The sequence below is a fragment of the Rheinheimera sp. MM224 genome, from assembly GCF_947090785.1.
Classification (GTDB): domain Bacteria; phylum Pseudomonadota; class Gammaproteobacteria; order Enterobacterales; family Alteromonadaceae; genus Pararheinheimera.
The window spans coordinates 115,343-576,715 of sequence record NZ_OX352320.1; the positions used below are offsets into that span (position 1 = coordinate 115,343).

Consider the following 461,373-nt stretch of genomic DNA (forward strand, 5'->3'; position numbering starts at 1 on the left):
ATGTGGCACTGAATGCATTAAAGCAAAAGCCGGAGTACAAGAGCGCAATGTATCGCTGGTTTTCAGAGCAGGAACAGCAACTGCTGGAGCCACACTATAGCGGATTTCAGCAAACCCGGCTTTTTGTACCAGAGCAGGCTGAAACCCGTTTTAGTGAGCTGTAGTGCGGTTGCACTGCTGTTTTAGTGCAGTTTTAACCGTGGTCTGATGATTTTGTTGATTTTACCTATCACTGAAATCACTACAGTGCGGAACCAACCATGTAACGCCACCTGGTGCATGCGATACAGCGATATATAAGCCAGGCGTGCGATACGGCCTTCAATCATCATAGCGCCACCGACCAGATTGCCCATCAGATTGCCTACAGTGCCAAAACGGCTCAACGAAATCAGCGAACCGTGATCTTTGTACTTGTAAGGCACCTGAGCTTTACCTGACAAAGCAGCAGTCAGGTTTTTTGCAACATGGCTGGCCATCTGATGGGCTGATTGAGCCCGTGGTGGCACCCATTTATTGTCAGGCAGCGGACAACCTGCACAATCACCTATCACATAGATCTGACTGTCTACACTGCTTTGCAAAGTGGGTAATACCATCAACTGGTTAATACGGTTGGTTTCTAAACCATCTAAGTCTTTTAAGAAATCCGGAGCTTTAATACCAGCAGCCCAGACCATCAATTCTGCCTGTAAATGTTCGTCACCCAGCTGCAGGCCATGTTCATCCGCTGCTGTGACTTTGGTACTGACCCGAACATCTACACCCAGTTTAAGCAATTCCTTGTGCGCTGCTGCGGCAATACGTTCCGGCAGGGCTGGCAGAATACGGGGGCCGGCTTCAATCACAGAGATTTTTAAGCGGTCACGTTTCATATCGTTAAAACCGTACAAATTCAGCTCTGCTGCTGCATGGTGCAGTTCTGCTGCCAGTTCAACACCAGTTGCTCCAGCTCCTACTATGGCGATATTCAGGTTTTCTTTCGGATGCAAAGGTGAGTTCAGCTTTAAATAAGCTTCAAGTAAACGGCGATGAAAGCGGTTGGCCTGTGAAGGGCTGTCGAGGAAAATACAGTGTTCCTGCACACCCGGCGTATTAAAGTGATTTGACACACTGCCAATGGCAAGCACCAGATAATCGTAGTGAATACGACGCTCTTCCAGCACCACTTCACCACTTTCATCCAGTACAGCAGCCAAGGTTACCTGACGTTCTGCTCTGTTCAGGCCGGTAAAGGTACCGAGTTGAAAGTCAAAGCCGTGAGCTCTGGCATGAGCACGATAGGTGACCTGATCAATATCCACATCCAGCGTGCCTGTTGCTACCTCATGCAGCAAAGGTTTCCAGATATGAGTGGAGTTTCTGTCTATCAGGGTAATAGCCGCTTTGCCCTTACGGCCAAATTTATTACCAAGGCTGGTTGCCAGTTCCAGTCCACCGGCACCACCACCAATGACTACGATCTGCGGGGTTGTCATCTGCTTTTTCTCACATAAAAAAAACCGGCAACAAGGCCGGTTTGAGGGTTAACTATTTTTTTGCCGTTTCATCGACTCAAAAAACTCGTCGTTGGTTTTAGTCATCGACAGTTTATCGATCAGGAATTCCATGCAGTCTGTTTCATCCATTGGGTGCAGAATTTTGCGCAGGATCCACATTTTTTGCAGCTCTTCCGGCGATGCCAGCAGCTCTTCGCGGCGGGTACCAGAGCGATTAAATTCAATAGCAGGGAAAATACGACGTTCAGCAATTTTACGAGACAGGTGTAATTCCATATTACCTGTACCTTTAAATTCTTCGTAAATTACTTCGTCCATTTTCGAGCCGGTATCGACCAAAGCTGTAGCAATAATGGTTAAGCTACCGCCTTCTTCCACGTTACGGGCTGCACCAAAAAAGCGTTTTGGTTTGTGTAAAGCGTTGGCGTCCACACCACCTGTTAATACCTTGCCTGAGCTTGGGATCACAGTGTTGTAAGCACGTGCTAAACGGGTGATAGAGTCGAGTAAAATGATCACGTCTTTTTTGTGTTCAACTAAACGCTTGGCCTTTTCGATCACCATTTCAGCAACCTGAACGTGACGGCTGGCAGGTTCGTCGAAGGTAGAAGCTACTACTTCGCCTTTAACCAGACGTTGCATCTCGGTCACTTCTTCCGGACGTTCGTCAATCAGCAATACCATCAACACACATTCAGGGTGGTTAGCCGCAATAGACTGGGCAATGTTTTGCAGCAGTATAGTTTTACCGGCTTTTGGCGGTGCAACAATCAAACCACGCTGACCACGACCAATAGGAGAGGCCAAATCCAATACACGGGCTGTGATGTCTTCTTTACTGCCGTTACCACGTTCCATCCGTAAACGGGAGTTAGCGTGCAGCGGCGTTAAGTTTTCAAACAGAATTTTGTTACGTGCTTGCTCAGGACGACCGAAGTTGACTTCGTTCACTTTCAGCAATGCAAAATAACGTTCGCCTTCTTTTGGCGGGCGAATTAAGCCAGAAATGGTGTCACCAGTACGCAGGTTAAAGCGTCTGATTTGGCTTGGTGAGACGTAGATGTCGTCCGGGCCAGCCAAATAGGAGCTGTCAGAAGAACGTAGGAAACCGAAGCCATCGGTTAGGATTTCAACAACGCCGTCACCAAAAATCTCTTCGCCGTTTTTGGCGTGGGATTTTAAGATAGCGAAAATAATGTCTTGCTTACGTAAGCGGGCCATGTTTTCCAGGCCCATAGACTCGGCTAAATCAACCAGCTCGTTAATCGGCTTCAGTTTTAGTTCGGTTAAATGCATATGATGGGTTCTTGTTGGTCAAACAGAATTAAATTGCTTGCCGCTGATTAAAAGGAAGTAGGCTTAGGTTTAGTCAACGGAAAAGCGTGGTTACAGGGATTTGTTGCTGCGTTACACATTAGCAGGATAATTTTCAGTCGTCCAGCCGTAAAAAACAAAAAGGCGTATAAAAATACGCCTATTTGTGATTGACTTAGATGTTGCTGTCTAAAAACTCTTTTAACTGAGTTTTAGATAAAGCGCCAACTTTCGTCGCTGCAACCTGACCGTTTTTGAATAACAGTAAAGTTGGGATACCACGAATACCAAATTTTGGTGGTGTGCCAGGGTTGTGGTCAATGTTGACCTTAGCCACTGTTACTTTACCTGCGTATTCTTGCGCGACTTCGTTGAGGATAGGTGCAATCATTTTGCATGGACCACACCACTCAGCCCAAAAATCGACCAGGACAGGGGCAGCAGCTTTTAACACGTCGGCTTCGAAGCTGTCATCTGACACCTGCAGAATATGTTCACTCATTTCATTCTCCAATTGCTTTGGGCATAACTATAAAAAAGTATTGTCAATTTTATCCGGACTGTTTCTTATTGCAAGCGTAACGGTTATGCTTAGCGCGTATGAATAAAACACACTTAACTCAGCATAAATTTGCCGATTTCGCATTGGCTCCACAGGTTCTTGCCGCTTTGGCCGCGCAAGGTTATGACCATTGTACTCCAATCCAGGCTCAATGTTTGCCTCTTGCGTTAGCTGGCAAAGACATTGCGGGCCAGGCACAAACAGGTACTGGTAAAACTCTCGCCTTTCTGACGGCAACTTTCCATCATTTGTTAACCCATGAGCCAAAGGCTAAAGGGCAACCTCGTGCCATCATTATGGCTCCTACGCGTGAGCTGGCTGTTCAGATCCATCATGACGCTCAAGCCTTAGCTAAAACTTCAGGTTTAAAGCTTGCTTTGATTTATGGGGGCGAGGGTTACGATTCTCAACGCCAATTGTTGGAACAAGGCGCAGATATTTTAATTGGCACCACAGGTCGTTTAATTGATTACCTGAAACAAGGCCTGTACGACCTGTCACAAATTCAGGTGGTGGTACTGGATGAAGCCGATCGCATGTTCGATTTAGGCTTTATTAAAGATATCCGTTTTATGTTCCGTCGTATGCCGCCAGTGACTGAACGTTTGAGCTTATTGTTCTCTGCTACTTTGTCTTACAAGGTGCAGGAACTGGCGTTTGAGCAGATGAACCAGCCCGTGCATATTCATGTGGCGCCTGAACAAATGACCGGCTCACGTATTTCTGAAGAATTATTTTATCCGTCAGACGAACACAAAATGAAATTGTTGCTGACGCTGATGGAAGAAGAGTGGCCGGATAAAGCCATTGTTTTTGCTAATACCAAACACAGCTGTGAAGACATTCACGCCTGGCTCGAAGCCGATGGTCATCGTGTTGGTTTACTGACAGGTGATGTGATCCAGAAAAAACGTTTACGTATTCTGGAGGATTTCACCAGCGGTAAACTGGATATTCTGGTCGCGACAGACGTTGCCGCCCGCGGTTTGCATATTCCTATGGTTAGTCATGTATTTAACTACGACTTGCCAGACGATTGTGAAGACTATGTACACCGTATTGGCCGTACTGGCCGTGCCGGTGAAAGTGGCAAAGCCATCAGTTTTGCCTGTGAGCGTTATGCACTGAACCTGACGGCTATTGAAGACTATATTCGTCATGCTGTTCCAGTCACTCAATACGATACTTCTGCGTTGCTGGAAGATTTGACCGTGCCAAAACCACGGGTCAGACGTCGTCCGGGTCAAGCTCGCAGTGGTGGACGACCTAATCAGAATGGGCCAAGAAACCCACGTAGCCGCCCGCGCTAAGTCTATGGACGGCGCAGGAAAGCCGACACAGCATAATGATATTTATGCTGTGATCGATCTCGGCTCCAATAGCTTTCATATGTTGATGGTGAAAGTGGTTGGCGGTAGCGTCCAGGTGATAGGCCGGGTCAAACGTAAAGTGCGTTTGGCCGCAGGTTTAAACGACAGTTTAGTCTTAAGCAAACAAGCCATGACCCGGGGTTGGGAATGCCTGGCTTTGTTTGCTGAACGTCTGCAAGATATACCTTCTGCAAATATCCGTATTGTTGGTACAGCCACACTTCGATTAGCCCGTAACGTCAAAACCTTTCTGGTTGAAGCTGAAGCTATTTTAGGCCAGCCTATTCAGGTGATTTCCGGCGAAGAAGAGGCCCGTATTATTTATCTGGGGGTAGCTCATACCTCCAATTGTGATTCGAACCGTCTGGTGATCGACATAGGCGGCGCTTCAACTGAAATAGTGGTAGGTCAGGGCTTTCAGCCTATTTTATTGTCCAGTCTGAATATGGGCTGTGTCACTTTTCTTGAGCGTTATTTTGAAAATAACGAATTAAGTGAAGCCAACTTTAATGCTGCTATTGCCGCTGCAGAGCGGGAAATTCGCACTATCAGTGCTCAGTACCTGCAGCAGGGCTGGCAAAATGCTGTAGGCGCTTCAGGCACTGTGCAGGCGATGCAGGAAATCTTAGTAGGTCAGGGCAAAGATGAAGTCATCACCTTGCCACGACTGGAGGCCATTATGCAGCAAGCTTTGGCTTGTGGTCATATGGACCAGTTGAATTTACCCGGCTTAGCTCAGGAACGTAAACAGGTATTCCCTTCTGGTTTAGCTATTTTAATAGCTCTGTTTCGGGTGCTGAATATCAGTGGCATGACCTTATCCGGCGGTGCTTTACGCGAGGGCGTGTTGTACAGCATGTTACCGCAGTTGCAGCATCAGGATGTTCGTGCCCGCACTATGCAAAGCATGATGGTGCGTTATTACATTGACCAGCAACATGCAGAGCGTGTGGCTGATATGGCCGCTACTTTGGCCGACCAACTGCATCAGCAATGGAATCTAGCCAGTTTCGAAGGTTTAGCTATGTTGCGCTCAGGTGCTTTATTGCATGAGCTGGGCCTGTTGATTGAATACAAAAACCATCACCACCATGGCGCTTACATTATTAGCCATGCCGAACTGCCAGGTTTCACCCGAGCTCAGCAGCAGTTGCTGATGGCTTTGGTGTACAACCACAGAGCCGATATTCATAAAGAAATTCTGTCGAAACAAACCATGACCTCAGTGTTGCTCGCTGTGCGGTTAACCCGTTTATTGCGGCTGTCGGTGATTTTATCGATGCGTCGTCGTCACGAAGTCTTGCCTGAAGTGCAAATCACAGCACAAGCTGAAGCTTTGACTTTAACTTTGCCTGCAGGCTGGTTGGATCATCATCCACTGATGCGTGCCGAGCTGGAACAGGAAATGCTGTATCAGCAACAGGCAGGCTGGCAGTTGGCTATAGAATAAAAAAGGCCAGAGTTTTAGCTCTGGCCTCTGAATCACTAAACTTAGTTTAACGTTTTAATCTTCTGCTTACCGGCACTAACAACAGCATCAGACTGAACCAGCCTAAACTACCACTGCTTTTCTTTTGTGGTGCTTTCAGCGCTATGTTGACGGTTGCTGTGGCTGTGCTTTCATCTTCTGCACTGATGGCTTTTAATTGCAGAACTACAGTGCTGTCTTGTTGCACTTCTGGCGCCTTCAGACTCACAGTGCCTGTTTTATCTCCGCTCAAGGTGACTGTTGGGCCTGAAGTTTGAGTCCACTGGTAGCTAACCGCTTCAGTTCTGCTGCTAACTGCTGCAACAGTGACTGTATCACCGGCTTTTGCAGTCAGACTGGCATTGCTCTGACCGTTAATGCTGAGCTTCAGTTCAGCCAATACCTTCACTGTAGGTGCTTGGATAACAGCTGACATATCGTTTTGCTGATACTGCAGCGACCAGCTAATGTCGCCCAGTCGTGTTGCATTGTCAGGGGTTAAGGTCAGATCAATAGTCTGAGCTGCGGCACCTGCGGCTTGCGTCAGTTCGATGCTGTTGTCATTCACTGTTGCGCCTGACAAGGTCCAGCCTGCTGGCAATTGAGCCTCTAACTGCAGCGTCCTGGCCTGTCCTGAGCTATTGGCCGCAATCTGCAATTGATAGCTTAACGCTTTGCCCGCCAGTTCAGTGGTTTTGCTGCCGCTCAGTTTTACTAAGCTCTGTTGTTGTTGCAGGTTGATTTGCAATACAGAGGCCAAGTCACCTTGCGGATTGGTCAGTACTGTATCCGCTATCCACAATTCATCTGTGTCACTTTCCGGTAACTGCCAGTCCAGCTTAACGCTGTATTCAGTAGCAGAAGACGCCACAACAGTAGCTTGCAGATTGTCAGGCTGTTCTGCACTGTCGGATTGCGCAACACTGATTTCTATCTGGTCAGTGGCGCCCGGCGCACTACCCTGGAAGTTATGTATAGCAAGCCAGTAGCTGCCTGGTTCAGGTAAGGTCAGATTACAAAGTTCATTGTTATCTGGTTCTGCACTGGTACAAATCAGTCCATAGAATTCTTCGGCGTCAGGGCGACCATTCAGATTTAAATCCCGGCCTATATAAAAATCCAGATCCTGAGTGGTGGTTTTACGTACAGCCACATGCAGCCTTTGTGTATCTGACGTCACTTGCAACGGAATTGCATGGGTGAAATCAGGGATTCTGGCCCAGTCATTGCCCGTTGGTTCCGTCATTGGAGCTTTCAGTTCAAAGCTGTATTTTTGCGCTTTGACCAAGCCAATATTTTGCACTTGCAGTTCTGCAGGTGACGTAGCTGAGACAAAACCTGACACCAGGGCGGAGCCAGAGCCCTGTTGTGCTGTCAGTATGCTTTGCTCCGGGCCTACACCCGCTTTAAATTTAACAGACACAGGCATTTTCAGCTTCTGCTGGCCTTCAGTCAGTACCAATGAAGCAAATTGCCAGCCGGTTTTACTTTGAGCATTAAAACTTGCCGTAATCACCAGTTGCTGTGATTCACCTGCAGCTAAGCTGAAGCTTGCCGGGCTGACACTGATATCCATAGCGCCCTGAATCATTTCCGCACTGCTCTGCCAGCTACCTAATTTGGTGGCTGTGACTGTACGGGTCCAACTGCAACTTAATAAACAGTCTGCTTGCACTAAGCTTGGAATGTTTAATTGAGTTGGATCGCCACCCAGCTTTGGATCTTCAGCCAGATACTCATCTTTGCTGACATCTAACAACAAGCCTGCTTTAGCGGCTTCATGCACCTGCACCATGCCAGCACCCATTTCAAAAGGCGTGGCTTGTTCTGTGGTGCCATCCAGATTATCGTCCTGACGTACAGCAGTATTGGCGGTCAACATTAAAGCGGATTGGGCCTGAGCTGGGGTCCAGTCCGGATGCAGGGCTTTTAATAAAGCCAAAGCACCGGCCACATGAGGGCTGGCCATAGAAGTACCATCCAGCATGCCGTAGTCGGCTTCGGCTTTGGTATTGTTAAAAGGCTGGTATCTGGCGAAGGCGGCATAAATACCCACACCTGGTGCTGATAAAGCTGGTGTCAGGTAGCTGTCATAAGGCAATGCCGGACCACGTGAAGAAAAACCACCTAAAATGCTGCCTTTGCTGGCATCCTGGGTCATTTCAGATGCGCCTATATTGACCTGAATACCTGCTGTCGTAAGTTCGGCTAACAGCACCGCACCATCAGCTATGCTCAAGTGAATGGCAGGTAGGGAATGCAGGTCGGCATCTACTGTATTTGCACCGCCTTCAACGTTAATCAGCACCATACCCAAAGCACCACCTGCTTTGACATTACGGCCTTTTTCGACCCGTGCTATTTCGCCACGGCGACAGACTACAATTTTGCCGTCAAAGGTGCCTGCAGCAAAAGGCTGCATACAATTACCATCACCAGCTGTACTGGCATCCACTAACAAACCGCTGACAGCGGAAGTGGCACCTTTGCCTGTCAGAGTGGCTCCACTGGGTAGGCTGATAGTCTTATCGGTAAAAGCACGATCATGAGTGGCAGCAGCCACAGAGGTCAACCAAGGTGCGTTGCCTGGGCTGCGCACAGTGCTGGCGTCCGGGCCTGAGTTACCTGCCGATGTTGCTACATGCAAACCAAAAGCTCTGGCATTTAAAAAAGCCAAAGCTTGAGTTGAGTTCCATGGATCTTCTACAGGTCCACCGACCGAGTAGTTGATCACTTGTACGCCATTCATAATGGCATGTTCAAGTGCCTGAATAGCCAAGTCTGGAAAACAGCCGACTAACCCATCGTCGGCCTGACCTGGGAAACAAACCTGGTAGGAAACGATATTGGCATGAGGAGCAACACCGCTGACCATAGGGAAGCGGAACTCCGCCTCATCTCCGACTGGGTTAATAGCTGGCACCTGACGCAACTCATTACCTGCCACAGTAGAGGCAACATGGCTGCCGTGACCGTTAAAGTCATAACCTATCTGAGTACGCTCAGCCAGGTCAGCGTATTTAGGGTCCAACAAAACAGGGTACTGATTAATAATGGCCGGGAAACTAACCACCCCAATCAATTTATCATTGCAGTATTGGGCATACAGCTGGCAGTCGCCCAGATAGTTACCTTCACCTAACGGGTTTTGGTGGTCGTATCCATCAGCGCCAATATCGGCAAAACTCGGGTGATCGGTGTTAATACCAGTATCCAGAATACCCACTATAACGTTTTCACCCTTAGTGGCGGTAACTCCTTGCTCACCTGCCCATACTTTGGCGGCACCAATGTAGTTGGGGCCAGAGTCTGTCATCAGATAATGCATTTGGCGTTTTTCTACTCCAGCTATGCCTGGTTGCTTAGCGAGTAGTTTTGCGGTGTCTGCATCCATCTTCACCACTGCAGCGTTGACGCTGTACTGGTAAGTGGTCACTGTCTGCAGTGGACGTTTTAGCGCTTTGCTGGCCTGCTGCAACTGAGAGTGTTGTTGACGCTTTAATTGTTGCACATAATTTTTGCTGCCGGCGGATTTGGCGTTGAGCGTACCTTGAGTGGCTAAGGCTGAATTGGCCAGAGCCGGCGCAGTAAAACGGACAAAATAGACATCATCGGATGCAGCAGACAAGGCTTTCTCTGTCGCTGCTGTCACTTTGTTAAGTTTATTGGGCAGCGCATCATCACTGACGGTCTGCGCTGCTAATAACGGGCTTATGGCCGCTATTGCTAAATAAAAACTTTTGTATTTCATAAACTAACCTTTGTTGTTTGTGGCTCCCACTGGGAGCCTTTGTCGGATTCAGTTAAGCGGATCGGCGTTGACCTAAGCGCATAGCACCAGCTATTGCCATCAGTACTAACCACAAATAATTGATACTGCCGCCAGAGCTTTTCGCCGGAGCTTCAGGTACTGTCAGTTTCAGTTCGGCCGTGGTTTTATGGTCGCCATCTGCAGCTGTGATAGTAATAGTGCTGCTTTGTGAGACTGTGCCATGTAATAACTTTTGTTCTGCGTTGTACTTTAAGCCTGCGGGTAAAGCGCTCAGGCTCAACGTCACACTGTCGTTATCTGCATCACTGAACCAGTTTTGCAAAGATACAGACAGCTCCTGATCGGCCGTGAACTGGTAGCTGGTTTGCGCTGTGCTGGATAACTGCGGGGCGTTGTCGTTGAGGTTTTGTAATTTGATGGTCACTGGTACTGCAGATGAGTTGATATCATCCCCCAAACGAGCCTGTACTTTAAAGGTCAACTCAGATTGAGTTTCAAAGTCCAAAGTGTCGGCATTGGCCACCAACAATTCGCCTTCAGGAGTTAGTCTGATTGGACTGCCTGGTAACACATCCACCATCGCCAGCAAGTGCTTACGATCAGATGCCAGCTCTCCACCCTGAGCAAAATAGCCAAAGCTATCCAACTGAATAAAACCCAGACTGGTGCCTGTTGCGGTATGTTCTGTCGTCAGGAACTGTTGGCCTGCTCTTGGGGTTGCAATAGAGCTTTTTGCATCACCCAGTTTGATATCAGCCACTAGACTAAAGTTGGAATCCAAAGCCATCAGCATAAAGCCTTTGCCACAGGTATAGCCAAAGCCGCAGTAACCTTCATTGATGCCAGTAATGGTGGCGGATTCGCCCGGAGCTAAACTCAGGCGTTCAGTGTAAACACGTTCAGGTTCAGCTACAGGCGCTGGGCTTAACAGTACCCGGTTGGACTGATTATCGGTTTTTTCAATCAGATTACCAAACCAGTCATATTCATAAGTAATATGAATTGCACCCATGTTGACAGGGTTAAACTGCATGATGGGTTCATAAGCTTCCGGCATGGCGTCACGGTCTGTGCTGACGATATAACCTAAGTTATGATTTAGATCCTCTGGAGTAATACCCCAAGGCTCCAGCTCTTCCAGGCAATATTCAACCACTACATTGCTGCTATCGCTGGTAAAACGGACAGGCAATTTAGTAGGTTTATAACGACCGTTTGGATTATTAAAATCGTATTCCATGCTCAGGTCAGTGTAGTAACCCAAAGGTTGACCTGTGGTGAAATCGATACTGACAAAACCACGTAACACTACGTCTGCATCCGTTCTGTTGGTTAATGCCTGATTGGCCGGCAGAGTGGCATTATTGGCTGTAAAGTCGTGTTTTAAAATTTCCCATGCCACTAAATCGCCACCACGCTCGACATAACTGCCGATTGCCAGCTCTTTAGGTTGGAAAAAGCTGGTGGCTATAGAGAACTTCTGACCACTGCTGCAACTGGCTTCGGGAAACACGCCGTTACCTACAGCTTTAATTACAGCCCCCTCAGATTCCTGCAGATGCACAGGCATAGCTGTTCGTTGTCTTAAGGTCGGGTAAACCGCATATTCGACAGTTTTATCCGAGGTATTTTTAAAGTCCTGAGCTAATGCTTTATAAGTGTCAAAGTACTTAGCAGCTATAGTGGAGCGATGCCCATCTAACGACAGATATTCTGTAAAACTTGTATAGTTTTTTTGAATGTCGGCTTTAGTTCTGGCTCGAACCTGCCACGCCAATTGACTGGTCGGCTGGCCTTCACTAGTCAATTGAATATAACCATCCAGTTCAGTTTCACGCCATTTTTCAGCACTGTAATCTTCGCTCGTCAGCATAGGCCAGTTGGCCAGTAAAGCAGAGTTGATCGTTAAGCTGACAGGAACTAAGGTGGAGCGGCCTGCTTCTATAGTGATAGTGGCAGCATGTTGCCAGCTTAAAGCTTTATGGCGTTCCGGCTGGTTGGCATTGATTGCAATTTTGTAGGTCAAAGCCTTGTCGGTTAAATTACGCAGATAAATATGCCGTGTCAAAGTGGTGCTTTGATGAGCTGGCACTTCCTGTAAACCAAAATTAATACCGGTTTGGCTGGTGTCAGCATCCCAGGCTAATAAAGGGCTTTGTTGTGCTGCTGCTACATCTACCACACCATGGCCAATCCAGCTGACTTCAGCCTGAGCCGCGCCGTCTGGTGTCATCACTGTTGAGTTTGCTGTGGTGCTGATCAGCGATTTCAGCTCCACACTGCTTAACTTAGGGTGCTTGCCTTTTAGTATGGCTCCGGTCGCAGCCGCATGAGCCGCAGCATAAATAGAACCTTGATCTGTTGCAGTGGCCTCACCTGCACCTACGGCTGCGCCTGTAATATCTTTGGCTGTTGCTATGACGTCAGGTTTGAGTAGTTCCAACTCGCCACGCACAGGGCCGTGTGGTGAGTTGATATCAATTTTTATTATGTCGCCATCGTTATAAGAAGAGCCTACAGCTAAAGCTGCCGGTGCTGTTGCCTGATAAGGAGTGGCAAAGCGATTCGATGATTCAAATTCACCCTGAGCGACGACCACTAAAGAGCCGGTGCTGGCGGCACGCTGAATAGCCGCGGGGTAGAGAGAAAGCTGGTCGCCGCTAAAGTCTTTCTGACTATATACGCCATGGCCATAAAACTGAAAATCCAGCAAAATTACATCGGCTTTATCAGATAAATCGCCATCACCATTTGGATCTAAAGCCCATTCTAGTGCCCGTGTGAGGATCGCATGGTTAGGCCCTGCCAGATAAGCAATCTCGCCATCTTCTGCCATAATGTTGTACATTTTTCCTGCACGAATTTCTGCGGCAGGCGCTAGCTGGTGGATATAGGAGGCGAGCAAAGTGCCACGGCCTGTCGGATAACGGCCTTGCCCCGGAACTTCATACACCAGATCCGATTCGATAGGGTTATCGTCATAACCAAAGCTGAAATCCGGATGGTCAGAAATAAAGTCCCGGCCTGAGGTCACCACTGCGGTTGGGAAGCCTTTGTATGGAGCCCCCGCATTTTTAATGGCTTGCTGATAAGCTTCGGCTGTGCCGGCGCCCCCTAATAACTTGTGAGTGTAATCCACGCCTGTGGATAACACGGCGATGGTGACCCCTTTGCCACCATCCTCGCCTGCTAACGCGGCCGGCAGTTCTGCGGATGCAGCAAATTTATGCAGCTGTTGTGGAACAGGTTGCGTGCTAAGCAACTGAGCATTCAACGCTGGGTCAAGTTTGCTGACTTTTTTTACAGCGGCAAAATCAGCAAGCTGCGCTGCCTGCTGTTCAGACAACTCAACAGAGACCTGATTACCAAACAGCACACTTTGTGCCAGCACTTTGACTTGGCCAAACTGGTTTTTCATCTGGTCGATAAATTGTGTCTGTTGTTTTTTGATGGCCTGATGTTGAGCTTTATCTACCTGGCCTTGCTGTAAAGCGCTGTCGAGTTTCAGTTCAATGGTATAAACAGCGATAGCATCTGTGGCTGTAGTCGTGGTTGCAAAAGGCTTATGTTCTGACTGAGCCGGCAGATGAGCCGTCGCCGCCAAAGCAGGAGTTGACGACAGCGCCGCCAGTATAGCCCCCGCCAGACTGTGAATAGTTCTTGGCATGGAATCCTCTCTGAATTGTTACACCTGGAATTAGGGTTTTTTAGTTATTTTTATGTCTTTTATGGGCAACCTGATGTGACCGGAAAATGACAGTTTGACGCTAACAAAACTGCAGTTCATGGCTCAATAGAGGTATTCTCAGTTTTCTGTCGAATATATATCTTTTAATTATCTATTCTTTATTTATCAATTGGTTAGTTATTCCATTTTGTGGCTATGCCAACACTTATTAACGGCATAAAACATTGGGTTACAGACATTAACAATATGGCGGGTTGGGCGGATTGACACTATGTCCGGCGCTGTTATACAAGTGCAGAAACCTATTAAAAAATAGTATTAAGTTTGCGCCTTTATGACAGGATTTTATGTTGCTCGATTTACCTGATGTAGTGCTTGGAACTTGTCTAATCCAACACGATAACCACAAAATTTCCGGACCACTTACCGAAGTGCAACTGCCCGCCCGGGTGTTTGAAGTATTGCAGTATTTAATTCAGCATCAGGACAGGGCTGTTAGTCGGCAAGAGCTTATTCAGCAGATATGGTCAGGCAATGATGCTGTAGGGCAGAAAGGCCTGACCAATGCGATATGGCAGTTACGTAAAGCTTTTGAGCAGGCTGGGGCAGAGCAGGAGTTGATACTGACCATTGCCAAAACCGGTTATGAGTTGGCACTAAAGCCACAGTATGCCAGCCCTGAGTACCTTATAAGCCAGATTAAAAGTGTAGCCTCTCCCAGGCGATGGATTTGGTGGCTGCTCGGTTTAAGTATGGTAGTGGTTATAGTGATCTTGTGGTTCAACCGACAGCAACCAGCTCAGATTGAGACTGCACTAAAACCTGATATCCGGCCACGCCAGCTCACCTCTATGCTGGGAGTGGAGGAGATGCCAAGTTTTAGTCGTGATGGCCGTTATATGGCCTTTATGGCGGATATTTCTGGCCAGGCTCCTGGCATCTTTCGGCTGGATTTACAACAGATGAACAAAGCAGCTGAACCTTTAACACCAGAAAATCAGTATGCAACAGCGCCATCTTGGTCGCCTGATCAACAGCAATTGGCTTATCTTGCTGTAGAGGGCAACGACTGTCAGGTGCAGCTGCTGGATTTAAACTCGAAGCAAACAGAAACCTTAGCCAATTGTTTTCATCAGAATTTGCAAAACACCTTGTCCTGGTCTGCCAGCAGCAACATGTTGGCCTTTGCTGCGGTCAATGAACTGGGGGGCGTCAGTATTCAGGGACGGGATATGAGTACTGGTCGCATGGAGCGATTATCATCCCCCCGTGCTGATACACAAGATTATCCACTGGCTTTCGCCAATCACAGTGCACAGCTTGCTTATGTTCGTCAGACCAAACATCTGGGCATGATTTATCTTCGCCAAAGCGATGGTAGCAGTAGAGCCTTAACTAAAGATCCTTTGTATATCTATTCTCTGGCCTGGAGTCCGGATGACAGATTTTTGTATTTCAATAGTGTCTGGCAAGGTGAATTGTCGATTTTACAAATCTCAGTACAAACAGGGCAAATAACACCGCTGTCTTATGTCAAAGCGCCTGGGCGTATTGCCGTAAGGCTAGGGCCACAACCTGAGCTGGTGTATACCCAATACAATAGTGAAGAGCAGCTTTACCGGATTAGGGTTGGGCAAGAACCTGTATTAATGCCCAAAACTTTAGGGCGTGAACTCTACCCTGAATACACAGCCGCTTCAGACCAGCTGTTGTTTATGTCCAGCCGTAGCGGTCGTTTTGATTTATGGCATTCTGATCTGGCACAAACCAAAGTGCAGCGGGTACATACCACTGAAGAAGGACTAGTGGATATTGCCAGTCTGGCTCCGGATGGAGAGCATTTTGTAGTGCCTGCGCGTCGCAGTGAAAAAGAAGTCCTCCAACTTTACCTCGGCACCTTGTCAGGTTCAGACTTTAAGCCAGCCAGCGAAAAGCCTTTTGAAAGCCAGCATGCCAGTTGGAGCAGAGACAGTCGTAGTTTATATTTCAGCTCAAATATCAGTGGTGATTGGCAGATTTGGCGTCTGGATTTGCAATCAGGCATTTCGCAGCAACATACAGTTAAAGGTGGCATTTTTGCCCGTGAAGCACCGGATGGCCGATTGTTGTATGTGAAGGCTTTAACGGGCGGTATTTGGCTTCAGGATCAAAAAGGTGGCGAACAACTGCTGGTGCCACAGTTGGCTGAAGTGGATTGGGGTAATTGGTTGGTGGATGAAAAAGGTATTTATTATCTGCAACGTTTGCCTGAAGCGGACTTGTGGATGTTTAAAGCCTGGGGGCAAAGTACCAGCGTAGAGTTATTCCGAGTCCCTGGGCGCAGTATTAAAACCAGCCGCTCGGTAACAGCTGTAAGTGAGAGGGAATTTGTAGTGTCTATGTATGGCCGCAGAGAAGCAAACTTGATGGCTGTGCCATTGATTGCTCAGTAAATGAATCGGGTCAGAATGAACTGACCCGATTTTATTTTAATTACTTCTGTTGTAGCCAAATGGCCGCTTTTTTCGCGAAGTAAGTCAGGATGCCATCGGCACCAGCTCGCTTAAAGGCCAGCAAGGATTCCATTACAACAGCCTCTTCGGCCAGCCAGCCGTTTTGAATCGCGGCCATATGCATAGCGTATTCGCCGCTGACCTGATAGGCAAAAGTCGGCACTCCAAATTCGTCTTTCACACGGCGCACTATATCCAGATATGGCATACCTGGTTTTACCATCACCATGTCAGCGCCTTCTTCCAGATCCAATGCTACTTCACGCAAGGCTTCATTGCTGTTGGCCGGGTCCATCTGATAAGACTTTTTATTGCCGCCTTTTAAGTTGCCGGCAGAACCTACTGCGTCACGGAAAGGGCCATAATAAGCCGAAGCATATTTGGCCGAGTAGGCCATAATTTTGGTATTCACAAAACCTTCGGCTTCCAGCGCTGAACGGATAGCGCCAATACGACCATCCATCATATCTGATGGCGCAACTATATCCGCTCCTGCTTCGGCGTGAGACAACGCCTGCTTTACCAGAATATCGCTAGTGATGTCGTTGAGCACATAACCTTCATCATCAATAATGCCGTCCTGACCATGAGTGGTAAAAGGGTCTAACGCAACATCAGTGATCACACCAAGTTCAGGCACATGTTGTTTTAACATTCGTACTGCACGCTGTGCCAATGCTTCCGGGTTATAAGCTTCTTCCGCCAAAAGTGATTTTTTCTCAGCGGCTGTGACAGGGAATATCGCAATAGCAGGAATGCCTAAAGCGACCAGCTCTTTAGCTTCTTCGAGCAATAAATCCAGCGATAAACGTTCAATACCAGGCATTGACGGAATCACCTGACGCTGATTTTCGCCTTCAACAATGAACATCGGATAAATCAAGTCATCTACGGTCAGATGATTTTCAGCCATTAAACGACGGCTAAAATCAGACTGACGCATACGGCGTAAGCGACTGGCAGGGAAGTATTCGTTAAACTGACTCATCTGGAGTCTCCTGATTCTGTGATCACTGAATGAGACAAGGTTGAACATACCACCTTGTTTCGACCTTCATTTTTCGCCTGATACAGAGCTGTGTCTGCGGCCTGAATATAATCGGCACTGACGCTGCTGATTTCAGCTACTGCTGCGTAACAGCCGATACTGACACTGATAGACAGCTCCAGCTCTTCATGTTTAATGCGATGGTTAGCCAGACAAAGTCGTACTTGTTCAGCCAATACCATGGCACCTTCTTTATCTGTGTTTGGCAAAATGATGGCAAATTCTTCACCACCGTAACGGCACAGATGATCGGTGCTGCGTTTTAGCTCTTGCTGCAGGCAGTTGGCTACTTCTTTAATCACCAAATCACCCACTAGATGGCCATGGTTGTCATTGAAGGCTTTAAAGTGATCAATATCGATCATCAATAAACCTAAAGTGCTGCGCTCACGGCGGCTACGCTTAATTTCAGCACTGAGCTTCTGATCAAAAAAGGCTCTGTTGCGCACCCCGGTTAGCGCGTCACGGGTGCTTTGTTGTTCCAGCAGTTTGTTTTTATCCGCCAGCTCAGTCAGGGTAATTTGTAGTTCAAGGGTGCGTTGCTGAATACTGTCTTCAAGCTGATCAGCGACATTCAGCTGCCATTTTTTTTGCTGCAGATAAAACAGCAACCAGGCTAATGAAGCAGTCAATACAGCGCCGATGCCGAAGCCTATTAATAACTGCTGCCAATGCAGCTGTAGCCATTGCATCATAAATAGTGCTCATCTGCTGTGATCTGAAACAGGGTCAGGCTGTTTCTCCTGCTATGTAAAGCGATGTTATCAAGGCTATGGCCTGTGATATGAGCAAACTGCGCCGCAACTGCCGGCAAATAGGCTGGTTCGTTCCGGCTTGATTTAGGTTTAGGGGCAATAGTTTTAGGCAATAAAAAAGGCGCGTCAGTTTCAAGTATCAATCTGTCTAATGGCAAATAACGGACAGCGTCCATTAAACTCTGCCCGCGTTTTGTGTCACATAACCAGCCGGTTATACCAATATAAAGGCCTAAATCCAGATAGGTTTTTAATTGGGAGCTGTCACCCGTAAAGCAGTGCGCTATGCCACTTAAGCCCGGGTGATTTTTTAACAAACTGATTTGGATTGGAAAGGCATCACGTTCGTGCAGATAAACAGCTTTGTTGAGTCGTGTTGCTACAGCTAATTGAGCCTCAAAAACTTCGATTTGTTGTTCTGGAGTTGAAAAGTTTCTGTTGAAATCCAGACCACATTCACCTACAGCGACAACGTGCGGGTCCTGCAACAGGCTTTCCAGGTCGGCTACCCATCCGGCGGATACTCCGGCAGCCTGATGAGGGTGCACACCTGCAGTGCAATACAGGGATGGAACATTCGAACAATACTGGATATTCAACTGACTTTCGGCCAGATCGCTGCTAATTAGCAGCATTTCCTTGATATGGACATCTCTGGCTTGCCGCACAACATCGTCGCGATCGCTGTTAAAGCGATCGCTGAATAAATTGATGCCAGCATCAAACCATAGCGGCATATTACTTTTCACGTAATACTCTGGTCTTGCGGTTTGTGCCTTCTTTATTCATAAAGAAAGAGCCTAACAAACCACGCTCGATGATATAAGTGCTGCCTGGTGTGGCGGTGAAGATATCTTTTGAAGTCTGGCGCCAAACCTGGCCATTATCAAAAGTGAAAATCATCATGCCCTGGCGGTTGGTTTCAACACTTTGTAACACCAACTCCAGGTTTTTAATCTCAACTTCTTCTTTAGCCGCTTCAGCTTTACGTTCCAGACCAAATTCTTCTTTAGTTGGCGCGACAGGGGCAACATTCACAGTCTGAACAGTGTTTTCGCTGCCGGAAGTGCTTTTCACATAAGCGCTAGCTGCTGCTGTGTTCATTTTGTCATAGCAAACTAACCTTTGCAGGTCATTGCCTATGCTACGGCACTGCTCCAGCTGTTGGGATAAATCTGCCGCATACAAAGCGGGAGCAAACAAAGCCAACATCACAAGCGCTTTTTTCATTCTATTTTTCCTCATTAGACACTTCGTCTGGATCTGATTCAACTGGCACATAAAAACGGCTAAGCCATACACCCAATTCGTACAATAAACACATCGGGACCGCCAGTAGTGTCTGGGATAATACATCAGGCGGTGTCAGCAACATACCGATAATAAAAGCAAAGACAACAAAGTAAGGGCGCTTTTCAACAAGTTGCTGACGAGTGACTGCACCTGTCCATACTAATAACAATACAGCGACCGGAATTTCAAAAGATAAACCAAAAGCGAAAAAAAGTTTTAAAACAAAATCCAGATAGCTGCTGATATCAGTCGCTATAGTCACACCTTCAGGCGCTACGCTGGTGAAAAAACCGAACACGATAGGAAATACAATGTAGTACGCAAAAGCGATACCACAGTAAAACAACAAGGTGCTGGAGATAATTAGCGGTGCGACCAGATGCTTTTCTTTTTGATACAAAGCTGGTGCGACAAACAACCAGATTTGCCACAGCATATAAGGCACGGTCAGGCAAAGCGCGACAATAAAAGTCAGCTTGAAAGGCGCAAAAAATGGTGCAGCAACATCTGTTGCTATCATAGAGGCGCCAGTAGGCAATACAGCCATTAAGGGCGAAGCCATCAGGTGATAAATATCTGCGGCAAAATAAGCCAGAGAGATAAATACTAACAGCACCGCTACTACTGTGTTTAACAGGCGACGTCGCAGTTCAATCAAGTGCCCTAACAGGCTGTTAGGATTTGTGGTTTTTGTCATCTGTTACTACTGGATCCGATGCAATCGAAGGAAGGGGAGCTACAGGTTCTGCTGGCAGTACTTGTGGTTGTGCTGTTGTACTGGCTGCCGGATAAGGATTGGTCACATCAGCTGCAGCCTGGCGTAGCTCTGCCATGGCTTGCATTTCTTCGGTGGTCAAATTTAACAAGCCTTTTTCTTCGGCTTGTTTCAGCTTATCGTGCAGTTCCTGAACCCGTAACTCGTCATTTAATTCAGCCTGCATTTGCTGGCCAAATTGCTTAACGCTGCGGACAAAACCACTGACACTGCGAATAGCTCCAGGTAATCGCTCCGGGCCTAAGACCAGCAGAGCAACTACAGCTATGACTATTAATTCCCAAAAGCTCATTTAGCGTTGTTCAGGCGTTTTTGGCTGATCAGCGCTGACTGGGGTTGAGTCTTTTACTTCAGCTTTAATTTGTGGCTGCTGCGGCTGAACAGCTGGGGCTGCTGGTTCTACAGTTTCTTCCGGATCTTTCACCGAATTGCGGAAACCTTTAATTGCTGAACCCAAATCTGTACCTATACTGCGCAGACGCTTTGTGCCAAACAGCAGGACAATAATCACCAGGATGATCAATAACTGCCAAATACTAATGCCACCAAAACCCATGTTATTCTCCTTCGGTTTTCAAACTGCTTCAACGAACCTCTTGGTCCGTCAGTTAATTTTTAAGGCAAAACCCACTGCGACCAGTGCAAGTCCCGCCGCTGTTATAGACCAGCCAGATGTCAGTAATAAGACAGCTGCTAATAAACTACAACCTGCCAGCACAGCGTGAGCCAGTTTTTTAGTCTGGTTATGTTGTTGCGCCTGTACTTGCTGCAATTGAGCTAACAAGTGAGCTTGTTGTTTTGGACCATGCTGCAAGTAGTGATGCAACAAACCCGGCATTTCCGGCATTTTTTCCGCCCAAAATGGTAAATTGGCTTTGATTTCGCGCCATAAGGCCGCGGGTCCCATCTGCTGTTTGACCCAGTTTTCCAGAAATGGTTTGGCGGTTTGCCATAAATCCAATTGTGGGTATAACTGGCGGCCCAGACCTTCAATATACAACAGAGTTTTTTGCAACAATACCAGTTGTGGCTGAACCTGCATATTAAAACGACGGGCTGTATTAAACAGATTAAACAGCACCTGACCAAAAGAGATGTCCTGCAGTGGTTTTTGGAAAATAGGTTCACACACAGTACGGATGGCACTTTCAAATTCCTCAACGCTGGTATCAGCCGGCACCCAGCCTGAATCTACATGCAACTGAGCAACTTTTAAGTAGTCGCGATTAAAGAAGGCAACGAAGTTTTCTGCCAGATATCGTTTATCTTCTTTGTTTAAGGTACCGACTATGCCGCAGTCTATACCAATGTATTTCGGATTGTCTGGTGTTTCAAAGGACACAAAAATATTACCCGGATGCATATCGGCATGGAAAAAGCTGTCACGGAATACCTGAGTGAAAAAGACTTCGACCCCACGTTTGGCCAGCAATTCCAGATTGGTGCCTTGAGCGCGCAGTGCTGGTAAATCCGACACCGGAATACCATAAATCCGTTCCATCACCATCACGCCCAGTCTGCTGTGGTCGGCGTAAACATAAGGGATATAGAGTGAGTCTGAGCCTTCAAAATTACGTTTGAGCTGAATGGCATTAGCTGCTTCACGTTGCAAATCCAGCTCATCCAGAATGGTCTTACGATACTCTGCCACAACTTCTTTCGGACGTAATCTTTTGCCATCCGGCAGGTAACGAGCCACTAAATCAGCCAAAGCATCCATCAATTCTAAATCGGCCAGAATTTGAGGTCGGATATCAGGCCGAATCACTTTAATCACTACGTCAGCCAAAGTACCGTCGGCTTGTTTTAGCTGAGCGCTATGTACCTGTGCAATAGAAGCTGAAGCCAGTGGTGTTTCATCAAACTGTTCAAATAAGTCGTCAATTTGTTGTAAACCTAATTGCTGAATAATCAGCTGCCTGGCCTGATCGCCCGGAAAGGCTTCCACTTTGTCCTGTAACTTGGCCAGCTCATCAACCCATTGCTCAGGAAATAAATCACGGCGGGTAGATAACATCTGGCCAAACTTGACCCAAACCGGTCCCAGTTGCTGTAAAGCCAAACGTAAACGAGCCCCTTCGGTTTTATCCGGGTGTTGGTTTTTTAACCAGAAGGCAGAACTGCGTGCAGCGCGGAAATACCAGGGTTGCCACTGCTGCGGGATCAGCTGCTCCAGTCCGTAGTGCAGTAAGGTTTTTAAAATGTGGTAAAAACGGCGCAGACCCAAAATTACTCCTGCCTGAAGGCGTGATGGCGACTTAACTGTTCCAGCCGCGCTTGCAACTGACTGACGTCACGGCTGAACTGGTTCATTTCGGCTTGTGTGGGGCTTAATGCAAGTTCATCCTGAGCCAACTCAAGGCTGGCTTGTTCCAGTTGTTGTAATTGCGCCTGAATGTAGAGCTGAAGTTGTTTTATCGCAGTCGCGACTTTATGCGCGAGTGCATCACCTAACCAACCGGATAGCTGCTGCTCCCAGTCAGGGTTCAACTGTTGTAACAGAGTACTGAATTGCTGAGCGACCTGGAGATCACCTTCAATCTGCAGCTTATCCTGCTTAATTAAGCGGGTGAGCAGACTAGGATCGTTGAGCTTTTGTAAAGTGGCGAGGTCCGTCACTATGACGCAATCAACTTTTTCATTGTGCTGGTTCAATAATAAAGTGTCTGCTGTAGCCGACAAGACAAAACGCCAGGGCAATTCCTGTAACTGCAAAGCCAGTTGTTTGCCTTGTACTTTTTGCAATAAAGCAGGGGATGCAGGATCCATAGCCACTACTTTGTGCAGCACTTTTTCTAAAGTAGCGCAGATCAGTTGTGGCACTAAACTCAACATCAGAATTTATAGCCTTTATGCAGGGCCACTATGCCGCCGGTCAGGTTGTGGTAGCTGACATGCTCAAAACCAGCAGTTTCCATCATCTGTTTCAGCGTATCCTGATCCGGATGCATACGGATAGATTCCGCCAGATACTGGTAACTTTCTTTGTCGTTCGCCACCAAACCGCCTATTGCTGGCAACAACTTAAAGGAATACAGGTCGTAGACTTTACTTAGCCACTCGTATTCAGGTTTGGAGAATTCCAGTACCAATAAACGACCACCAGGTTTGAGTACTCTGAACATAGAACGCAAAGCGGCATCTTTGTCTGTGACATTGCGCAGCCCAAAACCTATGCTGATGATATCAAAGCTATTATCAGCAAAAGGCAAAGCTTCGGCATTGGCTTGTACATAGTCGATATTATTGACTAAACCTAAGTCGCGCAGCTTGTCGCGTCCTACATTAAGCATGGATTCGTTGATATCGGCCAGAATGACTTTGCCAGTGGGGCCTACTCTTTTAGAAAACAGTGCGGTGATATCACCAGTACCACCTGCTAAATCTAATACCTGATGGCCAGGACGCACGCCACTGCAGTCGATGGTAAATCTTTTCCACAACCGGTGAATGCCTAAAGACATCACATCATTCATCAGGTCGTATTTGGCAGCAACAGAATGAAATACATTAGCGACTAGAGAAACTTTTTCTGTTTGCTTTACGGTTTTAAAACCAAAATGAGTGCTATCAGGTTGCTGGTCAGTCATAAAAAGCCTTTGGCTGTTCTTAGTAAACTAAAGTGGCGCTAGTGTAAAAGATTCGGCGGCTCACGCCAACTTATCCTGCAGTTTTATGCTGTGTAGACTGTTTCAGATCAACTTACGGCAAAGTCAAAAAAGCTTTCAGCATAACAATGGCCATTGAGCATAATTTGTAAGTGGTGCTGGCCCGGATAATGTTTGCGAGTGGTTAAGTCGATAAAGGACTGGCGCCGTTCAAACTTTATGCTCTGGCCTGTCCATACTTTATTGCTTAGCTGAAACACTTTGTAATTCAGCTGGCCTGATTTTTTCCGGTAACCAATTTTGTATTCCAGTCGCAATCTTGCCTGAAGGTCCGCCGGACCGGACAGCTCAATCATAAAATGCAGCGGTTGTTGTGCAGAGACCTGAGCATTGATCATCTCTAAGCTCAGTTGCAACGGTAGTTGCTGTAAACCATATAAAGCCAAAGCTCGTGGATGCGCCTGTTTCAGTAAACCCCGTAACGCATGTCTGATAATCCAGTCTGTGACCCTATGCTGACCAAACCAGCTCTGTGCTATATCCAGCACTAACTCCGGATGATCTTTACTGATGTCATTTAAATGATTCGCTACGCTGCGCTGTACATAAGGTTCAGCATCTGTTTTAAGCTGATGCAGGATGGGTAACAAGGGCGCCGGATCTTTTTTATAGGCTTTTAATGCCATGCCCCATGGCAAACGAGGCCTGGAGCCTTCACTGGCCAAACGGCGCAAATGCAAATTGTCGGAACTGGCCCACAGGGTCATCTGCGCTAAAGTGAGTTCAGGATAACGTTGGAAAAAAGGCCGGATAGCGAACTCAGCTGTAGAAAAGCAAGTGAAATGAGCTAAGGCGTGAAATGAGGTTTGTGGGTCGTCCAGGCCATAAATTTCTACATAGTCAGCAAAAACAAAACCCTGCAGACCGGAAAAATGGCCGCTGACCGGGAGCAACACTTGGATGGCGTCGGGATAAGCTAAATTCAGGCTGCTATGTAAGGCGTGGCTCACCCGACGAACTCTGGCTTTGAGCTCTGACTGATCCCAATCGGAACCTTGAGTTTGCTGCAGAAAGTGGTTTATATCAAAAGTAGCGGAGTAGCGCTGACATAATGCAGCAAGTTGCCGCAAAAATGCCGGACTAAACAGGTCTTTTAGCTGGCTGGCCATATCAGGTGGCCAGCATAAGCTCGGTAGCAACCTGATTACGGCCTCGTACTTTGGCCTCCTGCAGCACTTTACTGCTACGGGATAAAAATTGATGCCAGTTTTCTGCTGTGTTGTAGATGCTGACCCCTAAAGAAATCGTTACTTTAGGTAAAGTTTTTTTGCTTTTTGCAGAGACAAACCGCAGTTTTTCTACACCTTTACGTACTTGTTCAGCTATTTCGCCTGCGGTGCGTAAATCGACATCAGGTAATAAAATAAGGAATTCTTCGCCACCTGAGCGCACAGGTAAACCACTTTCCTGCACATAACTGGCAATTTTTCGTGCGACTTTACTTAAGATCACATCGCCCACACCAAAACCGTAATCCTGATTAAACTGAGCAAAATGATCTAAATTCACTGCGATAGCGGCAATACGTCTACCTGGGTTTTCCGTCAGCCAAAGATCCAAATGTTCCTGCATCGCCAATCTGTTATACAAACCTGTGAGTGGGTCCAGTTGGCGCTCTTTTTTCAGATGATCCAGTTCCGAGCGTAGTGCATGGCATTGTTCATTCGAGAAATCGAGCTGGTCTTTGAGTTTTTGCTGGCTGGCCTTAATAGCGTAAGTGGCGCTGATCACTTTATTCACACTGTCACGGCTACGGTTTGCATTATTCGGGTCTAAACCCAGCAAAGCCTGGTCCAACACATCTATATAATGTTGTACTGCTTCACTGGCGATGTCGGTCGTGCCGGATAACTTTGCCAGCATAGTGGTGACTTGCTGAGTTAATTCTTCCTGACGTTGGTGCTGCGGCGTTAACCATTGGCTATAGAGTTCTGCTAATACAAAGTCGTCGAAGCTGCTTTGAACGGCCAGTTTTTGTTCTATGGCCAGGCATAATCCGTCATTTTGACCGTTGATATACTCATAGATCACTGTGTAATTGACCGGATGGGCTGCTAAACGATGCCGCTGCAAAAAAGCTACGGTCAGCGCCGCCTTTTCACTTGCTTGCTCGATTGAGTCCTGATATTTCATGCCAAACACAACTCCACTAAATACTACTGCTAATTTAGCCTGCAAAACGTAATGTTACGCGAAACTTACGTAGAGGCAAACAGACTGATGTTGTTAAGCTGACATATCTATTAGAAAAAGTCTTCATCTCCTGCTTTATTAATGACTTATTTTTTAAGTTTTTTTTCTTAGTGGCTAAAAAAGCACAGATTGTCGGTTAAAAAACGGCATTTTTACCACTTCTGAGCAAACTATTGCGGCCAGTCTCCAAAAAGCACAGCTCGCTGCACTGGCTGTCAAAGTTGAACAGAGTAGAATCAAGAAAAACATCGGGGAGAGAAAGAATGCGTCAGAACATTATGTGTTTCTGTATGGCCTTAATGCTGACTGGATCGCTGACAGCCTGCAGTAGCCAATCGACTAAACCAACTGATTTTGATCAGTTTGCAAATCAGCTGTGGCAGGCAGAAAAAGACTTAAACAACCGCAGTAAAACCAGCTTACCAGATATGTCGGCAGCGACCTTGGCGGCTCAGGCAAAACAAAGACAACAATGGCTGGATAAGTTGCAACAAGTTGATGTTGCAACTTTGACCGAACAACAACAAATCAACCACACAATTCTGGTGTATAGCCTCAAGGACGCTATAGCAGAGTATCAGTATGGTGCTCATCTGATGCCTTTAACTTCGGAGTCAGGTTTCCACAGTGATTTGGCTTTTATGGTTTCAGGAACGGAATTTAACACTAAACAAGACTACTTGGATTATCTTAGTAAGCTAAAAACTATCCCTGCGTATATGCAGCAGCAAACAGACTGGATGAAGCAGGGCTTAGCAACAGGCATGACGCAACCCAAAGCTGTGCTGGTTGGATTTGATCAAAGTATCCTGGCTTTTATCAGTAAGACACCAGAGCAGAATGTGTTTTACCGGCCTTTTAACCAAAAGCCTGAGTTTGTTGACGCAGACAGCTGGGTTGTCATGCAGCAGCAAGCGAAACAGGTTGTTGATCAGCAACTGAATCCTGCTTACCAGCAGTTTTATCAGTTTATGCTGCAGCAGTATTTGCCGGGCGCGCGCGATAGTATTGCTGCCAGTGACTGGCCTAAAGGTCGTGAGTACTATCAGAATCGGCTGGAGCATTACACTACGTTAAAACTGACACCAGAACAGGTGCATAAAACTGGCCTGGAGGAAGTTGCGCGTATTCGTGCAGAAATGCAAAACATCATCACCCGGGTTGGATTTAAAGGCAGCTTTGCTGAGTTCATCCAATTTTTGCGCACAGACCCACAGTTTTATGTCAAAACCCCTAATGATTTATTAAAAGAAGCCTCTTTTATCGCAAAAAAGATTGATGCTGAATTACCTAAATTTTTCAAGACTTTACCCCGTACACCTTATGGAGTTGCGCCTGTACCTGCAGAAATCGCCCCTAAATACACCACAGGTCGTTACGCTGGTACTAACAGAGATGACAGAGCAGGTTTTTATTGGGTCAATACTTATGCACTGGATCGTCGTCCTTTGTATGAGATGGAAGCTCTGACGCTACACGAAGCCGTACCTGGCCATCATTTACAAATCTCCCTGGCGCGTGAACAGGCATCCTTACCAGAATATCGCCGCAATTTTTACACCTCAGCTTTTGGCGAGGGTTGGGGCTTGTATTCTGAATATCTGGGGATTGAAATGGGTTTTTATCAGGACCCTTACAGCGATTTTGGCCGTTTAACCTATGAAATGTGGCGTGCCGCGCGCCTGGTGGTGGATACAGGTATGCATACGATGGGCTGGAGTCGTCAGCAGGCTATAGATTTCCTGGCCAGCAATACCGCTTTATCTATGCATAATGTGACGACAGAAATTGACCGCTACATCAGTTGGCCTGCTCAGGCTTTGTCTTATAAGTTGGGTGAACTGACCATCAAAAAATTACGTAAAGAGGCTGAGCAGCAGTTGGGCAACGACTTTGATGTACGCGAATTCCATGATGTAGTACTGCGTAACGGCAGTGTGCCTTTATCTATTTTAGAGCAGCAAGTGGCCAGCTATATTCAGCAGAAAAAGCAGTCATAAAAGGTTCCGATCCGGGTGCAGTTTTTCGTTGTGATTCTGTCATAGGATTCTGCCCCCGGCTCTGTTAAAGTGCCGCTGTTTTTAGCTGTACTTTTGCAGTAAAGGGAGATAAGTTTCGATGTGGATGTTGTTATTACTGCTGGCAGTGGCGCCTATTGTCTTTTTAGCTTTAAAGCTGGATCAATTGGGCAAAATGCAAAATAGATTAAAAGTGCAACTGCATTTCGCTGAACAGCAGTCTGTGCAATTGGAGCATCTGGCTTTTTGGCTCGCTGAAGAACAAAGCCAGCAGTTGTTGGCGAAGGTACATCAGGCGGGGCGCAGTCACACCAAGCCACCAGTCTGGTATCTGCACACAGAACTTTTGTGTAAAGCTATTCCTGTGTTATGTAAAGAACAGGCCAATCACAGCACTTTGCCGCGCCAGGCTGTTGCCAAATTCCTGAAGCAACAAAATCAGCTTAGTTTTAACGAGATGGAAAACTTTATCCGTCATCATCCGGCGCTGACTGAGTTATGGCAAAGCAATACCCTGACATCCTACCTGAAGTTATGTCAGCGTACTGTTGAAATGTTGCAGGACTATCAGCCTGTGCATACAGACCGCATGGCTGGCTAATAATGATGTTTGGAAATAAAGCTTAATCGCGCAGAAACACCTTGGGTGCAGTATTGATTTGACCATCTTCATCAATGCTAGCCATTTTTGGACCAGCTTTTAATACTGCAACCCGTTGTTGCTCTTGTTGCCGTACAAAAGATAATTCATAGCCAAAACGTTGTAATTCAGACACGGAAAATTTCTGTGCCATGCTGAGCATCTCCCAGAAATAGTTCAGATCCCGAGCCTCACGCCGTCTTTCCTGCTTCATCTATATTCCCCTTGCCTTGACTCATTCTTATTATGTGTTGCCATTCTGCTGAACTGACAGGCATCACAGATAATCTGTTGCCTTTTTTCACCAGTGGTAATTGCTCTAGCTTAGTTGACTGTTTGAGTTTGTCGAGCGGCAAAAGCGCGGTGAATTTTTCGACAAATTGAAGATCTACTGAAACCCATGGGGCTTTGGTTCCGCTTGATTTCGCGTCGAAATAAGGGCTTAGTGAATTAAACTGGCTAGGGTCCGGATAGCTGCTGCGTACCACTTCTGCTATACCTGCGATGCCAATATCTTTGCAGCTGGAATGGTAAATAAACACCAGATCACCCGTTTTCACCTGATCCCGTAAGAAGTTGCGTGCCTGGTAGTTACGCACACCTTCCCAGACGATGGCTTTATCCGGCGCTTTAGCAAAGTCATCAATACTGCATTCTTCGGGTTCGGTTTTAAAAAGCCAATACCTCATAATTACACCTGCATCACATTCATTTACATTTGAGAACAAAAAAACATCTGTTTGCTATGGTTTTTTTTCTTGATCCGATTTAGCTTGCTAGATATTCTACTTTTCGAGACATAACAAAAGGATATTATATGTACACTAAACTATTGATTGCCGGCATGTTAAGCGTGACTCTGGCTGCATGCAGCAGTACAACACCTGAACAACAAACTAAGGCTCCTGTAGCTGAAACTAACCAACCGGCTCAAGTGGCTGCAGTTAATGATAAAGATACAATTATTTGCCAACGAGTAAAAGTGACAGGTTCTAACTTAAAAGAACGTCGTTGTCGCACCAAAGGCCAGCTTGCGGAAGAACGTGAAGTGGCCAGAAAAGCAATGGACAATATTAACTCTACCAGCGCTCGTGGTGTTGGCTCAGACTGGCGTTAAGTAGTCGCTTTGCAGAGGCAGGGAAGTTCCGGCACAATAGACTGAATTCTGGTGATGAGGAGTTCAGCATGAGTCAGGTATTGGCCGACTTACTGTCATTGTTAAAGCTTGAAACCATAGAACAAGGTTTATACCGCGGTCAGAGTCAGGATCTCGGTTTTAAAGCTGTGTTTGGTGGTCAGGTTATGGGGCAGGCGCTATCAGCCTGCAAAGAAACAGTGGAAGCCGACCGTAAGGTGCATTCGTTCCACTCCTACTTTTTACGTCCTGGTGATGCTAGTAAACCTATAGTGTACGAAGTCGAAAATATTCGTGATGGTAAAAGCTTCAGTACCAGACGTGTCAGCGCTATTCAGTTCGGTAAACCTATCTTTTATATGACGGCTTCTTTTCAGGCTGAAGAGCAAGGTTTTGAGCATCAGGAACTGATGCCCCGTGTGCCAGCACCAGAGGATTTAGTTTCTGATCTGGAGTTTTATCGCGAACATGCCCATTTAATTCCTGAATCTTTGCGTAGCAAATTTATTTGTGAAAAACCAATAGAAATGCGGCCCGTAGCTTTTCATAACCCCTTTAACCCACAGATCAGCCAGGCTAAACGTTATGTCTGGTTTAAAGCCAATGGCGTAATGCCAGATGATTTGCGGGTGCATAAATATTTGCTTGCTTATGCGTCGGATTTTAATTTCCTGCCAACGGCTTTGCAGCCCCACGGTAAGTCTTTTATGGCGCCTAATATGCAGGTTGCCACTATAGATCACGCCATGTGGTTCCATCATGATTTCCGTTTTGACGACTGGCTGCTTTATGCGGTAGACAGCCCAAGCGCGTCCGGTGCCCGCGGCCTGGTGCGTGGTCAGTTCTTTAATCGGGATGGTGTATTGGTTGCGTCTACCATGCAGGAAGGCGTGATCCGTAGTTACGACAAAGCCCGCTGATTTTTCGGCACATGAATAAAAAAACCACCTGAAGGTGGTTTTTTTATTGTATGAAAGCGCTAATTTCTGTTCAGACTTTCTTTTTCACTATGCTAAGCACTGTCTGCAGCACATCGGCTCTTAATAAACCGTTCACTGTTTGTTGCAGTGGCAACAGAATAGCAGTGGCTTCCAGCTCATTTTGTTCATTACTGTGGCAATAACCAGCTTCGCGAAGCGCATTGATTAGGGTCGAAAACAGCTGTTTATCATGGTATTCAGGGGAACTGATACCATGCAAAGTGCTTAAACGCTGTGCCAGTTCATGGCTTTGTTGCTCAAGGTCGGCACGGGTCAAAGGGCTATGGAGCTGCAGTAAGTTCAGCACCACAGCATAACGTTGTAATACATCCTGCGCGTTGTGTGCCAGCAGCTCCAGCATAAAATGACCTGCCTGTTGCACTGGTGCTGCTTGTAAATACTGGCCTTGAGCTTCGATTAACTGGTGCTTTTGCAACTGCTCCAGCACCTGGCTTATGTAGTCGTTAAAATGCTCCAGCTGTAAAAACAATTCATGTTGTAACAGAGGTTGCAGTAGCTGACAAATATTCACCAACTGCACTTTAGTTAAACCTGGATGCTGTAATAAAGCCGTCGCCAAAATAGCTGGCAACATAAACAAATGGCAGACGTTATTACGGTAGTAACTTAATAAAATCGCATTTTCAGGCGTTAGCTGAATAATTTGTCCGAAGCTGTCTTGTGACACCTCGACTTTCTTCAGGTTGATGGCATGGTCAATCCACTGACTGACAGAACCTTCAGGTAAAGTGACTCCACTATGATAAGGCGCATAGTGTTGTAAGTTACGGTAAAACTCCAGCTGGGTCGTAAGCTCTTGTCGTGTCAGCGAATGCTGGCGTGTTGCCAGTAAACAGGTGGCGATTAGATTGATGCTGTTCAGCGCCGCAGCCTGGTTAATCCGCTGCATAATTGTTGTAGCCAGTGAGGCTACAGCAGGGTTTAGCCAGACTGGTTTTTGTGCATCTGCTGTTTCAATTGATGCGCGCCAGTCAGGAGCCTGCTGGTTTAAAAAAGCATTCAGCGAAATAGGCTGGCCAAAATTGACATACCCATAGCCATAATCCCGCAGTTTACGGGCTGCGCTGAAAACGCCCCCTATAGATTCTTTTTTCTTACTGGACCCTTTGAGTTCTGTCAGATAGGTATTGACCTCCATCACGTGCTCATAGCCCAGATACACAGGCACTAAGCTGATAGGTCTGTCTATACCACGCAGTACAGCTTGCACTGTCATCGCCAACATACCGGTTTTAGGCTGCAATAAACGGCCTGTGCGGCTGCGGCCACCTTCGGAGTAATACTTTACCGGATAACCTTTACTGAATAGCTGGCTTAAGTATTCACGAAATACGGCTGAGTACAGCTTTTCACCGCTGAAACTACGGCGGATAAAAAAGGCGCCACCACGGCGGAATAAAGTGCCGACAGGCCAGAAATTCAGGTTAATACCAGCGGCTATATGAGGCGGAGCTAAACCCTGATGGTAAATGACGTAACTTAACAGCAGATAATCCATGTGGCTGCGATGGCAAGGCACATAAACGATTTCGTGGCCTTTTTGCACTAAATCAGTCAGCACCTGACCATTAGTAATTTTTAAGCCTGAATACAGCTTTTTCCATAACCAGCCGAGGAAACGATCGCCTACCCTTAAAGTGGACTCGCGGTAATCTGCTGCTATTTCTTCAAGCAGTTTTAAGGCTTCAGCCCGTGCTTCTCTGATACTGATTTTTTTAGACTGGGCTTCTTCTTCAATGGCTTTTTTTAATGCATCTGAAGCCAGTAAAGAGTTAAATAATGCAGCTCTGTCCGGTAATTTTGGACCAGTTGCAGCCAGACGCTGGCGATAAAAATGGAAACGAGCCACACGCAACAACTTATGGGCCGTGTCTTCATTCACTGTGGCATTTTCAATAATCTGACGCACAGATACAGCTTTACTGAAGCGCACTAGGGTATGACGACCAGAAATTAACACAATAAAGAGTTTAGCCAGCCAGCTTGGGGATTCAGATTCGCCCAGCATAGACTTCACGCTGTCTTCTTTACCCGGCGCACGGCCCCACAACACTGACACAGGGATCAATTGTGCTGAAAAATTTGGGTCCCGCTGATGTGCCTGCAATAAAGCCAGGCCTTGTTGTAAGGCGTCGGTAGAAGCACGACTACCCCAGAGCACACGAGGTTGTTCGAGGAAAATAGTACGGGACAAGGTCGTGTTACCCAACTGCACCGGTGCCATAGGATCAGGTAATCCCAGCTTATGGCAGACTCGGGCTAAAGTGGCCAAATCGCTGGAAGAGGCGGTTCTGCTGATATAGAACACAGGTTGTTTGGGGTCCAGCGCCAGGTTTTCCGCTACAGGTTCGGGCACTATTTTGCATTTGACCAAAGGTTTGAGTGGCCAATACAGCAACTTTGCTAACCATGTCATTGGTTTTAACATATCAAATCCGTACTTATAAACAGCCGTTAGGATAGCATGGAAGGTCTTACCAGCAAAATTGTGCTGATGGCTTGGCAGACTGCAAAAGGCTGTATATACTCACAGTATCCACTGTATAGGTATTCAGCATTATGCGTCCATTAACACCAAGACAAGCCGAAATTTTGCAACTGCTTAAAGATTATCAGGCCGCTTCAGGTATGCCGCCGACCCGTGCTGAAATCGCTACTCAGCTGGGATTTAAGTCAGCCAACGCTGCAGAAGAGCATTTAAAAGCGCTGGCGAAAAAAGGTTTTATCGAAATGATGCCTGGCACCTCTCGTGGCATCCGTTTGGTTGAAGATGATGCTGCCAATGATGTCGAAGAAGAAGAGCCGGGTTTGCCGCTAATTGGTAAAGTCGCTGCTGGTCAGCCGATTCTGGCAGCAGAGAATATTCAGCAGCGTTATCAGCTCGATGCCAGTTTATTTAAACCTAATGCCGACTTTTTATTAAAAGTGCAGGGCATGAGCATGAAAGATATTGGCATTATGGATGGTGACTTACTGGCCGTGCATAAAACCACTGAAGCCCGTCAGGGGCAGATTGTGGTGGCCAGGGTTGAAGATGAGGTGACAGTAAAGCGTTTTCGTCGTGAAGGTCAGATGGTTTACCTGCATCCGGAAAACGGCGATTTTGACGTGATTAAGGTGGACTTAAGCCAACAGCATTTTGCCATTGAAGGCCTTGCCGTTGGTGTGATCCGCACTGGTAGCTGGTAAAAAAATCTACCTGACTCAATAGTTTGTAATATATGAAGCACTGGTACGACCATTTGGTTTTATCGGTGCTTTTTCATTTTTCGGGTTTACTTCTGTCTGTTCCTTGACTAATTGTTAGATGCAACTGATAACAAAATATACAAATCAGTGCACCGATTTTTGCAAGTTAAATCGGGACAATAATAATAATGGCGGTTGCGGACCAAAGACGAAGTAGGGTGTGTGTCTTTAAATCTGCAATTTGCTTTGTGCAAAGACAGAGGAGAAGTCACGTGGCGAGAACCAGTTATCTGTGTTGGTCGCTGCTAACCTTTTTGCTTGCGTTTTCGACGCAGTCTGCAGAAATGCCTTTGAACATGACTCAAGGGGTTACAGAAATCAGTCAGCAGGTTTACGACCTGCATATGAAGATTTTTTACATTTGCTGTGCAATAGGGGTAGCGGTTTTTGGGGTGATGTTTTGGTCCATCATCCATCATCGTAAGTCGAAGGGCGTCGCGCCAGCCCAATTTCATGAGAGCACCAAAGTAGAACTGCTTTGGACTGCTTTACCTGTTGTTATTCTTATTTTAATGGCGATACCCGCCACCCAAACCCTGATAGCGATGGAAGACACCTCCGAAGCTGATGTGACAGTTCTGGTCACAGGCTCACAATGGAAGTGGCACTACAAATATATGGACCACAAAGTAGAGTATTACTCTTTGTTGGCCACACCCCGTAAACAAATCGAAAATAAACTTAAAAAGGGCGAAAACTACCTGTTAGAAGTGGATAGACCTTTGGTGATCCCTACAGGTAAAAAAGTGCGCTTTTTAGTCACTTCGGATGACGTGATCCACTCCTGGTGGGTACCGGCTTTTGCGGTGAAAAAAGATGCAAACCCTGGCTTTATCAATGAAGCCTGGACCAAAGTCGATCATCCCGGTATTTACCGCGGTCAGTGTGCCGAGTTGTGTGGTAAAGACCATGGCTTTATGCCTGTGGTGGTGATCGCCAAAGATCAGGCTGATTTTGATCAATGGATAGCACAGGAAGCTGCTACTCAGGCTGCTGTCAAAGCTGAAGAGCTCAAGTTGTTGTCGATGAATATGAGCAAAGAAGAGTTAATGGCCCTGGGTGAAAAAACCTATATGGGTTATTGCGCCGCTTGCCATCAACCCACAGGCATGGGTATTCCGGGTGTTTTCCCTGCTCTTAAAGGCAGCAAAATGGCGCTGGAAGATTTACCTGCTCATATCGATATAGTGCTGAACGGTAAAACCGGCACAGCCATGCAGGCTTTTGGTAAACAGCTGAGTTTAAGTGAAATTGCGGCTGTTGTGACCTATGAGCGCAATGCCTGGGATAACAATACAGGGGATGTGGTGCAAGCTGCCGACATCGCCCAAGCACAAAAACCTTAGGGGGCGCAGATGAGTACTGTTACTACAGATCCGCATGCTCATGCTGAGCACGAGCATCATGGGCCAGCCAAAGGACTAAAACGCTGGCTTTATACTACTAACCACAAAGACATAGGTACTTTATACCTGCTGTTTGCACTGACGATGTTTTTTATCGGTGGTGCTATGGCGATGGTGATCCGGGCTGAGTTGTTCCAGCCTGGTTTACAGATAGTACAACCTGACTTTTTTAACCAGATGACTACAGTGCATGGCCTGATTATGGTGTTTGGTGCTGTAATGCCTGCCTTTACCGGTCTGGCAAACTGGCTGGTGCCTATGATGATAGGTGCGCCGGATATGGCCTTACCGCGGATGAACAACTGGAGCTTCTGGATCTTACCTTTTGCCTTCAGCATCCTGCTGGCGTCTTTGTTTATGGAAGGTGGTGGCCCAGGTTTTGGCTGGACTTTCTATGCGCCACTTTCAACCACCTACAGCAGTGACAGCACAGCACTTTTTGTGTTCTCAGTTCATATCATGGGTATTTCATCCATCATGGGCGCTATCAATGTGATAGTGACCATTATGAACCTGCGTGCTCCAGGCATGACCTATATGAAAATGCCATTGTTTGTCTGGACCTGGTTTATTACGGCTTATCTGCTGATTGCTGTGATGCCTGTACTGGCGGGAGCTGTCACTATGGTGCTGACCGATAAGTACTTTGGTACCAGCTTTTTCGATGCAGCTGGTGGTGGCGACCCTGTGTTATTCCAGCATATTTTCTGGTTTTTTGGTCACCCCGAAGTCTATATCATGATTTTACCGGCCTTTGGTATTGTCTCGAGCATAGTACCGACCTTTGCCCGTAAACCCTTGTTTGGTTATGCCTCTATGGTGTACGCCACCTCCAGTATTGCGCTGCTGTCCTTTTTAGTCTGGGCGCATCATATGTTCACTACGGGGATGCCGGTGTTTGCAGAACTGTTCTTTATGTACTGCACCATGCTGATTGCGGTGCCGACCGGAGTGAAAGTATTTAACTGGGTAGCCACTATGTGGCGAGGGGCTATGACCTTTGAAGTGCCTATGATGTTTGCCTTGGCCTTTATCGTGCTTTTCACCATAGGGGGCTTTTCTGGTTTGATGCTGGCTATTACGCCAGCTGACTTCCAGTACCACGATACCTACTTTGTGGTCGCACATTTCCACTATGTGTTAGTCACAGGAGCCATCTTCTCCATTATGGCAGCTGCGTATTACTGGCTGCCGAAGTGGACAGGCCATATGTACGACGAAACTTTAGGTCAGTGGCATTTCTGGTGTTCGTTGATTTCCGTCAACGTACTGTTTTTCCCAATGCATTTTGTTGGCCTGGCCGGTATGCCACGGCGGATCCCGGATTACGCTCTGCAATTTGCTGACTTTAATGCGCTGATCAGCATTGGTGGTTTTGCCTTTGGTTTATCTCAGTTGCTGTTTGTCTGGCTGGTGGTGAAATGTATCAAAGGCGGTGAAAAAGCTACAGATCAGGTATGGGAAGGAGCTGAAGGCCTTGAATGGACCATCCCTTCGCCTGCGCCTTATCACAGCTTTACTACACCACCTGAAATCAAGTAGGGGGCGTTATGGCACTAAAGCATCAACCTATAGTTGTGAAATTATGTCTGCTGACCGCAGCCATGTTTGGTTTTGGGTATGCCTTAGTGCCTTTGTACGACGTGTTTTGTGATTTAACCGGCCTGAACGGTAAAACCTCCAGCATGGCGGCGACAGCTGAAGCTGCTATACCGGATAAAAAACGCGAAGTGCTGGTAGAGTTTATCGCCCGTCCGAATAACAACATGCCTTGGGTGTTTGAGCCTGTGGTGCATAAACTTCGGGTGCATCCGGGCGAAATCCACCGTATTGATTATCTGGCGCACAATGTCACAGGCCGGGCTATGACAGCCCAGGCTGTACCTTCGGTGTCGCCGGGTCAGGCCGCTTTGTATTTTAATAAAATGGAATGTTTCTGTTTTACCCAACAACATCTGACGGCAGGTCAGCAGTTATTAATGCCGTTGCAATTTTATGTCGATCCCGCACTACCGGAACAGTTCAGCACTATCACTTTGTCCTACACCTTGTACGAAGTAGACGCTGCCACCCCGGTCACTGCACAGACAGCAACAGGGGATAACAATGAGTGAAAAATACGAACATTATTACGTACCGGACCAAAGCCCATGGCCGATAGTGGGCGCTGTGGCGCTGTTTATGATGGCTTTTGGTGCCGGTCATTTTGTCAATGACGTCACCAAAGATCAGTCGGGTTATGGCGGTTATTTATTGCTGGCTGGTGTCGCCACTTTAATTTTTATGCTGGTAGGCTGGTTCAGAAATGTGATTGATGAATCCATGCATGGTTTGTACAGCAAACAATTGGACAGATCCTACCGTCAGGGTATGAGCTGGTTTATTTTCTCCGAAGTAATGTTTTTTGGTGCCTTTTTTGGCGCCTTATTTTACGCCCGGATGATCGCTATTCCATGGCTGGATGGCGCCAGCAATAACGCCAGTACAGCTGCTGTATTGTGGCCAGCCTTTGAAGCGGCCTGGCCTTTACTGAAAACCCCGGGTGGCACTGAAACTCAGGCTATGCCATGGCAAGGATTACCCCTTTATAACACACTGATTTTATTAGCGTCCTCTGTCACTTTGCAGTTTGCACACATAGGTTTGGAACAAAATAAAAGAGGTCAGCTCAAGCTGATGTTAGGACTCACTATCCTGCTCGGTGCCTGTTTCCTTGCTTTGCAGGGGGTCGAGTATGTACATGCTTATCAGGATCTGGGTTTAAAACTGGACTCCGGCATTTATGGCAATACCTTCTTTTTACTGACGGGGTTCCATGGATTGCACGTGACTTTGGGAGCCATATTTCTACTGGTGATGTTTTTACGTATCGTACTGAAAAATCACTTTACCGCTCATAAGCATTTTGCCTTTCAGGCTGCTGCCTGGTATTGGCATTTTGTCGATGTGGTCTGGTTGTGTTTGTTTGTTTTTGTCTACGTGCTGTAGGGGAATGCGGGCTTTTTGAGCCCGCTTATAACTCTAATAAGGGCGATCGTGCGGAGTGATCAAACCAAACTGCAGGGCAAGGATCACAAACAATAAAACAATGGCCGACCACCAAACGCGTCGGCCTAAAAACTTCGACATGCTGGGCTGATCATCATCGTTTTTCAGCATCAGAAATAAGGCACGAAACAAATTAAAAACAATAAAGAGCAGTAGTGCAATGAGTAAAAGTTTAATCCACATAAAACCTCGCAAAGGCTGGTTGTAAGATGCAAGCTCAGCCTTTTGCCCATTTATCCCGACACTGGCTGTTGGCTGTATTCACTCTGGTCGCTTTTGCGCTTTTGATCAAGTTGAGTTACTGGCAATGGCAACGTGCCGAGCAAAAGCAAACTCAATTGGATCAGTTGCATAGTGCCGAGCAACAAGGGCCAGTGCAGTGGAGAGATTTAGCTTCAATACCAGCAGAGCAGCAAGATGGCCTGATGTTGCAAGGCAAAGCAGTCTGGCTAAAACCTGCGGTGTGGTTACTGGACAATCAGCTAATACAAGGTAAAGCAGGCTACGACGTAGTGATCCCTGTACTGGTATCGAATCAGGGCCCTGCAGTGTTAGTCAATTTAGGATGGGTGCAAGCGCCGCCCAGCCGTGATCAATTGCCTGAACTTAGTATTCCTGAATCATTTGAATTAATGGCTTTACTACGCACTGAACTCAAAGGTTTTCGCCTTGGCCAGAATTTAGAAAACACAGGCCTGTGGCCACAACGTATGCAACAGGTGGAACCTGCAGAGCTTTCGCAAGTACTGGGGCAGGAATTGGCTCCGGTTTTACTCTACCAACAACAATCCCCTTATCTGTACCACTATAAAGCTGTGGTGATGCCGCCGGAAAAACACCGGGCTTATGCGCTGCAATGGTTATTACTGGCTGTTGCTGCGGTCGTCATCGGCTGGTTTATGTCAAAGAAGGAGCTTTAAATGGCGAAGAAGAAGTTTTTGTTGCTGTTTTTGTTGTGTTCTTTATTACCTTTAGCCTTTGCTCAGGCATTTTTATCTTTGGGCTGGTTTGGCGGTGCCACCACCAACAAAGGCCAGTGGCTCAATGAAGAAATTTTGTTATTACCCAAAGCTGCTGGTGATGTGCACTGGCGATTGGTCTATGTCAGCGACAAAGCAGATTGTGACGCTCTTTGTCAAAATGCTCATTATGGTATGCAGCAAGTGTATACAGCCCTGGGTCGTAAACAGCAGCATTTAGAGTTATGGCAATCCGGTGGTAATCAACCGCAAAAACTGCTGTGGCAGGCTAACCCTGTTGGTGTTGAAACGTTACAACAAAAGCTGGTGCTGGTGGATTTAAATGGTTTGGCGCTGATGACCTATCCGGTCAGCGAAGACAAAACTCAGATAGTGCAAACTGGTAAAGCCATTCTGACCGATTTAAATAAGCTGCTGAAATACGACAGGGGGTTGTAATGATGACCCTGAAACGCTTGGTCGGCAGCTCTATTGTATTAGCTATGCTGGTGATTTTATTAGGCGCTTATACCCGTCTGACCGATGCCGGTTTAGGTTGCCCTGACTGGCCTGGCTGTTACGGCTTTTTAAAGGTACCAGAGCAGGCGCATCATATTGAGCAAGCACAAGCCCTGTATCCAGAGCGGCCTGTCGAAAGCCATAAAGCCTGGAATGAGATGATCCATAGGTATTTTGCCGGCACTTTAGGTTTACTCATTCTGGCGATTTTCTTATTTAGCCTGAAACAAAAGCGCCTGCTGTTACCCTCCTTGTTATTAGCGCTGGTGATTTTTCAGGCAGCTTTGGGCATGTGGACTGTGACTTTAGCTTTGCATCCAGTGGTGGTGATGGGGCACTTGTTGGGTGGTTTTTGTTTGCTGTCGTTATTGGCTGTGTATTGGTGGCAATTACAACCAGCGCCTTTGATTGCAGTAAAACAAAGCCTGAAGTTGCTGTTTTGGCCGGTGTTGCTAGTGCTGGCAGCTCAAATTGCTTTAGGCGGCTGGACTGCAGCCAACTATGCCGCTTTAGCCTGCATTCAGTTGCCAGTCTGTGAAGCAGGCTGGACCAGCCAGCTTAATTTTGACGAGGCGTTTTCTTTGCATCTGGGCTACGACAATTACGAATACGGTGTGATGAGTCAAAGCGCCCGGGCTACTGTGCATGTGATGCATCGCGTTGGGGCTGTAATTACTTTGTTGGTTGTTGCTGCTTATGCCATCGCCTTATGGCGCAATAGTTCGGGTCTGATTAAAAACCTGGCTGTCGCTGTGCTGGTGCTGTTATTACTGCAATTTAGTTTGGGGCTTGCCAACGTGGTGCTGCATTTGCCTTTGGCCAATGCGGTGGCGCATAACTTTGTGGCAGCCAATTTAGTCATGTGTCTGGTGGTGATTGGTTATCAGCTGCACAGAAACAAGGAGTCTGCTTATGCTTAAAGTTCTGGCGTTACCCCACCACTATTCTCAACAGTGGCGCGACTATTACCAACTGACCAAACCTAAAGTTGTGGCGCTGTTGGTGCTGACGGCCTGGGTCGGCATGATGTTGGCGCAACCTGGTTTACCTAAATTTGGCCTGATGGTAGCCGCCACTTTAGGTATAGGCTTATTGTCCGCCGCTGCTGCTGCGATGAACCATATAGTGGATCAGCGTATCGATGCGCAAATGGCCCGTACTTATAACAGGCCTGTGGCCCGTGGCCGTTTAACTACACAGCAGGCGGTGAAGTTTTCACTGCTGTTGGCAGGTTCTGGTTTTCTGCTGTTATTTATTGCCGTCAATCCACTGACCGCCTGGCTGACTTTAGCTAGTTTGTTTGGTTATGCCGTGGTGTACACCATGTTCTTAAAACGTGCGACGCCGCAGAATATTGTGATAGGGGGTTTAGCTGGCGCTATGCCACCGCTGCTCGGCTGGACTGCTATGACGGCCGAAGTGCATGCGCATGCGCTGTTGTTAGTGATGATTATCTTCACCTGGACACCACCGCATTTCTGGGCGCTGGCGATTCATCGCCGCGATGATTATGCCAAAGTGAATATGCCGATGTTGCCTGTGACTCATGGCATAGAGTTTACTAAAAGCGCCATCTTCCTTTATACCTTGGTGCTGTTTTTAGTGTGCTTGTTGCCTTATCTGGTAGGTATGACGGGCGCTGTTTATTTGCTCGGCAGCACAGTACTGAACTTAGGTTTTATCTGGTATGCCTGGCAGTTAAAGTTTAATGCTAAACCTGAAACCGCCATGGCAACTTTTAAGTTTTCGATTTGGCATCTGATGGTATTATTCCTGGTGTTGTTGCTGGACCATTATTGGTTTATATCAGCGCTTTCATAAAACATCAGGGGACCTTATGCAGAAGTGGTTATGGGTGGTAGTTGCGGTAGTGGCTTTGGCTGCGGGTTTATGGCTGTCGGCCAGTTTTAAATCCGCTCCCGCCGAGCCTGTGGCCGCTTTGGTCTACCCAACTCCAAGAGCTTTGACTGAATTTAATTTGCTGGATGAACAAAAACAGCCAGTGGGATTAAAGGACTTGCAGGGACACTGGACCCTGGTCTTTGTCGGTTATACCCATTGCCCTGATATTTGCCCTATGACAATGGCGAAATTAGCTGGTATGTATCAGGACTTAGTCAAACTGACCCCAGAGCCACTAGAGATTTGGTTTGTCTCTGTTGACCCAAAACGCGATACTCCAGAACAATTAGCCCAGTACATCACCTATTTTAAACAAGCCCCCATCAAAGCCAGAACAGCTGATCATAAAGACTTATTCCCTTTTATCCGCCAACTGGGCCTGATGTATGCCATTAATGATGGTACCGAAACCAATAGCGATCGTTACACTGTCGATCATAGCGCCAGCATAGCGCTGCTGAACCCTCAAGGCGCTGTAGTAGCTATGTTTAAACCTGAAATGAAACCAGGTGCTGTGCCGCTGATTAATAACCAGCAGTTCTTGGCGGATTATCCTTTGGTGATAGCGGCGACAACCCGATAATCTGCTGCTGGCTGTAAAACAAACAGAATTACAGGCTTTACAAGCTCTTGCCAAAGGCCCTATGGTGGAGCTGTATGCATAACAAGCAGTTATGAGACAGACTCCATCACAGAAGCAGAGCCTTATGAAAAAATTTCTATCCAGCGCCTTAGTCCCACTGCTGATTTTAGCCGCGGTATTTAGCCTTCATGTCAGTGCCGAAGATTTTAGTCAGTATGGTCCAAAAGAATTTACCACCCCCAATAAATGGACGGCGATAGTAGCCGCCTATGAGCCGGAAATTAAGGCTATTGACGAGGCTTTTGCAGGGCTTAAAGACGCAAAAATAGAAAAAACACTGACCATCCGCGGCGTAAAGTATCAACTAGGCCACTATAAAGGTGAACCCATCGTCATTTTTACCACTGGTGTCAGTGTGCCAAACGCCGCCATGACGATGCAAATGGCGCTGGATTATTTCCCTATTGAGCGGGTCGTGATGATGGGGATTGCTGGTGCTGTGAATCCACAATTCCAGCCGGGCGACATCGCCATCCCGGAACGCTGGTACTTTCACGACGAATCCGTTTATGTGAACCCTGATCCGGCCAAAGCCGGCAAATTTATTCTGCCCGATTATTATGAGCAGGCGCTGGCCAGTTACCAGCTGCGTAAAAAGCAGGATCCGCATTCACCAGCTTATGAAAACTTTGGTTATATCCATCCTGAAGAAATGGCCGTAATTAAACAAGGCTGGGACAGCCCGCAGCAAATGCCTTATTTCACCGCAACGCCACAACTTATTGAGCTGACTAAAAAAGCTGTCGCCACTATAGATCCAATCAAAATGCCTTCTGGTCACTCAATCCACATCAAAGTGGGAGGTAATGGTGTCACTGGCTCAGTATTTTTAGACAATGCCCAGTACCGTCAATGGCTGCAAAAAGTATTTCAGGCAGAGGTAACAGAAATGGAGTCGGCCGCTGTAGCTCAGGTCTGTTTTGTTAACGAAGTCGACTGGATTGTGATCCGCTCCGTCAGTGATTTAGCTGGCGGCCAACAGGGCAAAAATGCCGAAAACGTATTTGACGCCATAGCCTCAGGCACAGGTACCAAATTGCTGTTGGGGTTATTAGATCAAATTGTGTTGGCGAAGCCCTGATTGGTGATATCGATGTTTAACAACAGCAAAACCTTTTTTATAGTCATGTTTGTTGGGGCTTCAATCTGGTGTTTTTACTTAGGCCACATAACAATAGAGGGCTTAAAGGCTAGTGGCTGGCCCAGCGTTGACGGTGTCATCACGTCTGCCAGTGCAAAGCGTGTCGAGAATAGCAAAGAGCGGTATGTCATTGAAGTTGAGTATAAGTATGCAGTAGGACATAAAAACTTCACAGGTAATAGATTATCGAACTTAAATACCTTGCTGGACAGCTCAGAAAAAGACATCACTTTAAAGCGATACACTGCAGATAGTAGCGTGAAGATTTATTACGATCCCAATAACCATCAAAACGCTTATTTAGTCACAGGCGCAGACTTACTTGTTTGTGTTTTATGGTTAGCTTCGTTAGGCATGGCTATATTTTCAGTCCTCAGTTTGAGAAAACTCCTGAAAACTTAAGGCATGTGCTTTTAAGTACATCTGTCGTTTTTCTTTAAACTCACTGAAATTAAATCAATAAATTGTTTTCGGGCACAGGGCAAGACTTGACGCCTAGCGCAAACAATGTGGAGGTAACTGGATATACTGCTGGATATCATCTCAATAAAAGCCATGCACAAAGCTATGAGGATAACTTGAATGAAAAAAATTATCAGAGAGTTTGGTTTTATAAAAATTTTAAAGCTGTTGATTAGTTTTGTGTATTTAATATCAAGTTTAGTTGTTGGCGAGGAAATGGCTGATGGGCTCGAACTGAATATATTGAAATTAGATGAGTCAGTCTATGTTACAGTAAAAAATAATGGAATCGATGTGAAAACCCTCGATTCCAACCTTTGTGTGAATAGTATAGGTGATCTTTCGTTTAATATGCGAAACGATAATGGTGTTGTCTATAAAGTGGCGGTCAATTTTAATGAGCGCTGTGTATTAAATCGCACGGCTTCTCTTGGTTCTAAAGAGTTTATAGGCAAAGAATTTAATTTGTATTTTTTAAAAGTCAACTATAAATTGCCAAATGAGCGCATTTATATGAAAGCGATTTTGTGTAAGAAGAAGTCTAATTGTATTGAGTCGAATGAAGTTGAGTTATTTTTTTAACCACTACTAAGGCACTTAAAAACCAACAATGTCAGATCTCATATGATAATACCTAGCCCTGCTAGTTTGGCACCAATGGTGTAATTGAAGGATGTTCAAGTATGGGGGGAGTGATTTATTACCTGTATGGTAGTGTCATTTTTGTGTTCTTAGTAGCAACTTGGTACGACTTAAGTCTTGAGGATGAATTTCTCAGGAACAAAGCACTAAGCGAAAATGATAAAGTTCTTATAGACGGTTTAATAACAAAGCGAGCTAAGCCAAGGTTTTATCTTCGAAAGGCAATGTTTTTGAAACAAAGCTGGAGAATAAACAAGCGGGTGAGGAAGTGTCTTTTTATATACTTTTCCTCTTTGGTGCACCTTCATGTGTTAGCAATACTATATTTTGCGCTGCTTGATTAATCACCAACACAGAGCATCTAGTGAAAAGTCCTGATATACATTGGGTTATAAGCTCGTCGGCGCGTAATTTCACCGTTCAAACTTCAGGTATTATGATGAATAACGGAGGAAACTAGTGATGAGTTCAGATGTAAATAACCTACCTCTTATCACTAGAGTGAAGTATGTTGCTGTGTTTTTTCTAATAGCCCCTATGGTCTTTTCTCTATTTGCATTTAACAGTTACACAGATGAAGCAATGGCAGCTTTTTTATGGGGGGACGAAAAATCTTGCGTGCCAATGCAAGAGCGAAAACCAATCATTTATCAGAAGCTTCGTCGTGTTGATAAATCCCCTCTGTATTTGTATCAGCAAAGAAATGAACTACTAATCTTCTCGAATGAAGAGTTATTGATGGGTATGACATATAAATGTCTAGTCCGAAAAAATAATGCATTTGTTTACAAGGATGAGAGTGCTGTTGTTTTCATTACAAGTTATGACAGAACATATTCTGCTGAAATTATACTGTGGGTATTTTTAGCACTTTTCATGGGGATAGTGTTTTTCTGTTGGTATCTCGTTCTCTTTTTTGGTCGTAAAAGGGATCAAAGACTAGGGCGGAAATAACAGAGATTTCTCCATGCCTGGTGTTGCAATAAATATTCTTCTCAAGCATCGGAGAGTTAGCTAAGAATAGGTGAATTGTGGGTCCGCATAACTTGGCTGGAGTTTATTATGCTTTTAACAAGGTGTTTGGGGGCCAGGGCAAAAGCTGTTTCCAGAGGCTGGTTTACTAGTTAAAATTTGCTCAGGCATGGGAGCGCAAAAAGATGGACGTCAATAGTGTATTAAATTTAGGGCTTGTATTGTTCAAATATTTAATGTTGGCATTCATTACAATTTTAGTAGGTTTTGGCGTTTTTCTTTGGGTAAGCTCAATTGATGAGGAAGTTACTATTGGTGAGTATCATTGCTTTATAATTGGTTCTACTAAAAAAGAAGCTTATGAAGTTTTCCTTGCTTCATCGTGCTCAGTTAAGCTTGAAAATCAAGTTGTTTTATTCAGTGATGAATTAGAGAAGAATAAAACCCCAGTTGTTATACACTCTAATTTTAATAACGAAGAGTATTATTTATTTGAAGATAAAAATGAATGGAATTTATTTTTAGATAGCGCATATTTCTTCGATAACATCAGGTTGAGCTTTTGTGATGAAAGATTGTGTAAAATTTGGAGGCGAAGGTCTTATTTAGAGCTACCTTAGTTGGAATAGAAGAAAGCCAGCGGGGTCGGGTTTATTGGGAAAATTGTGTTGGTGGAGCCATAGCTTGCTTCGTTGAGCGCGTTACAGTCCTGAAATTATTGGATTTTTCGATTGTGCTGGGTGTAGTGTTTAAGAGCTAGTGTCCTAGGTTTTTTTAATTTTTAGGTGTCGGATAAGTGAATTTTGGATTTTTATTTGTCATCGTATCTGTGGTTTCTGTTGTTTTTGCCATTAAGTTCTATTTGAATTTTTTTGGGAAAATTTTCTACGAAAAAAAAGTAGATGGGAGAGCATTTGTATTATTCGTTATGTGTTTATCGCTCTCAGCCGTGTCTATGTGTGTGCTATTTCTATACTCAGATGAGTTGGGCTACGAATCTGTTGATTCGAGAGCAATCAAAAAATAGGGGCAACCAAAGACGTCAATAACCAACGGCGTCAAGTCCTGAGGGAGCCTCACGAATTTAAGCATGTAAATCACCCCCATAGGAAGCGATGACTGATAAATCTCTATGCTCAGTGTTGTAATAAATATTCTTCTCAAGCGTCATATAGTTAGCTAAGAATAGGGCGATTGTGGGTCTGCTGAACTTGGCTGGAGTTTATTGTGCTTTTAACAAGGAGCTTGGGGCACAGGGCAAGACCTGTCACTTAGTGCTTGGGGAAGGGGGAACGTAACAATGCCAAAACTTTTTGTATCGGTTAGATCTGCGGAAAGTAAATATGGCTCTGTAGCTGATGGTGTAATACATCCAAAGCGCTTTGTTGAAAATATGAGAAAAGAATCAGAAGTAATGGGAGTTGTTCACTAATGTTTTTTCCCAAGGAGAAAAAATTATTAAATTTGTCATCAATGATTGCTTTTTCAATTGTTGGCTGGTACGCAAGTTTATTGTTTGGGTGTGAAGCATATTACCCTCTATTACTTTTGTTTTCTCTTATTTATTACTATGGGTGTAGCGCAGATCAGGAACATTATATAGATGAAAAAACAGGAGATATGTACGATGCTTCATATGTTGAAACTAGCTTTACTTTTTTTGTTTCAATATTTTGGGTTGTTGTTGGCTATAGAGGCAGCGGGTTAATTACTATTGATATAGCTCTTTTCTTCTTTCTATCTTTATATTTAGCCGTTGCATGGTTCATGATTTGTTTTATTCCAAAAGACGGTTTTTCTGAGTTTAGTGACCACTATATAAAGAGTTTTTTAATGCTGGTTTGTATGTTTTTATTAGCTTTCTACGTCGTTTGGTTTTTTTATAGCTTCAAAGGGTGGGGGGTATTCAGTCACATTTTGTCGACCCCATACTACTTTATATTCAAATAATCCTTAGACGGATGAAGCTGGCCTATTCATATGAATGGCCTCGAGCGACGACCTGTTTAACCTCTTCAATTCTGAATTCTTCGGGGTAACGTTTACTGCTCATAGGTACCTCTCTTTGGGTTAGTTTATCTAACTGAAAGGTGTCTAGGAAATTAGTGGCGATTCACACTACTCCATCACCCAAGGCTGGGAATACCAGTAGAAATATCCCTTTTTACTTAACGAAGGGGCTGTGCAGTTGTAGCGTTTATGGCTGGTTTTTAGCTTTTGAGCGGCTTTAGCGCTAAAGGTATCGGGTTTTAGCCAGGTCACTTTAATTGGCTCGCCATTGCTAAAGCAGTTTAGCTGGCTGGTTTTAAAATCTGAGTTGTCGATTTGCAAGGTTAAGGTCGGTGGGTTTGGCCCTTTGACTGGATCGGCAGCCAGATAGGTGGTCACAGGTAGCGCCAGAGTTTTCAGTTTAGGTGTAAAGTGTTTTAATGCCGCATACTGGCTGGATGAAGGGTAACGTGGCAGGCGGGTCATCAGGCTGTTCAGGCCGACGGCACCGGATTGTTGGCCTATGCCAATAAACCCCATTTCTTTCACCATCTGTTCCAGCTCAACACTAAATTCGCCATAAGGATAAGCCAGCCATTTGTGCTTGATGCCTAATTGCTGCTCCAGCTGAGTTTGTGCCAGCAAAATATCTGTTTTCACTCTTTTCAGCCACTGCGCTTTGCTTTCGCCTTTATTCGGCGCTGCCAGATGATCATGGTAGGAGCTGTGGTTGGCAATAATAACGCCGTCTTTTTGAAGCTGTTTGATTTGCTGCCAGCTCATCACCGGGCCTTCTTTACGGTCTATTAAAGCCGGGCTTAAAAACACCGTATAAGGAAAACCAAACTCCTGCAAAATCGGGTGGGCCTGCAGATAGATATTGTCAAAACCATCGTCAAAAGTGATGACCACTGCATTATCGTCTGGTTCTTTGCCTTGTTGCAGCTGTGCTAACAAAGTATCTAAACCTATCACCTGATAGTGATGATCTTTTAAATACTGCAAATGAACACGAAACTCTTCCGGCGTGACACTAGTAGAACGAGGCGTTTGAGTGCTGACATGATGGTACTGCAGAATAATAGCGGCTTGGCTTTGAAAGCTGATTTGAAAGCTGATTTGAAAGCTCAGCAAAGCAAATAAACATATCAGCAGTTTCATCCCGGAATTCCTTTTGACATCAATATAATAAAGGCCACATAAAGTGGCCTCCGTATCTCATACCTAACGTAAATCAATAATAAGAATGCTCACCACGTTGGTGATCCGTCACATCACGTACTGCAGTCAATTCACCGGCAAAACGTTGCAACAGTTCTTTCTCGATACCTTCTTTTAAGGTTAAATCGACTTGTGAACAACCGTTACAGCCACCACCAAATTGCAATACAGCAATGCCATCATCCGTCAGTTCTACTACTGAAACACGGCCGCCGTGGTTGGCTAATTGCGGGTTAATTTCCGCATCTATAACGTATTGCACTTTTTCCTTCAGCGAAGCGTCGTCGTTCACCTTACGCACTTTGGCGTTTGGCGCTTTTAACGTCAGCTGAGAACCCATCTGATCGGTGACAAAATCGATTTCGGCGTCGACTAAAAATGGTTTGCTTTCCGCATCCACTATCGCCATAAAGCCTTCAAATGGCAGTTCTAAATCTGTGCTTTCTACCGCGTCGGCAGGGCAGTAGGACACGCCACATTCCGCAGAAACAGTGCCCGGGTTGACCACGAAGACACGGATATGAGTGCCGGCGGCCTGTTTTTCCAGCAGCTTACGAAAATGGCTCTGCGCCTGTTCAGAAATGGTGATCATCGGTAGTACCTGACTAAATTACTAGGTTAATGGCTATGATACTCTGACTTCCTGTGCCTTGCCAGCCCCGCTTGTCGGGCCGGACTTTTTATTGCTAAGGTAGCGGCCAGAAAGGGAGAATAACAATGTACAAAATAACAACTATCATCAGTGCCTTAGTATTGGGGTTCAGTAGCCAGTTCTCAATGGCAGCGCCACAAAGCCCGGAACAATTTTTTGGTTACCCTGTCGGCGAGTGGCATTTACGCCATGATCAAATTCAAATGTATTTCCAGCAACTGGCCGCAGGCTCAGATAAAGCTCAGCTGGAGATTATTGGTCATAGCCATGAACAAAAACCTTTATTGCAGCTGATCATCTCATCTCCGGACAACTTAAAAAAGCTGGAACAAATTCGCTTACAGCACCTGACCCAGCTGTCGACAGGCACTGAACTGGCGGATGATTTACCGCTGATCGTCTGGTTAGGTTATGGCGTGCATGGTAATGAATCCAGTGGCCCTAATGCTTCGGTGCAGGTAGCTCATCATTTACTGACCAGCACCGATGCTGAAGTACAAAACTGGCTAAAAAACACCATTATCCTGATCCAGCCGAGTTTGAACCCTGATGGTTTAGAGCGTTTTGCCACCTGGGCCAATATGCACAAAGGCCAATCACCAGTTGCCGACCCACAAAGCCGCGAACATATTGAACCCTGGCCTAATGGTCGTCCTAACCATTATTGGTTTGACTTAAACCGTGATTGGCTGCCGTTAGAGCATCCGGAAAGTCGTGCCCGTATCGCTCAGTTTTATAAATGGCGTCCTGCTGTGTTGGGCGATTTTCATGAAATGGGCCCAAACAGTACCTTCTTTTTTCAGCCCGGTATTCCAACCCGTACTTACCCTTTAACACCAACCGCCAATCAACAATTGACGGCTAAAATTGCCGATTACCATGCCGCAGCGTTGGATAAAAAAGGCCGCTTGTATTACACCGAAGAAAGTTTTGACGATTTTTATGTAGGTAAAGGCTCAACTTACCCAGACGTAAACGCCAGCGTGGGGATTTTGTTTGAGCAAGCCAGCAGCCGTGGTCATCTGCAGGACAGCATTAATGGGCCTTTGCCTTTTAGCAAAACTGTGGAAAATCAGTATATTGCTTCGTTATCGACCCTTCGTGGTTCAGTAGCGCAGAAAAATGCGCTGCAAAGTTATCAGAAAGCTTTTGTGCTGGAATCAGAGCGGCTGGCCGCCGATGATGCCACTCAGGGTTATGTGGTTGCTGAGGCTGCGGATAAAACCCGCTTAGAAGCACTGCTGGCGTTATTAAAACAACATCAGATCAAAGCTTACCCCATCAATGAAAGGTGGCAGCATAAAGGCCAGACTTACCAAAAAGGTCAGGCTTATTATATTCCACTGCAACAGCCACAGTATCTGCTGTTAAAAGCCGCATTCAGCACTCAGACCAACTTTCAGGACAATACCTTTTACGACGTATCGGCCTGGACCTTACCTTATGCCTTTAATATTGAATTTAGCACTGTAGGCCGTAAACCTTCTGGAGTTGCTGAAGAGCAATGGTCGCCGCAGCCTGAATCTGTGTTGATGCCATCGGCCGGTGCTTATGCTTATGCCTTTGATTGGGCCGATCAAAAGGCGCCTTTGCTCACTCAGGCGCTGTTAGAGCAAGGTGTAGTATTACGAGCTGCCAGTAAGCCTTTTTTTGCCAAAACTGCTGACGGAGAACAAGCTTTTAGTGCCGGAGCTATCGTCATTGCCGCAGGTTTACAGCAACACAACAATTGGTTTGAACGTTTAGGTAAAGCTCAGCAACAAGCAGGTTTAGCTATCACAGCCCTTACTTCGGGTTTGACCGCCAAGGGCCAGGATTTAGGCAGCAATGGTTTTGTGCCTGTGACCAAGCCGAATGTGTTGCTGGTGGCAGGCCCTGATGTCAATTCCACTGAGGCCGGCGAAGTTTGGTTTAATCTGGAAAAACTGGCGGGGGTATCACCAAGTTTGATCGAACCTCAGCGTTTAGGTCGGGTCGATTTGTCCCGCTACACTCACATTATTTTGCCGGATGGCAGTTACAACAGCTTGCAACAAAAAGAGCAGCAACAGCTGAATGACTGGGTGAAAAAAGGCGGTGTGTTGTGGGGCCATAAAGGTGGTGCAGCATTTTTGGTGCGCTCCGGTTTGCTGAAAGCCAAAGCCTGGAACTCTGCAGACATGAGCATGCTGATTGCCGATCAAGGTTTAAGTTACGCCGATAAAGAAAGTCTGGCAGGTCAGCGCCGTATTGCCGGAGCTATTTATCAGACTCAACTGGATTTAAGTCATCCTTTAACTTTTGGTCTGTCGACTAAAAATCTGCCAGTTTTTAAAAATGGCACCTTCTTATTGGCGCCTAGTGAAGAGCCTTTTATCAACGTGGCTTTGTACACAGATAAACCTCAACTGGCGGGTTATACAGCTCCTGAATACGTCAGTCGTATCGCTGAAGGCGCGGCCTTAGTGGCACATAATCATGGCGAAGGCCGTGTGATTGGCATGACAGATAACCCTGTGTTCCGCGGCTATTTTGTTGGCTCCAGCCGCTTACTGATCAATGCGCTGTATTTTGGCAAAATGTTTAGCGCCGAATCCTCTGATGGCGAAGGCGAAGAAGCCAACGAAGACGAAGCACACTAAAATGCCCTGGTGATGGCCAGAGTCCAGACGCTAACGGTCTGGACTCCTTTGGCTTTCAGCAAAGAGCTTAGATAATCCAGAGTGGCCCCTGTGGTGATCACGTCGTCCACCAAAGTCACATGAGCAGGTAGGGGGCGTTCCTGTAGTTGAATTTTTCCTTTCAAATTCGCCAGCCGTTCTTTGCGGTTCAGTCCAACCTGATGGGGCACTAAATCCGGGCTTTGAAACAAACTGACACAAGGTTTTTGCCAGGCTTTGGCTAGCTGAAGTGCCAGTAGCTTTGCCTGATTAAAGCCTCTTTCCTGCAACCTTTTGTTGGATACAGGTGTATAGCTGATGCAGTCCGGCAATGGCCCGCCTTGTTGTTGATAAAGCGCAGCGCGCTGATACAGCAGCTGGCATAACAATTCTCCTGCAGCGTGATGGTGCTGGAATTTCCACTGGCTGATCCAATGCCGGTAAGGTTGTCTGTACCAACTTAAACTGTAAAGACTGTCAAATTTGGTGCGGGTTAAGCCTTGAGCTACTTGTGGCAACAGCAACGCATTGTGTTCAACCCAGCTTAAATCCAGGCTGGGTAAATGCGCCTGGCAAAAATCACAAAGCTGGGCCTGCGGCTGCTGCACCTGCATCTGACACCAGAGGCAGCAGTTCGGCGCCAGTTTATGCACCAGTTGCTGCAACAAAGTCGCTTGCATCTGCATCCCTGCTTTGATAAAAGGCCAGACATAACAACAAGTATGGTCGAGCGGATGAGCGAACAAATAAAATTTAGCCAAAACCCAGTGGTGTTATTGCATGGCTGGGGTTTAAACCATCAGGTCTGGTCACAGCTGGTGCAGGCATTGCCGGCAGAGTTAGCTATTCATACGCCTGATTTGCCTGGCTTTGGTTTATCTCCTTGTCCGGTTTCTTATGATATAGATAACGTTTTGGCCCAACTGGCTGAACAAATTCCGGATCAAAGCACAGTGATAGGTTGGTCTTTAGGGGGTTTATTAGCCATAGCCTTAGCCAGCCGTTATCCCGATAAAGTGAAAAAACTGGGTTTAATTGCCAGTTCACCCTGTTTTATGGCCAAAGAGAACTGGCCTGGTATGGAAAGCAGAGTAATGCAGCAATTCGCTGGGCAATTGCAGCAGGATTTGGCTTTAACAGTGGAGCGTTTTCTGGCGATTCAGGCGATGGGCAGCAGCACAGCGCGGCAGGATATTAAACTATTAAAACAAGCAGTTTTGAGTTTAGCTTTGCCTTCAGCCACTGCTTTACAAGGTGGACTAGAGTTATTGGCGACATTGGATTTGCGGCAAGAATTTGCCTCATTGCGGCAGCCGGTATTTGCCATCCTGGGGCGTTTAGACTCATTGGTTCCTGTTGCTATAGCACCTTTATTACAAAAATTACGCCCAAATCTGCACGTCGAGATACTGCAAAAAGCCTCGCATGCCCCTTTTATCTCGCATCAGCACGAGTTCATTTCCCTGTTACTGCCACACATATCCGCTTAAATCTTAACTAAATTAGCAAAATCTGCATTTTGACGGCAAATAGTTGCCGTCAGGCTTTCGTTTTGCCGCGAAATGGCTAATAATTATCCAGTTAAATTACTCTGTTCAATTAGTCAACGAGGTCATGATGGAAATCAGTTCAGCCTTTACGAGCGGTTTTCAGGGCTTTCAGCGTGCATCTGACGCTGTGACTGAAGCGACCGTAAATATAAATCAGCAAACTGCTCAAAGCAGTAATCAGCGTGCACTGGAAACTCCGGTTGAGCCAAGTACTGGCTCATCAATAGAGCAAAGTCTGGTCACATTAGCGAATGAACAAATTAACGCTGAAGCCAATATGAAGACGGTAAAAACTGCCGACGAAATGCTGGGTTCTATTATTGATTTAAGGGTGTAAACAGGCTTTATGTTACTGACTTCGAATTACCCAAATGTGCCATTGCACACTGGTAATCCGGCCATGGATATGGCCCGGCGCGATAACCTGCGCCGTGAAGTTATTGAACCTGTTGCAGCCATGGAACGCTCCGCTGCTGAAAAAGGCCTGATGGCCGACGAAAAAAGCCGCAACGGCAACAGTTCTACTCCAACCACTTATGAAGATGTGAAAACTAAAGGTCTGGAATACCGTCAGGCTGTAGTTGAGAAAGACCCGCAATCTGGTTCTGAGCAAGAAAAACAAAGTTCTTCAGAGCCGGAAAAAGACGACCCGCAGCAACAAAAAGAAGAACAAGCTGAAAAACAACGTATTGCCGAATTAAAAGCCCGTGATCAGGAAGTCAAAGTTCACGAGCAGGCTCATGCAGCCATAGGTGGGCAGTATGCCGGTGCTCCAAGCTACGAATACGAAACAGGTCCTGACGGTCAGCAATACGCGACTGGTGGTGAAGTTCGTATCGATGTGTCTGAAGTGCCAAATGACCCACGGGCTACTATTCAAAAAATGCAGCAAGTCAAAGCAGCTGCTTTGGCGCCAGCTGAACCTTCAAGCGCAGATCGCTCAGTAGCAGCTCAGGCAAGTCGTACTTTAATGGAAGCCCAGGCCGATTTGGCAGCTGAAATTGCGCAGATGGCGACAGCAAGTCCGCAGAAAACAACTCAAACTGCTTCTTCTGACGCTGCTGAATGGGAGCCCTACGAAGCGCCTGTGAATAACGAGGCCAATGATTTTGCTCCAGCTGATTTTAAATCTTTGCAACGCGACCCTTTGATGTCTTTGCGCTCTGATGTGATTTCAGGTTTTTACGCCAAAGCAACCCAACCTGCAGATCGGCCTTTATTGCAAATGGCTTAATCAAAATTCAAAAAAATAAAGGCTGGGAATTCCCAGCCTTTATTTTTATCAGAGCCAAGTTACTTTTTAAACTTAGCAAAGGCCTGAGCAAAAGCGTCGCCCATGGCTGCATTTGGAGTTTCAGGAGTTTTTGCTGGTTTCGCTGGTCTGCTCTGATTTGCTCCAGAACCTGAAGAGCGTTGCGTATCTTTTCCTGCACCACCAGCACCTTTCACTGCAGGTTGCTCATCCATGCGCATCGTCAGGGCAATACGTTTACGGTCCAGTTCTACTTCCAGTACCTTCACTTTAACGATATCGCCTGCTTTGACCACTTGATGTGGGTCGGACACAAACTTGTCGGTTAAAGATGAAATATGCACTAAGCCGTCCTGATGCACACCAATATCAACAAAAGCACCAAAGTTGGTGACGTTGGTGACTACACCTTCCAGTAACATACCTGGCTTTAAGTCGGCCATGGTTTCTACGCCGTCTTTAAACACCGCCGTTTTAAACTCAGGGCGTGGGTCACGGCCCGGTTTATCCAGCTCTTTAATCACGTCTTCTACTGTAGGCAAACCAAAATGCTCGTCCACAAAGTCAGCAGGGTACAGACTTTTTAAGAAAGCGCTATTGCCAAGCAATTGCTCTATCGGCTGACCAAATTTCGCCAGAATTTTTTCCACTAAAGGATAAGCTTCAGGGTGAACTGAAGAGGAGTCCAGTGGATCTGAACCTTTATTGATACGCAGGAAACCAGCCGCCTGTTCATAAGCTTTAGGACCTAAACGCGCTACTTTGAGTAAGTCTTTACGTTGCTGGAACCGGCCATGAGTATCACGGTACACCACAATGTTTTGCGCCAGAGTTTTGTTTAAACCCGCGACACGAGACAATAAAGGCACTGAGGCCATATTTAAATCCACACCTACGGCGTTTACACAGTCTTCGACTACAGCGTCCAGAGACTTCGCCAGCAGGCTTTGGTTAACGTCATGCTGATACTGACCCACACCTATAGCTTTAGGCTCAACTTTCACCAGTTCAGCCAGCGGGTCTTGCAAACGGCGGCCTATAGACACAGCGCCACGTAAGGACACATCCAGATCCGGGAATTCCTGTGAAGCCAGTTCTGAAGCCGAGTACACTGAAGCACCTGCTTCTGACACCATGATTTTGCTGATGTTTTGTTCTGGCAGCAGTTTGATTACATCGGCCGCTAACTTGTCGGTTTCGCGCGAAGCCGTACCGTTACCAATAGCGATTAACTCAATTTTATGTTGTTTAGCCAAAGCGGCTAAAGTGCGGACTGACTTATCCCAGTGATTTTGTGGCGCATGCGGGAATATAGTGGTTTGATCCACCAGCTTGCCCGTTTCATCGATAGCCGTCACTTTTACACCAGTACGTAAACCAGGGTCCAGCGCCAGGGTGGCACGCATACCTGCAGGAGCCGCCATCAATAAGTCTTTTAAGTTACGGGCAAACACCTTAATGGCTTCTTCTTCAGCCTGTTCGCGTAGTTCGCCTAATAAATCGTTTTCTAAATGCAGGTGTAACTTCACTTTCCAGGTCCACTGCACAGCGGTACGCAGGAAATCATCGGCAGCGCGGCCTTGCTGGCGCACATCAAAATGATTGGCGATCATTTGCTCACATACAGCATGAGCTGAAGCATCGTCGGCGTCAGGTTGCAATTGCAGATTTAAAATGCCTTCGTTACGGCCACGGAACATAGCCAAAGCTCGGTGTGACGGCACAGTTTTAAAGGATTCTTTGTGTTCAAAATAATCGCGGAACTTAGCGCCTTCCTGCTCTTTGCCTGCCACCATACTGCTTTTGAGCACAGCGTTCTGGCTTAAATGACGACGTAATTTCGCCAGCAAAGCTGCATCTTCAGCAAAACGTTCCATCAGAATGTATTTCACGCCATCCAGCACAGCTTTTGTGTCAGCAAAACCCGCTTCCGCATTGAAGTAGCTGGCAGCTTGTTGTTCAGGCACTAAAGTAGGGTCGTTAAATAAAGCGTCGGCTAAAGGCTCTAAACCTGCTTCAATCGCAATCTGACCTTTGGTGCGGCGTTTGGCTTTGTAAGGTAAATACAAATCTTCTAAACGGGTTTTATTGTCAGCGGCCAATAATTCCTGCTTCAGTTCCGGCGTCAGTTTCCCTTGTTCATCTATGGTTTTGATAATGACCTGACGTCTGTCTTCCAGCTCACGTAAATAAGTTAAGCGTACATCCAGGTTACGCAGCTGGGTATCATCCAGGCCACCTGTCACTTCTTTACGATACCGGGCGATAAAAGGCACAGTAGCGCCTTCATCCATCAGCTGAATAGCTGCAGCAACCTGCTCTGGGCGTGCTGAAATTTCCAGAGCAATTTGTTTAATGATCATAGACATAACTTAAAGCTTCCTTAGCATCTGGCGACCTTACATCAAGTAAAAGCCAGACTGGTTCTTATCAACTGCGGCAATTGTCCACTGTTAAGGCTAAAAAATCCAATAGCAAAACGCTGAAGCGTCCGTACTCTGCACCGAATGGCTAGCTCAACCAGCCCAGCACTTTACGTTTCCACTCTGCATAAGGGGCAAACCGTACAGGTGGTTCAGGCCAGAGCGGACGTTTTAGTACAGACTTCAAATGACTGAACTGCTCAAAACCGGCTTTGCCTGAATACTGGCCCATGCCACTCGGACCCACGCCACCAAAAGGAAGTTCAGACACAGCCATAAACATCAGTACATCGTTAATGCACTGACTGCCACTGCTGATTTGTTCGACCCATTGTTGTTGCTGGGTACTGTTATTACTGAACAAGTACGCAGACAGCGGCTTATCGCGCTTCTGCACAAAACGTACAGCTGCGTCAAAACCACTGATAGAAAGCAGAGGCAGTACAGGTCCAAAAATTTCCTCTGTCATCAGACGGCTATCGAGCGGTGGGTCTAACACCAGAGTAGGGCTAAAATACAGCTGTTCTAAATCCGTTACTCCACCACAAAATACGGCCAAGCCATCAAGATACCCCTGCACCCGTTGTAAATGACGTTGGTTGATCATACGACCATAATCCGGGCTGAGCTTAGGATCGCTGCCATATATCTGGTGTAACTGTGCCTTAATTTCTTCAGCCAGAGCCTGGGCTATATCTTTATGCGCCAGGATATAATCAGGTGCTATACAGGTTTGTCCGGCGTTCAGCCATTTGCCCCAGGCAATACGCTGAGCTGTCAGTTTTAAATCTGCACTGCTGTCGACATAAACCGGGCTTTTGCCGCCCAGCTCTAGGGTGACAGGCGTTAAATGTTCAGCAGCGGCGCGCAATACAATTTTGCCGACCTGGCCATTGCCTGTGTACATAATATGATCAAAAGGCAGCTTCAACAGCTCTGTGGTTTCAGGCACACCGCCTTCTATGACAACCACAGCCTCTTTATCTAAATACAAAGGCAGCAGACGAGCCATAATGGCTGATGTAGCAGGCGCCAATTCAGAGGGTTTCACCACAGCGCAGTTACCTGCTGATAACACAGCAACTAAAGGCGCTAAGGCCAGCTGCAGTGGGTAATTCCAGGCGCTGATAATAAGCACAGACCCATAAGGTTCTGGCTGAATAAAAGCCATAGAAGGAAAAGTGCGAAGTCCGGTGCCAACCCTGCGAGGTCTGGCCCAACTCTTTAGCTTTTTCAGACAGTGTTTAATGTCGGTATGCAGGTAATTAATTTCACTCAACAGTGCTTCAAAGGCTGGTTTTCCCAAGTCTTGTTGTAAGGCTTGTAACAGCTCATTTTCATGCGTACTCAATAACAACTGAAGCTGTTTCAGTTGCTGTTTACGCCAGTTCAGATCTTTGGTCACGCCGCTGGCAAAATACTGCTGTTGTTGGTCCAATATTTGCTGATACATAACACACCTTAGCTTTTGGCTTGTGGATACCATATTTTGTTAATCCACCATTCTTTCATTCCGGTGGGGGTGGGTACTTGCACTTCATCATCTACTTGTTTTTTGATCAAAGCACGGGCCATAGGTGCATCTATCGAAATGTAATCATTGCGGCCATAAATTTCATCAGGCCCAACAATACGAAAAGTCAGCTGTTCACCTTCGCTGTTTTCAATGGCTACCCAAGCGCCAAAAAACACCTGACCATCCTGTTGGGGAGCATAATCTACGACTTTAATTACTTCGAGACGCTTTCTTAAGTATCTGATCCGTCTATCAATTTCACGTAAAAGCTGTTTGTTGTACTTGTAGTCCGCATTCTCTGATCTATCGCCGAGGCTGGCCGCCCAAGCCACTTTAGCTGTGGTATCAGGACGTTTTTCCCGCCATAAATGGTTTAATTCCTGTTGCAAGGCTTCATAACCTTCGCGGGTGACTAACTCTGTTTTACTCATGGTATCCGGTGATTGATTTGAAAAAGAAAGAACACTGTTCTGGTCTGACTTTATAACCATTTCACAGCGAAGTGGAAAGAGAAGGCTATGATTTTCAACAGATAACTCATATGCTTAAAAAATCCCATTTTCTTTTGTGACGAAATAAAAGATTAAAAACGTATATTAATTATGCATTTACGATTGATTTGAAAAATAATTCAAAATATTTATTCACTGTCATTTAGATGTAACAAAAATATGTTAGGCGAATTTGGTTGGGCCAACTATAGTGAAAATGTGCTTAACAAAGGAGGCCAACAATGAAAGCAAAATTAACAGGTCTGATAGTCCTTGCTACGGCTCTTGTGATGACAGGGTGCAGCTCAGCGCCGGATTACGCTTATGTGATTGATCAGAAGACCTTAGAGAAACAGGAAAACTCTACACGACTGAGTGCTCATACCGGTCATGTGGTTTGGATGAATCCGCCGCTGCGTAAAGTAGAGAAGGTGCAACCTGAATAAGTTGACTGAACAGAACCAGACAAACTTTGTAACAACTGAACCCGGCGCATGCCCTCCATGCTCCGGGTTTTTCGTTTATAGTGCTATTCACTTTGCGGAGGGATTTGTATGCTCGGACAAGAAACAACAAAAATTTTAGTAGTAGACGATGACATGAGATTACGTTCTTTATTAGAACGTTATCTGGTGGAACAAGGTTATATTGTCCGTACCTCCGCCAACTTTGAACAGATGCAGCGTTTAATGGAACGCGAAAATTTCCATCTGGTGGTGCTGGATCTGATGCTGCCTGGCGAAGATGGTTTATCCATTTGCCGTAAACTGCGCCAACAGGAAAATGAAATTCCTATCATTATGTTGACCGCCAAAGGCGACGAAGTGGACCGTATTATTGGTCTGGAAATGGGCGCTGACGATTACCTGCCTAAACCTTTTAACCCTCGTGAATTGTTAGCCCGTATTCGCGCTGTATTACGTCGTAAATCAAAAGAATTACCTGGTGCGCCTGCAGTGGAAGAAAGTCAGGTGAAGTTTGGTCCTTTTGTTTTTAATCTGGCAACCCGCGAAATGCGTAAAGGCGAAGAACTGATGCCTTTAACCAGCGGTGAATTTGCGGTACTGAAAGTGCTGGTGACTCATGCCCGTGAACCTTTGTCGCGTGACAAGTTAATGAATATGGCGAGAGGCCGTGATTATTCAGCGATGGAGCGTAGCATAGATGTTCAGGTGTCCCGTTTGCGCCGTATGCTGGAAGACGACCCGACTAACCCGCGTTATATTCAAACCGTTTGGGGTTTGGGTTATGTCTTTGTGCCTGATGGTGCAGTCAGCTAAATGCGTTTGTTTCCGCGCAGCGCTTTTGGTCAGACCGTCTTTCTGATTGGTATTTTATTGCTAATTAATCAGCTGGTATCGTATTTGTCTGTGGTTTATTACGTGATTAAACCCAGCTATCAGCAAATTAACCATCTGATCGCCAAGCAAATTAAAGTTGTTTTTATCGACGTGGAGCACAGTGATGTGCTGCTGTCAGAAGAGCTGACCAAAAGATTCCAGCAAGCTACTGGCATTGAGGTGTATACCGATGCCACAGCGCCTTTAAATGGCTTAAACGATGCCAGTTATTACCCCTATTTTTCCGAGGAGATGTCGCAGGAGCTGGGCGGGCCTGCTGAAGTCCGTATTGCGCAAAATAATAGCTATGCGTTCTGGATCAAACCACCACAAGCGCCGCAGTATTGGGTAAAAGTGCCATTAACCGGCCTGGATGAAACCGACTTTTCGCCGCTGAAGATTTATGTCTTTGTTATAGGTTTTTTAAGTGTGGCCGGTGGTTGGTTATTTGCGCGCCAGCTCAACAGACCTTTGCAAGGTTTACAGCAGGCCGCACTGAAAGTAGGGCGTGGCGAAATGCCAGACCCTTTACCTGAACATGGTTCCACAGAAATAGTTGCTGTGACTCAGGCTTTTAACCGTATGGCTAAAGGCATCAGTCAACTGGAGAAAGACCGGGCTTTGTTAATGGCAGGTGTGTCGCATGATTTGCGTACCCCTTTAACCCGTATCCGGCTAGCCAGTGAAATGGTCAGTGAGCAGGACAGTTGGATTAAAGATGGTATTGTCAGTGACATCGAAGATATGAATGCCATTATCGACCAGTTTATTGACTACATTCGTCATCACAAAGAAGAGGCGCTGGATGAAGAAGATTTAAACCTGTTGGTGCAGGAGCAAATCAGCGCGGACAGGCTACAAAAACGCGAAATTAATGCCAGCCTTTGCGAGCCGTTACCGCTGGTGCCGCTGCGTCGTATTGCGATTAAACGGGTGCTGAATAACCTGATCGAAAATGCACTGAAGTATTCAGATGGGGTTATTGAAGTCAGCACTGGTGTGGAGCGCGCCAGCCGTAAAGTCTATGTGCAGGTGCGGGATCATGGCCCTGGAATTCCTGAGCATGAAATGCAGCGTATGTTTGAGCCTTTTGCTCAGGGCGATACAGCCCGTGGCAGTGGTGGTTCAGGTTTAGGTTTGGCTATCATTAAAAAGATTGTTGATATGCACCATGGTCAAATCAGTATGCATAACCATGCTTATGGCGGATTAGTGGTGACTGTGTATTTGCCTTTGACCAAAACGGCATAAAAAAAGGCTCCCAATGCGGAGCCTTTTCAATTAAATCAATATCAAAAAAACATTAAGCTACTTTTGGACCTGCGTTGCGAATCGCATCAGATACATCGTATTTCTTAAAGTTATTAGCAAACTCAGCGGCCAGTTTGCTGGCGTACTGATCGTAAGCGGCTTTGTCAGTCCAGGTATCTCTTGGGTTCAGCAAGTTGCTGTCCACACCAGTTACCTTTAACGGCACATTCAGATTTAATTCTGCTAAATGTACAGTTTCAGCAGTCGCCAATTCACCAGAGACTATAGCGTCGATAATGCCGCGGGTGGTTGGGATATCAAAACGCTTACCCACACCATGTGGACCGCCGGTCCAGCCTGTGTTGACTAAATACACTTTGCTGCCAAATTCACGTACACGTTTGATCAAAAGCTCAGCGTACACACCAGCTGGGCGTGGGAAAAACGGTGCACCAAAACAAGTGGAGAAGGTTGATTCAATAGCGGAAGTTGAACCAATCTCCGTTGAACCTACTTTGGCTGTGTAACCACTTAAGAAGTGATAAGCAGCGGCTTCTTCTGACAGGATAGAAACTGGTGGTAATACACCACTGACATCACAGGTCAGGAAAACGACGGCTTTAGGTTCACCGGCACGGTTTTCCAGTACACGTTTTTCCACATGAGCTAATGGATAAGCGGCGCGGCTGTTTTGGGTCAGGCTGGCGTCTTTGTAATCCGGCGTGCGGTTAGCATCTAACACCACGTTTTCCAGAATGGTGCCGAAGCGGATCGCATCCCAAATCACAGGTTCGTTTTTCTTCGACAGGTCGATACATTTAGCGTAGCAACCGCCTTCAATGTTAAACACTGAGTTAGGTGCCCAGCCGTGTTCGTCATCACCAATCAGGAAACGTTTAGGGTCGGCAGACAAAGTTGTTTTGCCTGTGCCTGATAAACCGAAGAATAAGGTGGTGTCGCCTGCTTCACCTACGTTGGCCGAACAGTGCATAGGTAATACACCTTTGGCTGGCAACAGGAAGTTTTGTACTGAGAACATGGCTTTTTTCATTTCGCCGGCATAACGCATGCCCGCTAATAACACTTTGCGCTCGGCAAAGTTAATCATCACAGTACCATCACTGTTGGTGCCGTCACGCTCTGGGTCACATTCAAACGAAGGCACGTTCAGAATTTGCCAGGTCTCTTTGCCCGCTTTGTTCCAGTGTGCTGAAGTGATAAACAGGTTTTTGGCAAAAATATGTTGCCATGCGGTTTCTGTGGTCACCGTCATCGGAATGTAGTGTTCCGGGTCTGCACCTACTTCAAGGTGAGAGACAAAATGTTCTTTGGTCGCAATAAAGTCGTTGACACGAGCCCAAAGCGCAGAAAATTTCACCGGATCAAAGGGACGGTTGACATTGCCCCATTGGATATCCTGCTCTGTGCTGGCTTCTTTGACAATAAAGCGATCTGTAGGTGAGCGACCAGTTCTATGACCGGTTTTAACCACCAAAGCGCCGTTGTCCGCTAATACACCTTCATTACGACGAATAGCGTGTTCAACTAAATCGGCCACTGTTAAATCGACATGGCGAGTGATTGTAGAGGTCATTGTAGGGTGACTCCTTGAGGTACGTAAGTCGGTAAATTTATGGTTTTTAATAGGGTTCGGGCCGATTGTACTTCATTTGGATGGCCAAAACATCCAGAGATAGTGGGTTTTGTCGGAAATTTAGTGGAAAAATGAAAACTTACAGGGTGGGTTACATGATTGTTTGGCCGCTTGAGAGAGCAATATCAGCTCGCTCTCTCAAGGGAGTAATGCTTAAAACTTATTCAATAATAAGGATAATTCAGCACTGTCGAATTGATAAGTGCTATTGCAGTAGTCACAACTGATCTCCAGTTTGCCTTCGGCTATATGCTCTTCAATGATCGATTTACCTAAACTGATAATGGCTGATTCACATTTTTCCCGCGAGCAACCACAAACAAAACGTATAGGCTGTGGTGCAAACAGCTCCACTTCTTCGTCGTGATACAAGCGATGTAGCATTTGCTCTGTTGGCAAATTCAGCAATTCTTCAGAGGTGATGGTGTCTGTCACTATCACTAAATCACTGAAATCCTGTTTGGCTTTTTCAGGGTCAACCGGCAACACCTGTAACAACAAACCTGCAGCCCGGCTTTTACCTTCGGTCAGATCAGTAAATAAATACAAACGGGTCGGCAGTTGCTCCGACTGAGCAAAATACGCTTCTAAAGTGTCAGTCAGGCTATTGCCTGTTAGTGGAATAATGCCCTGATAACGCTCACCTTGTTTTGGTGTAATAGTCACCAGCATATAACCTTCACCAATCAGATCACGAAAACCTGTGGCACCAATTTCGGCTTGCAGACGGGCTACACCCCGAAACTCTTGTTCTGCTGTGCCATTGACTGCGGCAAAACGCACCGGACCATCGCCCTGCAATTGCACAGCAATATCTCCGTCCAGCTTTAAGGTGGCCGTCAGCAAACTGGTGGCTACCACCAATTCAGCCAGTAATTGTTTCACCGGATAAGGGTAATCATGGTTTTGCAGCATTTGCTGCAAACTGTCGGAGGCGTAAGCGATTTCGCCACGCACATCACGTTCATTAAACAAAAAACGTACTAACACATCTTGATTCATAACAGTACCTTAGGATTGCTGCGCTTTAATCAGCAGCAACTGACGACGCATTTTTTTGTCAGGTTTGGTTTCCGGGTGAGGCGCAAACAGCAAATTCATTTTGCGCAATTCAGCTCTTTCCAGTTTGAGCTTCATGCTCTCTTCTGTTTCCTGATACAGAGCCTGAGCCAATGGTGCAGCCAGTCTTTTGTCAGACAATGCCTGCACTATCACAGTTCGTTCGTCCGTGCCTTGAGTCAGTTTTATCGTCGCTCCGACTTCAACCGCTCTGCTGGCTTTGCAACGTTGGCCATTATAATGAACTTTTCCGCCTTCGATCATGTCTTTTGCCAGCGCTCTGGTTTTATAAAAGCGACAAGCCCACAGCCATTTATCTAAACGCAATATAACTGTGGTAGGCTGGTTTACCGATTTATCCATGCCTGTTCTCCGCTGCAAGTGAACATAAAGTATAGTCCCGGGCTCTGTCTAAAGTCAGAGGCTTAGGAATTCTGATATGTAGGCTTGTTGAGGACAAAACAACTGGGTAAGATGCAATGAGTGTTGTAACAGAATTATTAAGAATGAATTGGCTCGCTTCCACCAGACCCGCCATTGAATGGCTGACCCGTTTGCCGCAACAACGCCTGAATTTCTGGCTGACCGGAATTTTTGTGCTGCTGTTTTGTTGGTTATTGGCAAAACTAAGTTGGCAACTGTTACCAACACTGCAAGTAGAACCTATTAGTGCTGCGGTGACAGCTTCTGGTCCTGGTGCGCCGGATCTGAAGTCTTTATTGGCCGCCAGCTTATTCGGCAAAGCCTCAGAAACTGTGGACGCAGCTCCTGTTGCTGTGCCTTCTTCAGCACCCAAAACTACTTTGAATGTCAAATTGACAGGTGTGGTATCTATTGCTGGCAAACCTGAACAAGGCTCGGCGGTCATAGAAAGTCAGGGAACTGAACAAACTTATGGTGTAGAGGATAAAATTGAAGGCACCAGCGCCAGTTTAAGTCAGGTGTTTGAGGACAGAGTGTTGCTGAAAGTGTCCTCCCGCTTTGAGACCCTGATGCTGGATGGTATCGAATATCAGCAAATGGCTGCTGAAAATGGTGGTTTGCAGGAAGTGGATTACCAGCCTCAGTCTGAGCCTATGATGGAAGGGCCTCAGCCTGCACTTGAAGAATTAGCGGATGTACGCAAAGAAATGATGTCGGAACCTATGAAGTTTTTCGACTATATTCGTGCTTCGCCGCAATACCGTAACGGTCAGCTTTATGGTTACCGTGTGACGCCTGGTAAAGATCCTGAATTATTTGAACGCATGGGTTTAAAAGCTAACGATGTAGCCGTTGAAATTAACGGTACTGCGTTAAATGATATGCAGCAGGCCATGATGGTTATGAATGAATTACGTGAAGCAACTCAGGCTTCTATTAAGGTTGAACGTGATGGCCAGACCAGAGACATAGTCTTTAGTCTGTCACAATAATAATTAATTAAGATGGTTAAACTCTAATGAAGTCAGTGACATCTTCTCGTGTGCAAATTTCCCGTTGGTTTGGTTTGGGCGCTATCGCGCTGCTGAGTTTTTTTGCAACTGCAACTGAATATCAGCCGAACTTTAAAGGCACAGATATCAACGAATTTATTAATATTGTTGGTAAAAATCTGAATAAAACCATCATTGTTGATCCGCAGGTGCGTGGCCGTATTAATGTGCGTAGCTACGAAATGCTGAACGAAAAACAGTATTACCAGTTTTTCTTAAACGTACTGGAAGTCTATGACTTTTCAGTCGTTGAAATGAAAAGTGGTGTGCTGAAAGTGGTGCGGCAAAAAGATGCTAAAACTTCTAACATCCCTGTGGTCAGTGACAATGCCGGTGCTTTGGGTGACGAAATGGTTACCCGTGTGGTACAGGTGAAAAACGTCTCAGTCCGTGAATTAGCTCCGTTATTGCGCCAGTTTGTCGATCAAAGCGGTGGCGGCAGTGTGGTGAACTACGACCCGTCCAACGTCATTATGATGACAGGCCAGGCCGAGACAGTGAACCGTTTGGTTGACATTATTTCCCGTGTCGATAAAGCCGGTGACCAGGATCTGGAAGTTATCAAGTTAAGTTACGCTTCGTCCGCCGAAGTGGTACGTATTCTGGAAAATATCTATAAAAATCAGGGTAAATCTGAACAGCCTGAATTTTTGATTCCAAAAATTGTGGCGGATGAGCGTACCAACAGTGTGATTGTCAGTGGTGAACGTCAGGCGCGTGAGCGTGTTGTGGCTTTGGTGCAGCGTTTGGATGCTGAACTGGAAAGCCAGGGCAATACCCGGGTTTACTACCTGAAATACGCCAAAGCCGAAGATTTAGTTAAAGTATTACAGGGCGTCAGCGCCACTATAGCTGCAGAAACTCAGGGCGCAGCGACTCAGGCTCAAGGTGCCCGAACTGCTGGTAAAGGCCGTGATGTCAGTATTGAAGCTCATGCCGAAAGTAACTCTTTGGTGATTACCGCTCAGCCGGACGTATTACGTTCACTGGAAGATGTGATTCGGCAGGTGGATATCCGTCGTGCTCAGGTGCTGGTGGAAGCCATTATTGTTGAAGTAGCTGATAACTCAGGTGCCAACTTAGGGGTGCAATGGATTAGTGCTCAAGGTGGGTTAACTCAGTTTAATAACGGCGTCGTACCTATCAGCCAGATTGCCGCTGGTGCTGCAGCGGCTAGACCAACCCCAGGCTCCACTGTTGATACAGAGACAGGAACAACCGTAAATCCGGAAATGCCAGGTGACTACACTGCCTTGGGTGAAGCCATTGGTGGCGTCACAGGTATGATGCTGGGCGTAGTGAAAAACGATTGGGGCGCTATTTTACAGGCTGTGACCAGTGACAGTAATTCGAATATTCTGGCCACACCGTCCCTGACTACGCTGGATAATCAGGAATCCTCTTTTATTGTCGGTGAAGAAGTACCTATTAAAACCACCACCAGCCCAGGTTCAGGTGGCACCAATCCTTTTACCACTTTAGATCGGATAGAAGTGGGTATTAAGCTGAAAGTAACACCTCAGATTAACGAAGGTAATGCGGTTAAACTCACCATAGAGCAAGAAGTATCGGGCCGTAACGGTGATATTGAAGGCAACCCTATCATAGCTAAAAGGGAAATTAAAACCACTGTCCTTGCTGACAATGGCGCTACCGTAGTGCTGGGTGGTTTAATTGATGAAGATGTGCAACAAAGCGAATCTAAAGTTCCAATACTAGGTGATATACCGGTATTAGGGGCCTTGTTCCGTTCTACCTCTTCAACTAAACGTAAACGTAACCTGATGATTTTTATCAAGCCTACCATTATGCGTGACGATGGTTTGCTAAGTGAAGTCAGCCAGCGTAAATACAACTATGTACGAGCGGAGCAGCTGGCTCAGGGCGAAAAAGGTATTCATCTGATGCCTGGCGCTGAAACACCGGCTATGCCTGAATTTGATGAAACCTTAATTATTCCGCCAACTTTTGATGAATATTTGCAGAAAAAAGAAGCTCAGGACAAAGGGGCTATTACACCGGCAGCAAAACCTGCAGAGCAGGGGAATAACTAATGTCTGCTGTTGATCTGAATGACATGCAGCCAGTAGCAGCCAAAGTGCGGTTACCTTTTGGTTTTGCTAAACGTTTTGGTGTCTTGTTGCAGGCTCAGGCAGATGGCTGGCTGTTGTATGTGAATCCACAAACTCCACCAGCTGCGTTGCTGGAAGTGCGGCGTTTATTATCAGCGCCTTTTAAAGTGCAGAAACTGCAACAAACTGAATTTGATGCGTTATTGGAAGCCTCTTATCAGCGGGATTCGTCCGAAGCCCAGCAAATCATGCAGGACATTGGTAACGAAGTCGATTTAGCCTCTTTGGCTGATGAAATTCCTGAAACCGAAGATTTATTAGAAAACGAAGACGATGCGCCGATCATTAAACTGATCAATGCCATGCTTGGCGAAGCGATCAAGTTGGGTGCTTCAGATATTCACGTCGAAACCTTTGAAAAAAATCTGGTGGTGCGTTTTCGCGTCGATGGCGTGTTAAGGGAAGTATTAAAACCTAACCGTAAGTTATCCAGTTTATTGGTATCCCGTATCAAAGTAATGGCCAAGCTGGACATAGCCGAAAAACGAGTGCCACAAGATGGCCGTATCAGTTTACGTATTGCCGGCCGTGCTGTGGATGTTCGGGTGTCAACCATGCCATCCAGCCATGGCGAACGGGTTGTTATGCGTTTACTCGACAAAAATAACTCGCATCTGGATTTAAATAAGCTGGGTATGACACCGGCTATACAACAAAACTTTTCTCAGCAAATTTTAAAACCTCACGGCATTATTCTGGTCACAGGCCCTACAGGTTCGGGTAAAAGTACCACCTTGTATGCTGGTCTGACAGAGATCAATACCAAAGACCGTAATATTCTGACGGTAGAAGATCCTGTTGAATACGAGCTGGAAGGTATAGGCCAGACGCAGGTCAATACCAAGGTGAATATGACATTCGCCCGTGGCTTGCGCGCCATTTTACGTCAGGATCCTGATGTGGTGATGGTGGGTGAAATCCGTGATTTAGAAACGGCACAAATTGCAGTGCAGGCCAGTTTAACCGGCCACTTAGTCTTAAGTACTCTGCACACTAATACCGCCTCTGGTGCTATTACCCGTCTGGAAGATATGGGGGTTGAACCCTTTTTATTATCGTCCAGTTTATTGGGGGTATTGGCGCAGCGTCTGGTGCGAACTTTATGTGTGCACTGTAAACAAGCCCATGAACCAGACAAAGAAGAACGGGCTTTACTTGGCGTTACAAAAAAAGACGGAACACTGATTTATCGTGCTGTAGGCTGTGAGCATTGTAATCAGACGGGGTACCGTGGCCGAACCGGTATTCATGAATTGCTGGTGGTTGACGAGCATACCCGTGAACTGATCCATAACGGCAAAGGCGAGCAGTCGATTGAAAAATACATTCGTACTCAAAGCCCGAGCATCCGCCAGGACGGTTTCAGCAAAGTATTAACGGGTGAAACCACGCTGGAAGAAGTATTGCGTGTGACCCGAGAGGATCTGTAGTGCCAGCTTTTGAATACCAGGCCATGGACGCCAAAGGGCGTCGTAGTAAAGGTGTACTGGAAGCCGATAATGCCCGTCAGGCCCGCCAGCTATTGCGTGAGCAAAAACTGACGCCTCTGAGTTTAGAGCTGGCTTCGCGTCAGGAAAAACTGCTGGCGTCCGGTAAAAAGTGGTTCCAATCCGGTATCAGTGCCAGTGAATTAGCGCTGATCACTCGCCAGATGTCGACCTTGATTGAAGCAGGTTTGCCGATAGAAAGTGCTTTGCTTGCTGTATCAGAACAATGTGACAAAGCCCGTTTGCAAAGCATGATGATGTCAGTGCGCTCCAAAGTGGTGGAAGGTTATAGCCTGGCTGAAGGTTTAGCCGAGTTTCCTTATGTGTTTGATCACTTGTTTACGTCTATGGTGGCTGCAGGTGAAAAGTCAGGCCATTTGGACGCGGTATTAAACCGGTTAGCGGATTACACTGAACAACGCCAGCATATGCGTAGCCAGATTATGCAGGCACTGCTTTACCCTGCCATTCTGACCTTTTTTGCTATAGCAGTGATTAGTATTTTGCTGGCTGCTGTAGTGCCACAAATCGTTGGTCAGTTTGAACATATGGGGCAAAGCTTGCCTGGTTCTACTTTGTTTTTGATCGCGGCCAGTGATTTCTTACGTTCCTACGGCCTGCTTGTGGTGCTGGCCATTTTTCTGGCTATTGCTGCCTTTAAAAGGGCGCTGAAAAAGCCGGCCTTTAAATTGAAAATAGACACCCGACAATTAAAGCTGGGCTTGATTGGTAAAGTCAGCCGTGGTCTAAACACAGCCCGTTTTGCCCGTACTTTAAGTATTCTGAACGCCAGTGCTGTGCCTTTGCTGGAAGCTATGCGTATCAGTGCTGATGTGCTGGATAACAGTTACATGCGTCAGTCTATTGCCGAGGCCACTTTGAAGGTTCGTGAGGGTTCTTCACTGAAAAACGCCCTGGAGCAAACTAAATTATTCCCGCCAATGATGCTGCATATGATTGCCTCTGGCGAAAAAAGTGGTCAGTTGGATGGCATGTTAGAGCGTGCCGCCAATACGCAGGACAGGGAATTTGAAACCCTGGTCACTGTCTCACTGAAAGTATTTGAACCTGTTTTAGTTGCCGTGATGGCTGGCATAGTTTTATTTATTGTAATGGCGATTCTGCAGCCTATTTTGGCATTAAACAATTTAGTCGGAGGTTAAAAAATGCAACAACAAAAAGGTTTTACCTTGTTAGAAGTGATGGTTGTTATTGTTATTTTGGGTGTTATCGCCAGTATGGTAGTGCCTAACTTAATGGGCAATCAGGAAAAAGCGGCCAAACAAAAAGTGGTGGTGGATATTCAGCAGCTGGAAAATGCGCTGGATTTATACAAGCTGGACAACGGCTTTTATCCAACCACAGAACAAGGCTTACAAGCTTTAGTTACCCAGCCAACGTCAGAGCCTATGCCACGTTCTTTCCCTGAAGGTGGTTTTATCAAGCGCCTGCAAAAAGACCCATGGGACAACGATTATTTGTTAGTTAGTCCAGGTGAGATGGGCCGCATTGACGTGTATTCAATGGGACCAGACCGTGTAGCTGGCACGGATGATGACATAGGCAACTGGAATCTGGATGCGCCGGAAGCGCAGCAAAACTAAGGTATGAAACACCACCGCGGTTTTACATTGCTGGAAATCATGTTAGTGATGCTATTGCTTGGCTTGATGGCATCCTACGTGGTGGTGAACTTTGTCAGTGAATCCAGAACAGCCCGTATTCAGAAAGAAACCGATCGGTTGCAGCAACTGGTGCAGGTGATCTCTGAGACTGCCATTTTAAAGCAGCAGGATTTTGGCTTAGTCCTGAACGACAAGGGCTATCAGTTTTTGGTGCATGATGGTCAGAAATGGCTGGAAGTGGGTGAACCTAAGTTTATGCAATTCCATCCCTGGCCAGAATCTGTGCAGGCAGAGCTTGAGCTGGAAGGCTTAAGCTGGGCAGAAGACAGCATTTTAGGTCAGGAAGAATTCCGTAAACTGCAGGAAGAATTGCTGGAACAGCAGGAAGAAGCGGCCGAAGAAGAAGAGAAAAAAGCAGACAAAGACGGAAAACCTAAAGGACCGGCAAAAAGTCGGGAAAAACCTTTGTTGCCCAACATCTATATTTTATCGTCCGGCGACATCAGCCCGTTTCAACTGGTGTTGGCGGATGAAACTGAGCAGCCTTTTTGGTATCAGGTGCTCAAAGGTGAATACAGTATTCCACTGACTAAATCTGAAGTGGAAAACGACAGACCATGAAAAGCAAAGGTTTTACCCTGATTGAGTTGCTGATTGCTATGGCCGTGTTTGCCACTGCTGGTGCTGCAGTGATGAAAACAGCGTCTGAGCATATGAACTCTATTTCTCATCTGGAAAACATGACCTTTGCTTCATATATCGCGGAAAATCAGCTGAATGCGGTTTTTCTGGAGAAAACCTGGCCATTAAAAAGCGAACAAAAGACTGTTGAATTTGCTAACCGCAGCTGGTTATGGCAACAGGAAATCCAAAAAACTGCAGATGCGAATTTCAGTGCTGTAGTGGTGAAAGTCAGTCTGGCAGATAACCCGGAAAAAGTGGTGTATCAGTTACAAACCTTTGTAGGTAAACCTGATGCTGAACGTTAAAGCTGGCCGTGGTTTTACTTTTATTGAAATGTTGCTGGCGATGGCGATTTTTGCTTTAGTTGGGCTAGCTTCAGCCAGCGTGTTATCCAGTGTGACAGAGTCTGATGCTGCATCCCAAAAAGCGGCAGAACGTCTGGCACAAATACAACGATTTTTCCTGATTTTAGAGCGGGATCTGGCGCAAATAAGTGCACGTCAAATTCGGGTAGAAGGTGAAGACCCGGTCAAATCCCCTTTGCTTGGCGATAAGCTGATGCTGGAAAGCGAAGAGGGAGGTTTTGCTTTTGTCCACAGTGGCTGGCGTAACCCGGGTATGGTATTACCGCGTAGCGAAATCCAGGCTGTTGGCTATCGTTTTCGTGAAGGTAAAATTGAGCGACTCTTTAGTTTGTTCCCGGATGCTGTGACCGGCAGTGAGCCTAAAGTGCAGCCTTTGCTGGACAAGGTCACTGGTTTTAAAGTGGAATTTTTAAAAGACGAAGAGTGGCTGGAAACCTGGAATGACGAGAAGTTACCCAAAGCTATCCGTTTAACCATAGTGCATGAACAGTTAGGTGAAATGCAGCGTTTTTACACCTTAATGAACGGATTAACCTGATGCGTCGTCAGTCTGGTGTGGCATTAGTAGTCGTCATGATGATTGTCGCTTTGGTGGTGGTCATCGCTGTCGGCATGAGCGGCCGTTTGCAGTTGCAGTTGCAACGACAGTTGAATTTACAGCAACAACAACAAGCTTACTGGTACGGCATAGCAGCAGAACAAGCTAGTATTCAGTTGCTGAAAAGCACAGTAGCGGGTAAAGAGACGGTGAATTTGTCACAGGACTGGGCGCAGTTGGGTGCTACTTTTCCGGTCGATAATGGCAGTATTACCGGCAAGCTGATTGATTTACAAAGCTGCTTTAACTTAAATAATTTACAGCGACCTGCGGATCAGCAGCAGGTGGGGGCTGGTCAGACGGCCAGCCAAAAAGCCTTTCAGCGTCTGCTGGAATTAAAGGCGACAGATTTGTCGATGCCAGCTGAGTACTTAACAGCCCGGGTCAGCGACTGGCTGGATGCGGATAGTTTGTTGCAAACTGCCGGGGGGGCTGAACAGGACGACTATGCAGGGTTGCAGATGCCGTTTTATACGGCCAATAGTTTGATGGGTTCAACCTCCGAATTACGGGTGATGCTGGATTTAACTCCTGCGGATTACGAGTTGGTTAGACCCTGGGTTTGTGTGATCCCTAAAGTCAGTACCAGTAAACTGAATATTAATACGATCCCAGCGGAAAACGCGGCCTTATTATCGGCTTATATTCCTGAATTAGATGAAGGCGCAGCCTCAGATTTAATAGGCAGCAGACCAGAAGAAGGTTTTGCCACTCTGGATGAAGTCTGGGCCAGCCCACAATTGGCAAGTATCAGCGTCACGGACGAGGTCAAAGCCATGATGGCAATAAATTCGAATTATTTTTTGCTCGAAACCACAGTCACTTATATGGACACAGTTTTTAATCTGGCGTCTGTGCTGGTGATTGACGAGCAACAAAAAGTAAAAGTGATAGCGCGGCGGTTTGGAGGCCAGTGGTGAACGAACAATTAATAATAAGACTGGGCAGTCAGCCACAGCAGCCAATCAGTTGGTTGGTTTGGTCCGCCGTCAATCAAGAGATTATAGCTTCAGGTCAACTGGCCTCTGCCGATGACTTGTCTGCTTTGTCTAAGCGTTTAGGTCGTCGTCCTGTGGTGGCTTTAGTGCCAGCAGCTGATGTGGTGTTAAGTGAAGTATTATTGCCATCTAAACCAAACCGGCAAATTATTCAGGCCTTGCCTTATATGCTTGAAGAAGAGCATGCCGAAGATATAGAACAGCTATATCTGGCTTTAGGCCAATGCCAGCAGCGTGGTAAAGAATATTGGCAGCAAGTGGCTTTATGTAAAAAGCTTCAGTTGGAACAATGGGTAGGGTCATTAGTAGTTGCAGGTTTCCAGCCAACACAGCTGTTGCCTGATGCTTTGTTATTGCCTTTACATCAGGATGGTGCTTCGGCCATAGAGCTGGCTGGGCAATGGTTATTACGTCAGGGTCAATGGCAGGCGTCCAGTATTGAACCTGGTTGGTGGGCGGACTTTTTAAGTCTGGCGAATATTGAATTGATCCATAGCTACAGTCCGTGGCCAACAGAAATACTGCAAAACGTGCAAGCTGCTGAGCCTGAACTACCTCTGGCGTTGTTGGCGCAGCAACTGCCGGAACAACGTTTTAGTTTATTACAGGGCCAATACGCACCCAAAAAGGCGCGTAACAAAGTCTGGTCTGTATGGCAAAGCTCGATAGCTTTGGGTGCGGCTTGCCTGGCTTTATATCTGATCTCTTTAGCCTTTGGGGTATGGCAACAAGGACAATTGTTGCAGCAACAAAGGGCAGAACTGGTGGCTTTGTATAAAAGCCGGTTCCCGGCTGAATCTACCCGCGATATTTCGCGTCAATTGGCCCGTAAGTTACAAGGCTCGGGCACTGGTCAGGATGCCAGTTTGTTTAGCTTGTTGAATGATTTACAACAGGAGCTGGCAGCGACGACTAACGTGCGTTTAGATAATTTGAAGTATGACCAGAAAACCAGTGAGCTGAGGTTTCAGGCTGAAGCCGACAGCTTCCAGCGCTTTGATAACTTAAAAACAAGGCTGGAGCAAAAAGGCTTTGAAGTGAAACAAGGGGCATTAAGTAACGAAGGTGGCAAAGTGCAAGGCACTGTCGCGATGAAGGTGAAAGCATGAACCATGGGCAGGACAGACAATTTGCACAGCTGAAGGCTGCCAGTCAGGATGCGGTACATGGAGGTAGCTTATGAGCCAAATGAAACAACTACAAAGCTGGTGGCAGTCGCTACAAAAACGTGAACAACAGTTGGTGTTGGGCGCAGCCGTCACTTTAGCCGTAGCTGCTTTTTATTGGTTGTTATGGGCTCCTTTGCATTTGAGTTATCAAACTCAGCAACAGCAGCTGCAACAGGTGAGTCAGCAGCTGGTGCAAGTGCGCAGCTATCCTGTGGTCTCGACTCAGACCAAAGTTCAGGGTAGTCTGACGGATCTGATTAGCTCCAGCGCCCGCACCCATAAAATTCAGGTCAGCCGGATGCAGCCACAAAATGATCAGATGCAGGTGATGCTCAATGATATTAGTTTTGATCAATTGCTGGCCTGGCTGCATGAATTACAGTATCAGCATAATGTCAGCATAGTGCAGTTGGATTTAGCTGTAGCCGATGCGCCTGGTATGGTGCGTGTTCGTCGTTTATTGGTTGAGTCGTAAATGAATTATAAAAAAATAATCCCTGCCGCTATTGGCCTGTATTTGCTGTTTTTACTGCTGTTAGCACCTGCGGCCTGGTGGTTAAAGCTGGTGATTTTACCACCACAGGTTCAGTTAGGTCCTGTCAGCGGCACGTTATGGCAAGGCCAGATCCAGGCGGTATCACTCAATGGCTATGTGCTACAACAGGTCAATTGGCAATTAAAGCCATGGGCTTTATTCGCAGGAAAACTGGCATTATCGCTCGATATTGGCCAAATTCGCCAAACCGCTTTGCCTTACGCCAAAGCTCAACTGGCTTATGGTTTCTCCGGATTAGAGCTGGAAACCAGCCAGTTACGTTTACCGGTAGAACCTATAATCCCTTTACTGAAATTACGTTTGCCGTTTCAGGTCGCTGCCAGTGGCACTATGCTGCTGAATATTCAGAATTTTAGTATGGGGCAACCCTGGTGTGAACAATTAGCAGGTAAAGCCAGCTGGTTAGACGCCAAGTTTCAAGCGCCTTCAGGCTGGATAGATTTAAAAGCTATTGATGCCAACTTAAGTTGTGAACAGGGTCAGCTGCAACTGGTGACAGAACCTGGCAATCCGCTGGCGCTGAATGTGACTGCACTGATAGGTGAACAAGGTAAGTATCAGCTCAATGGCACTATGAAACCAGACGCCAGCTTGCCAAAAGAAGTGCATCAGGCGATGCAGTTTGTTGGCCAGCCGGACGCTGAAGGGCGTTTTACTCTGAAATTACAGAGCCGTTAGTTTCCCCGTCTTACTTGAAGGTGCAAATTTGTTGACTGTGTTCTCTCGCCCCAATCACATAGTCGCCTATGTTCATGGGGACTCATTCACTGGTCGCCTCGTTGCAACTTCAATTAATTAGGGGATGTCGCCTGAATATCTGCCAGTAACACCGAATAATCTTCTATAGCCGGGAACTCAGTGATAGCTCTGCTGGGTTTTTGGCTGTCAGGATTGGCCACTGCCAATAAATGCCCGATGCCAAAACGTTGCGCCGATTGTAAAATCGGCAGACTGTCGTCGACAAACAAAGTGCGCTTCGGATCGAAGCCAAAACGTTGCTGCAACTGTTGCCACAACTCCTGTTGCTCTTTGGTCACACCAAATTCATGAGTCGACACCAGGGTATCAATATAACTGGCAAGAGTAGTGCGCTCGATTTTTAACGATAACGAATCCGGGTGGGCATTGGTCACCAGTATCACTTTACGGCCAGAGTTTTTTAATGCCGTTAAAAAGGCTGGGGTATCAGCGCGCATCTGAATTTTATCCATCACTTCACGTTTCAGCTCTGTGATAGGCAAAGACAGTCGTTTGGTCCAGTAATCCAGGCAATACCACTCAATTTTGCCATTGAGTTCATGGTATTCAGCTTCCAGTTGCTGTTTCGCTTCGGTCACACTGATGCCACTAAGCTCTGCCCAGCGTCTTGGTAAATGTTCCAGCCAGAAATAGTTGTCAAAGTGTAAATCCAGCAGAGTACCGTCCATATCTAGCAAAACGGTATCAATTTGTCTCCAGTCCAGCATAGGTTTTTCCAGCTAATCCATTTATAGTAAGGCGATGGCCCATTGTAGCAGAGGCAGTTTTATGGCGCAGCGCGACAGCGACAAAGAAAAACCGCAAATTTTAGATCAAAAACTGGTCGCTGAAAGTCGGCTGTTTAAAATTGAACAGCTGGATCTGCAATTCAGCAACGGTGAAAAACGCACCTACGAGCGAATGAAAGGCGGTAGCCGTGGTGCAGTGATGGTAGTGGCTTGTCCTGAACCTGGCAGTTTTTACTTAATACGGGAATACTGTGCTGGTACTCATGATTATCAGCTGGGTTTCCCTAAAGGTCTGATCGATCCAGGTGAAACTGTAGCTGAAGCCGCTAACCGCGAACTGCAGGAAGAAATAGGTTTTAAAGCCGGGCGTTTAATTCCTTTAAAAACCGTGGCCTTAGCTCCGGGATACTTTAGTGCTACAATGCATATTGTATTAGCTTTGGATTTAACAGCCTCCAGTTTGCCAGGTGACGAACCCGAACCTTTGGAACTGGTGCCATGGCAGTGGCAACAGCAGTTTGAGTTGTTAGATCAGAGCGACTTCACTGAGGCTCGCAGTGTAGCGGCCTTGTTCTTAGCCCGAGATTATCTGGACAAGCATCAGGATGTTTTTAAGTAGGTTATTAGAACCTGTCAAAGACGCAGCTCGTGCCGCTGGTGATACCTTATGGTCTATTTACCAGAGTGGCGACTATGAAGCCAAACATAAAGCGGATGAAAGCCCTGTCACCAGTGCTGATTTGGCTGCCAATGCGCTGATCCTGCATGCTTTAACTGAGCTTACTCCTGATATACCTGTTGTTTCTGAAGAGATGCACTTATTGCCGCTACGTCAACGTCAGGACTGGCCTCGCTACTGGCTGATTGACCCTATGGACGGCACCCAGGAATTTATTGCCCGCAGTGGTGATTTCGCCGTCAGCATAGCGCTGGTGGAACATGGCTGGCCTGTTTTAGGGGTCATCTATTGGCCCAAAGAACAAATCTGGTATTACGCTACCCGCGGCAATGGTGCTTTTAAACAGCAACAGCATTTGATCAATCGCATTCGGGTTAATCAGCATCAATCCGGTGATGTTCTCAAAATTGCGGTCAGTCGTCGCCAGCCGATAGAGCATATTCATCAGCTGTTAAATACGCCTGCCAACTCAGAATTTATAGCGCTGGGCAGTTGCTCATTAAAAAGCTGTTTAGTAGCTGAAGGTGGCGCAGATTGTTACCTGCGTTTAGGCCCTACCGGAGAATGGGATACAGCGGCTGTGCATGTAATAGTCGAAGAAGCTGGTGGTAAAATTCTCGATAGTCAGTTTGCACCTTTAAGCTATAACCAGCGTGAAACTCTGTCGAACCCGGATTTTATGGTGATAGGCCGCTCTGAAGTGCCATGGACTGAGCTGATCCGTGCCCACAGCGCGACCAGAACTTTAGACTAACTTCAGAGCTGATCGCTCTCAATCTCTCCCTGCTTTACCAGTTGTCGCCACTGTTGTTTAGTGATGATGTCAACACTCTCATGTAACTCTGAATACAAAATAACCAGCTGATCCGCTTGCAACTGGCTTTTCACCTGAGCCACTTTGTCGCTCAGGCTAATGTCCTGCTCACCATATTCAGTTCCTTCACGTAATACAAAAGCTTCGATCAGGCCTTCCAGTGTGTCTGCGGATAATTCTTGGTATGGGATCAATAACATCAGTATTTTCCTAAAAATTGTGCAAGGTAAGGGGGAAGCTGCTGCTCCAGATAATACTCCGCTTTAAAAGGCATGTTGCCTGTAACAAAACCAACATGACCGCCATGGCGGGATAATAACAGCTGCACATAAGGGGGGACCTCATCAGCTTTAGGTAAGACTGCTGGTGATAAAAATGGATCATCTTTAGCATGCACCAATAACAGCGGCACACGCACTTGCTTTAAATAAGCTTTGCCGCTGGATTTTTGGTAATAGTCGTCGGCATTCTGAAAACCATGCAGCGGCGCTGTTAGTAAGTCGTCAAAGTCGCGAATGGTTTTTAATGCCAGAATTTGTGCTTTGCTGACGGGCAAAGGAAAATCCCGGTGTCGGTCCAGTTTACGCATCATAGTGGCTTTGAGCCGTCCCAAAAGGTACTGCTGATACACTTTGCTGCCGCCCTGATTAATACGCTCTGCGCTGGGAGCTAAAGCCAGCGGTGCAGATACGGCTACAGCAGCTTTTAGAACGCATTGTAATCCCTGTTCACCACAATACTTCACCAACACATTGCCGCCCAGTGAAAAGCCAACAGCAGCCAGCTCACGGCCTGGATAACGCAGCTGAATCTGAGCTATCAAATAGGCCAGATCGGCGGTATCACCGGAATGGTAAGCTCGGGGCAGCCTGTTGGCGACACCGTTGCAACCGCGAAAATGCATCAGCACTGCAATAAAGCCCTGTTGTTGCAAAGCGCGCAACATACCAGCTGCATAATGGCTCTGGATATTACCTTCCAGACCATGCAACACCACCACTATAGGTTTAGCTGCAGCCTGCTCCGGGTTTTCTGTCCAGTTCAGCTGGATATGATCGCCATCGGGTAATGCCAGCATTTCTGTTTCTGTCGCCAAAGCGCGACGTGGAGCCAGATACTTAGCCACTATGGTTTGCAGATGGCAGTTACGCAGCCACCATGCTGGTTTAAATACCGGGGGAAGTTTTACAATTTCAGGGGCTTGCAAAATCAACAATCCTACTTAACAATCAAAGTCACTTTCTTCTGGCCGGACCACAATAAGAATGAACAGACGCCAGTTTATTTTCCGCTCGCTTGCTCTTACCCTGGCAGCCAGCACAGGCTACGCAGTATATCAGTATCAAAGTCTGCAAGGCAGTGACAATGCGGCTGTTCTGGTGCTGGATGCGTTATTGCCAGCGGTATTGATGGGAGCTTTGCCAGCAGAGGCCACGGCACAACAGTTATCACTGCAACAAAGCCGTGACGCTGTGCTGGAGTTTCTGGCCTATTTGCCTCAAAGCCAGCAGCAACAGTTAAACCAATTGTTTCAGTTACTGCAGCAGGATTTAGCCCGACTGGCATTAACAGGTCAGTGGTTGCAGCTGGCCGATTTGCCGCTATCGCAGCGTCTGGATTTGTTATTAAGCTGGCGTGACAGTTATTTTTCTTTATTGCAACAAGCCTTTAGCGGGTTGCGCGAACTGATCTACGGTGCTTTTTATGGTCAGCCACAGCATTGGCAAGCATTGGGTTACAGCGCGCCGGAGTTTAATCCATGAAAAACCTGATTGCCGATGGCGTATCTTCAGGCTGGTCTTATCTTGATGCTTCCACTTTAACTGCTGACAAACAGTTTGAAGCAGATGTGGTGATAGTGGGTTCTGGCGCCGGTGGTGCTATGGCTGCTGAACAGCTTAGTCTTGCTGGATTCAAAGTGATTTTGCTGGAAATGGGCGCTTTGTATGAAGGCAAAGACTTTAAACAGCAGGAGCGCTGGGCGTATCCGCATTTGTATCAGGACGGTGCTGGCCGTAAAACTTTGGATCAAAGTATAGGTATATTGCAGGGCCGTGCTGTAGGGGGCTCTACTACGGTCAACTGGACGACTTCTATTCGCACACCTGAAAAAACACTGGACTACTGGCGCGCTGAATTTGGTACAGACTTTACTCCAGACAACTTAGCTCCTTATTTTCAGCAAGCCGAGCAAAGGTTGAATATTCACCCTTGGCCTGTACCGCCAAATGCCAATAACGATAAGCTCCGTCAGGGCTGTGAAGCTCTGGGCTGGCAATACACAGTGATCAACCGCAATGTCAGCGGCTGCGCTAACCTGGGCTACTGTGGCATGGGGTGCCCCATCAATGCCAAGCAGTCGATGCTGGTCAGCACTATTCCATCGGCGATGCAAGCAGGCGCTATGCTGATTAGCCGGGTATCGGCGCGTGAGCTGGCATGGCAAGGCGGGCAAGTGCAATCCTTGGTGGCTGTGCCTGTCGATCCGCATTTTCAGCCTGATTTCAACATAAAACTTAGTTTTAAAGCTAAACATTACATAGTGGCTGCCGGCGCTATAGGTTCACCTGCGTTGTTGCTGCGCTCCAAAGTGCCTAATCCGTCTGGCCGTTTAGGCAAGCATACTTACCTGCATCCCAGCGCGATTTCCGGTGCTTTGTTTGAAGACACTATAGCTGGTCATAGTGGGGCCCCGCAGTCGATTTATTCTGATCACTTTGTCTGGCCTTCAAACGGACAGATAGGCTTTAAATTAGAGGTTCCGCCATTACACCCTGTGTTAATGGCCACTAAACTGACGGGCGTTGCTCAGTCGCATGCCGCCTTAATGCAGCAGTTTAATCAGTTGCAGGTGGTGATTGCATTATTGCGGGATGGTTTTCATCCAGACAGTCAGGGCGGTACCGTATTGCTCTCCGATCATGGAGAGCCAGTAGTGGATTACCCTATTTCTGATTATTTATGGCAAGGCATACAGGATGCTTATCTGGCGATGGCCGAACTGCAGTTTGCCGCTGGAGCTAAGTCGGTATTACCTATTCATCAGGATGCTCAGCTTTATTCCAGCTGGGGACAAGCCCACGAGGCTATTAAAGCTTTACCACTACAAAAATACCGGGCCACTCTGGCATCAGCCCATGTGATGGGAGGTTGTAATATGAGTGCTGACCCTGCGAAAGGGGTGGTGAACCAGCAAGGCCGCCATCATCAATTGGAAAACCTGTCTGTATTTGATGGTTCGGTATTGCCCTCAAGCTTAGGCGCAAATCCTCAGTTGACGATTTATGCTTTGGTATCCGCTTTTACCGAAAAGCTAAGTGCTGAATTGTCTGCTTAGCCCACAAGTAGTGGGCAGCATCTTGTCTGTCCACAAATCTGTACTTTTTCTTCTTTTTTTGTTTTAGCGTCCCTCCGAAAAGAGCAGGATAAGTTCCATTTTTAATCTAAATTAAATTAATTGTAACTTAAATGTAAATTTAGGCTTTTTCTGTAACTCTTAATTGTGCAGATAAAGGCCTTTATTGCTGAACGACATGGTGTTAAGTGTCTGGCTGTATCAGCTGGTAGCAATCTGGAGACAGATTGCTAAACTTAGTGAGTCTCAAGGAGAGATACTATGCGTGAATTAACATTTGAGCAGGTAGAAGATGTCAGTGGTGGTCATATAGGTGAAGTAACTGCCGGTGCTGCCGTAACAGGAGGTCTTGCTGGCGGCGCAGCTGGATGGAATGTTGCAAGAGCTGCAGGTCACGGTGCGATGAGAGGCGCTGTATTTGGATTTGCAGGTATATTGGGTGGCGCTATGCTGTTTGGTGGTATCGCTTACGTTTCTTATTATCTTGCTAGTTAATCCCTAGTGGGCGTGAGGGCGTTTGAAGTCGCCCTCGCGTTAAGGTAAAGCAAATGAATAAACTTACTGTAGGTTTCTTTGCTGTAATTTGGGGCATAGTTTTGTTTAATGATGACCCTCTTGAAAGTTTAATTCTTATAAAACTTGTGGGCGGCTGTGCTTTTAGCGCTTTGTTTACCGCTTGGGCAAAAGATGTTTTGGCGGTTGAAAAGTTATTCTTTAGTCTAAATCAGAGTCAATCTCTGCTTGTGTCTTATATTGGCGCGGTTGCACTTGGTTTCCCTGTCGCTTTCATTGTGACTGAGATAGCTTTGAATCTATCTCAGTAATATCGAATAGCGCGAGGTGCTATGGATAAAGAGCACTGTGATATGTTTGTGCTATTTTGCTTACTTCTATATATCTATTGGAACACACAAGTGTGTGAAGAAGTAGATAGTAAACATTTAGCTATGAGACGTTCCCGTAAGGAGGCTGAGCCAGACATAATTGCTGAAGAAGACAAAATTCTTCGGGAAAAGGCATTACGGCGTAAGTACAAGACGATTGCTGAATACAGAGCTAAGTACCATGTTAGTGTTAGCTGTGCTCAGGATATAATCGACGGTATTTTAAACGATGATAAAAAAGCGCAGTCTCAGTGACTGCGCTTTTTTTCATCAAAAATCACTCTGCATGCGAAGTTTTATATAAGAAGTAGCCAGCGTAAAACAGGCATAAGCCAATCACTAAACCCAGACCGGTAAAAGAGAAAAAGATGACCGGATCTTTCAGAAACTCTTGCCATATATTCATGATCATATCCTCGCTATTTGCTGATGCTTGTAGTTTAGAAGCATCAGCTCATGCAAAGTCTGATATAGATCAAAGTTAGATTTTAGAAGCCTTCTAACTGCTGGCTTTGTTGATACAGATCAAGAATTTCAGCATCCAGCTGTTCAACCGGCGCGTTAATCAGTAACAAATAATGGTCCAGCAACTGACTGTGGGGTAAAACATCGGAGCTTAAGCTTAACTGATTAAACTGCTGCACCAATAACTGCTGTTCCAGTTTCTCAGCTGCCAGTTCAGTGCTCAGCAATTGCTGACGCAAAGGCTGCTGCATATCAGACTCCAGCCATGGGGATGGCAAAGTGCGACGTAAAGCCCGGATAGACTGAGTGACTTCAGTACTGAAGTGTTTGAGTAAGTCTTCCAGTTGCTGCAGTTGTGTTTCGTTTAAACTTTGCTGCTGTTTATCCAGATACAGCAAAAACAACAGCAAGTTGATATTAACGCCAAAGTTGTCTTGCCATTGCAGACACAAGTCTTTAATGGCTGGATACAAGCTCAGGCTGTACAACCAGAACTGTTCAGAATTAAGAGTTTTTTTGCCAGAATTCTGCACTTTGTTGCTCCCATGCTTCCTGAGCTTCGAACCATTGTTCTTCCACTTCAGCTAGTTCCTTTTGGACTTTTTGTTGCTCAGCCAATGTCTTGGTCAGCTCCGCTTTGCGAATAGCATCGTATATACCAGCATCGGCTAAAGCTGTTTCAATCTGCTGCTGTTGCTGGTGCAGTTTTTCTTGTTGCTGCTCCAGCTTTTCAATTTTTTGCTTTAACGGTCGTTGTAATGTACGCAGTTCTGCTTCCAGCCGTTTTTGATCTTTACGATTTTGTGCACTGTTTGCAGTGACTGTTTCTTCAGAAGTCGATGCGGCATTGCTGGCACGCTGATCTTGCTGCAACCACTGGTAATAATCTGATAAGTCGCCGGCAAATGGCGCTACTTTGCCATGGGCCACCAGATAAAACTCATCTGTGGTACTGCTAAGTAAATGCCGGTCGTGTGATACCACCACTATAGCGCCTTCGAAACTTTGTAAAGCCATCACTATGGCTTCACGCATATCCAGATCTAAGTGGTTGGTTGGTTCATCCAATAACAGCAGGTTAGGGCGCTGATACACCAACAAAGCCAATACCAGACGTGCTTTTTCACCGCCGGAAAAAGGCGCACAAGCAGCCAGAGCTTTGTCGCCATGAAAACCAAAACCACCAATATAGTCGCGCAGTTGCTGCTCTGTAGCATCAGGGGCTAAACGCACCAAATGCTGTAACGGCGAATCCTGTGGCCTTAAAGTTTCCAGCTGGTGCTGAGCAAAATAACCAATACTGACGCCATTGGCATACCAAATCTCACCGGCTTGTGGTGTTAAAGAGCCGGATAACATTTTGATCAGTGTCGATTTACCAGCGCCGTTACGGCCTAACAAACCTATACGGCTGCCAGGCAGCAATTGAAAGTTAATCTGCTGCAAAATAGGGGTATCGCCATAACCTGCTTTAACGTTTTCCATCTTCAAAAGCGGGTTCGGCAAAGACCGTGGGTCTAAAAACTCGAACTGAAAAGGCGAATCGGCATGAGCAGGTGCCAATAACGTCATACGTTCCAATGCTTTGATCCGGCTTTGCGCTTGTTTAGCTTTAGTGGCCTGAGCGCGGAACCGGTCAATATACTTTTGCAGATGCGCGACCTGACGTTGTTGTTTTTCAAACATCGACTGGTGTTGGGACAAGTGTTCAGCGCGCTGACGTTCAAACTGGCTATAGTTGCCTTTGTATAAAGTTAAGGTCTGATTGTCGATATGCACCGTATTATCAATCACAGCATCCAGAAAGTCGCGGTCATGGCTGATCAATAACAAAGTACCGGTAAAAGATGCCAGATATTTTTCCAGCCAAAGCACAGCGTCTAAATCTAAGTGGTTGGTGGGTTCATCCAATAACAACAATTCGGCAGGTTGCATCAGGGCTTTCGCCAGATTTAAGCGCATACGCCAGCCACCGGAAAACGACTTCACACTGTGTTGTTGTGCTGCACCACTAAATCCCAGGCCATCTAATAAAATACCGGCTTTAGCTTCGGCTCTGTAGCCGTCTAAAGCGTCAATCTGGTGATGCACTGCTGCTAAGTCGACACTGCCGTCGGTAATTTTTAACTGCTGTAACAATGGATAAAGTTTTTCGTCGCCCTGCAGCACATAATCCATGGCTGACATATCCAGCGCCGGAGTTTCCTGCGCCACTGTGGAGATAGTCCAACTGGATGGAATAGCGACAGAACCTGCGTCAGGTTGCAGCTTTTGTTGCAGCAAAGCAAAAAGACTGGATTTGCCGCACCCGTTGGCGCCAATTATTCCGACCTTTTGCCCCGGAAATACGGTAAGATCGGCCTGTTGCAGTAAGCAATTGATACCGCGTCGCAGTTCGACGTTTTGCAGTTGGATCATGGTGTTTTAGCCCGGACGAAAATTGGTTGCTACTCTAATCGCAAAGTGATGACAAACCAAGAGCGCAAGCGGTATTAGATGCGATAAAACAAAGTGAAGAGAGTAAAAATATGACAGACAGAAAGAAAAAACGCTTTATTGCCGGTGCAACCTGTCCGCAGTGCAAAGCCATGGACACCTTGATGTTGTTTGTTGAGAACAATGTTGAAAAAGTAGAATGTGTGGAGTGCGGCCATCATATGGCTCAACCCGAACAGCAGGTGGCAAAAGCTTCGCGTGCTACTGAACAGGTTATCGGTGTTTTCAAACCTGAATAATCAGGGAAATTAATAATGCGGCGGTGGTGGCTCTTCGTCTACACGTAATATGCCACTGTCGTTGCCCTTGCTGATCTTCTCCGCCAACAGCATCACCTGGCGTTGCAGTTTTTCGATACTTTTCTGGTGTTCGTGCAACTCGTCATTCAGGGTTTGCACTACATCTTCCTGAAAAGCAAGTTTGCTCTCCAAATCAATAAGTTGCTGCTGTAGCTCTACCACTTGTTCTGTCATTGTTTAATCTCCCATACTTCGGCTACGCCACTGGAACTCTCACTGATAATCTGGCTGTCATTCAAAAATGCCACCGCATGGATCACTGCACTGGCAGGCCTGCTATTAAGAATAGCTCTGACTTGCCACTGCTGTAATTTTTTCCCTGTCGCCACATCCCATAAAATTAAGGCTCTGGATGGAGAACCTGTGACCAGCCACTTACCGTTTGGGCTAAAGCGGGCGGCAGTAATAATTTGTGCTCTGGATAATTCCAACTGACTGATTTGTTTGCCTGTTTTTAGATCCCAGATAAAACCTTGCAGCTCACTGCCTGCACTAAAAGCGTAACGACCTTGTTGATCAAGCGCTACCTTAGTGACACGGTTTGGATGTGGAAAACTATAAATAATCTGCGCCGTTTCTGTATCCCAAAGATAGGCATAATGATCATTGGACCCTGTTAAAGCAAATCGGCCATTGGCGGATAGATCGACTGAGTTGACGTTTTCGGTGTGGCCCAAAAACTCAATACGACGACCTGAACTTAAGGTGATATGTTGCACTTTGCCGTCGCTTTGGCCTACCAGCATATGACGGCCAAAATCAGATACGGCTAAATCGCGGATCGTAGCGTCTTTAACCGACCAGAAACCAATATTCCGGCCATCGTTCATTTGCCACAACGCAAAGTCTTTGCTGTCACCTGTTAATAGGTGACTGCCATCAGGGCTTAATGACAAAGATAAAATCTGATTATCACTTTTTTCCTGATGACCGAGTGAGTACAAAGCTGTATCTTTTTGCAGGTCCCAGACGGTAACGCCTTCATCCAAAGCAGACACTGCAACCAGGGTTGAGTTGTCATTAATAGCCGCACCATAAGAGGGCGTTTCACTGTGCTGCACTTGTCGCACAGATTTTGGTTGAACTTCTGAGCAGGCAAAGAGACAAAATGCCAGAAAAATCGTCAGATATTTACCGCTATGGGTTAACGTCATTAGCACAAACCGTTAGTATAGGGACGTTGCATAAAACCTTTAAACTTATTAAAACACAATTTTGCAGCCAAACCTGCTTATTTATTGGAGAAATACATGCGTTTATTAACTAAGGTGTCGCTGATTGCGGCTACCGTTTTAACTTTGTCTGCTTGTAACAAAGAAGCTGAGCAGCCAAAACCTCTGGTTTTAGATACAGATACTGCAAAACAATCTTATAGCTTAGGTGTATCTGCTGGTCGTTTTATCGACACTACCATTAAAGAGCACGAGAAGTTAGGTTTACCTTTGGCTTCAGAAACTATAGTACGTGGTATTCAGGACCAGTTGGCTGGCAAAGCTCAGCTGAATGAGGAAGAAGTACAGAAAGTGATGATGGCGCTGGAACAAACAGCCCGTGAAAAACAAGTTGAAGTAGCGAAAGCTCAGGCTGAACAAAACGTTGCTGCTGGTAAAGCCTATTTAGAAACTAACGCGAAGAAAGCAGGCGTGAAAGTGACTGAATCAGGTTTACAGTATGAAGTAGTTCAAGCTGCTGAGGGTCCAAAACCGGCTGCAACTGATGTAGTTCGTGTGCACTACACTGGTACCCTGGTTGACGGTACTGAATTTGACAGTTCAAAAGAACGTGGTCCTGCTCAGTTCCCGTTAAACCAAGTGATCAAAGGCTGGACTGAAGGCGTTCAGTTGATGAGCGTTGGTTCTAAGTTCAAATTCACTATCCCTAGCGATTTAGCTTACGGCGAACGTGATATGGGTACTATCCCTGCAAACAGCGTTTTAGTATTTGACGTTGAATTGTTGGGCATTGGCGAAGAAGCTCCTGCTGCAGAAGCTCCGGCTGAGAAGAAGTAATTCTTCACCCGATAAAAAAGCGACCTTAAGGTCGCTTTTTTGCTTTTGTGATGACTATGGCAAATAAACTAACTCAGGCAGTTACAGCCTTGGAATACTTGTTGTGCAACGTCTGGATCAATTCATCTTCAAAATCAAAACGTTCAACTAACGCCTGGCCTAAAATGGACAGGTCGCGATCGAAGTTTTTCGATAAGGTTTTACCGTCAGCTTCAGCGTATTTGTCGTTAAATTCCAACGCCATATCAGTGGAATGCGCTATTTTCGGATATAGAGAGTCAGCCAGTTGGCGACTATCCTGACCATTGACGGCACATTGCGATACGATTTGTTCATAAACTTCAAAATGACCTGCTGATAAATAATCCATCAGCAGTTGGCAAAAGTGCTGGATATCTGCCAAATCAGGCAAAGAGTTCCCACTTTTTTTGTCAAAAGGAGGCAATGCAGCCAGCTCACAATAACGAACAATAAGGCGCTGCCTTTCATCCAGCCAGTTATCAATAGCTGTCAGGCTGCCACCCCATTTCTGTTGTGCTGACTCTAAACGGGTGTACATATACTTCCCCTTACTTAAATGACTTACTGCTCTGAACCTCTAATTAAAAGAATTCTCGGATAAAGATCAACTACTTTTTTATTGGTCAGCTCAGTCTTTGGCTCTATCATACGCTTGTTTTCACGAATAAGTGGTGGAGTAGAACAAAAATGATTAAGCACAATGTGCCCGCAGCAGCCGACTTGTATGGCCACTGGTTTATTGTCAGTCAGGGCAAAATCTGGCTGCATTCGGTTGATGCTGCTCCACCTCTGTGTCGTTATGACCAATTACCAGAGTTCTTAGATGGTTCAGAACCTTTGTGTCTGGTGGGCGCCATTGATGGTGTGGATTGTTATCTGTTGAATTACACCGACAGACCAGAAGCAGAAGAGCAGTGGCATTCGGCCCGGGTTTTGTTGCAGCAGTCAGCAGCCATTTTTGAACATGCAGCCAGAGCTTGTCAGGTGGCTTTATTTTTGCAAACCCACCGATACTGCGGCCAGTGTGGCAGTTCTATGCATTTGGTGAACTGGGAGCTGGCAGCGCTTTGTCACAAGTGTGGTCACCGCTGTTACCCACGTATTAACCCTTGTGTGCTGATTGCTGTGGTCAATGACAAAAACCAACTCTTACTGGCGCGCTCTGCGCGACATAAAACGGGTTTCTTTTCTATTCTGGCTGGTTTCGTTGAATCTGCAGAAACGCTGGAACAAGCCGCAGTGCGGGAAGTAAAAGAGGAGGTGGGTATTGATATCACCAATTTACGTTACATGGGCAGCCAACCCTGGCCTTTCCCCCATTCACTGATGACTGCTTTTATCGCCGACTATAAGTCAGGCGAGCTGGTATGTCAGCCTGACGAAATTGAGGAAGCCCATTGGTATGATCTGGATCAGTTACCGGAAGTACCAATGACGGCAACCTTATCAGGCCAGGTGATTCAGTATATTGCTAAGGGCGGCAGATAATGAGATGGCCCGATAGGGTTTGCGCAAGGGATGGCAGCAAATAAAAAATCTTCTGGAAAGATTTTTAACAATGCGGAGCATTGGCCCAGGAGGGTGGACCCCATGGATGGGGAAATAAAAAATTATCAGGAATAATTTTTAACAGCTTTAGCTGGCCCGAAAGGGTTTGCGCCATGGATGGCGGCAAATAAAAAAGCCACTAACGTGGCTTAAGGGAGGTGTAACTTACGTTACCAGGACTCGTTAAAACGAGTTTCTTTATTCTTGTTCTTTACTAGCGCAGGTAGTTTATAACAGATGTATTTTTGCAGGGCAACAGCTTTTTTCAGCGCAGAAAAAATAGCCTTTGGTAAAAAATAGTGACTGATCAAACATCAGTGATAAACTAGTGATAAATCAAAAGATGGCAGATGATAGATGCAACTAAAAAATGATCGTTACTTAAGGGCTTTGATGAAACAACCTGTTGATCGCACTCCAATCTGGATGATGCGTCAGGCTGGACGTTATCTTCCTGAATATAGAGCGACGCGGGCTATTGCTGGCGATTTCATGTCATTGTGCAAAAACCCTGAGCTGGCTTGCGAAGTCACTCTGCAGCCGTTAAAACGTTATCCTTTAGATGCTGCCATCTTATTCAGTGACATTTTAACTATCCCTGATGCTATGGGCATGGGATTGTACTTTGGCGAAGGTGAAGGCCCACGTTTTACCAAACAATTGACAGATTTTATGGATGTGATGCAGTTGCCTGTGCCAGATCCGGAAGTTGAGCTGCGTTATGTGATGGACGCTGTGCGTACTATCCGCCGAGAACTGAACGGTGAAGTGCCGTTAATTGGCTTCTCCGGTAGTCCATGGACTCTTGCCACCTATATGTTTGAAGGCGGCAGCAGCAAAACGTTTTCGAAAATCAAAAAGCTGATGTACACAGAGCCAGAAGTGGTGCATATCCTGCTGGATAAATTGACGCAAAGTGTCATTTTGTATCTGAATGCGCAAATTGCGGCTGGTGCTCAGTCTGTGATGATTTTTGATACCTGGGGTGGTGTGTTAACTCCACACGATTACCGTGAGTTTTCATTAAGCTACATGCAGCAAATTGTATCTGGTTTAACCCGTTTTGCAGATGGTCGTCCTGTTCCTGTTACGCTGTTTACCAAAAACGGTGGTTTATGGCTGGAAGAAATCGCAGCAACTGGATGTGATGGCGTAGGCTTAGATTGGACCATCGATATTCGTCATGCCCGTGCTCGTATTGGCGATAAAGTGGCGTTGCAGGGTAATATGGACCCTTCCATCCTGTTAGGTACCCCAGAGCGCATCCGTCAGGAAGTGCAGGCTATTCTGGACGGTTATGGTATGGGTTCAGGCCATGTGTTTAACCTCGGCCACGGTATTACTCCAGATGTCGATCCGGAAAAAGCAGGTGTATTTATTGATGCAGTGCATTCATTCAGCCGCACTTATCATATGAATACCGAGATTGCTGACGACGACGAGTAAATTCTCGCCGTGTTCAAAAACACAAACGCCAGCTTCAATGCTGGCGTTTTTGTTTCAACATGGTTTAAAACAAACGGTTTAAACCATTCATAGCAGCGACCCGATAAGCTTCAGCCATAGTTGGATAGTTAAAAGTGGTGTGAACAAAATACTCTATGGTATTGCCGCCATTTTTTTGCATCATAATGGCCTGGCCTATATGCACTATTTCTGCAGCCCTTTCGCCAAAACAATGAATGCCCAAAATTTCTTTGGTATCACGGTGAAACAGCAATTTGAGACTGCCTACACTGGTATTGGCAATCTGAGCCCGAGCCAGATGTTTAAATTGGGCGCGACCTACTTCATAAGGAACGCGGGCTGCCGTTAACTCCTGTTCGTTTTTACCCACAGAACTCATCTCAGGTATGGTGTAAATACCGACCGGAATATCATCAATCAAATAAGTGCTGCAGTTGCCATGAATAATAGAATTGGCGGCAATACGGCCCTGATCATAAGCTGCGCTGGCAAGGCTTGGGTAACCAATCACATCACCCACGGCGTATACGCTTGGAATTTCAGTCTGGTAGTTGTCATTGACCTTCAACTGGCCGCGGCTATCTGCTTTTAAGCCAATAGCATTGAGGTTTAACTTGTCGGTGTTGCCGGTGCGGCCATTGGCAAACAAGATACAGTCGGCTTTCATTTTTTTGCCGGATTGCAGATGCAAAATCACACCATCAGCACAGCCTTCAATCCGATCAAATTCCTCGCCATGGCGAATAGTCACACCAGAGTTCCAGAAGTGATAACTCAAGGCGTCAGAAATTTCAGCGTCCATAAAAGACAACAGCCGGTCTCTGGTATTGACCAAGTCCACCCGTACACCTAAACCACGGAAAATCGACGCGTACTCACAACCAATCACGCCTGCACCAAAAATAATGATATGTCGCACATCATCTGTTAACGACAATATAGTGTCGCTGTCAAAAATACGGCTATGAGTAAAGTCGACATTTTGCGGGCGATAAGGGCGCGAGCCTGTGGCCAGAATAATATGTTCTGCAGAGATAGTCTGGTCCGGCGAGCCGTCCTGCTCTATCCGGATCTGGTGAGCATCAACAAAAGAGGCATTACCCTGAAATACTTTCACTCTGTTGCGCTCATAAAAACTGCTGCGCAGCTGCACTTGTTTGCGAATCACACCTGCAGCGTGTTTTAAAATATGCGGGAAGGTCAGGTTGGACGATTGGTCATCCATCTGAAACAGCGGGTTTTCTTTGTATTCAATATAACGGCTGACAGAATGACGTAGTGCTTTGGAAGGAATAGTGCCCCAATGTGTGCAGCCGCCGCCGACTTGCTGATGGCGTTCAATTACAGCCACAGTTTTGCCACTTTTCGCCAGATTCATAGCTGCACCTTCGCCGCCTGGACCTGTGCCTATAATAATTGCATCAAAATCATATGTTTTGCTTTGAGTTGCTTTGACCACGGGTTTTTCCTTCGCTGACTGCACTCTTTATATTTAATCAGAAATCCTGAATTAAAGGCGATAAAAAAGGCGGCCAATGCCACCTTTCGTAAGTTTTTATCAAATGCCTAGGCAAATTGAGCTGTTAGCTGCTGCCAGCGTTTTTGCTGCAGTTGCAGATTGCGCCGAACTTCCAGCATTTGCTGCTTTAAATCAAATTCATTGTACTGTTGCATCAATTGTTGTTTTTTCTGTTGCAGCAGTACTTTTTTCACATCGTAATAAGCATGCATTTTTTCCATCAGCAGCTCGTACTCATGCTCAAGGCGTTGCATCACCAGCTCAGCGTCTGGCAAGTGCGACACTTTGGCCTGTGCACGTTTTAATTGCATCTGTACTTTGGCTTTTTCGATGCGGTCCGGTGGGCAGACCCGTAAATTGCGGGTTAAACCTAACCAGGAACAGCTTTTAATCAGCCATTTAGTCGGGTCAAATTGCCACCATTTAATGCCGTTGCGGTAATCGTATTCAAAAATATGGTGGAAGTTATGATAACCCTCACCATAAGTTAAAAAGGCCAGTATGCCGTTATCCCGTGCACTGTTCTGATCGGTGTAAGGCTGGTTGCCCCAGATATGAGCTAAAGAGTTAATAAAAAACGTAAAATGGTGGCTCAGCACTAAACGTAAAACCCCCACGCTTAATAACATGCCGATATAGCTATCGGTTAACCAGCCTAAAAACAGTGGGATACCAAAGTTGGTTGCCACAGTCAGTACCAGATAGTTTTTGTGCTGCCACATCACTATTTTATTGTTCTGTAAGTCGCGGGCGTTGCTGTAATCAGCATAAGTATTGCTTTGATACTCGCGTAACATCCAACCAATATGGCTGAACCAAAACCCACGCTGTGCTGAGTAGGGATCTTTATCGTTTTGATCAACAAATTTATGGTGGACACGGTGATCGGAAGACCAATGCAGAGCGCTGTTTTGCAGAGCAAAAGCACCACCTATGGCATAAAACCATTGTAAAGCAGGATGTGCATCATAAGTTTTGTGCGCCCAGAGTCTGTGGTAACCGGCGGTGATCGACATACCGCAATAACCCAAACATACAATAGTGGCAATAATCTCTGTCCAGGTAAAACCAACAGCTATGGCATACCAAGGCACCAGAATGGCGGCAACAAGAAAAGTGGACGCAAACAGAATTACGTTGGTCCAGATAATTGGGGGTTTATTCATTTTGGGAACTTTAGGCTTACAACTGTAAGCTAATTTAGCCGTGCAAAGTTGCAGGGTCAAGCGTTAAAATGAGGAAGAAGCAAAAAGGAGTGAGCCGTGACCCGCGCCCAACAAAAAGAAAAAACCAGACGCGCTATTATAGATGCAGCTTTTCAGCAGCTTAGCGCTGATAAGGGCTACTCAAGTTTAAGTTTACGTGAAGTAGCGCGCGAAGCAGGTATTGCTCCAACCTCCTTTTATCGCCATTTTACGGATATGGATGAATTAGGCCTAACTCTGGTCGATGAAGCCGGTCTGATGCTTCGTCAGTTATTGCGCCAAGCCCGGCATCGCATTGAAGCCAATGGCAGCGTGATCCGCACCTCTATTGAAACCTTTATGGAATTCGTCACCGGCCACAGCAATGTGTTTCGTTTACTGCTGCGTGAACGTTCAGGCACATCAGCGGCTTTTCGTAGTGCTGTAGCCCGGGAGATTTATCATTTTGGTGCTGAGCTGGCGGATTATCTGCGTAAAGAAACAGATTGTCCGGCTGAACGTGCCCAGATGCAGGCGGAAGCTATGGTGATCTTAGTCTTTCATGCCGGAGCTGATGCGCTGGATGCAACGGCAGAGCAGCGCAAACAAATCACCCAGCGCACTATTATGCAGTTGCGCTGGATGGCTCATGGTGCTGCCAGTTATGGTCGCAAAAGTCAGTTATCGCAAAGCTAAGCAGTAAGCTTGCGTAACCAGACACCAGATTCAATATGGTGGGTGTAAGGGAACTGATCAAACAAAGCAAAAGCTTTGATTTCATGGGTTTTACTTAGCTGCTGTAAGTTCTGTTCTAAAGTGACAGGATTACAGGAGATATAAATAATATCGTTAAACTGGCTGACAAAAGCTTCAGTGGCTGGATCTAAACCAGCCCGTGGTGGGTCAACCAGAATAGTATCCAGCTGTAACTCTGATAAATCCAAGGTCTTTAACTTTTTGCCTGTGGCCATGGCCGCACTGACATCCTCAGCTGACATTTGCAACACCTGCAAATTCGTCACCTGGTTCATTTCAATATTCAGCTGTGCAGATTTAATCGAACTGCGGGCAATCTCTGTGGCAACAACCTGACGGAAATAAGGCGTCAGGGCCAGCGAGAAGTTGCCGTTACCGCAATAGAGTTCTAGTAAGTCGCCTTTGAGCTGGCTTGATATATCACAAGCCCACTCCAGCATCTGTTGATTTACTTTGGCATTTGGCTGGGTAAAGCTGTTTTCAATTTGTTGGTAACTTAAAGTGCGGTCTTTGACTGTCAGCTTTTCAATAATATGGTCGCGATGCACCAACACTTTTTGTTTGCGCGAACGGCCAATAAAGTCCAGCGGCCATTGCTCTGCTAAATCAGCTTTTAACAAAGCGGCTTGTTCGGCCCAATCGTCACTTAATGGCTTCTTATAAATAAGAGAAACCAACAGCTCGCCACTTAAGCCGCTCAGGTAATCAATCTGGTACAACTTGTTTCGCAGTGCCGGACGCTTTTTCAGCTCTTCCAATAGCACTGGCATAAAATCGGCTATTTGTTTGCAGGCGACAGGGAAGTAATCAATGCGCTGTTTTTGTTTGGTTTCTGAGTCAAACATAATGTGGAACAAATCGTCCCCTTCATGCCAGACCCGAAATTCAGCACGTTGACGATAATGGCTGGGTTCGGAGCGGAACAACTCTAACTCTGGCAACGCATAGGATGCAAACAGCTGCTCTATACCAGCTTGCTTTTCTGCCAGTTGAGTTTCATATAAATCCGGAAATACTTGCCCTAAAGCCATTGCCTGTCACCTGTTGTCGAAAAAGCGGCCTATTCTAAGGGCTTTTGCCTGAATGTCTATCAGCAAAAGCAAGCTGCAGATAAAAGTAGCAGAGCAACTGCCTTAGCGGGCGAATGTCTGGCAAAATAGCGCCAGAGCTTTTCGATAGATTTTTTCAGAAGATATGGCATGCGCATAGGTTTTATCGACAGTGGAGTGGGTGGTCTTTCTATATTAGAAGCGGTGCGTGCTTTAGTGCCTGCGGATTACTTCTATATGATGGATAACAGATACTTGCCTTATGGCACTAAATCGGAGTTATTTATCCGCCAGCGCTTAAAACAACTGACCGAACATCTGCTGACTCATCAGGTTGATCTGATTGTTATCGCCTGCAACACTGCTACTACTCAGGCAGTTGATTGGTTACGTCAGCAGTTTGATTTGCCTTTTGTTGGCGTAGTACCCGCCATTAAACCTGCTGCTTTATATTGTGCTGGCGAAAAAATGGCATTGCTGGCCACTCCGGCCACAGTCAAAGGCCACTATATACAGAAGCTGGTAGCCGATTATGCTGGTCAGAGTCAGGTGCAATTGGTCGGTAGCAGCGAACTAGTGATGCTGGCGGAGCAAAAAGTCTGGGCAGATGCTGATGTAAAAGTAGAAGTGGCTCTGGTTATCAAAGACAGTGGCTTAAATGAATTCGCGCCTAAAGCTATTATCTTGGGCTGCACCCATTTTCCTTTTTTAGCTCAAGAGATCCGTTCTGCTTTTACAGAAGCTCCAAAGCTGTTTGATACAGCCGATGCAATAGCCAGAAGAGTGCAACATTTAGCGGTCGGAATTACTTCTCTATATAAAGAGAATAATCAGGATTGTTTTATTGCAACACAAGAACTGACAGAGCAGCAAAAAGGAAGAGTCAAACAGATGGGATTTGGCCAGCAGAGTTGCTGGCCAGATTTATATCAGGACTAATACAGTTTATTCGTCGTTATCGTCACCGTCCTGACGTTCTTTGGCTTCACGCACTTTTAACGTACGCTCCTGGAACGCAAAGTCGTTTAACTTCTGGATCATCTTGTTGGCATCTTTCGCTGCCACTTCAACAAAACCAAAACCACGGCGACGACCTGTCTGGCGATCTTTCATCAAACGTACGTTGACGACTACACCAAACTTTTGGAACAACTCACGTACAGCATCTTCATTGGCACGGTAAGGTAAGTTACCTACATATAAAGTAGCAGTTTCACCGTCGTAGTTTGTTTTAGCTGCTGCAGGAGAACCTGTGCTTGCAATAGAGGCACCTTTGACTTCAACCAGAACAGGTACCAATACACCACCCAGCACTACACCTATGGTCACTAATACAGAAGCACTTAAAGCAAGATCAGGGATTAATAGTAAAACCAGATAAACGATGATGGCTAACGCCAGAGTAAAAGGTAAGGATCGTTGTAAATTAGCTAACATAAAGATTTCCTAAGTAATAAAGATGAAAGAGTCAGAGTAAATACATATAAATACTTAAAGCTCTTTCATATTAGCGACTAGTTCTTAAGCAGCCAACTACTAAATGCATGGTTACTGATATTGTTTTTGGAGCTATTTTGCCCATATTGACGGTTTAACCAGCAAACGATCGCCAAAGCCTCAAAAAACTAATATTTAGTATTGCACGCTGCCAAAAACTCCCTATAATGCGCGCCATGCCAACGGGGTGATGCGAAAGCAGCTCTGGGGTGGTTTTGAAATGAAGTGAAAAATGATGCAAAACATCGCTTGACACGAGATTGAAAATCACTAAAATGGCCGCCTCGCAACGCGGTGGAGTCGAAAGGCTCAAAAGTGAAGCGAAGTGAGTTAAGTAGGTGGGTTTGATAAATAAATTCAAATCGCTGGCTTGACACAAATTCTGGGAAGTGTAAGATACGCCTCCCGCTGAACAAGGTCTTAACCGGTTCAGCACTGCTCTTTAACAATAAGCAATCAATCATCTGTGTGGGCACTCACGGAATAGATTCTGCAGCGAGCAATCGCAAAAAGAATATATATCAGTGAAGTGACTAACAGATACTCTGTCCGAAAGGATGGATGTTTTAAGTCAGTGATACTGAGCAGCTACTTCGGTGGCAAATTAAACTTTAATTGAAGAGTTTGATCATGGCTCAGATTGAACGCTGGCGGCAGGCCTAACACATGCAAGTCGAGCGGGGTTTTCGGACCTAGCGGCGGACGGGTGAGTAATGCGTAGGAAGCTGCCCGATAGAGGGGGATACCAGTTGGAAACGACTGTTAATACCGCATAATGTCTACGGACCAAAGTGTGGGACCTTCGGGCCACATGCTATCGGATGCGCCTACGTGGGATTAGCTAGTTGGTGAGGTAATGGCTCACCAAGGCGACGATCTCTAGCTGGTTTGAGAGGATGATCAGCCACACTGGAACTGAGACACGGTCCAGACTCCTACGGGAGGCAGCAGTGGGGAATATTGGACAATGGGCGCAAGCCTGATCCAGCCATGCCGCGTGTGTGAAGAAGGCCTTCGGGTTGTAAAGCACTTTCAGCGAGGAGGAAGGGATGTATGTTAATAGCATGCATTTTTGACGTTACTCGCAGAAGAAGCACCGGCTAACTCTGTGCCAGCAGCCGCGGTAATACAGAGGGTGCAAGCGTTAATCGGAATTACTGGGCGTAAAGCGCACGTAGGCGGTTGGTTAAGTTGGATGTGAAAGCCCCGGGCTCAACCTGGGAATTGCATTCAAAACTGGCCAACTAGAATACGGGAGAGGGGGGTAGAATTCCAAGTGTAGCGGTGAAATGCGTAGAGATTTGGAGGAATACCAGTGGCGAAGGCGGCCCCCTGGCCCGATATTGACGCTGAGGTGCGAAAGCGTGGGGAGCAAACAGGATTAGATACCCTGGTAGTCCACGCCGTAAACGATGTCTACTAGCTGTTCGTGGTCTTGTACTGTGAGTAGCGCAGCTAACGCACTAAGTAGACCGCCTGGGGAGTACGGTCGCAAGATTAAAACTCAAATGAATTGACGGGGGCCCGCACAAGCGGTGGAGCATGTGGTTTAATTCGACGCAACGCGAAGAACCTTACCTACTCTTGACATCTACGGAAGACTGCAGAGATGCGGTTGTGCCTTCGGGAACCGTAAGACAGGTGCTGCATGGCTGTCGTCAGCTCGTGTTGTGAAATGTTGGGTTAAGTCCCGCAACGAGCGCAACCCCTATCCTTAGTTGCCAGCGAGTTAAGTCGGGAACTCTAGGGAGACTGCCGGTGATAAACCGGAGGAAGGTGGGGACGACGTCAAGTCATCATGGCCCTTACGAGTAGGGCTACACACGTGCTACAATGGTACGTACAGAGGGAGGCAAGCTGGCGACAGTGAGCGGATCTCTTAAAGCGTATCGTAGTCCGGATCGCAGTCTGCAACTCGACTGCGTGAAGTCGGAATCGCTAGTAATCGCAAATCAGAATGTTGCGGTGAATACGTTCCCGGGCCTTGTACACACCGCCCGTCACACCATGGGAGTGGGTTGCAAAAGAAGTAGGTAGCTTAACCTTCGGGAGGGCGCTTACCACTTTGTGATTCATGACTGGGGTGAAGTCGTAACAAGGTAACCCTAGGGGAACCTGGGGTTGGATCACCTCCTTACCTAAAGCAGATTTAGTTCGTGTAGTGTCCACACAGATGATTGATTGATACGTAGAGCAAACAGTAAGAACCATTGCGGTTACGGCTGGTCTGTAGCTCAGGTGGTTAGAGCGCACCCCTGATAAGGGTGAGGTCGGTAGTTCGAGTCTACTCAGACCAACCAATTCGCTTTATGCTTCGTTACGGCGAATGTAAAACGAATGACCGAATATCCCAAATGGGGTTATAGCTCAGCTGGGAGAGCGCCTGCCTTGCACGCAGGAGGTCAGCGGTTCGATCCCGCTTAACTCCACCATTACTTAAGAATATTCTGAAAGTAAAATTACTGTTTGAAAACTCAAAGACAAGTTCTTCGGTATGAAGTATTTCTCTTTGAGCTTTATGCTCGAAGTGCTCTTTAACAAATTGGCAAGCTGATAGAAAGAAAACAAGGTAACAATATTTATTTGTGAACCTTATCACACCTTCAATTCCAGACATTTTGGGGTTGTATGGTTAAGTGACTAAGCGTACACGGTGGATGCCTTGGCAGTCAGAGGCGATGAAGGACGTGCTAACCTGCGAAAAGCTGTGAGAAGTCGGTAAGAGACGTTAGACTCACAGATGTCCGAATGGGGAAACCCACCTGATTTATCAGGTATCGTATGATGAATACATAGTCATACGAGGCGAACCGGGAGAACTGAAACATCTAAGTACCCCGAGGAAAAGAAATCAACCGAGATCCCCTTAGTAGCGGCGAGCGAACGGGGGCTAGCCCTTAAGTTGATAAAGAGTTAGTGGAACGCTCTGGAAAGTGCGGCGATACAGGGTGATAGCCCCGTACACGAAAAGGCTTTATCAATGAAAACGAGTAGGACGGGACACGTGGTATCCTGTTTGAACATGGGGGGACCATCCTCCAAGGCTAAATACTCCTGACTGACCGATAGTGAACCAGTACCGTGAGGGAAAGGCGAAAAGAACCCCTGTTAGGGGAGTGAAATAGAACCTGAAACCGTGTACGTACAAGCAGTGGGAGCCCCTTCGTGGGGTGACTGCGTACCTTTTGTATAATGGGTCAGCGACTTACATTCTGTAGCGAGGTTAACCGAATAGGGGAGCCGTAGGGAAACCGAGTCTTAACTGGGCGAATAGTTGCAGGGTGTAGACCCGAAACCGGGCGATCTATCCATGAGCAGGTTGAAGGTTGGGTAACACTAACTGGAGGACCGAACCCACAAATGTTGAAAAATTTGGGGATGACTTGTGGATCGGAGTGAAAGGCTAATCAAGCTCGGAGATATCTGGTTCTCCTCGAAAGCTATTTAGGTAGCGCCTCGAGCGAATACCATTGGGGGTAGAGCACTGTTAAGGCTAGGGGGTCATCCCGACTTACCAACCCTTTGCAAACTCCGAATACCAATGAGTACTACTCGGGAGACACACGACGGGTGCTAACGTCCGCCGTGAAAAGGGAAACAACCCAGACCACCAGCTAAGGTCCCAAAGTCATGGTTAAGTGGAAAACGATGTGGAAAGGCATAGACAGCTAGGAGGTTGGCTTAGAAGCAGCCACCCTTTAAAGAAAGCGTAATAGCTCACTAGTCGAGTCGGTCTGCGCGGAAGATGTAACGGGGCTAAACCATGCACCGAAGCTGTGGACTTGCACTATGTGCAAGTGGTAGAGGAGCGTTCTGTAAGCCGTTGAAGGTATCTCGTGAGGGGTGCTGGAGGTATCAGAAGTGCGAATGCTGACATAAGTAACGATAAGGGGAGTGAAAAACTTCCCCGCCGGAAGACCAAGGGTTCCTATCCCATGCTAATCAGGGTAGGGTAAGTCGGCCCCTAAGGCGAGGCAGAAATGCGTAGTCGATGGGAAACGGGTTAATATTCCCGTACCGACAATACTGCGATGGGGGGACGGAGAAAGCTAGGCAGGCATGGCGTTGGTAGTCCATGTGAAAGTGCGTAGGAAGGGGGATTAGGCAAATCCGGTTCCCTATATTCTGAGACACGAGACGAGCCACTACGGTGGTGAAGCTGTTGACGCTACGCTTCCAGGAAAAGCCTCTAAGCTTCAGGTATTGTCGACCGTACTCGAAACCGACACAGGTGGTCAGGTAGAGCATACCAAGGCGCTTGAGAGAACTCTGGTGAAGGAACTAGGCAAAATAGTACCGTAACTTCGGGAGAAGGTACGCTCTTGTGTGTGAAGGACTTGCTCCGTAAGCACGTGAGAGTCGCAGTGACCAGCTGGCTGCAACTGTTTATTAAAAACACAGCACTCTGCAAACTCGTAAGAGGACGTATAGGGTGTGACACCTGCCCGGTGCCGGAAGGTTAATTGATGGGGTTAGCGCAAGCGAAGCTCTTGATCGAAGCCCCGGTAAACGGCGGCCGTAACTATAACGGTCCTAAGGTAGCGAAATTCCTTGTCGGGTAAGTTCCGACCTGCACGAATGGTGTAATGATGGCCAGGCTGTCTCCACCAGAGACTCAGTGAAATTGAAATTGCGGTGAAGATGCCGTATACCCGCGGCTAGACGGAAAGACCCCGTGAACCTTTACTATAGCTTGGCACTGAACATTGACCCTACATGTGTAGGATAGGTGGGAGACATTGAAGTTGCGACGCCAGTCGTGATGGAGTCGTCCTTGAAATACCACCCTTGTATGTTTGATGTTCTAACGTAGGCCCCTAATCGGGGTTGCGGACAGTGTCTGGTGGGTAGTTTGACTGGGGCGGTCTCCTCCTAAAGAGTAACGGAGGAGCACGAAGGTTGGCTAAGTACGGTCGGACATCGTACGGTTAGTGCAAAGGCAGAAGCCAGCTTAACTGCGAGACAGACACGTCGAGCAGGTACGAAAGTAGGTCTTAGTGATCCGGTGGTTCTGTATGGAAGGGCCATCGCTCAACGGATAAAAGGTACTCCGGGGATAACAGGCTGATACCGCCCAAGAGTTCATATCGACGGCGGTGTTTGGCACCTCGATGTCGGCTCATCACATCCTGGGGCTGAAGTCGGTCCCAAGGGTATGGCTGTTCGCCATTTAAAGTGGTACGCGAGCTGGGTTTAGAACGTCGTGAGACAGTTCGGTCCCTATCTGCCGTGGGCGTTGGATGATTGATTGGAGTTGTTCCTAGTACGAGAGGACCGGAATGAACGAACCGCTGGTGTTCGGGTTGTCATGCCAATGGCACTGCCCGGTAGCTACGTTCGGAACGGATAACCGCTGAAAGCATCTAAGCGGGAAGCCGGCCAAGAGATGAGTCATCCCTTGTACCTTGAGTACACATAAGGGTCGTTGGAGACCACAACGTTGATAGGTGAGGTGTGGAAGCGTGGTGACACGTTAAGCTAACTCATACTAATTGCCCGAGAGGCTTAACCATACAACGCCCAAGGTGTTTGTGTGTGGTGTGAAAAGAATTCTATCTAGCTTGCTTGTTAAAGACCTAAAAACAGTTTTTGCCTGGTGGCAATAGCGCTGTGGAACCACCTGACTCCATTCCGAACTCAGAAGTGAAACGCAGCCGCGACGATGGTAGTGTGGCAGATGCCATGCGAGAGTAGTTCACCGCCAGGCTCCCAATTAAGCCAGAAGGCCCAGTCGAAAGACTGGGCCTTTTTGCTTTATGCGAATTTAGTGGTGGACCATTCGAGCACGGCATTCCCCATGCGACAAATTGGCCGGGAGCCAATTTGGACCGCCAACGGCGGGTCGCGAAGCGACGAACCCCACGGATGGGGTGAGCAATGTAGTTCACCGCACCCAAATCCTGAGCAAATCCGCTCAAACTAACAACAAAACCAGCTTAATTAGCGTCCCGATCTAAACCTATCTAACATCCTCCACCCCGCGATCTGTCGCTTTTACTCTGAATACTTGCTGTGAAGCCTGCTGTTTATTCGGATCAAACAACAACGGAAAATCAAAAACTGAACTTTGCTCACGTAATTTCTGCAGCAAACATAAGCGCTTAACAGGTAAAGGACATAGTTTTAGCGCCTGGCCTAATAAAGTTCCTGCTGCAAAACCTTCAAGCCCCACATCTGACAACGGATCTGTTGATTGCTGAATCATCAATCTCTGATACTCCCGCACTAAAAGCCACTTTGTATCTGTAGGTTTTGGTACCACCATGGTAGCCATCACTTTGTCTTCTTTATCCAGCAAAGCACTTAACTGCTGCAAACCAGCAAAAGATACGGTGGCATATTGAGGTCTGTAACCTTTGCTACGACCAAAATTGATGGCTTCGGCGAGAGGTTTGTAGGTGCCGACCATAAACACCAACTCAACACCAGCTTTTATCAACTCCGACACTCCGGTTTCTATTTCCGTACTATTGCGTTGAAAACGCGCAGTGACTACAGGTGATATGCCTTTTAACTGCAGCGCTTTTAAGTAACCTTGTTCAACAGAGGCGCCAAATTCGTCTGCTTGCAGTAATAAGCCTACTTTGGTGTCCGGTTTTTGTAGCAGGTAATCCACCTGACTTTGAGTTTCTTCGTCATAACCTGCCCGCAAATGATAGATGAAATTGAGTTCTGGCTGACGCAATAAAGAGGCACCGGTGAAGGGGGCTATATAAGGAACTTGGTAATGCTGCAGCAAAGGCAAAATGGCAGCGGAGGTTGGTGTACCCACATAAGAGAATAAGGCTAATACTTTGTTTTCTATTATAAATTGTCTGGTATTCAGGACAGTTAGTTCGGGTTCGTACTGATCATCTTTAACAAGTAACTGCACTTTGGTACCCTGAATGCCTCCCTCTTTGTTCAACTGGTTAATCGCCAGTTCTACACCGTTTTTATAGCTTTGACCTATACCGCTGGCATTTCCAGTTAGCGGTACCGACATTCCTAATTGGATAGTTTCTGCTTGTGCGGATGCAGCAGAAGCGCAGACTAACAACAGCATTGATCGTATAGATGACATGCTTAGTCGTGGCATAGATTGGTACTCTTACAGCTTTAATAGCTAAGAGCTTAGTTGAAAATGTCGGAGGAAACCTTGTTCTGGCTCACAAATGAAGCAGCTTACACAGCTCTGGGAGTTTTTGTTTAGCCGCAGGTTCTGAAATCTGCTGCCATTCATGTTTTTGCCACAGCCGTTGTACTAACAACAGTGCTGTTTGATAGTCCACTTTGGCATAAAACAAATTAAACCAGCACTGCAAATGGGTTTCTATTAGTTCGTATGGGCGCAATCCTGTCTGGAATAACTGCAGTTCGGTGTTTTGCTGTGCTGTGAGTTCTATAGAAGGAGGTTGTGCCCACAATAAAGCTAAAGCTGGATCCAGAGAGCGTTGTTTATCAGCAAGCTGCCAATACAGCTGCCTGGAAAATTGCTGCTGTAAAGCTCTGAATTGCTCGCCGTATAGCATTAACACTGAGGCTTCATTACTGGCTTGTTCATTTTGGTGGCTGAGCTTTACCGGGCTAAAACCTGCTTTTTGCCAGAACTTTACTAAAGCCAAAGTTGCACCAAAACTGGTGCCAATCAGATACTGCTGTCCCAATAAATCCTGCAACACAAAGCTCAATAATTGACTGCCAAGCCCCTGCGTTTGCACAGATGGATGCACCACAATTCGCTGAATTCTGGCCATTTTTTGCTCTGCCAATTGTGGCTGCAGGCAATGAAAAGCTAAGCTTTGGGCCAATAAATGCCCTTGGACTCTGCGTTTGCCATGTGATACCTCAACAGTAAGTTCTGCATCCAGCTCACCTTCAAAACTGATTAAAGCACAGGCGATTACCTGCTGATCTTGCTCAAGTGTATACAGCTTCAGTGCCGGGTTATCCAATAAAGCCCAGAGATCCATCACATCGGTTTGATAATGTGCCAGGCTGAGTAAACTAAAGATTTGTTGTAGCTTTTGAGGTTGTAGCAGCAGGTCTTTGATCGTATAGCTGAAGGCTTTTGGTTGCAGCGGTGCTGTAATTACAGAGTGTGTTTGCTCCAGTAAAAAACCTTTAAAAACCAGCTGCTCCAGCGGGTCATTTGCCTGATAGCGTATCGGTTGATGCAGATGTAGTTTCTGAAAACCAGGGCAATGCTGCTGTAAATAACTTTGAAAGCGTAACTGAAAACCACGGCCTGTGCCTTCGTAACCATGTTCTGTAGTGGCGAAGACTAAGCGGCTATAAAGATCAGTCAGTTGCTGCAATTGAGGAGTGGGAATAGCAGCGGCTTCATCCACCAAAATCACAGTGTTCTGCTGCTTTTCTGCCAGTAAAACATCGACAGGCACAAAACGAATGGTACCGTTTAGCAGCTGATTTTGGCCTGGCTGATACGACTGACTTAAAAGATCTGCAGCGATAAAAAATGCGGTTTGCACAGCAACAGGCGAAGGGCCCGTCAGTAGAATATCGGTTTTACCTTGCTGTGCTAATTGAGCCGCAGCTAACCCCAAAGCACTGGATTTGCCACGACCACGGTGAGCCGTCAGTACTAAAGGGCGGCGTCTGTGACCTGTGACTACCTTATGAATCGCTGTCACTGCTTGTTGTTGTTCAGCCGTGCGATAAGGCAGTTCAGCTTGTACTTGAGCAATAGCTTCCGGTAAGAGAGGCATTACAGCAGAGTTGTTTTCGATAAGCTTCACCCAGCGCTGTTCTGATAAGTGCTCTAACCAAAACTGTTTAAATAAGCCTGTATAAGCTGTCGCATCAAGCGGATAGGGTAATACTCTTTTGGCGGCTGGGTTAGGCAGCTGTCGCCACAAATCCGGCTCGTTGGTGACAAATAACCAAAGCCCACCTGCTTTTAGGCAACCGCTGCTGGCTGCTACTAAATCCCAGTCGCCAGCATGGTGTGCATCCACCACCAGCAGATCACATTCTGTACCCAGCCATTGCTGCTTTTGTTTGGCTGACAATAGCGTAAAACCAGCAGGGGCTTGTTGGCCTAACCAATAACTTATGCCTTCTGGCTTTAAAGCTGAAAGTTGCTGCTGTGTATAAGCTTCAGAACCTGCTAACCAGATCGGTAAACGCCAGCCACGCTCTTGATAAGCGCTTTGTTGCTGGCGGATGATCTGCGGCAGGTCGCTCATGGTTTAAACAGGCTCTAACCTTGCATAAGCCGTCACCAGCCATTTACTGCCCAGTTCGTCAAAGTTCACCTGAATACGGGACTGTGGCCCTGTGCCTTCATAATTCAGCACTGTACCTTCACCAAACTTATCGTGTAATACCCGTTGGCCCAGCTTAAACCCAGTATTCTCAAAGGCACTATGGCTGGCGGCGCTACCAAAACGGTTCATTTGGGTAGGCTTGCTGACATTAGTGGTCAGGCGAATTTCTTCTAAACAGTCGGCCGGAATTTCACGGATAAAACGTGATGGTCTGTTGTATTGCTCCTGACCATATAAACGGCGGCTTTCGGCATGAGTTAAATACAACTTCTGCATAGCCCGGGTCATACCGACATAACATAACCGACGTTCTTCTTCCAAACGTTCGCTGTCATCACCACTTTGCTGGCTTGGGAACATGCCTTCTTCCAGACCACAGATAAACACCAGCGGGAATTCTAAACCTTTGGCGCTGTGTAACGTCATCAGCTGCACTGCATCTGAATGTTCTTCGGCCTGATATTCACCGGCCTCCAAAGCGGCCTGAGATAAAAAGGCAGACAGTGGTGTCATCTCTTCCGTATTAACATAAGTGGCGTTGGCGCAAGCGTTGACCAGTTCATTTAAATTTTCTACTCTGGTCTGGGCTTTTTCGCCTTTTTCGGCCAGGTACATCGCCATCAGACCAGATAGTTGAATCACATGATCCGCTTGCTCATCCAGACTTAAATCTTTGCTGTCGGCTTCGAGCTGATCAATCATCTGCACAAAGGTGCTGATGGCATTGGCTGCACGGCCAGTCAGTTGTTTATTGGCCAGCATTTGCTGCAGGCTTTGCCACAAGGTTACTTGCAGAGAACGGGCATTTTCCCGCACTTTGTCCATAGTGGTATCGCCAATACCTCGTACCGGAGTATTGATAATACGTTCCAGCGCGGCATCATCTTGTCTGTTATTAATCAGACGCAGATAAGCCAGCGCATCTTTAATTTCCTGGCGTTCGTAAAAACGTAAGCCGCCATAGATACGGTAGTTAATACCGTCCTGAATTAAGGCTTCTTCCAGCACCCGTGACTGGGCGTTATTGCGATACAGTACTGCGGCTTCAATCAGCTTGCCGCCTTCACGTTTCCACTCACGAATACGGCCGACGATAAAACGTGCTTCATCCAGCTCGTTAAAAGCGGTGTAGAGCGAAATGGCTTCGCCTTGTTCGCCGTCCGTCCACAGGTCTTTACCCAAACGGTCGCTGTTATGCGCAATCACACAGTTGGCGGCTTTTAAAATAGTGCCGGTGGAGCGATAGTTTTGTTCGAGGCGGATAGTGACAGGTTCAGGATAGTCCTTTAAAAACTGCTGAATGTTTTCCACTTTAGCGCCACGCCAGCCGTAGATGGACTGGTCATCGTCGCCTACTATCATCACTTTACTTTCAGTGCCAGCCAGTAAACGTAACCATTCATACTGAATCGAGTTGGTATCCTGGAACTCGTCGACCAAAATATGGCGGAAACGCTGCTGATAATGAGCCCGGATTTGTGGTTGCTGTTTAATCAGCTCGAAACTGCGCAGTAAAATTTCAGCAAAGTCGACCAAACCTGAGCGGTCACACATCTCCTGATAGGCAGCGTAAATTTTGATCATGGTTTGCAGGCTGAAATCGCCATGCGCATCCATAGTGCCAGGGCGCTGACCCTCGTCTTTACGGGCGTTGATAAACCATTGAATTTGTTTAGGTGGCCAGTGTTTTTCGTCTAAATTCAGCGCTTTTAATACCCGACGCACTAAACGGTATTGATCGTCTGAGTCGATGATCTGAAAACCCTGAGGTAAACCCGCTTCCAGATAATGTGCGCGCAACATGCGGTGCGACAAGCCGTGGAAAGTGCCCATCCACAGATTATTTAAACTGACGCCTATGGTCTGTTCGATACGGTTACGCATTTCCTGTGAGGCTTTATTGGTAAAAGTCACAGCCAATAAACTATAAGGCGCAACCCGTTCCACCTGCATTAGCCAGGCTAAGCGATGCACCAGTACCCGGGTTTTGCCCGAGCCGGCACCGGCTAATACCAGCATATGTTGAGGAGGAGCGGCTACCGCATCACGTTGTTTATCGTTTAAGCCATCCAGTAAAGAAGAGACATCCATTAGCAGTAAGTACCTGTCGCTGACGCAAAATTTGCCGACATTATATACCCATCTTGCTTGTCACCCCAGCTTTGATGCCCAAGCTATTGATAATTGCATTGAGGACTAAAGCAAAGCTCGTAGCTGCTCCAACGAATCAATTTGCAGATGAGGCAATACAGAGGTTTGAAAATGGGCTTCATGCTTCAGCCACACCGCCTGACAACCGGCATTCAGCGCACCCCGTACATCGGCTTTGCTGTTATCACCTATATGCAGCAGCTGATGGGGCGCAATAGCCAGCTGCTGGCAGGCTTTATGAAACATATCAGGGTAGGGCTTCATTTTGCCGCTTGGGCCTGCATGATAAGCCTGTTTAAAGTACTGACTGATACGCAGCAGTGTTAAATCGGCATTGCCATTGGTAATAGCCACCAGTGGGTAACGCTCCGCTAAGGCTTTGAGTAGCTGATGGTTGGAGTCCGGCACTATTAAGTTGCTACGGGCGGTATAAAAAGCACTAAAAGCCAGTTCGGCAATTTCACCGGCTTCACAGCGACCAATACCTAGCTCTGTTAAGCCTTGTTCTACCGATAGTAAGCGCCAGCGGCTGACATCGTGGCGAACTTCCGGGTCAAGTTGTGCCAGCTCTTTGCGTTTTTGCCACCAGAATTCAGGATCAATCAGCCCAAGTTTGGGAGCTAGTTGTAGCAGCTTTTGTTGCATAGCCAGTTCAGCCTGTTCAATCACAGGGCCGTTGTTATATAGCGTATCGTCCAAATCAAAAGAGATAGCTTTAAAAGGCAAAAGGGCTTTGTAAACACGCATAGTTGAGTTCGTTTTGTTCGCTATAAGCTGCAGTGTACTGCTTTTACGCTTGGGAGTAGCAAAAAGGATCTGTTGTTTGACCTCAAAGAATGCCGTTGAGAAGATCTTTAAAAGCCGGGCCAATTTTAATCTGCATCTGATTACTTAAGCGGATTGATGTGCTGTCGAGGCCAACCACATGTTGTTTATTCACCAGAAAAGACTTCTGCACCTGAATAAAATCAGCCGTGGCCACCTGCTGATAAATTTGTTTTAAAGTGGCGTTTACTAACACCATCTGCTGGCCTTGCCAGACTTTGACATAATTGCCATAGGCCTCAAAACAGCACACTTCTGAAAGACCAAACTTGCGCAGCTCACGCTCCACTTTCAGTAGGATTGACGCAGGTTTTTCCGACTCCAAAACCAGCCGGCGTCTGACTTTCTGTAGTGCTGTAGCAAAACGTTCTGCACTGATAGGTTTGAGCAGGTAATCGGCAACGTCCAGCTCAAAGCCATCCAGCGCATACTGGGGGTAGGCACTGCTGATAATCACTTGTGGTTTGTTTTGCATCACTTTCAGCATATCGAGACCCGTTAATACCGGCATCTGGATATCTAAAATCAGCAGATCCACTTGTTGCTTAGCCAATACCGCCAATGCTTCTGCTGCACTATAACAAGAGCCGATAATGGTGATATCTGTATAGGCTTTGCAGTGATAAGTGATGACCTGATGGGCCAGCGGCTCGTCATCTACGATCAGCAGTTTCAGCATGGAGGACGCTCCAATTCCAGCCTCAGCTCAGCACGCCAGCCAAAGGCTGTGGCGGCACTGCTTAAAGTGTAATTTTCGCCATAACATAGCTGTAGACGGCGGCGCAGATTTTCCAGCCCTATACCTGCAAGTGCAGCGCTCTGCTGCGCGGGCACTGTATTTTCACAGATAAAGATCAGTCTGTTGCCTTGGAGTTGCAGTTGGATGTTCACTTTGCTGGGTTCTGCTGTGCTTTCCACGCCATGTTTATAGGCGTTTTCCACCAGCATAATCAACAGCAAAGGAGGCAGCAGATGCTGGTCTGCATGCTCTGGCAGGCTGAGCCTAAGTTCTGTTTTATTACTGACACGCAATTGTTGTAAGGCCAGATAATCCTGCAAATAATTAATCTCCTGCTGCAACGTGACCAATGGCTGGCTGCCCTGATATACCACGTATCTTAATAAATCGGCTAGCCGCAGTATCAGCGTAGGAGCTTGTTCAGACTGCACCAGGCAAAGCGCATACAGGTTGTTTAAGGTATTAAATAAAAAGTGCGGATTAATCTGTTGTTGCAACAATAAGAGTTCAGTCTGAACTTGTCTGTGCTGAATTTGCGCCAGATTTTTTTCCTGCTGTTGCCGGTCAAAAGCCAGGATCAGCGGAGTGCTGACCAGCCAAATGCCCAGCACAAATTTAAAGTTATACCAATCAAAAGCATTGTGGTTACCGGACGCCAGTACTGTGACTTCATAGCTGTTGATGGGCAAGCATAACAACAGGCTGGCCAGCAGTGGATAACTTAGCATCAGTACACAGAGGCTGGTGAGCACAAAGGGCAACAAGCCATGTTTTGCCAGCAAGCGGCGGATCAGCAGATAACGGTTCAGCCAGTAGTAGCCATACATCAGACTGGCAATCAGACCAAACTGCAGCAGGTAGCCAATAAATTCAAAGGGGTAATGCAGCAGTCTGTCGATATGGACTTGCAGTGGTATAGGCTGGTTTGCCAGAGGCTCCTGGTGTGAACCAAGTAATAAAGCCATAAACAGCACCCAGCCTGTCAGCAGCAGGATCACTGCTGTGTCCAGCGACCAGAGTTTTTGCAACCAGCTGTTATTACTGCCTGGCGAGAGTTTCAACTGATAAAACTGCTCCATCCAATACAATAAGCTGCCGCAGAAGGCAATCAACCAGCAGCTTAGATCCAGCAACAGCACTGAGTTTTCTAGCCTGAGATTTATACTGAGCAGTGGATACAGCAGCATAGCAACGAGCCACAACAACCAATACAGAGCCCGCACTGGTTGCTGCAATTTATACAACAACAGCTGCGCCAGTAATAGCGGGGATAACTCCAGCAGCAACTGACCAAATAAATAGCTGGTGCGACTCCAGTTTGCTATCTGTTCATCCTGCAGCAAACTCCAGACCGACCAGCATAATGCAAGCAACACTGGCAGCAGCGGAAATAAGTCTTTGAGTTTGAGCGCCAGCTTCATAGTTGTTCCGGAATTTTAATCTGGCTCCTATGTTGCCTAGGCTGGTTGCCGTTGTCACCCGTCTGCTGACAAAACCTTAGTTTTGACTGATGAAAGCCATTTTCCCCGTTCAAAACAGCTGAATTTTGCCTTCTCCACAGCTTGGTCATCTGTTTTGACTAGCTTGTCATTTCATAGTTGAGCACTGGTTGCTGCAACCGCTAGTCTGCGCTGAATGAAAATACAAAAGGACTCTGTGCTGATGTTACAAATCAAAGCGTTATGCAAAACCTATCCGGATAGCACAGCAGCCTTACAGCAACTGAATTTGACTGCTGAACGTGGCATGTTTGGTTTGTTGGGCCCGAATGGAGCTGGTAAATCATCTTTGTTACGAACTATAGCAACCTTGCAGCAGCCCGATAGCGGTGAGCTTCGGTTTGATGGCATTGATCTGCGACAACAACCTACAGAACTCAGGCGGCAGCTAGGCTATTTGCCACAACAATTTGGTGTTTATCCGCATATGTCCTGCCGTGCTTTGCTGGAGCATATGGCCATTCTGAAGGGAGTTGTGCATAAAGCATCCCGCCAGCAGCAAATAAACCAGTTGCTTGAGTTGACCAACTTAACTGCCTTTGCTGACAAAGCCGTGGCAAACTTTTCCGGTGGTATGCGCCAACGTTTTGGTATTGCTCAGGCCTTGTTAGGCGATCCGGCCCTTATCGTTTTGGATGAACCCACAGCGGGTTTAGATCCTGAAGAGCGTCAGCGTTTGCATAATTTGCTGGTCGGCGTCAGTAAAAACCGTCTGGTGCTGTTGTCGACCCATATAGTCGAAGACATAGAGCAGCTCTGTTCACAAGTGGCCATTTTGCAGGCCGGACGCATTCTGGTGCAGGGCGATACCGAAGCCTTGATCCAACCGTTACAGGGCAAGGTATGGCTGGCCTATGGCGAAGACAGTGCTTTGCCTGCTTCGGCCACCCTATTGAGCAGCACTTATCAGCGTGGTGTGTTACTGCAGCGTTTTTATCATGAAGAGTCGCAACAGCCACTTTTCCAACATGCTGTAGCCAGTTTGCAGGACAGATACTTTTTGGAGTTGCAGCAGCAACGGGAGGCGAAGCAGTGATCTGGCCTCTTATTGTCAATGAGTTGAAGTTTTATCAACGTCAGCCCCTGTGCTGGCTTGCTATGGCGCTGAGTTGCGCTTTTGTTTTTCTGCTCACTAGTGGCTCCAGCGGCGAACAAAACCCGTTAAAACAACTGTTGTTTGCTTGTTCTGCTTTAGCCATGCTGGTGCTGCCACTGCTCACAGGGGCTTTAGCTCCTTTGGCTTTTTTACGTGAACAGCAAAGTGGTATGACGGAATTAATAAGGGCCACCCCTGTCAATCATTTGAACTGGTGTTTAAGCCGAACTGTGGGTCTTCTGTTGCTGTGTATAGCTATGACTCTGCTGTTATCTGGCGTCTTGCTGCTTGGACTCTGGCGTGTCGATGCTGTGCCTTTTGACCAGCGGTTGATCGGGACTTTTCTGGCTATTTTTCTGTTGCAGTATTTGCCTGGGTTGTTGCTGCTTTGTGTGTTGCAGTTGTGGCTCAGCTTAAAATTTGGCTCTGTTATTTTGCTTTATGTGGCGGCCATACTGCTGTGGGCAGGTTATATGGCACTGGCTGCAGCTACAGGGTCACCTTTAATGGCGAATAGCCAAATTGTTGCGCCCTGGTTATGGCAACTAATGCTGTATAGCGATTTCTATGCAATTACTCCGCTGCTGCAACAATTTATGACGGGGCAACAAAGCCTGCAACTGGATCTTAGTTTCATAGTGAACAGGCTGGTATTACTCAGCGCTTCGGCTTTGCTGTTGTGGTCAGCACTCCAAATGAAAACCTTGGATGCAGCTGCGGCCACAAGTGTTCTGAAGCCAGCGATTTTAGCCAAAGACAGTACAGCTTCAAACCACAGATCTTTTCAGGCAGTGTCAGTGCAAAACTCAGGGTTTGATGCTGTATCGCCCCTGCGGCTGTTATGGCAACTGAGTCTGGTGAATAGTCGGCAGTTAATACTGCATCCTGGCAGTTGGCTGAGCTTGCTTGGGCTGGCAGCACTGGCCTTTAGCGAAGTGGTTTCAGGTGTGGATTATGCCGAAGTGATGTCGGTACTTAGTCCTACTAGCCGCGACGCCTTAAATCAGGTGATGTGGGATCTGGTGCCGCGTTTTGGTGCTTTGCTGGTGGTCTTCTGGAGTACCAAGCTATGCTGGTTGAATAAAAGCTGTCAGATGCATGAGCTGATTGCCAGTACGGCGGTGTCAGGGCGGATGTTGCTGCTCAGTCAGTTCATCTGCCTGACGGTGCTGTTGCTGGTTTTTATGGCTCTGATGCTGAGCGCTGTGATGGTGGCGCAGCTGTTCGTTACATCAGCGCCGCTGCAATGGTCTGAGTATTTGCTGCAGGCAGGTTATCAGTGGGTTCCGCTCTGGTTGCTGATGCTGTTATGTGTATCCTTACATAGCCTGTGTCGCAATGCGTTGCTGGCTCTGGTACTGATTGCTTTGGTGTTGGCACTGAACATGTCTCCTTTGCCCGCTATGGCAGGGCTGCAACACCCGCTGTGGTTGCTGTTCACTACACCTTTGCATGCTGCGGATGAGCTCTGGGGTTATCAAAGCAGCAGTGCTGGCTTCTGGCCTTTTACTGTGTTCTGGTTTTTGCTGGCGCTGATTGTATTGGTTCTTGCCCTGGCTTTTTATCATAGAGGCACAGGCTTTAGTGGCCCGGTTTTGCGCGCCGGATCCACGCCAAAACTCATCTTTGTCGTGCTGCTATTACTGATAGGGGGGAGTTGGCAGGGCTGGCAGTTGGATCAGCAGCTCAGCGCAGAGCAGCCGTTGATGCATTCCTCCGAGAGGTTGCAATGGCGTGCCGACTACGAAACAGAGTATCAACACTGGCAATATAAACCACAGCCTGTGGTGACGGCTGTGTATTCTGAAGTGGACTTTGAGCCTAAAGCACAGAGTGCAAAGTTAAAGCTGGTATTTACTTTAAGCAACACCACGGCAAAGCCTATTCAGCAGGTGTTAGTGGGGCAACATTGGGCTTATCCGCTGCAACAGATTGAAATGACTGGCGCTGAACTCAGTGGCGAAAACAGGCCGCTTGGGCAGCGGGAGTTCACTTTCACTAGCCCGCTGTTACCTGGGCAACACCGCAGTTTAACTGTGCAGCTGCAACTGAAACAAAAAGGGCTTTGGCCTGCGGCTATGCACCAGCTGATCCGGCCCGACTTTAGTTATTTACGTTCTGTGCCTTTGTTTCCTGCGGTAGGTTTTGTGCCTGAATACAGGATCAGAGACAACGGCACCAGAGCACAATATGGCCTGCCTGAACTAACAGAGTCGAAGCCTTCTGAAGCTTCTACGGCACATGCCGCTTATCAATGGGTCAACATGGAGTCGGTGATTTCAGTACCTGTTGGCCAACAAGCCATAGCGCAGGGCGCATTGGTGAAACAATGGCAGCAGGATGGCCGCAGTTTTTTCCACTACAAAACCAGTCAACCTCTTCGTGCTATCAGTGCTTTTGTGGTGGTGCCATGGCCAGCAATACAGGTTCAGCATGGCAAAGTACTGCTGGAGATGTACGTGCCAGAGCAGAATCAGTCGACCGAGCTGACCATGCTGGCGATGCAGCAGACATTAAGCTGGTTTGAACAACAGATCAGCCCCTATAGTGGTGAAGTATTGCGGTTGGTCAGCATGCCGGAACTGGATTCCGGCGGCACTGGTTATGCTTTGCCACAGCTGGTGTTGATTAATCACAAAGTAGGAGTGCGGGCAAGACAAGCCGCTGATGCTGGTTTTAGTCAGGTGTATCGCCGGGCTGTGCATGAAGTGGCCCACCAGTGGTTTGGCCATGATGTGGGCAATGGAGTACCCGGTGATGGTACTTTTTTGGTGGAGTCTTTGGCTAAGTATGTTGAGCTGGTGCTGATTGAACAACACTTTGGCCGAGATGTTATGCAAGCATTGGTGGACTATGAAAAAGAGCGATTTGCCTGGGCCCAGGCCCGCAGTAAGTCACAGCCGTCATCTTTAATCGACTCGGATGAATCTTTTGATCAGTATTCCCGCGCTACCTTAGTTTTTGCCAGACTCAGAGCAGAACTGGGTGATAAGCGCATCACGGCTGCGTTGCGTCAGCTCTGGTTGAAACATGGTTATCCGAACACTCCGGCCAGCTCGATGGATTTTGTCCGTCAGTTAAAAGCGCTGAGCCCTGCCGAACAGCACACACTGATAGACCAGTTACTGCTGAGCGAAAAGGTCGAAGGGCTGTTGTAATCACCAAGCCTGAAGGTGTGGGCGTTAAAGAGCAGAGTTCAGTTGCTTTCGTAGCTGAACCAGCTCTTGCTTGAGCGCCTGCATTTCAGTGTCTGCCATACCGGACTTTAAACTGATATGGCGGTTTACCTGCACTTTTTCGGCCGCTGTGGCACGCATAGCCCAGCCAGACTGAGTTAAACGTATTTCCAGTGCACGCTCGTTCTTAGGATTACGGCTGCGCTGCAATAAGCCCATTTTTTCCATACGTTTCAGCACCGGAGTGAGAGCTCCGGATGCTATCTGCAGTTGTTCGCCAATTTGCTGCAATTCCAGCGCATCGTTTTGCCACAAAATCAGCATTACTAAATACTGAGGGTAAGTCAGGCCCAACTTTTCCAGCAACGGCTTATAGACTTTGGTCATCGCCAATGAGGTGGAATAAAGGGCAAAACAAAGTTGCTGATCCAGATGCAATAAAGCCTCTTCGGGGGGTAGCTCTTTGTTGTTGGTTAAAAAAGTCATAAAACACTCCGCATGAAAGTCTGTTCGGTTTAAAAGAAAACTACCTGTACTTCCTTGTGGAACCGGGTTTTGCCGTGATAAAAAAAGCCTCCCACAGGAGGCTTTGGGTTCAGTAACTTTTAGTTCAGGTGCTTTTTCAGCGCCTGACCTGCCTGGTCCATCGCGGCTTGTGTACCTGGTACATCGGCCAGCACGTTCAGCAAACCGAAGTCGTGGATCATGCCGTTGTAGCGCACTGAAGTCACAGTTACACCAGCAGCATCCAGTTTGTTGGCATAAGCTTCACCTTCGTCACGCAGTACATCTAAAGCTGCGGTTTGTACCAGCGCTGGTGGTAAACCTTTTAACTGGTCTATGCTGGCACGCAGTGGTGAGGCATAAATCTCATTACGCTCTGCAGGGTTAGTGGTGTAGTTATCCCAGAACCACTGCATCATGTTTTTGGTCAGGAAGTAGCCGTCTGCAAACTGGTTGTACGACGTATTCTCAAAGTTCGCATCAGTCACAGGCCATAACAGCAACTGGAATTTCAGTGCTGGTGTGCCCGCTTCTTTGGCTTTTAACGCGACGACTGCCGCCATATTGCCACCGACACTGTTACCTGCGACCGCTAAACGTGAGCTGTCGATATTCAGTTCTTTACCATGTTCAGCCACCCATTTGGTTGCAGCATAAGCCTGATTAATAGCCGTTGGGTATTTGGCTTCTGGTGATGGCGTGTAATCCACATACACAGCAGCTGCACCAGAGCGGCTGACTAAATCACGGATTAAACGCTCGTGGGTTGGGAAATCACCTAACACCCAGCCACCACCGTGGAAGAACATAAAGGCAGGTAATACGCCTTTGCTGCCAGCAGGACGAACCACCACCAGCTTTAATGGTTTGCCATCAATCGTGATGGTTTTTTCACTGACATCAGCAGCGGGTAATTTGGCACCGGCCTGAGCGCCAGTTAATACAGCGCGGGCATCTTTAGGCGACAGTTGCTCTAAAGGTTTGCCACCGCCCTGAGCCAGAGCATTTAAAAAGCCCTGAGTTTGTTGTTCGACACCTGGACCACCAGCGGCGAATGCACTGTTGATACCTAAAGCAATGACTGTTAAACCTACAATTTTACGAAATGTGTTCATGTTAATCTCCTCGCCGCAGCGGTTATTGGGTGGCGATAACAGGATGCTTATCCATCTAACTGTTATCGCGATATGTTGATAATTAAAAAAATTTAGTTTCTTTGGTTGAGTGTTGTGCTGTTAGCTAACAATCACTAAACGCACATCAATATTGCCGCGTGTTGCGTTTGAATAAGGACACACCTGGTGAGCTTTAGTCACTAAGTCCTGTGCTACTTCGTTGCTAACACCTGGCAGGCTGATTTGCAGTTCGATATCCAGACCAAAACCACCAGGGATTTGACCAATACCTACTTCAGCTGTAATTTTTGCATCGTTACCAATCAGCACTTTCTGTTGTGAAGCGACATATTTAATGGCACCTAAGAAACACGCTGAGTAACCGGCAGCAAATAACTGCTCAGGGTTAGTGGCTGCACCACCAGCGCCACCTAATTCTTTAGGAGTGCTTAATTTCACATCCAATACGCCGTCTGAAGACACTGAACGACCGTCACGACCTGAAGTTGAAGTTGCTACTGCTTTATAAAGTACTTGCATGATGTATTCCTCTGTTAAGTTTATTTGCGATATGTATTATCGCGATAACTGTATGGTTTAAAAAAATGGGTGAACTCACCCGGTTTTACTTCGTTTACTGCCAGTCCTTAGGACCTAATCTGTACTCTTGAAAAACTTTTCTACACTCTTTTCTACATTCTTTACTAGGTTCTGTATCCGGTCGTTTTACTGCTGTTGAATCAGCTGTTCGACCCGACTTGTGATTATATTATTGCGATAACTATTATTTCGCAAGTTTAATTTTCAATTATTTTTAATGAATTGATTAACCTTTTGATTTAATACATTTTTTATTTTTAATCTGGCGTGTAAAAGAGATGAACCTCAGTGGGGAAAGCGAAGGCTGAATTGAACATAGGCTGTAGAAGGGGGCGCTGAAGCCGCTTTTTTATGCGTGTGCCGTCTTCTCCATAAAGTTTGTCTATGATTTAGATACACCTACTACATCAAGGAGTGAGCCCCATGTCGACAGCAACTGAATTAATACTCTTTGTTCCCGGCCTCAGCGGTGCAGAAGCTGAAGCTTATCTGGATAAGTTTGTCACAGGTTTTGCCGAGCATGCCAAAGGCTCGGCGATGAATGTGGATCAAACTGAAAGTAGTGACGAAGGTCAAAGTCGCAACAGTATCCAGATTGAAACTGCCGACGGCATACACCGAATGATAGATATAGAAGTGGTGCCATGGGCTGATCTGGCGATGAAACTTAGTGCAGAAACCCCGGCAAGGAAAATAATGCGCGGCATGTCTTTATTAGGCTTTTGGGTGTTTAACCACAAAGTCTGGTCAGTGGTTTCTGGTCACAAGTACATGTTACTCGGCACAGTATTTGCCGTGCTGGTGACTATGATGTGGTATGTGGGGGTGCTGAGTATCTTTGTTTCCAGCATAGCGGCCGCACCAGAGCCCATTACCACAGAGCACAGTGATGCAGTGCAATGGCTGTTTGATTGGGGAGCTGCCTGGTTAACTCAGTTGGCTGACTGGCTAAACAGCGCCTCGTTATTTGTGCTGTCAGGTATAGCTGTCACTTTGCTGCCTGTAACCGCTATTGTTGATATAGCTTACGCCACCCAAAATTATGTACTCAACCGTAACAGCTTTTTTAATAAAGCCAGATTGCGTATGACCACAGCGTTAAACCGGGCTGCACGCGATACTAAGTATCAAAGTATCACTATTGTGGCTTACAGCTTTGGCACTGTAGTGGCAGTTGAAGCTTTACACGCCTACAAAAGCAACAAAGCCGTCAGATTAATCACGTTAGGCAGCCCACTGCTGCTGGTCTGTGCCATATCACCGCGGGTAAAAACCGCCGTGACTGGTTTAACTGAGAAAAGCCAGTTATTACAATGGGTCGACTTTTATTCAGAACAAGACTGGTTATGCAGTCGTTCACCGCTTGAAGAAGGGGATAAATTCAGCAGTTTCGAGCTCACTGCCACAGTGGCTTTTGACGAGAAAGTAAAAGGACTCAGCCATGAGCTGTATTTCACCGAGTCAGATGTAATGGATAAGGTTTTGGCGGGGTAGGGCATACAGGCAAAAATGCTCTACAGCTCATTAAACCATGTGTTTTTATCACCCCTTTTTCTTAGCCCTGGGATGCGCATTGTCATACACTTTGGCGAGTTGCTGGAAATCCAGGTGGGTGTAAACCTGAGTGGTATTTAGGTTGGCGTGGCCAAGTAGTTCCTGCACGGCGCGCAGGTCTGAGCTGGATTCGAGCATATGAGTGGCGAAGGAGTGACGTAGCATATGCGGGTGCAAATGCTGGGCTAAACCCTGACGCTCCGACCAGAGTTTGACGCGTTGTTGCACTTGTCTGTTGCTGATACGGTTTTTTTGTTTGCTTAAAAACAACGCCTCTGGATCTGCGCCGACGTAAGCATTTCGTACTTTCAGCCAGTCTTTAATAGCCGCCACAGCCATACGGCCTATAGGTAGAACCCGTTGTTTATTGCCTTTACCGCGCACCCGTATTAAGGCTTCGGACCAATCAATGTCCTGCAGGTTGGCGCTGACCAGTTCGTCCAGTCGTAAACCCGATGAGTAAAATAACTCCAGAATAGCTTTGTCACGGCAGGCGAGGGCATCTTCACTGGTGTCAAAATCAAGCAGATGATTCACTTGATCGACATCGAGGTTTTTTGGCAAAGGTTTGTCAAATTTGGGCACTTGTAAATACGACGCCGGGTTTTCTTTTAGTTTGCCTTGTTGCACCAGATAACGGTAAAAGCTGCGCAAAGACGCCACTCTTAGCGCTAAGCTGCGGGCTTTTAAGCTTTTGCGGCACGAAGATATATGCAATTGCAGCTGGGTTTCCGTTAGATCGACCCAATGGCTGGCCTGTTCTGCCTCCTGGCTGGCAACAGCAGAAAGCTGCAATTGATAGCTGCTTAGCGTTTTGTCGCTGTAACCCCGTTCATGCTTTAAATAAGCCAGGAAAGCCGACAAGTCGGCTTGCCAATGATCTAGTTCAGCAGGCAGTTTCACGGTTCAGATAGCAGTGGGTAAAACGGCCAACACCAGCTTCGCCAGATGGTCCAAAAATAAGGTATCCATGCCTGGCTGGAAATGCTCGTCTGAGTCGCTGCCAAAGGCCAGCAGGAACTGTTGGTCTTCCGATAGCTTTAACAGCTGCAAGGAGACAGAATGAATATGAGGTTCAAACAGTGCTGACATTTCGTCGCGGTTCATCCGGCCAAAATAGTAAGTTTTACCACTTAAACGGCGCTGCAATATCAGCTGTAACTGTGCGACCTGATCGGTTTTTTGCTGCAAATCGACTAACACACAACTTTGTACATGCGGCATTTGGGCGGTAAAAGCCTGAAGGGCTTCTAACAATGCAGTTTGATCAGCGGCTTTTAATAACTGTAAGTGCAGATCGTTCAGTGCATAAAAAATCTGTTCGTTCTGGCGGGCTATGCCCATCAGGCGAGTGATGTCGTCTTCTAAGGAGCGGATTTTTTCGCGCTGTAATTCCAACTGACGTTCCACTAAAGACACCACACCTCGTTGCTGGTGCGGTAAACGTAAACGGCTTACCAGCTCCGGATGTTCAAGAAAAAATTCAGGATGATCATAGAGATAGTCAACAATCAGGCTGGCTTCGGCCAGTTCAGGGTTCACCAGTGCTGTATCGAGAGGAAGGTCGCTCATAAGAATAATTGTCCATCAAAAACATGTTCGGCTGGCCCTGTCATTTTGACGGGTTGGCCAGGCCCTTGCCAGCGGATCTGCAAAGAGCCGCCTGGTAAATCTACCCTTACCTGGGTTTGTAATTTTTTCTGCATCTGACCAATAACTGCAGCAGCGCAAGCGCCTGTACCACAAGCCAGAGTCTCACCTGCGCCACGTTCCCATACCCTTAATTTGACATGAGAAGGCGACAGCACCTGCATAAAACCTATATTGGCGCGCTCAGGGAAGCGTTCGTGATTTTCAAAAACCGGCCCCCACTGATGCACCGGGGCCGTCTGAATATCATCGACCAGTATCACCGCATGCGGATTGCCCATCGACACCACACCACATAAAGTCGTTGCGTCTTCACTATGCAAAATATAGTTCAGCTCTTGCTTCTGTGCTTTAAAAGGCACTTTGGCCGGATCAAACTGCGGCACGCCCATATTGACCGTAACCTGACCATCCTGCTCTATATACAAAGTGATTTTGCCGGACTTGGTGCTGACCGCAATTTTGTATTTATTAGTCAGGCCTTTATGCCGGACAAACTTAGCAAAACAGCGTGCACCATTGCCGCATTGTTCAACTTCAGAACCATCGGCATTAAAGATACGGTAATGAAAATCCAGATCCGGATCGTAAGGTGGTTCCACCATCAGCAACTGGTCAAAACCTACACCAAAGTTGCGGTCGGCCAGCTTTTTGATTTGTTCTTTGGTTAAGAACACATTTTGGCTGACGGCGTCTATCACCATAAAGTCATTGCCCAAACCGTGCATTTTTGAGAAATGCACTAAGGTTTGGTTGTTACGATCTTTAAATTTATTGTCTGGGATCATTCAGGGTACCAACTGTTCACCGCGCCACAGGTCCTGCCATTGCTCACGCTGGCGGACTAAATAGCTGCGGTCACCGTCCACCAGCACTTCTGCGGCTCTGGGTCTGCTGTTGTAGTTGGAACTCATGGTAAAACCATAAGCGCCTGCTGAGCGCACCACCAGTAAATCACCTGGCTCCAGCGCTAAAGCGCGGTCTTTACCAAGGAAATCACCTGTTTCACAGACCGGACCTACCACATCGTAAGTCACAGCAGGAATTTCAGGTTTTTGCCGCACAGCAATAATAGATTGCCATGCACTGTAAAGTGCCGGGCGAATTAAGTCGTTCATAGCAGCATCAACAATAGCAAAATGCTTTTCCTGACCCGGCTTTAGATATTCCACTTTGGTCAGTAGTACACCGGCGTTGGCCATAATGGCGCGGCCCGGTTCAAAAATCAGTGACAGTTGTGGATAAGCCGCCAGTTTTTCTACCACTTTGGCTGCGTATTCAGCAGGATGTGGCGGAGTTTCGCCATCATAAGGCACACCTAAACCGCCACCTATATCGATATGGCTTAAATGGATACCCACTGCAGCTAATTTATCGATCAGCGCCAGTAACTTATCTAAGGCATCTAAAAATGGCTGGGTTTCGGTCAGTTGTGAACCGATATGACAATCCACACCACAAACGTTTAAATGCGAAGCGGCATCGGCTTGCTGGTACATGGCGAGCGCGTCGTTAATGTCGATACCAAACTTATTGGCTTTTAAGCCGGTAGAAATGTAAGGATGGGTTTTGGCGTCGATATCAGGGTTCACCCGAATAGAAATAGGCGCAATGATATTCAGGCGGCTGGCCACTTGCTGAATACGTTCCAGCTCGGGAATAGATTCGACGTTAAAACACTTGATGCCGGTTTGCAGCGCAAACTCAATTTCGGTGACAGACTTACCTACACCAGAGAACACCACTTTTTTTGCATCGCCACCGGCTTGCAATACACGGCGTAATTCACCTTCAGAAACTATATCAAAACCACTGCCAAGGCGAGCCAAAAGGTTTAATAGGGCTATATTGCTGTTGGCTTTAACGGCGTAACAAACTAATAAGTCACGGCTGGGTGCAGCTTCAGCAAAAGCTTTGTAATGGCGCTCAATGGTCGCGCGGGAATAGACATAAGTTGGCGTGCCAAATTCTGCGGCAATATCGGCTAACGCAACGCCTTCGGCAAATAAGTTCTGATCCTGATAATTAAAGTAATCCACTACTGTTCCTTTGAAACTACTGGCTGATCGGCTGGCGCTGGTTGTTCTGCCGGCGCTTTATTGGGTTGTGGGGTTTGAGGCAATGTTAAAGGACCTTTTTGGCCACAGGCCAGTAACCATTGGCTGAGCAACAGGATGCACACCAGTCTTTGTCGCTTTGTATTCATGGTTTTTATTTCATTAATTATTTTGCGCTCTATAATCGCATCCTTAACAGCAAAAGCAAACAGGTGAAACCGATGAATGACGTAGAATATGACGAACTGACCGATCAGGTGCTGCTTGCGGTGGAAGATGCGATAGAAGCATTGGACCTGGATCTGGATTATGAGTCGAACGGTGGCTTGTTAAGCATCAGCTTTGTCGATGGCAGTAAGGTGATTATTAATAAGCAACCTCCACTGCATCAGCTGTGGGTCGCGACTAAATTTAATGGCCACCATTTTGAATTAAAAGACGGTGTCTGGATTGATAACAGAACAGGTGCTGAGTTCTGGGCACTCATTTCCGATGCCTTTAGTAAACAGTCTGGTCAAAACGTAGTACTTGCCGATAACTCATGAGTGATGCGGTCAGTAAACAAAATAAATAGAGAAATACAATGGCGTTACTTCCTTTTGTCGATGTAAAACCCGCAGGTCAGGCTGATGCCGCTGTAGTCTGGTTACATGGTTTAGGCGATTCGGGTGATGGTTTTGCACCTATAGTGCCGGAATTACGTTTGCCAAAAAGCTCTGGCATCCGGTTTTTATTCCCTCATGCACCTGTGCGTCCTATCACTATCAACGGTGGTATGCAGATGCGCGGTTGGTACGATATTAAAACCTGGGATTTAAACGACAGAGCAGACGAAACCGGGGTGCGTGAATCGGCCACTGCAGTCACAGCCTTACTGGACAAACTGATTGAGCAGGGCATCCCGGCCAATCGTATTCTGTTGGCGGGTTTTAGTCAGGGTGGTGTGATTGCCTTACACTTACTGCCTCGTTTGCCTTATAAACTGGCTGGTGTGATGGCGCTTTCTACTTATATGGCTGTGCCGGGCAAATTAAAAGAAGAAATGACAGGCGCTAACAAAAGCACAGCTGTGTTGGTGAATCATGGCACTCACGATGAAGTGGTGCCTTATAGTGCAGGTCAGGCTGCTTTTAATGCACTGAAATTTGCCGGTTTTACGGTGAATTGGGCCGAGTACCGTATGGGCCATAGTGTGTGCCCACAGCAAATTGCCGATATCAGTCGTTTTATTCAGCAGCAATTACCAGCACTTTAAAAATGGAACAGTCAAAGTGACAACAGCACAGGAAAAATTGGTCGTTCGGGTAAGTCTGGGTGCTGCAGCATCAGCTCCTGGCGATTTGCCTGAACCAACAACAGAGCAACACTGGCATTGGCGGCGTATTGCCGGTGCAGTATTGACGCTTTGTGCTGCTGCTCTGCTGTTGTATGGCTGGCTAAATGTTGAGTCACCTGATGCCGTCATTAGTTCTGTGGCTGAAACGGCCCCAGTTGTGATCACTGCTGAATCTATTGAAGCCGCCACACCTGAACTGGTGCTGGAAGCTGTGCAGCAAAACCCTGAACCAGAGCCTGTACCCATTAAAGCGGTAAACACTGAAACTGCTGCGCCAGAAGTCAAACCAGCAGACATTCCAGCGTTATCCGATGCTACTGTGACACCACAGCCCGCTGTTGCTGAAACAGCTTTAGTTGCAGAAACTCCGGCAGAAGCAGGTGCACCATTATTTAGTGCAGACACTGGAGTATTAAGACTGGCCTTGTTGACCAACGAAACGCCTTCAGCCAAAGCCCGCAGCCTGGGTGAACAGATTGACGCAGCTACAGTTCCACAGCTGGCGTTGTATTCTGAAGTCAAAGGTTTAAATGGTCAGAACATAGAACATCTTTGGTATTACGAAGGCAAACTGATGACCCGCATTAAACTGCCGGTCAAACTGGATTACTGGCGTACCTACAGCAGAAAAGAATTCGACGCGGGCCAAAAAGGCGAATGGCGGGTCGAAATCCTTGATCCACAACAAAATCTGCTGTTTAGCCATCACTTTCATTACCATTAAAGACTATACTAAGCGGCATTTTCAGGCAGACCAGCCTTTATCATCATTTCGCTGCTGCTGTTTCCGCTGTGTTAAGGAGTACCTATGAACCTTGTCCGCATTGCCACCCGTAAAAGTGCTTTAGCTTTATGGCAAGCCAATTTTGTCAAAGCTGAACTCGAAGCTGCCCACCCAGGTTTACAGGTTGAGCTAGTGCCTATGTCGACTCAGGGCGATAAAATTCTGGACACTCCTTTAGCCAAAATTGGTGGTAAAGGCTTGTTTGTCAAAGAGCTGGAAACCGCCATGCTGGAAGGCCGTGCTGATATAGCAGTCCACAGCATGAAAGATGTACCGGTCGATTTTCCTGAAGGTTTGATGCTGCATACCATTTGCCAGCGTGAAGACCCACGTGATGCTTTTGTCTCCAACACCTTTCAACAGCTTGCTGATTTACCCCAAGGGGCTGTAGTCGGAACTTCCAGTTTACGTCGCCAGTGCCAAATCAAAGCCATGCGACCAGATTTACAGATCAAAGACTTACGTGGCAACGTCAACACCCGTCTGGCAAAACTGGACGCGGGTGAGTTTGACGCCATTATTCTGGCTTCTGCTGGTTTAATACGTTTAGGTTTTGAAGCCCGTATTGCCAGCTTTCTGGAGGTTGGCACCAGTTTGCCGGCCAATGGTCAGGGCGCTGTAGGTATTGAATGCCGTAGCGATGATTTTGTGGTTCAACAGCTATTAGCGCCGCTGGAACATCAGGAAACCCGTATTTGTGTGTTGGCCGAACGGGCGATGAACCGCAAGCTGCAGGGCGGTTGTCAGGTGCCTATTGGTGCTTTTGCTGTGCTTCAGCACAATGAACTTTGGCTGCGTGGTTTGGTCGGACAGTTGGATGGTTCTGAAATTTTACGTTCAGAAATCAAAGGGGACGCTACTCAAGCAGAGCAGTTGGGGACTCAACTGGCTGAACAATTACTGGCGTTAGGCGCAGATCGCATTTTAGATGCGGTCTACCGTCAGGCCTGATTGGCGTGACGACTCCACTGCTGGATCCTTTGTGCCCGGTACTGATAACCAGACCTGCGGGCAAGGCGGATCAGTTGCTGGCCAGTTTAGATGAACTGGCTATTCCCTATTTATACCAACCTTTGATCACCACCCAGTTAGTGCCGTTAAAAGCCAAGGCTGGCACTATGCTGGAACAGGCTGATCAGGTGATTTTTGTCAGCGTCAGCGCGGTCAGCTGCTTGCAGCAACAATACGATTGCAGGAAGATCACTGCGCCTTTAGTGGCTGTCGGAACTACGACAGCCACAGTGCTGGAGAAATGCAGTGGCCGCGAAGTACTGGTGCCGCAGGATCAGCGTAGTGAGGGGTTATTGGCTTTACCTCAGCTACAGGATGTAGCTGACAAACATATTGTGATAGTGCGGGGAAACGCAGGCCGCGAGCTGATTAAAAAAGGCTTACAACAGCGCGGTGCTCATATTCATTATGTGCAAAGTTATCGCAGAGTGCCTTTACCCTTAGATGGACAAAGCTTGTCAGACCAGTGGCATCAGCAACATATTCAATGTATTGTGGTCACCAGTAACGAAATTTTACAGCTTATTTTTGAGTTATTGCCAAAAGAGCAACATAGCTGGTTACAGCAACAGTTATGGATAATGGTCAGCCCGCGGATGAAAGAAGCCGCTATAGAACTTGGGATCGACGGATCCCGTATTTATTTGTCAGCCAGTGCCAATGATCAGGCGTTACTGGAGGCTATTTGCCAGTTAAGAGGAACTTGTCATGACTGATACGCCGGTGGCTGTTACCGCCTCTGAATCTCCACTCTCCCAAGGTTCGGCTAAACCTGATCCGGTTAAAAAAGACCCGATTAAAAATACTCCGTTACCATCAGCTAAAACAGGCCGTGCTGTTGCATGGTTTTCTTTAATATTGAATCTGATTTTGGTCGCTGCTATTGCCGCAGCGATTTGGTGGCTATGGCCGCAGTGGACTGCGTTGCAGCAGCAACAGCAAGTATTGCAACAACAGCAACTGCAACAAACTGAACAAGGTAAACAGCAGCATCAGCAACTGACTGATCAATTACAACAGCAACTGGCATTAGTTGTTGACCAGCAAAAACAACAAGGCACTTTGGATCAACAGCAACAACAGGCCTTGCTGCAATTGCAACTGGAAAGTAAAAAACAGCTGAGTAATGGCCGTACCTGGCAGTTATGGCAAATTCAGCAGCTATTACAACTGGCCGGACAAAAAATCTGGTTAGAGCAGGACATGCCAGCGGCATTACGTTTATTGCAAGGCGCTGAACAGCAGCTGGCCTTATTGCAGGACAGCAGCATGCAGCCGTTACGTCAGGCAATTCAGACTGATTTAGCTGAACTGCAAAAAAACACCTTGCCTGATGTCGCCAAAATTCAACTGGGTTTAACTAGTTTGCGTAAAGCTGTGTTTGATTTGCCGCTACGTCAAAGTGAGCGTGAACTTGACGACGCAGAGCCCGTAGCTGCTACCAGTTCTGATTGGCAAACTACTTTACTACAGCACTGGAATTCATTCTGGAGTTCGTTAGTGCATGTGCGTCCAACTCAGCCGGAAGATTTGTCTGTGTTATCTGCAGGTGAGCAACTGAGTTTGCGTAACACCTTACAGCAACAGCTGTTGCTGGCTGAACTGGCGGCAATGAAGTATCAGAGCGAGTTGTATCAGGCTGCATTACAGCAGGCGATGGATACCTTACAGCGTTATTTTGCTGCTGTTGATCCAAAAGTCAAAGCTGCATCAGAGCAATTAGTCCAACTGGCTGCTTTGCCTGTGGCTTTCCCTGCACCTGCGGCTTTGCAATCCAGCGCCGTGCTTGATCAGGTCATGCGTCAAAGCATGGTGGAGATCAACCCATGATCCGTTTGCTGATAGTGGTTTTGCTGCTGGCTGCGGCCATGTGGCTGGGGCCATGGCTGACGCAGAATCCGGGTTATCTGATGCTGGTGCTGGGTCCATGGACAATCGAAATGACGCTGGTGGGTTTTGCCATCATTCTGTTGTTAAGCCTGAGTTTGTTATGGCTGACGTTACGAATTTTACGGCCGTTTTTGGGCTTCCGTAACTGGACTCTCAATCCGTTTCGTGGCCGTCAGCAGCGCAAAGCCCGTTTGGCTTTTGAACAAGCGGCTTTGGCCTTGGCTGCAGGTCGTTTTCAGGATGCCGAACAGTATTTTGACCGCTCTGACGCTATGCCAGAATTTACTATACTACGTCAGAGTATGGCCTGCTACGCCGCTTTGCAGGCCGGACATGCGACTAAAGCTATGCAACTGGCCGAACAGCTGGATGCAACACAAGCTCAGAGTTGTTATGTCAAAGCTGATTTATTGCTGCGCCAGAATCAGGCCAAAGCTGCGCTGGAGTTATTACAGCTTGCTATGTTGATACCAGCAGATGCGCCTTTATTAGCTCCTCTGTATTTTCAGGCCCTATTAGCTGCTGGTCATAATATTGAAGTCTTTCATACTGTACTTAAAGCCATAGAGCAAAAGTGGTTTACCAAAGCGCAGTGGCAAGCGCAGCGTTATCAGATTTATCCGCAGGCTATCCGTAATCTGGCTGCCCAGGGTGTATTTGACGAAACCAGTGAGTATTGGCTGGCGTTGCCGTCGAAAGAACGTAAGTCGATGGCTGCTGTATTAGGTCGGGTTTGGGCGAAAGTCAAAGCGGGTCAGGTAGAGCAGGCTGAAAAGCTGCTGGTTGATAACTTAGCTTACAGCGACTTGCCTTTGGCGTGGTCCGTTTTGAAACAAATTCCGTTAAAGCGGCATGTGGTATTGCTGCGTAAACAGCTGCAGCACTGGTTGCGGGATCACAAAGAAGATGCAGTGCTTTATGCGACTCTTGCTTATTGTGCTGAGCAAGACGGCGAACCTATGCAGGCCGAAATGGCCTGGCAAAAAGCTTTGCAGTATCAGCCGGGCTTAAAAACTTAATTTATGTCGTCTGAGTTATTAACAGGACTGGCACCTATTTTAGGTGTCAGGCCTCGTCTCCTGTTGCTTGGCAGTATGCCTGGTGCCGCTTCTCTTCTTGAGCAACGTTATTACGCCCATCCACGCAATTTATTCTGGCCTTTTATGCAGCAGCTGTTTGGTATTCCGGTTGAGCTTAATTATCAGCAGCGTTGTCAGTTACTGACTGAACAGGGCATAGCGCTGTGGGATGTGATAGCACACTGTGAGCGGCCGGGTAGTCTGGATAGCGCCATTAAAAAAAGCACTGTGATTTGCAATGCGATACCCCAATTGCTGGAAGCACAACCACAAATTCTAAAGGTGTGTTTTAACGGCGCCAAAGCAGCAGAAGAGTTTAAACGTCATCTGCTACCGCTGATTAAACACCGCACTGACATCGAGTATTTTCAACTGCCTTCCAGTAGCCCAGCTCATGCCAGCCAAAGCAAAGAGCAGAAGCTGGAGTTATGGGCCAAGGCTTTATTGGAATAACACTTCTAGTTCTGGCGTGGCTTCAAAACCCGCTGCTATTGCTTGATTAAAAATGGTTTTTGCTTCGTCAGTTTTCTGTTTGGTTAGCAACTCAATGGCTTGCCAGCCTAAAGCCATCGGATCTTTCTGTTGTTGCAGATAGCTAGCCCAACCTTTATCAAATTGAGCCCGCGCACGTTGAGCTTCAAGCAGGCCATTGCGGGCAGCCTGATCCAGCCAGTATTCGTCGGTCCATTCTTTAGGTCGCTGATGGAGCTGCTTAAGATACATCTTATCTTTGGCGTAAAGCGGTGCTTTGCCTGTGTTGTAGTTCAGATCCCAAGGGGCAATTTTGTAATCACCAGCCTTATTGATAAAACTCAGGGTGTCGCCTTCTGCAAAAGGAACTTCGCCGGAAAGTATGGTCAGTTGTTTAAGCTTTTTATTTGGATCTACTGTGAGCATAGCGCTGCCGTTAAAGGCTGGCATCTTAACTGCTTTGGCTTTTTCTGATTTGAAATCTGAAAGCTTCGGGAATTCTTCTGTGCTCTGCGTCAGGTCTACGGGGCCAATAGCAGCCTGATCCAAATAATTAAGCAAAATAGCATTGCTGTATTGGGAATAGGCTACTCCGGCTTGTGCTGCAGGCCATGAATCCTTAGTCAGCGAGAGCAGCAGTTTTTTCCTCCATTGATCTTGCCCATCGACATCCAAACTAAAATTCAGAGTGACAGTACGGATCGATTTAACTGAGGATGGCTGATAACGCCATTGGCGCAACGCTTGCTCTGCTGCTGCGTCAAAAACTCCGGCAGGAAAACTATGCTGGGTTTTGGCGTAAATAACCTCGCCTTGTTCATCAACAAGAAAGCGTACTACTGCAAAACCCTGAGTGCCTTTGCGGGCGGCAGTGATTGGGTATTTGGGTTCAACCCTTTCAATCACTTCAGGTAGCGTGGTGTGATCAAAAGAGGCTTTACGTTGCGCCAGCATAGTGGCATAAGAGGGCACCCGCTGGTCTTTTTGCAACAGCAGTTGTTGTTGCGCCTGCTGTTTTTGTGCTGTAGTCAGGTGCGCATTCAGAGTCTGCAAGCCAGTGCCTGCATCCGGATGGCCCAGTTCAGCGGCTATTAGAAAATAGAGGTAGGCCAACACCAGATCCTGCTCCATGCCCTGACCTTTCATCGCCATCACAGCCAGATTAAAAGCGGCCAGTTCATTGCCTAGAGGCAGCAGCCGTTCAAACTCTGCTTTAGCTTGCTGATAGTGTTGTAGCTGATACTGCTGGGCTGCCTGGTAAGTATCGGCTTGGACTAAAAATGACATCAGCAAAGCTGAACTGACTAAAAGTTGTTTTAACATCCGTTGTTCCTTTTTCTACGGCTGTATTTTTTGGTTGCGCTGCTTTTCCTCATTACTAAAGGTGGGCAGTACCGGGTATTAATCAAACAGTTCATCTAAGTTTGAACTGCTCCTGAAGCCGGCCTTTTTTGCTTTGTCAAAAGCTGCTTTCGCTTCAGGCACCTTGTTTTGGCTGAGTAGTTCAATAGCAAACCACCCTAAAGCTTCTGGATCATGTTGTTGTTGCAAGTAGTGAGCCCAGTAAGGCTGATTAACTGCTCTGGCACGTTGAGCTGTTAAATCTCCATTACGAGCTGCCTGATCCAGCCAATAATTACTGGTCCACTCCATGGGGGCCGTGAGCATGGACTCTATATGCATCTGCTCTGTGGCATAGACGACAGGCGCACTTTTACCGTAATTCAGATCCTGGGGTGTTATTTTGTACACCCCTTGAGCTAATCCTGCCATCGATTCTCCTGCACGTAACGGAACTGTACCTGTAATAGGCTGAACGCTTTGCAGTTGTTGTGTTGCATTGACAACGAGAAACGCTTCCCCCATAAAAGCGGGCATTGTATGAGATTTCCCTTCGTCGATTGCATGACTGAGATCCGCTAAAGTGGGCGGTGTTGAAATAGGCTGATTCATTAAAGCGTAGGTACGACTCTGGTTTTGCAGGTAGTCAAGCAGGCCAGCAAGAAACAGTTGTTGTCTGGCAGAACCTGCTAAAGCTCCAGGCCAGGCTTGTTGATGCAGAAGCTGGATCTGGGTGTTGCGTAACTTTTGTCGCTCAGCGGATTGGGGGTTCACCGGATCCAAAGAAAATTCCATTCGTACTGTATGAATGCTTATTACCGGTGAAGGACTGTACTTCCAGCGACGCAAGGCTATTTCGGTGGCTTTGGCGAAGGTTAGATCGGGCAAGCCATACTGTGTGTTTACATAAACAACATTGCCTTGTTGATCAACGACCAGTTTGGCTAAGGCAAAACCTGATATCCCATTTTTTGCCGCTTCCACAGGGTATTTTGGATGGTCTCTGCGCAGCGTTGTTCTGAACACCTCCTGATGGGCTGGAGCTGGTTCGTTGGCGCTGTATACCGGAATAGAATGTTGCAGCAATTGAACAGACATCCGTTGTGCCTGTTGTTGCTGTGACTCAGTGACAGTCGTACTTAGTTGTTGTAAAACATCCGCTGCTTTGACGTGCCGGAGCTGATGCGCAAATAAAAAATACGCATAGGCACGCACTGGATCTTTGGTTTCTCCTTCACCATACAATGCCATTACACCCAGGTTAAAAGCTGCTCCTGCATTACCTAGTGAGGCCAGGTGGGCAAACTCAGCTCTGGCCTGGCTATAGTTTTTTTCCTGATAGAACTTTACACTTTGTGATAAATCGGCCTGAGCTGTGATCGATACCGCCAGTACAGTCGCCATGACTAATTGTTTAAACATCCTTTGTTCCTGATTAAGCGATAATGAAGCTGTTTGATGTTACCTATTGATTTGCTTCAGGTAAATATTTTGTTACGCCAATTTGCTGCCATTAGGCACTTTTTGTTCAGGTATCGCCAATACTACAGCGCCGTCGGGTCGGTAAAACCCAGTGATCAGACATTCAGAGCGAAAAGGTCCTATTTGTTTAGTCGGGAAGTTGACTACGCCAATGACCTGCTTCCCTAGCAACTGCTCTTTGCTGTAAAGGGCCGTGATTTGAGCACTGGATTGCCTGATACCAATGTCCGCACCAAAATCTACTTTCAGCTTATAGGCCGCTTTGCGGGCTTCCGGAAAATCCGCGACTTCAATGACAGTACCCACTCTGAGTTCAACTGCACCAAAGTCTTCCCAGCTAATTAATTCCATACCAGCCACTATTTTTGTTTAACAAGTAGTTAGCTTTACATATCAGCAGTTTTGTTGTCATGAGTTTTGCGGTTAAGCGGCCGAAAGCTAATAGCAATTTGGCAGTAGTTCACTATTTCGCCTTGACAGAAAAAGCAAAAGCATAAATATTAAATTACATCGCTTATTTAGTTTTGACACTTTATGACTTCAATTCACGCTTGCTCAGTAACATTTGCCCGGACAGCAGCTCCGGCAAATCTGCATGCGTGCTCCACTGATTACCACTTATCCGAGTGGTTCGACGAATAAATATCCGCAACTAATCTGACCGAATTTTATATGCAGCTTTTCGGCTGCCTGTAAAACCATGGCCTTTTGGCCGTTTTAAATCATAAAAAGAAGCAGGAAAATAAAAATGAAAGCACCTCTCTTAGGCGTGTTGGCGCTGCTATTTAGCAGCCACAGCTTCGCTTGTTTGCAACAAGAAAGTGAAAGTAATAATACCGAAGGCACGGCTGATGGCGCCTTATGCAGTGGCACAACAGTAGCGGCCAGCATAGGCAGTAGTTCAGACCAGGATTGGTATTATTTTGATACCACAGCAACAGGAGATATCAGTGTCAGTTTAAGCCATGGCTCAGGCAAAGACTTTGACTGGTATCTGTATCGCAGCTCCGGCAGCTATATTATGTCGGGACAAAGCAGTGCCAACCCGGACAGTGGCACTTATACCGCATCACCTGCAGGGCGCCATTACATTAAAGTCACACGATACAGCGGTACTGGTACTTATCAGTTGAACGCAAACTTTGTCGGTAATACTGGGGGCGGCGGTGGCGAAAATCCACCTCCAACAGCAGGCTGTAACTATGGGGCACGACCGTCAAAACCCAGTAATTTAACCAGCTATATCACAGGCTCTGGCACCGATACTTGTGTCACCTTATCCACCCCTGCCTTGTTGTTAATGGGTGGCGGTACTGATGTGGATAATGCCTTTAGCTTAAGAGTTGGGCCACATATTCAGGGGGGCAACATTGTCGTACTGCGAACTTCGGGTACCAATGCCTACAACACTTATTTGCAAGGCTTAACCAATGCCGCTTCTGTCGAAACCATCATTGTCGACACTGTGACCAAAGCCAATACGGATTATGTCGATTGGGCTATCCGCTCTGCTGAGTTTGTCTGGTTGGCTGGTGGTGATCAGTCGGCTTATCTGAATGCCTGGAAAGGTACTAAGGTGCAAGTTGCTATTCAGCATGTGTATGACAAAGGTGGTGTAGTAGGGGGGACTTCGGCTGGTGATCACGTGTTGAGCCAGCATATTTATGATCCGGATGGTGTAGCTGGTGCTATCAGCGCTGAAGCTGTGACAGATTTCTGCCATGCAACTATTAATATCAGTACGGGCTTCCTGAACTTCCCTGCGCTACAAGGAGTGATCAACGATACTCACTTCCGTCAGCGAGATCGGATGGGACGCTCTATGGTGTTCCAGGCGAAGGTTGGAGCTGCCAGCCGAGTAGTGGCGATTTCAGAAGCGACCTCCTTGTTTGTGAACAGTGTCGGTCAAGGCATAGTAGATGGTACTAATGAGGTCTATATCCTGAAATCTGATGCTCAGACTCAGTATGTCCAAACCAGCTGTGGTCAGCCAGTGAAGGTGAATAACCTGTTGCGTTACAAACTGGTCAGTGGCGATCAGTACAATCTGATCAATAACAGTACTTCTATAGTGCCAAGCCGTATTGGTCTGGATGGTAGTAAAGCGTCTTTCTATACTCCAACCAGCCCCTATTAGTCTGGATAGCAGTAAAGCGAGTTTCTATACGCTTATCAGTCCGTATTAGACTGGATAGCAGGAAAACATGTTTCTATACATACAGCAGCCCGTACTAAAGGGTTACTTGATATAAAAAAAGCCAAGGGACTGGCTTTTTTTTCGGATTCAGATGATGGCTCTTTATTAAATAGCGATCTGGTTTGTCAGACGTGGCTCAAGACGATTTTTTAAATCCCCTTCAATCACCACAGCACGACCTGTGTTTTTATCCAGACAGACAAAAGTGATATTGGCGTCAGCCACTAAAGTGTCCGTGCCTTCCAGCCATATTTTCTGATGAATAATGGAGCTTTTGGTATTGATAGCGCTGAATTCAGTATCAATACGCAGTTGCTGGCCCATAGTGGCCTGAGCTCTGTAGTTGATATTGATATTGACGATCACCCAGGCCAAACCCAGCTGTTCGAAATGCTCTATATCGCCATGTTGTTCCAGATAACCCCAGCGGGCTTCTTCCAGAAACTCCAAATAGCGGGCGTTATTGACGTGCTGGTAACCATCCAGGTGGTAACCCCGGACTTTGATAAAAGTGTGATGTAACATAAAGCTCTCTGGTTGGACCTGTCTGGCGCCATCATGCCATAGTTTTTGTCTGGGGTTAATGAGGTTTTTGTCAGTCAAGACTGAGATTTTTTTGGCCTGTCGCTGTGGAACCAGTAGAATAAGCGCACTTTGGTTCTTTGGTGCTTTTATGCGTCTGTTACAGCAGCTCTCTGCTAAATCGTATTCCACTTTTGCCTTAGATACACAGCTTGCCGAATTGGTTGAGTTGGAGTCTTTGGTTGAATTATTGGCCTATCAGCCTGATGTCACACCTTTGCTGTTAGGTGAGGGCAGCAACAGCATTTTCCTGACCGATCAAAGTCAGACTGTTTTACGTTATTTAGCTAAAAGCCGGACTGTGCTGTCAGAAGACGACCAGAATGTACAACTGCATATAGAAGCAGGGGATAACTGGCATCAACTGGTCAGTTGGACTGTAGCTCAGGGCTGGTGGGGATTAGAGAACCTGTCTTTAATACCAGGTAGCGTAGGTGCAGCTCCGGTACAAAACATAGGTGCTTATGGTGCTGAGCTGGCCGATTGCTGTGATTATGTCGATTTTTTTCATTGGCAAAGCCGCGAAGTTCAGCGTTTAAGCAAAAGTGATTGTGGTTTTGCCTACCGTGACAGTATTTTCAAAACGGTTCTTGCCGGTCAGGGCGTCATTGTTGCTGTGGGGCTGACGCTAAAAAAACAAAGTCAGCCGAAATTAGGTTACAAAGGGCTGGAGCATTTAAACCCACAAAGTTCTGTTACTGAAGTAGCGCAAGCTGTTATTGCTGTGCGTCAGTCCAAATTGCCTGATCCAGCAATATTGCCTAACTGCGGCAGCTTTTTTAAAAACCCTGTGATCAACCACACTGTCTTTGACGCTATTCAACATTCTTATCCTGCAATGCCGTTTTATCCACAGGCTGATGGTCTGGTCAAACTGGCGGCAGGCTGGCTGATAGAACAAGTGGGTTTAAAAGGTCAGCGTATCGGTGATGTCGGCTGTTATGAAAAACAAGCGTTGGTGTTGGTGAATTTTGGTCAGGGCACAGCAACAGAGTTGCTGCAAATGATTGCGCTGATACAGCAAAAAGTTGCTGCAGAGTTTGCTGTTCAGCTCGAACCTGAGGTGCGCTTACTTGGCCAATGAACAACGTAAAACCTTGCCCCATAGCCTTATTGTACAGCGGCAACTGGTGCATTATCTCGCTGATGGCGATTTGTGTTCTGGCCAGTGGCTGGGGGAACAGTTAGGGATAAGCCGCACTGCTGTTGCCAAACATTTAGAACAATTGCAGCAGTACGGTTTGGATTTATACAAAATTAAAGGCAAAGGCTATCGCCTTGCTCAGCCTGTGCAGTTGCTGGATGCGGCATTGATTAAACAACAGCAAAAACAACTGGCACCAGTCTGGGTGCAATCTGTCACTGATTCCACCAATAGCCAGCTGATGCAAAAACTCAAAGATGGGGTAGCGCCGGAAAAAGGTGCTGTGTTGGTGGCTGAAGCTCAGACCGCAGGCCGTGGTCGGCGGGGTAAGCAGTGGTTTTCGCCTTTTGGCTGCAATTTATATTTTTCAATGTACTGGCAACTGGAGCAAGGAATTCAGGCCGCTATGGGTTTAAGTTTGGTTGTTGGTCTGGCCGTAGCAAAAGTGCTGCAACAACAATGGCAATTGCCAGTGCGGCTGAAGTGGCCAAATGACTTGTATATAGAGTATAAAAAACTCGGTGGTATTTTAGTTGAGCTGGCCGGGCAAACTCATGCCCAGTGTGATGTCGTCATAGGTTTAGGCTTAAATATCCGTATGCCGGATCACACAGATAAAGCTGTAGACCAGCCTTGGGCTGATTTAACTTCGGCTTTGGGTCAGCCCATAGATCGTAATTTGCTAGTCGCTTTGTTGCAGCATCAACTGGTGCTGGAATTACAGCATTTTAGTCAACAGGGCTTTGCGGCCTATGTGCAGGACTTTAATCTGCTGGATCAATTTGCCGGTGAGCAAGTGACGTTATCAAGTGGCAGTCAAACCATCACTGGTCTTTGTGCTGGTGTGGATGCTCAGGGTGGGCTGGTGCTGGATATCAATGGCCAGAAGCAAAGCTTTTATGGCGGTGAACTTAGCTTAAGAAAGGCGCTGTGATGGAATTATTACTGGATATAGGCAATAGCCGCAGCAAAGCCCGTTTAGCTGCTGGCGGACAACTGAGCGAAATACAGCTGGAAAACATCAGTGCAGAGCAGTGGTCGTCAATAACGGCTGTGTATTGCGCCAGTGTGGCGGCAGACAGCCGGGTGTTGGCAATACGTGAGCAAATTCCATCTGCCATTCCTTTTATCCAAATCCGCAGTGAAGCTCAGGCCTTTGGCGTTACTAATAGTTATCAGCAGCCGCATTTATTAGGTGTGGATCGCTGGCTGGCTTTAGTGGCAGCAGCAGAGTTGTACCCCAATACAGAGCTGTTAATAGCAGACGCTGGTACAGCTTTAACTATTGATTGGTTAAGTGGTGCTGGTGTGCATCAGGGTGGCTGGATTTTGGCCGGGCAAAAACTGCAGCAAGAAGCTGTGTTAAGCAAAACCGCCAAAGTATTTTCGGCGGAGTTGGAAACAGAGCAATTATGTCCGGCAACCGATACAGCCACAGCTTTGTATCAGGGCGCTATAGCTGCGTTAGTTGGGGCTATTCGTCAGGCCCATGCAATTAAACCAACACAACGGATTATCTTAACGGGTGGCGACGCGTTGCTTCTGCAAAAATACCTGACCGATCTGCCTATTCAGCTTGAACCTCAATTGATCTTTCAGGGTTTAGCCCGTTATATTCAGCCGAATTGACCATTTTGTGTACTTATTGAGCATTCAGGCCGTAATTTATAAGTTTTTTTTATTTCCTGTTGCGTGGGGTGGGTCATTCCACTAGAATTCGCACCCACTGACGTAGTGCCGCTTTAGCTCAGTTGGTAGAGCAACTGACTTGTAATCAGTAGGTCATCCGTTCGACTCGGATAAGCGGCACCATTAGTATAGTGGAGGGGTTCCCGAGTGGCCAAAGGGATCAGACTGTAAATCTGCCGGCACTGCCTTCGAAGGTTCGAATCCTTCCCCCTCCACCATTTTCAGTACAATAGCTACGAGTAGGCCGCGGGCATCGTATAATGGCTATTACCTCAGCCTTCCAAGCTGATGATGCGGGTTCGATTCCCGCTGCCCGCTCCAAACAGATCACGTTGCTGATATAGCTCAGGCGGTAGAGCGCATCCTTGGTAAGGATGAGGTCCCCAGTTCGATTCTGGGTATCAGCACCATCTTAAAAGCCTCTCTTGCTTTACAATCAAAAAACACTTATTTCATACAACCACCGTTTGTTAAAAAGGGTCTATTTATGGCTAAGGCTAAATTCGAACGTAATAAACCGCACGTTAACGTAGGCACCATCGGTCACGTTGACCACGGTAAAACTACTTTAACTGCTGCTATCACTAACGTACTGGCCAAGCACTACGGTGGTCAGGCATTCGCTTTCGATCAAATCGACAAAGCGCCAGAAGAGAAAGCTCGTGGTATCACGATCAACACTTCTCACGTTGAATACGATACACCATCACGTCACTACGCCCACGTAGACTGCCCAGGCCACGCTGACTATGTGAAGAACATGATCACTGGTGCTGCTCAGATGGACGGCGCAATCCTGGTAGTTGCAGCGACTGACGGCCCAATGCCACAGACTCGTGAGCACATCCTGTTATCTCGTCAGGTAGGTGTACCTTTCATCGTTGTATTCATGAACAAATGTGACATGGTAGACGACGAAGAGCTGTTAGAGCTGGTGGAGATGGAAGTTCGTGAGCTTCTGTCAGACTACGATTTCCCAGGTGATGACCTGCCGGTAATCCGTGGTTCAGCGTTAAAAGGTCTGGAAGGCGATGCAGCATGGGAACCAAAAATCCTTGAGCTGGCAGCAGCTTTAGATTCTTACATTCCAGAGCCAGTACGTGCGATTGATAAGCCATTCATCATGCCAATCGAAGACGTATTCTCAATTGCTGGTCGTGGTACTGTAGTAACAGGCCGTGTAGAGCAAGGTATCGTAAAAGTAGGCGAGTCAGTAGAAATCGTTGGTCTGAAAGACACAGTGACCACTACTTGTACTGGTGTTGAAATGTTCCGTAAACTGTTAGACGAAGGTCGTGCAGGCGAGAACATCGGCGCGCTGTTACGTGGTACTAAACGTGAAGACGTAGAACGTGGTCAGGTATTAGCAAAACCAGGTTCAATCAAGCCACACACCAAGTTCGAAGGTGAAGTGTACGTGTTATCTAAAGAAGAAGGTGGTCGTCATACACCATTCTTCAAAGGTTACCGTCCACAGTTCTACTTCCGTACTACAGACGTCACTGGTTCAGTAGAACTGCCAGAAGGCGTAGAGATGGTAATGCCAGGCGACAACCTGAAGTTTGTTGTAGAGCTTATCAACCCAATCGCGATGGACGAAGGTTTACGCTTCGCCATTCGTGAAGGTGGCCGCACAGTAGGTGCTGGTGTAGTATCTAAAGTACTGGTGTAATAACCAATACTTGAAAAGGGCTCCACAGGAGCCCTTTTTTATATAGCTTTGTTCGCTTAAGCCGGAAAATTCAGAACAACAGGCTTGAGTTCTGCACAGCTAATCCTGATTAAATAGTTTCAAGTCGGATCCTTATCTTGTTTTAGTCGTCTAAGGCAGTATAATGAGCGGCTATTTTTGTGGCGCTGCTTTGGCAGTTGGCACAATTTTCTGTAGGGGCGTAGTTCCAATTGGTAGAACAGCGGTCTCCAAAACCGATGGTTGGGGGTTCGAATCCCTCCGCCCCTGCCACTTATTTAGGCGCTAAGGTGTTTTGCACGTTAGTCGAAGTAGTAGCTTGTAACAACAAGCCATGGGAAAGTGAGTTAAAGCATGAATGCAACGAGTGAAACCCCAAAAGGCGGCTTAGATTTAGTCAAGTGGCTGAGCATCTTAGTTCTGCTGACCCTGATGGTCGCAGCGAACTATATATATGAGTTTTCTGCAGTTGAAAAAGCTGCAAGCATAGTGGTTTTAGTCGGCCTGGCAGCTTTTATTGCAGCCAAGACCAGCAAAGGCGCTGCATTTATAGAGTTTGCTAAAGAAGCCAGAACTGAAGTTCGCAAAGTCGTATGGCCAACCCGTCAGGAAACGATGCAAACCACTATAATTGTAATGGTTGCGACCTTGATTGTTGCATTAGCACTTTGGGGCTTAGATTCAGTATTATTAAGCCTTGTATCATTTATCACAGGTCTGGGGATCTAAGTTATGTCAGGAAAAATGCGTTGGTATGTAGTTCAGGCTTTTTCGGGTTTTGAACAGCGCGTAGCGACTTCATTGCGTGAGCATATCAAGATCCAGCAAATGGAAGACAAGTTTGGCGAAGTGCTGGTTCCAACTGAAGAAGTTGTTGAAATGCGCGCTGGCCAGAAACGTAAGTCTGAACGCAAATTTTTCCCTGGCTACGTATTAGTGCAGATGGAAATGTGTGAAGAAGCGTGGCACTTAGTGAAAAGCGTGCCACGTGTATTAGGTTTCATCGGTGGTACGTCAGACCGTCCGGCACCTATCAGCCAGAAAGAAGCTGATACTATTCTTAACCGCCTGCAGGATAACGCTGATAAGCCGAAACCTAAGACTCTGTTCGAAGCGGGTGAAGTGGTTCGTGTATCTGAAGGTCCATTTGCTGACTTCAATGGCGTGGTCGAAGAAGTAGATTACGAGAAAAGCCGCGTGAAGGTATCCGTGTTAATTTTCGGTCGTTCTACTCCTGTTGAACTGGAATTTGGCCAGGTCGAAAAAGCTTAAGTAGAAATAGTTTGTATCGGGCCGCTGATTAAAATATAATCGCGGCCTTTTTTAACGTCAGGGGAGCCGTTTGAGTAAGTGTCCTCGCACTTACGAGGCTGAGACCCTAAATTGAGGTGAAACATGGCAAAGAAAGTCACGGCACTTGTAAAATTACAAGTTAAAGCTGGTATGGCAAACCCGTCGCCACCAGTTGGTCCAGCATTGGGTCAACACGGTGTGAACATCATGGAATTCTGTAAAGGCTTCAACGCCCGTACAGAGTCACTGGAAAAAGGCATGCCTATTCCAGTAGTGATCACTGTATACAGCGACCGCTCATTTACATTTGAAACCCGCACCCCACCTGCTTCTTTCTTATTATTGAAAGCTGCTGGTTTAAAAGGTGGTTCAGGCCGTCCTAATACCCAGAAAGTGGGTAAAGTGACTGTTGCTCAGCTGGAAGAGATCGTTAAGATCAAACGTGCTGATTTAACAGCAGGTAGCGACGAAGCAGCACTGAGCACTATTGCTGGTACTGCCCGTTCAATGGGCTTAGTGGTGGAGGGTTAATCAATGGCTAAATTATCAAAGCGTGCTAAATTAATCCGTTCAAAAGTAGATTCTACTCGTGAATACGCGATCAATGACGCAGTTGCGTTATTAAAAGAATTAACAGCTGGCAAGTTCGTTGAATCAGTTGATGTTGCCATCAACCTGGGTATCGACGCTCGTAAGTCAGATCAAAACGTTCGTGGCGCTACTGTGTTACCACACGGTACCGGCCGCACTGTACGTGTTGCTGTGTTCACTCAGGGTGCTAACGCTGAAGCTGCTAAAGCTGCAGGCGCTGACATCGTGGGTATGGAAGACTTAGCTGAATTAGTTAAGAAAGGCGAGATGAACTTTGATGTTGTTATCGCTTCTCCAGACGCAATGCGTGTTGTTGGTATGTTAGGTCAGATCTTAGGCCCACGTGGTTTAATGCCTAACCCTAAAACTGGCACAGTGACTCCAAACGTTGCTGAAGCAGTGAAAAACGCTAAAGCTGGTCAGGTTCGTTACCGTAACGACAAGAATGGTATCATCCATTCTACAGTCGGTAAGGTTAACTTCGACACTGACAAACTGAAAGAGAACATCGAGTCTCTGTTAGTTGCATTAAAGCGTGCTAAGCCATCTGTAGCAAAAGGCGTTTTCATCAAGAAAGTGACCATTTCTACTACTCACGGCGCAGGTATCGTTTTAGACCAGGCTTCTTTGGACGCCAAAGTCTAATTCAGTCTACTGAAATAGCTGCTTTACAGGAGCGCGTGGTTATTTTATAATCTCGCGCTCAAAAATTCGGGTAGAAGCCGGACTTTGTTTACAAAGTTTTCGGCTTCCGTCCAAGACCGTAGGTGCCGCAAATTTTTTTAAAAGGCGTGGCTTAAAAGCACAACCTACGCAGACGGTGTTAGCCCCAGAAAGATTCCTATCAATCTGGCTCTCACCGTAAATCGCGCGTTAAGCAGTAAGTTTTTTACTGATTAACGTTGTGTAGGCAACCAGACAATACCGTCTGGAAGAACCAGGAGTTAAGAGCCAATGGCTATTAAGCTTGATGACAAAAAAGCGATCGTTGCTGAAGTTCAGGAAGCTGCCATAGGTGCTTTATCTGCGGTAGTTGCAGACGCTCGCGGTGTCACTGTAGGCAAAATCACTGAACTGCGTAAGCAGGCTCGTGAAGCTGGCGTGTGGATGAAAGTTGTCCGTAACACGTTAGTACGCCGTGCAGTAACTGGCACTGAGTTCGAGTGTTTAAGCAACGCGTTCGTTGGCCCAACACTGATTGCATTCTCTAAAGAGCACCCAGGTGCTGCAGCGCGTATCTTCAAAGATTTCGCGAAAGAAAATGCTAAGTTTGAGCTGAAAGGCGCAGCCTTCAATGGCGCCACAGTAAGCATTGACGTTTTAGCATCGTTGCCAACATACAACGAAGCTATTGCACGTTTAATGAGCACTATGAAAGAAGCAGCAGCCGGCAAATTGGTACGTACCATCGCCGCAGTTCGCGACCAAAAACAAGCCTAAGCAACGTAATTTTACGTTTTGTTTAGAATTAAAGTTTAATACGGGATACGTCCCCTTAATTTAGGAATCTGAGCAATGTCAGTTACTAAAGATCAAATCTTAGATGCTATCGCTGCAATGTCTGTAATGGAAGTTGTAGAATTAGTTAGCGCTATGGAAGAAAAATTCGGCGTTTCTGCTGCTGCTGCTGTTGCAGTTGCTGCTGGTCCAGCTGCTGTTGTTGAAGAACAAACAGAATTCAACGTAATTCTGGCAGCTGTTGGCGCTAACAAAGTATCAGTAATCAAAGCTGTTCGCGGCGCTACTGGTTTAGGCCTGAAAGAAGCTAAAGATTTAGTTGAAGCTGCTCCAGCTGCAATTAAAGAAGCAGTTTCTAAAGCCGAAGCTGAAGCTCTGAAGAAAGAGTTAGAAGAAGCTGGTGCTACTGTTGAAGTTAAATAATCTAGATTTTTCTAGATTATACGCCTGATTTCAGGCTAGGCTGGTGGTGAAATAACCACCGGCCTTTTTGCGCTGTGGGACATTGATTTTCCCCACCCTAATGTTGCCATGTCGGTAACATTCAAGCCGCCCCTAGAGGGTAGGTAGGGTAAAAAATCAGCTAGCTGAGGAACCCCATGACTTACTCTTATTCTGAAAAGAAACGTATCCGTAAGGACTTCGGCAAACGTCCACAAGTGCTGGATGTGCCATATCTGTTGTCGATTCAAATTGAATCGTTCAGCAAATTTATCGAACCTGATCCAGAAGGTGGATACGGCTTAGAAGCTGCATTCCGTTCTGTATTCCCAATTAAAAGCTACTCAGGTAGTGCCGAGCTGCAATATGTCAGCTACCGCATTGGCGAGCCGGTTTTTGACGTCAAAGAGTGCCAAATTCGTGGTGTGACTTACTCAGCTCCGCTGCGTGTCAAACTGCGCATGGTTTTATTTGATAAAGAAGTGCCAGGTACAATCAAAGATATCCGTGAACAAGAAGTCTACATGGGCGAAATCCCGTTGATGACTGAAAACGGTACTTTTGTAATCAATGGTACTGAACGTGTTATCGTTTCTCAGCTGCACCGTAGCCCGGGCGTATTCTTTGACCACGACCGTGGCAAGACTCACTCCTCAGGCAAGGTTTTATACAATGCTCGCGTGATCCCTTACCGTGGTTCATGGTTAGACTTTGAGTTCGATGCCAAAGATAACCTGTTCGTGCGTATCGATCGTCGCCGCAAATTGCCAGCCACTATTTTATTACGTGCGCTGAGCTTAAGTACTGAAGAAATTTTAAGTACTTTCTTCGAAAGCACCCGTTTTGAAATTAAAGACGGCAAACTGTTGATGGAAGTGGTCGCAAACCGCTTACGTGGTGAAACAGCTGCTTTTGATATCAAAGACAACGATGGCGAAGTGATCGTAGAAGCTGGTCGTCGTATTACTGCCCGTCATGTGCGTCAGTTAGAAAAAACTGGCATGACACTGATGGAAGTTCCACATGAATATGTAGTAGGCCGCGTTTTATCAAAAAATTACGCTGACCGTTCAACCGGAGAGATTATTGCCGAGGCGAACGCAGAGCTCACACTGGAGCTGTTAGCAAAACTAGCAAAAGCGGGCTACGAAACTTTCGAAACTCTTTACATTAACGATTTGGACCAAGGTTCTTATATTTCTGAAACCATCCGAATCGATCCAAGCAGCAACCGCATGGAAGCATTGGTAGAAATCTACCGTATGATGCGTCCAGGCGAGCCACCAACGCGTGAAGCTGCTGAAACTTTATTTGAAAACCTGTTCTTCTCTGAAGATCGTTATGACCTGTCTACTGTAGGTCGTATGAAGTTCAACCGTCGTGTTGACTTCGAAGAAGGTAAAGGCGTAGGCGTTTTATCCAAAGACGATATCCTGGCTGTAATGAAAGTCTTAATCGACATTCGTAACGGTAAAGGCGAAGTGGACGATATCGACCACTTAGGTAACAGACGTATCCGTTCTGTTGGTGAAATGGCTGAAAACCAATTCCGTGTTGGTTTAGTTCGTGTGGAACGTGCAGTAAAAGAGCGCTTGTCTTTAGGTGATCTGGACGCTGTGATGCCACAAGATCTGATCAACGCTAAGCCTATTTCTGCTGCGGTGAAAGAGTTCTTTGGTTCAAGCCAGCTGTCTCAGTTTATGGACCAGAACAACCCACTGTCAGAAGTAACGCACAAACGTCGTATTTCTGCGTTAGGCCCGGGCGGTTTGACCCGTGAGCGCGCAGGCTTCGAAGTACGTGACGTTCACCCAACACACTACGGTCGTGTTTGTCCAATCGAGACGCCAGAAGGTCCAAACATCGGTTTGATCAACTCGCTGTCTATGTTTGCTCAGACCAACGAATACGGTTTCCTCGAAACACCTTACCGTCGTATTGAAGATGGTATTGTGACTGACGAAGTCGATTTCTTATCTGCGATTGAAGAAGGTAACTTTGTTATCGCTCAGGCGAACGCCGAGTTAAGCGCAGAAAACCGTCTGGTTGAAGATTTAGTACCGTGCCGTTACAAAAACGAATTCACCTTAATGCCGGCCGACAAGGTTCAGTATATGGACGTTGCACCACAGCAGATCGTATCTGTTGCTGCTGCTCTGATCCCGTTCCTGGAACACGATGACGCCAACCGTGCATTAATGGGTTCAAACATGCAACGTCAGGCCGTTCCTACATTACGTGCTGATAAGCCGTTAGTAGGTACTGGTGTAGAACGTGTTGTTGCCAAAGACTCTGGTGTAACTGTAGTGGCGAAACGTGGTGGTACTGTTGACTATGTCGACGCCAGCCGTATCGTAATTAAAGTACACGAAGAAGAAATGGTTGCCGGTGAAGCCGGTATCGACATCTACAACCTGACTAAATACACCCGTTCTAACCAGAACACCTGTATCAACCAGCGTCCATGTGTAAACCATGGTGAGCCGATTGAACGTGGTGATGTACTGGCCGATGGTCCGTCTACGGACTTAGGTGAACTGGCTTTAGGTCAAAACTTACGCGTGGCATTCATGCCGTGGAACGGTTACAACTTCGAAGATTCGATCTTGTTATCCGAGCGTTTAGTACAGGAAGATCGCTTAACCACTATTCACATTCAGGAACTGAGCTGTATCGCTCGTGATACCAAGTTAGGGCCTGAAGAAATCACTGCTGATATTCCAAACGTAGGTGAGTCTGCTTTATCTAAGCTGGACGAAGCCGGTATTGTTTACATCGGTGCTGAAGTGAAAGGCGGCGACATTCTGGTGGGTAAGGTGACACCTAAAGGTGAAAGCCAGCTGACTCCGGAAGAAAAACTGTTACGCGCTATCTTCGGTGAAAAAGCTTCTGACGTTAAAGACAGCTCATTACGTGTGCCTAACTCTGTAACTGGTACAGTTATCGACGTTCAGGTCTTCACCCGTGATGGCGTTGAAAAAGACAAACGTGCTCGTGAAATCGAAGAAATGGAAGTCAAACAGGCTAAGAAAGACCTGAATGAAGAATTCCGTATCCTTGAAGAAGGTATCTTCTCACGTGCCCGCAACCTGGTTGAAAGCACAGGCGTTGACCGTACTAAGCTGAACGGCTTACGTGGTGATGCTCTGTTAGGCTACAGCCTGGCTGATGAAGATAAGCAAAACGATCTGGAACAATTAGCGGCTCAGTACGAAGAAATCCGTATTGAATACGATAAGAAATTCGAAGCCAAACGTCGCAAGATTGTTCAGGGTGACGATTTAGCTCCAGGCGTTCTGAAGATTGTTAAAGTGTACTTAGCTGTGAAACGTCGTATCCAGCCTGGTGACAAGATGGCCGGTCGTCACGGTAACAAGGGTGTGGTTTCTACCATTGTTCCAGTTGAAGACATGCCATATGACGAAAAAGGTCAGCCGGTTGATATCGTACTGAACCCGCTGGGTGTACCGTCTCGTATGAACATCGGTCAGATCCTTGAAACTCACTTAGGCTTAGCGGCCCGTGGTATCGGTGACAAGATTGACGGCATGATCAAAGACCAGAAAGAAGTTGCGGAAATCCGTGCCTTCCTGAAAAAGGTCTACGAGCTGGGTGAGTCACGTCAAAACGTTGATATCGCCAGCTTCACAGATGACGAAGTGCGTCGTTTAGCAGAAAACCTGCGTAAGGGTTTACCTGTAGCTACTCCAGTATTTGATGGCGCCAAAGAAAGCGAAATCAAAGAACTGTTGACTCTGGGTGACTTACCGACCAGCGGTCAGATCACATTGTACGATGGTCGTACCGGCAATACCTTCGAACGTAAGGTTACTGTTGGCTACATGTACATGCTGAAACTGAACCACTTGGTTGACGACAAGATGCACGCCCGTTCTACTGGTTCGTACAGTCTGGTTACTCAACAACCATTGGGCGGTAAAGCTCAGTTTGGTGGTCAGCGTTTCGGTGAGATGGAAGTGTGGGCTCTGGAAGCATACGGCGCAGCATACACGCTGCAAGAGATGTTAACAGTCAAGTCTGATGACGTGAATGGCCGTACCAAGATGTATAAAAACATCGTGGATGGCGACCACCGCATGGAACCAGGCATGCCAGAATCTTTCAACGTATTGATGAAAGAGATCCGTTCACTCGGTATCAACATCGAATTGGAAGAGGAATAACCCCGGTTAGGAAAACTAATCGAATTGTCCGGGGCGGTACGCCGCCCCTTGCTGGTTAACCTCTTACAGGAGAGCAAAGGTGAAAGACTTATTAAAGTTTCTGAAACAACAAACTAAAACTGAAGAGTTCGATGTGATTCGTATCGGCCTTTCTTCACCAGACATGATCCGTTCATGGTCTTTTGGTGAAGTGAAAAAGCCTGAGACAATCAACTACCGTACCTTCAAGCCAGAGCGCGATGGTTTGTTTTGTGCACGGATTTTCGGACCGGTAAAAGACTATGAGTGTCTGTGTGGTAAATACAAACGCTTAAAGCACCGTGGTGTGATCTGTGAAAAATGTGGTGTTGAAGTCACTCTGACTAAAGTACGTCGTGAGCGTATGGGTCACATTGAACTGGCTAGCCCAACAGCCCACATTTGGTTCCTGAAATCACTGCCAAGCCGTATCGGTTTGCTGTTAGATATGACGTTACGTGATATCGAACGTGTACTGTATTTTGAATCTTATGTTGTGACTGAACCAGGCATGACTTCTTTAGAGCGTCGTCAGATGCTGACTGAAGAAGAATATCTGGACGTGCTGGAAGAGCACGGCGACGAGTTCGAAGCCAAAATGGGTGCAGAAGCAATTCTGGACATTTTACGTGGCATTGAACTGGCAACAGAGATCAAACAAATGCGTGAAGAGTTGCCAACAATCAACTCAGAGACAAAGCGCAAGAAAATCAGCAAACGTCTGAAACTGATGGAAGCATTCCACACTTCTGGTAACAAACCAGAGTGGATGATCATGACAGTACTGCCAGTACTGCCACCAGATCTGCGTCCTTTAGTTCCATTGGACGGTGGCCGTTTTGCTACCTCTGATCTGAACGATTTATACCGCCGTGTGATCAACCGTAACAACCGTCTGAAGCGTCTTTTAGACCTGTCAGCTCCTGATATCATTGTACGTAACGAAAAGCGTATGTTGCAGGAAGCTGTAGATGCGTTGTTAGACAACGGTCGTCGCGGTCGCGCTATCACGGGTTCGAACAAGCGTCCTCTGAAATCTTTGGCCGATATGATCAAAGGTAAACAAGGTCGTTTCCGTCAGAACTTGTTAGGTAAGCGTGTTGACTACTCAGGCCGTTCTGTAATTACAGTAGGTCCTACTTTACGTCTGCATCAGTGCGGTTTACCAAAGAAAATGGCTTTAGAGTTATTCAAGCCTTTCATCTACGGTAAGTTAGAAGCCCGCGGTTTAGCCACGACTATTAAAGCGGCTAAAAAGATGGTTGAACGTGAAGAAGGCGCTGTATGGGACGTTCTGGACGAAGTAATCCGTGAACATCCGGTGCTGTTAAACCGTGCTCCTACACTTCACCGTTTAGGTATTCAGGCATTCGAACCTGTACTGATCGAAGGTAAGGCTATCCAGTTACACCCATTGGTGTGTGCTGCATACAACGCCGACTTCGACGGTGACCAGATGGCCGTTCACGTGCCTCTGACCATTGAAGCTCAGTTAGAAGCCCGTGCGCTGATGATGTCGACGAACAACGTTCTGTCGCCAGCGAACGGTGAACCAATCATCGTTCCTTCACAGGACGTTGTATTGGGTCTGTATTACATGACGCGTGATGCGGTAAACGCCAAAGGCGAAGGCATGATCTTTAAACATGCCAAGGAAGCTGAAAAAGCATTCCGTGCCGGTGTTGCCAGCTTACACGCCCGTGTCAAAGTACGTATCACTGAAGTGACTATTGCCGAAGACGGCACCCGTTCTTCTGTGACTGCAGTACGTGACACTACAGTAGGCCGTGCCATTCTGTACTCCATCATGCCGGAAGGCTTAGCCTTTGATTCAATCAACCAGGCTATGGGTAAGAAACAGATTTCACGTTTACTGAACGGCTCTTACCGTCGTATTGGTCTGAAAAATACCGTTATTTTAGCGGATCAGATCATGTACACAGGTTTCCATTACGCCATGTTGTCTGGTGTGTCTGTTGGTATTGACGATATGGTCATCCCGGCAGCCAAGGTTGATATCATTTCTGCTGCAGAAGCTGAAGTGGCTGAGATCCAGGACCAGTTCCAACAAGGTTTAGTAACGGCCGGTGAAAAGTACAACAAAGTAATCGACATTTGGTCAACCGCCAACGAAGCCTTATCTAAGGCGATGATGGACAACTTATCGAAAGAGTCAGTTGTGGATCGCGATGGCAACACAGTCACTCAACCGTCATTTAACTCTGTTTATATGATGGCCGACTCTGGCGCACGGGGCTCTCCAGCTCAGATCCGTCAGTTAGCCGGTATGCGTGGTCTGATGGCTAAACCAGATGGTTCAATCATCGAAACGCCAATTACAGCGAACTTCCGTGAAGGTCTGAGCGTACTTCAGTACTTCATCTCTACTCACGGTGCTCGTAAAGGATTGGCGGATACAGCGTTAAAAACAGCAAACTCCGGTTACCTGACTCGTCGTCTGGTTGACGTTGCACAGGATTTAGTCGTGACTGAATCTGACTGTGGCTCAACAGAAGGCATTATGATGAAGCCACTGATTGAAGGTGGTGACGTTGTAGAAGGTCTGCGTGAGCGCGTATTAGGTCGTGTTGTGATCGGCGACGTGGTAGTTCCTGCAACTGGCGAAGTGCTGGTTGAAGACGGCACCATGTTAGACGAGAAGCTGTGTGATGCGATTGAAAAACACTCGATTGACGAAGTCTATGTTCGTTCTGTAATTACCTGTCAGACCAACTTTGGTGTATGTGCCAAGTGTTACGGTCGTGATTTGGCCCGTGGCCACATCATCAACGCTGGTGAAGCTGTAGGCGTTATCGCTGCTCAGTCCATCGGTGAGCCAGGTACACAGTTAACGATGCGTACATTCCACATCGGTGGTGCTGCATCACGGTCATCAGCTGAGAACAGCGTACAAGTGAAGAACTCAGGTATCCTGAAGTTACACAATGCGAAGTTCGTACGTAACAGTGACAACAAAATTGTTATCACTTCACGTTCAGCCGAAGTCACAGTGTTCGACGACATGGGTCGTGAGAAAGAGCGTTACAAGCTGCCATACGGTTCTATTTTAGCCACTGACGACAATGCAAAAATCGTTTCTGGCCAAATCGTTGCAAGCTGGGATCCGCACTCTCACCCAATTATCGTAGAACGTGGTGCCAAGGTATCGCACAGCGATATCGATGATACCAACACTGAAGTTCAGCAGGACGACCTGACTGGTTTAACCCGTACTGTGGTGAAAGACCTATCCAAGGCCAATGCGAAAGAACCTAAGTTAATTTTAGAAATGGACGACGGTGCATTACAGGAAATCCGCTTACCGAGCTTCACCACTATTGAAGTGACTGATGGTTCGAACGTAAAAGCCGGTGCTGTATTAGCTCGTATTCCACAAGAAAGCTCGAAAACACGCGACATCACGGGTGGTCTGCCACGCGTTGCCGACTTGTTCGAAGCCCGTAAGCCAAAAGATCCTGCCATCCTGGCGGAAATCTCAGGTGTTATTAGCTTCGGTAAAGAAACCAAAGGCAAACGTCGTCTGATCATCACTCCAGAGCAAGGTGATTCTCATGAAGAGATGATCCCGAAATGGCGTCAGGTGAACGTGTTCGAAGGTGAACGTATCGAGAAAGGTGAAGTGATCTCCGAAGGTCCAGAGTCACCACACGATATCCTGCGCTTACGTGGTATCCACCATGTAGCCAGTTACATCGTGAACGAAGTACAGGACGTATACCGTCTGCAAGGCGTTAAAATTAACGACAAGCACATCGAAACTATTATTCGTCAAATGCTACGTAAATGTTTAATCATTCACCCAGGCAGCAGCGAGTTCTTAGAAGGTGAAATGGCGGAAGTGTCACGCGTTAATATTGCAAACGCTGAACTGGAAGCAGCAGGTAAGATCCCTGCGAAGTACGAACGGTCGTTGTTAGGTATTACCAAAGCATCACTGTCAACGGACTCTTTCATTTCTGCGGCGTCGTTCCAGGAAACAACGCGCGTATTAACAGAAGCTGCAGTCGGCGGAAAATTCGACGAGCTGCGTGGCCTGAAAGAAAACGTAATTGTCGGCCGTTTGATCCCGGCAGGTACTGGTTTTGCGTATCACCAAAACCGTATCCGTCAGCGTCAACGTGTCGCCAATGGCGAAGTCGCTGAACCGGCGATGAGTGCAGAAAGTGCTGAACAAGCTCTGACTGATGCTCTGAATATGGACTTGTCAGGCAACGACGAATAAGTCGAAGCCGCAGATTGGGATGGTCGCCAGCAAATGACCATCCCTTTTTGTTCCTTGACAGGTCAAAGGTTGACCAGTAGAATTCCGCAGCCCCAAATTTGGGTGCGGAATTTTCACGTTTATAGGTAGTTATTTAACCAGGAGTATTTAATGGCAACAATCAACCAGCTAGTGCGTAAGCCGCGCAGCCAGGTGGTCTCTAAGAGCACCGTGCCGGCGCTCGAAGCTTGCCCACAGAAGCGTGGTGTTTGTACCCGCGTATACACCACCACACCTAAGAAGCCTAACTCTGCATTACGTAAAGTATGCCGTGTTCGTTTAACTAACGGATTCGAAGTTACTTCTTACATCGGCGGTGAAGGCCACAACTTACAGGAACACAGTGTTGTTCTGATCCGTGGCGGCCGGGTAAAAGACCTTCCAGGTGTGCGTTATCACACCGTACGCGGCACTTTAGACTGTGCAGGCGTTAAAGATCGTAAGCAAGGCCGTTCTAAATACGGCGCTAAACGGCCGAAGAACAAATAACTTAACTCCGTTAAGTAAGGCCAAACTAAGTAACTTTTTTCATTAAAAGTTTTGGAATCCCCTGAAGCAATCGGAGTTTCGAATGCCAAGAAGACGCGTCATAGGTCAACGTAAAATCCTTCCAGATCCTAAGTTCGGAAGTGAATTACTTGCCAAGTTCGTAAACGTCGTAATGATCGACGGTAAAAAATCTACAGCTGAATCAATTGTGTACGGCGCATTAGACATCGCTGCGACAAAATCTAAAAAACCAGAGCTGGATCTGTTCGAAGTTGCATTAGACAACATTCGTCCTACTGTTGAAGTTAAATCACGCCGTGTGGGTGGTTCTACTTACCAGGTTCCATGTGAAGTTCGTCAGGTTCGTCGTAACGCTTTAGCTATGCGTTGGTTGGTTGAAGCTGCCCGTAAACGTGGCGAGAAATCAATGGCCCAGCGTTTAGCTGGTGAAATGCTGGATGCCGTTGAGAATAAAGGTTCTGCTGTTAAGAAACGTGAAGACGTTCACCGTATGGCTGAAGCGAACAAAGCTTTCGCGCATTTCCGCTGGTAAGACAGACCTTTTTAAGAGGATTCGATTGTGGCACGTACAACTCCTATTGAGCTTTACCGGAACATTGGTATTTGTGCTCACGTTGACGCGGGTAAAACCACGACAACTGAACGAGTTTTGTTCTATACCGGCTTGTCTCACAAGATCGGTGAAGTTCATGACGGCGCCGCCACGATGGATTGGATGGAACAGGAGCAGGAACGTGGTATCACTATCACGTCCGCTGCTACTACGACCTTTTGGCGTGGTATGCAGGGCCAGTTCCCTCAACATCGTGTAAACATCATCGATACACCGGGGCACGTTGACTTCACTATTGAAGTAGAACGTTCCCTGCGTGTTCTGGATGGTGCTGTTGTCGTACTGTGTGGTTCTTCAGGCGTACAGCCTCAGACCGAAACAGTATGGCGTCAGGCAAATAAATACGAAGTTCCACGTTTGATCTTTGTTAACAAGATGGACCGCACTGGCGCTAACTTCCTGCGTGTTGTGAAGCAAGCCCGTGACCGTCTGAATCACACCATAGTGCCTATTCAGTTACCTATTGGTTCTGAAGAGAACTTCCGTGGCGTGGTTGACTTGTTAAAAATGAAAGCAATCAACTGGAACGAAGCTGACCAGGGTATGACCTTCACGTACGAAGAGATCCCTGCGGAAATGCTGGCTGAGTGTGAAGAGTGGCGTGCAAACATGGTAGAAGCAGCAGCTGAAGCCAATGAAGAGCTGATGGAACGTTATTTGGAAGGCGGTGAGCTTACTGAAGACGAAATCCGTTTGGCCTTGCGTCAACGTACTCTTTCTAACGAAGTGGTTCTTGTGCTTTGTGGTTCTGCATTCAAAAACAAAGGCGTTCAGGCGATGCTTGATGCTGTGATTGAATACTTACCATCACCGACTGAGGTCAAAGCTATTAAGGGTATTAACGAAGATGAGTCAGAAGGCTTACGCCATGCTGACGACGATGCGCCATTTGCGGCACTTGCGTTCAAAATCGCAACTGACCCATTTGTTGGCACATTGACTTTCTTCCGTTGCTACTCTGGCGTGATTAACTCTGGTGACAGCGTTTATAACCCGGTAAAACACAAGAAAGAGCGTATTGGCCGTATCGTTCAGATGCATGCCAATGACCGCCAGGAAATCAAAGAAGTTCGTGCTGGTGATATTGCTGCCGGTATAGGTTTTAAAGATGTGACTACAGGTGACACTTTATGTGACCCTGACCACATTATTACGCTGGAACGTATGGAATTCCCGGAGCCGGTAATTTCTGTTGCAGTGGAACCAAAAACCAAAGCTGACCAGGAACGTATGGGTGTCGCTCTGAGCAAACTTGCTGCAGAAGATCCGTCATTCCGTGTTCACACCGACGAAGAAACCAGCCAGACTATTATTTCTGGTATGGGTGAGCTGCACTTAGAAATCATCGTGGATCGTATGAAACGCGAATTCAAAGTGGAAGCAAACGTTGGTAAACCTCAGGTCGCTTATCGCGAAACTATTCGCGCCAGCACTGAAGTTGAAGGTAAATTTGTTCGTCAATCTGGTGGTCGCGGTCAATTTGGTCATTGCTGGCTGAAAATCGAACCTCAGGAAGAAGGCAAAGGCTATGAGTTCGTTAACGCTGTCGTGGGTGGTGTGATTCCAAAAGAATACATTCCTGCTATCGACAAAGGCATTATCGAACAGATGAAAAACGGTATCCTTGCTGGTTACCCGGTCATTGACGTGAAAGTTACCGTATTCGATGGTTCATACCACGATGTGGACTCAAACGAAATGGCGTTCAAAGTTGCCGCCTCTATGGGCTTCAGAAAAGGCGCACTGCAAGCTAAGCCAGTGATCCTTGAACCCGTCATGAAAGTTGAAGTGGTAACACCGGAAGACTTCATGGGTGACATCGTCGGTGACTTAAACCGTCGTCGCGGTATCATCAACGGTATGGAAGATGCTCCTGGTGGTATCAAGATCGTTGACGCTCAGGTTCCGTTGTCCGAAATGTTTGGTTATGCAACCAGCATGCGTTCATTGACCCAGGGCCGTGCTTCTTATTCAATGGAACCATTGAAGTATATGGAAGCACCAAACAACGTGACTGAAGCAATTATTGCAGCTCGTAGTAGTACTGGTAGTAACGATTAATCACTTAATTTGGTCCACTTTAAGTTGGATCTATTTAACAGAAGGTAATTAAAATGGCTAAGGCTAAATTTGAACGTAATAAACCGCACGTTAACGTAGGCACCATCGGTCACGTTGACCACGGTAAAACTACTTTAACTGCTGCTATCACTAACGTACTGGCCAAGCACTACGGTGGTCAGGCATTCGCTTTCGATCAAATCGACAAAGCGCCAGAAGAGAAAGCTCGTGGTATCACGATCAACACTTCTCACGTTGAATACGATACACCATCACGTCACTACGCCCACGTAGACTGCCCAGGCCACGCTGACTATGTGAAGAACATGATCACTGGTGCTGCTCAGATGGACGGCGCAATCCTGGTAGTTGCAGCGACTGACGGCCCAATGCCACAGACTCGTGAGCACATCCTGTTATCTCGTCAGGTAGGTGTACCTTTCATCGTTGTATTCATGAACAAATGTGACATGGTTGATGACGAAGAGCTGTTAGAGCTGGTGGAGATGGAAGTTCGTGAACTTCTGTCAGACTACGATTTCCCAGGTGATGACCTGCCGGTAATCCGTGGTTCAGCTTTAAAAGGTCTGGAAGGCGATGCAGCATGGGAACCAAAAATCCTTGAGCTGGCAGCAGCTTTAGATTCTTACATTCCAGAGCCAGTACGTGCGATTGATAAGCCATTCATCATGCCAATCGAAGACGTATTCTCAATTGCTGGTCGTGGTACTGTAGTAACAGGCCGTGTAGAGCAAGGTATCGTAAAAGTAGGCGAGTCAGTAGAAATCGTTGGTCTGAAAGACACAGTGACCACTACTTGTACTGGTGTTGAAATGTTCCGTAAACTGTTAGACGAAGGTCGTGCAGGCGAGAACATCGGCGCGCTGTTACGTGGTACTAAACGTGAAGACGTAGAACGTGGTCAGGTATTAGCAAAACCAGGTTCAATCAAGCCACACACCAAGTTCGAAGGTGAAGTGTACGTATTATCGAAAGAAGAAGGTGGTCGTCATACTCCATTCTTCAAAGGTTACCGTCCACAGTTCTACTTCCGTACTACAGACGTAACTGGTTCAGTAGAACTGCCAGAAGGCGTAGAGATGGTAATGCCAGGCGACAACCTGAAGTTTGTTGTTGAACTGATCAACCCAATCGCGATGGACGAAGGTTTACGCTTCGCCATCCGTGAAGGTGGCCGCACAGTAGGTGCTGGTGTAGTATCTAAAGTACTGGTGTAATAACCAATACTTGAATAAGGGCCCTTAGGGGCCCTTTTTTATTGATTCCAATCCATGGAATCAACCCTGCCGGGCCATCGTCGCTGCGCTCCGATGTTAAAAAAACAGCAGGACAGCTGTTTTTCACAGCTTTAGCTGCCGTAGGCGAATATCATGGACGATATGAGTGAAAATTGTTTCAGGCAATTTTTTTATTTCCCCCACTGTAGTAAATGAAATGCTGTCGTCACGCCACGTATACAAACCAAATCAGGATCTCTGCCGGTAATTCAAACGTTTGTTTGAATTTGCTTGATGAACATGCTAGAACTAACTCATCCGACCATTAGGGTTTTTCAAGGAGAGTTATTGTGAGTCAGTATCAGGCGCCGCTGGGCGATATGTCCTTTCAACTATTTGATGTCTGGCAAGTTCAACAGTTTTGGCAGCAGCAAACTGAGTTAGCTGAACTGATTGATGCCGATACTGCCGCTGCCATTCTGGAGGAGGCTGCAAAAATCACCGCCGAAAAAATCGCACCTTTGGCCGCCGCTGCGGACGAGCAAGGCGTATCTTGTGTTTCTGGTGAAGTAACGACTCCATCTCATTATAAAGAATGTTATCAGTTGTTGTGTGAAGGCGGCTGGACTGGTTTGTCTGGCGATCCAGAGTACGGTGGCATGGGCATGCCTAAAAGTCTGTCTGGTTTGTATGACGAGATGATGTGTAGCGCTGATATCGCTTTTTCTTTATACCCAGGCCTGACATCAGGGGCTTGTGTAGCTCTGTTACAACATGCCGATGAAGCCACTAAAGCTTTGTATCTGCCGAAGTTATATAGCGGTGAATGGTCCGGTACTATGTGTTTGACTGAATCTCATGCCGGCTCTGACTTAGGTATGATGCGCAGCAAAGCCGAACCTACGGGTGATGGCAGCTATCGTATCAGCGGCGAAAAAATCTTTATTACAGCAGGTGAGCACGACCTGACAGAAAACATTATTCATTTAGTGCTGGCTAAGTTGCCGGATGCGCCAGCTGGCAGCCGCGGAATTTCTTTATTCTTGGTGCCTAAGTTTAAAGTGGATGCCAATGGCAACTTAGGTGAGCGAAATAGCCTGATTTGTAGTTCAGTTGAACATAAGATGGGTATTCACGGTTCGGCCACTTGTGTAATGAACTTTGAAGGTGCCGAAGGCTATCTGATTGGTGAGCCGCATAAAGGACTGGCTTGTATGTTCACCATGATGAACTATGAACGTCTGGCCATGGGTAGTCAGGGTTTAGGTGCAGCGGAGCGCGCTTACCAGAATGCACTGGCCTACGCCAATGACCGTTTACAAGGTAGAACAGTAACTAAAGATGGCAATAAAGCCGATCCTATTATTGGTCATGCGGATGTGAAACGTATGTTGCTGAATATCAGCAGTATCAATGAAGCGGGCAGGGCCTTTAGTGTTTATGTCGGGCATTTATTGGATCAAGCCAAGTTTGCTGATGATGCCAAGGCACAGGCGCGAGCTAATTTACTGACACCTGTGACTAAAGCCTTTATGACGGATAGAGGACTGGATGCCTGTGTTACAGCTCAGCAGGTATTTGGTGGTCATGGTTATATCCGTGAGTGGGGTATGGAGCAACTGGTCAGGGACGTCCGTATCGCTCAAATCTACGAAGGTACTAACGGCATTCAGGCGGCTGACTTTATGTTACGTAAAGTGGCATCGGATCAAGGCGCTGTATTGTTAGACCTGATGCGTGAGTTAAAGGCAGGCTTGGCTGGTTCAGCGAGCAAACAAATCAATTTAGCTGCAGAGCGTTTTGAATCAGCAACACTATCTTTGTTAGAGCGAGCTAAGGCTCAACCAGAACTCCTATCCTGGGTAGCGAATGACTATCTGGATTTAACCGGCTATCTGCTCTACGCCTTTATGTGGCATAAGATGGAAGCTGCGCTAGATAACGCAAAACACCGTGAAGACTTTATCCAGTCCAAACAACTTAAAGCGAAGTTTTACTACAGCCGAGTCTTACCCCGTACTGAAAGCCTGTTCAGCCTGATTGAGCAGTTTCCTGCAGAGTTGTCATCCGCAGAACCAAAGCTGTTCTGATCGCCTTCTGATCATAAAGTACGCCCCTGCTGTTTAATTATTCAGCAGGGGTTGTCTTTCTCAATCAGTTGAGTATAATGCGCGGCCAGCCATAATTTTGGCAGGCGGTTAACCAGCAATTGAATTGGTTAACGACAACAGTGCTCCCGATTGGGGAGCAAACGTTACATTGGTGCAGGGGCATTCTTCCATCTATTGGTGGGTCAGAAAGCTTCTGTTTTATTTTGCTCTTTTTGCTCTTTGAGGCTTTGGTTTATGAGTAATCAAAGGATTCGCATCCGTCTGAAAGCGTTCGATCACCGTTTGATCGATCAGTCAACTATGGAAATCGTTGACACAGCTAAGCGTACGGGCGCGCAGGTTCGTGGTCCTATCCCACTTCCGACTCGCCAGGAACGTTTCACTGTATTGATTTCTCCTCACGTGAATAAAGATGCACGTGACCAGTACGAAATCCGTACCCACAAGCGTTTAATCGACATCGTTGAACCAACAGAAAAGACTGTTGATGCTCTGATGCGTTTAGATCTGCCTGCTGGCGTTGACGTTCAAATCAGCCTGGGCTAATCAGACAGGTTTTTAGAGAGGTTTAGGATATGGCTATCGGTCTAATCGGTCGTAAAGTGGGCATGACTCGCATCTTCACTGAAGATGGCGTATCAATCCCAGTAACCGTAATCGAAGCAACACCAAACCGCGTTACTGCCATTAAAACGCAAGACGTTCATGGCTATAGCGCATTGCAAGTGACTGCTGGCACAGTGAAGGCTTCTCGCCTGAACAAACCAGACGCTGGTCAGTTTGCAAAAGCTGGTGTTGAAGCTGGTCGTGGTCTGTGGGAATTCCGCCTGCAAGATAACGAAGGTGCTGACATCACTGTTGGTAGCGAGATTACTGTTGAAGTTTTCGCAGAGACGAAAAAAGTTGATGTCGTCGGTACATCAAAAGGTAAAGGTTTTGCCGGTACTGTAAAGCGCTGGAATTTCCGTACTCAGGATATGACTCACGGTAACTCTTTATCTCACCGTGCACCAGGTTCGATTGGTCAAAACCAATCACCAGGTAAAGTATTCAAAGGTAAAAAAATGGCCGGACACATGGGTGCCGAGCGTGTAACAGTCCAGTCTCTGGAAGTTGTACGTGTAGACGCAGCACGCAACATCCTGTTAGTGAAGGGCGCTGTCCCTGGTGCTATCGGTGGTGATGTGATTGTTAAACCTGCTGTCAAAGGCTAACGTCTGGAGGAGATGAGTGATGGAATTAGCATTAAGAGACGCTAAAGGCGTTCTTGAAGTTTCCGAAGCTACCTTTGGACGTGAGTTCAACGAAGCATTGGTACACCAGGTAGTAGTTGCTTATGCAGCTGGTGCCCGTCAAGGTACACGTGCTCAACTGACACGTTCAGAAGTACGCGGTGGCGGTAAGAAGCCATGGCGCCAGAAGGGTACAGGTCGTGCCCGTGCTGGTACAATCCGTAGCCCAATATGGCGTGGCGGTGGTGTGACGTTTGCGGCTAAGCCACAAGATCACAGCCAAAAAGTAAACAGAAAGATGTATCGTGGCGCGATCATGAGCATTTTGTCTGAATTAGTTCGTCAAGAACGTTTAATCGTAGTTGAAAACTTTGTTGTTGAAACTCCGAAAACGAAAGAACTAACAGCTAAGTTAAAAGCGATGGAACTGAAAGACGTTTTAATCGTGACTGACGAAGTTGACGAAAACCTGTTCTTATCTGCACGCAACCTGTACAAGGTTGACGTACGTGATGTTCACGGTATCGACCCAGTCAGCTTAATCGCCTTCGACAAAGTTGTAATGACTGCTGCTGCAGTTAAACAAATCGAGGAGATGCTAGCATGATCCGTGAAGAACGTTTACTGAAAGTGATTCTGGCTCCGCACGTGTCTGAAAAGAGCACCATTGCGGCAGAAACCAACAACACTATCGTGTTCAAAGTAGCTACTACTGCTACTAAAGCTGACATCAAAGCTGCTGTTCAAAAATTATTTGAAGTAGAAGTTGTTGGTGTTCGCACTGTTAACGTTAAGGGTAAGACTAAGCGCACTGGTATGCGTACTGGTCAACGTAGCGATTGGAAAAAAGCTTACGTTACTCTTAAAGAAGGCAGCGAACTTGATTTTGTTGGCGGCGCTGAGTAATTAGAGGAGTTAGGAAATGGCACTTGTAAAGTGTAAACCTACGTCACCTGGTCGTCGTCACGTCTTAAAAGTCGTGAACCCTGACCTGCACAAAGGCAAGCCTTATGCTCCTTTGTTAGAGAAGAATACTAAAACTGGTGGTCGTAACAACCACGGTCGTATTACTACTCGCCATATCGGTGGTGGTCATAAGCAACACTACCGTCTGGTTGATTTTAAACGTAATAAAGATGGTATCCCTGCTAAAGTTGAGCGTCTGGAATACGATCCAAACCGTACTGCTAACATCGCTCTGGTGTTGTATGCAGACGGCGAGCGTCGTTACATCCTGGCACCAAAAGGCTTAAAAGCGGGTGATACAGTACAGTCAGGCTTAGATTCACCAATTAAATCTGGTAATACTATGCCACTGCGCAACATCCCAGTGGGCCAAATCGTCCACAACGTCGAATTGAAGCCTGGTAAAGGCGGCCAATTAATGCGTTCAGCTGGTGCATTCGCCCAGATCCTGGCGCGTGACGGCGCGTACGTTACTCTGCGTTTACGCAGTGGTGAAATGCGCAAAGTTCTGGCTGACTGCCGTGCAACTATCGGCGAGATCGGCAACGCCGAACACATGCTGCGTCAATACGGTAAAGCCGGTGCGATGCGTTGGCGCGGTATCCGCCCAACAGTGCGTGGTGTGGTAATGAACCCGGTTGACCACCCTCACGGTGGTGGTGAAGGTAAAACTTCAGGTGGACGTCACCCTGTTACTCCATGGGGCGTTCCGACCAAAGGTTACAAAACCCGTTCGAACAAGCGTACTGACAAGTTCATTGTCCGTCGTCGTGACAAATAATTTAATGTGAGGAATTGCCATGCCACGTTCTCTCAAGAAAGGTCCATTTATCGACCTTCACTTGTTGAAGAAGGTAGAGAAAGCGTTGGAAAGCGGTGACAAGAAGCCAATTAAGACTTGGAGCCGTCGTTCAATGATCATTCCACAAATGATCGGTTTGACCATCGCTGTCCATAATGGTCGTCAGCATGTACCAGTACTTGTCTCAGAAGAGATGGTCGGTCACAAGTTAGGTGAGTTCTCACCTACTCGTACTTACCGTGGTCACGCAGCCGACAAAAAGGCCAAGAAGCGCTAAGGGGTAAATAATGGAAGCATTAGCTAAACACAAATTTGCCCGTTCTTCTGCACAGAAAGCCCGTTTGGTCGCTGACCAAATCCGCGGTCTGTCAGTTGATAAGGCGTTGAATGTTTTAACTTACAGCCCTAAAAAAGCGGCTGAGTTAGTTAAAAAGGTTCTTTTATCAGCCATTGCGAACGCAGAACACAACGAAGGTGCCGATATCGACACTTTAAAAGTGAAAACTGTGTTTGTTGACGAAGGTCCGTCAATGAAGCGGATTAAGCCACGTGCTAAAGGCCGTGCTGACCGTATCGTCAAGCGTACCAGCCACATTACTGTGGTTGTAGCTGATAACTAGGAGTGAGAAATGGGACAGAAAGTACATCCTACTGGTATTCGCCTAGGTATCACTAAGCCTTGGAGCTCAACCTGGTACGCGAATACAAAAGACTTCCCGGACTTCCTGGTTGGTGACTTTAAAGTTCGTCAGTATCTGACAAAAGAACTGAAAGCCGCTTCAGTAAGCCGGATCGATATTGAACGTCCTGCGAAAAGCATCCGTGTGACTATTCACACTGCTCGTCCAGGCGTGATCATCGGTAAAAAAGGTGAAGACGTTGAGAAACTGCGCAAAGCCGTAGCGACTATCGCTGGTGTGCCTGCTCAGATCAATATTTCTGAAATCCGTAAGCCGGAATTAGATGCCAAATTAGTTGCTGACTCAATCAGCAGCCAGCTGGAACGCCGTGTAATGTTCCGTCGCGCTATGAAGCGTGCGGTACAGAACGCTATGCGTTTAGGCGCTAAAGGTATCAAAGTTCAGGTCAGCGGCCGTTTAGGCGGTGCTGAGATTGCTCGTGATGAATGGTATCGTGAAGGCCGTGTGCCACTGCACACTCTGCGTGCTGATATCGATTACTCAACATCAGAAGCTTTAACTACTTACGGTATCATTGGTGTGAAAGTTTGGATTTTCAAAGGCGAGATCTTAGGAGCTATGCCATTGAACAACAACGCGAACGCCAACAACGACAAACAGCCTAAGGCGCCGAAAAAACCGGCTCCTCGCAAGGCTAAGTAGGAGTATTGAGCGATGTTGCAACCAAAACGTACTAAATTTCGTAAAGTGCACAAAGGACGTAACCGTGGCTTAGCGCTGGTAGGCGATAAAGTCAGCTTCGGTACTTATGCACTTAAAGCAGTTGAACGTGGTCAAATGACTTCACGTCAAATCGAATCTGCACGTCGTGCCATGACTCGTGCCGTTAAACGTGTTGGTAAAATCTGGATCCGCGTGTTCCCGGACAAACCAATGACGGAAAAACCACTCGAAGTTCGTATGGGTAGTGGTAAAGGTAGCGTGGAATATTGGGTTTGCCAGATTAAACCTGGCAAAGTCCTGTATGAAATGGACGGTGTGTCGGAAGAACTGGCTCGTCATGCGTTTGCATTGGCTTCAGCCAAACTTCCATTTAAGACAACCTTTGTAACGCGGACGGTATTGTAATGAAAGCAAGCGAACTGAAAGTAAAAAGCGTTGAAGAGTTAAACGCTGAATTACTGGGCTTATTACGTGAGCAGTTCAATCTGCGCATGCAAGCAGCTACAGGTCAGCTGGCTCAGACTCATTTGTTAAAGCAAGTGCGTCGCGATATCGCGCGTGTTAAGACTATCTTAACCGAGAAGGCAGGTGCCTAATGAGCGAAATAAACACCCGTACCCTGCAAGGTAAAGTGATCAGCAACAAAATGGACAAGTCTATTACTGTTGCTATCGAACGTCACGTGAAGCACCCAATCTATGGGAAATTCATCACACGTACTACCAAACTGCACGTACATGACGAAGCAAACCAGTGTAAAGAAGGTGACATAGTGACTATTCGCGAATGTCGTCCTCTGTCCAAGACTAAGTCATGGACTCTGGTTTCCGTTGTCGAATCTGCATCTTAATGATTAAGATGTAAGCGAAAACGGCCCTTCGGGGCCGTTTTTTTCTCGTTCGACTAAAGGCTACCATTTGTACAAAAGTGCTGTTATAATCACGCGCCCTTTTGTTGGGGGTAGTTTATAGTCGAAAGCAGCGTAACCCGAGAGGGTTATAGTAGTGGAATAGCGGAGCACTAAGATGATCCAGATGCAATCTATGCTGGAAGTCGCAGACAACAGCGGCGCGCGCAGCGTAATGTGTATTAAGGTCTTAGGTGGTTCGCATCGCCGTTATGCAGCAATTGGTGACGTTATCAAGATCACCGTTAAGGAAGCAATTCCTCGCGGTAAGGTCAAAAAAGGTGACGTTCTGAATGCTGTGGTGGTGCGTACACGCAAAGGCGTACGCCGTCAGGACGGGTCAGTAATCCGTTTTGATCGCAATGCAGCAGTGTTGTTAAACAACAAGCTGGAACCGATCGGTACACGTATTTTTGGACCGGTAACGCGCGAACTTCGTGGCGATAAGTTCATGAAGATCGTTTCCCTGGCCCCAGAAGTACTGTAAGGAGTCACAATGGCTAATAAAATCCGTCGTGATGATGAGGTTGTTGTTCTTACTGGTAAGGACAAAGGCAAAACTGGCAAGGTTCTGAAAGTGTTAGTTGCTGAAGACCGTGTGTATGTTTCTGGCATTAACTTTGTCAAGAAACACCAGAAGCCAATCCCAGCGTTGAACACCCCAGGTGGCATCGTTGAGAAAGAAGCCTCAATTCACGTTTCAAATGTAGCGATCTTCAATCCAAAAACTGGAAAGGCTGATCGTGTAGGTTTCCGTTTTGAAGATGGCAAGAAAGTTCGCTTCTTCAAATCGAATAACGAAGTAATTTAATTGCTATTGGAGTAATACGATGGCGAAACTGCATGAAATTTATAAAGACACCGTAGTTCCAGAACTGTTTAAACAGTTCGGCTACACGAGCGTCATGCAAGTCCCTCGGATTGTTAAAATCACACTGAACATGGGTGTGGGTGAAGCAGTAGCTGATAAGAAGATCCTTGATAACGCAGTAGCAGATTTAACTGCTATCTCTGGCCAAAAGCCATTGGTTACTAAGGCTCGTAAATCAGTAGCTGGTTTCAAAATCCGTGAAGGCTACCCTATTGGTGCAAAAGTTACACTGCGTGGCGAACGTATGTGGGATTTCTTAGAGCGTTTAGTATCTATTGCTATTCCTCGTATCCGCGATTTCCGCGGTGTGAATCCTAAGTCGTTTGACGGCCGTGGTAACTACAGCATGGGCGTTCGTGAGCAAATCATATTCCCTGAAATCGATTACGACAAAGTAGATGCGGTACGTGGTTTAGATATCACTATCACTACTACGGCTCGTACTGATGATGAAGGGCGTGCATTACTTGCCGCGTTTAACTTCCCATTCAAGAAATAAGGTGTAGGGTCATGGCAAAACAATCAATGAAAGCGCGCGAAGCAAAGCGTGCAGTACTGGTAGCCAAATACGCTGAGCAACGTCATGCACTGAGAGATCTGATTGCAAATCCGACGACTTCTGACGAAGACCGTTGGGCAGCAGTTCTGAAGTTGCAGTCGTTACCGCGTGATTCAAGCCCTTCGCGTCAACGTAATCGTTGTCGTGTAACAGGTCGTCCTCACGGTTATCTTCGTAAATTCGGCATGAGCCGGATCAAGGTACGTGAAGCAGCGATGCGCGGTGAAATTCCTGGCCTTCGTAAGGCTAGCTGGTAAGAATCACGGGAGTAACAGCTATGAGCATGCAAGATCCAGTAGCGGATATGTTTACTCGCATCCGCAACGGCCAAGCTGCCAAAAAGTTTGCGGTTAAGATGCCATCTTCAAAAATGAAGGTTGCCATCGCGAAAGTATTAAAAGACGAAGGTTACATCGAAGATTTCGTTGTATCTGCTGATGTTAAGGCAGAGCTGGAAGTTACATTAAAGTATTTCCAGGGCAAATCAGTAATTGAAACTATCGATCGTGTTAGCCGTCCAGGTCTGCGTATCTATAAGAAACGTGGCGAGTTACCAAAAGTAATGGGTGGTTTAGGTGTAGCTATTATTTCTACATCTAAAGGGCTAATGACTGACCGTGCCGCGCGCAAGGTTGGTATCGGTGGTGAAATCATCGGCTATGTAGCGTAACGGAGGGTAACTATGTCTCGTGTTGCTAAGGCCCCCGTCACGGTTCCTGCAGGTGTAACAATTACACTGAATGGCCAAAACCTGACAGTAAAGGGTAAAAATGGCGAGTTAACGTTGAACGTTAACCCTGCAGTCGAAGTTGTTATTGAAGGTAACGTACTGCGTACGAATCCTCGTGACGGCATCGCAAACGCTGACGCACAAGCGGGTACCGCTCGCGCGTTGATCAACAATTTAGTGACTGGCGTAACCGAAGGTTACACTCAGAAGCTGGAATTGGTTGGTGTTGGTTACCGTGCAAAAGCAGAAGGCAAGGTTTTAAACCTGAGCTTAGGCTTTTCTCACCCGGTTGCTTTCGAGATCCCAGCTGGTATCACGATCGAAACCCCTTCTCAAACAGAAGTGTTGGTGAAAGGTTCTGACAAGCAATTAGTTGGTCAAGTTGCTGCAAACATCCGCGCGTACCGTAAACCAGAGCCTTACAAAGGCAAAGGTGTTCGCTACGCTAACGAAAACGTGCGTCGTAAAGAAGCGAAGAAAAAGTAGGGTAGGACGATGGATAAGAAACTTGCTCGTCTGCGCCGCGCTAAACGCGTTCGCAGAACAATTATCGAACAAGGTGCGAACCGCCTGGTTGTACATCGTACACCACGTCACATTTACGCCCAGCTTATCGCACCAAATGCTGAAGTGATTGTTGCTGCTTCCACTGTTGAAGCTTCAATCCGTGAATCATTGAAGTACACCGGTAATATCGACGCTGCTAAAGCTGTAGGTAAAGCGATTGCTGAACGTGCAGTGGCTAAAGGCATCAGTAAATGTGCTTTTGACCGTAGCGGTTTCCAGTATCACGGTCGTGTACAGGCATTAGCTGATGCGGCGCGTGAAGCCGGTCTTCAATTCTAGGAGTAGATCATGGCTAACGTAGAAGCTAAACAACAATCTGATTTACAAGAGAAGCTGGTTGCTGTTAACCGTGTTTCCAAAGTTGTTAAAGGTGGCCGGATTTTCTCCTTCACCGCTTTAACAGTAGTTGGTGACGGTAATGGTCGTATCGGTTTCGGTTACGGTAAAGCGCGTGAAGTACCAGCTGCTATTCAAAAAGCAATGGAAAAAGCTCGTCGTAACATGACTCAAGTTGAGTTAAACGGTAACACTCTTCATCACCCGGTAAAAGGTGTGCACGCTGGTTCCAACGTGTATATGCAACCGGCGTCTGAAGGTACTGGTATCATAGCCGGTGGTGCAATGCGCGCAGTGTTAGAAGTAGCAGGTGTACAGAACGTTCTGTCTAAATGCTACGGCTCAACCAACCCAATCAACGTAGTTCGCGCTACTATCAACGCCCTGGAAGCGATCAAATCGCCTGCTCAGGTTGCTGCGAAGCGTGGCTTACGCGTTGACGACATTCTGGGGTAATTCGCCATGTCTAAAAAGACTGTAACAGTAACCCAAATTAAGTCAGGCATCGGTCGTTTACCGAAGCATAAAGCGACTTTAGTTGGTTTAGGCTTACGCCGTATCGGTCACACTGTAACACTGGAAGATACACCTTCAGTGCGCGGTATGATCAACACTGTGTATTACATGGTTAAAGTGGAGGAGTAATAAATGTTTTTAAATACGTTATCTCCTGCACCAGGTGCTAAAAAAGAGAAACGCCGTTTAGGTCGTGGTATCGGTTCTGGCTTAGGCAAGACTGGTGGCCGTGGTCACAAAGGTTTGAAATCTCGCTCAGGCGGTAAAGTACGTCCAGGTTTCGAAGGCGGTCAAATGCCTCTGAAACAACGTCTGCCTAAGTTCGGTTTTACATCACGTAAAGGCTTAGTATCTGCTGAAGTTCGTTTACACGAGCTGACAGCCGTAGCTGGTGATGTAGCTGATTTAGCAAGCCTGATGGAAGCTAATATCATCTCTCGTATCGTTAAGTTCGCTAAAGTTGTGTTATCAGGTGAGATTACTCGTCCAATAACAGTTAAAGGCTTAAGCGTGACTAAAGGTGCGCGTGCTGCGATTGAAGCCGCTGGCGGCAAAGTCGAAGAATAATAAGGATAGTACGCGATGGCAAAACCAGGTTCGGATACAAAAAGTGCAAAAGGCGGCTTCAGCGAGCTGAAAGCCCGTCTGTTGTTCGTACTTTTGGCCATAATCGTTTTTCGATTAGGTTCATTTGTGCCAATTCCTGGAATTGACGCCGCCGTGCTGGCTCAATTATTCGAGCAACAAAAAGGCACCATCGTTGAAATGTTTAACATGTTCAGCGGTGGCGCCCTTGAGCGTGCATCTGTATTTGCACTTGGCATTATGCCTTATATTTCTGCTTCTATTATTGTTCAGCTGTTAACCGTGGTTCACCCCACGCTGGCTGAATTGAAGAAGGAAGGCGAGGCAGGCAAGCGTAAAATCAATCAGTATACACGTTACGGTACCTTAGGATTGGCAATAGTCCAGGCGATCGGTATTTCTACCGGTTTGCCAAACCTGATGCCGGGTTTAGTAGTAAACCCAGGTTTAGGTTTTACAATCACTGCTGTGATCAGTTTGGTCACCGGTACCATGTTTTTAATGTGGTTAGGTGAGCAAATTACTGAACGTGGTATTGGTAATGGTATTTCGTTGCTGATTTTCACCGGTATTGTTGCTGGCTTCCCGTCTGCCATTGGCCAGACGATTGAGCAGGCACGTCAAGGCGATTTGCACTTTTTGCTTTTATTAGCGATTGGAGCCATTGTTGTTGCGGTTACCTGGTTCGTAGTTTTCTTCGAACGTGGTCAACGTCGCATTGTGGTTAATTACGCCAAACGCCAACAAGGCCGTCAGGTATTTGCTGCTCAAAGCAGTCACTTACCTCTGAAGGTCAACATGGCTGGTGTAATACCACCAATCTTTGCTTCAAGCATAATCCTGTTCCCTGGTACAATTGCCAGTTGGTTTGGGTCAGGCGAAGGTATGGTTGCTAACTTCCTGCAGGAAGTGGCGTTAACCTTATCTCCGGGTCAGCCGCTGTATATGGTTTTATATGCTGCTGCGATCATCTTTTTCTGTTTCTTCTATACCGCGTTGGTATTTAACCCACGTGATACAGCTGACAACCTGAAAAAGTCTGGTGCCTTCATCCCTGGTATTCGTCCTGGTGAGCAGACATCTAAATACATTGATAAAGTAATGACACGTTTAACCTTAGCTGGCGCGGCGTATATCACCTTTATCTGTTTGGTTCCTGAGTTCATGATGGTTGCATGGAATGTGCAATTCTACTTCGGCGGTACATCTTTACTGATTATCGTAGTGGTTATTATGGACTTTATGGCACAGGTACAAACCCATCTGATGTCTCATCAGTATGAGTCGGTACTTAAAAAGGCAAATCTTAAGGGCTACGGCCGTTAAGGTAATTTTGCGGAGTTAAGTCATGAAAGTACGAGCTTCCGTTAAGAAGATCTGCCGTAACTGCAAAGTTATCAAGCGCAACAATGTTGTGCGTGTAATTTGTGTAGAGCCTAAGCACAAGCAACGTCAAGGCTAACAGCAGAAAAAAATTATAGGTCAGGGCTAGACTTTTTTGTCTAGCCCCGACTTATTGTTGCAATATGGCCGCCGTTTGAGTATCCTTACGGGCTTTTCAAATCGGCACCCTTTTAATCTTTTATAGGAGAACGTTAGTGGCCCGTATCGCTGGCATTAACATCCCCGATAATAAACATGCTGTCATCTCTTTGACGTATGTTTTTGGTATCGGTAAAACCCGCTCTAAAGCTATTTTAGCTGCAGTGGGAATTGAAGAAACTCGCAAAATCTCTTCTTTGTCTGACGCAGAGCTTGACTCTCTTCGTGACGAAGTAGGTAAGTACACTGTTGAAGGTGACTTACGTCGTGAGATTACATTAAACATTAAACGTTTAATGGACCTGGGTTGTTACCGTGGTTTACGCCACCGTCGTAGTCTGCCTGTTCGTGGTCAGCGCACTAAAACTAATGCGCGTACCCGCAAGGGCCCACGCAAAGCTATTAAGAAATAGGACGGGGTAAAACATGGCTAAAGCACCAGTTCGTACTCGTAAAAGAGTAAAAAAGCAAGTTTCTGACGGTATGGCTCATATCCATGCCTCTTTCAACAACACCATCGTCACGATCACTGATCGCCAGGGTAACGCTCTTTGCTGGGCAACTGCTGGTGGTTCTGGTTTCCGTGGTTCGCGTAAGTCTACGCCGTTTGCTGCACAGGTTGCTGCTGAACGTGCTGGTACTGCCGCGTTAGAATATGGTCTGAAGAACCTTGAAGTGTTTGTAAATGGTCCAGGCCCAGGCCGCGAATCAGCGATTCGTGCTCTGAACGCAGCTGGCTACCGCATTACAAATATCACCGACGTGACGCCAATTCCACACAATGGTTGCCGTCCACCGAAAAAACGTCGCGTGTAACAAGCGCTTCTAGGATTATTGGAGAAAGAAGATGGCAAGATATTTGGGTCCTAAGCTCAAGTTAAGTCGTCGCGAAGGGACAGATTTGTTCCTGAAAAGCGGCGTTAGAGCAATTGATTCAAAGTGTAATTTAACTACTGCTCCTGGTCAGCACGGCGCTCGTCGCGGTCGTTTATCAGACTACGGTTTACAATTACGCGAAAAACAAAAAGTACGTCGTATTTATGGCGTATTAGAGAAGCAGTTCCGTAACTATTACAAAGAAGCTGCTCGTTTGAAAGGTAACACTGGCGAAAACTTACTTCAGTTACTTGAAGGCCGTTTAGACAACGTGGTTTATCGCATGGGTTTAGCTAGCACGCGTGCAGAAGCACGTCAGTTAGTTAGCCACAAAGCTATTATGATTAATGGCGCTGTGGTAAACATCCCATCTTACGCTGTGTCACCTGATCAAGTCATCGCTGTTCGTGAGAAAGCGAAGAAGCAAGCGCGTATCGTTGCTGCTTTAGAGATTTCTGAACAACGCGAAAAACCAACTTGGATCGAAATCGATTCCAAGAAAATGGAAGGCGTTTTCAAACGTGTTCCAGAGCGTTCAGACTTGTCTGCAGACATCAACGAACAGTTAATCGTCGAGCTTTACTCTAAGTAGTAGGGCGTTTTCTTAAGAGAGGATAAAATGCAGGGTTCTGTCACCGAATTCCTTAAGCCGAGATTAGTTGGTATCGAAAAAATCAACCCAACTCGTGCCAAAGTTACTTTGGAACCACTTGAGCGCGGTTTCGGGCATACCTTGGGCAACGCGTTGCGTCGTATTTTACTTTCGTCTATGCCAGGTTGTGCAGTGACTGAAGTAGAGATCGACGGCGTTCTTCATGAGTACAGCGCCAAAGAAGGTGTTCAGGAAGATATCATTGATATTTTACTGAACCTGAAAGGTTTAGCCGTCCGCTTGGAAGACAAAGACGAAGTCACTCTGACTTTAACTAAGAAAGGTGCTGGCCCTGTAACTGCTGGTGATATCCAGCGTGGTGACGGTGTAGTGATCGTTAACCCAGAGCACGTAATATGCAACCTGACTGGCGAAACTGAATTCAGTATGCGCCTGAAAGTTGAACGTGGTCGTGGTTATGTTCCTGCTTCGGCCCGCGTATCCTCAGAGGATGACGAACGTCCAATTGGTCGTCTGTTACTGGACGCATCTTTCAGCCCGGTAGAGCGTATAGCCTACTCAGTTGAAGCTGCTCGTGTAGAACAGCGTACTGACCTGGACAAACTAGTTATCGACATGGAAACCAATGGCACAGTAGAGCCAGAGGAAGCAATTCGTCGTGCTGCGACTATTTTAGCTGAACAGCTGGAATTCTTCGTAGAATTACGCGACAAGAGCGAGCCAGAAAAACGTGAAGAGAAGCCGGAGTTTGATCCGATTCTGTTACGTCCAGTCGATGATTTAGAATTAACAGTTCGTTCTGCTAACTGCTTAAAAGCAGAGCAGATACAGTACATCGGTGATCTGGTACAACGTACTGAGGTTGAGTTGCTGAAAACGCCAAACCTTGGTAAAAAGTCGCTTACCGAAATCAAAGACGTGTTGGCTTCACGCGGTTTATCCTTAGGCATGCGCCTGGAAAACTGGCCTCCAGCAAGTTTGGTAAATAAAGACTAACCAGATTCCAGTTCCTGGTTTAGTAAGAAGGAATAGATCATGCGCCATCGCAAGAGTGGTCGTCAGTTAAACCGGAACAGCAGTCACCGTACTGCTATGTTCCGCAACATGGCTAGCTCGTTGGTGAAGCACGAAATCATCAAAACGACTCTGCCAAAAGCAAAAGAGTTACGTCGCGTAATCGAACCTCTGATTACACTGGCGAAAAATGATAGCGTTGCAAACCGCCGTTTAGCTTTTGCTCGTACACGTGATAAAGAAGTAGTTGGTTTGTTATTTAACGTGTTAGGTCCACGTTATAACGCCCGTCCAGGTGGTTACACTCGTATTCTGAAGTGTGGCTTCCGTGCTGGCGACAACGCACCAATGGCTTACATCGAGTTAGTAGACCGTCCAGAAGTGGCCGGCGCTGCATTACCAGCTGAAGAAACAGCAGCTGAGTAAGTAATACTCCAAATAAAAAGGCCAGCGCAAGCTGGCCTTTTTTTATGCTACTGACCCGTCCAGAAATTAGCCTGCTTTTTTCTGCCGTATTTACACCATGCGCAGGTTTAAAGTACTTTCGCCCTTTACAACTGTTGCCACCAGCTCGTTTTTGAGTGTTCCTCCGAAACTTTCCATCTTTACGCCTTTAGCTGCTGATAGCTCCTTTTCAAAGCCATATTTGCTTAATCCATGTTGAGATTCCGTCTGTAGTATCAGAGCTCTAAAGAAGCGAAAGTAGTTTATCTCTATTGCTGAGCTCAGGTCTTCAACCGTAATTCTGTGCTAACTTGGAAATCAGACCTTCCCCGGCAGAGCTCTTGGTAGTCAGTGCTAGTCCGGTGGTGGTTTAACAAATGCGACGAGCCTGCGCTACTGGCGTAAGATCGGATCATTCTGGTGCTACGAACCTCATGCCTTTATTGTTGCAAGCTATATAAGGAGCTTAGTCCTTCATTACCTGAACTAATATTCAGAGGATCTATTCTCTTAGCTGCGCTTGTATTCATTCGCATACCTACAAAGGTATTTTCCGTCCTTCAATCTTCTAGCTCAGATCTTTCTTAGATAAGGTCGTCCAGGCCTCACTTTAACCTTATACCTGATCAGCTGGATCCGCAGGCTTAGAATGTGGGCTCGTACTATGGTTTCGGGTTTTCCATTGTCTTCTATATAAAGAGCAAGCCGATCCTTTCATCGGATGTACGACAGCATGGAGAAAGTAGTGGCAAAATAGAGATCAGCGCAAATGAGTAGATCCGCCAGTGGATAAACTTCAGGTATCGATCGTCAGGATCCAGTGAAGGATCCGTTTTTTGAGCAGGTTTTGTACGTGAAATAAGCATAAAAACCGGATCCGGTTAAAAACTAAGCGGTCGAACAGCTTTTATCAAAAAAGATCTTGCGGCTTACTCTCAGATCTCTATAATGCGCTCCATCGACAGCGAAGACGGTTTCCAAAGTGAAATAGTCAGCTGCTAAAGATTCTGAAAGTTGTTGATTATAAACAACTTTCGCTTCAGTAAAATGAAGCACTGCTCTTTAACAATAAGCAATCAATCATCTGTGTGGGCACTCACGGTTTAGATTCTGCAGCGAGCAATCGCACAAAGAATATATATCAGTGAAGTGACTAACAGATACTCTGTCCGAAAGGATAGATGTTTTAAGTCAGTGATACTGAGCAGCTACTTCGGTGGCAAATTAAACTTTAATTGAAGAGTTTGATCATGGCTCAGATTGAACGCTGGCGGCAGGCTTAACACATGCAAGTCGAGCGGGGTTTTCGGACCTAGCGGCGGACGGGTGAGTAATGCGTAGGAAGCTGCCCGATAGAGGGGGATACCAGTTGGAAACGACTGTTAATACCGCATAATGTCTACGGACCAAAGTGTGGGACCTTCGGGCCACATGCTATCGGATGCGCCTACGTGGGATTAGCTAGTTGGTGAGGTAATGGCTCACCAAGGCGACGATCTCTAGCTGGTTTGAGAGGATGATCAGCCACACTGGAACTGAGACACGGTCCAGACTCCTACGGGAGGCAGCAGTGGGGAATATTGGACAATGGGCGCAAGCCTGATCCAGCCATGCCGCGTGTGTGAAGAAGGCCTTCGGGTTGTAAAGCACTTTCAGCGAGGAGGAAGGGATTGTAGTTAATAGCTGCAATTTTTGACGTTACTCGCAGAAGAAGCACCGGCTAACTCTGTGCCAGCAGCCGCGGTAATACAGAGGGTGCAAGCGTTAATCGGAATTACTGGGCGTAAAGCGCACGTAGGCGGTTAGTTAAGTTGGATGTGAAAGCCCCGGGCTCAACCTGGGAATTGCATTCAAAACTGGCTAACTAGAGTATGTGAGAGGGGGGTAGAATTCCAAGTGTAGCGGTGAAATGCGTAGAGATTTGGAGGAATACCAGTGGCGAAGGCGGCCCCCTGGCACAATACTGACGCTGAGGTGCGAAAGCGTGGGGAGCAAACAGGATTAGATACCCTGGTAGTCCACGCCGTAAACGATGTCTACTAGCTGTTCGTGGTCTTGTACTGTGAGTAGCGCAGCTAACGCACTAAGTAGACCGCCTGGGGAGTACGGTCGCAAGATTAAAACTCAAATGAATTGACGGGGGCCCGCACAAGCGGTGGAGCATGTGGTTTAATTCGACGCAACGCGAAGAACCTTACCTACTCTTGACATCTACGGAAGACTGCAGAGATGCGGTTGTGCCTTCGGGAACCGTAAGACAGGTGCTGCATGGCTGTCGTCAGCTCGTGTTGTGAAATGTTGGGTTAAGTCCCGCAACGAGCGCAACCCCTATCCTTAGTTGCCAGCGAGTTAAGTCGGGAACTCTAGGGAGACTGCCGGTGATAAACCGGAGGAAGGTGGGGACGACGTCAAGTCATCATGGCCCTTACGAGTAGGGCTACACACGTGCTACAATGGTACGTACAGAGGGAGGCAAGCTGGCGACAGTGAGCGGATCTCTTAAAGCGTATCGTAGTCCGGATCGCAGTCTGCAACTCGACTGCGTGAAGTCGGAATCGCTAGTAATCGCAAATCAGAATGTTGCGGTGAATACGTTCCCGGGCCTTGTACACACCGCCCGTCACACCATGGGAGTGGGTTGCAAAAGAAGTAGGTAGCTTAACCTTCGGGAGGGCGCTTACCACTTTGTGATTCATGACTGGGGTGAAGTCGTAACAAGGTAACCCTAGGGGAACCTGGGGTTGGATCACCTCCTTACCTAAAGCAGATTTAGTTCGTGTAGTGTCCACACAGATGATTGATTGATACGTAGAGCAAACAGTAAGAACCATTGCGGTTACGGCTGGTCTGTAGCTCAGGTGGTTAGAGCGCACCCCTGATAAGGGTGAGGTCGGTAGTTCGAGTCTACTCAGACCAACCAATTCGCTTTATGCTTCGTTACGGCGAATGTAAAACGAATGACCGAATATCCCAAATGGGGTTATAGCTCAGCTGGGAGAGCGCCTGCCTTGCACGCAGGAGGTCAGCGGTTCGATCCCGCTTAACTCCACCATTACTTAAGAATATTCTGAAAGTAAAATTACTGTTTGAAAACTCAAAGACAAGTTCTTCGGTATGAAGTATTTCTCTTTGAGCTTTATGCTCGAAGTGCTCTTTAACAAATTGGCAAGCTGATAGAAAGAAAACAAGGTAACAATATTTATTTGTGAACCTTATCACACCTTCAATTCCAGACATTTTGGGGTTGTATGGTTAAGTGACTAAGCGTACACGGTGGATGCCTTGGCAGTCAGAGGCGATGAAGGACGTGCTAACCTGCGAAAAGCTGTGAGAAGTCGGTAAGAGACGTTAGACTCACAGATGTCCGAATGGGGAAACCCACCTGATTTATCAGGTATCGTATGATGAATACATAGTCATACGAGGCGAACCGGGAGAACTGAAACATCTAAGTACCCCGAGGAAAAGAAATCAACCGAGATCCCCTTAGTAGCGGCGAGCGAACGGGGGCTAGCCCTTAAGTTGATAAAGAGTTAGTGGAACGCTCTGGAAAGTGCGGCGATACAGGGTGATAGCCCCGTACACGAAAAGGCTTTATCAATGAAAACGAGTAGGACGGGACACGTGGTATCCTGTTTGAACATGGGGGGACCATCCTCCAAGGCTAAATACTCCTGACTGACCGATAGTGAACCAGTACCGTGAGGGAAAGGCGAAAAGAACCCCTGTTAGGGGAGTGAAATAGAACCTGAAACCGTGTACGTACAAGCAGTGGGAGCCCCTTCGTGGGGTGACTGCGTACCTTTTGTATAATGGGTCAGCGACTTACATTCTGTAGCGAGGTTAACCGAATAGGGGAGCCGTAGGGAAACCGAGTCTTAACTGGGCGAATAGTTGCAGGGTGTAGACCCGAAACCGGGCGATCTATCCATGAGCAGGTTGAAGGTTGGGTAACACTAACTGGAGGACCGAACCCACAAATGTTGAAAAATTTGGGGATGACTTGTGGATCGGAGTGAAAGGCTAATCAAGCTCGGAGATATCTGGTTCTCCTCGAAAGCTATTTAGGTAGCGCCTCGAGCGAATACCATTGGGGGTAGAGCACTGTTAAGGCTAGGGGGTCATCCCGACTTACCAACCCTTTGCAAACTCCGAATACCAATGAGTACTACTCGGGAGACACACGACGGGTGCTAACGTCCGCCGTGAAAAGGGAAACAACCCAGACCACCAGCTAAGGTCCCAAAGTCATGGTTAAGTGGAAAACGATGTGGAAAGGCATAGACAGCTAGGAGGTTGGCTTAGAAGCAGCCACCCTTTAAAGAAAGCGTAATAGCTCACTAGTCGAGTCGGTCTGCGCGGAAGATGTAACGGGGCTAAACCATGCACCGAAGCTGTGGACTTGCACTATGTGCAAGTGGTAGAGGAGCGTTCTGTAAGCCGTTGAAGGTATCTCGTGAGGGGTGCTGGAGGTATCAGAAGTGCGAATGCTGACATAAGTAACGATAAGGGGAGTGAAAAACTTCCCCGCCGGAAGACCAAGGGTTCCTATCCCATGCTAATCAGGGTAGGGTAAGTCGGCCCCTAAGGCGAGGCAGAAATGCGTAGTCGATGGGAAACGGGTTAATATTCCCGTACCGACAATACTGCGATGGGGGGACGGAGAAAGCTAGGCAGGCATGGCGTTGGTAGTCCATGTGAAAGTGCGTAGGAAGGGGGATTAGGCAAATCCGGTTCCCTATATTCTGAGACACGAGACGAGCCACTACGGTGGTGAAGCTGTTGACGCTACGCTTCCAGGAAAAGCCTCTAAGCTTCAGGTATTGTCGACCGTACTCGAAACCGACACAGGTGGTCAGGTAGAGCATACCAAGGCGCTTGAGAGAACTCTGGTGAAGGAACTAGGCAAAATAGTACCGTAACTTCGGGAGAAGGTACGCTCTTGTGTGTGAAGGACTTGCTCCGTAAGCACGTGAGAGTCGCAGTGACCAGCTGGCTGCAACTGTTTATTAAAAACACAGCACTCTGCAAACTCGTAAGAGGACGTATAGGGTGTGACACCTGCCCGGTGCCGGAAGGTTAATTGATGGGGTTAGCGCAAGCGAAGCTCTTGATCGAAGCCCCGGTAAACGGCGGCCGTAACTATAACGGTCCTAAGGTAGCGAAATTCCTTGTCGGGTAAGTTCCGACCTGCACGAATGGTGTAATGATGGCCAGGCTGTCTCCACCAGAGACTCAGTGAAATTGAAATTGCGGTGAAGATGCCGTATACCCGCGGCTAGACGGAAAGACCCCGTGAACCTTTACTATAGCTTGGCACTGAACATTGACCCTACATGTGTAGGATAGGTGGGAGACATTGAAGTTGCGACGCCAGTCGTGATGGAGTCGTCCTTGAAATACCACCCTTGTATGTTTGATGTTCTAACGTAGGCCCCTAATCGGGGTTGCGGACAGTGTCTGGTGGGTAGTTTGACTGGGGCGGTCTCCTCCTAAAGAGTAACGGAGGAGCACGAAGGTTGGCTAAGTACGGTCGGACATCGTACGGTTAGTGCAAAGGCAGAAGCCAGCTTAACTGCGAGACAGACACGTCGAGCAGGTACGAAAGTAGGTCTTAGTGATCCGGTGGTTCTGTATGGAAGGGCCATCGCTCAACGGATAAAAGGTACTCCGGGGATAACAGGCTGATACCGCCCAAGAGTTCATATCGACGGCGGTGTTTGGCACCTCGATGTCGGCTCATCACATCCTGGGGCTGAAGTCGGTCCCAAGGGTATGGCTGTTCGCCATTTAAAGTGGTACGCGAGCTGGGTTTAGAACGTCGTGAGACAGTTCGGTCCCTATCTGCCGTGGGCGTTGGATGATTGATTGGAGTTGTTCCTAGTACGAGAGGACCGGAATGAACGAACCGCTGGTGTTCGGGTTGTCATGCCAATGGCACTGCCCGGTAGCTACGTTCGGAACGGATAACCGCTGAAAGCATCTAAGCGGGAAGCCGGCCAAGAGATGAGTCATCCCTTGTACCTTGAGTACACATAAGGGTCGTTGGAGACCACAACGTTGATAGGTGAGGTGTGGAAGCGTGGTGACACGTTAAGCTAACTCATACTAATTGCCCGAGAGGCTTAACCATACAACGCCCAAGGTGTTTGTGTGTGGTGTGAAAAGAATTCTATCTAGCTTGCTTGTTAAAGACCTAAAAACAGTTTTTGCCTGGTGGCAATAGCGCTGTGGAACCACCTGACTCCATTCCGAACTCAGAAGTGAAACGCAGCCGCGACGATGGTAGTGTGGCAGATGCCATGCGAGAGTAGTTCACCGCCAGGCTCCCAATTAAGCCAGAAGGCCCAGTCGAAAGACTGGGCCTTTTTGCTTTATGCGAATTTAGTGGTGGACCATTCGAGCACGGCATTCCCCATGCGACAAATTGGCCGGGAGCCAATTTGGACCGCCAACGGCGGGTCCCGCAGGGACGAACCCCACGGATGGGGTGAGCAAAGTAGTTCACCGCAAGGCGGACAAGACGCCCTGCTGTCGCCTCACCGCCCGCAATAATGTAGTTCGCCGCACCAGAATTCAGAACCAATCCGCTTTTAAACTAACCAACAATTACCTCAGTTCAACAACACCCACGCCAATTCCACCTACCTTTTACCCCCCTATTTGGCTATAATGCAGCCCGTTTTTACAGCAGTTTTGGGTGTGGTTTGATTTTAGTTCGCGCGTTACAGTACCTTTGGTTCAGAATGATCCGGCTTGGCTGGCGTTCATGGTTGAAATTAACACCATTGATGTTGTTAACCTTGGTCCTGGTCTCCACTTTTGTCACACCTATTCCTGATCAGCAGTACCATTTCCCGGATGAAAATACTGCAAACAGCAATTTCCATGTCGTTGAATTTAACGACGAAGGTCAACCTCATGACTTAAAGCAACAGCAGGCTTTGTTTGATCGTATTAAAAAGCCAGATTCTGCCACTGCAGAGTTGGTGATTTTTGTGCATGGCTGGCATCAGAATGCCGCACCCACAGATTCAAACTTCGTTGCTTTTCAAACCTATATCAAAGAATTACAGCAAGTAGCACCACAGAGAAACCTGATCGGTCTGTATTTAGGCTGGCGTGGGGATAAATACGATCCACTCTGGCTAGACGAATCTTATAAAGCAGAAGGCTGGATGGAACCTCTGGATTTTCCTACCATTTTTCAACGCAAAAGAGTGTCACGTCTGGTTGGTGAACAAGGGGTCAGTCAGTTACTGGATAAACTGGATGCTGTAGTCGAACAAGGCCAGCTAAAGCGATACATCTTTATTGGTCATAGTTTAGGTGGTTCAGTAGCTTTGCATTCCAGTAAGGTTCGAGTGAAAAAAGCCATAGACCTTGGTAAAGACAACCCGAATCTGTATTTACTGCTAAACCCGGCTGTAACCGCCAAAGAGTATAAGCCACTCGACACTTTATTAAGCGTCGACAGGCAAAAGCCCAGCATGGTGGTATTGCAGTCCAAAGGCGACTTTGCGGTAAAAGAAGCCTTTAACTTCTTAAAAGATGGTGAACAGGCGGTAGGGAATTCCTGGGCTATCACTCACGATATCGATAAGTGTGCCGGAGGCAACTGTGAGACACCTATCCACCTGCATAGTAGTCTGGCCCAGCATGACGCTATACCAGGTTGCATGATGCAGCTTAACCGCTCAGGCTGGCGCATTCGCGCCCGGGTGCAGGCACGTCGTACTATTCAGAGTTGTGATGATGCTAATATGCAAGCGGTCTGGGTACTTGCTGTGTCAGACGATATTATCTTTGGTCACAACGGCATTTTAACGCCAAATCATGCCGGCGCTTTGGCTGAAATTTTAAGCCTGATTGATTATCACAGAAACCAGATCCCGGAAGCTATTTGATAAGCCTAGTGCCACAAAATCAGCACTGTGCCAGCTACTGTCAGGCTGGCACCTAGCCAGGCTCCTAAAGCAGGGCGTCTTTTATAAACCAGCCACAATAAAGGCACGACCAGTACAGGGCTAACCGAAGACAACATACCTATTAAACCAGCGTCACCTGTTTTTAGCGCCTGTAAAATCAGCGTCATACCAATCACCATCGACAGTCCCGCATTCACAAACACCATGGCGAATACTTTTTTCGTCATAGGTAAATAAACCCGAGCCACTTTAAATCCTGCCCAGAACAGCAATAGATGAGCAAATAAGGCGACTGTCATTCGTACTGCAGAAGCACTGACCGCATCGATGTCAGTTTCCATCAAGGGCTTTAACATTAAGGTCGAAGCGGCCTGACATAAAGCTGAAGTTAAACCTAAGGCTATACCAGAGCGAAGTTGGGATTGATTCGATTCCCAATGATGTTGTTCTTCGGCTCTGCGGCCGAGCACTATGGCTGTCATTACCCCTGAACTTAACAAACCGCAGCCGACCAAGGTCCAACCCCAAATAGATTCGCCTAAAAACAGATAGGCCAGCAACACCGAAAACATCGCATGAGTGGCAAATAACACACCGGCACGGCGTGGCCCTAACCTGTTCATTGAGGCAAATAAGGAAGTATCACCAATTAAAATACCAATAAGCGCCGAGATGGCCAAAAGTGGTAATTGAGGTAAAGCCAAAGTTGTAAAGCCACCGCTGAAAAAAGCCCAGAGCCATAACATGCTGGCTGCGCAAGCCAGGCGCCAACGGGTAAAAGCAAAAGCACCTAAATGACTGGAGGCTGTGGCAGATAACAAACTGCCGACAGCCCAACACACAGCAGCCAATAAAGCTAAGTATTCAAAAGGCACTAATAAATTCCTGAAGATAAATAACGATCACCGCGGTCGCAGATAATGGCCACTATCACGGCGTTATCCAACTGTTCAGCTAGGCGTAATGCCGCATAAACAGAACCACCTGAGCTGACACCACAAAAGATACCTTCCTGCTGCGCCAGTTGACGCATAGTGACTAAGGCTTGGTCGGCAGTAATATCAATGATCTGATCAACCCGCTGCTTTTCATAAAAACCGGGTAAATAAGCTTCTGGCCAACGGCGTATACCCGGAATGCTGCTGCCTTCGGCTGGTTGCAACCCTATGATTTGAATATCAGGGTTGTGCTGCTTCAGATAACGCGACACCCCCATAATGGTTCCAGTAGTGCCCATGCTGGAGACGAAATGAGTTACTTTACCCTGACTTTGTTGCCAGATCTCAGGTCCGGTAGATGCGAAATGCGCCGCCGGATTGTCGGTGTTATTAAACTGATCCAGCACTAAACCCGCACCTTCAGCCTGCATTTGTTTGGCTAAATCACGGGCATATTCCATGCCTTGTTCTTTACTGACCAGTATCAGCTCGGCGCCATAAGCCCGCATTGATGCCTTACGCTCATCCGTCATATTGTCCGGCATAATCAGCTTCATTTTGTAGCCTTTTATGGCAGCGGCCATCGCTAAAGCTATGCCGGTATTGCCACTGGTGGCTTCAATCAGGCAGTCGCCCGGTTTGATGTCCCCCCGGGCTTCTGCCTGCTGCAACATAAAAAGAGCAGGTCTGTCTTTGACTGAGCCGGCTGGGTTATTGCCTTCGAGCTTTAACAGCACAGTGCTTTGAGTGTGATTGGCCATTCGTTGAAGCCGCACCAAAGGGGTCTGACCAACGTGATCTTCGAGGGTAGGGAACATAAAACCTCAGCGGGCAGAAGAAATTGCGCTTAGTGTAGCGGATCCGGCTTCATGCTTACAGACGGATCCGCTATAACTCAGACTCACTAAGATGCAGAAAGACGTTTAAAGTTGTCGCATAAAATAGCAGTGGCGATGCCCACATTCAGTGACTCGGTATCGCTGAAGCTTGGGATGGTCACAGGGTGACTGATCACTGGTTTCAGTGCAGGGCTAATGCCATTGGCTTCGTTACCCATCACCAGATAACCACCAGCCTTACTGAGCTTTAATTGATGCACCGATTCACCTTCGAGATAAGCACCATAAACCGGCATTTTGCTTTGCTCTAATAACGGTAATAACTCCTGATAAAACATCTGCACCCGCAAAAATGAGCCTTTAGCGGCGGCGATCACTTTGGGGTTGTATAAATCCACTGTGTCAGCAGAGCAGAGGATGTGGCGGATACCATACCAATCGGCGACCCGGATGATGGTGCCTAAGTTGCCCGGGTCATTGATTTGATCCAGCACCAGTACCCAATCGCCTTGCTGCTCTTTAAATGATTGAGCTACTGGTATTTCAGCCACGGCCAAAGCGGCGTTATTACTGTTAAAAGTACCGACCTGCACTAACTCATGTTCAGTGCATTGCTGTACCAAATCGGCTTTAGAGCAAAGAGCATGGTGTTGCTGCAAAAACTGTTCAGTGCCAAAGACTGCCCGCACTTTCCAGGAGCTATGCAGCAATTCCAAGACAGATTTTTCGCCTTCGACAAAAAACAGCTGTTCGGCTTTACGGTATTTTTTTTGCTGCAGGGACCGAATAAGCTTCGACCATTTCTGACTAATCATAAACCCTTCTTACTTGAAGCCGCAGCCGCGTTGACTGCTCTTTTTCTTCCGAACATAAATTTTCCGGCGAGACGGGCGGGGATAAGCCCAGCCCCTACAATTTTTTAACCTACATCGAAGCCTGGTATTTTTGTTGTCCTGCTACCCAGCTTTGTTGCACTTTGGTTTGCCATAAAGTTTCTGGGGCTACTTTGAAAATATCGCGGTCGACCAAAATAAAGTCAGCCCACATACCCGGTACTAACGAGCCCATGCTTTGATCCTGAAAGGCGCCATAAGCCGCGTCTACAGTAAAAGACTTTAACGCCTGAGTTAAGCTCAGGCGCTGTTCTGGCAACCAGCCACCTACAGGTTGATTTTGCTGATCCTGACGGGTCACTGCGGCATGAATACCATAAAAAGGATTTGCCAGTTCCACCGGATAATCTGAGCCTGCCACTATGCGGCTGCCCTGATCAACAAAAGTCTTCCAGGCGTAAGCGCCACGTAAACGGGCTATGCCTAAGCGATCGGCTGCCATATTTTTATCTGAGGTGGCGTGAGTCGGTTGCATAGCGGGCAAAATATGCAGCTGGGCAAAACGTGGAATATCTTTAGGTGAAACAATCTGCGCATGCTCAATGCGGTGACGGCCTTGTTCCAACTGCTCTTTGCTTGCCAGTTGTTCGAACCTGTCCAGCACCAGGCGGTTAGTTAAATCACCTATAGCATGTACGTTGGTTTGAAAACCAGCGTCCAGTGTCAGCTTCATTACGGCTGTTAACTTGTCTGGCTGGGTAACAAACAGACCTTTTTGGCCAGGCTGGTCAGAATACGGTTCTATTAAAGCTGCCCCGCGACTGCCCAAAGCGCCATCGCCATAAATTTTCACTGAGCGGGCGACAAAAATATCGTCTTTGTCCAGGATAGGACCTGCTTTTAACCAGTCGGCCAAATGCGGATCTGTAGCCGATAACATGGCGTAAATACGCAGAGGTAGTTTGTTGTCTTTACGCAGCTGCTTATAACTTTGCAGGTTAGCTTGATCGACACCAGCGTCATGAGTCGAGGTAATACCTAAAGCCAATAAGTGCTCAAAAGCAGCATCTAATGCAGCTAAACGTTCAGCTTCAGATTGCTGTGGAATTTGTTTTTCCAGCAATAACATAGCGTTGTCTATCAATACACCTGTTGGATTGCCTTCTGCATCACGGATTATTTCACCGCCTGGTGGATCTATAGTTTCTTTGCTGATGCCTGCCAGTTGCAGCGCTTTGCTGTTGGCCCAGCCGGAATGACCGTCTACACGGGTTAACCAGACTGGCTTATCTTTAATACTTTCATCCAGCAGGGTTTTGCCTGGAAATTGCTGGGTTGGCCATAGCACCTGATTCCAGCCACGGCCTAAAATCCATTGCGATTGTGGGTGAGCTTTAGCAAAAGCAGCCACTTGTGCCACAGCCTGAGCTTCGCTGCTGCTGGTGCGCAAATCGACCTGATTCAAATTTTGGCCTAAACCCAGCACATGACCATGGCCGTCAATCAGGCCAGGTAATAAAGTCTGACCTTTACCGTCAATTTGTTCTGCTTTGCTGTAGGCCTCAACTGCGGTTTTATCGCCACGAGCCAATACTTTTCCAGTCTGATTATCAAACACAAAATGGCTGAATTCGGCGATTTGGCCTTTGTCATCAAAGCCATAACCCTGAATATTGTGCAGCACTACAGGAGCGGCTGATAACGAGCCGCTGGCAATGAATAACAGACTGAAGATTGAAGAAGTAAAAAAACGCATAGCAACAATTCCCTGGTTGGTCCGTCGCCGGACCTGCCGGGCTAACGGTATTTTTTCTTAGCTTTTTGCTGACGGACTTTTTCCCGCTCGGCTTTTTCAGCAGCTCTGACGGCTTCCTCTAACTTAGCATTGTGCAATTCCTCTGTCACCATGTCTGGCGTTTCCAGACTGACAGGGCCAAACAGACCGGCTCGAAGTTCAGTAATTAAAATTGATCCGGCTTTTTGTAAATCAACCACACCGCCTTTACGCATACAACCACGGCGTTCGCCCAAGGCATCCAGCAAGGCGACGTCATTTTCTGGCTGCTCTTTTAGCTGATAACGCGCCATTACTTGTTGTGGGTAGGCTTTGAGTAAATAATCTGCGGCAAAAATAGCGATATCAGCGTAATCAAAGGCTGTGTCTTTAATGGCACCTGTCACGGCTAAACGATAACCACAGCTGGCTGGGCTCAGCTTTGGCCATAAAAAGCCCGGCGTGTCGGTTAAAATCACATTATTGTCTAAACGAATACGTTGCTGAATTTTGGTCACGCCTGCTTCGTTGCCGGTTTTGGCGATAGTGCGGCCAGCTAATGTATTGATGATGGTTGATTTTCCTACGTTAGGAATACCCATAATCATGGCGCGGGCGCCCCGTATATCTAAATTCCGATCTGGCAGCATCTGGTTGCAAAGCTGTAACAAAGCCTTGATTTGTTCAGGGTTTTGCTGACTAATAGGAATGGCTTTAATGCCTTTTTCCTGTTCAAAGCGTTCAACCCATAAAGCGGTAACCGCAGGGTCTGCTAAGTCAGCTTTGTTCAGTACTTTAATTACCGGAGTGTCACCGCGTAGCTCTGGCACCAAAGGGTTTTCACTGGAAAAAGGAATGCGGGCGTCCAGCATTTCGATAATGATATCGACCTGTGGCATTACCTCGGCAATTTCTTTACGGGCCTTGTGCATATGGCCTGGGAACCAGTTTATCGACATAAAAACTCTCTTGGGTTAGCCGCATCGCGGTTGGAACAGGAAACAATTCAATATTTTACGCTGTTATCAGGAGGTGCAGGAACTTTTTTCCGGCTTAAACCTCCGATTAGCAGCTTTTAACGCAGAAGAATCTCGTATTGCACAAATTGGAGTCACAGGGAATGATGAAGTTGAAGTATCTCGTTGCTTTAGTTGCCACAGTAGTTTGGAGCGCTGAACCATTAATGGCTTCGGAGTTTAAGCAAGTTCAGGTGCAGCTGGAACATCCGGCTAATGGCGATAGCTTATTTATTCCCGACGCCAAAGCTTTGTTGCAATCTGGTCATTCTTCCGACAGTCGCTGGCTCAGTTGGGTCGACTTAACCACAAACAGCGCAAAACAGGTTCCCATTCCAACACAGGCGCAGTTTTTTAATAAAGCTCAGGTGAAAGGCCTGCCGAATGAGCAACTGGTGGTATTGGGGACTGAAGGCATCAGTGTCTTTAACTCACAAGACAGCAGCTGGCGGCGTTTGCTGAATACTGAATCTTTGTATCGCACTGTGGATGGCAAACGATTGCTGAAACTGGACTTTGTTTATGATTTTAATAACGATGGTTTATCCGACTTTATAGTGCCGGACTTTAATGCTCATCATGTCTATCTGCAGCAACAGGATGGTAGTTTTAGTAAATTCTCTTTGGCGGTAGATGCTCAAGCCCGTATTTTTAATAAAGACCCGGATTATACCGGGCGGGAAGCCCGTTTTCTGGATTGGAATGCGGATGGCCGCACTGACATCGCTTTTGCAATAGACGATAGCCTGCTGTTGTATCTGCAAACTGAAACTGGCTTTTCTACAGAGGCTCAGACTGTAGAGCTGGGGCTTGGCTTAACACCTGACGCTTTAGCTGAAGTGCGGGGTGGTGATGGCCGCAGCTTTAAAGGTTTATCTATCAACAGATTGTATGATGTGAAAGATTTAAATAACGATACTATCGCCGACCTGATAGTGCGCCAGGAGCAATTTGCCGATGCAGTGGAGCAAAGCTATAGCTACCGTATCCATTATGGTAAAACTACAGAAGGCCGTCTGCAGTTTAATGTCAAGCCCGATGCGCTGATCAACACCAAAGGTATTCAATCCGAACCTGTATTTACCGACTTAAACAACGATAAAAGGCTGGATTTCTTCACGCCTGCTGCTGAATTTGGTATTGGTACTTTAGTGCGGGCTTTGTTAGCAGGCACTGCCAACATGGAGCTGCAATTTTTCCCGCAACTACAAAGTGGCAAATTCCCGGATAAACCTGTGTATCGGCAAGATGCCACAGCTCAGGTCAGTATTGGCAATGCACAGGTCAATTTACCTGTACTAAAGGCTCTGGTATCAGAGCAGGCTCCGGCTTTGCTGTTGATAGGGGATGAAGACCATCTGAAGCTGTATCAAAGCGCCAAAGAAAAATTATTCAGCAGTAAAAGTATCAGATTAAAACAGGCGATACCTCTGAACGGAATGCTGGCGTCCACAGCCGATTTGGATCAGAACGGCAAAATGGATTTAATTTTGCCTTTTACCCATTTAGATCCGGAAGCGGTGCGCAACCAGCTGCATTTTATTTTGCAGCAATAAGCAGAGCTGGTTCCAAATTAAGATCCTGAGGTGAAGCCATTAGCAATGTTCCTTTTTTATGCTAGGCTGATTTCTTTATAGAATAAAAAGAATAACTTAGCTATGAGCCTTTGCCTGTTTTCTTTGATCTCCAAAGTGGAACATTTGCCGCAGATGCAGCAGGAATTGCAACTGCTGGCGCAGCAACACTGGTGTTCCCATGTCAATAAAACTGACTATCAGGGGGGTGGGATGTGTTGGCGTTACGCTGTGCGGCCAAACATCAGCATTCCCACGCCATTTTGCAAAGTTTTGCTATTGAAGATAGCGAAGAGTGGCAGGACTTACCTTTGCTGGATCAGGCGCCCAGCCTGAAAAACCTCCTGCAGCAATTGCCTCTGTCGATCAAATCTGTGCGCTTAATGCGCTTAGACTCTGGTGCTTTGATTAAACCTCACCGCGATCATGGTTTGTGTCTGGAACGTGGCGAAGCCCGTCTGCATCTGCCGCTACAAACTAATCCTGAATTGAGGTTTTATGTCGCAGACCAGCTGGTACCTATGCAAGAAGGTGAGCTGTGGTATATCAATGCCGACCAACCGCATTGGGTCGAAAATAAAGGCGCTCTGGCCAGAATTAATCTGGTGATTGACTGTGAAGCCAACGATTGGTTAAAGGAGCAGGTGTATGCCCGATCAGCTGGGTAATCCGACAAAATTTGGCCGCACAGAACTGGCGCTTTATGCCGGAGCTTTGCTGCAGTGCAGTTCAACAGGCCAGGCTAAGCAGCTCATTGATCCTGTTTTGCATGCGCTATGTCAGCAGATTGAACTCGACTTACATCCTGCTATTTTTATTGATTCCGGCGCTACTGTCACGGCTTATGGCAAAGCTGTATCCCCGACTACTGCAGCACAATGCGCTGAAGACCCGGACAGGGGCCGTGTTTTTATTCAGGGCTTGCATCAGGCCATTCTGGACCAGTTACAGCAGATACCAGACCAACCAGTGCAGCTGCTGTATGCGGGCACAGGCCCATTGGGTTGGCTGGTTTTGCCTTTATTAGCTGTATTTGATGCCAGTCAGTTGCAAGTCACGGCTTTGGATATTCATCCGCAGTCTTTACAGAGTTTTAAAGCACTGACAGAGCACTTTGGCCTGTCAGACAGAATCACGGATTGGGTTTGTGTAGACGCTACCTTATGGCAACCCGAACCTAAACCAGCCTTTGATCTGATTGTATCTGAGACCATGAAACATTTGCTGCAGCAGGAACCTCAAGTGCAGATTTTCAGCCATTTACAGCAATTTCTTACTGCTAAAGGTCAGTTGATCCCGCAACAAATTAAACTGGATGCCTGGGTGGAATGGCGGGAGCAGGGGCGGCAACAACAGCATTACTTAGGGCCTTTATTTACGCTGGACAAGCAACTTTCCACTGCACTGGCTGCAGGAGATCTATCCGCATTTTCCGGTCAGTGGTCGTTACCAGAGTTTGAACCTGGTCCTGTGGATCTTAAACTCACCACTGATATTCAGGTGTATGAAACATACTGGCTGCGGGAACATCAGTCGCAACTGACAATGCCACGCTATAAATCCGGGCTGATGTTGGCTTCGGGCTCTGTTGTGCAGTTTCAGTATCAGCAGGGTATTTATCCGGATTTTGAGTTTCAGTACCAACAGCAGTGGCCTGAACTGGTCAGCAGTGAGGATATAAGCTGTGCTGGTGTATTTCACGCTAAACGACTCTGGCAAAAAACACAGCTGAAAAAGCGCAGACAAGCTGATGCGGAGTTCCCGGACGAGTGGTTACTGGATAAGGCGGTGCTTGATCTCTGTGGTGTAGGGCTGGAGCCAGGTATTCAGGCTTTGCATAGCTGTAGCAGGCTGAGCGACTTTGTTGCTTTCTTGCAGCCTTATGTGTCGGATTTGTCGGTAAGAACCAGGATAAACCAGCAACTCAAATCCTTAAGTCAAAGCAACACTCAGACGGAATTACCGCAAGTGTTAACCGAAGCTCAGCTGGAGTTCTGGCAGACTCAGGGGTATCTGGTGATCCCTGCTGTATTGAGCAAAGAGCAATGCCAACTAAGTTGTGATGTCATTTGGCAGTATCTGCAGGCCGACCCGGCACAACCGGACAGCTGGTATCAAAGCACAGATAAAATGCAAAAAATCATGCTGCAGCTGTTCCGTCACCCTGTGCTCGATGCCAACAGGCAACAGCCATTGATACGCAAGGTGTATGAACAATTATGGCAACGTACGGATTTAGTGATGACCACAGACAGGGTCAGTTTTAATCCACCTGAAACTAAAAGCTGGCGTTTCCCAGGGCCTGATTTGCACTGGGATGTTGAACTGATAGCCCCTGTGCCTTTTGCGACTCAGGGGCTGGTGTATTTAACAGACACCACAGAGCAACAAGGTGCTTTTTGTTGTGTGCCGGGTTTTCATCTGAAGATTGATCACTGGATTAACAGCCAAAACAAAGACCCGATTGAACTGCAGCAGCAAAACTGGGCAGACTGGCCTGTCAAAGCCATAGCGGCCAAAGCGGGTGATTTAATTATCTGGCATCAGGCCCTGCCTCATGGAGCCAGCCGCAATACTGCTGAATGGCCTCGGATGGTGCACTACATCAATATGTATCCTTTGGTGGATTGATGCAAAAAGTCAGTTTGTATCACTCCTTATTGCATGATGCCAGCAGGCTGAAGGCTTTATGGCAACTGGAAGGGCTGGATGAGTTTGTCGCCTTGATGCGGCAGTATTTAGACTGGCCTGAACTTAACTTTGAGCAATTACAGCGTTTTTTAGCAGAGCAGAACCAGCAGCCATTTTGTCCTGAACTGGCGTCTTTTAGCTTATGCTGGCAACCTTATGGGTATCAGGCTCAGCGTAAAATTGTGCGTTGGGCTCCGGCTTTCCTGAAACCTTCTTTGCCTTTTTTTGAAGAAGATATAGCTTTGAGTCGTCAGAGTTTGCTGGCGCAGCTGATCCAACCTTTTAGTGAGCTTGAACAGTTAATACCCCAACGCCTGACAGTACCTGCAGTGCGGCCTGCCATGCTGATTTTTCACTGGTCCAGATGTGGCTCCACTTTGGTTTCCGGCAGTTTTGCCTTACAGCAAAAGGTTAAAGTGCTATCCGAGTCTATGTTGGCGAGCGATCTGTTGAATGACCCCTATTGGGCCGGGCAACAGCCAGAGTTGCTGGATTTGGTGTTACGTTTGCAAGGGCGTTTACGCCACCATGAGCAGCAGTTGGTGATTAAATGCAATGCCTGGGATCTGCAACATTGGCCTGTCTGGTTAAACTTGTATCCGAAAGCCGGGGTGTTGTGTTTAATCCGCCAACCCGAAGCTGTGCTGGCGTCTCACCATCATCTGGCGGGCCGTCATATGGTCAGACAACAACCTGCACTCTGGCAAGAGTCTGATCAATCAGCCTCTTTGCTGGACTATAGAATTCAGGTGATACAGCGCATGGCTATTCTGATGAATGCATTGCGGCAACAACGTGACTGTACAGTGCTGAGTTATGAGCAGTTAAAAGACAGCACACCACGGCAATTAGCCCGGATTGCCGGATTGGAGCTAACGGATGCAGAGCAAAAGCTGTGGCAGGATTTCCGGCACTTTGATGCAAAACAGCAGGGCGTACCTTTTCAATCCACTAAAAAATCAGCAGAAGAGCTTTTTAGTCCGGCAGAGTTAGAGCTGATCCGTTCAGAGCTACAACCTTTGTATCAGCTGTTATTGGCAAAAGGCGATTGATAACCCAACTGTGTTGCCAACGCAGAAATTTCCTGCAGTTGACTTAAATGAGGATACCCAGCAGAGGTTTGCACTAAACCCAGACCAAACTGATCCACTTTATCCAAAACTGGCCAGAACTCAGGGGCTGAACAGCACAAAAACGCTGCCAGTTGTTGCTTACTTTGCTCTGAAAACAGCTGACTAAAACTCAGACTAAGCCAGTCCTGCTTAGGCCATTGCTGCTGATAGTTCAGTGCCTGCCATTGCACTTCCGCCCAATACCAGAGATTTTTTTCCGCAGGGTTCAGCAGGGGCCATAACTCTTTGTATTTATGCAGCAGAGCTTGTTCAGCCCCCGGCAAATAAAGATTCTTGATGGGTAAATGTGGCAAAAATGGCGGCACAAAGGCATTCAGTTTTAGTAACGAAGCCACAGTATCCAGCGGGCCTCTGTGAATATGGATCACTCTGACAGGACAATCGAGTTGTTGTCTAAACCAGTTCAGATGCCGCCAGCACGGAAAACCTGTTTCGATATAGCTTTTGCCACCCTCCAGTTGCTGTCTGATAAAGGTCAGATGCTTTTCCAGTATCTCAGTATTAGCCAGCAGGGGGTTTTGCACTGTATTCAGATCAGGCCGGTAGCCAAAATGCAGAGGTTCATGCTGCACCACAAAATCTTCACCCCAGTGCTGTAAAGTTTCGGTCAGCCATTGGGTGCCACAACGTCCGGTGGACAATACAAAATAAGCGGTCACAGACATTTCCTTTTGATTGATGCATTAGACTGGTGCTGCGCCAGTGTCCGAAAGCAATACATTGGGTTCTGGTAAACAGGAACATGCTTGGGTATGCTGAAGTAAAATATAAGATAAAACAAGGCACTTCTATTATGCAAAAACTTAACCTGCCTGATGGGTTGTCGGTCCGGCCAGCGTCGGGCAACGACAAGCTATTTTTAGAATCACTGTATCAGTCGACCCGCGAAGACTTGCTGGTGCTGGATGCCTCTGAAGATCAAAAAGCTGAACTCATTGAAATGCAATTCAGAGCTCAAACTCAGGGCTACGGCAATGCCTATCCTAATGCCATGTATTTCGTCATTGAAAAGCATCAGGAATCTATTGGTAAAGCCACCATAGATTTTGGTCATAATGAAGTACATCTGATTGATTTAGCATTAATCCCTGCAGCCAGAGGCAAAGGCTTGGGGGCGGCTGTGATCCAGGCTTTCCAGCAAGCCGCTGCTATGATTGCAGCCCCTATGACCTTGTCGGTGTTGCAGAACAATGTACAGGCCAGGGTCTTGTATCAGAAACTGGGGTTTGTCACCGACGAAATTCAGCTGCCTTATGAACGGATGATCTGGTATCCGCCGGCATTACGCGCTATCCATGTTTGAGTTTTTACTCCATTTTACAAGGGAACAAAAAATTCAACTTATTAAAAAATATAGATTTTTACTGGCTTTTATTCATTTGCTTTTCTAAGCTGTTTCGGTGCTGCATTAGGGTCATAGTATTTGGGAACTTTGATGGAAAAATTTAACTTCGAAACTTTAGTGAATTTGGTTGAACAGTCTATTCAGTTAAAAGATGGCAGTAATAACGTTGTTGAGCTGAAGGTAGAAAAAGTTTCATTACCCAAGGTGCCGGATCCGGATTACGACGCTTTTTCAGTTGATCTGATCAGTGACAAAGCGGTGCATTGCCCTAGCGGCAGTTATTTATTTAGTCATGAAACTTTTGGTGAAGTGCAGCTTTTTATGTCGCCTTATGCGGCAGACAAATACCAGATAGTGGTCGCACGCAAAAAATGATACTGCGCTCAGGTGAGCCGGGCTTTGCACCTGATTTGATAGTGTCTCCAACAAAAAAAGGAGAGCAATAGTTATGTCACAACCCTATATAGGTGAAGTCAGAATGTTCGCCATAACCTATGCCCCACGGCATTGGGCGGACTGTGCAGGCCAAATTATGGCCATCAATCAGAATCAGGCATTGTTTTCGTTACTTGGAACAACTTTTGGTGGCAATGGCTCTACCACCTTTGCATTACCAGACTATCGCGGTCGTACTCCTGTTGGCACAGGCAATGGTTATGTTTCGGGTCAGGTCGCAGGTGTTGAAAACGTCACTTTATTGCCGACACAAATCCCCCAGCATAATCACATGTTCAGTGCGCAAAATACTACAGGCACTGCAAGCAATCCTAGTCCTCCGGCTGGGCCGAATATCTGTGCTGTGCCTGATTTAGGTTATTATTATGTGGCACCGGATGCAAATCTGGCTTTGTTAGCTGCAGATGCTATTGCACCGGCGGGCTCTACAACTCCGCATTCCAACCTTCAACCCAGCCTGGTATTGCGTTTTGCAATAGCTTTGCAGGGCATATTCCCATCCCGTAACTAAGGAGATCTCAACATGTCTGCAGCTTATATGGGTGAAATTCGGGTGTTTGCCGGAACTTTTGCACCACAAAACTGGGCTTTGTGTAACGGACAAAGTTTAGCTATTTCACAAAATGACGCGCTTTATGCATTACTTGGTACCACTTATGGCGGGGATGGAGTAAATACCTTTAATTTACCGGACGCCCGGGGCAGAGTGCCTGTAGGTCAGGGCAATGGCCCTGGGTTAACCTCTCGTGTTCTGGGACAGGTTTATGGCACTGAAACTGTTACTTTAACATCGGCAACTATGCCTGCGCACAGTCATGCAGTGCAGGTTTCTAATACGACGGCTACTTTAACTACACCCTCAGGCCAAATGATAGGTATGGCTCCCCATTATATTGCGCCGGGCACCATAGCCAACCGCACCGACTCTTTATTGGCTTCTGCGGTCAGTAGTGTGGGAGGAGGCCAGCCACACGACAATATGATGCCGTTTTTATGCCTGAATTTTATTTTATGCCTGCAAGGCATTTTCCCTTCACGTAACTAAGGAGAATTTTTATGTCTGATGCTTATGTGGGGGAAATACGACAGTTCCCTTATTCATTTGCTCCTTATCAGTATGCTTACTGTGCAGGACAACTGATCCCTATTCAGCAAAACACCGCTTTGTTTTCTATATTGGGCGTGAATTATGGTGGCAATGGTACTACGAACTTCGGATTACCCAATTTACAGGGTAATGCGTTGATGCAACAAGGTTCTGGACCAGGCTTAACACCCAGAGATTTAGGTGAAACAGGTGGCAGTGCCAGCGTCACTTTATTAATCACTGAACTACCGAATCACAACCACCTGATGACAGTAAAAATGGCTGGAGTACCTGGTGTTACTGATGCGGCTGCTGGTGGTTATCTGAGTATTTCCAAACAAGCGAGTGGCGCTCTGCAACAGGCATACAGCAGTGTAGCCAATACTTTAGTTACTTTAGCTCCAACTATGCTGGGAGTGACAGGTGGCGGCTTACCTCATGAAAACCGTCAGCCTTTTCTTGCTATCCCATTTTGTATTGCTTTGTATGGTGTTTTTCCACCGCGCAACTAAAACGGTGTTACGCTAAACAAGGGCCTGATATTCAGGTCCTTTTTTTGAGTTAACACTTAAACCCTAAAAAACTTCATACTGGAGAAAAGATAAATGTGCATCAGGGGTTTATCGTGATCAATAAGCTATGCGCTGTGGTATGGATGTTCTGCAGTGCAACAGTATCAGCTGGTTTGTCTGTGCCTTTAGCCGAGCCGGAACAGAAACTGATTTTGCAGTTTGAACAGAAGATTGAGACGGGTCAAAGCGAAACTCTGGCTTTGTTATTGCCGATACAGCAGCAAGTGAAAGTGGCGAGCCGGTTGATTCTGCTGACGAAGAGAAAACTTGCACTAACAGATTTGCCTGGCGGTTATAAAACGGCCATTACTGCACTGGATTTACTGCATCAGTATCAGGGAAAATTTATCTATCAACTGAGCTTAACGAATTTAGCCAGTACGTTGCAGCTTTATAAAGAGTTACAGCAGCACCCGGCATTATTTTATTTGCAGCCAGATTTATTGCCACTCAGGCCTCAACAAACGAAACCCCAATCTTTGCACAATACCTTGTATATCAACGCTGATACTTTTTCGGTCGCAGACTACTTAGCTCTGGATAAGTTATGGTTGCACACTAAAGGTGGCGGTACAAAAGTGGCTGTGATTGATACCGGAGTTTCGTTAAATTTGCCGGCCTTACAGCAGGTGAAACTGAAACACAGTTGGGATATTGATCTGAATATTCCTGGTGCTGTGCCAGAGCCCAGGCAAAAACATGGTAATAAAGTAGCTGGTCTGATATGGCCGCGGCCCGATTTACTGCACAATGTGTCGAAATTTTCGACAGGGCATGCTTGGGGTATAGCTCCTGATGCTGAATTAATAGCACTGAAGCTACAAAGACCCTGGACTTCAAACCTGTTAAAGGCACTGGTTACATCAGAGTTGCAGCAAGCCGATCTGATCAATATAAGTTGGTTATTGCCTTGGGTAGCGACACCTGTACGTGATTATTTACGTTATTTAGTGAGTGCTTCTAATAGTGGTAAAGGCATTATGGTAGTGGTAGCCGCAGATCCACAGTTTCGGCCTAATCAGGGGCTTGCCGCTATGCCTGAACTACTGGTTGTCAGTGCCACCGACCATCGTGGAACTTTGGCTGACAGCAGCTGGGATGCCACTGTGGATATAGCAGCCGCCAGTTATATGCTGACCATTAGCCAATTGCCTGGTCGCAAGTACGAGATGTTTGCTAAGACATCCTCTTCTGCGGCTTTGGTTTCAGGATGGCTGGCTTTGATACGATCTTTAAGGCCGGATTTGACTGTAGCCGAATTGCAGCTATTGTTAGCTGAAACCGGAACTAGGGTTAAACAACAACTGCCACAGGGGCAGAGTTTTTATTATAAGGTGCTTAATGCACCCAAAGTTGTTTCTGAACTAACAAAAAATTGATGTAAGTTGTTGATGTAAAGAGGATATGGAGTGTCAGTATTACAAACTGCAGTAGGGCGTGAAGTAGATGCCCCTAATGAATTACCTACAGAGAACTATGATTTTTCATCCTCTGCCACACCGTCATTTTTGCAATTCCTGCAACTTTTTCACATTTCTATTGCAGTTACTTCATATGATTGCCAGAGATTAATTGTATTACGGCAAAAAAATGATAATATCGATACTTTGTTGGTGCCGGCTGCCAGACCCAGAGGCTTAGCTATTAAAGACAATAAGCTAACGATAGCGGCCTATACCGAAATTATTAATTATTACCGATATGACCAACTATCCGCGGAAATGGCAAATAAAATTGATTTGCAGTCGGATGCTTTGTTTGTGCCTCGTAACAGTCATATCACCGGGGAAATTAATGCCCATGATATTGCCTGGGGTGACGGTGGTTTATGGCTGGTCAACAGCAGATTCAGTTGTATTTGTACTTTACAGCCAGATTTAAGTTTTAAACCTCGCTGGTGGCCGATGTTTTTAAATGGGCCAACAGGAGATGGTGCTGCTCATTTAAATTGCATGGCGATGTTGGACGGTAAACCTGCTTATGCCACCTGTTTTGGGCCTTTTGCTGAAGGGCGAAACTGGCGTGATGAAACGAGTCTGGATACCGGCTTACTGATTGACGTGCAAAACAATCAGGTTGTGATGGAAGGCTTGTGTATGCCGCATTCACCTAAGGTGTATGAAGGCAAAGTTTATGTATGTAATTCAGGTTATGGCACAGTGATGTGTTATGACCCTGTAACAAAAACCGCTGAAACTTTGCTGGAAGTGCAAGGTTTTACGCGGGCTTTAACTTTTTACCAGCATTATATGATTGTGTGCTGCTCTAAATTTCGAGTCAGTGAGAGAGCTGCTCCTTTACCTGTGGCACTGAAGTATCAGGATTCGCATGCTGGAATTTATATAGTGGATATGACGGACTTATCTATTGTGGCTTATTGCCGTTTTGACGGAGATGTCAGTCAGTTATACGACGTAGCTGTGATTGAACAATCGGTACAGCCTGAGATTTTGGGGTTACAGGACCCCAGAACAACAGAGTTGTTTATATATTAAAAGCGAAGGTTTGCGCGGACAGGGTGCAAAGGAGTTAGGCGATGAAAAAACACTATCAATGGATAAAAAATGGTTTGCCGCTAATTATAGCGCTGGCACCCGGAATGGCGTCGGCTTCGTCGCGTAACGTATCTTCGGTGCTTAAAAGTAAAAATCCTATAGTACTGACTTCTGCTCAGGTGGCTGAACAGCCTGATACACCACAGGATAGTTTTTCTGCCTTTAGTTCAGAATCAACGGAAACATTTCCGCTTCATACAGCCACTATTGCAAAAAAAGCTGAACCTGCACTGAAGCTGCAGCCGTTACAGCAGCAGTATCTAACTCAGATGCTGAATAAAAACAGCAGTTCAGGCCAGGCTGGTTCACGTTTTGATGGTGTAAAAGCAGTGGGGGGAGTGAATGAGCTGATAAGAACTGTGGGGAACTGTATCACCAGTATCACCAGTAGTCCCGGTTTATGCCAGGATGACCCAAGTGTCACTTGTTCAGTAGATGCAGATTGTGATCTGAGTCTCTCTGTGGCCGATGCTTTTATGGCCGAAGGGAACAGTGGCAGCACCAATATGGCGCATACCGTGAGCTTGAACAGGACAACTTTGGACCCCGTCACTGTAACCTACACCACGTCGCCGGTGAGCGCGACAGCGGGCAGTGATTATACTCATGTCACAAATATAGCAACCATTGCGGCTGGTCAAACTACAACTATTGTTAATGTACCTATCCTGGGCGATGGGCTGATTGAAACTGACGAAACCTATACCCTGACATTGTCTGATCCATCTATTGGTGCATCTATCTCTGACGCAACAGCTACTGGCACTATCACCAACGATGATGTGGCGCCAGCTGTGACTTCAGTCACTAGCTCCAGTGCTAACGGCACCTATAATACCGGTGACATTGTATCTGTGACTGTTAATTTCTCAAAAAACGTCACAGTAACTGGTACGCCACAGCTGACTCTGGAAACCGGCACTACAGATACTGTGCTGAACTATTCTTCAGGTTCTACGACCTCCGCACTTGAATTTAATTACACTGTGGCAGCAGGCCATAGCAGTCCCGATCTGGATTATACGTCCACTTCTGCTTTGGCTTTGAACAGTGGCACCATCCGCGATGCCGCAACCAATAATGCTATTTTGACTTTAGCCAGCCCTGGTGCGGCAAATTCATTAGGTGCTAATAAAAACCTGATTATAGATGGTGTTGATCCTACGGTCAGTAGCGTCTCTGTTCCAGCGAATGCTACATATTCTTCAGGGCAAAACCTTGATTTTACTGTCAATACCAGTGAAAACGTTACTGTAAACACTGGTGGCGGTACCCCTCGGATCGCCTTAACCATAGGTGCCACCACAAGATACGCTACTTATGTCAGTGGCACTGGTACCAGTGCTTTGCTGTTCCGTTATACAGTCGATATCACAGACGTAGATACGGACGGTATAGCTGTAGGGGCAGCTATTGATGCTAATGGTGGCACTTTAAGAGATGCGGCGACCAACTCCCTGACTTTAACTCTGAACTCGGTGGGAGCGACTACTGGTGTGCTGGTTGTTTCAACACCAGCAGTGACAGATGGCAATATCAGTATTTCAGGTGCCAGTGGCACAGGTGGTGCTTATAAAATTGGCGATACCGTCACAGCAAGCTGGAACAATACAGCTGGTGGGGACAATAACTCAGGCATCACTGGGGTGACGGTTGATTTCTCAGCTTTTGGCGGTGGCGCTGCAGTGGCTGCAACTGAAAGTAGCGGCACCTGGACTGCAAGCTACACCATCACAGCTGGTGCTGTAGATGCAGCTAACCGCAATGTCAGTGTGACCGCAAGTAATGCGCAAGGTGGAACTACAAGAGCAGATACCACCAATGCTACGGTCGACAGTGTGGCACCGACAGTCAGCAATGCCAACATTAGCATCTCAGGTGCAACAGGTACTGGTGGTGCTTATAAAATTGGTGATACGCTCACTGCTACTTGGAACAATACAGCGGGTGGTGATAACAACAGCGATACCATCAGTGGCGCAACAGTAGATTTCTCCTCTTTTGGTGGGGGAGCTGCAGTAGCTGCGACTAATAGTGCAGGTACCTGGACAGCTACCTATACCCTCACAGCTGGTGTGATTGACGCCGCCAACCGTAATGTCTCTTTCAGCGCAGTGGATAACGCCGGCAACACCACGACCACCGCAGATACGACTAACGCGACGGTCGATACTGTTGCACCTATTGTGTCCGATGTTTATATCGGTATTTCAGGCGGGACTGGAACTGCGGGTGCTTACATTATCGGTGACACTGTCACTGCCAGTTGGGACAATAGCGCTATTGGTGACGATAACAGCGATACCATCAGTGCAACCACAGTTGATTTTTCAGCCTTTGGTGGTGGTGCTGCTGTAGCTGCAACCAATAGCAGCGGTACATGGACGGCTACTTATACTCTGACTTCGGGCGCCATTGAAGCGACAAATCTTAATGTGTCTGTCACAGCAATGGATAATGCTGGCAATACAAGAACCCAGGCCGACAGCAGTAATGCCGCTGTGGATAATGTGGCGCCTGCCGTGGCAAGTGTCAGTGTTCCGGCTAATGCAACTTACAAAGCGGGCGATCACCTTGATTTTGTTGTCAGCATAGCTTCTGCAAGCGATGTAGTGGTTGACAGCACTGGCGGCACTCCGCGTTTAGCTTTAACCATTGGTTCTTCAACTGTTTATGCCAGTTATATCTCTGGCTCTGCTTCGCCTAATTTAACTTTCCGTTATACAGTTCAGGCAGCTGATTTGGATGCCGATGGTATTGCAGTTGCTGCAGCTATTGATCTGAATGGTGGTACTTTAAAAGACGGTTCAGGCAATAATCTGGCCTTAACTCTGAATTCTGTAGGCAGCACAGCTGCGGTATTGGTGGATGCTGCGCCTCCAGCAGCACCTTCAACTCCTGATTTAGCGGCAGGCTCAGATACAGGGGCGAGTTCGACAGATAATATTACCAACGACACCACTCCAACACTCACTGGTACTGCAGAAGCGGACAGCACAGTCACTTTGTATGATACAGACGGAACCACTGCGCTTGGAACTATACCTGCCGATGGCAGTGGTAACTGGAGTATTACCAGTTCAGCTCTGATTGACGGTGCTCATACTCTGACGGTAAAAGCCACAGATGCAGCGGGTAATGAGTCAGTCGCTTCAACCGGATTATCTGTGACTATTGATACCACAGCACCCACAGTCACAGATGCTAATATCAGCATTGCCGGAGGCTCAGGCACCAGTGGTGCTTATATAGTCGGCGATACTGTCACTGCCAGTTGGAACAATGGTGCAGGTGGCGACAACAATACGGATGTAGCCAGCACTGTTACTATTGATTTCTCTGCATTTGGTGGTGGTGCGGCTGTCGCTGCGACCAATAGCGGTGGTACCTGGAGTGCTACCTATAGCATAGTGGCTGGTGTGATTGATGGTACTAACCTGAATGTTTCGGTCAGTGCAACTGATACCGCTGGTAATTTGACCACCACTGCGGACAGCAGCAATGCCACAGTCGACACTATTGTGGCGACTATCAGCAGTGTTGGCGTGCCAGCTAATGCGACTTATGAAGTAGGGCAAAACCTCGATTTCACAGTGAACGCGAATCAAAATATTACAGTGAACATTGCTGGCGGAACGCCACGTATTGCTCTGACGCTTGGCGCTTCCACTGTGTACGCCACTTATGTTTCCGGTTCAAGTACCGGTGTGCTGACATTCCGTTACACAGTGCAAGTGGGTGATGCGGACAGTGATGGTATTGCTGTTTCCTCAGCCGTGGATCTGAATGGCGGTACTTTAAAAGATGCCGGTGGCAATAACCTGACTTTAACTCTGAATTCTGTAGGCAGCACAGCTGCGGTGTTAGTAGATGCGGTAGCTCCGACAGCACCTGCAACTCCTGATTTAGCGGCAGGCTCAGATACAGGGGAGAGTTCAACAGATAATATTACCAACGACACCACACCAACAATCACTGGTACTGCGGAAGCAAACAGCTCTGTTACTTTATATGATACAGACGGAACCACCGCGCTTGGAACTGTAGCTGCCGATGGTAGTGGTAATTGGAGTATGACCAGTTCAGCGCTGAGTGAAGGCAGTCATACTCTGACAGCCAAAGCGACGGACGCTGCTAATAATGAATCACTGGTTTCTGCTGGATTGTCAGTGACTATTGATACCACTGCACCATCAGTCACGGGTTCAACTCCGGATGGTGCCGCTTTAGCTAATGCCGCCAGTGTGATTTTTACTGTGGCCTTTAATGATACGGTTTATGGTTTAGCGGCGGGCGATTTTACTGTAACAGCAACAGGTAGTGCCTCAGGTACTGCTGCCAGTGTTTCGGCAGCTTCGGGTACCAGTGTCAATGTTACAGTGAGTACTATTTCAGGTACTGGCACTTTACGATTAGATACTAACGCGTCCGGTATAACCGATCTGGCGGGTAATCAGGCCCCGGCCTTTACCAGCGGCGGTACTCATACAGTCGATCATGATGCACCTGTTATTACAGGTGTGGCTTTTGATCAGACTTCTATTGATAGCTTGAACCAAACTGCAGTTAGCTTTACTTTGGCTGGTGCTGAGGTAGGCACGACAGCTGAATACACCATCACCAGCAGCAATGGCGGCACTCCTGTTACTGCGTCTGGTATCGCAGTAGGTTCTATTACGCAGCAAATCAGCGGAGTCAACGTTACAGGTTTAATTGATGGCACTTTAACTATCAGCCTGACCTTAACGGATGATGCGGATAACGTCAGTTCAGCCGTCACAGATACTGTGATCAAAGACGCCAATGTACCTGCTGTCACTGCTGTGGCTGTTACTGATGGTAACTATAAAGCCGGAGATACCATCAGCTTTACTGTGACATTAAATGACTCAGTGACAGTGTCTGGTGTTAACTCTACTTTAGGTATAGATATTGATGGGTCGACCCAGCAGGCTGCTTTTGTAAGTTCAGCAGGTACTGTACTGACTTATAGCTATACGGTACTGCCAGGACAAAATACCGACAGCTCAGGTGTTTCTATTGTTGCAAGCAGCATCGTGCTGAATGGCGATACCATCCGTGATTCGGGCAATAATGATGCTGTCCTGACTTTTGCAGGTACCAACAACCCTGACGCTCAGGTCGATACTACAGCTCCTGTTGCTACTGTAGTCACAGACCCGGCTGAAGCTGTATTTGTAAACGCTGCTGATTATGAAATTAAAGGTACTCATAGTGAAATAGGCGTGGCTGTTAGTTTATATGTTGATACCGATAACAACGGTGTTGAAGATAGTCCGGGTCATGACATAGGTCAGGCAATAGTTGATGCTGATGGTAACTGGAGTATACCAAACGTAGCTTTAACCGCAGATACAGAGCACAACTATGTAGTGATCGCTGAAGATGCCGCAGGTAATGAGTCGATAGCAGTAGATGTGCCTACTATTACTGAAGACTCTATTGCTCCTGTTGCAGCTGCGGTTACAGCTCCGGTCACAGCTGTTTCTGTCAATACTTCTACGCAACTGATCGAAGGTACTCATAGTGAAGATGGAGTGACTATCGAACTCTTTGCCGACTCTGATAATGATGGGGTCGCAGATAACAGCACTGTGCTGGCCAGCGCGGAAGTGGGGACTGTTACCACGAGTATCTGGTCATTCAATGCGCCTTTGACAACAAATACAGAGAACAACTTTGTCGTGATCGCAAAAGACAAAGCTGGCAACGTTTCAGCGGCAGTGGATGTGGTGACTATCACTCAGGATTCTGTTGCTCCTGTTGTCACAGTCACTGCATTGACTACCGCAGACTCTACGCCAGGGCTTACAGGCACGGTGGATGATGTGACTGCCAGCTTAAGCCTGACAGTAGATGGGCAAACTCTTACTCCAACCAATAATGGTAATGGTAGCTGGACTTTAGCTGATAACCTGATCGCTGCTTTGGATCATGGTATTTATGACGTGGCTATAAGTGCTACAGATGCTCAAGGCAATATAGGTACTGATGCATCCAGCAACGAGCTGACGATCGACTTATTACCACCGTCAGGTTATAGCGCTGCTATTGTGCAGGATATTATCAACGCAGCTAACCAGACAGCCATGAGTTTTGTCTTTGCTGGTGCAGAAGTTGGCACTGTGTATAACTACAGCGTGTCAGACGGTACAAACTCTGTAACTGGTTCAGGCACTGTTAGCAGTGCAACTCAGCAAGTGGGGTCTATTAATGTCACGGCTCTGGCTGAAACCACATTGCAATTAAGCGTCATTCTAACCGATGTCGTAGGCAATGCTGGTTCAGTAGTGACTGACACTGTACTGAAGCGCTACAACACAACACCTTTGATTTCAGGGACTGCTTCCACCTCAGTGAATGAAGACAGTCTGTACAGCTTTACGCCTACTGCAACTGATGCAGACTCAGGTACTACCCTGACATTCAGCATCAGTAATAAACCGGCCTGGGCAACCTTCAGTGCGTCAACAGGTACACTGACCGGAACTCCAACAAACGCCAATGTGGGTGCAACCAGCGGTATAGTCATTAGTGTCAGTGATGGTACAGCCAGTGCCAGCTTGCCTGCTTTTGCAATTACTGTAGTCAACACCAACGACGCACCTCTAGTCAGCTCAACAGCGGTTACAGTGGCGACTCAGGGTTCTGCTTACAGCTATAGCTTTGCGGGCACAGATGTGGATGTGGGAGATACCTTAACCCGCTCAGTGGTCACCAAACCGGCCTGGCTGAACTTTAATGCCAGCACAGGTCTGTTGTCCGGTACACCAGGCAACAGCGACGTAGGTGTACATTCAGTTACGTTACGGATCACTGATGCGGCGGGTTTATTTGCCAACCAAAGCTTCAACATTACAGTGACAAATATCAACGATGCACCAACCATCACAGGTTCGCCTGCTGTCACAGTAGCTCAGGGAGCAGCCTATAGCTTTGTGCCAACAGCTGCGGATGTAGACACTGGTACAACGCTGACCTTCCGCATTGCGAATAAACCAACATGGGCCACGTTTAATACAGCGACGGGTGCTTTAAGTGGAACACCGGCTAATGCGAATGTAGGTGCAACAGCAGGTATTGTGATTAGTGTATCTGATGGCACTTTAAGTGCGTCCCTGCCAGCCTTTACGCTGACAGTGACAAATATCAACGATGCACCAACCATCACAGGTTCGCCTGCTGTGACAGTAGCTCAGGGAGCAGCCTATAGCTTTGTGCCAACAGCTGCGGATGTAGACACTGGTACAACGCTGACCTTCCGCATTGCGAATAAACCAACATGGGCCACGTTTAATACAGCGACGGGTGCTTTAAGTGGAACACCGGCTAATGCGAATGTAGGTGCAACAGCAGGTATTGTGATTAGTGTATCTGATGGCACTTTAAGTGCGTCCCTGCCAGCCTTTACGCTGACAGTGACAAATATCAACGATGCACCAACCATCACAGGTTCGCCTGCTGTGACAGTAGCTCAGGGAGCAGCCTATAGCTTTGTGCCAACAGCTGCGGATGTAGACACTGGTACAACGCTGACCTTCCGCATTGCGAATAAACCGACATGGGCCACGTTTAATACAGCGACGGGTGCTTTAAGTGGAACACCGGCTAATGCGAATGTAGGTGCAACAGCAGGTATTGTGATTAGTGTATCTGATGGCACTTTAAGTGCGTCCCTGCCAGCCTTTACGCTGACAGTGACAAACACTAACGACGCACCAGTAGCAGCAAACAGCTCTGCAACTACAGCTGAAGACACACCTCTGAGCCTGACGCTGACAGCGCAAGATCCAGATCAGGATGAATTGAGCTTTGAAATTGTTACTCAGCCTGAACACGGTACTGCGACAGTGCAGGGCAGCTTGCTGGTCTATACACCAGAGCAGGACTTTAATGGCACAGACAGTATTGGTTTCGTCGCTAATGATGAGGAGTCCAGCTCTGCTGTCGCCACTATCAGCCTGACTGTCACAGCTGTGAATGATAATCCGCAAGTTGAAGATGATAGCTACAGCCTGCAACGGGTTGAGAGTAACCAATATCAACTGGCGGTATTAGCTAATGACAGCGATGTCGATGAAGACACTCTGACCATTGATGGTGCCTCTACTTCAGTGGGTACTGTGACCTTTAATGCTCAGGGCTTAACTCTGACCACGCCAGCCCTTTATGTAGGCCCTGTCAGTCTGCGTTACACAGTAACTGACGGTAAAGGCGGACGTGATAGTGCTGATGTAAACCTGATTATCGAGGGTGGTGCAGCGTCAAACCTGCCGGTGATTACAGTGCCTGCTGATATCGAAGTGAATGCAACAGCGCTGTTTACCCGCGTGCAGTTGGGTACTGCAACAGCAGTGGATCGTAACGGTCGTCGTCTGAGAGTATCGCTGATCAACGGTAGTCTGTTTTTTGCGCCAGGCGAGCATATTGTCTACTGGCAAGCCACGGATGCTGATGGCAATACCGCCACTAAAGCCCAGCGGGTTCGGGTGAATCCATTGGTGTCCTTAAGCAAAGATCAACTGGTGACCGAAGGCAGCGAAGTTGAGGTTCAGGTGATATTGAATGGTCCGGCCCCTGTCTATCCGGTGTCTGTACCTTATGTTGTCAGCGGCAGTGCAAATGGCAACGACCATACACTGGTGTCCGGTGTAGCTGAGATCAGCTCAGGCCTGAGCACGACCATCCGCTTTAATGTGTTGGAAGATGGTCAGGCTGATTCACCTGAAGATGTCATTATTACGCTGGATAGTAGCGTGAATCGTGGCAGCCAGCGCGTCAGTCGGATTGTGATCAGTGAAGCCAATATAGCTCCTGTTGTGTCTTTAACTGTGAATCAGAATAACGAAAATCGTCTGACCATCAGTGAAGGGGACGGTTTGGTGACTGTGACTGCCACTGTGACTGATGCCAATCCACAGGATCAAATTACTGGAGTCTGGAACCTTGGTCGTCTGAATAATGTAACCTCAGATCAAACTCAATTAAGTTTTGATCCGACAGAGCAAGGGCCTGGTTTATATCTGGTTAGCTATACGGCTACAGATAATGGAACTCCTAGTTTGTCTGCAACGTCCAGAGTCTTTATTGTGATCCGGCCAAACTTACCGACGCTAGGCTCTGCTGATACGGATGGCGATTTAGTGCCAGATGATCAGGAAGGTTTTGCAGATTCAGACGGTGATGGTATTCCGGATTATCAGGATGCGATTAACGAATGTAACGTGATGCCAACAGAGTTATTGGGACAAACTCAGTTTGTGGCTGAAGGTGAGCCAGGTGTCTGTTTACGTTTGGGTACTGTAGCCGCAGAAACTGATGCCGGTGGTTTGCAGATTGCAACAGATGCCATTGAAACAGACGATGTGGCAGTTAATATAGGCGGTATCTTCGACTTTATCGCTTATGGTTTGCCTGAACAGGGTAAGAGTTACAGCCTGGTGATACCACAACGTTTACCAATACCGGCGAATGCCGTGTATCGTAAATTTAATGATGTCACAGGTTGGGTTGATTTTGTCAGCAATGAGCGTAACTCGGTCTCCAGTGCGGCCGGTGAGCGTGGTTTCTGTCCTCCTCCGGGTGATGCAGTCTGGACTGAAGGTTTAACTGAAGGTCACTGGTGTGTGCAGGTGACTGTGGAAGATGGTGGTCCTAACGATGCAGACGGTATTGCCAACAGTGCGATTGTTGACCCAGGCGGTGTAGCCGTTGAGCTTAATGGTAACAATCTGCCTGTTGCAGTAGCGGATGAAGCTTCGGTTCTGGTGGACAGCAGTGTGGATGTGAATGTACTGGCGAATGACACGGATGTTGACGGAGATGCTTTGACGGTCAATCAGGCAATCAGTAGCTTCGGTACTGTGACTATTCTGGCTGATCAACAGTTAAGCTACACACCAAACCCTGACTTTGTTGGTACTGATACAGTGATATACAGTATTACCGATGGCAAAGGTGGCACTGCAAGCAGTGAATTGGTGGTGGACGTGTTTAGCAATACTGCACCAGTGGCGGTAAATGACACTGCATCCACTGATGACAGAACAGCGATACTGATAGCTGTACTGACCAATGACACCGATGCCGAGGGTGATGTATTGACCGTTAGTGCAGCCAGTGCGTTGGAAGGAACTGTCAGTATTGAAGCTGATCAACGCCTGCGTTACACACCAAAAGCAGGTTTTGATGGGGTAGATACCATCAGTTATACAGTGACAGACAGCTCTGGCGACTCCGCAACGGGTTCAGTCAGTGTCACAGTCCGCGCTTATCAGGATGTAGTAGTAGATAACAAATCAAGTGGGGGCAGTATGACCTGGTGGATGGGGATGGTATTAGCAGGAGCTGTGATGTTGCGTCGCCGTTCAGTCTTTGGTGTTGCCGCTGTCGCATTGCTTTCTTTCAGTCCTTTTAGTCAGGGCGAAAATTGGTACCTGCAAGGTGCGGTAGGACAGAGTAAGGCCGATCAGAAACAAAACCGCCTGGTAGAAGAATTACCCAGCGGCACCATCACGGCCTTTGATGACAGCGATAGCTTGTATGGCATCACTTTAGGTTACAAGCTGCACCCTTATTTCTCGCTGGAGATAGGGTATCAGGACTCAGGTGAAGCCAGCAGTCAAATCAGCGGTGATAGTCTGACTCCAGAGCAATACCATGAATTGGTCAAAGCAGTGAGCCCTGTGCTGGTGGATGGCTGGACTATAGCTGGCCGTTTTACCTTATGGCAAAACGAGCAGTGGGACCTGGAAGTGCCATTGGGAGTTTTGAATTGGGATAGTGAAGTCGAAAGTACGATGGGCGATACCACGTTATATTCAACAGATGACGGCAAAAATTGGTTCTTGGGTGTACAACTGAATTACAAAGTGTCGGATGACTGGAAAGTCGGCTTGGGTTATCAACAACTGCAATTGGAAGCGAATGATGTTAGTAGCTGGTTGTTGAGTTTACGCTACGATTTTTAATTGCATTTTTTCTCAAAAGGGCGGTGTTTACCGCCCTTTTGTATTTCTACTACACAGGATAGTTTTACCTTGTTATGTTTTGTGACAAATAAAGGCTGCGGGTTTTCAGATCGCTTTGTTATGTTAAGCTGAGTGCAAAAGTAAATCGGAGTAAAAGTAAATGTCAGGACAAGGCTCAGGTGGTAACGTATTAGCCGCATTATGTAGTTTGTTTATCCCAGGTTTAGGGCAATTGTTACAAGGCCGTTTGATAGCAGCTATTCTGTTTTTCGCAATCACAGTGGTGGGTTATGCACTGTGGTGGTTAATCATCCCGCTTATTATTGGTGGCATCGCACACTTGTTTGCGATACTGGATGCTGCCCGTTTTAAGTCTTACCGTTGAACCTGCACAGTTAACTGACGTAATGCGGCTTCCAACTGTGGAACTAAAGCCGCATGACGTTCATGCACATAATGAAAAATTTCGGTTTTGGCCAAATCAGGTGCAATAGTGTAAATACCTTGATAAGCCTGTTGTTTTAACAGCCATTCGGTTTCATCCCCCAAGAGCACTGCAATATCAGCCCTGCCTGATAACAGCCTCCGTATAGCCTGCGGAATAGTGTTTACTTCGGTGTATTGTTGGCCCTGCATATTGATTTTGGCCAGATAAATTCCCCGTAAAACATCCACCCGCCAAATGCCTAAGCTTTGCCAGTTTCTAATCTGGATGGCGGGATCACGACTAAAAGCCGTAATACGGATATGCCCTATAGGTACTTTGACCCGGACCATATTAGGTAACATGGTAGCCGCTTCAGCTGTTCGGCTAAGCTCGGCATCAAGCATCAGTCCTTTATTGCTTTCATAAGCACTGCGTTCCAGTGGCATAACCACCAGCTTCATCTGATAGCCTAATTGTTGATAGGCTTTTTCCATTAATAAGATACTGGGGTGATCAAGAGGTAAATTATTGGATGCGCCGACATCAATCTGTCGTGCTGTGGCTAGGCAAGTGCTGCACTGAACGCAAAACAGGCAGAGTAATAAAAAGCGCATAGATGACTCCCCGACAGATCTGCTTTGACTATAGCAAGCAGATTCAGTCAGGGAACATTATTTGTAGTATTTATAAAGGCGGCTGTACAACTGAACCCTGAATAAAAGGCGCAACTTTCAACCAGACGTCTTTGGGAGGCAAGCGAGTTTTACTGCCCACCACACAAAACAGCCCGGGGTTAGCCAAATCAAAGCTGCCCGCTATATTCCAGGATTCATAAGGATGTGAATCATGGATCAGTAACAAAGCCGGAGTTTGAGCTGCGCCCGCAATAACATGGAACTGCTCCAGCAAACCCAGTTTCATCGCGCACAGGTAATAAAGCGAATATTCAGTCCATTTCAGTTTTAAGAAACGACCTATCCACCAATTTTTTGGATTCGCCGGATCATGCAGTGAACACAAAGCATCCACCCAGTTTTCAGCTGCTTTGTTGGGCGATAATTCCTGCATCAGCTTTTGGCTTAAGGTTCTGGACATCAGCGCCGGAGTCACTGTCATGCCTAATTCTTTTGGACCTACATCCGGACTCATATTCAGAATGCGGGCAGAGGATTTCCACCATTTAGGGTGCTGTGCTCTTTGTTCGTATTGCAGTAAAGCTTTGCCATCGATAATAAGTTTGCTTTCATCCAAAGGTTTCAGGCAAATAACATCGGCATCAAGGGTCAGATAAAACTCATTTTCGACTAAATTGGCGATGGCAATTTTCAATAACTGTTGTTTGCGCCAGCCCCGCATCTTTGGATACTTTTTAAATTGTGGTAATAAATCATCTTCGGCCATCACTTTAATGTTCAATGATTGCCAGCAAGCGTATTCCTGTTGCACCAGCTCGACTTCAGCGGCCGGAACCAGCACAAAAATCTCGGAGATGGTTCCTTCGGCAACAAAGGTTTGCAATGAGGTAAATAAGATATGAGCCCGCTTTAAATCGTTGACGTCGTAGCTACCACTTGCTTTTAATGGCAGAACTGCACTAATCGCCATGCTAAACTCCTGTTATATAATCAGGTTTTTACTAAACCCATTGGAAAAATGCTGATCACAGTATGGCAACTTGCAGAAAACTGATATTCAGGCTGAAAATCAGAATCACAACTGATGTAACTGTCGTTAGTTCGCGTTACGCAGGGGTGCTAAAAGCCACTGAACAGTACATTAAGTTTGTGTAATATACGGGATCCGATTTTATACGTAACCCCGAATGGGTATCAAACAAAAATGTTGCGCTATTGTGATTTTTTGCTGTATTTAGCCCAGTTTGGATAGATAAAACGCAGAAAAGTTTCTGTGAGCTACCGTAGTATCTGTAGTTACACTGTATTTATCAGCAGATAAAACAAGCGGTCACCCTATTAGACAAGGATTAATAATGATTTTACCTGTGATTATGGCGGGCGGTTCTGGTAGCAGATTATGGCCCTTGTCCCGCGATTTGATGCCAAAACAGTTTTTAAAGCTCGATGGTGACCTGACCATGTTACAAGCTACTGTGATGAGGTTGCAGGGGTTGAATGCTGAAGCTGCGCTGGTGATTTGTAACGAAGACCACCGATTTGTCGCTGCCGAACAGCTAAGGCAAATAAAACAGTTAAATCATAATATTATATTGGAACCCGCAGGCCGAAATACAGCGCCAGCTATTGCGCTCGCTGCCTTAACTGCGATTAAAAAAGGTCAGGACCCGTTGTTGCTGGTGCTGGCTGCGGATCATGTAATTGCTGATGTTGATGCTTTTCAGCAGGCCGTTGTTGCGGCAACTGAATTTGCCAATGCGGATCAATTAGTCACTTTTGGTATTGTGCCTACGGCTGCTGAAACTGGCTACGGCTATATCAAAAGGGGATCGTGCAAAAAGTTAAATGGTACTGAAGCTTATCAGGTGGCGCAGTTTGTTGAAAAACCAAAGCTGGAATCCGCTTTGGAGTACTTAAGCAGCGGCGATTATTACTGGAATAGCGGCATGTTTTTGTTTAAAGCCAGCCGCTATCTGACAGAGCTGAAACAACACAGACCCGATATTTATGCGGCTTGCGAGCAAGCCATGGCAGAAGTGGACCCTGATCTGGATTTTATCCGTGTCAATCAGCAGGCCTTTTTAGCTTGTCCGTCTGAGTCTATTGACTACGCTGTGATGGAAAAAACCGCTGCTGCTGTAGTAGTGCCGTTAGACGCAAACTGGAGCGATGTCGGCAGCTGGTCTTCCCTGTGGGATATTTCTGAAAAAAACAGTCAGGGTAATGTACATAAAGGCGATGTGCTGAGTTGTGACAGCAGTGACAACTATGTGTTTGCTGAAACAGGTTTAGTAGCCACTGTGGGGCTGCAGAATATCGTCGTGGTGCAAACCAAAGATGCAGTACTGGTGGCGGCCAAAGACAGAGTACAGGACGTAAAATCCATAGTGCAGCAACTGAAAGATTTGGGTCGCAGCGAGCATAAAATTCACCGTGAAGTGTACAGACCCTGGGGTAAATATGACTCCATTGATCAGGGCCAACGTTATCAGGTCAAGCATATTACCGTCCATCCTGGCCAAAAACTGTCGGTACAAATGCATCACCACAGAGCAGAACACTGGATAGTGGTCGCTGGTACGGCTTTAGTCAGCATAGATGGCGTGGATACCATGCTGTCAGAAAACCAGTCTGTGTATATTCCACTCGGAGCTGTACATGCACTGGAGAATCCGGGGAAAATCCCGCTGGAGCTGATTGAAGTGCAATCCGGTACTTATTTAGGGGAAGACGACATAGTCCGGTTTTCAGACCGATATGGCAGGGTAGAAGCTAAATAGTTCAGGCAACAGAGGCAATTCAGGTCAGAGCATTCCCTGACCTGAATAAATAGCCTTAAATTTGACTTAATAAACGCGTTAAAGTGGCCAGATCCTGTTCGTTTGCTGCAGTTAAAGGCTTGCGGGGCTGGCCCACTTCAAAACCTTTTAATGCTAAACCAGCTTTGACTGTTTTAGGCAGTCCACCGGACACAATAAAGCTTAACAGCGGCAACTGGCGATAAAAGTTGTCTTTAGCAGCCTGAAGATCACCTGCCTGAACCTGACTAAACAACTCTTTTGGCAACATACCCAATAAATTAGGCGCTGCGGTACACCAACCGCTGGCTCCGGCACATAACGCCTCTAAAGCCAATGGATTGCTGCCATTGTAAAAAGGCAGTTCGCCAGAGGAAAGCTGGTAGATTTTGTGCATCCGCTGAATATCACCTGTGCTTTCTTTCACCATAGTGATTTGAGGTATGCCTCTGAACATTTTTACAATCAGCTCAGGTGACATATCCACGCCACTGGTGGCCGGATTGTTATAAATCATCACCGGTAAAGAGACTTCAGCGGCAATAGCCTTGTAGTAGCCAAAAATCTCATCATCTGTCAGTTTCCAGTAGGAAACCGGGATCACCATAATGGCATCGGCACCAATTTCTGCGGCAAAGCGGGCTTTGTTTATCGCCTGCTCTGTTGTCAGCTCAGAAATACCTATGATCACAGGAACACGCTTCGCGACAACCTGCACTGAGTGCTGTGCCACCTTCTGCCACTCGGCAAAACTCAGATAAGCACTTTCGCCTGTACTGCCTAACGGAGCTATGGCATCGCAACCGTTTTGTAGCAATAACTCGATACTTTGCGCCAATTTATTCAGATCCGGCTGGCTGCCGTCTGCAGTAAAAGGGGTGATGGGGTAAGCAATAATGCCGGTTAATTTCATCTTAAACTCCTCAGATGGATTCAGGGTAGGATTTCAGTGCCTTTCTGACGTAATAGGCAAAATTGACTTTGCTGCGACGATCCGTCGACAACCAGTCATGAGCTTCCTGTGCCAAAGCTGCAGGCAACGGCTGCACCTGACCAGCGGCCATGGCCAGCAGTTGTAAACGGGCGGCGCGTTCAATCATCAGTGCAAGGTTGCAGGCTTCTTCAATGGTTTTCCCGACGACCAACTGACCGTGATGGGCCAGCAAAATGGCTCTTTTGTTGCCCAGCGCATTGGAAATAATGATGCCTTCTTCATTCCCTACAGGAACGCCAGGCCACTCACCTAAAAAGGCGCAGTCATCAAATAAACTGCAGGTATCCATTTGTGCCACCATCAGCGGAACTCTGAGCATAGAAAGTGCCGCTACATGAGTGGGGTGAGTGTGAATAATGCAATTCACTTCAGGGTGTTGCTGATAAATCCAGGTATGGAATCTATTGGCAGGATTTGGCATTGCCTGTTGGTCGACAGGTTCCAGATCCTGATTGACTTCTATCAGGTTGTCCGCGGTAATTTCATCAAAACCCAGGCCAAATCGCTGGGTGATAAAGGTATTGCCAGCTGCAGTGCGGGCTGTGATTTGCCCCGCCAAACCTGCATCATGGCCGTGGTCATATAAAATTCTGCAGGTTAAAGCGAGTTTTTGCCTGTCGTTAAACTGGCTTTGATTTAGTAACTGATCCATTTGCTGTTGTGCAGTGGACATCAACTGCTGTTTATCTAACTGTGCTGTTTTCATCATGGTCTGCCTCCGGGTCTGGGCTTCGATTCACTGCCGCCAAGATTAAATAGATTCTGGACCAGTAAGAACATCCAGTTTTATAATCAGTGATGGTCCAGATTGGTGGTCCTGATGAGAGTGGAGAGTGAGGATGTTACGCCCCTGGCAAACGCAGTTATGGCTGGAGCACAGCTCTGGTGACACTATTCACGCCCGGCTGGTGAATAAGCTGATTGAAGACATCTTAACGGGCCGACTGGAAGCCGGAGCTTTGTTACCAGGTTCCCGCTCTTTAGCCACAGTGTTGGGGCTGAACCGCAAAACAGTGCAAATAGCCTATGACGAATTGATTGCGCAGGGCTGGCTGGTTACCCAGGCAAAACGCGGAACTTTTGTGTCAGATCGCCTACCCGAGCAGCGTATGTCTGAGCAATACCAGCAATTGCTTGCGGGGGCAGTCAAATCAGACTTCGACCATACGGAGCTTGCGCCCCTTCAAGGCAAAGAAAGGCAATCCGGCAATGACGGTATTCCGGATGCGCGTCTTATTCCTTATGAGCTATTGGCGCGGGCGTACCGAAGGGCACTCATTGCTGCCAGCCGAAAGCAGTATCTGGGTTATGGCGACCCGCAGGGCACTATCGAATTACGTCATGCCTTACAACGCATGCTGATACAGGAACGTTATCTGCACCTGAGCTCAGCGCAGATTTGCACTGTGCGTGGCAGTCAGATGGCTATTTATCTGGCTTCCAGGGTGCTTAAACCGTCCGATGGTGTGATGGTGTTTGAAGAGCTGACTTATGCACCGGCATTGGCCGCTTTTGAGGAGGCAGGATTTACCATACTGCGCTGCAAAACGGATCAACAGGGGCTGGATGTCAAACATTTACAACAACTGATCGCAGGCCGGAAAGTAGCGGCTATTTACACTACGCCTCATCATCATTATCCAACCACTGTCACTATGGTGATGGAGCGGCGTTTGCTGTTGCTGCAACTGTCGGCCCAGCATGATTTTTATATAGTGGAAGACGATTATGATCACGAGTTTCACTTTGACAGCAGACCTATACCGCCACTTGCCAGCTTGCCGGGGGCAGAGCGGGTGTTGCATATAGGTTCTTTATCCAAGGTTTTTGCGCCAGGTTTGCGGATCGGTTATCTGGTCGCCAACGCTGCATTTATCGAAAAAGCAGTGCAACATATTTTAATGATCGACCGTCAGGGTAATACCTTAACTGAGTTGGCTTTAGCTGAATTACTCGAGTCGGGGGAAGTGAAACGTCATATTCGCAAATGCAAAAAGCTCTACAAAATCCGCAGGGATCACTGTGTAAGTGAGCTTAAACGCCTGTTTGGTGACAGAGTACGTTTTCATGTTCCACCAGGTGGGTTGGCATTCTGGCTGGAGTTTGGTACCCAGCAGCAGTCTAATCTGGCAGAGTTAGCGACAGAGCCGCACTTTTTTGTTGATAAACAAAGCTGTTCTGTCCGGTTTGGTTTTGGGGCCTTCACAGAGCAGGAAACTACAGCAGCGCTGACCAGGCTGCTGTCTCTTGTGAGTTGACCCCAGTGGTTTTATCTCATGGTGACGAATTCCTCAGAGGAAGTCGGATGTATAGCCACACAGTTATCAAAGTCGGCTTTGGTGGCGCCCATTTTGATGGCCACACCAAAACCCTGTAGCATTTCGTCTGCGCCAAAACCTATTACATGCAAACCTACTACTTTTTCAGTAGGGCCAGCGCACACCAGTTTCATCCGGGTCAGCTGACGATGCTGGGTTAAAGCCGTGTACATAGCAGCAAATTCGCTGCGATAGACTTTAACTTCGCCATCACCAAATTGCTGACGGGCTTCGTCTTCGGTTAAACCTATAGTGCCAATAGGAGGGTGCGAAAACACTACAGTTGGCACAGTGCTGTAATCCAGTTTGCTGTCTGGTTTGTTATTAAATAACCGCTCTGACAAACGTCGTCCGGCTGCCACTGCGACCGGCGTTAAAGCTAAGCGACCGGTGTTATCACCTACCGCATAAATGCCTGGCACATTGGTATTCTGATACTCGTCTGTAGGAATAAAACCTTCGGCATCTAGCTTCACGCCAGCTTTTTCCAGCTGCAGCTTGTCATTGGCTGGCTCGCGGCCTATAGCCCAAATCAGACAATCCACAGTGAGGCTGCTGCCGGTAGATAACTGCACAGTTAAAGAGCCGTCGGCGTTTTTACTGACAGAGCTCACTTCGGTATGGGTGTGTAGTTTCGGGCCATCTTTGGCCATCAGTTCGACTAAGGTGTCGGATAAAATAGGGTCGAAGCTGCGCAGTGGTTTGTCTTTACGCACCAATAAATGGGTGTCACTGCCAAGAGCCTGCATCACGCCGGCGATTTCTACAGCTATATATCCAGCACCTACCACAACAACCCGTTTGGGCTGACTTTGTAAGGCAAAAAAGCCATCGCTGTCTATACCAAGTTCTGCTCCCGGTAAATCAGGGCGCACAGGACGACCACCAGTGGCTATCGTAATATGGTCAGCGCTATACAGCTTACCATCCACTTCCACAGTGTTTTTATCGACAAAGCGGGCAAAACCACGAATTAAAGTGATGCGGTTTTTCTCCAGCACTCTGTCGTAAGATCCATGAATACGGGAGATATAAGCTTCGCGGCTTTCTACTAATTTGGCCCAATTTAACGCAGGCATTTCAACATCTAAACCATAATCCGGTGCGTACTTAAATGCATCGGCAATTTGACCGGCAAACCACATGGCTTTTTTCGGCACACAACCTACGTTGACACAGGTGCCACCTAAAAATTTAGCTTCGATAATGGCGCATTTCTGGCCATGACTGGCAGCTCTGTTGGCGCTGGCAATACCGCCGCTGCCGCCACCTATGGCGATATAGTCAAAATGTTCAGTCATGTTGCTCAGCCTTGCTGTTGTTTTATTGAGTTTTAATATGAGGCTATTGTGGTCGAACTCAAGGCGTTTTACAAAAACCGAGCATAAATCTGCCCCAGGGCTGCTGTAAATTGCTTGAGAATGCTATAAAAGCCCCAATACTGCTGTTATACCCAGCGTTAAATCAAACGCCACTTTTTTAAAGGCCAGACAGAGATAAACCATGACCCAAGCCTTACCTGTATTTAGTCAAATAGAGCCAAGCCAAATCAAAGCTCGTGTAGAGCAGTTAATTGAACTTTGTACCGCTGATATTGAAGCTGTGGTGAAAGAGCCGAACCCAAGCTGGCAGTCGTTGATTGTAGCGCTGGAAGAAAACAGCGATGAGCTCGGTAAGTTCTGGTCGCCTGTGTCGCATTTAAATTCAGTGAAAAACAGCCCTGAACTACGTGAAGCTTATGAAAGCTGCCTGCCGTTATTATCTGATTTCAGCACTTATGTCGGCCAGCACGAAGGTTTGTATCAGGCTTATTTAAAGCTGTCGCAAAGTGCTGAATACGCCAGCTTAACTACAGCGCAGCAAAAAGTAATTCAAAACGCTTTGCGCGATTTTAAATTGTCCGGTATTGGTTTGTCGGACGAGAAAAAGCAGCGCTACGGTGAAATTCAAAGCCGTTCATCCGACTTAGCCTCGAGTTTTTCTAACAATACTTTGGATGCCACTCAAGCCTGGTTTAAACATATTGAAGATGAAAGCCTGCTGTCTGGTTTACCTGAAGATGCCAAATTAGCAGCGGCAGAAGCGGCGGCGCAAAAAGAATTATCTGGCTGGGTCTTTACGCTGGAATTCCCAAGCTACATCGCCATTTTAACTTATGCCGATAACCGCGATTTACGCGCTGAGTTGTATCAAGCCTATTGCACCCGAGCCTCTGATCAAGGCCCAACGGCGGGTCAGTTTGATAACAGCGCCATTATTGAAGAAACCTTAGCGCTGCGTCACGAGCTGGCTCAACTGCTGGATTTTGATAACGCTGCAGAAGAATCATTGGCAACCAAAATGGCCGAAAGCCCGGCTCAGGTGCTGGAGTTTTTAGCTGATTTAGCCCGTCGTGCCAAGCCACAGGCGTTGCAGGATCTGGCTGAACTCAAAGCTTTTGTCAAAGCTGAATTTGGTGTGGAGGAATTAAACTCCTGGGATGTGACTTATTACTCAGAAAAGTTAAAACAGGCGAAATACTCCATTTCTGACGAAGCTTTGCGGCCTTATTTCCCTGAAAGCAAAGTAGTGCCGGGTTTATTCAGCGTGTTGGGTAAATTGTTTGGCATCAGCGTACAAAAACGTGAAGGCGTAGATGTCTGGCATCCGGATGTGAGCTTTTACGATATTTTCGACGCCAAAGGTGAGCTGCGTGGCAGTTTTTATCTGGATTTATACGCTCGTGCGAAAAAGCGCGGTGGTGCCTGGATGGACGATTGCCAGGGCCGACGCTGGAAAGCCGATGGTAGTCTGCAACACCCTGTGGCCTATTTAACCTGTAACTTTAATAAACCTGTAGGCGGCAAACCTGCGTTATTTACTCATGATGAAGTAGTCACTTTGTTCCATGAATTTGGCCATGGTTTACACCATATGCTGACGCAAGTGGATGCTTCCGCTGTGGCTGGCATTAGTGGTGTGGCATGGGATGCAGTGGAATTACCGAGTCAGTTTTTAGAAAACTGGTGCTGGCAGCCAGAAGCGTTGGCGTTAATTTCAGGTCATTACCAGACAGGTGAAGCTTTACCACAAGATATGCTGGATAAAATGCTGGCAGCGAAAAACTTCCAGTCGGCGTTGTTTTTAGTGCGTCAGCTGGAATTTGCCTTGTTTGACTTCCGTTTACATGCCGAATACGACCCGGCTTTGGGTGGTCGTGTGCAGCAAATTCTGGATGACGTACGCCAGCAAGTCTCTGTCATAGTGCCACCTCGTTTTAACCGCTTCCAGCATGGGTTTAGTCATATCTTCGCTGGGGGTTATGGCGCCGGTTATTACAGTTACTTATGGGCTGAAGTATTGTCGGCCGATGCCTTTGGCCGCTTTGAAGAAGAAGGTATTTTTAATGCTGTTGTGGGCCAGGATTTCCTGCACTGCATTTTAGAAAAAGGTGGCAGTGCAGAACCTATGGAGCTGTTTAAAGCCTTCCGGGGTCGTGAGCCATCCAATGCCGCCTTATTACGTCATATGGGCATAGCTGCTTAATTTTTCTTTTGCAGTTGTTGTTTTAGGTAAAAAGGCTAAAGTTACTCTGTCTTTAATGAGCGCAGAGTAACTTTATGAATATCAGACAGTTTTTAAGAGATGTGACAGCAAATCCCTGGGTCAATATGCTGGTGGCCACAGCTATGTTGGTCGCTGCTGGCAATGAAATCTGGCAGAGTATTCAAAGCTTTGAATTGGGTGCTCATCATGGTGTATTTTTGTACGCTTTATTGCAATGCCTGAAAACTTTGCCTGATTTGATGGAGCCACTGAACAAGTTGAAAGGGGTTGATGCAGAGTAATTTGCTGGAGCAACAGACTGATGATGAACAACAATAGGTTAATTCTGATCACAGCTTTACTTTTTGGCACTGCTTCGGCTTGTGCTGAGCCTGTCACTGTGGTGCAGCAGAAATCAGCGCTTGTTGCTCCTGCTGCTGGACCAACAACTGCGGTACAGTGGCGGCAATTATTGCAGCAGGAAAAAGCTAAAATTATCAAGCTGGTGGGTGAGGCGAAAGCTGAAACCGCAAAACAATGTCGGTTACTGGCGTTGGGGCAAAAAGCCTGTGGAGGACCAGAATCTTATCTGGCTTATTCCATCAGTGAAACGGATGAAAAGCTGTTGAAACAGCACGCATTTATGTACAAACAACTTCAGCAGCAGATGCAAGCACAAAGCGGTCTTCTCTCCAACTGCGCTGTAGTACCAGAGGCCAGGCTAGAGTGGTCAGGCGGACGCTGCAGACTCAGCGGCGCTAACAGTTTTTAACAGGGCAACAGATTTTATGCTTTATCCGGAAAAGTTTTCCATCATTTATCAACGCGCTGCCGAACGTAAAGGTGGCAAAGCGGCATTAGAGTCATTGTTAAATAAACCTCGCACTGCAGCGCAGTTACAGCAGCTGACCGATGCTGAGTGTTTAAGTGAATTAAGCAAAAAAATCTTCCAGTCTGGTTTTGTCTGGTCTGTGGTGGAGAAGAAGTGGCCGGGTTTTGAAGATATTTTTTTTGGTTTTGAACCGGAAAAAATGCTGTTGATGAGTGATGAAATGCTGGCCGCCAAAGCAACAGACCCTCGTATTATCCGCAACGCTACTAAAGTATTTGCGATACGCGATAACGCCTTGATGATCCAGCAAGTAGCTGACAAATATGGCAGTTTTGGCGCCTTCTTAGCCCAGTGGTCTGGTGAAGATATCATTGGCTTGTGGGGTTATCTGAAAAAACACGGCAGTAGGTTAGGCGGTAACACAGGTGCTTATGCTTTACGTGTGCTGGGTAAAGATACCTTTATTATCAGTCAGGATTTAGAGGCTTATCTGCGTAACTTTGGTGTAGTCGAAGGTGGCTTAACCAGTCAGAAAAACCAGAAAGCCATTCAGCAACAATTTAACCTGTGGCAACAGGAATCTGGTTTAAGTCTGCAGGAAATAAGCAAAGTAGTGGCCTTTAGTTGTGGTGACAACTACGTGGGGCTTCGGACTTAGGCTTAGCGGTCAGAGCCAAGGCTCTGACCCTTTAATAACTTGTTACAACTTCACGTCACCTGTAACTCATTGATTAGTTACTACTCAACAAGCTCCATGTTAGTTTAATGTATTCATTACCATAACAAGGAGATCCCTATGCTGGAAATTAAAGGCCTGACCAAAACTTACGACAATGGCGTCAAAGCGTTGAATAACGTCAATTTATCCATCAGCAAAGGTATGTTTGGCCTATTAGGTCCTAATGGTGCCGGTAAATCTTCGTTAATGCGCACTATCGCCACCTTGCAACAGCCTGACAGCGGCAGCATTGTGTTTAATGGCATTGATGTATTAAAAGACCCACAGGCGCTTCGCAAAACTCTGGGTTATCTGCCACAGGATTTCAGTGTTTATCCACGTATCAGTGCTTTTGATTTATTGGATCATCTGGCTGTGCTTAAAGGTTTTACACAGAAAAAAGAGCGCAAAGAACTGGTCGAAGGTTTATTGGCCCATACCAACTTATTTCAGCATAAAGACAAAGCCGTTAGTGGTTTCTCCGGCGGTATGCGCCAGCGTTTTGGTATAGCTCAGGCTCTGTTGGGTAACCCGGATTTATTGATTGTCGACGAACCTACTGCAGGTTTGGATCCGGAAGAGCGCAACAGATTTCATAACTTGCTGGTTAGTCTGGGTGAAGAAAAAGTCATTATATTATCCACTCACATAGTCGATGACGTGGCAGAGCTGTGCCCTGCGATGGCGGTATTGGCGGGGGGACAGATTTTATTACAGGGTAATCCACTGGATTTGATTCAGCAGGTTGGTGGTCAAATCTGGACTAAAACTGTGTCACAACAAGAAGCGGCTGAACTGGAGAAAGTCTTGCCTGTGATCTCCAAACGCCTGTTTGCTGGCCGCACTGTGTTGAATGTGTTTGCAGATCAAGCACCTGAAGGTTTTGTAGCAACAGCAGCCGGACTGGAAGATGTGTACTTCTCCTGTTTATCCAATCATCGCTCAGCACAAGCTGCGGCTTAGGAGTGGTTATGTTTGGTTTAATGACCCGCTTTGAGCTGCGCTATTATCTGCGTCAGCCGTCTTTTTATGTCGTTAGTTTGTTACTGTTTTTAATCAGCTTTTTATCTGTTGCCTCTGACAATGTCACAATTGGCGGTGGTGGAGAGGTGTTTAAAAATGGCCCTTATGCCATAGGTCAAACTCTGATCACCTTAAGCTTATTTGCGATGTTTCTGGTGGTGAACTTTGTCGGCAGCAGTGCAGTACGTAATCAGCAGCATCAGATGGAAGAGCTGATTTACAGCAAGCCGTTATCAGCTTTTGCTTACCAGTTTGGCCGCTTTTTTGGCAGTTATCTGGTGGTGTTATTGGTCTATATCGCTGTACCTTTGGGTATGTTGTTGGCGAGTTTTATGCCATGGGTTGATGCCAGCCGTTTTGGTCCCACCGACCTCTGGGTTTATGTCTATAACTATCTGGTGTTGTCTGTTCCGAGCTTCTTTATCATTTCCGCATTGTTTTATGCTATCGCTGCACGTTTCCGCTCCATGATGGCTTTGTATCTGATTGCTGTGGTGCTGCTGGTACTTTATATAGTCTCAGGTTCTGTAGCGCGTTTACCTGAATACCGGGTTTGGGCGGCCTTGTTAGATCCTTTTGGTTTACGCACCTTTTTTGACGTCACCCGCTACTGGACTATTCAGGAAAAAAACACTCTGCTGATTGGTTTTGAAGGCGTGTTATTGCAAAACCGCTTGTTATGGCTAGGTGTTGCTATCGTCTTACTGGCGTTTTCCGGTTTATTTAAATTGCCTTCGCTGGACCGAAAAGACAGCAAAAAATCCAAAAAAACTGAACTGCAACAGCCAGAACTGTCGCTGGACACTTTGCAGAAAAAAGCATCTTCCACTGCGCTTTCGCCTGCTTTTTGGCTTAGGTTGAAGTTTGAAGTAAAACAAGTTTTATTGACTGCACCTTTTATTATTTTGGGGTTAATTACAGTCGCTCAACTGATAGGCCCGCTTTTTGCGGACTTTGGCTGGTACGGCACTTCGAACTGGCCTCTGACTCAGACTATGGTAGGGCATATCATTGGCTCAGTCAGTTTGCTGATGATTATTGTCATTGTGTATTACAGCGCTGAAGTGGTGTGGCGTGAACGCAATTCAGGCATGGGCGATATTATCGATACCATGCCAGTACCAAACTTAACCTTCTGGACTACTAAGTTACTGGCCATGGCGCTGGTGATGGCTACTTTGATTGTGCTTGGTATCTTAACCACGATGGGTTACCAGTTGATCAAGGGGATTGAAGACTTTGAGCTGGTGCAATACATGATCCGCTTAGGCTTTTTCTTCCTGCTGCCTTTTATGATGAGTGCTGTATTGGCGTTTTTCCTGCAGGTGTTAAGCCCGAATAAATTTGTTGGTATGGGGCTATTTGTCGGTTACTTCTTAAGTACTTTAGTGATGGCGTCCTGGGGTTTAGGCCATAGCTTATATAACTTCAGTAATTCACCTTCTATAGGTTTTTCTGATTTAAATCAGTACGCTAACAGCTTAAGCACTCACTCGGTGTATATGTTGTATTGGGGCGCAATCAGCACAGTATTATTTGTGCTGGGGTATGGTTTGTACCACAGAGGTCCGCTGCAAAGTCTGAAAGTACGCTGGAGTAAACTGGGTTATCACTTAGGTAAAACCGGCAAAGCCGTAATTGCTGTGTCTGCTTTAGTGGCTGTAGGAACTGGTGCTTTTATTTACCAGCAGACCATAGTGCTGAATAACTACATAACCACTGAAGAAACCACAGATTTACAGGCTGAGTATGAGAAAGAATATATTCAGTACGCCGCCATGCCTTTGTTAGTGACCACTGCAGTGAAGGCTCAGATTGACCTGTTCCCTTCACAGCAGAAAGTTGTGGCCCGTATGCAGATCCAGTGGCAAAACAAATCGCAGTTGCCTGTTGAAAAACTACTGGTGAACTGGCCTGAGAATACCCAGCAAATGTTAGTGACTATTGATGGTGCAAGCCTGGGTGAGCGGGACGCTAAATTCCGTACTTCATGGTTAACCTTTAGCACTCCGGTAGCACCGGGTGGCACTATATCAGGTGTGATAGAACTGACCCGTGAATCCAAAGGGCTGCGTGAAACAGGTTTTGACTCGTCAGTGGTTGAAAACGGTACCTTTATCAATAACTGGGAGTTGTTGCCAAGTTTTGGTTATCAGGAGCGTTATGAGCTGCAGGACAGACACGAGCGCATAAAACGTGATTTAGAACCAAATGAGCGCGCCAATAAGCTGGAAGACTCTAAGTTTTATACGCAGAACTTCTTTGGCCCTGATGGCGACTTTATTCAGTTTGAAGCCACTATATCCACTGAAGCCGATCAGGTGGCGTTAACGCCTGGTTATCTGCAAAAACAATGGCAACAGGATGGCCGTAATTACTTCAGCTACAAAATGGATCAGCCTATGGTGAATTTCTATTCCATCAGTTCAGGCCGTTATGAAGTGAAAAAAGCTGAACACAATGGTGTGGCTATTGAAGTCTATTACCATAAAGGCCATCCATGGAACGTCGAGCGTATGGTGGAATCGGTGAAAGACTCCATTGACTACTTCACCGCTGCATTTGGTCCTTACCAGCATAAACAGCTGCGTATTATCGAGTTCCCTGGCTATCGCAGTTTTGCCCAGAGTTTCGCTAATACAGTGCCTTATTCTGAACAAATCGGTTTTATTACCGACCTGCGTGATCCGGAAAATATTGATCCTGTGTATTACGTCACAGCTCACGAAGTAGCACACCAATGGTGGGGTCATCAGGTGGGCGCAGCTAATGTGCAGGGCAGTGCGGTGATTTCAGAAAGTTTGTCACAGTATTCAGCTTTGATGGTGATGGAGAAAAAATACGGCGCTGACAAAATCCGTAAATTCCTGAAGTATGAGTTAGACCGATACCTGCAAGGTCGTTCTAGCGAACGATTAGGCGAACAGCCTTTACTGCGCTCAGAAGGCCAGGGTTACATCCATTACCAAAAAGGTTCTGTGGTGATGATGGCGATTAAAGACCGTTTAGGTGAAGATCGCTTAAATGCCAATTTAAAAGCCTTTAACGAACGCTATCGTTACCGTAATGACCCTTTCCCAACCACTTTGGATTTGGTCAGTTACTTAAGCCAGAACACAGCAGCGGAAGAAAAGGCCTTTATTGACGATTTATTTAACAACATCACTTTGTACGATTTGCGGGTGAAGGACGCCAAAGTCACTGAACTGGCCGATGGTAAGTTTCAGCTGAATGTGATTCTGCATGCCGACAAGTTAGTGGCTGATGAAAAAGGCACTGAAACCACCCAAGCTTTGGCTGAGCAAATCGACATAGGTGTATTTAGTGTCGACCCGGACCAAACCAGTGGTGAAAGTGGCGTGATTTATCTGAAGAAGCATCAGTTGGTGACAGGTGAAAACAGCATTGAGCTGGTGCTGGATAAGAAGCCACTTTATGTTGGTGTGGATCCTTTTGTCCGCCTGATAGACCGCGACGGCGCAGATAACATCCGCAAGTTGTAAAATAGAGCAGATCTTTAATTCGGGTCAGAGTAAAATTAAATTCTGAATTTAATTGAAACTGACCCGAATTAAGAGCTTATGCCAGGCACCTGTTTTTTTGCATCTCCTGATTTCCCGCCCGATCTTGCAGTTAGCCTGCAACAGAACTATGGCTTATCGGCCACAGAATCTCCTGAAGGCTGGTATTTATGCTGGACAGGGGAGGCTTTGGTGTTACGCAACACAGAGTTAAATAAACAAGGCGATATACTGGTCGACTTCGCCAGCGGCGCCGCCACTTACAGACGTAAATTTGGTGGTGGTAAAAGTGAAGCCATAGCCAAAGCTGTGGGTTTAACTAAAAAGCCGGGTTTAACAGTAGTGGACGCAACTGCAGGTTTAGGTCGGGATGCCTTAGTGCTGGCAAGCCTTGGTGCCAAAGTGACCTTAGTGGAGCGCCAGCCAGCAGTCGCTGCTTTGTTGGCTGATGGTTTACGTCGGGCCACACTTGATCCAGAATTAGCTCATTGGCTGCCTGAACGTATGCAACTGGTGTTTGCACCATCGCAGCAGGCGTTAACTCAATTGCCTTCACCGGACGTAGTCTATTTAGATCCAATGTTTCCGGCTCGTGAGAAGTCGGCTTTGGTGAAAAAAGAAATGCAGGCTTTTCATCAGGTGGTAGGCACGGATGAGGATGCCGATGCGTTGTTTCCGCTGGCCTGGCAACTGGCCAGCAAAAGAGTGGTAGTGAAACGGCCTGGTTATGCAGAGTTTTTAGCGGGACAAAAACCCAGTATGCAAATCGAAGGCAAAAACAACAGATTTGATGTTTATGTCAAAGCAGCTCTCTAATAACTGAATTAGCTGGATTAAAAGGGATAAATTTATGATCAAAATTGGCGATACCTTACCCGAAGTAACCTTTGCACGTTTAACTGACAATGGTCCTGTCAACCTGACCACGGCTGAAGTATTTAAAGGCGAAAAAGTGGTGTTATTTGCAGTGCCAGGCGCTTTTACTCCAACCTGCAGCGCGGCCCATTTACCAGGTTTTATTGAACTGGCCCAACAGTTTTTTGATAAAGGCGTCGATCGTATTATTTGCACATCGGTTAATGATGCTTATGTGATGGACGCCTGGGGAAAAGCCCATAACGCCACTGATATCGTATTTTTAGCAGATGGTGCTGGCAAGTTTGCCAAAGCTATTGGCCTGGATGCAGATACCGGTGATTTTGGTGGTGTGCGTTCCAAACGCTACGCTATGGTGGTCGATGATTGTGTAGTAACAGCGCTGAATGTCGAAGAACCTAAACAGTTTGAAGTCAGTAAAGCTGAAGTGATGTTAGAGCTGGTTTAAGCCAGCTCTAATGCAGCTTTAATCGACGGCCAGACTTCATCGGCGCTGGCTTGGTCTTCAGCTGTTAATGTCTGGCCTGATAACACCAACACTTTACGGGCTACACCTGCAGCTTTTGCTGCCTGCATATCGGCTTTTTTATCACCCAACATCAGGCTTTGGTTTGGGTCAATCTGATACTTGTTTATGGCCTGCAATAACATACCAGGGGCCGGTTTACGGCAATCGCAGTCGATTTGATAAGGCGGATTGGCAGTAACCGGATGATGTGGGCAAAAAAATACATCGGTCAGAGTAACGCCGTGCGACTCAAACTGAGCTTTCATCCAGTCAGTTAATACATGAAATTGCTGCTCGTTATAATAACCGCGGCCTATACCGGATTGGTTAGTGACCACTATCAGTAAATAACCCTGTTGCTGCAAATGACGACAAGCGTCAAAGACACCGTCGATAAACTCGAATTGGTGGGGGCTGCTGACATAACCGTGATCGACGTTAATCACACCATCTCTGTCCAGAAACGCGGCTTTTTGCATCTTTTTCATAGTTGCTGTTCTGCCACTACTTTATCGAACATAGCGGTTACAGCCTCTACAGCAATTTTTTGCATAATATCGCTGCCTTTGACGCGGGTGCCCCATTTTAATTCAGCAGCCGTTTTGCCTTGTTGCGCCAATAAAGATTGGTGATAGACCTCGACCACATACTGACGGAATAAATAAGGGCCTGTGCGATCCGGATTACTGTGGCCATACAAACCAATAACCGGAGTGCCAACAGCTATCGCCATATGAGTGGGGCCTGTATCTGGCGCTAAGACTAGACTTGCGTGTTTTAACAACGCCAGCAGCTGTTTTAAATTGGTTTTGCCGGTCAGGTCTGTGATGGGATGCTGTGCCGATGCCAAAATAGCCTGGCTTAAATTCCGTTCCAGCTCTGTCGGGCCACCACATAAGATCACTGCAAAGCCCTTGGTATGGGCATAATCGGCCAAAGCCGCATAACGCTCCGGTAACCAGTTGCGTTCAGCTTTAGAAGCGGCTGGGCTGATGATAAGAACACGAGTATTGCCAATAGCTGCAAGTTGTTCTTTAGCCCATAACTCATCGGCTTCAGGAATAGGCAGTTGCCAGGAAGGCGTCTGACCCAGTTCTTGCTCTGATACACCAATAGCTTTGGCAAACTGGCGAAACCCATCCAGCACATGGCTGCGTGGTGCAGGCTCGATACGGTGACGCATAAAAAGCGCATGTAACTCTTTGGCGGTATGCCAGTCGAAACCAATCTTTTTGCGGGCCTTGATACAAAGTGAAGCGACATTAGCGCGAAAGGCCACCTGCATATGCAGCAGCACATCAAAATAGTCGTTTTTTAGATCCTGATTTAGCTGGCTATAGGCGGCTTTACCCAGCTTTTTATCAAAAACCACAAAACGTACACCAGGCAAACCTTCCAGCAAACGGGCTTCGATTTTGCCGATGATCCAGGTGATTTGCGCTTGTGGATGCTGACGCTGAATAGATTGCACCACAGACACTGCGTTGCAGACATCACCAATAGCGGATAAACGCAGAATACAAATGGACTTTAACTGTGGCACTGACAAATTAGTTATTTCCCTGCAAGTCCTGAATTTTCCGTATTACTTTGCTGGTGGAGCGGCCATCAACAAAAGTCAGCACCTGCACTTCACCACCATGGGCTATCACTACGTCAGCACCCACTATGGTTGCAATGCTGTAGTCGCCGCCTTTGACTAATACGTCAGGCAATATGGTGCTGATTAATTTTAACGGCGTATCGTTTTCGGCTGTGTCATCGCCAAAAGGCACCACCCAGTCCACACTGGCCAAACTTGCCAGCACTGTGGCACGGTCTTCCAAAGTATTGATAGGGCGCTGTTCGCCTTTTAAGCGGCGCACTGAAGCATCTGAATTCAGGCCCACTACTAAACGGTCACCCAAAGCTTTGGCCTGAGCTAAATAACGCACATGACCTGCATGTAAAATATCAAAGCAGCCATTGGTAAAAACAATACGCTCACCGTTTTGACGGGCAAACTGAATATGCTGCAGTACTTTGTCAAAAGGCGTCTGGTAAAAATCGCCCTGACGGAATAAATCTTTATTCAGCTTAGCGGCCAACTCTTCAGGAGAAACTGTCGCAGCTCCTACTTTGCCTACCACTATGCCAGCCGCTAAGTTAGCCAGCTGAGTGGCATCATGCAGTGACATTCCAGCACTTAACATCACAGCTAAAGTGGCGATTACTGTATCACCAGCACCAGTCACATCACTGACTTCCAACACCTGAGCCGGGAAGTGGAAATGTTCAGTGGCGGTAATAAGGCTCATGCCTTGTTCGCTGCGGGTTAATAAAATCGAAGCTAAACCGGCTTTTTGCATCAGCTCACGGGCTGAACTGAGCATTTCTTCCACTGAAGCTGTTTTGCCGCCTGCGGTTTTAAATTCACCTAAATTCGGCGTAATCACATCAGCACCGGCATACACCGACAAATCGGCTTGTTTTGGGTCGACCAATACAGTTTTGCCAGCCGCTTTGGCCAGTTTGATCATTTTGGAAATCTGCTGCAACGAGCCTTTGTTGTAATCACTGAACAGGATCACATCGTAGTTCTGGTACACAGCAGCAAAACGTTCTGCCAACAGTTCGGCATCTTCGCTGCTGAACATTTCTTCCTGATCCAGCCGCACTATTTGTTGCTGACGTGACACCACCCGCATTTTTGCGATAGTAGGTTTATGATCCTGGCTAAACAGCTCGGAATGAATTTGCTCGCCCGCCAGCAACTGCTGCAACGACTCACCCGCGCTGTCGTTACCAATAATACCTAATAAGCCTACTTTACCGTCCAGATGGGCGATATTACGTGCCACGTTGGCAGCGCCACCGGCTTTGTCTTCTATTTTGCTGATTTTCACCACAGGCACAGGGGCTTCAGGCGATATACGCTGCGAGTCGCCATTAAAATAGCGGTCCAGCATTACATCACCCACCACCAGTACAGAAGCAGAAGACAAATTTTGCAGCAGGCTCAGGTTAATCATTAGTTGTTACCTACGATGGCCAGATCAAGGGCTTCACAGAGCCAGTGGCCAATAAACATATGCACTTCCTGAATACGGGCTGTTTCGTCGTTTTTCACGATAATAGGCAGTTTGGCGATGTCTTTAACTAAACCACCATCGCGACCAGTCAGGGCTACTGTGAAAGCGCCTAATTCATTGGCGGCTTTTAAAGCTAAATTGATATTTGGGCTTTTACCTGAAGTCGTCAGGCCAATCACCACGTCTTGTGGCCGCACTAAACCTAACACCTGACGCTCAAACACGCTGTCAAAATGGTAGTCGTTGGCGTGTGCTGTAAGAATAGAAGTGTCTGTTGTTAAGGCGATAGATGCCAGCGGGCCACGTTCTGCTTTGTAACGCACCATAAACTCAGCTGCTAAATGCTGGCTGTCGGCCGCGCTGCCGCCATTACCCATCCATACTACTTTGCCACCTTGTTTTAGGCAGTTTTGCACTGCGTCCAACAGCTGCATCGCTTGCTCATGATAGGCTTCCACTGTGGCAAAGGCGTCACGGTGACGTTTTAAACTATCTAAAAAGCTTTGTTTCAAACTGGATTTTACATCTGACATAAGAGGCTCGGTTTAGCTCAGTGAATAAGGCATTTTAACGGATCTTAGTTATTGCAAAAGAACTTTTTATCCAGGCGCTCTGTCTTCAGGGCTATTGCGGGAAAAAAAGCTCTGTCTTTAGAAGGCGTTCAGGTAAAATCGTTGCATAGAAGCAGAATAAAGTGGAAGAAAAACATGGGACAGTTTGCAGGATACCCAATCTGGTTAATTAATCTGGATTCCAACCCTGAGCGTTATGAGTCCGCCAAAAAGCAGCTGCATAAGCTGGGTTTGGATGCTGAACGCTTCAGTGCTATTTATGGCAAAAACCTAAGCCAGGCTGAAGTTGCCGCTTGTTATGATCCGGCATTAAACCAGAAGAAATTCCGCCGTCCTTTGTCGCCAGGCGAAATTGGTTGTTATTTAAGTCACCGCACTTTGTGGCAGCGCATGGTCGATGAAAACATCGCCATGGCCTTTATTCTGGAAGACGATATAGATGTAGAGCCTGAATTTCTGACTGTGCTGGAAAAAATCACCCAATTAAAACACTGGGATATGATTAAGTTAGCCGATGACAGAGCAGGCACAGGTGAGCAGAAAAAAGAGCTGGGAGATGGTTATAGCCTGGTGAATTTTGCCAAAGTGCCCAACTGCACCACAGCTTATGCGTTAACGCTGGACGGTGCAAAAAAGCTGTTGAGCCGGCCTAAGTTTTTCCGCCCTGTTGATGTGGATCTGCAGTTTTACCCTGAGCTAAACCTGACTGTGTATTCGATGTTGCCTTACCGTTTGTGGTCGGCCAGCCGTTTTGAAAGCGAAATCGACAAAATGAGTGGCGGCACCCGCAAAGGCGGTACTTCGTTCTGGCGTAACCTGAAATACCGTTTTCAGCTGAAATCTATCCGCAGTCATCATCTGTCGGGCGATCTGTCACAGGTACAGTTTACTCCAACCAAACAGGAAGAGGTTTAAGCATGCGTAGCCGTAAAATTTCCTGTTTTGTCATCTCCTGCAATGAAGAAGACCGCATTGAAGCTTGTTTACAGTCGCTCTCTGGCTGGGTCGATCAACTGATAGTGGTCGATTCTGGCAGTAAAGACAGAACAGTAGAAATCGCAGAAAAGTACGCCGACAAAGTCTATCAAACCGACTGGCCTGGTTTTGGCCCACAACGTAACCGTGCTTTAGCCTGGTGTGAACATGACTGGGTATTGAGCATAGATGCCGACGAAGTGCTGACGCCTGAACTGAAAGTGGAAATTGATCAGGTATTGGCTGAGCCTGATTTAGACGCCAACTTTATCAAAATGCCATGGCACACCTACTTTTTTGGCAAGTTGCTCAAACATGGTCGTTATTCCACACCGCAAGGTAAATTGTTTTTAAAAACAGGGGCTAGCTTTAAAGACCGTCAGGTGCACGAAACCCTGTTATTGCCTTATGAAAAAGTGCGGGTATTAAAATCGGCCATTATTCACCACAGCTGGCGCAGTTATCAGCATTGTCAGGAAAAGCATGTGAAATATGCCTGTTTAGGGGCTGAAGATAAATTTGCCCGTGGTAAAAAGGCTAGTTTAGGTTTTGCCATTTTGCGGTTTTTCACCGACTTTATTCAGCAGTATGTGCTGCGTTTGGGTTTCCTCGACGGTTGGCGTGGTTTACTAATGGCTATAGTGCTGGGCCAGTATGCTTTTCATAAATACGCCGCTTTGGCCACTATGGTGGCTGATGCAAAAGCCAAAGCAAAAAGCTAAATGCACACCAGCTTTTTCCTGTTAAGACTGTTGTACAGCGCCCTGATTCTGGCACTGACTCCGCTGTTAGCGCTGTATTTGCTGCTACGCTCGCGCAAAGACCCGGCTTATCGCCAGCGTTTTGCTGAACGTTTTGCGTTGAAGCTGCCAGCAGCGTCAGCCAAAGACGGCATAGTGCTGCATACAGTTTCAGTGGGAGAGTTTAACGCGGCCAAACCTTTGATTAAACAGCTGTTGTTGCAGTATCCGCATTTACCTCTCACCATTACCTGCACCACACCTACGGCTTCTGCTGCTATTCAGAAATTGCAGGCTGAACAGCAGGAACTGGGCAGAACTCTTGCGCATTGTTACCTGCCTTTTGATTACCCAGTGCTGATGAGGCGTTGGCTAAAGTACATGCAGCCGCAGTTGTTGCTGATTTTAGAAACTGAGCTTTGGCCTAATCTGGTAGCGAATTGCAAAGCACTTTCTATTCCGACTTTGGTGGTGAATGCCCGTTTATCGGCACGTTCAGCCAAAGGTTATCGGCGTTTTAGCGCTTTAACTCAGCCTATGCTTCGTAACATCAGTCAAATTCTGACTCAGGATAAAGCCAGTGCCCGCCGTTTTGGGGCCTTGGGCGCAAAACATGTGCAAGTAGCGGGTAACTTAAAATTTGAACTGGATGTGCCAAAAACTAGCACCCAATTGGCGCATAGCTTAAAACCTCTGCTGCAAGGCCGGATACTTTGGGTTGTTGGCAGCACTCATGCCGGTGAAGATGAGCTGCTGATCCAGGCTTATCAGCAGTTAAAGCCTCTATTCCCAGAGCTTCTGCTGGTGCTGGTGCCACGGCATCCGGAGCGTTTTGATCCTGTCGCTCAGCTGTTACAACAACAGCAGCTGAAGTATGTGCGTCGCAGCCTGAATGGTTTACCAGATGCCAGTACTGAAGTGTGGCTTGGCGATTCAATGGGCGAGTTATTAAGCTGGTATCAACTGGCCGATTTTGTTTTTATCGGCGGCAGCCTGATTGAACGCGGTGGCCATAATCCGCTGGAAGCTATGGCGTTTGGCAAAGCCGTGTTATCCGGCCCTTATGTGTTTAATTTTCAGCTGGTGTTTCAGTTACTGCAACAACAGCAAGCTTATTTTCAGGTAACTACAGTAGAGGATCTGGTCAACACTGTGACTCAGCTTATGCAGCAACCAGAACTGGCGATTCAGACCGGTGAAAAGGGTTTAAAACTCTATCAGCAGCAACAAGGTGCTGTGGCGCGCATCATGGTTCAGGTGAGTAATTTATTGCCCATGGCTGAAGTTAAAAAGTTAAATGCAGACAATGCTTTAGCCTGGTTTGACACGCACTTTTCTCCGAACTTTGAGATGACGTATTTCCAGAGCGAATTCTGGCAACAACAGGGCTTAGTCACAGGCCAGTCCAAAGGCCGCAATACGGTGTGGTTTATCCGCCAGCCAAACGGCAAAGAGGCGGTACTGCGGCATTATTACCGTGGTGGTTTGGTGGGGAAACTGAACAAAGATAAGTTCTGGCCAGAGCCTGCAGCACAAAGCCGGGCTATGGCGGAATTCAGTTTACTTTGGCAAATGCGCTTATGGGGTTTAGCTGTGCCACGGCCTTGCGCCGCTTTGTATCAAAAGCATAGCTTTGGCTATAGCGCTGATATTCTGATTGAACGTATCCCTGGCACCACAGACTTGGCTCATCTGCTGCAACAACGGCCTTTAACTACTACCGAATGGCAACAGCTAGGTGCATTAATAGCCTCTTTTCATCAGCATCAGGTGTATCACTCCGACTTAAACTGCCACAATATTTTGCTTGATCAGCAAGGTCAGTTTTGGCTAATCGATTTTGATAAATGCGCTATTCGCACAGCAGCAGACTTTCCGGATCAAAGCTGGAAAACACAGAATTTACAGCGTTTATTACGCTCGCTAAACAAAGAAAAACAGCAGTTGCCAGTCTTTCATTGGCAGCACGACCAATTCGCCGCGCTTGAGCTGGGTTATCAGCAAGCGGCAAGCCAAACCATACAGAGTACAAACTAATGCAGCAGTGGGACGTGATCATCATAGGGGCAGGCGCAGCAGGTTTATTCAGCGCTATTGAAGCGGCCAAAAGAGGCCGTAAAACCCTGGTGCTGGATAACGGCAAACGTATAGGCCGCAAAATTCTGATGTCTGGTGGTGGCCGCTGTAACTTCACCAATATCTACGCCAGCCCGGCGAATTTTTTATCGCAAAACCCACATTTTTGTAAGTCGGCGTTAAGCCGTTATACCCAATGGGATTTTATCGCTTTGGTGCAGCAATACGGCATTGCCTATCACGAAAAAACGCTGGGCCAGCTGTTTTGTGACGACAGCGCCAAAGATATTGTCGATATGCTGCAACAAGAATGCGATAAGGCTGGCGTGTCCATCGCGCTGCAGCAGGATATTCAAAACGTCAGTTTTGCCGATGGTGTTTATACAGTCACTACGCCACAACTTGCCCGCAGCTGTCAGAGTTTAGTGGTGGCTTCTGGCGGTTTAAGCCTGCCGAATTTAGGCGCTACAGCTTATGGTTTTCAGTTGGCTGAGCAGTTTGGCTTAAATGTCTTGCCGGTGCGTGCTGCTTTAGTGCCACTGACCTGGCAACCAGCCGATAAAGCGGTATTTGAAGAAATCAGCGGTGTGTCTTTGCCTGTCACGGCCGAAGCCAATGATGTGGTGTTTCCGGAAGATATGCTGTTTACCCACAGGGGCTTAAGTGGCCCTGCTATTTTGCAAATCTCTAGCTTCTGGCAACCGGGCGACGAGCTGATTATTAACTTATCGCCACAGCAGGATTTAAACGAGTTTCTGCTGGAGCAACAGCAAAAACACCCTGAGCAGGAACTCAAAACTATCCTTTCACGTTTGCTGCCTAAACGTTTGGTCGAAAAACTGCTGGAGCTGAATGTATTTCAAAATCAGGCCATTAAAGCGCTGCACGCCAAATCGATCCAGCGTTTAGCCGACAGCCTGACGCATTATGTATTTAAACCCAACGGCACCGAAGGCTACCGCACCGCCGAAGTGACTTTAGGTGGTGTCGACACCAACGAACTATCCTCCAAAACCATGGAAGCGAAAAAACAACCAGGCCTGTATTTTGTCGGCGAAGTAGTAGACGTCACAGGCTGGTTAGGAGGCTACAACTTCCAGTGGGCTTGGGCTTCTGGTTGGGTGGCAGGGCAGTATTGTTAGTTGTTTTGCTATAGTAGACAGAGAGCACTAATAGACAGGAAACATGATGGCTGAGGATATTCGCTGGTTACAGAGATTGGACAACTTCAAACGCTCCATGGTGCAACTGGAGCAGGCTGTCACTTTGTCTAAACAACGCGCTTTATCAGATTTAGAGCAGCAAGGACTCATCCAGGCTTTTGAATACAACTACGAGTTGGCCTGGAATGTAATAAAAGACTTCTACAGCTATCAGGGTGACACTGAAGATATTCAGGGGAGCAGAGATGCTTTTCGCACCGCTTTTAATCGTGGTTTAGTCACGGAAGGCCAGCTCTGGATGGATATGATTAAAAGCCGCCAGCATACGGTTCATTCTTATAACAAAAATACTGCTGATGAAATTGCCATTGAGGTGATCCAGCGTTATTACCCGGCGCTGATGGCTTTAAAGCAGCAACTGATAGAAAAAGCCGCCGCTTATGAATAACGTGCGCAGCTACGGTTTATCCGAACAGGTCGTTCAGGCTATTCAATTGGTACTGTCACAGTATCCACAAGTGCGATCTGCTGTTTTATATGGCTCTCGTGCTAAAGGGAATTTCAGAGAGGGTTCGGATATTGATCTGACCTTAAAAACAGATCCTTCAGTTGATACAGCCCTGTTACTGCGAATCGAAAACCAACTGGATGAACTCAATACCCCTTATCAGTTTGATTTGTCGCTGTTTCACCATATAACTAACCCTGGTTTGATTGAGCATATCAGTAGGGTTGGTGTAAATTTTTATCCCGTTGCCAGTTAAATTTTTTCGTCTGACCACCCTCATCTGAACCTTATAGCTTCAATTTCGTTTCATCAAACCAGTCTAATTCTATAAATCTAGCTCCACAGATCAGACCAATAGCTGTTTGACCTTGTCTTCGTTTCAGGGCAGTGTAAAGGCAAGATAATTCAGCAGGAGGAAGTAAGGATGTTCAAATTAAAGTTGGGATTAGTGGCCGGATTGGCTTTGACTTGCCTGAGTACAGTAGCTGCAGAGCCGGCTCAGCCTTCGCAAATAATGCAGCAGTCGGAAGCAAAAGCCGAGAAGGGTGATGGTTATGTGTTTTATAGCTACTTTACCAAACCTACTTTTGGTACCCAGGATGCACTGACTGGTGTGGCTGTGATTGAGCCAGGTAAAGAAATTCATCCGCCTCATATTCATGCCGAAGAAGAGTATCTGATGGTAGTGGAAGGCGAAGGCGTCTGGTCGCTGAAAGACAAAGAAATTGCAGCTAAAGCTGGTGATATTTTATATGCAGCGCCCTGGGATTCGCATGGTATCCGCAATACAGGCAAAAAGCCGCTGAAGTTTGTGGTGATGAAATGGCATAGCAAAGGTGTGCCTGTTCCTGTTGATCCAGCGGTAAAGGCCAAGCCCTGAGCAGCTGTTGAGGCTCAGAGCTTGATTGAAGATGATGTGTGAATCTTAGTGGCTGATAGTGCCAAAGAGCAGAGACTGATGAGCCATGGCTCCAGCCAGCGAGCCATCGCCTATGGCAATGGCCACTGAACCTGCCATACGGGCGTTATCACCACAGGCAAATACACCCGCTATTGTCGTTTCTTTAGTCGCAGTGGTTTGAATAAAAGCACCCAATGGGCCTTGTTCAAACTGACAGCCCAACTGCGCTGCTAATGGGCTGTTGACTGTGGTGGTAGGCTGGGTAAAAAGGCCTGCCATTTGCAGCACCTTGCCATTGCTCAGCTGCACATTAGCCTTACCTGAAATCTGTAGGACTTTGCTAGGTTCAATCACCACACCCCGGGCAAGCAGCTGCGCTTTTTGTTCTGTATCTGGTTCAAAACATTCATTAGTGAATAAAGTGGTTGGTCCCCAGTCTGGCAGCATCAGCGCATGGTGTAAGGCGAGCGGACTGGCTGCTACTACTCCAATTGGGCCTTGATCCAGCTCGTAGCCATGACAATAAGGGCAATGAAAAATACTTTTGCCCCAACGCTCTGCCAGGCCAGGAACTTCAGGAAGCTGATCGGTCACACCACTGGCCAGCAGCAGGCGTTTGGCCTGATAGCTTTGTGTGTCAGTACCCACCTGAAAACCAGTGTCGGTTTTGCTGGCACTGATGGCGGAAGCCTCCAGCCATTGTACTGTCGGATAAGCCATTAGCTGAGCTTTAGCTGTGGCAGCTATAGCTTGAGGGCTGTTACCGTCCTGAGTTAAAAAGCCGTGTGAACTATCAGCAAATCTGTTGCGTCTGCTGCCTGCATCTATGATCAACACGGATCTACGGGCACGTACTAACTGCAAAGCGGCAGCCATACCGGCGTAGCTGCCTCCTACGATGATCACATCAAAATCCATATCTGCTTACTCTTGTGGGGGTTGTTGTGGGCTGTCCAGAGTCGCCAGATGTTGTTGGCGTCTGAGTGCAAAATCAGCTGCTATATCAGCGAGACTGACGTTGCCGAATTTTCGTAGCAATTGTTGTTCTGCTTCAGCAAAAGCTGAATCCAGTGAAGCATTCACCGCTTGTTCGATAAGGCATTGTGGCGCTTCCTGTCGATAGCCCTGAGCAAATAATCGTGGTGCACCAAGTGCCTGATATACATCCTGCAAGCTAATGGCTGCCAGAGGTTTTGCCATAGTCCAGCCCCCGCCATGGCCTTTGACTGAAATCACTAATCCAGCCTGGCGTAAACCCGCCATCATGCGGCGGATCACGACAGGATTCGTTTTCAGATAAAGCGCAAGCGTCTCTGAGGTCATGGCCTGATGATGTTCAGCCAGATGCAGGATGACATGCAAAATGGACGAGAGTTTATTATCACTTTTCATGTAACTTACATTATTACATGATGTAAAACTGATCAAGCTCTGATTTGTGAAAGGCGTTGAATTGAGGCAATGGAGCGATAGAAAAAAGCCAAATTGTACCGCTGAAATAAAAAAAGCCGGTCAATCAAGACCGGCTTTGGCGTTGGTGTTAAGGGCTTAACCTTTTGATACTGTGAGCTTATCGATCACATTTACCACGTCCTTGGTGTTTTTGGCTTTGGCAACGGCCAAATCTTTTTCCGCATCGGAATCAACCACACCGCTCAGCGTCACTACACTGTTACTCACATCTACATCAATGCTGGTGCCACTGGTTTCAGGTTCAAATAGCAAGCTGGTTTTCACCACTGTAGCTATTTTGGCGTCTTTCAATGCGCTGGTCTGTTTTGGGTCTGTATTACCCTTACCATCATTTTTCACCATCAGTTTGTTTTCTACTGAGGTGACACCTTCCAGACCTTCAACCAGCTCGGCAGCCAGGGCTTTATCCACATCGCTTTCCACTTCGCCTGTTAAGGTGACAACACCGTTTTTCACATGAGTGTCGATGGTAAAAGAATTCAGGTTGCCATTGAGTAACAGCGTGGTTTCAGCTTTACCGTCTATCCAGGCATCTTTAGTTGCGTCTTTCCAGTCATTGGCCGCCATGGCTGACACTGAAGCCAAAGTTAAAGTGATCATCACTGCTAATGTTGTGCGTTTCATCATGTCGCTCCTTTTGTTAATGACACCTAAGGTATTGCCAGTTTGGTGCCAAAGTTTAAGTTATTGATTTATAATAACTATGTTTTATGGTTCATCTGATGTTAATTTTATGTTTGTAATTTTGTCTGGCTGATCGGTAAAAGTTTCATACTTAACTGAATAACTTTTGCTGCATTCATGGGCATTAGCTCAATGGCGATTTGCTAACTGATCAGCGGCAATTTGCACGCTGGCGGTAAAATGCAATAAAGTCATCTGATGCGGACCCAGATCACAGTTTCGGATCATGGCTTTTTGCAGCTGCAGCTGTTTTGCCAGTTGTTGCTGTATAGTGCGTAGCGATGGCTGGTTCGGCTTATCGTCGTACCAACGGCTGAGCTCAGCCAAAGCTTCTATCTCATCTGTAGTTGTGCTGTTATGGGGTGGTAACAGGTATAAGACCCGTTGATGCAGTTCTGCCAGCGCTGCAAATTGTCGGCGCAGATTGCCGGGGACAGCAGTTTCTGCACTATGCTGGTAAAAAGTTTTAGCCCGGCTAAATAAACAGCTTAATGCCGCTAAAAGCTGCGTAGTTTGTACAGTTGGGGTTTTGCTTAAAAATTGTTGTGTCATCACTTTGGTACTCCATGGCAAATAAAAACCATGCAGATTCATAATCAATTCATGTACCAGAATGTAAGTTTATGATGTATAGGTATTTTTGATTTTTCTCTCCAGGAAGCTGAGCACCGATCGGTAAGTTTTACTCAGGACCCCTGTTAAATTTACAGTCTTAAACTACGGAAAGTATTTATGACCCAGCCCCTATTGTTCCTGCATGTGCAGGATCCGGAATTAACCAGTCAACTCTTGCAGTCGGATAGTGTCCGGCGTTTTGTCATTTGTAAAAGTCAGCCGGATGAATGCTGGGTGGAACAATTGCTCAGACAACGCTGTGACTTAGCCTTTATTGAAATTGACAATACAGAGCCTGGCCAGTACGAATTACTACAACAAAGCAATATGCTGGCCGAAATCGACTTTATTTTGGTGAGTAAAGGTATACCGGATCTGGCGCTGGACCAGTTGATGCGTTGTGGGGCTGGTTACCATTTCCGTCAGCCGCTCGATATGGGATCAGTACTGGATGCGGTACAGGACTTTTACCAGCAGTTATCGTCAGTAGCGGTAAAACGTAAAGTACAAAGTAGTGATCTGGACCAGTTTGGTTTATTGGTCGGCTCCTCTGCCGCTATGCTCAGGCTCTATAAAACAGTTCGTAAAGTTGCAGTGACTGAAGCCAACGTTTTTATTGTCGGCGAAAGTGGCGCGGGCAAAGAGCTGGTTGCTAACACTCTGCATTTAGCCAGCCACAGGGCTGATCAACCTTTTATTGCTATCAACTGTGGTGCGTTAAGCTCAGAGCTTATCGACAGTGAACTCTTTGGTCATGTCAAAGGCTCCTTCACTGGGGCCTTGCGGGATCATCAGGGCGTGTTTGCCCAGGCTGAACAAGGCACTTTGTTTTTAGATGAAGTGACAGAAATGCCGCTGGAACAGCAGGTGAAGTTACTGCGGGTACTGGAGAGCGGTGAATACAGGCCTGTGGGTAGTAATAAAGTTTGTATGGCCAATGTCAGAGTGATAGCCGCGACGAACCGCGATCCGTTGCAGGCTGTGGCTGATGGTATTTTTCGGGAAGATTTGTATTTCAGGCTATCGCAGTTTCCGGTCAAAGTGCCAGCTTTGCGCGAGCGGGAAGGGGATATTGCAGGTTTAGCTTATCATTTTCTTGCCTATTGTAATGCCCGTGAAAAACAACAAAAGCAATTGTCTGATGCGGCTTTGTCCGTGATTAAGTTGCATTCCTGGCCTGGCAATGTGCGTGAACTGAAACATGCGGTTGAGCGGGCTTTTATTCTGGCGGACAAATTGATTGAACCCGAACATTTGCTGCTTGAAGTTGCTACCCCAGCTGCTTTGGCCACTGATATTCCGGCTGATATGCCGTTGGATGAATTGGAAAAAGCCGCCATCTTTGCAGCTTTGGAACGAAATAGTGGTAATAAAACGGACACAGCACAGCAGTTAGGGATCAGTGTAAAAACACTCTACAATAAACTGGAAAAGTATCAGCAGGAAAGTTGAGTCTTCTGACTACTATCCACCAGGCAGAAGAAAGGCGGGGATAAACCCCGCCTCACAAAATTAACACTCTTTATCTTTGGCGTCAGCCTTTTCCTTAGCGGCTTCACACAACTCTTTGGCTTTCTCTGCTGTTGCGTCAGCGGCATCTTCCATTGCATCAGCAGTTTTGTCTGCTGCATCTTCCAGTTTTTCACCGGCTTGTTCAGCCTTTTCTTCAACCTGAACTTTCAGTTCTTCCATTTTGTCTTCAGCTTTTTCTGCATCGCTTTCGCTACAGGCTGCAACAGAAGTTGCCAGCATCACAGCCAACGCCAGTTTGAATAATGAGCTTTGTGTTTTCATTCCATTCTCCTTCGGCCACTTGGGGCCAATTATAATTTAGGGGTTTTGCCGCGTAGCGCATTCGCTAACAATGAAATTACCAGTAATACGACAAAAATCATAAAGATAATTTTCGCTATACCTGCTGCAGCGCCTGCAATACCACCAAAACCCAGAATACCGGCCACTATGGCCACAATAAGAAAGGTTAAAGCCCAGCCTAACATAATTGCTCCTCAGTGCTTCTGCACTAGTTGAACGTACTTTGTACACTAAGCCAGCATCATGCCAATATCAGGGTTTATACTTTAAGTTATTGTTATCGCTTATTTTATACATGTTTTATGAACGCAGGCTGTCTTAACTTCCTGCAGCTCAACGGTAAAATTTACAGGCAAAGCAGTAACAGTTGCAGAGTTGTGAAGCTAAAGCCCGCTGCTGTGCGGCTTAAACCATGGCATAATCCAGCCTATAAAGAGCATAAGTGCGAGTTAGCAATGGCAAAAAAACTAAGTGTGGTGCAACTAAAACAACAAGCCAATGTGCTGAAATCGCTGGAAGTTGTTGAGCAGGCGGCTGCAGTTTTGTATGCGGATTTTGTTGGCTGCTGGTTTAGTCTGGAGTTTGAAAATTTCCCGGGTTCTTTGCTGGTGCGTTGCCAGTTTAATTCCGAAACAGCTCTTGCCGCTGCGGTTGAGCAAAAGCTGGATCTGTATTTTCAAAAACAGATCCACAAGCAGCTGTTTAAATGCGGCATTTTAATAAAAGACATCAAAAAGCATGTGGTACTGACTACTTTGTCTGCAGATGACTAACGGCACTGTCATCAGTGCCGTGGTCTGGAAGATGTTATCTTAAATCAGTGGTTAATGATGGGCTGCCAAAACCCTCTAAGCTGGCACCTGCCAAAGCGAAATACTCCTGCCAGAAGCTTTGCAGGCTCTGCATGGTTTTACCAGAACGATAACCGTGCTTGACATCATTTGGCACCAGACCCGCCGCATGCACATAAACCCGCACTTGAGGAAACTCAGCCTGTAGCTGGTTTTTCTGTACTTTGGCTAGTTCCTGCTCTGGATTGATGGTTTTAATCTGGTTGTTTTGATAAAAGCTGCTGAAGTCGGAGTTTTCCAGCATGTCTGAGACCAAAAACAGCACTTTGTCCTGAGCTTGTGAGTTCTTCCAGTCGTGACCAATTTGTTTCAGGCTAAAGAAAATTTCGCTTTTAGCGATCTTTTTATCTTCACTGCCGAAGCTGTTAGCCAGACCTTTGGCGATCAGGGTCTGAAAATACTTTTGCTGTGACGCTATACAGTTGTCCAATTGGCGTAAGCTGTTTTGCCCGGTGCTGTCGCGTTGTTGCTGTGACAACTGGGATTCAAGCTTACCGGCAAATACCAGCGCCATATGGCTGTCAGGTAAATAGGCTGAAAAGCGGTACAACTTCACAGCATCGCCAGGTTTCACAAAACGTATTAAATGGCTTAACGCCTCTTTTTTTAAGCTGACAGGCAACTGAGTGGTTTCATCTATCACCATCACCAGCTCACGGCCAGATGGTTGGGGTTTTTCAGTGATCCCTAGTCTGTCGTAACAGCTTTTAATATCGTTACGTTCTGCAGCCCATAACGGCTGGGTGCACAATGCACCCAGCAACAGGACTAATCCTGTTTTCATCATGAAGTAGTCCTTGATTTGTTTTTAATAGTCGCAAGGCGTTGTTGTTTTTTCAGCCAGGTTAAGTCCAGCTCAAAGTCTTCTGCCAGGACAGCTAAATCTTCTTCACCCAATTTAGTCAGGTCAAGATCCGCCAGTTCAGCTGGCATGCTTTGTTCTGTTGCCTGTGCTGGCGCCACTGCAGGGGCAGGCTCAGCCTGAACAGTTGCAGCAACAACCGACTCAGTTGCAACTACAGGCGTGACCACTATGCTCGATTGCATTACCACTGGAGTGGTTGCCTGAACTTGTTTTTTCACCGCCTGATTGGCGAGGTAATGGTGGAAAGTACGTTGTGTACTGCCAACCTGGAGTGCCTCCTGCTCGTCAGATGAAATAACTGCTCTGCGACTCATTTTTTCACGCAGCCTTTGCAGGTAGGCTTCAGCCTGAGAAGCGATCAGATCTTTTTTCAGTTCTAACCAGTCGTTCAACTCTTCTGCACTGTTAAAGTTCTTCGTATAGTTACGTGCTTTTACTGATTCTTTGCCTGCGTAACTAAAGGCAAAACCAAAGTAGATACCTACCACCTGAATCATGACAAAAATAACAGACAGGATGACAAAGGTAACCCGGCTGGCGCTGGAGCGAGCCGAGGTTGCTTCATCTTCAGCTTTTTTGGTGGCTGTTTCATTCACCTGAGCCATCTCGGCAGGCAAGGCGATATCGTCGTCACTTGGGGCACTTTGCTCTAACAGAGCCATTGGATCGTCAGCTGCAGTTTGTTCATACATCACAGCCTGATTCACCATATCGGTGTTTTCAGCATCCAGCGTATAGCTTCTTACCAGATAAGCACCTATCGCCAGAAAACAGATATAAACTACGGTAATAATAGTTGCAGTGTAATTGGGGGTCACTGAAGCATTTGCAGGAACACGGTTCAGTACCTGCTGGAATTTCATGCTGTTATTGTCGTTATAGGTTTTATCTATGCTGATGTCTTTTTCTGGCATCAGATTTAATTTTTTCTGTTTGCCTTCAATGTCCCACCAGCCACGGATTTTTTTCAGCAGACTGTTTTTATGCCACTCTTTACCTGTCAGCTCAGTCAGGAAAACTGCCGCAATCGACAGTAAAAAGGCGACAAACCAGGCCAGCATAGTTTGCTCGTTGCTGGAGGCGTTTTTGGCCATAAAAGGTGCTAATACATAGGCAAAACCTACGGCTTCCAGCAAAATTAAACCAATGATCAAAGCCCATAAAAATGGACCTTTCTCTGAACGGCCGCTTTCTTCAACTTTGTTCAGATAATCATCACATTTTTCATAATAATCAGGGCTTTGACTAAAGTCTTTGTAGTGTTCATAGAAATCAGAACACACGCGTTTTTCAACTGGATACCAGCCGTCGCCGCCCAGTTTGTGGTCAGAGCGACCAGCGCGGGCCAGACGACCCACCAGAGGCAATGACCAGCCGGTACGCATCATAAAAAACTTCACTTCTGACCACCAAACTTTAAGTGCCAGTACAAACAGCATAAAAGATACAAATGCTGTAATCAGTTGCCAGTAGGCAGCAAGAAATAACTTCAACTCATCCATTTTCTTAGTTTCCCGGTTTAAATATCTGTATTGCGTGGTCTGTAATCAGCGACGTAGGTTTGATCTTGTTTTGGATAATACAAAGTACCGTCCACAGCTTTGCTGCCACCATAAGGCAAAATCAAATCCAGACATTGAATGGGCGCTTTGGCGTCAGCGATAAAAATACGCATCAGCATATTTTTTTGGCCCGGATAGACGGTGGCGTGACCTTGATATTGACCCGTAATTTCGGCTTTGCTTTTGCTATAGTTCTGGCTGAATGCCACGACCGGCTGCGCTGCCACTTCGTTACTTTCTGCTAAAACGGCCACAGGATTAATGTACACCACATGACCATTCACTTTGGCTGCCCATACTTTGCCATTCATGCCCGGCATGAACTCAGTCGTTTTGTACTGAGCTAAAGTGTTGCCAGCCAGGTTTTTGACTTCGCCTATCACTGGCTTGTTGTCGTTAGAGCAAGAACGTATAGGCGCATCATTGGCTACAGCTGAGCTGAATAAGCCACTGCCGCCCTGATAATTGGGTGTGAATCTGGAAGCCAGCTCCCAGCTATCTTTGGCGGCAGGTTTACCGCCAAAATCAACCCCATTGTTGGCAGAACTCTGCTTACCTGAGCTTTTTGTTGTACTGCTTGTTTTCGCTGTAGTGGTTTTGGTAGACGCTGGCTTTTCGCTTTGCGTCTTGTAAGGAACCTGATTTAAATGTGCTGTGGATTGTTGAATATAACGTGGGTTGTGCTGCTCGGCGGCAATACGTTTTTGCAGCATTTCTTCATCTTTTAATTCCACTAACTCAAAACGACGGTTCATATTCCGCCCAGTCTGAGTGCCATTGTCTGCTAAGGGACGGCCTTCACCAGCACCCTGAAAATACAATTGCTCTGCATTAAACCCTTGCTTGGCCAGCAAACTCACAACAGCTTTAGCTCTTTGTTCGGATAAGGTCTGGTTGTATTCAGCGCTGCCTGTGTTATCTGTGTGACCAATGACCAAAATCGGAGCTTCTTCTGTGCCTTCGCCTTTACGGGCATTGGCAACTAAAGCCGCCAGTTTCTCCAGTTGGCGAACACCAGATTCGGTCAGAGTGGCACTGTTGACGTCAAACATCGAACTGTCTTCAATTTGAGCCACTAAACCTACAGTGTCGTTTTGCGGTGCTGCTTTATCATCTTTTTTAGCTGATTTTTTCGCCTGAACCGGATCCTGAGATGGAGCCTGATAAACCCGCTCCATTTGGATCTTCATATTTTCTTCAGCGGCAAGTCGTTGTAGATCTTTTTCTCTTTTGTCCCACATATGGCCTGCAATACAGCCAGCAACTAAACCTGCTGCAGCTCCTTTGAGTGCGCCATCACGGCCACCCAATAAAGCTCCAGCCAAACCACCAATCAAAGTACCACCAACACAACCGACAGCAGTGCGGCCGTACTTTTCACCTACTTCATTGGCTGTTTTACCGGGGTTAGCGCAGCTACTTAAAGCTAAACAAACTGCAGAAACTAAAATAGAGGTTTTAAAACGCGAGGTCAGCGAAGGTGCATCCATTCTTAATCATCCTTTTAAGTTGTAACAAAATCATACTCTGCTACTGAAATAGGTCAATCAATTTTCTAGTTGAATCAGAATGTTGGTACAGTTAATCGCCGAACAGCAATAACTTATGGCCTTGAGTTTATTCAGACTCAGACAATTGCAAATGTCTGCTATGGCTGTCCTGTAATTTGAGGTAGCATAAACGCCATTTGGTTTTAAAAAATTTGGCGTATGACTGCTGATTTTGTTTTTCCTGTCTCTGCGGAGCAGTTACAGCTCTGGTTTCACCCTGCCACCTTTCATAAGGCGCGTGCTTATTTTCTGGCCGGAAAAGTGGTGCAACTGGATTATGAGCCTGATTTTTCTCAAATCCGCAGTCAGGTCTGGGGCGATGGCTTTAGTCCTTTTAAGCAGCTGATTTCTATCTCTGAGCGGGATGGTCAGGTGCAACTGACAGATTCCTGCACCTGCTCTGAGGGCAACAGATGCAAACATGTGCTGGCGGCCTTGCTGAAGCTGAAACATCAGTTGGACCAATTACAGCAAAAGTCGGTGCAACAGCCTGTACGACAATTAAACCAATGGTTTAGCGAAGCTGAGCAATACAATCCTCCAGCTGCAGCACCTAACACTGAAGACACCGTCTTGTATGAACTTCGCCCCAGTAGCTTAGGTTTACAACTACTGCCCAAACGCGTGAAACAAGCTAAAAATGGCAGTTACAGCAAAGGCAAAATTATTGCTCAAAGTGAACTTTCCGGGCAGGTTCGGCCTTTATGGCTGGCCGAAGACGACTACAGGTTATTACAGCAGTTTTTTGCTTTTGATTTACGCCGTCAGGCCTTAATTGAAGATCAGTGGGGTTATCAGCTGCTTTTAAAAATGCTGGAAACAGGCCGTTGTGTGCTGGATGAGGAACGCCGGGAGTTATTCTGGGCCGATAATCTGCTGCTGCAATTACGCTGGTTAAAAAGCAAAGCCGGCTGGCAGTTATTGCAACTGATGCCCAAAGATCGCGAACTGGAACTGGTGTTTACCGATCCGCCTTGTTACCTCGATTTAGTCAATAATCAGCTGGGTTTACTCGACAGCGACATTACAGGCCGTGAGCTGAAGCTGCTAATGCGCATGCCTCCTGTGCCAGCCGCGGTATTGCCGGACAGTATGAAACGGTTGCAGCAAATTTTCCCTAAACTCAATTTACCTATGCCGGACGACAGTGCGGTGCAAAAAATTGAAAGCAAACCCCTGCCCGTGTTGCAGCTGAAGTTGTTAACGCAAAAAAACAAAGTCAGCAAAGCTGTGGCTGTATTACAGATGGCTTATGGTCCGCATCTGTTGCCATTGGATTTACAGCAATCCCAAACTCAATTGCAACTGGATAATCAGACGGTATTTATCCGTCGCGACCGTGACAGTGAAATCAAGGCGCTGGAAACTCTATCTAAGTATGGCTTGCGCTCCGTGCCTGTAGAGCAGTCCGCAACACCTTATTTTGACTGTGGCGAAGGGCCGGAAAATCCGCTGTTATGGCAGCCTTTGTTGCAAGCCATTCCAGAGCTAAAACAACAAGGTTGGCGTATTGATCAGGACAAAGCCTTTAATCAGGCGGTGATCCATGCCAAAGCTTATCTGGAAGTGACAGACAAAAACACCGGTGGTTTTGGTTTAGCTATTCAGGTGGAAATTGACGGTCAGCAAATTCCATTATTGCCTTTAATCACTCAGTGGTTACGCAGTTTTGGTTTGCCTGCTGCCGATGAAACCTTGTGGCTTAGTTTGCCGCAAGGCAAATTACCTTTACCTGTTAGCCTGATTCAGCCGTTAATTGACACCATAGTTGAACTGTTAAACCTGAAAAAAGCACCCAGTGAAATAGAGCTGCCGGATTACAAAGCCGCTTTATTGCCAGGCCCAGGTGCTGAAGAAATCCGTTATCTAAATGCCGGACGTTTGCAGCAGTTGGTGACTCAGTTGCATCATTTTGATGGTATTGAAGATGTTGCAGCGCCTGTCACTTTAAAAGCTCAATTGCGGCCTTATCAGCAGCAGGGTTTAAGCTGGCTTTGTTTTCTGCGTCGCTTTGGTTTGGGTGGCATTCTGGCCGACGATATGGGCCTGGGTAAAACAGTGCAAACGCTGGCGTTTTTGCTGCATCAGCAAGAACTGGGTTTACTGAAACATCCGGCTTTAATCGTCTGCCCTACCAGTTTATTGGGCAACTGGGCGCAGGAAGCCGCACGTTTTGCCCCTTCACTAAAAGTACTGACTTTATACGGCCCTAAACGTCAGGCCTTGTTTGACCAGCTGGAAAAATACGACTTAATAGTCACCAGCTATCCGCTGCTGGTACGGGATTTAGCTTATTACCAGACCCATCACTTTAGCCTGATGGCGCTGGACGAAGCTCAGCATATTAAAAATGCCGGTTCGCAGTCGGCGCAAAGTGCGCGGCTGGTCAAAGCCGACTTTAAGCTGGCGTTAACAGGCACACCGCTGGAAAACCATTTAGGTGAGCTTAAAGCTTTATTTGATTTTGTCTTGCCGGGTTTATTAGGCACAGAAGCCCGTTTTACTCAGGTGTTTCGCAAGCCAATCGAAAAATCGGCCGATGCAGAACGGGCTCATGCTCTGCGTCAGCGTATTGCACCTTTTATGTTACGCCGCACTAAAAAGCAGGTCGCGACAGAATTACCTGATAAAACTGAAATTCTGCAGCTGCTGGAGATGGAATCGGATCAGCGTAATTTGTACGAAAGCATCCGTTTAATTATGGAAACCAAAGTACGGGAAATGTTTTTGCGCAAAGGTGTAGCCGCCAGCCAGATGGAGTATCTGGATGCGCTATTAAAGTTACGCCAGGCCTGTTGTGATGCGCGGTTATTGCCCATAGAGCAGGCACAGTTGGTGCAGAATAATGCTAAGTTGCAGTGGTTGCGGGACACTTTACCTGAGATGATCGAAGAAGGTCGTAAAGTGCTGATTTTTAGCCAGTTCTCCAGCATGCTGAGCCTGATAGAGCAGGAACTGCAGTATATGGATATCAGCTACAGTAAGCTGACAGGGCAGACTAAAAAACGGCAGGAGCAAATAGACGAGTTCCAGCAAGGTGATAATTCGGTATTTTTAATCAGCTTAAAAGCTGGCGGCACAGGCTTAAACCTGACCGCAGCTGATACTGTTATTCACTACGACCCATGGTGGAATCCGGCCGCTGAAAATCAGGCGACAGATCGGGCTTATCGTATAGGCCAGGATAAGCAGGTATTTGTCTATAAGCTGATTATCAGCAAAACTGTGGAAGAAAAAGTGCAGCAGTTACAGCAGTTTAAACAAGGGCTGGCCGATCAGATTTTCAGTCTGGGCCAAAGCCATATCTGGCAAGGTGAGGCTCAGGATTTATTGGCATTGTTTAGCGAATAGTTCACAGCAGGGAAAGAAAAATTTATGAAAATCAAATGCATACTGTTTTTCCTGTTGTGTTGTATCAGTTCTGATGTTCTGGCGACTGAGCCTTATGATCGCATAGCGCCTTTGGTCGAAAAGGCTATTGCCGACAAACAATTACCTGGTGCTGTGGTATTGGTGGGGCAAGGCGATAAGGTTTTATATCGTAAGGCTTTTGGTTTTATCACCTATTCACCTGCAGCGGCGGTCACTACACCAGATACAGTTTTTGATTTAGCCTCGTTAACCAAGCCTTTAGTGACAACAACCTTAATCATGCAGCTGGTCGAGCAGGGCGAGTTGCGTTTAACAGACCCAATCGGCAAGTACCTGCAGCAACTCACTGATGCTGAAGTGAAGAAAATCACTATTCTGCAATTACTCACTCACAGCTCAGGTTTAGCTGATGGTTTTGACAGACGTGAATTCTGGCAGGGCAAAGCTGGGTTGGATCAACAGCTGGCGAAACTTCAATTAAAAACCAAGGCTGATCAGCAGTTTGTGTATTCAGATATAGGCTTTATTTTATTGGGGTTAGTGGTTGAGCAGATCACAAAACAGCCACTGCATCTATTAGCAGAACAACGTATTTTTCAGCCATTAAAAATGAAAGACAGCCGCTATTTGCCTTTGGATAAGCTTTCGCAAGATGCTGCTTATGTACAACGTATAGCCCCCACCGAAAACCTGAAAGGGGATGCGGATTATCAAAAGCTATTGCCGAATTATGCTCAGCCTTATTTACATGCGGTAGTGCACGACCCAACAGCCTTGCGTTTAGGCGGAGTAGCTGGTCATGCCGGAGTTTTTGGCACAGCGGACGATTTGGCCTTATTTGCCCAAATACTATTAAACAAGGGGGAGTTAAAGGGCCAAAAAGTATTATCGCCGCTGGCAGTGCAACGTTTACTCACTCCGGTTGTTATTGGCAAGCAAAGCCGTGCTTTAGGCTGGGATATGCAAACAGGCTATTCAGCACCTAAAGGTGATTTATTGCCACCAGGTTCTTTTGGCCACACCGGCTTTACCGGCACCAGTATCTGGCTAGACCCTACCAGCCGCACCTATATCATTCTGTTATCGAATCGTGTTCACCCCAACCGCAACAGCTCCATCACCGACCTGCGCGCTAAACTGGCGAATATAGTGGCAGCCGGTATTCGTTAATGCGCCAGCTGCACCCGGTTTTTCTGGATAAAACTATTCACCTGATGCAGTTCCAGTGGCCGTTCGTACAAGTAACCTTGTAAGAAGTGTACTCCTGCTTTCGTCAGTTTTTCAGCCTGCTCTGCGGTTTCCACCCCTTCAGCTACAACTTTGTAACCCATATTGGCGGAAATGCTCATCACAGCCGTCACTATCGACATGCCATTCAGATCCAACTTATCGATAAAAGACTTGTCGATTTTTACAATATTCACATTTAAATCCTGCATCACCGACAAGGAAGAATAGCCTGTGCCGAAGTCATCAATCGACACTTTAATGCCAAGGCTTTGCAAATGTTTGATGGTGAAAAACAAGTTTTCTTTATCGCCGGAGAACACAGATTCAGTGATTTCTATATGAAGGAAACGGGCTTCAATACCGTAATGCCGGATCATATCTTCGACAGTAACGGCAAAGCCCGGGTCCTGAAACTGTACGACAGACACATTGACACAAACTGAAATTGCGCCATAAAGTTCAGTTAACTTTTTGATTTCCATGCAGGAATTATGTAACACCCAGTAGCCAATTTGCCGTATTCGTCCTGTTTGCTCTGCCAGGCATATAAATTCATCCGGCGCTATATTTTCACCATCCAGCTGCCAGCGCAGCAAAGCCTCAAAAGCGACAACTGCCGTATCGGATGCCCGCACAATAGGATGAAACACCAGGCGGAACTCTTCATTTTCTAAAGCTGTATCCAGTCTATTGCGCAGAAAAATTTCCCTTTTCATTCTGCTGGCTAAATGATCATCAAAGAAAGACCAGCGTTGGCTGATGCTGGATTTTTGGTTGTACATCGCCATATCTGCCAGCTGAATTAACTCCTGCTCGTCTTTACTGTGATCCGGGTAAAGTGCAATACCTATAGTGGCGCTGATGCGGATCCTGTGGCCTCTGATATCCATAGTGCCGGAGATTTGTTCAACTAACTGCCCTGATAATCGCACTAACAGCTCGGTATTATTGCTTGGCACACAGACCAGAAATTCATCACCACCCCAGCGACACAAGGTCATGGCCTCAGTGCAGCAGGCTTTAATTCGTTGTGCTGTCAGTATTAATACTTCATCGCCTACACTGTGTCCTATGCTGTCATTCACTCTTTTAAAGCCGTCTAAATCGACAAACAAAATAGAGAAGCCTCGGTTTTGTCGAATAGAACTCTGCTTTATTTCCCGCACATGAGACAAAAAAGCCGTTCTGTTAAATAAGCGGGTTAATACATCCAGATTGGATAAATCGTAGATCTGCTTGGTTCTGGCAACCACCTGATCTTCCATATTTTCCAGCAACAGGTTGTTTTGATGCCGTAGTTCAATAGATTTAAGCGTGAAGTTTGCCGACTTTACGGCAGACACTATCATCACCAGCGAAAAAAATACCCCCAGTCCACCCAGCAAGTTCTGATAGTACTCAGGCGATAACAGCAGCAAGGTCGAAAAGGGCAACAATAAAATAATGGAGTAGGTGACAGAGGTGATTTTGTCGCCTGATAAAATATTTACAGCACCCCCGGCCATAGCCGAAACAATGATGATGCAGGTCGTCAATTCGCTTAGTTCAAAACTGGAATAAAAATACAGGCAATAGAAACACCACAACAACGCTGTAGTAATAGCGCCAGCTGAAAATCTGAGTAAATCTTTGCGCTGACCTTCGAAGCCCTGTCGCACTTTGCGTGCCCAGACTATGGCATCTGCCAGCCTGAACAGCAGCAATGCGTTCATCAGCAACCACCAGTATATTTTTTCTGTGCGATTGACCGGCTGCAGAAAACCAAAAGCCAGAGTGCCGGATGCGATCATTGAAATAAACATTCCAGCATAACTGTTTGAATATAACAAATTTATTTTGTCGTGCTGATGCAGTTTTTGCAGTTCATCTTCATTACCCATAAAGCATCCTATTTTCTTCATAGGGTGTTTGAATATCCGTGATCCGGCGGGCGGATGGCGGGCGATTCAGATACTTCTCAATTCAACATACCGAGCAGGAAGCTTTAGTCAGTATGGCAGCAATTATTCAGGTCAACTGAGCAAAACCTATAAGTTTTACTAACGGAACTCTTTTTCCTGACTTTGCTAAAAAATAATTGGAGTAATCACTTTAAACACAGGGAGCAGTTGTATCCCGCCTTGGAGCATGGTGCCGTATTGGGAGCCTAATGCTTTGACTAATTGTTAACAAAAAATACAGGCCTTTATTCAAACAAAAACAACAAAATTTATGCTTAACATCGCGGATTTCTGGCATGAAACGCCATTGCATTGTCATTGAGCTGTTCTATCTTGTACTGGGATTTGTAACTTGGCATCACGGAAATGATGCAAATAAAACAATAAATTCACAAAGACAAGAGCAAGGACAAACGAATGAAATTACTGAAAATGGCGGCTGCCGGATTGGCGCTGCTGAGCTTACCTCTTTCTGCTGCGTTAAATGGTCATCCCGTGGTGTTAGTGCATGGTTTTCAGCCTGGTAATTTAGCCGACCGGCCTGTAGGTGCTGATGTCGCCAGCAACGGTGCCGACTATTGGGCTGGTTTTTGGTTGAGCCGCGCCGATGCCCGTATCGACTGGCCTTCACAAGAACGTATAACAGGCAAAATTGCCACAGACTATGTCTGGCCTAAATTGCAACAGCTGTCCCGTGCTGGTACCTGCAACAGCGGTTGTATTTTTGTCAGCCACTCCACAGGTGATTTAGTCACCCGTTATATCATCGATAACCAGGCTTTATGGCTTAAAAACGCAGGCTTACAGCCACTGAACATTATCGCCAGCTTTGACTTTGCAGGCGCTGGTGGTGGGGTGGAATTGGCTGATTTAGCCGTCAATGTAGCTGGAGGCGGCAGTTGGACAGATGCTGCTTTACGTGCAGCTTTATCTTTGTGGTTAGGCCAAATACCATCACCTTCTAACATTGGTGTGCTGAACGACTTACGGGTGAATACGGCGCGTCAGCTGGCCAGTTTCCCAACCAGCCGGGTGCCTCGTTTACGTTTTGCTGGCGCTGGCTCTGACTTTTTAAATGCTACAGGGCCATTTTTGCCTGGCACTGATGATGGTGTAGTCGCCAGTCATTCGACTTGTGGCTCTTCTGCTGTTGGTTCTTTTGACAGTTGCAGCGCCAATGTGGCTTTTGACGGCAAACTGGCTAGCCAAAGCAATGGCGTTAAGGGCTTTATGCCTTATCACTACCCCATGCTGATGGGCAACGACTATAGCCACAGTGGTCTGATTGAAGATAGCCGCGATGGCGAAGTGACAGCTGCTAATGCCAGAGCCACTTATTTAAACGCAGAGGCTTTGCAGTTCCAGACCTATCAGCAATCACGAGGTTGGTGGGTCTTTGCCTCTAACTATTTATTGGTGACAGGCTCAGATCGCCAGAGTATGTCGTCTTTAGTCAGTCAGGCTGCTGATTAATGCAGAAAAAAGCTGTGTTTACCTTGCTGCTGGTGCTGATGGCACTGGCAGCTTTTTGGTTTTGGCCTAAAGCTGAAACAGCTGTTGTGGTGTTGGATAAACCACAGCCTGATGCTATTGCTGAACCCCAGCAAAAGGCTGTGGTGCAAACTGTCGATCCAGTGCAAATGGATCAGTATCAACAGGAAGAGCTTCAGCAAAGTTTTAGCTTGTTGTCGCAAGCTTATGCGGCCGAACTAAGTTACCCATCTTATTCCAGGCCTTTAACTTCGGCCGATCATCAACTGCTGAACCCCAATCATTTTGACACTGTGGCCTTGCCGCTGGAAGGCGGCGCCAGCGCCAGTCTGGTCTTGCCCAAATACCGATTCAGCTACCCCGAACCGCTAGTGTTTAAACTGGTGATGACTGGCTTATCGCCACAGCATGTGAAAGCGGAATTACGTCAACAACAAAGCGGCAAAGTGTTGGCGCAGGCCGATTTAACAGCAGGTGCAGATGCCACTGAATGGGCACATCAGTTTGATGCCACTGAAAACTGGGACGGTGCTATGGAGTTGGTGGTGCTATTTGAAGCTGAAGGGAAAACCCAACAACTACAAACAGGGCTGGACTACAGTTATCCGGTTGCCACTATCACGGGCATCGGCAGCAGCAGTTCGCGTGGCCCTGATTTAGTGATCCCCTTGGAGTTGGAGGTGAAAAAAGCCGGTATGTACCGCTTACGAGCCAATTTATTTACTGAAAGCAAACAACCATTGGCGGTGCTGACGGCAGAAGAACAGTTAACAGAGGGGTCGGCCAAGCTAGAACTGCGGGCTTTTAAACAGGTATTACAGCAGCAAGGCGGACCCTATTGGCTGGGTACTTTTGTACTGGAATTACGCTCCGCTATGCCAGGTGAAGCCAACAGATACGGCGACAGCAAAGCACCAGGTTTTATGGTGGACGCCATCAACTTTGGCCAGCTTAGCGACGAGCCTTTTGTTTTGGGTGACGAAGAAAAGCAGCGGTTGCAGTTTTTACAGCAACTGGCTGGAGCGAAGTGATATTCCATACTCAGACTCGTTTTCGCTTTGGGGTCGTGGAAAGGCTGGCATATCTGAACCCTTTACCCATGACTCCACCTCTACTGTATTTCGGTATATAGTAAATCCAACTCACTACACAGGACTGCTTTTATGAAAACCGGACCCCAGCTTGTGGCCGAAGCCAAAGCCAAGATTCAGGAGCTGACAGTGCAGCAGTTGGCTGCTTTATTACAAACCAGTCAGGCTCGTATTATTGATGTGCGTGAACCTGCCGAGTTTGCCACTGGCCATATTCCGACTGCTGTAAATATGCCCCGGGGTTTGCTGGAAATGCAGTTGCCGCAGCATCCTGCTGTTGCAGAGCATAAGGATGCAGTAGTGGCTTTAACAGAACTGGCCACTCAACCTTTGTATTTAATTTGCCGCTCTGGTGCCCGTTCTGCTTTGGCTGTGGAGTCATTGCAACGTATGGGGTTTCGTGATTTATACTCCATAGCTGGTGGTATGCAGGCCTGGACGGACAGCGGTTTTCCCGTCCGGCAATAGCAGCATATATACCAAAGCGACCTAGACTTTAGTCGCATTCCTCTGAGGATGGTTTGACAGTTGCTTGCATAACAGAAACACTGCCAGAACCGAAATGCCGCAGAGTCTTCAGCTCTGTCATGTTTTCTTCTGCCATCTTGTCTCTGGCCTTTGTCGAATGGGAAGTCGTTATGGAAAATGTACGTGCTGCAGTGGTTTTTGTTGTGCTTTGGCTGGCGGCGCAGGTGTTGTACCTGTGGCTGGACTTCAACAGCTGGCTGTTAGTGCTGTTCAATCTGCTGGCTGTAGGTGGTTTTTTGTTATGGGCAGGGCGTCAACAACCAGCAGTGCAGCCAGTGCAAGAATCCAATACGCTGGCCAACAGCGCTCACCACATTACCGAAGCCACTTCAAAAATGGCGATAGGGGCAGCAGAGGTTTCCTTTTATATCGACGGGTTAATTAAAGACATCAAACACAGCGGCGACGACTGCGGCCAAATTGGCAGCGCAGCTACAGGCTTAGCCGATACCAGCGGTCAACTGACAGATAATCTGCAACAAATCAGCCATAGCATTACCCACACCGCCAATGCCTGCAGTGCAGCCGATCAGCGCTTGCAAAAAAGTGTGGGAAATATCAATCAGTTAGCTAATGCGGTCAGTGATGCAGCTGCCCGGCTGGAACAACTCAAAGGCAGTGCCGACGATATTCAGCGTATTACTGAAGTGATCACAGGTGTAGCCAATCAAACCAACTTGTTAGCGTTAAACGCAGCTATTGAAGCCGCCAGGGCCGGTGAACAGGGCCGTGGTTTTGCTGTAGTTGCCGATGAAGTGCGGGCTTTAGCTGGCAAAACCTCAGAAGCGACCAAAGACATAGCGAAAATGTTGGCTGATATTCGTAGCCAGAGCGAACAAACCGCTGATGTGATGGCGCAGTTGGTGCTGTTAAGTGGTGATGTGCAGCAGGAATTACAAAGTGTGGCCGCAGGTTTTAACGGCATCAATACCGAAGTAGGGCAGGTGTCTGCTGCGCTGGAGCAAATAGAGCAGGTTAGTACAGGTCTGGAAAATACCAGCCAGCAATTGGGTCAGTCGATTCAGAGCATTAATAAAGCCTTATCGGCGATAGAACATAAAGGCAGCACAGTGGCCGATCAAGCCATTGAATTGTCAGTAGAAACTGAAAGTATTTACCGTGAACTCAGTACGGTCACCAGCCAGAGTTTCTTTAACCCTGTATTAAAAGAGGCTCAGCAAGCCGCCGCCGCTATTGGCGCTTTATTTGAAAAAGCGCTGAGCGACGGCAAGCTGACTGAACAGCAGTTATTTGCCGAGCAGTACCAGGCCATCGCCAACACCAATCCACAAAAATTCCATACTGCCTACGACAGTTTTACCGACCAGTTTTTCCCTTTGATCCAGGAGCCTATTTTAGAGCGTCATACCAATGTGTTGTACGCGGGTGGAGTGGATCGTAAAGGCTATTTCCCAACTCATAATAAAAAATACAGTCAGGCCTTAACGGGGAACTACGAAAAAGATTTGCTGCAAAACCGTACCAAACGGGTCTTTGGCGACCGCACCGGCAGCCGCTGTGGCAGTAACACTCAACCTATGCTGCTGCAAACCTATAAACGTGATACAGGCGAAATTTTGCATGACTTATCCGTGCCTATTATGGTCAAAGGCCGGCATTGGGGTGGGTTTAGAATAGGCTTTAAGCGGGTTTGAATAAGCCTCAGTCCGTCAGCGAATAAGAAATTTCATTGCACTCATATTGCCGACAGACATCTATGGTTGTAACTTAGAAACTTACAACCACTTCAGTCGTCAAATCGGCTTTTTATGCGTTGTATTTTAACAATGCAGTTGCAGCCGAAACCTGTCTCTGTGCAGTCCCAATGATAAATTCTGCCGGCTTTCACTCCGGTTGATTAAGGATGATCCATGAAAAATCTGCTCGTTGCGTTTTGCCTTTTTTTCGCTGTGTCTGGTTCTGCCGAAGAGCAGAAACTGACAGCTGAACAAGAAAAATACCTGGCTGAAGCCACTAAAACCTGGGAATCGCTGAACCGCATGCAAGGTGAAATTCAGTTACCTGAAGCTGTTGCCAGTTTGAATGTGCCAGAGAGTTTTTATTACTTGAGTCCTAAAGATGCCGAGACTGTATTGGTGGATATGTGGGGCAATCCTAAAGGTATGGGAAGCTCCACTTTAGGTATGTTGGTGCCGGCTGCTATCCCACCTTTTTATGGTGACGCCTGGGCTGTGACCATTGAGTATGTTGAAGAAGGTTATGTATCGGATACTGATGCCGATGAAATCAACTACGACGAGTTGTTGGTGCAGATGAAGGAAGAAACTGAAGAGGCCAGCGCAAACAGAGTCAGTGAAGGTTATGACAGCCTGCAGCTGGTCGGGTGGGCGGCTAAGCCTTTTTATGACAAAGAAGCGCGTAAGCTACACTGGGCAAAAGAAATTAAGTTCGGCCGGGTTGAAGGCACCACACTGAACTACAACATTCGTGTGTTGGGTCGCAAAGGTGTGCTGGTGCTGAACTTTATCGCCGACATGGACCAAAAAGCCATGATTGAGGAAAACATTGGATCTGTACTGGCGTTGGCAGAATTCAATACGGGTGCACGTTACGAAGATTTTGATGCCGATGTTGATCAAGTGGCGGCTTATGGTTTGGGCGCTTTGGTTGCTGGCAAGGTCGCAATGAAAACAGGCCTGATTGCTGCGGCAATTCTGTTTCTCAAAAAATTTGGTGTTTATATTCTGATCGCTTTAGGTGCTTTGGGCAGCAAAGTCTATAAGCGCAAAAAAGCTAAAACAGAGACTCCAACCGAAGATACTGATGCTAAACCCTAGTGTTGCGCCACAAGGCTGCAAGAGGTTTGATGCCTTTTGCAGCCTGATGAACTTAACCAATAAATCCAAGCCGTCTTAATGTGGCATGCTGTAACGCATCCTGTTGTTTGCAATACTCGCCAAAATGGCGCAGATGAGCGCTGTTATTGTGCTGTTCCAGTGCTTGTTCTGACGCCCAGATCTCCTGCATTAAAAACAATCCTGTCACAGTCTCGTCAGCAAATAACTCATACTGCTGACACCCTTCTTCCTGTCGTGTCGGCTCAAGCAATTGCAACAACGCCTGTTTAACTATGTGTTCTTTGCCTGGTTTGGCCTGAATTTCTGCCAGTAAATACAGCATTTTTGTACTCCAAAAAATCAAGGAAGCTGCAACTCTGTTGTTGCTGCGGATTAGTTAACGTCCTGCGGTTGTATCCTCGCCAGTCCATACCCGCATTATTCTATAGGGGGCTTTGGCTGTTTCGGCTTTACCATTAAAAGCTTTGGCTTTATGCAATTGATTCACTGAAATATACAACCAGCCTGTTTCACCAAACTGCACGCTGTCCGGAAAATCCAGCAAGGGCGAGCTGACCAGTGTTTTCAGTTTGCCTTTGCTATCGAGCATATCAATGGCATTGTGGTTCAGATTGGTAAAATAATGATTGCCGCTGTTTGACGTAGCAGCGCCGTCAGATACCGGTTTGAAGCCAACCAGTTTGACTGTTGCGGCAGTTTTCTTTGCGTCACCTGTTTGTAAAGTCTGGGTCGATAACTGATACCAGCGGGTACCATTCATAGCTCCATAGTACAGGGTCTCTCCATCAGCTGATAAACTCAGGGGGTTCACTGCGACACTGGCTGCTTTGCCATTAAATAATGTGACTTCGCCGTCTACTTTCATCACGGCATCAGCTTCTGCTTGTAACGATACATGACCGGAAAAGCGCACAGTGTGACCGTCACTAATTCTGACTGCGACTAATCCTGGATTGGCGATATCTGCCAGATAAATCCAGCCTTTTTTAGAGTCCACTACCAGATCCTGCATAAAGCTGCCTTTGGGGGCGAGATCCTGAGGTAAGGTAATTTGTTTATACAAGCTGCCATCCTGAACATTAAAGCCCCAGACCCGGGTCTTGCCCAGCTCTAAGCCCATATCTACAGTCCAGAGATGTCCGGCTTTATCCTGCGTTATTCCCAACAAGGTATCAAACTGAGCTGCATTAGCTGCCGCAATTTTTTGCAAATCCGTTGAAGGCCAGGCTTTGTAGTGACCAGTTTGGCGGTCGACTTCAATCAGCTGCAAGCCCGAGGGAGTATCCAGCGGGTGCACTGTGGCAAACACCCTGCCTTGTGCCGTCACGCTTACATTGCCAGGGCGTATTGGTAACTCAGCTACAGTCTCAAGGCTTCCGGTTTCGGGAGCAGCACTGACCAAACTGCTTATTGTTAAAGACAGCCATAAAGCTGGTGTTATCAGGTGTTTCATATTCTTTCTCCGGTTTTGTCTAAACACAGGCCGCAGAATAGAAGTTATCATTCATCAGTAAAAGACGTGATATATCGAATCAGTTTCAAAAAATATTTGATAATAGCTGGTTTACCCTTGTTGTCAGGTTCAAGACAAATACACATTATCCTGCTGTAGCCGTGATAAATGCACAAAGGCTTTGGGTGATTGGCCGTAGGTGCGTAAAAAAGCGCGGCGCATTCGTTCTTCATCACCAAAACCTGTTATAGCTGCAATACGGCTGATGGAGGAATGGCCTTGTTCTATCAACGACTGGGCTGCTTCCAGTCTTAGTTTTTCTATTGCTTTGGCTGGCGCCATACCGGTTTGACTATGAAAGACCCTACTGAAATGGCGCGGACTCCAGTGCACATGTTCAGCTAAATCTTCCACTGTTAAATCTTTCTGCAGGTTCTCTTTAGCAAATTTAAGCGCATCTCTGACCCGGTCTGAACTGGGTTCCAGTTCTGCCATAGCCGAAAACTGAGATTGCCCGCCGGTACGTCTATGATGCACCACCATCAGGCGCGCTATGCTTTTTGTCACTTCAGCGCCTAAGTCGGCCTCTACTAATGCCAGGGCTAAGTCGATACAGGCTGTTGCTCCGGCTGATGTCCAGACCTGACCATCTTTGACATAAATTTTATCTTCATCAACCAAAACTGCAGGGTGTTGCAGCTGTAAATCCCGCCCCCAGGCCCAGTGGGTTGTGGCTCTTTTGCCATCCAATAAACCTGCATTGGCCAACACAAAAGCGCCACTGCAAATACTGGCAATGCGGTTTGTACCAGAGGCCGCTTCGTTTAATTTTGCTTCTAAAGCTGGCATGGGGTTTGGAATAAGCAAAGCTCCGGCGATGATCAAGGTGTCATAAGCGCCAAAGCCGATAGGCTGAGTCTCTATCACTACTCCGGTGGAGCTTTTGACTGCACCCCCTTCCACCGACAAAGACGCAAACTGGTAGTGGATTTTCTGCTGCATTGTATTGGCGAACTCAAAGACCGTCAGGGCGGCTAAGTCCAGGATCTGAAAATCATCATACACAATGAGCCCGATACGTTTGTTCATCTGATGTCCTTAACGGTGGGTAATTCTAAATAAGGTATAAATTTATTTTGCGCATTATTTGTACTTTTAAAAGCTTTGTCCAGCTGTTTTAAGTTTATTTCTCCTGCTTCATTCTAATGTCAGGGATGTCCTTAAATGCGTTTTTTGTGTCATTTATCTTATTTTCCGTTCTGCCACAATGAACCCGTCTTCAACACTTATTCAAGGAACATACTATGAATACTAAAACTGCTTTGATCTCTGGCGCTTCATCTGGCATAGGTGCTGTATATGCGGATCGCTTAGCCCGCCGAGGTTATGACCTGATCCTGGTGGCTCGTAATAAAGAACGTTTGGACGCTGTGGCAACTTCAATACGCAGCGCAACAGGTCGCACTGTGCAACTGATCCAGGCTGACTTAGCGAACCCGGCAGAATCAGCTCAAGTGGAAGCCGTGCTGGCTAAAGGTGGTATTGATCTACTGGTGAATAACGCAGGTTTTGGCGCTGTGGCTCCTTTACTGCAAAGCGATATCAAAGACATGGTCAGCATGATTGATATCAATGTCACCGCCTTAACCCGCCTGACCTACGCCGCAGTACCAGCCTTCGTCAAACAAGGCAGCGGCACCTTAATTAATATTGCTTCTATTGTCGCTGTAGGGCCGGAAATTCTGAACGGTGTTTATGGTGCAACCAAAGCTTATGTGCTGGCACTGACTCAGTCGCTGCAGCATGAACTGGCCTCGCAGGGTATTCGAATTCAGGCTGTATTACCAGGTGCGACAGCCACAGATTTTTGGGATGTGGCAGGCCTACCGCATGAGCATTTACCTACTGAAATTGTGATGAACACAGCGGACATGGTTGACGCTGCTTTGGCAGGTCTGGATGCAGGTGAAGTTATCACTATTCCACCATTGCAGGACGGTGCTGAATGGGATGCGTTCGAAGCCACCCGAAAAGCATTGTCACAACGTTTTGGCCATACCAAACCTGGCCTACGTTACCTGACTAAATAAGTGATTGATAAAGCGGGTAGTTAAAGCCACAGCCTTAATGCTGTGGTTTTGACAACTCATCTATATAGCTTCAACTTTTAGCGCTGCGGCGTCAATTAAAGAGATGTAGTCCTCTTTTTCAAACACTCTTAAGTCGACCCATAACAGGATGTCTTCTTTGATTTCTGAGTTGTCTTTATGGTCAAAGCTTGTTTCCACTGTAAAACTGACAGCTCCTTTATGACCGGCCTTGATAAATTGTTGCTGCATTTGCTTTAAGGTTTCGGCACCCGCCTGATCAACAGCAAACTCATAAGTCATTACTTCCAGATCCGGACTAAAAAAGCCTACAGAGCGTTTTTCTTGCGCTTTGCTGAGTTGTTTTAAGCTTAAGGCCGCTTCTGTTTTGCTATTTTGCTGCTCAGGCTGAAAGCTGAGTTGTAGTCTGGTGGAATTTGGCTTCAGACTGTAACTATTACCTACGCTGACTTTAACCAGCATCTGCTCTGGATCAAGCTGCACGATACTCTGCCCATCGTACTGGCTGAGTTTGGCCATGGTGGCAAAGGGAATAGAGGCGCAACCGGATAAACTAAGCAAAAAACACAGAACTACAATGACAGGCATTCAATCTCTCCCTGAACCTGAATCTTTACTCAACCTTGTCACTCTAACCTAAATAATAAGTACATTTCACGCTGATTTTTTAACACCACAACGGCAACTTTGAGCTGGCATATCATAAGCAGATAACCTGAACCCTATCCCCTCAAACTGCCAGAATTTAGCTTGCGTATCTGGCTGAATAATTTGTTGGATCAGTAACATAGCTTGCATAGAGCCTATGATCCCAAGCAAAGGTGCCAACACTCCTAAGCTGCTGCAATTGCCGGATTGGTCTGTTAAATCCGGGAATAAACAGTTGTAGCAGGGGCTTTGGTTATGCGCAAAAGGCCAGAGCATCAGTTGGCCTTGTTGGGCTATGGCCGCAGCACTCAGCAGGCTGATTTGATGGTGCTGACAGAGCTGATTGATCAGCTTTCGGCTTTTGAAATTATCTGTGCAATCCAGCACCCAGTCGGTGTTTTCCAGCAAAGCTTCGGCATTGGCGGCACTAAAATGCTGTTCAATAGTGGCGATCTGCACATGAGGATTCAGCTGTCTAAGTTGGCGCGCTGCTATTTTCGCTTTGTTAAAACCTCTGTCGTTGTCGCGGAATAATAGTTGCCGTTGCAGGTTGGATAATTCCACTTTATCGCCATCAACCAAAGTCAGCTGGCCTATACCGGACGACACCAGATACTGGCTGGCGGCATTGCCTAGACCGCCACAACCTATCAGCAACACTTTAGTTTGTTTTAGTTTCAACTGAGCTGCTTCGCCAAAATCCGGCAACATCAGTTGGCGGCTATAACGGATAAATTCTAAATCACTGAGCATGGCTTTTGCTCCAGTTGGGCCTCGCTGATTAACTGTTGCATCTGTTGCACCCAAAGTGTGGGATCTGCAGCATTCGCAAACGCCTGCACCACAGCTAAGTGTTTGATACCGATCGCCAACACAGCTTTGGCATTGTTTTCGTTAATGCCACCAATAGCCACCAACGGAATAGCAGGGAATAACGAGCTGTAACGACAAAGCTTCTGTAAACCTTGCAACTTACCGCCCATATCCTTGGTTTGAGTGGCAAATACTGCGCCTATCGCCAGATAACTGGGCTGAAGTTGTTGTGCTCTTAGCAGCTTATAAAAACCATGGCTGGACACACCCAACCTTAATCCGGCTTGTTGTAAAGCTGCCAGATTAACGCTGTTAATATCTTCCTGGCCTAAATGCACACCATAAGCGCCGAGCTCCAGCGCTAATTGCCAATGATCATTAATAAAAAGCTGAATATCAGGGTGCTGACAAAGTTGAAGTGCCTGTTGGATTTGTTGGCGTAGCAGTTGCTGATCTGTGCTTTTTATTCGCAGTTGCAGGGTTTTTACTCCTGCAGCTAAAGCTCTTTTTAGTTCTGCTACTGAAGGCACTATCACATACAAACCCAAAGGCGCTTTTAAGGCTACAAAGGCTTGTGTTAGTGGCTGCAGATTGTCTGTCAGCAGCTCTGGTAAATACTCCTGCTTAGTGGGAAACCCCCAATGGCTCAAAGTACCCGAATACTCTGTGATCACAACTGGCTGGCTTAAACCTTGATTGATATAGCTTTTTGCCACTACAAATGCATCCTCCAGTGCGTAACCTAAAGCCAAAGCTGCAGCTAAAGCACTGCTCAGACTACAGCCTGTGCCGTGATTAAAATGGTGTTGTTGGCGGGGGCTGCTCAGACGAATGTGGTTGGCATAAGCCGGATAACCGCGGTAGCGAAAATCAGTGCTAATAAAAAGCTGGTCCGTGCAGCTTTGTGTATCAACGTCATGACCGCCTTTAACCAGTACCGCTTTTACCCCGGCTTTGAACAGCAGCTGCACTGCCAGCTCAGTATCCGAGCTTTGAGTAAGAGCTTCCAACTCCGGCAGATTGGGGGTTAACAGATCAATGTGTGGCAATAAATGCTGGACCACCGCCTGATATAAATCGGGTTCAGCCATTTTTGAGCCTGAACTGCTGATAGCAACAGGGTCATAAATCACCAGTAAGTCAGGTTGCTGATGTCTGAGTTGCCGGACTAAATCAGTCAGCCAAAGCACCTGTAGCTTATTCACCAGCAATCCAATTTTAATAACCGCAGGTTGTGCATCTTTTAATAAAGCCATCGCCTGCTGGTGCAGCATAGCTACTGACACCGCCATACAGGCATCTACACCAGAACTATGCTGGGCGGTAATAGCTGTGATTAAAGTACATAAAAACACAGGTTGTTCTGGCGCAGAAAAACTCTGAATAGTTTTTAAGTCGGCCTGAATACCAGCGCCTGCGCTATTGTCTGAACCTGCAATACTCCAGAGGATTGTTGATTTTGTCATGGCGCCTCCTGCAACCAAAACGGCATACCAAGCACAGGTGTAGAAGGACTGGCGAAGTCCTGTTTCGGCATAGCACCGGCTAAAAATGCTGAGCGACCTGCGGATACAGCCTGCGAAAAAGCCTTAGCCATCAATAGAGGGTCTTTGGCCAAAGCCACGGCAGAATTCAGTAATACGCCATCAAAGCCCATTTCCATTACCTGACAGGCGTGACTGGGCAAACCTAAACCTGCATCCACTATTAAAGTTGCGTCTGGTAAACGTTCCCTTAAAGTCCGCAGTGCATAAGGGTTGAGCACTCCTAAACCCGAACCTATAGGCGCTGCCCAGGGCATCAGCACATTGCAGCCGAGTTCATACAACCTTTTGCAAAGCACCAAATCGTCAGTGCAATAAGGTAATACCTCAAAACCATCCGCCAGTAGTTGCTCGGCCGCTTGCAGCAATAAAATCGGGTCGGGCTGCAGGTTGTAGTCATCGCCTATCAGCTCCAGTTTTATCCAATTAGTCTGGAAAATCTCCCGCGACATCTGCGCCAAGGTCACAGCTTGCTGCACTGAAAAACAGCCCGCTGTATTGGGCAAGAGCCTGAGTTTTAAGTCGCGGATCAGTTGCCAGAACTGCTCGCCGCCTTGCTGTTCAGGCGCTTGCCGACGCAGGCTTAAAGTCACTGCTTCGCAGCCACTTTGTTGTAATGCCTGCTGCATCATCGTCGGGTTTGGATAGAGGGCGCTGCCTAAAATCAGCCTGCTGTTAAGGGTTTCGCCGTAAATGTTAAATTCGGATTGCATGCTTAACCTCCGGCTATAGGGCTAACAATATCCAACTGATCACCGGCTTTAAGCGCAATATCTGGATACTGAACTGCGGCAATAAAACGGCCATTTAAGGCCACTGCAAAAGGGGCTTTAAAGCGCGGCAATAGATCGTTTAATTGATAGGAGTTTAAGATTTCGGTTTTGCCATTAAGCCAGATGCTTAGCTCTGTTTTCATATGCTCAGCCATAACACAGCTCCTTAGCTTCGCTGAACTGCAGCAAAGCCAGCTGGGTCACTTGTTCAGCCAAGGCCGGACCTAATAAATAACCGTGACGGTATAAACCATTGACCCTAATCAGGCTGTGCTGATGGGAAATAGCAGGTCTGTTATCTGGCAAAGCGGGGCGGGCCGAAGCCTGTACAGTTAAAATTTCCGCATCAGCAAAAGCAGGGTCTACTGAATACAAAGCCGAAAGCAGTTCCAGCGTCGAACGCACCGAAGGGCCGGATTGATCGGCCGATTCCAGCTCTGTAGCGCCTACCACAAAAATACCCTCGCCTTTAGGTGCTATATAAAGCGCATAACGGGGATGGAACAACCGCACAGGGCGACTAAGTTTTACTGCTGGTGCTTTAACTCTCAGTACTTCTCCCCGCACTGGTCGCAATAGTGGCAATTCAGTGGACGCTCCTAAACCACGGCAATCAATCACCAAATCTGCGGGTTCTAACTTGCCATTACACCAGAGGTGATTGCCTCTAAATTCAACGGCTGAATGAGCTTCCAGCGACACACCTCTTTGCTGCAATAGCAATAGAGAATGCTGTAAAAAAGCCTGATTATCTAACTGCCCTTCGCCTGGCAAATAACAGCAATGCTGAAAACGAGCCGCTAACGAAGGCTCAAGTTCTGTCAGTTCAGTTTTAGTCAGCCATTTGGGCTGATAATGTGGCTGGGCTTTGATTTGGCTGACCAAATGCAATAACAGGTGTTGTTGCTGTGGGTGGGCCAGCAGCAAAGCTCCTTGGTGTTGCAGGCTAAAATCCGGCAGTTGCTGTTGTAGCTGTCGCCACAGCTGCATACTGCGATACCCCAGCTCAACTAAATCCTGCTCTAAAAGCACAGATTCCGCCAAAGGCGATAACATAGCGGCAGCAGAAAAAGCAGCACTGGATTGATACAGCTCTTGGGAAGGGCTAAAACTCCCCTTTTCCAGCAGGCGAATACGGGCTGGCTTTGGCCAAAGTCCAGGTTCGGACAAAGCCAAAGCGCATAAACGTCCCATTAAACCGCCACCGAGGATCAGCAGCGTTTGGCTCATAGCTGCGGTTCCTCCTGTGGTGTATCAGAGAGTGTTTTATCCGAGCCGTGATAAAGCTCTGCGCCAGACTCCCGGAACTGCTGCGCTTTTTTCTGCATTTCTGTGTGGAGAGTATTTTGTTGTAATTCAGGGTCTATCTGCTGAACTTCAATACTGGCCACATAGTCGCGCACATCCTGACTGATTTTCATCGAACAAAACTTAGGGCCACACATAGAACAAAAGTGCGCCACTTTGCCGGATTCTTGTGGCAAGGTTTGATCGTGATATGAGCGGGCCCGTTCAGGGTCTAAACTTAAATTAAACTGATCCTGCCAGCGGAACTCAAAACGGGCTTTGGATAAAGCATCATCCCGAATTTGTGCTCCCGGATGGCCTTTAGCTAAATCGGCGGCGTGGGCGGCAATTTTGTAGGCAATCATGCCTTCTTTGACATCGTTTTTATCAGGTAAACCCAAATGCTCCTTTGGCGTGACATAACAAAGCATAGCGCAGCCATACCAGCCAATCTGAGCTGCACCAATAGCTGACGTCAGATGATCGTAACCCGGCGCTATATCAGTGGTTAGAGGGCCTAAAGTATAAAAAGGCGCTTCAGCGCAGTATTCCAGCTGCAACTGCATATTTTCACGAATAAGCTGCATAGGCACATGGCCAGGGCCTTCCACCATCACCTGCACATCTTTAGCCCAGGCGCGGTGTGTCAGTTCACCTAAGGTTTTCAGCTCGGCAAACTGAGCTTCGTCATTGGCATCGGCAATAGAACCGGGGCGCAAACCATCACCCAAACTAAAGCTGATATCGTAAGCGCGCATAATGTCGCAGATATCGTCAAAGTGTTGATATAAAAAGTTTTCCTTATGATGCGCCAGACACCATTTGGCCATAATAGAACCGCCACGGGATACTATGCCGGTCAGACGTTTGGCTGTCATAGGCACATAAGCTAAGCGCACTCCGGCATGAATAGTAAAATAATCCACCCCTTGTTCGGCCTGCTCAATTAAGGTGTCGCGGAATAATTCCCAGCTTAAGTCTTCGGCTATACCTCCCACTTTTTCCAGCGCCTGATACAAAGGCACGGTACCAATAGGCACAGGGCTGTTGCGAATAATCCATTCTCGGGTTTGATGAATATAACGGCCAGTGGATAAATCCATCACAGTATCAGCGCCCCAACGGGTGGCCCACAGCAGCTTTTCCACTTCTTCTTCAATGGACGAACTAACTGCTGAATTGCCGATATTGGCGTTTACCTTTACCAGAAAGTTACGGCCAATAATCATAGGTTCAATTTCAGGGTGATTGATATTGGCGGGCAAAATGGCGCGGCCTGCCGCTATTTCCTGCCGGACAAATTCAGCGGTAATTTGTGTGGGTAAGTTGGCACCAAAACTTTGGCCCGGATGCTGAGTTCTGGCTTCAGTGGCAGCAGCCAGATTAGCGCGACTTAAGTTTTCCCGAATAGCCACGTATTCCATTTCTGGCGTAATAATGCCACGACGGGCATAGGCCAACTGAGTGACTGCCACACCAGCTTTGGCTATGCGTCTTTCTGTTAAAGCTTCAAATCTTAAGCTTTGCAGGCTTTCATCCAGCCACTGCTCTTTGCTGTAGACAGAACCAAAGTCGGTGACCAGTTCAGTGTCGCCACGCTCTTTGATCCACTCGGTACGCAGAGCGGGTAAACCTTTGCGGATATTGATCTGAGCATCAGGGCAGGAATAAGGACCTGAGGTGTCGTAGACCCGAATCGGGGTATTAGGCGCAAATAAAGGCTTGTCTTTAGTACCGCCAATTAAACTCGGCTGTAGTTCAATTTCACGCATACCCACTTTCACGCCGGGTAAGTCGCCTTCGATATACACCTTGCGGCTGGCGGGATAAGGCTGGCCCTGAAACTGCTGAATAAATTGTTCGGCGGCAGCGCGGGTAGCGCGACGGTTTTGATTTTCTGACATATAAACTCCGATGAAATAATTAAATAGTTAATTTTCAACAGAGCTTGGGAAAAGCGTGGACAGCCATCAACAGATGAGCCGAATGAGTGCGCCAACAGGCAGACGGATCACCGCCGCTGTATGCGCTCTTGTTTCCCTCCGCAGGTATTATCCTGTTCAGGTTCCACGGATTCCGCCCAAGGGCGGTCTCAGCTGACAAACAAGGTTTGTGCAGCACTCCGACAAGCTAAGTGTCGCCAGCATAAACAGCTTTTTTTCAGGCGGCAAGGGGAAATTGGTTGGTGCGTTGTTTCGGACTTGTGTTTTCTACGGGCTAATTTGTGGTGATCACCGGCTTAAAGTTTCCCTAAAAACTGATAAAAAATTGTAGGGGGCGGGTTTATCCCGACATGCAGAAGCCCGTGGTTGTAGTTGCCGATATTTGATGTATTTACGAACACTCCGACTTGCATTTTTAGATTGCATAAAATACTTGAAGAAGAAAAGCAGGAGCAGTATTTTAACCCTCATACAAGTGAGGCAAGGTATAGCTGAAGTGTCTGGTGAGGCTACGATATTTTACTTCTCATCTGTTGGATATAATCGACAATCTTCTTTTTGACTGGCTTCAGTGCCCATTATCAATTGGGTTACGAGTCGCCATTTTAAGCTGCATTCTTAAAACTGATGGAAATAATTATGAAAAATAACGGGACAATTTTTGTATTTTGCGCAGCTTTATTTTTGGTCGCTTGCGCTGTAAATTCGCCAGTGGTCATTCCGAAAATACAGGCATCAGCTCAAGCTGGAGAACTCAGGAAAGAAAGTGTACTAGTTTATCTTGATAAAGACTTTTTAAATGAACAGCATGAAAGTAAGCAGTTATTAACCGTCTTTCAATATGACCTAGGTGAATATTTCAAAAGTGCAGTTCATGACTCTTTGAAGTCATATTTTGCTGATATTTCTCAGTCCGAATCAAAATTGTCTGCAGATAACTTTGACTTGGTTATCCAACCACAGTTAATTCAATTTGAGGCGCCTGTGCCGCCTCTGGTTACAATGAGCACCAAAACAAAACTTACTTTAAAATATAATGTTATCCCTAAAGCTCCTCTTCAACCTTTTGAATTAAACGCAACAGGTACATATGAATTAAAAACAAAACAGGATGAACTTACCTATAATAGCCTTGAAGGAAAAGACATTTATCACTACGACGTTTCCACTGGTCTTGGGCTGCATATTCCAGCCTATTCCTACGAAGCAGGAAAAGATGCATATATGGCTATTGTTCACGCGCTGGACGATTTGAACAAGCAACTGGCTGAAGCACTGAAAAATATCAAATTAAACAGTAAGGCTTGAAAACACGCAGCACCGCGTTTCTTACTTCAATTGTGCTTGAGGTAAGCAACTAAATCTGTTTCATGCTATCGAATTCCTTACTCCAAAAAACACTTGTAGCGCTTGGTGTTTTGTAGGTCAGGGGGAGGTATGGATGCTGCTCGGTTTGTGGTTGCCATGTTAAATTAGCGTTTCACGCTGCGTTATAGCAAGCTTCATGTCTGTTGCTTTTATTATGTAAGTATTTCGGCTTCAGCCTTGGAGGCTCCACCTGACTCTAGCGAAAATCGTCAATCTTTGCTGCCTGAATGCTGGTGATAAAGACAAATTTTCTATGTAAGATCAAGCTCAGATCTTATGCGACTTAATCGAAAGCTCAAAACCACAAGCATGGGCATATTTCACCAGCGTAGACCAGCTGGGGTTGGAGTTACCTTTTTCTAAGCGGCTGATATTGCTCTTTTGTGTCTGCATCCTTTGTGCAACCTGTTCTTGTGTAAGCCCAGCTTCAGTGCGCATGGAGAGGAGTTGATCGATAAAGTTAAATTCAGCCTCCAACTGTTCGTATTCAGCCTTCACTTCCGGATTGTTTAAAGCATGTTGTTTTAGTGTTTGCAGACTCATCAATCTTGAACCTCTTTTTTCGTTTGCCAGCAGGCGTTAACTTTATTGTCTATCAGCAGGGCTTCTGTGGTTTGAAGTAAATCTAAACTGCTTGCCGGACATCTGGCCCTGAGGGATCCCCACGAATTTAAGCATGTAAATCATCTCCATAGGAAGCGGTGATTTGCCTGAATTCATGGATCCCGTTTAGCCAGTCCCTTCGCCTTATATGGTCCAGCTTTCGAGCTATCATTCTCAGGGCTAAGTAGGCATAACTCAGCACAGCCCTGTGTCGAGTCGTGTTTGCTTGAAACTGTCGGTGAAGCCCAGCATTCGCTCCTGATAATCCTATAAATATCAGCAAGGTATGCGCTAGTGTACCTATCAGAACTAATACTGCTAACCGGTTGGGACACTTGCAGCCTTGCCATTCGAGGCTTAATCCATAACGAGCTGATTTGGTGTCGCGGAAGTTCTCTTCTAGTTGCATACGTGACCGGTAGGCAGAGATAACTTGTTGTATAGATTTAGCATTATCGACACTCAGGTTCGTGGCCAGTAACCATGGCTCCCTTGCGCTGCGTGACTCATCCAGGCTGCAACTGGCACGGCTTTTCTCGCCAAGCGTCGTGAGTTTACTCCGGCCTTTTATCGTCTTTTTATGCAGGATTAATTGAGCCGGATATTCGCTCTGAAGTGTGAGTCTGGCGTCAGCAAAAGCCTTGGTTTGTTTTCTGGCTTTTTTAAATAACTCCTGACAACTTAGCCAGCCACAGTCAGTGATGTGGCACATTGACTTCCCGCGAATTCGTCCTACAAAGTCCCAACCTTGTTGCTGTATCAATTGAAACCAGGGCACTTTAAAGCCTGAATCGGTGACAATAATGGGTTTACAGTGCGCAGGAAGCATGTCTTTTAATTGCTTAAGAAAGCGTTGGTTCTCCTCCGGTTTTTCCTTCTTATTCAACGGATACACATGCTCGTACAGCGCTAACGCGCGACCTTTAAAAGCCAGTGAAGCTCTGAGCAGGTAATTCCCACGGCAGCCATCTAAATCAGACCAGTCGACGTGAATAACGGGACGAGGCAAATGACTGATGAGCAGACGGGTCAGTGCAGCATAAGCCAACGGCCGTTCAATCTGCATCCATGGGTTGGACAGCAAGCGGTCAGCTCGTTTTATACGATGTTTTTCCTTGGTCTCACCAGCGATGCCACGTCCGATACCGGTGACGGTAAGTGTTTGTTTTTCTATGCAACTTTGTACTGCAGCACGTAAAGATTCTCTGCGGGTTTTATGAGAAATAGGAGTGACGTTCTGGATAAAACTGGCTAAGATGCGGCTTACATTCATGGTGTTTTGGTCCTCTAATTTGTTTGGCGATAGATCAGATCACCAAACACCATGAATGTTTCTTCTTAGTTCATCTTTTTGTTTTCAATCGATATTTCGTGGGGATACCTCAGCATCTGGCCCTTATCACCCCTGATGGCGATCAGGTCGCCGGCTTTGACTTTGTCACTTTCAGTGACTAAAGCACCCTCGTGAGTCAGGTGAAAACAGCGCACTCAGAATTTCCATTTTAGGTCATTTACTTATGGATTGGTCTGTGATTAGGCCGCTATGATAGGTGCTTGGTATATCCTTTGATTTTTTAGGCTATATCCATACTTTGTTATTAATCAGTGGCTAATGAAAGCCTTTTCGCGGCCAGAAGCAGAACAAGTTGTTCGCTTGTGTGGTGCGAACCCGTGGTTATAGAAGGAATATGCTTTGAAAGAAATTGATTATACAAAATATAGCTTAGAGGAATTACTTGATTGTCAGCGGGAAATTGACAGAGCAGCTCATCCTGAGCGAGCCAGAGAAATTGACTTATTGGTTAGAGACCGAGCTAAACATAAAGCTGTGCAAAAAGTCTCGATGGCCGATGATCAGGGAAATATAGCCGCTATAAAAACTGGCAGAATGCCATCTCTGGGCCAAGGGTTGGGTGAGATTATTGGCGGTACCATCTTCGGCCTGATGTGGATCAGTGCCACCAGCAAAGAAGACAGCCCGGAATACTGGAGTCTGATTGGCTACTTCGTCATAGTGTCTTCGATCATTGGCGGCGTTTATCATATTTATAACGCTTTAGCGAAAAATAGATTTTCAACACTCGACATCGTATCTCCTGATAAAGAACCTGATCCCTTTAATCAACTGATGGGTTTTGATCATCAGGAAAAACCGGGTAGCGCCCGTTTTTGTGTAAGTTGTGGTTCGTCAATTCATGGGGAGTACAAGTTTTGCCCAAAATGTGGGAAAGAAATTTAGCCGGATTTAGAATGTTGCAGCAAAAGCCTCATTGAAATCTTTGAAGGCGAGTTAGTTTGATTTTTTAGAATCGGGTTAACTGGCAGAACAGGGCGGTAAGGCTCAGGATTCAACAGATTATGAATAGATTTTTAACTTGGATATCCGTTTTTCTTTTAAACGCCTGCGTAGTTATGCCTGAAGAGTATTTTCATCCTCAAGCGGTTGGGGCTGAAGTGGAGAAAGAATCATGTCGGGGCAGGGTTGGCGCCGATAATCAGCTTGTTTACACATTTGATAATGCGAGAGTGGAGCTACATGTATGGGAGCACAAGGATAAAACTAATCTCAGTATTGCTTTCAAAGTCGTTGAATCAGCAACTGTTATTTGGCCTGAGCAGCTGCTGGAGCTCTATGTTGATGATCTAAAAACAAGCTTTAGTGTGAAAAGCTTTAATCGGCTGAGAACTGAAAACGGCGACTTGATAACAAAAAACTATACGGCTGGAACTCTGATGGACAACACGTCTCAGCCAGAGTACGAAACATATCATGAGAGTTTCACTGTTCAGGAATCAATGTCATCTGTGGTTAAGATTGAGCAAATCAAGGTGATTGTTAATGGCAAAGTGCATGTACTAAAAGATATTGTTTTTACCAAAAAGAAAGAGATCTTTCTGCATCCACTGAATTGCTAAAGCGGAAAAAAGTGGGCAACTCTTGCTCTGTACTTTACCTCATGGACAGAGCATCTTAAGCGAATCGCGGACGCTGACAACTGAGCGTCCATAGGCACCACATCAAACCTACAAAGCTTTATAGCTAACGCTTTCCTCTAAACCACAGCTATGACTACTGGTGTTTTTAAAAGTGACAGGCAGGGTTTGGCCACAGGGTAGTTTGTTATAGCCAGGCGGCAGGTTCGGCCCACATTGCTGCACATCAAAATGTAAATGATGGCTGGAAGTCTGGCCCGTATCACCACTAATGGCGATCAGGTCACCGGCTTTGACTTTGTCACCTTCGTTCACCAAAACCCCATTGTGGGTCAGATGAAAATAGCGCGCTATGCTGCCGTCACTATGGCGAATAAAAACATAGTTTTCTTCTAAATCTTTACCATTGCCATCTTGAAAAGTTTCGCGGACAGCCACCACTTCACCCGATCTTGATGCCACTATTTTAGTGCCTATTGGCATATCAAAGTCGATCGCATAAAGGCCAACACCCTGGTTCGACGCGCGGTAATGGCCAGTCGAAACTACAACAGGGAAGGCTTCTCCTACCTGATAGGGTAATAGATAATCAGAGCTTTGTTGGTCGGGATAGACAGCGCAATCTACTTCAGGCTTGGCACAAGCTATGGAGGATGTTAGAAGTAATACATTGATTATAAGTAGTTTTTTCATCAATTTTTATCCAAAGTAAAATAGCTTAGTCGTAGTATCAAGCCTGAAGGTTTAAATGGAGTTATTAAAAATTTTCTATTCAGGGGCAAACTCAAATCTTACGGGGCCATCAGTCATTTTTATAATCTTTGTTTGTCATTTCAACTCACTCACAACAAGATCCCGCCAATTTATGCTAATTTGCCTGCGGTTCCCATTTTGAAAAGACTTGCCTTTGGACAGACGTCATTTTTTAACTTTAAGCAGTGCTGCTGCTTTAGCCACTGTAGCCGGCTGCCAGTTTAGCCCGGCCAACGCTTTGCCTGAAAGCACTGACTGGCAGCAGCTAAAAGCGAACTTTTCCGGCCAGTTATTATTTCCGGCAGATGCCGGTTTTAGTCGTTTTTATAAAGCCGCCAATTCCCGCTTTGATACCATTATTCCTGCAGTGATAGCCCGTTGTGCCAATACAGCTGATGTGCAGCAGATTTTAGCTTTTGCCCGTTGGTTTCAGTTGCCAATCACAGGCCGTAGTGGTGGCCATAACTATGCTGGTTATTCCAGCACCAAAGGTATTTTGCTGGATTTAGCATTAATGGCTGATATTCAGCTGGAGCCTGAAGAGGATACGACCTGGATAGGGGCTGGGGCTAAGCTGGGTGATATCTATGATCAGTTGAGTAAAAAAGGCCGCTCTATCCCGGGTGGTAGCTGTGTTGGAGTAGGTATTGCCGGTTTAACTCAGGGCGGAGGTTTTGGTATTGCCGACCGATTGTATGGCTTAACTTGTGACGCCTTGCTGGAAGCAGAACTGGTCACTGTGGATGGTGATGTACTGCGTTGTAACGAGCAGCAAAACGTTGATTTATTCTGGGGTTTGAGAGGAGGAGGTGGCGGCCAGTTTGGTATAGTCACCCGCCTGAAGTTTCAGACTTTTGCCACTACAGATATCTTAAGTTGCCATGCTTATTTTGCGTTAAAAGACGCTTTGCCTGTGCTGAATTTATGGCAACACTGGAGCCGTCAATTGCCCGAAGCTTTGTGGTCTCAGGCTGCCTTATGGTGGAGCGGCGAACAGGGTCATGAACCTCAGTTGCAAATACGGGTGATCAGTTTAGGTCAGATTAAATTGTTGCAGCAGCAATGGGTAAATTGGTTAAGACGCTTGCCGGTGCAACCTGTAGAGCAGGACGTGGTGCTGCATAATTACCGCGAATATATGCTGACGGATTGTGCTGGTTTGGAGATGCCAGAGTGCAAATTGCCGCATCAATCAGAGCATGCCAAACTGAAACGTGTGGCTATGGCGGGCAGTTCCGACTTTTTTAATAAAGCGATCAGCAGAGCCGGATTAGAAGCTTTATTGGGGCAGGTGCAGCAGCGTCAGCAACAAGGATTATCCGGCGGTATTTTATTGACGCTGATGGGTGGGGCTATCAGTTCTGTGCCTGCAGATCACACAGCTTTTGCTCACAGAGATGCACTCTTTAGTGCTCAGTATTTGGTGAGCCGCCCTGTCGGGGCTAATGAAAAGTTAATGCGGGGCGCTGCGCTTTGGGTCAATCATATGCGTACTGTGATGCAACCTTATAGTACCGGTGGTGCCTACTTAAACTACACCGACGCTTTGATTAAAAACTGGTCTGAAGCTTATTATGGTCGTCATTATGAAACACTACAGCAGCTCAAAGGCCGTTACGACCCGGAGCAGCTATTGCGGTTTGCCCAAGGCATAAAGCCAGCTTAAGATACAAAGGATAAAACTGATGAAGTATAAGTTACTGATTTTATTAGTATCCATGTCGGGTTTGGTCGCGCACGCCAGCACACAACCCGACAGCAGCGATTTTGTATCTGACGGCGTTTTTCATGCAAGCATCGAAGGCCCTGCTACAGATAAAAACGGCTATTTGTATGCGGTAAATTATGGTGTCGAAGGAACTATTGGCAAAGTGAGCCCCCAAGGTGAGGTGAGCTTAGCCCTGACTTTGCCCAAAGGCAGTATTGGCAACGGTATTCGTTTTGACCAGAAAGGCCTGATGTATATAGCGGATTATACTGGCCATAATATCTGGCGTTACGACGGTAAACAGCTGCAACTGCATGCCCATCAGCCTTTAATGTTTCAGCCCAACGATTTAACCATAGCGGCCAATGGCGTTATTTTTGCCAGCGATCCGGATTGGAAAAACCGTAAAGGTCAGTTGTGGCGCATTGATACAGACGGTAGCTCCAGTCTGGTTGAAAAAGATATGGGAACGACCAATGGTGTGGAAATCAGCCCGGATCAGACCAGGTTATATGTCAATGAAAGCGCGCAGCGCAGAGTCTGGGTGTACGACCTGGATAAAAAGCTTCAGGCCAGCAATAAAAGATTGCTGATCCAGTTCCCGGATTTTGGTTTAGATGGCATGCGTACCGATGCCAAAGGTAATTTATATATAGCCCGTTATGGCAAAGGTGTGGTTGCCAAAGTCAGTCCGGATGGTAAGTTGCTGAAGGAATACCAGCTAAAAGGCGAGTTTCCAACCAACGTCACCTTTTCACAAAAAGACCCGACTTTGCTTTATGTCACTATGCAAAAACGTGGTGCTGTCGAGCTGATTAAGCTTTAGCTGAACCTCTGTACTGCTGTCCTCTGAACTGTTGTGGGCTTTGCCCAAAAAGCTGTGAAAAACGCGCGCTAAAGGCAGAAGCCGATTGATAGCCACATTCCAGCGCTATTTGTTGCACTGTTAAGTTGGAAAACAGCAATAAAGTACGGCTGTGCTGCATTCGTAAAGTTGTTAAATACTGACCTGGGCTGCGGCCTAACTGCTGGCGAAACAACTGTTTAAACTGACTCAGACTCAAACTTGCTTTGCTGGCCAACTTCACTAAATCTAACTCTTCTGCCAGATGGTCCTGCATGTAAAGCAGAGCCTGACGTACTCTTTTGTCCACTGCTGGTGCTGGTTGTTCTGCTTCCAGTAATTGTAGAAAAAACTGCTGTGCTGTTGGCAATAGTTGCTGATTTTGTTGCAGTAACAGCTGCTCCAAAACTAATAAATAGGGTTGCATCCGAGCAGACAACTGAAACACCGGTTGAGTTAAATGCAGCAAATGTGCAGGTAAATGCGTTAAATCTACAACTAAAAACCGGCATTGTTCAGCGGCGGAAAAGCCATGTTCTGTGCCAGCAAGTATCACCAGACATTCTGCGGTACCCACCTGAAATTGCTGCTGATTGATCAGCAAATTTAACCGGCCAGCCAAAGGCAACACCAACTGATGATGCTCATGGCTGTGACTAAGTTGAATGGGGCTATAAGCGCGAATCGATAGGCTGAGCATGAGGTACCGGAAATAAGCGATCGTAGCCATAGTTATACAGGTAGGTGTACATCAAAAACACGATAAACATCAAGGCTTCCCGCCATAAAGCCTGAGTCAGATTAAAATCCAGCAGCCATAAGGTTAAAGGAATGCTGATCGCTGCGCCGGCTAGTTCATAACTGACGCAATGCAAAAGCCGCACTTTGCCTGTTTTGGCTAAAGAGCCAGTGGCGCGCCACAGGAAGTAATCAAAAACTTTAGTGTGAGTTAAGGTTAGAAAAAATACAGTAAATGAGCTGAATAACGAAAAAGCAGAAGCGCTGCCAAGAGCTGTATCCGCCACAGCCAGAGTGCATAAAGTTCTCAGAACTATAGCGCCACATTCATAAGCAAAAGCATGACGAAACCAATCCAGGTTGCTTCGCATCAGAATGACTCAGTTAATAAAATATAAGCAGCAGTGTAGAGGATAAAGCTAAAGCAGATAGTGGCCAAAAGCCGCAAATATAACGCAAAAAGCTGCTTTTCAGCAGCTTTAGTCGGAACGCATTGTGGTTAATGCACCTGATAATGACGACAGAAAAAGTCGATCACTTTGTCCGGGTCCGGCCGGGTTTGCATATTGTGTCTTAATGCCAGACCTGTAGCTAAAGCACGTAAGGTCACATCCAAAGGAGCGCCTGCTGGTTTTTCAATTTGATAGTTCTGGAACAAAAAGTTAATAGCTGCTCCGGCATAAGAGTTTACAGAATGCGAAGGCAGCAAACGCAGCTCCTGGAGACGTACTCCAAGTTCACGCATTCTTTGTAAGCGGCTGGCTTCGTTCATTTGTATCTCCTTATCAAAAGCAGTTAAACCTGATGCTTATGTATCTGCTGTGATCGGGAAAGCTTTAGTAAATTCGGTCTTGTGGGTTTTATTTTACTGTGATTTTTTGTTAACCAATTGATTGTAAATGTGTTTGTCCAGATGTTATTCGGCTGGATAACAGCAGCTAAACACTATTAGTGCCAGACTCGTTTAATCTGTGCGGTGGAAGGCTTATAGTGCAGCTCTGAGTTACAAAAATTTCTCACTACTCGTTTAGACAGCAAATTTGGACAGCAGATGCGGCAAGTGGAATTACTGGATTTAGTTGTAGAACCTGACTCATACAAAGTGTACCGCGTGCTGGGATCAGATAGGCAAGAGATTGACCTGCCCAAGCTCTCCTTTGAACTCCTGATGTATTTGATTGAGCATGCCGGAAAAGTCTGCACTGTCGAGCAAATAACAGCGGCTGTCTGGAAAAATACTATTGTAAGCAGCGAGACCATTACTCAACGTATTACCTTATTGAGAAAGGCGCTGGATGATGACCCGAAACAGCCTACCTACATTGAGTCGGTGCGTGGCCGGGGCTATCGTTTATTGGTAAAACCCATAGAGCTGTCAGCCGTGACGCAAAAAAGGTTTTCGTTCAGAGTGCCAGTTGTAGTAGTTGCGCTATTGAGCATTGCTGTAGGGCTTTATTGGATGCTGAATCAAGAAACACAAGTTTCAGATACAGCCGCTATCAATACTGAAGTTCAGGCCAGCAATCCGGTTGAGTTACTGATCGAGCGTGGAAATTATTACTTCAGCACAGGGCAGGGCGACAATACCAACAGATCTATAGAGTTATTCAGCGAAGCACTCAAACTTGAGCCAAACAATCAGGCTGCGCTTATTGGCTTAAGTTTAGCGCTGAGTAAATCGGTTTGCAGATACAGTCAGCCTGCTGAGCTGGCTATGGAAGCCAAACAATATGCTCTGCAAGCGCTCGCACTCAATGGCAGTGACAGTGATAAAAGTAAAGCTCAGGCTGCAGTTGCCTATGCCTGGGATTGTCTTGGCAGTCTCGATCAGGCTTTAGCAGCCTATATGTTATCAACTCAGCTTGATGCGAAAAACTATGCCAGCATGGGTTCGGCAGCGCATTTATTAGAAACCAAAGGCGAGCTTATTCAAGCCTATGATTTAACGGTAAAAGCTAAACAGCTGCAGCCGAATAATCACATGGCCGATTTGCAAATCAGCCGAATTTTTGAACTGCTGAATTTCAGCTCCAAAGCACAACTTAACTATCAGGAGTTGTTTGTGCTTTATCCGGACAACGTCTTTATCAACGAAGCTTATCCACGCTTTTTATATTTTCAGGGCCGTTTTACTGAAGCGAAAAGCGAGATTGAAAAAGTACTGAAACGGGACATTAAGCGCCATGAAGTGTTCGCTTATTATGCTGAGTTGGTCTGGCTGTTAGAGGGAAAAGAAAAGGCTTTGCCTTGGTTTAAAGCCGCAGCAGAAGTGAGCACTGGTACCTCTTATCCAAATAGCCTGGTGCAGATTTTAAATAACCAACTGACAGCGCAAGAGGCTATCGAAAGGTTAAGCAGCATTGAAGAGACAGTAGAGCGTGGTGACAGTTGGCCTATTAACTATATTGAGGCGTCTTTGATTGCTTTATGGGCAGTCAAAGACCAGAACGCTGCGCTGGGTTATCTGCAAAAAGCTATCCAGTTGGGTTACCTGAATAGTGAGTATTTAGCTCTGTCGCCCTTGTTTGCTGCACTGAAAGAGCGGCCAGAGTTTTATCAACTGATTGACGATATAAATCAACGCAGAGAAAAGATGCATCAAGAGTTTCTGGAGGCTTATCCGCCGCCAGAAGCCTGATCCAACGGCGGATAAAAGGACTGACGTGGCTAACTAGTGCAGAATAGCCGGCAAAAGATATTCGCTTATCATCTGCGCTACCTGGGGGTGGCCATAAGCTTTGTTATAGGCTTTGGCAGTAATCACTATAACCAGCGGAATGTCTTTGAAAATAAAGATCTTATTGCCGCCATTGCCGCTGGCATAAGCCACTTCATACGACTGCTGGCCCGACGGAATGGTATCGTTCCAGAATAAATAGCCATAATGACCACCATCCTTTTGCTCTGTCCGTGCCACCTGCTTAGCTAAACTCGCTTTTACCCAGTCTGCAGGAATAATTTGTTGCTTGCCCCAGCTGCCGCCATTTTTATACAGTTGGCCATATTTGGCAAAATCCAAGGCCCTTAAACGTATGCCTCCGGCTGTATTGGCCACTTTTTGTGGGGTGTATTGCCACTCGTATTTGCTAATACCTAAGGGTGCAAACAGCTTTTTATCGGCATAAGCTTCAAGGCCTTGTGGCACAGTTTTTTGTAGTATGTCGCCTAATACCACGACACCAGCAGTAAAGTAGCTCCATTCTTTCACCGGGGATGTTGGATTTTGCATAGGTAAATCCAGTGTGAATTTAACCCAGTCTGGTGTTGGATACATGTTTTCTTCATTGCCTTGGGAGGCTGAGTCTGAATCATCTCCGGCAAAACCCGAAGTCATTGTCATCAGGTCTTTCAGGCTGATATTGGCTTTCTTTTCTGAGTAGTTTTGGTAGTTCTTTAGCGGGTAAAACTCACTCAGACTTTGCTTTTCGCTTTGAATAAAGCCTTCATGGATAGCTATGCCCAGCATAGTGGAAGCAAAGCTTTTACCCACAGAGCGCGGGTCATGCAAGGATGCACGTTCACTGCCATTAAAGTATTCTTCCAGTAACAAAGCACCATCTTTAATCACAACCACACTGCTAATGTCTTTGAACTCTTTTTCGGCAATTTTTTTGTTCATCGCTCTGATCAAATCTTTGTTGTAGCTGTCTTTAGATATAACCCAGTCATGGGTGGCCTTAATGGGTTGAATAGCTATTTGCTGCTCCGAAGCTTTGGGTTTTACCACCTGCACTGAAATTTCACCTGCAGCAATCAAGTTACCAATTTTTATATCAGCTGTTTTGATGTAGGGTCTGATTTCTATTTTCAGTGTATGAACGCCTTCGGTCAGGGCTTGTTCTCCACCGAAATGCATAAAGCGCATCCATAAAAAACGCCCCCAGGAGTCTTCGTTGGCTTCACTAAAAAACGGCTTCATCAGCACTTTGTGGTTGGACTTTTCAGTGGATAAGCCTGCCGCCAGGTTTAAACTCTCGGTGTAAACCACTGATCCATCAACATAAAAGGTAAATTGATAATTGCCGTTTTTGTTTGCTTCTTCAGCAGATAATTCTGGTGCTAATTGCTGCAAATAGGCAGTAAGGGGCTGGTCTAGTACAGCATTAAAATACAGGCTTTTTGTGCTATTGAGCTCAAATCTCTGGATTAACTCAGTGGCTTGGTATGACTCTATAGCTTTGGCTGTGGTTGAGAAAATGATTTTTCCTGAGAGCTTTTGCTGACTATCAGTGTGAATTGGTTTTGATTCTGCAGCCAATGCCTGTGCTGTCAGATTATGAGTTGCAGCAAAAAGCAGGCCCAAAGAAAGCAGAATTTTTATAGCGACTAACAGTGTTCTCTTCATCTTTTTTACCCATCAAATAACAGTGCCCAGCAACATAACAGGCATTGCTTTATTCACTTCAAAAGAAAGCCTAAAGATTTACTGAAGATTTGGTGAAGGTCTATTTTTGTCTTTATATTCAGTTGTTTATGGATTTTTTTGGGTGGCAGGTCTTGGAGGTGTTTATGCTATTGAAGGAGGAAAACGTCGCCATTAATCGGGATACCCGACGGGAAGGGAAAGTAGGTCTTGGAGGTACTTATATTGCTTATTAAGGAAAACGCCGCCATGAACCAGCATTGCTGACAGGTGGATGAAGGTCTTGGAGGTACTTATATTGCTTATTAAGGAAAACGCCGCCATGAACCAGCATTGCTGACAGGTGGGTGAAGGTCTTGGAGGTACTTATGCTATTGAAGGAGGAAAACGCCGCCATGAACCAGCATTGCTGACAGAGGGGAGGTCTTGGAGGTACCTATACTCTGTGGCGGCTTTCAAAAACCCCGTTCCGCGGGAATGACTACGAAACGGGGAAAACCAGGAGAAAACATGCTTTAGCGGGCCGCGTTAACGACCCGTCAAAGGTCGATCAGGCATACATACGGTCAAAAATATTTAAAAAAGTCGGAGCTTTTTCAATATGAACCGGAATATGCAAACGGCTGGCGATATCGCTTGCGGATATCACACCGCGGATGTGGTGAGATTCGGTATCTATCACTAAACAGTGCTGCTCACCATTGTGCTGCAATGTGTTCAGCACATCACCGATAGTGCAGTGTTTGATTTGCTCATAAGCCAAAGCTTTGATTTCAGCGCGTGGACGCATTAAATCGGCCACTGTTAAGTCAGTGCGATTCACGCCTTTGCCTAAACGTTGCAGTACATTCTGGATAGACAACTGTTCGTAGCTGATTAAACCAATCAATTCCTGATTGGCGTCTATTACCAGTTTTAATTTGGTATGTTCATGATTCATCATATCCTCTGCTTCGACTGCACAGGTATTAGCATCAATCATCATTGGGCTGGTGGTCTTAAAGTCAGACACAAAATCCAGCGCTGCTGAGTTTACATTTGCTTCGGCAAATTCGGCTGGCTGAACTAAATGGTCTATTACATCAACGTTGAATAAATTTAACTTTTTCATAGAAACCTCTCGTCAGTCCGCTCAGAGGCAGCGAAACTGAAATCAATACAATGGATGTCGTCAGATAGTGACTAAAAAGCCGGAAACTCTGACAATTTCAATGATTTAAGAGAGGTGTACTGGTGGTGCGCGTGCTGCATAGCAGCTTTTTTGCACTGTGCTGAATTGGCTTTGTGTTTGCTGATAAGCGCTGCTCTGTGCCAATGGAAATTCAAAACTATTCCAGCAGACTGGGCTTTTCTCATCATCACTTGAAGTTTCTGTCGAATCGACAGTGGAGTGTGTCGTTGAAGCAACCAGAGCAACGCTGAAGTTTTCATTCGCTTGTTGTAAATCTACCCAACTGCTGGATGCAGAGTGGCCTGCCGTAGGAAACAGCAAACTTAGGTAAAACAACACTGCGATAAAACTTAAATACTTCATCTTTCGCACCCGGTAAGGACCAAAACAGCTCGGTCTTGTCCTGACTATAGCAGCAGTGTTTTTTAAAATGCAAATAAAAAAATGAAAAAAATGAAAATAACAGACCCATTGATTGACACTTTATTTGTGTCAGATCAATAAAAGCCTGTTATTTTTTGAGCGAAGATGCTTGATCTTTAAGCGTTTATAAAAACTTCATTCCTTGTTTTAATAGCCATGCAATAAAAGTTAAAGTTAAAAAGCCAGACAGGTATAAAACGACAAACCATTGGGTTTGAGACAATTTTTTCCCGACGAATTTCATCAATAGCCCTCCTGATAATCTTCCACTTTACCGGCGAAAATTTTGTAGCCCCACAACGTATAGGCGCAAATCAGCGGCACAAAAATGAAGATGCCAGGCAACATAAAGATCAAACTGCTATCTGGCGCTGCGGCTTCCATATAGGTCAGTTGGCGTGGTAACAGGTAAGGGAATACGCTGACCAGTAAACCAACAAAGGCCAGCAGGAATAATCCAGACGCCAGCCAGAAAGGCCGTTCTTCATGGCGTTCATGCACAGCAGTTTCCGCTTTATGGCTGCGGTTGACCCGACCTAAGTCGCGGAATAATAAACGGGCGGCAAGCACCGACAACAGAGGCAGTGGGATTAACCATAAAGCATGCCAGCCGCCAAACCAACGAGCACGGATTTCCGGCTCAATCCAGACTGTCCATAAGCTGACCAGCAGCATGGATAACATCACAATCAGTAATAAACGTTGGCCATAACGCGCTGCTTTTTGTTGCAGCTCACCACGGCTTTTCATCACCAGATAACAGCAGGCCAGCAGTGCATAACCGGCCATCACAGCTAAACCACAAAACAAGCTAAAAGGACTCAGCCAGCTCAAACTGGACTGATTAATAAAATCAGCCGGTACACCTTGCACCAGAGTACCCAGCATCAGGCCCTGACAAAAAGCGGCCAGACTGGAGCCAACAGCAAAGGCAGTATTCCAATATCTCTTTGAAGTATCTGATTTAAAACGGTATTCAAAAGCTACACCTCGGAAAATCAAACCTATCAGCATTAGCATAATCGGCAGATAAAAAGTCGAGGCGATAGAGGCATAAGCGGCCGGGAAAGCACCAAATAAAATCACGCCACCAAACACCAGCCAGGTTTCATTGCCATCCCAGACGTGTGCAATGGAGCGCATTAAATGGTCGTGTTCTGCGTCTGTATTAAACCATGGATACAGAATGCCCATACCCAGATCAAAACCATCCAACAGTACATACATCAGAATGGCAAAGCCAAGCAGCAGCAGATAAAACAGGCCTAAACTCAGTTCCAGTTCCATTAGTTGGCTCCTTTTGTTGAAGTTGCATCAGCGTCAGTCGCTAAAGCTTTGGTAAAGGACAAGGCGTAACCTGAAGCTTTGACACCAATACGTTGTTGTTCCAGATGTTCGATAGGGGCCGGACCTTTTTTGATCAGCTTGCGCATAAAGTACAGATAAACACCAAACAGCAGGCTGTAGGTCAAGACAAACAAGGTCAGTGAAAACAGCACGCGTTCAGCAGGTAAGGGGCTGACAATCTCACTGGTACGCACCAGACCATAAATAATCCAGGGCTGACGACCAATTTCCACGACATACCAGCCAGCTAACACAGCAATAACACCTGTTGGAGCCATAAAGCTGACTGGCCAAAGGAACCAGTTGCTTTGATACAAAGTGCCACGCCAGCGCAGATAAGCGCCCAGCACTGCAACACCTATCATCAGCATGCCAAGACCGACCATAATGCGGAAGCTAAAGAACACCATAGGCACATTAGGTCTGTCGGCCGCCGGAACTGATTTTAAACCTTGTAGTTCGCCCTGCCAGTCGTGGGTTAAAATCAGGCTGGCTACACCAGGCACTGCAACTTCGTAATGGTTTTTTTCAGCTTTCATATCGGGTAAAGCAAACAGCAGCAGTGGCACATTAGCTTCTTTTTCTGCCCAGATCCCTTCCATCGCTGCCAGTTTCACCGGTTGATGTTCTTTCACATTTAAACCATGTAAGTCACCTACCCAGGCTTGCAGTGGTGTCAGTACTAAAGCGAACCACAACATCATCGACAAACCTTTGCGGCCAAATTCTTTATGCTGGCCCTTACGTAAATACCAGGCATGAGTAGCCATTACGACAAAAGTGGCAGTGATAAAAGCAGCCAGCAGCATATGCACTAAACGGTAGGGCATAGAGGGATTAAAAATGACTTCAAGCCAGCTGACGACTTCAAATTTACCGTCGACAATCTGATGACCTTGTGGGGTTTGCATCCAGGAGTTGGCAGCGATAATCCAGAAAGCGGAGATCCAGGTACCTATAGCTACTGTGACTGTGGCGAAAAAGTGCATTTTTGCGCTGACGCGTTGCCAGCCAAATAGCATGACACCTAAAAAGCCCGCTTCCAGGAAAAATGCAGTCAGCACTTCGTAAGCCATCAGAGGTCCAAGCACAGCACCTGCGATTTCAGAGAATTTAGAGAAGTTGGTGCCAAATTCGTACGACAGCACTATGCCGGACACCACCCCCATACCAAAGGTAATAGCAAAAGGTTTGATCCAGAACTTGGCCAGTTGCAGGTACTGTGGGTTACCGGTTTTCAGCCATAAGCCTTCCCAAATCGCAATCAGCGTGGCTAAACCTATGGTGATGGACGGAAAAATAATATGGAAGCTTACGGTAAAGGCAAACTGGATACGCGAGAGGATACTGACATCAAGTTCCATACAAACCTCGTTATTTAGGTGCTTTAACTCGGCTTAGCACAGATGGCGCAAGCGCCACAGACAACAACAGCAACATGGTCAGCAGTTCGGCAGCAAGAATAGACAGGTCTGGCATAATGTTCTCTTTGTTGACAAGTTATACAGCAAAAACGCTGCGCATCCCTGTATTGCCAGAATCAGGCCATAATTATATTTATTTGTAACTTTATGATTTTAAATAAATAAAATTATAAATTTGCAGCGGGTGTAAACTTGATTTACGATTTAAAACCAAAGTGATGACAACAAAGTTGACGGTAAGCTGTGGATTTGATTTTAGCTTTTGAGCTGATGATGTTAGTCACCAGCGCTTGCGCTGCGCTGATGTCGGGCTGGCTCTGGTGGCATTCGCGTTATCAGCGCACACTTGCAGGTCTGGCGGGTTTTGGTGCCATGATGGCGCTGTGGTGTCTGGGTCATGTTTTTGTGTTGCATGATCAGATGCAATTAGGCCGCAGCCTGTTATTGGCTAATCCTTTGATGCCTACTTTTTTCCTGCATTTTGCCTTGAGGTTTGTTGAACAGGATCAGGTGAAAGCTCCCTGGTTAAGCTGGGCGAGACGTCATATTGGCTGGTTGTATTTTCTAACCGCTTTGGTGGTGTTGCTGAGCTGGAGTCTTGATGCTGGTGATGTGCTGCAAAGCTCAGCCTTGGGCCAGGTTTTTGTATTTCACTCCTACGGTTTTTTAAATCTGCTGTATACAGTCGCTCTTGGTATTCTGGCCCACGCCGTGTTGTGGTATGGCTGGCGTTATCATCAGGGTAATAAAAAACGCTCTATTGTCGCGATGTTTTTAGCAGGGGGCTGGGGTTTATTGCTGGCGACCCCTGTGGTTTTTCCTTCGTTTGGTTTGGACTGGTTCCCTTATCCTATGCTGCTGTTGCCAAGCTATCCGGTATTGCTGGTCTATGGCGTGGTGCGTTACCAGATGCTGGCGGTGAATGCGCTGGCGAACAGAGCTTTGCTCTGGCTGGTGATGTCCTTGTTATTGCTGTTACTGATGGCTTTGGTCAGCTCCGTTTTTGGGCAATTAGGTATGAAGGCGCTGGCCAGTGTACCGGGCTGGCAGCTATGGCTTTACTCCAGTCTGGTGTTATTACTTACCGCCGCCTGTTACCGGCCTGTCGCTAAACTGGCCGAACGCTTAATTTACCCTGGTGCCACTTTGGATCAGGCGTTGATCAATACCTGGCGTCAGCAATTGGCACAGTGTCAGAATTGGACAGTGTTAAGTGAAACAGCAGCTGAACTGTTATCTACTGCGCTGAAGCAAAAAGTACAAGTGCAATTGCCTGCAGCAACGGCAGGCCGAGTGACTGATGGGGTTGCAGACGCACGTCAGCTGCATATTCGCTGTTATACCCAACGAGGCCAATGGCAGGTGGAATTACTGGGCTGGGATGATATGACGCCCGGCATTCGTTTAATGGCGCAGGTATTTGGTTCTTTGCTTGGCAGTAGCTGTGAGCTACTGGCGCAGTCACTGCAACTGGCCGAAGCCGAAAAACAACAACTGTCGCAGCAACATCTGGTCGAAATGGGGGCTTTAGCGGCTTCGATGGCGCATGAGTTGCGTAACCCGTTGAATATTATCTCTATGGCATCCGCTGGTGTTGATGCTGAATTGCGGGGCCATATTCAGCAGCAACTGAAAAGAGCCGATCGGCTGATTTCCGATATGCTGGTGTACTCAGGCCGCTTGCAGTTGCAATACAGCCAGATTGAGCTGGAGCCTTTACTGCAAAGCTTGTTGCAGCAGTTTGACTGGCAGCAGGTCAAACTGGAGCTGAAGGTTCCATCTGGTTTGATGCTGAAGGCCGACCAGCACAGAGTGCAGCAAGTGTTCTTAAATCTGTTTGATAATGCCAACGCATTTTTACGTAATCAGGCCGATGCAACCTTGAGCGTCGACGTGACATTAATAGGGGATGTTATCCAGGTACGGGTGCATAACAATGGTCCTGCTTTGGATATCAGCTTAACCACTGAACAACTATTCCGGCCTTTTATCAGCAAACGCAGTGGCGGCAGCGGCTTAGGCTTAGCCATAGTGAAACGTATTATGGATGCCCACCAGGGCCAGATCTGCTTCCGCACTGATCTGGGCTGGCCTGTCAGTTTTGAACTTTTGTTTCCAAAGGATACCCCAGATGTTTAATGCAACAACGCCAAACCCGGCGCGCATTTTAATTGTTGATGATGAACCTGCTTTTCGTTTATTGGCCGAACGTTTTTTACAGCAACAGGGTTATCAGGTAGCCGGAGCCGCAAATCTGGACGAAACCCGCACTAAATTACAGCAATTTGATGCAGATTTAATTTTGCTCGATCTGGCTTTACCGCCAGCCTTTGACCCGGCTCACACCCTAGCTGCGGTGCCTGAGTTTTCCATGCGGCCGGTGATTATTTTAACTGGGCATGCCGAACGCGAGCTGGCGCTGCAGGCCATAGCACAAGGCGCATGGGACTTTATTGCCAAGCCAATAGATCCGGAGTTACTGGCTGTAGTGGTGAAACGCGCTATCACTAAACATCAGCTGGAAAAAGAAGTACGGCAGTTAAAGCAAGGTTTACAGCAACATAGCTTTTTACCGAAATTGGCTGGCCATTCGCGACATATGGAAACAGTTCGCACCTTAGTGCAACGTATAGCTCCGACTGAAGTACGGGTCTTGGTGACAGGGCCATCCGGTACAGGCAAAGAAGTAATTTCACGTGCTTTGCATGAACTAAGCCCTCGCGCAGAAAAAGCTTTTGTTTCAGTGCACTGTGGCGCTATTCCAGCTGATTTATTAGAAAGTGAGCTGTTTGGTTATGTCAAAGGGGCTTTTACCGGCGCAGATAAAGACCGGCAGGGCTTATTAAAACTTGCTGATGGCGGCACCTTGTTCCTCGACGAAATTGGTGAAATGCCGCTAGCGATGCAGGTGAAGTTATTGCGGGTGTTGCAGGAAGGCACCTTTTATCCTGTCGGTGGACGCGAGCAGCAAAAAATTGATATCCGTCTGGTGTCAGCAACCAATGCCAATCTGCCGGATTTAGTCAAACAAGGTAAGTTTCGCGAAGATCTGTATTACCGTATCAAAGGCGTCACTATCGAAACTGTGGCTTTGGATGAGCGGCGCGAAGATATTCCATTACTGATCCAGTTTTTTCTGGAGCAGCTCAGTGCGCAGTATGGTCAGAAACTGCAGTTGGAGTCGGCTGCAATCAGTTGGTTTTTGCAAAAGCACTGGCCTGGCAATGTGCGCGAATTAAAGAATACGCTGGAAAGCGTCGCTGCTATAGCACAGCAAGGTGTGATCCGTGTCGCAGATATTCAGTTGCTACATCTGGAACATCAAAGCATGGATACAGACACTGAATTGGTGCCTGGATCGGACTTAAGTAGTCTGGATGAACAGGTGAAAGCTTTGGAGATCCGTTTAATTCAGCAAGCTATGGCCCAATATAAAGGCAATAAGAGCCAGGCCTCACGTGTTCTGGGCATTTCCCGCCAGGGCTTACTGAAAAAAATTGAGCGTTATGGGCTGACTGATTTGGGAGATGATTAGAGTTGCCTATACTCAACTAGTTAGCCATCAGGAGTACCAGCTATGACAGATTTTATTGCCCATGGTAAGTTCAGCGTCACCCCTCAAGGTGAGGTGTTATTGTGTGAAATTCAGGGCGCCTGGAATAAAGAGGGGTCAGAACAGCTGATTGACGATCTGAAAGCTGTGGTACAAGGCTTTGCCGGTAAAAAATGGGCTCGAGTCATGGATATGCAAGGCTGGGAGCTGGCAACACCTGATGCTATCAGTATGATGACGGACTTTAGTGCCTGGGAAGATCAACACGGCTGTGTATTACGCTGTTTTATTGGCTTGAACCCTATTCAACAACAGTTGCTGGAAATGAAATACCAGCACTCACACAAGCCGCAACATTTTAGCCACACCGACACAGCGCTAAGCTACGCCAAACAATTTTTGCAGCGCCTCTGATCCACCTTTTAGAAAACCAATACAGAGCGAAAGCTTAGCGGTATTTTGTTATTGCTCTGTGCCCAATGCTGCTTTAAAGTCATGTAATGAACAAGTAAATATGACTTTGCCATGGATGAGTTAAAACGGACAACGGACGCTACTGACTTGCCTGCCGAAGTGGCAACCCCCCGTTATGGTCAGCAAATGGACCAACAGTCTGATGCTGAACTAAGAAATTTACGCCGCTTTTTTCTAAAACACCCGAGTTTGATTTTAACCTTTGGTTATTTAACGGCCAGCGTAATGGGGCTGATTTTTACTATTTCTTTGCTAAATAAGTTTCAGTTTAATGCCTTGCTTTATCTGGAATTAAGTGACTTTTTATTGGCGGCTATAGCCAATCCAAGAACTGCACTTTATTTAGTTATAGGTGTTTGTTCTGTGGCATTGTCCCTTTGGTTTGATCGCATGCTCAGAAGAAAGTACCTCAAATACGCCTTATGGGTAGATAAATATTATCGTCCAAACCCGTTGGTGCCGAATTGGGTGTGGGGAGCAATCGCTTTTGCTTTTTATGTGGTGTTTTTCAGTACCTTAGAGACGCCAAAAATAAGCAAGGCAATAAAAACCCACCAAACCGAACAATATCAGCTTAGCCTGATTTATCCGATCCAACCCGGTGGTAAAGAAATCCGGCAATTGAACGAAGTGCAGATTATTACCCGTACCGTCAGCTACTTATGGATTTACCATCAGGATCAGGTCAAATTGATCCCCCACGCGAATGTGGCGGCTTTAATTCCTGTTTTGGATAAAGAGCCGGATAAAGAGTTGAATAAAAAACCTGAAGCTAAAGCAGATAAACCAGCTGTTGCCGGGAAAACAGTGGTCAAAGAACCAGCTGCAGTTCCGGTAAAAAACTAAGGGTTATTCAGCAAAAGAAGCGTAATAAGCTTTGGTCAGTACTTTTTCTAAAGCCGCTTCTGTGGCTTGTTTAATCGGCATATTTTCTTTGCTGAGTTCATAATCCAGCTGAGCTATTTGAGCTTTGTGATTACGCATCATAGGTGGAGTTTCACTGCTCAGACTTTGTTCTGTCGCTATCACTGCTTCAGGTTCATCTGCCCGTATCACTTTGCAAATCGATAGCAAGACTTCGCCTTCGCGGCCACGATAACCCGCAGCACCAAACATACGGCACACTGCCGGGCGATAAGGGTAAACACCACACTGGCCACTTTTACGATCTTCTGAAGAGGCCTGATAAAAAAAGCAGCCATCCTGAGTATGCTGTTGCAAAGCCTCCAATGTGCTTTCTGCAAGGCCAGCATCATACAAATGCAAAGCCAAAGGCAGCATTTCCAGTACCGAAGCTTCAATGCCCGGATGCAGACAACATTCACCACAACCACTGCGGCAAAACAGCTTACGATCGTTTTGATAACGACTATAAGTCTGGGCAATTTCGTCGTTCAGGATCATTAACCGGGAAGCGGTGTCGCGCAGCTGCTGCATAGGTTCTCCGAACAAACAGCATTACCCCAGTGGGGCGGGGCGCTATTGTAATGACAGCCCTTGAGACTCAGCAATAGGGGCAAACAAATATAGTTTTTGTGGCAAAAACAGCAGCGAATAAACTGCTATTCCTGCTGATAAAGGGGGCGTGGTTTGGCCAGGCCATAACCTTGAGCGAAGTCTATTCCCATTTCGGTCAGCTTGTGACAAATCTCCATGTTTTCAACATATTCGGCTACGGTTTGGATTTTCATAGCGCGGGCAATATCGTGAATAGATTGCACTATGGCGCAGTCAAAAGGATCGATCAGCAAGTCGCGGACAAAACTGCCATCAATTTTGACAAAGTCGACCGGGAAGTTTTTCAGGTAACCATAAGATGAAAAACCACTACCGAAGTCGTCTAAGGCAAACTTACAGCCCAGCTGTCTGAAGTGGGAGATAAAATCCAGCGTCTGGTGCACATTTAAAATCGCCATACTTTCGGTGATTTCAAAACACACCTTAGAAAAAGGAATGCGATACTCACGGAACAATGAACTGACATAAGCTTTGAACAGTGGGTCGGTTAACGAGGCGCCGGATAAATTGATATTAGCTAAACTCAGCTCCGCCAGATGGACTGGTTGTTGCGCCAGCCAGCGGAAATAGTTGCGGATCACCCAGCGGTCTATTTGTGGCATCAGACCATAACGTTCTGCAGAGCTTAAGAAGTTGCCAGGCGCTATTAAGCCTTGGTCTGGTAAAGATAAACGCAGCAGCAGCTCGTAATGCAAACCAGGCTGATCCTGTTGAATCGCGGTGATGGGCTGCATAAAAAGCACAAAGTTATCTTGTTCCAACGCCTGCCTTAAGGTTTTCAACCACTGAATTTCGGACTGATGGCGTTGCAATTCTTCGTCGTCGGCATTAAACATATGAATGCGGTTACGACCTTTTTCTTTGGCGACAAAGCAGGCTGAATCTGCTTGTTTTAACCAATGTTCGGTGCTTTGATTGCCGTCTGAGTTTTCTGCCAGACCTATGCTGACACTGATACTGAATACGCTGTCCTGCCAGATAAAACGGAATTCTTTCACTGTATCCAGCAACTGATGGGCAATAGCAAAAGCTTCATTGCTGGTTAAATGCGGTAACAGCACCACAAATTCATCGCTTTCTAATCTGGCTAAAGTGCCCCTGTTGTTCAGGACTCGTTGCATCTGGTTACTGATTTGGCATAACAAGGCATCACCGGCTCTGTGGTCGCAGGTGGTATTGATCAGTTTAAACTGATCTATATCCAGATAAAGTAAGGTGGCTTGATGAGCAAAACGCAGCGTCTGCTCCAGTTGTTCAATAAAATAATGCCGGTTGTACAAAGAGGTCAGCGGATCGTGTGTCGCCAGGTAAGCCAGCTGTTCGGTATTTTGTTTGTGCGCTGTGATATCCACTATAGAGCCGTGCACATAAGCACTTTGGGTACCGTCACCTTCGGCTAGCCGCGCTGACATTAAAGCCCAAAATGCTGAGCCATCAGCACGTAAACCCCGAATCTCAAAGTTTTTGTTATCACCCAGTTGCAGTTGTTTCAGCATCTGGGCTCTGTCTTCCGGATTGGCGTAATAACGCGCCATGCCGGTTTTTGCCACATCCAGCTGCATTTGTTGCAGGCTTTGATAACCCAACATGTTCAGCAATGCCTGATTGGCGGTGATCAATTGGCCTTGCAAGGTACTGGTAAACATCCCTTCAACAGCATTGTGATAGATGTCGTAATATTGTTGTAAATGGGCATTGGCCAGACGCTGGTGATCGATACTTTGTTGTTGGGTGCCCCTGATATTTTGCAGCAAGCTAAAACTCATCAGAGCCATGCTGCCCATCACCGCCATCAGTAGCAGATATTGCCAGGCCTGAGCTGTAGGCACATAACCAATTTGCGATAAGGCCAGCAGCACTATACAACCAAAGAAAAAAGACCAGCCCAAAGCAAAAGTTTTAGCGGTACGATCGCCTTTGATGGCATGCACCAGTGCAAACAATGTGTTTACGCCCAGACACAAAGCCGTGACCACCAACAGACCCCAGAATCGTAATTGGTTATTGGCATAGAGTGGGCTGAACAGTAATAACAAAGCGCTGATTAAACACAGATAAAAGCCAAACCGACCCAGTATGCTGCCTTGTTGTTGGCGTACATGCCAGCTAAAGAGCGTCAGGCAGGTGAAGGTTGCTCCGGTTGCCACATACAAAATAGCCTGATTGATTTCCGGATAATCAGGCCAAAGCATCGCAAAAGCCAGGCCGTTTAAAATCGCCAGCACCAAAGCGCAGTTAATAAAAAAGCCCGAATAATACAAATACAGTCGTTGTTGCAACGAGAAATATAAAAACAGGTTGTAGATAGCCATCAGCAATAAAACGCCACAAAGCAAACCATCCAGAATGTTTTTATACAACTGATCTAAGACGAAATCATTGTGCTGCCATAAAGTCAGCTGCACTGGCGCTATGGCTGCATCCTGCACTTTGACAAACAAGTCCAGTTCCTGCCCAGGTTCAAAATTCAGTGGAAATGCAAAGCTGCGATAGGCCAGAGCGCGTTGATAAAAGGGGACTGAAGCTCCTGTGCTGCTTAACAACTGCAAATCATTTTTGGCTCTGTTGTAGCTATAGACCTGAACCACGTCAGCCAATGGAAAGTCGTAATGCACGACGGTCTGAATTGGAGTCTGGCCTGTGTAATGTAAGCGGCTGAATAACCACAACGACTGGTCAGCACTTTGCAGCGACTTTTTGTATTCGGCGACCAAACGAAACGCATGGTGCCTTTCTGGATCAAAAATCAGCTCTTCCAGCGGCAAGGCTTTGTGAGTCTGTTGAAAATACAAATTAGCGCCCAGCTGGAGGCGACTGAGCTGTTTATCAAAACTATTGACCTGAGCATGGAAGGCAAAAGCACTATGACAAAACATCAGCAGCATAAGCCACCATAGCTTTATTCCATGCTGCAGTTTTATCGTCATCTAATCTCCAAGCTACTGAATTCTTTTGCTAATTCTGACAGTAGCATAGCGCCGCCTGCACTGTCAGCTGTGACCCAAAAACTTTCGCTATAGTCTTCGTAACAAAAAGTAAATGATTCATTGGCAAAGCTTAATCCCAGCTCCACCCTGTCCGCACCATAGGCCAAAGTGCCAGCTTTGACTGCACTTTGTGCAAACCATGACTTACATTGCTGGACTTGTTCAAAACGCATTGGCCATAAAGCAGTCAGTAGCAGTTGTTTCTGTTCAATTTGTACAATAAAACTGTTAGTTGTTTCGTTATTCATAAAACTTCCGTTAACTACTGCAGGAAATATCCATACCTTTACCCCAATCCGGAGGTGGCGCGGCAAAAGCTTCTTTACCAGGCTGCAACTGATAAGGTTGTTGCAACACCTGCATTAGTTCGTGTAAAGGTACTGTATCCCCTTGTTCTGACGCTTCAATAGCTTGTTGAGCCAGGTAATTACGCAGAATATATAAAGGGTTGACGCTGTTCATTTGGGTTTTACGTTCAGCTGTTGTAGTGGATTCCTTCGTCAGGCGAGCGCGGTATAACTCTGCCCACTGGTCAAAAGCCACAAGGTCCAGCATATGATCACGGATTGAAGAGCCATTGGTGTCATCCGAAAAATCAGCCAGACGGCGAAAACTTAAAGTGTAATCCTGCTTCTGTTGCTGCAATAACGCCAACCATTGGCCTATTAAAGCGCGATCCGTCGGTTCTATGCTGGCAAGACCGAGCTTTTTCCCCATCAAAGCCATGTAATGACTGACTAAGGTTGGCTCGTACAACCCCAGTGCAGATCGTAAGTCTTCTACTTCAATCAGAGGAGATAACGCATGAGCCAGCGCATTGAGGTTCCATAAACCTATACCAGGCTGTTCGTCAAAAGCATAACGGCCGCTATGATCCGAGTGATTGCAGATGTAACCTGGCTGATAGTCATCTAAAAAAGCATAAGGGCCATAGTCAAAACTGATACCTAGAATCGACATATTGTCTGTATTCATCACACCATGGTTAAAGCCAACAGCCTGCCACTGGCTAATCAGCTCTGCTGTGCGCACTACGACTTGTTGTAACATCGCTAAAGCTGGATTTTCTGCGTTCAGACAATCCGGAAAATGCTGCTGCACTGTAAAATCGACCAAGCGCTGTAATTGGTTTTTATCGCCTGTGTAAAAACAGTGTTCAAAGTGGCCGAAGCGGATATGGCTGGGGCAGACCCGTATCACCATAGCGCCTTGTTCTATAGTTTCTCGTTGTACAGGCTCGGTGCTGCCGACCAGGCTTAAGGCCCTGCTGGTTGGAATACCTAAATGAAACATAGCTTCGGAGGCTAAAAATTCGCGAATGCTGGACCTTAATACAGCACGACCATCACCAAAACGTGAATAAGGGGTGCGGCCAGCACCCTTTAAATGCAGGTCGTAATTTTTACCATCAGAGCCTTTTACATCCCCCAATAGCAAACCCCGACCATCGCCTAATTCAGGATTGTATTGACCAAACTGATGACCAGCATACTTTTGGGCTATCGGTTTGCTACCTGTAAACAGCTTTTTGCCACTTAAGTAGTCTGCAGCATCAGACTGTTGAAAAAATGCAGTAGGGATTTGCAACAAAGCCGCAGTGTCCGTGCTGTAGGCTAAAAGTGTTGGCTGCTCAAAAGCCGTGACGCTGACTGCACTGACTAAATCAGGTAAAGCTGATGCATAAGTGGAACTTAAAAGAAGTGGCATAACAAACCCCAAAACGGCAATAGCTCATTGTCGTCGCTGTGTTCAGTTAGCTCAAGCGCTTTCTGGAGTATTGATTTTACTGAATTTCAGCCTCTGACTTGTATAAACAAGTACTTAGGTCTTTAATGGAAAAAACATAGTAAAAATAAATCGAAGTCCACTTTCGGGGAGAATAACAATAATGCGATTTATACCTTTGATAGTATTAGTTTTAGTCGGATTGTCTGCACCTGTTTTAGCTCAGGATGCAGTAGCCGGAAAAACCAAAGCAGCAGTCTGCTCGGCTTGTCATGGCGCTGAAGGGATTTCGGTATTACCGGATTACCCTAACTTAGCAGGGCAAAAACAGAAGTATCTGGAAACATCCATTAAAGCGTATCGTGATGGCGTACGTAAACATGCGGTGATGTCACCTATGGCTGCAGGCTTGTCTGATGCGGATATTCTGGATTTAGCGGCTTATTTTTCTTCTCTGGCGGTTCAGTCGCCAGCCAAATAATCGCTGATTAAATCGAGGAAATCAGCGCCATAACGGCCTAGTTTAGTTTGGCCTACACCGCTGATGGCTAAAAACTCCACACTGTTGGTTGGGCAAGCTTGCGCCATTTCGATAAGAGTGGCGTCTGAGAACACCACAAAAGGTGGCACGTCATCGCGTTCTGCTATGGCTTTACGCAGCACTTTTAAGCGGGCAAACAGTTTACGGTCGTAGTTTTGTGGCGCTGTGGTTTTACTGCTACTACTGGCTTTGGTTTGCACCAGACGCGGTACAGCCAGTTGTAGTGTTTGCTCAGCACGTAATACAGCACGGGCGGCTTCCTGCAGCTTGAGGACCGAATGCTGGCTGATATCCTGCTGCAATAAACCACAATGCACCAACTGGCGCAAAATACTCAGCCAATAATCGTGTGATTCATCCTTGCCTATCGCATAAGTAGATAGCTTGTCGTGGCCCAGCTCATGAATACGGCTGGTCTGACTGCCACGTAGTACATCAATGACATGGTTCATACCAAAACTTTGATTGACTCTATAGACACAGGACAGCGCTTTTCTTGCCAATTCAGTGCCATCAAATTGCTTGGGTGGGTCGATACAAATATCGCAGTTGCCGCAAGGTTTCTGGCTGGATTCGCCAAAATAGTTCAGCAGCACTAAACGCCTGCAGGTTTGGGCCTGCGCAAAAGCAGCCATTTGGTTAAAGCGTTGCAAAGCTACTTCGGTTCTGCTGTTGTTTTCGTCTTTTTCGATCCAGCTGCGCATCCGGGCTATATCGGCAGGGTCCACCAGCATCAAAGCTTCGGCTGGCACACCGTCACGGCCAGCGCGGCCTGTTTCCTGATAATAAGCTTCGATGGTGCGGGGTAATTCAAAGTGGATCACAAAACGTATATTGGATTTATTCACGCCCATACCAAAAGCGACAGTGGCGATAATCAGCTGGATTTGGTCTTTTTTAAAGGCTTCCTGTACTGAATTACGCTGCTCATTGGTTAAGCCTGCGTGATAAGCCGCCACCTGAAAACCTTTGCCGGCCAGTTGCTCTGTCAGCTCGTCGACCTTGCGGCGAGAGGCACAATAAATAATGCCGCTTTGCTGCTCCTGTAGTTTCAGGTAATTGACCACTTGTTCCAGTGGGCGGAATTTTTCTTGTACTGTGTAACGAATATTAGGCCGGTCAAAACTACCTATGGAGACATAGGCCTGCTGCAAATTCAGCTGACGGCTGATGTCTTTTTGCGTGGCCGGATCTGCTGTGGCTGTTAAAGCCATCATAGGCACGTGCGGGAAATACTGTTTGAGCTGGGCCAGTTCAGTGTAATGGGGTCTGAAGTCGTGGCCCCACTGAGAAATACAATGTGCTTCGTCTATGGCAAACAAGCTGACGCCAACTTCTGCAAGACGTGACATAAAATCCGGTTGCAGCAAACGCTCTGGTGCCAGATACAAGAGTTTGAGCTGCTGATTGCGTAAACGCCGGATCACATCCTGAATTTCTTCTCTGCTTTGGCTGCTGTTAATAAATTCAGCTGCAATACCATTGGCCTGCAAAGCGTCGACCTGATCTTTCATCAGTGACATTAAAGGCGAAACAACCACAGTGACATAGGGCAATAATAAAGCAGGTAACTGATAACACAGCGATTTTCCGCCACCTGTAGGCATCAGTACAAAAGTGTCCTGACCGCTCAGGCAAGCCTGGATCACCTCCAGTTGTCCATGGCGGAACTGGCTGTAACCAAAAGCTTGTTTTAAGGTGTCGAACAATATCTGTGGCAAAGGACAAGGCTGCATTATGAAAAATCTGGCGCATTGTAATCAAAACTACAGATGCTGTCTTGGGCATTGTGTCATTGACTGCGCTGGAGTAGATTGCATACTGCTCTTACCAGTGAAGTTGAGGAAGCCATGCACGCCGATCAGTTATTACCTTTTATCGCCGATACTTTTGATCAAATGCCTTTTAATCGTTTGTTAGGTTTAAAAGTTACCCGTTTTGATGAACAACAAGCAGAAGTGCGTTTTGACTGGGCAGGCCAACTGGTGGGCAATCCGGTGCAGCAGATTTTACATGGTGGCGTGATAGCTTCAGTGCTGGATGTCGTAGGTGGGCTGATGGCTGTGTCCAGCGCCTTAACCCGATTGGGCGATATTGCTGATGCTGAACTGGCCGAAAAACTGGGCAAAATGAGCACTATAGATATTCGTACCGATTACTTAAGGCCAGGCCGTGGTCAGCAGTTTATTGCCACAGCTCAGGTGATCCGCACTGGCAATAAGGTGTGTGTCTGCCGGATGGAGTTACACAACGAGCAGGGTACTCATATAGCTTTGGGTACTGGCACTTATCTGGTGGGCTAATACCAATTTGTCCTCGCGAGAATCCTCTCTTTATTTTGCTCTTAGCTTGTACTTATACGCTATACATAATCTGTGTTGCCTTATCTCATACAATAGATTGATCTTTGCTGATTTTGATTTGATAAATGGGATAACTTGATAATAATGATACTGTCAGCGAGCAGAGATATGAGTGGCATTTAGCTGCTTTTCCTGGTTGTCACTCAATTTTATATGGATGTTTTTCAGTGAAGTTTTAATTTAAAAGGAGTTTCTATGCAGCTGTCTATTAAGCAAAGACTGATGTTATCGGTTGGGGTGATTTGTGTCGGCGTGGTTGTGATGACTGCTTTTGTGTTTATCCAGTTGGCCAAAATTGAGTCCCATCTTGATGATGTGGTGCACAGAGATACACCAGCTATTGATCAGTTGATTCAGGTGACAGAGCAGCAGTATGAACAAGAGTTATTATTGCAAAAAGAGCTGCGCTTTATTCCCAGACAAGAAAAGCAATCCACAGCTGAGTTCGATCGAATTACTGCTGAGTTTAAGCAACGTGCTGAGCAACTTAAAACCGCATTAAGTGATGCAGAGTCTTACTTAGTACCCTCACCAGGTATGACTGAGCAACAGTTGGTGATGGTGAATCAAAACAGAGAGCTGCTGCATTCCGTCAAGAAGATGTCGACAGAGTGGGATCTTCTTGCTGCGCAATTGATCCAAAGTGTTGGGGCAGGCCAGCAGGAGGCAGAGCTTGAAGCTAAATTGGCGAAGGTTGACGCTCAACTGATGACTGACGTAAAAACCTTATTACATAACGTAGAAGGTTTCACCGCAGCAGAAATTCAAAGTATTGATGATCAAACTAAATCCTTAGAAAAACAGGTGGTTATAGCTGCTGTATTGGTGATGTTGATTTCTATACTGATCAGTCGCTCTACCCGTATAGCTATTCAAAGAGGCTTGGCTAAAGCCATGGCTGCTTTAAAAGAATTGCAGCGAGGCAATCTGACCACTGCTGTTGTGGCTGACGAGCCTGCAGAGATTGGTGAAATGCTGACATTGATGGAGCAAACCAGACAAGATTTGGCGCAGTTATTGGTGTTGGTGCAGCGTTCTACCGTTGAGGTTTCTGGTGCTGCAACTGTATTGGCTGATAGTAGTCATGGCGTGCAGGATAATGTACAGCAGCAGAGTATGCAAATGGAGCAAATAGCTGCAGCTATGCACGAAATGTCGGCTACAGCCCACGAAGTCGCACAAAGTGTTTCCACCACTCATTCTGCCAGTGAAGAGGCAGCACAAAACTCTGTTTCCAGTCAGGCCATTAATACGCAAGCAGTGCAAAGCACTGAATCTCTGGTGAAAAGCTTAACTGAAAGCGCGGCCTCTTTATCTGAGCTTGAAAAAAATAGTGAGAACATAGGTGCAGTGCTGGTGGTGATTAAAGCGATCGCCGATCAAACCAATTTATTGGCATTAAATGCGGCTATTGAAGCAGCCAGAGCGGGCGAACAAGGTCGGGGTTTTTCTGTGGTAGCCGATGAAGTCAGGCACTTGGCGCAGCGCACTCAAACCTCAACCACTGAAATCGAAACCATGATTAGTACTTTCCGCCACAGCGCTCAACAAGCCGTAGTGAAGATGCAGCAAAGCAGTGAACTCGGCGGAAAAACTATCATGTTTTCCGGTCAATCCAGCGCACTGATGCAAAAAGTGAATGCCTCTATTGATAAGGTTCGGGATATGAGCCTGCAGATAGCCAGTGCAGCTGAACAGCAAAGCAGCGCTATTGAAGAAATTAATGTCAGTGTCAGTGTGGTGTATCAGGCTGCGGAACATAATGCAGAGCTGGTGACACAAGTCGCTGCTGCCAGTCAGCAACTGACATCCATGGCTGGAACATTGGACGCTGCAGTGAAAAGATTTCAGCTGCCTGCACTAGCTTGAACTCTGTGAACTTTTAATCCAGGTACTGGTAATTTAGTAAATGCCTGATTTATTAGTCGCTCGCTAACAGAGATAAGCCGCAGCTTATCAAACAGAGCTGCGGTTTTTTGGTTAGTCAGGTTTTGTTACTTGTTCTACAGTGACAGCTTTGATTTCTTCAGCTTCGCCCTGAGTCACTACGATTTCAATACGACGGTTTTTAGCTCGGTTTTCCGGGCTGCTGTTATCCACCAAAGGTTTAGTATCGGCACGGCCTTGCGCAATGATGCGATTGGGCTGCAGCCCTTTGTTTTTCAGCATCTCCTGCACTATGGCCACTGCCCGCAGTGAGGACAGCTCCCAGTTGTTTTTATACAGGCTGTCAAATTCCTGCAGATTGTCGGTATGACCTGTAACCACTATGGTACCGGGGATATCTTTTAATACAGTGGCTATTTCATCTATCAGTGGGGCAAGCCGTGGTTGCAGGAAGGCCGAGCCAGCCGGAAACAAAGTGGTATCTGTGATACGGATCAGCAGTTGCTGGCCCAGTTGCTCTACTTCAACTCTTTTGTTCTGAAACTGTTTTTGCAGTTTTCCCAGCATTTCTTTTTGATCTTTACGTTTACTGACCATGGCAGCAGACTGATTTTTTTGCAGATCTTCAGGGGCATTGATTTCAGCGTTGCCAGCGTTCAGATCTATTGCTACTTCGGGGATCAGACTTTCTTTGGTTGTCTCCGAAAGGTCTTGTTTATTCTCTTCTTTTTTCTCAACCAAAGACTTTTGTTCAACTTCTAAAATGCCTGTGCCGCCTTCTAATACAGGTGAACCTACAGGTCTGCTGATTAAGCCCACTTTGCCCATAGAGTCCATAAAGGCTTTGACCATTGCATTGTATTCAGACTGTTTGGCCATGGCGAAAGAGTACAACACGACAAAAAGCGCAAACAGCAGTGTCATGTAGTCGGCGTAAGAAACCAGCCAGCGTTCATGATTCTCTGGCGGTTCAGGCTTTTTCTTTTTCATCTTGGTGCTGACCTGTAAACGCTGCTAAGCGAATTTGAAGTTGTTGAGGGGATAAACCATCGGCAATGATGATAATGCCGGTCAGCGTCATGATTTTATAGTTACGGATCTGGCTGGCGAATAATTTGTAGCGGTTACCAAAAGGCAAAAACATCAGGTTGGCAAAAGCAACACCATAAATGGTCGCGACAAAAGCAACAGCTATACCGCCACCCAATTCATCGGGTTTATCCAATAAACCCATAGCGTGAATTAAACCCAGTACCGCACCTACTATACCCATAGTCGGGGCATAACCGCCCATGGCTTCGTAGAACTTTACCGTATGCTCGATTTCTTCCTGTTCCATCTCGATTTCCTGTTCAAGGGTTTCGAGAATGTAATCTTTATCAAAACCGTCGACCAGCATACCTATACCCCTTTTCAGAAAAGGGTCGTCTAACGTATCCAGTTTTTCTTCAAGAGCCAAAAAGCCGCCCTTGCGGGCTTGGGACGCCATATCCTGTAACAGTAAGCTTCGTTCTTGCATATCCAGCCTAAGCGGGATAATAAGCCAGATAAAACGTTTGCCGGCTTCAATCACTACATGAAAAGGGAACTGGGTCAGAGCTGCGCCAAAAGTAGCGCCAATGACAATTAAAAAAGCAGGCAAATTGAGCAGAGCTCCCGGATGTCCACCTTCCAGCAAGTTCCCGCCTACAATACAGATCAGCGCAACAATAATACCGATAAAACTCATTGCTTTACCCTATGGATCTCTTTATTCCAGAATAGCGGTTCTGCTTCCTTTGGTGCAATGCTGATCCTGACTCTTATTCAGATATTTCGGTAGTTTTAGCAATAGGTTCCAGCCTGTTTTGATCAGTTTGCGGCCAAGAGTGAAAGACTCAGGCCTGAGTTGCCTTACCTTTGCTGCTTGGGTCACGTACAATGCGCGGCATAAACCGGAGCAGTCCGGCAGATCAAGGGGATACAGATGACCTTAAGTCCAGCACAAAAACTTGGTGGTGCTTTTGCTGCCGGTGCTTATACCTTGTGGGGTATAGCTCCGCTTTATTTTAAACAAATCGACTTTGTACCAGCGCAGGAAATTTTGATCCACCGTGTGGTCTGGTCTTTTGTATTGCTGGTGCTGATCGTATTTGCGATGCAGCAATGGGGCAAAGTGCAGCAGATTTTAGCTCAGCCTAAATTGGTGCTTGCTCTGCTGGGTACGTCGCTGATTTTAGGTGGTAACTGGGGTTTATTTATCTGGGCTGTGAATAATCATCATATGCTGGATGCCAGCTTAGGTTATTACATTAATCCCTTGCTGAATGTGCTGTTGGGGATGTTTTTCCTCGGTGAGCGTTTGCGTAAATTTCAGTGGGTTGCATTGTCGCTTGCTGTCACTGGTGTGGTGATCCAACTGGTGACTTTTGGTTCAGTGCCATGGATAGCTTTGACCTTGGCCAGTACCTTTGCACTTTATGGTTTGTTCCGCAAAAAGTTAGCTATTGATGCCATTACCGGACTCTTTATTGAATCCTTACTGTTATTGCCATTGGCTTTGTATTACTGGTGGCAGTTTGCCGACAGCAGTGCCGCTGATTTTAGTCAAAACAGCTGGAATTTAAACTTATGGCTGATGGCGGCGGGTTTTGTTACTACTGTGCCTTTATTGCTATTTATTGCGGCAGCTAAGCGGTTACAACTGTCGACTATGGGCTTTTTTCAGTACATAGGTCCAAGTTTTATGTTTGTATTTGGGGTCTGGTTGTACAACGAAACGCTCACTACTGCCAAGCTGGTGACTTTTGGTTTTATCTGGCTGGCGCTGATTGTCTATTCGCTGGATGCTTACCTGGCTTTACGGAAAAAACCTGCAGTTCAGGTCACGGAATAGGCGGACCTTTAATTTCCACTGTATTGCCTTCAGGGTCCTGAATATAAATCGACGGACCCTTACCTTCGGCACCATAACGTGATTCCAGCGGGCCTGCTGTCACGCCTTTTTTCTGAAAATGCTGTCGCAAAGCTTCAGGGTCAAAAGGCTCAATACGTAAACACAAATGGTCCATATTATGGCCCTCTGCGTCTGGCGCTTTGCCACCTTGTTGTCCCAGTGGCTGTTCGACCGGCACTAAGTCAATCAAGCTGTTGCCCGCTCTTAACTGATACAAACCTAATTGTGTTTCTTGCCTCTCCAAACTACAACCCAACACTTGCTGATAAAAATCCAGCATCAGCTGCAGGTTTTTCACCCTCAGCACCACATGGTCTAATTGCAAAATGCGAAACATAGTTGGTTCAGATTATGAGTTCTTTGGGTTAAACAATAGCAGAGCTGTGATACGAGCTGCTAACTCAAGCTGCGTTTGTGCTGATAAATCTGGTCTGAGCCAGACGCGGCCTTTGTTTAGCACCTCTACCTGAGCTATCGCACCTTGTTCGTCAGTTAATAGATAACCGGCAGGTTCAAGGGTGGGGTAAGCCGTTCTGGTTAGTTGATGTAATGAGCGGATCTTGATAGTGCGATCTGACAACTCACTATGTCCCACAAACTGCTGATCCCATTCAGGGTTCAAATAAAAAGTCTTATCTGTAGTACCTTTAATGCCACAAGCCAGAGCCGGCTTTTGGCCCGTATTCGATTTTATGGGCCATTGCGTTATTTTTGTTAAGTGGCTGCGTCCTATACATTCCAGGTACTGCCAATGCTGTCCGTCTGTTACAGCGAATTGATAACTTTGAGTTTGCTGATTGTTGGGGAAACCTAATATAGCTAAGCCAAAACCTGAGAGTGGAGTTTGCTGTGGACTTGCGGTATGCCACTGACCAAAACTCAGATCAGTGTTCCATTGTCTTGGTTCTGTGGAAACGACCTGATAGGGGGCCAGCGTCTGAAATGCTTTAATACTTTGGAGTTGTCCAGCATGGCTGTTGGATATTGTGGCTGCAGTGAGAACTGCAATTGCGCTGAATAGTCGCATTATTTTGTTTCCTGCTATGAGGTTTATTTCAGAAGCTGCATCCTTGCATTATAAGTACTGAACCTAATTTTTCGGTTTCGATAAATATAAGCGACAGAGGTTTGGTGTTTCTGTAATTCAAAGTAGGAAATTGTCATAAAATTGTCAGGCTTGAGCGTAGATCTCTTTAAAGCCTAACCAACGTCGGATTAGAGGAGGGCAGTTTTGATGGTATTGCTGCCATAACAATGCAGCGGCCTGTTGAGCGGCCGGAATAAGCTGTGCATCCCGGCTTAAGTCGGCGATGCGGTAGCTCACCTGGCCTGTTTGTTTGGTGCCGAGCAGCTCACCTGGACCACGAATTTCTAAATCTCGTTGTGCTATCACAAAACCATCATTGCTTTCTCTAAGCACAGACAAGCGGGCCTGAGCTGTTGGCGATAAAGGTGCGTGATAAAGCAAAACACAATGCGAGACTGCACTGCCACGGCCGACCCGGCCTCGTAACTGGTGTAATTGAGCTAAACCTAGACGCTCAGGGTTTTCAATAATCATTAAACTGGCGTTGGGTACATCCACCCCAACTTCAATCACAGTGGTCGCCACCAATAAATCCAGTTCACCTGCTTTAAAATCCGCCATCACCTGCTGCTTTTCAGCGGCTTTTAAACGGCCATGCACCAAACCTATCCGCAAATCCGGCAAAGCGGCTGTCAGGTCGACCGCTGTCATTTCTGCGGCCTGACATTGCAGTTGCTCTGACTCTTCAATCAAAGTACAAACCCAATAGGCTTGCCTGCCCTGATTCTGCACCACCTGACGTACCCGCTCTGTGACTTCACCACGGCGGCTATCGGGTAATACCACGGTAGTGACAGGAGTGCGGCCTGGTGGTAGTTCATCTATCACAGAGGTATCTAAGTCGGCATAAGCTGTCATAGCTAAAGTGCGGGGTATGGGTGTGGCCGTCATCACCAGTTGATGTGGGTAAAAACCTGTATCCGCGCCTTTTTCCCGTAGCTCTAAGCGCTGGTGTACACCAAATCTGTGCTGCTCATCGATGATGACTAACGCCAGTTGCTGAAACTGCACCTGCTGCTGGAACAACGCATGAGTGCCGATCACCATTTTGGCTTCACCACTTTGAATGGCAGCCAGTTGCAGTTGTTTTTGTTTGGCGGAGGCTTTACCCGCCAGCCATGCAATTTGATAACCCAAAGGCTCGAGCCAGGCTTTAAAGGTTGTGGCATGCTGTTCTGCTAACAGCTCTGTTGGCGCCATCAGCGCCACCTGAGCACCACGGCTCAGAATCGTTAAAGCCGATAAAGCAGCGACTAGCGTTTTACCTGAACCTACGTCCCCTTGCACTAAACGTAACATGGGTTCGGTTTGGGCTAAATCATGACGGATTTCGGTAATGACCCGTTGCTGGGCACCAGTTGGCGCAAAAGGTAAAGCCGCTAAAAACTGCTGATTTTGTGCTTCGTCTACCACAAAACTGCGACCTTGTTGCCCCCGGCATTGCTGGCGTAGCTGCAGCATCGATAGCTGCTGCGCGACCAATTCTTCAAAAATCAGCCGCTGCTGCGCCGGATGTTGGCCTTGTTCCAACAGTTGCAAGGACGCATCTGGTGGTGGTCTGTGCAGATAAAATAGCGCATCGGACAAAGACCAGCTGTTTTGACCCAGTATTGGCGCTAAGTATTCAGTTGGGCTGCTGCGCTGCAGTATCTGCAAAGCAGCATCTGTTAAATTACGCCAGCTGTTTTGTTTTAAACCTTCGGTGCTTGGGTATACAGGAGTCAGAGTTTCAGCGACATCCTGATCCTGGTCGTCTTTTAACACTTTGTATTCAGGGTGCATCATTTCAAAACCCCGCATGCCCCGTTTTACTTCACCAAAAACTCTTAAGGTGACACCAGGGGTGACGGCATTTTTTTGTGCTGCATTAAAGTGGAAAAAGCGTAAGGTTAAGTGGCCTGAGCCATCGCGAATAGATACCAGCCAACTGCGTCTTTTACCAAAGGTAATTTCGCTGCTGATCACTTCGCCTTGCACCGTCGCTGTTTGTTGTGGCCATAAATCGGCTATGGGGTAGAGCCGTGTGCGGTCTTCGTAGCGTAACGGTAAGTGGAACAGCAAATCCTGCACACTCTGAATACCCAGCTTATGCAGCAGTTCACTGACTTTGGCGCCAACGCCTTTTAGCTGGCTGACGGAGAGGCTATCCAGTGCTGTTACTGTCAAGAGAAAGACCAAACTAAGTGGCTGATAACAAGCAGTTTAACCTGTGATAGCCAAGAGGCATAGCCACAGCGCTGTTTTAGCTCTGTGTCAGGGCTGCTTTTGCTGTTCAGAGGGTGAATCAGCCAGGTAGGTAGGGCCATGTTTGAGTGGATCAAAAGCGTAGAGTTTTTTCACAGTGCCATCCTGCACCATGGATTCTATAGCTTGTTCGATACGGCCTTTTAGCGCCAGATGAGAACTCTTTTTCGATAAACCTATGTTGATAAAACGTTTTTCCACCACTGAAAAATCAACAGGTGCTCTTTGAAACTGAAAATGCAGGTCTTTATGATCAGCTATGACATCCAGAGAGCTTTGAGTGGGGGCCACCAACGCATCCACTCTGCCACGTTGCAGCATTTCAAAACCAGTTTCTATACTGTCAATTTCCACATGGCGTTTTGAGGTTTTGATCAGTTGCATCAGACTGGGGTGATAGGCGTAATTACGCACTGTAGCCAGAGTTAAAGAGGCCAACTGATTAAAGCTACGGATTTGACGTGGATCATCGCTTTTTAAATACAGGGATTCAGGAATGCGTTCGTTGTAGGGCAGAAGATACATATAGTCTGCCCTTTCTTCTGTAAAATTCAGGTTACTCATTAAATCCGCTTCACCCGTCTGCATTTGGCGGAAGCAGCGGGCTGATGGCGTTTTAGGACTGAATTGCAATTGGAAACCAGCGCGTTTTGCCAGTTCCTGCATTAAATCTACTGAGGGGCCGTAAGGTTTTTTACCTGTTTCATAGGCATGAAAACGTGAAAAATGATCCAGACACCAGGTGAGGACTGGTGTCTCTGCAGCCGCTGCCAGGCGTGGGAAAGTCAGCAGTAAAACACAACACAGGATCTTATTCACTCAGTTCGCCCTTCAGGAGAGAAGTGGTCATTGTCCCTGTTAATTTGTTGACGGCACTTCCATCACGCCATCAATTTCAATCTGAGCGCCCCGTGGTAAAGCACTGACCTGTACAGCAGCACGAGCCGGATAAGGTGCACTGAAGTGTTTGCTCATAATTTCATTAACGGTGGCGAAGTTGGATAGATCAGTCAGGAAAATATTTACTTTGACCATGTCATTTAAGCTGCCGCCTGCGGCCTGGCAAACGGCAGTCAGATTTTCAAATACCTGCTGGGTTTGTTCAGCAAAATTTTCAGACACCATTTGCATCGTCTCTGGTACTAAAGGGATCTGACCAGATAAATACACAGTAGTACCAATTTTAACGGCCTGACTGTAAGTACCAATAGCGGCAGGGGCTTTATCTGTACTGATGATCACTTTTGACATAACAATTATTTCCTTCTGTAAACTTTAAGTACTTCAGGCAAGACACGGATTTTACGCATGACGTTGGCTAAATTAATACGGTCACGCACAGACAAGGTGATTTTAATCACATATTCGCCTGTGTCTCTGTCGTCGGTCGACAAGTCCTGAATGTTGGAATCCTGTGAGGCTATCACTGTAGTCAGTTTTGCCAATACACCTGGTTGGTTGACAATAAAGACCCTGATATCACATAAAAACTGTTTATCACCGGTTTTGTCCCATTTCACAGGGAAGTATTTACCTGGCTCTTTTTCCCAGCCACGAATATTGCGGCATTCAACACGGTGCACGTTCAGGCCTTTGCCTGGCGTCGCGTTGGCGGCAATTTCATCACCCGGAATAGGGCGGCAACATTTGGCGAAGGTTAATAACATACCTTCAGAGCCAATAATAAAAGCTTTGGTTTTCTGATTCGCCGGATTTTCTGCTGGCAAAGCTTCTTCACCAGAATCAAAACCACCCATCAGACGTCGTGCTACAGCTATAGGCAGCTGATTACCTAAACCAATTTCAACCAGCAGTTCATCCAGCGATTTTTGTGTGGTGCTTTGCAGTACCTGCTCAATACGTTCTGGTGGAATGGCTTCGAGTTTAACGTCACCTAAAGCTGACGTCAGTAAACGCCGGCCTAAACCTACAGCTTCGCTGAGTTGCTGCTTCTTAAGATAGTTACGAATACCTAAAATAGCGCGGCTGGTGACTACATGGTTCAGCCAGTTGGCATTAGGTTTACCACCAGGGCTGGTAATGATTTCTACCGTCTGGCCAGTTTCTAAAGGTTTGTTCAGTGGGTAAGGTTTACGATCGACCCGGGCGCCGACACATCTGTTGCCTATGTCGGTATGTACTGTGTAGGCAAAATCGACCGCATTGGCACCAATAGGTAACTCAACAATCTGACCTTTAGGGCTGAATACATACAGCTCATCCGGATAAAGCTCAGATTTGACGTTTTCAACAAATTCGTAGGTATTGCCCGAGCTTTGTTGCAACTCAAGTAAACTTTGCATCCAGCGCTGAGCACGGATTTGCGCAGTGGTATTTTTGTTTTCGCCAGCCCCTTTGTACGACCAGTGGGCCGCTATCCCCTTGTCGGCCATTTCATCCATTTCACGGGTACGCATCTGTATTTCCACCGGAATACCGTGTGGACCAATCAGAGAGGTGTGTAAGGACTGGTAACCGTTTTGTTTTGGAATGGCGATATAGTCTTTAAAGCGGCTTTCAATTGGCTTAAACAGGTTGTGCACTACACCTAAAACGCGATAGCAGTTGTCTATGCTGTTAATCAGCACACGGAAACCGTAAATATCCATCACATCGTTAAACATCAGCTCTTTGCTTTTCATCTTACGATAGATGCTATACAGATGTTTTTCACGACCAGCCACTTCAGCTTCGATACCGGCGGCTTTAATACGCTGTTCGATTTCTGATTGAATACGTTCAATAATTTCTTTGCGGTTGCCACGAGCCTGTTTCACTGCGGTTTCTAAAGCGCGATACCGCATGGGGTATAAAGCGCGGAAGCCCCAGTTTTCCAACTCGTTTTTAATATTGTGAATACCTAAACGGTTGGCGATAGGAGCATAGAGTTCTAAAGTTTCACGGGCAATACGACGGCGTTTTTCTGGTTTGAGAGCACCTATGGTGCGCATATTATGAGTGCGGTCGGCCAGTTTAATTAAAATAACGCGGATATCCTGCGTCATCGCCATAAACATTTTTTGCAGGTTGGTAACTTCGAACTCTTTGATATCTTTGAATTTAACTTTATCGAGTTTACTGACACCCTGCACCAGTTCGGCCACAGTTTCACCAAACAGACGGGTTAAATCTTCTTTGCTGACCGGTGTGTCTTCAATTACATCATGTAGTAACGCAGCCATTAAGGTTTCGTAATCCATCCGCATTTCGGCGAGGATACTGGTCACTGCTACAGGATGAGTAATATAAGGTTCGCCGCTGGAGCGAATTTGTGGCGCGTGCGCGTCGCGGGCGACAACATAAGCCTGTTGCACCAGAACGACCTGCTCAGGTGGCAGGTAAGCACTGATTTGATTTTTCAGGCCTTCAAACAGATACATCCGAAACTCCCCAATACGCACAACGCTTTGGCGTGTTCCTTTGAATATACGTGGATTTCACGTTATTGCCAACGGCCGGATACCGTTGGCAGAAGGTGCAGCTCAGATTATTCGTCAGAACCGATAATTGCAGCTACTGCAGCCATTTCTGACGCTTCTTGCTGTAACTGTTCACGACGTTCTTGCTGGTCCAGAATACCGTTAGTGATAAAACCTTTTTCGATTTCACGCAAAGCTACTACTGTAGGCTTGTCGTTTTCAGGATCAACCATTGGCTCTTTGCCTTCAACAGCTAACTGACGGGCACGACGTGAGGCCACCAGAATTAAATCAAAGCGGTTACCAATTTTATTTACTGCATCTTCAACTGTTACGCGAGCCATCTGCCACTCCGGTTAATCTGGGTCTGAATAAAGACCGCATAGTCTACTCTATTTCGTTTCGTTCGCCAACAGGCCAGAAATTAACTTCTGTTGCCGTATCGCCTGCTTCTGCTGTTTTAAGCGCTGAGTCTGGATAATGCCGGAAAACTGCTGCAACGCCAGCTCCAGATCATCATTCACCACCCAATAATCGTATTCATCGGCATGACTGATTTCGTCCTGCGCTTTGGCCATACGGCCTGCAATCACTTCTGCGCTGTCCTGACCCCGTTGATTCAGGCGTTGCTCTAAAGCTTCAACACTGGGTGGCAGAATAAAAATACTGGTGACAAAAGGCAGTTGCTGTTTGATTTGACGGGCACCTTGCCAGTCTATATCTAAAAATACATCTATACCCTGAGCCAGTTTATCGGCCAAAGCTGCTTTGGATGTGCCGTAATAATTGCCAAACACTTCTGCCCATTCAATAAACTGGTCTTGTGCAATCAATTGTTTAAAGGTTGGAACATCAGTGAAATGATACTGCACCCCATTACTTTCGCCCGGGCGTGGTGAGCGGGTGGTGTGAGATACACTCAGCTGCATATCGGCATGTTGCTTTAACAACGCATTGATCAGCGTGGATTTTCCCGCCCCGCTTGGCGCTGAAATAATAAATAAGTTACCTAATAAGTCCTGCATGCCTGCCACCTTCTACAATCAAAAGGCGATTTTAGCCGCATCGCTGTGGTGCTGCCAACAGCTGATAGGTTTTTTCGCTGTGATCGTGTTCAACGAGTATCATCAACAGGTCATAGTTGTGCTGGCATACTGCCTGTATTGAATTTTAATTGTTCAAAGAGATGGCGTCTCTTTGAAGATGAAGGAGCAAAAAATGGCACTCAAAGATATTCTTCCAGGCAAGCTTGGTTTTGGTACAGCGCCGCTGGGCAATATGTTTCGCGATATTCCGGAGCCGGAAGCTCGGGCTACTGTGGATGCAGCCTGGAATGATGGCATCCGTTATTTTGATAACGCGCCTTTTTATGGCGCAGGTCTGGCAGAAATCCGTATGGGCGATGCGCTGGCAGACAAGCCGCGGCAGGACTATGTGATTAGCACCAAAGTGGGCCGACTGGTGCTGGATGAAATTGAAGATGTCAGTGCCCGTGATTTAGGTGAAAAAGGTGACGTCTTTAAATACGGCCGCCCAAATAAAATCGTCAACGACTATTCAGCAGATGCCACAATGCGCTCTATTGAAGACAGCCTGAAGCGGCTGAAAACCGATCATATCGAAATTGTCTGGGTGCACGATGTAGCACAGGATTTTTTTGGTGATGAATGGCTCAGCATGTTTGAAAGCGCCCGCAAAGGGGCTTTTAAAGTGCTGGATAAACTGCGTGATGAAGGAGTGATTAAAGCCTGGGGTTTAGGCGTCAATAAAGTCGAGCCTATAGAGTTGCTGCTGGATCTGGAGGAACCTCGTCCTGATGGTTTTTTACTGGCTGGACGTTACACCCTGCTGGACCACGAAAGGGCCTTGCAGCGGGTGATGCCAAAAGTGACAGAGCGCGGTTTGGGTATAGTCGTAGGTGGGCCTTACAGCTCAGGCGCTTTAGTCGGAGGCCCGAACTTTGAATATGCACCTGCCTCAACAGCTATCTTAAACAAAGTGGCGAAGATCAAAGCACTGGCGGACAGATACGGCATCAGTATGAAAGCGGCAGGTTTACAGTTTGCTTTGGCCAACCCTGCAGTGGCAGCTGTGATCCCAGGAGCCAGTAAACCAGGTCGTATTATTGAAGACAGCACGGCGTTAAAAGAGAGAGTGCCAGCGGATTTCTGGCGTGAGTTGCGTCACGCAGGCCTGGTGCATCCAGATGCGCCACTGCCCATTAAGGACTAATTCGGGGTCAGTAAAAGACACTCTTTAAAGCAAAAAATCCACAGAGCAACTGTGGATTTTTACTTTATGCGCTAGAGCAAAGATCTATCAGCGGCTTTTGGCTTTCACTGACAAAGTTAAAGTGAATTTCGCCATCAGCTCGTCGCCATGCAACGAAGGGCAGGTGACATCAATAGTGACTGATTGATTAATACGCTCTCCTGTATCCAGCGATTGTTGGATCATCTGGTCTATTAAAGCGCCGTCGTTGCTGATGAAATGCACTGCAGCTTCAGGGCGTTTTAAAAACTCGCCTTGTACGTCTTTAAAGGCAAAGTGGATATTCAGCTTTTTCTGCCGCGCTTTGTAAAAGACTAAAAAAGCACCGGCTAAATCTGCACCTATGGCCAGAGCACCAAAATAAATACTGCCCAAATGGTTTTTGGTATGGCGATGGTGTGGCATCCGGATCACAGTGCGTGCATCTGTTAATTCCAGAATTTTTGGCTTACAAAAACCTATCAGCGGAATATAACGAAATCCAAACCACCAGAGTTGTAAGTTGGCTTTAGTTAAGGCGTTCATAAAAGGAGGCTCCAGAATTCAACTGGTCGGAGCTTATCATTCTGGTTGCGATAGTGCGAATTTTTGCTGCCATTGTCGCTCAAAATTCGCTTTGGCTTGCTGGCGCTGCTCCACACACCAAACCATTTGTCTGCTGTCCCGTACACCAAAACATTGTTTAGGTTCGGAGTAATACTCCAGCCATGCCTGTAGTTTTTTGCCCTGATAAGGTGCTTTGACTGATATCGAACTGACATAAAGCTCTGGACCTTTGGCTATGTCGACCAATGGATCTGGGGCATTTTTAGTTTTGGCTGTCTTTTTGATTTTTGGTTTTTTCGGATCAGAGACAGAGACTGGTTTTTGGCAAAACTGGTCCAGCTGTTTTTCCAGCTGGCGCTGATCCAGGCTTAGCTGCTCTGCTTCTTTTAAACTGTAACCAGAGCTGATCTTTTGTTCCAGCTGCTGTAGTTTTTTTGCTGCTTTGACGCAATCAGCTTCTGGCCATTGGTTTTGAGCCAACAGGGTAAAACTGCAGAAAAACAACAAACACAAAAGCGGTTTCATCCTGAACTCCGCCTGTTAATAAATGGTTAAATAACTATAGTCGATATTTTCCGTTTTGTAGCCGACTCATTTTCGCTGCGAAATGCTCTTCTGCTGGTCTGCTTTTTTTTGCGCCTGACCGCATTGACTGATCCTTTAGGGAACCCAAATCGTTTAGCTTGTCAGAATGCTACAAAATATTGAATCAACAAAAGAAACAGTGCTGTCACTTCAGTAGATATTCGTTATGCTAAGTTGCTGCTACAGGCTGTTTTTAATACAGAATTAAACGGAGTTTTTGCATGAAATTGGTAAAGCTAGTGATGATATCCGGCCTTTGGCTGAGCTGTGCTGTGGTGGCGCAACAAGGCCCTGCTGTGCCGGTCAAAACAGCTTTAGTGCAACAGCAGAGTGTGCCTGTGTGGCTCCGGGCCATAGGGCAAGTGAAAGCACAGCAAAGTGTTGAAATTCGCCCTCAGGTGGATGGCATATTGCAGCGTATTCTGGTGGAAGAAGGCCAGTTGGTGAAAGCTGGTGATCTGTTGGCAGTGATTGACGATCGCAGTATTAAAGCCGCCTATGAACAAGCTAAAGCTCAACTGGCTGTAGTGCAGGCTCAGCTGGATGTAGCCAGACTGGACTTAAAACGTTATCAGAACCTGCGTAAAGATCAGGCGGTATCGGCGCAGATGGCTGATCAGCAACAGGCCACAGTGCAGCAATTAGAAGCACAACTGCGCAGCGTACAGGCCACTATTAACGCTCAGCAGGTGGAGTTGTCTTATACCCAAATTGTATCGCCTATTTCAGGTCAGGTCGGTATCCGTAATGTCGATGCAGGCAACTACATCAGAACCAGCGACGCCAGCAGTTTGTTTTCTGTAGTGCAACTGGACCCTATCAGTATTGAAATCTCGCTGCCGCAGTCGCGTTTACCTGAGTTACAGCTGTTAACGCAGCAAATCCGCCAAAAACAGACAGTACCTGTGCTGGCTTATTTAAAAGAAGGTGCAGATCCTTTAGCTCAGGGCCAACTGACAGTAGTGGATAACAGAGTGGCTTCAGCGACTGGCACTATCAGAGTCAAAGCCGATTTTGCCAATCCGGACGCGGCTTTATGGCCTAGCCAGTCTGTAGTGATTGCTCTGCAAAGCAAAGTGTTAGAAAACGTCTTAACTATTCCGGTGAAAGCGTTACAGCAAGGGCCTGAAGGCGCTTTTGTCTGGTTTGACGAGCAAGGTAAAGCGGCCACTGCACCTGTTGAAGTGGTATTGCAGGAAAAAAATCAGGTGGTAGTGACAGGGCTCACAGCAGGTCAGCAGGTCATAGTGGATGGCCAGAGCCGTTTGCGTAAAGGTGCTGAACTGAAAATTCTGACTGACGCGCCTCAAACTGCAGCTGCGGAGCAATAAGCATGAACAGCCGCAGTATTTTTGCCTGGTGTATGGATCATCCCATTGGCACGGTATTACTTACTATTGCCCTGGTATTGTTAGGTGTGTTGGCCTTCCCGCGTTTATCTGTTGCGCCTTTGCCTGAAGCCGATTTTCCTACCATTCAGGTTGACGCCCGGTTGCCGGGGGCCAGTGCTGAAACTATGGCATCTTCCGTTGCTACACCTTTGGAAGTGGCATTAAGTTCGGTGCCAGGTATTACCGAAATGACCTCAAGCAGTGCTTTAGGCTCAGTCAATATCACTTTGCAATTTGTGCTGGAAAAAGATATCGATACTGCAGCGCAGGAAGTTCAGGCTGCACTGAATCAGGCGGCAGGCCGTTTGCCTGATATGCCCAATCTACCGACCTGGCGTAAGGTCAATCCGGCGGATAGTCCTATTTTAATTATTGGTGTCACCTCTGAAACCTTATCCCGCACTGAAATCAGCGATTTAGCCGAAACCGTACTGGCGCGTCAAATGACCCAAATTAACGGCGTGGGTGAGGTCTTTATTGGCGGTCAGCAAAAACCAGCCATTCGTATTCAGGCCAAACCTGAAGTGTTAGCTGCTGCAGGTTTAACCCTGGCGGATATTCGTGCCGCAGTGCAACGCGCCAGTGTGAATTTACCTAAAGGTGCTTTGTTTGGTGATAACAGGGTGTCCACTCTGGCAGTGAATGACCAGATTTTTTCGGCAGATGAATATGCTGATCTAATCGTCAGTTACAACAATGGCGCTCCTGTGTATTTACGAGATGTGGCCACAGTGAAGTTGGGTGCTGAAAACGACTTTGTACAAATTTGGCCCAATGGCGAATCTGGTGTGGCCTTAATTATTCGCCGCCAGCCTGGCGCCAATATAGTAGCCACAGCAGATCGTATCAGAGTAGCTTTACCTCAACTGACCGCTGCTTTACCGGCTGATATTAAAGTCGAAGTCTTCAACGACAGAACCCGGACCATCCGCTCTTCGTTACATGAAGTAGAGCTGACTTTGGCTATTGCTGTGATACTGGTTATAGCTGTGATGGCGGCGTTTTTACGCCAGTGGTCCGCCACCTTAATAGTATCTGCTGTGCTTGGTGTGTCTTTGATTGGCACCTGCGCTTTTATGTATCTGGCAGGGTTTAGTCTGAACAACCTGACGCTGGTGGCTATTGTCATAGCCGTTGGTTTTATTGTCGATGACGCCATAGTGGTAATTGAAAACATACACCGACATTTGGAAGCTGGGGAGACGAAAAGAGTTGCAGCGCTCAAAGGTGCACAGGAAATTGGTTTTACCGTGGTCTCTATCAGTGTGTCTTTAGTGGCGGCTTTTATTCCGTTGTTGTTTATGGGCGGTATTATCGGCAAGCTGTTTTTAGAGTTTTCGTTAACTGCCACTGCCGCCATATTGATTTCAGTGGTGGTGTGCTTAACGCTGGCTCCGACTTTAGCTTCTATTTTTATGGATAAAGCGCCAGCTCATGATCCAAACAATCCGGGCTTTTTTGATCGCTTAGTCAAACGTTATGACAAAGTATTGACCTGGGCGCTGGATCATCAGCGGATTATGCTTGGGGTGTTTTTTCTGACAGTGGCAGGCAGTGTCGCCAGTTTTATGGCAATACCCAAAGGCTTTTTTCCACTGCAGGATACAGGTTTTGTGATAGGTATCACTCAGGCTGCTTCTGATATTCCCTATGAAGACATGGTGGCTAAACACAAGCAAATGGAAGCCATTCTGAAAAAGGATCCGGATATCACAGGTTTTAACCATGCTGTGGGTGGTAATAGTTCCACTGGTTCAGGCCGGGTTTGGGTGGTGTTAAGCGACCCTGATGATCGCGATGCCAGCGCCAGTGAAATTATCGACCGTTTACGGCCGCAATTTGCCCAAATACCAGGTTTTCAGGTGTTTTTGCGCGCAGCTCAGGACATTAACCTGGGGGCTGGCCCTGGCCGTGCTCAATACAGTTATGTACTCAAAGCCTTAAGCAGTGAAGAGCTGGCAACCTGGACTCAGGCGCTAACGGCAAAACTTCGGCAAAATCCTATGTTTACCGATTTATCTAACGACTTGCAGTGGGACGCCAATATTATCAAGTTGGAGTTGGACAGGCAGGAAGCGGCACGTTTAGGTTTTGCTGCTGCTGATTTGGATCAGGCCTTGTACGATGCTTTTGGTCAACGTCAAATCAACGAATACCAGACAGAAACTAACCAGTACAATGTGATACTGGAGCTGGATCCGGCGCAGCGTGGCACAGCAGAAAGCTTAAACTATTTCCACTTACGTTCACCCACTACAGGTGAAATGGTGCCTTTATTGGCCTTTGCGAAAGTGATGCCTGCCACCAGTGGTCCTGTGGTTATTGCTCACAATGGCATGCAACCAGCGGCGAATTTGTCGTTTAACCTGGCTGCTGGTGTGGCTTTAGGCGATGCAGTGAATGCTCTGGAACAAGCCCGCACAGAGTTGCAGATGCCAGCCTCTGTGGTTGGCTCTTTTCAGGGCGCAGCTCAGGCGTTTCAGGATTCTTTGGCGACTCAACCTCTGCTGATTTTCACAGCTTTATTGGCGGTGTATATCATTTTAGGTGTGTTGTACGAGAGTTTTGTTCACCCTCTGACGATTTTGTCTACCTTACCTTCTGCTGCTATTGGTGCCATTTTATTGCTCTGGGCCTGGCAACTGGACTTCTCCATTATGGCGCTGATCGGCATTATCCTGCTAATAGGTATAGTGAAGAAAAACGGTATTCTGATGGTCGACTTTGCGTTACAAGCCCAGCGTGAACAAGGTTTGTCAGCCAAAGATGCGATACATCAGGCCTGCTTAGTAAGGTTCCGGCCTATTATGATGACGACCTTAGCCGCTATTTTAGGGGCTGTGCCTTTAATGATGGGCTTTGGTACTGGTGCAGAACTGCGTGTGCCTTTAGGTGTCGCTATAGTCGGTGGTCTGGCGTTCAGTCAGGTATTAACTCTTCTGACGACTCCAGTTGTCTTCCTCGCGTTAGATAAAGCCTTCTTACAGAAAAAATAACGAACAGGGGTCAGAGTAAAATGAAAGCCGCGTGCTTAATTTTACTCTGACCCCATTAACTTACTTATTGAAAAATAACAGTTGGTAGCGCTATCATTTTTACAAACTCTGCATTTCCTTCATCATTATGATTAAAACAAATACAAAAACTGCCTATTAATTCAGCCATTCCCCCTGTCGTATTCTGTCGTGAAAGATCTGGATCCCAGCTTATTTTCACAAAAAAGATCTAAATAATGGTTGCGCAATCATTTATCTGAGGCTAATTTATCGTCCAGGCTTAGCCTTGGTATGAAAACCAAGCGGAAGAAATCAATTAAAACAGCAATCCCGAGAGGATATGCCCTGGATTTCCTATCGCTTGAACTGATACCAAATAAAAATAATCAACAGGTGTTAGCGCTGTCATGCTGACAAAGACATCCAGACAGGATAGGGGAATCAAAGTGAAAGTCTTAAAATTAAAACCGTCTTACTTACTGACCACACTGGCGCTCTGCAGCGCTTTTGGTGTTGTTGCACAAGTCGCTGAAACTGCAAAAACCAGCGATGGCAAAGATGATGAAGGCCGTGCTATTGAAGTAATTCAGATCAGCGCGACCAAAAGGGTAACTACCTTACGTGAAACTCCACTGGCGGTAACTGCCTTTGACCAGAAAACTCTGGACGAAAACCATGTGGCACAGCTGGATGATTTACAGGGCATAGTTCCTAGCTTACAAATTGCACAAAACGGCACACAAAATACGCCTATGGTGTATGTGCGTGGTATTGGTTCTTCTGACCAGACTGAAAGTGGTGACCCTGCTGTAGCTTTCCACATTGATGGTATTTATTCAGCCCGCTCTCAAGGCGCTTCTGCTTTGATGTTTGATTTAGAAGGTGCTGAAGTTTTACGTGGTCCACAAGGCACTTTATTCGGCCGTAACGCCACTGGTGGTGTAGTGAACTTACACACTGCCAAAGCCCGTCTGGATGGTTTTGATGCCAACGCTGAAATCACCTTAGGTAACTACGACCGCCGTGCTACCCGCGCTATGGTCAATATTCCTTTAAGCGAGACATTGGCTATTCGTGTTGCAGCTGCAATGGACCAATCTGAAGGTGTGGTTGATTTCCTGCCTGGTTCAGCCATGGGCGAAAAATACGGTTCTACCGATCTGGCCGCTGCGCGTTTCAGCGCTTTTTATCAGCCAACAGACAAGTTTGATTTAACTTTCTCCTACGAAAACTTTACCGATAATGGCACGGGCAATATCCCGACCATTACTGGCGGTTCAGATCGCAGCTCTTATGTACAAGAGCCTGGTTTTAACGATGCAACCAGCGATAGCTTCCGTACCAGAATGAACTACAACTTCGATTCAGGTTTGCAACTGGCTTACATCGGGGGCTACACAGATACGTCTCGTGTTTCGGTATGGGACAGAACCTGGAGCCTGACTAAGTACGAATGGGGCGGTTGTGTTGAATGTGACCACGAAGCTACTCAACACGAATTACAGTTCAAAAATGACGATGCTGAGCGTTTTCAATGGATGGTGGGTTACTTCTACTTCAAAGAAAACAACAACACTATTTTTGACATAGTACACCCTGACGTCGATTACGAAGGTGGCACTACACCAAACAAAAACTTGTGGTCTACTTACCGTCAGCCAGACCGTGGTTTAGAGTCGAACAGTATTTATGCTCAGTCTACTTACAATCTGACAGACGACTGGCGCTTGAGTGCCGGCTTACGTTACACCAACGATAAACGTTGGGACAAAGGTGGCCGTAACATCATGTGTCCTGACGTAAAACGTACTGAAGTGATGGACCCTAATCAGGATAATGTAGGTTACATGGATCCGGATGGCATATTGAATGGTCTTGGCCCGAACAAGAACCTGGTACAACCTGGTCAATGTTGGGTCGATACTTACAACGACACCAGCCCGGAGTGGAGCAAAACCACAGGTATGGCTCGGGTTGAATGGGACATGACAGATGACGTGATGTTCTACACCTCCTACGCCACTGGCTTTAAGTCAGGTACTATTCAGGATGGTAACAAATACACTGGTACTGGCCCATTCACGCAAGAAGCTCTGGATGCCATTATTGCTGCTAACAACAACGAAGCTGCAGGTACTGCCGCTTATGTAGCGCCGGAAGAAAACACCAGTATCGAATTGGGTATGAAAGGTTTATTCCTGGACGGTACGTTGCAGTTATTTGCTGCGCTGTTCAGCACTGAATACACCGACTTACAGGTCACCAGTAACGTAGTGACCAACACCGGTGCTGACTTACTGCGTAAAACCAACGCTGGTAAAGCCACTATCAATGGTTTGGAATTAGAAGGCCGTTGGTTAGTGATTGAAAATGGCGAGTTAAGTGGTTCTATGTCTGTACTGGATGCAACTTACGATGACTTCCTGACCACAGATTCTAAATATGGCCGTGATGGTTTAGCCTTTAACCCGTCTGCAGGTAACCCGGCATTGCCTAACCTGCTGGATTTCAGCGGTAATCATTTAGTCATGGCTCCGGAATTCTCAGCTTCTGTGAATTACGAACATTTTGTTGGTCTGGAAAGCGGCGCTACGTTAAAACCACGTATTCGTGTGGGTTATACCAGCGAAGTATGGTTTGACCCGGCCAACCGTGGTGACAGACCAGCAGGTTTCAAAAATCTGCCTTACGCTGCTGATATCGATCGTCAGGATGCCTATACCAAAGTGGATTTAAGCCTGACGTTCGAACCTTCAGAAGGCAGCTGGTCAACGGAAGCTTTCGTGAATAACGTCACTGACCGCGATATTAAGAGCGATCAAGGCCGTACTCACGGTGACGCCGTACCTAACTTTATGTGGCAATCACCACGTACCTTTGGTGTGCGTTTTAACGTAGCTTTTGAATAATTGATGTTGTAGGGGCGACCTTTAGGTCGCCCGTTCCTGGTCCACATTGATTTTGGGATCTGTGGAAGACATCAACAAAGCTACTGCTCCAGAAATGGAGCGAAGATAAAGTTTTACCCTTGTCTCCCGGACTTTGTGCGAGTCTGGGTCCTCCCGGTGTAATTGGGGTATCAGTACCAGCTTCGGCTGGTACTTTTTTATTCGCCGCCTTGTGAACTTTAAGCCCTGCTGCCTTCTCCATTGTTGCCTTCCATGCCTGCTCATCAAGTGTCTTTATAGTTTTACCTATATTGTGATTTTGTGTGTTTATTATGTTGCTAACTGTATTCTTTTTGGGTAGCTTGGTTTGTGCTTTAAAGCTTCAGTTGGTGATGGATGGATCCTACGCTATAGCGCCCAACTCAAACCGTTTATCGTCAGTGACCAAAGGCGGCCAAACGAGAATTTTTGGTTATGACGCTAACGGTAATGTCACCAGTGAAAAACGTCTTGACGGCAGTACAATCACGTACAGCTACAACAACGATAACAGGATGGAATCAGCGGGCACAGCCCAGTACAGATACAACGCGATGGGCCAGCGGGTGTATAAAAAGGTGGGTAGTGTTGAAACCCGCTTTATTTACAGCTCCAGTGGTCAACTGCTAGCCGAAGGCACCACCAAACAATACATTTACTTTGGTGGACAAGTGGTGGGTTATATTCTGAACAACCAGCTGTATTATGTGCACAACGACCATTTAGGCAGGCCGGAAGTCATCACCAATGCGCTGAGAAATGTGGTGTGGCGTGCGAAGCTGGAGGCGTTTGACCAATGGACTGTAGACTAATTAAATAAAGAATACAGAGACTGTAGCTGTGGGAAATAAAACTAAATCCATCCTGTTTTATTGTTGGTTGCTAATTGTAACCGCCTTATTAAGCTATCTGTTTAAATGCTTAGAGCTTAACTTTTTAGAGCATTATCCAGAGCATGATTTTTGGCTGCAAAAGGTGCTTATATTCGTGTTTATATTGCTGCTAATTCCGTTAGTAATCAAACCTCTGCTTAACATGTTTGGTGTCAAGATGAAACGGTAGCTTTATACCTGCAGAATGGCATAAATAAAGGTTAAGGAGATGATCATTGTGGTTGCCAGAAATAAGGTTGAGCTTCTACTTCAAATAACATTTCTTCTGTTCATCGCCGCCGTAATTTCAATAGGCTACAGATTTGCAGATGGCTATTTTAAGGTAGAGTACGCTTCTAGTTATCACTGGCTTGAAAAAGTAAACATCATTGTGTTTGGTATCACTTTAGGCCTTGTAGTTATTAAGCCGTTATCTGAAATACTGAGAAAAAAGTAACTTCAAGTATCGAATGCCATAAAAGGGGTTGGTCTTATACCTAACCCCTATTTTTCGATTTTAACGTTTAACAGGCATCACCAGCAGTGGTTTGGGTAATCATAGTTTTGGCTATGATGCAGTAGGTAACAGAACCAGCCGTAGTGGAGCCATTGCTGAGACTTACAGTATAGCGGCTAACTCGAACCGTTTATCGTCAGTGACCAAAGGTGGTCAAACCCGAATTTTTGGTTATGACGCTAACGGCAATGTCACCAGTGAGAAGCGCTTTGATGGCAGTACAATCACCTATACCTATAACAGCGATAACAGGATGGAATCAGCAGGCTCTGCCCAGTATAGATACAACGCGATGGGCAAGCGGGTGTATAAAAAGTCGGTAGCGTTGAAACAAGGTTTATTTACAGTCCACAAGGCCAGTTGTTAGCCGAAGGCACCAGCAAACAGTACATTTACTTTAATGACCATGTGGTGGGTTATATTCTGAACAACCAGCTGTATTTTGTGCACAACGACCACTTAGGCAGGCCGGAAGTCATCACCAATGCGCTGAAAAATGTGGTGTGGCGTGCGAAGCTGGAGGCGTTTGACCGCTCTGTGTTAAGTACAAGTATTGGCGAGTTTAATATTGGTTTTCCAGGTCAGTACTGGGATGCTGAGAAAGGTAGCTGGTATAACTATTTCAGGGATTATGATGCGACGTTAGGGCGCTATTTGCAGAGTGACCCTATTGGTTTGGCTGGTGGGTTGAATACTTATGGCTATGTTTTCAATCGTCCTACTTCCCTAACAGATCCGACAGGCCTATGGCCTGATGGAAATCCAAATGACTTCTATGTTGCGGGGCAATCCTGGACGCATGGGGTTAGAGCGCCTGATTACATTCAAATATCAATGGATGCATATATCCTGAATGGTTACGTACAGTTGTCTCGGAGTGGCAATTATTTTGTTGGAGGAGGTTTTGTAAGGCAATACCCTAATCCATCAAGTGGTGGTTTTAGTATGAGCGCGGCATGGTTAACTCGTTGTGAAACTCCGACAGGTACTGAAGTTGATGATTTCTTAACCGGCCATGGTAACGGCTTTGGAGGAGGTTATCTCGGCTTAGGTGCGGGAGGAGCTTGGACCCCTGAAAATGGAACTGCATTTATGCTTGGGTTTGGCATAGGATTTAGTGCGAACCCCGGAACAATAGGTTATCCGCAGGGCCCCACAGGGTTAGGAGGGTGGTGATGGCATTTGTATGGATAGGCAAAATAAAAAAACATCCATTGTTTATTACCGTATTTTACCTTGCGTTTATCACATTATTTGGTCAATTTATTTGGCAACTTGTGCAGCTAGATTTGGAGGCAGCACCAAGTCTGGAAGAAACAAAGACCGAGTTTTTCAATGTATTAGCTTCTGCTCATGATTGGCATCCAGTTAATGAGCTCAAGAGCAAAAACCAGTTAACAATCAAAAATGTGCGTCAGAAATTTATGATCAATCAATCATTTGCTCAAACTGATAGTTATTTTGAAAAGATCTTATCGACTAATGGCTGGAGGAAAAAAATATTGAATCCAATGACGTTGGAACTAAGAAAATCATTTACTGTAAGTCAGAATTTGATGCGATTATTGAAGTATATTCAGAGCCTAAACCTCCGATTCTCATTTATTTTTGGGTTGTGTGGAATCCGGCTTCTGCAGTAAAGTCAGGCTGCCCAAATTAAGTGTAAATCTTGATCCTGTTTTGCAATTTGAACTGACGCATAAACAATGCGCTTACACTGAAGGTAAGCGCAATTCTCCGATTGGTTGCGAATTATGATGCAATTAAAACAGCAGATGACTGTGTGGCTATTCTTGATGGATCAGTGGCATCGCTCAACAGAATGAGCAGTGATGACGCTGCTTCCATCAGTTATCAGTTTAATGAATGGGGTTTATTGGCAAGCCAAACTCAAACCACTCTGGCTGCAGCTGGGATGATTTAACCTCCTGGGGATATGACAGTTTAGGCCGTGTGACCAGCCAAACTTATCCCGGTGGTAACCGAGTAAATTACACTTATGCGGTCAATGGTGATTTGGCTGCTATGACAGTGACCATCAACGGGGGCACCCAGCCAGTGCTGAGCGGTATAAAGCAATTTCCGGGCGGGCCTGTGGATGAATGGACCTATGGCAATGGCCTAAAACGTAATTTGAGCTACGACCAGAGTTACCGTTTAACAGGCATAGCGACAGCGGGAGTTCAAAGCCTTGGTTTTAGTTACAACCTGGATAGTACCATCAATAAAATCACGCATGGCATCACCAGCGGCTATACCCAGAGTTTCAGCTACGACGCGTTAAAACGTTTAACAGGCATCACCAGCAGTGGTTTAGGTAATCATAGTTTTGGCTATGATGCAGTGGGCAATAGAACCAGCCGTAGTGGAGCTATTGCCGAGACTTACAGCATAGCTGCTAACTCAAACCGTTTATCGTCAGTGACCAAAGGTGGTCAAACCCGAATTTTTGGTTATGACGCTAACGGTAATGTCACCAGTGAGAAGCGCTTTGACGGCAGTACGATAACCTATACCTATAACAGCGATAACAGGATGGAATCAGCGGGCACAGCTCAGTACAGATACAACGCGCTGGGCCAGCGGGTGTATAAAAAGGTCGGTAGTGTTGAGACCCGCTTTATTTACAGCCCCAGTGGTCAACTGCTAGCCGAAGGCACCGCTAAACAATACATTTACTTTGGTGACCAAGTGGTGGGTTATATTCAAAACAACCAGCTGTATTTTGTGCACAACGACCATTTAGGCAGGCCGGAAGTCATCACTAATGCGCTGAGAAATGTGGTGTGGCGTGCGAAGCTGGAGGCGTTTGACCGCTCTGTACTGACTACTTCTATTGGTGAGTTCAATATAGGCTTCCCAGGACAATACTGGGATGCTGAGAAAGGTAGTTGGTATAACTATTTTCGGGATTATGATGCGACTTTAGGGCGCTATTTGCAGAGTGACCCTATTGGATTGGCGGGTGGGGTGAATACTTATGGTTATGTGGGAGGGAATCCGGTGACGAAATATGATTTTTGGGGGTTAAGCCCTTGCTTTGACTTTGCTCGAAGTCTTGCCTTAATGGCTGTTAATGCTGGTCCACAAAATTCTTTTGCTCTTGGATTAGGAATGATAGATGCAGCCTTTTCTGGTCGAGTTAGCGTAAGTGATACTACAGGGTTTAAATCAGCGTTAGTCGCTAATGGGCAAGGAGGAGATGTAGGAAGGCACATTTACGCGGCAGCAGGAGGGCAAATAGTTGGCGTTCCATTGTATACAGTGGGAAATGTATCTGATGCGTCTCAGTTTATGATGTCTGGTTTTTCCCGAAAGCAAAGCCTGGCTGAGATTGCCGGTAATAACGCAGGCGCTAAAGTAGGTGATGTGATGAAAGATGCCTCTATGAGTGGCTGTAAAGGAAAAGCAGCAGAAGTTAAAACAACAACTCTAATTAATCAGGTTTTATGTAATGGCTAAAAATACGATAATTGCATTACTTGTCCTGCTTTGCGGCTTTTCCTTTTGGAATGGCAATGAAAGCGTTGTTATTGGCGTGAGGCATAGTAACTATGTTGTCCAGATCGCAACCCACAATAGATTGACGCTTCATTATCCATTTTTAATTGTTAAAAGTTTAAATGGAATAGTTAACTACTCTCAGGAGCTACCAGGAGGAGGTGAAGACTATAGTTGGGATCTATTCAAAAATATCCGTTCAATCAGTAGTGACAACAGAGGGGTGGTGGTTCTACTGGAGCCTAAGGGATTGTATGCGGGTCCTGATTATCGTGATTTCATAGAGAGCAAAATCACCTTACCCGATGGAATGCTCCTTCGGTTTGAGGTGGCAACTGAACAATAAGCTGTTCAGAGTAGCTTGAAACAAGCGCAGTCTATAAGCATTGTGTTAAAAGAACGAAGTGAGAGGGGCTAGTCTTGCAGCCTGCCCCTGTTTTTCGTTTTCAACTAAAACGCTTAACAGGCATCACCAGCAGTGGTTCGGGCAATCATAGTTTTGGCTATGATGCAGTGGGCAACAGAACCAGCCGCAGTGGAGCCATTGCTGAGACTTACAGCATAGCGACTAACTCGAACCGTTTATCCAAAGTCACCAAAGGCAGCCAAACGAGAATTTTTGGTTATGACGCTAACGGTAATATCACCAGTGAAAAACGCTATGACGGCAGTACAATTACGTACAGCTATAACAACGATAACCGGATGGAATCAGCAGGCTCTGCCCAGTACAGATACAACGCGATGGGCCAGCGTGTATATAAAAAAGCCGGTAGTGTTGAAACAAGGTTTATTTACAGCCCAAGCGGTCACTTGCTGGCCGAAGGCACCACTAAACAATACATTTATTTTAATAGCCAGGTGGTGGCTTATATTCAAAACAACCAGCTGTATTTTGTGCACAACGACCATTTGGGGCGTCCTGAAGTCATCACCAATGCACTAAAAGCGGTAGTGTGGCGTGCGAAGTTGGAGGCATTTGACAGAAGCGTACTTACGACCAGCATAGGCGACTTTAATATTGGTTTTCCTGGTCAGTACTGGGATGCTGAGAAAGGCAGCTGGTATAACTATTTCAGAGATTATGATACGACTTTAGGGCGTTATTTGCAGAGTGATCCTATTGGTTTGGCGGGTGGGCTTAACACCTATACATATGTGAGCAATAATCCGCTCAGTTTGATTGATATCTTTGGCCTTGATTGCACATGTGCAGGGCGAGCCAGAATTCTAAAAGGAAATTCAAACCATATTGGAAAAGTAGGAGCGTTCCCTCCTAACGTGATCAATAACACCTCGGCAGCAGTCATCACCGCACAATTCGGATTGACTAAAGCAGGCATACGCCCACATCTGAGTAACATTAGTGGCTACACGCTTAACGGCACACTGCTGTTCGACAATATTGCTGACCGAATTGATAATCACACTTCGCCTGTGCCTGGATTAAGTACTGGAGATGCTCTTCGTCAGTTATATCCTGGAACATTCATTCTTGAGCTGCCGGGAGCAACAAAAGATCGGGGGATTATGGACGTGAGGATCAATGTTCCGGATGGAGTAAATTGTCCGGAAGGAACTTCGGCAGTGCAGGTAGGAGGTTGAGCATGAAAACAATAGCAATTGTATCGGTAGCGTTTTTGTACGTGGCGGCTTCTTCTGCTGCTGTTACATGGCCTATTGTGATGCAAATGGAAAAGACCATTTATGTGGACCCGGTTCAGTTTGCAGATGTTACCATTGGTATCATTGGCAGTGACACGAAGCCTCTTTATCAGATTCAATGCCATAGTTCGGAGTACGAAGGTGGTGAATTCGATTATTCCGGCGATTTCGAATGCCGGTTGATATCACTTTATTCGCAAGAGAAGTACTCAACCCTTTTCACTGATGTGCCAGATCAAACAAGAGATTGGGAAAGTAGAGCTAGATTTTTTGTAGAGGAGCTTGTTGGTTCTTGTGCAGCCTATCCTGACTTTGGTCGGACTCGTGTCTTTCGGTTGCGAGGTATGACAATAGTCTTGGAAATAGATGACGTGAAAACAAATGGAGTTAAACCAGAATTGTCGTCTCTGTCCCTCACTGTTAAAGTTACAGCAGACAAGAGTGCGACATCGCCTATTGCCGAACCAAGCAAATTTGCTGAGCCTCCATTACTACATCCAAACATAAATATGCAGCGAGACTGCAAGAAGGTAGTTCGGACAGTGGAGGGATAGCGGCAAGTACTGGGATGCAAAAACAAACACGGGGTTAAGTCTTACGCCTTGCCCCGCTTTTAAATCAATACTCAGAGCAACTGGTATAACTATTTCAGGGATTATGATGCGACGTTAGGTCGCTATTTGCAATCAGACCCAATTGGTTTGGCGGGTGGATTGAATACTTACTCATATGTTGGTGGGAATCCTGTCATTTATGAAGATCAGTATGGGCTGAGTCCTTGGCTGGGCATCAGTATGTTTTGTGCCGGATATTCCGGTGGTTCAGCATTAAACGATTACTTTGATTTGACTGAGAAAGCCAATCAATTAAATGATCTGCGTGATAGCCGAAATAAATTGGCTCAGGGTATCGAGGATGCTGAAAATGATAAAGGATGCAATAAATCTGATGTTAATAAAGCATATGAATCACTTCATAAAACGGACAAATTAATCAGGGATATGAACTTTGCTTTGGCGAAAGACAAAACAATGTGGGCATCATATCCTACAGCTATGTTGGCTTGCACAGCTGTTTCGTACAGGATGGGTATGAAGGGGGCGTTCAGATGATGGTGGATTACTTTCACAACGGGAAATATTTTCCTTTGATTTTTGGATTTCTATTTTTCTGCATTATTTTATTTTTTTACCTAAGAGAGAAAATAATTCAATGCGTAAGAAAAAAGTATGATTGCACGAGAGAACAATCCTTTTTAATCCTTTCGCGTTCTGAAGGAAAGAGTAGCCGATTTCTTATAAATTTGTTTTTCTTTACAAGAGTAGCTGCAACTTCTTCATATACTCTAATGATTGTTTTTGTCATTTTTACGGCCATTTATTGGCATTTTAGAATATCGGACCTCACCGCTAGCTGAACTACGCATAGGGGAGGCTTGACAGCCTGCCCCTGTTTTTCGTTTTCAACTAAAACGCTTAACAGGCATCACCAGCAGTGGTTTAGGCAATCATAGTTTTGGGTATGATGCAGTAGGTAACAGAACCAGCCGTAGTGGAGCCATTGCTAAGACTTACAGCATAGCGGCTAACTCGAACCGTTTATCCAAAGTCACCAAAGGCAGCCAAACGAGAATTTTTGGTTATGACGCTAACGGTAATATCACCAGTGAAAAACGCTATGACGGCAGTACAATTACGTACAGCTATAACAACGATAACCGGATGGAATCAGCAGGCTCTGCCCAGTACAGATACAACGCGATGGGCCAGCGTGTATATAAAAAAGCCGGTAGTGTTGAAACAAGGTTTATTTACAGCCCAAGCGGTCACTTGCTGGCCGAAGGCACCACTAAACAATACATTTATTTTAATAGCCAGGTGGTGGCTTATATTCAAAACAACCAGCTGTATTTTGTGCACAACGACCATTTAGGCAGGCCGGAAGTCATCACTAATGCGCTGAGAAATGTGGTGTGGCGTGCGAAGCTGGAGGCGTTTGACCAATGGACTGTAGACCAATTAAATAAAGAATACAGAGACTGTAGCTGTGCGAAATAAAACTAAATCCATCCTGTTTTATTGTTGGTTGCTAATTGTAACCGCCTTATTAAGCTATCTGTTTAAATGCTTAGAGCTTTACTTTTTAGAACGTTATCCAGAGCATGATTTTTGGCTGCAAAAGGTGCTTATATTCGTGTTTATATTGCTGCTAATTCCGTTAGTCATCAAACCTCTGCTTAACATGTTTGGTGTCAAGATGAAACGGTAGCTTTATACCTGCCGAATGACATAAATAAAGGTTACGGAGATGATCATTGTGGTTGCCAGAAATAAGGTTGAGCTTCTATTGAAAATAGTGTTTTTTTTGTTCATTGCCGCCGTAATTTCAATAGGCTATAGATTTGCAGATGGCTATATTAAGGTAGAGTTCGCATCTAGTTATCACTGGCTTGAAAAAGTAAACATCATTGTGTTTGGTGTCACTTTAGGCCTTGTAGTTATTAAGCCGTTATCTGAAATACTGAGAAAAAAGTAAATGCAAAGATAGACCGCTGTATATGGGGTGAGTCTTGCAACTTGCCCCTGCTTTTTGGTTTACATGAAGCGAGTAACAGCTTTTATTGTGCTATCGCCCTAAAGGAATTTAGTTTGATTCGTCCTAAGTCGAAGCCCTTTCCACTATGCGATAACCCACATCTATAGGTGGCTTATGGGTTTTGTCCTGACCTGAAGCTGTCATCAGTAATTCAACCGCTTGCTGACCCATCTCAAAACGAGGTGAGGCGACGCTGGTAATGGCAGGTTCGACCAAAGCTGAAGCTTCTAAATCGTTAAAACCACAAATGGCAATATCTGCTGGTACTTTCAGGTTCATCCGCTTGGTTTCAAACAAAGCACCCAATGCCAAATCGTCGTTACAGCAGAATATCGCATCACACTGACCTTGAGATTCTGCCATCACAGCCTGCAATAACTGACCACCTAAACGTATCGATGAAGACTGAGTTGTCGTGACCACATAACTCTGACAAGGCTGTTTAAAATCCGCTATCGCCTTTTTAAAACCAGCTAAACGTTGCTGAGTACGGGTATCCATGCGGGCACCCAAAAAGCCCAGTTTACGATAGCCTTTTTGCAGTAAATGGTTGGTGATATCCACGCCTGCATTAAAATGCGAGAAGCCAATATTCATATCAATAGGGCAGTCGCTGAGTTCCATCAGCTGCACTATCGGAATACCGGATTGCTGCAGCAATTTACGGGCGTAATCGGTTTGATCTGTGCCGGTTAAGATAAAACCTTCAGGCGACTGACTCAGTAAAGTAGCGATCAGTTTTTCTTCTTCCAGTGGCGAATAATGGCAATCCCCCAATACCACCTGAAGATGATGTTGTTTCACAGCACTATAAATACCCTGCAGCACATCATTAAAAACTATGTTAGATAATGATGGAATGATAACCGCTATCACACCTGAACGACGGGAAGCCAAAGCACTGGCAGCATGGTTACGAATATAACCAATTTCATGTACAGCCTGTTCAACTTTTGACCGCAGTTTTTCTGATACTTTATCAGGATTGCTAAGCACGCGGGACACGGTAATTGCGCTGACACCTGCTACTTTTGCAACATCTTTCAGGTTAGGTTTTTTATTCATCGTACCATTCTCATTATTTTTAAAAAACAATAACTGAAAGCTCAGTTTGAGTCAAAATGGTTGCGCTATCATTTCATCTGAATTAAGCTGAGGCCACATTTTTACAGCAGGTGTGATCGTATCTGATGCAACAGGATCTAACAGCTCAGAAGCAGGCAAGCAGTACAACAAAAAACCAAAGTCTGATCATTATGGGTGTAGCCGGTAGCGGCAAATCTACGCTGGCTTTGCGCCTTGCAGAGCAGCTGGGCTGGCATTATCTCGAAGGTGATGATTTCCATAGCCTTGAAGCCAAACAAATGATGGCATCAGGCACTCCTATTACCAGTGAGATGCGTGACCAATGGGTCGGCCGTTTATGTGCTGCACTACAAGAGTGCGCAGCCAAACAACTCCCCGTGGTATTAAGTTACTCAGGTTTAATCCGCCAGCATCGTGAGCGCATTCGTCAGGCGGCTTCCAACCCACAGTTCATTTATTTACAGGGCAGTGTTGAATTACTGGCGCAGCGACTGGCGCAGCGACAAAACCATTTTATGCCTGTGTCTATGCTGCAAAGCCAGCTGGCGACTATGGAATCGGTAGAGCAGGAAGCTGATGTGTTGTGTCTGGATATCAGCCAAAGCGTCAACGAACTGATGCTGCAAGTCATTTTAAAAATAGAACAACGACTATAACAAGCGATCACGACTGGCCATCAGTGGCTGGCGCATGATCAATCAAATCTTTGAATCAAAACAACAGAACAACGACAGGGTGACAAAGTGACAACAGAAACTGCGGTACCTCAAGACAGGCTAAAGCTGCGCGAAAAGCTCGGTTACGGCGTGGGTGATATGGGCTTTAACTTTTATTGGGCCAATATCTCTGCCTTTTTATTGATTTTCTATACAGATGTGTTTGGTATCTCAGCTGCTGCTGCCGGCACCATGATGCTGATCACTAAAATCATCGATGCTTTTACCGATCCTATGATGGGCGCTATAGCGGACAGAACCAAAACCCGGATGGGCAAATTCAGACCTTATTTATTGTGGTTGGCTTTGCCTTTAGCTGGTGCTGGTGTATTAACCTACAGCACACCGGACTTAGGTCCTGGCGGTAAGCTGGTATGGGCGTATTGTACGTACAGCCTGCTGATGCTGACTTATACAGCAATCAACATTCCTTATTCCGCCTTGTCTGGTGTGATGACCCGCAATAGCCAGGACAGAACCACTTTAGTCAGCTTCCGTTTTATCGGCGGTTTTACTGGCGGTATTCTGGTGACTTATTTAACCCCTAAATTGGTGGTGTTATTAGGCCAGGGCGATGAAATCTTAGGCTGGCAGCTGACCATGGGCGTCTTTGGTATAGCTGCTGCTTTGCTGTTTTTATTTACTTTTGCCAGTACCAAAGAGCGTATTCAGCCTGTTAGTGAAACCAACAATGCCGTGAAACAGGATTTGCTCGATTTAAAAAACAACAAACCCTGGCTGGTGCTGTTTAGTCTGGCGCTGATCATTATGATCACTATCACCATGCGCGCCAGCAGTGGCACTTATTACTTTAAATATTATGTAATGCGGCCTGAGCTGGTCGGCGAGTTTTTATCCTCTTACATGCTGGCTTTGGCTTTAGGCGCGGCATCTACGCCTTTAATGACGAAGTTTATGGATAAAAAACCATTGATGATGTTGTTAATGAGCCTGGCCGGATTATTTTCTATCAGCCTGTTTTTTGTGCCAGCTGATCAGGTGGGTTTAATTTTTGCCATCAACCTGGCTATAGGTTTTGTATTGGGGCCTAAATCTCCACTGGCTTTTTCTATGTATGCCGACACCGCAGATTACAACGAATGGCGCACTGGCCGTCGTGCCACAGCTATGACCTTTTCAGCCGCTACCTTTTCACAAAAACTCGGCGGTGCTATTGCCTCCGCTGTGATTGGCTGGTTATTGGCATTAATAGGTTATGTCGCCAACACTGAACAAAGTGCGGGCTCACAAATGGGTATTTTGTTAATGGTGTCGGTGATCCCTGGCTTAGTGGCCTTTTTGGCCGCTTTTGTCATGCGCTTTTACCATTTAGATGAAAAACAATTGCTGACCATTCAACAGGAATTGGACCAGCGTAAAACAGCACCTTCGCAGCCTTTAAACCAAGGGGCAGCAGTAGTCGGAGTGTCGGAGTAACTATGAAGAAGTTGATGCAAGCCACAGAAAACGGCCAGCGTTATGAATTGTACAGCGCCACTGCGATGCCACAGGCTGCGGGCTTTTTATGGAACAAGGTCATGATGATCCAGCAAAACTGCCGTGGTTATGCCACAGCGCAGTTTATGCAGCCAGAGCCAGCCAAATATGCCCATGCGCCGAACTTAGAAGCTAAAACTTTTATGCAGCCGGAGCAGCCGTATTACGCTCATCATCCGGGCCGTTTTGTGTATATCAAAGATGAAAACAGCGGTGAAATCTGGTCTGTGCCTTACGAGCCGGTACGCAAAGAAGCCCAAAACTTTGTGTTTTCAGCTGGCCAGTCGGATATCCGCTGGCAGTTGACGCTGGACTCCGGTTTAACTGTGGAATGGTTGTTAACCTTAACACCGGATCAACCGCTGGAGTTATGGCAGCTGACGGTACGCAACGATTCAAATCAGAACCGTTCTTTAAGCCTGTATCCGTATTTCCCGGTCGGTTATATGTCCTGGATGAACCAGTCTGGCCGTTATGATGCCGATTTAAAAGCTATTATCTGCTCATCAGTGACGCCTTATCAAAAGTACCCGGATTACTTTAAAAACAAATTCTTAAAAGACAAAACCTTCTTGTTGGCCGAGCGCACTCCGGATTTCTGGGAAGTGAACCAGCAACACTTCGAAGGGCAGGGCGGTTTACATGCACCTTCTGCAGTGCAGCAGCCGTTTTTAGCTTGTGGTGATTCGGATTACGAAACGCCAGCTTGTGTGATGCAATACAGAGTGTCTTTAGCAACAGGCCAAACAGAGCAGTATCGTTTTGTGTTTGGTCCTGCTTATGACAAAGCTGAAGTTGCGCAAATTCGTCAGCAAGTGTTTGGCACGCCAGAGAGCTTTGCTCAAATTCAACAGGCTTATGCGGCTTATGTAGCCCAGGCAGTGCCTTGTCTGGAAATAGACACGCCGGACCAGGAGCTGAATAACTATGTCAACCACTGGCTGGCGCGTCAGGTGTATTACCATGGCGACGTGAACCGTTTAACCACAGATCCACAAACCCGTAATTATTTGCAGGATAATATGGGCATGAGCTATCTGGCTCCTGCTGTGGCACGTCAGGCCTTTTTAACTGCTTTATCGCAGCAGCATCTGTCGGGTGAAATGCCGGACGGTATCTTGTTGCACAAAGACGCCGAACTGAAATACATCAATCAGGTGCCTCATACCGACCAATGTGTCTGGTTACCTGTCTGTATCAGTGCTTATCTGGCTGAAACCAATGATTACGCGCTTTTAAGCGAAAAAGTAGCCTATAAAGATTCTGCCGAGCTGCACACTGTGGCTGAGCATATCCACCGCGCTATGGGCTGGTTATGGCTGAAAAAAGACGAACGTTGCTTAAGTTATATTGAGCAGGGCGACTGGTGTGACCCAATGAATATGGTGGGTTACAAAGGCAAAGGTGTATCGGGTTGGCTGAGCTTAGCAGCAGCTTATGCACTGAATGTTTGGGCGCAAATTTGCCGTGATTTAAATTTTGACGAACAAGCCGCTTTGTATCAGCAACAGGCTAGTGAATTTAATGCCGCCGTAAATAAGTATTTATGGGATGGCAACTGGTATGGCCGTGGTATTACAGACGATAACGTGGTGTTTGGTATCAGCAAAGATACCGAAGGCCGTATTTATCTGAACCCACAAAGCTGGGCTTTATTGAGCGGCGCTGCCAACAGCGAACAACAGCAGCAACTGTTAAAAGCCGTAGAGCAGCAATTGCATACGCCTTATGGCCCGCAAATGCTGGCGCCTGCTTACACAGCCATGCGTGAAGACGTAGGCCGTGTTACCCAGAAATACCCGGGTTCAGCAGAAAACGGCTCTGTGTATAACCATGCTGCGGCTTTTTATCTGTTTGCTTTGTATCAGGTGAATCAAGCCGACAAAGCCTATCAGGTATTAAAACAAATGCTGCCGTCGGACGATCCACAGGATCAGTTACAACGGGGTCAGTTGCCGGTATTTATTCCAAATTATTACCGTGGCGCTTACCAGACTTTACCGCGCACTGCAGGTCGCTCCAGCCAGCTGTTTAATACAGGCACAGTGCACTGGGTGTATCGTTGTTTAGTCGAAGGTTTGTTTGGCGTGAAAGGCGACCAACAAGGTTTAACTTTGGCACCTCAACTGCCAGCCAGTTGGAATAAAGCCTCAGTGTTACGCCGTTTCCGTGGCGCAGACTTCTATATCCGTTTTGAACGTGTTGCTGATGTCAAAGCGCCAACACTCTGGCTGGACGGTAAGCTGCAGGCGGAGTTGGCGGTACGCAATATCACAGCAGGCCAAAGTTACCAGTTGCTGGTGCAATTGCCGCTTTAAGGCTGTGGGCGAAGAGCAAAAAGGCAAAGGGCTAAATAAAAGGAATAGCTATGATCCGTATAGGTTTATTAGGTGCAGCACGCATTGCCGATCGGGCTATTATTCAGCCTGCTGCCTTGCGCTCTGATGTAGTCATTGCAGCAGTGGCTGCATCGAATCTTGAAAAAGCTCAGGCTTTTGCCCAGCAGTTTGATATAGAACTGGCTTTAGGCAGTTATGACGAGCTACTGGCCCGTGATGATATAGACCTGATTTACAACGCTTTACCACCTTCTTTGCATGCAGAGTGGTCCATCAAAGCTCTGCTGCTTGGCAAACACGTCTTGTGTGAAAAGCCTTTTGCAATGGATGTGGAAGAAGCCAAAGCTATGGTGGCGGCGGCTGATGCCAGTGGCCGTTTACTGATTGAAGGCTATCACTACCGCTTTCATCCGGTGTTTGCGGAAGTAGAGCGGTTAGTCGCCAGCGGCGAGCTCGGCACTATTCACACAGTGCGCAGCAATTTTTCGGTGCGTATTGCCGAAACACCAGGTTCTTTGCGTCATAACGTACCTTTAGGTGGTGGCGCTTTAATGGATTTAGGCTGCTACCCACTGCACTGGTTACGCACTTTATATGGCAGCACACCAGAGATTTTATGGGCCGACGCCATTTGCCCTAAACCTCAACTCGACAGCAGCTTCGAGCTTCGTATGCAGTTCCCAAACGGCCCGCTTTGTTATGTCGGCTGCTCGATGAGCGAACATTTAAACCGCCAACACGACGCTTATTTGTGCCTCGAAGGCGACAAAGCCCAACTGGAAGTCTTTAACCTGGTTGCCCCACATCAGGGCCACCACTTACGACTCACCAAATACGGCGAAGCCCACGACTATCAAATGAACGGCGACTCCACCTACGACCACCAACTAGCTCACGTAGTCGCCTGCATCAAAGGCGAAACCAAACCGCTGACAGGTGGCCGTGATGCCATAGAGCAGATGCAACTGATTGATGATGCGTATAAAACTGCGGGCTTATTGCCGCGGGGGCTTTGTAGGTAGTTTTGGGATTTACTGCTGAATTTGGAAGCCGCTTTTTATAGCGGCTTTTTATTCGCCGCCATCCATGGCGCTCACCCTAAAGGGCCATCGTCGCTGCGCTCCAATGTTAAAAAACATTCCAGATGTTTTTTTATTTTAGAGTCGAAGCATAAAAGTGTTGTGACGTTCTAATTGAGTAGAAAGCAGTCCCTCAATAGCTCTCTTTCTTCTTTGCGGATACCAGCTTGTTGGGCAAGGCTTTCCCACTTTGAGACGGCCTTTAACAATCTTTGGTGGATAGCCTGGACTTCCTCTAATTTCTGAGGAACGTAAAGTACCGACCAATATAGGATCAATTGACTCAGTCCAATCAGCGTAAACGCAGATATCCATAATCTGGCGCTCTTATTTTTTATTGAGCAATTGGATGTCTTGTAGCTTTCTTCCCAGCTCGTCATCAAATGCAACTTTAGTTAGGTCGTCCACCAGGCCGAGGCAGGCTAATACGTTGACGTAGTGGCCAAGCGAAACGGAAGGATCACCCTTTAATATTTTTCTTAGCGTCGGTTTAGATAAGCCTGTTCTGCTGTGCATCATCTCTTGGGTAATGCCGCGCCGCTTCATCGCCAGCGTTAAGTTTTCACCCAAGATGCTTAACACCTTTTTGTGTTTTGGAAAAACGACAGCGGTGCGCTTTGTTTTTGATTCGATAGTATTCATAGTGAAACTATATTTTCTCTAATCAGGAATTAATGAAATTATAGTTTCATTTTTGACTTTAAGCAAAGTGGCAAATCGATGTCCTTAACTGAATTGATGTGAAACTAAAATTACCTTTTGTGCTTTGTTGTGAAACTATAGTTTCCTTTCGTCCGATTTTAAGCTGTAAATTATCAAATTGCTAAAAACTCGGAGTAGTGCGAGTCTTGACTCGTGAGCAGTTGATGTTGATTTGAGTGAAATATCAATTTCATGTGTCGGATTTATTATGATTTTTTCGACATGAAAGGGAAAGCTGGACAGTTTTTATTGAATCACCACCGGTTCTTCACGCGCATATTCATTGCTTTGGCTTTACTCATCTGGGCTTATTGTGAGCTCTGGACACCCATCTTAGCGAGATGGGATATATTTGTTTTTTTCAAATCCCACAGCATCACTTAAAGCCGTGTAGTTCTTCAAATGGCAACGTTAAGCTAATAATAAAGCTAGATTTTATAGCCTGAACCATCAAAGATTGATATCTTAAATGGGTAAATATGGACTAAAAGTCAACACAGAAGGCGCTATTGATGGGAAGCAATTTTAGTAACTTCGATTTCCTCAAACATCACGACGAATTGCTGCTGCGCTTAGCGCAAACAGCCGAGTTATGTTTTGTTCCAGACCCGAATACCACCCTGGTCAAAATGCGTCAGTTAGGTGAGGAATTAGCGAAGAATATTGCGGCTCGTGTAGGTGTTGTATTTGGCAAAGACATTAAGCAAATCGATTTACTACGTGATCTAGATTATGCCCTAAAGCTTGACCCTCGTATCAAAGATGCTTTTCATACCGTGCGTAAATTAGGTAACGATGCCAACCACGACATCACGTCGAGCAACCATCGAGACGCTCTGCAGTCGCTGCAAATTGGTCATGCTTTGAGTGTTTGGTATCACCAACTTTATGGTGGAGAAACTGCAAAAGGGTTCAAGCCAGCGCCCTTTATTAAACCAAAAGATCCTTCCGATGAAGTTCGAATTCTTGAAGAGAGAATGATCGAGCTTGAGCGTCAGCAGCAAGTAGCTTGTGAGCGCCTTGCAGCAGCCGAAGCACTAAAACAGCTAGAACGACAAAAAGCTGAAGCAGAGCTCAAACGTGCAGAACAAATGGCGGCTGACAGTAAAGTTTGGGAGGAGATGGCAACAGAGCAAGAAGCTAAACTCAATGAATACAGAGCTAAAATGGCCGCGGCCAATCTTCAGTTGTTTGCCACGTTCAAAGCCAAAGATCAAAAAGCCCAGCAGCAAGAAATTAAGCGGGTCGAGAAACTACCTTTCCATTTAGATGAAGCTGAAACCCGCATCATTATTGATAAGCAGCTGAATGAAGCTGGTTGGAAAGCCGATACCGTCAACTTAAAGTTCTCAAAAGGGGCGCGCCCCGTTGCGAATGAAAACAGAGCAATCGCCGAATGGCCCACAGCCTCTGGCCCTGCCGATTATGTGTTGTTTATGGGGTTTACCCCGGTTGCGGTGGTGGAAGCCAAAAAAAGCGCCAAAAACGTCTATGGTTCTATCGATCAAGCGAAACGTTATGCCAAAGGCTTGGAAACCAAAAATGCATTCACTATAGAAACCAGTTGGGGCGACTTCAAAGTCCCACTGACGTTTGCAACAAATGGTCGTCCATACCTGAAGCAACTCGAACAAGAGAGTGGTATCTGGTTCTTAGATATTCGCGACAATGCCAATCGTCGTAAAGCCCTCAAAGGCTGGTATTCACCTGCTGAAATTAAACTGTTTTTGAAGCAAACTCCTGAGCAAGCAGAACAAAAGCTTGATGCCATGGCCTTTAATTACGACTTAAAGCTACGAGACTACCAAGTCAACGCCATTAAGGCGGTCGAGCAAAGTATTAAAGACGGCAAAGATCGTGCGCTGGTTGCGATGGCCACAGGGACCGGTAAAACTAAAACCTGTATTGCCTTGGTGTATCGTCTGCTTAAATCGGAGCGGTTTCGCCGCATTTTGTTTTTGGTTGACCGCTCTGCGCTGGGTGAACAAGCAACCAATGATTTTAAAGAAGTGCGCTTAGAGCACCTACAAACCTTCGCCGACACTTTTGATTTGATGGGCCTAAAAGACATCAAACCAGACGATAGCACCAAAGTGCATGTTGCCACTGTGCAAGGTTTGGTGCAGCGCATTTTATACACCTCAGATAACGACACTAAACCTGGTGTTGGCCAATACGACTGTATTGTGGTTGATGAATGTCACCGCGGTTATTTACTCGACCGAGAGCTCAGTGATACAGAAATTGTATTCCGCGACCAAAAAGACTACCAGTCCAAATACCGCTCGGTGATTGATTATTTTGATGCCTTTAAAATTGGTTTAACGGCAACGCCAGCACTGCATACAGTCGATATCTTTGGTGAGCCGGTGTTTAGTTACAGCTATACCGAAGCTGTGGTTGATGGACACTTAAATGACCATTTACCACCAGTACGAATTCACACCAAGCTTGCCGAGCAGGGCATTCACTACGAAGTGAACGAAGAAGTGAAGGTGTACGATGTCGTAAATAACGATATCAAAATTTATAACACGCCAGATGAGCTCGATTTTGATGTGGCGGAATTTAACCGCAAGGTTATGGCGCCAAACTTTACCAAAGTGGTGACCAAATGGCTGATTGAAAGCGATGCAATCAATCCATACTCCGATGCCAAAACATTGGTGTTTTGCGTCACCGATAAGCACGCCGATGAAGTGGTTGAAGCTTTTAAGCAAGCTTGTGAGGACTACCTCGGTGAAGTAGACGATGACGCCATTCAGAAAATTACCGGCGCATCCGACAAACCGCTTGAGAAAATTCGTCTCTATAAAAATGACCGTTTACCCAATATTGCTGTAACTGTCGATTTGCTGACCACCGGCATCGACGTGCCAAAAATTTGTAATCTGGTGTTTTTACGCCGCGTAAACAGTCGGATTTTATTCGAGCAAATGTTAGGCCGCGCCACGCGTTTGTGCCCGGAAATTGGCAAAGGCCCGTTTCGAATTTACGATGCTGTCGATATTTACAAACAACTGGAAAACGTCAACACCATGAAGCCGGTGGTGACCAATGTAAATATCGATTTCGCTGCACTCGAACATGAAATGGCAAACAGCCACAGCGAAGATTTACAAGCGCTGGCCAAAAACCAATTTATTGCCAAGTTACAAGTCAAACGGCGCCATTTAAGCCCTGAGCAACACAGCAAATTTGAAACCATTGCCGGGCAACCGCCGGAGCAATTCATCAAAGAATTAAAAGCCATGCCACCAGCGCAAGTTGCTGAGTGGTTTACCAAGCATCCAGGTCTAGGTGAGTTGTTAGACGAGCGTATCAAAGGCGGTAGTGGCGGCAATCCGCTCTATATTTCTGACCATGAAGATGAAGTAACCAACATCACCACCGGTTACGGCGAAGGTCAAAAACCTGAAGATTACTTGCGCGCTTTTAATGATTTTATTAATGCCAATAGCAACCGCTTGCTCGCAATTCAAACAGTGGTGCAAGCCCCTTGGCAATTAACTCGGCAAAACCTCAAAGAACTGGCGGTATTGCTTGAACAAAATAAATTTAGAGAACAAGATCTGCAGGTTGCTTGGCATGAAGTAAAAAAAGAAGATATTGCCGCCCGCATTATTGGCTTTATACGCCAAGCCGCGATCGGTGAGGCGTTAATTCCATTCGAACAACGAGTGGATGCAGCGCTGCAGCATATTCTGGCAAGCCAAACGTGGAAAACACCACAAATTGAATGGCTGAACACTATTGCCAAACAAATGAAAGCCACAACCATTGTGGATGAAGCTGCTTTAGACCAAGGCCTGTTTCAACATATAGGCGGCACTAAACGCGCCAACAAGCTCTTTGAACAACCGGTGACGAATGTGCTGCAGATGTTCAACAAAGCCCTTTGGCAAAGTGATATTAGTAAATCCGCATAATTAAAGGGGCGTTCGCCCTTTATTTAGTTAGCAACAATATTAGGTAAACACATGAGTACTCAAGATCTGGTCGCCAAGCTTTGGAACCTTTGTAACTTATTACGTGATGATGGCGTCACCTACCATGAATACATCAATGAATTAACCTATTTAGTCTTTTTAAAAATGGTGCAAGAAACCGGCCGTGAAGACAATATCCCTGAAGGGTACCGCTGGGCCGATTTAGAGCATTATGATGCCGCAACCCGCCTCGAAGAGTACAAAAAGTTACTGATCCACTTAGGCTCGCATGGCTCCAAAATTACCAACGCTATTTATGCCAATGCCAGCACCGTCATTCGTAAACCTGCCACCTTAAGTAAACTGGTCAGTGAAATTGATAAACTCGATTGGTACAGCGCCAAAACCGAAGGTTTAGGCGACATGTACGAAGGCCTGTTAGAGATTAACGCCGGTGAGAAAAAATCAGGCGCAGGCCAATACTTCACGCCGCGGGTGTTAATTAATGGCATGGTTGAATTAATGAAGCCAAGCTTAGATGACGTGATTGTTGATCCAACAGCTGGTACCGGCGGCTTTTTAATTGCCGCTCACCACTATATCACCGAGCATAATGACGTCCGTTCACTGAATGAAACCGCCTACGACAAATACCAGCACAAAACCTTTTTTGGTATGGAGTTAGTGCCAGATACACGCCGCCTGGCCATGATGAACCTGATGCTGCACGACCTGGCGGTTGATGATGAAAACTCGGGTATTTTATACGGGGACACCTTATCCAACGAAGGTAAAGCCTTACCGCCAGCAAGCCTGATATTAGCTAACCCGCCATTTGGCACCAAGCAAGGTGGTGGTGTGCCCACGCGTGATGACTTAATCACCTACACCAGTAATAAGCAGCTGGCCTTTTTACATTTAATGTATTTGCGCATGTTAAAGCCTGGCGGCCGCGCCGCTGTGGTGTTGCCCGACAATGTGTTGTTCGAAGGCTCTACCGGCCAAACCATTCGCCGGGACTTAATGGAAAAATGCAACCTGCACACTATTTTGCGCTTACCTACCGGTATTTTTTATGCCGCTGGCGTAAAAACCAATGTGTTGTTTTTCTCTAAGCCCAAGGATCCAAAACAAGACAAAGGTCAAACCAAAAATGTCTGGGTGTATGACTTACGCTCTAACATGCCACAATTTGGTAAACGTACCGTTTTAACTAAGGCGCACTTTGACGAGTTTTATCAAGCAGTAGGTAGTGATTTAACCACAGTAGATGAAGCATCCCGCCATGCTTTTATCCAGAATCACAAAAATGGCAGTGACATTGGCAACGTCGATACTTGCCGCCTGCGCTGCTTTAGCCGTGAAGACATTGCCAAAAAAGACGATTCACTCGATTTAGCCTGGATCCGCGACGATAGCGCCGAAGATAGTGCCAACTTACCAGAGCCTGATGTGTTAATTGGTAAAGCTCTGGAGGAAATGGTGGGGGCTATGCTGGAGCTGAAAGCGATTTTAGTTGAGCTGGGTGCTGCCGAAGAAACTGACGAGGTGGTGCTGTGAGTGAGTTGCCGAAGGGGTGGGTCTTAACTCAACTTGGAAATTATATTCAGGTCAAAAATGGATATGCCTTCAAAAGCTCAGACTATATAACACCAGATCAAAACTCCGTACCAGTTATTAGAATCTCTGACATTCAAAATGGAATTGCATCTACTCAAAATGCATCCTACATATCCAAAGAATTCGCGTTCGACAACTTCAAAGTCAGCAAAGGTGACTTATTAATCGCTATGTCGGGAGCTACCACAGGTAAAACAGGGGTATTTAATGAGGATTGTGAAGCGTATCAAAATCAACGGGTTGGGAATATTAAGTTTCTGTCAGAAAACTTTGGCTGCAGTGGTTACAGAAACTACTTGGTAGAGTTTTTAACAGATGAAATTTTAAAAAAAGCTTATGGTGCAGCACAACCTAATATTTCTGGAAATGCTATTGAAGAGCTCATCGTTCCTATTGCTCCCCTAAATGAACAAATCCGCATAGCAGATAAGCTGGATTCAATTCTGGCAAAAGTCAATAAGGCCCAAGAACGCCTTGAAAAAATCCCTGGCATCCTAAAACGCTTCCGCCAATCCGTCTTCGCCGCCGCCACATCCGGCGAGTTGACTAGGGAGTGGCGAGGGAATGATGCAATTGTTACTACTGGTATTCCAGGGCTCTCTATCCCCGTTGAATGGCGATTTTGCACTGTTGAAGATATCGGTGTTGTTAAAGGAGGTAAGAGATTACCCAAGGGCGATGAACTTACTGAGAACAATACCGGATTTCCATATATACGAGCTGGGCAACTAAAAAATGGAACAGTAGTTCAAGGAGACAGCGCAAGGAATAAGCAGATGTTTCTCGAGCCTAAGACTCAAGCACAAATCAAACGATATACCGTCAATGAGGGGGATGTATATTTGACTATTGTGGGTGCTTCTATTGGTGATGCTGGAGTTATTCCTCATGCTTTGCACCGGGCTAACTTAACAGAGAATGCTGCAAAAATTACCAATTTTGACGAAAGGATCAACGCTGAGTATTTATCAATTTGGCTTAGAAGTGAACGACTGCAAGAATTAATTCAATTGGAGATTAAATCCGGTGCACAAGGGAAGCTTGCCCTAAAAAGAATAAATACCTTGCCCGTACCGCTCCCCTCCATTGATGAACAGCATGAAATTGTCAGCATTGTTGCAGCGTTGTTATCCCATGCTGAAGCACTAGATAAATGTTATCAAAATGTAAAATTACGTGTTGATCGTTTAACGCAATCCATTCTGGCTAAAGCCTTCCGTGGTGAACTGGTAGAGCAAAATCCTGAGGATGAACCCGCCGACAAGCTACTTGAACGAATCAAAAAGCAACAACTTGAAGGGCCAAAGGCAACTAGACAAACTCGCAAACCAGCAGCAAAAGTAACTCCTTCAGTTGATGCGGTTGAAAATGATGTTGAATTAGCCAGACCAGAAAGTGAAATTTTTGCTCTATTGAAAAAGACAAGTGGCGAGTTATCCGCACAGCAGATTATGGAACAGTTAACTGATAAAACGTTTAGACAAGTCGACACACTTTTCACCGAGTTGAAACACTTACTCGAGACAAAGGCTATTACCAAAGTTGGGATTGGTGAAGCCTGCATGTTTAAGGCTGTTAAAAGATGAAGTTAGATTACCTAACCATTCGCTCGGGTTTTAAAAATATCAGCAATTTGAAGGTGGATTTTGATGAGAGCCATCTGCTAACTGTATTGGTTGGACGCAATGGTTCGGGTAAGTCAAATATCATTGAAGCGCTGGTAAAAATATTCCGCGCTTTAGATTTAGGGGAGCTTGCGCCTTTTAGTTATGAGTTAGTTTACTCGCTTGGTGCGGAAAACCGCATTTGGGTAAAGGTTGATGCCGACCCAGCATATGGCAACACATCGATATCGCAGCATCAAATAGAAGTGACTGAAAAGCATGACTTACATGCCATGCCTACTTGGAGTAAAGTATCACTGGCCAAAGTGCAGCGTGATAATGACGGCCAATCGCCTTATTTACCGAAACACCTTTTTGCTTATTACTCTGGTCCAAGCGACCGGCTTGAGGGCTTATTTGTAAAGCATCGAACTAATTTTTATAACAAATTACTGAACGATAAAGTAAAAATTGAAGAGGAAGTCAGGCCTCTGTTTTACGCTAAGCCTTATCATAGTCAATTTGTGTTATTGGCCTTTTTTCTAAGTGGTCAAAGTGAGGAAGGGCGCAAGTTTTTAGAAACGCAGTTGGGTATCAAGCGGTTTCACTCAGCACACTTTGTGTTCAAAAAACCTTCATGGTTTCAAAATAAAAATAAAGATGACACGTTTTGGGGCGCTCGAGGTGTCGTTAGACAGTTTTTAGATCTGTTATTGCCGAATACTTATGGTGTCGTTAGGACAGGAGCAGATTATGAATTTGTTCATTTATATCTACCTGATTTAGCTTCACTTAATAACGCTGCGAAAGGCCTGGGTCCGAAGAATTTTTTCAAAATGCTTGAAAGCACGCTGCTCTCGGACTTGATCTCGAGTGTGCATGTAAAAGTGGTACTAAATAACGATGAGATTGTGAGCTTCAGTGAGTTAAGCGAAGGTGAGCAGCAGTTGCTTACTGTGTTTGGTTTACTGCAGTTTACAGCTGAGTCTGATTCATTGTTTTTACTCGATGAACCAGACACTCATTTAAACCCCGCCTGGGCTGCAAAATACCATGCGTTTCTAAACCGGTTTATTCCCAATAAAAACCACTGCCATATAGTGATGGTTACTCACCATCCACTGGCTATTGCTGAACTTAATAAAGAGCAAATCCAAGTATTACATCGCGACTCCAATGGATTGTCATATGCCGAACAACCAGCTGAAAGCCCGATTGGTATGGGTGTCAACGGCATCTTAACCAGCGACATGTTTGGTATGGCGACAACGCTTGATCAGCACACCAGCAAGGTGATCGAAGAGCGGCGGAAAATTTTAGAAAAAGAACAGTTGAATGAAGAAGATAAGTTAAAGCTGCGACAGCTGAATTCTTCGTTGGAACGATTAGGGTATGGCTACACGCACCCCGACGAGGATTATCGTCAGTTTCTTATTGAACGGAAAAAAGCCATGCATGCCATGGAATTGAAATCGATCGATACCACTGAAATCCGCATGCAGATTGTTCAGCAAATACTTAAAGAACGAGGGTATTTGGTTTGAGATTTATTGATCCCGCATTAATTCCTGCATGCAAACCAGCTGATTGGGATATCAAAAGCGCTCGATGGCTAGCTCGAGTTGCTGCCGCTCAAGATAAATCCAACGAAATTGAAAAACTAAAAAATCCCTGGAAATATTTTAAGGTGAATTTTGCGAATACTTTTGGTGACAAGTGTTGGTATACCGAAGCTGCACGTGTCGGAACAACCAATGATGTTGATCATTTTCGTCCGAAAAATGCTGTCAAAGACCAATTTGGTCGACATGTTTCCCGTACAAACGCTGTAGGTGTTGTCGAATATGCAAATTATTGGTGGTTGGCTTATGAACCACTGAATTATCGCTATTCGTGCATATTTAGTAATAGGGCCAATGGAGATGGGGGGAAACAAGAGTTTTTCCCGTTAGAAGATGAGACAACTCGAGCGTGGACTCCTACCTGTCCTTACATTAGGGAAGATGTCTCATTCCTAGATCCATGTGACAGTAATGACGTTCAGTTAATTGCTTTCGATGTAACAGTGGGCATGGCTGAGCCACGATTTAGCGAAAAGCAAGATCCAAAAGCATTCAGACGTTTTCAACTAAGCAAGAAATACTACAACCTCAATGAAAAGACGATTGTCGACGCGCGAATGGAAGTGCTCACAGAGCTAAGCAAAGATCTTAATCTTTTAGAGTTAACGTGGAGTTTTGATCCAGCTATTAAAGCGACAATGGAACAGGCATTAAATGCAGCGAAAGAGGGAATTGTTAATAAATGCTCGCGCCTATCTAAGTTTTCGGCAGCAGCTGTTGCCTTGGTTAAAACAAAACAAGCTGAGCCTTGGCTTGCCGATGTTTTGCCTTTACTAGATCTTTCCCCTTAAGGTCGTCCTTAGTAGGTGTTTGGAAGATGCTTGTTTGGTTTTCTTTTTTGGGAGTTTAGCGACCAATTTATGGACATGAATCATTTAAATAGGGATGTGAAAATACCATGAGAAATCAAACACTAAAAATAGAAAACCTCGCCGGAATTGAATACTACGGAAGCGCAGGGATAACAGCGCGATGCTTAACCGCACTCACAATGGTGATTCAATCTGGTGGTGACATCATAACAAGAGCCTTTTGGCTTTCCGACGTTGATAGCAGCTCCAAGTGCGGCACTCATTGCTTGTTATTGTGGCCAGAATCAAGTGACCCTATTGTCATTAAATCTGGTTTTTCATCAGGGTATGGCGGTGAGGGCCCGCGTGGCCTTTCCAGTGCGCTGCAGATCCTCATTCGTCACAATATCGACATTGAAGAGTATGAAGTAGATGCGAGCTTTATCCAACGAGTTGATAGTTCATGTTTGACACTCGCCGACTTGGAGCTGTTTGAAACATTGCGACCAGTGAGACCTACCAGGTATTACGACTACATCTTGCTTAGAGAGGATGAGCGAGGTTCCTACAATGACAATGTAGTTAAAGCGCTCTTCGCAAAAAATATCCCCTTTGCGCTGATTGATAACCGCATTATGGATCTGGCCATTGATCTGAGTAACAACTCAGATGCCAATCTAATGACCTGTTATCGCCGTTTAGAAGACATTATCCGAAAAAGAACAGGTATGGAGGGGGAAAGCGGCTCCAAGTTATTCTCCCAAGCATTTCTAAGTAACGATGCACCACTGTTTTGGCCTGAAGTGCCAGAGGCTGAAGCCAAAGGCCGTGCCGCGCTTTTTACCGGTGTGTACATGGCCTATCGGAATAGCCGAGCTCACAAAGAAACCCACACAACAATCGACGATGCAATTCGAGAGTTTTTACTGTTAAACCAATTATTTATCCTTGAAAGTCAAACACGGCAACGACAGGTTGTATAAGTGTAACGAATAGCGGAATGCGTCAACCGATGTGCTGAAGGTTCGTAACTGGCTCAGTGTTGTTGATGACATGTGACCTGTCCCCCAGATTTTAGAACTGTCATGAGAGTTATTGGCATAATTTTACATTTCAAAAGGTTATGCCATTTTATTCACTCCAAAGTCACCACTGTGAACCCTGTGGACCAGACAGCGGTTACCGTCCTCCTCATTTACTCAATGTTCATTTGAGTACAAAACCCAATTGAAATGACACTACAAAAGCAGGTTTTAACGCTGTTTCTTCCACTCCGTAAACATCTTCTCAGTAATACCCAGTCCAATGGTTGAACCGGTGTGAAGTTGTTCTAAATCACTCAGTGCCATGCTTACAAATTTGTCAGCAGATGGAATGTTATTGTCTGCACAGTACTGTTCGGGATACTGAGTATATAAGCCTACTCAAAAAGTTCTAATGCAGGTTGCAGCCCGTTCGTTTCATAGAGAAGTGTTTTTGCTTGGGAGTTTGTCGTATTTTTGCTAAGCTGGATGCAACGTATCTTGGAGGTGCCTTGTGCCAAAGTTAAGGTTAAAGCAACAGGTTGAGCAACTAATCAATAGCGCTAAGCAGGATGTCTTTTTGCGCGCTGATTTTGAACAATTGGGTGGCTATGACCAGGTAGGACGGGCGCTTCGGGAGTTAGTTGCTGACGGTAAGTTACTAAAAATTGGTTACGGCTTATATGCCAAAGCCCGGATCAGTAGCATCACGGGCAAACCTATGCTGGCATCTGTTGGTGGTTTTAAGATGGTATCTGAACAAGCCCTGGAGCGATTAGGGGTAGCCTGGCAACCATCAGATGAACTGGTGCGCTACAACAAAGGTGAGACTACTCAGGTTCCTGTGAATGCTAAAGTTATTGTCAAAAAACGTTTCAACCGCAAAATTTCTCTACGCAATATGCAGCTTCAGGTCGAGCAGCGTTCATGACGCTGCCCGAACCGTTGATTTTTGCTGAGGTTGCAGATTTTCTTAATATCACAGACCCTGCTATTGTCGAAAAAGATTACTTCCTGTTGCAACTGCTTCGCTTGCTCAGTACCACCGATACAGAGGGATATAAGTTAGTATTCGCGGGTGGTACCTGTTTGGCTAAGGTGTATAAACACACACACCGAATGTCTGAAGACATAGATTTAAAGTTGGTGCCTGACGATGCCACAAAGCAATTAAGTCATTCTGCGCAAAGAACACTTAGAAAACGCATCCACCTTAATATTACGAATCAATTACTCAGCAGCGGGCTTTTTACTCAGAGCCAGGATGCTGTTATCCGAAATGAGCGTCGTTTTTTCCAGTTGCTGCTCAATTATCCAAATTCATACCCTTCGAGTGACGCACTCCGGACGCATATTCAATTAGAACTGACCGAGTCTGAGCTGTTACAGCCTGCCGCTTTCCACTCTGTCAGTTCGCTTTATGCTGATGTGAAAAATCTGGCACCAGAGGTTGAAAAGTTTGCTTGTGTCTCTCTTGTATCCACCGCTGCTGAAAAACTGATTTCGCTATTACGCAGAACGGCATTAACTGCCCGTTATGCTGAGCGCCAAGATGATGATCAGTTAATTCGCCATGCTTACGATCTTTATCAGATCCAAGCTGAGCTTGTAGGCAAAGCAGAATTTAAGCAGTTAATTGACGTGGTGATAGCGACTGATGTTGCTCAGTTTGGCGAACAACACCCTGAGTTCAGAGCAGATCCTGGCAGTGAATTGCTCTTTGGCTTGGCGCAGTTAGAAGAATCCAAATACGCTGAACGTTATAAACGATTTATTGGGCCTTTAGTGTATCACCCACAGCCTGTGGCCTGGAGCGAAGCGCTTAAAACAGTGCAACTGCTAACAAAGCAACATCTTGGCTGATTGCTGTATTAAGCTCTCTTTACTCATGTGGATAAGGACAAAATAGAATAATGGTCTCTAAACCTAAGTGCTATAAGGACATAAATTTAGCTAATAAGGACATTTCTTACTGGTTTGTCTCTATGTCTTTTTGAATAAGGACACTTGAGCCAAGGTGCTGGAGATGAAGTAAAACATTTTGCGATGGACTGCCAGAAAGGGTCTTTGCTTGAGCTAAGATCAAGCAAAGACTTTAACCAGCTTTATGAGTAGAGGTTTATTTTAAGCTTCTGATTTTATTCGATATTTTGTATTTGTTCTCTCATCTGCTCAATTAAAACTTTAAGTTCCACCGCTGTATTTGTGATCTCTGTTGAGATTGCTTTAGAGGACAAAGTGTTCGCTTCGCGGTTGAATTCCTGCATCATAAAATCGAGGCGGCGGCCTATGGCTCCGCCTTGTTTTAGGCTGTGGCGGGTTTCTTTGATATGAGCGTCTAAACGGTCCAGTTCTTCTGCCACGTCAGATTTTTGCGCTAAAAAGGCCATTTCCTGCTCGAGGCGGTTTTGGTCCAGTTCGGCTTTTACTTCCTGCAGGCGGTTGAGCATTTTGTCGCGTTGCCATTGCAGTGCTTGTGGTAAATGGGTGCGTAAGGTGCTGACATGAGTGGAGATTTGATCCAGACGGTCGCGGATCATTTGCTCTATAGCCACACCTTCACGGCCACGGCCTGCAACGAAGTCGACTAAGGCGGCGTCAAAAGCGGCCATCAGTTCGGCTTGTAAGCTGTCGATATCTTCTTCCTGAGTTTCCATCACACCAGGCCAACGCAGAATATCGACCACGTTTAATTGGGCTTTGCCGCTTTGCTCGGCTAATACACTGGCGCTTTGCATCAGTTGTTTGGCCAAAGCTTCGTTAATTTTTAACTCGCCAGCTGTGTTCGACGCGCTGTATTTCAGGTTGATTTCCAGTTTGCCGCGGTGCAGTTTCTGCCGCAGTTTGTCGCGTAATAAACCTTCTAAGCAACGAAACTGTTCTGGCAGGCGGAAATAGCTTTCCAGATAACGTTGGTTAACGGAGCGGATTTCCCAAACGGCATTGCCCCAGCTGGCACGAATTTCGTGGCGGGCATAAGCGGTCATACTGTGGATCATAAGTGGGTCCTGAAAACAAAATAAAACCGAGTATACCCGTCTTAATTGAAGCTGCAACTTTGTTGGCTGAAACTGGTTATAGAATGGCCGTTAACCAGGATTCAAACGCCTTGCCGCAATTACTTAGCGTATAGATGGCACAGCAAGGGTGAAATCCCTATAATGAAGCACTTTTAATATCAGGTTGAGGCTTCACCATGCGTCCTAGCGGCAGAACAGCGAGTCAAATTCGTCCTATTACTTTCACCCGTCAATTTACGGCTCATGCTGAAGGTTCAGTATTGGTTGAGTTTGGTAACACCAAAGTTATTTGTACTGCCAGCGTGATTGAAGGTGTGCCACGTTTTATGAAAGGCCAGGGCAAAGGCTGGATCACAGCTGAATATGGCATGTTGCCACGTGCAACTCATACCCGTAACGACCGTGAAGCGGCTCGTGGTAAACAGGGTGGCCGTACTATGGAAATTCAGCGTCTGATTGGCCGCGCTTTGCGTACTGCTGTTGATTTAAAACTGTTGGGTGAGAACACTATTACTATCGACTGTGACGTGATCCAGGCCGATGGTGGCACCCGCACTGCGTCTATTACCGGTGCTTGTGTGGCTTTAGTGGATGCGCTGAATTTTATGCGCGCTAAAGGCATGATCAAAACCAACCCGTTGAATTTTATGGTCGCTGCAGTTTCTGTTGGTGTTTACAAAGGCACTGCTGTTGCCGATTTAGACTACGCCGAAGATTCAAACGCTGAAACCGATATGAATATCGTCATGACTGAAACCGGCAAAATCATCGAAATTCAGGGCACGGCCGAAGAAGCGCCATTTAGCTTTGAAGAAATGCAGCAGATGATGGAATTAGGCAAACACGCCATCCGTGAAATTATCGACGAACAAAAACGCGTTTTAGCTTAAGTTTCGCTTAAGGTTTTGAGGTCACACTAAGTTATGAAACAGTTTCAAAAAGACTTTATTGAATTTGCATTGTCGCGTCAGGTACTGAAGTTTGGCAGTTTTACGCTGAAATCCGGCCGTACCAGCCCGTACTTTTTTAACGCAGGTTTATTTAATACAGGTGGCGACTTAGCTCGTTTAGGCCGGTTTTATGCCGCTGCTTTAGAAGACGCTGGCGTAGAGTTTGACCTGCTGTTTGGCCCTGCCTACAAAGGTATTCCTATAGCAACGACTACAGCTGTGGCTTTGTTTGATCAGTACGGTAAAGATGTGCCTTATTGTTTCAACCGCAAAGAAGCGAAAACCCATGGTGAAGGCGGCAACTTAGTCGGCTCGCCTTTACAGGGTAAAGTGATGCTGGTGGATGATGTGATCACGGCCGGTACTGCTATTCGTGAATCGATGCAGCTGATCCAGGCACAGGGCGCCAGTTTAAGTGGTGTGCTGATTGCGCTCGACCGTCAGGAAAAAGGCCAGGGCGAACTTTCAGCTATTCAGGAAGTCGAACGCGACTTTGGCACTCAAGTAGTTTCTATCATTTGTTTAAACGACTTAATCAACTACCTGCAAGGCAAACCAGAGCTGGCTCAGTATCTAGAAGCTGTGTCTGCGTACCGTGCCCAATATGGTGTTAGCTAGGCTGTAAGCTGGTTTTATTAAGGACAAGGTATGAGTAAGCCAAACGGCACAGGTTTTGGACGTATTATTAAAGCTGCGGATTGTAGCCGTAAAGGTTTTACTGCAGCTTGGGTGAACGAAGCCGCCTTTCGTCAGGAAGCCGGGCTTACTTTAGCTGCTATTCCTTTTGCCTGGTATTTAGCTGCTGATTTTGGTCACTTTGCTATTTTGATGGGGGTTTGGTTACTGGTGATTATTGTTGAGTTACTCAACTCAGCCATTGAAGCCTTAACCGACCGTGTCAGTTTAGAGCGACATGAATTATCAGGCCGCGCTAAAGATATGGGCTCTGCCGCTGTGACTTCAGCTTTGGCGTTCGTCACATTAGTTTGGGCAGCCGCCATCTGGCAGAAATTCTCATAACCCTTCGTACTTGAAGCCGTAGCTTTGTTGACTACGCTTGTAGCCCCAGTCACATAGGACAACTATGCTCCTGGGGTCTCCTTCACTTGTCGCCTCGCCACAACTCCAATTACTTTGGCTTAATGGCTTTGTTTGAGTTAATTGTGTTTAAACAGAAAACAAAAACCGGTCAACTTTAAACTGACCGGTTTTTTTTATCTCTGGCTTTTAAACAGCAATCTTTAAACCGTGAATAAGGTTTTCTGCAGTAAAGCCCATTGGTTAGGCCATTGAGCTGTTGGCAAACGGGCAAAACCTGAACGGACAAATTGCTGCATTTTGCCTTCACAAATGCCCAGCAACAGGTTGGCTAAATCACCTTCATCCACAGGAAAACTTTTACCCTCACGTAACTTACGTTCGCGTAGACATTGTTTTAGCTGAGTTTCCAGCTTTTCATACAAGGCGCTGATGCGCTCCTGCAAACGCTCCTGTTCACCCTGTAAGGCATCGCCGGTCAGAATGCGGCAGATACCAGGGTTGCGCTCGGCGAAGATCAGCAACAGCTGCATAATCAGCTCAATGCGCTGCTCGGTTTGTTTGTGCTCCTGCACTATCGCATTAATACGCGACAACAAGGTGTCTTCAATAAAGTCGATCAAGCCTTCAAACATCCGGGCTTTGCTAGGGAAATGCCGGTACAAAGCCGCTTCGGATACACCCACCTGAGCAGCCAAAGCTGCTGTGGTGATACGCTGGCCCGCATGGCTTTGCAGCATAGCGGCCAGAGCCTGCAAAATATCTTCTTTGCGGTTGGGACGTTTTGTCGTTGCCATGGATATCCTTGTCACTAATTACTGACGGCCTGAGTGACCAAATCCACCTTCGCCTCTGTCTGAAGCGTCAAAATCTGAAACTATGTTAAATTCTGCCTGTACCACCGGCATAAACACCAGCTGAGCGATACGATCGCCCGGGTTGATAGTGAAGTGTTCCTGCGAACGGTTCCACATAGACACCATCAGCTGGCCCTGATAATCCGAGTCGATTAAACCTACTAAGTTACCCAGCACTATGCCGTGTTTATGACCTAAACCAGAGCGTGGCAGTATAGTGGCGCATAAATTTGCGTCACCAATATGAATAGCCAAACCTGTTGGGATCAGCGTGGTTTGGCCCGGAGCCAGTTGTACTTCTGCATCCAGACAAGCCCGTAAATCTAAACCAGCGCTGCCCGGTGTGGCGTAAGCCGGTAACGGGAATTCAGTGCCGATACGTGGGTCGAGAATTTTTAAATCAATGGCTTTTTTCATGCAGATAACGCTCGTTAATCAATAAAAGAAGTTGGTGTGCCAGCTCTGTTTTGGGTTGTAAACCAAACTGCTGTTCGCCGTCTGCCCAAAATACACTGAGAGCATTGTGTTCGCTGTTAAAGCCCTGGTTCGATAGAGATACGTCGTTGGCGCAAATCAAGTCCAGTTTTTTCTTCGCCAGTTTCTGGCGGGCATAATTGGCGACATCCTGAGTTTCAGCGGCAAAACCTACAGTAAAAGGACGTTGTGACTTTAATGCGGCCACAGCGGCAATAATGTCCGGGTTTTTCACTAGCGTCAGGCTTGTGCTGTCGTCGCTGGTTTTTTTCAGCTTCTGCTCTGCAACCTGAGCCACTTTATAATCTGCTACAGCGGCGCAGCCAATAAAGATGCTTGCGCTGATCGCCTGCTCTAATGCGACCTGATACATCTCGTCGGCTGTGACCACGTCAATACGTTTTACCTGATCAGGAGTTTTTAGCTGAACTGGTCCTGCAATTAAAGTCACGTCCGCACCTAAGCGTGCAGCGGCGTCAGCTAAAGCAAAACCCATTTTGCCTGAGCTGTGGTTGGAGATATAACGCACAGGATCTATCGGCTCGCGGGTAGGGCCAGCAGTAATCACCAACGATACGCCAGTTAAAGGCTGAACTCGCGGCGCAAAATGCTCAAGTACTAAATCCACCAGCTGCAAAGGTTCTAACATCCTGCCCATGCCGACATCACCACAAGCCTGTTCGCCTGCTGCCGGGCCCCAGATGTAAAAATTACGTGACTTTAGTGTGTCTATATTGTGTTTGGTGGCTATATTTTTATACATCTGCTGATTCATTGCAGGAGCAACAGCCACTGGGGCATCAGTTGCCAGCACACAAGTGCTCAACAAGTCGTTGGCCAGACCATGAGCTAAGCGGGCAATTAAATCAGCCGAAGCTGGCGCTATCAATAATAAATCGGCCCATTTAGCCAGCTCAATATGGCCCATAGCGGCTTCAGCAGCTGGGTCGAGCAAGCTGTTGGCCACCGGATGACCGGATAAGGCCTGCAAAGTTAAAGGCGTAATAAATTCGCGCGCTGCGTCGGTTTGAATCACCCGTACTTCAGCGCCGCGTTCTTTCAGACGGCGAATTAAGTCGGCACTTTTGTAAGCGGCAATACCGCCGCTAATGCCTAATAAAATGCGTTTTCCTGCCAGTAATAGTGCCATGTCTGTCGCAGCAAAAAGGGGTTAAGTTGGCGTTAAGATAACACGGAAAGATGAAGGAAAACAAAAACTCAAGGAGGCGAAGATGAGTATCAAAAGCTGGCCTGAAGGTGAAAGGCCAAGAGAAAAACTGCTGGCGCATGGCGCAGAACATTTATCGGACGGCGAATTGCTGGCTATTTTTTTACGTACTGGTGTGGCCGGTATGGATGCGGTGGAATTGTCCCGCACTTTATTGCATCAGTTTGGTGGGCTTCGGCCTTTATTAGCAGCCAGTCAGGCAGACTTTTGCAAAGGCCATGGTTTAGGTCAGGCAAAATATGTGCAATTACAGGCGGTTATGGAGCTAAGTAGGCGCTATCTGGTGCAAAGCATGCAGCGGGATACTGTCTTTACTGAACCTGCTTTGGTGAAGCGTTATCTGCAACAAAGTTTAGCTTCGCAAAAACGTGAAGTTTTTATGTTGTTGTATTTAGACAGCCAACACCGACTAATTTGCGCCGAGCCGTTATTTTTCGGCACTATTGATGCATCTCCTGTGTATCCGCGTATTGTAGTTCAGAGTGCTTTAGCGCATAATGCCGCCGCCGTTATTTTGGCTCACAATCATCCATCCGGAGTTGCAGAGCCGAGCCGTGCCGATCGGGTTATAACGGAACGCCTGACTCAAGCCATGTCTCTTGTCGACATTAAGTTGCTGGATCATTTTGTGGTAGGTGATGCAGAGGTTATTTCCTTTGCCGAACGCGGCTGGCTATAAAGGTCTGAAGTTTGGATGTGCAAACGATCGCCTGAACCGTACAGATTTGCTTGAATTTGATCAGGCTTTCGTGTATAAATTGCGCCCTTTCAGAAATCCGGGGCATTCTTCTTGGCCAGAAGGATGAACGAAGCTCGAGCTGAAGTAATTTTGGAGAAACATTGACATGTCTAGAGTGTGCCAAATCACTGGTAAGGGTCCGATGGTAGGTAACCGTCGTTCACACGCCAACAACGCAACTAAGCGCCGTTTCCTGCCTAACCTGCAAACTCACCGTTTCTGGGTTGAAAGCGAAAACCGTTTTGTGACTTTACGTATCTCCACTCGTGGTATGCGTATTATCGACAAAAATGGCATCGATACTGTTTTAGCCGATCTGCGTGCTAAAGGTCAGAAGGTTTAAGGAATTAAATTATGCGCGATAAAATTCGTTTAGTTTCTTCTGCTGGTACTGGCTTCTTCTATACAACTACGAAGAACAAACGCACCATGCCGGAAAAAATGGAAATCAAAAAGTTCGATCCTAAAGTGCGTAAGCACGTGATTTTCAAAGAAGCGAAAATCAAGTAATTGAACTTAAAAAACCCGACGCAAGTCGGGTTTTTTGTTTTTACATCTGTATAAAACGTCTCGAGAACTATTAAGTAAAATGGTTCACAAAATAGCAGGACAGCTATTTTGCAAAGCGTAAGCTGCCGAAGGCGAACATCATGGACGATGTGAGTGAAAATCGTTCCTTACGATTTTGTTATATCTACAGTAAATTCTTTCCTGTTACGTTTTTCTGGTTGTTCCGCCTGTCTCTGGTTTACACTGCTGTTTTTCTTCTGTCTCGGTTTTTATCTTTATGATCCGTTTAAGTCAAAAAGGCTGGAATAACTTCATGATTTACACAGTGGTGATTTTAGTCGCCCTGTTTGTAGGTTTACCTGAATACTTAAAACAAGCGCGTAACGAGCCTCAGCCACAACTGATTTCTGCAAGCCAGACTTTATTGGCTCTGCATTTTCCGCAGCATCAGATTGAGCGGGCAGGGCCAAACTGGCGTTCACAGCCTGCGGCGCTGACGGAAGAGCAGTTGGCGGTTTTGTTGCAACACTGGCAACAGGCTGCTTTGCCGGAAAAGTCGCCTCTTGATCCTATTAACCCAGTGCTTGTGACTGAAGTATCTGTCTGGCTGACTGGCAAACCTGCGCAGCAGCAATGGCAGTTGTATCAGGCGGGTGAGTATTATTGGTTAAAAGCTGTTGAAGCTGATTTATGGTACCGCTTGCCATCTGGCCAGGCAGATTTATTATTTCCAGCCGTTTTACGTTGAGGGTGTTATGCCAGAATTACCAGAAGTTGAAGTTTCCCGTTTAGGTATTAGCCCGCATTTGCAGCAGCAACGTATCGAAAAAGTGATAGTACGGCAACGCCAGCTGCGCTGGTTAATTCCGGATGAAGTACTGCAGATTAACCAGCAACCAGTGCTTGATGTGACACGACGGGCTAAATACCTGCTGATCCATTTGCCAGACGGCGAATTGATTATTCACCTTGGCATGTCTGGCCATCTGAAAGTAGTACCTGCAGTGACGCCTGCGGGGAAACATGACCATGTAGATATTCATTTGAGTAATGGCTTAATGCTGCGTTTAAACGATACCAGACGCTTCGGTGCTGTACTGTGGCAGCCGAAAGACACTATGCATACCCTAATGGCGAACTTAGGGCCAGAGCCTTTGCTGGGGGATTTCCATGCCGCTATGTTGCTGGCCGCTTGTCAAAAACGCAGCAGCGCCATCAAACTGGTGTTGATGGACAATCATGTGGTGGTTGGGGTAGGGAATATCTATGCCAATGAAGCATTGTTTCAGGCTGGTATTCATCCAAAAATGCCGGCCAATCAACTCAGCGCAGAAAAAGCTGAACTGCTGGTGCAAGTGGTGAAACAAATTTTGGCGAAGGCTATTACTCAAGGTGGCACTACGTTAAAAGACTTCAGCCAAACCGATGGCAAGCCGGGCTATTTTGCCCAGCAACTCCTGGTCTATGGCCGTGGCGGCGAGGAGTGTTTCAGCTGTCAGACTGAATTAAAAGAAATACGTTTAGGTCAGCGCAGCACCGTCTATTGTCCGGCTTGTCAGGGCGAACACTAGAAACTCTGTTTGGCCAGTACACGCCATTCAACGCCAGATAAATCGTCATCGCCACCATAAGCTTTGGTCAGGTCGATATGGATCATGGTGCCGCGGCTGCTGTGGCTCGATAGCAAACGTATGCCGGCACCTATGCCATATAAGGTCTGATCGCCCGAACTGCCTGGTAAATCCGGGTTGTCACCCCAGGTGCGGCCCATGTCGGCAAAGGTGGCGTAACCTACATCAAAAATCTGCGCTATAGATAAGTTGCTGTAATAGCGGTATTCCATTGTGGCCAGCGCCAGACGTTCACCTGTTTGATAATACAAAGGGAAAGCCCGCAGGCCAGTGTCACCGCCTAAACTCAACCGCTCATCACGAAACAAATCATTGCCATATTGGTAGGTCAACTGACCAACCAAACTATGCTGCGGGTCAAACTTATGGATCCACAGCATATGGCTTTTTAATAAGGTTTGGCTGAGTTCTGCCTGTTCCAGCTGACTGGCTGAGGCTGAGGTCAGCAAATAGTTATCTGCTGTTAATTCTGTGGCTTTATAGGCCGACGCTGTGACTTGCCAGCCTTTGTCGTCAGCGCCCAGCATCGGTGCAAGATAAGCCAGTTTTACATCAGCCTGCCAGCCTAAGTTGATGTCTTCTACCCGGTTAAATTGGTAGATATTAAACATCTGCCTGTAATCTGACTGCAAGTACTGCCAGGCCAGCCAAAACTGTGACAAATCCCGTTTTACCGGTGTACCAAACAAGGTGTCCGGTGTTTCTTCAAACTGTACTTCGTTGTGGGTAGCGCCAACAAAAACACGTTGTACCCAGTTATCAGCAGCAGATACTTTCAAGCCACCCTGAATATCAAAAAACCTTTTTTGTTTCTGAAATTCGTTGGCTTCGTCACCCAGCAGGTATTCGTTAATATCCTCGCTGTCCTGATCCAAAGTCAGGGCAAAAGACCAGGGGGCATTCAGGCGATAAAAAGGTTTTTCGACCGCAATTAAATAAGATTCACCATCGGATTTGTCAGCGTAGCGGGTATTTAAGCCCCAGTGACTGCCAAACATATTAGGAGAACTGAAATTCAGCAGGTAGCTGGTGCGTTCGCTATCGTGTTCATAATCGAGGTTGATTTGGTTACCCGATCCGAACAGGTTGTCTTCGGCTAAACCAAAAGTGGAACGACTTTCCCCGCCTTCACGACTGGCTGATATTTTAGGTAAAAGCGACCAGTTATCCCAACTGGTGATGGTCACTATCACTTGTTGATCCGGGCATTGTTCAGTGACCCGTACTTCGACTTTACGCAAATAACCCCGTGTTCTTAGCAAACGTTCAGTTTCTGCCAGACTGGCAGCATCCAGCGCATTGCCTGCTTTAAATAACACATCTTCCCGTAATGTGGCTTCAGTGGTGATCATATGAGTGCGGTTGGCGAAGCGGTGGAACCAGTAGGTATTGGGCTGTTCTAAATCAAATACATCGTTGCGGACAAAACGTACTTCTTTAATAGTTTGTCCCTGATAGGCACTAAAATCAGCTTTATTTTCCACCGAAGAACACAACTCTGAGGCCTGAGTTGTGTTACTTAGACTAAGCAATAATACTGCTACAGCTGCTGTTAGCGGCTTCAGTAAACTAAGGCTGTACATCTTCGGCATTCTCAACACTACAACATCCATTCTTGTTGATTGGTTTTTATCATGACACAATTTTCCGCAGAAGGCAGGAAAAAGGCTCAGATCATCTTTCAGGCCTTGTCCGTCACCCCTTGGATTTTTTGCTGTTGCTCATGGCGCAATAAAGCCAAAGTACTCTGGCTCAGGCTTAGCTCCCGCTGTGGAAACGGCAGGTCAATGCCTTGTTGGTCAAAGGCCAGCTTAATTTCTTCCAGTAACGAGGTGCGCAGTTCTCTGTAGTTTTCTTTTCTGGTCCAGACAGAAAACTGCAAATCCAGTGACGACTCGGCAAAACTTAAAAACTGAAATACAGGAACTGGTTCATCCAGACTTAGCGGATTTTGTTCAGCAACTTGCAGCAATACTTGCCGGACCTGACTGATATTTTCTTTATAGGCTACGCCAATTTTTAGATCCAATCTACGGATAGGAAAGCGGGTTAAGTTGGTGACTTCGGTTTTTATCAGGCTTTCGTTGGGAATACGTACAAAAAGGTTATCAAAGGTACGCAATTTAATGGAAAGCAGATCGATGGACAGAATTTCGCCTGTGGTGTTTCCGACCTGAATGGTATCGCCAATCTGAAAAGGCCGCTCGCCTATTAAAAACAAACCGCTGATCAGGTTCGACACTGAGGTTTGAGACGCAAAGCCGATAGCGACAGACAGCACCCCGGCAGCGCCGAGTAATACGCCTAAGTTAAAGCCTAACTGTTTTAAACCGCTGGCAATAAACAAGGCCAACACCAGCCAGTACACCAGGCGACGACTTAAGCTGGCATGATGAGGGCTAAAACGTTTTAAGCATACCTTGTAGATAGCACGTGATAATAAACTGGCGGCTAAAAAGCCGACAATAAACAACAGGCCGGCTTGCAGCAAAGAGAAAAACTTATCGGAATCTAAGTAGTTAATCACCAGGTCAATCATAAAGAACCTCTGCTTGCTGCATGAGCAAATAAATCACTGAAGGCGCGGAACAGACCATGTTTTTCCATATACAAACGTGGCTTGGCTAAACGCTCTGCACCATCTGAGCCTGCAGGCATTTTTTTACTGATTTGCAGTCGACTCAGTTCCGCGTCGTCCTGATGATCCAGCAGCACCTGATCTGTCCACAAACTGCCATCAGCCAGGCCATACAAAGATAAGTAAGGCACAGGCAAACTGAGTTTTTCAATACTCATCATCTGGCTGGAGTTATTTTTTACTGTGACAGGGGTAACGGCTTTATGCACCCGTCTGGGCAGTTCTTCTTTGCTGTGTCTGGCCTGAGTCTTATCTGCATAACAGAGTTCGCCTACCTGGGTATTGGGACCAAACCAGGTGTCGGATAAGCGCTGGCTTTGCACTTCCTGCAGCATTAAATCAGGCTGTTGTAATTCAACACGTATACTGACAGGACTACTGATGTAAAAGGTGACTTGTTCACCTGGCGGCACATAAACAGGCTGATGCGTTTTAACCACCACAGGCCGATCGGCCAGCACAGGCTTCAGGCAAAACTGCAGCGGCTCGTTTTCAAATACAAAACGGCTGGCCAGGCGATGTTGTGGCCATTGCGGCAGCAATTGAGATTCCAGCTCCTGATGTTCTGCTTGCGTCAGCAGTTCTGTCGCAAAACGCCATTCTCCTGCTTTACGTTGTAAAAAGATCAGCAAAGGCCCCAACTGAATTTTGCAGCATTGTTCATTTAACAGCGTTTGAGGTTGCCACCAAAGCGCCTTATTTTCGGCAAACATATTCTGTCCTTGTGACGTTCGGGTGCAGCCTGAGTAAAATCCTGCACTTCTGCCGCTATTAAGTTGAGGTTAAGTGGTTACAGGAGTAAAATGATGCTCGTTTTTCGCTGTGTCAGCAATAAGTTAAGCTGATATTCCTGCCCATTTGTATAGGAGAGTTCCGTTTTTATGGACGTACCCAGTCATAGGCCTGGCCTGACATACAACTTAACCCTGTAGTTTTGCTGTAGACCGCTGGTTTGTCTGAACCTTGCGACTACGGCCCGTAGTTCGAGGTGAAAACATGGAACCCTTAGTTCTGATCCATACATTACGTGCTGCTCTGGAGAGCGGTGATTTCTCTGTATTACATATTCGTTTGGCTGATACTCACGCAGCCGATTTAGCTGGCGCTTTGGTTGAATTTTCCACTGAACATCAGTGGCAACTATTAAGATGTTTCCCATTAAGCACACAAGCCGAAGTATTTAGCTATTTACCTGAAGATCAGCAGGTTGAACTGGCGCATAACGTCAGTCGTCAGGATTTTACTCCTGTGATTCGTCAAATGTCGTCTGATGAACGGGCCGATTTATTCAATAAATTGTCTGACGCGCAAAAACAAGCTTTGTTACCCGCTTTAGCCCAGGCCGAGCGTGACGATGTATTAAGCTTGTCGGCTTATTCAGAAGGCACGGCCGGCGCCATTATGAGTTCGGATTACGCCATGTTGTCGCCGGACTTAACCGCTACTCAAGCTATTGAAGTGTTGAGAAACGAAGCGCCTGATAAAGAAACCATTTACCTGTCTTATGTGGTGGATCAGGAGCGTATTTTGATTGGCGCTTTGTCGTTACGTGAGCTGATTCTGGCGCCAGCTTATGCGCTGGTCGATGACGTGATGAAACACGATCCTATTCATGTTCATGTTGATACAGCACAGGAAGAAGTGGCGTCATTGGTTGCTAAGTACGACTTAATTGCTATTCCTGTGGTCAATGCGCAAGGGCAGTTAGTCGGTATTGTCACACACGATGACGCGATGGACGTAGCAGCTGCCGAAGCTACTGAAGATTTTCACAAAACTGCCACTATCGGCAAGCTGGAAGGCAGTGTCAGAGATGCCAAAATCAGTCTGTTATATCGCAAACGTGTGGTGTGGCTGGTGGTGCTGGTATTTGGCAATATTTTCTCAGGCGCTGGTTTAGCTGCTTTTGAGCACATTATTTCTGAACATATAGCCTTGTTATTTTTCCTGCCATTATTGATTGCCAGCAGCGGTAATGCCGGTGCTCAGGCTGGTACTTTGATGGTGCGGGCTTTAGCCACTGGCGATATCAAATTACGCCACTGGGGCAAGATGCTCGGTAAAGAAGTGCTGGTGGCCGGTTTATTAGGGATCACTATGGCTGTTGCTGTGTATGCGCTGGGGTACTGGCGTGGTGGGCTGGATATAGCGCTGGTGGTCGCTGCCACTATGATGATAGTGGTATTGGTTGGCAGTTTAGTGGGCTTATCTTTACCCTTTTTACTCAGCCGTTTTGGTATGGACCCGGCAACCGCCAGTGGACCTCTGATCACCTCTATCGCCGATGTGGCTGGCGTCGTGATTTATTTCTCTATTGCCAGCTGGTATTTACCTGCTTTGGTTTAATTCGTAAGCCAGATCTGCATTAAGTTGCAGATCTGGCAATTGCCTGTCTGAAAAAAAGCCGTTACACTCCGCCGCGAACCAAGGGGTGCTTTTAGCTGAGACGCCGTCAAACGCGAACCCTTCGAACCTGATCCGGATCATACCGGCGGAGGGATGGTACTTCTGTATTCCTTTTGCTTTGGTGATCCTACTTTTCGATATGGAGTAGAATCATATGTCTCGAGTTTCTTGTTTATCCCTGGCCATCCTGGCCGCCTTATCCACAACTGTTGGTGCTGAAGAAAATCCTGCGTCCGAACAGGCTGTAGAGCGTATTCTGGTGCAAGGCGATTTCCGGCAGCAGCAGTTACAAAAACTGCCTGGCAGTATTCTGGTGTTGAGTCAGCAGGATATCAGCCGTCAGAACGCCCAGCATTTAGATGACTTGTTGCAACAAGCCGCCAACGTGAACTTTTCAGCTGGCGCGTCCCGTGGCCGTTTTTTACAAATTCGTGGTATAGGCGAGCGCAGTGAGTTTGTCGACAACATCAATCCATCGGTTGGTGTGCTGATTGATGGCATTGATTATTCAGCTTTAGGGGTCAGCTCTTTGGCTGATGTGCAGCAAGTGGAGATATTCCGCGGCCCTGAAGCCACCCGCTTTGGCGCCAATGCGATGGCTGGTATGCTGAATTTGACTTCTAATGCTCCCAGCTTTGAAGGCGAAGGCCAGTTAAGTACCACTGTGGCCAACTACGATAGCTACCAACTAAGCGGTGCTTACAGCAATGCGATCAACCAGCAGTGGGCTTATCGTGTAGCTGCTGATCACCAGAGTTCAGACGGTTTTATCGATAACAGCTTTTTAAATCGTGACGATACCAACAATATCGACGAAACCTCAGCCCGTGCTGCCTTGCGTTATCTGGCGACAGCCGATCTGACGCTGGACTTTATTGGTCATTACCGCGATATCAATAATGGTTACGATGTGTTTTCTTTAGATCGCAACCGCACAACCTTATCGGATAAACCAGGGCAAGATGAACAGCAAAGCCGTGCTTTAGCTATTAAAGCCGATTACCAGGGCTTAAGTTGGGCTAATGTCTACACGCAACTCAGTGGCCTGACTGCCGATACCGACTATGGCTTTGATGAAGACTGGAGTTATGAAGGTATTCACCCTGATGGCTACGCGACTACAGACAGATATTTACGGCAGCGTGATCAGTGGAGTCTGGAGCAACGCTTTTTAGGCAAAGATCAGGCGAATTGGGTTGCCGGCTGGTATGCCAGTGGTCAGCAAACTGATTTAGAACGTCAATTCTGGAACTGGGATTTATGGCAGGCTGCGCAGTTTTTCAGTGATTTTAAACGTCAAAACCTGGCGTTATTTGGAGAGTGGACCAGCGATTTAGGTGATGGCTGGAGTTTAACCTCTGGCGCCCGCGCTGAACGTTATGACGACGAATATAGTGACAGCAATGGCATTGCTCAGCAAAACGACGAACTGATGTGGGGCGGCAAACTGAGTTTAAGTTTAGCGGTGACGGATTCAGCCAGCTTGTATCTGTTGGGTTCACGAGGTTACAAAGCAGGTGGCGTTAATGGTGAAGCCCTTGGCAAAGCGCAGGGCAGTGGTCTGGATGAGCTGGCAGATTATTTAAACAGCAAAGCCAATTTTTCGCCTGAAACTTTATGGAATGCCGAGTTTGGTGTCAAAGCCAGTTCTGCTGATCAGAAGATCGTCAGTCGTGTGGCTTTATTTGCCATGTGGCGTGATGAGATGCAGGTCAATAGTTGGGTCACCCGTGACCAGTCCTTTATTGGTTTTATTGATAACGCAGCATCTGGCCGTAATCAGGGCCTGGAAGTGGAAAGTCGGGTTCAACTGACGGATAGTTGGACTTTGTTTGCCAATGCGGCCTGGCTTGATAGTGAAATCCGTGGTTTTGTCACGGAAGAGGGCGTAGATAAGACGGGCCGCGATCAGGCTCATGCGCCAAAGTATCAATACAGTATTAACAGTGAGTGGTTACTGACCTCTGATTTGAGTTTTAATCTGGGCGTTCAGAGCAAAGCAGCGTTTTATTACTCCGACAGTCACGATTCCCGTTCAGAGCAAATGCACTTAGTGAATTTACGCCTGCAGTATCAGTGGGATGATCTGCAACTGGCGCTCTGGAGCCGCAATGCGCTGGATGAAGACTTCGGTGTACGGGGCTTTTACTTTGGTAATGACCCGCGTGACGGCTACGAGCCTCATACCTATGAACAATTGGGTGAACCACGCCGTATAGGTGTGACCGCCAGCTACCAGTTTTAAGCATGATTTAAGGAATAGTGATGAAATTATCTATTGAAATCAGTAAGTACCCACTCACCAGTGATTACATTGAGCCTATCAAAGGTTTTATTGAACTGTTAAATACTAACCCTAACGTGCTGGTGATCACCAATACGCTGAGTACGCAAGTCTTTGGTGATTACGACGAAGTGATGGCGTTGTTGCAGCAAGGCATTCGCTGGTCTTTTGAAACCTATGGCAAAGTGGTGTTTGTGGTGAAGTTTCTACACGGTGATTTGCGACCATGACGGAATCCTGGTGGCAGCTGTTTAGCGGCTGGCAAACCTTGACTCAGCTGGAACTGGCTGCGACTTTGTCAGCGCTGGCTTATGTGTTGCTGGCGATGCGGCAAAGTTTATGGTGCTGGCCAGCTGCTTTGCTCAGCACTCTGTTATATACCCATATTATGTGGCATTCAGCACTGTTATCCGATGCGTTGCTGCAGCTGTATTATGCCGGTATGGCGTTGTATGGCTGGTACAGCTGGCGTCAGCAGAAACAGCAATTACCAGCAGGGCAGTCCGGTATGACCGAGTGGTCAGCCAGTACTCATCTGAACTTAATTGGTGGCACAGCTATAGCTGGGCTGATATTAGGTTATCTGATGGACCAGTACACTCATGCTGATTTTGCCTACATAGATGCACAAACCACGGCCTTTAGTGTGATGACCACTTATCTGGTCGCTCGCAAAGTGGTGTCGAACTGGTTGTACTGGGTGGTGATCGATGCCATCTGTATTTATGTTTATATACAAAAACATCTGTATTTTACGACGGCACTTTTTGTACTCTATACCATTATTGCCCTGATCGGATTTTTTGTATGGCGCAGCAGCTATCAGCAACAACAGCAGACCCATCCCGTGTGATCTGGCATTTATGCCAGCAGCTGGAGTTTTTTGCTGATCACAAGCCTGTGCTGCTCAAGCAACTGACACAAGGCAAAAGAACCAGCTCCTATCAGGTGCAAACCGACAGAGGGCATTACGTGTTACGGCATTATGGTCCGTCCGTATTAGGAGTGTGCCGACAACAGGAGTTACGTTGTCAGCATGCTGCAGCCGCTGCTGGACTGGCGCCAGCGCCTTTGTGTCTGAACAATCATCAGCGGATGCTGATCACTGAATTTTTACCTGAGGCTTTGCCACCTTCGGCTGCCTACATTCGAAAGAACCTTCCGGCATTAGCCCAAAAACTGGCGACTTTACATCAGTTGCCTGTGCAAACTGCTGTGCTTGACCCTTGGCTTTACTTACAACAATTGAAAAAGCAGCTGGAACCTCACTGGACTGCTGAAGCGGAAAAAATCTGGTCACCTTTAATAACTGCAGCTCGTGATCTGCAGTATTTTCAGGCTGATATTGGTTTGTGTCATATGGATTTGCATGCGCAGAATATGTTGCTGTGGCAGCAAAAGTTATGGCTGATTGATTTTGAATACTGCCAGTTAGCGGACGTGGTCTTTGATTTAGTAGCGTTGATAGTACAGTTTGATTTATCGGACACAGAACAACAGCAACTGCTTGATAGTTACAGAGCTTCCAGGGGCGCATCCTGCAGTGTGCAGTTAATGGAAAAAGTAGCTTTGGCTAAAGTGGTGTATTCAGGTTTTTGTTGGTTATGGTACTGGCAGGAAGAATTAGAAAATCAGGATCCCAGATACAAACAAGCCGCAGCAGACTGTTACCAGCTTTTACTGCGGCTTGTTCAGAGCTAGAAGGTTAAAGCCCGCCTAATCGCTCGGCCAGAATCTTGTAGCGTTTTACATCTTCCTCATCAAACACAGGTTTGCCTTGTTCATCCTTACCATTGGCCACCAGCAGATTTTCGCGAGCCAAGCGCTCGACGCGGATCTCCTGAATGCCTAAAAAGGCGGCGACTTGTGCAACGTTGAGTATTGCCATAATGAGTTCCTGCAGTAATTACTTCAATTAAGTTAAGCTGATATTTTTGTTTTTGTGAATAAAGTTCAAACAAGCACAGATGTTTTACTCACTTTTTTGCAGAGTGACAACTCAGTAGGCTGTGAATTTTGTGTTTTTTTGTTTTTTTCTTGGCTTTATGCCGGTTACATCCTGTTTTCATCAGCAAAAACTGGTTTTTAGCAAAATGAAGTGATGACTCTGGTGCTGGTCTTTTATTTATTCCTCTTGTCTCATCGACGCTGTAATCTGTCTGGACAAAAACAGGTGTGCTAGGTATAACAAACTGAACTACCTGATAATTTCTGTGCTAATTGTCATCACCTTTACACAGAATTGAACTATGGTAAATAACAAAACATAAATCCAACACGCAACAATTCGAATTTGGGTAAACACTATGAAACCATCAGGCATGGCTTTGGCCTTGTACAATAACTTTCTCGGGCAGGCGCCAAACTGGTACAAACTAAGTATCATCGCTTTTCTTTTTATTAACCCCATTTTGTTTTTGCAAAACCCCTATATAGCGGGTTGGGCTTTAGTAGTTGAGTTTATTTTCACTCTGGCGATGGCATTAAAATGTTATCCATTACAGCCTGGTGGCTTGTTGGTGTTGCAGGCCATAGTGATGGGCATGACCAGTACCACTAAGGTGATGCACGAAATTGAAGTGAATATCGAAGTGATTTTGCTGCTGGTCTTTATGGTGGCAGGTATTCACTTTGTTAAAGACTTGCTGTTGTTTGTCTTTACCAAGTTGTTGATCCGCGTGCGTTCAAAAACCAATTTATCTTTAGCTTTTGTCTGTATGGCCGCGTTTTTATCTGCCTTTTTAGATGCATTAACAGTAGTCGCTGTGATTATTGCTGTAGGCATAGGCTTTTATGCGATTTACCACAAAATATCCTCTGGCAAAAAATTCCCTGATCCACACAACCATAATGAAGATTGTGACGTTGCCGAATTATCCCGTGCGGATTTAGATGCGTTTCGTGGCTTTTTACGTAACCTGCTGATGCATGCTGGTGTCGGCACGGCCTTAGGTGGCGTGTCCACTATGGTCGGTGAGCCACAAAATCTGATTATTGCTGAAGCTGTTGGTTGGGGGTTTAGCGAGTTTGCCTTACGTATGGCTGCGGTCAGTATACCTGTGCTGATTGCTGGATTATTAACGACTATAGTACTGGAAAAATTCCGTTTATTCGATTTTGGCGTACGTTTACCTGTAGCAGTGCAGGATGTATTGATTGCTTATGATAATTATCAGACCGAACGTATGACGGCATCTGATGTCAGTAAATTATGGGTTCAGAGTATTATCGCTATTTTGCTGGTTATTTGTTTAAGTCTGCATTTGGCTTCAGTTGGCTTAATAGGTCTAATGGTGATTATTCTTGCGACCACTTTTTGTGGCGTGACTGAAGAGCATGCGATAGGTAAAGCCTTTCAGGAAGCCTTACCTTTTACCTCTTTACTGGTGGTGTTTTTTGCCGTAGTGGCCGTAATAATCGACCAGCATTTATTTAAACCTGTGATTGATTTTGTTTTGACCTTTGATGGTCAGAAACAAATGGCAGTGCTGTTTATGGCCAATGGCTTGTTATCCATGGTCAGTGATAATGTGTTTGTCGGTACCGTCTATATCAATGAAGTGAAATCTGCCTGGGAAGCAGGCACCATCAGTCGTGAACAGTTTGAAATGCTGGCTATTGCGATTAATGCCGGCACCAACCTGCCAAGTGTGGCCACGCCTAATGGACAAGCAGCATTTTTATTCCTGCTGACCAGTGCTCTGGCTCCGTTAATCCGCTTGTCCTATATGAAAATGGTCTGGATGGCAGTGCCTTACACTATAGTGTTGGCGATAGTGGGTTTACTTAGCACCACCTTTTTGCTGCCTGAAGTGACACATTGGCTTTATGCCGCAGGCTGGATCCATCACTATGATGCCGCAGCGGCTGCCGCAGCAGTAGCGACAGGGCACTAAGTTGTTATGGATCAGAGGGCTATTCCTCTGATCCTTTGTTTTTCCCTCTTCAGCTTGTCATCCACCAGAACGTCTGGACAGCCTTGGTTCGGAAAGGTATAAAGTACAGCATGTAAACTTTTCAGGGTATTTCACCCTCTGTCTGGCGCAAAAAAGTTGATTGCTTGCCACACCGCTTAGGTCGTTTTCTTTGTCGATGAAAATGAACGCCATTAAGCCTGCAAAGAGGACGCAAGACCATGATTGAACTTCTGTTTTTAGTCTTATTCCCCTTACTCGGTTCCTTAGTGCCAGTGCTGACGATGCGCTGGTCCCGTAGCTATAGCTCCTTAGCCACAGCGATATTGCCTGCTGCTGCATTCGCTCTTGTGTTGCACCTTGCGCCTGCCGTGTTTGCCGGTGAAACCTTATTTTATAAATTACCCTGGGTCGAAGCTTTGGGCTTGTCCTTAAGTTTCCGTTTGGATGGGTTATCACTGCTGTTTGTATTTTTGATCCTGGGCATTGGTTTGCTGGTGATCTTATACGCCCGTTATTATCTGGCGGCTAAAGATTCGATGGCACGTTTCTACGGCTTTTTAATGCTGTTTATGACGGCCATGCTTGGCATAGTGTTGTCGAATAATCTGATACAGCTGTGGGTATTTTGGGAGCTAACCAGTATCAGCTCCTTCTTATTGATTAGTTTTTGGTGGCACAGAGCGGATGCGAGGGTAGGGGCCCGTATGGCGTTAACCATCACAGGCTTTGGTGGTTTGGCTTTATTGGCCGGTATTTTATTGATTGGCCAGGTGCTGGGAAGTTTTGAGCTGGATGTAGTGTTATCTCAAGCTGCTATGTTGCAGCAGCACAGCTTGTATCCGGTAATTTTAATTCTGGTGCTGTTAGGTGCATTTACTAAATCGGCCCAGTTCCCGTTTCATTTCTGGTTACCTAATGCGATGTCGGCGCCGACCCCAGTCAGTGCTTATTTGCATTCAGCCACTATGGTTAAAGCCGGTATTTTTTTGCTGGCGCGGATGTATCCGTTATTAGCTGGCTCAGATTTATGGTTTTTATTGGTCACTATTACCGGTATGACGACACTGTTGGTCGGAGCTTATCTCGCCTTGTTCCAGCACGATTTAAAAGGCCTGCTGGCCTATTCGACCATCAGTCATTTAGGCCTGATTACCTTGTTGCTTGGCTTAGACACAGACTTAGCAACAGTGGCGGCAATTTTCCATATTATCAATCACGCTATTTTTAAAGCTTCGTTGTTTATGGCCGCCGGTATTATCGACCATGAATCCGGTTCGCGGGATATGCGAAAACTGAACGGCCTCTGGCAATTTATGCCGGTAACAGCCACGCTCGCTATGGTGGCCTCTGCGTCTATGGCTGGTGTGCCTTTACTCAATGGCTTCCTGTCCAAAGAGATGTTTTTTGCCGAAACTTTGCATCAAGACGTATTGGGCGCTTTGTCCTGGTTGATCCCTGTATTAGCGACTTTGGCCGCCACTTTATCTGTGGCTTATTCAGCCCGCTTTATCCATGACGTATTTTTTAATGGCCAGCCGAAAGGCTTACCCCGCACTCCACATGAACCTCCTCGTTATATGCGGGTTCCGGTCGAAATCTTAGTGGCACTTTGTATTCTGGTGGGTTTAGCTCCGCAGTACATAGTGGGGGATTTATTGGCCGTTGCATCCAGTGCAGCGCTGGGTGGGCCTTTACCTGAATACAGTTTGTCGATTTGGCATGGCGTGAACCTGCCACTGCTGATGAGTGTGATGGCGATGACTTTAGGTATTTTGTTGTACTTGAATCGCAAACACTTATTTCGTTTCCAGGCCGAGTTGCCCGAGCTGAATCCTTTGCAACTCTTTGAGCAGAAGATAAAAGCTTTATTAACTGCAGCACAACAGTGGCACCAGAAGTTTGAGTCTTCTGAATTGCAACGCTATTTGTTGTGGATGTTCCTGATTGTTATAGTTCTGCTGATTTGGCCACTCCAGCAAATGGGCCAGTTTACGCGACATAACACTATGTTACCTATAGATGGACTGATGTTAACTGCTGTGCTGGTCACTATCATCGCCGCTTTTGCAACCGTCTTGTGTCAGCGTCAGCGTTTATTGGCCTTGGTGATGATTTCCGTCGTGGGTTTGGTTGTAACGCTGATTTTTGTGCGTTTTTCAGCACCGGATCTGGCGTTAACTCAATTGTCTGTTGAAGTGGTGACCATAGTACTGCTGATGTTGGCGCTGTTTTTCCTGCCGCATAAAATCAGCAGAGCATCCAATGCTGGCCGGCTTATTCGTGATGGTGCTATAGCCTCTGTCTGTGGTGTGGTGATTGGCAGTTTAAGTTACGCCATGATGCTGGAACCGCAGCAACGCATCTCCGACTTTTTCCTGGCTAATGCCAAAACGGGCGGCGGCGGTTATAACGTCGTCAATGTGATTCTGGTCGACTTCCGTGGTTTTGATACCTTGGGCGAAATTACCGTATTGGGTATTGCCGCTTTAGGCATCTTCAAGTTATTAACCCGTTTGCCTTTATTTAAACCCAGTTCAGATGCCGAAGGGCGGCAATGGGCGCTGGATAAACATCCTATGCTGCTGGCTGTGGTGTCACAGGCCTTATTGCCTTTGGCGCTGCTGGTATCGGTTTATATCTTTTTCCGTGGTCACAACTTACCAGGCGGTGGATTTGTGGCGGGTTTAATTACGGCTATCGCTATTATTTTGCAGTATGTGGCTCAAGGCGTGGATTGGGTAAAACAGCGACTCACTCTGGAGTACCACAGGCTGGTTGCCGCTGGTGTACTGATTTCCGCCCTGACAGGCGCCGCCAGCTGGCTATTTGAGCGACCTTTTTTAACCTCCTGGTTTGATTACTTCCAGTTACCGCTTTTAGGCGAAATTGAGCTGGCCAGCGCCATCGCTTTTGATTTAGGGGTTTATCTGACAGTAGTGGGGTCTACGCTGATGATTTTGGCCAATCTGGGCAAAATGACTACAGATCACAGACCTGTGCATGAGGGGCAAAACTAATGGAATTACTGCTTGCAATCATCATAGGGGTTTTAACCTGTAGCGCTGTGTTTTTGATTTTACGAGCCAGAACTTTTGCCGTGATGCTGGGGCTGACCATGTTGTCTTACGCCGTGAATTTATTCATTTTTGCCAGTGGTGGCTTAAAGATGGGGGCTGGTGCTGTGCTTAAAGCCACAGAGGAGTATGCCGACCCTTTGCCGCAGGCATTGGTATTAACTGCCATAGTCATTGGTTTTGCGATGACCGCCTTTTTGGTGGTGTTGTCCATCAGGGCCCGCGCCGACTTAGGTAATGATCATGTGGACGGTAAATTGCCGGTGGCGAAAAATACCCGGCAAGGGGCTTCGTCATGAACCACCTGATTATACTGCCCATTCTCTGGCCTTTGCTGGTGGCTTTGCTGACTATGCTGCCGCCTTTTGATCAGAACCTGTTACTGCGCCGTTGCTTAAGTGTCGGCGGTTCTGCGGTGTTGGTGCTGTTAAGTGTACTGTTGGTGATGCAAAGCACGGATGGCCCGGCCCAACTCTATCAACTGGGCAACTGGCCTGCGCCTTTTGGCATCAGCTTATTGCTGGATCAGGTCAGTAGTCTGATGTTGTGTCTGACCTCTGTTTTGGCGTTAGCTGCCAGTTTATATGCCAGCAGTGGTGAAGATGAAAACGGTCCTTTTTTCCACGCCTTATTACATTTCCAGTTGATGGGTATCAACGGCGCCTTTTTAACAGCCGACTTGTTTAACCTTTTTGTATTTTTTGAAGTGCTGTTGATTGCCTCTTATTCCCTGCTGATCCATGGCGGCGGTAAAGCCAAAACTAAAGCAGCTGTGCATTATGTGGTGTTAAATCTGGTTGGTTCAGCGTTGTTTTTGTTTGCGTTGGCGCTGATTTATGGCGCTACAGGCACCTTAAATATGCTGGATTTAGGCACCAAAGTGGCGACCTTGTCTGACACTCAACTTCAATTATTACAGGCTGCTGTCGCACTGCTGTTGGTGGTGTTTGGCTTAAAGGCAGCTGTAATGCCTTTGCATTTTTGGTTAGGCAATGCGTATTCTTCCGCCTCACCTGCTGTGGCGGCCTTGTTTGCCATTATGACTAAAGTGGGTATTTATAGCTTATTACGTGTTTTTGCTATGGTGCTGCAGGATGCAGGTTTTGTTGCCAGTTGGGTGTTCCCTGTGTTGTGGTGGACAGGCTTACTGACCATAGTGATGGGCGTGTTGGGAGTCTTGGCCAGTGAAGACTTACGCAAAATGGCCAGCTATCTGGTGATCGTATCTGTAGGAGCCTTGGTCGCTATTTTATCTTTAGGCACACCAGAGTCCGTACAGGCGTTGTTGTATTATCTGGTGCACTCAACACTGGCTACTGCTGCTTTGTTTTTACTCGCTGATTTGATTTCTAACCAGCGTGGCAAAGCGGGCGATCGGCTGGTGAACGGCCGCAAAATCGCTCAGCCTGTGTTACTTGGCACTGCTTTTATTGTCGTGGCGCTGAGTATTGTAGGCATGCCTCCTTTTTCTGGTTTTATCGGCAAGCTATTACTGCTGCAGGCTGTGCCGCAAGGTAGCGCCATGTTGTGGTACTGGTCCTTTTTATTAGGCAGCAGTGTGGTGTTGCTGATTGCCTTGAGCAGAGCGGGTAGCATTCTGTTCTGGCAGGTGTCTGGCTCAGATGTTGAAGCTCGTCTGGCTGGACGCCGCCGTACCAGCGCTTTACTGTTGCTGGTCGCAGCAAGCCCTTTGTTGAGTCTGTTTGCCGGACCATTAACGACCTGGTGTCAGGCCGCAGCTGTGCAGTTACAGCAAATTGCTAAGCTAAATCCGGGAGCCTTCTGATGTTATCTTTGAAGAACTGGTGGCCAACCCCTGTCCGTAGCCTGTTTTTGTTTCTGGTCTGGTTATTACTGAATAACAGTGTGGCTCTGATCCATCTGTTTTTTGGCCTGTTGTTGGCCTGGTTGATCCCTTTACTTATCCATAAATTCCGCCTGATCCAACCAGGTATCAAAAAGCCTGGTGCAGCTCTCACTTATGGCCTTATGGTGCTGTGGGATATAGTCGTTGCTAACCTGCAGGTTATCCGGCTGGTGCTTGGTCCTAACAAAAAACTGCGACCCGCTTTTGTGCTGGTGCCGCTGGATTTAACAGATAATCTGGCCATTACTATTCTGGCCAGCACAGTATCTTTAACACCGGGTACAGTCAGTGCTGATGTGCTACCGCTCAATGCTGAAGGTGCAGAGCAACGTTTTTTGCTACTGCATGTACTGGATTTAGCGGATGAAGCACAACTGATTGAGCAGGTGAAACAACGTTATGAAGCACCATTAAAGGAGATATTTTAATGCTGACTTTAATACTGCAAGGCTGTTTTGTAGTGGTGGGTGTGGCGCTGGTGCTGAATTTATATGCTGCTATTCGCGGACCTTCAGTGGTGGATCGTTTATTGGCACTGGACACTATGTATATCAATAGCATAGCGCTGCTGCTGTTGTACGGGATTTATCTTGGCACCAGTTTAAATTTTGAAGTGGCGTTACTGATCGCGATGCTGGGTTTTGTCAGTACAGTGGCTGTATGTAAGTTTTTGCTGCGCGGCGATATCATTGAATAGGGAGTAACAGATGAGCATGACTGAATGGCTGGTGGCACTCTTGGCTGTGGCGGGTTCGTTGTTTGTTTTAATGGGCTCGGTAGCACTGGTGAAACTACCGGACTTCTATACCCGTTTGCATGGCCCGACCAAAGCTACAACCTTAGGTTTGGGGGCTTTGGTGTTGGCTTCTATGGCTTATTTTAACTTTGTCAAAGGCGAGCTGAGTTTGCAGCAGCTGCTTATCGCGTTGTTTTTATTTATTACAGCGCCTATTACGGCCCATATGCTGATTAAAGCGGCTTTGCATTTAAAACTGGATAGTGCCAGACAAACATCAGGACAACAAAAAGCAGATCTTTAGTGAGATCTGCAGTAGGGCCTATTAGTTTTCTTCGTCAAAACCGTTTTCAATCAAAGCCACCACAGCAATCAGCGCTTCTTGCGCCTGAGCACCTTCAGTGCAAACTTCCAGAGTTTTACCTTTGCTGCTTGCCAGCATCAATAATGCAAGCACACTGCTGGCATCTGCAGTCTGGCCTTCCTGTTGTAATTCAATTTTGGCATCAAACTGACGGCATAACTGCACCAGTTTGGTCGCCGCTCTGGCGTGTAAGCCCAGTTGATTGACTATAGTGACTGTTTGTTGAAGTTTATCGGCCATGATGTCTTACCAATTCGCGGTGACGGATTTGTACATCTTCGCGCTGTAAACGGTAACTTTCAGCCAAAGATTCTGCGATATAAACTGAACGGTGCTGCCCACCAGTACAGCCTATGGCAATGGTCAGGTAACTGCGGTTATTGCGTTCTAAATGGGGTAACCAGGTGCCAATAAACTGATTAATTTGCCAGATATACTGAGCCACTACCGCCTGTGACGACAGGTAGTTTTGTACAGGTTTATCCAGTCCCGTCAGGATTTTCAGTTCGGGTTCCCAATGTGGATTCGGCAAAAAGCGCGCATCAAATACATAGTCGGCATCTTTGGGAATACCGTATTTAAAACCAAAGGATTCGAACAAGATCACCAGACGACCGGTTTTCTGCCCCAGGATACGCTCCCGCAGCTGTTCAGCCAGCTGATGTACGTTCAGCTCTGTGGTATCTAGGTATAAATCTGCACGGCTGGAGATGGGGTCCAGCAGCTGCTGTTCGCGCTGTATGGCTTCATCCAGCGACATGGCCTGGTGTGATAGCGGATGCAAGCGACGGGTTTCGCTGAAGCGTTTAATTAAACTGGTATGGTCGGCGTCGAGGTAAAGAATGGTCAGATCAACTTTGTGCGGCAGGTACGACAGAATATCGGTCAGCTCATCCGGGTCTTGTGGCAAGTTGCGCACATCGATACTGACGGCGACCCGTTCATATTGACCCATCACCGCATTGGCTAAAGTCGGCAGTAAATTAACCGGGATGTTATCTACACAATAATAACCAAGGTCTTCCATGACGCGCAGGGCAACAGATTTGCCCGAACCCGATCGACCACTGACGACCAGTAACTTCATTTTGCCATCACCTGTTCAGCTCCAACCATCAGCAACTGGTATAAATCGTGGCTGCTGGCACTGTGGCGGATTTTCTTGGTGAAGTCTTTCTGGCTGAGCATACGTGCTATGCCGGACAGGGTAGATAAATGCGTCTGGCATTGATTTTCCGGGATCAGGATGGCACAAAAAATATCCACGGCCTGGTTATCAATAGCATCAAATTGTATCGGATCTTTGCTGACCACAAACACCAGCAGGGGGGTGGTGACTGTTTTCAGTTTGCCATGAGGAATAGCAATACCGCCGCCAATACCTGTGGAACCGAGTTTCTCACGGCTCATCAGGGCTTCGAGTATGTTGTACTCAGGAACTTCCGGTAAACGCTGATGTGCCAGTTCAGCTATGTATTCCAGAATGCGTTTTTTACTATTAAAAAGGACCGCACTCTTGGTGCAGTCCTCCGATAACATTGAGCTCAGGTTCATAGTTTCAGAATCAATGACGAGAAATTTTCTCTTTATGTTTAATAACTTGGCGATCCAGTTTGTCAATCAGCTGGTCTATCGCAGCGTACATATTTTCGTCTTCCGATACAGCGAATACTTCACCTCCGTTGAGGTGTATCTTAGCCTCTGCAATCTGCTTCAATTTTTCCACGTTCAGCACTACATGTACATTATTAATATGATCAAAATGACGTTCAAGTTTGGAAAATTTGCTATCGACGTACTCTCTCAGTGCTTCAGTGATTTCTACATGACGACCAGTTAAGTTGATTTGCATAGACTCTTCCTTCTTAGTAGAGCTGTTAAAGCAAGCTCTTGCGCTGATTAGACGGTGGAATAAACAAGGCTTCACGATACTTGGCAATGGTCCGCCGTGCGACATTAATCCCTTGTTCTGACAGTATTTCTGCCATCCTGCTATCACTTAAAGGTTTGGCAGGATTTTCCGCCGCCACCAATTTTTTTATAAAGGCGCGGATCGCGGTGGATGAACATTCACCGCCACTCTCTGTACTTACATGACTGGAGAAAAAGAACTTAAGTTCAAATATTCCTCTGGGAGTGTGCATATATTTTTGTGTGGTCACTCGGGAAATTGTTGATTCATGCATTCCCACCATTTCAGCGACATCGTTTAACACCATGGGTTTCATGGCTTCTTCACCGTGCTCAAAAAAGGCCTGTTGCTGCTGTACTATGCAGTTGGCCACTTTCAATAAAGTTTCGTTGCGGCTTTCCAGGCTCTTTAAAAACCACTTGGCTTCCTGCAAGTGAGAACGAATAAACTGGCCATCGGATGCGTTACGGGCATTACGTGACATGGCGGCATATTGCTCGTTAATTCTGATCTTTGGCATTGCATCAGGATTTAACTCAACCATCCAGCGTCCTTTGATTTTAGCGACCGACACATCCGGGATCACATAGGACTGCTCTTGTCGAATCACATCTGCCCCTGGTCGTGGGTTCAGGCTGTGAATAAGCCGCATCACTTCTTTTAAGTCGTCTTCTTTGAGTTTAGTCACACGCATCAGAGAACGGAAATCTCTGTTGGCTAAAAAGTCAGTATATTCTTTAATAATATGCCTTGTTTCAGCCAGATAGGGAGTTTTAGGGTCAAATTGGCGTAACTGCACCAATAAGCACTCCTGAATAGTGCGTGCACCTACACCTACAGGGTCGAATAACTGAATACGTTTGATCACAGCTTCAACTTCATCGGCTTCTACATCGGGCATGCCAAGAGATTCCAGAATTTCTTCTGCGTCTATGGTCAGCAAACCATTTTCGTCTATAGCTTCGATAATGATTTCAGCAATGGTACGGTCTGTGTCTGAGAAAGGGGTCAGCTGCATTTGCCAACGTAAATAATCTTGTAGTGTTTCGCTGGTTTCACCCTGAAATACAGTGTCTTCATCGCCATTGAAGTTATTGGCACCGGCTACAGGAGCTGCGCTGACTAAATCATCCCAATGGTTGTCCAGCGGTAAGTCTTCTTTGATATTTTGCTCGGACATTGCTTCGCTGCTGTCCTTTACCTCGGGTTCGTAATGCTCATCATGGCTGCTGTCGTAGTCGGGGGCGTCAAACTCGGCACCGTGATTTAAGTCTTTAGAGGACGGTTCCTGAAACACTGCATAGTCATCTTCAGCTTCCAGCAATGGATTGGCATCCAGTGCTTCCTGAATTTCCTGTTGCAGTTCAATAGTAGACAATTGCAGCAGTTTAATTGCTTGCTGCAATTGCGGAGTCATTGTGAGCTGCTGACCAAGACGAAGTTGCAGAGACGGTTTCATGTACTTCTTATTTTCTCCAAACAACCCTATTCGGATGTTGTTTTAAACTATAACCTGAATTGCTCACCAAGGTAGACATCACGGACTTGTTGGTTTGCTAAAACCTCAGCCGGGGTACCTGCAGCAATCAGTTCTCCATGACTTACAATATAGGCAATTTCACAGACATCAAGGGTTTCGCGCACATTGTGGTCGGTGATCAGCACGCCTATGCCTCGTTGGCACAGATGCTGAATGATTTTTTTAATATCTAACACTGAAATAGGATCAACACCAGCAAAAGGTTCATCTAACAGGATAAATGCCGGATCTGCAGCCAGTGCTCTGGCTATTTCCACCCTGCGACGTTCACCACCGGATAAACTCATGCCAAGGCTATTCCGGATATGGCCAATATGGAATTCGTCCAGCAGCGCATCGGCTTTCTCTTCACGCTGCTCTTCGGTTAAATCTTTGCGATGCTGCAAAATGGCCAGCAGGTTGTCGTACACCGTCAGTTTGCGGAATATCGAGCTTTCCTGCGGTAGATAGCCAATACCAGAGCGGGCGCGGGCATGGATAGGATCAAAGGTGATCTCTTTGCCATCCAGCGTGATTTGGCCTTTATCGGACGGCACTAAGCCAACAATCATATAAAAAGTCGTGGTTTTTCCTGCGCCGTTTGGGCCCAATAAACCTACGATCTGACCGGCATTCACTTCCAGGCTAACGTCTTTGACCACCTGACGGCCTTTATAACTTTTGGCCAGATGGGACGCGACTAACTTCATTATTCTTTTCCTTCCTGGCTGAATACAGTGGTGACTCGTTCGGTTTTTTTACCGTCAGATTCAGCTTCCAGCTCTTGTTTTTCCAGGTTGTATTTAATCACTGCGCCTTGCACCATACTGCCATTTTGACTGAGTTCAGCGCTACCCGTCAGTACCAGCGTGCCATTGGCTACGTCATAACGGATTTCATTGGCACTGGCTTTAATGGGCTTATCACCATCAAGCATTTGCGAATAGGTGGCAGGTTGGCCTGAGGCGATAAATACTTCTTTGCCTTTGCCTGCGCTGGCAATGACTTCGAGTTTATCGGCTTCAATTAATAAGCTACCTTGCTCAACTTTGACGTTATCGACAAAGGTCATCATCTTGTCTTTAATCGAGCCAAACTGGCGGTCAGAACCAACCTGAATTTCTTTTTTGAAATCATCAGGGCCAGCCAGACAAAAACCGCTGAATGTGACGAGAACGCTGAGTAAAATAATGTTACTTTTCATTGTAATAAACCGTTTTAGTGTGCTGTTTCAGCTCTATATTCTGTGCGTTCAAATCCGCCAGCATACCTTGGCCCGTGATTTGAAAACCTAATCCAAAAATTCGCACCTGTTCGTTTGATTGCAGCGTATTATTGTTAAATAGCAGCTCAACTGCATTGGTTTCTATTCGGGTAAAAAGTGGATCTGTCGACATATTACGCAGCTCCACTCTGTGTTCTAGAATGAGTTTATCATCAGGATAAAGCACTGCCTGCTCGCTTGTCACTTGCCATAATGGCACTTTTTCCTGATAAATGGTGTAGATAGGGAAATCAAACTGCAAAAAACCAAAACGTTCGAAGTGTTCCATCCGCTGAGCTCGGATTAAATCCGACAAATGACCTTCTTTATCGTAAATCATCCGGGTCAGGTCCTGGGCTACATAGTCAGGCTGGTTGTCCTGATTCGCTGGGGTAGCATTTTGTTCCTGATCCAGTAGTTGCCAGCTGTAAAAACCAGCGGCAGCGGCCACTATCAGCACCAACCAGAGAAATTGACGGATCATGTACTACTTCCTGAAAATTCAGCAAATTTGCCCTGACTGGTCAACAGCAAATCGCAGAGTTCACGCACAGCACCAAAACCACCCGATAACTTACAACGGTAATCTGCATGCAATACAAGGTAAGGGTGAGCGTCCTGCACTGCAACACTTAAACCACAATGCTGCATCACGGCCCAATCCGCTAAATCATCGCCAATAAAGGCAATTTGTGACGTTTCGAGTGCCAGTTTCTGCTGGAGTTCAGCAAAAGCGGCGAGTTTATTTTCCTGGCCCTGATAAATATAAGGCACAGTTAAGGAGGTCATACGTTGCTGCACTATCTCTGAACGGCGTCCTGTGATCACAGCTACCTCAATGCCGGCATGGCGCAGAGCTTTAATGCCGTAACCATCGCGGGTGTGAAAGGCTTTGAGCTCTTCACCCTGATTGCCCAGATAAATACGGCCGTCGGAAAACACACCGTCCACATCACAAATCAACAAGCGAATGTGCCGGGCTTTTTGTTCCAGCTCTGGGCTGATGGCCTGATACATTTGTGTAAATAAAGCTGACATCAGAGCACTCCGGCTTTTAATAAGTCATGCATATTCAGAGCACCGACAGGCTCCTGGTGCTCGTTGACCACTATTAAACCATTAATTTTGCGTTGTTCCATGATTTGCAAGGCTTCTGCTGCCAGCATAGCAGGTTTAGCCGTAATGCAGTTTTTGGTCATCAGACTGGCTATGCTGGCTGTATGTAAGTCGACCTGCTGATCCAGTACCCGGCGCAAATCACCATCGGTAAATAAGCCTGCCAATTTGCCGGAGTCATCCACTATTGCCGTCATACCCAGACCCTTGCGGGATATTTCCAGCAGGGCTTCTTTCAGACTGACTTGCTGGTGTACCACAGGCAAGGCATCGCCAAAATGCATCACATCTTCCAGTCTTAATAATAAACGACGTCCTAAACTGCCACCCGGATGAGATAAGGCAAAATCATCGGCAGAAAAGCCTCGTACATCCAAAAGAGCAACGGCAAGCGCATCACCCATAGCTAAAGTGGCTGTCGTACTGGCGGTGGGTGCCAATCCTAAAGGGCAGGCTTCCTGTTCAACCCGAACACAAACATGCACATCGGATAAGCTGGCTAAAGTCGATTCAGGACGGCCTGTCATAGCGATCATTTTAATGCCACGGCGTTTTAGCACCGGAACTATAGTCAGCACTTCTGCAGTTTCACCTGAGTTGGAAATGGCAAGTACCACATCGTCCTGAGTGATCATACCCAAATCACCATGGCTGGCTTCTGCCGGATGAACAAAAAAAGAAGGAGTGCCGGTTGAGGCTAAGGTGGCCGCAATTTTATGAGCGATGTGGCCGGATTTACCCATACCAATCACAATGACCCGACCTTTACAGTCAAACATCATCTGGCAAGCCAAATTAAAACTCTCGTCTATGTAGGCGGCAAGTTGGGTTACTGCGGCTGCTTCAATCTGCAGTACCTGCAGAGCCTGAGGGCGAAAGTCCAGAGTCATGCAAAAATCCCCATTTATTAATCGTTGCCAGCTTATTTGGATCTGTAGTTCTGTGGAAAGGATCCAGTAAGAATATCTGTTAGATCATTTAGATAGCTGAAATATTAAGCTGCGATTCATTTTCAGCGCGGCACACTTTGCGGCCATACACAGAGGCTGATATTTTCGTGCTTATTAGACTCAAATGCAAAAGATTACGTAAAACAATCGAATTATTCTGTTTTTGCAATCAGTTGTTACTATTTTTTATAAGGTTGTCGGGGTGAAAAACCTATACAATGACAGACCTTTACTGGCTCGCTTGGCTTGAAGTCGCAGTTTTGCATAGGTATATTGCGCGCCTTTAATTTTAGCCATATGCGCTACTCTCTTTAAATGAGGATCAACGTGTCAGATATTCTGGTAGACATTCAGCACCTGACGTTCAAACGTGGTGACCGTGTGATCTATGATGACATGAGCATGCAGTTTCAGCGTGGCAAAGTGACCGCCATTATGGGGCCCAGCGGTATTGGTAAAACCACATTGCTGCGTCTGATCGGCGGTCAGTTAAAACCTGAACAAGGTAAAATTTTGATCAACGGTCAGGATATACCTCAGCTCAGTCGTAAAGATTTGTACAAAGCGCGGCAAAAAATGAGCATGCTGTTTCAAAGTGGCGCCATGTTCAGTGATATGTCGGTTTATGACAACGTCGCTTTCCCTATCCGCGAGCATACCCGCCTGCCAGAAGAGATTATCCGACTGATGGTGTTGATGAAGCTTGAAGCTGTGGGTTTACGTGGTGCCCGGGATTTAATGCCGGCCGAATTATCTGGTGGTATGGCTCGTCGTGCTGCATTAGCCCGCGCCATTGCGCTTGACCCACAATTGATTATGTATGATGAGCCTTTTGCTGGTCAGGATCCGATTTCGATGGGCGTGATTGTCCGTTTGATCCGCTCACTAAATAACGCTTTAGGTTTAACTTCAGTTGTGGTGTCACACGACGTCAATGAAGTGATGAGCATTGCCGACTATGTGTATGTGGTGGCAGAGCAAAAAGTCATAGGGCAGGGTACGCCGGATGAATTGCGTGCCCATCCATCCGCCCTAGTACAGCAATTTTTACAGGGGCAATCTGATGGCCCTGTGCCTTTCCACTTTAAAGCGGCTAGTTACAGTGCTGAATTAATGGAGTTAGCGAAGTGATAGTGGATAAGTTACAGCAACTTGGACAACACAGTATTGCTAAAATCCAGGGCATGGGCCGTGCAACTCTGATGTTGTTTGGCGCTTTAGTGGCCTGGCCAACACCTCGCAAGAGCTTCCCTTTATTGATGAAGCAGTTGTATGTCGTAGGTGTATTGTCTTTACTTATTATTCTGGTTTCAGGTTTGTTTATCGGTATGGTGTTGGCGTTACAAGGCTACACAGTGCTGTCCAAATTTGGTGCAGAACAAATGTTAGGCCCACTAGTGGCCTTGAGTTTGTTGCGTGAGCTTGGCCCTGTAGTGACCGCCTTGTTGTTTGCTGGTCGGGCTGGTAGCGCCTTAACCGCAGAAATAGGTTTGATGAAAGCGACAGAACAGCTGTCCGGTATGGAAATGATGGCTGTTGACCCGCTGCGCCGTATTATCGCACCACGCTTTTGGGCTGGTGTCATTAGTATGCCGCTGCTGGCCATGATTTTTACCGCTGTAGGTATTTTAGGTGGTCATTTGGTGGGTGTGGATTGGTTAGGTGTAGATGGTGGTGGTTACTGGTCTGCCATGCAAGCTAACGTCGATTTCCAGCAGGATATTTTGAACGGCGTAATTAAAAGTGCTGTGTTTGCCTTGATTGTGACCTGGATAGCCTTACATAAAGGCTTTGATGCGGTGCCAACCTCTGAAGGTATCAGCCAGGCCACCACACAAACTGTGGTGACATCTTCTTTAGCGGTCTTAGGTTTTGACTTTATATTAACTGCAGTAATGTTTGGTGGATAAAAAATGACATCTCGCAAAATCGAAGTGTTGGTGGGTTTGTTTGTTGCTCTGGCTATAGCCGCTTTTTTATTGTTGTCTCTGAAAGTGGCAAACAGCGGTATGACGGGATCTGGCGAAACTTATATGTTGTATGCCAAGTTTGAAAATATTGGCGGTTTAAAAGTACGCTCTCCGATCAAAGTAGGGGGTGTAGTGGTTGGTCGGGTTCGTTCGATTGAACTCAACACTGAAGAATATTCGCCTGTAGTGGCGATGGAAATTGATAGCCAATACAACAATTTCCCTGAAACCAGCTCAGTGGCTATTTTGACCTCTGGTTTGTTGGGTGAGCAGTACCTTGGATTACAACCTGGTTTTGTCGACGAAACTGTGTCCATTTTAAAAAGTGGCGATTATGTTGAAGACACCAAGTCAGCCATAGTACTGGAAGAGTTAATTGGTCAGTTCTTATTTAATAGAGGAAGTAACTAAGCATGAAAAATTTGCTGGTAAAAATCGCAGCTACTGCATTGATCTCTTTGGGATTAGTTGCTCAAGCCTCAGCCGTTGACGTTAAAACTTATGAAGACCCGTACAAAATGATCGAAGCTGTGGCGGATCAAACTTTTCGCCGCATCTCTAATGATCAGCCTGTGATCCAAAAAGACGTTGAGCATTTACGTGTTATCGTTAATGAAGAGTTAGTACCGTACATCGACAGCCGTTATGCGGCATTCCGTGTGATAGGTAACTACATTAAACAAACTAAACCAGAAGAGCGTGATGCTTTTGTGGTGGCATTTAAAGACTATATGGTTGCTACTTATGCTGGTGCTTTGACACAGTATAAAAATCAAAAAGTAATTTTTGAACCAGCCAAAGCTGTAGGCAATCAGAATATTGTCACCATCAAAACTCGCGTGATTGACCCTGGTAAACCAGATATCAATATCGAGTTTAAACTGCGCCGTGCTAAAGATTCTCAAAACTGGCAGGTGTTTGATATGGTGGCTGAAGGTATTTCTCTGCTGGACAGCAAGAGAGCTGAGTTAGGTAACCTGATCCGTCAGCAAGGTTTAGCCAGCGTAACAGCTCTGTTAATCGAAAAATCAAAAGCTCCTATCACAGCTCCTTTGCAGGGTAATGATGCTAAAAATTAGTCAGCAAGAACAAACTCTGTTTTTTGCCGGTGCTTTGGATCGGGAAACAGTACCAACCCAGTGGCCATTTAAGTTATTAAAAAAACTAAGTGGCACTGTGGTGTTCGATTTCAGTGAATTGGCGTTGGTAGATACTGCAGGCCTGGCCTGGTTACTACATCAGGTTGCGCAAGCGGCCAAACTTGGATTACAGATCCAAATGCGCCATGTGCCAGAGCAGTTGATCTCTCTGGCGCAGTTGTCAGATGTGTTGGCTTTGTTGCCATTGGTAAAAGAGGATAAAGGCAATGCAGTGTAATGACATTGAGCAGCTGTTAATCGAAGAGCTGAAACTGGCTGAAGTGTATGTCAAAGCCGAAGGCAATCATTACGCAGTGACTGCAATAGGTGACTGTTTTGACGGTATCAGCCGGGTGAAGCAGCAACAAATGATTTATGCCCCTTTGATGGCAGCTATTGCTGATGGTAGTATTCACGCCGTTTCAATAAAAACCTTCACGCCGACCCAATGGCGCCGTGAAAAATTACTTAACCCACCTGTATAGTAGTTAAAAATGCAACAATTTCTGGTTTCAGGCGGCGCCACCTTAAAAGGTGACGTTGTTATTTCCGGCGCTAAAAACGCCGCACTTCCTATTTTATTTGCCACTATTCTGGCAGAGCAGCCGTCGGTGCTGAGCAATGTTCCTGTATTAAAAGACATTGATACCACCTTTAAATTGTTGCGTATTTTTGGTGCTGAAGTCAGCCGTAACGACCATCAGGTGACAGTGGATGCGACAGCAATTCATAGTCAGATGGCTCCATACGAGTTGGTGAAAACCATGCGCGCTTCTATTCTGGCGTTAGGGCCTTTGTTAGCGCGTTTTGGTCATGCCGAAGTGTCATTACCAGGTGGCTGCGCTATTGGAGCCCGTCCGGTTAATTTACATATCGACGGTTTGCGTAAAATGGGTGCTGAAATCAGTGTTGAAGCTGGTTATATCAAAGCCAAAGCGACCCGTTTACACGGTGCCCACATCTTCATGGATATGGTCAGTGTCACGGGCACTGAAAACCTGATGATGGCCGCTGTGCTGGCCGATGGTTTAACCATTATTGAAAATGCTGCACGTGAGCCAGAAGTGGTTGATTTAGCGAAGTATCTGATTGCTATGGGTGCTGATATTCAGGGCGCTGGCACTGACACTATCCGTATTACAGGTAAAGAAAAACTGCACGGTGCAAATCACACTGTATTACCTGATCGTATTGAAACAGGTACTTTCCTGGTTGCAGCTGCTGTGACTGGTGGTGATGTGACTTGCTTAAACGCATCGCCGGCTGAGCTTGAAGTGGTGCTTGAAAAACTGCGTGAGGCGGGTGCTGAGGTCAGTTCAGGACCAGACTGGATCCGTTTGAACATGACAGGCCGTACTTTAAAATCAGTCAATGTTAAAACTGTACCTCACCCTGGTTTTCCCACCGACATGCAAGCACAGTTTACGGTGTTGAATGTGGTGGCTGAAGGCGTGGGTATGGTCACTGAAACCATTTTTGAAAACCGCTTTATGCATGTGCCTGAGTTACAACGTATGGGTGCTGATATACAGCAGGAAGGCAATACAGTGTTGATTAAGCACACTGACAAGCTGATGGGGGCTCAGGTCATGGCAACAGACTTAAGAGCCTCTGCCAGCTTAGTGATTGCAGGTTTGGTCGCAGAAGGCGAAACAGTGGTCGATCGTATTTACCATATCGACCGTGGCTACGAGCAAATTGAACATAAGCTCAAGGGCTTAGGCGCTAATATCCAGCGGATCAATGCTCCCGCCTGATCTGTCGCTTTAAACAAAAAAGCCAGTGCTCGTCACTGGCTTTTTTATGTCTGCTTGGAAGCTTAGTTCAGTTCTCTGATCACCACAGGCACATTCAAAGCCTTACCGCCGCGTTCAATCGACATTTGTAAGGTGGTATCAGGTGCTGTCTCTGCAATCAAATCCAGCGCATGATGCACGCTGGTCAGCGTCTCGCCGTTGATTTTCTGCAATATATCGCCGACCTGTAAACCCGCAATAGCTGCAGGGCTTAAAGGCTCAATGGCGCTGATTTTGACTCCAAATAAGGTTTGGGCTGTTGATATCATCAGATCACCAGCAGGGTTAACCACAGGGTCACCACTGACGCCTAAATAACCGCGGATCACCCGGCCATGTTTGATAAGCTTCTGCAGTACGTTGCTGGCTAAGCGGTAAGGCACCGCAAAAAATATACCCTGAATATCCTGATTACGCTGGCGTTGAAAAGCAGCCGTATTGATACCCACCAGGACGCCATTACTGTTAATTAAAGCGCCACCAGAGTTGCCGGCATTAATGGCTGCATCCATTTGCATAAAGTCGGCATAACCATTGGCAGGGCTTAAGCCTGCGCGGCCTGTTGCGCTGATCACGCCTTGGGTTATAGCCTGACCGAGATTAAAGGGGTTACCAATAGCTAATACTACGTCGCCAACCTGGGGTTCTAAGCTGGCGTCTTGCGGTATCACGGGCAGGTTATCTGCTTCTACATACAATACTGCTAAGTCAGTCAATTGATCCTGACCAATCAGTACTGCATCAAATACGCGACCATCCTGCAATGCCACAGAGATTTGATCGGCGCCGTACACCACATGATAGTTCGTTAATACATAACCCTGAGCGTTCATAATGACGCCTGAGCCTAGTTCCTGACGCTCTATGGTACGATTTTGATAAGAACGTGGGTCCTGAGTCGTGCTTTTGGTATAGACATTCACCACCGCAGGAGCTGCAGCACGTACCGCTTTGGAATAAGAAACAGGAGCAGGCAGTTGCTCTTTCTGCTGCCAAAAGTTCAGACTTAGCCCTTGGTTCTGGTTAAAAAAAACCAGCCACAACATGGCAAGTGCGAGGCCATAAGCAACACTTTTTAACAGACTTATCAGAAGTTTGGGCACAGGAAGACGTTATGCAACTAAAGGATTTTGCAAGCATAACACTAAAACGGAAGTAGCAGTAGCAAGCCACAGGCCTGCTACTGCAAAAAGTTAACGTATTAATACATAAAGGATACGATCGCCACGCTGCACCTGCAGCGCTATCACACCTGAGCTTTTCGTCAGAATTTCACGCAGCTCTTTGGTGTTTGTGACACGACTGCGGCTCACACCGACAATTACGTCACCTTTTTCCAGTCCTAAAGCTGCTGCTGGTGAACCTTGGTCTACGTCGTTAATAACAACGCCATTTTCACCATCAGGTGTTTTACCATCACTCAGACTAGCGCCTGTCAGCATTGGATGTAACACTTTGGCTTCAGCCGTAGTTGCTTCAGCTGCTTCCAGCGTGACTTTTACTGTCATGGCTTTATCTTCACGCAGTATACCCAGAGCAATCTCTTTACCTACACCCAGAGTAGCGATCTTCGCACGGATCTCCGTAAAGGAATCAATCTGTTTGCCATTCAGGTGCGTGATAATGTCTCCACTTTTCAGGCCTGCTTTGTCTGCAGCAGAACCTGGTACCACTTCCTGCACCCAGCCACCTTTATTGGTCTTGGCTTTCATGGCTTTGGCAATTTCAGCATTGAGGTCGCCACCACGAACACCTAAAGAACCACGGCGTACTTCACCGTATTCAATAAACTGAGCTACCAGGTTTTTCATCATATTGGCAGGAATGGCAAAACCTATACCTATATTGCCACCATTAGGTCCAAGAATAGCTGTATTGATGCCTATCAATTGGCCTTTCAGGTTGACTAAAGCGCCGCCTGAATTACCGCTGTTGATAGCGGCATCGGTCTGAATAAAGTCTTCATAACCTTCAATACCTAAACCACCACGGCCCAAAGCACTGACAATACCTGAAGTAACGGTTTGGCCTAAACCAAAAGGATTGCCTATAGCGACAGTGAAATCACCTACTCTTAACCCGTCTGAATCTGCTAACTCAAGTTGTTTAAGGTCTTCAGCTTCGATTTGCAGCAGGGCGATATCACTTTCCGGATCTTCACCAATTTTTTTGGCTTTGTAGGTTCGACCATCTTTTAAGGTGACCTGAATGTCTGAAGCTTCATTGATCACATGGTGGTTGGTGACCACATAACCTTTTTTCGCATCTATGATGACACCTGAGCCTAAGCCACGGAAAGGTTGTTCCTGACGTAGCTCACCACCACGACCCAAAAATTGTTCGAGTGCGCCAGGTAAGCGCTGCCGTACTTCACGGCTGCCTGCCACTGAGATGTTTACTACGGCCGGAGTTACATTCTCCAACATAGGAGCCAGACTAGGCATTTCCTGATCGCCAGCGCCAAAAAATGGCAACTTAGCTTGAACTGGCGCAGGTTGCGCCAGCAGTAAGGCGGCTAAAATACTGATAGAAACTAAAGATAACTGCGACTTCATAGAGGTAATGCTCCTTCGTACAAGTGACTTCACTAAGGTACAGATGACGCCACTAAGAATGCTTTACCAGTCGAAAAGTTCAGTTGTCAGATGAGTTTTGCTCAGTTTTATTTTTCATTAAACCACTGGCTGTATTGGAATAATCCAGTGGTTGATAGGATGGTTCATCCTTCACTTTGCGACGCTCATCCAGTTTATGGATCGACTGGCGTATTTGTGCCGTAGTGTCTGCTGAGAAATAATTCAGCTCGCTACGGTTGTCAAAAGTTGGTCTTTCGATCAACTGCATCTTGGTCTGAGCCATATGGCGGGCAATTTTTTCGTAGTTTTCATGAAGCTGGCTCATCAGTTGATGAGTCGTTTCCACGTGTTCAGTGACATCGCTACGATATTGCTGCAGCTGTTGTTTGGTTTCGTTTAGCTCCACCTGCAGTTTGCTTTGATTAAATTGACGCAAACAATACAAGCGGGTTGCCACTATGCCAACCACTAAGCCAGCTACTAACCAGGCCAAGGCAAAAGTAACAGTCATAACAACTCCTGAAAAATTAGTTAGTTCAACAATAGTTTAACCTATCTTCTTATCCAGAGTGGTAAGGCATGTTACTATTACGACCATTATTTAGGGTTAATTGGCTTATTTTTCAATATCCGGCATGACTACACCACTGCAAAAATATCAACAAGACCTCCAACGTGACGATTTTCTGTTTGATGCTGCCCAGCAAAACGCTGTGCAACAGCTGGAACGTCTGTATCAGCAATTTGTGCAGGATAAACCGGTAAAACAGGGTTTCTTCGATAAATTGTTAGGGAAAAAGCCTGAAATAACGCCACTGAAGGGGTTGTATTTCTGGGGCGGTGTAGGCCGTGGCAAAACTTATCTGGTTGATACTTTTTATGAATGCCTGCCAGGGACACGTAAGCTGCGCATTCACTTTCACCGCTTTATGCACAAAGTGCATCAGGAACTAAAATCACTCCCCGGCGTATCAGATCCGTTAAAGGTAGTGGCTGATCGCTTTAAATCTGAAACCGATATTTTATGTTTTGACGAGTTTTTTGTCTCGGATATCACAGATGCGATGATTTTAGGCACTTTGATGCAAGAGCTGTTTGCCCGCGGTATTACGCTGGTAGCGACGTCCAATATCGAACCTGATGGTTTGTATCGCAATGGCTTGCAGCGTGCACGCTTTCTGCCTGCTATCGAATTAATTAAACAGCATACTGACATAGTCAATGTTGACAGCGGTGTCGACTATCGGCTGCGGACTTTAACCCAGGCTGAAATTTATCATTCGCCGTTGGATGAAAAAGCCGACTGCAATCTGGCGGAATACTTTCTGGCCTTGTCGGTTGAACCCCGCACAGACGAAGCAAAGATTGAAATCGCTGGCCGTACTTTAACCAGCCGTAAAGAAGCCGATGGCATTATCTGGTTTGATTTTCCTGAACTCTGTGAGACGGCCCGTAGCCAGTATGACTATATGGAGCTGAGTAAGTGTTATCACACTGTCCTGTTGTCGAATGTCACACAGATGGGGCAGACCCGCGATGATGTCGCCAGACGTTTTATTGCATTAGTAGACGAGTTCTATGAGCGCCACGTCAAACTGATTATTTCAGCCGCAGTGCCGATGGAACAGCTCTATACAGAGGGCATTTTGTCTTTTGAATTTAAGCGCTGTTTAAGTCGTTTACAGGAAATGCAGTCGCACGATTATCTGGCGAGAGAACATTTACCGTAATTTTTTCTGTAAATGGCTGTTTTTTATCATTGGTTACTATATAATCCGCGCCCGGCCCACGTTACAGCCTGAAATTGCCGTAGCCTGGCAGTTTATGTACTCGAAGGGGTGCGATAAGCGACACAATGAAGATTGTGTTAGGTGTAACAGTGTTATTTTTTTTGGGTAGTTTTTAGATGAAAACTTTTACTGCTAAGCCAGAAAGCGTTCAACGTGACTGGTTCGTTGTTGATGCAACAGGTAAGACACTTGGTCGTATCGCAACTGAGATCGCTCTTCGTTTACGCGGAAAGCACAAGCCAGAGTTCACTCCACACGTTGATACCGGTGATTACATCATCGTTGTAAATGCTGATAAAGTGACTGTCACTGGTAACAAAGCAAAAAACAAAATGTACTACTCTCACAGTGGTTTCCCAGGTGGTATCAAAGAAATTAACTTTGAAAAACTGCTTGTGAAGAAGCCGGAGATGGTATTGGAAGCAGCCGTAAAAGGTATGTTGCCTAAAGGTCCTCTGGGCCGCGCTATGTTCCGTAAGTTAAAAGTATATGCAGGCGCCGAGCATCAACATGCTGCTCAGCAACCGCAAGTTTTAGATATCTAATCGGAGCAGAACATGGCAACTAATCAATATTACGGTACTGGTCGTCGTAAGACCTCTACAGCTCGTGTATTCATCAAAGCAGGTTCAGGTAACATCGTTATCAACCAACGCTCTATCACTGAATACTTCGGTCGTGAAACTGCTCGTATGGTTGTTATGCAACCATTAGAGTTAGTGGAAATGGTAGGCAAGTTTGACTTATACGTCACTGTTAAAGGTGGTGGTATTTCTGGTCAGGCTGGCGCAATCCGCCACGGTATCACTCGCGCTCTGATGGAGTTCGACGAGTCTCTGCGCCCTGCATTACGTAAAGCTGGTTTCGTCACACGTGACGCCCGTAAAGTTGAACGTAAGAAAGTGGGTCTGCATAAAGCTCGTAAGCGTCCACAGTACTCAAAACGTTAATTCGTTTTTTGTTGCAAAGAACCCGGTCTTGTACCGGGTTTTTTATTACCAAATTTAAAATATCTGGTCCGGATAAAACTTCTGCCGTCTTTCTGCGTATACACTCATGGCGTCAGATGACAGTCTGACTGGAGTTTTTTCTCTTCACGATCAGTATTTTCTTTCAATTAAAGCGGTCGCAGTTGTGCCTGATCATGACAGAAATGTCTTTTTCCGGTTAAAACATGGTGATGCAAAGTTTTACTGACTATTCTGGTTTCGTATTTCGTCGAAAAACTGGTGTCAGAACAAAGAGAATTCGGCTAAATCCTTGTGTAAAGCAGGGCTTTTCATTATGATCCGCCGTATTTTTCAACTTATAATAATCGCTGTAATTCAGCCGCTTAAAATATCAACATTTAAGCGTTTAACGTGGAGATGAGTGGATGAGCAATGCGCCTGTAGATCATGGTCGCCGTCGCTTTCTGACCATAGCAACTTCTGTAGTTGGTGGGGTTGGTGCGATTGGAGCTGCTGTTCCCTTTATTGCTTCCTGGAATCCGAGTGAAAAAGCTAAACAAGCTGGTGCTGCAGTCACCGCTGACATTAGCAAACTCGAAGACGGGCAGTTAATTCGGGTCGAGTGGCGGGGCAAGCCGGTGTGGATCGTGAAACGGACGCCAGCCATGCTGGAAAGTCTGACCAAAGCAGTAGATAAACTTCGTGACCCAGCCTCTGAAGAACCTCAACAACCTGATTACGCTAAAAACGATCACCGTTCGAAAAAGCCTGAGATTTTTGTCGCTGTGGGTATCTGTACTCACCTGGGTTGTTCTCCAACCTATATCATGAAAGACTTTGACGCTCAGGTTGAAGGCATTCCTTCTGGTTTCTTCTGTCCATGTCATGGTTCTACTTACGATATGGCTGGTCGTGTGTTCTCTGGTGTTCCGGCACCTAAAAACCTGATGATCCCACCTTATATGTTCGTCGATGACACCACCATTTTAATTGGTGAAGATGAGGGGACAGCTTAATGTTTAAAAACTTTATGAGCTGGATTGAGTACCGCATGCCATTTATGGAGAAGATGAATCTCCATGTGATGCAGTACCCGGCGCCAAAAAACTTTAACTTCTGGTACTTCTTTGGCTCTTTAGCCATGTTAGTGCTGGTGAACCAAATCCTGACGGGTATTTGGTTGACCATGAACTTCGTTCCTACTTCTGAAGGTGCTTTTGCTTCTGTTGAATACATCATGCGTGATGTCGACTACGGCTGGTTGCTGCGTTATATGCACTCCACCGGTGCTTCTGCTTTCTTCGTGGTCGTTTACCTGCATATGCTGCGCGGCATGATGTATGGCTCTTATCAGAAACCACGGGAATTACTGTGGATCTTCGGTATGCTGATTTTCTTAGTTTTAATGGCTGAAGCTTTCATGGGTTACTTATTACCATGGGGTCAGATGTCGTTCTGGGGTGCTCAGGTTATTATCTCTATCTTCGGTGTTATTCCGGTGATTGGTGATGATTTAACTTTGTGGATCCGTGGTGACTACGTTATTTCAGGCGCTACCTTAAACCGTTTCTTTGCATTACACGTTATCGCTTTACCATTGGTTTTAGTGGTTCTGGTGTTCCTGCACATCATTGCTCTGCATGAAGTGGGTTCAAACAACCCTGATGGTATTGATGTGAAACGTGAAAATAACGGCGAAAAAATCGAAGACAACGTGTCTGACAAATTTACTTTCCATCAATACTTCACCAAAGGCGGTAAGAAAATTATAGTTGACGCTATTCCTTTCCACCCGTACTACACGGTGAAAGACATAGTAGGTGTGGTTGGTTTCCTGATTATTTTCTGCTGGGTTATTTTCTTTGCACCTGAAGGTGGTGGTTTCTTCCTTGAACCGCCAAACTTTGAGCCGGCAAATCCTATGAAAACACCTGACCATATAGCTCCGGTTTGGTACTTCACACCTTTCTACGCTATTTTGCGTGCTGTACCTGATCAGTTGTTTGGTGCGATTTTTATGTTCCTGGCTATTATCTTCCTGGCTTTATTGCCATGGTTAGACCGTTGCCCAGTGCGTTCAATCCGTTACCGTAGCAACCTGCACAAAGCCAATCTGGTGATGTTCTGTATCAGCTTTGTAGTGTTAGGTGTGTTAGGTGTATTACCTGCTACTCCAACTTATACCTTGTTAGCGCAGATTTTCTCTTTCACTTATTTTGCTTACTTTGGCCTGTTATGGTTCTACAGCAAAAATGAGAAAACCAAGCCGTTGCCAGTGAGGTTATCCTGATGATTAAAAAGTTATTTACTGTACTGGCGCTGGTAGCATCCAGCGCTGCTATGGCGGCTGGTGGTCATGCTGTGCATTTAGATAAAGCACCTATTGATCTGACGGACAAAGAGTCACTGCAACGCGGTGCCCGTATGTTCCAGAACTACTGCCTTGGTTGTCACCAGATGCAGTACCAGCGTTATTCCCGTACTTTCCGTGATTTAGGTATTCCTGATGATGTGGGTATGGCAACTTTAGGCTTTACTGCGAATAAAGTGGGCGACCACATTAAAAACGCAGCACCTAAAGCTGACCTGGCCAACTGGTTTGGTGCAGCGCCACCGGATTTAAGCAACGTAGCCCGTGTACGTGGTCCGGACTGGATTTACACTTACCTGCGCGCATTCTATGTGGACCCAACGCGTCCATTTGGTGTGAACAACGAAGTGTTCCCTCTGGTAGGTATGCCACACGTGTTGCAGGAGCTGCAGGGGATTCCTTACAAATCCACTGAAACTCGTCTGGTCGACGGTGTACCAACAGAAGTAGACGTAGGTATTAAAACCGATGGTTCAGGTGAGCTGAGTACGGAAGAATACGACCGTGCTGTGGCTGACTTGGTGAACTATCTGGAATACGTAGGTGAGCCTTCCAAACTGGAATCGCGCAGCTTAGGTGTTAAGGTTCTGATCTTCTTAGGTATCTTCTTTATCTTCGCTTTCTTGCTGAAGAAAGAGTACTGGAGAGATGTCCACTAAGGACACAAGTGTTAGCCTTTGAAGGGGCCGCGAGGCCCCTTTGTATTTATGCTTATAACCGGAGGATCCTATGGCGATTTCTGCCAACAGACGTGCTGTGATGACCTTGTTTTCAACAGCCAATGACATGTACTGTCATCAGGTCAGAATGGTACTGGCGGAGAAAGGCGTCACGGTAGATATTATTCAGGTTAGTACAGATAGCCTGCCTGAAGATGTCTATGAGGTTAATCCTTATGGTTCTTTGCCCACTTTGATGGACAGAGATTTAGCTTTATTTAAAGCCGATATTATTAACGAATATCTGGACGAGCGTTTTCCGCATCCTCCTTTAATGCCGGTATACCCGGTAGCCCGCGCTAATGCCCGTTTAATGATGCATCGCATCGAAAAAGACTGGTATGGTTTAGCCGAAAAAATTCTGCAGGATGGTCCGGACGCCGCTATAGCCCGTCGCGATTTACGCGAAGGTTTATTGGCTATGGCTCCTTTATTTCAGGAACATCCGTATTTTATGAGCGACGAATACAGTCTGATCGATTGTTATCTCGCAGCTTTACTCTGGCGTTTACCTATGTTTGGCATTGAACTGACTGGTACTGGCAGCAAGTTACTGCAAACTTATATGACCCGTATTTTTGAACGTGACGGTTTTCAGCAGTCTTTAACTGAAGCTGAGCGCGAAATTCGCCGGGGGCGTGGTTACTGATGGATATGACGTCGAATAAGCCTTATTTAATCCGGGCTTTTTATGAATGGATAGTCGATAACAACTTAACTCCTTATCTGGTGGTGAATGCCAGTGTTCAGGGTTGTAAAGTGCCTACCCAGCATATTCAGAATGGTCAGATAGTGCTGAATATTTTGCCTTCAGCTGTAGGTAATATGCTGATGGGTAATGAGGTGATTACCTTTAACGCCCGTTTTGGTGGTAAACCTTTTGCGTTGACAGTACCGATCAAAGCCGTGTTGGCTATTTATGCCCGCGAAAATGGTGCCGGTACTATGTTTGATGCAGAAGAAGACGCAGAGGATGATATTCATCATTTGGAAGCTGTGTCTGACGAAGATATGCATAACGATGGCGATACCCCGCCGGATGACGAGCCTACCGATCCAAACAAAGGCAAAAAAGTTTCTCACCTGCGCGTAGTTAAATAGCGCTGATAGTGAAACAGGTTTTATAGATAAAGCATCTGAGCTAAATCAGCTCAGATGCAACCTGCCAGAATGCTCTTAGTAGTGGCTCATGCAGCCGTTTTGATAAAGTACACAAACCTAAATCAAAAGGCGCAAATTCATCGCCTTGCGTTAAATACCTTACTCTATCCCGTGCAGGGCTTTGCTGTGCCACTATGGCGGGCACCAGCGCCACTCCAGTGCCTAAAGCCACCATACTGACCATAGCTTCATGACCTTCTACTTTGGCGACCACTTTAGGCTCGGCAATACGTGGTTTACGCCATAACTCAAAGCGGCTGCGCACCGGACCGTGCTCGGGCAAAATAAAAGGCACCTGCTCCCAGGGAATAGGGCTTTGGCTAAGCAAATCATTGGTTTTGCAGGGGATCACAGGGGCGATCAGCTGTAACGGCACTTTAGCGATACTGCGAAAGGCCATATTCAGCGGAAAATGCTCAGGATATACAGCCAATGCTATGTCCGCTTCGTCCTGTTTTACTTTCTCCAAAGCTGCCGATGCGTCTCCTGTAATCAGCTTAATTTCTGCCAAAGGGCAAACTAAACGGAATTTATCCAATATGGCGGGCAGGTGACTGAAACTGGCCGTCACAGTACAAAACAGCCGGATCTCTCCACTTAAGGATGCACTGGTTTCGCTCAAATCAATTTGTAACTGATGCCATTGCTCTAAATAACTCTTCACAAAAGCCTGCACTTTTTGTCCAGCCAGCGTCAGTCGTACAGAGCGGTTATCACGTTGAAATAACTCGACGTTCAACTCCTCTTCCATTCGTTGGATCACCCGGCTTAGCGTAGAGGGGCTGACATACATTTGTTCGCTGGTGCGGGCAAAGTTCAGGCTGCTGGCCAGATGTAAAAAAAGCTGGGCGTTGCGAATATCCATAGGTGTCTCTGCGATGAAGTTTAGTGTTGCACAAAATGAAATACTGTATTGTGAATATATCACTTCACGCAATCATTGCACTGTTTTATTCTCAAAGGCATCAAAACAGTGCATGACTTCTCTGCCCTGTTACGCTGAGCCCATAGTTAGCCAGCTAAAAGAATTCGTCGGGATTTGTTATGAGTAACTACTTCAATACATTGAATTTGCGTCAGCAGTTAAAACAGTTAGGTAAATGCCGTTTTATGGCCAAAGAAGAGTTTGCTAAAGGCTCTGACTTATTGAAAGGCTGGAAAGTGGTGATTGTAGGTTGTGGTGCTCAGGGCTTAAACCAGGGCCTGAATATGCGCGACTCAGGTCTGGATATTTCTTATGCTCTGCGCGCTGAAGCTATTGCCGCCAAACGTAAGTCGTTCCAGAACGCTTCTGACAATGGTTTTAAAGTAGGTACTTACGAAGAGTTAATCCCAACTGCAGATTTAGTATTAAACCTGACGCCGGATAAACAGCATACCAGCGTTGTTAAAGCTGTTATGCCGCTGATGAAACAAGGTGCAACTTTAGCTTATTCGCACGGTTTCAACATTGTTGAAGAAGGTACACAAATTCGTAAAGACATCACTGTAGTGATGGTGGCGCCTAAGTGCCCAGGTACTGAAGTACGTGAAGAATACAAACGTGGTTTTGGTGTGCCAACGCTGATTGCAGTGCACCCTGAAAACGACCCTAAAGGTTTAGGTTTAGAGATTGCCAAGGCTTACGCTTCTGCAACTGGTGGTGATCGTGCCGGTGTGCTTGAGTCGTCTTTTGTTGCTGAAGTGAAATCCGACTTAATGGGCGAACAGACCATTTTATGTGGCATGTTGCAAACCGGCTCTATTCTGGCGTACGACAAATTAGTGGCTGAAGGCGTAGAACCTGGTTATGCCGCCAAGTTAATCCAGTTTGGCTGGGAAACTGTGACTGAAGCTTTAAAACACGGTGGCATCACTCATATGATGGACCGTTTGTCGAACCCAGCCAAAATCAAAGCTTATGATTTAGCTGAAGAATTAAAAGTAACCTTACGCCCACTGTTTGAAAAACATATGGACGATATCATCAGCGGCGAGTTCTCCCGCACTATGATGGCCGATTGGGCCAATGATGATAAGCAGCTGTTTGGCTGGCGCGAAGAAACCCGTCAATCTGGTTTTGAGAATGCGCCTGTTTCCAGCGAACAAATTCCAGAGCAGGATTATTTCGACCGCGGCATTTTGTTTGTCGCTATGGTGAAAGCCGGTGTTGAGCTGGCATTCGAAACCATGGTTGCTGCAGGTATTGTAGAGGAATCAGCGTATTACGAGTCGTTACATGAAACACCGTTAATCGCCAATACCATAGCGCGTAAACGTTTGTATGAAATGAACGTGGTGATTTCTGACACTGCTGAATACGGTAACTACCTGTTTAGTAACGCTGCAGTGCCGCTGTTACGTGATTTCGTTAACAAGCTAAGCACTGAGTATGTAGGCAAGGGCTTAAGCTCTGCTGCCAATGGTGTCGACAATATTCGCCTGATTGCTGTGAACGAAGCAATCCGCCAGCACCCGGTAGAGCTGGTAGGCAAAAAGTTAAGGGGCTATATGACCGCGATGAAAAAAATCGTCGGTTGATAGCAGAGACTCATCAGTCTCACCCCAAGTACCGAGTTTTTACGTGGACCTTGGTTGTTTGCCCGGCGTTATAGCCGGGCTTTTTTTTTGCCTTCGTACTTGCAGCCGCAGCGTTGTTGACTGCGCGCACGAGCCCAAGTCACATAGTGAACTATGCTCCTTGGGACTCGATTGCTTGTCGCCTAGCTGCAACAGCAATTACTTTGGCAAAATGCTCTTCGTACTTGCAGCTTATGTTCCTGAGACTCGATTGCTTGTCGCCTGGCTGCAACAGCAATTACTTTGGCAAAGTATGCTGAACTCTATGAAAAACTCAGTGTATGCTTGCAGCAATCTTAAGGGAGAGAACAATGAAAACTATAGCTTTAGTAGCGCATGATGGGAAAAAAGCTGAATTGCTGGCGTGGGTAAAACAACATGCTGATTTTTTTCAGGATAAACAGCTGGTAGCAACGGGTACCACAGGCCGTTTACTGAATGAAGCGTTAAACAAAGAGGTGTTGTGTCTGGCCAGCGGTCCTTTGGGTGGCGACCAGCAAATAGGTGCTTTAATTGCCGAGCAAAAAATTGATTGGCTGGTGTTTTTCTGGGATCCACTGTCGTCTCAGCCTCATGATCCTGATGTCAAAGCGCTGATCCGTTTAGCTGTGGTATGGAATATTCCGGTGGCCTGTAATAAAGCCACAGCGGATTTTATTGTTACATCAAAATTAGTGGGGCAGGACTATCAGCGCACTGTGCCGGATTTCTCCAATCACAACAACAGGTTGGCTTAGTTACAGCAAGTCTTTTTATAGTTACACACTGTTGACAATAATTCCTGTTTTGGTTTAACTAACAGGCGTTATTTTTTAAAGGACAATTTCATATGGATATCCATAGTTCAGTTGCTTCACCTGAAGCGGCTTCTGCTCGTCGTTCAACTGTGCAATTTTCTGGTCGTGGTGCTGAATTTTTCGGTATCTGGATAGTCAATGTGCTGCTGACTATAGTCACGCTGGGTATCTACAGCGCATGGGCCAAGGTTCGCACTACTCAGTATTTTTATGGCCACACCAAAGTGGATGGTCATAGTTTTCGATACTTAGCCACACCCATCCAAATTCTGAAAGGCCGCATTATTGCTGTCATTATTTTTGCTTTGATTTCAGTCGTAAGTGCATTCAGCCCGCTATTTGGTTTGACGGCAGCGTTGGTGTTTTTATTTGCGCTGCCATGGTTATTAGTGCAAGGCCTGAAATTTAATCTGCGTATGACCAGCTATCGCAATGTACGTTTTGGTTTTCATGGCACTTATGGTTCGGCTTTTATCTATTACCTGTTGTTGCCATTTCTGTGTATTTTTACTTTGTATCTGGCGATGCCGTGGGCACTGAAAAAGCTGGATCATTTCGTGTTCAGCAATATCAGCTTTGGCGGTAAAAAATTTGAGGTGAATACCAAAACCTCTAACTACTTCAAAGCCTTTTTTATTGCTGTAAGTGTAGCTATTGGCTTAGGTATTGTCTGTGGTGTAACAGCTGTGGTCGCTGGTTTCTCAATGCCTGCACCTGAAGCTGGTTTCAGTCTGGCGCTAGTGCTGTTGTATGTCGGCTATTTTGCTATTTTTATGCTGGTTGGAGCTGTGTACCACGCTATGATCCGCAACCATCTGTTTAATTCAACTCTGTTACCAGAAACAGCTGAACTACATTCCAATCTGGAAACTGTGGACTTAGTCTGGGTAACAGTCACTAATATGCTGTTATTGCTTTGTACCTTAGGTTTGGCCTATGCCTGGACCAAAGTTAGAATGGCTGCTTTATTGGCTGCAGCCACAGAAGTGACGGTGTACCCGGCAGCTGACCGCCTGACTGATCCGTTACAACAGAATTCATCTGCTTTTGCCGAACAAGCAGCCGATCTGTTTGACGTTGATTTATCCCTTACCTGATGCAAAAGATCAAAGGACAATTTCAGCATGCCGCCAGCACAGAACACTGTGCTGCAGTGCTGCATTTAACCGAACAGGGGCAGGTGCTGTTGTATGCTGAGCATGATAATGCGCTGCTACTAGAAGCGACACAGGATAGTTATAAAGTGGCTGAGGTTTTGCCTGGCTTACCTGCTGAATTGTTGTTTGAGACCGGCGCTGTATTTTCGCCAGCGGATCACAAATGGCGCTGGCCTAAAAGTGGACGCCAGAATCTGACACTGAAACTGGAAACCAACAAATCGCTGATTGTGCTGTCAGTTATTGCGGTGCCCATATTGATCTGGTGGTTAACCACTGTAGGTTTGCCAAAAGCAGCCACAGCTTTAGTGCCATGGATCCCCGTCTCCGTTGAAGAAAGTATTGGCCAACAAAGTATGCAGGTGTTTGACCGTACTTTGTTGTCAGATTCTGAACTTAGCCCTGAGTTACAACAGTCTATTCGCAGCCAGTGGCAAACTGCTGTTGATCAGTTGCAGCTAAACAGTGGTTATCAGTACCAGTTGCATTTTCGTGCCAGTAAAAGACTGGGGGCTAATGCGTTTGCTTTACCCGGTGGCTATCTGACTATTACCGATGAGTTGGTTAAGCGTTTAGAGCAACAACCCGATGCTATTTTGGCGGTGTTACTGCACGAAGTAGGGCATGTTGAACATAGGCACGGTATGAAGCTGGCGGCACAAGCAACCGCCAGTACTATAGTGATGTCGGTATTGTTCAGTGATCTTGAAGGTATTACTGAAGCAGTATTGGGTACCGGCACCTCACTGGTTCAATCTGCATTTTCCAGAGATATGGAGCGTCAGGCTGATTACTTCTCTACTCAATCATTGTTAAAGCTGAACAAGTCGCCGCAGGCTTTTGCCGAGGCAATGCAGGCTTTGACCAAAGGTCAGCCAAAAGAGGAGTTGTTACCCTGGTTGGAGTATTTAAACTCGCATCCGAATACCAAAGAGCGGATAGAAAAGGCTACGCAACAAGCGCAGCCTTAAGGTTATTAGCTCAACTCTAACTAAAGCGGTTTAAAAACCGCTTAATACCAGTTTGCCAATGGCTTGTTGGCTTTCGAGCAACTGGTGGGCCTTGCGCAGGTTTTCGGCGTTAATTTTGCCGAAGTCTGAGTTCAGGGTCGTTTTTAACTTGCCTGCGTCAACCATATCCGCAACCTGTTGTAATAGCTGCTGTTGAGCAATCATATCGTCGGTTTGATACAAAGAACGGGTAAACATCAGCTCCCAGTGTAGCGACAGACTTTTACGTTTCAGTTGGCGTATATCAATAGGCTCCGGATCGTCTATCAGTGCCAGTTTGCCCTGGGGTTTAATCAGCTCCAGTATGTCGTTAAAGTGGTGGTCGGTATGAGTCAGACTGATGACATAATCCACTTCAGGCAAACCTAGTGTTTTAAGCTGTGCTGCCATAGGTTTTTTATGATCCAGCACTAAATCTGCACCCAAAGTTTTTACCCATTCGGAGGTCTCTGGTCTTGAGGCTGTACCAATCACCTTTAATTGAGTTTTTTGTCGCGCCAGTTGCAATAGCACCGAACCTACGCCGCCCGCGGCGCCAATCACCAGCAGAGATTTACCTTTGCTGTTGTGCTCATTCAGTTCAAGCCGGTCAAATAACAGCTCCCATGCTGTGATGGCCGTTAAAGGTAAAGCTGCTGCTTCGGTGAAACTTAAGCTTTTTGGCTTGTGGCTGACAATACGCTGATCCACCAGCTGAAACTCGCTGTTCGAGCCAGGCTTATCAATAGCACCGGCATACCAGACTTCATCGCCTGCTTTAAAACCAGTGACTGCACTGCCCACTGCTACCACAACACCTGCGGCGTCCCAGCCTAATACTCTTTGCTGGCCCTGAGTGTCGGCATTACGGCGAATTTTCGTATCGACCGGATTGACTGAAACGGCTTGTACTGCAACCAGCAGATCGTTTTCGCCTGGTGTTGGGGTTGGCAGCTCTGTGTCGTATAAAGACTGTAAATCTGTGGCTGGTAAATTCTGGCTATAGACTATGGCTTTCATCTGGATGCTCCATTGGGTTGATGTTGTTAGTTTAAGGGGGCGGACTATTTAGAAAAATATGCTAGATTTGGATTCAGTTTCAAAAATAATTTGATAATGATGCTTAGAACCGACGATTTACAACTTTTTGTGCTGACAGCTGATTTAGGTTCTATTTCTGCTGCCGCGCGTGAGCTGGATCTTTCGCCTGCACTGGCCAGTGTGGCTTTAAAACGCCTGGAACAGCAGCTGAATACTCAACTAATTTTACGTTCTACCCGCAGTTTAAGGCTCACCACAGCAGGTATGGCCTACCTGGATTATGCCCGCCAGGCGATCCAGTTGCTGGGGCAAGGCCAGCAATTATTGCAGCTAGGCAAAGAGCAGTTATCCGGCGAACTGACCTTATCTATGCCTTCAGATTTTGGTCGTAATAGCATGGCCGTATGGCTGGCGGAGTTTCAACAGCAGCACCCCAAATTGCAGCTGAAAATTCGGGTCAGTGACCGGTTGGCTGATTTAGGTCGTCAGCCTGTTGATTTGGCTCTGCGTTATGGCGAACCTAAAGACTCGCAGCTGATTGCTATGCCTTTAGTGCCGGACAATCATAGGGTGCTTTGTGCGTCTCCTGACTATATTCGCCGTTGTGGCGCACCAAAGCGACCACAAGACATTAGCTCGCATCAGGTATTACAGCTGGTGTTGGGTGAGGCTGTGCATAGCAAATGGCAGTTCTGGCTGGATGGGCAATTGCAACAGGTGCAGGTACGTGGTGTTTTAGTGGCAGACGACGGTGATGTGGTGCGGCGCTGGGCTGTGGCAGGTTTAGGTATTGCCTATAAGTCACGTTTGGATATTCTGTCTGACTTACGCTCTGGTGCTTTGGTGAAGTTGTTACCTGAATACAAAACTGAGCAAGCGCCCTTGTATTTATTGGCGGTGCAAAGGTTGTCTTCATCTCCTGTACTTAAAGCTTTATCTGAGTTTTTGCTACAAAAGTTGCGGCAGCATTGGCATGGGTAGAGAGTGGCAAGATTAAAAAATAAAGGATGAGAACAGATGGCATGGTTAAACAATGAGGTTTTAGAAGGCGAATTTGTCCGGTTGGAACCTATGGCGTTGTCGCATATAGCAGATTTGCAGCAAGCCGTTGCTGATGGTGAAAGCTGGAAACTCTGGTATGCCATGGTGCCTACAGTGGAAGAAATGCCAGCTTATATACAAGAGGCTTTAGCCAGCAAGGCTCAAGGGGATTCACCTTATGTGGTACGCTGTAAAACCACAGGCCAGATTGTTGGCACCAGTCGTTATTATATGGTCGATGCGCGGAGCAGAAGAGCTTTAATTGGTTACACCTGGTATGCCGAATCTGTACGACGCACAGCTATCAATACAGAAACTAAGCTTTTGTTATTAAGTAATTTATTTGAAAATCACCAAGCCATAGCAGTAGAGTTTCGCACCCACTTTTTTAATCACACCTCACGCAAAGCTATAGAACGTTTAGGCGCCAAAATGGACGGTATCTTGCGTCAGCATATGATTTTAAAAGACGGCTCAGTACGCGACACTGTGGTCTATTCCATCATCGCCTGCGAATGGCCGACGGTAAGACGGCATTTATTGTCGAAATTAGGCCGGGATTAAGGCGTCAAAAGTAGGATGCAATCGCCACGAAGTGGCATTGCATCATTAACATCTGATCAAAACATCAGCCCCGATAACTCTCTTAAATACAAAGGCGTAGCCGGATGTTGGCTTAATTCAAAAAACAAAAAAGCCGTCAGGAAGATACTGACTAAAGAACCCCAGAACCAGTGGTGTTTAGGTTTATCATGCTCTTTGTGCTGTAAGTACTTTTTCAGCAAATAGCTGCTTAATGCCGCCAACACCACTGAGCCTGCCAGCAAGCTGTAAAACAAGGTCAGGTTGGTTCCTTTGAGCTGCCAGGCTACACCAGCCAGAATACCTGGCAGGAAATAAGCGATGGGCCACAATACACAAGCCAGGGTTGCCGCAGGGAAATAACGGGATGGTGGTAACTGCAACATACCAGCTAACAAAGGCAATAAAGGTCGGCTTGGTCCAATAAAACGCCCTGCAACTATCGCCAGCCATACATTGTTTTCCAAAGCACTGCTTACTTTATCCAGCTCTTTTTGCTGACGGGATAACCAGTTCCAGCTTTCTAACTGAGGTCTGAATTTGCGTCCAGCCAGATAAGACATTGAATCTCCAACTAAGCCTGCAGCCGCAGCCACCATGCACGCAGTCCAGAAGCCCATTTGTTCTGCACCAATCAGCACACCAAAACTAAACATCAGCGCTGTACCTGGCACCAACAAGCCCAATACGGCCACTGACTCAGCAAATGTCAGTAAAAATAAAATCAGCAGGGCATAAGCCTGATATTCCGTCAGCAGCTGCTGTAACCATTGTTCCATCTATCACTCACACCGATTGAGAAAAGCCTTTATCAAGGCAGTATCGGGGCTGAGGCAAGCTTATTCAAGCTGCTTTGCCGCCAGAACCACAAAGACATCAGATAAATCTGTTGGTTTATGGATATGTTATATTGTATCATTTTAATCCTGACTTTATCGATTCAGCCCAATCCTTTGTAGTGACCGGACTAAAAACATCATGCCAACCACAAATTTTAAACTCTCTTTTCTTATGCTCTCTGTTGGCTTTATTGCCTCTGTTCCTGTAGCTACAGCTGAATCGGCAGAGGATATTGAGCGTATCGAAGTGCTGTATCGCCAGGCTTATCGTGGGGATATTCCGGCTCAGTCTTTACCTCAGTCAATTAGCGTCATCGACAAAAGTTTATTGCAAGACAATGCGTTAACGCGTTTTCAGGATGCTTTGGATTTTTCAGCCAGCATTTCACGGCAGAATAACGGTGGCGGTTTGTGGGATAGTTTTTCGCTGCGTGGTTTTCCGGGCAATGAAAATATGCCGTCTGGTTATTTAATTAATGGCTTTAACGGCGGCCGTGGTTTTAGTGGTCACCGTGATTTATCTAATGTTGAGTATGTGGAGATTTTAAAAGGGCCAGGTTCAGCACTTTATGGCCGTTCAGAACCTGGTGGCACTATCAATGTAGTGACCCGTAAACCACAAAAGGAGCAGGAAGGTTATCTGCAAGTCTCTACTGGTCGTTTTGATCAGCACAGAGTAGAAGCCGATTACACTAACGGTGTCAGCGACAATGTGGCGGTGCGCATCAATGGTGCAGTGCAGGACTATGGCAGCTTCCGTGATTATGTCAGCAGCAAAAAACAGGTGTTTACCCCTTCAGTACGTATTGATCTGGATGATAAATCTGCCTTGTTATACGAGTTCGAATACCTGAAACAGGAGCAGTTATTTGATCGCGGTATAGTGGTGTTAAACGGCGATTTTCATACAGTGCCACGTTCTCGTTATTTAGGTGAACCTGGTGATGGCCCCACAGAAATTGAAGCCACTGGCCATCAGTTATCTTATGAAACCAGCCTGAGTGACGACTGGTCTTTTTTAGCAGGTTTAGGTTATCGCGACTCGTCGTTAAACGGCTTTTCTTCAGATGCTGAGTTAGCAGCTGCCCGGCAGTCCTTATTTGACGATGGTAAAACCCTAACCCGCCAGCGCCGTTACCGTGATTATCAGGCTGAAGACACTTCTGTGCGTTTTGAATTAAGTGGTCACCTGAATACTGCTGGTGTAGTGCATCATCTGCTGATGGGCGCTGATGCCTATGATTATGATTTATATACCTTGTTATCACGTTTCCGTGGTCCAAAAGGCACCTACGCATTAGATATTTTTAACCCTGTGTATGGAGGCACTGCCACAGCGCCTGCGCCTTTGTATGAAAATCAGGAAAGCCAAAAAGCCTGGGGTATGTATCTGCAGGATCAAATGGATCTGACACAACACTGGAAGTTACTGCTGGGCCTGCGTTTTGACGATTATCAGCAGGATATTCAGGAGCTGCTCAAAGCCACCCGCTCGGATAAAAGCGGTACTCAAGTCAGCCCTCGTATTGGTTTGGTTTATGAAGTAAACCCGGAATTAAGCTTCTACAGTAGTTACTCGGAAGGTTTCCTGCCATTAAGCGGTACCGACTATGCGGGCAATCCTTTTGATCCAGAGTTAAGTGACTCTTATGAAATTGGTGCCAAATTTATAGCTGCTGGTGTCACCGGCACATTGGCCTTATTTGATGCGAAAAAATCCAATATTCAGACCTCAGATCCGGTTAATGTCGGTTTCTCTGCAACCTTAGGTGAAGCCACCAGCCGTGGTATTGAACTGGATTTACAAGGCCAGCTCACAGAAGAGCTCTCTGCTCAATTGTCTTACGCCTATCTGGATACACAAACCGCCAACGACATGATTAACATCGACTGGGCAGTGAATGTGCCAGCCGGCAGTCGTCTGGTGAATATTCCTAAACACAACGCCAGCCTGATGCTGACTCAGTTGTTACCGCTGGGGTCAGTCGAAAGTCGATTAGGGCTTAGGGTTAATCATGTAGCAAAACGACTAGGGGATTCAGTCGACAGCAGTTATATGCTGCCGTCCCATACTTTATTTGGCCTGTCTTGGGCTGCTGATTTAGATCAAAACTGGAAAGCACAGCTGAATGTCGACAACCTGTTTGATAAGTTTTATATCCATAACTCCTATTCGGCGCTGTGGACTGTGCCGGGTGAGCCACGCAGTTACAAAGTGAGTCTGACCTATGCATTCTGATCAAGCCTTTATCCGTAGTCGTATACAAAGCATCGATATGATGCGGGGTCTGGTGATGCTGATCATGTTGCTGGACCATGTGCGGGAGCGGTTTTTTTATCATCTGCAGGTGTCGGATCCTATGGATCTCGATATCACATCCACCAGCTTATTTTTCAGCCGTTTTGCTGCGCATTTATGTGCGCCGGTTTTTGTATTTTTAACTGGTCTTTCAGCCTGGCTTTATGCGAACCCAGCCAATGGCCCTGTGCGTTCAGCCCGTAGTTTTCTGATCAAAAGAGGCTTGTTTTTAATAGCGCTTGAATGGATAGTGTTGCCCTTTGCCTGGATGGGTTCTTACGAGACCGTCTGGTTACAGGTTATTTGGGCTATTGGCCTGAGTATGGTGGTGTTGGCACTGGTTAGTCAGTGGCCAAAAGCTATGTTGGCTTTGCTGGGTTTTGGCATCGTCTTTGGGCACAACCTGCTGACTCCTATCAATTTTCAACCGGATGAATGGGGTTATACGCTCTGGACTATTTTGCATGACCGCAATTATCTGATAAGTAGTGGCGCCATTAAAATCAAAGCCAGTTATCCGGTCTTACCCTGGATAGGCGTGATTATTCTGGGTTATCTGGCGGGGCCTTTGTACAGTAAAGCTATGTCTGCAGAGCATCGCGGCGCTTTATTGCTGCAGTTGGGAGCCAGCTGTTTAGTGTTGTTTGTGCTGCTGCGTGGTTTTAACATTTACGGTGAAACTCTGGACTGGCAACTCTATCCGGATTTGGTCACAACCCTGATGTCTATACTGAATCTGACCAAGTACCCACCTTCGCTAAATTTCCTGCTGGTAACTTTAGGTCTGATGCTTTTACTGCTGCTTGCGCTGGAAAAACAAAAAGGCAAGTGGACCCAAATACTGGTGAACTTTGGTTCAGCACCGATGTTTTTCTACATACTACATTTGTACGTGCTGCTGGTGCTGCACTGGATTTTAGTCACTTTGTTTGGGCCTAATCAGGGTGACAGGTTTGGTATGGAGCATATGGGCTGGATCTGGCTGACTAGCGTGTTGTTAGCGACAGCTTTGTATTACCCAACTAAGCAATTCTCTTTGTATAAAAAACGCAGCCAGCAGGCCTGGATACGTTATCTGTAGACAGTTGTTGTAGATTGTCAGAGCGCAGCTGCTGCGCTCTGATTTGGAACAGTCGCAGAAGCTGGCCACTGCTGCATTTCATATAAACGTGACTCGCAGCGGGCAAAAGCGAATTCCAGCTGCTTCGCCTGATACAGCTCTGAAATAGCCACAGCAGAGGTCAGCAGTAATAAGCAGCCTCTGTCATAACACTCGTCCACCAGGGCAATAAAACGCCGTGCTTCATTATCCAGCTTGCTGATATAAATATCCTGATGTTCACGCTGATAACTATCTTCCACACCATGCAAAATGGCAGTGTCCGATACAGCGCTAAATTGAGGTACATCCAACACTGCTATAGCTTGGTAGCGGCTTGCCAGCTGCATATAATCCAGCTGACTGCGTGGGCCCGAGCAGAGCGCCATAAAATCAAAACCTATGATTTTTTCGTTACTCCATAAAGCCGGAAAACAGCGACCCAACAATTCAAAGTCGGGCAGGGGCTGCACTTCACCAAACAGCTGCTCTGCCTGCTGTTTTAGCTCTGCTTCAGTACCAGCTTGTTGGTAATAACGCATAGGGCTTTGCTTTAAGCGCCTGTAATCTATGCCGTGATCCAGAGTCACAACCTTACAATGCTGGCGCAGCAGTTCAATAGTGGGTAAAAAGCGCTGACGTTGCAGGCCGTTTTTATACAGCTCTTCTGGCACCGCATTGGAGGTGGTGACCAGCACCACGCCACACTGAAACAAGTAACGCCATAAGGTGCCAAGCAACATAGCGTCGCCTATGTCGTTGACAAAAAATTCGTCAAAACACAACACTTTGTACTGTTGAGCCCAGTCTTGGGCGATTTGCAATAAAGGGTCGGCTTCGCCCTGATGCTGCTTGAGCTCCTGATGCACCCGCGCCATAAAATGATGAAAATGCAGTCGGATTTTGGCATCACTGGGTAACTGCTGATAAAACAAATCCATCAGCATGGTTTTGCCACGACCGACAGGGCCATGCAGATACAAACCCAAAGTTGGCATGCCGGAACACAACTGATCCGCTATCTGCTGCAGCGCCAATACCGCCTGATATTGTGGCTCGTCATACAACAACAGGCCCTGTTGGACCTGTTGCTGATAAAGCGAGGTTAAAGAGTCAGAACTCAATCTGTTGGACCCGCAGGCACATAACGTTTTAACCAACTGGTGAATTCGTTAAACCAGAAAATGGAGTTGTTAGGTTTTAAAATCCAGTGGTTTTCATTTGGGAAATATACCAAACGTGCATCTATGCCTTTGCCTTTATAGACACCATAGATTTCCAGACCCTGGGTCACGGGCACACGGTAATCCTGTTCACCATGCATAATCAGCATAGGAGTAACAAACTTATCGGCAAACAGAGCAGGGTTCCATTGCTGCATGATCTCTAACCCGCTCCATGGCGAGCCGCCATACGCATTTACTCTGTGTGTGGTCGAGTCTGAGGCAAACTGTCCCATCAGGTTATACACACCAGCATGGTTAATCAGCGCTTTATACCGTTCGGTATGACCGGCAATCCAGCTCACCAGATAACCACCATAACTGCCGCCAGCAGCTGCTAAACGGGTGGAATCAATAAAACCACGCGACAGCATGTAGTCCACAGCCGCTTCACTGTCCATAAAAGGTTTAACCGGATGTTCACCATGAATAGATTCAGCAAAAGCCTGGCCAAAACTAGTCGAGCCATGGAAGTTTGGCTGGATCACCACATAACCTGCAGCGGCAAATACCTGTGAGTTCCAGCGGTAACTAAAGCTATCGCCCGAGTAGCTGTGAGGACCACCATGTAATACATTCAGCAAAGGCCATTTTTTTGTCGGGTCAAAGTTTGGCGGATAAGTAATGTATGCCTGTACCAGTTTGCCATCAGCACCTGCAAAGCTGACATCTTCAGTTTTGCCCCAACTAATGCTTTGCTGCAGTTCCTGATTTAACCGGCTGAGCTGCTTTAAAGTGCGGCCTTTATTATCCAGACTATAAAGTTCCGGCATCTGCTTCATGCTGTGCTGCACCAAATAAATTTGTTGCTGTTGGCCAATCTGCAGCTGACTGATATCAGCCTGACGCAAAATTTGTTTCACCGTGCCACCAGCTAAAGGCATGCTGTATAAAGCAGATTTCGCTTTGTCGGCTGCTTGAAAATACAAAGTACCGTTGTTGCCAAATTCCCAGTCATCGACCGAAATATCCCAATCCTGAGTCAGGTTGGTTTTTTGCTGGGGTTTAAAATCAAAGCGGATCAGCTGGTTATTATCCGAGGTAAAAAAGGTACTGCGCTGTGCGCCATAGACCAGGCTTTTACCATCAGGGCTGAATTTCGGGTTGCTGTCAGTGGCGGGATTGTCTGCAGTGATATTCACAAACTGGCCTGAGCCGTCAGTTTTAATAATCAAAATATCGTGATTGATCTGATCAAAAGGCGGCGGGCTGGTCACTGCACTGACCGCAATCTGGCGGCCATCCACAGAGATATCAAATTCAGCATCACCATTTAAACTAAACCAGCGATCCCAGCCCGGAGTTAAATCGGCAATTTCGCCGGTGTGAATATTTATACTGAATAAATGCGGATAGCTGTCATCGGTTAACCAGTGATCCCAGAAACGATAGACTCTGTCTTCAGTCACCCGTGCTGTGACTTTATTGTCTTTCTTCTGCTTTAGTTGCTCAGCTAAAGCGGCAAAGTCACCATTAAACCCTTTAGGTACATTGGCTAAAAACAAAATACGTTGGCCATCCGGAAACCATTTTGGCTGCTGCACAGCAACAGGTAGTTTGGTTAAGGCTTTGGCTTCACCGCCCGTTAAAGGTAATAAAAACAACTGATTGGTTTCATTGCCGCGTTTGGATAAAAACACCAGCTGACGACCATCAGGGCTCCAGGCTGGCGAGCTGTCTGAATCCGGATGCTGGGTTAAAGCCGTTAATTGCTGGGTACGTAAATCCAGAATATGGATATCCGCATTGCCTTTATCGGCGTTCAGATCATAACGGGTAACAGTGAGCGCCAACTGTTGGCCACCAGGCGATAAAGTCATGGCGCCGGGGCGCGCAACTTGCCATAAATGCTGAGCTGTTAAAGGTTCAGTTGCGGCCTGAGCAGTTCCTGCCGCCACAATCATGATCAGGGCTGAGAGACTAAATTTCATAAACACTCGCGTTTGTTCAGTCAAAGCAATAAGTTGACGCTAGCATAGGCCAGTAGAGTCATAAATAAAACCCTGACGAGTGGAGGGACATTCAGGACTAAGCTGAAGTTGTGGAGCTGCGCGCAGCAAAAAAGCTGCTTCAGTTCTGCCCAGAGCTATACTTAAAAGGCCTTAAGTAAAACCGGAGGTCGTTATGTTCAGCCGAGAATTCTGGCAAACCTTTGTACAACTCTTAAGTTTTAATGGTTATATCCTGCCGGAAGAGTTGCATCATTATCCTTCTGAAGAAGCAGTGAAACAGGATCCATAGGGAGCTTTATGCTCCCTGTTTCTTCTGCCGAATGAGTGATTCAACAAGTCGCAGCTAAATCTGCTGTTTGTGTTAAATAGAGTCTGATATGGAGCTTTTCTGGTTTTTCCTCTTGGTGCAATCTTACACCTGACAATTTGGCCAGATACTGACTAAACACCCAAAAAGGTTCGGCATGGTTTTCTTCTGATTTAGCTTCTTTTTGCCATGGATATAACAAGATCCAGTTGAGTTGCAGCTGAGTTCCTTGCTGTTCAGTGCTCAAGCTAAGTTCAGGTGTGCGGCTTAGGCTATGGTTTAGCAAATAGCAGCTTAAAGCGCAGCACAATAGTTCCAGTACTTGAGGGGGCAGTGAACAGGCCAGCAAAGGCGAAATAGTAGATGAAATTTTCGGAGAGGCTTTTAATAAAATAGAGGCCTGATAAGCGCCACGTTCTGCCAGATCAATCACTTTGCTTGTCGTCTGTGGTTTCGCCTGCACGCCCGTCAGCTTTTCCAGCATTCCTGATAATACTGCCCAACACAAGCTGTGTTGTTTGAGTTGCTGCAGGGCAGGTTTAAGCAAAGGCAAGGTTAGTTTATGCTCAGGCTGGAGCAGCCTGCTGTACATCAGTTGCAACTGTTGTTGGCTCTGCTGCATTTGCTGTTGCAACATTTGCATTAAATTGGCCAATAAATCAGAGAGTTGAGGCAAGTTATAGTGAGATTGCTGTAACGACAACATCAGCTGGTGATTGTAGTTTTTTTCTTCCTGTAACTGCTGCTGCAATTCAATGTTTTGATCAAATAACGCCAAATCGCCTTCAATGGCTTCTTTAAAGAGTTGAAGCAACTGAGTGTGTTGCTCGTCCATCGGCCTGTTGAAATAATCCAGAATACAAATGGTGCCAAACAGATGGCCATCGGGCCAATACAGCGGATAACCATGATAAAACACCAGGCCTAAAACTGCTGTTGGGTTGTCATGCATTTCAGGCACTTGAGTCGCATCCGCTATATGCAAAGGTTTTTGCGTACGCAGCACATTGGCGCAATAGGAGTTCAGCTGCAGCGGCATACTTTGACTGGCAAAAAACGGGTGTTTTCCATTGCTGTTGGTTACCTGCAACACCAACTGGCTGCCATCCATCCTGTTGATCAAAGCACAAGGTACATCGGCCTGACGAGCTAATAAATCTATCATCAGTTGCCAGTGGCTGACAAAATGATCCAGTGTCAGCACTTGACCTGTTTGCGCAGTGGAATCCGTTGTCTGCATGAACCTAACTCTGCTATCTGTTTGTTCTGTTTAGTATAAAGGCAATATTAGACTTTTGTCAGATGAAAATTGTTAACGCAATCATTGGGGCGAATCTTTAGTTTGAAAATTACAAAATGCCATAAGTCAGACTGATATCAACTAACAGAACGGAAACACAGGGGCGTATAATCGCGCTCCGTTTTGTTCCCTCTTTGTTGTTTAAGGAAGTACCAGATGTCTGATTTAATCAGTAAATTAGAATGGCGTTATGCCACCAAAAAATTCGATTCTAGTCAGGTTGTTTCACAGGATAAAATCGACTTTATTCTGGAAGCTATCCGTTTAAGCGCTACGTCCAGTGGTTTACAGCCTTATGAAGTGCTGGTGATCAACAACAAAGCCATACGTGAACAAATTAAGCCTCACGCCTGGAATCAGGGCCAGATCACTGACAGCTCACACTTATTGGTGTTTGCGGCATGGGACAACTACACCACTGAACGTATTAACAACATGTTTGATTTAACCAACGAAATCCGTGGTTTTAAAAACGAAGGCTGGGAAAACTATCGCGCTATGCTGCTCAGCACCTACCCGCAGCGTGACGCTGAAACCAACTATCAACATGCGGCCCGTCAGGCTTACATTGGTTTAGGTTCAGCTTTAATTGCTGCAGCCGAGCTGAAAGTAGATAGCACGCCTATGGAAGGTTTTGATCCGGTTAAAGTGGATGAAATCCTTGGCTTAAAAGAAAAGGGTTTACGTTCTGTGTTGTTATTGCCTTTAGGCTACCGTGCTGATGAAGGCGACTGGCTGGTGAAGCTGCAAAAAATCCGTCGCAGCCGCGAGCAGTTTGTTACTGAAATTAATTAATTCTGTGCTCTAAGAAGGCCTTCACAGGCCTTCTTTCTGTCTATCGATACAACATCTTTCCTAACTGCTTTTCTAGCTATTTCATCCTCTTTTCTCTGTCTGACATCGTTGTCAACCTACTGTCATATTCATCAGTTATGGTTTGACTATGAATGTGAGTATGGGGGCTTTATGTCGATAGTTGAAAAGCCGGAGCAGGATCTACATCAGGCATTAAAAAATGCTGCGCCTTTGGCTCGTTATCTGGAGCGAAATGCCAGTAGCGCTGATGCCGCCGATATTTTTCAGGAGTCTATCGCCCGTGTGCTGGAACAGGCAAAGCAACGACCTATTCTGAATCCTCTGGCTTATGCTTTCACTGTAGCCCGTCATATGTTGATGCGATTAAAACCTGTGCAGGCCGAAGAGCCTGATCAAGTGTTGTGTCAAAACGCCAATCCGGAAGAAATGGCCAGCATGCAGCAAACTGTGGATCGGTTTAGTCAGGCGCTATCTGCTATGCCGCCATTAAGACGACAAGTTTTTGTGTTACTCCGCATGGAAGGCAAAAGCCGTAGCGATATTGCTGCTTTACTGCAAATCAGTGAGGATGCAGTATCTAAACATGTCAGCAGAGCGCTGGCGGATATTCAGCGTCTGATCGATCAGCAGCGTGTTTTATAAATACTGTTATTGTAAATAAGGGTATGTGAGTCCTATTTTGAGTGAACAAGAAAAGTTGAATAGCAAAGAACAGGCAGAGCAGGAGCTGTATCTGCAGGCCGCCAGCTGGGTTGAAAAACTCGCCAGTGGTGAGCTGGACAGCCTGAGTAAAAGGCGGTTTAGCCATTGGCTGGATGCCGATCCCAGACACCCTGTACTGCTGCAATCTATGGTCGAAACCTGGCAGGATCCGGCTTTAACTAAAGCTTTGTCTGCTTATCAGCCTTCACCCTTCAAACGCTGGCAGTTATCTTCGCCGAAATGGACGAAATCACAATGGCCTAAATTACAGCTGGCTGGTGCTGCTATGGCATTCAGTTCTGTGTTGGTGATGTTGCTTTATATGGGCAATGGCAGTTTGTTTTCTAGTCCTGCGCCTTACGAGCTAAAAACAGCTCAGGCCAACAGTATGCAACAAGCGCTTGATGATGGGTCAGTGGTCGATATAGCGCCAGACAGTCAGCTCACTGTGTTTTTTACGGCAGATAAACGTCAGGTGCTGCAAGGTCAGGGCGCTGCTTATTTTGCCGTAGCCAAAGACAAACAGCGGCCTTTTGAAGTGCGACTGGATCAAGTCAGTGTCGTGGCTGTTGGCACTGAATTTAATATTGATCGCGACCCGGATCTGATTGATATCACGGTGTACGAAGGTGCTGTGCAGGTGCAGGCTAGCGCTGCTGGTCCAAGTCAGTTACTCAAAAGTGGCGAGCGAATTCGGATTCAGCAGAATAAATTATCTGAAGTACAAAAAGTGGATTTGCAGCAGTTGGTTGACTGGCGTTCCGGCTGGATTGAAATTGAAAACGAAACTTTAGCCTATTTGCTGCACCGGCTAAACCGGTCGGCTATAGTGCCCGTCAGTGCAAGTGCTGAGGTCGCAGATTTGCGGGTAGCTGGTCGTTTTGAACTGGCCAATACCCAACAAACCTTATCGGCTTTGACTGAAGCTTATGGCTTAACGATGCAGCAAAGCAGCAGCGGCATCCGGCTGAGCCGGTCGGCCTCTCAGCAACAATAAAGTGGGGGCGGGTTGTGTGGTTACGACCTGAACTCTGTTTGTTATTACTTTTGTGCTGTTGCAAAAGCCTGTCTGTATGGGCTGCTGAAGCACAACAAAAGCAGTTGTATTCCATGCCATCTCAGCCTTTATCTGTTGCCTTGCTGCAATTTGCCCGTAAGGCAAATCAGCCGTTATTGTACGACCCGGCTTTGCTTGAAGGGCGACAAGCGCCTGCTCTTTATGGTGAATTCGAAGCTTCTGAAGCACTGAACCAGCTGCTAGCACAGCAGCCTTTAGAAGCTATTCCGCGGCAAAAAGGCTGGTTGATTAAAGCCAAAGCCGTAGTAGAAAAACCAGCTATGGCTGCTGCTATTCCCGCTAGTAAAACCCAAAAACCACCTGCTGCTATGGAAGTGATAGCTGTACGTGCCAGTGTAGTTGCAGAGCAGAATGCTGTGACCAAAGCACTGTTGCCTCAGGCTAAAACGCTCAAGCGCGAAGCCATGATTGCGCAGGACTCGCTGGTCGCCGACGACATTACCGACTTTCCAGCGTTGAATTTAGCCAACTCCTTACTGCGCTTGCCTGGCATTACTATTAACAGAGAGTGGGGCGAAGGCCGGCAGATTTCATTGCGGGGCTTGGGCCCTGATTTCACTCGTGTTCAGGTGAATGGTATGGAAGCTTTAGGCACGTCTTCTTCGCCAATGGATGCGCGTGGCGCTGTGTCCAGGACCCGGGCTTTTGACTTTAATATTTTTGCCTCTGAGCTGTTTAATCAAATTGATGTTAAAAAGTCCTTTTCTGCCGATCAGGAAGAAGGCGGTATAGCGGGCACTGTCAATTTACATACCGCCAAGCCTTTTGATTACGATGGGCCAAAAAGCAGTATGTCGGCTCAGTTGGGCACGAACAGCAACAGCTCCGATCCCCGCTTCTCCGCTGTGTTCTCTGAGCTCTGGTCAGATATTGGCGCTCTGGTTTCTGTGACTCACAGTGTTCGCTCTACCAATGAATATGGCAGTAATACCACGCGCTGGCGGCGCGAAACCGGAAAACAAGCGGCCGATAGCAGTAATACTGAACTGCAAAACCTGCTGGATTCAGGCGAGTTGTGGTTTCCACGTGGTCAGCGATTTTCTGTCTGGGAAAACGAACAAAACCGCTTAGGTATCACAACAGCGCTGCAATACAAACCCAACCAAGACTTCAGTCTGGTGCTGGACTGGATGCACGGTAAACTGGAAAACCAGCTGGCTGAACATCATATGGCGGTGAAAGATAATAACCTGGTGAACTCTCTAATCTGGCGTGAAAGTGCTAAAGGTGACAAAAAAGTAGTCTATGCCAGCTACAAAAATGCCAGCTGGCGCAATGAAAGCCGGGAAGATTATAACGAGTCGGTGTTTGATCAAATCAGTCTGGCTGCAGACTGGACAGCCACTGCCGATCTGCAGATCAGCGCTATGTTGGGCCACAGTTCATCCGACTACAGCCAGCCGCTGTTGCAGAAACTCAATATTGAAGCGAAGAAAAAAGCCAGCATCATCACAGACTTCACTCAGGACGCTTTTTATGGCCGCAGCTCTTCGGCTGATTTTGACGTCACCACACTGCAAGGTTATACAGTCAAAGATCTGTTTTTCCAGTCGAACTTTATCTATTCCAGCTTTGATAATGCCAAGCTGGATTTTGATTACCAGCTTAGCGACAGTCAGGCACTGCTGTTTGGTGTTCACCATAAAAAGTTTAGTAATTCAGGTTTTGAGCAAGAGGCCAGCGGTTTTCCTTACAGCATTACTACACCAAAGAACCAGGGTGTGGTTAGCCTGAACCCAGATCAGGTGCAGATTTATCATGGCCATCCGGCTCAAAGCTGGCTGGAAGGCAATATAGCTGCAGTGCAGGATTTTTATGGCCTGACAGATTTCGCTTTAACAGATGCCAATACCATCTCAAGCTCGGTGTACGATTTAGCTGAGCAAACCAACGCACTTTACCTGTTGTATCACCATGACCTCGATCTTGCAGGTTCACCTTTACGCTCGCGATTGGGCCTGCGTTTTTTCGACACTCAAATGAGTTCGCAAGGTGTGTCTTACATGCAACCTGCCAGCATCAAACGCAGCTATTCAGGCTATGTGCCAAGCCTGGATCTGGCGTATGAACTCACAGAGGATCTGATTTGGCGCACAGGCCTGAGTAAAAATATCACCCGCCCTTCATTAGGCGCTATGGCGTTTTCGGTTAATGTCAGCCAAACCTCGCTGGGCGAAACCGATATAGGCCAAATCTCAGCAGGCAATCCAGAGCTGCAACCTTTTGAATCGGATAACCTTGATATGGCTCTGGAGTGGTATTTTGAGAATGCAGGTCTGGCTTCAGTGGCTGTGTTTTATAAAGATATAAAGCGCTTTATTCTGACTAAAACAGAGCTGCGACGTTACAGCGAACTGGGGCTACCTGCCGAATTACTGCCCGATGGCAAAACGGTGAACGATATCTTTAATCTGTCGTCACCACAAAACTCAGGCTCGTCCAACGTTCAGGGTTTTGAACTGGCGCTACAGCGTGATCTGGATTTCCTGCCAGCGCCTTTTCAGCATACAGGCATCATCGCCAACTACACCTGGGCTGATGGCGATACCTTTTATCCGAATGTGGAAAATTCAGGTCAGAGCCAGCGCAAAGCTTTACCTGGCTTATCAAAACAAAGTTATAACCTGACGCTTTATTACGAAACCAAAGTTTGGGGCGCGCGTTTAGCGACAGCCTACAGAAGCAAGTACATCACAGCAGTTGAAAGTGGCTCTATCGACGATGACGAGCGAGGTTATCACGCCAGCACTAATCTCGATTTTTCAGCTTATTACCGGCTAAACGCCCATATAAAGCTAAACCTCGAAGCCCTTAACCTGACCAATCAGCGCGACGAATTATACAGCGACTCCAGCGACAGAGCTTACAACAGCACTTATAGCGGCCGCACTTATATGCTTGGGGTTACGGCGGAGTTTTGATGGGGAAGTACGGTATTTTATTGATGCTAAATACGTCTGCTTGGATTGCACTCGCCGCGAAAATGTAAGGGCAGGGTTTATCCCTGCCCGTCTCGCGTCCAAACGAAAGTCTGAGCGAGTTGTACAGTCGACAAAGCTGCGGTTTTAATTAGGCTCGGTATAAAAAGCTTCTACTTTACCTTTAAGCGTCATCAGTAAAGGCTGGCCACGACGGTCCAGCGCTTTGGCTGCTGCCACTTTCACCCAACCTTCGCTGATGCAATATTCTTCCACGTCAAAACGCTGTTTGCCATTCAAACGAATACCAACATCGTGTTCGAAAATTGCTGCTACATAATGCGGGCTACGTGGGTTAGTGCAAAGGCGATCCGGTAAATCCGGGCGTGCTGCTGTGTCTTGAGTGGTAGTGTCTGTCATGGCTCTGGCCTGTAATAAATAAAACGTGCGCCATTGTAGGCAAAGCCTGCATTGGGCTCAAGAGCGGCCGTGCAATAATCAACAATCCTGTTTCACCTCATCTTTGACCAAAACCAACATTAACAATAAGATAGCTATTACCTAGCCTAATTAACGGATCCACCATGAAAATTGCTTTGATTATCATAGTTCTCGCCTGTATAGCTTATTACTTCTACAACAACGCCAATAACCAAAAAGCCGCAGCGCTGAATCTGGAAAAAGGCAGTGCATTTTTAGCTGAGAACTCTAAAAAAGAGGGCGTAACAACCACAGCTTCAGGCCTGCAGTATGAGGTTTTACAAAGTGGCAACGGCGAAAGCCACCCAACCGCCAGCAGCACAGTGCGGGTGCATTATCACGGCACGCTCACTGACGGCACTGTATTCGACTCTTCAGTCGAACGCGGCGAAACTATTTCTTTCCCACTAAACCGCGTTATTCCTGGCTGGACCGAAGGTGTGCAGTTAATGAAAGTGGGCGATAAATTCCGTTTTTATATACCTTCCAATCTGGGGTACGGCAACCGCAGCGCAGGCAAAATTCCGGCCGGTTCAACTCTGATTTTTGATGTGGAGTTGTTTGAGGTCCAGTAAAGTAAAAAGAAAGGGAGAGCTGCATCTCTATGCGCATTCTGCCAGAGGCTGCTTAGGTTTGTGACAAGTATTTGAAAGGATCTAATGATGCTGACATCAAAAGAGTTCATCACGCGATTTATTTTTCTAGCTCTGTTGCTTAATTTGCCAGCAGTGTTCACTTCGCTTTTGGCTGAGATGGGTCTGGAACCTATTTTGCTGATTGCCTGGTTGGCAGTATGGGCGAATGTCCCTAAGTTTGCTGGCTTAGGCTATGTGTTTGATAGTTCAGATATCATCTTGGGCGAGTTTGGATTGATGGACGCGTCAGCTGTGGTTATTTTTAGCATCGTCATGTTTTGGGTGCTATGTGCCGCGTGCATAGCATTCTTTAGTGTGTTGTTTTCAAAACGGTATAAAAATTCACTGTAGCTGAGGACCCTGCCTGTTCGTTCTGGTCAACAGCAGAAATTAGCAAGCATGGATAGTGATAATAGCAATGCGGGTCACGCCAGATTTTGCCGATAGTTACAAAGATGTGAGATGAGAGCCGCTCAAATTTCAGTTTTTCGCATCACTATCGGCTATCTGTTTAACCCACTTACACTGCCCCAACCCACTGTAAAAAAAACTTCATAAAATTTTCTGTCCATAAATCACTGGTCGTTGCTCTTTAGGAGGACTGCTGCGCATTTGCGTTTGGCAGATTTACTTAATCAGCTTAACTAACCAGGAATAATGGATTAATTATGAAGACGAATCTTCGCAAGAGTCATCTGGCTTTGGCCGTGCTGGCTGCACTTCCGGCTTTATATAGCCCTATGGTCTTAGCCCAGTCTGTTACAGGAGCAGCTACAGAAGCTAAAGCGACAGAAACAGAAGTGATTGAAGTGAAAGGCTTTCGTAGCTCTATTATCAAAGCCAAAGATCTGAAGCGTGAAGCCATGATCGCTCAGGATTCGATAGTGGCGGAAGATATTGCCGATTTCCCGGATCTGAACCTGGCTGACTCACTGCAACGTGTGCCTGGTGTCACTATTACCCGTGAAGGGGGTGAAGGCCGACAGATTTCTTTGCGTGGTTTAGGCCCTGATTTTACCCGCGTTCAAGTCAATGGTATGGAAGCTTTAGGTACTTCGTCTTCGCCTATGGATGCGCGTGGTGCAGTGTCCCGTACCCGGGCTTTTGACTTTAATATTTTTGCCTCTGAGCTGTTTAACCAGATTGATGTGAAAAAATCCTACTCTGCCGATCAGGAAGAAGGTGGCATAGCTGGTACTGTCAATTTACGCACTGCTAAACCTTTTGATTACGATGGCGCTCAGGCTGCTATTTCCGCTCAGGTCGGCACCAACAGCAATACCGACAGCACTGACCCTCGTATCGCGGCTTTATTGTCTAATACCTGGTCGGATTTTGGTGCCCTGGTATCTGTGGCGTACAGCGACAGAGCAACCAATGAATACGGCACCAACACCACACGCTGGCGTCGTGAAGGCGGTAAAAAAGCGGCCGATGCCAGCAACACAGCATTACAAGCTGAATTGGATTCAGGTGAATTATGGTTCCCGCGTGGCCATCGTTATTCAGTTTGGGAAAATGATCAAAACCGTTTAGGTATTACTGCTGCTTTGCAGTACAAACCAAGTTCAGACTTCAGTCTGGTGCTGGATTTGATGCACGGCAAACTGGAAAACCAGTTGTCTGAGCATCATATGGCGGTGAAAGATAACTCGGTGGTGAACGACTTAGTCTGGCGTGACAATAACGGCAATAAAGAAGTGATTTATGCTGATTATAAAAATGCGACCTGGCGTAATGAAAACCGTCAGGATCGCAACGAATCGGTATTAAATCAGGCCAGTTTAACCGCGGACTGGACTCTGACCGACGACTTAAAAATGAGCGCTATGCTTGGCCACAGTTCTTCTGATTACGAGCAACCTCGTGTGAATAAGCTCAATATCGAAGCCAGTAAAAAAGTGAATATTATTACTGACTTCACACAAGATGCCTTCTACGGTCACAGCTATTCACCGAGTTTTGATGTCACTACTCTGGATGGCTACACAGTCAAAGACTTGTACTTTCAGTCGAACTTTATTTACTCCGACTTTGATAATGCCAAGCTGGATTTTGACTATGGTTTAACCGACAGCTCCAGCCTGAAATTTGGTGCCAACTATAAGAAGTTCACGAACACAGGTTTTGAGCGGGTTGCTCAGGATTTCCCAAGCAATAAAGCCACACCACAAAATCAGGGCGTAAAAACACTGACGGCCGAACAGGTGCAACTGTTTAACGGTCATCCGGATAAAAGCTGGTTGCAAGGTGATATGGCCGCCTTGCAGGCCTTTTATGGCCTGACCGATTTCACCCTAACAGATGCCTACACAGTGGAAAGTTCGGCTTATGATCTGGCCGAAGAAACTCAGGCTGCTTATCTGGTCTACGATACTGAATATGATGTGGCAGGTATGCCGCTGCGTGCCAATGTCGGCGTGCGTTACTTCACCACAGAGCTGAGCTCAAAAGGTTTGTCGAAAGGCATTCCAACAGAGATGGTGCGCGATTATTCAGATTATCTGCCAAGCCTGAATATTGCGTATGAGTTTGCAGAAGATGTGATCTGGCGTACTGGCCTGAGCAAAAACATGACCCGTCCTTCGTTAGGCGCTATGGCGTTTTCGGCCAACGTTAGCCAAACCTCCTTGGGCGAAAATGATATAGGCCAGATTTCCGTAGGTAACCCACATCTGAAACCTTTTGAGTCAGATAACTTTGATACGGCGTTGGAATGGTATTTTGAAGATGTAGGTTTATTGTCTGCGGCGCTGTTTTACAAAGACATTGATAACTTTATCGTCACTGAAACCCAGCAGATTGTGTACAGCGAACTGGGTTTACCGGCTGAGTTATTACCAAAAGGCAAAACGGTAAACGACATTTTTAATGTGTCGTCACCACAAAACTCGGATTCGTCCACCATCAAAGGTTTTGAACTGGCGATGCAACGGGATCTGGATTTCCTGCCAGAGCCTTTTAATAACTTAGGTGTGATCGCCAACTACACCTGGGCAGACGGTAACACCTTGTATCGTAACGTCGAAAACTCAGGCGAAGATCAAATCAAAGCTTTCCCTGGTTTATCCAAACAGAGTTACAACTTCACGCTGTATTACGAGGCTGAACAATGGGGCGCCCGTGTTGCTGCAGCCTACCGCAGTGATTACATCACAGGTGTGGAAAGTGGTTCTATTGACGATGACGAACGTGGTTACCATGCCACCACCAACGTTGATTTCTCTGCCTTTTACCGCTTAAGTGACAGCGTAAAACTGAACCTGGAAGCGATAAACCTGACCAATGTGCGTGACGAGTTGTATAGTGACTCTAGCGACAGGGCCTATAACACCACCTTTAGTGGCCGGACTTATATGGCTGGGGTGACGGTGCAGTTCTAACTATAGCCTCGTACTTGAAGCTGCAGCGTTGTTGACGGCAGCTTCGGTGCGAATTCGATACGGGCGGGGCAAGCCCCGCCCCTACAGCTTTAACCCGATTTTCTTAGCTGTAAGGTGTAGTGAGTGAAAACTTTTGTTGTGAATAAAAAGCAGATTGGCTTGGCTGGTATCGTGACTTTGCTAGTGGCGTCATGCCAGCAAGTGCAAGTAGAGCAAAGACCAGAACAAGGCAAAAGCTGGCTGGCCGGTGATCACCATGTGCATAGCCATTACAGTGTGAAATGGGATAACTCGGTTTTTCCGCCGGCACCTATTTTAGGTGGCGATGCCAAATATTCGATTCCGCTAAATGCCCAAATGGCTTCGCATTATGGCTTAAGCTGGATGGTGATTACCGATCACGGTGGGCCAAATCGCGCCAAACTGGCGTTGGAGCAGGCTTACCCTGAACTTCTGGCTTCACGTAAAGCTTTACCGCAAATTCTGCAATTTTACGGTATGGAGTTTGATGTGCCGGGTAATAGCCCAGGTGGTCGCCATGCCAGTTTTATTATGCCACACAGGCCAACAGAAGCAGAGCAGCTGTACCAGATAGAAAGCCGCTACAACGGACGTCAGGGTGTACCTCCTGGGCCGGAAAAGGCTGAAGATGGCTTTATGCTGCACGCCTTAAAAGCCATGAATGAATTACCGGATAAACCGCTGCTGCTTGTAAATCATCCGGCGCGTTTGGCCACAGGCTTTCGGCAATACAATAAAGTCACACCAGAGCAATTACGCGACTGGCAGGATACAGCACCTGATGTAGTCATAGGTATGACAGGCGCTGAAGGCCATCAGGCGGCGACTTTAAATCCAGATGGCAGCTCAGATCCGACCGCCATTCGCGGCGAATACCCTGATTATCCGACTATGGGTGGCTATGACCAGATGACAGCCCGTTTAGGTGGGGTTTGGGATAGTTTATTAAGCGAAGGCCGGTCTTGGTGGGTGACAGGAGTATCCGACAGCCATGGTCATTACACAGACGGTTGGGCTGACTTCTGGCCTGGGCAATACGCCAAAACTTATGTCTACGCCGATAAAAACTACGACAGCATTTTTACAGCTCTCAAAGCCGGACAAGTCTTTGTCACCACTGGCGATTTGATCGATGCTCTATTTGTTGAAGTGGCAGTAAAAAACTCAGATAACACCGCCACAGCAGGCCAGACTTTGACTGTAAAACCACAAGATGAGCTGGTGCTGCGGGTGCGTTTTCGTGACCCCACTAGCAACAACGGCGGTGGTTTTAACCCACAAGTTGAACGGGTGGATGTGATTCAAGGTTTTATCAAAGGCCCAGCCTCACAGCGAAATAGCGACGAAGCACCAGATACCAAAATAGCCAAACGTTTTTATCCAGCAGACTGGAGCATAAAAGACGGCTATAGCCAGTTTGAATTGTCACTGGGTAAAGTCAGTACCAGCCAGTATCTACGTTTGCGTGGCACTAACAATAAAAACGAATTGGAACCTGAAGCCGATGCCAAAGGCGAAAACCCATGGTTTGATTTATGGTTTTACAGCAATCCGGTGTTTATTCAAGTGGTTCAAGACTAAGCCCAATCTGGCTTAGTCTTTAGACTCTGACCAAACAGCAAATTCATTGCCGCTGGGTTCGGTAAAGTGAAAACGGCAGCCGCCAGGGAAGTCAAAAATAGGCTTAATCACAATGCCGCCATGCTGCTGTACTTTGGTTAAAGTGGCGTTGATATCCGCACTGTAAAACACCAATAAAGCTCCACCTGTTGAACTTGTGGAGCATTGTTCAGATCGGAAAAAACCACCGTCTAAACCTTGATCAGAAAAGGCGACATAATCAGGGCCATAGTCGACAAAACTCCAGTCAAAAGCCGCGCTGAAAAATGCTTTGGTGGCGGTTAAATCTTGGGCGGGAAATTCGACGTAGTTTAATTTTCCATCATTGTTCATTGTTCATTTCCTTTATTTAAAAACCAGTGCGTTCACTACCTTACCATTTAAACATCGGCAGTGGTTTGAGTGGATGCTTCACAAAATGAGCAGCAGAAAGCTGCACCAGTCGCCAGTGAAAACCGGCAGTGGGGAAGGCTTGATATAAAGCCCGCAGCAGAGCTCTGTCTAAACCAAAATTAAGCAAACCCAAAGAAACATCTGTCCAGTCGGCCTTACGAAAAGCTTCAGCCAGTTTATTGTCGTCACAAGCTGTGACCTTATGATGTTCACTGATCAATAAACTGATATCCGTCGACCAATCCGACAGCCCTTGTTGCTGCAAATAGTGCTGAGCTAAAGCCACGGACGGATCTATATAGTCGAAGTTATGGCAGACCCAGATCGCCAGATCATGAAAAGCACAGGCTATAGCTATTTTTTCCAGCGACTGTTCTGAGTGATCAGAATGCCAAAATGCCAGATTCAGTACTCTGTAACAGTGGTGACGATAAGCGGTGAAATCTTTGCCTATGTCCTGTTGATAGTTTTGCAGCAGCAGGTCCAGCAAATCATGTTGAGCGATAATATTCACTGGTTTTTGCACCTTATGCTCCGTTTCTTTTTATGCCCGGCTATCCGCCGTGGGCGGTGCGGACAATGTAGGTTGTATGCTGTCTTTGGCCATAAAAAACAATACCACTACAAAGCCAAAAGGGACCAGATACATCAGTTGCCACCGGACATTTTGCCCGGCGTCATTGAGTCTGCGTGTGCCTACTGCCAAAAAAGGCAGCAGAATAAGTACAGTGACAAACTGCCTTAATACCGGGCTGATAATTTCCGCAAGTGCACTAATCAACAGTACAAAAACTAAAAACCACCAATACTGATACTTGCTGGCCGTACCGGAAAAATCAGCAAATTGCACAAAGCAGTCTTTGACTACTGAAAGTGGAGTGGGAATTGTAACTTCTGATGTTTCGGAGCTCAGAAGCAGGCTGCTGGCATCCACTGCAAAAACAGCAGCTAAAGCCCGCACTGATTCAATGGATGCATTGCCTGTGTTTTCCAGCCGCTGAATAGTACGCAGGTTCAGGCCACAAGCGGCTGCCAGTTGCTCCTGTGACCATTGCTTGTCAGCTCTTAGTTTTTTTACCAGTTCTGCATTAATTTTCATGGCTTCGATACCTTGCATTTATTCGCAGGACACAAAGATAACTTAACTCTTAACTCAGCAGTGACGGCAAAGCTACGACAGTATGACGACAGCAGATTGTCTGCGCTTTTTGTTGCTGATTTTTAGCGCTTTTCTTCCATCAGGCCTATTAAGTTACCGTCCGGGTCTTTCAGGAAACCTATCCACAGTTGGTGATCCGGCATTTGTGCGGCAAGTTGTGGTGCTCTTTCACCCAAAGCGCCTTGCTCTAAGGCGGCAGCATAAAACTGTTCTATATCTGTAGTTTTAAAATAAGGGATAGAGTTTTTGCCAATCTCACCTGCGCCTTGTGGGGTGCTTAGCATCAGACGAGTGTCACCGCATTGAACAAAAGCCAGCTGTTCTGTCGGAGCAAACAGAAACTGCAGTCCGAGCACCTCTGTATAAAATGGCAATGAAAGCTGCACATCTTTGACTGTGATGGCAAGTTGGCCTAATCCAATGATTTTATTTCCCATAGCTAATTCCTGTTTTTAGTGTCGGCTTATGACCAATCCGTTTTTTCTGGTTGTATCCGGCGCGCAAGCAAAATACCCAGCCAGGCCATTGGCAGATAAGCCACTATCAAATCCAGAGCGATAAACCAGGTGGGTGCTGGGATCATAAAACTTGCTGCTATACCACCACAAAGAAAAAACACGCCAATCACATAAGCAAAACGGTTTTTATGGCTGGCAGCTACCAGGTAAGCGACCAAAGCTCCGGCCAAAGTGCCAAGGGCATGCGCCAGAAAGGGCATAATAAAATGTTTGGGTTCAAATAAATCTATACCCAAACTCAGGCTTTCTGTGTTCGTGACATCAACGCCTGCAGGAGGAGGAATAAGCATGGGGCTAATACTGACAAGCGCCATATTGACCGCTGCGCCAGCCATTACACCCAAAAGGATAGCGAGCAGATTTCGAACCAGATTAAGCATGATGATGCTCCACAGGGATTTGTTTAGCATTTAAGTTAGTTGAGTTATGGCTGCTAATCAATGACATGTCCCACAGCGGCGTAAATCAAAGCTAAAGCTAAAACCACAGACACTACACCTATAAAACGAAAGTAGTTTTTGCAGCTATTAGCCGACTGGACTGCAAATTTTTTATGTAGTGCCGGAGGTGTTAACGCCAAACCAGCACCTACCAATAATAAAACTGAACCTATGATCTTAAATAACAATGGAAACTGAGTTTCTGTTGCGTAGCTGACAAAAATGCCTCCGGCAATCAGCCTGCTGATGATTTCAAAAGGATGAAAATAACGCTGCTCGCTAAAGTTGATGATGCCTTGGGCAAAAGCATGTGGCCTGAATAGCATCATCAGGCTAAAGAGCAGCATTAACAGACCAAAAGCAGCAATAAAATACATGGCTTTCCTTTCATTGAACCTGGCAGGTTAGGGGATACCGTTGCAACCAAAAAGCTGAAAACCAGGGCGCAAACTGAGTTTTTGATAGTAGGCTACCACAGCAGGTAGCTCAGGCCGCTGCATTGGTGTCATCAACCATCTGTTTACCGACAAACCCAACACTATATCTGCCAGAGTAAATTCAGCACCAGTAATGTACTGCGCTGTTTTTGCTAAGGCGGCGTCCAGAATATGCATCTTTTGATTCCAGGCTTCAATGCTGTTAGCTGCCGCGGCCGTATCTGCATAAGCAGGGCTTTTTCTCACCAGATGCATAAAAGCATAACGCCATGAGTTATTTAGCTCTGTACTCTGCCAGTCCATCCACTGTTCAACCAAAGCCCTTTGCCTGGCAGACATCGGCAAAAGTTCTTTTTGCTGGTGCTGGTATTGTGTAGCTAAGTACCGGCAAATGGCATTCGATTCCCAAAGTATAAAATCATCGTCAAGCAATACAGGCACCAGCGCATTAGGATTCAGGGCTTTAAATGCATCTGTTTCAGTGGATTGAAAACCAGAACCCCATTCTTCCTGTTCATAGTTCAGTTGAAGTTCTGTACAGGTCCACAGCACTTTGCGCACATTGATGGATGAAGATTTGCCTAAAATTTTTAGCATGGCCAGCTCTTGATTTGGATGTTTTCATAGCAGTGTTAACTCACTGCTCGTTATCAATCAGCATCAACAGCGCCCACAAGTGCAGCTCAAGGCCATACTTGTGGACCAGACCACGCTGAGACGCTCAGCACTTACTTGACGGTAGCAGCCTTACTAATAAAACGATCCATTTCTGCTTCCAGAATTTCCAGTGGTAAAGCGCCATTGGCTAACAAAGCATCATGAAAAGCGCGCAGGTCAAATTTATTACCCAGTTTTTGTTCGGCTTTGGCTCGCAACTGACGGATTTTAATTTCGCCCATCTTGTACGACAGCGCCTGACCAGGCCATGAAATATAACGATCCACTTCAGCTCTCACATTGGCTTGTGATAAAGATGTGTTGTTGGACAGGAAATCCAGCGCTTGCTGGCGACTCCAGCCTTGGGAGTGAATACCTGTGTCTATTACCAAACGGCAAGCGCGCCACATTTCATAACTCAGGCGGCCAAATTGCTGATAGGCATTTTCATACACGCCCATTTCCACACCAAGACGTTCGGCATACAAACCCCAGCCTTCGCCATAGGCGCTTAAATACAGGTTACGGCGAAATTGCGGCACATTTTCCAGCTCTTGTGACAAAGCATTTTGTAAATGATGGCCAGGTACAGATTCGTGCAAAGTCAGAGCCACCAGTTCATATAGTGGACGCTGATCCAGCGAATCGGTATTTAGCCAATAAGCACCACCACGGATGCCACCAATAGCTGCAGGGTTATAAGAGGCAGTAGTGTAGTTGGGTGCTATTTCGGCTGGAACCGGCACCACACCATAAGGCAGACGTGGCAGTTTGCCGAAAAATTCCGGCAGCCGGTAATCAATACGTTTGGCGATGTAAGAGGCTTCTTTTAGCAGTTCTCTTGGTGTTTTTGCATAAAACTGCGGATCAGTGCGTAGAAATTTCGTGAAGTCGGTGAAGCTGCCTTTAAAGCCAGTTTCTTTGATCAGAGCATCCATCTCGGTGCGGATACGCTTCACTTCCGACAAGCCAATGTTGTGGATTTCTGCCGGATCCATGTCCTGTGTCACATAGGTGTTGATGGTATGACGGTAATAGGCTTTACCTTCTGGTAATTGTTCCGCCGCCAGACTCTCTGTTGCGGCCTGCATATAGTCGCCTTCAAGGAAGTCGGCTAAGCGGGCAAAAGCTGGCAAACCGACCTGCTGAATAGCCTTCTTGGCGGCACTTTGTAATTGCTGTTGCTCACTTTGAGAAAAGGCCGCTGGCAGTGTTTTAAAAGGTTCGTACAAACTGCTTTGTGTTGGATCCTTATAAACCTGAGCGCGCACTGTCGGGGCTATACCCTGAACGACAATTTTTGGTAAAACAAAGCCGTCTTTAATACCAGTGCGCATATTGGCAATGTTTTCGTCAAAATAGCGGCCAAAGTCATTGATGCGGGCTATGTAGTCCTGATAATCCGCTACTTTAGGCATAGACAGACCACTGCTGGCATCCAGAGCTGAGCTCCAGAAACTATAAAAGGTATTGGCCGGAATGCGGTCAAGGAACAGCTTATTGGACTGGATCGAATTACGCAGCACCCAGCCCAGCAGTTGATGATTGACGCGGTCTGAGTCTGTGAGTTGTTGTGGTTCAATTGCTTGCAGACGTTGCAGTAAAGCTTGTTCAGCCTTCAGCCGACGAGCACGATCTTTGGCTGTCACACCAGGCAGACGATTATTGTAACCAGCCAGTCCCATCCTGCCTGCGCTGATTGGGTCTTCCTGCAGGCTGTATTGCCAATGGTCATCTATAACTTTTTGCAGTTGCTCTGTCGCAGTAGCGGCTAAGGCGGCAGGTGCCAGCCACAGTAGCGCCAGGCTAAGCAGGGAATGAGTAAAAAAAGACAATAATTTGCGGGACCTTAACACAGGTTTTCTCCAGACTGATCAATAAGCTGAGTTGTATATCCTCACCTTAGCATGACCCCTTTATCTGGTGGCAACTTCTAACCCGCGATTTAAACGTCACATCGCATTCTGTGTAAATCAACGAAGGCGTTTAAACCCTGAGTTTGATACTCGGAGTTCGATAAAGCGTGCCAATTTGGCACGCAGCTTGATCTTTTATCAATAGAAGCCGATAATTTAGCAAAGTGCCATTTTGGCACGGAGGGAATAAATTATGACGACTACACCACCTCGAATCACGGCTCGGGTTGATGCTGAAACCCAAAACTTACTGTCTAAGGCTGCAGCTATAACTGGGGTTTCGAGCATCAATTCCTTTGTACTCAGCGCGGCGGTTGAGAAAGCCAAACAAATCATTGAGCGTGAGCAAACTCTGAAGCTTTCTCAGCGTGATGCCATGTTATTGATGGACGCGCTTGATAACCCGGCGACTGTACATCCTCATCTGGCTGCAGCTTTTGCACGTTATGAAGGCAAAGTTCAATAATGCAAACTGTATTACTGGATAAATCGAAGCACGACAGAAATCGATTTAACTGTGGTATTGATGCGTTAAACAACTACTTAAAAGTCATGGCCAGTCAGCAAAGTAAAAAAGACAATACCCGTACTTTTGTGCTTGAAGATAAAGCTAACCCACAACACATTGTTGGTTTTTATACTCTGACCATGACTCCGATAGATATACAAAGTCTTCCGGCATCACTGCAGAAAAAACACCAGTCTTCAACCTCGGGTGGGCTGATCGCACGACTGGCAGTGGATGAAAGATACAAAGGTCAGAAAACAGGCGAGTGGATGTTGATTGACGCTGTTAAAAAACTACTGCAAGCCAGTGATGCAGTAGGTTTCCCTATTGTTATTGTGGATGCAAAAGACGGCGCAAAAGGTTTTTATCAAAAATATGGCTTTCGCTGTTTTGAAGATAGTGAACATAAACTCTTTATCACCATAGCGGATGTGCGGGCCAGCTTTGGCTGAATGAGATCTTTGTTTTTCTATTCGACTTTCGCCTTTGGCAAAAAACAGGACAACAGCACGGTCGCCAGAATAAAACCGCTGGACCAGACAAGGCAGGCTTCTAAACCTTGGGTTTGATACAAATAACCTGACAATACAGTGCCAATTAAGCGGCCCATGGCGTTGGCCATATAATAAAAACCAACGTCCAGCGATACACCGTCGGTTTTGGCCATGCTTACAATCAAATAGCTGTGCAAAGACGAATTCACCGCAAAGACAGCACCAAATAACAGCAGCATTGACACTAATAAGGTTTCAGTCGGGAAGGGCAGAGGTAAGAGTTTGGCCAATAGCGCCGGAATAATACAAAGTGCGATGGCCCAGCCCACAGCAGCCCAGCGTCCCGGTACTTTGCCGGAGCGTTTACCAGTAATAAATGGAGCCAGGCTTTGCACCACACCATAACCAATAATCCACAATGCCAGAAAAGTACCTATGGCCTGCTGGCTCCAGGCCAGTTGCTGAGCTAAAAACAGCGGCAGGGCTATAACAAACCATAAATCCCGCGCACCAAATAAAAACAAACGCGCAGCCGACAACAAGTTAATTGGGCCACTTTTGGATAACATGTCTTTAAACTTGGGTTTGTAACTGCTTTTGCCTAAGTCTTTTTTCAGCAGGGCTAAACTCAGTAACCAAACCAGAGCTAAAGCTCCGGCCATCACAGCTACAGCCCCCTGAAAACCGATTTGAGTTAACAAAAAACCACCGATAAAAAAGCCAACCCCTTTTAGGGCATTTTTCGAACCTGTAAGCACAGCTATCCACTGATACAACTTGCTTTGGGAGTCCTGCGGCACCAGTAATTTAATCGAGCTTTTAGCGCTCATTTTATTTAAATCTTTGGCGATGCCAGACAAAGCCTGAGCGGCCATCACCCAGGGTACTATTAATAACTCAGCCGGAACCAATAACATCGAAAGCGCTGCTATTTGTAAAAACAGCCCAATATTCATGGTTTTATTTAACCCAATACGAGCACCCAACCAGCCTCCAAACAAGTTCGTCAGCACGCCAAATAGCTCGTAAAACACAAATAACGACGCTATTTCTAAAGGGCTGTAGCCGAGTTTATAAAAATGCAGCAGCACCAACATCCGCAAAGCGCCGTCGGTCAGGGTAAAAGCCCAGTAGTTGCCGGTCACAACCAGATATTGCTTTAGTGCTGTCTGCATAATTAAAAACCTCGTTGTTGTTCTACGGCTGATCCACCAAACCTACCATCCTGGCTAATTCCACTGTGCGGTTGGCGTAACCCCATTCGTTATCGTACCAGGCGTAAATTTTTACCTGAGTGTCGTTTACTACCATAGTGGATAAGGCATCGATAATGCTTGAGCGTGGATCGGTTTTATAATCTACCGATACCAGAGGTCGCTCTTCATAACCCAGAATATCTTTGAGTTCCTGTTGTGACGCCGCTTTTAAGAGGGCGTTGACTTCTTCGGCTGTGGTGGCGCGTTCTACTTCAAATACGCAGTCGGTTAAGGACGCATTGGCCAGCGGCACCCGCACAGCATGGCCATTTAACCGGCCTTTTAACTCAGGGAATATTTCGGTAATAGCAGTGGCAGAGCCTGTGGTGGTTGGAATTAAGCTGCTGCCACAAGCACGGGCGCGGCGTAAATCTTTGTGGGGTGTATCCAGAATAGACTGAGTATTAGTTAAATCGTGAATGGTGGTGATAGATCCATGTTTAATACCCAGCTTTTCATGGATCACTTTGACCACAGGCGCCAGACAGTTGGTAGTACAGCTGGCCGCCGTGACTATCTTATGTGTGAGAGCATTAAATAGATGATGATTCACACCCATGACTACGTTTAATACACCTGCTTCTTTAACCGGCGCGCTGACCACAACACGTTTTACACCCTGGTCTAAATAAGCCTGCAACTGGGCTGAGCTTTTCATTTTGCCAGAGCATTCAATCACGACATCGCAACCTGACCAGTCGGTGTCGTTGATGGCTTTATTGTGCGTGACAGCAATACGCTGTTCTTTGATAACCACTGTATTGCCTTCAGCTTCAGCCTGATGCTTCCAGCGGCCGTGCACTGAGTCGAAATTCAGTAAATGAGCAAAAGTAGCAGCGTCACCGGCCGGATCGTTGATGTGCACAAACTCAAATTCAGGCCAATCAAAAGAAGCTCGTAATGCCAGACGACCAATACGGCCAAAACCATTGATACCTAGTTTAATTTTTTTCATAAAAATCCTTTAAAGTGAAGTGGTTAAAAGCTTAACAGCAGCCTTTTTGCCGCTCTGGTCTGTCGCCCATCTGGCACAGTTGCTGTTGGTTTAACTCCAGCCAAGCAGAATTCGACGTACCTGTCTGTTGCAGACACCACAAAGCCCACTGCGGTAATTCAGGATTTAAGCGGTAATAAACCCATAAGCCTTGTTTACGGTCGAGCAAAATACCATCGCGGCGTAATTGAGCTAAATGACGGGAAATTTTCGGCTGACTATCTGCCAGCGCAGCCACTAGTTCGCAGACACAAAGCTCTTGTTCCTGCTGGATCAGCAACAAACTACGCAGTCGGGTTTCATCCGACAGCGCTTTAAAAAAGGTGATAGGGTTGAGTTGCATAGTCTATTACTTTACATATGGAAAACCATATGTAGTAGTCTATATATGTTTTTCCATATGTAAACCTAAATCTTGGGAGACGCAAGCCTTTGCGATATGCTGGCACTATTGAAAACAAGGAAGCTCAGCCATGACCAATCAGCTGCTTGACGCTGGATTTTTAGATGACCAATGCTTGACCGGTCCATTACCGGAACAGTGGTTGTTGTTACCCACTGTGGCTTTGACCAAAAGACGCTGCAGTTGGTTGCTGACTTTAATTGTTGTGGTAAGCGGATTAATGGTTGCGCAGTGGTGGTGGGATTCGCACTTACTATTTCCGCTGGTTTTAGCCTGTTGGGGTTTAACCGGACTGATATTTCTGACCAGTTGGTTTTACTTACCACTGGAAATTCGGCACACCAGATTTTTACTACGTACTCAGGATTTTTTGCTGCAATCCGGCGTATTCTGGCGCAGAGCTGCGTTGATCCCGCTGCATCGTGTGCAACATGTGACTATTAGCCAGGGACCACTACAAAAACGCTTTGGGCTGGCCACATTAAAAGTCTATACAGCTGGTGGTCTGGATGCTGAAGCGGCGCTGGCTGATATAGAATATGGAGTCGCGCAGGCATTGAGTGAGCAGCTTAGTCAGTTGATCCCACGTGGAGATACTGATGCTGAACACTGATAGGCCAGAACAGTTGGCGGCAACTGAGCATTGGCAGCGCAGTTCTATCTGGGCCTTGCTGCCTTTGCTGGTGAAAGCTATAACGCAATGGGTTGGCGTGATCCTGGGTGGGGCCTATTTGTCCTTTAGCGATAGGTTTCAGGCTTATGCACCCTATGGGATAACGGCTCTGGCACTGCTGATATTCGGCAGTGCGGTGCTAAACTGGCGCTATACCCTGTTTCGTGTCTCTGCTCAAGGTATTGAGCTGCGCCGTGGTTTGCTGCAAAAAGAACATCTGCTGTTGGCGAATTCGCGTATTCAGGAACTACAGGTTCAACAACCTTTTTACTTCAGGCCACTGCGGTTATTTACAGTCAGTCTTGATAGTGCCGGTAGTCAGCAACAGGAGTTTTATCTGACCGGCTTGACGTCGCAGCAACTTGCTTTGTTGCAAGGGGGGATGCAGGTTGATCAGGCTCTGCCTTCCACGCCATTTTTTCGGATTTGGTTGGCGACTTTATACAACAAGCATTTGTGGTTACCACTACTGGCTGTCTTTGGTGCGGTCCAGTCGCAGTTTGATGGCGAACTCTTTGAACTTTGGTTTGCTCAGGGCCGTGAGGTGTTGCAACAATCAGGGCGAGAACAGAGTTTCACCTTGCAAATAGCGGCCAGCCTGATCCTATTGCTGCTGGTGGTTTTGGTGTTAGTGCTGATGACCTGGATTTGGCTTTATCCACAGCGTTTTTTGCGTGATGGCCAGCAGTTACAGCTGCTCCAGGGCACTTTGCTGAAAAAGTCGCTGCGCATCCAGACGAAAAGGGTGCAGATGCTCACTGTCAGTCAGCCCTGGCTGGCGCGGTTTTTGGGTCATTTTTCACTTATTTTTCATGGTTTCACCAATTCTCAGGAACAGAAAAGTAAGTTTGCTCTGTTAGGCCAGACAGGTGATGACATCAATCAGCAATTGCAGGCACAGCAGCTTTTGGCCTTATCCGATATCCAGCAGTTACCCTTGCAGCGTTATGTTCCGGCTTATTTCCGGCGCTTGTTGTTGCTCCGGGGCATCATCATTTTGCTGCTTAGTTTGCTCGCGGTTGTATTGTGGCAAAGCGAAGTTATTGCTTTGAGTACGGGCGCTGCGGCTTTGTTTGCTGCTGCACTGTGGTTGCTTGGTGATCTATGGGCCTACCGTCGTTGGCATGGATTCTGTGTGCAGGATCAGGTGTTGTATCTGTGGCATGGTGGTCTTGGTCAGTTCTGGCAAATAGTGCCGCTGCAGCAGGTACAAAAAGTACAGCTGGTGCAGTCGTTGTTTTTTCACCGGCAGCAACTGGTGCAGGTTAACTTCAGTACAGCTAATGGCAGTGTGACGCTGGCCGCTATCCCAAATCAGCAAGCACAGGAGCTTTATACGCAAGTACTGCAGTTGCGGCCTGAGTTTGGTCATGGTCTGCTTGCTGTATCGGGCCGTATTGATGCTGAATAATGATGAATTCAGCCGCTGTGGTTTAACTCTTTAAAGCAGCAACTTACAGCAAAATCAGTTTTGTTATTTGAGAACAGTTCTTGTTTGTGGCTATACTGCGGCAACTTTCAGTGAACCCCCAATGGAGTATCCGATGAAATTCTGGCAAAAATCTTTAGTGGCTGCGGCCTTAACAGCCGCGACTTTGGCACAGGCTGCAGAAGTGAATGTGTATTCTGGCCGTCAGGAAGAATTGCTAAAACCTATGCTGGATCAATTCAGCAAGGACACTGGTATTAAAGTGAATTTGATCACCGGCAAGCCGGATGAACTGATTAGCCGCATGCAAAGTGAAGGTCGCAACAGCCCGGCAGACTTGCTAATTAGCACAGACGTCGGCCGTTTATATCGCGCCGAAGTGCAGGGTTTATTGCAGCCTATCGATTCAAAGGTACTGACCGACGCTATTCCGGCAGGTTTACGTGACCCAAAACAGCAGTGGTTTGGTTTAACTAAACGCGCCCGTCCAATCATGTATGTGCCGGGTAAAGTGAAACCAGAACAGTTAAGCACTATCGAAGATTTGGCCGACCCAAAATGGAAAGGCAAAATCTGCGTGCGCTCGTCCGACAATATTTATAACCAGTCGATGGTGGCGGCTTTAATAGCTCAGCTGGGTGAAGAAAAAACTCAGGCCTGGGCCAATGGCTTTGTCAAAAACTTCGCTCAGCCGCCAAAAGGTGGAGACCGCGACCAAATCAAAGCAGCGGCTGCTGGTGTTTGTGATATCGCCATAGCCAACACCTATTATTTAGGTGGTATGTTTGATGATGCTGGTGATAAAGCTGCAGCTGAAGCGGTGAAAGTATTCTGGCCAAATCAGCAGGACCGTGGCGCTCATATCAATATCTCTGGTGCTGGTGTCGCTAAATATGCGCCGAACAAAGCAGAAGCCATAAAGCTATTGGAATATATGGTGAAGCCTGAAAGCCAAAGCTGGTACGCCGTGACTAACCATGAGTATCCGGTAGTGGTTGATGTAAAGTGGAGCCAACGCCTTGAATCTTTTGGGCAATTTAAGGCTGAGCAGTTACAATTATCGACTTTAGGCGAATTAAATGCGAAAGCAATTCAGGTGATGGACAAGGCGGGCTGGAAGTAATTCCCCTGCGTAGTTTTGTTGATCGGATAAGCGGGCGATCCTAAAGGTCGCCCCTACGTTTTTAATGATGCAGTGTTTTAAAAGGATATCTGTCGTTTGACCAGCCCGTTATTTAGCCGGACTATCACTGTGTTCGCTTTGCTATTGGCAGTGCCTGTGCTGGTGGTGCTTGGCTCTTTATTAACGCCTCAGCCTGAATTATGGGCGCATTTGCTGGATACTGTGCTGGCCGATTATGTCACTAACTCTTTGTTATTGGCTTTAGGTGTAGGTGTGTTAAGTGCTGGCATTGGCACTTTAATGGCCTGGACTGTGGCACGTTATCAGTTTGTTGGCAGAACTGTGGTGCAGTGGTTATTGCTGCTGCCTATGGCGATTCCGGCTTATATCATGGCGTACAGTTATACCGGCTTGCTGGATTTTGCCGGACCAGTGCAAAGCCAGTTGCGGCTTTGGTTTGGCTGGTCGTACGGCGATTATTATTTCCCTGAAATCCGTTCTTTGCCCGGCGCTATACTGATGTTGTCGCTGGTGCTTTACCCTTATGTTTATATGTTGGCACGCACAGCCTTTCGCCAACAGTCAGGTTCCTTACTCGAAGCCAGCCGCACTTTAGGTTTCACACCGCGTCAGCATTTCTGGAAAGTGGCATTGCCTGTAGCCCGTCCTGCGATTTTGACAGGGGCGGCATTGGCGATGATGGAAGCTTTTGCCGACTACGGCACTGTGCAGTATTTTGGTGTCACCACTTTTACCACTGGTATTTTCCGCACCTGGTTTGGCATGGGCAATCAGGTTGGGGCTGCGCAACTGTCGGCACTTTTGTGTAGTTTTGTGTTGTTGCTGCTTTATCTGGAGCAATGGTCCAGACGCAAACTGAAGTTTTATCAGCAAGGCCAAAAGCAGCAGGAACCGACCCGACAGCCTGTGCAGGGGCTGGCCGGATTTGGCATGTTACTGCTTTGTTTAGTGCCAGTGCTGTCAGGTTTTCTGTTGCCTGCTTTGCAGCTGCTGGGCTGGGCTTTGGAACGTGTTGAACAGCTATTCTCGCCAGATTTTATTCAGCTTTTAATCAATAGCTTTTCCCTGGCTGCTTTAACAGCTGTGGTCACCGCCAGTCTGGCTTTATGTTTTGCTTATGCCAAACGCTTATCCGGCCATTGGTCTTTGGTTTTGCCTGTGCGTATAGCCGCTATGGGCTACGCCTTACCTGGCACAGTGATCGCCATAGGCGTGATGTTACCGCTGGCCGCTTTGGATAACTCGATAGATTTATGGGCCGAGCAGCAGTTTGGTGTTCGCACTGGTTTGTTATTGTCCGGCACTTTAGTAGCGCTGGTGCTGGCTTATACGGTACGGTTTATCGCTGTGGCTTTGCATAGTGTCGAAGCCGGTCTGATGAACATTACGCCTTCAATGGATAACGCCGCCCGTAGCTTAGGCGAAAGCCCGGTTGGGGTGCTCAAGCGGGTGCACTTGCCTCTGCTTCGGGCTTCAGTGCTGAGCGCTTTATTACTGGTGTTTGTGGATGTGCTCAAAGAGTTACCTGCCACTTTATTGCTGCGGCCTTTTAACTTTAATACCTTATCGGTACGCAGTTACGAGCTGGCGTCAGATGAGCGGCTGGCCGATGCAGCTTTGCCTGCACTTGCCATAGTACTGATAGGTTTAATTCCGGTGATCCTGTTGTCCCGAGCTTTGGATCGTTCTAACAGAGGAGCAACTTAGTGCTGGTTTTACAACAAGTTTCCATAGCTTATGGCCAGGCTACTGTGGTCAAAGATGTGAGTCTCACTTTGCAACAAGGCCAGATAGGTTGTTTGTTAGGGCCTTCCGGCTGCGGCAAAACCAGTTTATTACGAGCTATTGCAGGTTTTGAACCTGTGCACACAGGTTCTGTACTGTTGGCTGATACAATCTTGTCTGAGCCCGGCAAGATGATGAATCCTGAGCAGCGCCGTATAGGTATGGTATTTCAGGATTTCGCGCTTTTTCCGCATCTGACAGTGGCGCAAAATATTGCCTTTGGATTAAAGAAAATGCCAAAAGCACAGCAGCAACAGGTAGTGGCCGAACTGCTAGCTTTAGTAGGCTTGCCCACTTTGGGCGAGCGTTATGTGCATCAGCTGTCTGGTGGTCAGCAGCAGCGGGTGGCTTTAGCCCGGGCTTTAGCACCAGAGCCAGACGTCCTGTTATTGGATGAACCTTTCTCCGGTTTGGATGCTGATTTACGTGAAGCATTGGCACAGGATATCCGCGCTATTATCAAGCTGCGGGGAATCAGCGCCTTGATGGTGACTCATGATCAGTTTGAAGCTTTTGCGATGGCTGATCAGATAGGCGTGATGCAACATGGCAAGCTGCAGCAGTGGGGCAGTGCTTATGAGCTATATCATCAGCCAGCCAATAGATTTGTGGCGGACTTTGTTGGGCACGGTGCTTTACTCAAAGGCGAAGTGTTAGCAGACGATAAGGTGTATACGGCCTTAGGTGTTTTTGCCCAGACTCAGTCGGATTTTCCATCTGGTGTCACAGTAGATTTGCTGGTGCGACCGGACGATATAGTGCATGACGATCAAAGTGGTTTTACTGCCAAAGTTGTTGGCAAATCATTCCGTGGCTCGCATATTTTATATAGCCTGGAATTAGAAGGGGCAGAGCAGGTGTATTGTTTAGCGCCGAGCCATCATGATCATCAGTTGCAAAGCCGCATTGGCATTAAGCTGGAGTTGGATCATTTGGTGTTATTTCAGCGGCAAAGATTGGTGGACTAATAGTCGGGCTGCAGCAGTTCAAGTCGGTGCTGTTGCTTCAGTTTTTGCAGACCCTGTTCAAACTTTTGCTGCATCAACAGTGCCCCAGGATATGCTTTCGAGAAGGCCAGGTACACCGGTCTTGCTTCAACTACAGGTCCGGTAGAGCTTAGTTGAGTGCTGTATTCGGCCAGTTCTGTTGCCAGTAAATATTCGGCTACCATTTGTTCGCAAATCACTAAATCCACCCTACCCAAGGCCAACATTTTCATGGATTCGAGATCTGTGTTTACTTCTATCCACTCAAAAGGTAAGGCTTTGATGGCTTGCGGATAGCTGTATCCCCTTACAACCCCCAATCGGAGTGGCCTTTTCGCCAATTGATTTAGTTCGGTAAAGGCGATTGGATTTGCTGTGCTGTGATAAAACTTCAGGTAGTTGGTATAAAGCGGTGTGGGGTAATGCAGATATCCTGCTCGTTCTGCGTCAAACCAGACGCTGACAATAGCCGCAGCTTCACCTTGTTTGGCTTGCAACAAAGCACGGGGCCATGGCAAAAAGTCTATCTGTATGTCCTGCTGCTGAGCGGCAAAAATTTCTCTGACTAATTGAACTGCATGCCCCTGATTGGGCAGGTTTTCCCCGTTGTGTGGCACAAACTCACTACTGACAATACGCAGCGCTTCTGCCTGTACAGAGAAGCTGAAGCTCAGCACAAGCAACCACAACCTGATGATCCACTTCATTTTTTGCCTGCTTTGTTTCATCTACTGTACGGATTTTTAACTGAAAAAAGCTGGTAAAGCAATGTACTTGACCAGTTCTTCACCATCAGTCAGTACTAAGGCGGTTGGATCCGTGGTCGAAAGTGATCAACAGGGAAGTAGCGAATAAAGCCTCGCACCAAGGTAAGAAATTTTATGATATTGGAGGGCATGTTCAATCAGAAGTCGCCTGTGGAATGACAAGCAAAGATCCTGAGTGCAGCTCTGCATGCAGGGTGTTGTGGGGACTGAAGGTTCGAAAGCTCCGGTTAGCTAATTAGGCAGCGCCTGCCGGAAATATGCGCTCAAACTCTTGAAAGACGATAGGCATTTCAGGCCTGGGCTCATAGCCAGTTCCCTGGAGCTCGTGATGGTAATAGTCCCAATGAGCCTTGTGCCACCAATCAAGCGAGCCGTCTCCCTCACCTTCAATTCTTGCATGAACCTCCGTGACCTCGTTCAGCGGGAGGATCTGCACATTGGTTGTGCGAATAATACATATGGCCTTACCGCTCCAATCCGTCACTATGTTCAGATCGCCTATACGCGGCAAAGCCTCTCCGCTGGTCTCAAAAAACCACAATGACGGTGATGTTGCGCGCTTTGTGCCGTTCAATACTAGCTGAGCACACTCATTAGCATCCGTCTCGTTGTCGCAGAAATACCAGGCTGGCGGTGCATCAGTGGGGAACTGTGATAGCTGAGATTGATGCGCAAGGTAGGTGTCCCACATAAGCTTTACTGATCGGTGCATAACAGCGTTTCCTTACGACCTAAAGCCCGACACACGCGAGCAACTTGTTATGAGTCGAGAGCGCCGTAGGCGCATTCTGCTGTCGATTGTTAGCTATTAACCGCACTTGCTAGTGTCAATCCGCTGATAACCCAAAATACCAACCATGATAAATGCCTACCTCTTGTGTAGTAAGCTGAAAAAACACCGCTCACGGCAAATAGAATACTGACTGTAAAAAGCAATATTTTCGAATCGGGCAGTAACACTAAAAGTGCCGCAAACCCAAACCAGGTCAAACTTGTTATATGCCACGCAAATCGAAGGGTTCCTTTTGTAAATTGATCACTGCCAAAAATATGTGGCAGATTTTCACGTTTAAACAGGCGGATTAGTATGTACCTTTCACCAAGGACCGAATGAACTAGCCCGCATAGGATAAGCAACAGTGACGCAATGATTAACAAAGGGCCTCCTAACGACTTACATTTGTATATTGTGCCAGCACGTTTGTCTGGTTTTACGTGTTGGCACCTTATTCCCTTTTGGCTAGCTGTTATTTACCAGCCCTGCCACCGTAAGCCTCTAAATTAGATTGTTTTTCCTTCTTCAGCAACAAATAACTCTGCCATCCGGAGGTGAGTGTAGTTTCAGTTGGACAACAAAATTGCTGACCAGCTCAGCGCGAAAAAACAGCTAAAGCACGGGCTTTAGCTGAACCAGAGGCAGGCAACCTCAACAGGGTGGATAGAAATAGTGATGGCATAATTTACTGAGCTAAAAAGGTCCGTATTTGTTCTGCTTTGCTCTGAATATTCAAAAGCCCGTCTAGATGACCTGCCTGACCCGCAATCTCTTCGTAGCCAGCGCCAGGCATCTGATCTTTACTGTGTTTTGTCATAGCTGGCGTCAGTAATAAATCACCTGTTGCGGGTAACCATAAGGTTTTAGCTTTGACACTTTTGAGCTTCTGTTGCCAGTTATCACCCATACCAGCTCGCCATAACTGCGAAGCTCTTACCAGATACAACAACGAATTGGCATCCATCTGGGCAGAGCGTTGTTTTGCGGTGGTGATCAGCTGGTTCCAGGCTGGTAGTTCGGCCTGAATATCCTGATGAATAGCGTTGTCCAAAGCGGGGGCAGGATAGGTTTGATTAAATAATTCCGGGTTCAGTGCATCCTGAATCACATAAGCTAAAGCCCGCGTTAACCCTTGTGGTTGCTGTGTTAATGGATAAGCGCCTTTGTTCCAGTCCGGGTCCTGTTTAATAGGCTGAGCCCAGCGCTCCAGTCGCACAGCACTAAAACTGTCGATATAAGCTGTGCCTATCACGGGTAGTAAACGTTCTACTTTATCCGGATAACTGACAGCCCATTCAATGGCCTGAAAGGAACCCATTGAAGGGCCTATCACAGCATAGAGTTTTTCAATGCCGAGTTTGTCCAGCAGGGCTTTTTGCACTTCGACAAAATCGCGAATGGTGACGACAGGAAAACTCAGGCCATAAGCTTTGCCTGTATCCGGATTAACACTGGCTGGGCCTGTGGTGATCACGTCGGGTGAAAAAGCATTCAGGTTGGCCAGACTGTCGACACTCAGTACATAGAATTTGTTGGTATCTATGGCTTTACCAGGACCGATAATTTTGTCCCAGTAGCCTGGCGCTGCATCTGTAGCGCGGTATTTGCCTGCAGCATGGGAAGTGCCGGAAAAATAATGGGTGATTAAAATGACATTGGATTTATCGGCATTGAGCTTGCCATAAGCTTCCCAGCCCACTTTAACCTGCTTTAAAGCCACACCATTTTGAGTGGTAAAGCGCGTCAGTTCCAGCTGCTGTTTTTGTACTAAAGGCAGCTCTGCTGCCTGAACAAGGCTGCTGAATAGCAGCATAAAACCAAACCATAGTTTCATCATAAATCCTTTCGGCACACCTTTCATCACAACCATTGAAACAGGAAAATAGCCAGCATCACACCCAAAGTCGGCACAACCACTGTCACCGCAGCAACAGGCCAATAAGCATTTTGATGGCTTTCACCACAGATAGCACGAATAGTAGTGACCACATAACCGTTGTGCGGCAATGAGTCTAAAGCGCCGGATGAGATAGCGACCACACGATGTAACTGCTCTGCATCTACACCACGTTCTAAATAGACTGGTGCTATCTCAGGCAGGGCTATGGCCTGACCGCCTGAGGCTGAACCTGTTAAACCCGCAATCACACTAACAGCCACAGCAGCGCCTATCAGCTCAGAGCCAGGTAAATGCGTCATGGTATCGACCACAGCAGCAAAAGCTGGTGTCAGCTTGGCGACTGAACCAAAACCGACCACAGCAGCTGTATTGCCTATAGCAATTAATGCCCCTGTGGCGCCTTGATCCAGGGTTTGGCCCAAAGAGGTTAAGAACTTGCGATTAAGTAAATACAAAGTGGTGACACCACCCGTCAGCGCCACTATTAAGGCGGCTTGTTGCATGGAGTCATGTAATAAATACGACAACAGCAGCACCACCAGCAAAGGCAAAATACCCATCATAGGATGAGGCAAGGCTTTGTCGCCAACTACTGGATCCGCTTCACGGCCTTCAAAAAATTCGCCTTTGGCCATCGCAGTTTTAATCATCTTCATTAACCAGCAATAACCGACGATGGCCATAAAAATCGCCACTATGATGCTGACTTCCCAGCCCGCATAAGGGCTGGTGCCGAGGTATTGAATAGGGATCCAGTTTTGAATTTCAGGCGAACCTGCTGAAGTCATAGTAAAAGTAACAGAACCTAAACCTAAGGCGGCCGGAATAAAACGCCGCGGCAGGTTGGCGTCTTTAAATAAGCTAACTGCCATAGGGTAAGCGGAAAAGGCCACGACAAAAATGCTGACACCACCATAAGTCAATACAGCACAGGCCAGCACAACCGCCAGTACAGCGCGTTGTTTGCCGATACGTTTGACTATGGCAAGTGCCACAGCATCGGCTGCGCCTGTATGCTCCATCAGCTTGCCAAAAAGCGCGCCTAATAAAAACATTAAAAACCAGCTGGAAACAAAACCGGCAAAACCCGACATATAACCCTGGACAAAATTGGCAGGATTATCGGCCAGCCAAAATGGGATGCCGTTAAACAAAGCCACAAATAAAGCGCAGAGTGGCGCAAGAATAAATAGGTTTACCCCGCGCATGGTCAGCACTATCAGTAACACCAGCCCCGCTAACAGACCAAATAAACTCAGCATAGAAACAACCTTGTGTTTTTTCTTTAGTCTGGTGTAAAGCTGTAGGTCAAACCATAGTACTAAGGTACAGTCTGTTAGCTGTTCTGTTTGTTAACTCTTTTATTTTCATGTGCTTACCTGTAGTTTGTGGCGGGTATAGTACTAAGGTACAGCTTAACATTTCGACAGGACAGCCTAGAGTGGTACTGGACAAGTTAGCAGGAGAAGGCACATGGCCCATAACAATAAGAAGACGAAGACTGTATTCCAACCCACTTTATTAGCTGTGCTGATAGGGTCCGCTTTAATCAATCCGGTAATGGCAGAACAGGCCAACAACGACGCAGCAGCACAAACGGCAGAACAAGAAGAAGCTACACTGGAAGTGATTCAGGTCACGGCCCGCAAAACGGCTGAAAACCTGCAGCAGGTACCTGTTGCCGTAACCTCTATAGGTGCAGAAGCTCTGGCTCAGCGTGGTATTGAAAACTTAACAGCAGTGCAGGCTTATTCGCCGAATACAACCTTGCAGGTGTCCCGTGGTACCAACAGCACCTTAACGGCTTATATCCGCGGTATTGGCCAGCAGGATCCGCTTTGGGGTTTTGAACCTGGCGTTGGTATTTATATTGATGATGTCTATATGGCCCGTCCTCAAGGCGCTGCTATGGATGTTTACGATGTAGAACGTATTGAAGTTCTGCGTGGCCCTCAGGGTACTTTATATGGCCGTAATACCATAGGCGGCGCGGTGAAATACATCACTAAGCCTTTAAGTGGTGACAATGAACTCAGCCTACGTGGCACTGTAGGTAACTATGGCCAAAAAGACTTTAAAATTGCCGGTCAGACTGCATTAACAGACAAGCTGTTTTTTGGTGCTGCCCTAGCCACGCTGAATCGCGATGGTTTTGGTACTTACCTCAATACAGGCGCAGAAAATTACGACAAAGATATTCTGACAGGTCGTGTCAGCCTGCAGTATCAGGCGACAGACAATGTACGTTTTAGTTTTGCCGCTGATCGCACTGAAGATGATTCAAACTCCAAAGGCGGCCATCGTTTAACACCAAGTTTAGTTACTGGTGATGCGCCACCAGAAAGCGTATTTGATTCCAATACCAGCATGCCAGCTGACAACTCTGTGGTGACTGAAGGTCAGTCGCTGACTATTGCCTGGGATATCAACAGTGACTGGACAGTTAAATCCATTACCGCCAAACGTGAAGGGGTGACAGATACTAATATCGACTTTGATGCGACAGCATTACCTTCGTTAGACGTACCAGCCTTTTACGAAGACGAACAAACAACGCAGGAACTGCAGTTGTTGTTTAACGGCGACAAACTGACGATGGCATCTGGCCTGTATTATTTTAAAGGTGACGCCTGTGGTGCTTTTGGTACTGTGCTGGTGCAAGGTCTGGGTGTAACCACGGAAAACGGTGGTTGTGTTGAAACCGACAGTGTGGCTGCTTATGTGCAAGGTAGTTATCAATACACAGATAAGCTGTCTTTCACTTTAGGTGGCCGTTATACCGAAGATGATAAAGACGCAGAAGTTTATCGTTTTGTGTACTTAGGCTACAAAAGACCACGTGATGCAGGCACTCCTATTGCTGTGCAGTCCGACTTTGCAGGCAGCGAGACTTTCAGTCATTTTTCACCCCGTGTAGGTTTTGAATACCAGAGCAACGAAAACTTTATGTGGTATGGCTCGTATACCGACGGTTTTAAATCCGGTGGTTTTGATATGCGCGGCAACCAGTCTATTAACCCGAATGCGGGCGATCCGTATCAGGAAGAGACGGTAGATACCTTTGAACTTGGTTTTAAAAGTGAGTGGAATGATCGCACTTTACGTTTAAATGCTGCAGCATTTAGTTCCAGCTATGACGATATGCAAGTGACTGTGCAGCGGGCTGTGAATAATACTGTGGCTTCTCAGGTATTAAACGCGGCCAGTGCTGATATCCGTGGTTTTGAAGTAGAGATGATCTCTGTTCTGACCAACAACTTAGAGCTGACGGGTATCTTAGGTTACACAGACGCTAAGTTTAACGAAGTGGTGTTTTTTGACGCGGCTTCCCAGACCAATGTTGATGTATCTGATGTCTGGTCTTTTGCCAATACTCCGGAGTGGACTGGTACTTTAGGTCTGAAATACACCCAAAGTGCTGGCATAGGCGAAATCGTTTATAACGTGATGGGTTCGTACCGCGCTGACACTCAGATTTTTGAAGTACCTTCAGTGCTGGACTTTGGTGGCTACACTATCTTCAACGCCGGAGCTACCTGGTACTCCAACGATGGTCACTGGGACTTGTCTGCTCAGGTGCGTAACATAGGCGATAAAGAAACCCGTATTGCCGGTTATAACTTCCCACTGTTAGCGGGTGAACAAACTATTACTGCCTACTACGGCGACCCAAGAACTTATAGTTTAACTCTGGGATACCGTTTCTAAGCTTTGATGGCGTAAGGGCGGGGTTTATCTCCGCCCGTATCTGCCGCTTTAGATATAAAAGGCGTAGCCAAAGTAATTGGAGGCGACAAGGATTGTAGGGGCTGGGCTTGCCCCGCCCGTTTCAAATTCCAATTTGATCCGAGCGATAGCACGCAGGCAACAAAGCCGCGGCTTCAAGTACGAAGGCTAAAAAACACTTGCCGGGGCGAAAGCCCCGGTTCAGTATGGTGAAAAGAGGTTTTATAAAGTTGATACTGCGCTGTTATGATTGCAATTATTGCTGATGACCACCCGCTATTCCGTGTCGCTCTGGCACAAGCTTCCCAACAAATTCTTGGCACTGATGCTGTATTGCTGCAAGCCAATAGCATGGCGCAGTTATGGGCTTTATTGCTGCAACACCCTGATACCGAACTGATATTTCTGGATTTAAAACTACCGGATGCTGAAGGTTTTGCCGGTTTAACTTCGCTTCGTACTGAATACCCTGATATCTCCATTTTGATGGTGTCTGCTATTGAAGATCCTGCTGTGATTAAACAAGCCTTACAGCTGGGAGCTTCAGCTTATATTCCAAAATCTGCGCCGCTGGATTTATTATCCGAAGCCGTAGCGCAGGTTGTGGCAGGGGAGAGTTGGGTACCGGCTGAACTGGTGAACGAAGTGGAAAAAGCCAGGGATCTGATTGACCAGGATTTTGCCCGCAGGCTGGAGCAACTGACACCCCAGCAATTTCGTGTGCTGAAAATGATCGCCGACGGTTTGCTGAATAAACAAATTGCCTATGAAATGCAGGTGCAGGAAACCACCATCAAGCAGCATGTATCGGCGATTTTGCGCAAACTGAATGTGAATAACCGTACTTTGGCCGGTATTTTGTTTGAGAAGCTGAAGCTGCCAGACGAATTTTAACTCCCCGACTAACCCTGGATTGGGCTGAAATTTTTGACTGGCAGGGATAAACCCTGCCCCTACGATTTTTGTGGTTAATTTAGCCCCATCTGTTGTTTAGCTATGCCAAGCAAATGCGCTCTGTCTTCTATACCATTGGTGCCACCGTTAATCAGTTGGGTGACTTTGGTCAAATCATCAGCTTGTGCCGCAGCATTAATATTACGTTTTTGCCAATACCAGCAGCCAGACGCCACTGCCAACACAGGATCTGTGGCGACTAAATCTGGCTGGCTGACCACATCTACGCCCCAGTCCTGGCTAAAAGCCTGATAGTTGGCTTTCCCCGTCAACTGAACAATACCGCGGCCTCTGTAGGCCCAGCCGTCACCACTTTGTTCATTGCCATTGCCCATTCTGTTGGCATAAATACGGTTGGCGATTTTTTCCGGCTGGCGGGCGTAGCTATTCACGTCAATGCCGACAAAATACTTCGCAAATAAAGAGGTCAGGGCAGAGGCACTGTAGTTCAGGTTTTCTCTCAGTTGCGAGTAACCCGCACTTTCATGGGCCGTTTGCGCCATAAAATGTGCAACACATAAAGGCGGTGTGATTTGAGCTTTAGGTAAATCCAGATCCAGCGCGTTGCAGAAACTACTTAAAGCACTGCTACTTAAGCTTGGGCATAAAGCAGATAACAAAGCAGGACTCACTAGTGAGGCTGGTGTTGTGGTCGGTAAATCTGGCAACTGCAACTGCTGACCCGGATAAATCTGGTTAGGATTGGTCAGATGATTCTGACTGGCTATCCAACTGGCTTTGCTGCTATCACCATAATAACTGGAAGCTATGGTACTTAAGGTATCTCCGGTTTTGACCTGATAAAGCATGATGCTCTCCCTGTCGTTGAAAAATAACAGGTACAAAGTATGGTGCAGTTTTTGTGAAATGATGGAGGATTTTTTTGGTTGTATAGATGGCAGCGACTATGCGATAGATAGAAAAAAAAGCCCACCGCTTTGGGTGGGCAAGAGGCGGCAACGCCTTTTAGCTAGGAACTGGTGGTTAGCAGCAACTGACAGTTGCTGCTTGTTTTGGAACTGAAACTACAGCCTGTTTTATCTGACTGGCAGTTGTCGATTTGTCGGGTTCAGTTTGTGCAGCTGGAGCTACTGGCACATAACCATGAAACTCAGCTAAGCCTTTAAAAACCTGAATTAAACTTTGTCTGAACATAAAGCTGTCTCCTTGTGGCCTGAGTCTCGTTGTTTGAATAATGAGCAGTGTAGAGGCTGTGTAAGGTTTTGATTAGCCATGCTGACAAAGACAGATAGTTTCCTAAAAGAAACAGTCAGAGTGAAAAAATCTGGTTAAAATCAACAACGAAAACAGCATAAGAAAAAGGTGCAGGGATGTCGTTGCTTCAGCGTTTAAGTGATATGGCTACGTTTGCCAAAGTAGTAGAAAGCCGCAGTTTTACCCAGGCTGCTGTGGCGCTGGATATGTCCAAAGGCGCAGTCAGCAAAGCCATCAGTCGTTTAGAGCAACATTTAAATGTACGTTTATTACAGCGCTCGACCCGCCAGTTGAGTTTAACGTCCGAAGGTGAGGCGTTTTTTGAGTACTGCCAACAGGTTGTGACTCAGGCTGATCAGGCCGAACATCACTTATCCGAACTGAGGGACGAACCTTCAGGTTTAATTCGTATCAGTGTGCCTGTCACCTTTGGCACATTGTTGATTGCTCCTTTGTTGCCTGAGCTTTTGAAACAATACCCGAAGTTGAGTGTTGAACTGGATTTAAATGACAAAGTGGTCGACCTGATTGCAGAAAAAATGGATTTGGGCATGCGTTTTGGTCGTTTAGCCAATTCCAGCCTTATTGCCCGATCACTGCCGGGGTTACCTATTACTATGGTGGCTTCGCCTGGCTACCTGAAAGAGTTTGGCACCCCCCAAAGCCCGGCAGATTTATGTCAGCACCAATGTTTAAGTTCAGGATCTTCCATTGCGGATCGCACCTGGTTCTTTCGGTATATGGATCAGAGCATTGAAGTCTTAACCTCAGGCCGGGTGTTATGCAACAGCAACAGAGCATTAAAACATGCAGCTTTGGCTGATATGGGGTTATTGTTTGTCACCCGTTATCAGGTGGAAAAAGAGCTGCAAAATGGCAGCCTGGTCGAGGTGATGCAGGACTACATGCCAGATCCACTGCCGCTGCATCTGGTGTATCCAAACCGCCATCATATGAAGGCGGGCTTAAAGGTAGTGATCCAGTTTTTCCAGCAGCAGTTTGCTGCTGGTTAAACTGCGCTGTACCAGGAACCAGCCGTGCAGTTGGTTAGCCGATTGATCAGGCAGATTGTGAAAACTTAGTAGTTGTGCCTTTTAACCTCTTGTATTGCCAGAATAAACCAGCCAGATATAACAAGAAAATAACCCCTAAAATTTGTTTTACTAAAGGCGATTCGGGACCTTCAGGAGCCAGCGGTGCGCCAACAGGTAAGCGGCTTAAGCTTTCGACTGTGGTAGGAATAAACATCAGAAAAAAGCTGGTACTCATTAGAACTCTCTCAAGCAGAGGGGCTAAGTTTTGCAATGCGGAGAGTTTTGGCAACAAATAAGCTGCGCCAATCAGCAGCAAAATCAAAATGCCTAAAAAATGCCCTTCACTGAGCTTGCCTGTTTTCATAATAGTAAAAGCGGTGGTCACTGCAGCGACTGTACTCAGGCTATACCAAAAGCCAAGCTTGCTGCGCGGATTGATATGACCCTGCTGCAATAGCAGTATGACTGCCAGTAGTATTGGAATTAAGCTAACCAGCGTATGGATAATACCTAAAGCAGACATAAAACTTACCTCAACAAATTGATTTTTCTAAGCTTAGATGAGGATCTGTAGTTCAGCTTCACAGTTGAGAAAATTTAGTTTATGGATTTTTTTCAGTTCAACAGACGTTGCAATAAGCGCTTGAGTGACACTTCTTTCAAAGGTTTGAGCATAAAATGAAAACCAGCATTCAGTGCATGCTGGCGAATGTCAGCACTTTGATCGGCTGAATTAATGACGACTGGTGCACTGATGCCAAAATGTTCGGCCAGTTGCACCGCCACTTCAACTCCTGTAGCGCCATGATCCAGATGGTAATCAAATAACATCAAATCAGGTTTAAAGCTTTGCTGCACAGCACTTAGCGCTTCATTTGGGGAGCTGACCGCCATCACTTCGCAGTGCCAGCTTTGCAGTAATTGGGAAACAGCCTGCAGTAACACGGCTTCGTTATCCATCAGCAAAATACGTTGTCCGGCAAAGCGGCTGGGTTGGCTGGATTTAAGCTGGGGCAACACCCGTTGGCTGACTCTGGCCAGTGGCACTCTGATATAAAAACAACTGCCTTTGCCTGGCACCGAATTAAAGCTGACGTCATGGCCCAATAAGCTGCAAATACGCTGGCTGATCGCAAGCCCAATACCCAGGCCTTTTTGGTCAGCCTGACTGCCTTGCTGGAACTCATCAAAGATTTTTTGCTGGTCTGCTTCGCTGATGCCTATGCCGGTATCGCAGACACAAATCAGCAGTTGCATACTCTGGCGTTTTACACCCAACAGAATTTTGCCACTCTGGGTGTAACGCAGCGCATTGGCTAATAAATTCTGGATCACTCGTTTTAGTAACTTAGCGTCACTAAAAGTGCCAAGACGGGTAGGAATATACTTAAAGCTCAAGCCTTTGCTTTGGGCCAATACCCCAGCTTCGCGGGCAGCTTGATCCAATAATTCAGACAAGGCAAAAGTTTCAGGTTGGGCTTTGACCACACCGGCATCCAGTTTGGTCAGTTCCAGAATAGCGGCCAGCAACTCTTCCGCAGAATTGAGCGAATGAGTTAAATTTTGAGCCAGTTGTTTGACTTCATCCTGCTGGCTTTGCTGACGGATCAGACCACAAAACAAGGCGGCGGCATTAAAAGGTTGCATCAAATCGTGGCTGGCTGCGGCAAAAAAGCGGGTTTTGGCTGCTGTTGTGGCTTCCAGTTGTTGTTTAGTCTGCTGCAGTTGCTGGTTTAGTTGTTCCAGCTCTGCGGTGCGGCTTTTCACCCGTTGTTCCAGCGTATTATTGCTTTGCTCCAGCTCGCGCTGTACTTCAATAAAAGAGCTAACGTCGCTGTAGGTGGTGACAAAACCGCCACCAGGCAGCGGATTGCCCAACATTTCGAATATACGGCCGTCCTGCTGCTGGCGCTGAAACTTGTAGCTGCTGCCCTGACGTAAGTAATTCAGTCGCTTTTGTATTTCCTGACAGATTGCCTGTTCAGATAAAGCCTGACCCGCTAAACCCCGTTGCAGGTTATAACGGATAAGCTCTTCAACAGGGCGTCCTACTTCAACTAAACCTGGCGGATAAGCAAAAAGCTCAAGGTAACGCTGATTCCAGGCTATCACTCTTAGATCAGCGTCGACCACACTGATGCCCATACTGATATTGTCGATAGTGGCGTGTAATAAGGCCTGATTAAACTGAAACACCTGACTGGCTTCGTCGACAAAACGGGCCACAGATTCGATAGGTAGCTGAGCATGTTTACCTGATGCCTGCAGTAAAAGCCGCATCGAAGCACCACCTACTACGGCAGCCAGACTACGCTCTACCGCCTGCATAAACTGAGGATTCGCCCACTGTTGGGGTTCCACTGTGTTTTTACTGTAACGTTGCAGTAGTTTTTTCGCTTCTTTTTCACCGGCAAAACGCCGCACTAATAAATAACCGTCCTGCACACTTAATACCGGGCTTTGGCTGTTGGAACTCGGCTGGCTTGGGCGACGTAAAAAGCGGTAACTTTCCAGCCATTCGCCTAAACGGGTTTGACTGAAATGGCTGACCAAAAGCAGCATCCCTGTATTGACGGTCAAACTCAACAGCACACCTAAACTGACGGAATCGATGTGGCCACCAAAAAGCTGTGACGGTGCTAACCAGCTTATGCCTAAAGGCCCTTCAGTTAACCAGTCACCGCCAATAAAGCCAGCTCTGGCCAATTCCGGCAGCAATAAAATATAAGCCCAAATAGCCAGACCACTGCATAAAGCCGCGATGGCTCCTTGTCTGTTAATGCGCTGACTGAATAAACCTAAGATCAAAGCCGGTGCTAATTGGGCTATTAAGGCAAAAGCCATTAAACCCAGCTGAGCCAGGCCTGTGCTGGTGCCTATCCAGCGGTAATACAGATAACCGCAAAACAATACGGCCAGCATGGACCAGCGTCTTAAAGTGACGACTTTAATTTTTTGCTGCCCGGGATCTTCGGTGTTTTGCTTACGGTAAATCAGCGGCGTGAGTAAATCGTTGGTGATCATAATACCCAGCACCACAGTGGCGACTATCACCATGCTGGTGGCGGCAGAAAATCCGCCTAAATAGGCCAGTAACGCAATGTCGGTGCGGTTAGCGGCCAAAGGCAGTTGCAGTACTACTAAATCCACATTGGCCTGTGGGCCCAGCATCATAATACCGGCCAAAGCTAAAGGCAGAGTAAATACACTCATCAGCAGCAGGTAGCCCGGGAATATCCAGCGAGCCTGATGCAAATGGCTCAGCTGTTGGTTTTCGACAAAGCTGACATGAAACTGGCGGGGTAAACATAAAGTCGCAATAAAACCCAGCAACACATGCACCCAATACACATAAGAAGGCTGGCCTTGTTGTTGAATTTGTTGCACCGAGGGGTGTTCAGCGGCTTTGCTGAAAATATCGGCCATGCCATCAAACATACCCCAGCAGACAAAAATACCAATACTCAAAAGCGCCAGTAATTTCACCAGCGATTCAAAAGCAATGGCTGCCATTAACCCAGGATTTGGCTGATGCGCTTTGGCGCTACGACCAGAAAACAGCAAAGCAAAAACAGCTAGCCAAACCGTGACATAAAGCCCTGTGTCCTGATACCAGGGTCTGTCGTCCTGCATAATCACCAGCGCCTGAATACTGGTGCTGATAGCCTGCAGCTGCAACGAAATATAAGGAATAATGGCGATCAGCACTATGACTGTGGTGAGTATCGCCAGTAAACGGGAATGACCATAACGGGTGGCGATGAAGTCGGCGACTGAGGTAATACGGTAGCGACGACAGGCGATGGCAATACGGCCTATTAAGCCAAAAGCAAACCAGAAAAGAATGAGGGAGCCTATGTAAGTGGGCGGTATCCACCAGCCATTGACGGCTGCCTGAGCTGTGACACCATAAAATGCCCATGAGGTGCAATAAATCGATAAAGCGAAGCTGAAAATCCAGGGCGACACAGGGTGGCGGCGTTGCAGCCTGCGGCCCACAGCACCCACACCTAATAACACTAATAAATACAGCAAAGACAAAGCGGCAATGGTGCCAAGACCAATGTTGCTGGCGGGTAAGGTCATAATCAGGTCAGTGGTCACGGAATCACTTCATTCTGCCCTGATGCCGGGCGGGCTGTAAAGCTGGTTGTTGTTCTGAGTATCGTGCAGAGTCTGGACATTAACGTGCTGTCCAGCCACCATCCAGCACCAGTGTCTGAGCAGTGATATGCCGTGCTGCGGGCTCACATAAAAACGCCGCTGTGCTGGCAATTTCATCCACACCTATAAAAGCTTTTTGTGGCATAGGCGCCAGCATGATCTGATCGATCACTTGCTGCTCTGTCAGGTTATGTTCTTTGCTTTGCGCTGCTATTTGTTGATCAACCAAAGGGGTGCGGACATAAGCAGGGCAAATGGTATTGATGGTGAAGTCAAAATTGGCGTTCTCTAAAGCGACCACTTTGCTAAAACCTAATAAGCCATGTTTGGCGGCGACATAAGCGGATTTAAAAGGCGAGGCCACCAGTGCATGGATAGAACCTATATTAATCACCCGGCCAAAACCTTGTTGCTGCATCCTTGGCAACACAGCTTTGGTCAGCATAGCCGGGCCTGTCAGCATCACTTGCAACAATTGTTGCCATTTTTCTTCAGGAAAATCTTCCAGCCTGGCGACGTGTTGCACTCCGGCATTGTTGATCAGAATATCGATTTGATAAGCCTGGGCGCAGGCTTCTATTGAAGATTGATCCATCAAGTTCAGCAGTATGCTGCTTGCTTTATAACCTGCAGCTGTCAGCTCTTGTTGGCGACTATCCAGTTGGCTGCTGTTGATATCCGCCAAAATCACATGATGACCCAAACGGCCGAAATGCTCAGCCACCGCAAAACCAATACCACCAGTACCGCCTGTTATTAATACATTCATTGTTCAACTGCCTATGCTGACAAAAACTTTATGCCAGGCAGGTTAGGTGCTCTGGTACACAACCACAACGGTACTTTAGTGCTATAGCAGCTGATTTTTGCTTGCAAAGGCTTTTAGTCGTTACTTTTTGCCGAACCATGGCATAGCGGGAAACTTTGTTTTGTCTGGCCCGCCAGCTGTGATAGATTTAGGCTTCACGTAAAAAATAACTACAAAGTTCTGTCAGTGGAATGGCATGGATAACTGATGTTTTTATCTGTTATCACAAATAAATAGCGTTAAAGCTGAAAATAATAGCCATTAGTAACAAAACTGCAGAATTATTCCCCGATCAACAAGGGGAAAACCGAGGAAAAACTATGGAACAATCTACTGCGCTTATTACCAACGATGCAGTTGTGCTGGGGTTATTGGCTGTCATTCTGGGGTTGGTGTTTCATACCAGCCAAAGCAGCAATAAATATTGCCAGGGCTTTTATAAATATGTGCCTGCTTTATTATTGTGTTATTTCATCCCTTCGTTATTTAACAGTTTTGGCATCATCGATGGTGATAAGTCTGAGCTGTACAAAATGGCGTCGCGTTATCTTTTACCTGCCAGCTTAGTATTACTAACTATCAGTGTTGATTTTAAAGCTATTTTAGGCCTCGGCCCTAAGGCTCTGATCATGTTCCTGACAGGTACTGCCGGTATTATTATTGGTGGTCCTTTGGCTCTGGCCATAGTTGGCAGTTTTGCACCAGAAGCTGTAGGTGGTGAAGGTGAAAACGCCATTTGGCGTGGCATGACGACCATAGCGGGTAGCTGGATTGGTGGTGGAGCCAATCAGGCGGCGATGAAAGAAGTGTTTGAAGTCGGTGGTCCTATTTTTTCGGTGATGATTACCGTTGATGTGATAGTGGCTAATATCTGGATGGCGGTATTGCTGTGGATAGCCAATAACTCTGAACGTTTTGATCGGGCCAATAAAGCAGACACCAGTGGTATTGAAGCTTTAAAGCAAAAAATTGAGAAGTATCAGGCGGAAAATTCGCGTAACCCTAGCTTAACCGACTTGATGAAACTGGTTGCTGTGGCTTTTGGTGTCACTGGTATTTCGCATTTTCTGGCCGATATTATTGCGCCATGGATTGAGCAAAATGCGCCGGAGTTGGCAATGTATAGCTTAACCAGCACGTTCTTCTGGCTGGTGCTGATTGCAACGACTTTGGGTTTAGTTTTATCTGCGACTAAAGCCCGCAATCTGGAAGCTGTAGGTGCTTCAAAGTTGGGTTCTGTCTTTATCTACATTCTGGTGGCTACCATTGGTATGCATATGGATGTGACTGCAATTCTGGATTATCCGGTGATGTTTGTGGTCGGTGTGATTTGGATGAGTTTCCATGCAGGCTTACTGATTTTTGTCGCCCGTCTGATTAAAGCGCCGATGTTTTATATGGCGGTGGGCAGTCAGGCCAATGTGGGAGGCGCAGCTTCAGCTCCAGTAGTAGCGGCGGCTTTCCATCCTGCTTTAGCTCCTGTGGGTGTATTACTGGCAGTATTAGGTTATGCGCTTGGTACTTACGGTGGTTATATTTCAGGTTTATTGCTGCAGCAAGTCGCGCCTTAAGCCTCTTCGCAAATTCAAAGGCAGAGTGATCAATTCTGCCTTTGAATTATTCAACTGCCGACTTGAGCTGTCGATTCACGTACCAGAAGTTCAGGAATAAACACAGGCTGATCTTCGGTATGGCTTTGACTGCCAGGTCTGGTGTGTTTAAACAATAACTCAGCTGCACTTTGCGCTATGGTGCTGTTGGGTTGATGCGCAGTGGTCAGTGGTGGCCAGGTCTGGCGCGAAAACGGACTGTTCTCAAACCCAACAATTGAAAGTTGCTGCGGAATTTCAATATGTTGCAGGCGGGCGCTAAATAAAGCTCCTGCTGCAATTTCATCGTTACAGGCAAAAATAGCTGTTGGTTTGTTCGGTAAAGCCAGCAACTGAGTGGCGCCTTTTACGCCTGATTCAAACGAATAACTGCCCGGCACCACAAACTTAGGGTTAGTCTCTATGCCCCTTTTGGTGAGAGCCGCTTTAAAACCTGCTAAACGCTCGCCACTGGAACTGTGTTCTTCATCTCCACATAAAAATGCGATCTGGCTGTGACCCAATTCCAGTAAATGGTTGGTGATCTTAAAAGCAGCCGTGAAGTCGTCCACCAGAACGCAATTGGTTTGTTTAGGTGAAGGTGTTGAGCCTGAAATTATACGAACAAAATCAACATTAATGCTGCTCAGGGCTTCGGCTATTTCTGGCATTTCTGAAAAAGGTGGAGTTAAAACTAAACCTGCCAGCCTGGAATGCTGAACCAGATCAATCACTTCCTGCACTATGCCTGGTGATTTCGCATTGGTAGGGTGGATCAGCAGTTCATAACCATGCTTACGACAGGCATCCAGCAAACCTCTTTGCATATCAATTACATAGTAAGCGTTTGGGTTGTCGTAGATATAACCTATGCTGTACGACTTAGTACTGGCCAGATTACGGGCTGCGGCATTTGGCTGATAATGCAGTTCCTGCATCGCCTGATTCACTTTATCGATCGTCGCTTGTTTTACCGACGGTTCGTTGTTCATCACCCGCGACACTGTCTTGATTGACACACCCGCTTTAGCGGCTACGTCATGAATGGTCACTTTCATTGCTGGATCCCAAAAAGCACAACACCCAATGGCCTTATGCTGAAAATAAATAAGCCGATTTTTTCGCTGATCCAGCTAACTTTATGACAGCGCTGGTCATTTTGTAACAAAGATTAAGTTAAGGGATAACTCTTTTTTGCTAAAACGGCAAACATTTATTCCGGCTTTTTTGCTGGAAAAATGTTCTTTTTTGTCATGCACAAAATTTTGATAAATTTTATGTATATTAATCATGGGGATAGATTGTCGTGTAGCCCTTGCGATAGGTCGGGCCTGAACCGATCGTTATAAAAAACAGTTCTAACGAAACATTTCTGAGTTTTAAAATTCGTTTAAATTTTCATCTAAAGGAGTTTGCAAAGCTGAAATTTTTTGTGTATGTTAAATTTCAATGACAGCGTTGTCATGAAGGAATCATGAAAATCTGTTGTTTCAGGACAAAAAAAATCATCGCACAAAAAATCAGGAATGGGAGAGAAGCTTATGTTGCACAATAAAATGAATAAATGTGCCGTAGCAGTTAAGTTAGGTCTGATGGTGGGAACAGCTGTTTTAGCGCTTCCCGCTCTGGCTGGCCAGGCTGCTGCAGAGAGCACTGCAAAAGAACAACAAGTTGAAGTGATTCAGGTCAGAGGGATCAGAGCATCACAAGAAGCGAATTTAAATGCTAAGCGTTTTGCTAACTCTATAGTTGACGCTGTGACTGCGGAAGATATAGGTAAATTTCCGGATAAGAACGTTGCTGAGTCTTTATCACGTATTACTGGTGTTGGTGTCAGCCGTGAGTTTGGTG

435 protein-coding genes, 9 tRNA genes, 6 rRNA genes, 1 pseudogene and 2 riboswitches (2 of these 453 only partly in view) are annotated in these 461,373 nt (G+C 46.6%); of the genes and pseudogenes, 276 read left to right on the forward strand and 175 right to left on the reverse strand.

Annotated features, from left to right (window positions below):
* Positions 1 to 164: the 3' end of a TIGR02285 family protein gene (locus OM978_RS00545; protein ID WP_264344605.1), read on the forward strand. Its footprint begins 718 nt before the window's first position; the window shows 164 of its 882 coding nt (coding positions 719–882); its start codon lies beyond the left edge, outside the window; it ends in the stop codon at positions 162 to 164.
* 18 nt (positions 165 to 182) lie between these two features.
* Here the strand turns inward: OM978_RS00545 and OM978_RS00550 are convergent, their stop codons facing one another.
* The 3 genes from OM978_RS00550 to trxA all read right to left on the reverse strand — a co-directional run bounded on the left by OM978_RS00550 (position 183) and on the right by trxA (position 3,315).
* Positions 183 to 1,478 (reverse strand): NAD(P)/FAD-dependent oxidoreductase, encoded by a 1,296-nt coding sequence (locus tag OM978_RS00550; protein ID WP_264344606.1) that lies wholly within the window; start codon positions 1,476 to 1,478, stop codon positions 183 to 185.
* 48 nt (positions 1,479 to 1,526) lie between these two features.
* Positions 1,527 to 2,795 (reverse strand): transcription termination factor Rho, encoded by a 1,269-nt coding sequence (rho, locus tag OM978_RS00555; protein ID WP_233009933.1) that lies wholly within the window; start codon positions 2,793 to 2,795, stop codon positions 1,527 to 1,529.
* Positions 2,796 to 2,988: 193 nt separating this feature from the next.
* Positions 2,989 to 3,315 (reverse strand): thioredoxin TrxA, encoded by a 327-nt coding sequence (trxA, locus tag OM978_RS00560; protein WP_046518974.1) that lies wholly within the window; start codon positions 3,313 to 3,315, stop codon positions 2,989 to 2,991.
* A 98-nt stretch (positions 3,316 to 3,413) separates the two neighbouring features.
* On the opposite strand from trxA, the gene rhlB reads away from it, so the two are divergent.
* Positions 3,414 to 4,685 (forward strand): ATP-dependent RNA helicase RhlB, encoded by a 1,272-nt coding sequence (rhlB, locus tag OM978_RS00565; RefSeq protein ID WP_264344611.1) that lies wholly within the window; start codon positions 3,414 to 3,416, stop codon positions 4,683 to 4,685.
* Positions 4,651 to 6,195: a guanosine-5'-triphosphate,3'-diphosphate diphosphatase gene (gppA, locus tag OM978_RS00570; protein WP_413690779.1), complete on the forward strand. Its 1,545-nt coding sequence runs from the start codon at positions 4,651 to 4,653 to the stop codon at positions 6,193 to 6,195. The genes rhlB and gppA overlap by 35 nt, the downstream gene beginning before the upstream one ends.
* 46 nt (positions 6,196 to 6,241) lie before the next feature.
* Here gppA and OM978_RS00575 read toward each other — a convergent pair whose 3' ends face one another.
* On the reverse strand, positions 6,242 to 9,964 hold the full coding sequence (locus OM978_RS00575) for a S8 family serine peptidase (protein ID WP_264344613.1): 3,723 nt from the start codon (positions 9,962 to 9,964) through the stop codon (positions 6,242 to 6,244).
* A 52-nt stretch (positions 9,965 to 10,016) separates the two neighbouring features.
* A complete protein-coding gene (locus OM978_RS00580) occupies positions 10,017 to 13,652 on the reverse strand; it encodes a S8 family serine peptidase (protein WP_264344615.1) in 3,636 nt (1,211 codons plus the stop codon).
* A 368-nt stretch (positions 13,653 to 14,020) separates the two neighbouring features.
* On the opposite strand from OM978_RS00580, the gene OM978_RS00585 reads away from it, so the two are divergent.
* Positions 14,021 to 16,105 (forward strand): winged helix-turn-helix domain-containing protein, encoded by a 2,085-nt coding sequence (locus tag OM978_RS00585; RefSeq protein ID WP_264344617.1) that lies wholly within the window; start codon positions 14,021 to 14,023, stop codon positions 16,103 to 16,105.
* Between the two features lie 40 nt (positions 16,106 to 16,145).
* Here the strand turns inward: OM978_RS00585 and hemB are convergent, their stop codons facing one another.
* The 12 genes from hemB to OM978_RS00645 form a co-directional block, all read right to left on the reverse strand.
* Positions 16,146 to 17,153, reverse strand: coding sequence for a porphobilinogen synthase (gene hemB / locus OM978_RS00590; RefSeq protein ID WP_264344619.1), 1,008 nt, complete (start codon positions 17,151 to 17,153; stop codon positions 16,146 to 16,148).
* Positions 17,150 to 17,908: a GGDEF domain-containing protein gene (locus OM978_RS00595; RefSeq protein ID WP_264344620.1), complete on the reverse strand. Its 759-nt coding sequence runs from the start codon at positions 17,906 to 17,908 to the stop codon at positions 17,150 to 17,152. Before OM978_RS00595 ends, hemB begins: the two co-directional genes overlap by 4 nt.
* Positions 17,905 to 18,717, reverse strand: coding sequence for a TatD family hydrolase (locus OM978_RS00600; protein WP_264344621.1), 813 nt, complete (start codon positions 18,715 to 18,717; stop codon positions 17,905 to 17,907). The genes OM978_RS00595 and OM978_RS00600 overlap by 4 nt, the downstream gene beginning before the upstream one ends.
* On the reverse strand, positions 18,707 to 19,198 hold the full coding sequence (locus OM978_RS00605) for a hypothetical protein (RefSeq protein WP_264344623.1): 492 nt from the start codon (positions 19,196 to 19,198) through the stop codon (positions 18,707 to 18,709). The genes OM978_RS00600 and OM978_RS00605 overlap by 11 nt, the downstream gene beginning before the upstream one ends.
* Before the next feature lies 1 nt (position 19,199).
* Positions 19,200 to 19,958 carry a twin-arginine translocase subunit TatC gene (tatC, locus tag OM978_RS00610; RefSeq protein WP_264344625.1) on the reverse strand — a complete coding sequence of 253 codons (759 nt, stop codon included), beginning with the start codon at positions 19,956 to 19,958 and terminating at the stop codon, positions 19,200 to 19,202.
* Positions 19,936 to 20,328: a Sec-independent protein translocase protein TatB gene (tatB, locus tag OM978_RS00615; protein ID WP_264344628.1), complete on the reverse strand. Its 393-nt coding sequence runs from the start codon at positions 20,326 to 20,328 to the stop codon at positions 19,936 to 19,938. The genes tatC and tatB overlap by 23 nt, the downstream gene beginning before the upstream one ends.
* On the reverse strand, positions 20,329 to 20,592 hold the full coding sequence (gene tatA, locus OM978_RS00620; RefSeq protein WP_264344630.1) for a twin-arginine translocase TatA/TatE family subunit: 264 nt from the start codon (positions 20,590 to 20,592) through the stop codon (positions 20,329 to 20,331).
* A 48-nt stretch (positions 20,593 to 20,640) separates the two neighbouring features.
* Positions 20,641 to 22,263 carry a ubiquinone biosynthesis regulatory protein kinase UbiB gene (gene ubiB / locus OM978_RS00625; protein WP_264344632.1) on the reverse strand — a complete coding sequence of 541 codons (1,623 nt, stop codon included), beginning with the start codon at positions 22,261 to 22,263 and terminating at the stop codon, positions 20,641 to 20,643.
* Between the two features lie 2 nt (positions 22,264 to 22,265).
* On the reverse strand, positions 22,266 to 22,871 hold the full coding sequence (locus OM978_RS00630; protein WP_264344633.1) for an SCP2 domain-containing protein: 606 nt from the start codon (positions 22,869 to 22,871) through the stop codon (positions 22,266 to 22,268).
* On the reverse strand, positions 22,871 to 23,626 hold the full coding sequence (ubiE, locus tag OM978_RS00635; protein WP_233009912.1) for a bifunctional demethylmenaquinone methyltransferase/2-methoxy-6-polyprenyl-1,4-benzoquinol methylase UbiE: 756 nt from the start codon (positions 23,624 to 23,626) through the stop codon (positions 22,871 to 22,873). The genes OM978_RS00630 and ubiE overlap by 1 nt, the downstream gene beginning before the upstream one ends.
* A 107-nt stretch (positions 23,627 to 23,733) precedes the next feature.
* Positions 23,734 to 24,813 carry a DNA alkylation repair protein gene (locus OM978_RS00640; protein WP_264344635.1) on the reverse strand — a complete coding sequence of 360 codons (1,080 nt, stop codon included), beginning with the start codon at positions 24,811 to 24,813 and terminating at the stop codon, positions 23,734 to 23,736.
* 1 nt (position 24,814) lies between these two features.
* The gene (locus OM978_RS00645) at positions 24,815 to 25,837 is read right to left on the reverse strand and encodes a GGDEF domain-containing protein (protein WP_264344636.1); all 1,023 of its coding nucleotides are present in this window, start codon (positions 25,835 to 25,837) and stop codon (positions 24,815 to 24,817) included.
* A 323-nt stretch (positions 25,838 to 26,160) separates the two neighbouring features.
* Here OM978_RS00645 and OM978_RS00650 point away from each other — a divergent pair, with 323 nt between their 5' ends.
* Complete coding sequence (locus OM978_RS00650) at positions 26,161 to 27,897, forward strand: DUF885 domain-containing protein (protein ID WP_264344638.1); 1,737 nt, start codon at positions 26,161 to 26,163, stop codon at positions 27,895 to 27,897.
* A gap of 118 nt (positions 27,898 to 28,015) precedes the next feature.
* The gene (locus OM978_RS00655; RefSeq protein ID WP_264344640.1) at positions 28,016 to 28,516 is read left to right on the forward strand and encodes a hypothetical protein; all 501 of its coding nucleotides are present in this window, start codon (positions 28,016 to 28,018) and stop codon (positions 28,514 to 28,516) included.
* Between the two features lie 22 nt (positions 28,517 to 28,538).
* Here OM978_RS00655 and OM978_RS00660 read toward each other — a convergent pair whose 3' ends face one another.
* Positions 28,539 to 28,709 carry a hypothetical protein gene (locus OM978_RS00660; protein WP_264344642.1) on the reverse strand — a complete coding sequence of 57 codons (171 nt, stop codon included), beginning with the start codon at positions 28,707 to 28,709 and terminating at the stop codon, positions 28,539 to 28,541.
* Between the two features lie 37 nt (positions 28,710 to 28,746).
* The gene (locus OM978_RS00665) at positions 28,747 to 29,244 is read right to left on the reverse strand and encodes an EVE domain-containing protein (protein ID WP_264344644.1); all 498 of its coding nucleotides are present in this window, start codon (positions 29,242 to 29,244) and stop codon (positions 28,747 to 28,749) included.
* A 128-nt stretch (positions 29,245 to 29,372) separates the two neighbouring features.
* Between OM978_RS00665 and OM978_RS00670 the strand changes: the two genes are divergently transcribed.
* Both OM978_RS00670 and tesB read left to right on the forward strand, forming a co-directional pair.
* Positions 29,373 to 29,672, forward strand: a complete 300-nt coding sequence (locus tag OM978_RS00670) for a hypothetical protein (protein WP_264344646.1) — start codon at positions 29,373 to 29,375, stop codon at positions 29,670 to 29,672.
* A gap of 68 nt (positions 29,673 to 29,740) precedes the next feature.
* Entirely contained in the window at positions 29,741 to 30,610 is an 870-nt protein-coding gene (gene tesB, locus OM978_RS00675; protein ID WP_264344649.1) for an acyl-CoA thioesterase II, read from the forward strand.
* 70 nt (positions 30,611 to 30,680) lie between these two features.
* Here the strand turns inward: tesB and plsB are convergent, their stop codons facing one another.
* On the reverse strand, positions 30,681 to 33,119 hold the full coding sequence (gene plsB, locus OM978_RS00680) for a glycerol-3-phosphate 1-O-acyltransferase PlsB (RefSeq protein WP_264344651.1): 2,439 nt from the start codon (positions 33,117 to 33,119) through the stop codon (positions 30,681 to 30,683).
* Between the two features lie 131 nt (positions 33,120 to 33,250).
* Here plsB and lexA point away from each other — a divergent pair, with 131 nt between their 5' ends.
* The 5 genes from lexA (at position 33,251) to OM978_RS00705 (ending at position 38,334) form a co-directional block, all read left to right on the forward strand.
* Positions 33,251 to 33,880, forward strand: coding sequence for a transcriptional repressor LexA (gene lexA / locus OM978_RS00685; RefSeq protein WP_264344654.1), 630 nt, complete (start codon positions 33,251 to 33,253; stop codon positions 33,878 to 33,880).
* 356 nt (positions 33,881 to 34,236) lie between these two features.
* Entirely contained in the window at positions 34,237 to 35,286 is a 1,050-nt protein-coding gene (coxB, locus tag OM978_RS00690) for a cytochrome c oxidase subunit II (RefSeq protein ID WP_413691209.1), read from the forward strand.
* A 9-nt stretch (positions 35,287 to 35,295) separates the two neighbouring features.
* A complete protein-coding gene (gene ctaD / locus OM978_RS00695) occupies positions 35,296 to 36,888 on the forward strand; it encodes a cytochrome c oxidase subunit I (protein WP_264344656.1) in 1,593 nt (530 codons plus the stop codon).
* A gap of 8 nt (positions 36,889 to 36,896) precedes the next feature.
* Positions 36,897 to 37,460 (forward strand): cytochrome c oxidase assembly protein, encoded by a 564-nt coding sequence (locus tag OM978_RS00700; RefSeq protein WP_264344658.1) that lies wholly within the window; start codon positions 36,897 to 36,899, stop codon positions 37,458 to 37,460.
* Complete coding sequence (locus OM978_RS00705) at positions 37,453 to 38,334, forward strand: cytochrome c oxidase subunit 3 (protein WP_264344660.1); 882 nt, start codon at positions 37,453 to 37,455, stop codon at positions 38,332 to 38,334. The genes OM978_RS00700 and OM978_RS00705 overlap by 8 nt, the downstream gene beginning before the upstream one ends.
* 33 nt (positions 38,335 to 38,367) lie before the next feature.
* Here OM978_RS00705 and OM978_RS00710 read toward each other — a convergent pair whose 3' ends face one another.
* Positions 38,368 to 38,577, reverse strand: a complete 210-nt coding sequence (locus OM978_RS00710) for a DUF2909 domain-containing protein (RefSeq protein WP_264344662.1) — start codon at positions 38,575 to 38,577, stop codon at positions 38,368 to 38,370.
* A gap of 26 nt (positions 38,578 to 38,603) precedes the next feature.
* On the opposite strand from OM978_RS00710, the gene OM978_RS00715 reads away from it, so the two are divergent.
* The 12 genes from OM978_RS00715 (at position 38,604) to OM978_RS00770 (ending at position 47,584) form a co-directional block, all read left to right on the forward strand.
* Positions 38,604 to 39,314 carry an SURF1 family protein gene (locus tag OM978_RS00715; RefSeq protein WP_264344664.1) on the forward strand — a complete coding sequence of 237 codons (711 nt, stop codon included), beginning with the start codon at positions 38,604 to 38,606 and terminating at the stop codon, positions 39,312 to 39,314.
* Positions 39,315 to 39,812: a hypothetical protein gene (locus OM978_RS00720; RefSeq protein WP_264344666.1), complete on the forward strand. Its 498-nt coding sequence runs from the start codon at positions 39,315 to 39,317 to the stop codon at positions 39,810 to 39,812. It abuts the gene before it with no gap.
* The gene (locus OM978_RS00725; RefSeq protein WP_264344668.1) at positions 39,812 to 40,792 is read left to right on the forward strand and encodes a COX15/CtaA family protein; all 981 of its coding nucleotides are present in this window, start codon (positions 39,812 to 39,814) and stop codon (positions 40,790 to 40,792) included. The genes OM978_RS00720 and OM978_RS00725 overlap by 1 nt, the downstream gene beginning before the upstream one ends.
* Positions 40,785 to 41,693 (forward strand): heme o synthase, encoded by a 909-nt coding sequence (gene cyoE, locus OM978_RS00730; protein WP_264344671.1) that lies wholly within the window; start codon positions 40,785 to 40,787, stop codon positions 41,691 to 41,693. The genes OM978_RS00725 and cyoE overlap by 8 nt, the downstream gene beginning before the upstream one ends.
* A gap of 16 nt (positions 41,694 to 41,709) precedes the next feature.
* On the forward strand, positions 41,710 to 42,357 hold the full coding sequence (locus OM978_RS00735; protein WP_264344673.1) for an SCO family protein: 648 nt from the start codon (positions 41,710 to 41,712) through the stop codon (positions 42,355 to 42,357).
* 124 nt (positions 42,358 to 42,481) lie between these two features.
* Positions 42,482 to 43,498 (forward strand): 5'-methylthioadenosine/S-adenosylhomocysteine nucleosidase, encoded by a 1,017-nt coding sequence (locus tag OM978_RS00740; RefSeq protein ID WP_264344676.1) that lies wholly within the window; start codon positions 42,482 to 42,484, stop codon positions 43,496 to 43,498.
* A gap of 12 nt (positions 43,499 to 43,510) precedes the next feature.
* The gene (locus OM978_RS00745) at positions 43,511 to 43,960 is read left to right on the forward strand and encodes a DUF3592 domain-containing protein (RefSeq protein WP_264344679.1); all 450 of its coding nucleotides are present in this window, start codon (positions 43,511 to 43,513) and stop codon (positions 43,958 to 43,960) included.
* Positions 43,961 to 44,140: 180 nt separating this feature from the next.
* Positions 44,141 to 44,602 carry a hypothetical protein gene (locus OM978_RS00750; RefSeq protein WP_264344681.1) on the forward strand — a complete coding sequence of 154 codons (462 nt, stop codon included), beginning with the start codon at positions 44,141 to 44,143 and terminating at the stop codon, positions 44,600 to 44,602.
* Between the two features lie 522 nt (positions 44,603 to 45,124).
* Entirely contained in the window at positions 45,125 to 45,616 is a 492-nt protein-coding gene (locus OM978_RS00755) for a hypothetical protein (protein WP_264344682.1), read from the forward strand.
* Between the two features lie 203 nt (positions 45,617 to 45,819).
* The gene (locus OM978_RS00760; protein WP_264344684.1) at positions 45,820 to 46,254 is read left to right on the forward strand and encodes a hypothetical protein; all 435 of its coding nucleotides are present in this window, start codon (positions 45,820 to 45,822) and stop codon (positions 46,252 to 46,254) included.
* Between the two features lie 680 nt (positions 46,255 to 46,934).
* Entirely contained in the window at positions 46,935 to 47,066 is a 132-nt protein-coding gene (locus OM978_RS00765) for a hypothetical protein (RefSeq protein WP_264344686.1), read from the forward strand.
* Positions 47,066 to 47,584, forward strand: coding sequence for a hypothetical protein (locus tag OM978_RS00770; protein WP_264344688.1), 519 nt, complete (start codon positions 47,066 to 47,068; stop codon positions 47,582 to 47,584). Before OM978_RS00765 ends, OM978_RS00770 begins: the two co-directional genes overlap by 1 nt.
* A 168-nt stretch (positions 47,585 to 47,752) precedes the next feature.
* Here the strand turns inward: OM978_RS00770 and OM978_RS00775 are convergent, their stop codons facing one another.
* Both OM978_RS00775 and nfuA read right to left on the reverse strand, forming a co-directional pair.
* On the reverse strand, positions 47,753 to 48,784 hold the full coding sequence (locus tag OM978_RS00775) for a polysaccharide deacetylase family protein (RefSeq protein WP_264344690.1): 1,032 nt from the start codon (positions 48,782 to 48,784) through the stop codon (positions 47,753 to 47,755).
* A gap of 73 nt (positions 48,785 to 48,857) precedes the next feature.
* The gene (gene nfuA / locus OM978_RS00780; RefSeq protein WP_233009884.1) at positions 48,858 to 49,436 is read right to left on the reverse strand and encodes a Fe-S biogenesis protein NfuA; all 579 of its coding nucleotides are present in this window, start codon (positions 49,434 to 49,436) and stop codon (positions 48,858 to 48,860) included.
* A 125-nt stretch (positions 49,437 to 49,561) separates the two neighbouring features.
* Between nfuA and OM978_RS00785 the strand changes: the two genes are divergently transcribed.
* On the forward strand, positions 49,562 to 52,117 hold the full coding sequence (locus OM978_RS00785; RefSeq protein ID WP_264344694.1) for a M14 family zinc carboxypeptidase: 2,556 nt from the start codon (positions 49,562 to 49,564) through the stop codon (positions 52,115 to 52,117).
* Here OM978_RS00785 and OM978_RS00790 read toward each other — a convergent pair.
* Positions 52,114 to 52,815, reverse strand: a complete 702-nt coding sequence (locus OM978_RS00790; RefSeq protein WP_264344696.1) for a ComF family protein — start codon at positions 52,813 to 52,815, stop codon at positions 52,114 to 52,116. The genes OM978_RS00785 and OM978_RS00790 overlap by 4 nt on opposite strands.
* 54 nt (positions 52,816 to 52,869) lie before the next feature.
* Between OM978_RS00790 and bioH the strand changes: the two genes are divergently transcribed.
* From bioH to OM978_RS00805, 3 genes are all read left to right on the forward strand, one after another.
* Complete coding sequence (gene bioH / locus OM978_RS00795; RefSeq protein WP_264344697.1) at positions 52,870 to 53,625, forward strand: pimeloyl-ACP methyl ester esterase BioH; 756 nt, start codon at positions 52,870 to 52,872, stop codon at positions 53,623 to 53,625.
* A gap of 124 nt (positions 53,626 to 53,749) precedes the next feature.
* Positions 53,750 to 54,022 (forward strand): excinuclease ATPase subunit, encoded by a 273-nt coding sequence (locus tag OM978_RS00800; protein ID WP_264344700.1) that lies wholly within the window; start codon positions 53,750 to 53,752, stop codon positions 54,020 to 54,022.
* A gap of 9 nt (positions 54,023 to 54,031) precedes the next feature.
* On the forward strand, positions 54,032 to 54,919 hold the full coding sequence (locus OM978_RS00805) for a putative metalloprotease CJM1_0395 family protein (protein WP_264344702.1): 888 nt from the start codon (positions 54,032 to 54,034) through the stop codon (positions 54,917 to 54,919).
* 59 nt (positions 54,920 to 54,978) lie between these two features.
* Here the strand turns inward: OM978_RS00805 and OM978_RS00810 are convergent, their stop codons facing one another.
* The 3 genes from OM978_RS00810 to greB form a co-directional block, all read right to left on the reverse strand.
* Positions 54,979 to 57,306: a Tex family protein gene (locus tag OM978_RS00810; RefSeq protein WP_264344704.1), complete on the reverse strand. Its 2,328-nt coding sequence runs from the start codon at positions 57,304 to 57,306 to the stop codon at positions 54,979 to 54,981.
* Positions 57,307 to 57,448: 142 nt separating this feature from the next.
* On the reverse strand, positions 57,449 to 58,813 hold the full coding sequence (locus OM978_RS00815) for an aldehyde dehydrogenase family protein (protein ID WP_264344706.1): 1,365 nt from the start codon (positions 58,811 to 58,813) through the stop codon (positions 57,449 to 57,451).
* An 8-nt stretch (positions 58,814 to 58,821) separates the two neighbouring features.
* Positions 58,822 to 59,307 carry a transcription elongation factor GreB gene (gene greB / locus OM978_RS00820; RefSeq protein WP_264344707.1) on the reverse strand — a complete coding sequence of 162 codons (486 nt, stop codon included), beginning with the start codon at positions 59,305 to 59,307 and terminating at the stop codon, positions 58,822 to 58,824.
* 302 nt (positions 59,308 to 59,609) lie between these two features.
* Between greB and OM978_RS00825 the strand changes: the two genes are divergently transcribed.
* From OM978_RS00825 to envZ, 3 genes are all read left to right on the forward strand, one after another.
* Complete coding sequence (locus OM978_RS00825; RefSeq protein ID WP_233079598.1) at positions 59,610 to 59,813, forward strand: hypothetical protein; 204 nt, start codon at positions 59,610 to 59,612, stop codon at positions 59,811 to 59,813.
* A gap of 108 nt (positions 59,814 to 59,921) precedes the next feature.
* Positions 59,922 to 60,647 carry a two-component system response regulator OmpR gene (gene ompR, locus OM978_RS00830; protein ID WP_053423316.1) on the forward strand — a complete coding sequence of 242 codons (726 nt, stop codon included), beginning with the start codon at positions 59,922 to 59,924 and terminating at the stop codon, positions 60,645 to 60,647.
* A complete protein-coding gene (gene envZ, locus OM978_RS00835; protein ID WP_264344714.1) occupies positions 60,648 to 61,958 on the forward strand; it encodes a two-component system sensor histidine kinase EnvZ in 1,311 nt (436 codons plus the stop codon). It begins immediately after the preceding gene.
* Positions 61,959 to 62,010: 52 nt separating this feature from the next.
* Here the strand turns inward: envZ and OM978_RS00840 are convergent, their stop codons facing one another.
* The 3 genes from OM978_RS00840 to hslR all read right to left on the reverse strand — a co-directional run bounded on the left by OM978_RS00840 (position 62,011) and on the right by hslR (position 65,034).
* Positions 62,011 to 63,552 carry a phosphoenolpyruvate carboxykinase gene (locus OM978_RS00840; RefSeq protein ID WP_264344716.1) on the reverse strand — a complete coding sequence of 514 codons (1,542 nt, stop codon included), beginning with the start codon at positions 63,550 to 63,552 and terminating at the stop codon, positions 62,011 to 62,013.
* A gap of 213 nt (positions 63,553 to 63,765) precedes the next feature.
* Positions 63,766 to 64,614, reverse strand: a complete 849-nt coding sequence (gene hslO / locus OM978_RS00845; protein WP_264344718.1) for an Hsp33 family molecular chaperone HslO — start codon at positions 64,612 to 64,614, stop codon at positions 63,766 to 63,768.
* 9 nt (positions 64,615 to 64,623) lie between these two features.
* Positions 64,624 to 65,034, reverse strand: coding sequence for a ribosome-associated heat shock protein Hsp15 (gene hslR, locus OM978_RS00850; RefSeq protein WP_264344720.1), 411 nt, complete (start codon positions 65,032 to 65,034; stop codon positions 64,624 to 64,626).
* 116 nt (positions 65,035 to 65,150) lie between these two features.
* On the opposite strand from hslR, the gene gspC reads away from it, so the two are divergent.
* The 12 genes from gspC to OM978_RS00910 all read left to right on the forward strand — a co-directional run bounded on the left by gspC (position 65,151) and on the right by OM978_RS00910 (position 76,438).
* Complete coding sequence (gene gspC / locus OM978_RS00855) at positions 65,151 to 66,086, forward strand: type II secretion system protein GspC (protein WP_264344722.1); 936 nt, start codon at positions 65,151 to 65,153, stop codon at positions 66,084 to 66,086.
* Positions 66,087 to 66,112: 26 nt separating this feature from the next.
* A complete protein-coding gene (gspD, locus tag OM978_RS00860) occupies positions 66,113 to 68,200 on the forward strand; it encodes a type II secretion system secretin GspD (protein ID WP_264344724.1) in 2,088 nt (695 codons plus the stop codon).
* On the forward strand, positions 68,200 to 69,708 hold the full coding sequence (gene gspE, locus OM978_RS00865) for a type II secretion system ATPase GspE (protein WP_264344726.1): 1,509 nt from the start codon (positions 68,200 to 68,202) through the stop codon (positions 69,706 to 69,708). Before gspD ends, gspE begins: the two co-directional genes overlap by 1 nt.
* A complete protein-coding gene (gene gspF / locus OM978_RS00870; RefSeq protein ID WP_233009864.1) occupies positions 69,708 to 70,928 on the forward strand; it encodes a type II secretion system inner membrane protein GspF in 1,221 nt (406 codons plus the stop codon). The genes gspE and gspF overlap by 1 nt, the downstream gene beginning before the upstream one ends.
* 3 nt (positions 70,929 to 70,931) lie before the next feature.
* Positions 70,932 to 71,369, forward strand: coding sequence for a type II secretion system major pseudopilin GspG (gene gspG, locus OM978_RS00875; RefSeq protein WP_233009863.1), 438 nt, complete (start codon positions 70,932 to 70,934; stop codon positions 71,367 to 71,369).
* A 3-nt stretch (positions 71,370 to 71,372) separates the two neighbouring features.
* Positions 71,373 to 72,011, forward strand: coding sequence for a type II secretion system minor pseudopilin GspH (gene gspH / locus OM978_RS00880; RefSeq protein WP_264344730.1), 639 nt, complete (start codon positions 71,373 to 71,375; stop codon positions 72,009 to 72,011).
* Complete coding sequence (gene gspI, locus OM978_RS00885; protein ID WP_264344732.1) at positions 72,008 to 72,379, forward strand: type II secretion system minor pseudopilin GspI; 372 nt, start codon at positions 72,008 to 72,010, stop codon at positions 72,377 to 72,379. Before gspH ends, gspI begins: the two co-directional genes overlap by 4 nt.
* A complete protein-coding gene (gene gspJ / locus OM978_RS00890; protein ID WP_264344735.1) occupies positions 72,366 to 72,977 on the forward strand; it encodes a type II secretion system minor pseudopilin GspJ in 612 nt (203 codons plus the stop codon). The genes gspI and gspJ overlap by 14 nt, the downstream gene beginning before the upstream one ends.
* Positions 72,977 to 73,957 (forward strand): type II secretion system minor pseudopilin GspK, encoded by a 981-nt coding sequence (gene gspK / locus OM978_RS00895; RefSeq protein WP_264344737.1) that lies wholly within the window; start codon positions 72,977 to 72,979, stop codon positions 73,955 to 73,957. The genes gspJ and gspK overlap by 1 nt, the downstream gene beginning before the upstream one ends.
* Positions 73,954 to 75,144 (forward strand): type II secretion system protein GspL, encoded by a 1,191-nt coding sequence (gene gspL, locus OM978_RS00900; RefSeq protein WP_264344739.1) that lies wholly within the window; start codon positions 73,954 to 73,956, stop codon positions 75,142 to 75,144. The genes gspK and gspL overlap by 4 nt, the downstream gene beginning before the upstream one ends.
* A gap of 70 nt (positions 75,145 to 75,214) precedes the next feature.
* Entirely contained in the window at positions 75,215 to 75,679 is a 465-nt protein-coding gene (locus OM978_RS00905; RefSeq protein WP_264344741.1) for a type II secretion system protein M, read from the forward strand.
* Positions 75,680 to 76,438 carry a type II secretion system protein N gene (locus OM978_RS00910; RefSeq protein WP_264344743.1) on the forward strand — a complete coding sequence of 253 codons (759 nt, stop codon included), beginning with the start codon at positions 75,680 to 75,682 and terminating at the stop codon, positions 76,436 to 76,438.
* A 113-nt stretch (positions 76,439 to 76,551) separates the two neighbouring features.
* Here OM978_RS00910 and yrfG read toward each other — a convergent pair whose 3' ends face one another.
* Complete coding sequence (yrfG, locus tag OM978_RS00915; RefSeq protein ID WP_264344746.1) at positions 76,552 to 77,226, reverse strand: GMP/IMP nucleotidase; 675 nt, start codon at positions 77,224 to 77,226, stop codon at positions 76,552 to 76,554.
* 61 nt (positions 77,227 to 77,287) lie between these two features.
* Here yrfG and nudE point away from each other — a divergent pair, with 61 nt between their 5' ends.
* The gene (gene nudE / locus OM978_RS00920; RefSeq protein WP_264344748.1) at positions 77,288 to 77,866 is read left to right on the forward strand and encodes an ADP compounds hydrolase NudE; all 579 of its coding nucleotides are present in this window, start codon (positions 77,288 to 77,290) and stop codon (positions 77,864 to 77,866) included.
* Complete coding sequence (gene cysQ, locus OM978_RS00925) at positions 77,853 to 78,680, forward strand: 3'(2'),5'-bisphosphate nucleotidase CysQ (RefSeq protein ID WP_264344750.1); 828 nt, start codon at positions 77,853 to 77,855, stop codon at positions 78,678 to 78,680. The genes nudE and cysQ overlap by 14 nt, the downstream gene beginning before the upstream one ends.
* A gap of 2 nt (positions 78,681 to 78,682) precedes the next feature.
* Here the strand turns inward: cysQ and OM978_RS00930 are convergent, their stop codons facing one another.
* Both OM978_RS00930 and OM978_RS00935 read right to left on the reverse strand, forming a co-directional pair.
* The gene (locus OM978_RS00930) at positions 78,683 to 78,940 is read right to left on the reverse strand and encodes a YheU family protein (RefSeq protein WP_264344752.1); all 258 of its coding nucleotides are present in this window, start codon (positions 78,938 to 78,940) and stop codon (positions 78,683 to 78,685) included.
* Entirely contained in the window at positions 78,940 to 79,947 is a 1,008-nt protein-coding gene (locus tag OM978_RS00935) for a hydrolase (RefSeq protein ID WP_264344754.1), read from the reverse strand. Before OM978_RS00935 ends, OM978_RS00930 begins: the two co-directional genes overlap by 1 nt.
* A gap of 58 nt (positions 79,948 to 80,005) precedes the next feature.
* On the opposite strand from OM978_RS00935, the gene OM978_RS00940 reads away from it, so the two are divergent.
* The 5 genes from OM978_RS00940 (at position 80,006) to OM978_RS00960 (ending at position 83,234) form a co-directional block, all read left to right on the forward strand.
* Positions 80,006 to 80,503, forward strand: coding sequence for a hypothetical protein (locus tag OM978_RS00940; protein WP_264344756.1), 498 nt, complete (start codon positions 80,006 to 80,008; stop codon positions 80,501 to 80,503).
* Entirely contained in the window at positions 80,500 to 82,077 is a 1,578-nt protein-coding gene (locus OM978_RS00945) for a GMC family oxidoreductase (protein WP_264344757.1), read from the forward strand. Before OM978_RS00940 ends, OM978_RS00945 begins: the two co-directional genes overlap by 4 nt.
* A 279-nt stretch (positions 82,078 to 82,356) precedes the next feature.
* Entirely contained in the window at positions 82,357 to 82,590 is a 234-nt protein-coding gene (locus OM978_RS00950) for a hypothetical protein (RefSeq protein WP_264344759.1), read from the forward strand.
* A 53-nt stretch (positions 82,591 to 82,643) separates the two neighbouring features.
* Positions 82,644 to 82,919, forward strand: a complete 276-nt coding sequence (locus tag OM978_RS00955) for a hypothetical protein (protein WP_264344761.1) — start codon at positions 82,644 to 82,646, stop codon at positions 82,917 to 82,919.
* A gap of 21 nt (positions 82,920 to 82,940) precedes the next feature.
* The gene (locus tag OM978_RS00960) at positions 82,941 to 83,234 is read left to right on the forward strand and encodes a hypothetical protein (protein ID WP_264344763.1); all 294 of its coding nucleotides are present in this window, start codon (positions 82,941 to 82,943) and stop codon (positions 83,232 to 83,234) included.
* A 22-nt stretch (positions 83,235 to 83,256) separates the two neighbouring features.
* Here the strand turns inward: OM978_RS00960 and OM978_RS00965 are convergent, their stop codons facing one another.
* From OM978_RS00965 to OM978_RS00975, 3 genes are all read right to left on the reverse strand, one after another.
* Positions 83,257 to 83,385: a DUF3149 domain-containing protein gene (locus tag OM978_RS00965; protein ID WP_264344765.1), complete on the reverse strand. Its 129-nt coding sequence runs from the start codon at positions 83,383 to 83,385 to the stop codon at positions 83,257 to 83,259.
* 82 nt (positions 83,386 to 83,467) lie between these two features.
* Complete coding sequence (locus tag OM978_RS00970) at positions 83,468 to 83,977, reverse strand: TIGR02444 family protein (protein WP_264344767.1); 510 nt, start codon at positions 83,975 to 83,977, stop codon at positions 83,468 to 83,470.
* On the reverse strand, positions 83,949 to 85,862 hold the full coding sequence (locus tag OM978_RS00975; protein WP_264344770.1) for an ABC transporter ATP-binding protein: 1,914 nt from the start codon (positions 85,860 to 85,862) through the stop codon (positions 83,949 to 83,951). The genes OM978_RS00970 and OM978_RS00975 overlap by 29 nt, the downstream gene beginning before the upstream one ends.
* A 110-nt stretch (positions 85,863 to 85,972) precedes the next feature.
* Between OM978_RS00975 and OM978_RS00980 the strand changes: the two genes are divergently transcribed.
* On the forward strand, positions 85,973 to 86,179 hold the full coding sequence (locus OM978_RS00980; RefSeq protein ID WP_233009844.1) for a YheV family putative zinc ribbon protein: 207 nt from the start codon (positions 85,973 to 85,975) through the stop codon (positions 86,177 to 86,179).
* Between the two features lie 9 nt (positions 86,180 to 86,188).
* Here the strand turns inward: OM978_RS00980 and OM978_RS00985 are convergent, their stop codons facing one another.
* Together OM978_RS00985 and OM978_RS00990 are read right to left on the reverse strand one after the other, a co-directional pair.
* Complete coding sequence (locus OM978_RS00985; RefSeq protein ID WP_264344774.1) at positions 86,189 to 86,413, reverse strand: SlyX family protein; 225 nt, start codon at positions 86,411 to 86,413, stop codon at positions 86,189 to 86,191.
* Complete coding sequence (locus tag OM978_RS00990) at positions 86,410 to 87,393, reverse strand: WD40 repeat domain-containing protein (RefSeq protein ID WP_264344777.1); 984 nt, start codon at positions 87,391 to 87,393, stop codon at positions 86,410 to 86,412. Before OM978_RS00990 ends, OM978_RS00985 begins: the two co-directional genes overlap by 4 nt.
* A 96-nt stretch (positions 87,394 to 87,489) precedes the next feature.
* Between OM978_RS00990 and OM978_RS00995 the strand changes: the two genes are divergently transcribed.
* Complete coding sequence (locus OM978_RS00995; RefSeq protein ID WP_264344779.1) at positions 87,490 to 88,248, forward strand: FKBP-type peptidyl-prolyl cis-trans isomerase; 759 nt, start codon at positions 87,490 to 87,492, stop codon at positions 88,246 to 88,248.
* Between the two features lie 73 nt (positions 88,249 to 88,321).
* Here OM978_RS00995 and rsd read toward each other — a convergent pair whose 3' ends face one another.
* Entirely contained in the window at positions 88,322 to 88,807 is a 486-nt protein-coding gene (gene rsd / locus OM978_RS01000; protein ID WP_264344781.1) for a sigma D regulator, read from the reverse strand.
* 149 nt (positions 88,808 to 88,956) lie between these two features.
* Here rsd and nudC point away from each other — a divergent pair, with 149 nt between their 5' ends.
* Positions 88,957 to 89,757 carry an NAD(+) diphosphatase gene (nudC, locus tag OM978_RS01005; protein ID WP_264344783.1) on the forward strand — a complete coding sequence of 267 codons (801 nt, stop codon included), beginning with the start codon at positions 88,957 to 88,959 and terminating at the stop codon, positions 89,755 to 89,757.
* Between the two features lie 453 nt (positions 89,758 to 90,210).
* A complete protein-coding gene (gene hemE, locus OM978_RS01010; protein WP_413690797.1) occupies positions 90,211 to 91,263 on the forward strand; it encodes a uroporphyrinogen decarboxylase in 1,053 nt (350 codons plus the stop codon).
* Positions 91,264 to 91,327: 64 nt separating this feature from the next.
* On the opposite strand, the gene sthA is transcribed toward hemE, so the two are convergent.
* Entirely contained in the window at positions 91,328 to 92,743 is a 1,416-nt protein-coding gene (gene sthA, locus OM978_RS01015; protein ID WP_264344787.1) for a Si-specific NAD(P)(+) transhydrogenase, read from the reverse strand.
* 107 nt (positions 92,744 to 92,850) lie between these two features.
* A complete protein-coding gene (locus tag OM978_RS01020) occupies positions 92,851 to 93,969 on the reverse strand; it encodes an acyl-CoA desaturase (protein ID WP_264344789.1) in 1,119 nt (372 codons plus the stop codon).
* 96 nt (positions 93,970 to 94,065) lie between these two features.
* Between OM978_RS01020 and fabR the strand changes: the two genes are divergently transcribed.
* Positions 94,066 to 94,683, forward strand: coding sequence for an HTH-type transcriptional repressor FabR (fabR, locus tag OM978_RS01025; protein WP_233009835.1), 618 nt, complete (start codon positions 94,066 to 94,068; stop codon positions 94,681 to 94,683).
* Here fabR and trmA read toward each other — a convergent pair.
* Positions 94,680 to 95,774: a tRNA (uridine(54)-C5)-methyltransferase TrmA gene (gene trmA, locus OM978_RS01030; RefSeq protein ID WP_264344794.1), complete on the reverse strand. Its 1,095-nt coding sequence runs from the start codon at positions 95,772 to 95,774 to the stop codon at positions 94,680 to 94,682. The two genes, fabR and trmA, sit on opposite strands and share 4 nt — an antisense overlap.
* A 168-nt stretch (positions 95,775 to 95,942) precedes the next feature.
* On the opposite strand from trmA, the gene murI reads away from it, so the two are divergent.
* Positions 95,943 to 96,731 carry a glutamate racemase gene (murI, locus tag OM978_RS01035; protein ID WP_264344796.1) on the forward strand — a complete coding sequence of 263 codons (789 nt, stop codon included), beginning with the start codon at positions 95,943 to 95,945 and terminating at the stop codon, positions 96,729 to 96,731.
* Between the two features lie 6 nt (positions 96,732 to 96,737).
* Here murI and OM978_RS01040 read toward each other — a convergent pair whose 3' ends face one another.
* The gene (locus OM978_RS01040; RefSeq protein WP_127019425.1) at positions 96,738 to 97,229 is read right to left on the reverse strand and encodes an RNA recognition motif domain-containing protein; all 492 of its coding nucleotides are present in this window, start codon (positions 97,227 to 97,229) and stop codon (positions 96,738 to 96,740) included.
* A 672-nt stretch (positions 97,230 to 97,901) separates the two neighbouring features.
* Between OM978_RS01040 and OM978_RS01045 the strand changes: the two genes are divergently transcribed.
* The 5 genes from OM978_RS01045 (at position 97,902) to rrf (OM978_RS01065) (ending at position 102,996) form a co-directional block, all read left to right on the forward strand.
* Positions 97,902 to 99,426, forward strand: a 16S ribosomal RNA gene (locus OM978_RS01045).
* Positions 99,427 to 99,512: 86 nt separating this feature from the next.
* Positions 99,513 to 99,589, forward strand: a tRNA-Ile gene (locus OM978_RS01050).
* Positions 99,590 to 99,645: 56 nt separating this feature from the next.
* Positions 99,646 to 99,721: transfer RNA gene (locus tag OM978_RS01055), tRNA-Ala, on the forward strand.
* A gap of 198 nt (positions 99,722 to 99,919) precedes the next feature.
* A 23S ribosomal RNA gene (locus tag OM978_RS01060) occupies positions 99,920 to 102,802 on the forward strand.
* Between the two features lie 79 nt (positions 102,803 to 102,881).
* Positions 102,882 to 102,996: ribosomal RNA gene (gene rrf / locus OM978_RS01065) — 5S ribosomal RNA — on the forward strand.
* Together the 16S, 23S and 5S rRNA genes with 2 tRNA genes alongside form the textbook arrangement of a ribosomal RNA operon.
* A gap of 252 nt (positions 102,997 to 103,248) precedes the next feature.
* Here rrf (OM978_RS01065) and OM978_RS01070 read toward each other — a convergent pair.
* From OM978_RS01070 to OM978_RS01095, 6 genes are all read right to left on the reverse strand, one after another.
* Positions 103,249 to 104,352: an ABC transporter substrate-binding protein gene (locus OM978_RS01070; RefSeq protein WP_264344799.1), complete on the reverse strand. Its 1,104-nt coding sequence runs from the start codon at positions 104,350 to 104,352 to the stop codon at positions 103,249 to 103,251.
* Between the two features lie 85 nt (positions 104,353 to 104,437).
* Positions 104,438 to 106,477: a GNAT family N-acetyltransferase gene (locus OM978_RS01075; RefSeq protein WP_264344802.1), complete on the reverse strand. Its 2,040-nt coding sequence runs from the start codon at positions 106,475 to 106,477 to the stop codon at positions 104,438 to 104,440.
* Positions 106,478 to 106,480: 3 nt separating this feature from the next.
* Positions 106,481 to 108,649 (reverse strand): DNA helicase II, encoded by a 2,169-nt coding sequence (uvrD, locus tag OM978_RS01080; RefSeq protein WP_264344806.1) that lies wholly within the window; start codon positions 108,647 to 108,649, stop codon positions 106,481 to 106,483.
* Positions 108,650 to 108,754: 105 nt separating this feature from the next.
* Positions 108,755 to 109,456, reverse strand: coding sequence for an HAD-IA family hydrolase (locus OM978_RS01085; RefSeq protein ID WP_264344809.1), 702 nt, complete (start codon positions 109,454 to 109,456; stop codon positions 108,755 to 108,757).
* 82 nt (positions 109,457 to 109,538) lie between these two features.
* On the reverse strand, positions 109,539 to 110,213 hold the full coding sequence (locus OM978_RS01090; RefSeq protein WP_264344811.1) for a LytR/AlgR family response regulator transcription factor: 675 nt from the start codon (positions 110,211 to 110,213) through the stop codon (positions 109,539 to 109,541).
* A complete protein-coding gene (locus OM978_RS01095; RefSeq protein ID WP_264344814.1) occupies positions 110,207 to 111,694 on the reverse strand; it encodes a sensor histidine kinase in 1,488 nt (495 codons plus the stop codon). The genes OM978_RS01090 and OM978_RS01095 overlap by 7 nt, the downstream gene beginning before the upstream one ends.
* A 241-nt stretch (positions 111,695 to 111,935) precedes the next feature.
* Here OM978_RS01095 and OM978_RS01100 point away from each other — a divergent pair, with 241 nt between their 5' ends.
* Positions 111,936 to 112,808 carry an ABC transporter ATP-binding protein gene (locus OM978_RS01100; RefSeq protein ID WP_264344816.1) on the forward strand — a complete coding sequence of 291 codons (873 nt, stop codon included), beginning with the start codon at positions 111,936 to 111,938 and terminating at the stop codon, positions 112,806 to 112,808.
* Positions 112,805 to 116,026: an ABC transporter permease/M1 family aminopeptidase gene (locus OM978_RS01105; RefSeq protein WP_264344818.1), complete on the forward strand. Its 3,222-nt coding sequence runs from the start codon at positions 112,805 to 112,807 to the stop codon at positions 116,024 to 116,026. Before OM978_RS01100 ends, OM978_RS01105 begins: the two co-directional genes overlap by 4 nt.
* Positions 116,027 to 116,050: 24 nt before the next feature.
* On the opposite strand, the gene OM978_RS01110 is transcribed toward OM978_RS01105, so the two are convergent.
* From OM978_RS01110 to OM978_RS01120, 3 genes are all read right to left on the reverse strand, one after another.
* Positions 116,051 to 116,530, reverse strand: a complete 480-nt coding sequence (locus OM978_RS01110; RefSeq protein WP_264344820.1) for a MarR family winged helix-turn-helix transcriptional regulator — start codon at positions 116,528 to 116,530, stop codon at positions 116,051 to 116,053.
* Between the two features lie 119 nt (positions 116,531 to 116,649).
* Entirely contained in the window at positions 116,650 to 117,663 is a 1,014-nt protein-coding gene (locus OM978_RS01115; RefSeq protein ID WP_264344822.1) for an alpha/beta hydrolase, read from the reverse strand.
* A gap of 120 nt (positions 117,664 to 117,783) precedes the next feature.
* Positions 117,784 to 118,203: an organic hydroperoxide resistance protein gene (locus OM978_RS01120; RefSeq protein ID WP_264344823.1), complete on the reverse strand. Its 420-nt coding sequence runs from the start codon at positions 118,201 to 118,203 to the stop codon at positions 117,784 to 117,786.
* 483 nt (positions 118,204 to 118,686) lie between these two features.
* Here OM978_RS01120 and OM978_RS01125 point away from each other — a divergent pair, with 483 nt between their 5' ends.
* The gene (locus OM978_RS01125) at positions 118,687 to 119,757 is read left to right on the forward strand and encodes a hypothetical protein (RefSeq protein WP_264344825.1); all 1,071 of its coding nucleotides are present in this window, start codon (positions 118,687 to 118,689) and stop codon (positions 119,755 to 119,757) included.
* 48 nt (positions 119,758 to 119,805) lie between these two features.
* Here the strand turns inward: OM978_RS01125 and xerC are convergent, their stop codons facing one another.
* The 5 genes from xerC to lptM are packed head-to-tail and all read right to left on the reverse strand — an operon-like array spanning position 119,806 to position 123,673.
* Entirely contained in the window at positions 119,806 to 120,720 is a 915-nt protein-coding gene (gene xerC, locus OM978_RS01130; protein ID WP_319633890.1) for a tyrosine recombinase XerC, read from the reverse strand.
* 3 nt (positions 120,721 to 120,723) lie between these two features.
* Positions 120,724 to 121,389 (reverse strand): DUF484 family protein, encoded by a 666-nt coding sequence (locus tag OM978_RS01135; RefSeq protein ID WP_264344827.1) that lies wholly within the window; start codon positions 121,387 to 121,389, stop codon positions 120,724 to 120,726.
* Positions 121,386 to 122,255: a diaminopimelate epimerase gene (dapF, locus tag OM978_RS01140; protein ID WP_269822977.1), complete on the reverse strand. Its 870-nt coding sequence runs from the start codon at positions 122,253 to 122,255 to the stop codon at positions 121,386 to 121,388. The genes OM978_RS01135 and dapF overlap by 4 nt, the downstream gene beginning before the upstream one ends.
* Positions 122,256 to 123,506: a diaminopimelate decarboxylase gene (gene lysA, locus OM978_RS01145; RefSeq protein ID WP_264344830.1), complete on the reverse strand. Its 1,251-nt coding sequence runs from the start codon at positions 123,504 to 123,506 to the stop codon at positions 122,256 to 122,258.
* Positions 123,506 to 123,673: an LPS translocon maturation chaperone LptM gene (lptM, locus tag OM978_RS21490; protein WP_145987571.1), complete on the reverse strand. Its 168-nt coding sequence runs from the start codon at positions 123,671 to 123,673 to the stop codon at positions 123,506 to 123,508. The genes lysA and lptM overlap by 1 nt, the downstream gene beginning before the upstream one ends.
* A 72-nt stretch (positions 123,674 to 123,745) precedes the next feature.
* On the opposite strand from lptM, the gene cyaY reads away from it, so the two are divergent.
* The 8 genes from cyaY to OM978_RS01185 all read left to right on the forward strand — a co-directional run bounded on the left by cyaY (position 123,746) and on the right by OM978_RS01185 (position 130,077).
* Positions 123,746 to 124,069 (forward strand): iron donor protein CyaY, encoded by a 324-nt coding sequence (gene cyaY / locus OM978_RS01150; protein ID WP_264344832.1) that lies wholly within the window; start codon positions 123,746 to 123,748, stop codon positions 124,067 to 124,069.
* A 38-nt stretch (positions 124,070 to 124,107) separates the two neighbouring features.
* Positions 124,108 to 124,779, forward strand: coding sequence for an alpha/beta hydrolase (locus OM978_RS01155; RefSeq protein WP_264344834.1), 672 nt, complete (start codon positions 124,108 to 124,110; stop codon positions 124,777 to 124,779).
* Between the two features lie 16 nt (positions 124,780 to 124,795).
* On the forward strand, positions 124,796 to 125,584 hold the full coding sequence (locus tag OM978_RS01160; RefSeq protein WP_264344836.1) for a DUF2914 domain-containing protein: 789 nt from the start codon (positions 124,796 to 124,798) through the stop codon (positions 125,582 to 125,584).
* Positions 125,585 to 125,668: 84 nt separating this feature from the next.
* Positions 125,669 to 126,595, forward strand: coding sequence for a hydroxymethylbilane synthase (gene hemC / locus OM978_RS01165; RefSeq protein ID WP_264344839.1), 927 nt, complete (start codon positions 125,669 to 125,671; stop codon positions 126,593 to 126,595).
* Between the two features lie 5 nt (positions 126,596 to 126,600).
* A complete protein-coding gene (locus tag OM978_RS01170; protein ID WP_264344841.1) occupies positions 126,601 to 127,371 on the forward strand; it encodes a uroporphyrinogen-III synthase in 771 nt (256 codons plus the stop codon).
* On the forward strand, positions 127,364 to 128,485 hold the full coding sequence (locus OM978_RS01175) for a uroporphyrinogen-III C-methyltransferase (RefSeq protein WP_264344843.1): 1,122 nt from the start codon (positions 127,364 to 127,366) through the stop codon (positions 128,483 to 128,485). The genes OM978_RS01170 and OM978_RS01175 overlap by 8 nt, the downstream gene beginning before the upstream one ends.
* On the forward strand, positions 128,482 to 129,564 hold the full coding sequence (locus tag OM978_RS01180) for a heme biosynthesis HemY N-terminal domain-containing protein (RefSeq protein ID WP_264344845.1): 1,083 nt from the start codon (positions 128,482 to 128,484) through the stop codon (positions 129,562 to 129,564). The genes OM978_RS01175 and OM978_RS01180 overlap by 4 nt, the downstream gene beginning before the upstream one ends.
* A gap of 3 nt (positions 129,565 to 129,567) precedes the next feature.
* Entirely contained in the window at positions 129,568 to 130,077 is a 510-nt protein-coding gene (locus tag OM978_RS01185) for a DNA-deoxyinosine glycosylase (protein WP_264344847.1), read from the forward strand.
* On the opposite strand, the gene OM978_RS01190 is transcribed toward OM978_RS01185, so the two are convergent.
* The 3 genes from OM978_RS01190 to OM978_RS01200 all read right to left on the reverse strand — a co-directional run bounded on the left by OM978_RS01190 (position 130,066) and on the right by OM978_RS01200 (position 133,269).
* On the reverse strand, positions 130,066 to 131,418 hold the full coding sequence (locus OM978_RS01190; RefSeq protein ID WP_264344849.1) for an energy transducer TonB: 1,353 nt from the start codon (positions 131,416 to 131,418) through the stop codon (positions 130,066 to 130,068). The two genes, OM978_RS01185 and OM978_RS01190, sit on opposite strands and share 12 nt — an antisense overlap.
* A gap of 78 nt (positions 131,419 to 131,496) precedes the next feature.
* Complete coding sequence (locus OM978_RS01195; protein WP_264344851.1) at positions 131,497 to 132,858, reverse strand: energy transducer TonB; 1,362 nt, start codon at positions 132,856 to 132,858, stop codon at positions 131,497 to 131,499.
* A gap of 72 nt (positions 132,859 to 132,930) precedes the next feature.
* Positions 132,931 to 133,269: a tRNA-binding protein gene (locus OM978_RS01200; RefSeq protein WP_264344852.1), complete on the reverse strand. Its 339-nt coding sequence runs from the start codon at positions 133,267 to 133,269 to the stop codon at positions 132,931 to 132,933.
* Between the two features lie 397 nt (positions 133,270 to 133,666).
* Between OM978_RS01200 and OM978_RS01205 the strand changes: the two genes are divergently transcribed.
* Complete coding sequence (locus OM978_RS01205) at positions 133,667 to 135,055, forward strand: pre-peptidase C-terminal domain-containing protein (protein WP_264344853.1); 1,389 nt, start codon at positions 133,667 to 133,669, stop codon at positions 135,053 to 135,055.
* Positions 135,056 to 135,220: 165 nt separating this feature from the next.
* Here OM978_RS01205 and OM978_RS01210 read toward each other — a convergent pair whose 3' ends face one another.
* Positions 135,221 to 135,640, reverse strand: coding sequence for an acyl-CoA thioesterase (locus OM978_RS01210; RefSeq protein ID WP_264344855.1), 420 nt, complete (start codon positions 135,638 to 135,640; stop codon positions 135,221 to 135,223).
* A 148-nt stretch (positions 135,641 to 135,788) separates the two neighbouring features.
* Here OM978_RS01210 and murB point away from each other — a divergent pair, with 148 nt between their 5' ends.
* The 56 genes from murB to OM978_RS01490 all read left to right on the forward strand — a co-directional run bounded on the left by murB (position 135,789) and on the right by OM978_RS01490 (position 180,851).
* On the forward strand, positions 135,789 to 136,781 hold the full coding sequence (gene murB / locus OM978_RS01215; RefSeq protein ID WP_264344857.1) for a UDP-N-acetylmuramate dehydrogenase: 993 nt from the start codon (positions 135,789 to 135,791) through the stop codon (positions 136,779 to 136,781).
* Positions 136,771 to 137,775: a bifunctional biotin--[acetyl-CoA-carboxylase] ligase/biotin operon repressor BirA gene (birA, locus tag OM978_RS01220; protein ID WP_264344859.1), complete on the forward strand. Its 1,005-nt coding sequence runs from the start codon at positions 136,771 to 136,773 to the stop codon at positions 137,773 to 137,775. The genes murB and birA overlap by 11 nt, the downstream gene beginning before the upstream one ends.
* Entirely contained in the window at positions 137,775 to 138,470 is a 696-nt protein-coding gene (locus OM978_RS01225; RefSeq protein ID WP_264344861.1) for a type III pantothenate kinase, read from the forward strand. The genes birA and OM978_RS01225 overlap by 1 nt, the downstream gene beginning before the upstream one ends.
* Before the next feature lie 107 nt (positions 138,471 to 138,577).
* A tRNA-Thr gene (locus tag OM978_RS01230) sits at positions 138,578 to 138,653 on the forward strand.
* A 10-nt stretch (positions 138,654 to 138,663) separates the two neighbouring features.
* Positions 138,664 to 138,748 (forward strand) — tRNA-Tyr (locus OM978_RS01235).
* 28 nt (positions 138,749 to 138,776) lie between these two features.
* A tRNA-Gly gene (locus OM978_RS01240) sits at positions 138,777 to 138,851 on the forward strand.
* Between the two features lie 13 nt (positions 138,852 to 138,864).
* Positions 138,865 to 138,940: transfer RNA gene (locus OM978_RS01245), tRNA-Thr, on the forward strand.
* 77 nt (positions 138,941 to 139,017) lie between these two features.
* Positions 139,018 to 140,202 (forward strand): elongation factor Tu, encoded by a 1,185-nt coding sequence (gene tuf, locus OM978_RS01250; protein ID WP_264344863.1) that lies wholly within the window; start codon positions 139,018 to 139,020, stop codon positions 140,200 to 140,202.
* Between the two features lie 214 nt (positions 140,203 to 140,416).
* A tRNA-Trp gene (locus tag OM978_RS01255) sits at positions 140,417 to 140,493 on the forward strand.
* Positions 140,494 to 140,574: 81 nt separating this feature from the next.
* On the forward strand, positions 140,575 to 140,949 hold the full coding sequence (gene secE, locus OM978_RS01260; RefSeq protein WP_264344865.1) for a preprotein translocase subunit SecE: 375 nt from the start codon (positions 140,575 to 140,577) through the stop codon (positions 140,947 to 140,949).
* A gap of 15 nt (positions 140,950 to 140,964) precedes the next feature.
* Positions 140,965 to 141,492 carry a transcription termination/antitermination protein NusG gene (nusG, locus tag OM978_RS01265; protein WP_413691211.1) on the forward strand — a complete coding sequence of 176 codons (528 nt, stop codon included), beginning with the start codon at positions 140,965 to 140,967 and terminating at the stop codon, positions 141,490 to 141,492.
* A gap of 123 nt (positions 141,493 to 141,615) precedes the next feature.
* Positions 141,616 to 142,044, forward strand: a complete 429-nt coding sequence (gene rplK, locus OM978_RS01270; protein WP_053426135.1) for a 50S ribosomal protein L11 — start codon at positions 141,616 to 141,618, stop codon at positions 142,042 to 142,044.
* Positions 142,045 to 142,047: 3 nt separating this feature from the next.
* Positions 142,048 to 142,749, forward strand: coding sequence for a 50S ribosomal protein L1 (gene rplA / locus OM978_RS01275; protein WP_264344872.1), 702 nt, complete (start codon positions 142,048 to 142,050; stop codon positions 142,747 to 142,749).
* 309 nt (positions 142,750 to 143,058) lie between these two features.
* Positions 143,059 to 143,544, forward strand: a complete 486-nt coding sequence (rplJ, locus tag OM978_RS01280) for a 50S ribosomal protein L10 (RefSeq protein WP_264344874.1) — start codon at positions 143,059 to 143,061, stop codon at positions 143,542 to 143,544.
* A 75-nt stretch (positions 143,545 to 143,619) separates the two neighbouring features.
* Positions 143,620 to 143,985 carry a 50S ribosomal protein L7/L12 gene (gene rplL / locus OM978_RS01285; protein ID WP_127688356.1) on the forward strand — a complete coding sequence of 122 codons (366 nt, stop codon included), beginning with the start codon at positions 143,620 to 143,622 and terminating at the stop codon, positions 143,983 to 143,985.
* Positions 143,986 to 144,161: 176 nt separating this feature from the next.
* Positions 144,162 to 148,187: a DNA-directed RNA polymerase subunit beta gene (rpoB, locus tag OM978_RS01290; RefSeq protein ID WP_264344878.1), complete on the forward strand. Its 4,026-nt coding sequence runs from the start codon at positions 144,162 to 144,164 to the stop codon at positions 148,185 to 148,187.
* Positions 148,188 to 148,266: 79 nt separating this feature from the next.
* A complete protein-coding gene (rpoC, locus tag OM978_RS01295) occupies positions 148,267 to 152,448 on the forward strand; it encodes a DNA-directed RNA polymerase subunit beta' (RefSeq protein WP_233010937.1) in 4,182 nt (1,393 codons plus the stop codon).
* 150 nt (positions 152,449 to 152,598) lie between these two features.
* Positions 152,599 to 152,976, forward strand: coding sequence for a 30S ribosomal protein S12 (gene rpsL, locus OM978_RS01300; protein ID WP_008899789.1), 378 nt, complete (start codon positions 152,599 to 152,601; stop codon positions 152,974 to 152,976).
* An 82-nt stretch (positions 152,977 to 153,058) separates the two neighbouring features.
* Positions 153,059 to 153,529 carry a 30S ribosomal protein S7 gene (rpsG, locus tag OM978_RS01305; RefSeq protein ID WP_008899788.1) on the forward strand — a complete coding sequence of 157 codons (471 nt, stop codon included), beginning with the start codon at positions 153,059 to 153,061 and terminating at the stop codon, positions 153,527 to 153,529.
* A 27-nt stretch (positions 153,530 to 153,556) separates the two neighbouring features.
* Positions 153,557 to 155,671 carry an elongation factor G gene (fusA, locus tag OM978_RS01310; RefSeq protein WP_264344883.1) on the forward strand — a complete coding sequence of 705 codons (2,115 nt, stop codon included), beginning with the start codon at positions 153,557 to 153,559 and terminating at the stop codon, positions 155,669 to 155,671.
* Positions 155,672 to 155,724: 53 nt separating this feature from the next.
* The gene (gene tuf / locus OM978_RS01315) at positions 155,725 to 156,909 is read left to right on the forward strand and encodes an elongation factor Tu (protein WP_264344863.1); all 1,185 of its coding nucleotides are present in this window, start codon (positions 155,725 to 155,727) and stop codon (positions 156,907 to 156,909) included.
* A gap of 350 nt (positions 156,910 to 157,259) precedes the next feature.
* Positions 157,260 to 158,999, forward strand: a complete 1,740-nt coding sequence (locus OM978_RS01320) for an acyl-CoA dehydrogenase family protein (RefSeq protein ID WP_264344885.1) — start codon at positions 157,260 to 157,262, stop codon at positions 158,997 to 158,999.
* 255 nt (positions 159,000 to 159,254) lie between these two features.
* Positions 159,255 to 159,566, forward strand: a complete 312-nt coding sequence (rpsJ, locus tag OM978_RS01325) for a 30S ribosomal protein S10 (protein ID WP_008899121.1) — start codon at positions 159,255 to 159,257, stop codon at positions 159,564 to 159,566.
* Between the two features lie 29 nt (positions 159,567 to 159,595).
* On the forward strand, positions 159,596 to 160,234 hold the full coding sequence (gene rplC, locus OM978_RS01330; RefSeq protein WP_008899120.1) for a 50S ribosomal protein L3: 639 nt from the start codon (positions 159,596 to 159,598) through the stop codon (positions 160,232 to 160,234).
* Between the two features lie 19 nt (positions 160,235 to 160,253).
* The gene (gene rplD, locus OM978_RS01335; protein WP_008899119.1) at positions 160,254 to 160,859 is read left to right on the forward strand and encodes a 50S ribosomal protein L4; all 606 of its coding nucleotides are present in this window, start codon (positions 160,254 to 160,256) and stop codon (positions 160,857 to 160,859) included.
* The gene (gene rplW, locus OM978_RS01340) at positions 160,856 to 161,158 is read left to right on the forward strand and encodes a 50S ribosomal protein L23 (protein ID WP_008899118.1); all 303 of its coding nucleotides are present in this window, start codon (positions 160,856 to 160,858) and stop codon (positions 161,156 to 161,158) included. The genes rplD and rplW overlap by 4 nt, the downstream gene beginning before the upstream one ends.
* Positions 161,159 to 161,174: 16 nt before the next feature.
* Complete coding sequence (gene rplB, locus OM978_RS01345; protein ID WP_127688202.1) at positions 161,175 to 161,999, forward strand: 50S ribosomal protein L2; 825 nt, start codon at positions 161,175 to 161,177, stop codon at positions 161,997 to 161,999.
* A 19-nt stretch (positions 162,000 to 162,018) separates the two neighbouring features.
* Entirely contained in the window at positions 162,019 to 162,297 is a 279-nt protein-coding gene (gene rpsS / locus OM978_RS01350; RefSeq protein WP_053426061.1) for a 30S ribosomal protein S19, read from the forward strand.
* 10 nt (positions 162,298 to 162,307) lie between these two features.
* Positions 162,308 to 162,640 carry a 50S ribosomal protein L22 gene (gene rplV / locus OM978_RS01355; protein ID WP_053426062.1) on the forward strand — a complete coding sequence of 111 codons (333 nt, stop codon included), beginning with the start codon at positions 162,308 to 162,310 and terminating at the stop codon, positions 162,638 to 162,640.
* 9 nt (positions 162,641 to 162,649) lie between these two features.
* Positions 162,650 to 163,363: a 30S ribosomal protein S3 gene (rpsC, locus tag OM978_RS01360; RefSeq protein ID WP_008899114.1), complete on the forward strand. Its 714-nt coding sequence runs from the start codon at positions 162,650 to 162,652 to the stop codon at positions 163,361 to 163,363.
* Between the two features lie 12 nt (positions 163,364 to 163,375).
* Positions 163,376 to 163,789, forward strand: coding sequence for a 50S ribosomal protein L16 (rplP, locus tag OM978_RS01365; RefSeq protein WP_127019509.1), 414 nt, complete (start codon positions 163,376 to 163,378; stop codon positions 163,787 to 163,789).
* Complete coding sequence (rpmC, locus tag OM978_RS01370; protein ID WP_008899112.1) at positions 163,789 to 163,980, forward strand: 50S ribosomal protein L29; 192 nt, start codon at positions 163,789 to 163,791, stop codon at positions 163,978 to 163,980. Before rplP ends, rpmC begins: the two co-directional genes overlap by 1 nt.
* The gene (gene rpsQ, locus OM978_RS01375; RefSeq protein ID WP_264344898.1) at positions 163,980 to 164,234 is read left to right on the forward strand and encodes a 30S ribosomal protein S17; all 255 of its coding nucleotides are present in this window, start codon (positions 163,980 to 163,982) and stop codon (positions 164,232 to 164,234) included. The genes rpmC and rpsQ overlap by 1 nt, the downstream gene beginning before the upstream one ends.
* A gap of 175 nt (positions 164,235 to 164,409) precedes the next feature.
* A complete protein-coding gene (gene rplN / locus OM978_RS01380; RefSeq protein ID WP_127688204.1) occupies positions 164,410 to 164,778 on the forward strand; it encodes a 50S ribosomal protein L14 in 369 nt (122 codons plus the stop codon).
* Between the two features lie 9 nt (positions 164,779 to 164,787).
* Positions 164,788 to 165,102, forward strand: coding sequence for a 50S ribosomal protein L24 (gene rplX, locus OM978_RS01385; protein WP_008899109.1), 315 nt, complete (start codon positions 164,788 to 164,790; stop codon positions 165,100 to 165,102).
* 19 nt (positions 165,103 to 165,121) lie between these two features.
* Positions 165,122 to 165,661: a 50S ribosomal protein L5 gene (rplE, locus tag OM978_RS01390; RefSeq protein ID WP_127688206.1), complete on the forward strand. Its 540-nt coding sequence runs from the start codon at positions 165,122 to 165,124 to the stop codon at positions 165,659 to 165,661.
* A gap of 11 nt (positions 165,662 to 165,672) precedes the next feature.
* Positions 165,673 to 165,978, forward strand: coding sequence for a 30S ribosomal protein S14 (rpsN, locus tag OM978_RS01395; protein WP_127019513.1), 306 nt, complete (start codon positions 165,673 to 165,675; stop codon positions 165,976 to 165,978).
* A gap of 20 nt (positions 165,979 to 165,998) precedes the next feature.
* Complete coding sequence (gene rpsH, locus OM978_RS01400) at positions 165,999 to 166,391, forward strand: 30S ribosomal protein S8 (RefSeq protein WP_233010929.1); 393 nt, start codon at positions 165,999 to 166,001, stop codon at positions 166,389 to 166,391.
* Between the two features lie 12 nt (positions 166,392 to 166,403).
* Positions 166,404 to 166,937: a 50S ribosomal protein L6 gene (gene rplF / locus OM978_RS01405; protein WP_233010927.1), complete on the forward strand. Its 534-nt coding sequence runs from the start codon at positions 166,404 to 166,406 to the stop codon at positions 166,935 to 166,937.
* A gap of 9 nt (positions 166,938 to 166,946) precedes the next feature.
* Positions 166,947 to 167,297 carry a 50S ribosomal protein L18 gene (gene rplR / locus OM978_RS01410; RefSeq protein WP_053426072.1) on the forward strand — a complete coding sequence of 117 codons (351 nt, stop codon included), beginning with the start codon at positions 166,947 to 166,949 and terminating at the stop codon, positions 167,295 to 167,297.
* Positions 167,298 to 167,306: 9 nt separating this feature from the next.
* Positions 167,307 to 167,810 carry a 30S ribosomal protein S5 gene (rpsE, locus tag OM978_RS01415; RefSeq protein WP_264344905.1) on the forward strand — a complete coding sequence of 168 codons (504 nt, stop codon included), beginning with the start codon at positions 167,307 to 167,309 and terminating at the stop codon, positions 167,808 to 167,810.
* Between the two features lie 6 nt (positions 167,811 to 167,816).
* Positions 167,817 to 167,999: a 50S ribosomal protein L30 gene (rpmD, locus tag OM978_RS01420; RefSeq protein ID WP_008899102.1), complete on the forward strand. Its 183-nt coding sequence runs from the start codon at positions 167,817 to 167,819 to the stop codon at positions 167,997 to 167,999.
* A 3-nt stretch (positions 168,000 to 168,002) separates the two neighbouring features.
* Positions 168,003 to 168,437 (forward strand): 50S ribosomal protein L15, encoded by a 435-nt coding sequence (rplO, locus tag OM978_RS01425; protein WP_127019518.1) that lies wholly within the window; start codon positions 168,003 to 168,005, stop codon positions 168,435 to 168,437.
* Positions 168,438 to 168,452: 15 nt separating this feature from the next.
* Positions 168,453 to 169,781, forward strand: coding sequence for a preprotein translocase subunit SecY (gene secY, locus OM978_RS01430; protein WP_147905534.1), 1,329 nt, complete (start codon positions 168,453 to 168,455; stop codon positions 169,779 to 169,781).
* Between the two features lie 22 nt (positions 169,782 to 169,803).
* Positions 169,804 to 169,917 (forward strand): 50S ribosomal protein L36, encoded by a 114-nt coding sequence (gene rpmJ / locus OM978_RS01435; protein WP_082335860.1) that lies wholly within the window; start codon positions 169,804 to 169,806, stop codon positions 169,915 to 169,917.
* Between the two features lie 136 nt (positions 169,918 to 170,053).
* Positions 170,054 to 170,410 (forward strand): 30S ribosomal protein S13, encoded by a 357-nt coding sequence (rpsM, locus tag OM978_RS01440; RefSeq protein ID WP_040555062.1) that lies wholly within the window; start codon positions 170,054 to 170,056, stop codon positions 170,408 to 170,410.
* 13 nt (positions 170,411 to 170,423) lie between these two features.
* Positions 170,424 to 170,813, forward strand: a complete 390-nt coding sequence (gene rpsK, locus OM978_RS01445; RefSeq protein ID WP_008899098.1) for a 30S ribosomal protein S11 — start codon at positions 170,424 to 170,426, stop codon at positions 170,811 to 170,813.
* Between the two features lie 31 nt (positions 170,814 to 170,844).
* The gene (gene rpsD, locus OM978_RS01450) at positions 170,845 to 171,465 is read left to right on the forward strand and encodes a 30S ribosomal protein S4 (protein ID WP_264344916.1); all 621 of its coding nucleotides are present in this window, start codon (positions 170,845 to 170,847) and stop codon (positions 171,463 to 171,465) included.
* Between the two features lie 27 nt (positions 171,466 to 171,492).
* The gene (locus OM978_RS01455) at positions 171,493 to 172,482 is read left to right on the forward strand and encodes a DNA-directed RNA polymerase subunit alpha (protein ID WP_008899096.1); all 990 of its coding nucleotides are present in this window, start codon (positions 171,493 to 171,495) and stop codon (positions 172,480 to 172,482) included.
* Between the two features lie 39 nt (positions 172,483 to 172,521).
* Positions 172,522 to 172,926 (forward strand): 50S ribosomal protein L17, encoded by a 405-nt coding sequence (rplQ, locus tag OM978_RS01460; protein WP_008899095.1) that lies wholly within the window; start codon positions 172,522 to 172,524, stop codon positions 172,924 to 172,926.
* Between the two features lie 1,250 nt (positions 172,927 to 174,176).
* Positions 174,177 to 175,701 (forward strand): 16S ribosomal RNA (locus OM978_RS01465).
* Positions 175,702 to 175,787: 86 nt separating this feature from the next.
* Positions 175,788 to 175,864: transfer RNA gene (locus OM978_RS01470), tRNA-Ile, on the forward strand.
* 56 nt (positions 175,865 to 175,920) lie between these two features.
* Positions 175,921 to 175,996 (forward strand) — tRNA-Ala (locus tag OM978_RS01475).
* Positions 175,997 to 176,194: 198 nt separating this feature from the next.
* Positions 176,195 to 179,077, forward strand: a 23S ribosomal RNA gene (locus tag OM978_RS01480).
* A gap of 79 nt (positions 179,078 to 179,156) precedes the next feature.
* Positions 179,157 to 179,271, forward strand: a 5S ribosomal RNA gene (gene rrf, locus OM978_RS01485).
* Between the two features lie 380 nt (positions 179,272 to 179,651).
* Entirely contained in the window at positions 179,652 to 180,851 is a 1,200-nt protein-coding gene (locus OM978_RS01490; protein ID WP_264344921.1) for a hydrolase, read from the forward strand.
* 5 nt (positions 180,852 to 180,856) lie between these two features.
* Here OM978_RS01490 and OM978_RS01495 read toward each other — a convergent pair whose 3' ends face one another.
* The 5 genes from OM978_RS01495 to ylqF all read right to left on the reverse strand — a co-directional run bounded on the left by OM978_RS01495 (position 180,857) and on the right by ylqF (position 186,215).
* Positions 180,857 to 181,747: a DMT family transporter gene (locus OM978_RS01495; protein WP_264344923.1), complete on the reverse strand. Its 891-nt coding sequence runs from the start codon at positions 181,745 to 181,747 to the stop codon at positions 180,857 to 180,859.
* Positions 181,747 to 182,628, reverse strand: a complete 882-nt coding sequence (cysM, locus tag OM978_RS01500; protein WP_264344925.1) for a cysteine synthase CysM — start codon at positions 182,626 to 182,628, stop codon at positions 181,747 to 181,749. The genes OM978_RS01495 and cysM overlap by 1 nt, the downstream gene beginning before the upstream one ends.
* A gap of 86 nt (positions 182,629 to 182,714) precedes the next feature.
* Entirely contained in the window at positions 182,715 to 183,464 is a 750-nt protein-coding gene (locus OM978_RS01505) for a TrmH family RNA methyltransferase (RefSeq protein WP_264344927.1), read from the reverse strand.
* Between the two features lie 109 nt (positions 183,465 to 183,573).
* Complete coding sequence (locus tag OM978_RS01510) at positions 183,574 to 185,238, reverse strand: amidohydrolase (RefSeq protein WP_264344929.1); 1,665 nt, start codon at positions 185,236 to 185,238, stop codon at positions 183,574 to 183,576.
* Between the two features lie 41 nt (positions 185,239 to 185,279).
* Complete coding sequence (ylqF, locus tag OM978_RS01515) at positions 185,280 to 186,215, reverse strand: ribosome biogenesis GTPase YlqF (protein WP_264344931.1); 936 nt, start codon at positions 186,213 to 186,215, stop codon at positions 185,280 to 185,282.
* Between the two features lie 161 nt (positions 186,216 to 186,376).
* On the opposite strand from ylqF, the gene OM978_RS01520 reads away from it, so the two are divergent.
* From OM978_RS01520 to OM978_RS01535, 4 genes are all read left to right on the forward strand, one after another.
* Complete coding sequence (locus OM978_RS01520) at positions 186,377 to 187,828, forward strand: FG-GAP repeat domain-containing protein (protein ID WP_264344933.1); 1,452 nt, start codon at positions 186,377 to 186,379, stop codon at positions 187,826 to 187,828.
* A gap of 233 nt (positions 187,829 to 188,061) precedes the next feature.
* On the forward strand, positions 188,062 to 188,514 hold the full coding sequence (locus OM978_RS01525; RefSeq protein ID WP_264344935.1) for an aspartyl/asparaginyl beta-hydroxylase domain-containing protein: 453 nt from the start codon (positions 188,062 to 188,064) through the stop codon (positions 188,512 to 188,514).
* Complete coding sequence (locus OM978_RS01530; protein WP_264344937.1) at positions 188,495 to 190,477, forward strand: phytanoyl-CoA dioxygenase family protein; 1,983 nt, start codon at positions 188,495 to 188,497, stop codon at positions 190,475 to 190,477. Before OM978_RS01525 ends, OM978_RS01530 begins: the two co-directional genes overlap by 20 nt.
* The gene (locus OM978_RS01535; RefSeq protein WP_264344939.1) at positions 190,477 to 191,589 is read left to right on the forward strand and encodes a hypothetical protein; all 1,113 of its coding nucleotides are present in this window, start codon (positions 190,477 to 190,479) and stop codon (positions 191,587 to 191,589) included. The genes OM978_RS01530 and OM978_RS01535 overlap by 1 nt, the downstream gene beginning before the upstream one ends.
* On the opposite strand, the gene OM978_RS01540 is transcribed toward OM978_RS01535, so the two are convergent.
* On the reverse strand, positions 191,562 to 192,329 hold the full coding sequence (locus OM978_RS01540; RefSeq protein ID WP_264344941.1) for a hypothetical protein: 768 nt from the start codon (positions 192,327 to 192,329) through the stop codon (positions 191,562 to 191,564). The two genes, OM978_RS01535 and OM978_RS01540, sit on opposite strands and share 28 nt — an antisense overlap.
* A 134-nt stretch (positions 192,330 to 192,463) precedes the next feature.
* Here OM978_RS01540 and OM978_RS01545 point away from each other — a divergent pair, with 134 nt between their 5' ends.
* The 9 genes from OM978_RS01545 to OM978_RS01585 all read left to right on the forward strand — a co-directional run bounded on the left by OM978_RS01545 (position 192,464) and on the right by OM978_RS01585 (position 209,061).
* Positions 192,464 to 192,973, forward strand: a complete 510-nt coding sequence (locus OM978_RS01545) for a GNAT family N-acetyltransferase (protein WP_264344943.1) — start codon at positions 192,464 to 192,466, stop codon at positions 192,971 to 192,973.
* Between the two features lie 132 nt (positions 192,974 to 193,105).
* Positions 193,106 to 193,390, forward strand: coding sequence for a DUF6916 family protein (locus OM978_RS01550; protein WP_264344945.1), 285 nt, complete (start codon positions 193,106 to 193,108; stop codon positions 193,388 to 193,390).
* 73 nt (positions 193,391 to 193,463) lie between these two features.
* Positions 193,464 to 193,982, forward strand: a complete 519-nt coding sequence (locus tag OM978_RS01555; RefSeq protein ID WP_264344947.1) for a phage tail protein — start codon at positions 193,464 to 193,466, stop codon at positions 193,980 to 193,982.
* 12 nt (positions 193,983 to 193,994) lie between these two features.
* On the forward strand, positions 193,995 to 194,516 hold the full coding sequence (locus OM978_RS01560) for a phage tail protein (RefSeq protein ID WP_264344949.1): 522 nt from the start codon (positions 193,995 to 193,997) through the stop codon (positions 194,514 to 194,516).
* An 11-nt stretch (positions 194,517 to 194,527) separates the two neighbouring features.
* On the forward strand, positions 194,528 to 195,070 hold the full coding sequence (locus OM978_RS01565) for a phage tail protein (protein ID WP_264344951.1): 543 nt from the start codon (positions 194,528 to 194,530) through the stop codon (positions 195,068 to 195,070).
* A 113-nt stretch (positions 195,071 to 195,183) separates the two neighbouring features.
* Positions 195,184 to 196,509, forward strand: a complete 1,326-nt coding sequence (locus OM978_RS01570) for a S8/S53 family peptidase (RefSeq protein WP_264344953.1) — start codon at positions 195,184 to 195,186, stop codon at positions 196,507 to 196,509.
* Between the two features lie 30 nt (positions 196,510 to 196,539).
* Complete coding sequence (locus tag OM978_RS01575) at positions 196,540 to 197,625, forward strand: TIGR03032 family protein (RefSeq protein WP_264344955.1); 1,086 nt, start codon at positions 196,540 to 196,542, stop codon at positions 197,623 to 197,625.
* 41 nt (positions 197,626 to 197,666) lie between these two features.
* Positions 197,667 to 208,676, forward strand: a complete 11,010-nt coding sequence (locus OM978_RS01580) for an Ig-like domain-containing protein (RefSeq protein ID WP_264344957.1) — start codon at positions 197,667 to 197,669, stop codon at positions 208,674 to 208,676.
* Positions 208,677 to 208,836: 160 nt separating this feature from the next.
* Positions 208,837 to 209,061 carry a hypothetical protein gene (locus OM978_RS01585; protein ID WP_264344959.1) on the forward strand — a complete coding sequence of 75 codons (225 nt, stop codon included), beginning with the start codon at positions 208,837 to 208,839 and terminating at the stop codon, positions 209,059 to 209,061.
* Here the strand turns inward: OM978_RS01585 and OM978_RS01590 are convergent.
* Both OM978_RS01590 and OM978_RS01595 read right to left on the reverse strand, forming a co-directional pair.
* Positions 209,052 to 209,717 (reverse strand): hypothetical protein, encoded by a 666-nt coding sequence (locus tag OM978_RS01590; protein ID WP_264344961.1) that lies wholly within the window; start codon positions 209,715 to 209,717, stop codon positions 209,052 to 209,054. The genes OM978_RS01585 and OM978_RS01590 overlap by 10 nt on opposite strands.
* 70 nt (positions 209,718 to 209,787) lie before the next feature.
* The gene (locus OM978_RS01595) at positions 209,788 to 210,708 is read right to left on the reverse strand and encodes a DUF6492 family protein (protein ID WP_264344963.1); all 921 of its coding nucleotides are present in this window, start codon (positions 210,706 to 210,708) and stop codon (positions 209,788 to 209,790) included.
* Positions 210,709 to 211,093: 385 nt separating this feature from the next.
* Between OM978_RS01595 and OM978_RS01600 the strand changes: the two genes are divergently transcribed.
* A complete protein-coding gene (locus tag OM978_RS01600) occupies positions 211,094 to 212,518 on the forward strand; it encodes a mannose-1-phosphate guanylyltransferase/mannose-6-phosphate isomerase (protein ID WP_264344965.1) in 1,425 nt (474 codons plus the stop codon).
* Between the two features lie 55 nt (positions 212,519 to 212,573).
* Here OM978_RS01600 and OM978_RS01605 read toward each other — a convergent pair whose 3' ends face one another.
* Positions 212,574 to 213,449: a dihydrodipicolinate synthase family protein gene (locus tag OM978_RS01605; RefSeq protein WP_264344967.1), complete on the reverse strand. Its 876-nt coding sequence runs from the start codon at positions 213,447 to 213,449 to the stop codon at positions 212,574 to 212,576.
* A gap of 10 nt (positions 213,450 to 213,459) precedes the next feature.
* A complete protein-coding gene (locus OM978_RS01610; protein ID WP_264344969.1) occupies positions 213,460 to 214,239 on the reverse strand; it encodes an aldolase in 780 nt (259 codons plus the stop codon).
* 130 nt (positions 214,240 to 214,369) lie between these two features.
* Between OM978_RS01610 and OM978_RS01615 the strand changes: the two genes are divergently transcribed.
* Positions 214,370 to 215,788 (forward strand): PLP-dependent aminotransferase family protein, encoded by a 1,419-nt coding sequence (locus OM978_RS01615; RefSeq protein ID WP_264344971.1) that lies wholly within the window; start codon positions 214,370 to 214,372, stop codon positions 215,786 to 215,788.
* An 11-nt stretch (positions 215,789 to 215,799) separates the two neighbouring features.
* Here the strand turns inward: OM978_RS01615 and gorA are convergent, their stop codons facing one another.
* Entirely contained in the window at positions 215,800 to 217,149 is a 1,350-nt protein-coding gene (gene gorA / locus OM978_RS01620) for a glutathione-disulfide reductase (RefSeq protein WP_264344973.1), read from the reverse strand.
* 202 nt (positions 217,150 to 217,351) lie between these two features.
* Here gorA and prlC point away from each other — a divergent pair, with 202 nt between their 5' ends.
* From prlC to OM978_RS01660, 8 genes are all read left to right on the forward strand, one after another.
* Entirely contained in the window at positions 217,352 to 219,373 is a 2,022-nt protein-coding gene (prlC, locus tag OM978_RS01625) for an oligopeptidase A (protein ID WP_264344975.1), read from the forward strand.
* 74 nt (positions 219,374 to 219,447) lie between these two features.
* Positions 219,448 to 219,675, forward strand: coding sequence for a hypothetical protein (locus tag OM978_RS01630; protein ID WP_264344977.1), 228 nt, complete (start codon positions 219,448 to 219,450; stop codon positions 219,673 to 219,675).
* A gap of 20 nt (positions 219,676 to 219,695) precedes the next feature.
* Positions 219,696 to 220,145, forward strand: coding sequence for a hypothetical protein (locus OM978_RS01635; RefSeq protein ID WP_264344979.1), 450 nt, complete (start codon positions 219,696 to 219,698; stop codon positions 220,143 to 220,145).
* Positions 220,146 to 220,161: 16 nt separating this feature from the next.
* The gene (locus tag OM978_RS01640; protein WP_264344981.1) at positions 220,162 to 220,863 is read left to right on the forward strand and encodes a DNA-3-methyladenine glycosylase I; all 702 of its coding nucleotides are present in this window, start codon (positions 220,162 to 220,164) and stop codon (positions 220,861 to 220,863) included.
* A gap of 138 nt (positions 220,864 to 221,001) precedes the next feature.
* The gene (locus tag OM978_RS01645) at positions 221,002 to 221,886 is read left to right on the forward strand and encodes an ABC transporter ATP-binding protein (RefSeq protein ID WP_233011081.1); all 885 of its coding nucleotides are present in this window, start codon (positions 221,002 to 221,004) and stop codon (positions 221,884 to 221,886) included.
* A gap of 8 nt (positions 221,887 to 221,894) precedes the next feature.
* Positions 221,895 to 225,449 carry an ABC transporter permease/M1 family aminopeptidase gene (locus OM978_RS01650; RefSeq protein WP_264344985.1) on the forward strand — a complete coding sequence of 1,185 codons (3,555 nt, stop codon included), beginning with the start codon at positions 221,895 to 221,897 and terminating at the stop codon, positions 225,447 to 225,449.
* A 78-nt stretch (positions 225,450 to 225,527) separates the two neighbouring features.
* A complete protein-coding gene (locus OM978_RS01655) occupies positions 225,528 to 226,283 on the forward strand; it encodes a class I SAM-dependent methyltransferase (protein WP_264344987.1) in 756 nt (251 codons plus the stop codon).
* Between the two features lie 34 nt (positions 226,284 to 226,317).
* Positions 226,318 to 226,791, forward strand: coding sequence for a peroxiredoxin (locus OM978_RS01660; protein ID WP_264344989.1), 474 nt, complete (start codon positions 226,318 to 226,320; stop codon positions 226,789 to 226,791).
* On the opposite strand, the gene gmhB is transcribed toward OM978_RS01660, so the two are convergent.
* Genes gmhB through OM978_RS01680 form a run of 4 tightly spaced genes read right to left on the reverse strand, consistent with a single transcriptional unit; the run spans position 226,788 to position 230,455 of the window.
* Positions 226,788 to 227,339: a D-glycero-beta-D-manno-heptose 1,7-bisphosphate 7-phosphatase gene (gmhB, locus tag OM978_RS01665; protein ID WP_264344991.1), complete on the reverse strand. Its 552-nt coding sequence runs from the start codon at positions 227,337 to 227,339 to the stop codon at positions 226,788 to 226,790. The two genes, OM978_RS01660 and gmhB, sit on opposite strands and share 4 nt — an antisense overlap.
* On the reverse strand, positions 227,336 to 228,400 hold the full coding sequence (locus OM978_RS01670; protein WP_264344993.1) for a glycosyltransferase family 9 protein: 1,065 nt from the start codon (positions 228,398 to 228,400) through the stop codon (positions 227,336 to 227,338). Before OM978_RS01670 ends, gmhB begins: the two co-directional genes overlap by 4 nt.
* Position 228,401: 1 nt before the next feature.
* Positions 228,402 to 229,862: a bifunctional D-glycero-beta-D-manno-heptose-7-phosphate kinase/D-glycero-beta-D-manno-heptose 1-phosphate adenylyltransferase HldE gene (gene hldE / locus OM978_RS01675; RefSeq protein ID WP_264344995.1), complete on the reverse strand. Its 1,461-nt coding sequence runs from the start codon at positions 229,860 to 229,862 to the stop codon at positions 228,402 to 228,404.
* Complete coding sequence (locus OM978_RS01680) at positions 229,862 to 230,455, reverse strand: SIS domain-containing protein (protein WP_264344997.1); 594 nt, start codon at positions 230,453 to 230,455, stop codon at positions 229,862 to 229,864. The genes hldE and OM978_RS01680 overlap by 1 nt, the downstream gene beginning before the upstream one ends.
* Positions 230,456 to 230,629: 174 nt before the next feature.
* On the opposite strand from OM978_RS01680, the gene OM978_RS01685 reads away from it, so the two are divergent.
* The 7 genes from OM978_RS01685 (at position 230,630) to OM978_RS01715 (ending at position 236,836) form a co-directional block, all read left to right on the forward strand.
* On the forward strand, positions 230,630 to 231,409 hold the full coding sequence (locus tag OM978_RS01685; protein ID WP_264344999.1) for a glycosyltransferase family 25 protein: 780 nt from the start codon (positions 230,630 to 230,632) through the stop codon (positions 231,407 to 231,409).
* A gap of 2 nt (positions 231,410 to 231,411) precedes the next feature.
* A complete protein-coding gene (locus tag OM978_RS01690) occupies positions 231,412 to 232,191 on the forward strand; it encodes a glycosyltransferase family 2 protein (protein ID WP_264345001.1) in 780 nt (259 codons plus the stop codon).
* A complete protein-coding gene (waaA, locus tag OM978_RS01695; protein ID WP_264345003.1) occupies positions 232,192 to 234,246 on the forward strand; it encodes a lipid IV(A) 3-deoxy-D-manno-octulosonic acid transferase in 2,055 nt (684 codons plus the stop codon).
* Positions 234,246 to 235,427 (forward strand): NAD(P)/FAD-dependent oxidoreductase, encoded by a 1,182-nt coding sequence (locus tag OM978_RS01700; RefSeq protein WP_264345005.1) that lies wholly within the window; start codon positions 234,246 to 234,248, stop codon positions 235,425 to 235,427. Before waaA ends, OM978_RS01700 begins: the two co-directional genes overlap by 1 nt.
* Before the next feature lie 43 nt (positions 235,428 to 235,470).
* Positions 235,471 to 235,896, forward strand: coding sequence for a nucleotidyltransferase substrate binding protein (locus OM978_RS01705; protein WP_413690820.1), 426 nt, complete (start codon positions 235,471 to 235,473; stop codon positions 235,894 to 235,896).
* Positions 235,889 to 236,212: a nucleotidyltransferase domain-containing protein gene (locus OM978_RS01710; protein WP_264345007.1), complete on the forward strand. Its 324-nt coding sequence runs from the start codon at positions 235,889 to 235,891 to the stop codon at positions 236,210 to 236,212. Before OM978_RS01705 ends, OM978_RS01710 begins: the two co-directional genes overlap by 8 nt.
* Before the next feature lie 168 nt (positions 236,213 to 236,380).
* Positions 236,381 to 236,836: a cupin domain-containing protein gene (locus OM978_RS01715; RefSeq protein ID WP_264345010.1), complete on the forward strand. Its 456-nt coding sequence runs from the start codon at positions 236,381 to 236,383 to the stop codon at positions 236,834 to 236,836.
* Between the two features lie 45 nt (positions 236,837 to 236,881).
* Here OM978_RS01715 and OM978_RS01720 read toward each other — a convergent pair whose 3' ends face one another.
* From OM978_RS01720 to OM978_RS01735, 4 genes are all read right to left on the reverse strand, one after another.
* Positions 236,882 to 237,775 (reverse strand): NAD(P)/FAD-dependent oxidoreductase, encoded by an 894-nt coding sequence (locus OM978_RS01720; RefSeq protein WP_264345012.1) that lies wholly within the window; start codon positions 237,773 to 237,775, stop codon positions 236,882 to 236,884.
* Positions 237,776 to 237,781: 6 nt separating this feature from the next.
* Positions 237,782 to 238,249, reverse strand: a complete 468-nt coding sequence (locus OM978_RS01725) for an RrF2 family transcriptional regulator (protein WP_264345014.1) — start codon at positions 238,247 to 238,249, stop codon at positions 237,782 to 237,784.
* A 156-nt stretch (positions 238,250 to 238,405) separates the two neighbouring features.
* Entirely contained in the window at positions 238,406 to 238,957 is a 552-nt protein-coding gene (locus OM978_RS01730) for a BON domain-containing protein (protein WP_264345016.1), read from the reverse strand.
* Positions 238,958 to 239,143: 186 nt separating this feature from the next.
* A complete protein-coding gene (locus OM978_RS01735) occupies positions 239,144 to 239,608 on the reverse strand; it encodes a hypothetical protein (protein WP_264345018.1) in 465 nt (154 codons plus the stop codon).
* Between the two features lie 138 nt (positions 239,609 to 239,746).
* Between OM978_RS01735 and OM978_RS01740 the strand changes: the two genes are divergently transcribed.
* Positions 239,747 to 241,081: a sigma-54 interaction domain-containing protein gene (locus OM978_RS01740; RefSeq protein ID WP_264345020.1), complete on the forward strand. Its 1,335-nt coding sequence runs from the start codon at positions 239,747 to 239,749 to the stop codon at positions 241,079 to 241,081.
* 60 nt (positions 241,082 to 241,141) lie between these two features.
* Here OM978_RS01740 and OM978_RS01745 read toward each other — a convergent pair whose 3' ends face one another.
* On the reverse strand, positions 241,142 to 241,423 hold the full coding sequence (locus OM978_RS01745) for a hypothetical protein (RefSeq protein WP_264345022.1): 282 nt from the start codon (positions 241,421 to 241,423) through the stop codon (positions 241,142 to 241,144).
* Between the two features lie 29 nt (positions 241,424 to 241,452).
* A complete protein-coding gene (locus OM978_RS01750) occupies positions 241,453 to 241,629 on the reverse strand; it encodes a DUF1328 family protein (protein WP_233010339.1) in 177 nt (58 codons plus the stop codon).
* 270 nt (positions 241,630 to 241,899) lie between these two features.
* Here OM978_RS01750 and OM978_RS01755 point away from each other — a divergent pair, with 270 nt between their 5' ends.
* A complete protein-coding gene (locus tag OM978_RS01755; RefSeq protein WP_264345026.1) occupies positions 241,900 to 242,217 on the forward strand; it encodes a hypothetical protein in 318 nt (105 codons plus the stop codon).
* A gap of 34 nt (positions 242,218 to 242,251) precedes the next feature.
* On the opposite strand, the gene OM978_RS01760 is transcribed toward OM978_RS01755, so the two are convergent.
* Genes OM978_RS01760 through OM978_RS01770 form a run of 3 tightly spaced genes read right to left on the reverse strand, consistent with a single transcriptional unit; the run spans position 242,252 to position 246,212 of the window.
* Positions 242,252 to 243,082, reverse strand: a complete 831-nt coding sequence (locus tag OM978_RS01760; RefSeq protein ID WP_264345028.1) for a hypothetical protein — start codon at positions 243,080 to 243,082, stop codon at positions 242,252 to 242,254.
* The gene (locus tag OM978_RS01765) at positions 243,079 to 244,662 is read right to left on the reverse strand and encodes a hypothetical protein (RefSeq protein ID WP_264345030.1); all 1,584 of its coding nucleotides are present in this window, start codon (positions 244,660 to 244,662) and stop codon (positions 243,079 to 243,081) included. Before OM978_RS01765 ends, OM978_RS01760 begins: the two co-directional genes overlap by 4 nt.
* Positions 244,663 to 244,679: 17 nt before the next feature.
* Entirely contained in the window at positions 244,680 to 246,212 is a 1,533-nt protein-coding gene (locus tag OM978_RS01770; RefSeq protein WP_264345032.1) for an OmpA family protein, read from the reverse strand.
* Between the two features lie 219 nt (positions 246,213 to 246,431).
* Between OM978_RS01770 and OM978_RS01775 the strand changes: the two genes are divergently transcribed.
* Both OM978_RS01775 and OM978_RS01780 read left to right on the forward strand, forming a co-directional pair.
* Positions 246,432 to 249,623 (forward strand): DEAD/DEAH box helicase, encoded by a 3,192-nt coding sequence (locus tag OM978_RS01775; RefSeq protein WP_264345034.1) that lies wholly within the window; start codon positions 246,432 to 246,434, stop codon positions 249,621 to 249,623.
* A gap of 24 nt (positions 249,624 to 249,647) precedes the next feature.
* Positions 249,648 to 250,814, forward strand: coding sequence for a serine hydrolase domain-containing protein (locus tag OM978_RS01780; protein ID WP_264345037.1), 1,167 nt, complete (start codon positions 249,648 to 249,650; stop codon positions 250,812 to 250,814).
* Here the strand turns inward: OM978_RS01780 and OM978_RS01785 are convergent.
* Entirely contained in the window at positions 250,811 to 252,754 is a 1,944-nt protein-coding gene (locus OM978_RS01785) for a putative bifunctional diguanylate cyclase/phosphodiesterase (protein ID WP_264345039.1), read from the reverse strand. The two genes, OM978_RS01780 and OM978_RS01785, sit on opposite strands and share 4 nt — an antisense overlap.
* A 477-nt stretch (positions 252,755 to 253,231) precedes the next feature.
* Between OM978_RS01785 and OM978_RS01790 the strand changes: the two genes are divergently transcribed.
* The 5 genes from OM978_RS01790 (at position 253,232) to OM978_RS01810 (ending at position 258,722) form a co-directional block, all read left to right on the forward strand.
* On the forward strand, positions 253,232 to 254,287 hold the full coding sequence (locus OM978_RS01790; protein ID WP_264345041.1) for a hypothetical protein: 1,056 nt from the start codon (positions 253,232 to 253,234) through the stop codon (positions 254,285 to 254,287).
* On the forward strand, positions 254,287 to 255,336 hold the full coding sequence (locus tag OM978_RS01795) for a hypothetical protein (protein WP_264345043.1): 1,050 nt from the start codon (positions 254,287 to 254,289) through the stop codon (positions 255,334 to 255,336). The genes OM978_RS01790 and OM978_RS01795 overlap by 1 nt, the downstream gene beginning before the upstream one ends.
* A 132-nt stretch (positions 255,337 to 255,468) precedes the next feature.
* The gene (locus OM978_RS01800) at positions 255,469 to 255,864 is read left to right on the forward strand and encodes a rhodanese-like domain-containing protein (RefSeq protein WP_264345045.1); all 396 of its coding nucleotides are present in this window, start codon (positions 255,469 to 255,471) and stop codon (positions 255,862 to 255,864) included.
* 170 nt (positions 255,865 to 256,034) lie between these two features.
* Positions 256,035 to 257,579, forward strand: coding sequence for a methyl-accepting chemotaxis protein (locus OM978_RS01805; RefSeq protein WP_264345047.1), 1,545 nt, complete (start codon positions 256,035 to 256,037; stop codon positions 257,577 to 257,579).
* 216 nt (positions 257,580 to 257,795) lie between these two features.
* Positions 257,796 to 258,722, forward strand: a complete 927-nt coding sequence (locus tag OM978_RS01810; RefSeq protein WP_264345049.1) for a DUF2167 domain-containing protein — start codon at positions 257,796 to 257,798, stop codon at positions 258,720 to 258,722.
* A gap of 52 nt (positions 258,723 to 258,774) precedes the next feature.
* On the opposite strand, the gene OM978_RS01815 is transcribed toward OM978_RS01810, so the two are convergent.
* From OM978_RS01815 to OM978_RS01825, 3 genes are all read right to left on the reverse strand, one after another.
* On the reverse strand, positions 258,775 to 259,065 hold the full coding sequence (locus OM978_RS01815; RefSeq protein WP_264345051.1) for a putative quinol monooxygenase: 291 nt from the start codon (positions 259,063 to 259,065) through the stop codon (positions 258,775 to 258,777).
* A gap of 54 nt (positions 259,066 to 259,119) precedes the next feature.
* Positions 259,120 to 260,196, reverse strand: coding sequence for a major royal jelly family protein (locus OM978_RS01820; protein WP_264345053.1), 1,077 nt, complete (start codon positions 260,194 to 260,196; stop codon positions 259,120 to 259,122).
* 129 nt (positions 260,197 to 260,325) lie between these two features.
* Positions 260,326 to 261,285, reverse strand: a complete 960-nt coding sequence (locus OM978_RS01825) for a GlxA family transcriptional regulator (RefSeq protein ID WP_264345055.1) — start codon at positions 261,283 to 261,285, stop codon at positions 260,326 to 260,328.
* 215 nt (positions 261,286 to 261,500) lie between these two features.
* On the opposite strand from OM978_RS01825, the gene OM978_RS01830 reads away from it, so the two are divergent.
* A complete protein-coding gene (locus tag OM978_RS01830) occupies positions 261,501 to 262,286 on the forward strand; it encodes an SDR family NAD(P)-dependent oxidoreductase (protein ID WP_264345057.1) in 786 nt (261 codons plus the stop codon).
* 60 nt (positions 262,287 to 262,346) lie between these two features.
* Here OM978_RS01830 and OM978_RS01835 read toward each other — a convergent pair whose 3' ends face one another.
* The 7 genes from OM978_RS01835 to thiC all read right to left on the reverse strand — a co-directional run bounded on the left by OM978_RS01835 (position 262,347) and on the right by thiC (position 269,273).
* Positions 262,347 to 262,892, reverse strand: a complete 546-nt coding sequence (locus tag OM978_RS01835) for a hypothetical protein (protein ID WP_264345059.1) — start codon at positions 262,890 to 262,892, stop codon at positions 262,347 to 262,349.
* 66 nt (positions 262,893 to 262,958) lie between these two features.
* Complete coding sequence (locus tag OM978_RS01840; RefSeq protein WP_264345061.1) at positions 262,959 to 263,705, reverse strand: HesA/MoeB/ThiF family protein; 747 nt, start codon at positions 263,703 to 263,705, stop codon at positions 262,959 to 262,961.
* Positions 263,690 to 265,231, reverse strand: coding sequence for a thiamine phosphate synthase (gene thiE / locus OM978_RS01845; protein WP_264345063.1), 1,542 nt, complete (start codon positions 265,229 to 265,231; stop codon positions 263,690 to 263,692). Before thiE ends, OM978_RS01840 begins: the two co-directional genes overlap by 16 nt.
* A complete protein-coding gene (locus OM978_RS01850; protein WP_264345065.1) occupies positions 265,228 to 266,022 on the reverse strand; it encodes a thiazole synthase in 795 nt (264 codons plus the stop codon). Before OM978_RS01850 ends, thiE begins: the two co-directional genes overlap by 4 nt.
* A gap of 2 nt (positions 266,023 to 266,024) precedes the next feature.
* Positions 266,025 to 266,237 carry a sulfur carrier protein ThiS gene (gene thiS, locus OM978_RS01855; RefSeq protein WP_264345068.1) on the reverse strand — a complete coding sequence of 71 codons (213 nt, stop codon included), beginning with the start codon at positions 266,235 to 266,237 and terminating at the stop codon, positions 266,025 to 266,027.
* Positions 266,230 to 267,312, reverse strand: coding sequence for an FAD-dependent oxidoreductase (locus tag OM978_RS01860; RefSeq protein WP_264345070.1), 1,083 nt, complete (start codon positions 267,310 to 267,312; stop codon positions 266,230 to 266,232). Before OM978_RS01860 ends, thiS begins: the two co-directional genes overlap by 8 nt.
* Positions 267,309 to 269,273 carry a phosphomethylpyrimidine synthase ThiC gene (gene thiC / locus OM978_RS01865; RefSeq protein ID WP_264345072.1) on the reverse strand — a complete coding sequence of 655 codons (1,965 nt, stop codon included), beginning with the start codon at positions 269,271 to 269,273 and terminating at the stop codon, positions 267,309 to 267,311. Before thiC ends, OM978_RS01860 begins: the two co-directional genes overlap by 4 nt.
* Before the next feature lie 115 nt (positions 269,274 to 269,388).
* A riboswitch (TPP riboswitch) is annotated at positions 269,389 to 269,504 on the reverse strand.
* Positions 269,505 to 269,951: 447 nt separating this feature from the next.
* On the opposite strand from thiC, the gene OM978_RS01870 reads away from it, so the two are divergent.
* Positions 269,952 to 270,620: a hypothetical protein gene (locus OM978_RS01870; protein WP_264345074.1), complete on the forward strand. Its 669-nt coding sequence runs from the start codon at positions 269,952 to 269,954 to the stop codon at positions 270,618 to 270,620.
* Between the two features lie 327 nt (positions 270,621 to 270,947).
* On the opposite strand, the gene OM978_RS01875 is transcribed toward OM978_RS01870, so the two are convergent.
* Positions 270,948 to 271,223: a helix-turn-helix domain-containing protein gene (locus OM978_RS01875; protein ID WP_264345076.1), complete on the reverse strand. Its 276-nt coding sequence runs from the start codon at positions 271,221 to 271,223 to the stop codon at positions 270,948 to 270,950.
* 127 nt (positions 271,224 to 271,350) lie between these two features.
* Positions 271,351 to 272,556, reverse strand: a complete 1,206-nt coding sequence (locus OM978_RS01880) for an IS4 family transposase (RefSeq protein WP_264345078.1) — start codon at positions 272,554 to 272,556, stop codon at positions 271,351 to 271,353.
* A gap of 420 nt (positions 272,557 to 272,976) precedes the next feature.
* On the opposite strand from OM978_RS01880, the gene OM978_RS01885 reads away from it, so the two are divergent.
* Complete coding sequence (locus OM978_RS01885) at positions 272,977 to 273,522, forward strand: zinc ribbon domain-containing protein (RefSeq protein ID WP_264345080.1); 546 nt, start codon at positions 272,977 to 272,979, stop codon at positions 273,520 to 273,522.
* A gap of 119 nt (positions 273,523 to 273,641) precedes the next feature.
* Positions 273,642 to 274,199, forward strand: coding sequence for a hypothetical protein (locus OM978_RS01890; RefSeq protein ID WP_264345082.1), 558 nt, complete (start codon positions 273,642 to 273,644; stop codon positions 274,197 to 274,199).
* Positions 274,200 to 274,307: 108 nt separating this feature from the next.
* On the opposite strand, the gene OM978_RS01895 is transcribed toward OM978_RS01890, so the two are convergent.
* The gene (locus tag OM978_RS01895) at positions 274,308 to 274,910 is read right to left on the reverse strand and encodes a M23 family metallopeptidase (RefSeq protein WP_264345084.1); all 603 of its coding nucleotides are present in this window, start codon (positions 274,908 to 274,910) and stop codon (positions 274,308 to 274,310) included.
* A 214-nt stretch (positions 274,911 to 275,124) separates the two neighbouring features.
* On the opposite strand from OM978_RS01895, the gene OM978_RS01900 reads away from it, so the two are divergent.
* Entirely contained in the window at positions 275,125 to 276,636 is a 1,512-nt protein-coding gene (locus tag OM978_RS01900) for an FAD-dependent oxidoreductase (RefSeq protein ID WP_264345086.1), read from the forward strand.
* A gap of 19 nt (positions 276,637 to 276,655) precedes the next feature.
* Positions 276,656 to 277,504 (forward strand): SMP-30/gluconolactonase/LRE family protein, encoded by an 849-nt coding sequence (locus tag OM978_RS01905; protein WP_264345088.1) that lies wholly within the window; start codon positions 276,656 to 276,658, stop codon positions 277,502 to 277,504.
* Here OM978_RS01905 and OM978_RS01910 read toward each other — a convergent pair.
* From OM978_RS01910 to OM978_RS01920, 3 genes are all read right to left on the reverse strand, one after another.
* Positions 277,494 to 278,222 carry an AraC family transcriptional regulator gene (locus OM978_RS01910; RefSeq protein WP_264345090.1) on the reverse strand — a complete coding sequence of 243 codons (729 nt, stop codon included), beginning with the start codon at positions 278,220 to 278,222 and terminating at the stop codon, positions 277,494 to 277,496. The two genes, OM978_RS01905 and OM978_RS01910, sit on opposite strands and share 11 nt — an antisense overlap.
* A complete protein-coding gene (locus tag OM978_RS01915) occupies positions 278,194 to 278,631 on the reverse strand; it encodes a chlorhexidine efflux transporter (RefSeq protein ID WP_264345092.1) in 438 nt (145 codons plus the stop codon). Before OM978_RS01915 ends, OM978_RS01910 begins: the two co-directional genes overlap by 29 nt.
* A 128-nt stretch (positions 278,632 to 278,759) precedes the next feature.
* A complete protein-coding gene (locus OM978_RS01920; RefSeq protein WP_264345094.1) occupies positions 278,760 to 279,032 on the reverse strand; it encodes a hypothetical protein in 273 nt (90 codons plus the stop codon).
* A gap of 279 nt (positions 279,033 to 279,311) precedes the next feature.
* Between OM978_RS01920 and OM978_RS01925 the strand changes: the two genes are divergently transcribed.
* Positions 279,312 to 280,898 carry a winged helix-turn-helix domain-containing protein gene (locus OM978_RS01925; protein ID WP_264345096.1) on the forward strand — a complete coding sequence of 529 codons (1,587 nt, stop codon included), beginning with the start codon at positions 279,312 to 279,314 and terminating at the stop codon, positions 280,896 to 280,898.
* Positions 280,899 to 280,931: 33 nt separating this feature from the next.
* On the opposite strand, the gene OM978_RS01930 is transcribed toward OM978_RS01925, so the two are convergent.
* The 5 genes from OM978_RS01930 to OM978_RS01955 all read right to left on the reverse strand — a co-directional run bounded on the left by OM978_RS01930 (position 280,932) and on the right by OM978_RS01955 (position 286,928).
* Positions 280,932 to 282,605, reverse strand: coding sequence for a serine hydrolase domain-containing protein (locus OM978_RS01930; RefSeq protein WP_264345098.1), 1,674 nt, complete (start codon positions 282,603 to 282,605; stop codon positions 280,932 to 280,934).
* Between the two features lie 568 nt (positions 282,606 to 283,173).
* On the reverse strand, positions 283,174 to 283,734 hold the full coding sequence (locus tag OM978_RS01935) for a CBS domain-containing protein (protein ID WP_264345100.1): 561 nt from the start codon (positions 283,732 to 283,734) through the stop codon (positions 283,174 to 283,176).
* A 105-nt stretch (positions 283,735 to 283,839) separates the two neighbouring features.
* On the reverse strand, positions 283,840 to 284,157 hold the full coding sequence (locus tag OM978_RS01940) for a hypothetical protein (RefSeq protein WP_264345102.1): 318 nt from the start codon (positions 284,155 to 284,157) through the stop codon (positions 283,840 to 283,842).
* Positions 284,158 to 284,460: 303 nt separating this feature from the next.
* Positions 284,461 to 285,504 carry a cytochrome d ubiquinol oxidase subunit II gene (gene cydB / locus OM978_RS01950; RefSeq protein ID WP_264345106.1) on the reverse strand — a complete coding sequence of 348 codons (1,044 nt, stop codon included), beginning with the start codon at positions 285,502 to 285,504 and terminating at the stop codon, positions 284,461 to 284,463.
* The gene (locus tag OM978_RS01955; protein ID WP_264345108.1) at positions 285,504 to 286,928 is read right to left on the reverse strand and encodes a cytochrome ubiquinol oxidase subunit I; all 1,425 of its coding nucleotides are present in this window, start codon (positions 286,926 to 286,928) and stop codon (positions 285,504 to 285,506) included. The genes cydB and OM978_RS01955 overlap by 1 nt, the downstream gene beginning before the upstream one ends.
* A gap of 303 nt (positions 286,929 to 287,231) precedes the next feature.
* Between OM978_RS01955 and OM978_RS01960 the strand changes: the two genes are divergently transcribed.
* The 4 genes from OM978_RS01960 to OM978_RS01975 all read left to right on the forward strand — a co-directional run bounded on the left by OM978_RS01960 (position 287,232) and on the right by OM978_RS01975 (position 291,861).
* Positions 287,232 to 289,127 (forward strand): sensor histidine kinase, encoded by a 1,896-nt coding sequence (locus tag OM978_RS01960; RefSeq protein WP_264345110.1) that lies wholly within the window; start codon positions 287,232 to 287,234, stop codon positions 289,125 to 289,127.
* Positions 289,120 to 290,523: a sigma-54-dependent transcriptional regulator gene (locus tag OM978_RS01965; protein WP_264345113.1), complete on the forward strand. Its 1,404-nt coding sequence runs from the start codon at positions 289,120 to 289,122 to the stop codon at positions 290,521 to 290,523. The genes OM978_RS01960 and OM978_RS01965 overlap by 8 nt, the downstream gene beginning before the upstream one ends.
* 42 nt (positions 290,524 to 290,565) lie before the next feature.
* Positions 290,566 to 290,955, forward strand: coding sequence for a hypothetical protein (locus OM978_RS01970; protein ID WP_264345115.1), 390 nt, complete (start codon positions 290,566 to 290,568; stop codon positions 290,953 to 290,955).
* A gap of 111 nt (positions 290,956 to 291,066) precedes the next feature.
* Positions 291,067 to 291,861, forward strand: coding sequence for a hypothetical protein (locus tag OM978_RS01975; RefSeq protein WP_264345117.1), 795 nt, complete (start codon positions 291,067 to 291,069; stop codon positions 291,859 to 291,861).
* Positions 291,862 to 291,864: 3 nt separating this feature from the next.
* On the opposite strand, the gene OM978_RS01980 is transcribed toward OM978_RS01975, so the two are convergent.
* The 4 genes from OM978_RS01980 to OM978_RS01995 form a co-directional block, all read right to left on the reverse strand.
* Positions 291,865 to 292,452: a YkgJ family cysteine cluster protein gene (locus tag OM978_RS01980; RefSeq protein ID WP_264345119.1), complete on the reverse strand. Its 588-nt coding sequence runs from the start codon at positions 292,450 to 292,452 to the stop codon at positions 291,865 to 291,867.
* Between the two features lie 125 nt (positions 292,453 to 292,577).
* Complete coding sequence (locus OM978_RS01985; RefSeq protein WP_264345121.1) at positions 292,578 to 295,460, reverse strand: EAL domain-containing protein; 2,883 nt, start codon at positions 295,458 to 295,460, stop codon at positions 292,578 to 292,580.
* On the reverse strand, positions 295,457 to 295,768 hold the full coding sequence (locus tag OM978_RS01990) for a DUF3630 family protein (protein WP_264345123.1): 312 nt from the start codon (positions 295,766 to 295,768) through the stop codon (positions 295,457 to 295,459). Before OM978_RS01990 ends, OM978_RS01985 begins: the two co-directional genes overlap by 4 nt.
* 10 nt (positions 295,769 to 295,778) lie before the next feature.
* Positions 295,779 to 297,227: a protein adenylyltransferase SelO gene (locus OM978_RS01995; protein ID WP_264345125.1), complete on the reverse strand. Its 1,449-nt coding sequence runs from the start codon at positions 297,225 to 297,227 to the stop codon at positions 295,779 to 295,781.
* 181 nt (positions 297,228 to 297,408) lie between these two features.
* On the opposite strand from OM978_RS01995, the gene OM978_RS02000 reads away from it, so the two are divergent.
* Positions 297,409 to 297,726, forward strand: a complete 318-nt coding sequence (locus tag OM978_RS02000; RefSeq protein WP_264345127.1) for a c-type cytochrome — start codon at positions 297,409 to 297,411, stop codon at positions 297,724 to 297,726.
* Here OM978_RS02000 and recQ read toward each other — a convergent pair.
* Positions 297,708 to 299,522, reverse strand: a complete 1,815-nt coding sequence (recQ, locus tag OM978_RS02005) for a DNA helicase RecQ (protein WP_264345129.1) — start codon at positions 299,520 to 299,522, stop codon at positions 297,708 to 297,710. The genes OM978_RS02000 and recQ overlap by 19 nt on opposite strands.
* Positions 299,523 to 299,600: 78 nt before the next feature.
* On the opposite strand from recQ, the gene OM978_RS02010 reads away from it, so the two are divergent.
* Positions 299,601 to 300,089 (forward strand): thioesterase family protein, encoded by a 489-nt coding sequence (locus OM978_RS02010; protein ID WP_319633891.1) that lies wholly within the window; start codon positions 299,601 to 299,603, stop codon positions 300,087 to 300,089.
* 255 nt (positions 300,090 to 300,344) lie between these two features.
* On the forward strand, positions 300,345 to 302,018 hold the full coding sequence (locus tag OM978_RS02015) for a methyl-accepting chemotaxis protein (RefSeq protein WP_264345131.1): 1,674 nt from the start codon (positions 300,345 to 300,347) through the stop codon (positions 302,016 to 302,018).
* A gap of 111 nt (positions 302,019 to 302,129) precedes the next feature.
* On the opposite strand, the gene OM978_RS02020 is transcribed toward OM978_RS02015, so the two are convergent.
* Positions 302,130 to 303,026, reverse strand: coding sequence for a MotB family protein (locus tag OM978_RS02020; RefSeq protein WP_264345134.1), 897 nt, complete (start codon positions 303,024 to 303,026; stop codon positions 302,130 to 302,132).
* Entirely contained in the window at positions 303,007 to 303,765 is a 759-nt protein-coding gene (locus OM978_RS02025) for a flagellar motor protein (RefSeq protein ID WP_233010284.1), read from the reverse strand. The genes OM978_RS02020 and OM978_RS02025 overlap by 20 nt, the downstream gene beginning before the upstream one ends.
* Before the next feature lie 237 nt (positions 303,766 to 304,002).
* Between OM978_RS02025 and rarD the strand changes: the two genes are divergently transcribed.
* A complete protein-coding gene (rarD, locus tag OM978_RS02030; protein WP_264345137.1) occupies positions 304,003 to 304,911 on the forward strand; it encodes an EamA family transporter RarD in 909 nt (302 codons plus the stop codon).
* Here rarD and OM978_RS02035 read toward each other — a convergent pair.
* From OM978_RS02035 to gmk, 8 genes are all read right to left on the reverse strand, one after another.
* Positions 304,901 to 305,308, reverse strand: coding sequence for a VOC family protein (locus tag OM978_RS02035; RefSeq protein WP_264345139.1), 408 nt, complete (start codon positions 305,306 to 305,308; stop codon positions 304,901 to 304,903). The two genes, rarD and OM978_RS02035, sit on opposite strands and share 11 nt — an antisense overlap.
* A 12-nt stretch (positions 305,309 to 305,320) precedes the next feature.
* A complete protein-coding gene (locus tag OM978_RS02040; protein WP_264345141.1) occupies positions 305,321 to 305,998 on the reverse strand; it encodes a hypothetical protein in 678 nt (225 codons plus the stop codon).
* Between the two features lie 144 nt (positions 305,999 to 306,142).
* Positions 306,143 to 308,224, reverse strand: coding sequence for an ATP-dependent DNA helicase RecG (recG, locus tag OM978_RS02045; protein WP_264345143.1), 2,082 nt, complete (start codon positions 308,222 to 308,224; stop codon positions 306,143 to 306,145).
* Between the two features lie 87 nt (positions 308,225 to 308,311).
* Positions 308,312 to 309,121: a substrate-binding periplasmic protein gene (locus tag OM978_RS02050; RefSeq protein ID WP_264345145.1), complete on the reverse strand. Its 810-nt coding sequence runs from the start codon at positions 309,119 to 309,121 to the stop codon at positions 308,312 to 308,314.
* 39 nt (positions 309,122 to 309,160) lie between these two features.
* Complete coding sequence (locus OM978_RS02055) at positions 309,161 to 309,553, reverse strand: RidA family protein (protein WP_264345147.1); 393 nt, start codon at positions 309,551 to 309,553, stop codon at positions 309,161 to 309,163.
* Between the two features lie 5 nt (positions 309,554 to 309,558).
* On the reverse strand, positions 309,559 to 311,682 hold the full coding sequence (gene spoT / locus OM978_RS02060; protein WP_264345149.1) for a bifunctional GTP diphosphokinase/guanosine-3',5'-bis pyrophosphate 3'-pyrophosphohydrolase: 2,124 nt from the start codon (positions 311,680 to 311,682) through the stop codon (positions 309,559 to 309,561).
* 107 nt (positions 311,683 to 311,789) lie between these two features.
* Entirely contained in the window at positions 311,790 to 312,065 is a 276-nt protein-coding gene (gene rpoZ / locus OM978_RS02065; protein WP_127684924.1) for a DNA-directed RNA polymerase subunit omega, read from the reverse strand.
* A gap of 48 nt (positions 312,066 to 312,113) precedes the next feature.
* A complete protein-coding gene (gene gmk, locus OM978_RS02070) occupies positions 312,114 to 312,746 on the reverse strand; it encodes a guanylate kinase (RefSeq protein ID WP_264345153.1) in 633 nt (210 codons plus the stop codon).
* A 193-nt stretch (positions 312,747 to 312,939) separates the two neighbouring features.
* Between gmk and OM978_RS02075 the strand changes: the two genes are divergently transcribed.
* Positions 312,940 to 313,953: an aldo/keto reductase gene (locus OM978_RS02075; protein ID WP_264345155.1), complete on the forward strand. Its 1,014-nt coding sequence runs from the start codon at positions 312,940 to 312,942 to the stop codon at positions 313,951 to 313,953.
* Between the two features lie 87 nt (positions 313,954 to 314,040).
* Here OM978_RS02075 and OM978_RS02080 read toward each other — a convergent pair whose 3' ends face one another.
* Positions 314,041 to 314,517, reverse strand: a complete 477-nt coding sequence (locus OM978_RS02080; RefSeq protein ID WP_233080015.1) for a PaaI family thioesterase — start codon at positions 314,515 to 314,517, stop codon at positions 314,041 to 314,043.
* Positions 314,518 to 314,553: 36 nt separating this feature from the next.
* Complete coding sequence (locus OM978_RS02085) at positions 314,554 to 315,063, reverse strand: hypothetical protein (protein ID WP_264345159.1); 510 nt, start codon at positions 315,061 to 315,063, stop codon at positions 314,554 to 314,556.
* A 281-nt stretch (positions 315,064 to 315,344) separates the two neighbouring features.
* On the opposite strand from OM978_RS02085, the gene OM978_RS02090 reads away from it, so the two are divergent.
* The 16 genes from OM978_RS02090 to OM978_RS02165 all read left to right on the forward strand — a co-directional run bounded on the left by OM978_RS02090 (position 315,345) and on the right by OM978_RS02165 (position 331,527).
* Complete coding sequence (locus OM978_RS02090) at positions 315,345 to 316,454, forward strand: efflux RND transporter periplasmic adaptor subunit (RefSeq protein WP_264345161.1); 1,110 nt, start codon at positions 315,345 to 315,347, stop codon at positions 316,452 to 316,454.
* A gap of 2 nt (positions 316,455 to 316,456) precedes the next feature.
* Positions 316,457 to 319,510, forward strand: coding sequence for a multidrug efflux RND transporter permease subunit (locus OM978_RS02095; protein WP_264345163.1), 3,054 nt, complete (start codon positions 316,457 to 316,459; stop codon positions 319,508 to 319,510).
* Between the two features lie 446 nt (positions 319,511 to 319,956).
* Positions 319,957 to 322,419: a TonB-dependent receptor gene (locus OM978_RS02100; RefSeq protein WP_264345165.1), complete on the forward strand. Its 2,463-nt coding sequence runs from the start codon at positions 319,957 to 319,959 to the stop codon at positions 322,417 to 322,419.
* Positions 322,420 to 322,730: 311 nt separating this feature from the next.
* Positions 322,731 to 323,249: an RHS domain-containing protein gene (locus OM978_RS02105; protein WP_264345167.1), complete on the forward strand. Its 519-nt coding sequence runs from the start codon at positions 322,731 to 322,733 to the stop codon at positions 323,247 to 323,249.
* A gap of 289 nt (positions 323,250 to 323,538) precedes the next feature.
* Complete coding sequence (locus OM978_RS02110) at positions 323,539 to 323,766, forward strand: hypothetical protein (RefSeq protein WP_264345169.1); 228 nt, start codon at positions 323,539 to 323,541, stop codon at positions 323,764 to 323,766.
* 91 nt (positions 323,767 to 323,857) lie between these two features.
* On the forward strand, positions 323,858 to 324,193 hold the full coding sequence (locus OM978_RS02115) for an RHS repeat domain-containing protein (RefSeq protein ID WP_264345171.1): 336 nt from the start codon (positions 323,858 to 323,860) through the stop codon (positions 324,191 to 324,193).
* Entirely contained in the window at positions 324,187 to 325,002 is an 816-nt protein-coding gene (locus OM978_RS02120) for an RHS repeat-associated core domain-containing protein (protein ID WP_264345173.1), read from the forward strand. Before OM978_RS02115 ends, OM978_RS02120 begins: the two co-directional genes overlap by 7 nt.
* Positions 325,002 to 325,466, forward strand: a complete 465-nt coding sequence (locus OM978_RS02125; protein WP_264345175.1) for a hypothetical protein — start codon at positions 325,002 to 325,004, stop codon at positions 325,464 to 325,466. The genes OM978_RS02120 and OM978_RS02125 overlap by 1 nt, the downstream gene beginning before the upstream one ends.
* 143 nt (positions 325,467 to 325,609) lie before the next feature.
* Positions 325,610 to 325,750 carry a hypothetical protein gene (locus tag OM978_RS02130; protein WP_264345177.1) on the forward strand — a complete coding sequence of 47 codons (141 nt, stop codon included), beginning with the start codon at positions 325,610 to 325,612 and terminating at the stop codon, positions 325,748 to 325,750.
* Positions 325,751 to 325,779: 29 nt separating this feature from the next.
* Complete coding sequence (locus tag OM978_RS02135; protein ID WP_264345179.1) at positions 325,780 to 327,288, forward strand: RHS repeat domain-containing protein; 1,509 nt, start codon at positions 325,780 to 325,782, stop codon at positions 327,286 to 327,288.
* On the forward strand, positions 327,281 to 327,673 hold the full coding sequence (locus tag OM978_RS02140) for a hypothetical protein (RefSeq protein ID WP_264345181.1): 393 nt from the start codon (positions 327,281 to 327,283) through the stop codon (positions 327,671 to 327,673). Before OM978_RS02135 ends, OM978_RS02140 begins: the two co-directional genes overlap by 8 nt.
* Before the next feature lie 74 nt (positions 327,674 to 327,747).
* Positions 327,748 to 328,932 carry an RHS repeat domain-containing protein gene (locus OM978_RS02145; RefSeq protein WP_264345183.1) on the forward strand — a complete coding sequence of 395 codons (1,185 nt, stop codon included), beginning with the start codon at positions 327,748 to 327,750 and terminating at the stop codon, positions 328,930 to 328,932.
* A gap of 2 nt (positions 328,933 to 328,934) precedes the next feature.
* Positions 328,935 to 329,546 carry a hypothetical protein gene (locus OM978_RS02150; protein ID WP_264345185.1) on the forward strand — a complete coding sequence of 204 codons (612 nt, stop codon included), beginning with the start codon at positions 328,935 to 328,937 and terminating at the stop codon, positions 329,544 to 329,546.
* A 126-nt stretch (positions 329,547 to 329,672) separates the two neighbouring features.
* Positions 329,673 to 330,104, forward strand: a complete 432-nt coding sequence (locus OM978_RS02155; protein WP_413690842.1) for a hypothetical protein — start codon at positions 329,673 to 329,675, stop codon at positions 330,102 to 330,104.
* A 609-nt stretch (positions 330,105 to 330,713) separates the two neighbouring features.
* Positions 330,714 to 331,049: an RHS domain-containing protein gene (locus OM978_RS02160; RefSeq protein ID WP_413690843.1), complete on the forward strand. Its 336-nt coding sequence runs from the start codon at positions 330,714 to 330,716 to the stop codon at positions 331,047 to 331,049.
* Positions 331,050 to 331,299: 250 nt separating this feature from the next.
* The gene (locus OM978_RS02165) at positions 331,300 to 331,527 is read left to right on the forward strand and encodes a hypothetical protein (RefSeq protein WP_264345187.1); all 228 of its coding nucleotides are present in this window, start codon (positions 331,300 to 331,302) and stop codon (positions 331,525 to 331,527) included.
* 123 nt (positions 331,528 to 331,650) lie between these two features.
* On the opposite strand, the gene OM978_RS02170 is transcribed toward OM978_RS02165, so the two are convergent.
* Positions 331,651 to 332,652 (reverse strand): LacI family DNA-binding transcriptional regulator, encoded by a 1,002-nt coding sequence (locus OM978_RS02170; RefSeq protein ID WP_264345189.1) that lies wholly within the window; start codon positions 332,650 to 332,652, stop codon positions 331,651 to 331,653.
* A gap of 125 nt (positions 332,653 to 332,777) precedes the next feature.
* Between OM978_RS02170 and OM978_RS02175 the strand changes: the two genes are divergently transcribed.
* From OM978_RS02175 to OM978_RS02190, 4 genes are all read left to right on the forward strand, one after another.
* On the forward strand, positions 332,778 to 333,329 hold the full coding sequence (locus OM978_RS02175; protein WP_264345192.1) for a gluconokinase: 552 nt from the start codon (positions 332,778 to 332,780) through the stop codon (positions 333,327 to 333,329).
* A gap of 87 nt (positions 333,330 to 333,416) precedes the next feature.
* Positions 333,417 to 334,826: an MFS transporter gene (locus tag OM978_RS02180; RefSeq protein ID WP_264345194.1), complete on the forward strand. Its 1,410-nt coding sequence runs from the start codon at positions 333,417 to 333,419 to the stop codon at positions 334,824 to 334,826.
* A gap of 2 nt (positions 334,827 to 334,828) precedes the next feature.
* Entirely contained in the window at positions 334,829 to 337,204 is a 2,376-nt protein-coding gene (locus tag OM978_RS02185) for a GH36-type glycosyl hydrolase domain-containing protein (protein ID WP_264345196.1), read from the forward strand.
* Between the two features lie 50 nt (positions 337,205 to 337,254).
* On the forward strand, positions 337,255 to 338,247 hold the full coding sequence (locus tag OM978_RS02190) for a Gfo/Idh/MocA family protein (RefSeq protein ID WP_264345198.1): 993 nt from the start codon (positions 337,255 to 337,257) through the stop codon (positions 338,245 to 338,247).
* A 384-nt stretch (positions 338,248 to 338,631) separates the two neighbouring features.
* Here OM978_RS02190 and OM978_RS02195 read toward each other — a convergent pair whose 3' ends face one another.
* Positions 338,632 to 338,946: a helix-turn-helix domain-containing protein gene (locus tag OM978_RS02195; protein ID WP_264345200.1), complete on the reverse strand. Its 315-nt coding sequence runs from the start codon at positions 338,944 to 338,946 to the stop codon at positions 338,632 to 338,634.
* A gap of 572 nt (positions 338,947 to 339,518) precedes the next feature.
* Between OM978_RS02195 and hsdR the strand changes: the two genes are divergently transcribed.
* From hsdR to OM978_RS02235, 8 genes are all read left to right on the forward strand, one after another.
* Complete coding sequence (gene hsdR / locus OM978_RS02200; RefSeq protein ID WP_264345202.1) at positions 339,519 to 342,935, forward strand: type I restriction-modification system endonuclease; 3,417 nt, start codon at positions 339,519 to 339,521, stop codon at positions 342,933 to 342,935.
* 51 nt (positions 342,936 to 342,986) lie between these two features.
* Complete coding sequence (locus OM978_RS02205) at positions 342,987 to 344,495, forward strand: type I restriction-modification system subunit M (RefSeq protein WP_264345204.1); 1,509 nt, start codon at positions 342,987 to 342,989, stop codon at positions 344,493 to 344,495.
* On the forward strand, positions 344,492 to 346,141 hold the full coding sequence (locus OM978_RS02210; RefSeq protein ID WP_264345206.1) for a restriction endonuclease subunit S: 1,650 nt from the start codon (positions 344,492 to 344,494) through the stop codon (positions 346,139 to 346,141). Before OM978_RS02205 ends, OM978_RS02210 begins: the two co-directional genes overlap by 4 nt.
* A complete protein-coding gene (locus tag OM978_RS02215) occupies positions 346,138 to 347,703 on the forward strand; it encodes an AAA family ATPase (RefSeq protein ID WP_264345208.1) in 1,566 nt (521 codons plus the stop codon). The genes OM978_RS02210 and OM978_RS02215 overlap by 4 nt, the downstream gene beginning before the upstream one ends.
* Positions 347,700 to 348,572 carry a hypothetical protein gene (locus OM978_RS02220; protein WP_264345210.1) on the forward strand — a complete coding sequence of 291 codons (873 nt, stop codon included), beginning with the start codon at positions 347,700 to 347,702 and terminating at the stop codon, positions 348,570 to 348,572. Before OM978_RS02215 ends, OM978_RS02220 begins: the two co-directional genes overlap by 4 nt.
* A 107-nt stretch (positions 348,573 to 348,679) precedes the next feature.
* The gene (locus OM978_RS02225) at positions 348,680 to 349,555 is read left to right on the forward strand and encodes a TIGR02391 family protein (RefSeq protein WP_264345212.1); all 876 of its coding nucleotides are present in this window, start codon (positions 348,680 to 348,682) and stop codon (positions 349,553 to 349,555) included.
* Between the two features lie 553 nt (positions 349,556 to 350,108).
* Complete coding sequence (locus OM978_RS02230; protein WP_264345214.1) at positions 350,109 to 350,525, forward strand: S-adenosylhomocysteine hydrolase; 417 nt, start codon at positions 350,109 to 350,111, stop codon at positions 350,523 to 350,525.
* Positions 350,522 to 351,457 (forward strand): nucleotidyl transferase AbiEii/AbiGii toxin family protein, encoded by a 936-nt coding sequence (locus OM978_RS02235; RefSeq protein WP_264345216.1) that lies wholly within the window; start codon positions 350,522 to 350,524, stop codon positions 351,455 to 351,457. Before OM978_RS02230 ends, OM978_RS02235 begins: the two co-directional genes overlap by 4 nt.
* Before the next feature lie 275 nt (positions 351,458 to 351,732).
* Here the strand turns inward: OM978_RS02235 and OM978_RS02240 are convergent, their stop codons facing one another.
* Complete coding sequence (locus OM978_RS02240; RefSeq protein WP_233007465.1) at positions 351,733 to 352,593, reverse strand: YicC/YloC family endoribonuclease; 861 nt, start codon at positions 352,591 to 352,593, stop codon at positions 351,733 to 351,735.
* Positions 352,594 to 352,790: 197 nt separating this feature from the next.
* Between OM978_RS02240 and rph the strand changes: the two genes are divergently transcribed.
* The 3 genes from rph to OM978_RS02255 are packed head-to-tail and all read left to right on the forward strand — an operon-like array spanning position 352,791 to position 354,584.
* Entirely contained in the window at positions 352,791 to 353,504 is a 714-nt protein-coding gene (gene rph / locus OM978_RS02245) for a ribonuclease PH (protein ID WP_127019779.1), read from the forward strand.
* A 33-nt stretch (positions 353,505 to 353,537) separates the two neighbouring features.
* On the forward strand, positions 353,538 to 354,182 hold the full coding sequence (gene pyrE / locus OM978_RS02250) for an orotate phosphoribosyltransferase (protein WP_127019781.1): 645 nt from the start codon (positions 353,538 to 353,540) through the stop codon (positions 354,180 to 354,182).
* A gap of 30 nt (positions 354,183 to 354,212) precedes the next feature.
* A complete protein-coding gene (locus OM978_RS02255) occupies positions 354,213 to 354,584 on the forward strand; it encodes a diacylglycerol kinase (RefSeq protein ID WP_264345221.1) in 372 nt (123 codons plus the stop codon).
* A 221-nt stretch (positions 354,585 to 354,805) separates the two neighbouring features.
* Here OM978_RS02255 and slmA read toward each other — a convergent pair whose 3' ends face one another.
* Genes slmA through coaBC form a run of 3 tightly spaced genes read right to left on the reverse strand, consistent with a single transcriptional unit; the run spans position 354,806 to position 357,083 of the window.
* Complete coding sequence (slmA, locus tag OM978_RS02260) at positions 354,806 to 355,399, reverse strand: nucleoid occlusion factor SlmA (protein ID WP_046518824.1); 594 nt, start codon at positions 355,397 to 355,399, stop codon at positions 354,806 to 354,808.
* 18 nt (positions 355,400 to 355,417) lie between these two features.
* On the reverse strand, positions 355,418 to 355,876 hold the full coding sequence (gene dut, locus OM978_RS02265; RefSeq protein ID WP_264345224.1) for a dUTP diphosphatase: 459 nt from the start codon (positions 355,874 to 355,876) through the stop codon (positions 355,418 to 355,420).
* Complete coding sequence (coaBC, locus tag OM978_RS02270) at positions 355,860 to 357,083, reverse strand: bifunctional phosphopantothenoylcysteine decarboxylase/phosphopantothenate--cysteine ligase CoaBC (protein WP_264345226.1); 1,224 nt, start codon at positions 357,081 to 357,083, stop codon at positions 355,860 to 355,862. Before coaBC ends, dut begins: the two co-directional genes overlap by 17 nt.
* Positions 357,084 to 357,165: 82 nt before the next feature.
* On the opposite strand from coaBC, the gene radC reads away from it, so the two are divergent.
* The 5 genes from radC to mutM all read left to right on the forward strand — a co-directional run bounded on the left by radC (position 357,166) and on the right by mutM (position 359,981).
* A complete protein-coding gene (radC, locus tag OM978_RS02275; RefSeq protein WP_127019791.1) occupies positions 357,166 to 357,840 on the forward strand; it encodes a RadC family protein in 675 nt (224 codons plus the stop codon).
* 166 nt (positions 357,841 to 358,006) lie between these two features.
* Positions 358,007 to 358,243, forward strand: coding sequence for a 50S ribosomal protein L28 (gene rpmB, locus OM978_RS02280; RefSeq protein ID WP_008899984.1), 237 nt, complete (start codon positions 358,007 to 358,009; stop codon positions 358,241 to 358,243).
* An 11-nt stretch (positions 358,244 to 358,254) separates the two neighbouring features.
* Complete coding sequence (gene rpmG, locus OM978_RS02285) at positions 358,255 to 358,410, forward strand: 50S ribosomal protein L33 (protein WP_008219722.1); 156 nt, start codon at positions 358,255 to 358,257, stop codon at positions 358,408 to 358,410.
* Between the two features lie 277 nt (positions 358,411 to 358,687).
* Positions 358,688 to 359,158, forward strand: coding sequence for a hypothetical protein (locus OM978_RS02290; protein ID WP_264345235.1), 471 nt, complete (start codon positions 358,688 to 358,690; stop codon positions 359,156 to 359,158).
* Positions 359,159 to 359,165: 7 nt separating this feature from the next.
* Positions 359,166 to 359,981, forward strand: a complete 816-nt coding sequence (gene mutM / locus OM978_RS02295; RefSeq protein WP_264345237.1) for a bifunctional DNA-formamidopyrimidine glycosylase/DNA-(apurinic or apyrimidinic site) lyase — start codon at positions 359,166 to 359,168, stop codon at positions 359,979 to 359,981.
* Here the strand turns inward: mutM and OM978_RS02300 are convergent.
* From OM978_RS02300 to OM978_RS02310, 3 genes are all read right to left on the reverse strand, one after another.
* Positions 359,978 to 361,624: a BamA/TamA family outer membrane protein gene (locus tag OM978_RS02300; protein ID WP_264345239.1), complete on the reverse strand. Its 1,647-nt coding sequence runs from the start codon at positions 361,622 to 361,624 to the stop codon at positions 359,978 to 359,980. The two genes, mutM and OM978_RS02300, sit on opposite strands and share 4 nt — an antisense overlap.
* A gap of 98 nt (positions 361,625 to 361,722) precedes the next feature.
* Positions 361,723 to 362,580: a mechanosensitive ion channel family protein gene (locus OM978_RS02305; protein WP_264345241.1), complete on the reverse strand. Its 858-nt coding sequence runs from the start codon at positions 362,578 to 362,580 to the stop codon at positions 361,723 to 361,725.
* Positions 362,577 to 363,392, reverse strand: a complete 816-nt coding sequence (locus tag OM978_RS02310) for a DUF432 domain-containing protein (protein ID WP_264345243.1) — start codon at positions 363,390 to 363,392, stop codon at positions 362,577 to 362,579. The genes OM978_RS02305 and OM978_RS02310 overlap by 4 nt, the downstream gene beginning before the upstream one ends.
* A 283-nt stretch (positions 363,393 to 363,675) precedes the next feature.
* Here OM978_RS02310 and mgtE point away from each other — a divergent pair, with 283 nt between their 5' ends.
* From mgtE to OM978_RS02335, 5 genes are all read left to right on the forward strand, one after another.
* Positions 363,676 to 365,025: a magnesium transporter gene (mgtE, locus tag OM978_RS02315; protein WP_264345245.1), complete on the forward strand. Its 1,350-nt coding sequence runs from the start codon at positions 363,676 to 363,678 to the stop codon at positions 365,023 to 365,025.
* 71 nt (positions 365,026 to 365,096) lie between these two features.
* Positions 365,097 to 365,196: riboswitch (TPP riboswitch) on the forward strand.
* Between the two features lie 43 nt (positions 365,197 to 365,239).
* Positions 365,240 to 367,330, forward strand: coding sequence for a TonB-dependent receptor (locus OM978_RS02320; RefSeq protein WP_264345247.1), 2,091 nt, complete (start codon positions 365,240 to 365,242; stop codon positions 367,328 to 367,330).
* Between the two features lie 20 nt (positions 367,331 to 367,350).
* On the forward strand, positions 367,351 to 367,599 hold the full coding sequence (locus tag OM978_RS02325) for a YkoF family thiamine/hydroxymethylpyrimidine-binding protein (protein WP_046520436.1): 249 nt from the start codon (positions 367,351 to 367,353) through the stop codon (positions 367,597 to 367,599).
* Positions 367,596 to 368,222 carry a nicotinamide riboside transporter PnuC gene (gene pnuC, locus OM978_RS02330; RefSeq protein ID WP_264345250.1) on the forward strand — a complete coding sequence of 209 codons (627 nt, stop codon included), beginning with the start codon at positions 367,596 to 367,598 and terminating at the stop codon, positions 368,220 to 368,222. The genes OM978_RS02325 and pnuC overlap by 4 nt, the downstream gene beginning before the upstream one ends.
* Positions 368,177 to 369,070: a phosphotransferase gene (locus tag OM978_RS02335; RefSeq protein ID WP_264345251.1), complete on the forward strand. Its 894-nt coding sequence runs from the start codon at positions 368,177 to 368,179 to the stop codon at positions 369,068 to 369,070. Before pnuC ends, OM978_RS02335 begins: the two co-directional genes overlap by 46 nt.
* 4 nt (positions 369,071 to 369,074) lie before the next feature.
* On the opposite strand, the gene OM978_RS02340 is transcribed toward OM978_RS02335, so the two are convergent.
* Positions 369,075 to 369,257: a helix-turn-helix domain-containing protein gene (locus OM978_RS02340; protein ID WP_233007487.1), complete on the reverse strand. Its 183-nt coding sequence runs from the start codon at positions 369,255 to 369,257 to the stop codon at positions 369,075 to 369,077.
* A 418-nt stretch (positions 369,258 to 369,675) separates the two neighbouring features.
* Between OM978_RS02340 and nhaB the strand changes: the two genes are divergently transcribed.
* From nhaB to OM978_RS02375, 7 genes are all read left to right on the forward strand, one after another.
* Complete coding sequence (nhaB, locus tag OM978_RS02345) at positions 369,676 to 371,265, forward strand: sodium/proton antiporter NhaB (protein ID WP_264345254.1); 1,590 nt, start codon at positions 369,676 to 369,678, stop codon at positions 371,263 to 371,265.
* A 239-nt stretch (positions 371,266 to 371,504) separates the two neighbouring features.
* Positions 371,505 to 374,303 carry a monovalent cation/H+ antiporter subunit A gene (locus tag OM978_RS02350; protein ID WP_264345256.1) on the forward strand — a complete coding sequence of 933 codons (2,799 nt, stop codon included), beginning with the start codon at positions 371,505 to 371,507 and terminating at the stop codon, positions 374,301 to 374,303.
* Positions 374,303 to 374,659: a Na+/H+ antiporter subunit C gene (locus OM978_RS02355; RefSeq protein WP_264345258.1), complete on the forward strand. Its 357-nt coding sequence runs from the start codon at positions 374,303 to 374,305 to the stop codon at positions 374,657 to 374,659. The genes OM978_RS02350 and OM978_RS02355 overlap by 1 nt, the downstream gene beginning before the upstream one ends.
* Positions 374,656 to 376,146: a monovalent cation/H+ antiporter subunit D gene (locus OM978_RS02360; protein WP_264345260.1), complete on the forward strand. Its 1,491-nt coding sequence runs from the start codon at positions 374,656 to 374,658 to the stop codon at positions 376,144 to 376,146. The genes OM978_RS02355 and OM978_RS02360 overlap by 4 nt, the downstream gene beginning before the upstream one ends.
* Complete coding sequence (locus OM978_RS02365) at positions 376,146 to 376,655, forward strand: Na+/H+ antiporter subunit E (protein ID WP_264345262.1); 510 nt, start codon at positions 376,146 to 376,148, stop codon at positions 376,653 to 376,655. The genes OM978_RS02360 and OM978_RS02365 overlap by 1 nt, the downstream gene beginning before the upstream one ends.
* Positions 376,655 to 376,924 (forward strand): K+/H+ antiporter subunit F, encoded by a 270-nt coding sequence (locus tag OM978_RS02370; RefSeq protein WP_233007492.1) that lies wholly within the window; start codon positions 376,655 to 376,657, stop codon positions 376,922 to 376,924. Before OM978_RS02365 ends, OM978_RS02370 begins: the two co-directional genes overlap by 1 nt.
* Before the next feature lie 10 nt (positions 376,925 to 376,934).
* Positions 376,935 to 377,267 carry a Na+/H+ antiporter subunit G gene (locus OM978_RS02375; protein WP_264345266.1) on the forward strand — a complete coding sequence of 111 codons (333 nt, stop codon included), beginning with the start codon at positions 376,935 to 376,937 and terminating at the stop codon, positions 377,265 to 377,267.
* Between the two features lie 21 nt (positions 377,268 to 377,288).
* Here OM978_RS02375 and OM978_RS02380 read toward each other — a convergent pair whose 3' ends face one another.
* The 10 genes from OM978_RS02380 to OM978_RS02425 all read right to left on the reverse strand — a co-directional run bounded on the left by OM978_RS02380 (position 377,289) and on the right by OM978_RS02425 (position 384,028).
* Positions 377,289 to 377,567, reverse strand: a complete 279-nt coding sequence (locus tag OM978_RS02380; RefSeq protein WP_264345268.1) for an HPr family phosphocarrier protein — start codon at positions 377,565 to 377,567, stop codon at positions 377,289 to 377,291.
* A complete protein-coding gene (rapZ, locus tag OM978_RS02385) occupies positions 377,557 to 378,414 on the reverse strand; it encodes an RNase adapter RapZ (RefSeq protein ID WP_053425809.1) in 858 nt (285 codons plus the stop codon). Before rapZ ends, OM978_RS02380 begins: the two co-directional genes overlap by 11 nt.
* Positions 378,411 to 378,866 (reverse strand): PTS IIA-like nitrogen regulatory protein PtsN, encoded by a 456-nt coding sequence (ptsN, locus tag OM978_RS02390; protein WP_264345270.1) that lies wholly within the window; start codon positions 378,864 to 378,866, stop codon positions 378,411 to 378,413. The genes rapZ and ptsN overlap by 4 nt, the downstream gene beginning before the upstream one ends.
* Before the next feature lie 25 nt (positions 378,867 to 378,891).
* Positions 378,892 to 379,179: a ribosome hibernation promoting factor gene (gene hpf, locus OM978_RS02395; protein ID WP_264345272.1), complete on the reverse strand. Its 288-nt coding sequence runs from the start codon at positions 379,177 to 379,179 to the stop codon at positions 378,892 to 378,894.
* A gap of 25 nt (positions 379,180 to 379,204) precedes the next feature.
* Complete coding sequence (locus OM978_RS02400; protein ID WP_233007497.1) at positions 379,205 to 380,656, reverse strand: RNA polymerase factor sigma-54; 1,452 nt, start codon at positions 380,654 to 380,656, stop codon at positions 379,205 to 379,207.
* An 89-nt stretch (positions 380,657 to 380,745) separates the two neighbouring features.
* Positions 380,746 to 381,468, reverse strand: a complete 723-nt coding sequence (gene lptB, locus OM978_RS02405; RefSeq protein WP_319633892.1) for an LPS export ABC transporter ATP-binding protein — start codon at positions 381,466 to 381,468, stop codon at positions 380,746 to 380,748.
* On the reverse strand, positions 381,468 to 381,962 hold the full coding sequence (gene lptA, locus OM978_RS02410; protein WP_264345276.1) for a lipopolysaccharide transport periplasmic protein LptA: 495 nt from the start codon (positions 381,960 to 381,962) through the stop codon (positions 381,468 to 381,470). Before lptA ends, lptB begins: the two co-directional genes overlap by 1 nt.
* Positions 381,952 to 382,506 carry an LPS export ABC transporter periplasmic protein LptC gene (gene lptC, locus OM978_RS02415; protein WP_264345278.1) on the reverse strand — a complete coding sequence of 185 codons (555 nt, stop codon included), beginning with the start codon at positions 382,504 to 382,506 and terminating at the stop codon, positions 381,952 to 381,954. Before lptC ends, lptA begins: the two co-directional genes overlap by 11 nt.
* A complete protein-coding gene (gene kdsC, locus OM978_RS02420; protein WP_264345281.1) occupies positions 382,503 to 383,060 on the reverse strand; it encodes a 3-deoxy-manno-octulosonate-8-phosphatase KdsC in 558 nt (185 codons plus the stop codon). The genes lptC and kdsC overlap by 4 nt, the downstream gene beginning before the upstream one ends.
* Positions 383,060 to 384,028: a KpsF/GutQ family sugar-phosphate isomerase gene (locus OM978_RS02425; RefSeq protein ID WP_264345283.1), complete on the reverse strand. Its 969-nt coding sequence runs from the start codon at positions 384,026 to 384,028 to the stop codon at positions 383,060 to 383,062. Before OM978_RS02425 ends, kdsC begins: the two co-directional genes overlap by 1 nt.
* Positions 384,029 to 384,403: 375 nt before the next feature.
* Between OM978_RS02425 and OM978_RS02430 the strand changes: the two genes are divergently transcribed.
* Genes OM978_RS02430 through murA form a run of 7 tightly spaced genes read left to right on the forward strand, consistent with a single transcriptional unit; the run spans position 384,404 to position 388,954 of the window.
* On the forward strand, positions 384,404 to 385,219 hold the full coding sequence (locus OM978_RS02430; protein WP_264345285.1) for an ATP-binding cassette domain-containing protein: 816 nt from the start codon (positions 384,404 to 384,406) through the stop codon (positions 385,217 to 385,219).
* Positions 385,216 to 385,998: a lipid asymmetry maintenance ABC transporter permease subunit MlaE gene (mlaE, locus tag OM978_RS02435; protein WP_264345287.1), complete on the forward strand. Its 783-nt coding sequence runs from the start codon at positions 385,216 to 385,218 to the stop codon at positions 385,996 to 385,998. The genes OM978_RS02430 and mlaE overlap by 4 nt, the downstream gene beginning before the upstream one ends.
* Positions 385,999 to 386,001: 3 nt before the next feature.
* On the forward strand, positions 386,002 to 386,469 hold the full coding sequence (gene mlaD, locus OM978_RS02440; RefSeq protein WP_233007504.1) for an outer membrane lipid asymmetry maintenance protein MlaD: 468 nt from the start codon (positions 386,002 to 386,004) through the stop codon (positions 386,467 to 386,469).
* Positions 386,470 to 386,471: 2 nt separating this feature from the next.
* Positions 386,472 to 387,137: a phospholipid-binding protein MlaC gene (locus OM978_RS02445; RefSeq protein WP_264345290.1), complete on the forward strand. Its 666-nt coding sequence runs from the start codon at positions 386,472 to 386,474 to the stop codon at positions 387,135 to 387,137.
* Entirely contained in the window at positions 387,121 to 387,435 is a 315-nt protein-coding gene (locus tag OM978_RS02450; protein ID WP_264345292.1) for a lipid asymmetry maintenance protein MlaB, read from the forward strand. The genes OM978_RS02445 and OM978_RS02450 overlap by 17 nt, the downstream gene beginning before the upstream one ends.
* On the forward strand, positions 387,425 to 387,682 hold the full coding sequence (locus OM978_RS02455) for a BolA family protein (protein WP_264345294.1): 258 nt from the start codon (positions 387,425 to 387,427) through the stop codon (positions 387,680 to 387,682). The genes OM978_RS02450 and OM978_RS02455 overlap by 11 nt, the downstream gene beginning before the upstream one ends.
* 9 nt (positions 387,683 to 387,691) lie before the next feature.
* A complete protein-coding gene (gene murA, locus OM978_RS02460) occupies positions 387,692 to 388,954 on the forward strand; it encodes a UDP-N-acetylglucosamine 1-carboxyvinyltransferase (RefSeq protein WP_264345297.1) in 1,263 nt (420 codons plus the stop codon).
* Between the two features lie 62 nt (positions 388,955 to 389,016).
* Here murA and OM978_RS02465 read toward each other — a convergent pair whose 3' ends face one another.
* The 3 genes from OM978_RS02465 to OM978_RS02475 form a co-directional block, all read right to left on the reverse strand.
* A complete protein-coding gene (locus tag OM978_RS02465; RefSeq protein WP_264345298.1) occupies positions 389,017 to 390,039 on the reverse strand; it encodes a trypsin-like peptidase domain-containing protein in 1,023 nt (340 codons plus the stop codon).
* 147 nt (positions 390,040 to 390,186) lie between these two features.
* Positions 390,187 to 391,548 (reverse strand): Do family serine endopeptidase, encoded by a 1,362-nt coding sequence (locus tag OM978_RS02470; protein WP_264345301.1) that lies wholly within the window; start codon positions 391,546 to 391,548, stop codon positions 390,187 to 390,189.
* Positions 391,549 to 391,627: 79 nt separating this feature from the next.
* Entirely contained in the window at positions 391,628 to 392,080 is a 453-nt protein-coding gene (locus tag OM978_RS02475) for a YhcB family protein (RefSeq protein ID WP_046519665.1), read from the reverse strand.
* Between the two features lie 124 nt (positions 392,081 to 392,204).
* Here OM978_RS02475 and zapE (OM978_RS02480) point away from each other — a divergent pair, with 124 nt between their 5' ends.
* The 8 genes from zapE (OM978_RS02480) to OM978_RS02515 all read left to right on the forward strand — a co-directional run bounded on the left by zapE (OM978_RS02480) (position 392,205) and on the right by OM978_RS02515 (position 398,500).
* Positions 392,205 to 393,299, forward strand: coding sequence for a cell division protein ZapE (gene zapE, locus OM978_RS02480; protein WP_264345303.1), 1,095 nt, complete (start codon positions 392,205 to 392,207; stop codon positions 393,297 to 393,299).
* 176 nt (positions 393,300 to 393,475) lie between these two features.
* Complete coding sequence (gene rplM, locus OM978_RS02485; protein ID WP_008899944.1) at positions 393,476 to 393,904, forward strand: 50S ribosomal protein L13; 429 nt, start codon at positions 393,476 to 393,478, stop codon at positions 393,902 to 393,904.
* Positions 393,905 to 393,916: 12 nt separating this feature from the next.
* The gene (gene rpsI / locus OM978_RS02490) at positions 393,917 to 394,309 is read left to right on the forward strand and encodes a 30S ribosomal protein S9 (protein ID WP_008899943.1); all 393 of its coding nucleotides are present in this window, start codon (positions 393,917 to 393,919) and stop codon (positions 394,307 to 394,309) included.
* A 425-nt stretch (positions 394,310 to 394,734) separates the two neighbouring features.
* Positions 394,735 to 395,325, forward strand: coding sequence for a ubiquinol-cytochrome c reductase iron-sulfur subunit (gene petA, locus OM978_RS02495; RefSeq protein WP_264345308.1), 591 nt, complete (start codon positions 394,735 to 394,737; stop codon positions 395,323 to 395,325).
* Positions 395,325 to 396,599: a cytochrome b gene (locus tag OM978_RS02500; RefSeq protein ID WP_264345310.1), complete on the forward strand. Its 1,275-nt coding sequence runs from the start codon at positions 395,325 to 395,327 to the stop codon at positions 396,597 to 396,599. Before petA ends, OM978_RS02500 begins: the two co-directional genes overlap by 1 nt.
* Positions 396,599 to 397,339: a cytochrome c1 gene (locus OM978_RS02505; protein ID WP_264345312.1), complete on the forward strand. Its 741-nt coding sequence runs from the start codon at positions 396,599 to 396,601 to the stop codon at positions 397,337 to 397,339. Before OM978_RS02500 ends, OM978_RS02505 begins: the two co-directional genes overlap by 1 nt.
* A gap of 70 nt (positions 397,340 to 397,409) precedes the next feature.
* Positions 397,410 to 398,048 carry a stringent starvation protein SspA gene (gene sspA, locus OM978_RS02510; protein WP_264345314.1) on the forward strand — a complete coding sequence of 213 codons (639 nt, stop codon included), beginning with the start codon at positions 397,410 to 397,412 and terminating at the stop codon, positions 398,046 to 398,048.
* Positions 398,048 to 398,500, forward strand: a complete 453-nt coding sequence (locus OM978_RS02515; protein ID WP_264345316.1) for a ClpXP protease specificity-enhancing factor — start codon at positions 398,048 to 398,050, stop codon at positions 398,498 to 398,500. Before sspA ends, OM978_RS02515 begins: the two co-directional genes overlap by 1 nt.
* Before the next feature lie 40 nt (positions 398,501 to 398,540).
* Here the strand turns inward: OM978_RS02515 and ilvY are convergent, their stop codons facing one another.
* A complete protein-coding gene (gene ilvY / locus OM978_RS02520; RefSeq protein ID WP_264345318.1) occupies positions 398,541 to 399,425 on the reverse strand; it encodes an HTH-type transcriptional activator IlvY in 885 nt (294 codons plus the stop codon).
* A gap of 179 nt (positions 399,426 to 399,604) precedes the next feature.
* Between ilvY and ilvC the strand changes: the two genes are divergently transcribed.
* The 4 genes from ilvC (at position 399,605) to OM978_RS02540 (ending at position 404,044) form a co-directional block, all read left to right on the forward strand.
* Positions 399,605 to 401,080 carry a ketol-acid reductoisomerase gene (gene ilvC, locus OM978_RS02525; protein ID WP_053425830.1) on the forward strand — a complete coding sequence of 492 codons (1,476 nt, stop codon included), beginning with the start codon at positions 399,605 to 399,607 and terminating at the stop codon, positions 401,078 to 401,080.
* Positions 401,081 to 401,430: 350 nt separating this feature from the next.
* The gene (locus OM978_RS02530) at positions 401,431 to 401,856 is read left to right on the forward strand and encodes a methylglyoxal synthase (protein ID WP_264345321.1); all 426 of its coding nucleotides are present in this window, start codon (positions 401,431 to 401,433) and stop codon (positions 401,854 to 401,856) included.
* A gap of 92 nt (positions 401,857 to 401,948) precedes the next feature.
* Positions 401,949 to 403,013, forward strand: coding sequence for a YjgN family protein (locus OM978_RS02535; protein ID WP_264345323.1), 1,065 nt, complete (start codon positions 401,949 to 401,951; stop codon positions 403,011 to 403,013).
* Positions 403,013 to 404,044 carry a M48 family metallopeptidase gene (locus OM978_RS02540; RefSeq protein WP_264345325.1) on the forward strand — a complete coding sequence of 344 codons (1,032 nt, stop codon included), beginning with the start codon at positions 403,013 to 403,015 and terminating at the stop codon, positions 404,042 to 404,044. Before OM978_RS02535 ends, OM978_RS02540 begins: the two co-directional genes overlap by 1 nt.
* Before the next feature lie 30 nt (positions 404,045 to 404,074).
* Here the strand turns inward: OM978_RS02540 and OM978_RS02545 are convergent, their stop codons facing one another.
* The gene (locus OM978_RS02545; RefSeq protein ID WP_264345327.1) at positions 404,075 to 405,082 is read right to left on the reverse strand and encodes a zinc-binding alcohol dehydrogenase family protein; all 1,008 of its coding nucleotides are present in this window, start codon (positions 405,080 to 405,082) and stop codon (positions 404,075 to 404,077) included.
* Between the two features lie 96 nt (positions 405,083 to 405,178).
* Between OM978_RS02545 and OM978_RS02550 the strand changes: the two genes are divergently transcribed.
* Together OM978_RS02550 and OM978_RS02555 are read left to right on the forward strand one after the other, a co-directional pair.
* Positions 405,179 to 406,084 (forward strand): LysR family transcriptional regulator, encoded by a 906-nt coding sequence (locus OM978_RS02550; protein WP_264345329.1) that lies wholly within the window; start codon positions 405,179 to 405,181, stop codon positions 406,082 to 406,084.
* 36 nt (positions 406,085 to 406,120) lie between these two features.
* Positions 406,121 to 406,708 carry a GNAT family N-acetyltransferase gene (locus OM978_RS02555; protein ID WP_264345331.1) on the forward strand — a complete coding sequence of 196 codons (588 nt, stop codon included), beginning with the start codon at positions 406,121 to 406,123 and terminating at the stop codon, positions 406,706 to 406,708.
* Between the two features lie 56 nt (positions 406,709 to 406,764).
* Here OM978_RS02555 and OM978_RS02560 read toward each other — a convergent pair whose 3' ends face one another.
* Positions 406,765 to 407,505, reverse strand: coding sequence for a DedA family protein (locus tag OM978_RS02560; RefSeq protein ID WP_264345333.1), 741 nt, complete (start codon positions 407,503 to 407,505; stop codon positions 406,765 to 406,767).
* A gap of 199 nt (positions 407,506 to 407,704) precedes the next feature.
* On the opposite strand from OM978_RS02560, the gene OM978_RS02565 reads away from it, so the two are divergent.
* Positions 407,705 to 409,804 (forward strand): TonB-dependent siderophore receptor, encoded by a 2,100-nt coding sequence (locus OM978_RS02565; protein WP_264345335.1) that lies wholly within the window; start codon positions 407,705 to 407,707, stop codon positions 409,802 to 409,804.
* Entirely contained in the window at positions 409,794 to 410,945 is a 1,152-nt protein-coding gene (locus tag OM978_RS02570) for a DUF1624 domain-containing protein (protein ID WP_264345337.1), read from the forward strand. The genes OM978_RS02565 and OM978_RS02570 overlap by 11 nt, the downstream gene beginning before the upstream one ends.
* 17 nt (positions 410,946 to 410,962) lie before the next feature.
* Here OM978_RS02570 and zapE (OM978_RS02575) read toward each other — a convergent pair whose 3' ends face one another.
* The 3 genes from zapE (OM978_RS02575) to OM978_RS02585 all read right to left on the reverse strand — a co-directional run bounded on the left by zapE (OM978_RS02575) (position 410,963) and on the right by OM978_RS02585 (position 415,685).
* Positions 410,963 to 412,087 carry a cell division protein ZapE gene (gene zapE / locus OM978_RS02575; protein WP_264345340.1) on the reverse strand — a complete coding sequence of 375 codons (1,125 nt, stop codon included), beginning with the start codon at positions 412,085 to 412,087 and terminating at the stop codon, positions 410,963 to 410,965.
* Entirely contained in the window at positions 412,084 to 414,117 is a 2,034-nt protein-coding gene (locus tag OM978_RS02580; protein ID WP_264345342.1) for an alpha/beta hydrolase family protein, read from the reverse strand. Before OM978_RS02580 ends, zapE (OM978_RS02575) begins: the two co-directional genes overlap by 4 nt.
* A 350-nt stretch (positions 414,118 to 414,467) precedes the next feature.
* Complete coding sequence (locus OM978_RS02585; RefSeq protein WP_264345344.1) at positions 414,468 to 415,685, reverse strand: GAF domain-containing protein; 1,218 nt, start codon at positions 415,683 to 415,685, stop codon at positions 414,468 to 414,470.
* Positions 415,686 to 415,901: 216 nt separating this feature from the next.
* Between OM978_RS02585 and OM978_RS02590 the strand changes: the two genes are divergently transcribed.
* The 4 genes from OM978_RS02590 to OM978_RS02605 all read left to right on the forward strand — a co-directional run bounded on the left by OM978_RS02590 (position 415,902) and on the right by OM978_RS02605 (position 421,262).
* Positions 415,902 to 416,540 (forward strand): NAD(P)H-dependent oxidoreductase, encoded by a 639-nt coding sequence (locus tag OM978_RS02590; protein ID WP_264345345.1) that lies wholly within the window; start codon positions 415,902 to 415,904, stop codon positions 416,538 to 416,540.
* A gap of 171 nt (positions 416,541 to 416,711) precedes the next feature.
* Entirely contained in the window at positions 416,712 to 417,203 is a 492-nt protein-coding gene (locus OM978_RS02595) for an RNA polymerase sigma factor (protein WP_264345347.1), read from the forward strand.
* Positions 417,204 to 417,240: 37 nt separating this feature from the next.
* Positions 417,241 to 418,260 carry a FecR family protein gene (locus tag OM978_RS02600; protein ID WP_264345349.1) on the forward strand — a complete coding sequence of 340 codons (1,020 nt, stop codon included), beginning with the start codon at positions 417,241 to 417,243 and terminating at the stop codon, positions 418,258 to 418,260.
* A 14-nt stretch (positions 418,261 to 418,274) separates the two neighbouring features.
* On the forward strand, positions 418,275 to 421,262 hold the full coding sequence (locus OM978_RS02605) for a TonB-dependent receptor (RefSeq protein WP_264345351.1): 2,988 nt from the start codon (positions 418,275 to 418,277) through the stop codon (positions 421,260 to 421,262).
* A 144-nt stretch (positions 421,263 to 421,406) separates the two neighbouring features.
* Here OM978_RS02605 and OM978_RS02610 read toward each other — a convergent pair whose 3' ends face one another.
* On the reverse strand, positions 421,407 to 421,679 hold the full coding sequence (locus OM978_RS02610) for a DUF3297 family protein (RefSeq protein ID WP_264345353.1): 273 nt from the start codon (positions 421,677 to 421,679) through the stop codon (positions 421,407 to 421,409).
* Between the two features lie 260 nt (positions 421,680 to 421,939).
* Between OM978_RS02610 and OM978_RS02615 the strand changes: the two are divergent.
* From OM978_RS02615 to OM978_RS02630, 4 genes and pseudogenes are all read left to right on the forward strand, one after another.
* Positions 421,940 to 422,314: pseudogene (locus tag OM978_RS02615) on the forward strand (FKBP-type peptidyl-prolyl cis-trans isomerase); the annotation flags it as partial.
* Between the two features lie 84 nt (positions 422,315 to 422,398).
* A complete protein-coding gene (locus OM978_RS02620; protein ID WP_264345357.1) occupies positions 422,399 to 422,725 on the forward strand; it encodes a hypothetical protein in 327 nt (108 codons plus the stop codon).
* Positions 422,726 to 423,042: 317 nt separating this feature from the next.
* Positions 423,043 to 425,757, forward strand: a complete 2,715-nt coding sequence (locus tag OM978_RS02625; protein WP_264345359.1) for a TonB-dependent receptor — start codon at positions 423,043 to 423,045, stop codon at positions 425,755 to 425,757.
* Between the two features lie 123 nt (positions 425,758 to 425,880).
* Positions 425,881 to 427,359, forward strand: coding sequence for a phosphoesterase (locus OM978_RS02630; protein WP_264345361.1), 1,479 nt, complete (start codon positions 425,881 to 425,883; stop codon positions 427,357 to 427,359).
* Positions 427,360 to 427,371: 12 nt separating this feature from the next.
* Here OM978_RS02630 and OM978_RS02635 read toward each other — a convergent pair whose 3' ends face one another.
* From OM978_RS02635 to OM978_RS02670, 8 genes are all read right to left on the reverse strand, one after another.
* Entirely contained in the window at positions 427,372 to 427,731 is a 360-nt protein-coding gene (locus OM978_RS02635) for a VOC family protein (RefSeq protein ID WP_264345363.1), read from the reverse strand.
* Between the two features lie 40 nt (positions 427,732 to 427,771).
* Positions 427,772 to 428,317 (reverse strand): hypothetical protein, encoded by a 546-nt coding sequence (locus OM978_RS02640; RefSeq protein ID WP_264345365.1) that lies wholly within the window; start codon positions 428,315 to 428,317, stop codon positions 427,772 to 427,774.
* An 18-nt stretch (positions 428,318 to 428,335) separates the two neighbouring features.
* A complete protein-coding gene (locus tag OM978_RS02645; protein ID WP_264345367.1) occupies positions 428,336 to 428,890 on the reverse strand; it encodes a DUF805 domain-containing protein in 555 nt (184 codons plus the stop codon).
* Between the two features lie 122 nt (positions 428,891 to 429,012).
* Complete coding sequence (locus tag OM978_RS02650) at positions 429,013 to 429,387, reverse strand: VOC family protein (protein WP_264345369.1); 375 nt, start codon at positions 429,385 to 429,387, stop codon at positions 429,013 to 429,015.
* 26 nt (positions 429,388 to 429,413) lie between these two features.
* Positions 429,414 to 429,848: a hypothetical protein gene (locus OM978_RS02655; RefSeq protein WP_264345371.1), complete on the reverse strand. Its 435-nt coding sequence runs from the start codon at positions 429,846 to 429,848 to the stop codon at positions 429,414 to 429,416.
* A gap of 53 nt (positions 429,849 to 429,901) precedes the next feature.
* Positions 429,902 to 430,285, reverse strand: a complete 384-nt coding sequence (locus OM978_RS02660) for a hypothetical protein (protein ID WP_264345373.1) — start codon at positions 430,283 to 430,285, stop codon at positions 429,902 to 429,904.
* Between the two features lie 27 nt (positions 430,286 to 430,312).
* Entirely contained in the window at positions 430,313 to 430,942 is a 630-nt protein-coding gene (locus tag OM978_RS02665) for a glutathione S-transferase family protein (protein WP_264345375.1), read from the reverse strand.
* A 131-nt stretch (positions 430,943 to 431,073) separates the two neighbouring features.
* Entirely contained in the window at positions 431,074 to 432,858 is a 1,785-nt protein-coding gene (locus OM978_RS02670) for a DUF885 domain-containing protein (protein ID WP_264345377.1), read from the reverse strand.
* 253 nt (positions 432,859 to 433,111) lie between these two features.
* Here OM978_RS02670 and OM978_RS02675 point away from each other — a divergent pair, with 253 nt between their 5' ends.
* Positions 433,112 to 433,384, forward strand: coding sequence for a DUF1778 domain-containing protein (locus OM978_RS02675; protein WP_264345379.1), 273 nt, complete (start codon positions 433,112 to 433,114; stop codon positions 433,382 to 433,384).
* Positions 433,381 to 433,878 (forward strand): GNAT family N-acetyltransferase, encoded by a 498-nt coding sequence (locus OM978_RS02680; protein WP_264346911.1) that lies wholly within the window; start codon positions 433,381 to 433,383, stop codon positions 433,876 to 433,878. The genes OM978_RS02675 and OM978_RS02680 overlap by 4 nt, the downstream gene beginning before the upstream one ends.
* 17 nt (positions 433,879 to 433,895) lie before the next feature.
* On the opposite strand, the gene arsJ is transcribed toward OM978_RS02680, so the two are convergent.
* Genes arsJ through OM978_RS02695 form a run of 3 tightly spaced genes read right to left on the reverse strand, consistent with a single transcriptional unit; the run spans position 433,896 to position 436,513 of the window.
* On the reverse strand, positions 433,896 to 435,095 hold the full coding sequence (arsJ, locus tag OM978_RS02685; RefSeq protein ID WP_264345381.1) for an organoarsenical effux MFS transporter ArsJ: 1,200 nt from the start codon (positions 435,093 to 435,095) through the stop codon (positions 433,896 to 433,898).
* Positions 435,096 to 435,117: 22 nt separating this feature from the next.
* The gene (locus OM978_RS02690; protein ID WP_264345383.1) at positions 435,118 to 436,131 is read right to left on the reverse strand and encodes an ArsJ-associated glyceraldehyde-3-phosphate dehydrogenase; all 1,014 of its coding nucleotides are present in this window, start codon (positions 436,129 to 436,131) and stop codon (positions 435,118 to 435,120) included.
* 31 nt (positions 436,132 to 436,162) lie between these two features.
* Positions 436,163 to 436,513, reverse strand: a complete 351-nt coding sequence (locus OM978_RS02695) for a metalloregulator ArsR/SmtB family transcription factor (RefSeq protein WP_264345385.1) — start codon at positions 436,511 to 436,513, stop codon at positions 436,163 to 436,165.
* 130 nt (positions 436,514 to 436,643) lie between these two features.
* Between OM978_RS02695 and OM978_RS02700 the strand changes: the two genes are divergently transcribed.
* The 5 genes from OM978_RS02700 to OM978_RS02720 all read left to right on the forward strand — a co-directional run bounded on the left by OM978_RS02700 (position 436,644) and on the right by OM978_RS02720 (position 442,572).
* Positions 436,644 to 437,186, forward strand: a complete 543-nt coding sequence (locus tag OM978_RS02700; RefSeq protein ID WP_264345387.1) for a PH domain-containing protein — start codon at positions 436,644 to 436,646, stop codon at positions 437,184 to 437,186.
* Positions 437,173 to 438,657 carry a PH domain-containing protein gene (locus tag OM978_RS02705; RefSeq protein ID WP_264345389.1) on the forward strand — a complete coding sequence of 495 codons (1,485 nt, stop codon included), beginning with the start codon at positions 437,173 to 437,175 and terminating at the stop codon, positions 438,655 to 438,657. The genes OM978_RS02700 and OM978_RS02705 overlap by 14 nt, the downstream gene beginning before the upstream one ends.
* A gap of 133 nt (positions 438,658 to 438,790) precedes the next feature.
* Positions 438,791 to 439,798: a Fe(3+) ABC transporter substrate-binding protein gene (locus tag OM978_RS02710; protein WP_264345391.1), complete on the forward strand. Its 1,008-nt coding sequence runs from the start codon at positions 438,791 to 438,793 to the stop codon at positions 439,796 to 439,798.
* A 96-nt stretch (positions 439,799 to 439,894) separates the two neighbouring features.
* Positions 439,895 to 441,526 carry an ABC transporter permease gene (locus tag OM978_RS02715; protein ID WP_264345394.1) on the forward strand — a complete coding sequence of 544 codons (1,632 nt, stop codon included), beginning with the start codon at positions 439,895 to 439,897 and terminating at the stop codon, positions 441,524 to 441,526.
* Complete coding sequence (locus OM978_RS02720) at positions 441,526 to 442,572, forward strand: ABC transporter ATP-binding protein (protein WP_264345396.1); 1,047 nt, start codon at positions 441,526 to 441,528, stop codon at positions 442,570 to 442,572. The genes OM978_RS02715 and OM978_RS02720 overlap by 1 nt, the downstream gene beginning before the upstream one ends.
* Here OM978_RS02720 and OM978_RS02725 read toward each other — a convergent pair.
* The 4 genes from OM978_RS02725 to OM978_RS02740 all read right to left on the reverse strand — a co-directional run bounded on the left by OM978_RS02725 (position 442,569) and on the right by OM978_RS02740 (position 447,294).
* Entirely contained in the window at positions 442,569 to 443,297 is a 729-nt protein-coding gene (locus OM978_RS02725) for a substrate-binding periplasmic protein (RefSeq protein WP_264345398.1), read from the reverse strand. The genes OM978_RS02720 and OM978_RS02725 overlap by 4 nt on opposite strands.
* Positions 443,298 to 443,592: 295 nt before the next feature.
* Positions 443,593 to 444,069, reverse strand: coding sequence for an ASCH domain-containing protein (locus OM978_RS02730; RefSeq protein WP_264345401.1), 477 nt, complete (start codon positions 444,067 to 444,069; stop codon positions 443,593 to 443,595).
* 748 nt (positions 444,070 to 444,817) lie between these two features.
* Entirely contained in the window at positions 444,818 to 445,969 is a 1,152-nt protein-coding gene (locus OM978_RS02735; protein ID WP_264345403.1) for an E22 family MetX-like putative esterase, read from the reverse strand.
* 23 nt (positions 445,970 to 445,992) lie between these two features.
* Positions 445,993 to 447,294: a GntP family permease gene (locus OM978_RS02740; protein WP_264345405.1), complete on the reverse strand. Its 1,302-nt coding sequence runs from the start codon at positions 447,292 to 447,294 to the stop codon at positions 445,993 to 445,995.
* A 211-nt stretch (positions 447,295 to 447,505) separates the two neighbouring features.
* Here OM978_RS02740 and OM978_RS02745 point away from each other — a divergent pair, with 211 nt between their 5' ends.
* Together OM978_RS02745 and OM978_RS02750 are read left to right on the forward strand one after the other, a co-directional pair.
* A complete protein-coding gene (locus OM978_RS02745) occupies positions 447,506 to 449,740 on the forward strand; it encodes a TonB-dependent receptor (RefSeq protein WP_264345407.1) in 2,235 nt (744 codons plus the stop codon).
* Between the two features lie 264 nt (positions 449,741 to 450,004).
* On the forward strand, positions 450,005 to 450,652 hold the full coding sequence (locus tag OM978_RS02750) for a response regulator (protein ID WP_264345409.1): 648 nt from the start codon (positions 450,005 to 450,007) through the stop codon (positions 450,650 to 450,652).
* Between the two features lie 74 nt (positions 450,653 to 450,726).
* On the opposite strand, the gene OM978_RS02755 is transcribed toward OM978_RS02750, so the two are convergent.
* Together OM978_RS02755 and OM978_RS02760 are read right to left on the reverse strand one after the other, a co-directional pair.
* The gene (locus OM978_RS02755) at positions 450,727 to 451,521 is read right to left on the reverse strand and encodes a glycoside hydrolase family 19 protein (protein ID WP_264345411.1); all 795 of its coding nucleotides are present in this window, start codon (positions 451,519 to 451,521) and stop codon (positions 450,727 to 450,729) included.
* Positions 451,522 to 451,696: 175 nt separating this feature from the next.
* Entirely contained in the window at positions 451,697 to 451,867 is a 171-nt protein-coding gene (locus OM978_RS02760; protein ID WP_264345413.1) for a hypothetical protein, read from the reverse strand.
* Positions 451,868 to 452,043: 176 nt separating this feature from the next.
* Here OM978_RS02760 and OM978_RS02765 point away from each other — a divergent pair, with 176 nt between their 5' ends.
* Complete coding sequence (locus OM978_RS02765; RefSeq protein ID WP_264345415.1) at positions 452,044 to 452,940, forward strand: LysR family transcriptional regulator; 897 nt, start codon at positions 452,044 to 452,046, stop codon at positions 452,938 to 452,940.
* 46 nt (positions 452,941 to 452,986) lie between these two features.
* On the opposite strand, the gene OM978_RS02770 is transcribed toward OM978_RS02765, so the two are convergent.
* From OM978_RS02770 to OM978_RS02780, 3 genes are all read right to left on the reverse strand, one after another.
* Positions 452,987 to 453,484 (reverse strand): hypothetical protein, encoded by a 498-nt coding sequence (locus OM978_RS02770; RefSeq protein ID WP_264345416.1) that lies wholly within the window; start codon positions 453,482 to 453,484, stop codon positions 452,987 to 452,989.
* 92 nt (positions 453,485 to 453,576) lie between these two features.
* Positions 453,577 to 457,065, reverse strand: a complete 3,489-nt coding sequence (locus tag OM978_RS02775) for a PAS domain-containing hybrid sensor histidine kinase/response regulator (protein WP_264345417.1) — start codon at positions 457,063 to 457,065, stop codon at positions 453,577 to 453,579.
* A 79-nt stretch (positions 457,066 to 457,144) separates the two neighbouring features.
* On the reverse strand, positions 457,145 to 457,894 hold the full coding sequence (locus tag OM978_RS02780; RefSeq protein ID WP_264345418.1) for a 3-hydroxybutyrate dehydrogenase: 750 nt from the start codon (positions 457,892 to 457,894) through the stop codon (positions 457,145 to 457,147).
* Between the two features lie 359 nt (positions 457,895 to 458,253).
* Between OM978_RS02780 and OM978_RS02785 the strand changes: the two genes are divergently transcribed.
* The gene (locus OM978_RS02785) at positions 458,254 to 459,504 is read left to right on the forward strand and encodes a DUF819 domain-containing protein (protein ID WP_264345419.1); all 1,251 of its coding nucleotides are present in this window, start codon (positions 458,254 to 458,256) and stop codon (positions 459,502 to 459,504) included.
* Positions 459,505 to 459,554: 50 nt separating this feature from the next.
* Here OM978_RS02785 and OM978_RS02790 read toward each other — a convergent pair whose 3' ends face one another.
* Positions 459,555 to 460,580 (reverse strand): LacI family DNA-binding transcriptional regulator, encoded by a 1,026-nt coding sequence (locus OM978_RS02790; RefSeq protein WP_264345420.1) that lies wholly within the window; start codon positions 460,578 to 460,580, stop codon positions 459,555 to 459,557.
* Between the two features lie 483 nt (positions 460,581 to 461,063).
* Here OM978_RS02790 and OM978_RS02795 point away from each other — a divergent pair, with 483 nt between their 5' ends.
* Positions 461,064 to 461,373, forward strand: the start of a protein-coding gene (locus tag OM978_RS02795; RefSeq protein ID WP_264345421.1) for a TonB-dependent receptor. It continues 2,396 nt past the right edge of the window; only the first 310 of its 2,706 coding nucleotides appear in the window; the start codon lies at positions 461,064 to 461,066; the stop codon falls past the right edge of the window.

What these genes read in the sequence shown, in the direction of transcription:
- OM978_RS02785 (WP_264345419.1), top strand. Translation starts at nt 458,254, where the DNA reads ATGGAACAATCTACTGCGCTTATTACCAACGATGCAGTTGTGCTGGGG.
- OM978_RS02325 (WP_046520436.1), top strand. Translation starts at nt 367,351, where the DNA reads ATGAAATTATCTATTGAAATCAGTAAGTACCCACTCACCAGTGATTAC.
- OM978_RS01605 (WP_264344967.1), bottom strand. Translation starts at nt 213,449, where the DNA reads ATGAAATTAACCGGCATTATTGCTTACCCCATCACCCCTTTTACTGCA.
- OM978_RS01020 (WP_264344789.1), bottom strand. Translation starts at nt 93,969, where the DNA reads ATGAATAAACCCCCAATTATCTGGACCAACGTAATTCTGTTTGCGTCC.
- nfuA (WP_233009884.1), bottom strand. Translation starts at nt 49,436, where the DNA reads ATGATCACCATTTCTGAACAGGCGCAGAGCCATTTTCGTAAGCTGCTG.
- OM978_RS01180 (WP_264344845.1), top strand. Translation starts at nt 128,482, where the DNA reads ATGATCCGTTTGCTGATAGTGGTTTTGCTGCTGGCTGCGGCCATGTGG.
- OM978_RS02425 (WP_264345283.1), bottom strand. Translation starts at nt 384,028, where the DNA reads ATGACTCTGGACTTTCGCCCTCAGGCTCTGCAGGTACTGCAGATTGAA.
- prlC (WP_264344975.1), top strand. Translation starts at nt 217,352, where the DNA reads ATGACCCAAGCCTTACCTGTATTTAGTCAAATAGAGCCAAGCCAAATC.
- OM978_RS02380 (WP_264345268.1), bottom strand. Translation starts at nt 377,567, where the DNA reads ATGGCCGATAAACTTCAACAAACAGTCACTATAGTCAATCAACTGGGC.
- OM978_RS01910 (WP_264345090.1), bottom strand. Translation starts at nt 278,222, where the DNA reads ATGCTCAGCCTATCGATTCGCGCTTATAGCCCCATTCAACTTAGTCAC.
- rph (WP_127019779.1), top strand. Translation starts at nt 352,791, where the DNA reads ATGCGTCCTAGCGGCAGAACAGCGAGTCAAATTCGTCCTATTACTTTC.
- ilvY (WP_264345318.1), bottom strand. Translation starts at nt 399,425, where the DNA reads ATGGATATTCGCAACGCCCAGCTTTTTTTACATCTGGCCAGCAGCCTG.
- thiS (WP_264345068.1), bottom strand. Translation starts at nt 266,237, where the DNA reads ATGGCTGAGCATATGAAAACAGAGCTAAGCATCTGGCTTAATGGCAAA.
- gspH (WP_264344730.1), top strand. Translation starts at nt 71,373, where the DNA reads ATGAAACACCACCGCGGTTTTACATTGCTGGAAATCATGTTAGTGATG.
- OM978_RS02700 (WP_264345387.1), top strand. Translation starts at nt 436,644, where the DNA reads ATGACCAATCAGCTGCTTGACGCTGGATTTTTAGATGACCAATGCTTG.
- OM978_RS02240 (WP_233007465.1), bottom strand. Translation starts at nt 352,593, where the DNA reads ATGATCCACAGTATGACCGCTTATGCCCGCCACGAAATTCGTGCCAGC.
- OM978_RS01975 (WP_264345117.1), top strand. Translation starts at nt 291,067, where the DNA reads ATGGATGAGTTAAAACGGACAACGGACGCTACTGACTTGCCTGCCGAA.
- OM978_RS01510 (WP_264344929.1), bottom strand. Translation starts at nt 185,238, where the DNA reads ATGCGTTTTTTTACTTCTTCAATCTTCAGTCTGTTATTCATTGCCAGC.
- rplE (WP_127688206.1), top strand. Translation starts at nt 165,122, where the DNA reads ATGGCGAAACTGCATGAAATTTATAAAGACACCGTAGTTCCAGAACTG.
- OM978_RS02000 (WP_264345127.1), top strand. Translation starts at nt 297,409, where the DNA reads ATGCGATTTATACCTTTGATAGTATTAGTTTTAGTCGGATTGTCTGCA.
- OM978_RS00930 (WP_264344752.1), bottom strand. Translation starts at nt 78,940, where the DNA reads ATGTTATTGATCCCATACCAAGAATTATCCGCAGACACACTGGAAGGC.
- slmA (WP_046518824.1), bottom strand. Translation starts at nt 355,399, where the DNA reads ATGGCAACGACAAAACGTCCCAACCGCAAAGAAGATATTTTGCAGGCT.
- OM978_RS02620 (WP_264345357.1), top strand. Translation starts at nt 422,399, where the DNA reads ATGATGCTGACATCAAAAGAGTTCATCACGCGATTTATTTTTCTAGCT.
- OM978_RS02040 (WP_264345141.1), bottom strand. Translation starts at nt 305,998, where the DNA reads ATGCGACTATTCAGCGCAATTGCAGTTCTCACTGCAGCCACAATATCC.
- rpsH (WP_233010929.1), top strand. Translation starts at nt 165,999, where the DNA reads ATGAGCATGCAAGATCCAGTAGCGGATATGTTTACTCGCATCCGCAAC.
- rplF (WP_233010927.1), top strand. Translation starts at nt 166,404, where the DNA reads ATGTCTCGTGTTGCTAAGGCCCCCGTCACGGTTCCTGCAGGTGTAACA.
- OM978_RS01200 (WP_264344852.1), bottom strand. Translation starts at nt 133,269, where the DNA reads ATGGAATTAATTAGCTGGGAAGACTTTGGTGCAGTTGAACTCAGAGTG.
- OM978_RS01735 (WP_264345018.1), bottom strand. Translation starts at nt 239,608, where the DNA reads ATGAATCTGCATGGTTTTTATTTGCCATGGAGTACCAAAGTGATGACA.
- OM978_RS02465 (WP_264345298.1), bottom strand. Translation starts at nt 390,039, where the DNA reads ATGTTGTGGCTGGTTTTTTTTAACCAGAACCAAGGGCTAAGTCTGAAC.
- OM978_RS00640 (WP_264344635.1), bottom strand. Translation starts at nt 24,813, where the DNA reads ATGGCCAGCCAGCTAAAAGACCTGTTTAGTCCGGCATTTTTGCGGCAA.
- OM978_RS01725 (WP_264345014.1), bottom strand. Translation starts at nt 238,249, where the DNA reads ATGAAAAGTGATAATAAACTCTCGTCCATTTTGCATGTCATCCTGCAT.
- OM978_RS01780 (WP_264345037.1), top strand. Translation starts at nt 249,648, where the DNA reads ATGAAAATCAAATGCATACTGTTTTTCCTGTTGTGTTGTATCAGTTCT.
- rsd (WP_264344781.1), bottom strand. Translation starts at nt 88,807, where the DNA reads ATGTACACCCGTTTAGAGTCAGCACAACAGAAATGGGGTGGCAGCCTG.
- OM978_RS01955 (WP_264345108.1), bottom strand. Translation starts at nt 286,928, where the DNA reads ATGGAACTTGATGTCAGTATCCTCTCGCGTATCCAGTTTGCCTTTACC.
- tuf (WP_264344863.1), top strand. Translation starts at nt 155,725, where the DNA reads ATGGCTAAGGCTAAATTTGAACGTAATAAACCGCACGTTAACGTAGGC.
- tatA (WP_264344630.1), bottom strand. Translation starts at nt 20,592, where the DNA reads ATGGGTTTTGGTGGCATTAGTATTTGGCAGTTATTGATCATCCTGGTG.
- OM978_RS01565 (WP_264344951.1), top strand. Translation starts at nt 194,528, where the DNA reads ATGTCTGATGCTTATGTGGGGGAAATACGACAGTTCCCTTATTCATTT.
- OM978_RS01720 (WP_264345012.1), bottom strand. Translation starts at nt 237,775, where the DNA reads ATGGATTTTGATGTGATCATCGTAGGAGGCAGCTACGCCGGTATGGCT.
- OM978_RS02365 (WP_264345262.1), top strand. Translation starts at nt 376,146, where the DNA reads ATGTTATCTTTGAAGAACTGGTGGCCAACCCCTGTCCGTAGCCTGTTT.
- rplA (WP_264344872.1), top strand. Translation starts at nt 142,048, where the DNA reads ATGGCTAAATTATCAAAGCGTGCTAAATTAATCCGTTCAAAAGTAGAT.
- rpsQ (WP_264344898.1), top strand. Translation starts at nt 163,980, where the DNA reads ATGAGCGAAATAAACACCCGTACCCTGCAAGGTAAAGTGATCAGCAAC.
- OM978_RS01520 (WP_264344933.1), top strand. Translation starts at nt 186,377, where the DNA reads ATGATGAAGTTGAAGTATCTCGTTGCTTTAGTTGCCACAGTAGTTTGG.
- OM978_RS01860 (WP_264345070.1), bottom strand. Translation starts at nt 267,312, where the DNA reads ATGAGCCAAACGCTGCTGATCCTCGGTGGCGGTTTAATGGGACGTTTA.
- rplQ (WP_008899095.1), top strand. Translation starts at nt 172,522, where the DNA reads ATGCGCCATCGCAAGAGTGGTCGTCAGTTAAACCGGAACAGCAGTCAC.
- OM978_RS01835 (WP_264345059.1), bottom strand. Translation starts at nt 262,892, where the DNA reads ATGCCTGTCATTGTAGTTCTGTGTTTTTTGCTTAGTTTATCCGGTTGC.
- OM978_RS02475 (WP_046519665.1), bottom strand. Translation starts at nt 392,080, where the DNA reads ATGACTGTTACTTTTGCCTTGGCCTGGTTAGTAGCTGGCTTAGTGGTT.
- OM978_RS01155 (WP_264344834.1), top strand. Translation starts at nt 124,108, where the DNA reads ATGGCGTTACTTCCTTTTGTCGATGTAAAACCCGCAGGTCAGGCTGAT.
- OM978_RS00840 (WP_264344716.1), bottom strand. Translation starts at nt 63,552, where the DNA reads ATGACCTCTACAATCACTCGCCATGTCGATTTAACAGTGGCCGATTTA.
- OM978_RS02025 (WP_233010284.1), bottom strand. Translation starts at nt 303,765, where the DNA reads ATGAGTTTTATCGGTATTATTGTTGCGCTGATCTGTATTGTAGGCGGG.
- OM978_RS00955 (WP_264344761.1), top strand. Translation starts at nt 82,644, where the DNA reads ATGAATAAACTTACTGTAGGTTTCTTTGCTGTAATTTGGGGCATAGTT.
- gorA (WP_264344973.1), bottom strand. Translation starts at nt 217,149, where the DNA reads ATGACTGAACATTTTGACTATATCGCCATAGGTGGCGGCAGCGGCGGT.
- OM978_RS02170 (WP_264345189.1), bottom strand. Translation starts at nt 332,652, where the DNA reads ATGAATAAAAAACCTAACCTGAAAGATGTTGCAAAAGTAGCAGGTGTC.
- rplJ (WP_264344874.1), top strand. Translation starts at nt 143,059, where the DNA reads ATGGCTATTAAGCTTGATGACAAAAAAGCGATCGTTGCTGAAGTTCAG.
- hemE (WP_413690797.1), top strand. Translation starts at nt 90,211, where the DNA reads ATGAAACAACCTGTTGATCGCACTCCAATCTGGATGATGCGTCAGGCT.
- OM978_RS00815 (WP_264344706.1), bottom strand. Translation starts at nt 58,813, where the DNA reads ATGTATCAGCAAATATTGGACCAACAACAGCAGTATTTTGCCAGCGGC.
- OM978_RS02195 (WP_264345200.1), bottom strand. Translation starts at nt 338,946, where the DNA reads ATGAATACTATCGAATCAAAAACAAAGCGCACCGCTGTCGTTTTTCCA.
- gspJ (WP_264344735.1), top strand. Translation starts at nt 72,366, where the DNA reads ATGCTGAACGTTAAAGCTGGCCGTGGTTTTACTTTTATTGAAATGTTG.
- OM978_RS02545 (WP_264345327.1), bottom strand. Translation starts at nt 405,082, where the DNA reads ATGAAAGCCATAGTCTATAGCCAGAATTTACCAGCCACAGATTTACAG.
- OM978_RS01595 (WP_264344963.1), bottom strand. Translation starts at nt 210,708, where the DNA reads ATGGCGATTAGTGCAGTTCTGCCATTAAAAGCAAGTGGTAGCTACGAC.
- OM978_RS01715 (WP_264345010.1), top strand. Translation starts at nt 236,381, where the DNA reads ATGTTCAAATTAAAGTTGGGATTAGTGGCCGGATTGGCTTTGACTTGC.
- OM978_RS02305 (WP_264345241.1), bottom strand. Translation starts at nt 362,580, where the DNA reads ATGATTGACCTGGTGATTAACTACTTAGATTCCGATAAGTTTTTCTCT.
- OM978_RS01710 (WP_264345007.1), top strand. Translation starts at nt 235,889, where the DNA reads ATGAATAACGTGCGCAGCTACGGTTTATCCGAACAGGTCGTTCAGGCT.
- OM978_RS02225 (WP_264345212.1), top strand. Translation starts at nt 348,680, where the DNA reads ATGAGAAATCAAACACTAAAAATAGAAAACCTCGCCGGAATTGAATAC.
- OM978_RS01690 (WP_264345001.1), top strand. Translation starts at nt 231,412, where the DNA reads ATGCGTAGCCGTAAAATTTCCTGTTTTGTCATCTCCTGCAATGAAGAA.
- OM978_RS00960 (WP_264344763.1), top strand. Translation starts at nt 82,941, where the DNA reads ATGGATAAAGAGCACTGTGATATGTTTGTGCTATTTTGCTTACTTCTA.
- OM978_RS01070 (WP_264344799.1), bottom strand. Translation starts at nt 104,352, where the DNA reads ATGTCATCTATACGATCAATGCTGTTGTTAGTCTGCGCTTCTGCTGCA.
- OM978_RS01870 (WP_264345074.1), top strand. Translation starts at nt 269,952, where the DNA reads ATGAAAAATAACGGGACAATTTTTGTATTTTGCGCAGCTTTATTTTTG.
- rplB (WP_127688202.1), top strand. Translation starts at nt 161,175, where the DNA reads ATGGCACTTGTAAAGTGTAAACCTACGTCACCTGGTCGTCGTCACGTC.
- rplC (WP_008899120.1), top strand. Translation starts at nt 159,596, where the DNA reads ATGGCTATCGGTCTAATCGGTCGTAAAGTGGGCATGACTCGCATCTTC.
- OM978_RS00755 (WP_264344682.1), top strand. Translation starts at nt 45,125, where the DNA reads ATGAGTTCAGATGTAAATAACCTACCTCTTATCACTAGAGTGAAGTAT.
- OM978_RS00910 (WP_264344743.1), top strand. Translation starts at nt 75,680, where the DNA reads ATGAATTATAAAAAAATAATCCCTGCCGCTATTGGCCTGTATTTGCTG.
- OM978_RS01905 (WP_264345088.1), top strand. Translation starts at nt 276,656, where the DNA reads ATGAAGTATAAGTTACTGATTTTATTAGTATCCATGTCGGGTTTGGTC.
- OM978_RS01135 (WP_264344827.1), bottom strand. Translation starts at nt 121,389, where the DNA reads ATGAGCGACCTTCCTCTCGATACAGCACTGGTGAACCCTGAACTGGCC.
- OM978_RS02075 (WP_264345155.1), top strand. Translation starts at nt 312,940, where the DNA reads ATGGCACTCAAAGATATTCTTCCAGGCAAGCTTGGTTTTGGTACAGCG.
- cyaY (WP_264344832.1), top strand. Translation starts at nt 123,746, where the DNA reads ATGAATGACGTAGAATATGACGAACTGACCGATCAGGTGCTGCTTGCG.
- OM978_RS00725 (WP_264344668.1), top strand. Translation starts at nt 39,812, where the DNA reads ATGATGACCCTGAAACGCTTGGTCGGCAGCTCTATTGTATTAGCTATG.
- OM978_RS01100 (WP_264344816.1), top strand. Translation starts at nt 111,936, where the DNA reads ATGTTACAAATCAAAGCGTTATGCAAAACCTATCCGGATAGCACAGCA.
- rhlB (WP_264344611.1), top strand. Translation starts at nt 3,414, where the DNA reads ATGAATAAAACACACTTAACTCAGCATAAATTTGCCGATTTCGCATTG.
- OM978_RS02150 (WP_264345185.1), top strand. Translation starts at nt 328,935, where the DNA reads ATGAAAACAATAGCAATTGTATCGGTAGCGTTTTTGTACGTGGCGGCT.
- OM978_RS02550 (WP_264345329.1), top strand. Translation starts at nt 405,179, where the DNA reads ATGATGCTTAGAACCGACGATTTACAACTTTTTGTGCTGACAGCTGAT.
- OM978_RS02020 (WP_264345134.1), bottom strand. Translation starts at nt 303,026, where the DNA reads ATGAAAAAGAAAAAGCCTGAACCGCCAGAGAATCATGAACGCTGGCTG.
- tatC (WP_264344625.1), bottom strand. Translation starts at nt 19,958, where the DNA reads ATGACAAAAACCACAAATCCTAACAGCCTGTTAGGGCACTTGATTGAA.
- OM978_RS01650 (WP_264344985.1), top strand. Translation starts at nt 221,895, where the DNA reads ATGTTTGGTTTAATGACCCGCTTTGAGCTGCGCTATTATCTGCGTCAG.
- OM978_RS00605 (WP_264344623.1), bottom strand. Translation starts at nt 19,198, where the DNA reads ATGAAAAAAGCGCTTGTGATGTTGGCTTTGTTTGCTCCCGCTTTGTAT.
- nhaB (WP_264345254.1), top strand. Translation starts at nt 369,676, where the DNA reads ATGAAACCATCAGGCATGGCTTTGGCCTTGTACAATAACTTTCTCGGG.
- trmA (WP_264344794.1), bottom strand. Translation starts at nt 95,774, where the DNA reads ATGGCTTTAGGGCAAGTATTTCCGGATTTATATGAAACTCAACTGGCA.
- OM978_RS02655 (WP_264345371.1), bottom strand. Translation starts at nt 429,848, where the DNA reads ATGCTTAATCTGGTTCGAAATCTGCTCGCTATCCTTTTGGGTGTAATG.
- OM978_RS01700 (WP_264345005.1), top strand. Translation starts at nt 234,246, where the DNA reads ATGCAGCAGTGGGACGTGATCATCATAGGGGCAGGCGCAGCAGGTTTA.
- OM978_RS00770 (WP_264344688.1), top strand. Translation starts at nt 47,066, where the DNA reads ATGTTTTTTCCCAAGGAGAAAAAATTATTAAATTTGTCATCAATGATT.
- OM978_RS00990 (WP_264344777.1), bottom strand. Translation starts at nt 87,393, where the DNA reads ATGACGTTAACCCATAGCGGTAAATATCTGACGATTTTTCTGGCATTT.
- OM978_RS01790 (WP_264345041.1), top strand. Translation starts at nt 253,232, where the DNA reads ATGAAATTACTGAAAATGGCGGCTGCCGGATTGGCGCTGCTGAGCTTA.
- OM978_RS01770 (WP_264345032.1), bottom strand. Translation starts at nt 246,212, where the DNA reads ATGGATGCACCTTCGCTGACCTCGCGTTTTAAAACCTCTATTTTAGTT.
- OM978_RS00750 (WP_264344681.1), top strand. Translation starts at nt 44,141, where the DNA reads ATGAAAAAAATTATCAGAGAGTTTGGTTTTATAAAAATTTTAAAGCTG.
- OM978_RS02760 (WP_264345413.1), bottom strand. Translation starts at nt 451,867, where the DNA reads ATGTTCAGACAAAGTTTAATTCAGGTTTTTAAAGGCTTAGCTGAGTTT.
- OM978_RS02660 (WP_264345373.1), bottom strand. Translation starts at nt 430,285, where the DNA reads ATGTATTTTATTGCTGCTTTTGGTCTGTTAATGCTGCTCTTTAGCCTG.
- OM978_RS01740 (WP_264345020.1), top strand. Translation starts at nt 239,747, where the DNA reads ATGACCCAGCCCCTATTGTTCCTGCATGTGCAGGATCCGGAATTAACC.
- OM978_RS01805 (WP_264345047.1), top strand. Translation starts at nt 256,035, where the DNA reads ATGGAAAATGTACGTGCTGCAGTGGTTTTTGTTGTGCTTTGGCTGGCG.
- pnuC (WP_264345250.1), top strand. Translation starts at nt 367,596, where the DNA reads ATGACGGAATCCTGGTGGCAGCTGTTTAGCGGCTGGCAAACCTTGACT.
- OM978_RS00980 (WP_233009844.1), top strand. Translation starts at nt 85,973, where the DNA reads ATGACAGACAGAAAGAAAAAACGCTTTATTGCCGGTGCAACCTGTCCG.
- OM978_RS00985 (WP_264344774.1), bottom strand. Translation starts at nt 86,413, where the DNA reads ATGACAGAACAAGTGGTAGAGCTACAGCAGCAACTTATTGATTTGGAG.
- OM978_RS02105 (WP_264345167.1), top strand. Translation starts at nt 322,731, where the DNA reads ATGTTGCTAACTGTATTCTTTTTGGGTAGCTTGGTTTGTGCTTTAAAG.
- OM978_RS01750 (WP_233010339.1), bottom strand. Translation starts at nt 241,629, where the DNA reads ATGTTAGGCTGGGCTTTAACCTTTCTTATTGTGGCCATAGTGGCCGGT.
- OM978_RS01075 (WP_264344802.1), bottom strand. Translation starts at nt 106,477, where the DNA reads ATGAGCGACCTGCCGCAGATCATCCGCCAGCAACAAAGCGCTTATCAA.
- hsdR (WP_264345202.1), top strand. Translation starts at nt 339,519, where the DNA reads ATGGGAAGCAATTTTAGTAACTTCGATTTCCTCAAACATCACGACGAA.
- petA (WP_264345308.1), top strand. Translation starts at nt 394,735, where the DNA reads ATGAGCAATGCGCCTGTAGATCATGGTCGCCGTCGCTTTCTGACCATA.
- gspC (WP_264344722.1), top strand. Translation starts at nt 65,151, where the DNA reads ATGAGTGTTGTAACAGAATTATTAAGAATGAATTGGCTCGCTTCCACC.
- gmk (WP_264345153.1), bottom strand. Translation starts at nt 312,746, where the DNA reads ATGCAGGACTTATTAGGTAACTTATTTATTATTTCAGCGCCAAGCGGG.
- OM978_RS01685 (WP_264344999.1), top strand. Translation starts at nt 230,630, where the DNA reads ATGGGACAGTTTGCAGGATACCCAATCTGGTTAATTAATCTGGATTCC.
- rplK (WP_053426135.1), top strand. Translation starts at nt 141,616, where the DNA reads ATGGCAAAGAAAGTCACGGCACTTGTAAAATTACAAGTTAAAGCTGGT.
- OM978_RS01225 (WP_264344861.1), top strand. Translation starts at nt 137,775, where the DNA reads ATGGAATTATTACTGGATATAGGCAATAGCCGCAGCAAAGCCCGTTTA.
- OM978_RS01185 (WP_264344847.1), top strand. Translation starts at nt 129,568, where the DNA reads ATGTCGTCTGAGTTATTAACAGGACTGGCACCTATTTTAGGTGTCAGG.
- OM978_RS02675 (WP_264345379.1), top strand. Translation starts at nt 433,112, where the DNA reads ATGACGACTACACCACCTCGAATCACGGCTCGGGTTGATGCTGAAACC.
- rpsC (WP_008899114.1), top strand. Translation starts at nt 162,650, where the DNA reads ATGGGACAGAAAGTACATCCTACTGGTATTCGCCTAGGTATCACTAAG.
- OM978_RS01205 (WP_264344853.1), top strand. Translation starts at nt 133,667, where the DNA reads ATGAAAGCACCTCTCTTAGGCGTGTTGGCGCTGCTATTTAGCAGCCAC.
- OM978_RS01645 (WP_233011081.1), top strand. Translation starts at nt 221,002, where the DNA reads ATGCTGGAAATTAAAGGCCTGACCAAAACTTACGACAATGGCGTCAAA.
- OM978_RS01920 (WP_264345094.1), bottom strand. Translation starts at nt 279,032, where the DNA reads ATGAACGAAGCCAGCCGCTTACAAAGAATGCGTGAACTTGGAGTACGT.
- rplN (WP_127688204.1), top strand. Translation starts at nt 164,410, where the DNA reads ATGATCCAGATGCAATCTATGCTGGAAGTCGCAGACAACAGCGGCGCG.
- OM978_RS02310 (WP_264345243.1), bottom strand. Translation starts at nt 363,392, where the DNA reads ATGTTTGCCGAAAATAAGGCGCTTTGGTGGCAACCTCAAACGCTGTTA.
- OM978_RS00740 (WP_264344676.1), top strand. Translation starts at nt 42,482, where the DNA reads ATGAAAAAATTTCTATCCAGCGCCTTAGTCCCACTGCTGATTTTAGCC.
- arsJ (WP_264345381.1), bottom strand. Translation starts at nt 435,095, where the DNA reads ATGCAGACAGCACTAAAGCAATATCTGGTTGTGACCGGCAACTACTGG.
- OM978_RS02555 (WP_264345331.1), top strand. Translation starts at nt 406,121, where the DNA reads ATGGCATGGTTAAACAATGAGGTTTTAGAAGGCGAATTTGTCCGGTTG.
- secE (WP_264344865.1), top strand. Translation starts at nt 140,575, where the DNA reads ATGAATGCAACGAGTGAAACCCCAAAAGGCGGCTTAGATTTAGTCAAG.
- OM978_RS01775 (WP_264345034.1), top strand. Translation starts at nt 246,432, where the DNA reads ATGACTGCTGATTTTGTTTTTCCTGTCTCTGCGGAGCAGTTACAGCTC.
- OM978_RS02215 (WP_264345208.1), top strand. Translation starts at nt 346,138, where the DNA reads ATGAAGTTAGATTACCTAACCATTCGCTCGGGTTTTAAAAATATCAGC.
- OM978_RS01175 (WP_264344843.1), top strand. Translation starts at nt 127,364, where the DNA reads ATGACTGATACGCCGGTGGCTGTTACCGCCTCTGAATCTCCACTCTCC.
- hemC (WP_264344839.1), top strand. Translation starts at nt 125,669, where the DNA reads ATGAACCTTGTCCGCATTGCCACCCGTAAAAGTGCTTTAGCTTTATGG.
- OM978_RS02650 (WP_264345369.1), bottom strand. Translation starts at nt 429,387, where the DNA reads ATGGGAAATAAAATCATTGGATTAGGCCAACTTGCCATCACAGTCAAA.
- ctaD (WP_264344656.1), top strand. Translation starts at nt 35,296, where the DNA reads ATGAGTACTGTTACTACAGATCCGCATGCTCATGCTGAGCACGAGCAT.
- OM978_RS02090 (WP_264345161.1), top strand. Translation starts at nt 315,345, where the DNA reads ATGAAATTGGTAAAGCTAGTGATGATATCCGGCCTTTGGCTGAGCTGT.
- OM978_RS02625 (WP_264345359.1), top strand. Translation starts at nt 423,043, where the DNA reads ATGAAGACGAATCTTCGCAAGAGTCATCTGGCTTTGGCCGTGCTGGCT.
- OM978_RS00825 (WP_233079598.1), top strand. Translation starts at nt 59,610, where the DNA reads ATGAAAGCAAAATTAACAGGTCTGATAGTCCTTGCTACGGCTCTTGTG.
- OM978_RS00975 (WP_264344770.1), bottom strand. Translation starts at nt 85,862, where the DNA reads ATGATCCAACTGCAAAACGTCGAACTGCGACGCGGTATCAATTGCTTA.
- OM978_RS02780 (WP_264345418.1), bottom strand. Translation starts at nt 457,894, where the DNA reads ATGAATGTATTAATAACAGGCGGTACTGGTGGTATTGGTTTTGCGGTG.
- OM978_RS02430 (WP_264345285.1), top strand. Translation starts at nt 384,404, where the DNA reads ATGAGGATCAACGTGTCAGATATTCTGGTAGACATTCAGCACCTGACG.
- lptM (WP_145987571.1), bottom strand. Translation starts at nt 123,673, where the DNA reads ATGAATACAAAGCGACAAAGACTGGTGTGCATCCTGTTGCTCAGCCAA.
- OM978_RS00595 (WP_264344620.1), bottom strand. Translation starts at nt 17,908, where the DNA reads ATGATGCAATGGCTACAGCTGCATTGGCAGCAGTTATTAATAGGCTTC.
- rho (WP_233009933.1), bottom strand. Translation starts at nt 2,795, where the DNA reads ATGCATTTAACCGAACTAAAACTGAAGCCGATTAACGAGCTGGTTGAT.
- rpsG (WP_008899788.1), top strand. Translation starts at nt 153,059, where the DNA reads ATGCCAAGAAGACGCGTCATAGGTCAACGTAAAATCCTTCCAGATCCT.
- thiC (WP_264345072.1), bottom strand. Translation starts at nt 269,273, where the DNA reads ATGTCAGAAAATCAAAACCGTCGCGCTACCCGCGCTGCCGCCGAACAA.
- OM978_RS01760 (WP_264345028.1), bottom strand. Translation starts at nt 243,082, where the DNA reads ATGATGAAAACAGGATTAGTCCTGTTGCTGGGTGCATTGTGCACCCAG.
- rpsK (WP_008899098.1), top strand. Translation starts at nt 170,424, where the DNA reads ATGGCTAAAGCACCAGTTCGTACTCGTAAAAGAGTAAAAAAGCAAGTT.
- OM978_RS02565 (WP_264345335.1), top strand. Translation starts at nt 407,705, where the DNA reads ATGCCAACCACAAATTTTAAACTCTCTTTTCTTATGCTCTCTGTTGGC.
- OM978_RS01810 (WP_264345049.1), top strand. Translation starts at nt 257,796, where the DNA reads ATGAAAAATCTGCTCGTTGCGTTTTGCCTTTTTTTCGCTGTGTCTGGT.
- OM978_RS00745 (WP_264344679.1), top strand. Translation starts at nt 43,511, where the DNA reads ATGTTTAACAACAGCAAAACCTTTTTTATAGTCATGTTTGTTGGGGCT.
- OM978_RS02645 (WP_264345367.1), bottom strand. Translation starts at nt 428,890, where the DNA reads ATGAAAATTAATGCAGAACTGGTAAAAAAACTAAGAGCTGACAAGCAA.
- OM978_RS01125 (WP_264344825.1), top strand. Translation starts at nt 118,687, where the DNA reads ATGTCGACAGCAACTGAATTAATACTCTTTGTTCCCGGCCTCAGCGGT.
- OM978_RS01505 (WP_264344927.1), bottom strand. Translation starts at nt 183,464, where the DNA reads ATGATTAGTCAGAAATGGTCGAAGCTTATTCGGTCCCTGCAGCAAAAA.
- OM978_RS01530 (WP_264344937.1), top strand. Translation starts at nt 188,495, where the DNA reads ATGCCCGATCAGCTGGGTAATCCGACAAAATTTGGCCGCACAGAACTG.
- OM978_RS01555 (WP_264344947.1), top strand. Translation starts at nt 193,464, where the DNA reads ATGTCACAACCCTATATAGGTGAAGTCAGAATGTTCGCCATAACCTAT.
- OM978_RS01795 (WP_264345043.1), top strand. Translation starts at nt 254,287, where the DNA reads ATGCAGAAAAAAGCTGTGTTTACCTTGCTGCTGGTGCTGATGGCACTG.
- OM978_RS01580 (WP_264344957.1), top strand. Translation starts at nt 197,667, where the DNA reads ATGAAAAAACACTATCAATGGATAAAAAATGGTTTGCCGCTAATTATA.
- OM978_RS01040 (WP_127019425.1), bottom strand. Translation starts at nt 97,229, where the DNA reads ATGTTAGCTAATTTACAACGATCCTTACCTTTTACTCTGGCGTTAGCC.
- OM978_RS01935 (WP_264345100.1), bottom strand. Translation starts at nt 283,734, where the DNA reads ATGAAAAAGTTAAATTTATTCAACGTTGATGTAATAGACCATTTAGTT.
- OM978_RS01550 (WP_264344945.1), top strand. Translation starts at nt 193,106, where the DNA reads ATGGAAAAATTTAACTTCGAAACTTTAGTGAATTTGGTTGAACAGTCT.
- rpmJ (WP_082335860.1), top strand. Translation starts at nt 169,804, where the DNA reads ATGAAAGTACGAGCTTCCGTTAAGAAGATCTGCCGTAACTGCAAAGTT.
- OM978_RS02085 (WP_264345159.1), bottom strand. Translation starts at nt 315,063, where the DNA reads ATGAAACCGCTTTTGTGTTTGTTGTTTTTCTGCAGTTTTACCCTGTTG.
- OM978_RS02515 (WP_264345316.1), top strand. Translation starts at nt 398,048, where the DNA reads ATGGATATGACGTCGAATAAGCCTTATTTAATCCGGGCTTTTTATGAA.
- OM978_RS02530 (WP_264345321.1), top strand. Translation starts at nt 401,431, where the DNA reads ATGAAAACTATAGCTTTAGTAGCGCATGATGGGAAAAAAGCTGAATTG.
- OM978_RS01840 (WP_264345061.1), bottom strand. Translation starts at nt 263,705, where the DNA reads ATGCTCAGTGATTTAGAATTTATCCGTTATAGCCGCCAACTGATGTTG.
- rplP (WP_127019509.1), top strand. Translation starts at nt 163,376, where the DNA reads ATGTTGCAACCAAAACGTACTAAATTTCGTAAAGTGCACAAAGGACGT.
- OM978_RS00965 (WP_264344765.1), bottom strand. Translation starts at nt 83,385, where the DNA reads ATGAATATATGGCAAGAGTTTCTGAAAGATCCGGTCATCTTTTTCTCT.
- OM978_RS01590 (WP_264344961.1), bottom strand. Translation starts at nt 209,717, where the DNA reads ATGCGCTTTTTATTACTCTGCCTGTTTTGCGTTCAGTGCAGCACTTGC.
- OM978_RS01915 (WP_264345092.1), bottom strand. Translation starts at nt 278,631, where the DNA reads ATGCGAAGCAACCTGGATTGGTTTCGTCATGCTTTTGCTTATGAATGT.
- rplD (WP_008899119.1), top strand. Translation starts at nt 160,254, where the DNA reads ATGGAATTAGCATTAAGAGACGCTAAAGGCGTTCTTGAAGTTTCCGAA.
- lptA (WP_264345276.1), bottom strand. Translation starts at nt 381,962, where the DNA reads ATGAAAAGTAACATTATTTTACTCAGCGTTCTCGTCACATTCAGCGGT.
- OM978_RS02300 (WP_264345239.1), bottom strand. Translation starts at nt 361,624, where the DNA reads ATGTACAGCCTTAGTTTACTGAAGCCGCTAACAGCAGCTGTAGCAGTA.
- nudE (WP_264344748.1), top strand. Translation starts at nt 77,288, where the DNA reads ATGGCGCAGCGCGACAGCGACAAAGAAAAACCGCAAATTTTAGATCAA.
- gspG (WP_233009863.1), top strand. Translation starts at nt 70,932, where the DNA reads ATGCAACAACAAAAAGGTTTTACCTTGTTAGAAGTGATGGTTGTTATT.
- OM978_RS01705 (WP_413690820.1), top strand. Translation starts at nt 235,471, where the DNA reads ATGATGGCTGAGGATATTCGCTGGTTACAGAGATTGGACAACTTCAAA.
- OM978_RS01970 (WP_264345115.1), top strand. Translation starts at nt 290,566, where the DNA reads ATGACAGATTTTATTGCCCATGGTAAGTTCAGCGTCACCCCTCAAGGT.
- OM978_RS02375 (WP_264345266.1), top strand. Translation starts at nt 376,935, where the DNA reads ATGAGCATGACTGAATGGCTGGTGGCACTCTTGGCTGTGGCGGGTTCG.
- OM978_RS00645 (WP_264344636.1), bottom strand. Translation starts at nt 25,837, where the DNA reads ATGAAATATCAGGACTCAATCGAGCAAGCAAGTGAAAAGGCGGCGCTG.
- OM978_RS01095 (WP_264344814.1), bottom strand. Translation starts at nt 111,694, where the DNA reads ATGAAGCTGGCGCTCAAACTCAAAGACTTATTTCCGCTGCTGCCAGTG.
- OM978_RS02580 (WP_264345342.1), bottom strand. Translation starts at nt 414,117, where the DNA reads ATGAAATTTAGTCTCTCAGCCCTGATCATGATTGTGGCGGCAGGAACT.
- OM978_RS02595 (WP_264345347.1), top strand. Translation starts at nt 416,712, where the DNA reads ATGTCGATAGTTGAAAAGCCGGAGCAGGATCTACATCAGGCATTAAAA.
- OM978_RS02710 (WP_264345391.1), top strand. Translation starts at nt 438,791, where the DNA reads ATGAAATTCTGGCAAAAATCTTTAGTGGCTGCGGCCTTAACAGCCGCG.
- OM978_RS02370 (WP_233007492.1), top strand. Translation starts at nt 376,655, where the DNA reads ATGCTGACTTTAATACTGCAAGGCTGTTTTGTAGTGGTGGGTGTGGCG.
- OM978_RS02585 (WP_264345344.1), bottom strand. Translation starts at nt 415,685, where the DNA reads ATGCAGACAACGGATTCCACTGCGCAAACAGGTCAAGTGCTGACACTG.
- pyrE (WP_127019781.1), top strand. Translation starts at nt 353,538, where the DNA reads ATGAAACAGTTTCAAAAAGACTTTATTGAATTTGCATTGTCGCGTCAG.
- tatB (WP_264344628.1), bottom strand. Translation starts at nt 20,328, where the DNA reads ATGAGCTTTTGGGAATTAATAGTCATAGCTGTAGTTGCTCTGCTGGTC.
- OM978_RS01965 (WP_264345113.1), top strand. Translation starts at nt 289,120, where the DNA reads ATGTTTAATGCAACAACGCCAAACCCGGCGCGCATTTTAATTGTTGAT.
- lptB (WP_319633892.1), bottom strand. Translation starts at nt 381,468, where the DNA reads ATGAAGTTAGTCGCGTCCCATCTGGCCAAAAGTTATAAAGGCCGTCAG.
- OM978_RS01190 (WP_264344849.1), bottom strand. Translation starts at nt 131,418, where the DNA reads ATGTTAAAACAACTTTTAGTCAGTTCAGCTTTGCTGATGTCATTTTTA.
- OM978_RS02035 (WP_264345139.1), bottom strand. Translation starts at nt 305,308, where the DNA reads ATGTTTCGCATTTTGCAATTAGACCATGTGGTGCTGAGGGTGAAAAAC.
- gppA (WP_413690779.1), top strand. Translation starts at nt 4,651, where the DNA reads ATGGGCCAAGAAACCCACGTAGCCGCCCGCGCTAAGTCTATGGACGGC.
- rplW (WP_008899118.1), top strand. Translation starts at nt 160,856, where the DNA reads ATGATCCGTGAAGAACGTTTACTGAAAGTGATTCTGGCTCCGCACGTG.
- OM978_RS02690 (WP_264345383.1), bottom strand. Translation starts at nt 436,131, where the DNA reads ATGAAAAAAATTAAACTAGGTATCAATGGTTTTGGCCGTATTGGTCGT.
- OM978_RS01560 (WP_264344949.1), top strand. Translation starts at nt 193,995, where the DNA reads ATGTCTGCAGCTTATATGGGTGAAATTCGGGTGTTTGCCGGAACTTTT.
- OM978_RS02175 (WP_264345192.1), top strand. Translation starts at nt 332,778, where the DNA reads ATGCAACAGGATCTAACAGCTCAGAAGCAGGCAAGCAGTACAACAAAA.
- OM978_RS00760 (WP_264344684.1), top strand. Translation starts at nt 45,820, where the DNA reads ATGGACGTCAATAGTGTATTAAATTTAGGGCTTGTATTGTTCAAATAT.
- OM978_RS02730 (WP_264345401.1), bottom strand. Translation starts at nt 444,069, where the DNA reads ATGCACCGATCAGTAAAGCTTATGTGGGACACCTACCTTGCGCATCAA.
- OM978_RS02445 (WP_264345290.1), top strand. Translation starts at nt 386,472, where the DNA reads ATGAAAAATTTGCTGGTAAAAATCGCAGCTACTGCATTGATCTCTTTG.
- OM978_RS01630 (WP_264344977.1), top strand. Translation starts at nt 219,448, where the DNA reads ATGAATATCAGACAGTTTTTAAGAGATGTGACAGCAAATCCCTGGGTC.
- OM978_RS02535 (WP_264345323.1), top strand. Translation starts at nt 401,949, where the DNA reads ATGGATATCCATAGTTCAGTTGCTTCACCTGAAGCGGCTTCTGCTCGT.
- OM978_RS01195 (WP_264344851.1), bottom strand. Translation starts at nt 132,858, where the DNA reads ATGTTTAAACAATTAGTCATGGCGACTGTACTGGCGGTATCGATCACA.
- uvrD (WP_264344806.1), bottom strand. Translation starts at nt 108,649, where the DNA reads ATGGATGTCTCTTCTTTACTGGATGGCTTAAACGATAAACAACGTGAT.
- OM978_RS00785 (WP_264344694.1), top strand. Translation starts at nt 49,562, where the DNA reads ATGTACAAAATAACAACTATCATCAGTGCCTTAGTATTGGGGTTCAGT.
- OM978_RS02735 (WP_264345403.1), bottom strand. Translation starts at nt 445,969, where the DNA reads ATGATGAAACTATGGTTTGGTTTTATGCTGCTATTCAGCAGCCTTGTT.
- OM978_RS02140 (WP_264345181.1), top strand. Translation starts at nt 327,281, where the DNA reads ATGGCTAAAAATACGATAATTGCATTACTTGTCCTGCTTTGCGGCTTT.
- OM978_RS00945 (WP_264344757.1), top strand. Translation starts at nt 80,500, where the DNA reads ATGAAAAACCTGATTGCCGATGGCGTATCTTCAGGCTGGTCTTATCTT.
- OM978_RS00550 (WP_264344606.1), bottom strand. Translation starts at nt 1,478, where the DNA reads ATGACAACCCCGCAGATCGTAGTCATTGGTGGTGGTGCCGGTGGACTG.
- greB (WP_264344707.1), bottom strand. Translation starts at nt 59,307, where the DNA reads ATGAGTAAAACAGAGTTAGTCACCCGCGAAGGTTATGAAGCCTTGCAA.
- OM978_RS02455 (WP_264345294.1), top strand. Translation starts at nt 387,425, where the DNA reads ATGCAGTGTAATGACATTGAGCAGCTGTTAATCGAAGAGCTGAAACTG.
- ubiE (WP_233009912.1), bottom strand. Translation starts at nt 23,626, where the DNA reads ATGACTGACCAGCAACCTGATAGCACTCATTTTGGTTTTAAAACCGTA.
- rpsL (WP_008899789.1), top strand. Translation starts at nt 152,599, where the DNA reads ATGGCAACAATCAACCAGCTAGTGCGTAAGCCGCGCAGCCAGGTGGTC.
- OM978_RS00720 (WP_264344666.1), top strand. Translation starts at nt 39,315, where the DNA reads ATGGCGAAGAAGAAGTTTTTGTTGCTGTTTTTGTTGTGTTCTTTATTA.
- OM978_RS02165 (WP_264345187.1), top strand. Translation starts at nt 331,300, where the DNA reads ATGATCATTGTGGTTGCCAGAAATAAGGTTGAGCTTCTATTGAAAATA.
- OM978_RS01085 (WP_264344809.1), bottom strand. Translation starts at nt 109,456, where the DNA reads ATGCGTGTTTACAAAGCCCTTTTGCCTTTTAAAGCTATCTCTTTTGAT.
- envZ (WP_264344714.1), top strand. Translation starts at nt 60,648, where the DNA reads ATGCGTTTGTTTCCGCGCAGCGCTTTTGGTCAGACCGTCTTTCTGATT.
- OM978_RS00905 (WP_264344741.1), top strand. Translation starts at nt 75,215, where the DNA reads ATGAGCCAAATGAAACAACTACAAAGCTGGTGGCAGTCGCTACAAAAA.
- hslO (WP_264344718.1), bottom strand. Translation starts at nt 64,614, where the DNA reads ATGAATCAAGATGTGTTAGTACGTTTTTTGTTTAATGAACGTGATGTG.
- OM978_RS02095 (WP_264345163.1), top strand. Translation starts at nt 316,457, where the DNA reads ATGAACAGCCGCAGTATTTTTGCCTGGTGTATGGATCATCCCATTGGC.
- OM978_RS02560 (WP_264345333.1), bottom strand. Translation starts at nt 407,505, where the DNA reads ATGGAACAATGGTTACAGCAGCTGCTGACGGAATATCAGGCTTATGCC.
- nusG (WP_413691211.1), top strand. Translation starts at nt 140,965, where the DNA reads ATGCGTTGGTATGTAGTTCAGGCTTTTTCGGGTTTTGAACAGCGCGTA.
- gspE (WP_264344726.1), top strand. Translation starts at nt 68,200, where the DNA reads ATGTCTGCTGTTGATCTGAATGACATGCAGCCAGTAGCAGCCAAAGTG.
- OM978_RS00660 (WP_264344642.1), bottom strand. Translation starts at nt 28,709, where the DNA reads ATGGCACAGAAATTTTCCGTGTCTGAATTACAACGTTTTGGCTATGAA.
- OM978_RS01820 (WP_264345053.1), bottom strand. Translation starts at nt 260,196, where the DNA reads ATGAAACACCTGATAACACCAGCTTTATGGCTGTCTTTAACAATAAGC.
- OM978_RS01765 (WP_264345030.1), bottom strand. Translation starts at nt 244,662, where the DNA reads ATGGATGAGTTGAAGTTATTTCTTGCTGCCTACTGGCAACTGATTACA.
- lexA (WP_264344654.1), top strand. Translation starts at nt 33,251, where the DNA reads ATGCGTCCATTAACACCAAGACAAGCCGAAATTTTGCAACTGCTTAAA.
- OM978_RS00585 (WP_264344617.1), top strand. Translation starts at nt 14,021, where the DNA reads ATGTTGCTCGATTTACCTGATGTAGTGCTTGGAACTTGTCTAATCCAA.
- OM978_RS00940 (WP_264344756.1), top strand. Translation starts at nt 80,006, where the DNA reads ATGAACAGACGCCAGTTTATTTTCCGCTCGCTTGCTCTTACCCTGGCA.
- OM978_RS00810 (WP_264344704.1), bottom strand. Translation starts at nt 57,306, where the DNA reads ATGTCTATGATCATTAAACAAATTGCTCTGGAAATTTCAGCACGCCCA.
- recQ (WP_264345129.1), bottom strand. Translation starts at nt 299,522, where the DNA reads ATGCAGCCTTGTCCTTTGCCACAGATATTGTTCGACACCTTAAAACAA.
- hemB (WP_264344619.1), bottom strand. Translation starts at nt 17,153, where the DNA reads ATGAGTCAGTTTAACGAATACTTCCCTGCCAGTCGCTTACGCCGTATG.
- hslR (WP_264344720.1), bottom strand. Translation starts at nt 65,034, where the DNA reads ATGGATAAATCGGTAAACCAGCCTACCACAGTTATATTGCGTTTAGAT.
- OM978_RS02725 (WP_264345398.1), bottom strand. Translation starts at nt 443,297, where the DNA reads ATGAAGTGGATCATCAGGTTGTGGTTGCTTGTGCTGAGCTTCAGCTTC.
- OM978_RS02190 (WP_264345198.1), top strand. Translation starts at nt 337,255, where the DNA reads ATGATCCGTATAGGTTTATTAGGTGCAGCACGCATTGCCGATCGGGCT.
- coxB (WP_413691209.1), top strand. Translation starts at nt 34,237, where the DNA reads ATGACTCAAGGGGTTACAGAAATCAGTCAGCAGGTTTACGACCTGCAT.
- OM978_RS01120 (WP_264344823.1), bottom strand. Translation starts at nt 118,203, where the DNA reads ATGCAAGTACTTTATAAAGCAGTAGCAACTTCAACTTCAGGTCGTGAC.
- OM978_RS02290 (WP_264345235.1), top strand. Translation starts at nt 358,688, where the DNA reads ATGATCCGTTTAAGTCAAAAAGGCTGGAATAACTTCATGATTTACACA.
- gmhB (WP_264344991.1), bottom strand. Translation starts at nt 227,339, where the DNA reads ATGAAAAAGATGCAAAAAGCCGCGTTTCTGGACAGAGATGGTGTGATT.
- OM978_RS02055 (WP_264345147.1), bottom strand. Translation starts at nt 309,553, where the DNA reads ATGTCAAAAGTGATCATCAGTACAGATAAAGCCCCTGCCGCTATTGGT.
- OM978_RS00575 (WP_264344613.1), bottom strand. Translation starts at nt 9,964, where the DNA reads ATGAAATACAAAAGTTTTTATTTAGCAATAGCGGCCATAAGCCCGTTA.
- tuf (WP_264344863.1), top strand. Translation starts at nt 139,018, where the DNA reads ATGGCTAAGGCTAAATTCGAACGTAATAAACCGCACGTTAACGTAGGC.
- rarD (WP_264345137.1), top strand. Translation starts at nt 304,003, where the DNA reads ATGACCTTAAGTCCAGCACAAAAACTTGGTGGTGCTTTTGCTGCCGGT.
- mgtE (WP_264345245.1), top strand. Translation starts at nt 363,676, where the DNA reads ATGGAACCCTTAGTTCTGATCCATACATTACGTGCTGCTCTGGAGAGC.
- OM978_RS02110 (WP_264345169.1), top strand. Translation starts at nt 323,539, where the DNA reads ATGATCATTGTGGTTGCCAGAAATAAGGTTGAGCTTCTACTTCAAATA.
- OM978_RS02765 (WP_264345415.1), top strand. Translation starts at nt 452,044, where the DNA reads ATGTCGTTGCTTCAGCGTTTAAGTGATATGGCTACGTTTGCCAAAGTA.
- rapZ (WP_053425809.1), bottom strand. Translation starts at nt 378,414, where the DNA reads ATGAAGTTACTGGTCGTCAGTGGTCGATCGGGTTCGGGCAAATCTGTT.
- ylqF (WP_264344931.1), bottom strand. Translation starts at nt 186,215, where the DNA reads ATGTCGATAAACTGGTTCCCAGGCCATATGCACAAGGCCCGTAAAGAA.
- rpmC (WP_008899112.1), top strand. Translation starts at nt 163,789, where the DNA reads ATGAAAGCAAGCGAACTGAAAGTAAAAAGCGTTGAAGAGTTAAACGCT.
- rpoB (WP_264344878.1), top strand. Translation starts at nt 144,162, where the DNA reads ATGACTTACTCTTATTCTGAAAAGAAACGTATCCGTAAGGACTTCGGC.
- OM978_RS01660 (WP_264344989.1), top strand. Translation starts at nt 226,318, where the DNA reads ATGATCAAAATTGGCGATACCTTACCCGAAGTAACCTTTGCACGTTTA.
- OM978_RS02350 (WP_264345256.1), top strand. Translation starts at nt 371,505, where the DNA reads ATGATTGAACTTCTGTTTTTAGTCTTATTCCCCTTACTCGGTTCCTTA.
- OM978_RS01455 (WP_008899096.1), top strand. Translation starts at nt 171,493, where the DNA reads ATGCAGGGTTCTGTCACCGAATTCCTTAAGCCGAGATTAGTTGGTATC.
- OM978_RS02570 (WP_264345337.1), top strand. Translation starts at nt 409,794, where the DNA reads ATGCATTCTGATCAAGCCTTTATCCGTAGTCGTATACAAAGCATCGAT.
- OM978_RS00735 (WP_264344673.1), top strand. Translation starts at nt 41,710, where the DNA reads ATGCAGAAGTGGTTATGGGTGGTAGTTGCGGTAGTGGCTTTGGCTGCG.
- murB (WP_264344857.1), top strand. Translation starts at nt 135,789, where the DNA reads ATGCGTCTGTTACAGCAGCTCTCTGCTAAATCGTATTCCACTTTTGCC.
- spoT (WP_264345149.1), bottom strand. Translation starts at nt 311,682, where the DNA reads ATGTATCTGTTTGAAGGCCTGAAAAATCAAATCAGTGCTTACCTGCCA.
- OM978_RS01535 (WP_264344939.1), top strand. Translation starts at nt 190,477, where the DNA reads ATGCAAAAAGTCAGTTTGTATCACTCCTTATTGCATGATGCCAGCAGG.
- cydB (WP_264345106.1), bottom strand. Translation starts at nt 285,504, where the DNA reads ATGGAACTGGAACTGAGTTTAGGCCTGTTTTATCTGCTGCTGCTTGGC.
- hldE (WP_264344995.1), bottom strand. Translation starts at nt 229,862, where the DNA reads ATGATTAACCTGAGCCTGCTGCAAAATTTGTCTTCTGCTTCTGTACTG.
- cysQ (WP_264344750.1), top strand. Translation starts at nt 77,853, where the DNA reads ATGTTTTTAAGTAGGTTATTAGAACCTGTCAAAGACGCAGCTCGTGCC.
- OM978_RS02665 (WP_264345375.1), bottom strand. Translation starts at nt 430,942, where the DNA reads ATGCTAAAAATTTTAGGCAAATCTTCATCCATCAATGTGCGCAAAGTG.
- OM978_RS02255 (WP_264345221.1), top strand. Translation starts at nt 354,213, where the DNA reads ATGAGTAAGCCAAACGGCACAGGTTTTGGACGTATTATTAAAGCTGCG.
- OM978_RS02695 (WP_264345385.1), bottom strand. Translation starts at nt 436,513, where the DNA reads ATGCAACTCAACCCTATCACCTTTTTTAAAGCGCTGTCGGATGAAACC.
- OM978_RS02470 (WP_264345301.1), bottom strand. Translation starts at nt 391,548, where the DNA reads ATGAAGTCGCAGTTATCTTTAGTTTCTATCAGTATTTTAGCCGCCTTA.
- zapE (WP_264345303.1), top strand. Translation starts at nt 392,205, where the DNA reads ATGACTACACCACTGCAAAAATATCAACAAGACCTCCAACGTGACGAT.
- OM978_RS02160 (WP_413690843.1), top strand. Translation starts at nt 330,714, where the DNA reads ATGGAATCAGCAGGCTCTGCCCAGTACAGATACAACGCGATGGGCCAG.
- mutM (WP_264345237.1), top strand. Translation starts at nt 359,166, where the DNA reads ATGCCAGAATTACCAGAAGTTGAAGTTTCCCGTTTAGGTATTAGCCCG.
- bioH (WP_264344697.1), top strand. Translation starts at nt 52,870, where the DNA reads ATGAGCGAACAAATAAAATTTAGCCAAAACCCAGTGGTGTTATTGCAT.
- OM978_RS00765 (WP_264344686.1), top strand. Translation starts at nt 46,935, where the DNA reads ATGCCAAAACTTTTTGTATCGGTTAGATCTGCGGAAAGTAAATATGGC.
- dut (WP_264345224.1), bottom strand. Translation starts at nt 355,876, where the DNA reads ATGAAAAAAGCCATTGATTTAAAAATTCTCGACCCACGTATCGGCACT.
- OM978_RS02750 (WP_264345409.1), top strand. Translation starts at nt 450,005, where the DNA reads ATGATTGCAATTATTGCTGATGACCACCCGCTATTCCGTGTCGCTCTG.
- OM978_RS02340 (WP_233007487.1), bottom strand. Translation starts at nt 369,257, where the DNA reads ATGGCAATACTCAACGTTGCACAAGTCGCCGCCTTTTTAGGCATTCAG.
- OM978_RS01940 (WP_264345102.1), bottom strand. Translation starts at nt 284,157, where the DNA reads ATGAAGTATTTAAGTTTTATCGCAGTGTTGTTTTACCTAAGTTTGCTG.
- rplX (WP_008899109.1), top strand. Translation starts at nt 164,788, where the DNA reads ATGGCTAATAAAATCCGTCGTGATGATGAGGTTGTTGTTCTTACTGGT.
- rplV (WP_053426062.1), top strand. Translation starts at nt 162,308, where the DNA reads ATGGAAGCATTAGCTAAACACAAATTTGCCCGTTCTTCTGCACAGAAA.
- OM978_RS02610 (WP_264345353.1), bottom strand. Translation starts at nt 421,679, where the DNA reads ATGACAGACACTACCACTCAAGACACAGCAGCACGCCCGGATTTACCG.
- OM978_RS01995 (WP_264345125.1), bottom strand. Translation starts at nt 297,227, where the DNA reads ATGCCACTTCTTTTAAGTTCCACTTATGCATCAGCTTTACCTGATTTA.
- OM978_RS00700 (WP_264344658.1), top strand. Translation starts at nt 36,897, where the DNA reads ATGGCACTAAAGCATCAACCTATAGTTGTGAAATTATGTCTGCTGACC.
- kdsC (WP_264345281.1), bottom strand. Translation starts at nt 383,060, where the DNA reads ATGTCAGCTTTATTTACACAAATGTATCAGGCCATCAGCCCAGAGCTG.
- sspA (WP_264345314.1), top strand. Translation starts at nt 397,410, where the DNA reads ATGGCGATTTCTGCCAACAGACGTGCTGTGATGACCTTGTTTTCAACA.
- OM978_RS00805 (WP_264344702.1), top strand. Translation starts at nt 54,032, where the DNA reads ATGTTACTGACTTCGAATTACCCAAATGTGCCATTGCACACTGGTAAT.
- OM978_RS01615 (WP_264344971.1), top strand. Translation starts at nt 214,370, where the DNA reads ATGTTACGCCCCTGGCAAACGCAGTTATGGCTGGAGCACAGCTCTGGT.
- rpsS (WP_053426061.1), top strand. Translation starts at nt 162,019, where the DNA reads ATGCCACGTTCTCTCAAGAAAGGTCCATTTATCGACCTTCACTTGTTG.
- OM978_RS02185 (WP_264345196.1), top strand. Translation starts at nt 334,829, where the DNA reads ATGAAGAAGTTGATGCAAGCCACAGAAAACGGCCAGCGTTATGAATTG.
- OM978_RS02500 (WP_264345310.1), top strand. Translation starts at nt 395,325, where the DNA reads ATGTTTAAAAACTTTATGAGCTGGATTGAGTACCGCATGCCATTTATG.
- OM978_RS02790 (WP_264345420.1), bottom strand. Translation starts at nt 460,580, where the DNA reads ATGAAAGTGACCATTCATGACGTAGCCGCTAAAGCGGGTGTGTCAATC.
- OM978_RS00650 (WP_264344638.1), top strand. Translation starts at nt 26,161, where the DNA reads ATGCGTCAGAACATTATGTGTTTCTGTATGGCCTTAATGCTGACTGGA.
- OM978_RS01640 (WP_264344981.1), top strand. Translation starts at nt 220,162, where the DNA reads ATGCTTTATCCGGAAAAGTTTTCCATCATTTATCAACGCGCTGCCGAA.
- OM978_RS01895 (WP_264345084.1), bottom strand. Translation starts at nt 274,910, where the DNA reads ATGAAAAAACTACTTATAATCAATGTATTACTTCTAACATCCTCCATA.
- OM978_RS02590 (WP_264345345.1), top strand. Translation starts at nt 415,902, where the DNA reads ATGTCTGATTTAATCAGTAAATTAGAATGGCGTTATGCCACCAAAAAA.
- OM978_RS01115 (WP_264344822.1), bottom strand. Translation starts at nt 117,663, where the DNA reads ATGAACACATTTCGTAAAATTGTAGGTTTAACAGTCATTGCTTTAGGT.
- OM978_RS02335 (WP_264345251.1), top strand. Translation starts at nt 368,177, where the DNA reads ATGGCGCAGCAGCTATCAGCAACAACAGCAGACCCATCCCGTGTGATC.
- OM978_RS01730 (WP_264345016.1), bottom strand. Translation starts at nt 238,957, where the DNA reads ATGATGAAACGCACAACATTAGCAGTGATGATCACTTTAACTTTGGCT.
- lptC (WP_264345278.1), bottom strand. Translation starts at nt 382,506, where the DNA reads ATGATCCGTCAATTTCTCTGGTTGGTGCTGATAGTGGCCGCTGCCGCT.
- OM978_RS00655 (WP_264344640.1), top strand. Translation starts at nt 28,016, where the DNA reads ATGTGGATGTTGTTATTACTGCTGGCAGTGGCGCCTATTGTCTTTTTA.
- ompR (WP_053423316.1), top strand. Translation starts at nt 59,922, where the DNA reads ATGCTCGGACAAGAAACAACAAAAATTTTAGTAGTAGACGATGACATG.
- OM978_RS00715 (WP_264344664.1), top strand. Translation starts at nt 38,604, where the DNA reads ATGCAAGCTCAGCCTTTTGCCCATTTATCCCGACACTGGCTGTTGGCT.
- OM978_RS00800 (WP_264344700.1), top strand. Translation starts at nt 53,750, where the DNA reads ATGATGGAAATCAGTTCAGCCTTTACGAGCGGTTTTCAGGGCTTTCAG.
- OM978_RS01755 (WP_264345026.1), top strand. Translation starts at nt 241,900, where the DNA reads ATGGCAAAAAAACTAAGTGTGGTGCAACTAAAACAACAAGCCAATGTG.
- OM978_RS02235 (WP_264345216.1), top strand. Translation starts at nt 350,522, where the DNA reads ATGACGCTGCCCGAACCGTTGATTTTTGCTGAGGTTGCAGATTTTCTT.
- rpmG (WP_008219722.1), top strand. Translation starts at nt 358,255, where the DNA reads ATGCGCGATAAAATTCGTTTAGTTTCTTCTGCTGGTACTGGCTTCTTC.
- OM978_RS02400 (WP_233007497.1), bottom strand. Translation starts at nt 380,656, where the DNA reads ATGACTCCGCAATTGCAGCAAGCAATTAAACTGCTGCAATTGTCTACT.
- OM978_RS02450 (WP_264345292.1), top strand. Translation starts at nt 387,121, where the DNA reads ATGATGCTAAAAATTAGTCAGCAAGAACAAACTCTGTTTTTTGCCGGT.
- OM978_RS01890 (WP_264345082.1), top strand. Translation starts at nt 273,642, where the DNA reads ATGAATAGATTTTTAACTTGGATATCCGTTTTTCTTTTAAACGCCTGC.
- mlaD (WP_233007504.1), top strand. Translation starts at nt 386,002, where the DNA reads ATGACATCTCGCAAAATCGAAGTGTTGGTGGGTTTGTTTGTTGCTCTG.
- OM978_RS02205 (WP_264345204.1), top strand. Translation starts at nt 342,987, where the DNA reads ATGAGTACTCAAGATCTGGTCGCCAAGCTTTGGAACCTTTGTAACTTA.
- rplM (WP_008899944.1), top strand. Translation starts at nt 393,476, where the DNA reads ATGAAAACTTTTACTGCTAAGCCAGAAAGCGTTCAACGTGACTGGTTC.
- ptsN (WP_264345270.1), bottom strand. Translation starts at nt 378,866, where the DNA reads ATGTTATCGGAGGACTGCACCAAGAGTGCGGTCCTTTTTAATAGTAAA.
- hpf (WP_264345272.1), bottom strand. Translation starts at nt 379,179, where the DNA reads ATGCAAATCAACTTAACTGGTCGTCATGTAGAAATCACTGAAGCACTG.
- OM978_RS01925 (WP_264345096.1), top strand. Translation starts at nt 279,312, where the DNA reads ATGCGGCAAGTGGAATTACTGGATTTAGTTGTAGAACCTGACTCATAC.
- rpsJ (WP_008899121.1), top strand. Translation starts at nt 159,255, where the DNA reads ATGAGTAATCAAAGGATTCGCATCCGTCTGAAAGCGTTCGATCACCGT.
- OM978_RS01875 (WP_264345076.1), bottom strand. Translation starts at nt 271,223, where the DNA reads ATGAGTCTGCAAACACTAAAACAACATGCTTTAAACAATCCGGAAGTG.
- secY (WP_147905534.1), top strand. Translation starts at nt 168,453, where the DNA reads ATGGCAAAACCAGGTTCGGATACAAAAAGTGCAAAAGGCGGCTTCAGC.
- OM978_RS01930 (WP_264345098.1), bottom strand. Translation starts at nt 282,605, where the DNA reads ATGAAGAGAACACTGTTAGTCGCTATAAAAATTCTGCTTTCTTTGGGC.
- OM978_RS00790 (WP_264344696.1), bottom strand. Translation starts at nt 52,815, where the DNA reads ATGCAAGCGACTTTGTTGCAGCAACTGGTGCATAAACTGGCGCCGAAC.
- OM978_RS00580 (WP_264344615.1), bottom strand. Translation starts at nt 13,652, where the DNA reads ATGCCAAGAACTATTCACAGTCTGGCGGGGGCTATACTGGCGGCGCTG.
- murI (WP_264344796.1), top strand. Translation starts at nt 95,943, where the DNA reads ATGCGCATAGGTTTTATCGACAGTGGAGTGGGTGGTCTTTCTATATTA.
- OM978_RS02080 (WP_233080015.1), bottom strand. Translation starts at nt 314,517, where the DNA reads ATGAACGCCTTAACTAAAGCCAACTTACAACTCTGGTGGTTTGGATTT.
- OM978_RS02540 (WP_264345325.1), top strand. Translation starts at nt 403,013, where the DNA reads ATGCAAAAGATCAAAGGACAATTTCAGCATGCCGCCAGCACAGAACAC.
- trxA (WP_046518974.1), bottom strand. Translation starts at nt 3,315, where the DNA reads ATGAGTGAACATATTCTGCAGGTGTCAGATGACAGCTTCGAAGCCGAC.
- OM978_RS01655 (WP_264344987.1), top strand. Translation starts at nt 225,528, where the DNA reads ATGCCAGGCACCTGTTTTTTTGCATCTCCTGATTTCCCGCCCGATCTT.
- OM978_RS02755 (WP_264345411.1), bottom strand. Translation starts at nt 451,521, where the DNA reads ATGCTTTATCAGGTCAAAACCGGAGATACCTTAAGTACCATAGCTTCC.
- gspK (WP_264344737.1), top strand. Translation starts at nt 72,977, where the DNA reads ATGCGTCGTCAGTCTGGTGTGGCATTAGTAGTCGTCATGATGATTGTC.
- OM978_RS01600 (WP_264344965.1), top strand. Translation starts at nt 211,094, where the DNA reads ATGATTTTACCTGTGATTATGGCGGGCGGTTCTGGTAGCAGATTATGG.
- OM978_RS00950 (WP_264344759.1), top strand. Translation starts at nt 82,357, where the DNA reads ATGCGTGAATTAACATTTGAGCAGGTAGAAGATGTCAGTGGTGGTCAT.
- OM978_RS01210 (WP_264344855.1), bottom strand. Translation starts at nt 135,640, where the DNA reads ATGTTACATCACACTTTTATCAAAGTCCGGGGTTACCACCTGGATGGT.
- OM978_RS00705 (WP_264344660.1), top strand. Translation starts at nt 37,453, where the DNA reads ATGAGTGAAAAATACGAACATTATTACGTACCGGACCAAAGCCCATGG.
- OM978_RS01850 (WP_264345065.1), bottom strand. Translation starts at nt 266,022, where the DNA reads ATGCAATCCGAATTTAACATTTACGGCGAAACCCTTAACAGCAGGCTG.
- rpmD (WP_008899102.1), top strand. Translation starts at nt 167,817, where the DNA reads ATGTCTAAAAAGACTGTAACAGTAACCCAAATTAAGTCAGGCATCGGT.
- OM978_RS02505 (WP_264345312.1), top strand. Translation starts at nt 396,599, where the DNA reads ATGATTAAAAAGTTATTTACTGTACTGGCGCTGGTAGCATCCAGCGCT.
- OM978_RS02705 (WP_264345389.1), top strand. Translation starts at nt 437,173, where the DNA reads ATGCTGAACACTGATAGGCCAGAACAGTTGGCGGCAACTGAGCATTGG.
- rpsE (WP_264344905.1), top strand. Translation starts at nt 167,307, where the DNA reads ATGGCTAACGTAGAAGCTAAACAACAATCTGATTTACAAGAGAAGCTG.
- radC (WP_127019791.1), top strand. Translation starts at nt 357,166, where the DNA reads ATGAGTATCAAAAGCTGGCCTGAAGGTGAAAGGCCAAGAGAAAAACTG.
- nudC (WP_264344783.1), top strand. Translation starts at nt 88,957, where the DNA reads ATGATTAAGCACAATGTGCCCGCAGCAGCCGACTTGTATGGCCACTGG.
- OM978_RS01800 (WP_264345045.1), top strand. Translation starts at nt 255,469, where the DNA reads ATGAAAACCGGACCCCAGCTTGTGGCCGAAGCCAAAGCCAAGATTCAG.
- rpmB (WP_008899984.1), top strand. Translation starts at nt 358,007, where the DNA reads ATGTCTAGAGTGTGCCAAATCACTGGTAAGGGTCCGATGGTAGGTAAC.
- rplL (WP_127688356.1), top strand. Translation starts at nt 143,620, where the DNA reads ATGTCAGTTACTAAAGATCAAATCTTAGATGCTATCGCTGCAATGTCT.
- waaA (WP_264345003.1), top strand. Translation starts at nt 232,192, where the DNA reads ATGCACACCAGCTTTTTCCTGTTAAGACTGTTGTACAGCGCCCTGATT.
- OM978_RS01985 (WP_264345121.1), bottom strand. Translation starts at nt 295,460, where the DNA reads ATGACGATAAAACTGCAGCATGGAATAAAGCTATGGTGGCTTATGCTG.
- ilvC (WP_053425830.1), top strand. Translation starts at nt 399,605, where the DNA reads ATGAGTAACTACTTCAATACATTGAATTTGCGTCAGCAGTTAAAACAG.
- OM978_RS01545 (WP_264344943.1), top strand. Translation starts at nt 192,464, where the DNA reads ATGCAAAAACTTAACCTGCCTGATGGGTTGTCGGTCCGGCCAGCGTCG.
- OM978_RS00665 (WP_264344644.1), bottom strand. Translation starts at nt 29,244, where the DNA reads ATGAGGTATTGGCTTTTTAAAACCGAACCCGAAGAATGCAGTATTGAT.
- tesB (WP_264344649.1), top strand. Translation starts at nt 29,741, where the DNA reads ATGAGTCAGGTATTGGCCGACTTACTGTCATTGTTAAAGCTTGAAACC.
- OM978_RS02740 (WP_264345405.1), bottom strand. Translation starts at nt 447,294, where the DNA reads ATGCTGAGTTTATTTGGTCTGTTAGCGGGGCTGGTGTTACTGATAGTG.
- OM978_RS01680 (WP_264344997.1), bottom strand. Translation starts at nt 230,455, where the DNA reads ATGTCAGATGTAAAATCCAGTTTGAAACAAAGCTTTTTAGATAGTTTA.
- OM978_RS01815 (WP_264345051.1), bottom strand. Translation starts at nt 259,065, where the DNA reads ATGCTGTATTTACTGGCAGAAATTCAGGCCAAACCAGGCAAAGAACAC.
- OM978_RS01980 (WP_264345119.1), bottom strand. Translation starts at nt 292,452, where the DNA reads ATGCAGCAGCTGCGCGACACCGCTTCCCGGTTAATGATCCTGAACGAC.
- OM978_RS01825 (WP_264345055.1), bottom strand. Translation starts at nt 261,285, where the DNA reads ATGAACAAACGTATCGGGCTCATTGTGTATGATGATTTTCAGATCCTG.
- OM978_RS01110 (WP_264344820.1), bottom strand. Translation starts at nt 116,530, where the DNA reads ATGACTTTTTTAACCAACAACAAAGAGCTACCCCCCGAAGAGGCTTTA.
- OM978_RS01635 (WP_264344979.1), top strand. Translation starts at nt 219,696, where the DNA reads ATGATGAACAACAATAGGTTAATTCTGATCACAGCTTTACTTTTTGGC.
- OM978_RS02745 (WP_264345407.1), top strand. Translation starts at nt 447,506, where the DNA reads ATGGCCCATAACAATAAGAAGACGAAGACTGTATTCCAACCCACTTTA.
- OM978_RS01830 (WP_264345057.1), top strand. Translation starts at nt 261,501, where the DNA reads ATGAATACTAAAACTGCTTTGATCTCTGGCGCTTCATCTGGCATAGGT.
- rplO (WP_127019518.1), top strand. Translation starts at nt 168,003, where the DNA reads ATGTTTTTAAATACGTTATCTCCTGCACCAGGTGCTAAAAAAGAGAAA.
- OM978_RS02635 (WP_264345363.1), bottom strand. Translation starts at nt 427,731, where the DNA reads ATGAACAATGATGGAAAATTAAACTACGTCGAATTTCCCGCCCAAGAT.
- OM978_RS01785 (WP_264345039.1), bottom strand. Translation starts at nt 252,754, where the DNA reads ATGGGTAATGAAGATGAACTGCAAAAACTGCATCAGCACGACAAAATA.
- OM978_RS02320 (WP_264345247.1), top strand. Translation starts at nt 365,240, where the DNA reads ATGTCTCGAGTTTCTTGTTTATCCCTGGCCATCCTGGCCGCCTTATCC.
- OM978_RS01990 (WP_264345123.1), bottom strand. Translation starts at nt 295,768, where the DNA reads ATGAATAACGAAACAACTAACAGTTTTATTGTACAAATTGAACAGAAA.
- rpsN (WP_127019513.1), top strand. Translation starts at nt 165,673, where the DNA reads ATGGCAAAACAATCAATGAAAGCGCGCGAAGCAAAGCGTGCAGTACTG.
- OM978_RS01610 (WP_264344969.1), bottom strand. Translation starts at nt 214,239, where the DNA reads ATGATGAAAACAGCACAGTTAGATAAACAGCAGTTGATGTCCACTGCA.
- rpsD (WP_264344916.1), top strand. Translation starts at nt 170,845, where the DNA reads ATGGCAAGATATTTGGGTCCTAAGCTCAAGTTAAGTCGTCGCGAAGGG.
- murA (WP_264345297.1), top strand. Translation starts at nt 387,692, where the DNA reads ATGCAACAATTTCTGGTTTCAGGCGGCGCCACCTTAAAAGGTGACGTT.
- rplR (WP_053426072.1), top strand. Translation starts at nt 166,947, where the DNA reads ATGGATAAGAAACTTGCTCGTCTGCGCCGCGCTAAACGCGTTCGCAGA.
- thiE (WP_264345063.1), bottom strand. Translation starts at nt 265,231, where the DNA reads ATGACAAAATCAACAATCCTCTGGAGTATTGCAGGTTCAGACAATAGC.
- cyoE (WP_264344671.1), top strand. Translation starts at nt 40,785, where the DNA reads ATGCTTAAAGTTCTGGCGTTACCCCACCACTATTCTCAACAGTGGCGC.
- OM978_RS02015 (WP_264345131.1), top strand. Translation starts at nt 300,345, where the DNA reads ATGCAGCTGTCTATTAAGCAAAGACTGATGTTATCGGTTGGGGTGATT.
- OM978_RS00775 (WP_264344690.1), bottom strand. Translation starts at nt 48,784, where the DNA reads ATGAAACTGCTGATATGTTTATTTGCTTTGCTGAGCTTTCAAATCAGC.
- OM978_RS02355 (WP_264345258.1), top strand. Translation starts at nt 374,303, where the DNA reads ATGGAATTACTGCTTGCAATCATCATAGGGGTTTTAACCTGTAGCGCT.
- rpoZ (WP_127684924.1), bottom strand. Translation starts at nt 312,065, where the DNA reads ATGGCTCGCGTAACAGTTGAAGATGCAGTAAATAAAATTGGTAACCGC.
- OM978_RS02360 (WP_264345260.1), top strand. Translation starts at nt 374,656, where the DNA reads ATGAACCACCTGATTATACTGCCCATTCTCTGGCCTTTGCTGGTGGCT.
- OM978_RS01745 (WP_264345022.1), bottom strand. Translation starts at nt 241,423, where the DNA reads ATGAAAACACAAAGCTCATTATTCAAACTGGCGTTGGCTGTGATGCTG.
- coaBC (WP_264345226.1), bottom strand. Translation starts at nt 357,083, where the DNA reads ATGGCACTATTACTGGCAGGAAAACGCATTTTATTAGGCATTAGCGGC.
- OM978_RS00670 (WP_264344646.1), top strand. Translation starts at nt 29,373, where the DNA reads ATGTACACTAAACTATTGATTGCCGGCATGTTAAGCGTGACTCTGGCT.
- OM978_RS00710 (WP_264344662.1), bottom strand. Translation starts at nt 38,577, where the DNA reads ATGTGGATTAAACTTTTACTCATTGCACTACTGCTCTTTATTGTTTTT.
- dapF (WP_269822977.1), bottom strand. Translation starts at nt 122,255, where the DNA reads ATGATCCCAGACAATAAATTTAAAGATCGTAACAACCAAACCTTAGTG.
- OM978_RS01880 (WP_264345078.1), bottom strand. Translation starts at nt 272,556, where the DNA reads ATGAATGTAAGCCGCATCTTAGCCAGTTTTATCCAGAACGTCACTCCT.
- OM978_RS02770 (WP_264345416.1), bottom strand. Translation starts at nt 453,484, where the DNA reads ATGTCTGCTTTAGGTATTATCCATACGCTGGTTAGCTTAATTCCAATA.
- OM978_RS00995 (WP_264344779.1), top strand. Translation starts at nt 87,490, where the DNA reads ATGCGTTTATTAACTAAGGTGTCGCTGATTGCGGCTACCGTTTTAACT.
- gspI (WP_264344732.1), top strand. Translation starts at nt 72,008, where the DNA reads ATGAAAAGCAAAGGTTTTACCCTGATTGAGTTGCTGATTGCTATGGCC.
- OM978_RS00630 (WP_264344633.1), bottom strand. Translation starts at nt 22,871, where the DNA reads ATGTTGAGTTTAGTGCCACAACTGATCTGCGCTACTTTAGAAAAAGTG.
- rpsI (WP_008899943.1), top strand. Translation starts at nt 393,917, where the DNA reads ATGGCAACTAATCAATATTACGGTACTGGTCGTCGTAAGACCTCTACA.
- gspD (WP_264344724.1), top strand. Translation starts at nt 66,113, where the DNA reads ATGAAGTCAGTGACATCTTCTCGTGTGCAAATTTCCCGTTGGTTTGGT.
- plsB (WP_264344651.1), bottom strand. Translation starts at nt 33,119, where the DNA reads ATGTTAAAACCAATGACATGGTTAGCAAAGTTGCTGTATTGGCCACTC.
- OM978_RS01585 (WP_264344959.1), top strand. Translation starts at nt 208,837, where the DNA reads ATGTCAGGACAAGGCTCAGGTGGTAACGTATTAGCCGCATTATGTAGT.
- OM978_RS02125 (WP_264345175.1), top strand. Translation starts at nt 325,002, where the DNA reads ATGGCATTTGTATGGATAGGCAAAATAAAAAAACATCCATTGTTTATT.
- OM978_RS01090 (WP_264344811.1), bottom strand. Translation starts at nt 110,213, where the DNA reads ATGCTGAAACTGCTGATCGTAGATGACGAGCCGCTGGCCCATCAGGTC.
- yrfG (WP_264344746.1), bottom strand. Translation starts at nt 77,226, where the DNA reads ATGCTGGACTGGAGACAAATTGATACCGTTTTGCTAGATATGGACGGT.
- cysM (WP_264344925.1), bottom strand. Translation starts at nt 182,628, where the DNA reads ATGTTCCCTACCCTCGAAGATCACGTTGGTCAGACCCCTTTGGTGCGG.